439 protein-coding genes, 6 tRNA genes, 3 pseudogenes and 1 riboswitch (2 of these 449 running past the window's edge) are annotated in these 461,373 nt (G+C 45.0%); of the genes and pseudogenes, 151 read left to right on the top strand and 297 right to left on the bottom strand.

From position 1 onward, the window contains the following. Together C8D85_RS11560 and C8D85_RS11555 are read left to right on the top strand one after the other, a co-directional pair. Nucleotides 1-758 carry the 3' portion of a molybdopterin molybdotransferase MoeA gene (locus C8D85_RS11560; RefSeq protein ID WP_133562797.1) on the top strand. 433 nt of this gene lie to the left of the window's left edge, so 758 of the gene's 1,191 nt are visible here — the last part of the coding sequence; its start codon lies off the left edge, out of view; the stop codon is at nucleotides 756-758. 43 nt (nucleotides 759-801) lie between these two features. After that, on the top strand, nucleotides 802-1,227 hold the full coding sequence (locus C8D85_RS11555) for a hypothetical protein (protein WP_133562795.1): 426 nt from the start codon (nucleotides 802-804) through the stop codon (nucleotides 1,225-1,227). Nucleotides 1,228-1,281: 54 nt separating this feature from the next. On the opposite strand, the gene serB is transcribed toward C8D85_RS11555, so the two are convergent. Then, entirely contained in the window at nucleotides 1,282-2,199 is a 918-nt protein-coding gene (serB, locus tag C8D85_RS11550; protein ID WP_133562792.1) for a phosphoserine phosphatase SerB, read from the bottom strand. Nucleotides 2,200-2,477: 278 nt separating this feature from the next. Between serB and C8D85_RS11545 the strand changes: the two genes are divergently transcribed. Further along, entirely contained in the window at nucleotides 2,478-3,800 is a 1,323-nt protein-coding gene (locus tag C8D85_RS11545) for an AhpA/YtjB family protein (protein ID WP_162847574.1), read from the top strand. Between the two features lie 54 nt (nucleotides 3,801-3,854). Here the strand turns inward: C8D85_RS11545 and rpoS are convergent, their stop codons facing one another. From rpoS to C8D85_RS11480, 13 genes are all read right to left on the bottom strand, one after another. Next, nucleotides 3,855-4,847: an RNA polymerase sigma factor RpoS gene (rpoS, locus tag C8D85_RS11540; protein WP_133562788.1), complete on the bottom strand. Its 993-nt coding sequence runs from the start codon at nucleotides 4,845-4,847 to the stop codon at nucleotides 3,855-3,857. A gap of 31 nt (nucleotides 4,848-4,878) precedes the next feature. Beyond that, a complete protein-coding gene (locus C8D85_RS11535; RefSeq protein ID WP_244937004.1) occupies nucleotides 4,879-5,721 on the bottom strand; it encodes a peptidoglycan DD-metalloendopeptidase family protein in 843 nt (280 codons plus the stop codon). A gap of 23 nt (nucleotides 5,722-5,744) precedes the next feature. Further along, nucleotides 5,745-6,680, bottom strand: coding sequence for a DUF368 domain-containing protein (locus C8D85_RS11530; RefSeq protein WP_133562786.1), 936 nt, complete (start codon nucleotides 6,678-6,680; stop codon nucleotides 5,745-5,747). Then, nucleotides 6,673-7,335 (bottom strand): protein-L-isoaspartate(D-aspartate) O-methyltransferase, encoded by a 663-nt coding sequence (locus C8D85_RS11525; protein ID WP_133562784.1) that lies wholly within the window; start codon nucleotides 7,333-7,335, stop codon nucleotides 6,673-6,675. The genes C8D85_RS11530 and C8D85_RS11525 overlap by 8 nt, the downstream gene beginning before the upstream one ends. Then, nucleotides 7,332-8,078 carry a 5'/3'-nucleotidase SurE gene (gene surE, locus C8D85_RS11520; RefSeq protein ID WP_133562782.1) on the bottom strand — a complete coding sequence of 249 codons (747 nt, stop codon included), beginning with the start codon at nucleotides 8,076-8,078 and terminating at the stop codon, nucleotides 7,332-7,334. Before surE ends, C8D85_RS11525 begins: the two co-directional genes overlap by 4 nt. Next, a complete protein-coding gene (truD, locus tag C8D85_RS11515) occupies nucleotides 8,056-9,150 on the bottom strand; it encodes a tRNA pseudouridine(13) synthase TruD (protein WP_133562780.1) in 1,095 nt (364 codons plus the stop codon). Before truD ends, surE begins: the two co-directional genes overlap by 23 nt. Beyond that, entirely contained in the window at nucleotides 9,147-9,635 is a 489-nt protein-coding gene (gene ispF / locus C8D85_RS11510) for a 2-C-methyl-D-erythritol 2,4-cyclodiphosphate synthase (RefSeq protein ID WP_133562778.1), read from the bottom strand. The genes truD and ispF overlap by 4 nt, the downstream gene beginning before the upstream one ends. 12 nt (nucleotides 9,636-9,647) lie before the next feature. Next, the gene (gene ispD, locus C8D85_RS11505) at nucleotides 9,648-10,343 is read right to left on the bottom strand and encodes a 2-C-methyl-D-erythritol 4-phosphate cytidylyltransferase (RefSeq protein WP_133562776.1); all 696 of its coding nucleotides are present in this window, start codon (nucleotides 10,341-10,343) and stop codon (nucleotides 9,648-9,650) included. After that, a complete protein-coding gene (locus C8D85_RS11500) occupies nucleotides 10,343-10,621 on the bottom strand; it encodes a septum formation initiator family protein (protein ID WP_244937003.1) in 279 nt (92 codons plus the stop codon). The genes ispD and C8D85_RS11500 overlap by 1 nt, the downstream gene beginning before the upstream one ends. 111 nt (nucleotides 10,622-10,732) lie before the next feature. Continuing rightward, nucleotides 10,733-12,028, bottom strand: coding sequence for a phosphopyruvate hydratase (gene eno, locus C8D85_RS11495; protein WP_133562773.1), 1,296 nt, complete (start codon nucleotides 12,026-12,028; stop codon nucleotides 10,733-10,735). Between the two features lie 51 nt (nucleotides 12,029-12,079). Next, on the bottom strand, nucleotides 12,080-13,714 hold the full coding sequence (locus C8D85_RS11490; protein WP_133562771.1) for a CTP synthase: 1,635 nt from the start codon (nucleotides 13,712-13,714) through the stop codon (nucleotides 12,080-12,082). A gap of 178 nt (nucleotides 13,715-13,892) precedes the next feature. Beyond that, nucleotides 13,893-14,855, bottom strand: a complete 963-nt coding sequence (locus tag C8D85_RS11485) for a PDR/VanB family oxidoreductase (protein ID WP_244937002.1) — start codon at nucleotides 14,853-14,855, stop codon at nucleotides 13,893-13,895. Nucleotides 14,856-14,932: 77 nt separating this feature from the next. After that, entirely contained in the window at nucleotides 14,933-15,226 is a 294-nt protein-coding gene (locus C8D85_RS11480; protein ID WP_133562769.1) for a DUF6482 family protein, read from the bottom strand. A 65-nt stretch (nucleotides 15,227-15,291) separates the two neighbouring features. Between C8D85_RS11480 and C8D85_RS11475 the strand changes: the two genes are divergently transcribed. Together C8D85_RS11475 and C8D85_RS11470 are read left to right on the top strand one after the other, a co-directional pair. Further along, nucleotides 15,292-15,972 carry a nucleoside/nucleotide kinase family protein gene (locus C8D85_RS11475; RefSeq protein ID WP_162847573.1) on the top strand — a complete coding sequence of 227 codons (681 nt, stop codon included), beginning with the start codon at nucleotides 15,292-15,294 and terminating at the stop codon, nucleotides 15,970-15,972. Between the two features lie 141 nt (nucleotides 15,973-16,113). Continuing rightward, nucleotides 16,114-17,352 carry an outer membrane protein transport protein gene (locus tag C8D85_RS11470; RefSeq protein WP_133562765.1) on the top strand — a complete coding sequence of 413 codons (1,239 nt, stop codon included), beginning with the start codon at nucleotides 16,114-16,116 and terminating at the stop codon, nucleotides 17,350-17,352. Between the two features lie 54 nt (nucleotides 17,353-17,406). On the opposite strand, the gene tilS is transcribed toward C8D85_RS11470, so the two are convergent. Beyond that, nucleotides 17,407-18,654: a tRNA lysidine(34) synthetase TilS gene (tilS, locus tag C8D85_RS11465; RefSeq protein WP_133562763.1), complete on the bottom strand. Its 1,248-nt coding sequence runs from the start codon at nucleotides 18,652-18,654 to the stop codon at nucleotides 17,407-17,409. A 78-nt stretch (nucleotides 18,655-18,732) separates the two neighbouring features. Beyond that, the gene (gene tyrS, locus C8D85_RS11460; protein WP_133562761.1) at nucleotides 18,733-20,037 is read right to left on the bottom strand and encodes a tyrosine--tRNA ligase; all 1,305 of its coding nucleotides are present in this window, start codon (nucleotides 20,035-20,037) and stop codon (nucleotides 18,733-18,735) included. A gap of 103 nt (nucleotides 20,038-20,140) precedes the next feature. Here tyrS and C8D85_RS11455 point away from each other — a divergent pair, with 103 nt between their 5' ends. Next, the gene (locus C8D85_RS11455) at nucleotides 20,141-21,469 is read left to right on the top strand and encodes a peptidoglycan DD-metalloendopeptidase family protein (RefSeq protein WP_211342181.1); all 1,329 of its coding nucleotides are present in this window, start codon (nucleotides 20,141-20,143) and stop codon (nucleotides 21,467-21,469) included. A gap of 51 nt (nucleotides 21,470-21,520) precedes the next feature. Here C8D85_RS11455 and trxA read toward each other — a convergent pair whose 3' ends face one another. The 6 genes from trxA to lptM all read right to left on the bottom strand — a co-directional run bounded on the left by trxA (nucleotide 21,521) and on the right by lptM (nucleotide 25,567). Then, entirely contained in the window at nucleotides 21,521-21,847 is a 327-nt protein-coding gene (trxA, locus tag C8D85_RS11450) for a thioredoxin TrxA (RefSeq protein ID WP_133562756.1), read from the bottom strand. A 98-nt stretch (nucleotides 21,848-21,945) separates the two neighbouring features. After that, nucleotides 21,946-22,659: an HAD family hydrolase gene (locus tag C8D85_RS11445; RefSeq protein ID WP_133562754.1), complete on the bottom strand. Its 714-nt coding sequence runs from the start codon at nucleotides 22,657-22,659 to the stop codon at nucleotides 21,946-21,948. Next, the gene (locus C8D85_RS11440) at nucleotides 22,656-23,324 is read right to left on the bottom strand and encodes a DUF484 family protein (protein WP_133562752.1); all 669 of its coding nucleotides are present in this window, start codon (nucleotides 23,322-23,324) and stop codon (nucleotides 22,656-22,658) included. The genes C8D85_RS11445 and C8D85_RS11440 overlap by 4 nt, the downstream gene beginning before the upstream one ends. Nucleotides 23,325-23,335: 11 nt before the next feature. Beyond that, nucleotides 23,336-24,166, bottom strand: a complete 831-nt coding sequence (dapF, locus tag C8D85_RS11435) for a diaminopimelate epimerase (RefSeq protein ID WP_133562750.1) — start codon at nucleotides 24,164-24,166, stop codon at nucleotides 23,336-23,338. A gap of 10 nt (nucleotides 24,167-24,176) precedes the next feature. After that, nucleotides 24,177-25,430, bottom strand: coding sequence for a diaminopimelate decarboxylase (gene lysA, locus C8D85_RS11430; protein WP_133562747.1), 1,254 nt, complete (start codon nucleotides 25,428-25,430; stop codon nucleotides 24,177-24,179). An 11-nt stretch (nucleotides 25,431-25,441) separates the two neighbouring features. Then, on the bottom strand, nucleotides 25,442-25,567 hold the full coding sequence (lptM, locus tag C8D85_RS11425; RefSeq protein ID WP_211342180.1) for an LPS translocon maturation chaperone LptM: 126 nt from the start codon (nucleotides 25,565-25,567) through the stop codon (nucleotides 25,442-25,444). 193 nt (nucleotides 25,568-25,760) lie between these two features. Between lptM and C8D85_RS11420 the strand changes: the two genes are divergently transcribed. Further along, a complete protein-coding gene (locus tag C8D85_RS11420; protein ID WP_133562742.1) occupies nucleotides 25,761-26,573 on the top strand; it encodes a hypothetical protein in 813 nt (270 codons plus the stop codon). An 80-nt stretch (nucleotides 26,574-26,653) separates the two neighbouring features. Here the strand turns inward: C8D85_RS11420 and argH are convergent, their stop codons facing one another. Next, nucleotides 26,654-28,060 carry an argininosuccinate lyase gene (gene argH / locus C8D85_RS11415; RefSeq protein WP_133562740.1) on the bottom strand — a complete coding sequence of 469 codons (1,407 nt, stop codon included), beginning with the start codon at nucleotides 28,058-28,060 and terminating at the stop codon, nucleotides 26,654-26,656. Nucleotides 28,061-28,216: 156 nt separating this feature from the next. On the opposite strand from argH, the gene hemC reads away from it, so the two are divergent. The 4 genes from hemC to C8D85_RS11395 are packed head-to-tail and all read left to right on the top strand — an operon-like array spanning nucleotide 28,217 to nucleotide 32,397. After that, the gene (hemC, locus tag C8D85_RS11410) at nucleotides 28,217-29,149 is read left to right on the top strand and encodes a hydroxymethylbilane synthase (RefSeq protein ID WP_133562738.1); all 933 of its coding nucleotides are present in this window, start codon (nucleotides 28,217-28,219) and stop codon (nucleotides 29,147-29,149) included. A gap of 20 nt (nucleotides 29,150-29,169) precedes the next feature. Then, nucleotides 29,170-29,922 (top strand): uroporphyrinogen-III synthase, encoded by a 753-nt coding sequence (locus C8D85_RS11405; protein WP_133562736.1) that lies wholly within the window; start codon nucleotides 29,170-29,172, stop codon nucleotides 29,920-29,922. A 1-nt stretch (nucleotide 29,923) separates the two neighbouring features. Further along, entirely contained in the window at nucleotides 29,924-31,168 is a 1,245-nt protein-coding gene (locus tag C8D85_RS11400) for a uroporphyrinogen-III C-methyltransferase (RefSeq protein ID WP_133562733.1), read from the top strand. Next, nucleotides 31,165-32,397: a heme biosynthesis HemY N-terminal domain-containing protein gene (locus C8D85_RS11395; RefSeq protein ID WP_133562731.1), complete on the top strand. Its 1,233-nt coding sequence runs from the start codon at nucleotides 31,165-31,167 to the stop codon at nucleotides 32,395-32,397. Before C8D85_RS11400 ends, C8D85_RS11395 begins: the two co-directional genes overlap by 4 nt. Nucleotides 32,398-32,459: 62 nt before the next feature. Here the strand turns inward: C8D85_RS11395 and C8D85_RS11390 are convergent, their stop codons facing one another. The 3 genes from C8D85_RS11390 to C8D85_RS11380 form a co-directional block, all read right to left on the bottom strand. Beyond that, nucleotides 32,460-34,007 carry a methyl-accepting chemotaxis protein gene (locus tag C8D85_RS11390; RefSeq protein ID WP_133562729.1) on the bottom strand — a complete coding sequence of 516 codons (1,548 nt, stop codon included), beginning with the start codon at nucleotides 34,005-34,007 and terminating at the stop codon, nucleotides 32,460-32,462. 130 nt (nucleotides 34,008-34,137) lie between these two features. After that, nucleotides 34,138-35,052: a hypothetical protein gene (locus tag C8D85_RS11385; RefSeq protein ID WP_133562727.1), complete on the bottom strand. Its 915-nt coding sequence runs from the start codon at nucleotides 35,050-35,052 to the stop codon at nucleotides 34,138-34,140. 27 nt (nucleotides 35,053-35,079) lie between these two features. Next, entirely contained in the window at nucleotides 35,080-35,274 is a 195-nt protein-coding gene (locus tag C8D85_RS11380; protein WP_133562725.1) for a hypothetical protein, read from the bottom strand. Between the two features lie 89 nt (nucleotides 35,275-35,363). Between C8D85_RS11380 and yaaA the strand changes: the two genes are divergently transcribed. Then, nucleotides 35,364-36,137, top strand: a complete 774-nt coding sequence (yaaA, locus tag C8D85_RS11375; protein WP_133562723.1) for a peroxide stress protein YaaA — start codon at nucleotides 35,364-35,366, stop codon at nucleotides 36,135-36,137. Here the strand turns inward: yaaA and prmC are convergent. The 3 genes from prmC to hemA are packed head-to-tail and all read right to left on the bottom strand — an operon-like array spanning nucleotide 36,112 to nucleotide 39,374. Next, nucleotides 36,112-36,981: a peptide chain release factor N(5)-glutamine methyltransferase gene (gene prmC, locus C8D85_RS11370; protein WP_133562721.1), complete on the bottom strand. Its 870-nt coding sequence runs from the start codon at nucleotides 36,979-36,981 to the stop codon at nucleotides 36,112-36,114. The two genes, yaaA and prmC, sit on opposite strands and share 26 nt — an antisense overlap. Nucleotides 36,982-37,015: 34 nt before the next feature. Continuing rightward, entirely contained in the window at nucleotides 37,016-38,104 is a 1,089-nt protein-coding gene (gene prfA / locus C8D85_RS11365) for a peptide chain release factor 1 (RefSeq protein WP_133562719.1), read from the bottom strand. Nucleotide 38,105: 1 nt separating this feature from the next. Then, complete coding sequence (gene hemA, locus C8D85_RS11360) at nucleotides 38,106-39,374, bottom strand: glutamyl-tRNA reductase (protein ID WP_133562718.1); 1,269 nt, start codon at nucleotides 39,372-39,374, stop codon at nucleotides 38,106-38,108. A gap of 238 nt (nucleotides 39,375-39,612) precedes the next feature. Here hemA and C8D85_RS11355 point away from each other — a divergent pair, with 238 nt between their 5' ends. From C8D85_RS11355 to C8D85_RS11295, 13 genes are all read left to right on the top strand, one after another. Beyond that, nucleotides 39,613-41,355 carry a tetratricopeptide repeat protein gene (locus tag C8D85_RS11355; RefSeq protein ID WP_133562716.1) on the top strand — a complete coding sequence of 581 codons (1,743 nt, stop codon included), beginning with the start codon at nucleotides 39,613-39,615 and terminating at the stop codon, nucleotides 41,353-41,355. Further along, a complete protein-coding gene (gene lolB / locus C8D85_RS11350; protein ID WP_133562714.1) occupies nucleotides 41,352-41,930 on the top strand; it encodes a lipoprotein insertase outer membrane protein LolB in 579 nt (192 codons plus the stop codon). Before C8D85_RS11355 ends, lolB begins: the two co-directional genes overlap by 4 nt. Further along, nucleotides 41,927-42,796: a 4-(cytidine 5'-diphospho)-2-C-methyl-D-erythritol kinase gene (gene ispE, locus C8D85_RS11345; protein WP_162847571.1), complete on the top strand. Its 870-nt coding sequence runs from the start codon at nucleotides 41,927-41,929 to the stop codon at nucleotides 42,794-42,796. Before lolB ends, ispE begins: the two co-directional genes overlap by 4 nt. Before the next feature lie 49 nt (nucleotides 42,797-42,845). Next, nucleotides 42,846-43,793, top strand: coding sequence for a ribose-phosphate diphosphokinase (locus C8D85_RS11340; RefSeq protein WP_133562710.1), 948 nt, complete (start codon nucleotides 42,846-42,848; stop codon nucleotides 43,791-43,793). Nucleotides 43,794-43,861: 68 nt separating this feature from the next. Beyond that, nucleotides 43,862-44,440: a 50S ribosomal protein L25/general stress protein Ctc gene (locus tag C8D85_RS11335; RefSeq protein WP_133562708.1), complete on the top strand. Its 579-nt coding sequence runs from the start codon at nucleotides 43,862-43,864 to the stop codon at nucleotides 44,438-44,440. A 16-nt stretch (nucleotides 44,441-44,456) separates the two neighbouring features. Next, on the top strand, nucleotides 44,457-45,041 hold the full coding sequence (gene pth / locus C8D85_RS11330) for an aminoacyl-tRNA hydrolase (protein ID WP_133562706.1): 585 nt from the start codon (nucleotides 44,457-44,459) through the stop codon (nucleotides 45,039-45,041). 24 nt (nucleotides 45,042-45,065) lie between these two features. After that, nucleotides 45,066-46,157 carry a redox-regulated ATPase YchF gene (ychF, locus tag C8D85_RS11325; protein ID WP_133562704.1) on the top strand — a complete coding sequence of 364 codons (1,092 nt, stop codon included), beginning with the start codon at nucleotides 45,066-45,068 and terminating at the stop codon, nucleotides 46,155-46,157. A 104-nt stretch (nucleotides 46,158-46,261) separates the two neighbouring features. Beyond that, nucleotides 46,262-46,336 (top strand) — tRNA-Gln (locus C8D85_RS11320). Nucleotides 46,337-46,348: 12 nt separating this feature from the next. Then, nucleotides 46,349-46,425 (top strand) — tRNA-Met (locus C8D85_RS11315). A gap of 12 nt (nucleotides 46,426-46,437) precedes the next feature. After that, a tRNA-Gln gene (locus tag C8D85_RS11310) sits at nucleotides 46,438-46,512 on the top strand. Nucleotides 46,513-46,533: 21 nt separating this feature from the next. Next, nucleotides 46,534-46,610 (top strand) — tRNA-Met (locus C8D85_RS11305). A 14-nt stretch (nucleotides 46,611-46,624) separates the two neighbouring features. After that, nucleotides 46,625-46,699, top strand: a tRNA-Gln gene (locus C8D85_RS11300). A 96-nt stretch (nucleotides 46,700-46,795) separates the two neighbouring features. Beyond that, a complete protein-coding gene (locus C8D85_RS11295) occupies nucleotides 46,796-47,449 on the top strand; it encodes a TIGR04219 family outer membrane beta-barrel protein (RefSeq protein ID WP_133562702.1) in 654 nt (217 codons plus the stop codon). A gap of 84 nt (nucleotides 47,450-47,533) precedes the next feature. Here C8D85_RS11295 and clpB read toward each other — a convergent pair whose 3' ends face one another. The 3 genes from clpB to rluD form a co-directional block, all read right to left on the bottom strand. Continuing rightward, nucleotides 47,534-50,137, bottom strand: coding sequence for an ATP-dependent chaperone ClpB (clpB, locus tag C8D85_RS11290; protein WP_133562700.1), 2,604 nt, complete (start codon nucleotides 50,135-50,137; stop codon nucleotides 47,534-47,536). Between the two features lie 97 nt (nucleotides 50,138-50,234). Further along, complete coding sequence (gene pgeF, locus C8D85_RS11285; RefSeq protein ID WP_211342179.1) at nucleotides 50,235-50,978, bottom strand: peptidoglycan editing factor PgeF; 744 nt, start codon at nucleotides 50,976-50,978, stop codon at nucleotides 50,235-50,237. A 68-nt stretch (nucleotides 50,979-51,046) separates the two neighbouring features. Then, the gene (rluD, locus tag C8D85_RS11280; RefSeq protein WP_133562698.1) at nucleotides 51,047-52,024 is read right to left on the bottom strand and encodes a 23S rRNA pseudouridine(1911/1915/1917) synthase RluD; all 978 of its coding nucleotides are present in this window, start codon (nucleotides 52,022-52,024) and stop codon (nucleotides 51,047-51,049) included. A gap of 105 nt (nucleotides 52,025-52,129) precedes the next feature. On the opposite strand from rluD, the gene C8D85_RS11275 reads away from it, so the two are divergent. After that, nucleotides 52,130-52,975: an outer membrane protein assembly factor BamD gene (locus C8D85_RS11275; protein WP_133562696.1), complete on the top strand. Its 846-nt coding sequence runs from the start codon at nucleotides 52,130-52,132 to the stop codon at nucleotides 52,973-52,975. A gap of 61 nt (nucleotides 52,976-53,036) precedes the next feature. Here C8D85_RS11275 and C8D85_RS11270 read toward each other — a convergent pair whose 3' ends face one another. Beyond that, nucleotides 53,037-53,249 (bottom strand): cold-shock protein, encoded by a 213-nt coding sequence (locus tag C8D85_RS11270; protein ID WP_133562694.1) that lies wholly within the window; start codon nucleotides 53,247-53,249, stop codon nucleotides 53,037-53,039. Nucleotides 53,250-53,719: 470 nt separating this feature from the next. Here C8D85_RS11270 and C8D85_RS11265 point away from each other — a divergent pair, with 470 nt between their 5' ends. Beyond that, the gene (locus tag C8D85_RS11265) at nucleotides 53,720-54,931 is read left to right on the top strand and encodes an ammonium transporter (protein WP_133562692.1); all 1,212 of its coding nucleotides are present in this window, start codon (nucleotides 53,720-53,722) and stop codon (nucleotides 54,929-54,931) included. A gap of 93 nt (nucleotides 54,932-55,024) precedes the next feature. Next, a pseudogene (locus C8D85_RS11260) lies at nucleotides 55,025-55,507 on the top strand (tRNA-uridine aminocarboxypropyltransferase); the annotation flags it as partial. A gap of 2 nt (nucleotides 55,508-55,509) precedes the next feature. Here C8D85_RS11260 and C8D85_RS11255 read toward each other — a convergent pair. The 3 genes from C8D85_RS11255 to C8D85_RS11245 all read right to left on the bottom strand — a co-directional run bounded on the left by C8D85_RS11255 (nucleotide 55,510) and on the right by C8D85_RS11245 (nucleotide 58,047). Beyond that, a complete protein-coding gene (locus C8D85_RS11255) occupies nucleotides 55,510-56,211 on the bottom strand; it encodes a fumarylacetoacetate hydrolase family protein (RefSeq protein ID WP_133562688.1) in 702 nt (233 codons plus the stop codon). Nucleotides 56,212-56,223: 12 nt separating this feature from the next. Then, the gene (locus C8D85_RS11250; protein WP_133562686.1) at nucleotides 56,224-56,871 is read right to left on the bottom strand and encodes a cupin domain-containing protein; all 648 of its coding nucleotides are present in this window, start codon (nucleotides 56,869-56,871) and stop codon (nucleotides 56,224-56,226) included. 228 nt (nucleotides 56,872-57,099) lie between these two features. Then, on the bottom strand, nucleotides 57,100-58,047 hold the full coding sequence (locus C8D85_RS11245; RefSeq protein WP_133562684.1) for a porin: 948 nt from the start codon (nucleotides 58,045-58,047) through the stop codon (nucleotides 57,100-57,102). A 471-nt stretch (nucleotides 58,048-58,518) separates the two neighbouring features. Here C8D85_RS11245 and C8D85_RS11240 point away from each other — a divergent pair, with 471 nt between their 5' ends. After that, the gene (locus C8D85_RS11240) at nucleotides 58,519-59,277 is read left to right on the top strand and encodes a sulfite exporter TauE/SafE family protein (RefSeq protein WP_133562682.1); all 759 of its coding nucleotides are present in this window, start codon (nucleotides 58,519-58,521) and stop codon (nucleotides 59,275-59,277) included. Between the two features lie 107 nt (nucleotides 59,278-59,384). Here C8D85_RS11240 and C8D85_RS11235 read toward each other — a convergent pair whose 3' ends face one another. Further along, nucleotides 59,385-59,594 (bottom strand): cold-shock protein, encoded by a 210-nt coding sequence (locus C8D85_RS11235; protein WP_115468518.1) that lies wholly within the window; start codon nucleotides 59,592-59,594, stop codon nucleotides 59,385-59,387. Nucleotides 59,595-59,934: 340 nt separating this feature from the next. On the opposite strand from C8D85_RS11235, the gene C8D85_RS11230 reads away from it, so the two are divergent. The 3 genes from C8D85_RS11230 to gloA2 all read left to right on the top strand — a co-directional run bounded on the left by C8D85_RS11230 (nucleotide 59,935) and on the right by gloA2 (nucleotide 62,440). Beyond that, nucleotides 59,935-60,939, top strand: a complete 1,005-nt coding sequence (locus C8D85_RS11230) for a 2-hydroxyacid dehydrogenase (RefSeq protein WP_133562680.1) — start codon at nucleotides 59,935-59,937, stop codon at nucleotides 60,937-60,939. A gap of 146 nt (nucleotides 60,940-61,085) precedes the next feature. Beyond that, complete coding sequence (locus tag C8D85_RS11225; RefSeq protein WP_133562679.1) at nucleotides 61,086-62,042, top strand: LysR family transcriptional regulator; 957 nt, start codon at nucleotides 61,086-61,088, stop codon at nucleotides 62,040-62,042. A gap of 5 nt (nucleotides 62,043-62,047) precedes the next feature. Then, nucleotides 62,048-62,440 carry an SMU1112c/YaeR family gloxylase I-like metalloprotein gene (gene gloA2 / locus C8D85_RS11220; RefSeq protein WP_133562678.1) on the top strand — a complete coding sequence of 131 codons (393 nt, stop codon included), beginning with the start codon at nucleotides 62,048-62,050 and terminating at the stop codon, nucleotides 62,438-62,440. Between the two features lie 83 nt (nucleotides 62,441-62,523). On the opposite strand, the gene grxD is transcribed toward gloA2, so the two are convergent. Next, nucleotides 62,524-62,856: a Grx4 family monothiol glutaredoxin gene (gene grxD / locus C8D85_RS11215; protein ID WP_133562677.1), complete on the bottom strand. Its 333-nt coding sequence runs from the start codon at nucleotides 62,854-62,856 to the stop codon at nucleotides 62,524-62,526. Between the two features lie 240 nt (nucleotides 62,857-63,096). On the opposite strand from grxD, the gene argF reads away from it, so the two are divergent. After that, complete coding sequence (argF, locus tag C8D85_RS11210) at nucleotides 63,097-64,002, top strand: ornithine carbamoyltransferase (RefSeq protein ID WP_133562676.1); 906 nt, start codon at nucleotides 63,097-63,099, stop codon at nucleotides 64,000-64,002. 92 nt (nucleotides 64,003-64,094) lie between these two features. Continuing rightward, the gene (locus tag C8D85_RS11205; protein WP_266099527.1) at nucleotides 64,095-65,021 is read left to right on the top strand and encodes a LysR family transcriptional regulator; all 927 of its coding nucleotides are present in this window, start codon (nucleotides 64,095-64,097) and stop codon (nucleotides 65,019-65,021) included. A 26-nt stretch (nucleotides 65,022-65,047) separates the two neighbouring features. On the opposite strand, the gene C8D85_RS11200 is transcribed toward C8D85_RS11205, so the two are convergent. The 6 genes from C8D85_RS11200 to C8D85_RS11175 form a co-directional block, all read right to left on the bottom strand. Further along, nucleotides 65,048-66,541, bottom strand: coding sequence for an ATP-binding protein (locus tag C8D85_RS11200; protein ID WP_133562675.1), 1,494 nt, complete (start codon nucleotides 66,539-66,541; stop codon nucleotides 65,048-65,050). A gap of 5 nt (nucleotides 66,542-66,546) precedes the next feature. After that, nucleotides 66,547-67,266, bottom strand: a complete 720-nt coding sequence (locus C8D85_RS11195; protein ID WP_133562674.1) for a response regulator — start codon at nucleotides 67,264-67,266, stop codon at nucleotides 66,547-66,549. Between the two features lie 42 nt (nucleotides 67,267-67,308). Continuing rightward, the gene (locus C8D85_RS11190) at nucleotides 67,309-67,770 is read right to left on the bottom strand and encodes a DUF1499 domain-containing protein (protein ID WP_133562673.1); all 462 of its coding nucleotides are present in this window, start codon (nucleotides 67,768-67,770) and stop codon (nucleotides 67,309-67,311) included. A gap of 16 nt (nucleotides 67,771-67,786) precedes the next feature. Beyond that, entirely contained in the window at nucleotides 67,787-68,701 is a 915-nt protein-coding gene (gene rluB, locus C8D85_RS11185; protein ID WP_133562672.1) for a 23S rRNA pseudouridine(2605) synthase RluB, read from the bottom strand. Between the two features lie 138 nt (nucleotides 68,702-68,839). Then, the gene (locus C8D85_RS11180) at nucleotides 68,840-69,460 is read right to left on the bottom strand and encodes an L-threonylcarbamoyladenylate synthase (RefSeq protein WP_133562670.1); all 621 of its coding nucleotides are present in this window, start codon (nucleotides 69,458-69,460) and stop codon (nucleotides 68,840-68,842) included. A gap of 60 nt (nucleotides 69,461-69,520) precedes the next feature. Then, nucleotides 69,521-70,420: a PHP domain-containing protein gene (locus C8D85_RS11175; RefSeq protein WP_244937001.1), complete on the bottom strand. Its 900-nt coding sequence runs from the start codon at nucleotides 70,418-70,420 to the stop codon at nucleotides 69,521-69,523. 18 nt (nucleotides 70,421-70,438) lie between these two features. Here C8D85_RS11175 and C8D85_RS11170 point away from each other — a divergent pair, with 18 nt between their 5' ends. Both C8D85_RS11170 and C8D85_RS11165 read left to right on the top strand, forming a co-directional pair. Continuing rightward, nucleotides 70,439-70,975, top strand: a complete 537-nt coding sequence (locus tag C8D85_RS11170) for a septation protein A (RefSeq protein WP_133562666.1) — start codon at nucleotides 70,439-70,441, stop codon at nucleotides 70,973-70,975. A gap of 4 nt (nucleotides 70,976-70,979) precedes the next feature. Then, nucleotides 70,980-71,276: a YciI family protein gene (locus C8D85_RS11165; protein ID WP_133562664.1), complete on the top strand. Its 297-nt coding sequence runs from the start codon at nucleotides 70,980-70,982 to the stop codon at nucleotides 71,274-71,276. A gap of 83 nt (nucleotides 71,277-71,359) precedes the next feature. Here C8D85_RS11165 and C8D85_RS11160 read toward each other — a convergent pair whose 3' ends face one another. Then, nucleotides 71,360-71,647: an Rdx family protein gene (locus C8D85_RS11160; RefSeq protein WP_133562661.1), complete on the bottom strand. Its 288-nt coding sequence runs from the start codon at nucleotides 71,645-71,647 to the stop codon at nucleotides 71,360-71,362. 87 nt (nucleotides 71,648-71,734) lie between these two features. Between C8D85_RS11160 and C8D85_RS11155 the strand changes: the two genes are divergently transcribed. Together C8D85_RS11155 and mnmC are read left to right on the top strand one after the other, a co-directional pair. After that, nucleotides 71,735-72,286, top strand: a complete 552-nt coding sequence (locus C8D85_RS11155) for a peptidylprolyl isomerase (protein ID WP_133562659.1) — start codon at nucleotides 71,735-71,737, stop codon at nucleotides 72,284-72,286. Then, entirely contained in the window at nucleotides 72,276-74,243 is a 1,968-nt protein-coding gene (mnmC, locus tag C8D85_RS11150) for a bifunctional tRNA (5-methylaminomethyl-2-thiouridine)(34)-methyltransferase MnmC2/FAD-dependent 5-carboxymethylaminomethyl-2-thiouridine(34) oxidoreductase MnmC1 (RefSeq protein WP_133562658.1), read from the top strand. Before C8D85_RS11155 ends, mnmC begins: the two co-directional genes overlap by 11 nt. A 22-nt stretch (nucleotides 74,244-74,265) precedes the next feature. Here mnmC and C8D85_RS11145 read toward each other — a convergent pair whose 3' ends face one another. After that, nucleotides 74,266-74,595 carry a hypothetical protein gene (locus C8D85_RS11145; RefSeq protein ID WP_133562657.1) on the bottom strand — a complete coding sequence of 110 codons (330 nt, stop codon included), beginning with the start codon at nucleotides 74,593-74,595 and terminating at the stop codon, nucleotides 74,266-74,268. 104 nt (nucleotides 74,596-74,699) lie between these two features. Between C8D85_RS11145 and cysE the strand changes: the two genes are divergently transcribed. After that, the gene (cysE, locus tag C8D85_RS11140; protein ID WP_410174236.1) at nucleotides 74,700-75,518 is read left to right on the top strand and encodes a serine O-acetyltransferase; all 819 of its coding nucleotides are present in this window, start codon (nucleotides 74,700-74,702) and stop codon (nucleotides 75,516-75,518) included. Between the two features lie 74 nt (nucleotides 75,519-75,592). Here cysE and C8D85_RS11135 read toward each other — a convergent pair whose 3' ends face one another. The 12 genes from C8D85_RS11135 to ccmA all read right to left on the bottom strand — a co-directional run bounded on the left by C8D85_RS11135 (nucleotide 75,593) and on the right by ccmA (nucleotide 85,688). Next, nucleotides 75,593-75,826 (bottom strand): YheU family protein, encoded by a 234-nt coding sequence (locus C8D85_RS11135; RefSeq protein ID WP_133562656.1) that lies wholly within the window; start codon nucleotides 75,824-75,826, stop codon nucleotides 75,593-75,595. 1 nt (nucleotide 75,827) lies between these two features. Next, on the bottom strand, nucleotides 75,828-77,864 hold the full coding sequence (gene ligA, locus C8D85_RS11130) for an NAD-dependent DNA ligase LigA (RefSeq protein WP_133562654.1): 2,037 nt from the start codon (nucleotides 77,862-77,864) through the stop codon (nucleotides 75,828-75,830). A 66-nt stretch (nucleotides 77,865-77,930) separates the two neighbouring features. Beyond that, nucleotides 77,931-78,974, bottom strand: a complete 1,044-nt coding sequence (gene zipA / locus C8D85_RS11125; protein ID WP_133562652.1) for a cell division protein ZipA — start codon at nucleotides 78,972-78,974, stop codon at nucleotides 77,931-77,933. A gap of 65 nt (nucleotides 78,975-79,039) precedes the next feature. Beyond that, nucleotides 79,040-80,218: a c-type cytochrome biogenesis protein CcmI gene (gene ccmI, locus C8D85_RS11120; RefSeq protein WP_133562650.1), complete on the bottom strand. Its 1,179-nt coding sequence runs from the start codon at nucleotides 80,216-80,218 to the stop codon at nucleotides 79,040-79,042. Nucleotides 80,219-80,220: 2 nt separating this feature from the next. Next, nucleotides 80,221-80,634 carry a cytochrome c-type biogenesis protein gene (locus C8D85_RS11115; protein ID WP_133562648.1) on the bottom strand — a complete coding sequence of 138 codons (414 nt, stop codon included), beginning with the start codon at nucleotides 80,632-80,634 and terminating at the stop codon, nucleotides 80,221-80,223. Further along, on the bottom strand, nucleotides 80,631-81,140 hold the full coding sequence (locus tag C8D85_RS11110; protein ID WP_133562646.1) for a DsbE family thiol:disulfide interchange protein: 510 nt from the start codon (nucleotides 81,138-81,140) through the stop codon (nucleotides 80,631-80,633). Before C8D85_RS11110 ends, C8D85_RS11115 begins: the two co-directional genes overlap by 4 nt. Nucleotide 81,141: 1 nt before the next feature. After that, on the bottom strand, nucleotides 81,142-83,079 hold the full coding sequence (locus C8D85_RS11105) for a heme lyase CcmF/NrfE family subunit (protein ID WP_133562889.1): 1,938 nt from the start codon (nucleotides 83,077-83,079) through the stop codon (nucleotides 81,142-81,144). Between the two features lie 15 nt (nucleotides 83,080-83,094). Continuing rightward, nucleotides 83,095-83,526, bottom strand: a complete 432-nt coding sequence (gene ccmE / locus C8D85_RS11100; protein WP_133562644.1) for a cytochrome c maturation protein CcmE — start codon at nucleotides 83,524-83,526, stop codon at nucleotides 83,095-83,097. Next, on the bottom strand, nucleotides 83,527-83,703 hold the full coding sequence (gene ccmD, locus C8D85_RS11095; RefSeq protein WP_133562642.1) for a heme exporter protein CcmD: 177 nt from the start codon (nucleotides 83,701-83,703) through the stop codon (nucleotides 83,527-83,529). Beyond that, nucleotides 83,693-84,439, bottom strand: coding sequence for a heme ABC transporter permease (locus C8D85_RS11090; RefSeq protein WP_133562640.1), 747 nt, complete (start codon nucleotides 84,437-84,439; stop codon nucleotides 83,693-83,695). Before C8D85_RS11090 ends, ccmD begins: the two co-directional genes overlap by 11 nt. After that, nucleotides 84,439-85,101: a heme exporter protein CcmB gene (gene ccmB, locus C8D85_RS11085; RefSeq protein WP_133562638.1), complete on the bottom strand. Its 663-nt coding sequence runs from the start codon at nucleotides 85,099-85,101 to the stop codon at nucleotides 84,439-84,441. The genes C8D85_RS11090 and ccmB overlap by 1 nt, the downstream gene beginning before the upstream one ends. Next, nucleotides 85,098-85,688, bottom strand: a complete 591-nt coding sequence (ccmA, locus tag C8D85_RS11080) for a cytochrome c biogenesis heme-transporting ATPase CcmA (RefSeq protein ID WP_244937000.1) — start codon at nucleotides 85,686-85,688, stop codon at nucleotides 85,098-85,100. Before ccmA ends, ccmB begins: the two co-directional genes overlap by 4 nt. A gap of 129 nt (nucleotides 85,689-85,817) precedes the next feature. Here ccmA and C8D85_RS11075 point away from each other — a divergent pair, with 129 nt between their 5' ends. Both C8D85_RS11075 and C8D85_RS11070 read left to right on the top strand, forming a co-directional pair. Beyond that, nucleotides 85,818-87,863: a flagellar hook-length control protein FliK gene (locus tag C8D85_RS11075; protein ID WP_133562634.1), complete on the top strand. Its 2,046-nt coding sequence runs from the start codon at nucleotides 85,818-85,820 to the stop codon at nucleotides 87,861-87,863. Next, complete coding sequence (locus tag C8D85_RS11070; RefSeq protein WP_133562632.1) at nucleotides 87,864-88,139, top strand: EscU/YscU/HrcU family type III secretion system export apparatus switch protein; 276 nt, start codon at nucleotides 87,864-87,866, stop codon at nucleotides 88,137-88,139. It abuts the gene before it with no gap. Here the strand turns inward: C8D85_RS11070 and C8D85_RS11065 are convergent. The 40 genes from C8D85_RS11065 to bioB form a co-directional block, all read right to left on the bottom strand. Further along, entirely contained in the window at nucleotides 88,136-88,552 is a 417-nt protein-coding gene (locus tag C8D85_RS11065; RefSeq protein ID WP_133562630.1) for a DUF2802 domain-containing protein, read from the bottom strand. The genes C8D85_RS11070 and C8D85_RS11065 overlap by 4 nt on opposite strands. Nucleotides 88,553-88,580: 28 nt before the next feature. Next, nucleotides 88,581-89,075 (bottom strand): chemotaxis protein CheW, encoded by a 495-nt coding sequence (locus tag C8D85_RS11060; RefSeq protein ID WP_133562628.1) that lies wholly within the window; start codon nucleotides 89,073-89,075, stop codon nucleotides 88,581-88,583. 16 nt (nucleotides 89,076-89,091) lie between these two features. Continuing rightward, a complete protein-coding gene (locus tag C8D85_RS11055; RefSeq protein ID WP_244936999.1) occupies nucleotides 89,092-90,369 on the bottom strand; it encodes a chemotaxis protein CheW in 1,278 nt (425 codons plus the stop codon). Between the two features lie 2 nt (nucleotides 90,370-90,371). Then, entirely contained in the window at nucleotides 90,372-91,145 is a 774-nt protein-coding gene (locus C8D85_RS11050) for a ParA family protein (RefSeq protein ID WP_133562626.1), read from the bottom strand. A gap of 69 nt (nucleotides 91,146-91,214) precedes the next feature. Next, entirely contained in the window at nucleotides 91,215-92,027 is an 813-nt protein-coding gene (locus C8D85_RS11045; protein WP_133562624.1) for a flagellar motor protein MotB, read from the bottom strand. Continuing rightward, nucleotides 92,020-92,757: a flagellar motor protein gene (locus tag C8D85_RS11040; RefSeq protein WP_133562622.1), complete on the bottom strand. Its 738-nt coding sequence runs from the start codon at nucleotides 92,755-92,757 to the stop codon at nucleotides 92,020-92,022. The genes C8D85_RS11045 and C8D85_RS11040 overlap by 8 nt, the downstream gene beginning before the upstream one ends. Continuing rightward, entirely contained in the window at nucleotides 92,757-93,827 is a 1,071-nt protein-coding gene (locus C8D85_RS11035) for a protein-glutamate methylesterase/protein-glutamine glutaminase (RefSeq protein WP_133562620.1), read from the bottom strand. Before C8D85_RS11035 ends, C8D85_RS11040 begins: the two co-directional genes overlap by 1 nt. Before the next feature lie 21 nt (nucleotides 93,828-93,848). Next, nucleotides 93,849-96,194 (bottom strand): chemotaxis protein CheA, encoded by a 2,346-nt coding sequence (locus C8D85_RS11030; protein WP_133562618.1) that lies wholly within the window; start codon nucleotides 96,192-96,194, stop codon nucleotides 93,849-93,851. A 15-nt stretch (nucleotides 96,195-96,209) separates the two neighbouring features. After that, the gene (locus tag C8D85_RS11025) at nucleotides 96,210-97,004 is read right to left on the bottom strand and encodes a protein phosphatase CheZ (RefSeq protein WP_133562616.1); all 795 of its coding nucleotides are present in this window, start codon (nucleotides 97,002-97,004) and stop codon (nucleotides 96,210-96,212) included. Nucleotides 97,005-97,013: 9 nt separating this feature from the next. Continuing rightward, nucleotides 97,014-97,394 carry a chemotaxis response regulator CheY gene (locus C8D85_RS11020; RefSeq protein ID WP_425324508.1) on the bottom strand — a complete coding sequence of 127 codons (381 nt, stop codon included), beginning with the start codon at nucleotides 97,392-97,394 and terminating at the stop codon, nucleotides 97,014-97,016. A 58-nt stretch (nucleotides 97,395-97,452) separates the two neighbouring features. Continuing rightward, nucleotides 97,453-98,172 (bottom strand): RNA polymerase sigma factor FliA, encoded by a 720-nt coding sequence (locus C8D85_RS11015; RefSeq protein ID WP_211342178.1) that lies wholly within the window; start codon nucleotides 98,170-98,172, stop codon nucleotides 97,453-97,455. A 116-nt stretch (nucleotides 98,173-98,288) separates the two neighbouring features. Further along, nucleotides 98,289-99,596, bottom strand: a complete 1,308-nt coding sequence (flhF, locus tag C8D85_RS11010) for a flagellar biosynthesis GTPase FlhF (RefSeq protein ID WP_244936998.1) — start codon at nucleotides 99,594-99,596, stop codon at nucleotides 98,289-98,291. Between the two features lie 127 nt (nucleotides 99,597-99,723). Further along, on the bottom strand, nucleotides 99,724-101,850 hold the full coding sequence (flhA, locus tag C8D85_RS11005; protein WP_133562610.1) for a flagellar biosynthesis protein FlhA: 2,127 nt from the start codon (nucleotides 101,848-101,850) through the stop codon (nucleotides 99,724-99,726). 23 nt (nucleotides 101,851-101,873) lie between these two features. Next, a complete protein-coding gene (gene flhB / locus C8D85_RS11000; protein ID WP_133562608.1) occupies nucleotides 101,874-103,010 on the bottom strand; it encodes a flagellar biosynthesis protein FlhB in 1,137 nt (378 codons plus the stop codon). After that, nucleotides 103,003-103,758: a flagellar biosynthetic protein FliR gene (gene fliR / locus C8D85_RS10995; protein ID WP_244936997.1), complete on the bottom strand. Its 756-nt coding sequence runs from the start codon at nucleotides 103,756-103,758 to the stop codon at nucleotides 103,003-103,005. Before fliR ends, flhB begins: the two co-directional genes overlap by 8 nt. 26 nt (nucleotides 103,759-103,784) lie before the next feature. Further along, nucleotides 103,785-104,054: a flagellar biosynthesis protein FliQ gene (fliQ, locus tag C8D85_RS10990; protein ID WP_133562604.1), complete on the bottom strand. Its 270-nt coding sequence runs from the start codon at nucleotides 104,052-104,054 to the stop codon at nucleotides 103,785-103,787. A gap of 2 nt (nucleotides 104,055-104,056) precedes the next feature. After that, nucleotides 104,057-104,812: a flagellar type III secretion system pore protein FliP gene (gene fliP / locus C8D85_RS10985; RefSeq protein WP_133562885.1), complete on the bottom strand. Its 756-nt coding sequence runs from the start codon at nucleotides 104,810-104,812 to the stop codon at nucleotides 104,057-104,059. Beyond that, on the bottom strand, nucleotides 104,802-105,188 hold the full coding sequence (gene fliO, locus C8D85_RS10980) for a flagellar biosynthetic protein FliO (RefSeq protein WP_133562602.1): 387 nt from the start codon (nucleotides 105,186-105,188) through the stop codon (nucleotides 104,802-104,804). The genes fliP and fliO overlap by 11 nt, the downstream gene beginning before the upstream one ends. Nucleotides 105,189-105,196: 8 nt before the next feature. Then, entirely contained in the window at nucleotides 105,197-105,661 is a 465-nt protein-coding gene (fliN, locus tag C8D85_RS10975; protein ID WP_133562600.1) for a flagellar motor switch protein FliN, read from the bottom strand. Between the two features lie 9 nt (nucleotides 105,662-105,670). Continuing rightward, on the bottom strand, nucleotides 105,671-106,642 hold the full coding sequence (fliM, locus tag C8D85_RS10970) for a flagellar motor switch protein FliM (RefSeq protein WP_133562598.1): 972 nt from the start codon (nucleotides 106,640-106,642) through the stop codon (nucleotides 105,671-105,673). 12 nt (nucleotides 106,643-106,654) lie between these two features. Next, the gene (locus C8D85_RS10965; protein ID WP_133562596.1) at nucleotides 106,655-107,173 is read right to left on the bottom strand and encodes a flagellar basal body-associated FliL family protein; all 519 of its coding nucleotides are present in this window, start codon (nucleotides 107,171-107,173) and stop codon (nucleotides 106,655-106,657) included. A gap of 95 nt (nucleotides 107,174-107,268) precedes the next feature. Continuing rightward, complete coding sequence (locus tag C8D85_RS10960; protein ID WP_133562595.1) at nucleotides 107,269-109,197, bottom strand: flagellar hook-length control protein FliK; 1,929 nt, start codon at nucleotides 109,195-109,197, stop codon at nucleotides 107,269-107,271. Nucleotides 109,198-109,246: 49 nt separating this feature from the next. Beyond that, the gene (locus C8D85_RS10955) at nucleotides 109,247-110,941 is read right to left on the bottom strand and encodes a SpoIIE family protein phosphatase (RefSeq protein WP_133562593.1); all 1,695 of its coding nucleotides are present in this window, start codon (nucleotides 110,939-110,941) and stop codon (nucleotides 109,247-109,249) included. A gap of 18 nt (nucleotides 110,942-110,959) precedes the next feature. Continuing rightward, nucleotides 110,960-111,259 (bottom strand): STAS domain-containing protein, encoded by a 300-nt coding sequence (locus C8D85_RS10950; RefSeq protein ID WP_133562591.1) that lies wholly within the window; start codon nucleotides 111,257-111,259, stop codon nucleotides 110,960-110,962. Between the two features lie 38 nt (nucleotides 111,260-111,297). Then, a complete protein-coding gene (locus C8D85_RS10945) occupies nucleotides 111,298-113,052 on the bottom strand; it encodes a hypothetical protein (protein WP_133562589.1) in 1,755 nt (584 codons plus the stop codon). A gap of 1 nt (nucleotide 113,053) precedes the next feature. After that, nucleotides 113,054-114,763 carry a hypothetical protein gene (locus C8D85_RS10940; protein ID WP_133562587.1) on the bottom strand — a complete coding sequence of 570 codons (1,710 nt, stop codon included), beginning with the start codon at nucleotides 114,761-114,763 and terminating at the stop codon, nucleotides 113,054-113,056. Further along, complete coding sequence (gene fliJ / locus C8D85_RS10935) at nucleotides 114,763-115,200, bottom strand: flagellar export protein FliJ (RefSeq protein WP_133562585.1); 438 nt, start codon at nucleotides 115,198-115,200, stop codon at nucleotides 114,763-114,765. The genes C8D85_RS10940 and fliJ overlap by 1 nt, the downstream gene beginning before the upstream one ends. A gap of 49 nt (nucleotides 115,201-115,249) precedes the next feature. After that, complete coding sequence (fliI, locus tag C8D85_RS10930) at nucleotides 115,250-116,587, bottom strand: flagellar protein export ATPase FliI (protein ID WP_133562583.1); 1,338 nt, start codon at nucleotides 116,585-116,587, stop codon at nucleotides 115,250-115,252. 12 nt (nucleotides 116,588-116,599) lie between these two features. Then, nucleotides 116,600-117,376, bottom strand: a complete 777-nt coding sequence (locus C8D85_RS10925) for a FliH/SctL family protein (protein WP_133562581.1) — start codon at nucleotides 117,374-117,376, stop codon at nucleotides 116,600-116,602. Nucleotides 117,377-117,379: 3 nt separating this feature from the next. Next, a complete protein-coding gene (fliG, locus tag C8D85_RS10920) occupies nucleotides 117,380-118,390 on the bottom strand; it encodes a flagellar motor switch protein FliG (RefSeq protein WP_133562579.1) in 1,011 nt (336 codons plus the stop codon). Nucleotide 118,391: 1 nt separating this feature from the next. Then, nucleotides 118,392-120,068, bottom strand: coding sequence for a flagellar basal-body MS-ring/collar protein FliF (gene fliF / locus C8D85_RS10915; RefSeq protein ID WP_133562577.1), 1,677 nt, complete (start codon nucleotides 120,066-120,068; stop codon nucleotides 118,392-118,394). Nucleotides 120,069-120,093: 25 nt separating this feature from the next. Next, on the bottom strand, nucleotides 120,094-120,453 hold the full coding sequence (gene fliE, locus C8D85_RS10910; RefSeq protein ID WP_133562575.1) for a flagellar hook-basal body complex protein FliE: 360 nt from the start codon (nucleotides 120,451-120,453) through the stop codon (nucleotides 120,094-120,096). A 71-nt stretch (nucleotides 120,454-120,524) separates the two neighbouring features. Next, a complete protein-coding gene (locus tag C8D85_RS10905) occupies nucleotides 120,525-121,871 on the bottom strand; it encodes a sigma-54-dependent transcriptional regulator (RefSeq protein ID WP_133562573.1) in 1,347 nt (448 codons plus the stop codon). 1 nt (nucleotide 121,872) lies between these two features. Continuing rightward, on the bottom strand, nucleotides 121,873-123,024 hold the full coding sequence (locus C8D85_RS10900; RefSeq protein ID WP_133562571.1) for a sensor histidine kinase: 1,152 nt from the start codon (nucleotides 123,022-123,024) through the stop codon (nucleotides 121,873-121,875). Continuing rightward, nucleotides 123,025-123,495 carry a helix-turn-helix domain-containing protein gene (locus tag C8D85_RS10895; RefSeq protein WP_133562569.1) on the bottom strand — a complete coding sequence of 157 codons (471 nt, stop codon included), beginning with the start codon at nucleotides 123,493-123,495 and terminating at the stop codon, nucleotides 123,025-123,027. A 104-nt stretch (nucleotides 123,496-123,599) separates the two neighbouring features. Beyond that, nucleotides 123,600-124,286, bottom strand: a complete 687-nt coding sequence (gene bioD / locus C8D85_RS10890; RefSeq protein ID WP_133562568.1) for a dethiobiotin synthase — start codon at nucleotides 124,284-124,286, stop codon at nucleotides 123,600-123,602. Beyond that, the gene (gene bioC, locus C8D85_RS10885; protein WP_133562566.1) at nucleotides 124,279-125,079 is read right to left on the bottom strand and encodes a malonyl-ACP O-methyltransferase BioC; all 801 of its coding nucleotides are present in this window, start codon (nucleotides 125,077-125,079) and stop codon (nucleotides 124,279-124,281) included. The genes bioD and bioC overlap by 8 nt, the downstream gene beginning before the upstream one ends. Next, nucleotides 125,060-125,866, bottom strand: a complete 807-nt coding sequence (locus C8D85_RS10880; RefSeq protein WP_133562564.1) for an alpha/beta fold hydrolase — start codon at nucleotides 125,864-125,866, stop codon at nucleotides 125,060-125,062. Before C8D85_RS10880 ends, bioC begins: the two co-directional genes overlap by 20 nt. Nucleotides 125,867-125,872: 6 nt before the next feature. After that, nucleotides 125,873-127,057, bottom strand: a complete 1,185-nt coding sequence (bioF, locus tag C8D85_RS10875) for an 8-amino-7-oxononanoate synthase (RefSeq protein WP_133562562.1) — start codon at nucleotides 127,055-127,057, stop codon at nucleotides 125,873-125,875. Then, nucleotides 127,044-128,030, bottom strand: a complete 987-nt coding sequence (gene bioB, locus C8D85_RS10870; RefSeq protein ID WP_133562883.1) for a biotin synthase BioB — start codon at nucleotides 128,028-128,030, stop codon at nucleotides 127,044-127,046. Before bioB ends, bioF begins: the two co-directional genes overlap by 14 nt. A 106-nt stretch (nucleotides 128,031-128,136) precedes the next feature. Here bioB and C8D85_RS10865 point away from each other — a divergent pair, with 106 nt between their 5' ends. Together C8D85_RS10865 and bioA are read left to right on the top strand one after the other, a co-directional pair. Next, nucleotides 128,137-128,859, top strand: a complete 723-nt coding sequence (locus tag C8D85_RS10865; protein WP_133562560.1) for a ComF family protein — start codon at nucleotides 128,137-128,139, stop codon at nucleotides 128,857-128,859. A gap of 89 nt (nucleotides 128,860-128,948) precedes the next feature. Next, nucleotides 128,949-130,241, top strand: coding sequence for an adenosylmethionine--8-amino-7-oxononanoate transaminase (gene bioA, locus C8D85_RS10860; RefSeq protein WP_133562558.1), 1,293 nt, complete (start codon nucleotides 128,949-128,951; stop codon nucleotides 130,239-130,241). A 68-nt stretch (nucleotides 130,242-130,309) separates the two neighbouring features. On the opposite strand, the gene C8D85_RS10855 is transcribed toward bioA, so the two are convergent. The 6 genes from C8D85_RS10855 to rpsF form a co-directional block, all read right to left on the bottom strand. Beyond that, a complete protein-coding gene (locus C8D85_RS10855) occupies nucleotides 130,310-131,872 on the bottom strand; it encodes a methyl-accepting chemotaxis protein (protein ID WP_133562556.1) in 1,563 nt (520 codons plus the stop codon). 85 nt (nucleotides 131,873-131,957) lie between these two features. Beyond that, nucleotides 131,958-133,334, bottom strand: a complete 1,377-nt coding sequence (dnaB, locus tag C8D85_RS10850) for a replicative DNA helicase (RefSeq protein WP_133562554.1) — start codon at nucleotides 133,332-133,334, stop codon at nucleotides 131,958-131,960. Between the two features lie 154 nt (nucleotides 133,335-133,488). Then, nucleotides 133,489-133,935 (bottom strand): 50S ribosomal protein L9, encoded by a 447-nt coding sequence (gene rplI / locus C8D85_RS10845; RefSeq protein WP_133562552.1) that lies wholly within the window; start codon nucleotides 133,933-133,935, stop codon nucleotides 133,489-133,491. 32 nt (nucleotides 133,936-133,967) lie between these two features. After that, entirely contained in the window at nucleotides 133,968-134,825 is an 858-nt protein-coding gene (locus C8D85_RS10840; RefSeq protein WP_133562550.1) for a hypothetical protein, read from the bottom strand. 23 nt (nucleotides 134,826-134,848) lie between these two features. Further along, on the bottom strand, nucleotides 134,849-135,079 hold the full coding sequence (rpsR, locus tag C8D85_RS10835) for a 30S ribosomal protein S18 (protein ID WP_055461955.1): 231 nt from the start codon (nucleotides 135,077-135,079) through the stop codon (nucleotides 134,849-134,851). Between the two features lie 22 nt (nucleotides 135,080-135,101). Then, nucleotides 135,102-135,512 carry a 30S ribosomal protein S6 gene (rpsF, locus tag C8D85_RS10830; protein WP_133562548.1) on the bottom strand — a complete coding sequence of 137 codons (411 nt, stop codon included), beginning with the start codon at nucleotides 135,510-135,512 and terminating at the stop codon, nucleotides 135,102-135,104. Between the two features lie 281 nt (nucleotides 135,513-135,793). Between rpsF and C8D85_RS10825 the strand changes: the two genes are divergently transcribed. Beyond that, nucleotides 135,794-136,696 carry a DMT family transporter gene (locus C8D85_RS10825; protein ID WP_244936996.1) on the top strand — a complete coding sequence of 301 codons (903 nt, stop codon included), beginning with the start codon at nucleotides 135,794-135,796 and terminating at the stop codon, nucleotides 136,694-136,696. Here the strand turns inward: C8D85_RS10825 and C8D85_RS10820 are convergent. The 7 genes from C8D85_RS10820 to hldE all read right to left on the bottom strand — a co-directional run bounded on the left by C8D85_RS10820 (nucleotide 136,693) and on the right by hldE (nucleotide 145,552). Further along, nucleotides 136,693-137,556 (bottom strand): DMT family transporter, encoded by an 864-nt coding sequence (locus C8D85_RS10820; RefSeq protein WP_133562546.1) that lies wholly within the window; start codon nucleotides 137,554-137,556, stop codon nucleotides 136,693-136,695. The genes C8D85_RS10825 and C8D85_RS10820 overlap by 4 nt on opposite strands. A 58-nt stretch (nucleotides 137,557-137,614) precedes the next feature. Then, nucleotides 137,615-138,316 carry a thiamine ABC transporter ATP-binding protein gene (locus C8D85_RS10815; protein ID WP_133562544.1) on the bottom strand — a complete coding sequence of 234 codons (702 nt, stop codon included), beginning with the start codon at nucleotides 138,314-138,316 and terminating at the stop codon, nucleotides 137,615-137,617. Continuing rightward, on the bottom strand, nucleotides 138,303-139,871 hold the full coding sequence (gene thiP, locus C8D85_RS10810; RefSeq protein WP_244936995.1) for a thiamine/thiamine pyrophosphate ABC transporter permease: 1,569 nt from the start codon (nucleotides 139,869-139,871) through the stop codon (nucleotides 138,303-138,305). Before thiP ends, C8D85_RS10815 begins: the two co-directional genes overlap by 14 nt. A gap of 15 nt (nucleotides 139,872-139,886) precedes the next feature. Beyond that, on the bottom strand, nucleotides 139,887-140,879 hold the full coding sequence (gene thiB, locus C8D85_RS10805; protein ID WP_133562543.1) for a thiamine ABC transporter substrate binding subunit: 993 nt from the start codon (nucleotides 140,877-140,879) through the stop codon (nucleotides 139,887-139,889). Between the two features lie 46 nt (nucleotides 140,880-140,925). Then, nucleotides 140,926-141,031, bottom strand: a riboswitch (TPP riboswitch). 85 nt (nucleotides 141,032-141,116) lie between these two features. Continuing rightward, nucleotides 141,117-142,349, bottom strand: coding sequence for a 3-deoxy-D-manno-octulosonic acid transferase (locus C8D85_RS10800; RefSeq protein WP_133562541.1), 1,233 nt, complete (start codon nucleotides 142,347-142,349; stop codon nucleotides 141,117-141,119). 9 nt (nucleotides 142,350-142,358) lie between these two features. Then, entirely contained in the window at nucleotides 142,359-144,125 is a 1,767-nt protein-coding gene (gene msbA / locus C8D85_RS10795; RefSeq protein ID WP_133562539.1) for a lipid A export permease/ATP-binding protein MsbA, read from the bottom strand. After that, nucleotides 144,125-145,552, bottom strand: coding sequence for a bifunctional D-glycero-beta-D-manno-heptose-7-phosphate kinase/D-glycero-beta-D-manno-heptose 1-phosphate adenylyltransferase HldE (gene hldE, locus C8D85_RS10790; RefSeq protein ID WP_133562537.1), 1,428 nt, complete (start codon nucleotides 145,550-145,552; stop codon nucleotides 144,125-144,127). Before hldE ends, msbA begins: the two co-directional genes overlap by 1 nt. A 64-nt stretch (nucleotides 145,553-145,616) precedes the next feature. On the opposite strand from hldE, the gene C8D85_RS10785 reads away from it, so the two are divergent. From C8D85_RS10785 to C8D85_RS10765, 5 genes are read left to right on the top strand one after another with little or no spacing between them, the layout of a single operon-like run. Continuing rightward, nucleotides 145,617-146,768 (top strand): AGE family epimerase/isomerase, encoded by a 1,152-nt coding sequence (locus C8D85_RS10785; RefSeq protein ID WP_244936994.1) that lies wholly within the window; start codon nucleotides 145,617-145,619, stop codon nucleotides 146,766-146,768. A gap of 19 nt (nucleotides 146,769-146,787) precedes the next feature. Beyond that, nucleotides 146,788-147,735 carry an ADP-glyceromanno-heptose 6-epimerase gene (gene rfaD / locus C8D85_RS10780; protein WP_133562535.1) on the top strand — a complete coding sequence of 316 codons (948 nt, stop codon included), beginning with the start codon at nucleotides 146,788-146,790 and terminating at the stop codon, nucleotides 147,733-147,735. Beyond that, nucleotides 147,728-148,738, top strand: a complete 1,011-nt coding sequence (waaF, locus tag C8D85_RS10775) for a lipopolysaccharide heptosyltransferase II (RefSeq protein ID WP_133562533.1) — start codon at nucleotides 147,728-147,730, stop codon at nucleotides 148,736-148,738. Before rfaD ends, waaF begins: the two co-directional genes overlap by 8 nt. 8 nt (nucleotides 148,739-148,746) lie before the next feature. Beyond that, nucleotides 148,747-149,541 (top strand): glycosyltransferase family 2 protein, encoded by a 795-nt coding sequence (locus tag C8D85_RS10770; protein ID WP_133562531.1) that lies wholly within the window; start codon nucleotides 148,747-148,749, stop codon nucleotides 149,539-149,541. Nucleotides 149,542-149,562: 21 nt separating this feature from the next. Next, the gene (locus tag C8D85_RS10765) at nucleotides 149,563-150,126 is read left to right on the top strand and encodes an acyltransferase (RefSeq protein ID WP_133562529.1); all 564 of its coding nucleotides are present in this window, start codon (nucleotides 149,563-149,565) and stop codon (nucleotides 150,124-150,126) included. A 45-nt stretch (nucleotides 150,127-150,171) separates the two neighbouring features. Here the strand turns inward: C8D85_RS10765 and C8D85_RS10760 are convergent, their stop codons facing one another. From C8D85_RS10760 to C8D85_RS10745, 4 genes are all read right to left on the bottom strand, one after another. Then, entirely contained in the window at nucleotides 150,172-151,284 is a 1,113-nt protein-coding gene (locus tag C8D85_RS10760) for a glycosyltransferase family 4 protein (RefSeq protein WP_244937008.1), read from the bottom strand. Further along, complete coding sequence (locus tag C8D85_RS10755; protein ID WP_133562525.1) at nucleotides 151,263-152,279, bottom strand: glycosyltransferase family 9 protein; 1,017 nt, start codon at nucleotides 152,277-152,279, stop codon at nucleotides 151,263-151,265. Before C8D85_RS10755 ends, C8D85_RS10760 begins: the two co-directional genes overlap by 22 nt. A gap of 116 nt (nucleotides 152,280-152,395) precedes the next feature. Then, a complete protein-coding gene (locus tag C8D85_RS10750; protein WP_133562523.1) occupies nucleotides 152,396-153,565 on the bottom strand; it encodes a nucleotide sugar dehydrogenase in 1,170 nt (389 codons plus the stop codon). A gap of 70 nt (nucleotides 153,566-153,635) precedes the next feature. Continuing rightward, nucleotides 153,636-154,481: a sulfurtransferase gene (locus C8D85_RS10745; RefSeq protein WP_133562521.1), complete on the bottom strand. Its 846-nt coding sequence runs from the start codon at nucleotides 154,479-154,481 to the stop codon at nucleotides 153,636-153,638. Between the two features lie 106 nt (nucleotides 154,482-154,587). Here C8D85_RS10745 and C8D85_RS10740 point away from each other — a divergent pair, with 106 nt between their 5' ends. Next, a complete protein-coding gene (locus C8D85_RS10740) occupies nucleotides 154,588-155,346 on the top strand; it encodes a TlyA family RNA methyltransferase (protein ID WP_133562519.1) in 759 nt (252 codons plus the stop codon). Here C8D85_RS10740 and C8D85_RS10735 read toward each other — a convergent pair whose 3' ends face one another. The 5 genes from C8D85_RS10735 to C8D85_RS10715 all read right to left on the bottom strand — a co-directional run bounded on the left by C8D85_RS10735 (nucleotide 155,347) and on the right by C8D85_RS10715 (nucleotide 162,121). Beyond that, nucleotides 155,347-156,732 (bottom strand): MATE family efflux transporter, encoded by a 1,386-nt coding sequence (locus C8D85_RS10735; protein ID WP_133562517.1) that lies wholly within the window; start codon nucleotides 156,730-156,732, stop codon nucleotides 155,347-155,349. 122 nt (nucleotides 156,733-156,854) lie between these two features. Then, a complete protein-coding gene (lon, locus tag C8D85_RS10730) occupies nucleotides 156,855-159,287 on the bottom strand; it encodes an endopeptidase La (RefSeq protein WP_133562515.1) in 2,433 nt (810 codons plus the stop codon). A gap of 135 nt (nucleotides 159,288-159,422) precedes the next feature. Next, nucleotides 159,423-160,043, bottom strand: coding sequence for a LysE family translocator (locus tag C8D85_RS10725; protein ID WP_133562513.1), 621 nt, complete (start codon nucleotides 160,041-160,043; stop codon nucleotides 159,423-159,425). Between the two features lies 1 nt (nucleotide 160,044). Then, nucleotides 160,045-160,692, bottom strand: a complete 648-nt coding sequence (locus tag C8D85_RS10720) for a TetR/AcrR family transcriptional regulator (protein ID WP_244936993.1) — start codon at nucleotides 160,690-160,692, stop codon at nucleotides 160,045-160,047. A gap of 292 nt (nucleotides 160,693-160,984) precedes the next feature. Then, complete coding sequence (locus C8D85_RS10715) at nucleotides 160,985-162,121, bottom strand: GGDEF domain-containing protein (RefSeq protein WP_133562509.1); 1,137 nt, start codon at nucleotides 162,119-162,121, stop codon at nucleotides 160,985-160,987. Between the two features lie 103 nt (nucleotides 162,122-162,224). Here C8D85_RS10715 and C8D85_RS10710 point away from each other — a divergent pair, with 103 nt between their 5' ends. The 3 genes from C8D85_RS10710 to C8D85_RS10700 all read left to right on the top strand — a co-directional run bounded on the left by C8D85_RS10710 (nucleotide 162,225) and on the right by C8D85_RS10700 (nucleotide 166,344). Further along, nucleotides 162,225-163,205, top strand: a complete 981-nt coding sequence (locus C8D85_RS10710) for a glutathione S-transferase family protein (protein WP_133562507.1) — start codon at nucleotides 162,225-162,227, stop codon at nucleotides 163,203-163,205. A 172-nt stretch (nucleotides 163,206-163,377) separates the two neighbouring features. After that, a complete protein-coding gene (locus C8D85_RS10705) occupies nucleotides 163,378-164,280 on the top strand; it encodes a glucosaminidase domain-containing protein (protein ID WP_133562505.1) in 903 nt (300 codons plus the stop codon). A 147-nt stretch (nucleotides 164,281-164,427) separates the two neighbouring features. Then, nucleotides 164,428-166,344 (top strand): beta-ketoacyl synthase, encoded by a 1,917-nt coding sequence (locus tag C8D85_RS10700; RefSeq protein WP_133562503.1) that lies wholly within the window; start codon nucleotides 164,428-164,430, stop codon nucleotides 166,342-166,344. A gap of 56 nt (nucleotides 166,345-166,400) precedes the next feature. Here C8D85_RS10700 and C8D85_RS10695 read toward each other — a convergent pair whose 3' ends face one another. Then, complete coding sequence (locus C8D85_RS10695) at nucleotides 166,401-167,285, bottom strand: LysR family transcriptional regulator (protein WP_133562501.1); 885 nt, start codon at nucleotides 167,283-167,285, stop codon at nucleotides 166,401-166,403. 139 nt (nucleotides 167,286-167,424) lie between these two features. Between C8D85_RS10695 and C8D85_RS10690 the strand changes: the two genes are divergently transcribed. Continuing rightward, entirely contained in the window at nucleotides 167,425-167,964 is a 540-nt protein-coding gene (locus C8D85_RS10690) for a YceI family protein (protein ID WP_133562499.1), read from the top strand. 12 nt (nucleotides 167,965-167,976) lie between these two features. Then, nucleotides 167,977-168,825 carry a hypothetical protein gene (locus tag C8D85_RS10685; protein ID WP_133562497.1) on the top strand — a complete coding sequence of 283 codons (849 nt, stop codon included), beginning with the start codon at nucleotides 167,977-167,979 and terminating at the stop codon, nucleotides 168,823-168,825. Between the two features lie 33 nt (nucleotides 168,826-168,858). On the opposite strand, the gene C8D85_RS10680 is transcribed toward C8D85_RS10685, so the two are convergent. The 4 genes from C8D85_RS10680 to C8D85_RS10665 all read right to left on the bottom strand — a co-directional run bounded on the left by C8D85_RS10680 (nucleotide 168,859) and on the right by C8D85_RS10665 (nucleotide 172,627). Further along, the gene (locus tag C8D85_RS10680) at nucleotides 168,859-169,263 is read right to left on the bottom strand and encodes a hypothetical protein (protein ID WP_133562495.1); all 405 of its coding nucleotides are present in this window, start codon (nucleotides 169,261-169,263) and stop codon (nucleotides 168,859-168,861) included. A gap of 31 nt (nucleotides 169,264-169,294) precedes the next feature. Further along, nucleotides 169,295-170,170, bottom strand: coding sequence for a sugar nucleotide-binding protein (locus C8D85_RS10675; protein WP_133562493.1), 876 nt, complete (start codon nucleotides 170,168-170,170; stop codon nucleotides 169,295-169,297). Nucleotides 170,171-170,186: 16 nt separating this feature from the next. Continuing rightward, entirely contained in the window at nucleotides 170,187-170,963 is a 777-nt protein-coding gene (locus C8D85_RS10670; protein WP_133562491.1) for a TatD family hydrolase, read from the bottom strand. 110 nt (nucleotides 170,964-171,073) lie between these two features. Beyond that, entirely contained in the window at nucleotides 171,074-172,627 is a 1,554-nt protein-coding gene (locus C8D85_RS10665; protein WP_133562489.1) for a phosphoenolpyruvate carboxykinase, read from the bottom strand. Between the two features lie 499 nt (nucleotides 172,628-173,126). Between C8D85_RS10665 and gndA the strand changes: the two genes are divergently transcribed. Beyond that, nucleotides 173,127-174,653, top strand: a complete 1,527-nt coding sequence (gene gndA / locus C8D85_RS10660; protein WP_133562487.1) for an NADP-dependent phosphogluconate dehydrogenase — start codon at nucleotides 173,127-173,129, stop codon at nucleotides 174,651-174,653. An 88-nt stretch (nucleotides 174,654-174,741) separates the two neighbouring features. Here the strand turns inward: gndA and C8D85_RS10655 are convergent, their stop codons facing one another. After that, on the bottom strand, nucleotides 174,742-175,467 hold the full coding sequence (locus C8D85_RS10655) for an RNA methyltransferase (RefSeq protein ID WP_133562485.1): 726 nt from the start codon (nucleotides 175,465-175,467) through the stop codon (nucleotides 174,742-174,744). 266 nt (nucleotides 175,468-175,733) lie between these two features. Between C8D85_RS10655 and C8D85_RS10650 the strand changes: the two genes are divergently transcribed. Beyond that, a complete protein-coding gene (locus C8D85_RS10650; RefSeq protein WP_133562483.1) occupies nucleotides 175,734-176,525 on the top strand; it encodes an inositol monophosphatase family protein in 792 nt (263 codons plus the stop codon). Between the two features lie 93 nt (nucleotides 176,526-176,618). On the opposite strand, the gene galU is transcribed toward C8D85_RS10650, so the two are convergent. From galU to C8D85_RS10635, 3 genes are all read right to left on the bottom strand, one after another. Further along, nucleotides 176,619-177,446, bottom strand: coding sequence for a UTP--glucose-1-phosphate uridylyltransferase GalU (gene galU / locus C8D85_RS10645; protein WP_133562481.1), 828 nt, complete (start codon nucleotides 177,444-177,446; stop codon nucleotides 176,619-176,621). Nucleotides 177,447-177,827: 381 nt separating this feature from the next. Beyond that, nucleotides 177,828-179,111, bottom strand: a complete 1,284-nt coding sequence (locus C8D85_RS10640; protein ID WP_133562479.1) for an MFS transporter — start codon at nucleotides 179,109-179,111, stop codon at nucleotides 177,828-177,830. Between the two features lie 276 nt (nucleotides 179,112-179,387). Further along, nucleotides 179,388-179,933, bottom strand: a complete 546-nt coding sequence (locus C8D85_RS10635) for a Spy/CpxP family protein refolding chaperone (RefSeq protein WP_133562477.1) — start codon at nucleotides 179,931-179,933, stop codon at nucleotides 179,388-179,390. A gap of 190 nt (nucleotides 179,934-180,123) precedes the next feature. Between C8D85_RS10635 and C8D85_RS10630 the strand changes: the two genes are divergently transcribed. Both C8D85_RS10630 and cpxA read left to right on the top strand, forming a co-directional pair. Then, nucleotides 180,124-180,813, top strand: coding sequence for a response regulator (locus C8D85_RS10630; protein WP_133562475.1), 690 nt, complete (start codon nucleotides 180,124-180,126; stop codon nucleotides 180,811-180,813). Nucleotides 180,814-180,815: 2 nt separating this feature from the next. Further along, complete coding sequence (cpxA, locus tag C8D85_RS10625; protein WP_133562473.1) at nucleotides 180,816-182,225, top strand: envelope stress sensor histidine kinase CpxA; 1,410 nt, start codon at nucleotides 180,816-180,818, stop codon at nucleotides 182,223-182,225. A 39-nt stretch (nucleotides 182,226-182,264) separates the two neighbouring features. On the opposite strand, the gene C8D85_RS10620 is transcribed toward cpxA, so the two are convergent. From C8D85_RS10620 to ligA (C8D85_RS10585), 8 genes are all read right to left on the bottom strand, one after another. Beyond that, nucleotides 182,265-182,858 carry a HutD/Ves family protein gene (locus C8D85_RS10620; RefSeq protein WP_133562471.1) on the bottom strand — a complete coding sequence of 198 codons (594 nt, stop codon included), beginning with the start codon at nucleotides 182,856-182,858 and terminating at the stop codon, nucleotides 182,265-182,267. A gap of 115 nt (nucleotides 182,859-182,973) precedes the next feature. Further along, nucleotides 182,974-184,278, bottom strand: a complete 1,305-nt coding sequence (locus C8D85_RS10615; protein WP_133562470.1) for a TRAP transporter large permease — start codon at nucleotides 184,276-184,278, stop codon at nucleotides 182,974-182,976. Continuing rightward, entirely contained in the window at nucleotides 184,275-184,784 is a 510-nt protein-coding gene (locus C8D85_RS10610) for a TRAP transporter small permease (RefSeq protein WP_133562468.1), read from the bottom strand. Before C8D85_RS10610 ends, C8D85_RS10615 begins: the two co-directional genes overlap by 4 nt. A 3-nt stretch (nucleotides 184,785-184,787) precedes the next feature. Continuing rightward, nucleotides 184,788-185,768 (bottom strand): TRAP transporter substrate-binding protein, encoded by a 981-nt coding sequence (locus C8D85_RS10605; protein WP_133562465.1) that lies wholly within the window; start codon nucleotides 185,766-185,768, stop codon nucleotides 184,788-184,790. 127 nt (nucleotides 185,769-185,895) lie between these two features. Further along, on the bottom strand, nucleotides 185,896-186,345 hold the full coding sequence (locus C8D85_RS10600) for a nuclear transport factor 2 family protein (RefSeq protein ID WP_133562463.1): 450 nt from the start codon (nucleotides 186,343-186,345) through the stop codon (nucleotides 185,896-185,898). After that, nucleotides 186,345-187,052: an alpha/beta fold hydrolase gene (locus tag C8D85_RS10595; RefSeq protein WP_133562462.1), complete on the bottom strand. Its 708-nt coding sequence runs from the start codon at nucleotides 187,050-187,052 to the stop codon at nucleotides 186,345-186,347. Before C8D85_RS10595 ends, C8D85_RS10600 begins: the two co-directional genes overlap by 1 nt. Continuing rightward, nucleotides 187,049-187,894 (bottom strand): class III extradiol dioxygenase subunit beta, encoded by an 846-nt coding sequence (locus C8D85_RS10590; protein WP_133562460.1) that lies wholly within the window; start codon nucleotides 187,892-187,894, stop codon nucleotides 187,049-187,051. Before C8D85_RS10590 ends, C8D85_RS10595 begins: the two co-directional genes overlap by 4 nt. Continuing rightward, nucleotides 187,894-188,286, bottom strand: a complete 393-nt coding sequence (gene ligA, locus C8D85_RS10585) for a protocatechuate 4,5-dioxygenase subunit alpha (protein WP_133562458.1) — start codon at nucleotides 188,284-188,286, stop codon at nucleotides 187,894-187,896. The genes C8D85_RS10590 and ligA (C8D85_RS10585) overlap by 1 nt, the downstream gene beginning before the upstream one ends. A gap of 139 nt (nucleotides 188,287-188,425) precedes the next feature. Between ligA (C8D85_RS10585) and C8D85_RS18285 the strand changes: the two are divergent. Next, a pseudogene (locus C8D85_RS18285) lies at nucleotides 188,426-188,827 on the top strand (LysR family transcriptional regulator); the annotation flags it as partial. Between the two features lie 37 nt (nucleotides 188,828-188,864). Then, nucleotides 188,865-189,656, top strand: a complete 792-nt coding sequence (locus C8D85_RS10575) for a LysR substrate-binding domain-containing protein (RefSeq protein WP_133562455.1) — start codon at nucleotides 188,865-188,867, stop codon at nucleotides 189,654-189,656. Between the two features lie 87 nt (nucleotides 189,657-189,743). On the opposite strand, the gene choV is transcribed toward C8D85_RS10575, so the two are convergent. The 4 genes from choV to betI form a co-directional block, all read right to left on the bottom strand. After that, the gene (gene choV, locus C8D85_RS10570) at nucleotides 189,744-190,925 is read right to left on the bottom strand and encodes a choline ABC transporter ATP-binding protein (protein WP_133562453.1); all 1,182 of its coding nucleotides are present in this window, start codon (nucleotides 190,923-190,925) and stop codon (nucleotides 189,744-189,746) included. Nucleotides 190,926-190,928: 3 nt separating this feature from the next. Next, on the bottom strand, nucleotides 190,929-191,774 hold the full coding sequence (gene choW, locus C8D85_RS10565; RefSeq protein WP_133562451.1) for a choline ABC transporter permease subunit: 846 nt from the start codon (nucleotides 191,772-191,774) through the stop codon (nucleotides 190,929-190,931). An 83-nt stretch (nucleotides 191,775-191,857) separates the two neighbouring features. Further along, on the bottom strand, nucleotides 191,858-192,787 hold the full coding sequence (locus C8D85_RS10560) for a choline ABC transporter substrate-binding protein (protein WP_133562449.1): 930 nt from the start codon (nucleotides 192,785-192,787) through the stop codon (nucleotides 191,858-191,860). Nucleotides 192,788-192,892: 105 nt separating this feature from the next. Further along, the gene (gene betI, locus C8D85_RS10555) at nucleotides 192,893-193,477 is read right to left on the bottom strand and encodes a transcriptional regulator BetI (RefSeq protein WP_133562447.1); all 585 of its coding nucleotides are present in this window, start codon (nucleotides 193,475-193,477) and stop codon (nucleotides 192,893-192,895) included. 329 nt (nucleotides 193,478-193,806) lie between these two features. On the opposite strand from betI, the gene C8D85_RS10550 reads away from it, so the two are divergent. From C8D85_RS10550 to C8D85_RS10530, 5 genes are read left to right on the top strand one after another with little or no spacing between them, the layout of a single operon-like run. Then, nucleotides 193,807-194,952 carry a MalY/PatB family protein gene (locus C8D85_RS10550; protein ID WP_133562445.1) on the top strand — a complete coding sequence of 382 codons (1,146 nt, stop codon included), beginning with the start codon at nucleotides 193,807-193,809 and terminating at the stop codon, nucleotides 194,950-194,952. A 51-nt stretch (nucleotides 194,953-195,003) separates the two neighbouring features. Beyond that, a complete protein-coding gene (locus C8D85_RS10545; protein ID WP_133562443.1) occupies nucleotides 195,004-195,393 on the top strand; it encodes a hypothetical protein in 390 nt (129 codons plus the stop codon). A gap of 46 nt (nucleotides 195,394-195,439) precedes the next feature. Further along, nucleotides 195,440-196,237 carry a sterol desaturase family protein gene (locus C8D85_RS10540; protein ID WP_133562441.1) on the top strand — a complete coding sequence of 266 codons (798 nt, stop codon included), beginning with the start codon at nucleotides 195,440-195,442 and terminating at the stop codon, nucleotides 196,235-196,237. A 9-nt stretch (nucleotides 196,238-196,246) separates the two neighbouring features. After that, entirely contained in the window at nucleotides 196,247-196,909 is a 663-nt protein-coding gene (locus tag C8D85_RS10535; protein ID WP_133562439.1) for a YceH family protein, read from the top strand. A gap of 41 nt (nucleotides 196,910-196,950) precedes the next feature. Further along, nucleotides 196,951-197,997 (top strand): Gfo/Idh/MocA family protein, encoded by a 1,047-nt coding sequence (locus C8D85_RS10530; protein WP_133562437.1) that lies wholly within the window; start codon nucleotides 196,951-196,953, stop codon nucleotides 197,995-197,997. A gap of 91 nt (nucleotides 197,998-198,088) precedes the next feature. On the opposite strand, the gene C8D85_RS10525 is transcribed toward C8D85_RS10530, so the two are convergent. Next, nucleotides 198,089-199,015: an AEC family transporter gene (locus C8D85_RS10525; protein WP_133562434.1), complete on the bottom strand. Its 927-nt coding sequence runs from the start codon at nucleotides 199,013-199,015 to the stop codon at nucleotides 198,089-198,091. Nucleotides 199,016-199,141: 126 nt separating this feature from the next. Between C8D85_RS10525 and C8D85_RS10520 the strand changes: the two genes are divergently transcribed. Continuing rightward, nucleotides 199,142-199,837, top strand: a complete 696-nt coding sequence (locus C8D85_RS10520) for a pirin family protein (RefSeq protein ID WP_133562432.1) — start codon at nucleotides 199,142-199,144, stop codon at nucleotides 199,835-199,837. A 17-nt stretch (nucleotides 199,838-199,854) separates the two neighbouring features. Here the strand turns inward: C8D85_RS10520 and C8D85_RS10515 are convergent, their stop codons facing one another. The 3 genes from C8D85_RS10515 to C8D85_RS10505 form a co-directional block, all read right to left on the bottom strand. Beyond that, a complete protein-coding gene (locus C8D85_RS10515) occupies nucleotides 199,855-202,233 on the bottom strand; it encodes an EAL domain-containing protein (RefSeq protein ID WP_133562430.1) in 2,379 nt (792 codons plus the stop codon). Between the two features lie 133 nt (nucleotides 202,234-202,366). Continuing rightward, nucleotides 202,367-202,561: a hypothetical protein gene (locus C8D85_RS10510; RefSeq protein WP_133562429.1), complete on the bottom strand. Its 195-nt coding sequence runs from the start codon at nucleotides 202,559-202,561 to the stop codon at nucleotides 202,367-202,369. Between the two features lie 193 nt (nucleotides 202,562-202,754). Continuing rightward, nucleotides 202,755-203,957: a methyltransferase gene (locus C8D85_RS10505; protein ID WP_244936992.1), complete on the bottom strand. Its 1,203-nt coding sequence runs from the start codon at nucleotides 203,955-203,957 to the stop codon at nucleotides 202,755-202,757. Between the two features lie 140 nt (nucleotides 203,958-204,097). Here C8D85_RS10505 and C8D85_RS10500 point away from each other — a divergent pair, with 140 nt between their 5' ends. Continuing rightward, nucleotides 204,098-205,294, top strand: coding sequence for an amino acid aminotransferase (locus C8D85_RS10500; protein WP_133562427.1), 1,197 nt, complete (start codon nucleotides 204,098-204,100; stop codon nucleotides 205,292-205,294). Between the two features lie 53 nt (nucleotides 205,295-205,347). Here C8D85_RS10500 and C8D85_RS10495 read toward each other — a convergent pair whose 3' ends face one another. The 8 genes from C8D85_RS10495 to C8D85_RS10460 all read right to left on the bottom strand — a co-directional run bounded on the left by C8D85_RS10495 (nucleotide 205,348) and on the right by C8D85_RS10460 (nucleotide 212,439). Beyond that, nucleotides 205,348-205,956: a UPF0149 family protein gene (locus tag C8D85_RS10495; protein ID WP_133562425.1), complete on the bottom strand. Its 609-nt coding sequence runs from the start codon at nucleotides 205,954-205,956 to the stop codon at nucleotides 205,348-205,350. A 118-nt stretch (nucleotides 205,957-206,074) separates the two neighbouring features. Next, complete coding sequence (locus C8D85_RS10490) at nucleotides 206,075-206,755, bottom strand: YiaD family glycine zipper/OmpA-like lipoprotein (protein ID WP_133562424.1); 681 nt, start codon at nucleotides 206,753-206,755, stop codon at nucleotides 206,075-206,077. Nucleotides 206,756-206,911: 156 nt separating this feature from the next. Then, entirely contained in the window at nucleotides 206,912-208,810 is a 1,899-nt protein-coding gene (gene parE / locus C8D85_RS10485) for a DNA topoisomerase IV subunit B (protein ID WP_133562422.1), read from the bottom strand. A gap of 101 nt (nucleotides 208,811-208,911) precedes the next feature. After that, nucleotides 208,912-209,508 carry a YqiA/YcfP family alpha/beta fold hydrolase gene (locus C8D85_RS10480; protein ID WP_244936991.1) on the bottom strand — a complete coding sequence of 199 codons (597 nt, stop codon included), beginning with the start codon at nucleotides 209,506-209,508 and terminating at the stop codon, nucleotides 208,912-208,914. A gap of 36 nt (nucleotides 209,509-209,544) precedes the next feature. Beyond that, on the bottom strand, nucleotides 209,545-209,997 hold the full coding sequence (locus tag C8D85_RS10475) for a DUF1249 domain-containing protein (protein ID WP_133562420.1): 453 nt from the start codon (nucleotides 209,995-209,997) through the stop codon (nucleotides 209,545-209,547). A 25-nt stretch (nucleotides 209,998-210,022) separates the two neighbouring features. Next, complete coding sequence (locus C8D85_RS10470; protein ID WP_133562418.1) at nucleotides 210,023-210,976, bottom strand: acetyltransferase; 954 nt, start codon at nucleotides 210,974-210,976, stop codon at nucleotides 210,023-210,025. A 39-nt stretch (nucleotides 210,977-211,015) separates the two neighbouring features. Continuing rightward, a complete protein-coding gene (locus C8D85_RS10465; protein WP_133562416.1) occupies nucleotides 211,016-211,645 on the bottom strand; it encodes an NUDIX domain-containing protein in 630 nt (209 codons plus the stop codon). Further along, nucleotides 211,642-212,439, bottom strand: a complete 798-nt coding sequence (locus tag C8D85_RS10460) for an energy-coupling factor ABC transporter permease (protein WP_133562414.1) — start codon at nucleotides 212,437-212,439, stop codon at nucleotides 211,642-211,644. Before C8D85_RS10460 ends, C8D85_RS10465 begins: the two co-directional genes overlap by 4 nt. Nucleotides 212,440-212,498: 59 nt before the next feature. Between C8D85_RS10460 and C8D85_RS10455 the strand changes: the two genes are divergently transcribed. From C8D85_RS10455 to C8D85_RS10410, 10 genes are all read left to right on the top strand, one after another. Continuing rightward, on the top strand, nucleotides 212,499-213,059 hold the full coding sequence (locus C8D85_RS10455; protein ID WP_133562412.1) for a DNA-3-methyladenine glycosylase I: 561 nt from the start codon (nucleotides 212,499-212,501) through the stop codon (nucleotides 213,057-213,059). An 85-nt stretch (nucleotides 213,060-213,144) separates the two neighbouring features. Continuing rightward, complete coding sequence (locus C8D85_RS10450; RefSeq protein ID WP_133562410.1) at nucleotides 213,145-214,332, top strand: UDP-N-acetylglucosamine 4,6-dehydratase; 1,188 nt, start codon at nucleotides 213,145-213,147, stop codon at nucleotides 214,330-214,332. 11 nt (nucleotides 214,333-214,343) lie between these two features. Then, nucleotides 214,344-215,486, top strand: a complete 1,143-nt coding sequence (locus C8D85_RS10445; protein WP_133562408.1) for a LegC family aminotransferase — start codon at nucleotides 214,344-214,346, stop codon at nucleotides 215,484-215,486. A gap of 12 nt (nucleotides 215,487-215,498) precedes the next feature. Next, entirely contained in the window at nucleotides 215,499-216,668 is a 1,170-nt protein-coding gene (gene neuC, locus C8D85_RS10440; RefSeq protein WP_133562405.1) for a UDP-N-acetylglucosamine 2-epimerase, read from the top strand. A gap of 13 nt (nucleotides 216,669-216,681) precedes the next feature. Then, complete coding sequence (gene neuB, locus C8D85_RS10435; protein WP_162847570.1) at nucleotides 216,682-217,755, top strand: N-acetylneuraminate synthase; 1,074 nt, start codon at nucleotides 216,682-216,684, stop codon at nucleotides 217,753-217,755. Next, on the top strand, nucleotides 217,748-218,407 hold the full coding sequence (locus tag C8D85_RS10430; RefSeq protein ID WP_211342177.1) for an acetyltransferase: 660 nt from the start codon (nucleotides 217,748-217,750) through the stop codon (nucleotides 218,405-218,407). Before neuB ends, C8D85_RS10430 begins: the two co-directional genes overlap by 8 nt. A 15-nt stretch (nucleotides 218,408-218,422) precedes the next feature. Further along, the gene (locus C8D85_RS10425; protein ID WP_133562400.1) at nucleotides 218,423-219,487 is read left to right on the top strand and encodes a nucleotidyltransferase family protein; all 1,065 of its coding nucleotides are present in this window, start codon (nucleotides 218,423-218,425) and stop codon (nucleotides 219,485-219,487) included. Next, on the top strand, nucleotides 219,487-220,476 hold the full coding sequence (locus C8D85_RS10420) for a Gfo/Idh/MocA family protein (RefSeq protein WP_133562398.1): 990 nt from the start codon (nucleotides 219,487-219,489) through the stop codon (nucleotides 220,474-220,476). Before C8D85_RS10425 ends, C8D85_RS10420 begins: the two co-directional genes overlap by 1 nt. 6 nt (nucleotides 220,477-220,482) lie before the next feature. After that, complete coding sequence (locus tag C8D85_RS10415; protein WP_133562396.1) at nucleotides 220,483-221,181, top strand: acylneuraminate cytidylyltransferase family protein; 699 nt, start codon at nucleotides 220,483-220,485, stop codon at nucleotides 221,179-221,181. Further along, nucleotides 221,174-221,947 (top strand): oxidoreductase, encoded by a 774-nt coding sequence (locus tag C8D85_RS10410; protein WP_133562394.1) that lies wholly within the window; start codon nucleotides 221,174-221,176, stop codon nucleotides 221,945-221,947. Before C8D85_RS10415 ends, C8D85_RS10410 begins: the two co-directional genes overlap by 8 nt. A 10-nt stretch (nucleotides 221,948-221,957) precedes the next feature. Here the strand turns inward: C8D85_RS10410 and C8D85_RS10405 are convergent, their stop codons facing one another. The 22 genes and pseudogenes from C8D85_RS10405 to C8D85_RS10300 form a co-directional block, all read right to left on the bottom strand. Continuing rightward, nucleotides 221,958-224,048, bottom strand: a complete 2,091-nt coding sequence (locus tag C8D85_RS10405; RefSeq protein WP_133562392.1) for a motility associated factor glycosyltransferase family protein — start codon at nucleotides 224,046-224,048, stop codon at nucleotides 221,958-221,960. Further along, nucleotides 224,048-224,353 (bottom strand): hypothetical protein, encoded by a 306-nt coding sequence (locus C8D85_RS10400; protein WP_133562390.1) that lies wholly within the window; start codon nucleotides 224,351-224,353, stop codon nucleotides 224,048-224,050. The genes C8D85_RS10405 and C8D85_RS10400 overlap by 1 nt, the downstream gene beginning before the upstream one ends. Nucleotides 224,354-224,376: 23 nt before the next feature. After that, nucleotides 224,377-224,790, bottom strand: coding sequence for a flagellar export chaperone FliS (fliS, locus tag C8D85_RS10395; protein ID WP_133562388.1), 414 nt, complete (start codon nucleotides 224,788-224,790; stop codon nucleotides 224,377-224,379). Nucleotides 224,791-224,820: 30 nt separating this feature from the next. After that, nucleotides 224,821-226,215: a flagellar filament capping protein FliD gene (gene fliD, locus C8D85_RS10390; protein WP_133562386.1), complete on the bottom strand. Its 1,395-nt coding sequence runs from the start codon at nucleotides 226,213-226,215 to the stop codon at nucleotides 224,821-224,823. Between the two features lie 35 nt (nucleotides 226,216-226,250). Next, nucleotides 226,251-226,679 carry a flagellar protein FlaG gene (locus tag C8D85_RS10385; RefSeq protein ID WP_133562384.1) on the bottom strand — a complete coding sequence of 143 codons (429 nt, stop codon included), beginning with the start codon at nucleotides 226,677-226,679 and terminating at the stop codon, nucleotides 226,251-226,253. 61 nt (nucleotides 226,680-226,740) lie between these two features. Then, entirely contained in the window at nucleotides 226,741-227,598 is an 858-nt protein-coding gene (locus tag C8D85_RS10380; RefSeq protein ID WP_133562383.1) for a flagellin domain-containing protein, read from the bottom strand. An 80-nt stretch (nucleotides 227,599-227,678) separates the two neighbouring features. Continuing rightward, nucleotides 227,679-227,957 carry a hypothetical protein gene (locus C8D85_RS10375; protein WP_133562381.1) on the bottom strand — a complete coding sequence of 93 codons (279 nt, stop codon included), beginning with the start codon at nucleotides 227,955-227,957 and terminating at the stop codon, nucleotides 227,679-227,681. 118 nt (nucleotides 227,958-228,075) lie between these two features. Further along, nucleotides 228,076-228,933: a flagellin N-terminal helical domain-containing protein gene (locus tag C8D85_RS10370; protein WP_133562379.1), complete on the bottom strand. Its 858-nt coding sequence runs from the start codon at nucleotides 228,931-228,933 to the stop codon at nucleotides 228,076-228,078. Between the two features lie 207 nt (nucleotides 228,934-229,140). Beyond that, nucleotides 229,141-230,682, bottom strand: a complete 1,542-nt coding sequence (locus C8D85_RS10365; protein WP_133562377.1) for an HD-GYP domain-containing protein — start codon at nucleotides 230,680-230,682, stop codon at nucleotides 229,141-229,143. Nucleotides 230,683-230,697: 15 nt separating this feature from the next. After that, on the bottom strand, nucleotides 230,698-231,915 hold the full coding sequence (gene flgL, locus C8D85_RS10360) for a flagellar hook-associated protein FlgL (protein WP_133562376.1): 1,218 nt from the start codon (nucleotides 231,913-231,915) through the stop codon (nucleotides 230,698-230,700). A 7-nt stretch (nucleotides 231,916-231,922) separates the two neighbouring features. Then, nucleotides 231,923-233,899 carry a flagellar hook-associated protein FlgK gene (gene flgK, locus C8D85_RS10355; RefSeq protein WP_133562374.1) on the bottom strand — a complete coding sequence of 659 codons (1,977 nt, stop codon included), beginning with the start codon at nucleotides 233,897-233,899 and terminating at the stop codon, nucleotides 231,923-231,925. A 112-nt stretch (nucleotides 233,900-234,011) separates the two neighbouring features. After that, entirely contained in the window at nucleotides 234,012-234,965 is a 954-nt protein-coding gene (gene flgJ / locus C8D85_RS10350; RefSeq protein WP_133562372.1) for a flagellar assembly peptidoglycan hydrolase FlgJ, read from the bottom strand. Nucleotides 234,966-234,986: 21 nt separating this feature from the next. Next, a complete protein-coding gene (locus C8D85_RS10345; protein WP_133562370.1) occupies nucleotides 234,987-236,063 on the bottom strand; it encodes a flagellar basal body P-ring protein FlgI in 1,077 nt (358 codons plus the stop codon). Between the two features lie 21 nt (nucleotides 236,064-236,084). After that, nucleotides 236,085-236,744 carry a flagellar basal body L-ring protein FlgH gene (gene flgH / locus C8D85_RS10340; protein ID WP_133562368.1) on the bottom strand — a complete coding sequence of 220 codons (660 nt, stop codon included), beginning with the start codon at nucleotides 236,742-236,744 and terminating at the stop codon, nucleotides 236,085-236,087. 12 nt (nucleotides 236,745-236,756) lie between these two features. Continuing rightward, nucleotides 236,757-237,542, bottom strand: coding sequence for a flagellar basal-body rod protein FlgG (gene flgG / locus C8D85_RS10335; RefSeq protein ID WP_133562366.1), 786 nt, complete (start codon nucleotides 237,540-237,542; stop codon nucleotides 236,757-236,759). 34 nt (nucleotides 237,543-237,576) lie between these two features. After that, nucleotides 237,577-238,317 carry a flagellar basal-body rod protein FlgF gene (gene flgF, locus C8D85_RS10330; protein WP_133562364.1) on the bottom strand — a complete coding sequence of 247 codons (741 nt, stop codon included), beginning with the start codon at nucleotides 238,315-238,317 and terminating at the stop codon, nucleotides 237,577-237,579. Nucleotides 238,318-238,457: 140 nt separating this feature from the next. Next, complete coding sequence (gene flgF, locus C8D85_RS10325; RefSeq protein WP_133562362.1) at nucleotides 238,458-240,140, bottom strand: flagellar basal-body rod protein FlgF; 1,683 nt, start codon at nucleotides 240,138-240,140, stop codon at nucleotides 238,458-238,460. Nucleotides 240,141-240,154: 14 nt separating this feature from the next. After that, nucleotides 240,155-240,856: a flagellar hook assembly protein FlgD gene (locus C8D85_RS10320; protein WP_133562360.1), complete on the bottom strand. Its 702-nt coding sequence runs from the start codon at nucleotides 240,854-240,856 to the stop codon at nucleotides 240,155-240,157. Nucleotides 240,857-240,867: 11 nt separating this feature from the next. Beyond that, nucleotides 240,868-241,320 carry a flagellar basal body rod protein FlgC gene (flgC, locus tag C8D85_RS10315; protein WP_133562358.1) on the bottom strand — a complete coding sequence of 151 codons (453 nt, stop codon included), beginning with the start codon at nucleotides 241,318-241,320 and terminating at the stop codon, nucleotides 240,868-240,870. Between the two features lie 2 nt (nucleotides 241,321-241,322). Continuing rightward, complete coding sequence (gene flgB, locus C8D85_RS10310; protein WP_133562356.1) at nucleotides 241,323-241,718, bottom strand: flagellar basal body rod protein FlgB; 396 nt, start codon at nucleotides 241,716-241,718, stop codon at nucleotides 241,323-241,325. A 188-nt stretch (nucleotides 241,719-241,906) separates the two neighbouring features. After that, nucleotides 241,907-242,740, bottom strand: coding sequence for a CheR family methyltransferase (locus C8D85_RS10305; protein WP_133562354.1), 834 nt, complete (start codon nucleotides 242,738-242,740; stop codon nucleotides 241,907-241,909). A 37-nt stretch (nucleotides 242,741-242,777) separates the two neighbouring features. Beyond that, nucleotides 242,778-243,710, bottom strand: a pseudogene (locus tag C8D85_RS10300) (chemotaxis protein CheV). Between the two features lie 127 nt (nucleotides 243,711-243,837). Here C8D85_RS10300 and flgA point away from each other — a divergent pair. The 4 genes from flgA (at nucleotide 243,838) to C8D85_RS10280 (ending at nucleotide 245,611) form a co-directional block, all read left to right on the top strand. Then, the gene (gene flgA / locus C8D85_RS10295; RefSeq protein ID WP_133562352.1) at nucleotides 243,838-244,527 is read left to right on the top strand and encodes a flagellar basal body P-ring formation chaperone FlgA; all 690 of its coding nucleotides are present in this window, start codon (nucleotides 243,838-243,840) and stop codon (nucleotides 244,525-244,527) included. A gap of 109 nt (nucleotides 244,528-244,636) precedes the next feature. Beyond that, nucleotides 244,637-244,948: a flagellar biosynthesis anti-sigma factor FlgM gene (flgM, locus tag C8D85_RS10290; RefSeq protein ID WP_133562350.1), complete on the top strand. Its 312-nt coding sequence runs from the start codon at nucleotides 244,637-244,639 to the stop codon at nucleotides 244,946-244,948. Nucleotides 244,949-244,966: 18 nt separating this feature from the next. Then, entirely contained in the window at nucleotides 244,967-245,443 is a 477-nt protein-coding gene (locus C8D85_RS10285; protein ID WP_133562348.1) for a flagella synthesis protein FlgN, read from the top strand. A 92-nt stretch (nucleotides 245,444-245,535) separates the two neighbouring features. Continuing rightward, a tRNA-Arg gene (locus tag C8D85_RS10280) sits at nucleotides 245,536-245,611 on the top strand. 18 nt (nucleotides 245,612-245,629) lie between these two features. Here C8D85_RS10280 and C8D85_RS18200 read toward each other — a convergent pair. After that, nucleotides 245,630-246,931, bottom strand: coding sequence for a methyl-accepting chemotaxis protein (locus C8D85_RS18200; RefSeq protein ID WP_133562346.1), 1,302 nt, complete (start codon nucleotides 246,929-246,931; stop codon nucleotides 245,630-245,632). A 226-nt stretch (nucleotides 246,932-247,157) separates the two neighbouring features. Between C8D85_RS18200 and C8D85_RS10270 the strand changes: the two genes are divergently transcribed. Continuing rightward, the gene (locus C8D85_RS10270) at nucleotides 247,158-248,384 is read left to right on the top strand and encodes a TIGR03862 family flavoprotein (protein WP_244936990.1); all 1,227 of its coding nucleotides are present in this window, start codon (nucleotides 247,158-247,160) and stop codon (nucleotides 248,382-248,384) included. Here the strand turns inward: C8D85_RS10270 and C8D85_RS10265 are convergent. From C8D85_RS10265 to C8D85_RS10190, 16 genes are all read right to left on the bottom strand, one after another. After that, the gene (locus C8D85_RS10265) at nucleotides 248,365-249,285 is read right to left on the bottom strand and encodes a LysR family transcriptional regulator (protein ID WP_133562344.1); all 921 of its coding nucleotides are present in this window, start codon (nucleotides 249,283-249,285) and stop codon (nucleotides 248,365-248,367) included. The two genes, C8D85_RS10270 and C8D85_RS10265, sit on opposite strands and share 20 nt — an antisense overlap. Then, nucleotides 249,276-250,286: an ABC transporter ATP-binding protein gene (locus C8D85_RS10260; protein WP_133562342.1), complete on the bottom strand. Its 1,011-nt coding sequence runs from the start codon at nucleotides 250,284-250,286 to the stop codon at nucleotides 249,276-249,278. Before C8D85_RS10260 ends, C8D85_RS10265 begins: the two co-directional genes overlap by 10 nt. Further along, on the bottom strand, nucleotides 250,279-251,319 hold the full coding sequence (locus C8D85_RS10255; RefSeq protein ID WP_133562340.1) for an ABC transporter ATP-binding protein: 1,041 nt from the start codon (nucleotides 251,317-251,319) through the stop codon (nucleotides 250,279-250,281). The genes C8D85_RS10260 and C8D85_RS10255 overlap by 8 nt, the downstream gene beginning before the upstream one ends. Before the next feature lie 2 nt (nucleotides 251,320-251,321). Beyond that, nucleotides 251,322-252,260, bottom strand: a complete 939-nt coding sequence (locus C8D85_RS10250) for an ABC transporter permease (RefSeq protein ID WP_133562338.1) — start codon at nucleotides 252,258-252,260, stop codon at nucleotides 251,322-251,324. Then, entirely contained in the window at nucleotides 252,257-253,237 is a 981-nt protein-coding gene (locus C8D85_RS10245) for an ABC transporter permease (protein WP_133562337.1), read from the bottom strand. Before C8D85_RS10245 ends, C8D85_RS10250 begins: the two co-directional genes overlap by 4 nt. Continuing rightward, nucleotides 253,230-254,768: an ABC transporter substrate-binding protein gene (locus C8D85_RS10240; RefSeq protein WP_133562336.1), complete on the bottom strand. Its 1,539-nt coding sequence runs from the start codon at nucleotides 254,766-254,768 to the stop codon at nucleotides 253,230-253,232. The genes C8D85_RS10245 and C8D85_RS10240 overlap by 8 nt, the downstream gene beginning before the upstream one ends. Nucleotides 254,769-254,942: 174 nt before the next feature. Continuing rightward, the gene (locus C8D85_RS10235; protein ID WP_133562334.1) at nucleotides 254,943-255,944 is read right to left on the bottom strand and encodes a peptide ABC transporter ATP-binding protein; all 1,002 of its coding nucleotides are present in this window, start codon (nucleotides 255,942-255,944) and stop codon (nucleotides 254,943-254,945) included. Continuing rightward, on the bottom strand, nucleotides 255,941-256,909 hold the full coding sequence (gene dppD, locus C8D85_RS10230; protein WP_133562332.1) for a dipeptide ABC transporter ATP-binding protein: 969 nt from the start codon (nucleotides 256,907-256,909) through the stop codon (nucleotides 255,941-255,943). The genes C8D85_RS10235 and dppD overlap by 4 nt, the downstream gene beginning before the upstream one ends. A 9-nt stretch (nucleotides 256,910-256,918) precedes the next feature. Then, entirely contained in the window at nucleotides 256,919-257,809 is an 891-nt protein-coding gene (gene dppC, locus C8D85_RS10225; RefSeq protein ID WP_133562330.1) for a dipeptide ABC transporter permease DppC, read from the bottom strand. A gap of 9 nt (nucleotides 257,810-257,818) precedes the next feature. Further along, nucleotides 257,819-258,829 (bottom strand): ABC transporter permease subunit, encoded by a 1,011-nt coding sequence (locus C8D85_RS10220; RefSeq protein ID WP_133562328.1) that lies wholly within the window; start codon nucleotides 258,827-258,829, stop codon nucleotides 257,819-257,821. A gap of 138 nt (nucleotides 258,830-258,967) precedes the next feature. Beyond that, nucleotides 258,968-260,566 (bottom strand): ABC transporter substrate-binding protein, encoded by a 1,599-nt coding sequence (locus tag C8D85_RS10215; protein ID WP_133562326.1) that lies wholly within the window; start codon nucleotides 260,564-260,566, stop codon nucleotides 258,968-258,970. A 400-nt stretch (nucleotides 260,567-260,966) separates the two neighbouring features. Continuing rightward, a complete protein-coding gene (locus C8D85_RS10210) occupies nucleotides 260,967-261,614 on the bottom strand; it encodes a response regulator transcription factor (protein WP_133562324.1) in 648 nt (215 codons plus the stop codon). Continuing rightward, nucleotides 261,601-262,980, bottom strand: coding sequence for a cache domain-containing protein (locus C8D85_RS10205; protein ID WP_133562322.1), 1,380 nt, complete (start codon nucleotides 262,978-262,980; stop codon nucleotides 261,601-261,603). The genes C8D85_RS10210 and C8D85_RS10205 overlap by 14 nt, the downstream gene beginning before the upstream one ends. A 144-nt stretch (nucleotides 262,981-263,124) precedes the next feature. After that, nucleotides 263,125-264,414 (bottom strand): TRAP transporter large permease, encoded by a 1,290-nt coding sequence (locus tag C8D85_RS10200; protein ID WP_133562320.1) that lies wholly within the window; start codon nucleotides 264,412-264,414, stop codon nucleotides 263,125-263,127. Nucleotides 264,415-264,433: 19 nt separating this feature from the next. Beyond that, the gene (locus C8D85_RS10195; protein WP_133562318.1) at nucleotides 264,434-264,973 is read right to left on the bottom strand and encodes a TRAP transporter small permease subunit; all 540 of its coding nucleotides are present in this window, start codon (nucleotides 264,971-264,973) and stop codon (nucleotides 264,434-264,436) included. A gap of 70 nt (nucleotides 264,974-265,043) precedes the next feature. After that, nucleotides 265,044-266,135: a TRAP transporter substrate-binding protein gene (locus tag C8D85_RS10190; protein ID WP_133562316.1), complete on the bottom strand. Its 1,092-nt coding sequence runs from the start codon at nucleotides 266,133-266,135 to the stop codon at nucleotides 265,044-265,046. A 305-nt stretch (nucleotides 266,136-266,440) separates the two neighbouring features. Here C8D85_RS10190 and C8D85_RS10185 point away from each other — a divergent pair, with 305 nt between their 5' ends. Continuing rightward, a complete protein-coding gene (locus tag C8D85_RS10185) occupies nucleotides 266,441-266,890 on the top strand; it encodes a c-type cytochrome (protein WP_244936989.1) in 450 nt (149 codons plus the stop codon). A gap of 102 nt (nucleotides 266,891-266,992) precedes the next feature. On the opposite strand, the gene rep is transcribed toward C8D85_RS10185, so the two are convergent. The 3 genes from rep to C8D85_RS10170 all read right to left on the bottom strand — a co-directional run bounded on the left by rep (nucleotide 266,993) and on the right by C8D85_RS10170 (nucleotide 271,604). Then, the gene (rep, locus tag C8D85_RS10180; protein ID WP_133562314.1) at nucleotides 266,993-269,041 is read right to left on the bottom strand and encodes a DNA helicase Rep; all 2,049 of its coding nucleotides are present in this window, start codon (nucleotides 269,039-269,041) and stop codon (nucleotides 266,993-266,995) included. Between the two features lie 68 nt (nucleotides 269,042-269,109). Next, nucleotides 269,110-270,558 carry an ArnT family glycosyltransferase gene (locus tag C8D85_RS10175; protein ID WP_244936988.1) on the bottom strand — a complete coding sequence of 483 codons (1,449 nt, stop codon included), beginning with the start codon at nucleotides 270,556-270,558 and terminating at the stop codon, nucleotides 269,110-269,112. Then, nucleotides 270,555-271,604, bottom strand: coding sequence for a glycosyltransferase family 2 protein (locus C8D85_RS10170; protein ID WP_133562312.1), 1,050 nt, complete (start codon nucleotides 271,602-271,604; stop codon nucleotides 270,555-270,557). The genes C8D85_RS10175 and C8D85_RS10170 overlap by 4 nt, the downstream gene beginning before the upstream one ends. A gap of 134 nt (nucleotides 271,605-271,738) precedes the next feature. Between C8D85_RS10170 and C8D85_RS10165 the strand changes: the two genes are divergently transcribed. Together C8D85_RS10165 and C8D85_RS10160 are read left to right on the top strand one after the other, a co-directional pair. After that, a complete protein-coding gene (locus tag C8D85_RS10165; protein WP_133562310.1) occupies nucleotides 271,739-272,416 on the top strand; it encodes a response regulator transcription factor in 678 nt (225 codons plus the stop codon). After that, complete coding sequence (locus C8D85_RS10160; RefSeq protein ID WP_211342174.1) at nucleotides 272,416-273,690, top strand: sensor histidine kinase; 1,275 nt, start codon at nucleotides 272,416-272,418, stop codon at nucleotides 273,688-273,690. Before C8D85_RS10165 ends, C8D85_RS10160 begins: the two co-directional genes overlap by 1 nt. 21 nt (nucleotides 273,691-273,711) lie before the next feature. Here the strand turns inward: C8D85_RS10160 and C8D85_RS10155 are convergent, their stop codons facing one another. Further along, the gene (locus C8D85_RS10155) at nucleotides 273,712-274,653 is read right to left on the bottom strand and encodes a bile acid:sodium symporter family protein (protein WP_133562308.1); all 942 of its coding nucleotides are present in this window, start codon (nucleotides 274,651-274,653) and stop codon (nucleotides 273,712-273,714) included. A 300-nt stretch (nucleotides 274,654-274,953) separates the two neighbouring features. Here C8D85_RS10155 and C8D85_RS10150 point away from each other — a divergent pair, with 300 nt between their 5' ends. From C8D85_RS10150 to C8D85_RS10130, 5 genes are read left to right on the top strand one after another with little or no spacing between them, the layout of a single operon-like run. Continuing rightward, complete coding sequence (locus C8D85_RS10150; protein WP_133562306.1) at nucleotides 274,954-275,850, top strand: Fe(3+) dicitrate ABC transporter substrate-binding protein; 897 nt, start codon at nucleotides 274,954-274,956, stop codon at nucleotides 275,848-275,850. A gap of 9 nt (nucleotides 275,851-275,859) precedes the next feature. Next, nucleotides 275,860-276,858 (top strand): iron chelate uptake ABC transporter family permease subunit, encoded by a 999-nt coding sequence (locus C8D85_RS10145; protein ID WP_133562304.1) that lies wholly within the window; start codon nucleotides 275,860-275,862, stop codon nucleotides 276,856-276,858. Next, nucleotides 276,855-277,814, top strand: coding sequence for a Fe(3+) dicitrate ABC transporter permease subunit FecD (gene fecD, locus C8D85_RS10140; RefSeq protein ID WP_133562302.1), 960 nt, complete (start codon nucleotides 276,855-276,857; stop codon nucleotides 277,812-277,814). Before C8D85_RS10145 ends, fecD begins: the two co-directional genes overlap by 4 nt. Nucleotides 277,815-277,816: 2 nt before the next feature. Then, complete coding sequence (gene fecE / locus C8D85_RS10135) at nucleotides 277,817-278,587, top strand: Fe(3+) dicitrate ABC transporter ATP-binding protein FecE (protein ID WP_133562300.1); 771 nt, start codon at nucleotides 277,817-277,819, stop codon at nucleotides 278,585-278,587. Nucleotides 278,588-278,625: 38 nt separating this feature from the next. After that, complete coding sequence (locus tag C8D85_RS10130) at nucleotides 278,626-280,728, top strand: TonB-dependent siderophore receptor (protein ID WP_133562298.1); 2,103 nt, start codon at nucleotides 278,626-278,628, stop codon at nucleotides 280,726-280,728. A 65-nt stretch (nucleotides 280,729-280,793) separates the two neighbouring features. Here the strand turns inward: C8D85_RS10130 and C8D85_RS10125 are convergent, their stop codons facing one another. Beyond that, a complete protein-coding gene (locus C8D85_RS10125; protein ID WP_133562296.1) occupies nucleotides 280,794-282,311 on the bottom strand; it encodes a YifB family Mg chelatase-like AAA ATPase in 1,518 nt (505 codons plus the stop codon). Nucleotides 282,312-282,412: 101 nt separating this feature from the next. Here C8D85_RS10125 and C8D85_RS10120 point away from each other — a divergent pair, with 101 nt between their 5' ends. After that, nucleotides 282,413-282,628 (top strand): TIGR02450 family Trp-rich protein, encoded by a 216-nt coding sequence (locus tag C8D85_RS10120; protein WP_133562294.1) that lies wholly within the window; start codon nucleotides 282,413-282,415, stop codon nucleotides 282,626-282,628. Nucleotides 282,629-282,647: 19 nt separating this feature from the next. On the opposite strand, the gene C8D85_RS10115 is transcribed toward C8D85_RS10120, so the two are convergent. After that, nucleotides 282,648-282,893, bottom strand: a complete 246-nt coding sequence (locus C8D85_RS10115; protein ID WP_133562292.1) for an accessory factor UbiK family protein — start codon at nucleotides 282,891-282,893, stop codon at nucleotides 282,648-282,650. Between the two features lie 463 nt (nucleotides 282,894-283,356). Here C8D85_RS10115 and glnK point away from each other — a divergent pair, with 463 nt between their 5' ends. The 4 genes from glnK (at nucleotide 283,357) to radA (ending at nucleotide 288,143) form a co-directional block, all read left to right on the top strand. Further along, complete coding sequence (glnK, locus tag C8D85_RS10110) at nucleotides 283,357-283,695, top strand: P-II family nitrogen regulator (RefSeq protein ID WP_133562290.1); 339 nt, start codon at nucleotides 283,357-283,359, stop codon at nucleotides 283,693-283,695. Nucleotides 283,696-283,733: 38 nt separating this feature from the next. Then, entirely contained in the window at nucleotides 283,734-284,996 is a 1,263-nt protein-coding gene (locus C8D85_RS10105) for an ammonium transporter (RefSeq protein ID WP_133562288.1), read from the top strand. 140 nt (nucleotides 284,997-285,136) lie between these two features. Beyond that, nucleotides 285,137-286,672, top strand: coding sequence for a bifunctional GNAT family N-acetyltransferase/carbon-nitrogen hydrolase family protein (locus tag C8D85_RS10100; RefSeq protein ID WP_133562286.1), 1,536 nt, complete (start codon nucleotides 285,137-285,139; stop codon nucleotides 286,670-286,672). Between the two features lie 85 nt (nucleotides 286,673-286,757). Next, nucleotides 286,758-288,143 (top strand): DNA repair protein RadA, encoded by a 1,386-nt coding sequence (gene radA, locus C8D85_RS10095; protein WP_133562284.1) that lies wholly within the window; start codon nucleotides 286,758-286,760, stop codon nucleotides 288,141-288,143. Here the strand turns inward: radA and C8D85_RS10090 are convergent. Both C8D85_RS10090 and C8D85_RS10085 read right to left on the bottom strand, forming a co-directional pair. After that, complete coding sequence (locus C8D85_RS10090) at nucleotides 288,140-288,436, bottom strand: DUF1289 domain-containing protein (RefSeq protein WP_133562282.1); 297 nt, start codon at nucleotides 288,434-288,436, stop codon at nucleotides 288,140-288,142. The two genes, radA and C8D85_RS10090, sit on opposite strands and share 4 nt — an antisense overlap. Before the next feature lie 18 nt (nucleotides 288,437-288,454). After that, a complete protein-coding gene (locus C8D85_RS10085) occupies nucleotides 288,455-289,066 on the bottom strand; it encodes a COG3904 family protein (RefSeq protein ID WP_228190793.1) in 612 nt (203 codons plus the stop codon). Nucleotides 289,067-289,327: 261 nt separating this feature from the next. On the opposite strand from C8D85_RS10085, the gene C8D85_RS10080 reads away from it, so the two are divergent. The 5 genes from C8D85_RS10080 (at nucleotide 289,328) to C8D85_RS10060 (ending at nucleotide 297,373) form a co-directional block, all read left to right on the top strand. Next, nucleotides 289,328-290,389, top strand: coding sequence for a GGDEF domain-containing protein (locus tag C8D85_RS10080; RefSeq protein ID WP_133562280.1), 1,062 nt, complete (start codon nucleotides 289,328-289,330; stop codon nucleotides 290,387-290,389). A gap of 150 nt (nucleotides 290,390-290,539) precedes the next feature. Continuing rightward, entirely contained in the window at nucleotides 290,540-291,646 is a 1,107-nt protein-coding gene (locus tag C8D85_RS10075; protein ID WP_133562278.1) for an efflux RND transporter periplasmic adaptor subunit, read from the top strand. A 1-nt stretch (nucleotide 291,647) separates the two neighbouring features. Further along, complete coding sequence (locus C8D85_RS10070; RefSeq protein ID WP_133562276.1) at nucleotides 291,648-294,725, top strand: efflux RND transporter permease subunit; 3,078 nt, start codon at nucleotides 291,648-291,650, stop codon at nucleotides 294,723-294,725. 48 nt (nucleotides 294,726-294,773) lie between these two features. After that, nucleotides 294,774-295,751 carry a LysR family transcriptional regulator gene (locus C8D85_RS10065; protein WP_133562274.1) on the top strand — a complete coding sequence of 326 codons (978 nt, stop codon included), beginning with the start codon at nucleotides 294,774-294,776 and terminating at the stop codon, nucleotides 295,749-295,751. 251 nt (nucleotides 295,752-296,002) lie between these two features. Continuing rightward, nucleotides 296,003-297,373 (top strand): YjiH family protein, encoded by a 1,371-nt coding sequence (locus C8D85_RS10060; protein WP_162847569.1) that lies wholly within the window; start codon nucleotides 296,003-296,005, stop codon nucleotides 297,371-297,373. Between the two features lie 52 nt (nucleotides 297,374-297,425). On the opposite strand, the gene C8D85_RS10055 is transcribed toward C8D85_RS10060, so the two are convergent. Continuing rightward, nucleotides 297,426-297,668 (bottom strand): DUF1653 domain-containing protein, encoded by a 243-nt coding sequence (locus tag C8D85_RS10055; RefSeq protein WP_133562272.1) that lies wholly within the window; start codon nucleotides 297,666-297,668, stop codon nucleotides 297,426-297,428. 135 nt (nucleotides 297,669-297,803) lie between these two features. On the opposite strand from C8D85_RS10055, the gene C8D85_RS10050 reads away from it, so the two are divergent. From C8D85_RS10050 to astB, 4 genes are read left to right on the top strand one after another with little or no spacing between them, the layout of a single operon-like run. Then, nucleotides 297,804-298,817, top strand: a complete 1,014-nt coding sequence (locus C8D85_RS10050) for an arginine N-succinyltransferase (RefSeq protein ID WP_133562270.1) — start codon at nucleotides 297,804-297,806, stop codon at nucleotides 298,815-298,817. 51 nt (nucleotides 298,818-298,868) lie between these two features. Beyond that, entirely contained in the window at nucleotides 298,869-299,912 is a 1,044-nt protein-coding gene (gene astA / locus C8D85_RS10045; protein ID WP_133562268.1) for an arginine N-succinyltransferase, read from the top strand. Between the two features lie 25 nt (nucleotides 299,913-299,937). Then, nucleotides 299,938-301,410 (top strand): succinylglutamate-semialdehyde dehydrogenase, encoded by a 1,473-nt coding sequence (gene astD / locus C8D85_RS10040; RefSeq protein WP_133562266.1) that lies wholly within the window; start codon nucleotides 299,938-299,940, stop codon nucleotides 301,408-301,410. A 26-nt stretch (nucleotides 301,411-301,436) separates the two neighbouring features. Continuing rightward, nucleotides 301,437-302,786 carry an N-succinylarginine dihydrolase gene (gene astB / locus C8D85_RS10035; protein ID WP_133562264.1) on the top strand — a complete coding sequence of 450 codons (1,350 nt, stop codon included), beginning with the start codon at nucleotides 301,437-301,439 and terminating at the stop codon, nucleotides 302,784-302,786. A 192-nt stretch (nucleotides 302,787-302,978) separates the two neighbouring features. Here the strand turns inward: astB and C8D85_RS10030 are convergent, their stop codons facing one another. From C8D85_RS10030 to cbiB, 6 genes are all read right to left on the bottom strand, one after another. Beyond that, nucleotides 302,979-303,311 (bottom strand): DUF1904 family protein, encoded by a 333-nt coding sequence (locus C8D85_RS10030; RefSeq protein WP_133562263.1) that lies wholly within the window; start codon nucleotides 303,309-303,311, stop codon nucleotides 302,979-302,981. A gap of 36 nt (nucleotides 303,312-303,347) precedes the next feature. After that, on the bottom strand, nucleotides 303,348-303,752 hold the full coding sequence (locus C8D85_RS10025) for a DUF2914 domain-containing protein (protein WP_133562261.1): 405 nt from the start codon (nucleotides 303,750-303,752) through the stop codon (nucleotides 303,348-303,350). A gap of 183 nt (nucleotides 303,753-303,935) precedes the next feature. After that, the gene (gpt, locus tag C8D85_RS10020) at nucleotides 303,936-304,433 is read right to left on the bottom strand and encodes a xanthine phosphoribosyltransferase (RefSeq protein ID WP_133562259.1); all 498 of its coding nucleotides are present in this window, start codon (nucleotides 304,431-304,433) and stop codon (nucleotides 303,936-303,938) included. A 158-nt stretch (nucleotides 304,434-304,591) separates the two neighbouring features. Further along, on the bottom strand, nucleotides 304,592-305,110 hold the full coding sequence (gene cobU, locus C8D85_RS10015; RefSeq protein ID WP_133562257.1) for a bifunctional adenosylcobinamide kinase/adenosylcobinamide-phosphate guanylyltransferase: 519 nt from the start codon (nucleotides 305,108-305,110) through the stop codon (nucleotides 304,592-304,594). Next, nucleotides 305,107-306,171, bottom strand: coding sequence for an aminotransferase class I/II-fold pyridoxal phosphate-dependent enzyme (locus tag C8D85_RS10010; RefSeq protein WP_133562255.1), 1,065 nt, complete (start codon nucleotides 306,169-306,171; stop codon nucleotides 305,107-305,109). The genes cobU and C8D85_RS10010 overlap by 4 nt, the downstream gene beginning before the upstream one ends. Before the next feature lie 3 nt (nucleotides 306,172-306,174). After that, entirely contained in the window at nucleotides 306,175-307,113 is a 939-nt protein-coding gene (gene cbiB / locus C8D85_RS10005) for an adenosylcobinamide-phosphate synthase CbiB (RefSeq protein WP_133562252.1), read from the bottom strand. Between the two features lie 103 nt (nucleotides 307,114-307,216). Between cbiB and C8D85_RS10000 the strand changes: the two genes are divergently transcribed. Next, the gene (locus C8D85_RS10000; RefSeq protein ID WP_133562250.1) at nucleotides 307,217-308,701 is read left to right on the top strand and encodes a cobyric acid synthase; all 1,485 of its coding nucleotides are present in this window, start codon (nucleotides 307,217-307,219) and stop codon (nucleotides 308,699-308,701) included. 250 nt (nucleotides 308,702-308,951) lie between these two features. Here the strand turns inward: C8D85_RS10000 and C8D85_RS09995 are convergent, their stop codons facing one another. Beyond that, the gene (locus C8D85_RS09995; RefSeq protein ID WP_244936987.1) at nucleotides 308,952-310,334 is read right to left on the bottom strand and encodes an MATE family efflux transporter; all 1,383 of its coding nucleotides are present in this window, start codon (nucleotides 310,332-310,334) and stop codon (nucleotides 308,952-308,954) included. A gap of 195 nt (nucleotides 310,335-310,529) precedes the next feature. Here C8D85_RS09995 and C8D85_RS09990 point away from each other — a divergent pair, with 195 nt between their 5' ends. Further along, nucleotides 310,530-311,441 carry a LysO family transporter gene (locus tag C8D85_RS09990; RefSeq protein WP_133562248.1) on the top strand — a complete coding sequence of 304 codons (912 nt, stop codon included), beginning with the start codon at nucleotides 310,530-310,532 and terminating at the stop codon, nucleotides 311,439-311,441. Between the two features lie 256 nt (nucleotides 311,442-311,697). On the opposite strand, the gene C8D85_RS09985 is transcribed toward C8D85_RS09990, so the two are convergent. The 3 genes from C8D85_RS09985 to C8D85_RS09975 form a co-directional block, all read right to left on the bottom strand. Then, complete coding sequence (locus C8D85_RS09985) at nucleotides 311,698-311,958, bottom strand: hypothetical protein (protein ID WP_244936986.1); 261 nt, start codon at nucleotides 311,956-311,958, stop codon at nucleotides 311,698-311,700. Nucleotides 311,959-312,035: 77 nt separating this feature from the next. Continuing rightward, nucleotides 312,036-313,556 carry a malate dehydrogenase (quinone) gene (gene mqo, locus C8D85_RS09980; protein ID WP_280524923.1) on the bottom strand — a complete coding sequence of 507 codons (1,521 nt, stop codon included), beginning with the start codon at nucleotides 313,554-313,556 and terminating at the stop codon, nucleotides 312,036-312,038. A 443-nt stretch (nucleotides 313,557-313,999) separates the two neighbouring features. Beyond that, on the bottom strand, nucleotides 314,000-315,520 hold the full coding sequence (locus C8D85_RS09975; RefSeq protein WP_133562242.1) for a Ppx/GppA phosphatase family protein: 1,521 nt from the start codon (nucleotides 315,518-315,520) through the stop codon (nucleotides 314,000-314,002). A 452-nt stretch (nucleotides 315,521-315,972) separates the two neighbouring features. Between C8D85_RS09975 and rho the strand changes: the two genes are divergently transcribed. From rho to C8D85_RS09945, 6 genes are all read left to right on the top strand, one after another. Next, nucleotides 315,973-317,238 (top strand): transcription termination factor Rho, encoded by a 1,266-nt coding sequence (gene rho / locus C8D85_RS09970; protein WP_133562240.1) that lies wholly within the window; start codon nucleotides 315,973-315,975, stop codon nucleotides 317,236-317,238. 165 nt (nucleotides 317,239-317,403) lie between these two features. Then, nucleotides 317,404-318,120 carry an NAD(P)H-flavin reductase gene (locus tag C8D85_RS09965; protein ID WP_133562238.1) on the top strand — a complete coding sequence of 239 codons (717 nt, stop codon included), beginning with the start codon at nucleotides 317,404-317,406 and terminating at the stop codon, nucleotides 318,118-318,120. Between the two features lie 61 nt (nucleotides 318,121-318,181). After that, nucleotides 318,182-318,676, top strand: coding sequence for a sigma-70 family RNA polymerase sigma factor (locus C8D85_RS09960; protein WP_133562236.1), 495 nt, complete (start codon nucleotides 318,182-318,184; stop codon nucleotides 318,674-318,676). 4 nt (nucleotides 318,677-318,680) lie between these two features. Continuing rightward, nucleotides 318,681-319,649 carry a FecR family protein gene (locus tag C8D85_RS09955; RefSeq protein ID WP_133562234.1) on the top strand — a complete coding sequence of 323 codons (969 nt, stop codon included), beginning with the start codon at nucleotides 318,681-318,683 and terminating at the stop codon, nucleotides 319,647-319,649. An 88-nt stretch (nucleotides 319,650-319,737) separates the two neighbouring features. Then, nucleotides 319,738-322,461 (top strand): TonB-dependent receptor plug domain-containing protein, encoded by a 2,724-nt coding sequence (locus C8D85_RS09950; protein WP_133562232.1) that lies wholly within the window; start codon nucleotides 319,738-319,740, stop codon nucleotides 322,459-322,461. A gap of 54 nt (nucleotides 322,462-322,515) precedes the next feature. Next, complete coding sequence (locus C8D85_RS09945; protein ID WP_133562230.1) at nucleotides 322,516-325,380, top strand: M16 family metallopeptidase; 2,865 nt, start codon at nucleotides 322,516-322,518, stop codon at nucleotides 325,378-325,380. Nucleotides 325,381-325,442: 62 nt separating this feature from the next. Here the strand turns inward: C8D85_RS09945 and ppk1 are convergent, their stop codons facing one another. The 3 genes from ppk1 to C8D85_RS09930 form a co-directional block, all read right to left on the bottom strand. Then, nucleotides 325,443-327,698 (bottom strand): polyphosphate kinase 1, encoded by a 2,256-nt coding sequence (gene ppk1 / locus C8D85_RS09940; protein ID WP_133562228.1) that lies wholly within the window; start codon nucleotides 327,696-327,698, stop codon nucleotides 325,443-325,445. A gap of 139 nt (nucleotides 327,699-327,837) precedes the next feature. Next, entirely contained in the window at nucleotides 327,838-328,842 is a 1,005-nt protein-coding gene (gene hemB, locus C8D85_RS09935; protein WP_133562226.1) for a porphobilinogen synthase, read from the bottom strand. A gap of 191 nt (nucleotides 328,843-329,033) precedes the next feature. Further along, the gene (locus C8D85_RS09930; protein WP_133562224.1) at nucleotides 329,034-330,956 is read right to left on the bottom strand and encodes an ABC-F family ATP-binding cassette domain-containing protein; all 1,923 of its coding nucleotides are present in this window, start codon (nucleotides 330,954-330,956) and stop codon (nucleotides 329,034-329,036) included. A gap of 593 nt (nucleotides 330,957-331,549) precedes the next feature. Here C8D85_RS09930 and hslO point away from each other — a divergent pair. The 4 genes from hslO (at nucleotide 331,550) to C8D85_RS09910 (ending at nucleotide 335,926) form a co-directional block, all read left to right on the top strand. Next, entirely contained in the window at nucleotides 331,550-332,419 is an 870-nt protein-coding gene (hslO, locus tag C8D85_RS09925; protein ID WP_133562222.1) for an Hsp33 family molecular chaperone HslO, read from the top strand. 362 nt (nucleotides 332,420-332,781) lie between these two features. Next, nucleotides 332,782-333,471, top strand: coding sequence for a BamJ family beta-barrel-assembly machinery protein (gene bamJ, locus C8D85_RS09920; protein WP_133562220.1), 690 nt, complete (start codon nucleotides 332,782-332,784; stop codon nucleotides 333,469-333,471). 90 nt (nucleotides 333,472-333,561) lie between these two features. Continuing rightward, on the top strand, nucleotides 333,562-334,506 hold the full coding sequence (locus C8D85_RS09915; protein ID WP_133562218.1) for a mannose-1-phosphate guanylyltransferase: 945 nt from the start codon (nucleotides 333,562-333,564) through the stop codon (nucleotides 334,504-334,506). Continuing rightward, entirely contained in the window at nucleotides 334,493-335,926 is a 1,434-nt protein-coding gene (locus tag C8D85_RS09910; protein ID WP_133562216.1) for a phosphohexomutase domain-containing protein, read from the top strand. Before C8D85_RS09915 ends, C8D85_RS09910 begins: the two co-directional genes overlap by 14 nt. 338 nt (nucleotides 335,927-336,264) lie before the next feature. Here C8D85_RS09910 and C8D85_RS09905 read toward each other — a convergent pair whose 3' ends face one another. The 17 genes from C8D85_RS09905 to C8D85_RS09825 form a co-directional block, all read right to left on the bottom strand. Continuing rightward, the gene (locus C8D85_RS09905; RefSeq protein ID WP_133562214.1) at nucleotides 336,265-336,894 is read right to left on the bottom strand and encodes an OmpA family protein; all 630 of its coding nucleotides are present in this window, start codon (nucleotides 336,892-336,894) and stop codon (nucleotides 336,265-336,267) included. Between the two features lie 47 nt (nucleotides 336,895-336,941). Beyond that, nucleotides 336,942-338,324 (bottom strand): TadE/TadG family type IV pilus assembly protein, encoded by a 1,383-nt coding sequence (locus C8D85_RS09900; RefSeq protein WP_162847568.1) that lies wholly within the window; start codon nucleotides 338,322-338,324, stop codon nucleotides 336,942-336,944. A gap of 2 nt (nucleotides 338,325-338,326) precedes the next feature. Beyond that, nucleotides 338,327-338,908: a tight adherence pilus pseudopilin TadF gene (gene tadF, locus C8D85_RS09895; protein WP_133562210.1), complete on the bottom strand. Its 582-nt coding sequence runs from the start codon at nucleotides 338,906-338,908 to the stop codon at nucleotides 338,327-338,329. Beyond that, the gene (locus C8D85_RS09890; protein WP_133562208.1) at nucleotides 338,905-339,402 is read right to left on the bottom strand and encodes a pilus assembly protein; all 498 of its coding nucleotides are present in this window, start codon (nucleotides 339,400-339,402) and stop codon (nucleotides 338,905-338,907) included. The genes tadF and C8D85_RS09890 overlap by 4 nt, the downstream gene beginning before the upstream one ends. Before the next feature lie 32 nt (nucleotides 339,403-339,434). Next, on the bottom strand, nucleotides 339,435-340,553 hold the full coding sequence (locus C8D85_RS09885) for a tetratricopeptide repeat protein (RefSeq protein WP_133562206.1): 1,119 nt from the start codon (nucleotides 340,551-340,553) through the stop codon (nucleotides 339,435-339,437). Further along, nucleotides 340,554-341,441 carry a type II secretion system F family protein gene (locus tag C8D85_RS09880; RefSeq protein WP_211342173.1) on the bottom strand — a complete coding sequence of 296 codons (888 nt, stop codon included), beginning with the start codon at nucleotides 341,439-341,441 and terminating at the stop codon, nucleotides 340,554-340,556. Beyond that, nucleotides 341,431-342,360 carry a type II secretion system F family protein gene (locus C8D85_RS09875; protein WP_133562204.1) on the bottom strand — a complete coding sequence of 310 codons (930 nt, stop codon included), beginning with the start codon at nucleotides 342,358-342,360 and terminating at the stop codon, nucleotides 341,431-341,433. The genes C8D85_RS09880 and C8D85_RS09875 overlap by 11 nt, the downstream gene beginning before the upstream one ends. Further along, entirely contained in the window at nucleotides 342,357-343,652 is a 1,296-nt protein-coding gene (locus tag C8D85_RS09870) for a TadA family conjugal transfer-associated ATPase (protein ID WP_133562202.1), read from the bottom strand. The genes C8D85_RS09875 and C8D85_RS09870 overlap by 4 nt, the downstream gene beginning before the upstream one ends. An 11-nt stretch (nucleotides 343,653-343,663) precedes the next feature. Beyond that, nucleotides 343,664-344,905, bottom strand: coding sequence for a CpaE/TadZ family protein (locus C8D85_RS09865; RefSeq protein ID WP_133562200.1), 1,242 nt, complete (start codon nucleotides 344,903-344,905; stop codon nucleotides 343,664-343,666). Between the two features lie 15 nt (nucleotides 344,906-344,920). Continuing rightward, the gene (locus C8D85_RS09860) at nucleotides 344,921-345,448 is read right to left on the bottom strand and encodes a hypothetical protein (protein WP_133562198.1); all 528 of its coding nucleotides are present in this window, start codon (nucleotides 345,446-345,448) and stop codon (nucleotides 344,921-344,923) included. Continuing rightward, complete coding sequence (locus C8D85_RS09855; protein ID WP_133562196.1) at nucleotides 345,445-346,776, bottom strand: type II and III secretion system protein family protein; 1,332 nt, start codon at nucleotides 346,774-346,776, stop codon at nucleotides 345,445-345,447. The genes C8D85_RS09860 and C8D85_RS09855 overlap by 4 nt, the downstream gene beginning before the upstream one ends. A 14-nt stretch (nucleotides 346,777-346,790) precedes the next feature. Next, complete coding sequence (gene cpaB / locus C8D85_RS09850) at nucleotides 346,791-347,663, bottom strand: Flp pilus assembly protein CpaB (protein WP_133562194.1); 873 nt, start codon at nucleotides 347,661-347,663, stop codon at nucleotides 346,791-346,793. A 20-nt stretch (nucleotides 347,664-347,683) separates the two neighbouring features. Next, nucleotides 347,684-348,136, bottom strand: a complete 453-nt coding sequence (locus tag C8D85_RS09845) for a prepilin peptidase (protein WP_133562192.1) — start codon at nucleotides 348,134-348,136, stop codon at nucleotides 347,684-347,686. 12 nt (nucleotides 348,137-348,148) lie between these two features. Beyond that, the gene (locus tag C8D85_RS09840) at nucleotides 348,149-348,370 is read right to left on the bottom strand and encodes a Flp family type IVb pilin (protein ID WP_133562190.1); all 222 of its coding nucleotides are present in this window, start codon (nucleotides 348,368-348,370) and stop codon (nucleotides 348,149-348,151) included. A 317-nt stretch (nucleotides 348,371-348,687) separates the two neighbouring features. Then, on the bottom strand, nucleotides 348,688-349,698 hold the full coding sequence (locus C8D85_RS09835; protein ID WP_133562188.1) for a peptidoglycan-binding domain-containing protein: 1,011 nt from the start codon (nucleotides 349,696-349,698) through the stop codon (nucleotides 348,688-348,690). Nucleotides 349,699-349,915: 217 nt separating this feature from the next. Then, nucleotides 349,916-350,731, bottom strand: a complete 816-nt coding sequence (locus tag C8D85_RS09830) for an OmpA family protein (protein ID WP_162847567.1) — start codon at nucleotides 350,729-350,731, stop codon at nucleotides 349,916-349,918. A 120-nt stretch (nucleotides 350,732-350,851) separates the two neighbouring features. After that, nucleotides 350,852-352,135 (bottom strand): O-antigen ligase family protein, encoded by a 1,284-nt coding sequence (locus C8D85_RS09825; protein WP_133562184.1) that lies wholly within the window; start codon nucleotides 352,133-352,135, stop codon nucleotides 350,852-350,854. A gap of 144 nt (nucleotides 352,136-352,279) precedes the next feature. Here C8D85_RS09825 and C8D85_RS09820 point away from each other — a divergent pair, with 144 nt between their 5' ends. Next, the gene (locus C8D85_RS09820) at nucleotides 352,280-353,683 is read left to right on the top strand and encodes an undecaprenyl-phosphate glucose phosphotransferase (RefSeq protein ID WP_133562182.1); all 1,404 of its coding nucleotides are present in this window, start codon (nucleotides 352,280-352,282) and stop codon (nucleotides 353,681-353,683) included. Between the two features lie 61 nt (nucleotides 353,684-353,744). On the opposite strand, the gene C8D85_RS09815 is transcribed toward C8D85_RS09820, so the two are convergent. Beyond that, on the bottom strand, nucleotides 353,745-354,665 hold the full coding sequence (locus tag C8D85_RS09815) for a glycosyltransferase family 2 protein (protein ID WP_133562180.1): 921 nt from the start codon (nucleotides 354,663-354,665) through the stop codon (nucleotides 353,745-353,747). Between the two features lie 157 nt (nucleotides 354,666-354,822). Between C8D85_RS09815 and C8D85_RS09810 the strand changes: the two genes are divergently transcribed. Next, complete coding sequence (locus C8D85_RS09810) at nucleotides 354,823-355,674, top strand: glycosyltransferase family 2 protein (protein WP_133562178.1); 852 nt, start codon at nucleotides 354,823-354,825, stop codon at nucleotides 355,672-355,674. Here the strand turns inward: C8D85_RS09810 and C8D85_RS09805 are convergent. The 12 genes from C8D85_RS09805 to C8D85_RS09750 all read right to left on the bottom strand — a co-directional run bounded on the left by C8D85_RS09805 (nucleotide 355,671) and on the right by C8D85_RS09750 (nucleotide 369,230). Next, nucleotides 355,671-356,558, bottom strand: a complete 888-nt coding sequence (locus tag C8D85_RS09805; protein WP_133562176.1) for a glycosyltransferase family 2 protein — start codon at nucleotides 356,556-356,558, stop codon at nucleotides 355,671-355,673. The genes C8D85_RS09810 and C8D85_RS09805 overlap by 4 nt on opposite strands. 10 nt (nucleotides 356,559-356,568) lie before the next feature. Further along, nucleotides 356,569-359,478 carry a glycosyltransferase gene (locus C8D85_RS09800; protein WP_133562174.1) on the bottom strand — a complete coding sequence of 970 codons (2,910 nt, stop codon included), beginning with the start codon at nucleotides 359,476-359,478 and terminating at the stop codon, nucleotides 356,569-356,571. Then, a complete protein-coding gene (locus tag C8D85_RS09795) occupies nucleotides 359,460-360,632 on the bottom strand; it encodes an ABC transporter ATP-binding protein (protein ID WP_211342172.1) in 1,173 nt (390 codons plus the stop codon). The genes C8D85_RS09800 and C8D85_RS09795 overlap by 19 nt, the downstream gene beginning before the upstream one ends. 31 nt (nucleotides 360,633-360,663) lie before the next feature. Then, entirely contained in the window at nucleotides 360,664-361,464 is an 801-nt protein-coding gene (locus C8D85_RS09790) for an ABC transporter permease (RefSeq protein WP_133562170.1), read from the bottom strand. Between the two features lie 20 nt (nucleotides 361,465-361,484). Further along, nucleotides 361,485-362,039, bottom strand: coding sequence for a dTDP-4-dehydrorhamnose 3,5-epimerase (gene rfbC / locus C8D85_RS09785; RefSeq protein WP_133562168.1), 555 nt, complete (start codon nucleotides 362,037-362,039; stop codon nucleotides 361,485-361,487). 5 nt (nucleotides 362,040-362,044) lie between these two features. Next, a complete protein-coding gene (rfbD, locus tag C8D85_RS09780) occupies nucleotides 362,045-362,920 on the bottom strand; it encodes a dTDP-4-dehydrorhamnose reductase (protein WP_133562166.1) in 876 nt (291 codons plus the stop codon). After that, nucleotides 362,917-363,795, bottom strand: coding sequence for a glucose-1-phosphate thymidylyltransferase RfbA (rfbA, locus tag C8D85_RS09775; protein ID WP_133562164.1), 879 nt, complete (start codon nucleotides 363,793-363,795; stop codon nucleotides 362,917-362,919). The genes rfbD and rfbA overlap by 4 nt, the downstream gene beginning before the upstream one ends. A 2-nt stretch (nucleotides 363,796-363,797) precedes the next feature. Next, the gene (gene rfbB / locus C8D85_RS09770) at nucleotides 363,798-364,862 is read right to left on the bottom strand and encodes a dTDP-glucose 4,6-dehydratase (RefSeq protein ID WP_133562162.1); all 1,065 of its coding nucleotides are present in this window, start codon (nucleotides 364,860-364,862) and stop codon (nucleotides 363,798-363,800) included. A 198-nt stretch (nucleotides 364,863-365,060) separates the two neighbouring features. Next, nucleotides 365,061-367,271, bottom strand: a complete 2,211-nt coding sequence (locus C8D85_RS09765; RefSeq protein WP_133562160.1) for a YjbH domain-containing protein — start codon at nucleotides 367,269-367,271, stop codon at nucleotides 365,061-365,063. Further along, on the bottom strand, nucleotides 367,271-368,038 hold the full coding sequence (locus C8D85_RS09760) for a capsule biosynthesis GfcC D2 domain-containing protein (RefSeq protein WP_133562158.1): 768 nt from the start codon (nucleotides 368,036-368,038) through the stop codon (nucleotides 367,271-367,273). Before C8D85_RS09760 ends, C8D85_RS09765 begins: the two co-directional genes overlap by 1 nt. Continuing rightward, entirely contained in the window at nucleotides 368,038-368,748 is a 711-nt protein-coding gene (locus tag C8D85_RS09755; protein WP_133562156.1) for a YjbF family lipoprotein, read from the bottom strand. The genes C8D85_RS09760 and C8D85_RS09755 overlap by 1 nt, the downstream gene beginning before the upstream one ends. Nucleotides 368,749-368,816: 68 nt before the next feature. Beyond that, a complete protein-coding gene (locus C8D85_RS09750) occupies nucleotides 368,817-369,230 on the bottom strand; it encodes a hypothetical protein (protein ID WP_133562155.1) in 414 nt (137 codons plus the stop codon). A gap of 329 nt (nucleotides 369,231-369,559) precedes the next feature. On the opposite strand from C8D85_RS09750, the gene C8D85_RS09745 reads away from it, so the two are divergent. From C8D85_RS09745 to galE, 5 genes are all read left to right on the top strand, one after another. Beyond that, the gene (locus tag C8D85_RS09745) at nucleotides 369,560-370,855 is read left to right on the top strand and encodes a capsule assembly Wzi family protein (RefSeq protein ID WP_133562153.1); all 1,296 of its coding nucleotides are present in this window, start codon (nucleotides 369,560-369,562) and stop codon (nucleotides 370,853-370,855) included. A 68-nt stretch (nucleotides 370,856-370,923) separates the two neighbouring features. Next, nucleotides 370,924-373,614 carry an SLBB domain-containing protein gene (locus C8D85_RS09740; RefSeq protein WP_133562151.1) on the top strand — a complete coding sequence of 897 codons (2,691 nt, stop codon included), beginning with the start codon at nucleotides 370,924-370,926 and terminating at the stop codon, nucleotides 373,612-373,614. Nucleotides 373,615-373,680: 66 nt separating this feature from the next. Next, on the top strand, nucleotides 373,681-374,640 hold the full coding sequence (locus C8D85_RS09735) for a Wzz/FepE/Etk N-terminal domain-containing protein (protein WP_244936984.1): 960 nt from the start codon (nucleotides 373,681-373,683) through the stop codon (nucleotides 374,638-374,640). 250 nt (nucleotides 374,641-374,890) lie between these two features. Further along, nucleotides 374,891-375,895, top strand: coding sequence for a phospholipase effector Tle1 domain-containing protein (locus C8D85_RS09730; protein WP_133562149.1), 1,005 nt, complete (start codon nucleotides 374,891-374,893; stop codon nucleotides 375,893-375,895). Between the two features lie 276 nt (nucleotides 375,896-376,171). Then, nucleotides 376,172-377,188 (top strand): UDP-glucose 4-epimerase GalE, encoded by a 1,017-nt coding sequence (galE, locus tag C8D85_RS09725; protein WP_133562147.1) that lies wholly within the window; start codon nucleotides 376,172-376,174, stop codon nucleotides 377,186-377,188. 15 nt (nucleotides 377,189-377,203) lie between these two features. On the opposite strand, the gene C8D85_RS09720 is transcribed toward galE, so the two are convergent. From C8D85_RS09720 to C8D85_RS09625, 19 genes are all read right to left on the bottom strand, one after another. Next, nucleotides 377,204-379,159, bottom strand: a complete 1,956-nt coding sequence (locus C8D85_RS09720) for a nucleoside-diphosphate sugar epimerase/dehydratase (RefSeq protein ID WP_133562145.1) — start codon at nucleotides 379,157-379,159, stop codon at nucleotides 377,204-377,206. A 284-nt stretch (nucleotides 379,160-379,443) separates the two neighbouring features. Beyond that, nucleotides 379,444-380,037, bottom strand: a complete 594-nt coding sequence (locus C8D85_RS09710; RefSeq protein ID WP_133562143.1) for a sugar transferase — start codon at nucleotides 380,035-380,037, stop codon at nucleotides 379,444-379,446. Beyond that, entirely contained in the window at nucleotides 380,030-381,196 is a 1,167-nt protein-coding gene (locus C8D85_RS09705; protein WP_133562140.1) for a DegT/DnrJ/EryC1/StrS family aminotransferase, read from the bottom strand. The genes C8D85_RS09710 and C8D85_RS09705 overlap by 8 nt, the downstream gene beginning before the upstream one ends. A gap of 13 nt (nucleotides 381,197-381,209) precedes the next feature. Further along, entirely contained in the window at nucleotides 381,210-381,812 is a 603-nt protein-coding gene (locus tag C8D85_RS09700; protein ID WP_133562138.1) for a GNAT family N-acetyltransferase, read from the bottom strand. Between the two features lies 1 nt (nucleotide 381,813). Next, nucleotides 381,814-383,019, bottom strand: a complete 1,206-nt coding sequence (locus tag C8D85_RS09695; RefSeq protein WP_133562136.1) for a glycosyltransferase family 4 protein — start codon at nucleotides 383,017-383,019, stop codon at nucleotides 381,814-381,816. Further along, the gene (gene wecB, locus C8D85_RS09690) at nucleotides 383,019-384,149 is read right to left on the bottom strand and encodes a non-hydrolyzing UDP-N-acetylglucosamine 2-epimerase (RefSeq protein WP_133562133.1); all 1,131 of its coding nucleotides are present in this window, start codon (nucleotides 384,147-384,149) and stop codon (nucleotides 383,019-383,021) included. The genes C8D85_RS09695 and wecB (C8D85_RS09690) overlap by 1 nt, the downstream gene beginning before the upstream one ends. A gap of 16 nt (nucleotides 384,150-384,165) precedes the next feature. After that, nucleotides 384,166-385,272, bottom strand: a complete 1,107-nt coding sequence (wbjC, locus tag C8D85_RS09685; RefSeq protein WP_133562131.1) for a UDP-2-acetamido-2,6-beta-L-arabino-hexul-4-ose reductase — start codon at nucleotides 385,270-385,272, stop codon at nucleotides 384,166-384,168. After that, the gene (locus C8D85_RS09680) at nucleotides 385,273-386,310 is read right to left on the bottom strand and encodes a polysaccharide biosynthesis protein (protein ID WP_133562129.1); all 1,038 of its coding nucleotides are present in this window, start codon (nucleotides 386,308-386,310) and stop codon (nucleotides 385,273-385,275) included. Nucleotides 386,311-386,321: 11 nt separating this feature from the next. Further along, on the bottom strand, nucleotides 386,322-387,422 hold the full coding sequence (locus tag C8D85_RS09675) for a glycosyltransferase (protein ID WP_133562127.1): 1,101 nt from the start codon (nucleotides 387,420-387,422) through the stop codon (nucleotides 386,322-386,324). After that, nucleotides 387,419-388,549 (bottom strand): glycosyltransferase family 4 protein, encoded by a 1,131-nt coding sequence (locus tag C8D85_RS09670; RefSeq protein ID WP_133562124.1) that lies wholly within the window; start codon nucleotides 388,547-388,549, stop codon nucleotides 387,419-387,421. Before C8D85_RS09670 ends, C8D85_RS09675 begins: the two co-directional genes overlap by 4 nt. Then, complete coding sequence (locus C8D85_RS09665; protein WP_133562123.1) at nucleotides 388,542-389,687, bottom strand: O-antigen ligase family protein; 1,146 nt, start codon at nucleotides 389,685-389,687, stop codon at nucleotides 388,542-388,544. Before C8D85_RS09665 ends, C8D85_RS09670 begins: the two co-directional genes overlap by 8 nt. Next, nucleotides 389,671-390,750 carry a glycosyltransferase family 4 protein gene (locus C8D85_RS09660; protein WP_133562121.1) on the bottom strand — a complete coding sequence of 360 codons (1,080 nt, stop codon included), beginning with the start codon at nucleotides 390,748-390,750 and terminating at the stop codon, nucleotides 389,671-389,673. Before C8D85_RS09660 ends, C8D85_RS09665 begins: the two co-directional genes overlap by 17 nt. Continuing rightward, nucleotides 390,743-391,726 (bottom strand): nitroreductase family protein, encoded by a 984-nt coding sequence (locus C8D85_RS09655; RefSeq protein WP_133562119.1) that lies wholly within the window; start codon nucleotides 391,724-391,726, stop codon nucleotides 390,743-390,745. Before C8D85_RS09655 ends, C8D85_RS09660 begins: the two co-directional genes overlap by 8 nt. Then, nucleotides 391,698-392,765, bottom strand: coding sequence for a polysaccharide pyruvyl transferase family protein (locus C8D85_RS09650; protein WP_133562117.1), 1,068 nt, complete (start codon nucleotides 392,763-392,765; stop codon nucleotides 391,698-391,700). The genes C8D85_RS09655 and C8D85_RS09650 overlap by 29 nt, the downstream gene beginning before the upstream one ends. Further along, entirely contained in the window at nucleotides 392,762-394,045 is a 1,284-nt protein-coding gene (locus C8D85_RS09645) for a flippase (RefSeq protein ID WP_133562114.1), read from the bottom strand. The genes C8D85_RS09650 and C8D85_RS09645 overlap by 4 nt, the downstream gene beginning before the upstream one ends. Beyond that, nucleotides 394,042-395,121, bottom strand: coding sequence for a glycosyltransferase (locus tag C8D85_RS09640; protein WP_133562112.1), 1,080 nt, complete (start codon nucleotides 395,119-395,121; stop codon nucleotides 394,042-394,044). The genes C8D85_RS09645 and C8D85_RS09640 overlap by 4 nt, the downstream gene beginning before the upstream one ends. Further along, nucleotides 395,118-396,392, bottom strand: coding sequence for a UDP-N-acetyl-D-mannosamine dehydrogenase (wecC, locus tag C8D85_RS09635; RefSeq protein ID WP_133562110.1), 1,275 nt, complete (start codon nucleotides 396,390-396,392; stop codon nucleotides 395,118-395,120). The genes C8D85_RS09640 and wecC overlap by 4 nt, the downstream gene beginning before the upstream one ends. Before the next feature lie 32 nt (nucleotides 396,393-396,424). Beyond that, the gene (gene wecB / locus C8D85_RS09630; RefSeq protein WP_133562107.1) at nucleotides 396,425-397,543 is read right to left on the bottom strand and encodes a non-hydrolyzing UDP-N-acetylglucosamine 2-epimerase; all 1,119 of its coding nucleotides are present in this window, start codon (nucleotides 397,541-397,543) and stop codon (nucleotides 396,425-396,427) included. After that, nucleotides 397,540-397,905 (bottom strand): MarR family EPS-associated transcriptional regulator, encoded by a 366-nt coding sequence (locus C8D85_RS09625; RefSeq protein WP_133562105.1) that lies wholly within the window; start codon nucleotides 397,903-397,905, stop codon nucleotides 397,540-397,542. Before C8D85_RS09625 ends, wecB (C8D85_RS09630) begins: the two co-directional genes overlap by 4 nt. 315 nt (nucleotides 397,906-398,220) lie before the next feature. Here C8D85_RS09625 and C8D85_RS09620 point away from each other — a divergent pair, with 315 nt between their 5' ends. Beyond that, nucleotides 398,221-398,811, top strand: coding sequence for a DUF192 domain-containing protein (locus C8D85_RS09620; protein WP_133562102.1), 591 nt, complete (start codon nucleotides 398,221-398,223; stop codon nucleotides 398,809-398,811). On the opposite strand, the gene glmS is transcribed toward C8D85_RS09620, so the two are convergent. Then, entirely contained in the window at nucleotides 398,798-400,627 is a 1,830-nt protein-coding gene (gene glmS / locus C8D85_RS09615; RefSeq protein ID WP_133562100.1) for a glutamine--fructose-6-phosphate transaminase (isomerizing), read from the bottom strand. The genes C8D85_RS09620 and glmS overlap by 14 nt on opposite strands. 1 nt (nucleotide 400,628) lies before the next feature. Then, nucleotides 400,629-401,996: a bifunctional UDP-N-acetylglucosamine diphosphorylase/glucosamine-1-phosphate N-acetyltransferase GlmU gene (glmU, locus tag C8D85_RS09610; RefSeq protein ID WP_133562098.1), complete on the bottom strand. Its 1,368-nt coding sequence runs from the start codon at nucleotides 401,994-401,996 to the stop codon at nucleotides 400,629-400,631. A gap of 219 nt (nucleotides 401,997-402,215) precedes the next feature. Between glmU and C8D85_RS09605 the strand changes: the two genes are divergently transcribed. Continuing rightward, a complete protein-coding gene (locus C8D85_RS09605; protein ID WP_133562096.1) occupies nucleotides 402,216-403,640 on the top strand; it encodes an MBL fold metallo-hydrolase RNA specificity domain-containing protein in 1,425 nt (474 codons plus the stop codon). A gap of 102 nt (nucleotides 403,641-403,742) precedes the next feature. Here C8D85_RS09605 and C8D85_RS09600 read toward each other — a convergent pair whose 3' ends face one another. After that, a complete protein-coding gene (locus C8D85_RS09600; RefSeq protein WP_133562094.1) occupies nucleotides 403,743-404,336 on the bottom strand; it encodes an FMN-dependent NADH-azoreductase in 594 nt (197 codons plus the stop codon). A gap of 163 nt (nucleotides 404,337-404,499) precedes the next feature. Between C8D85_RS09600 and C8D85_RS09595 the strand changes: the two genes are divergently transcribed. Then, entirely contained in the window at nucleotides 404,500-405,399 is a 900-nt protein-coding gene (locus C8D85_RS09595) for a LysR family transcriptional regulator (RefSeq protein WP_133562092.1), read from the top strand. 168 nt (nucleotides 405,400-405,567) lie between these two features. Here the strand turns inward: C8D85_RS09595 and C8D85_RS09590 are convergent, their stop codons facing one another. Both C8D85_RS09590 and C8D85_RS09585 read right to left on the bottom strand, forming a co-directional pair. Further along, the gene (locus C8D85_RS09590; protein WP_162847565.1) at nucleotides 405,568-405,996 is read right to left on the bottom strand and encodes an REP-associated tyrosine transposase; all 429 of its coding nucleotides are present in this window, start codon (nucleotides 405,994-405,996) and stop codon (nucleotides 405,568-405,570) included. 534 nt (nucleotides 405,997-406,530) lie between these two features. Further along, nucleotides 406,531-408,693, bottom strand: coding sequence for a Tex family protein (locus C8D85_RS09585; protein ID WP_133562088.1), 2,163 nt, complete (start codon nucleotides 408,691-408,693; stop codon nucleotides 406,531-406,533). 222 nt (nucleotides 408,694-408,915) lie between these two features. Here C8D85_RS09585 and C8D85_RS09580 point away from each other — a divergent pair, with 222 nt between their 5' ends. Next, nucleotides 408,916-409,314, top strand: coding sequence for an H-NS histone family protein (locus C8D85_RS09580; RefSeq protein WP_133562086.1), 399 nt, complete (start codon nucleotides 408,916-408,918; stop codon nucleotides 409,312-409,314). A 127-nt stretch (nucleotides 409,315-409,441) separates the two neighbouring features. On the opposite strand, the gene trmB is transcribed toward C8D85_RS09580, so the two are convergent. The 5 genes from trmB to C8D85_RS09555 form a co-directional block, all read right to left on the bottom strand. Beyond that, nucleotides 409,442-410,152, bottom strand: coding sequence for a tRNA (guanosine(46)-N7)-methyltransferase TrmB (gene trmB / locus C8D85_RS09575; protein ID WP_133562084.1), 711 nt, complete (start codon nucleotides 410,150-410,152; stop codon nucleotides 409,442-409,444). 65 nt (nucleotides 410,153-410,217) lie between these two features. Continuing rightward, a complete protein-coding gene (locus C8D85_RS09570; RefSeq protein ID WP_228191371.1) occupies nucleotides 410,218-410,616 on the bottom strand; it encodes a DUF423 domain-containing protein in 399 nt (132 codons plus the stop codon). Nucleotides 410,617-410,640: 24 nt separating this feature from the next. Further along, nucleotides 410,641-411,618, bottom strand: coding sequence for a WD40 repeat domain-containing protein (locus tag C8D85_RS09565; RefSeq protein ID WP_244936983.1), 978 nt, complete (start codon nucleotides 411,616-411,618; stop codon nucleotides 410,641-410,643). Beyond that, the gene (rsd, locus tag C8D85_RS09560; RefSeq protein ID WP_133562081.1) at nucleotides 411,602-412,072 is read right to left on the bottom strand and encodes a sigma D regulator; all 471 of its coding nucleotides are present in this window, start codon (nucleotides 412,070-412,072) and stop codon (nucleotides 411,602-411,604) included. Before rsd ends, C8D85_RS09565 begins: the two co-directional genes overlap by 17 nt. Before the next feature lie 203 nt (nucleotides 412,073-412,275). Beyond that, nucleotides 412,276-412,767, bottom strand: coding sequence for a disulfide bond formation protein B (locus tag C8D85_RS09555; RefSeq protein WP_133562079.1), 492 nt, complete (start codon nucleotides 412,765-412,767; stop codon nucleotides 412,276-412,278). A gap of 145 nt (nucleotides 412,768-412,912) precedes the next feature. Between C8D85_RS09555 and C8D85_RS09550 the strand changes: the two genes are divergently transcribed. Next, nucleotides 412,913-413,338 (top strand): flagellar basal body-associated FliL family protein, encoded by a 426-nt coding sequence (locus C8D85_RS09550; RefSeq protein WP_133562077.1) that lies wholly within the window; start codon nucleotides 412,913-412,915, stop codon nucleotides 413,336-413,338. A 98-nt stretch (nucleotides 413,339-413,436) separates the two neighbouring features. On the opposite strand, the gene C8D85_RS09545 is transcribed toward C8D85_RS09550, so the two are convergent. The 4 genes from C8D85_RS09545 to C8D85_RS09530 all read right to left on the bottom strand — a co-directional run bounded on the left by C8D85_RS09545 (nucleotide 413,437) and on the right by C8D85_RS09530 (nucleotide 418,276). After that, nucleotides 413,437-413,721, bottom strand: a complete 285-nt coding sequence (locus C8D85_RS09545) for an oxidative damage protection protein (RefSeq protein WP_133562075.1) — start codon at nucleotides 413,719-413,721, stop codon at nucleotides 413,437-413,439. A gap of 73 nt (nucleotides 413,722-413,794) precedes the next feature. Then, the gene (gene chrA, locus C8D85_RS09540; RefSeq protein ID WP_133562073.1) at nucleotides 413,795-414,949 is read right to left on the bottom strand and encodes a chromate efflux transporter; all 1,155 of its coding nucleotides are present in this window, start codon (nucleotides 414,947-414,949) and stop codon (nucleotides 413,795-413,797) included. Nucleotides 414,950-414,994: 45 nt separating this feature from the next. After that, nucleotides 414,995-416,059 carry an A/G-specific adenine glycosylase gene (gene mutY, locus C8D85_RS09535; protein ID WP_133562071.1) on the bottom strand — a complete coding sequence of 355 codons (1,065 nt, stop codon included), beginning with the start codon at nucleotides 416,057-416,059 and terminating at the stop codon, nucleotides 414,995-414,997. Nucleotides 416,060-416,068: 9 nt separating this feature from the next. Beyond that, nucleotides 416,069-418,276: an AsmA family protein gene (locus C8D85_RS09530; protein ID WP_133562069.1), complete on the bottom strand. Its 2,208-nt coding sequence runs from the start codon at nucleotides 418,274-418,276 to the stop codon at nucleotides 416,069-416,071. A 185-nt stretch (nucleotides 418,277-418,461) separates the two neighbouring features. Between C8D85_RS09530 and hisB the strand changes: the two genes are divergently transcribed. Genes hisB through hisF form a run of 3 tightly spaced genes read left to right on the top strand, consistent with a single transcriptional unit; the run spans nucleotide 418,462 to nucleotide 420,529 of the window. Then, complete coding sequence (gene hisB / locus C8D85_RS09525) at nucleotides 418,462-419,055, top strand: imidazoleglycerol-phosphate dehydratase HisB (RefSeq protein WP_133562067.1); 594 nt, start codon at nucleotides 418,462-418,464, stop codon at nucleotides 419,053-419,055. A gap of 16 nt (nucleotides 419,056-419,071) precedes the next feature. Then, entirely contained in the window at nucleotides 419,072-419,734 is a 663-nt protein-coding gene (gene hisH, locus C8D85_RS09520; RefSeq protein WP_133562065.1) for an imidazole glycerol phosphate synthase subunit HisH, read from the top strand. A 21-nt stretch (nucleotides 419,735-419,755) separates the two neighbouring features. After that, nucleotides 419,756-420,529: an imidazole glycerol phosphate synthase subunit HisF gene (gene hisF / locus C8D85_RS09515; RefSeq protein ID WP_067212746.1), complete on the top strand. Its 774-nt coding sequence runs from the start codon at nucleotides 419,756-419,758 to the stop codon at nucleotides 420,527-420,529. Nucleotides 420,530-420,811: 282 nt separating this feature from the next. On the opposite strand, the gene C8D85_RS09510 is transcribed toward hisF, so the two are convergent. Together C8D85_RS09510 and C8D85_RS09505 are read right to left on the bottom strand one after the other, a co-directional pair. Beyond that, on the bottom strand, nucleotides 420,812-421,393 hold the full coding sequence (locus C8D85_RS09510; RefSeq protein ID WP_133562063.1) for an SCO family protein: 582 nt from the start codon (nucleotides 421,391-421,393) through the stop codon (nucleotides 420,812-420,814). 9 nt (nucleotides 421,394-421,402) lie between these two features. Then, nucleotides 421,403-421,846, bottom strand: a complete 444-nt coding sequence (locus C8D85_RS09505) for a hypothetical protein (RefSeq protein ID WP_133562061.1) — start codon at nucleotides 421,844-421,846, stop codon at nucleotides 421,403-421,405. 153 nt (nucleotides 421,847-421,999) lie between these two features. Between C8D85_RS09505 and gshA the strand changes: the two genes are divergently transcribed. After that, nucleotides 422,000-423,595 (top strand): glutamate--cysteine ligase, encoded by a 1,596-nt coding sequence (gene gshA, locus C8D85_RS09500; RefSeq protein WP_244936982.1) that lies wholly within the window; start codon nucleotides 422,000-422,002, stop codon nucleotides 423,593-423,595. A 130-nt stretch (nucleotides 423,596-423,725) separates the two neighbouring features. On the opposite strand, the gene yihA is transcribed toward gshA, so the two are convergent. Further along, a complete protein-coding gene (gene yihA / locus C8D85_RS09495; RefSeq protein ID WP_133562059.1) occupies nucleotides 423,726-424,364 on the bottom strand; it encodes a ribosome biogenesis GTP-binding protein YihA/YsxC in 639 nt (212 codons plus the stop codon). A gap of 197 nt (nucleotides 424,365-424,561) precedes the next feature. Here yihA and C8D85_RS09490 point away from each other — a divergent pair, with 197 nt between their 5' ends. The 9 genes from C8D85_RS09490 to tatC all read left to right on the top strand — a co-directional run bounded on the left by C8D85_RS09490 (nucleotide 424,562) and on the right by tatC (nucleotide 431,754). Beyond that, complete coding sequence (locus C8D85_RS09490) at nucleotides 424,562-425,164, top strand: c-type cytochrome (RefSeq protein ID WP_133562057.1); 603 nt, start codon at nucleotides 424,562-424,564, stop codon at nucleotides 425,162-425,164. Nucleotides 425,165-425,354: 190 nt separating this feature from the next. After that, entirely contained in the window at nucleotides 425,355-425,984 is a 630-nt protein-coding gene (locus C8D85_RS09485) for a thiol:disulfide interchange protein DsbA/DsbL (RefSeq protein WP_133562055.1), read from the top strand. 20 nt (nucleotides 425,985-426,004) lie between these two features. Further along, entirely contained in the window at nucleotides 426,005-427,531 is a 1,527-nt protein-coding gene (locus C8D85_RS09480; protein WP_133562053.1) for a GGDEF domain-containing protein, read from the top strand. Between the two features lie 98 nt (nucleotides 427,532-427,629). After that, entirely contained in the window at nucleotides 427,630-428,382 is a 753-nt protein-coding gene (gene ubiE, locus C8D85_RS09475) for a bifunctional demethylmenaquinone methyltransferase/2-methoxy-6-polyprenyl-1,4-benzoquinol methylase UbiE (protein ID WP_133562051.1), read from the top strand. Nucleotides 428,383-428,384: 2 nt separating this feature from the next. Then, nucleotides 428,385-430,028: a ubiquinone biosynthesis regulatory protein kinase UbiB gene (gene ubiB, locus C8D85_RS09470; RefSeq protein ID WP_133562049.1), complete on the top strand. Its 1,644-nt coding sequence runs from the start codon at nucleotides 428,385-428,387 to the stop codon at nucleotides 430,026-430,028. 16 nt (nucleotides 430,029-430,044) lie between these two features. Then, the gene (locus C8D85_RS09465) at nucleotides 430,045-430,377 is read left to right on the top strand and encodes a phosphoribosyl-ATP diphosphatase (RefSeq protein ID WP_133562047.1); all 333 of its coding nucleotides are present in this window, start codon (nucleotides 430,045-430,047) and stop codon (nucleotides 430,375-430,377) included. A 10-nt stretch (nucleotides 430,378-430,387) separates the two neighbouring features. Beyond that, nucleotides 430,388-430,600 (top strand): Sec-independent protein translocase subunit TatA, encoded by a 213-nt coding sequence (tatA, locus tag C8D85_RS09460; protein ID WP_133562045.1) that lies wholly within the window; start codon nucleotides 430,388-430,390, stop codon nucleotides 430,598-430,600. Nucleotides 430,601-430,603: 3 nt separating this feature from the next. Then, entirely contained in the window at nucleotides 430,604-430,975 is a 372-nt protein-coding gene (gene tatB / locus C8D85_RS09455) for a Sec-independent protein translocase protein TatB (RefSeq protein ID WP_133562044.1), read from the top strand. Nucleotides 430,976-430,995: 20 nt separating this feature from the next. Further along, a complete protein-coding gene (tatC, locus tag C8D85_RS09450) occupies nucleotides 430,996-431,754 on the top strand; it encodes a twin-arginine translocase subunit TatC (RefSeq protein ID WP_133562042.1) in 759 nt (252 codons plus the stop codon). A 203-nt stretch (nucleotides 431,755-431,957) separates the two neighbouring features. On the opposite strand, the gene dtd is transcribed toward tatC, so the two are convergent. The 4 genes from dtd to thiI form a co-directional block, all read right to left on the bottom strand. Beyond that, nucleotides 431,958-432,392, bottom strand: a complete 435-nt coding sequence (dtd, locus tag C8D85_RS09445; protein ID WP_133562040.1) for a D-aminoacyl-tRNA deacylase — start codon at nucleotides 432,390-432,392, stop codon at nucleotides 431,958-431,960. Nucleotides 432,393-432,518: 126 nt separating this feature from the next. After that, nucleotides 432,519-434,336 (bottom strand): translational GTPase TypA, encoded by a 1,818-nt coding sequence (typA, locus tag C8D85_RS09440; RefSeq protein ID WP_133562038.1) that lies wholly within the window; start codon nucleotides 434,334-434,336, stop codon nucleotides 432,519-432,521. Nucleotides 434,337-434,532: 196 nt separating this feature from the next. Next, complete coding sequence (locus C8D85_RS09435) at nucleotides 434,533-436,119, bottom strand: methyl-accepting chemotaxis protein (RefSeq protein WP_133562036.1); 1,587 nt, start codon at nucleotides 436,117-436,119, stop codon at nucleotides 434,533-434,535. Between the two features lie 229 nt (nucleotides 436,120-436,348). Beyond that, nucleotides 436,349-437,800: a tRNA uracil 4-sulfurtransferase ThiI gene (gene thiI / locus C8D85_RS09430; RefSeq protein WP_133562034.1), complete on the bottom strand. Its 1,452-nt coding sequence runs from the start codon at nucleotides 437,798-437,800 to the stop codon at nucleotides 436,349-436,351. Between the two features lie 332 nt (nucleotides 437,801-438,132). Here thiI and glnA point away from each other — a divergent pair, with 332 nt between their 5' ends. From glnA to tsaC, 5 genes are all read left to right on the top strand, one after another. After that, nucleotides 438,133-439,539 carry a glutamate--ammonia ligase gene (glnA, locus tag C8D85_RS09425; RefSeq protein WP_133562032.1) on the top strand — a complete coding sequence of 469 codons (1,407 nt, stop codon included), beginning with the start codon at nucleotides 438,133-438,135 and terminating at the stop codon, nucleotides 439,537-439,539. A gap of 269 nt (nucleotides 439,540-439,808) precedes the next feature. Beyond that, nucleotides 439,809-440,879, top strand: coding sequence for a nitrogen regulation protein NR(II) (gene glnL / locus C8D85_RS09420; protein WP_133562030.1), 1,071 nt, complete (start codon nucleotides 439,809-439,811; stop codon nucleotides 440,877-440,879). A 9-nt stretch (nucleotides 440,880-440,888) separates the two neighbouring features. After that, nucleotides 440,889-442,319 carry a nitrogen regulation protein NR(I) gene (ntrC, locus tag C8D85_RS09415; RefSeq protein ID WP_133562028.1) on the top strand — a complete coding sequence of 477 codons (1,431 nt, stop codon included), beginning with the start codon at nucleotides 440,889-440,891 and terminating at the stop codon, nucleotides 442,317-442,319. Between the two features lie 174 nt (nucleotides 442,320-442,493). Further along, a complete protein-coding gene (locus C8D85_RS09410; protein WP_133562026.1) occupies nucleotides 442,494-442,874 on the top strand; it encodes a DUF3461 family protein in 381 nt (126 codons plus the stop codon). A gap of 82 nt (nucleotides 442,875-442,956) precedes the next feature. Beyond that, nucleotides 442,957-443,514, top strand: a complete 558-nt coding sequence (tsaC, locus tag C8D85_RS09405; protein WP_133562024.1) for an L-threonylcarbamoyladenylate synthase type 1 TsaC — start codon at nucleotides 442,957-442,959, stop codon at nucleotides 443,512-443,514. Between the two features lie 99 nt (nucleotides 443,515-443,613). Here the strand turns inward: tsaC and C8D85_RS09400 are convergent, their stop codons facing one another. The 12 genes from C8D85_RS09400 to amaB form a co-directional block, all read right to left on the bottom strand. Then, nucleotides 443,614-444,327 (bottom strand): ABC transporter ATP-binding protein, encoded by a 714-nt coding sequence (locus tag C8D85_RS09400; RefSeq protein ID WP_133562022.1) that lies wholly within the window; start codon nucleotides 444,325-444,327, stop codon nucleotides 443,614-443,616. Further along, nucleotides 444,324-445,205 carry an ABC transporter ATP-binding protein gene (locus tag C8D85_RS09395; protein ID WP_133562020.1) on the bottom strand — a complete coding sequence of 294 codons (882 nt, stop codon included), beginning with the start codon at nucleotides 445,203-445,205 and terminating at the stop codon, nucleotides 444,324-444,326. The genes C8D85_RS09400 and C8D85_RS09395 overlap by 4 nt, the downstream gene beginning before the upstream one ends. Further along, complete coding sequence (gene livM / locus C8D85_RS09390; protein ID WP_133562018.1) at nucleotides 445,202-446,479, bottom strand: high-affinity branched-chain amino acid ABC transporter permease LivM; 1,278 nt, start codon at nucleotides 446,477-446,479, stop codon at nucleotides 445,202-445,204. Before livM ends, C8D85_RS09395 begins: the two co-directional genes overlap by 4 nt. Next, entirely contained in the window at nucleotides 446,479-447,390 is a 912-nt protein-coding gene (locus C8D85_RS09385) for an ABC transporter permease subunit (protein WP_133562016.1), read from the bottom strand. The genes livM and C8D85_RS09385 overlap by 1 nt, the downstream gene beginning before the upstream one ends. 81 nt (nucleotides 447,391-447,471) lie before the next feature. Continuing rightward, on the bottom strand, nucleotides 447,472-448,587 hold the full coding sequence (locus tag C8D85_RS09380; protein WP_133562014.1) for a branched-chain amino acid ABC transporter substrate-binding protein: 1,116 nt from the start codon (nucleotides 448,585-448,587) through the stop codon (nucleotides 447,472-447,474). 342 nt (nucleotides 448,588-448,929) lie between these two features. Further along, the gene (locus tag C8D85_RS09375) at nucleotides 448,930-449,877 is read right to left on the bottom strand and encodes a divergent polysaccharide deacetylase family protein (RefSeq protein ID WP_133562012.1); all 948 of its coding nucleotides are present in this window, start codon (nucleotides 449,875-449,877) and stop codon (nucleotides 448,930-448,932) included. Further along, a complete protein-coding gene (locus C8D85_RS09370) occupies nucleotides 449,877-451,157 on the bottom strand; it encodes a S41 family peptidase (RefSeq protein WP_228191475.1) in 1,281 nt (426 codons plus the stop codon). The genes C8D85_RS09375 and C8D85_RS09370 overlap by 1 nt, the downstream gene beginning before the upstream one ends. 26 nt (nucleotides 451,158-451,183) lie before the next feature. Then, a complete protein-coding gene (locus C8D85_RS09365) occupies nucleotides 451,184-452,317 on the bottom strand; it encodes a murein hydrolase activator EnvC family protein (RefSeq protein WP_133562010.1) in 1,134 nt (377 codons plus the stop codon). A gap of 21 nt (nucleotides 452,318-452,338) precedes the next feature. Beyond that, entirely contained in the window at nucleotides 452,339-453,868 is a 1,530-nt protein-coding gene (gene gpmI, locus C8D85_RS09360; protein WP_133562007.1) for a 2,3-bisphosphoglycerate-independent phosphoglycerate mutase, read from the bottom strand. 92 nt (nucleotides 453,869-453,960) lie between these two features. Continuing rightward, nucleotides 453,961-454,863, bottom strand: coding sequence for a LysR substrate-binding domain-containing protein (locus C8D85_RS09355; RefSeq protein ID WP_133562005.1), 903 nt, complete (start codon nucleotides 454,861-454,863; stop codon nucleotides 453,961-453,963). Between the two features lie 141 nt (nucleotides 454,864-455,004). After that, nucleotides 455,005-456,276 carry an NAD(P)/FAD-dependent oxidoreductase gene (locus C8D85_RS09350; RefSeq protein WP_133562003.1) on the bottom strand — a complete coding sequence of 424 codons (1,272 nt, stop codon included), beginning with the start codon at nucleotides 456,274-456,276 and terminating at the stop codon, nucleotides 455,005-455,007. A gap of 97 nt (nucleotides 456,277-456,373) precedes the next feature. Continuing rightward, nucleotides 456,374-457,918: an L-piperidine-6-carboxylate dehydrogenase gene (amaB, locus tag C8D85_RS09345; RefSeq protein ID WP_133562001.1), complete on the bottom strand. Its 1,545-nt coding sequence runs from the start codon at nucleotides 457,916-457,918 to the stop codon at nucleotides 456,374-456,376. Between the two features lie 154 nt (nucleotides 457,919-458,072). Here amaB and C8D85_RS09340 point away from each other — a divergent pair, with 154 nt between their 5' ends. Both C8D85_RS09340 and C8D85_RS09335 read left to right on the top strand, forming a co-directional pair. Next, nucleotides 458,073-458,921: a LysR family transcriptional regulator gene (locus C8D85_RS09340; RefSeq protein ID WP_133561999.1), complete on the top strand. Its 849-nt coding sequence runs from the start codon at nucleotides 458,073-458,075 to the stop codon at nucleotides 458,919-458,921. Between the two features lie 151 nt (nucleotides 458,922-459,072). Then, nucleotides 459,073-459,876: a DUF1338 domain-containing protein gene (locus C8D85_RS09335; protein WP_133561997.1), complete on the top strand. Its 804-nt coding sequence runs from the start codon at nucleotides 459,073-459,075 to the stop codon at nucleotides 459,874-459,876. A 55-nt stretch (nucleotides 459,877-459,931) separates the two neighbouring features. On the opposite strand, the gene C8D85_RS09330 is transcribed toward C8D85_RS09335, so the two are convergent. Beyond that, nucleotides 459,932-460,612 carry a hypothetical protein gene (locus C8D85_RS09330; protein ID WP_133561995.1) on the bottom strand — a complete coding sequence of 227 codons (681 nt, stop codon included), beginning with the start codon at nucleotides 460,610-460,612 and terminating at the stop codon, nucleotides 459,932-459,934. A gap of 98 nt (nucleotides 460,613-460,710) precedes the next feature. Here C8D85_RS09330 and C8D85_RS09325 point away from each other — a divergent pair, with 98 nt between their 5' ends. Continuing rightward, nucleotides 460,711-461,127, top strand: a complete 417-nt coding sequence (locus C8D85_RS09325) for a rhodanese-like domain-containing protein (RefSeq protein ID WP_133561993.1) — start codon at nucleotides 460,711-460,713, stop codon at nucleotides 461,125-461,127. 14 nt (nucleotides 461,128-461,141) lie between these two features. Beyond that, nucleotides 461,142-461,373, top strand: partial view of a glutaredoxin 3 gene (gene grxC, locus C8D85_RS09320; RefSeq protein ID WP_133561991.1) — the 5' portion only. Its footprint extends 26 nt past the window's final position; only the first 232 of its 258 coding nucleotides appear in the window; it begins with the start codon at nucleotides 461,142-461,144; its stop codon lies off the right edge, out of view.

The following is a 461,373-nucleotide window of genomic DNA, read 5'->3' as shown; positions in this document are numbered from 1 at the left end:
TTCTGAGCCAAGGCAAACGTCTCAATGCCATTGATATTGGTGTATTAGCTAGTATTGGTGTAGCTGATGTTAGGGTTTATTGTCCCTTGAAGGTAGGTATTTTAACCACCGGCGATGAGCTTCAATCGCCTGGTGCCGCACTGCAACCGGGGCAGATTTATAACTCCAATGGCCCGCTCATGACATCTCTTGTGCAAAGCGCTGGCCACCAAGCTGTCAAAGTTATGCACGCCAATGATTCAGTAGCCGATACAGAACAAGCATTGCAAATGCTAAGCGAACAATGTGACATTATTTTATCCTCTGGTGGTGTGTCGGTTGGTGAAGAAGATCACGTCAAACATACCATTGAGCGCAATGGCACCCTGCACCTTTGGAAAATCGCCATCAAACCCGGTAAACCATTAGTGTTTGCGAACGTGTTTAATACACCGTTTATTGGCCTTCCTGGCAATCCAAGCTCTACTCTTGTCACGTTTCATCTATTCGCTCGTCTAGCGCTTGCAAAAGCGGCAGGAGAGCAGTTGGCTCTTCCTACCCCCTATCCAGTGAAGTGTCACTTTTCTCGCAAAGGTAATCAGTCACGAGATGAGTTTTTAAGAGTGCACGTACAAAATGGTATTGCCACTCCTCATGTACAACAAAGCTCGGGAGCCTTGTTGGCAGCCAGCCAAACGGATGGCTATCTGCACGTGCCAGCAAAACATGACGTAACACCGGATAGTGAGTTCAACTTTTACCCATTTGCCTGCTTCTAAACTACACTAAAGAAAAATTCTTGTTGTAACTAGGAGTTAGGCAGTGAGAGATAAAGCTTGGGAACAATCGTTGTACGAACATCAGCATGCCATGATCAAACGCTTAGATGTTCACCGAAAAAAAGAGCGCAGTACGCCATTAACCACTGACGAAGTAATGGCTGTCGAGCATACCTTCCAATTGCTGGTTGCTTCAATGCTCGACTTAGCTATCTATCTTTTACGCCATCACTATGAAGTGGACGTCGAGAGCCGTGATCAAGTATTGGAAGCCCTTCTAGAACACAAGGACGTTACTTACGAACAGGGGGAGCAGATACGAGTATTGATTGAGCTAAGGCAAAAGATTTTATTTGATTATCTAGATGAAAACTTTGAAGAGCTGTCATCCGCTCTATCACTAAGACGATATGGGCTCGTGGAAATTCTTACCAAAGAATGGACCGCTCGACTGGACAGCACTATGTAAAATTCATAAAAACTATGGCATCGGAGTTCGCCAGCCTCGATGCCATATATTTCATTAACCTACAATCGTGGTTATTTCATCCGAGCTTAGGCCAAGCAAATACAGAATACCGTTTAGCCCAGTATGACTCAGCGGACAGGGTGCTTGTTGACGAACAATCGGTTTAGCGTGCAGTGCTACACCTAGTGCCGCATCATTCAACATAAGAAGATCGTTCGCGCCATCACCACAAGCAATGGTTTGCGCAAAAGGAACCTCGTACTTCTCACTCAACTCTTTCAGCAAGAGCTGCTTACGTTTAGCGTCAACAATAGGACCAAGATGCTTGCCTGTTAAGGTGCCACTTTCGATTTCTAGGGCATTCGCATGGACTTCAGTGAAGTCATAATCCTGCTGCACACGTTCCGCAAAATATGTAAAACCACCAGACAAAATGGCTGTTTTCCAACCAAAATGATTCAATACCTTCATGAGTACTGCGATACCATCCATCGGCTGAATTCGCTGATATACGGAATCCATCACATCACTACTCAGGCCATTAAGCAAAGATAATCGCTGAACAAAACTCTGTGTAAAATCAATTTCGCCACGCATGGCGCTGGCTGTCACGGCAGATATTTGTTCGCCTATCCCCATTTCAACAGCCAACTCATCCATTACTTCAGCCTTGATAAGAGTCGAATCCATATCAAATACAGCCAAACCAGGCTGAGACAAAAGCGGTTGAGAGGTTTGCAGAATATGATCAATCTTAGTGTCATCAGCCAATGCCAAAAGCGCCAAACGCAAGCTGTCATATTTACCATCTTCTATGGGAGTGCTAAGGTCATAGCGCCACACATCGAAGGTATCTTGCTGGTTTGAAAGAACAGTATGTGTAGCATCCAATGCTTGTGTTGTTAGCCAAGCTTGGAAATTCGGTTGATATTGAGCAAGATTGTCGCCAATAAGTGTGATCGAAGCAGTCATGTTAACTCCTGATTATGGGGACGCTAACTATATCAAATCCCTGACCTGACGCTAACTGTCAAGCAGAACTAAAGAATACGTTATTTGAACCGAAAACACTGGTAGGCCATATCGAATTTTCGGTTAAATCAATAAGATACCCGTTTCTCAAATATACTAGGACGTCGATGGACATCGTGAAAAAACTCTCATCTGGGTACCATAGTTTATTAAAAAAGTGTTCTTCCGCGAGCCTTTTACTCACAACATACCTAGGGCTTATCCTAGTAACACTCTTTGTGATTTGGTTTTCAGTAACCTCTGCCGTCGATAGACACCTTAATCAACAGACGGATGTTTTAGGCAGTAGTCTAGCAACACAAGCGGCTTTTAATGCCACACAATCCATTTTGACCAATGACTTACTAAGCTTAAACGTACTCCTCAATCGTCTCGTCGCAAGCGATAGCATTTTAAGTGCCAGAGTCTACAACAAAAAGGACGAGCTACTTGCAGAAGCCAGTCGTAATGGCAGCCAAGGTAATAATGAGCGAGAAATACGCCCAACGGATACACACCTAGTGTTTAGTTCACCTATTCGTTTTCGTGATGACGTTGTTGGCCATGTGATGATTACTTTAGATAAAAGCTCAGCACAAAGCACTCTTACTCATATCAGCAACTTAATGATTGGCTTAGGAATTTTTCTTGCGGCGATCACCAGTGTGTTTTTGCTCCTAATCGTTAGACGAATGTTTATGCCCATCGCAAGAGTAACAGATGCCATTGAAGCGTTTACTAATGGAACCAATAACGCCCCCATGCCTGAGCACTCTTACAAAGAAGCCCATGAACTGATGAGCCACGTTCGCCAGTTGCAACAGCTTGAATTAGTTGAGCCTGTTAAACCCGAAATTGAAATGCGAGACAGTGAAGCAGAACCTATCGATGAGGAAGGGCAGTTCGAAATCAACTTCGAGCAAATCATCAAAGAAAGCGAGCGCGAAACCTGTGCATTAGTCATTCAGTTTAAGCATATCTCTGAATGGCGGGATGAACTTCCTCCCTTACAAGTGGCTAACTTACTAACACCACTTTATCGCACCATCTTTCTGGCCAGCGAGTACTATAACGGGCAAGTTCATCAGTATGATAAAGACAGTGTTCTGATGCTTTTTCAGGCAAAAAACTGCGATGAAAACCTGTACATGAACGCAGCCTGCTGCGCACAATTGATCCAGCAGCTACTTGAGCAACTGATGGCCACAGACTTGTATGCAGATGTGCCGAATGTGAGTTACCACATGGGGCTACACAAAGGCTTCGACGCACTATCAAAGATGTATGAAGCCAATAAAATTGACTCAAATGAGCTTGCTGAGCTTATTAATGCCGCTGACGCTTTATCGCTATCCGAGGCAAGCAACACACTAGTACTGAGTGAAGATGTTATTACCGTCCCCGGTATACAGAATAGAATAATTTTAAGTCTTCCTGAAATCATTGAACGAGACGATGATGAAGAAGTGCTTGCATACACCGTGAAAGGCCTATCGGATAAATACCGAGCAAAAATCCAAGAGCAACTTGAATCATTAGATTTCTCCTCAGCAGAGCCTTAATAAAAAAAGCTCTAGCAACCACTAGAGCTTTTTCTTTAATTTACTGCTAGATAATTAGTGATCCATATCGATTACATCGGCCAATGACAATCCTCGGCTTTGCAACATAACTCTAAGCTTACGCAATGCCTCAACTTGAATCTGACGCACTCGCTCTCGAGTCAAGCCGATTTCAGCACCGACATCTTCAAGAGTACTAGGCTCATAGCCTCGAAGGCCAAAGCGGCGAGCGATCACTTCCCGTTGCTTATCATTTAGTTCATCTAATAGCTGCTCGATATTCTGGTGCACATCGCCAACTTGACGGTCATCCTCTGGACCAGTGTGCTGCGTATCTGCCAGCACTTCTACTAGACTTTTATCGTTGTCCATACCACCGACAGGTGAGTCAATTGAACTGACACGCTCGTTGAGACTCAACATCTTCTGCACATCTTCAACTGGACGATCGAGCATTTTAGCAATTTCTTCCGGCGTTGGCTCATGATCCAATTTCTGTGTTAATTCACGTGCCGCACGGAGATAAACGTTCAACTCCTTAACCACGTGAATCGGCAGACGAATTGTACGAGTTTGATTCATGATCGCTCTTTCGATGGTTTGTCGTATCCACCAAGTCGCGTAGGTTGAAAAACGGAAGCCACGCTCTGGGTCAAACTTTTCAACCGCTCGAATCAAACCAAGATTGCCTTCTTCGATAAGATCCAACAACGTCAAACCTCTGTTTAGGTAACGTCGTGAAATTTTAACGACTAATCGAAGGTTACTCTCGATCATTCGTTTGCGGGCAGCTTCATCCCCTTTCAGGGAAAGTCGAGCAAAGTAAACTTCTTCTTCAGCACTTAATAATGGCGAATATCCTATCTCGCTTAAATAAAGCTGTGTTACGTCTAGAGATTTGGTATCACTGTCAGCGTAGCGTGCATTGACAGCGGACTCAAACTCTTCGTCCGTGTCATCAACCTCCTCATCTATATTTTCGAAATCAAAATCATCAGTGTTGCGAATTAATTCTTCGCCTGACTTGTCCATCTCTACCGATTTCATATAGCCCTCCTCAATTCCCAAATTATGATTATTATTGTTTGGGTAAAACTTTTAGTGGATCAATTGGCTGGCCATCCCGCCTTACTTCAAAATGTAGTAAAGGCCTTTCAGAACCTTTACCACCAATGATGGCAAGGGAATCACCTGCTCGAACACTTTGTTTTTCCTTGACTAGGATACGATCATTGTATGCATAAGCACTTAAATAAACATCGTTGTGTTTCACAATAACCAAATTGCCATATCCAATTAAGCCATTGCCTGCATACACTACAACACCATCTGCCGCTGCTTTAACATGTTCAGAATCCTTCCCTCTTATGTCTATACCTTTACTACTTACGCCTGCATTTGAAAAGCTTTTTGTGACAGATCCAGCAATTGGCCAGCGCCAAACAGACACTTTTTGATCGGGTATATTTACAGTCGACACGGATCTTGAAGAAGAGTTCACTTTTTCTGTGGAGTTTTTTGTTACTGACTCATCGGGTGTCGATACAGTCTTAGTTCCCCTCGTAGTGGTAACCTTTCTCACACTCTTAGGGCCCCCTCTTAGACGTATTTTCTGATTTGGGTAAATGACGTATGGTGAATCAATACCATTAATATTTGCCACATTTCGATAGTCCAAGCCATAAGAAAACGCTATAGAAAACAACGTATCTCCAGATTGCACCCGATGAATTCCTGAGCTTGGAATGGATTTCGTTTTAGGGGAGGATGATGTACTTCGAGTATTTCCTATGCTGCCATAATGAAAACTGTCAGACGCACAACCAGTGACAAGCAGGCAAACCGAAATGACGACAATGAATCGCTGTGTCATCGTAAAAAACTTGTTGATAAAAGTTCTCAGCACTTTGGCTTCCTGCATGAAACACATCACTTTTTACACATCTACGACGGTTTTGTGTAAGTGTTAGTTTTTTGTAAGGAGATGTAATGCACTCCATAAACCAACACTGCCCCCAAAACCATCAAAGCGATTGGGATAAGCATTGTATCCACGAAATTGAATGACGGCATGTGCCAGGGCAATAGTAATTGCTCTTCACTTGGTACACGCTTACTGCCTACCTCAATGAAGGCTGTCACTTGCTTCCACGGCCAAACCTTCACCAAGGCCCCTAACATGATGCCAGTCAGTAACGCTAGGGTCATAGATTTTGCATTTTCTAACAACCAATTAAGAACCTTTGAAAAACTCAGCAGCCCTAATAAAGCACCGAGCGCAAAAATACTAATCACCATTAGATCCAATTGCTTAATGGCGGTCATCACAAACCCATACATACCTAGCATTAATAGAATAAAACTACCTGAAATGCCTGGAAGAATCATCGCACATATTGCAATCATGCCAGACAAGAAAATCATTAGAGGGTTAATATCTATTTGAGTTGGAACCAACAATGAAAGAGAAGCTCCCACAACAATACCAATCACCATGACCAAAAAATGTCGTCTTGAAAAGCTAGGCATCTCATGTAGTAGCACATACGCTGAGGCAATAATCAAACCAAAGAAGAAGCTCCACAGCCACACTGGATAAGAGGCTAACAACGAAGTAATCACACTGGCAATGCCAAAAATACTGGTTGCAACTCCGAGCAAAAGTACCAATAAAAAACCACCATCAAAATGACGCCATATCCCTTTAAAGTCGCCTTTAAATAACAGCGCAATACTAGCCTTATTTACGCCACTTAAGGCATGTATTAAGCGATCATAAATCCCTACAATAAAAGCTATGGTGCCACCCGACACACCAGGGACCACATCAGCGGCCCCCATTAATACACCACTTAAATACGTTTTAAGCCATTTAGGCATCCACTTTCCCTTCTAGTAATGGAACAAATTGTGCTGGGGTTGATTCTAAACGTTTCCACTTATACCCAACACGCTGCCAGCAACCAATGCTGGGGACTTCGTCTGCGATGGGCATGATTAAAATACCATCTTCTTTTAACATATCCGTTAAGGCTACCGGTACCTTGCTGGCCATTGCCGTAACAATGATGGCATCCATTTGAACTTTCTGAGGCCATCCTAAATGACCATCCCCATGTAAAAATTCAACGTTATTAAAACCCATGCTTCGAATACGAGTTTGGGCTTGGAGATAAAGACTTTTTTGTCTTTCAATGGTGTGCACTTTGTTGAAAAAGTGCGCTAATAAACATGTTTGATAGCCTGAGCCAGTTCCCACTTCTAAAACACGACCTAAACGTGCATAGGTCAACAGCCACAACGTCATTTTAGCAACGGTCAATGGCTGGCTAATCGTCTGACTACGACCAATCGGAAGCGGTGTTGGACTGTATGCTAAATGAGAAAAAGCAGGTTCAACAAACTCATGGCGAGGTAAACGCCCCATAAGCTCTAGCAATTCAGCGTGTTCTACCCCTTCACCCATTAAGTGCTCTAGCATTTGACTAGATCGAGGTTGAGACCTTTTTAACAACTCATCCAATGCTGTGCTCATGGTGCTAAATCATTCACCCATTTACGCAATTGATTGATTGAAGAGTGGCAAGTCATGTCTGTATGAATAGGTGTTATAGAGACATAGCCATTCGAAACAGCATAGAAATCCGTGTCATCCGCGGCATCATTGGGTTCTGCCAACATACCAATCCAATAGCACTCGATGCCCTTAGGGTGATTCGCTGGGATGGCTGGATGTGCTTGATGACGATAACCTAAGCGCGTCACTCTGATCCCTTTCAACTCCTCATAAGGAACATCTGGCACGTTTATATTGAGCAGTACTTTTGGAGGTAATGCCAGTGCGTGTGTGTCCTGCAAAAGCGTATCAATGACTTTAGCTGCGGTATCAAAATGATGTTTCCCAACCAACGAAACGGCAATTGCTGGCCGCCCGAGGTGACGGGCTTCCATCGCAGCGGCGACAGTTCCCGAATAAAGCACATCATCTCCTAGGTTTGGTCCGTGGTTAATGCCTGAAATCACGGCATCAAAACGTCCATCAATCACTTCAGAGATCGCCAAATTAACACAATCCGTCGGCGTACCATCCACTTTATATTGGTTTGCACGAACACAGGTTGGTCGTAATGGACGAGTCAGTGTCAATGAATTGCTAGCGCCACTCCGGTCTCGATCAGGCGCTACTAGAGTGACGTCATAACGATTTTGAAGCTGTTTTGCTAAGGTTTGAATACCCAGAGCATCCAACCCATCATCATTCGAAAGAAGTAGTCTCATTATGTTTTTCTTGAGATCGATCGTTAATAGTAAAAAGTTCTCTTAGAACACTCGTTGCAAAAGCGCCTTTTGGAAGCTCAAATTGCAACACCAGTTGATCTGGTTCCTTTCCGTTAGATAGCAATTCCCAGGCCATATTGGTTGGGACAATTCGTGTCGCACGGCTATCTCTAGAAAAATCGAAGCTGATCAATCCCTCTAATAACTCACTCTGTTCAGCATATAGTTCAGTCATTGCCTTAGCTCGCTCTAGGTTGGTTCCCATTGGCCAACCATCACTGATCAAAGGTAGGACCGGCGAGATTTCACCATTACGATGACGCAACAAATTATCTAAAGAGTGCTCTTTGATACGAAATGACTGCGCACCATCACGTGGTTGAGCAATATCACCTACACTCAGCGTATCCCAACTACCCCGCTCAACAAATTGCGATAACGCTTCATTGAAAAACCATGAGCGTATAGCGGATAGCCAAAATGACTGAGTTTTGTTCAGTTTATGAGTCCCTTTTCGTCCTGGCATAACGAGCTTGTAACCATTGACTAGGTTATTACCTTGAATACCAAAACGCTGTTCACCGTAGTAGTTCGGGACACCAAAGCGTTCAATTAGACTTAAACGCTGTTCAATCTCTGAACGCTCTCCCTGTATATTGCGTAAGCGTAATACAAAGCGATTCCCTTGAAGGCCACCTGTTTTTAGCTTCTTCGAGTGACGTGTTTGCGATAGCACACGAACCATTTCGGGCTCACGAAACACTTGCTCGATTTCGCTAAGATCCGGCGCGTGCCCAGTCATGTGCAAACAAAACCACTGACGCGTACAAGCGTGTCGATCTTTAACCCCCGCATACGTCACTCTATTAGGAGAAATATCGGCAGCTTGTGCTAAGCGTTTGGCTAAGTAATCAGTGTTAACACCCTGCTTCTCAACCCATAAATAAACGAACTCGCCTTTGCCTTCTGGTTCAAACCCTAGGATTTCTTCAACAAGGAAGTCGCTGGCAAAGGTTTTTAAATCTGCGCGCGCATGGGGTGCTGTCCACGCGTAATGCCAATCTGTGTTCATGAATTCTCTCGGTACAATAAAGCCACGGCTTCGACAGCAATACCTTCTTTACGCCCAGTGAATCCCAACTTCTCCGTTGTCGTTGCTTTGACATTCGTGGCCGACATGTCGATTTGAAGGTCCGCGGCTATGTTGGCACGCATGTCATCAATATGTGGTCGCATTTTAGGTGCTTGTGCAATGATGGTTACATCAACGTTAGCAACAGACCAGCCGAGCTTTTGAATCTCTGAATAAGCCTGACGCAATAACACTCTGCTATCAGCACCTTCAAATTCAGCGTCCGTATCAGGAAAGTGTTTACCAATGTCCCCTAATGCTGCCGCGCCAAGCAAAGCGTCCGTCAAAGCATGCAGTGCAACATCACCGTCAGAGTGCGCTATCAGTCCCTGATCATAAGGAATGGAGACACCACCGATAATAATATGGTCACCTTCTCCAAATTTATGGACATCAAAGCCGTGACCAATACGAAATGGAAACATGTTGTTCTCCTATTATTTAGCGGTTTGCTGGATGCTAAGCAAAGCTTGGGCAATCACAAGATCTTCCGGCACAGTAATTTTAAGATTACTAGATTCACCTTCTACCAAATCAGGCTGCCAGCCAATCAACTCCATTGCCGAGCTTTCGTCTGTAATCGCAACCCCCTCTTCCAGCGCAGATGCAAGGCCCTGATACAAAGCCATTAGCGGGAATTTTTGTGGGGTTTGTGCTTGCCAGATCACACTACGGTCTACCGTCGCAGTAGAACGCTGCTCTTCGGCTAATTTCAACGTGTCTTTGCACGGTATCGCTAACAACGCACCTTGATCACCTGTATGTGCCATGATGCGAGTTAAGGCCGCTTCGGTTACTAACGGGCGCGCAGCATCATGCACTAAGACAGATTCGTCATCCGACACACCGATTGCCATTAATACTTGTAAACCATTCAGTACGGTTTCAGACCGTTCTTGACCACCATCGAAGCGAACCACTTGCGGATTACCGGCCCATTCCGATTGTTGCCAATATTCGTCATCTGGACTGACACCGACAGCAATACCTGTAATCTGCGGATGCTCTAAAAACTTTTCTATTGTGGTATCCAGAATGGTTTTGCCATTCAGCATTAAATATTGCTTAGGCTGTGTACTAGCCATACGTTTGCCAACGCCAGCCGCTGGAATAATCACCCAAAACTGTGTCATTACTTTTCTACTATTCGATAAAAGACTTCACCGTCTTTAATATATTGAAGTTCGGTACGAACATGCTCTTCGATCGCATCTTCTCCGCGTTTGAGGTCACCAATCTGAGCCCGCAGAGCATCGTTCCTGACTTTTAAGCGTTTATTGATCTGTTCTTGGTATTCGATCTGTTTAGCAAGTTCTTCATCGCGTTTAACTCCTTGCTCTCCCCAATAAATTTGAAAAGCAAAGTATGAAGAAGCTGATAGAAAGATGACTAAAAAAATGCGCAACATCATGTTGAATGATTCAGGCTCTGGACAAATGAATGCCCATTATTTCGCGAATTGAGTGAAAAAAAAATAAAAAAGGGAGAACGAATGTTCTCCCTTTGATAAAAAGACCGTAAATTATGCTTGGCCTTTGATCTCAGAGCGACCTTTGTAAGGTGCTTTACCGCCCAATTGCTCTTCAATACGTAGCAATTGGTTGTACTTAGACACACGGTCAGAACGACATAGAGAGCCTGTTTTGATCTGGCCAGCGGCTGTACCCACTGCTAGGTCAGCGATAGTCGCATCTTCTGTTTCACCTGAACGGTGAGAGATCACGGCAGTGTAGCCAGCGTCTTTCGCCATCTTGATTGCTTCAAGTGTTTCAGTTAGAGAACCGATTTGGTTGAACTTGATCAAGATAGAGTTAGCGATACCTTCATCGATACCACGCTTCAGGATCTTAGTATTGGTTACGAACAAGTCATCACCAACAAGCTGGATCTTGTCACCAAGGATCTTAGTTTGGTAAGCGAAACCTTCCCAGTCAGATTCGTCTTGACCATCTTCGATCGAAACGATTGGGTACTCTTCACATAGCTCAGCTAGGTAATCAGAGAACTCTTCTGACGTGAAGACTTTACCTTCACCTTTCATGTTGTACTTGCCATCTTCGTAGAATTCTGAAGAAGCACAGTCCATCGCTAGTGTGATGTCTTTGCCTAGCTCGTAACCAGCCGCTGCAACCGCTTCTTTGATTACCGCAAGTGCTTCAGCATTGGAAGCAAGGTCAGGTGCGAAACCACCTTCATCACCTACAGCAGTATTCAAACCACGTGCACTAAGAACTTTCTTCAATGCGTGGAAAATTTCGGCACCGTAACGTAGCGCTTCACGGAAGTTAGGCGCGCCAACTGGCTGAATCATGAACTCTTGGATATCAACGTTGTTATCCGCGTGCTCACCACCGTTGATGATGTTCATCATCGGAACTGGCATTGAGTAAACGCCTGGAGTACCGTTGATGTCAGCAATGTGTGCGTACAGAGGCACCTTCTTAGAAACAGCCGCTGCTTTCGCTGCAGCCAAAGAAACCGCTAGGATAGCGTTCGCACCAAATTGAGATTTGTTCTCTGTACCATCAAGATCGATCATGATCTTATCTAGCTCAGCTTGCGCTGTTGCGTCTTTACCTAGTAGCGCTTCACGGATTGGACCGTTTACCGCTGCGACAGCCTTCAATACACCTTTACCTAGGTAACGGCTCTTGTCACCATCACGTAGTTCCAAAGCTTCACGAGAACCGGTAGAGGCACCAGAAGGTGCACACGCTGTACCAAACGAGCCATCCGCTAGGATTACGTCAGCTTCCACAGTTGGGTTACCACGTGAATCCAGAACTTCTCTGGCTTTGATATCAACGATTTGACTCATAACAAACCCCTTTTAGTAGATGAAAAATTCACAAACATCTGTCTGCTAAAATTATTTTTCTTTTCCTGCATTTTTCAGTGCCGCGTGAACGAATGCACTGAACAGGCCGTGACCATATCGAGGCGTTGAAGTAAATTCAGGGTGGAATTGACACGCAACAAACCAAGGATGGTCAGCGATTTCCACCATTTCTACTAAAGAGTTATCAGCTGACAAGCCAGAGATAGTTAGGCCTGCTTCTTTAAGCGCTGGAACATAGTAGTTGTTTACTTCATAACGGTGACGATGACGTTCACTGATCACATTTTGACCGTACGCAGCATGGGCTTTCGTACCTTCAATCAGGTTACAGTTCTGAGCGCCAAGGCGCATCGTTCCACCAAGATCGGATTCCTCTGACCGGATTTCTTTGGAACCTTCAGAGTTGACCCATTCAGTGATGAGGCCAACCACAGGATTCTCTGTTTTTAAGTTAAACTCAGTGCTGTGCGCACCGGTTAGATTTGCTACGTTACGAGCAAATTCGATGACCGCTACTTGCATACCTAGACAGATACCCAAGTAAGGGATTTTGTTTTCACGAGCGTATTGCGCTGTACGAATTTTACCTTCTACACCACGCTCACCGAAGCCGCCAGGTACTAGGATTGCATCCATACCCTCCAGCACTGATGTGCCTTCTTCTTCGATTTTCTCAGAGTCAATGTAATGCAGTTTTACTTTGGTACGTGCGTGGATACCAGCGTGATCCATCGCTTCGATCAAAGACTTGTAGGCATCCAACAACTCCATGTACTTACCAACCATGGCGATGTTCACTTGTTTCTCTGGGTTTAGTTTCGCTTGCGCTACTTTGTTCCAGATTTCCAAGTCCGCAATGTTGCAGTCTAAGTTAAAGCGTTGAACGATCAAGCTATCAAGACCTTGATCTGCTAGCATCTGTGGAATTTTGTAGATAGTGTCTGCGTCTGGTAGAGAAATAACCGCGCGCTCATCAACGTTTGTGAACAAAGCAATTTTCTTACGCTCAGGCGCTTCAATCGACACTTCAGAACGACATACAAGGATATCTGGTTGAATACCGATAGAACGAAGCTCTTTCACAGAGTGTTGTGTCGGTTTTGTTTTCGTTTCACCTGCTGTACGGATGTAAGGAACCAGTGTCAGGTGCATGAACAATGCACGGTGTGAGCCAAGCTCAACTTTCAACTGACGTACCGCTTCTAGGAATGGTTGTGATTCGATATCACCAACCGTGCCACCGATCTCAACTAGAGCAACATCAGCGCCTTCAGCACCTTTAAGTACACGGCGTTTGATTTCATCGGTGATATGCGGGATTACCTGAACTGTGCCACCTAGGTAGTCACCACGACGCTCTTTTTGTAGAACGTGCTGGTATACGCGGCCAGAAGTGAAGTTGTTAAGCTTAGTCATCTTAGTATCGATGAAACGCTCGTAGTGACCTAGATCTAGGTCAGTCTCAGCACCGTCTTCAGTGACATAAACTTCACCGTGCTGAAATGGGCTCATTGTGCCTGGATCAACGTTAATGTATGGATCCAGTTTAAGCATGGTGACTTTTAGACCACGGGATTCTAGGATCGCCGCAAGAGATGCTGAAGCCAATCCTTTACCAAGTGATGAAACCACGCCGCCTGTGACGAAAATATATCGTGTCGCCATGAGTGTTAAGCCCGCCTTAAATTTGTATGATCGAAATGAGAAAAGGCACTTAAAAAAGCACCTTTAGGACGGGAGCAAATAATAGCATCAGAGCGGGATTCACTCAACGTAAAAGCTTAGAAGTTTTGCGTCTTTTATGAACAAACAGCACTAGGTAGTACCTAGATCGAAACATTTCCTAGATATCGAGAACGAGGACATCACTGCGAGAACGAGAACAACACGGCATTATCAAGCTATTTTGAGTGTGCTCCTGCGGGGATAAAAACGTATCTCTGTGGTCAGGTACCCCATCAATCACTCGAGTCATACATGTGCCGCACCAGCCTTCTTCACAGGAGATTGGAATATCAATACCATTCATCTCTAGTGCTTCCGTAATACTCACACCTGGAGGCACATCAATCATTTGCCCAGAGCTGGCAAGTTTGACCTGAAACATCTCGCGCGGAGTCTGATCTATCAAAGGGGATTTTGCCCCTGTAAAGAACTCTTTATGTAGCCTCTCTTCTGGCCAGCCAAACACTTTCGCGCAGTTCATTATTTCTTCTATGTACTGCCTAGGCCCACATACATACAAATCCGGATGGCTAACCAAGCTTTTCAAAAGCGATTCTATGTTTAACCGTGAATTTGCATCACTAAAATGCCAATGCACTTTATCAGCAAACTCAGACTTATTAAGCTGATCATAAAATGCTGCAGATGCTGGCGACTTTGCTGAGTAATGCAAAGCAAAATCAACACCTGTCTTGGCAAGCATTTGTGCCATAGGTATCAGTGGTGTAATGCCAATCCCTGCACCCAGTAAAATAGCTGTTTTACGTGGATTTTTTAGCAAAAAGTGATTTTGAGGGTAGCTGGCCTGGAGACGGTCTCCAACCTTCATTTGATGCAATAACATGGACCCGCCTCGGGAATTAGGGTCTTTTAACACCGCTATTTCATAAGACATTCCCGTCGTAGGCAAGCGGCACAACGAATATTGCCGCATTAACCCATTAGGCAGTTTCAACTCAACATGAGCACCAGCTTGATAAAGCGGCAAGGTGCTACCATTTTGTGAAACCAACTCAATTCGAATAACACGACTGGTCTCTTTTACAATACGACTAATTTTTAAATCCAGTACTGCTTTCACAACCTAACCCTACTGCTTGTTCATCATTACTGAATATAGACAACCGCTCGCATATATGTAGTCAAATGAAGATGTATTTATTTAAATGGGTCGCCAATTGGTACTTCTAAAATATTCCCTTGACCTATAGGCTGGCCGACCATCTCATCGTAAGCGCTTTGATGGCACAGTACCATGGTTCCTACATTCTTATCGCTGAATAAAGATTGCAAATCCAGCTTGTTATGGCTCGTTAAAAAGCCCCCTTTTGAATCTTGTATGTAATGTTCCTCACCTGAAACAACCACCGAAAGTTGATACAGATTAGACTCTAAGGAATGGATACACACTTTATCGATCATAGAAATTTTAGCTAGCTCAGTAACGGTCATTTCGATACCCTCTTTTTATTGCTCACCCCATACATACGACGTAATGATTAACTTGGATGAACCCAATGAATTCCGACCTGTACCGTAAACTTGACCAATTACAGACTTATCAAGATGCCTTATTGAGAGTGCAACATCGACTAGACACAGGTCATTCTCGTTACATTATCGGCATTGCTGGCCTCCCTGGTTCTGGCAAATCAACCCTCGGGGACTACATCGCATTGAGACTAAACCAAACTCATCCAAATCAAGTGATCAGCGTGAGTATGGACGGCTTTCATCTGAGCAAAGCGCAACTTGGCACCTTCCCCGATGTTGAGGCAGCCTTTGCCCGACGAGGAGCGCCTTGGACATTTGATAGTCAGCGTTTTTATCAACATCTAGTCGATTTTAAACAGCCAGATCAAAAGCCCTTAACATGGCCGAGCTTTGATCACACACAAGGGGACCCTGTCGAGGGCAGCATCAACATACCTAGTGAAGCTCAAATTCTGATTGTCGAAGGTCTATACGTACTTCATAACCAACATGGGTTTGAGCATGTTCAGAAGCTTCTCGATGAGAAATGGTTTATCGACCTACCTATCGAAGCCGCTATGAAGCAACTTACCATGAGGCACCAACAGGCTTGGGGCATTAGCTTAGATGAAGCACAACAAAGAATTGCATCAAACGATGCCTTAAATGCACAGATAGTAGAACAAACAAAAAACCGTGCAGACTATTTTTTGTCTGTAAAATGAACGAAAATGACACCAATTACGCAACAAAATTACATGGAAACTATCAATAGATGGGACTATGTTCTATTTAGCAATATAAACTGTGGCGTGGGGCGCCAAAGTTCATAGTCTGTCCAATAATAAAAAAAGGAAACCTAATTTATGAACGTGTCTTTCCCGTACAAACGAACGCTGATCGCATCAGCCCTTGCTCTTTCTGCTGTGCACATCCACGCTGCAGGATTTCAGTTAAATGCTCAGTCTGCAACAGGCCTTGGTCGAGCTTTCGCCGGTGACGCAGTCATTGGCGATAACGCATCTGTCATCGCCCGTAACCCAGCGGCAATGTCTCTGTTTGACCGTCCAGCTCTTTCTGTTGGTTTCGAAACCATTACAACTGATATCGAAGTCAAAAATGGATCCTACACCAATAACTTAACCTCGAGCAGTTCTGATGCCAACTCTGACAGTATAGGAAGTACATCTATTGCTCCTAACTTTTATTACATACGTCCGGTTAATGATAAATTTGCTTGGGGTGTCAACGCTTACTCTAATTTCGGTACTAAAACTGAATTCGAAGATGACTACGCAGGTTACGAATATGGTGGAAAGACTGATGTGGTAAGCGCTAATTTTGGTCTTGTTGGATCCTACAAGGCAACCGATCAATTGACTTTGGGGGCGGGCATCGATGCCGTTTACGGTAAAGGAACATTCACGCGTCCAGCCAACCCAACCGCTTCTGCTCTGCTTAGTATTGATAATTTGCTAGAGGTTGAAGCTGATGGTTGGGGATTTGGTTATAATCTAGGGTTAATGTTTGAACTTGATCAGAATAATCGTTTTGGGTTTGACTACCACTTTAGTCCAGATATCGAAGCTGATGGTGAAGTTTATCGTTATGGCTCTACAACTGCTAAACAATCGGATACAGTTATCATGCCACTGCCTGATATTGCAGAATTTTCAGGCTACCATCGTATTGCTCCAGAATACGCAGTTCATTACAGCATTCAATTTATCCGCTGGTCTGAATTTAAAACATTAGAAGCTAAAAATGCTGGAACAATTAATACCTACAACTGGCAAGACGCTATGCATTACTCAATTGGTGGCACCTACTACATGAATGATGCTTGGGAGTTAAGAGCAGGCTACATGTATGATACCAGCGCTCAGGACCAAAAGCGTTCTATATCTGTGCCTGATTCAGATCGCCAATGGTTTTCAGCAGGTGTTACCTACAAACCTGATGACGTGAGCAGCATTGATTTTGGAGCCACTTATCTTCTTGGAGAGGATGTTGATGTTGCAGAAAATAATGCTCTTTCAAGCATCACAGGCACAACCCATGCTAATGCTATCTTGCTAGGTTTGCAGTACAGTCGCTCGTTCTAATATCACTTTAAGAACGTTAGATAACCAAATGCCCAGCAAATTGCTGGGCATTTTTTATGATTGGCTAGGCCACAACAACTTCCCATTAGGCTCCCATTTCACATTCCCTTGCCAGTAAGGCGCTTGCCATAAGTCTGCGATCGCGACGAGTTCATCATCAACATAAATATAGGGGATCTGCTCGCGCCACCAATTTGGTATATTTTTATCTTGTAACCATTTCTTTAGCGGTCGTGTCTTACCATTTTTTAAATGCAGCAACACATTATCAGGACGAGGCTTGATCACAACTTCTTGATCGCAGTAGACTTGATCAAATGCTCGAATTAGCCGCTGCCCTGCCGCTATATTTTGCTCAACAACAGGCAAAGCTTTTGGCAGCACATGCAGTACATTTTTATAACGGACAATACGATGCCTACGGTGCAGAAATTCAGGCTGGTTCTGATGATGACTATAAAACATTTCCACCAGAGCCATTTGTTGTTGCTGAGTAATCGAAATACCTCGATCACTCAAATACGATGACAACCAAAAGCCTCTTTCCTGCTCAGGTAGCATGTTTAATTGCAAACCATCATTTTGATCAATAAAACGCTCTAGCGCTTCCCCTAAAAGCCGCTTAATCACACGCCCTTCCGCTTGAATTCGATCCACACTTTGGGCGATATGTTTGGCGATATTTGGTTGCCCCTCTTGCCAAGGTGTTAGCACTTTGTGACGTAAAAAGTTGCGGCGATAACGCGTATCATCATTAGACTCATCTTCCACCCAAGAAAGCTGTTGTCGAGCAGCATATTCTTCTATGTCAACACGAGGCGTTTTTAGCAATGGTCGGTAAATATTAGCCACTCCAAGGGAGCGCTCCTCGGGAATACCTTGTATACCACGCCAACCACAACCACGTTCTAGACGAAACAAAATGGTCTCAGCCTGGTCGTTTGCATGATGGGCCTGAAGCAAGACATCACCGTCCCGCAAAACCTTGTCAAACGCACGATAACGCTCTTTGCGCGCTTGCTCTTCAATAGACCCCTTACCCTCTACAGTGACTCTTTCAAAACAAAAATCCACTTCGAGGTTAGAACATAGCGTCTTGCAAAACTCTAGCCAAGTGTCAGCGTTTTCGCTCAAACCATGATGGACATGAATCGCCGCCACACGGTCACGAAGCTCTGATGGAGCATCCCTAACTAAGAGGTGCAACAAAACAACAGAGTCCACACCGCCACTCAGAGCAAGCCAAATCCTGCCTTGCTCACCAAGCAATGTTTGGAGTCTCAGCCAGTCAATAGTGATCATTCTCTCCGTCTCTTAAATCATGCTATGACACAAACAGAAAAGGCGCCGAAGCGCCTTTAGAAGAATAAACCGAATGCTTTACAGAGCAAACAAGTGGTGTTTTTTCTTACCTAGCTTCACTAGGAAATACTTACCGTAGTAACCATTCTCTGCTTTAAAGATATCTGCTGCCGCCATGTTATCTTCCATGCCTTTTGCAACACCGTTCACAAAGACAGAGTTACGCTGAAGTGCATCTTTTACTTGCTTACCACTTGCAGCAAGACCCGCGTCTGCTAACAGTGAAGTCAGTGGTGTTTCAGCAAGGTTGATACCTTCTAGAGAGCTGCTTGGTAATCCATCTAATTGAATTTGCTCAAGGTCTTGCTCACTTAGTTTGTCTGTTTCACCGCTGAACAACGCTTGCGTGATACGTTCTGCAGCCGCTAGACCTTCTTCACCGTGCACTAAGCGCGTTGCTTCACGAGCAAGAATGGCTTGCGCTTGTGGCTTGCCACCGTTTTCTTGGTCCGCTTTTTCAATCGCTTCAATTTCTTCGATAGACAGGAACGTGAAGTACTTAAGGAACTTGTACACATCCGCGTCTGCAGTACCCAACCAGAATTGGTAGAAAGAGTACTGACTGGTTTTCTTAGGATCCAACCATACCGCACCGGATTCTGTTTTACCGAATTTAGTACCGTCAGATTTCGTGACTAGAGGAACGGTTAGACCAAATACTTGCGCTTGGTTCTGGCGACGAGAAAGGTCAATACCACCAACAATGTTACCCCATTGATCACTACCACCTACTTGAAGCGTACAATCGTACAGGCGGTTAAGTTCCGCGAAGTCCATACCTTGCAGTAAAGCGTATGAGAACTCAGTGAATGAGATACCAGAGCCTTCACGGTTTAGACGCTGCTGCACAGATTCTTTATTGATCATGGCATTAACAGAGAAGTGCTTACCGATTTCACGCAAGAAATCGATCACATTCATGTTGCCTGTCCAATCTAAGTTGTTTACCACGCGCGCAGGGTTATCAACACCTTCGAAAGAAATAAATTGGCTCACTTGGCCTTTGATCTTGTCTGCCCAGCTTGCTACCACATCAGATGTGTTCAACGAGCGTTCTGCTGCTTTGAAGCTTGGATCGCCGATCATACCTGTAGCACCACCCACTAAGGCAATTGGATTGTGGCCGGCGTCTTGGCAACGCTTAAGCACTAGCAGAGGCACAAGGTGACCTAGGTGAAGGCTGTCCGCGGTTGGATCGAAGCCACAATACAAAGTACGACGACCAGATGACAAGTGAGCACGAAGCTCCTCTTCTGCTGTCATTTGAGCGATAAGCCCACGAGCTTGTAAGTCCGCTAATAGGTCGGTGTTTTGCTGTGTCATTTTACGATCCAAATCCTAATTGAGTGATATTTAATTGGCGTTCAATTATAGCCACTTAGTTGGTAGGATGACATGGCTTTCTATGGAAAAATGGAACACAAACTTGGACAAATCATTGCTTACCAAAAGTCTTATCGGCGTTTCTTCAATTCTTTTAATTGCGGGCGCAGCGACGCTTTATTGGGCTTTTAACAGCTCCCCCCACCAAGCGACACAAAGTAATGAGTCGCGACCACGACATTCAGCAGGCCCAGTGCCTGAAAAAGCAATGATTGCCTCCCCTCTCGATCAGGTGAAAGCAGAGAAAACCCTTGAGACAACAAAGGTGATTTTAAAAGCAGGCGACTCCCTTTCTCGTACACTCAATCGACTTGGTATTACAGATAGGCAAATCGCACAGCTACTTCAAGCCGATTCATCAAAGGTACTCACTTCCCTACAGCCTGGGCAAAAGTTAACAATCCAACGATGGCTTCCCAAACAACAGTTAGAAAGCTTAACGCTTTCCTCCACCCCAGAAAAAGCCTATGTGTTCCAGCATAACCCAGAGCAAAACCTTTTTTCGTTTACGGAACAAGTAGCACCTATAGAAACGCGCTTGCGCTACCAAGAGGTCATGATTGATAACTCTCTTTTTCTAGATGGATCCCGTGCTGGGTTGAATGACAAACTACTGTTGGCGCTAACAGACATCTTTCGTTGGGATATAGATTTTGCTTTGGACATCCGTCCAGGTGATCGCTTTGCAGTATTATTTGAGGAGCGCTTCATCAATGGAGACCGACTCGACTCAGGCAATATCATTGCCGCGCAGTTTATTAACAATGGGCGAATTTATGAGGCAATTCGCTATCAAATAAACAATGGCGCGAACTACTTTACTCGCGACGGCTTATCACTAAGAAAAGCCTTCATCCGATCTCCGGTGGACTTTACTCATGTCTCATCACAATTTAACCCCAATCGTTTACACCCAATTTTTAAAACGACGCGACCTCATCAAGGGGTTGATTATGCGGCACCGGAAGGCACCCCAGTCTATAGCTCAGGGCATGGCACGATTTCATTTGTAGGAGAAATGAAAGGGTATGGCAACACTGTTATTATTGACCACGGCAAGGGCTACAGCACGCTTTATGCGCACTTAAGCGAGTTTCAAGAGGGCCTTTATATAGGGCAAGAGATACAGCAAGGTAATGAAATTGCCAAGGTTGGTCAGACAGGATGGGCAACAGGACCACACCTTCATTACGAATTTCGCATTCAAGGGCAGCATAAAAACCCTGAAACCGTCGACATTCCTTATGACAGTCCAATGAGTAAAGATGAATTAGTGAATTTCTTACCTTACGCTCAGCAGGTCATTACGCGCTTACAACAATCACAGTCCAGTGATTATTCACAATATCTCAGCCAACTCTCTAGAAGATAAAACGAAAAAAGGCTGCACAAGCAGCCTTTTAGAAAACGTGTTAGCAGGCGATTATAGCGCGCCTTCAACGAACTCAATTAGTTGAGATTTTGAAACAGCGCCCACTTTCGTTGCCGCCACTTCACCGCCTTTGATAACTAGCAGTGTTGGGATACCACGAACGTTGTACTTAGGTGCAGTTTCTGTGTTGTCATCAACGTTGATTTTGACAACTTTAACGCGACCTGCGTATTCGTTAGCAACATCTTCTAAAACTGGCGCAATCATTTTACAAGGACCACACCATGGCGCCCAGAAGTCAACAATAACAGGAAGATCCGCTTTTAAAACTTCTTCTTCGAATTGAGCATCCGTTACGTTAAAAATATTTTCGCTCATTACAAATTCCTTAAATCGGTTAGTGATTAATGAGGCTAGTGTACCACTATTAAAGCTCAGGCAAAATCAGATTACTTAACTGAGATGATAGCAAATCGCTATAAGTTCATATTCTCAATTAAGGTCACCAGTTCAGACAATGAGTGAACCTCAAACTCAGGCGTTACAAGCCACTCATCTCGCCAACGCCTTGCTCCGTGACGATTAAACCAGACCGCTCGAGCGCCAGCATTAATGGCGCCTTGCACATCGTCAATCGGGTGATCACCAACATGGATAATTCGTTCCATAGGTGTGTTTGAGCGTTCCGCCAATCGCTCAAAAATCTCAACATCAGGCTTTGCGATCCCCTCTTTGTCCGCGCGGATCACAGTGCCAAAGTACTGAGCTAAATCGATGTGTGGGTGAAAGACATCAGCATTTCCATTGGTCAGAGCAGCTAATGAAAACCGATTGGATAAGGACGTTAAAGCATTTAACGCATCCGGGTATAAATCCACCCGCTGACGCCAGTCATAAAAGACATTAAATGCCTGGGTTGCTCGCTGTTCGGCTTCTTCTCGAGGTAATCCATAACGCTGTAAAGCAGTGCGATACTGGGCTAAACGAACCTTGGTAACATCGTGCTTAATTTCTGGATACAGCTCATAGATTTCATGCTTAAGCGGGTCCATATTCGGCACAAAAAACTGATCTGCAAAGCCAGGAAAGTTGTCTTCAAACCATTTTTCCATGGCGTGTTCCGCCCGCACCAAAGTCGGATCCACATCCCATAAGGTGTTATCTAGATCGAAAGAAACGAGAATACTCATGGCAACAGCCTTAATAGCAGTGCACTCAACAAGTCAGAAAGGTAATCTAAAAACAAAGCCCCTTTCTCTTTGTCAAAATGATTTAGCCTGCTTGACCCAAGAGCGAGCACACCGTGGTACACCACCTTCCCGCCCTCTAAGGACACCAGCGGCAAAATCGCAGACGACATCACAGCGTCACTTTGGCCTTCAAATAGAAACTCAGACTCTGCGACCGACAACACACCGCAATAGCAGCCAGATTGAACCAGCATTTCTTTTAAGATCGGTTCAGCAGCTTCCCAAGAAGCAGTACGTATCGAGGTATCGAGTGCTTGATCAGCAAACAACACCATCGATTGATACTGAATGGAAAAGTCTTCACGCATGACCTCTTCTACAATGCCTGCAAAGTCATCGAGGGATTCACAGCTTAGACATTTCAATATCAAACGTCGGCTCTTTTTCATGATAGCTTCGTTTTCACGAGCGATTGCAACCAAACGCTCAAACTCGCCACGATAATCCGACGTCGATTTACGTAACAAAGCGACTTGTCGCTCTAATAGAGAAATTGCCCCTCCATGAACCGGATGAGGGATTGTTAATGTTTCTAATAACGCTGGGTGGCGTTCAAAAAATCCCGGCGTCTCTTGCAGATACTGAACAACGTCCTCTTCCGTCATGGATACTTCACCTATAGATAAATTTGACCTTCAAAGACCTTTTCCGCAGGGCCAGTCATTTGAATAGAATGCCCTGGACCTTGCCAAGCAATACGTAAATCACCACCAGGCAAGTGCACTAATACTTCTGGCGCTAACCAGCCTTGCTTGATACCAGCTACCACCGCCGCGCAAGCTCCCGTACCGCAAGCTTGTGTTTCGCCCACACCACGTTCATACACTCGCAAATTCACTTCATCTGATGACAGCACTTGCATAAAGCCGACATTGACGTTGTTGGGGAAACGTTCGTGATCCTCAACCAATGGTCCAACATGCTCAACCATGGCATCGCTTAATTCTTCTACACGAATCACAGCATGAGGGTTACCAACTGATACTGGGGTCAACTCAAAAATGTCGCCCGCAACGTCAATGGGGTAAAGGTCCGCAAGTCCGTCCGCGACAAACGGCAAATCCGCTGGCACAAAACTTGGCTCACCCATATCCACACACACTTGACCATCGTCCTGCACTCTTAGCTGGATTTGGCCACGCTTGGTTTCTACGTCAATCACACGTTTATGGGTCAACTCACGGTCGAGCACAAACTTCGCAAAACAGCGCGCACCATTACCACAATGCTCCACTTCTGAACCATCACAGTTATAGATGCGGTAGCGAAAATCCATATCAGGGTTGGATGGCGGTTCAACCACTAATAACTGGTCGAAGCCAATACCACGGTTACGATCACCAAGGCGCTCAATCTGAGCCTTGTTAAAGTACACTTTACGTGACACCGCATCGACAACGACAAAGTCGTTGCCAAGGCCATGCATCTTAGTAAATTTTAACAGCATGACATTCTCCTTAAGCGGGTAGTAATTGCTCACCAGCTAGCTGATGATCAATGTCTTCACGCTCACGGATCAAATAGGCTTTATCGCCATCCACCATCACTTCTGCGGCACGACCACGGCTGTTGTAGTTCGACGCCATAGTAAAGCCATAAGCACCAGCTGAACGAAGTGCCAACAAATCGCCTGGCTGAATATCTAGCTCACGCTCTTTACCTAGGAAATCACCTGTTTCGCAGATCGGTCCAACTAGGTCATATACACGCTTACCTTCTGGCGTCGGCTCTAAATTAACAGGCACGATATCCATCCAAGCACCGTATAGAGATGGACGAATCATATCGTTCATGGCACCGTCAATGATGGCAAAGTTCTTATGCGCAGTGCATTTTAGGAACTCAACTTTGGTCATTAATACACCGGCGTTAGCGGCAATTGAACGACCTGGCTCAAATGCTAAAGACAAGTTACGGCCTTTGACTTTTTCTAAAACAAGTGCAGCGTAATCTTTCGGCTCAGGCGGCACTTCATCACGGTAACGAACCCCTAGACCACCACCTAAATCAAGGTGTTTAATCTCAATGCCTTGTTCAGCAAGCTTATCAATGAGGTCTGTTAGGCGGTCAAATGTGTCCAAGAAAGGTTGCAGCTCGGTTAATTGCGAACCGATATGGCAATCAACTCCCATGACATTCAGATTCTCAAGAGAGTGCGCAACACCATAGATACGTACCGCATCCTTGATATCAATACCGAACTTGTTGTCTTTTAACCCCGTGGAAATGTATGGGTGTGTTTTAGCATCCACGTCTGGGTTAACGCGTAGAGAAACAGGTGCAACTTTGCCCATCTCGCCAGCTACTTTGTTTAAGCGGTGAAGTTCCGACTCTGATTCCACGTTGAAGCAATGAATACCAACTTCAAGTGCACGGCGCATCTCATGCTCTTGTTTCGCCACACCAGAGAACATGACTTTACTTGGATCGCCACCTGCGCGAAGAACACGCTCTAGTTCACCAATCGAAACGATGTCAAAACCAGAGCCAAGACGTGCAAGCACGTTCAGAATAGCAATGTTTGAACACGCCTTAACGGCATAACAAATCAAGGTAGGGTGAGAAGCAAACGCATCTGCATACGCTTTGTAATGACGCTCAAATGTCGCACGCGAGTAGACATACGTTGGCGTGCCATGTTGTGCAGCAATATCTGCTAGCGCCACATTTTCAGCGTGCAGCTGATGATTTGAGTAATTAAAAAAGTCCAAGGGGGTATTCCTCAATCTTTGACAGTTGTGGTGACCATATCGTTAGGCAAAGCTTGTTGAGGCAAGTACAAGGCACCTTTGTTGCCACACCCAGTTAAAATCAGTGTGGTAATCAACAACAAAATAGGCTTAGACACAGTTACAACCATCCATTAATACAATTTGTTGACAGTATACTGATCCCCTATTTTATTCACACCCCCACTGACTATTTTGCTGGAAAATCTTTACTTTTCAGATGTGTTCAAAACCAAGCGATTTGCTATAGTTACGCCTTGGAAAACACATTGTTTTCAAAGGTTAATGTCGACCAAAGCTTTGGACCAAATAATGAAACGCCTGCTCAAACCATGGGTATTTGCATTGCTTGCAGCATTAAGTTTGCATGCGATTGTGTTTGTTTGGTTAGAAGATGAACCTTGGCATCAAGCTCTGCCGAAGTTAACACCAGCTCATTACCTAGAAGTTTCTTTGTTGCCATCGGATAAATCCGCCCCTCCTCCTTTTGAGACAGACTCAGACGAGCAAGTGGCTGCGCCTCAAGAAGCCACACAAATCCAAACTAACGCTCCCATTAAGCCCGCAGAAGAGATACAAGCTGCAACCGATAAGATCGAGCAACCAAGCACGGCAGTATCACCTACTGAGGTGGGTATTGATAACACTCAGGATATCTCTAGTGCAGAGCAAGAACGCCCTATCGCAGCACAGCCGATTACGCTTAAAGATATCTATGACGTCACTGAATCGGAGCGTTACTCTGAACAAAACTGGAAAAACAAAAGTCTTCTCGATATCGGCCCTTTAGAGGCCAGTCGCCCTAAAGTCGACCCTAGCAAAGACGCTTTCTCGCCAAAGTTTCGACAAGCCGTTCGCCAAGCTAAACGCGTACAAGAGGAATACTCAAAAGGTATCGTCGAAGAAACAGAGTATCCGATCACAGAAGATGCAGACGGTACTAAATACGTCAATATAAAGGGGCTATGCTGGAAAATGCCTGAACCTGGTAGCATGGACGCATGGCAGATTGTGCTATCGGGGTGTTCGGGACAGAAAGAGGTCTTTCGATTTGAGCTCAACATCACGACAGACATTCTGCGCAGTGATGTGTTTCAAGGCCTACCCTTTGGCCCTGCTGAGTAACCTCCCACTTATATTAAGAGCTAATAAAAAAGCCCCTGAGCATTGCTAGGGGCTTTCGAAGCATTACAAACGGCTGATTATTATTTCAATCTCTCAGCCAGTTCTGCTTTGGCACGTTCAATCGCTGCTTTTACTTGTGCTGGCGCTGTACCGCCAATGTGATCACGGGCTGCTACCGAACCTTCCAGTGTTAGCACTTCAAACACATCTTGTTCGATCATATCACCGAAGCCCTGTAACTCTTCTAAAGTCATTTCAGACAAATCACGGCCTTCCTTCACACCAAAACCAACGGCTTTACCCACAATTTCATGAGCATCACGGAAGGCAACACCTTTACGCACAAGGTAGTCCGCCAAGTCAGTTGCAGTACTAAAACCACGACGCGCCGCTTCGTACATGTATTCGCCTCGAGCTTCAATCGCAGGAATCATGTCTGCAAAAGAGCGCAGAGAACCACGCAGCGTGTCCACCGTATCAAACAGCGGCTCTTTGTCTTCTTGGTTGTCTTTGTTGTAAGCCAAACATTGAGACTTCATCAGGGTCAGAAGGCCCATTAGGTGACCGTATACACGACCTGTTTTACCACGCACTAGTTCTGGTACGTCTGGGTTTTTCTTCTGCGGCATAATCGAAGAGCCAGTACAGAAGCGATCAGGTAGGAAAATGAAGTTAAATTGCGCCGAAGCCCACATGACTAGTTCTTCTGCCCAACGAGACAAGTGCATCATGGTGATCGATGCCGCTGATGTGAATTCAATCGCGAAGTCACGGTCACTTACAGAGTCTAAAGAGTTGTAAGTTGGACGCTCAAAACCTAGTAGGTCCGCGGTCATGTTACGGTCAATCGGGTAAGTCGTACCGGCTAACGCCGCAGCACCTAGTGGTAGGATGTTCACACGTTTACGGCAGTCAGCAAGACGCTCGTAGTCACGTTGCGCCATTTCGTACCACGCCATTAAGTGATGACCGAACGTCACTGGCTGAGCCGTTTGCAGGTGAGTAAAGCCCGGCATAATGGTGTCTGTGTTGCGTTCAGCAAGAGACAAGATACCTTGTTGTAGGCGTGTCACTTCTTCTAACAAGAAGTCGATTTCGTCACGCATGTACAGACGAATGTCTGTTGCCACTTGGTCATTACGAGAACGACCTGTGTGCAGTTTCTTACCTGTGATACCAATCTTTTGCGTTAGACGTGCTTCGATGTTCATGTGCACATCTTCTAGCTCAACTGACCATTCAAACTCACCACGAGCGATCTCTTGCTCGATTTCCGTTAAGCCTTGGATGATCTGGTCGCGTTCTTCGTCTGTCAATACGCCCACTTTCGCAAGCATCGTTGCGTGTGCGATCGAACCTTGAATATCCTGTTTCGCCATACGCTGGTCAAATTCAACCGATGCGGTAAAACGTGCGACAAACGCATCAACAGGCTCAGAAAAACGGCCACCCCATTGCTGGTTAGTGGTTTTGTTGGTATCAGTCATTTCTTCATTTCCCAGTGTGAGATCAATGTTGCGGCAAGATTACCTGATGACGCGCCCTTTATAAAGGGCTCTGGGATGACGCTTAACAGGCAAGGGAGTATGATATAGCGAAATTTTATCGTTATTTTTGTGTTTGATGTCACTCTAGGAGAGAATGTGAGAAACAAAATCGTCATTGCAACCCGTGAAAGCCAACTGGCCCTTTGGCAAGCCAACAATGTAAAAGCCTCACTGGAAGCGCTCTACCCTGAGATCAACGTTGAGCTATTGGGCATGACCACAAAAGGCGATCAAATTCTCGACTCCCCCCTTTCTAAAATTGGCGGCAAAGGCCTGTTCGTTAAAGAGCTTGAAAAAGCACTGCTAGACGGTGAAGCAGACATTGCAGTTCACTCAATGAAAGACGTGCCAATGGAGTTTCCTGAAGGTCTAGGATTGAGCGTTATCTGTAAACGTGAAGACCCAACCGATGCTTTTGTTTCCAATACCTACAACAGTATCGAAGAACTGCCACAAGGTGCGGTAGTCGGCACATCCAGCCTACGTCGCTCTTGCCAGCTGCAAATGCACCGCCCAGACCTAGTGATTAAAAACCTGCGCGGCAACGTGAATACACGTTTACGTAAACTGGACGAGGGTGAATACGACGCCATTATCCTTGCGACCGCAGGCCTTGTTCGTCTTGAGATGGCCGATCGTATTAAAACTCGTATCAGTGATACCTTCTCACTTCCAGCCGGCGGCCAAGGCGCTATGGGCATCGAGTGCCGAAGCGATGATGCAGAGTTAATCAAACTACTTGCGCCATTACAGCACCAAGAAACGGCTTACCGTGTGATCGCGGAGCGAGCGGTAAACAAGCGCCTTAACGGCGGTTGCCAAGCACCGATCGCTTGTTTCGCCCTACTGGAAGGCGATGAGCTCTTTATTCGAGGCTTAGTTGGTAGCACCGATGGTAAACGTATGGTACGTGGTGAGATTCGTGGTGATAAAGCCAACGCGGAAGCATTAGGCATTCAATTAGCTGAACAGCTACTTGCTGATGGTGCGCAGGCGTTGCTAGACGAAGTATACCAACCTAACGTTTAAGCTAATTGGGTGACTCCATTATGCAAGGTATTAAAGTCTTGGTCACTCGACCAGAACCAGAAAACACTCAAACCTGCCAAGCGCTTTCCGCGCTTGGTGCCACGCCAATCTCTTTGCCAATGCTAGAGATTCGACCTCTTTCTAGCGATGCAGAACTGTCCGCATTGCGCTCGCAGCTTTATAACCTCGACCTATATCAGTTCGTGATATTCGTTAGCAAAAATGCAGCAAGATTGGCAGCAGAGTTGATTGATGAATGCTGGCCTATGTTACCTGTCGGCATGCATTGGCTGGGTATTGGGCAAGGCACCACACAGACACTCAAAGATCTGAACATTCCAGCCTTGAGTAACCCAGGCAACAATACCGAAGCTATGCTCGAATGGTTAAAGCCTGCGAAAATGCGTGATCAACGGGTTTTAATAGTAAGAGGCACCGGCGGTAGGCCGGACTTGGCCAAAGGGCTAGAGGAGCGTGGCGCCATAGTCGACCACCTAGAACTCTATAAGCGACATACGCCAGAATATACCGCACAAACTTTTTTATTCTTAGATCATCCTGACGTAATATGGGCAACAAGCGGTGAAGGTTTGGCAAACCTAAATAACCATGTAGAAAGGTTTGCACCAGAATTAAAAGAGATAGCGTTATTTGTGCCAAGTAAACGTGTTTTAGAACAAGCAAGAGCGCTAGGTTGGCAACAAGCGATTTATGCAACAGGTGCGGACGACCAAAGTTTAATGGCCGCCACGATACAGCATTTAGGACGATAATATGACTGATAAAAACGAGAAGGCGTTAACGGAGAACACGGATAACAGTGCAGATGAATCCTCTTTGAATTCACCCAAAGAGGACACTTCAAACGCTACCCAACCCGCTCCTCAAAATGAGAGCAAAGCCTCTAACACCTTGCCGGCCGCTGCGTTATTCGTCGGTGTCATCGCGATTGGTCTAAGTGGTTGGCAGTATTATCAAAGTCACATTGTAAATAACCACCAAAGCACCATCACTGCAACGGAAAACAAAGTTGTTGCCCTAGAGCAGCAACTTAGCCGCATTGACCGCAATGTGGAAAACACCACTCAACTTACCCGTCGCATTTCAGACATTAACGATACCGTCACAGCGACTCAAGCAGAAGCCAAAGCACTTCAATCTCATACAGAACAAGCTTTGATTGACATCTCTAGCAAGATCAACAAACTTAGCAATGCCGATAAAAATGACTGGTTACTCGCAGAAGCTGAATATTTAATTCGTCTAGCCAATCAGCGTCTTTTGCTTGATAAAGACACCCGCAGCGCAATTTCTTTGCTCAGTAACGCAGACACGATTTTAGCGAGCCTTGAAGACCCTCTTATGTTCGCTACTCGTAAAGCGGTTGCACAAGATATTCAAGCCTTAAAATCAGTGACTTCATTTGATATAGAAGGCCGCTACCTGCAACTGTCTGCTTTATACGATCAAGTCGCTACATTACCTCAGCGTGAACCATCAAAAGCTTGGTTAGCTCAGCAAGCTAGTGCTGAAGCTGCTCCAGACCAAACAAGCAGCTCAGCAATAAAACAGCTACTTCAAGAAGCATGGCAGGGCATCAAATCCCTTGTGGTCATCAACTACGATCAAAAGCCAATTAAGCCACTACTTCCACCAGCAGAGTATCAAGAACTAGTGACAGGCATTCAGTTGCAACTAGACGTTGCTCAAGTTGCGCTATTAAAAGGTGAACCGGTGATCTATGAAAAGTCTTTGGAGCGCATCGCTAAAGCAGTAAACCAACACTTTGACACCTCGGCTCAATCTACCATTGCTTTCATGACCACATTAACGTCGCTGCAACAGGTGAACCCTAATCCAGATGTGCCTATGCCACGCGCGTCGCTACAGGCCATGAAATCCTTAATGCAAAACTGGCAGCGTTCAGATAATGAGCCCACCACTCCCGCTACTCAAGATCAAGAAGATAAAACCTCAGATGCGGTAGCAACTAGTGCAACAGAGGATGCTTCATTATGAGAAAAGCACTGATTTCAATCATCATTGTTCTACTCATTGGTGGCACGCTAGGGTTGATCATGAAACAAGACCCCGGCTACGTCATGATTTCCTTTAAAAGTGTCACCATTGAAATGAGCCTATGGATTATGCTCCTGTTGATCATTCTCGGTTACTTTGCCCTTATGATGACAGCAAAATTCATATGGATATTACTTCACCCGAACTCATCTATTTCAAAGCTCACCGGGTCCTTGTCTCATAAGCGGGCTCTAAAATCCACGATCAAGGGAATGCTAGAGCTTGCCGGTGGTAACTGGGGAAAAGCCGAAAAACTGCTAACGACTTCTGCCAACAAAGTGTCATATCCACTTTTAAACTACATTGGTGCGGCCTATGCGGCCAGTGAGCAAGAGGAACACGAACGCTCGAAAGAGCTTCTACGTAAAGCACATCTAACGTCACCTGATGCAGAATTCGCTATTAGTTTTGTACAGAGCCAATTACTGCTAAAACAAGGACACTATGAGGGCGCACTGGCTTCCCTTAAGCGTCTACACAACATGAAACCAAAACATCGTCAAACTCTTAAGATGTTGGTATCTGTGTACACTAAACTTAAGGATTGGGAAGCCCTGCAGGAGCTAACGCCTATCCTGAAGAAGCAAGGCATCTTTGACGAATCCAATTTAAGAGAGCTTGAGGTGAACGCCTTTTTAGCACAACTTGAAAAACTGCGCTTTCGCCAAAAAATGGGGCAAGATCCTCATGCTCTGCTGGATGAATTACAAAGCATCTGGAAAAAACTTGATAGTGTTGCCAAAGATGAGCCTATGCAAGTTCTATACGCCACAACCTTAATTGAGTTTGGCGATGAAACGAAAGCTGAGAGCTTTATCAGAACTTCCCTAAACAATCACTGGTCTGATGCATTAGCTGCCGTTTATGGCCAACTCACTAATGTATCGATGCAAAAGTCTCTCGCTAATGCTGAAACCTGGATACGACGTCACCCAGAAAGCGCGCCGCTCTACCTGGCTACTGGTCGTATTTGTCAGCGCCTGCAACTATGGGGGAAAGCCCGTGATTACTACGAAAAGGCCTTACAGTATGATGCTTCCTCAGAAGCTCTTATCGAGCTAAGCGCTCTGCTAGAAGCTATGGGAGACGTGGACATCGCCCAGTCACTGATTATAAAACGCATCCAAAATGATAGTTTATCGGTGAAAGCTTTGCCTTTACCCAAGTAAGAAGCGATCGCTTTAAACGAAAAGAGGGCATATCCATGCCCTCTTTTCGTTTGTATCAATTCTTACTTAAACCGCACAACCAGCTCGTGCATGTCCGAAGCGACGCCACGTAGTGTTACCATACTTTGCATTGCTTCTTCAGCCTCATCTTTACTCGCCGCAGCTAAATTAGAAATTCGGACAAGCTGTTGATTTATATCTTCGGAGACATGAGCCTGCTCTTCTACCGCTGCCGCCATTTGCGTGGCCATATCCGATATATTGGCGACCGATGACACAATCGTTGTTAACGATTGCTGCGCCTCAGACATTTTCAGAAGCCCTTGGTTAGCACTTTCACGGCCATCACTTGCTACACTCACAGCATCTTGAGCCCCGCTTCGTAAGCGCTCAATGATGACATGTATTTCTTTTGTAGAACCCTGCGTCCGCTGCGCCAATTGACGAACCTCATCAGCCACAACTGCAAAGCCTCGACCATGTTCACCAGCTCGGGCCGCCTCAATTGCAGCATTGAGAGCCAATAAGTTCGTTTGCTCAGCAATCTGATCAATCATTACCGCGACATCTGCAATGCTTTCAGATTGCTTAGATAAATGGCTCACTGACGAACTAATTTGCTCAACCAAATCTGCCAACGATTGAATGGCTTGCGTTGTTTCTCCAATGGTTTGATTTCCTTGCATTGCCAATTTTTTCGTCGACTCAGCACTGTCAGCGGTTTCTTGTACATGCTGTGAAACATCAGACACCGTGGTCGTCATTTCTTGCATGGCCGCAGCAACCTCTTGGGTTTCATGCTGTTGCCGTTCTATCTTCTCGGTCGCACTTTGCGTTTGCTTTAAACCATGTTCTGACTTATTAAATACAGACTCAGACTCTGTTTCGATACGCGTTAAAACAGTATCCAAGTGCATCATCTGGCTCTTCACCGCGACCTCTAACTTAGCAAGGTCAGCATTGTGATCAGAGTATGTTTGCGCCGCAAGTGGATGAGAAAATGCATTACTGAGAGATTTTTCAAGACTTTTACGCATATGGCGCTGCTGACCGCTACAGTAGATCACCATAACGATTGATGACAACAAAGCCGGAAATTCTGCGTAAGGATTACTCATAAAAAACATAACAATGGAGACTATCCACGCCATGATAACCGTAGCTGTGACAATCCCCCCCGTTGGTACCGACATTGTTTTACGCCCAGCACGTATGTTCGCATAAAGCTTTTCAGCTCTGGCTACCGCTTTCCTATCCGGCGTAGAACGAACAGATTCATACCCGATGACCTGACCATTTTCAGTAATCGGCGTCACATAAGCATCCACCCAATAGTAGTCACCATTCTTGCTTCGGTTTTTAACCAACCCCATCCATGGTTTACCAGCTTTCAAATGTGACCACATCACCTCAAAGGCTTGCGGGGGCATATCAGGATGACGTACTAGGTTATGTGGAGAACCAAGTAATTCTGAATATTCAAAACCACTAATTTCCACAAAAGCATCGTTACAGTAGGTAATCTTTCCCTTTAAATCTGTTGTCGAAATTAGGCGAACACCTTCAGGAACAAGCCTTTCAACATCGGTAACAGGTAGATTCTTTCTCATAATTCCCTCATGCACATCCAAAGCTTTAATTACCTTAATGCTTGAAACTCACTTCAAAATTCTATTTTGTACACTTTCCAATAAAAGCGTAGCCAAAGGTTAGATGTTTTGCATGTAAGCACTTAAATTATTAACGGGAATTTAGATATTTTGCCAGGCGCCTAGTGATAACAGGCAAAAGATAAGTTGGTACCTGCATCGCCCCTGCTAAAGGCAGAAAAGCGGGCCCCAACAACATCCCAGCAATGGAGTAGGTTAGCAATACATTTCGATTGCCCGATGTAATTGCCGCGGTTAGAGATATATCGACCCCTAGGTGTCGGTAGCAGAAAAAAGTAACAACAAAGAAGAAGGAGACAAGCCCTACTGCTATCCCCAAAAACATCAATGCTTCACTAATGTTTTGATCCCAAAGCAGGCGATAACTTCCAACCAGTCCAAATGGAAAGGCAAAGACCAATAGAATGGTGTATGGCGATATTTTAAGTAGCAGACGCTGCAGCTTCTCTTGCGGCAAACAACGATGTAATAGATAAGAAATCAGGATCGGCCCTGCGATAAATACCAACAACCTAATTCCGTAGGTCACAAAGTCCAAACTTCCTGAAGCGTACGGAAAGAAATGTATCGGAATAAACAGAGCCAGTGGCAGCAGCAATGTTGTAGCAATTGTCATTGCCATGGCTTCAAGGGCATCAAAGCCCAACGCGCGGACAATAGCTGGGGTGGCAAACAAAGAGCCCGTCGCCCCCACACCAAGCACTGCCAGCGTCAGCTCCTTTGAAGCACCAAGCAACCAACATAGAGCAAAAAATACCGCCATATAAAAAGCACTGTGGAGCAGCGCATACAGCCATATCCCTGTTTGGCATAAACGTTGAATCAGTCGAGACATTGGCATACCCGCCAGCGTCAACAACATCAAAGTGAACAATACATAGGGAAGGAATGGAAACAAGCCATTAGATAAATCGGGAAGAAGAAAACCCAACAGTGCGCAGGCAAACATGCCCACTAAAGAATGCCTTACCAGAAAAGCCAACACAGCTTCGTCCTTGATCTATTATTATTTTTACTTACGAGCGAGCGCGCACTTACGATTTTGTTCAGGTAACTCGGAAAGCTCAAGAGGCCACTGTTTCCTTGCTTCATCAAATGCATTCCGCAGAGCATCTAATTGCTGTTCTGACGTGTTTCGAACATCTGTCTCCTTAGTGCATTCTTCAGAATTCACTAACTTAGGAAACGGAATAATATTGTTCTTCATACACTGTCTCTATCAAGTCGATTAGTGGATATGTCCCTACACTCTATGGATAATCTCATGAAAACGCAATGACATGCCAAGGTAAGATTATGAAATATTTAATATCACCAGCCAAAACACTGGACTTAGATAGCGCTCTACCTACGACTAATAAAACAGAGCCAACATTTTTAGATCAAGCACAAACGCTTATTGAAACCATTCGCCCTTATTCACCAGCGGACATTGCTTCTTTGATGAAACTTAGCGACAAGCTTGCCACACTCAACGTTGAACGCTACCAAGCTTGGCAGAAGAGCCATAATGCAGAAAATAGCAGACCGGCCATGTTTACCTTTATGGGAGATGTTTATACGGGGCTAGACGCATACTCTTTGAGCTCTGAGCAAATTGACTATGCACAATCTCACTTGCGCATTCTGAGTGGGCTGTATGGACTACTTAAACCACTCGACTTAATGCAACCTTATCGTTTAGAAATGGGCACCAAATTATCAAACCCTGAAGGCGATAATTTGTACCACTTTTGGAAAGACACGATCGCACCAGCCCTCAATGCAGAACTTGAAGAAGGTGAGTTACTGGTGAACTTAGCTTCCACAGAATATTTCAAAGCGGTGGATAAAAAAGCGATCAAGAATACGATTGTCACTCCGAACTTCTTAGATGAGAAAAACGGTCAGTATAAAGTGATCAGTTTCTACGCGAAGAAAGCGCGTGGCTTGATGGTACGCTACTTAATTGAAAGCGGTGCTGAATCCATTGATGACATCAAAGGATTTAACTTGGCTGGCTACCGCTACGACGCGGATCGCTCTAAGCCTCTAGAGCCTGTTTTCATCCGCCCCGAGAGTGCTCAGTAACGCCCTGCTCAGCCAAGCGACCTATTGTCACGCGATCGTTGCCACCCAAGTCTTGATGGGTGGCAACCTCCACGAAACCATGCTCATTAAACAACTTTCTGACCGACTCACCTTGGTCGTAGCCATGCTCAAACATCAGCCAACCTAAAGGGGAAAGATAGAAAACAGCCTGCTTAATGATATGTCGGATATCTGCTAAGCCATGATCCTCTGCAATCAAAGCGGTTAATGGCTCAAAACGCACATCCCCTTGGGAAAGATGCTCATCCTCAGGATCGATGTATGGAGGGTTTGAAACAATCAGATCAAATGGCGCTTCATCAATTAATGCAGAGAACCAATCACTTTGTCGAAACTCCGCATTGCTAATCGAATTTCGCTGAGCATTGCGTTCAGCCAATTGTACGGCTTCCACTTGATAATCCACACCAATGACTTGAGACGCTGGCCACTCTTTCGCAAGCGCTAAAGCAATCGCACCGGTCCCAGTGCCTAAGTCGACGATTCTACTTGCGCCAGAGGGCAACTGCTCCAGTGCCACTTCAACCAAGCGCTCTGTATCAGCACGCGGAATCAAAGTACTCGGCGAGGTTTCAAGTGACAAACTCCAGAAATCTTGCTCACCCAAAATGTAGGCAATTGGCTCCCCCTTTTCACGACGCTTTAATAGGTCTTCAAACGCCTGACGAGACGCTTCACAGACCTCTTTTTCAGGCCAAGTAAAAAAGTAAGTGGTGGATACACCCAATGTATGCGCCAACAGCAGCTGGGCATCCAGCTGTGCGGTTTCAGATAGGCCAGACAACCGTCCATAAGCCTGTTTTAATAGCGTTTCGATGGTCATGAACGATGTCTATTATGCAGAAAACAAGAAAAGCTTAGTTATCGCCACTTAGTGCTGCAAGCTGCTCAGCTTGGTACTCGTTAACAAGTGGGTTGATCAATACATCAAGATCGCCCTGTACAATCTCATCTAGCTTGTACAAAGTTAGGTTGATGCGGTGATCTGTCACACGCCCTTGTGGGTAGTTATAAGTACGAATACGCTCAGAGCGGTCACCACTACCCACCAAAGAGCGGCGTGCTTCAGATTGCTCAGAAGCTGCTTTTTCTTCTTCTGCTGCTTGCAGTCGAGACGCCAATAGTGCCATTGCTTTAGCACGGTTCTTATGCTGCGAACGCTCGTCCTGACACTCAACGACTACACCTGTTGGAATATGTAAGATACGGATTGCTGAGTCGGTTTTGTTGACGTGCTGACCACCTGCACCCGATGCACGGAACGTATCGATACGAAGATCCGCTTTATTGATATTCACCGCTTCAACTTCGTCCATTTCTGGAAGAATTGCTACGGTACAAGCAGACGTGTGGATACGGCCTTGAGATTCTGTCGCTGGCACACGCTGAACACGGTGCGCACCAGATTCGAATTTCAATTTAGAGTAAGCGCCATCGCCAACGATACGAGCGATAACCTCTTTGTAGCCCCCATGTTCACCTTCACTGGCGCTGACGATTTCAACTTTCCAACGCTGGGTTTCAGCGTAACGAGAGTACATACGGAATAAATCACCAGAGAAAATAGAGGCTTCATCGCCACCAGTACCGGCACGCACTTCTAAGAATACATTCTTAGAGTCATTTGGGTCTTTTGGTAGCAATAGCTTTTGCAGATCAAGCAACAGCTCTTCTTTCTGTTCATTGCCGGCTTTCAGCTCTTCTTGACCCATTTCTTTAATATCTGGATCAGAGTCACTGAGCATCAATTCTGCTTCTTCAATGTTCTCAAGTACTTGCTGGTACTCTTCGAAACATTTCACAACGGGTTCAAGCTCAGCGTATTCTTTACTGTAATTACGGAACAAATCTTGATCCATAATGACATCCGCATCACTTAATAGTGCCGCAAGCTCTTCATAGCGCTCAGCTAAGCTTTCTAACTTAAATTTAATCGATTCTTTCATTCTACTGTTCTTTCGTATCGGTTATGCCCAACACTTCAGCCGCCTGCTGTAGCGCTGCTTGGTCTGCTTCTGAACCCGCTTGGCGCAAATACTGTGTTGGGGAATGGATTAACTTATTCATTAACCCATGTGCTAATTTTGCCACCACCTGCTCGGGCGATTGACCGGATTCGAGACTTTTGAGCGCTCGCTCTAGCTCGGACTGCTTAACTTCTTCAGCTTGGGCGCGGTAGCTTACAATTAGATCAGCAACTTTGCGAGACTCTTGTTTACGTTTGAACTCTTCAATGCCCAGTTCGATGATCTTTTCAGCCGCTTCAGCCGCTTCTTGGCGAGCGCGCACATTCTCCTCAATAACAGAGTGAAGATCATCCACTGTGTAGAGGTAGGCATCCTCCACTTCTTGCACTTCTGGCTCAATATCCCGTGGAACAGCAATGTCTACCAATAGCATTGGCTTGTGACGTCTTTTGTTCGTGGCACGCTCAACCATTCCTTTACCGATAATCGGTAATTGACTGGCGGTAGATGAAATAACGATATCCGCCTCATGCAAATAATCCGTAATATCACCCAATAAAATTGCCTCTGCGCCCAGCTCATTTGCCAGTATCTGGGCACGCTCTAACGTTCGGTTCGCGACAATAATGCGCTTAATGCCTGCTTCTTTTAAATGTCTTGCCACCAGTTCAATAGTTTGGCCGGCACCGATCAACAATGCCGTACTACGCTTGACGTCGGCAAAGATTCGCTGCGCCAAGCTAACGGCTGCAAAAGCAATCGAAACAGGGTTCTCACCAATAGCAGTATCTGTACGAACCTTTTTGGCAACCGAGAAAGTCTGTTGGAACAAGCTTTGTAGCTCAGAACCAATACACTTTCCTTCTTGAGACACAGCATAAGCCGACTTAACTTGTCCCAAAATCTGTGGTTCACCAAGGATGAGAGAGTCTAACCCTGCCGCAACACGCATCACATGTCGTACACTGTCGTCGCCTTTATGGGCATAGCAAAAGCGCTCAAGCTCTTCTGCTGATACCTGATGGTATTCACCAAGCCATTGAATAATATGCTTTTCGCCAACTTCCTCAGCGACAGCACAGTACAACTCGGTGCGGTTACAAGTCGAGACGATAACGGCTTCTGACGCCTGAGCGCCAGACACAAGGGAATTAAGCGCCTCAACCATTTTCTCAGGAGCGAACGAAATTTTTTCTCGAATAGATACTGGTGCAGTTTTGTGGTTTACGCCCACAGCAATTAGCGGCATTCAGGAACTCTTCTCACGACTTGAGATCGAACAGTTGGTTTTAGAAACACATCTGCTTGGCAGATACAGCATTAAATACCCCTATTATAAGTGGAATTTTTAGCTCTTCGCACCCCACTAAATCAATAAATGTACTGTTTCCTTACAGTCACCCACGGTTTATAAGGCTGACAAGACAGTAAACTCAAGGCTAACATAATAGGTGGGACATACATTTGGTCACCCTAGGCAGGTCTTTATGCAATCTATGCACTACCGAGTTTCGCTAAAAAATACATTAATCATTTTGGCTCTTGCATCCATTACCAGTGCTTGTTCGACCCGACAAACTTCTAAGCCGTTGAGTATTGATCCAACATGGGCTCCCATTGCGAACTCTTCCCACAGTGCCCAACTCACTCAACTGTTAACAGCAGAGTTCACTTTGCAACGTCAGGGCAGCGAGTTTGCCAGCCCCTTGTATCTAGAGGCTGCACAACAAAGTGACCAAGCCGCTGTTGCAAAGCGTGCCACGTCCTCAGCCATTATGAGTGATGACAACGATGCAGTACTCAAAGCGAGTGCTCGATGGCTAGAGCTTGATCCTAATGACGCCAATATTTACCCAATACGATTGCAAGCACTTTTAGTTGAGGGAGATACCAATAGTGCCGCAGAGCTACTTCAGCAAGCACTCGACAGCCAAGTATCACTCGCTTTTCTACCCAACTTCGTAGATCAAAATATTAGGCAGACTGACATTACCGAACAGCTTGAAGCTGTCCTTAGTCAAGAAGCATTGCGCCAGAGCATCTATGTTGAAATCGCTCAATACCATTTGCTGTTTATCAAAGGCGGCTATCCATTCATTGTCGAAAACATTAATGGCCTAATGTCTCGATCCCCAATGACAGAACTAGAAGGCTTAATCATCATCAAAGCCTTTAGTGAGGAGCAGCTAGGCTTTTCGAAAAAAGCTCTGCGCACCCTAGAAAAAGGGTTAGCACAATTCCCAGAGAGTCAACGCATCACAGCAAACCTGTTGGAAACACTGATAAAGACCGACCAATACAAACGCGCTTTAGAAGCCTTCTACACAGCCGATTTTTCTCCCTTTACGGCTCAACAAGTGGGCCTTGCCATGGGGCAACTGCTGCTGCAAAAAGGGCAGACACTTTCAGCCATCGAACTATTAAGCTCACTACCTAAGCAAGGGGCATTGAAAGACCAGCTACTGTTCATCTTGGCCAATGCACAATATCAAGCAGGCCAAACAGACAGTGCCATCAGCAACCTTTTACATGTTTATGGACAACTTAGCTGGAATGCATCGGAACTGTTAGTCACTTGGCTATACGATAAAAAGCAAGAGAAGCTAATCAACCCACTGATTTTACAACGCGCACAGCAAGATCAAGAAGCCGGACATGTATCAGGCGTGGCGGACCTCCACCTTGAGCGCAACCAACCAGAGCTTGCCATAGATTTACTTTCTCGCTCCATAAAAGTGTTTCCCGAGATTGATGGTTTACGCTACAAACGTGCCATCACTTATGACACTCTCGAACAGTGGCCTCAAGCCTTAGCGGACTTAAAATGGTTGCTGAATAAACACCCAGACGACTCTGCTTACATGAACGCCTTGGGTTATACTATGTTGGTTCGATCACCAAAAGATTTTAATCAAGCCTTCACATTAATTAAGCAAGCTTACCAGTTAGACAGCGATGACCCCGCTATCCTTGACAGTATGGGGTGGGCCTATTTTAAAAAAGGGAATCTAGATGAAGCTGTCGATTTTTTACAGCAAGCGTGGACACAAATGCAGGACGCCGAAATTGGTGCTCATTATGGTGAAGTACTTTGGCAATTAGCCAACTCAGACAAAGCAATAGAAATCTGGCAAGAAGCCCTGCAAGACAATCCCAATTTGCCCATATTACGCAAGACTATTAAGCAATATGCTCCAGAACTACTGGCTGAGCATAAGGAAAATACATGAACATTAAACACATCATTGCCGGTGTCGTCACATCAGCGATCTTGGCTGGTTGTAGCATGACCCCCAAAATGCCTACAGCCCCAACTCCAGACTCCGTTGAAGACATTCAAGCATGGCAAACCGAAGGTCGTGTTGGCATTCGCACAGACTCAGATGCAATCTCAGGCAATTTTAATTGGTCGCATACTAAAGAATTTTATGAGCTCAATATTTATGGCCCTTTTGGACAAGGTGCCACACGCTTGGAGGGTACACCTGGCAGCGAGGCAACACTTAGCTACGAGGATAAAGTTCAAGTTGGCCCCAGTGCCGAAGCACTTCTTTACCATGAGCTTGGTTGGCATTTTCCAGTCACTAACGTTCAGTATTGGATACGTGGTCTAGCTGCCCCAAACACTGCAGCTGAAATCGAATATCGAGAGGACGGTACGCCAGAGCAAATCATTCAAGATGGTTGGACGATCAGCTATAAAGAGTTCACCAATGTGGATACGTTAAAACTGCCACAACGGATGCAAGTCACGCATACGCCATACCGTGTTAACCTAATTATCACAGATTGGGCGGTACAATGACGTCGCTAGCCTTACCCTCCCCAGCAAAACTGAACTTATTTTTGCACATCACAGGGCAAAGAGAGGATGGTTATCACGAATTGCAGACGGTGTTTCAGTTCATTGATGTGGCTGATCACATGCACTTTTCTGTGACAGACAGCGATAGCTTAATCAGTTTATCCCCTGAAATTCCTGGCGTACCTTTTGAACACAATCTAATTGTTAAGGCAGCTCGTCTACTCGAACCTTATCGCTCAAATAACACCGGCATTCACATCGAAATCGACAAATGCCTTCCTATGGGAGGTGGTATTGGCGGTGGTAGTAGCAACGCTGCCACAACACTACTTGCCTTGAACCAGCTGTGGCAATGCCACTTACCTTTAGAGACACTCGCCGCATTGGGTAAGCAACTTGGCGCGGACGTTCCTATCTTTGTTTTTGGGCATTCAGCATTCGCAGAAGGGATCGGTGAGAAGCTCTCTAAAGTTGAGCCTGAGACCCCGTTTTACCTGCTGTTAAAGCCAAATTGCGAAGTACCAACTGGTCAAATTTTTACCGATAAATATTTGACAAGAGACACCCCTGCCATCAGAATATCGCACGCCTTGAAACTGGAGGGGCATAACGATTGCCTCGAAGTCGTTAGAAGACTTTATTCTGAAGTGGATGAAGCGTTTCTTTGGCTACAACAATTTGGCGACGCAAAGCTAACTGGCACAGGTGCTTGTTTGTTTTTAGCGTTCGACTCAATTGATGAAGCGAACCGAGTGAAAGCCGCTGTACCAGATAAATGGCAGGCTTGGGTTTGTCGAGGTTGTAACACCTCGCCCACTCACAACGCACTGAACCAGTGGATTGCATCTCAGCATACTGAGTGCTGAATAAACGCCAGTCTCTTTTTCATCGCTATAAATACAAAGGGTATACACAGTGTCCAAGTTGATGGTTTTTACCGGTAATGCCAACCCGGAACTTGCTCGTCGAGTTGTTCGCCGTCTAGGTCTTCCTATCGGCAACGCAACGGTTGGGAAATTCAGTGACGGTGAGATCACAGTTGAAATCAACGAAAACGTTCGTGGTAAAGACGTTTTCATCATCCAATCAACCTGTGCTCCAAGCAACGACAACCTAATGGAACTGATTGTAATGGCTGATGCGCTGCGTCGTGCGTCGGCTACCCGAGTTACAGCGGTGATTCCGTACTTTGGTTATGCACGCCAAGACCGTCGTGTACGTTCGGCTCGTGTACCGATTACTGCAAAAGTAGTGGCGGATATGATTTCTGCTGTAGGCATCAACCGTGTGCTCACCGTTGACCTGCATGCTGACCAGATCCAAGGTTTTTTTGATATTCCAGTAGACAACGTTTACGCGACACCATTGTTGCTAGACGATCTACAACGCCAAGGCCATGAGAACATTACCGTTGTATCACCTGATGTAGGTGGTGTGGTTCGTGCTCGCGCCTTTGCAAAGTTATTAGATGATGCTGACCTAGCGATCATCGATAAGCGTCGTCCACGCGCTAACGAAGCACAAATCATGCACCTAATCGGTGATGTTGAAGGTAAAACTTGTGTGCTGGTAGATGATATGTGTGACACAGGCGGTACCTTATGTGCTGCCGCGAAAGCACTAAAAGAACACGGTGCATCGAAAGTTTTGGCTTACTGTACTCACCCAGTACTGTCTGGCAAAGCGATTGAGAATATTAGCAATTCTGTACTGGATGAATTGGTAGTGACGGATACGATTCCGTTATCACAAGCCGCACAGAATTGCCCACAAATCCGCCAACTGTCAATGTCTGACATTATGGCTGAGGCTGTTCGTCGCGTATGCAACGAAGAGTCAATTAGTGCCATGTTTGGGGCCTAAGCCAAACATTAACGCTCGGAACGGGTCGCAGTTCTGGGCAAAACTTAATTTATTTTAGGATATTCAAAATGTCTCTAGTACTAAACGCTTCTGTACGTAACGAAGAAGGTAAAGGTGCGAGCCGCCGCCTTCGTCACGCGGGTCTTGTTCCAGCTGTAGTATACGGTGGCAACACTGACGCGGTTTCTGTAACGTTCAAAAGCAACGAAGTTGCGAAAGCAGTTGAAAGCACAGCTTTTCTAACTAGCGTAGTTAAAGTTTCTATCGATGGCGCAGAGCAAGAAGTAATCGTTAAGTCTCTACAACGTCACCCAGCGTCTGGCGATGTAATGCACATCGATTTCCAACGCGTTGATTCTGCTGCGAAACTAGTAACTCGCGTTCCTCTAAACTTCGTAAACGCTGCGAAGTCTGAAGGTGTTAAATCTCAAGGTGGTCGTCTACAAGTTGAAGCGAAACTTGCTGAAGTTCGTTGTCTTCCAAAAGACCTACCAGCTGCACTAGAAGTTGACGTTATCAAAGGTCAACTAGGTGACATCTTCCACCTTTCTGACGCTCAACTACCAGAAGGCGTTGAATTGGTTGCTCTTCTTAAAGGCGAAGACCACAACCAACCTATCGCTCGTATCGGTAAAGCTAAGCGTTAATCATTGAGGCAAGTCTGTGGCAGGTTTTAGATTACTCGTTGGCCTGGGTAACCCAGGTTCTGAATATGAAAACACCCGCCACAATGCTGGCGCACAATGGATAGAAGCACTGGCTCGTATGAGCCAGTGTTCTCTTCGAACTGAAAAGAAATTTTTCGGTCAATTCGGAAAAGTTTTTATAGGTGGGCAGGAATGTTATCTGCTGATTCCTACGACCTATATGAATTTAAGTGGCAAAGCCGTTCAGGCCGTTTGCCAATTCTATAAGATCTCTCCCCAAGAAGTTCTAGTCGTCCACGATGAGCTGGATATCGCACCAGGCACAGTAAAGCTTAAGAAAAGCGGTGGCCACGGCGGCCATAATGGTCTAAAAGATATCATCAGCAAACTCGGTAATAACCGAGACTTCGGTCGTGTACGCATTGGTATTGGTCATCCAGGGCATGCGAGCCAAGTGGCAAGCTACGTACTAAAAAAAGCCCCAAGCGATGAATACCAAAAAATCGAACAAACCATTGATGAGTCATTGCGCTATCACGAAGACATTGTCGCGGACAATTGGAATAGTGTCATGAACCATCTTCATAGTTTCAAAGCATAAAACTACCAGCTTTAGGAAATCTTTATGGGCTTTAATTGCGGTATCGTCGGCTTACCAAACGTCGGCAAATCAACTCTGTTCAATGCGCTAACCAAAGCCGGTATCGGCGCTGAAAACTTCCCTTTCTGTACTATTGAGCCAAACGCTGGTGTAGTGGCTATGCCTGACCCTCGTCTAGACGCTCTAGCAGAAATCGTAAAACCAGAACGCGTATTAGCAACGACGATGGAATTCGTTGATATCGCAGGTCTTGTTGAAGGCGCATCGAAAGGTGAAGGCCTAGGAAACAAATTCCTAGCTAATATCCGTGAAACAGATGCGATTGCACACGTTGTACGTTGTTTCGAAGATGACAATGTTATCCACGTTGCCAACCAAGTAAACCCAAAAGCAGACATCGAGGTCATCAACCTTGAGCTGATCTTTGCAGACATCGAATCCATTGATAAGCAGATTCTGCGTACTGCCAAGAACGCTAAGAGCGGCAATAAAGAAGCCATTGCACATAAAGAGTTTCTAGAAAGCATCAAAGCACATCTAGAAGATGGCCTTCCAGTTCGCTCAATGGACCTAACAGACGATCAGAAGAAAGCGGTTAAGCAGCTTCACTTGTTAACCACTAAGCCAACCATGTACATCGCAAACGTTTCAGAAGACGGTTTCGAGAACAATCCTCACCTGGACGTTGTACGTGAGATCGCTGAAGCCGAAGGCGCTATGGTGGTACCGATCTGTAACCAGCTAGAAGCTGAAATTTCCGAGCTTGATGCCGAAGAAATGAAAGAATTCCTAGACGAGATGGGCATGGAAGAGCCAGGCCTTGATCGCGTGATTCGCGCAGGCTACGAGCTACTAGGTCTTCAGACTTACTTCACCGCAGGCGTTAAAGAAGTCCGTGCATGGACAGTTAAACAAGGCGCTACAGGCCCTCAAGCCGCTGGCGTGATCCATACAGACTTTGAAAAAGGTTTTATCCGTGCCGAAGTCGTTGCCTACAACGATTTTATTCAATACAAAGGAGAGAACGGTGCAAAAGAAGCGGGCAAATGGCGCCTAGAAGGTAAGGACTACATCGTGAAAGATGGCGATGTTATGCACTTCCGTTTTAATGTTTAACTTTTTTCAAAAAAAACCTTGACCCATGAATGGGTTATATGAATAATATCGCGCCACAGACACAGCGAAGCATTGTTTCAAAACTGTCTGTGTTGCGAGATTGTTGGGGTATAGCCAAGCGGTAAGGCAACGGGTTTTGATCCCGTCATGCGTTGGTTCGAATCCAGCTACCCCAGCCACTCTCTTGCAAAGGCTATGTAGCTCAGTTGGTTAGAGCACATCACTCATAATGATGGGGTCACTAGTTCGAATCTAGTCATAGCCACCAATTTTGATGAATTGGGGTATAGCCAAGCGGTAAGGCAACGGGTTTTGATCCCGTCATGCGTTGGTTCGAATCCAGCTACCCCAGCCATCAAAATACACTTCAGCACAAGGCTATGTAGCTCAGTTGGTTAGAGCACATCACTCATAATGATGGGGTCACTAGTTCGAATCTAGTCATAGCCACCAGCTTTTTGATAAGTTGGGGTATAGCCAAGCGGTAAGGCAACGGGTTTTGATCCCGTCATGCGTTGGTTCGAATCCAGCTACCCCAGCCATCAAAAATATTATAACTTTCTTTCCTCTTCCCTTAGTTTTTAATTCACACTTAGTTATAATCCGTGAAAATCAAACTCACTATAGGGACTACTTTCATGAAGAAAGCTTTGATTGCCTCTACTCTACTTCTTGCAGGCGCTGCACAAGCAGATGTTCTTGGTCTTACTGCTGAGGTAGGACAATTCTCTCCTGACGCCTCGTTTGATGGCCGTATCGACAACACCACGCGTAACGTTGATTTCGATGGCGAAGACAACACTTACTACGGTATCGCTTTCGAACATCCAGTACCATTAATCCCTAATGTACGTCTACAAGGCTCGACACTGGAAGGTTATAGCGCTGATGCTGATATCAAAATCGACAGCACTGACTACACCCTTTATTACGAGATCCTTGATGGCCTTGCATGGCTTGATCTTGATGTAGGTATCTCTCTACGTGATCTAGACATCGATGCTCGCGTAGGCTCTTCTAGAGCATCTGAAAGTGCTGTAATACCAACTGGTTACCTATCAGCCTACTTTACGATTCCCACCCTACCACTACAGGTTGGCGGTGAGATCAAAACTCTAGATGTGGGCGACTCCAGCATCAACGACACAACCTTTAAAATTAAATACCAATCTCCGTTTGTTGTTGGCGTAGAAGGCGGTTACCGCACAGCTAACTTCGACATCGATGAAGGCAGCATTGACTCCGAGATCGAGTTTGATGGCTTTTTCATCGGTGTTTTTGCTGACTTCTAAATAAGACAGCCAAGCAGACACAAAAAAGCCTGCTTAATAAGCAGGCTTTTTTACTTCTAGCAGTTGGACTTTCAAATCAATTACTTACGATGCTTGCAAAGTTTCCTGCAACGCTTCAAAGGTCATCCCTTCTTCGTTGACGTCCACTTTGATCAAGTCCCCTGCAACAAACTTACCGCCTAGCAGCTCGTTCGCTAATGGGTTTTCAATCCATTGCTGAATCGCACGCTTTAATGGACGCGCACCATAAATTGGGTCATAACCCACTTCAGCTAAGCGCTCCATGGCCGCATCACTCAAACTCATCGACATCCCCATTTCAGCCAAACGATCATTAAGATGCGCCAACTGAATCTTAGCAATGCCTTTAATCTGCGATTGCATCAATGGGTGGAACACCACCGTTTCGTCGATACGGTTAATAAACTCTGGACGGAAATGCGTCCCTACCACTTCCATCACCTTGTTCTTAATGGCTTCGTATTCGTCGTTGCTACGATATTCTTGAATCATGTCAGAACCTAGGTTAGAGGTCATCACCACAACCGTGTTGCGGAAGTCGACCGTACGCCCCTGACCATCCGTTAAACGACCATCATCCAACACCTGTAATAAGATATTGAAGACATCTGGATGCGCTTTCTCCACTTCATCCAGTAGCAACACTGAATATGGACGACGACGCACCGCCTCTGTTAAGTAACCACCTTCTTCGTAACCAACATAACCTGGAGGCGCACCAATCAAACGTGCAACAGAGTGCTTCTCCATAAACTCAGACATATCGACACGCACCATTGCCTGCTCGGTATCAAACAAGAACTTCGCCAACGATTTACACAACTCAGTCTTACCTACACCGGTCGGACCTAAGAATAAGAAAGAACCATTGGGGCGATTTGGATCTGCCAAACCTGAGCGCGAGCGACGCACCGCATTGGAAACCGCGTTCACCGCTTCATCTTGTCCAATCACCGATTCATGCAAGGCATCTTCCATACGCAGCAGTTTATCGCGCTCACCTTCGAGCATTTTATCGACTGGAATACCGGTCCAGCGAGACACAACAGTGGCAATCTCTTCTTCTGTCACGCGGTTTTTCAGCAGCTGAGTTTCCGCCTCGTGTTCTTCTGCCTGAGCCGCTTTTTCGATTTCTGCCTCTAACATTGGAATGACACCGTATTGCAACTCAGACATTTTTGCCAAGTTACCTTGTCGACGCGCCTCCTCCATTTCTTGGCGCACACCTTCCAACTCTTCTTTAAGTTTTTGTGCACCTTGAACGGCTGCCTTCTCAGCATTCCAAATTTCTTCCAGATCTGAGAATTGCTTTTCCAAACCATCAATATCATCTTCAAGCTCAGCTAAACGCTGTTTTGAGGCTTTATCTTTTTCTTTCTTAAGGGCTTCTTGTTCAATCTTAAGCTGAATCAAACGACGCTCTAGACGATCCATCTCCTCTGGTTTAGAGTCCATTTCCATGCGAATGCGACTGGCCGCTTCATCAATCAGGTCAATTGCCTTATCTGGCAGTTGGCGATCCGTGATATAACGCTGAGACAGCTTTGCAGCAGCAATGATTGCCGAGTCAGTAATATCAACACCGTGGTGTACTTCGTAGCGTTCTTTTAAGCCACGCAAAATAGCGATGGAGTCCAGCACATTTGGCTCTTCTACCAACACCTTCTGGAAACGACGCTCAAGCGCTGCATCTTTCTCAATAAACTGGCGATACTCATCCAATGTGGTTGCCCCCACACAATGAAGCTCACCACGAGCTAGAGCAGGCTTTAACATGTTGCCTGCATCCATAGAGCCTTCTGATTTACCAGCTCCTACCATGGTATGGATTTCATCAATAAACAGAATGATCTGGCCCTCTTGCTTCGCCAATTCATTCAAAACGCCTTTCAAACGCTCTTCAAATTCACCACGGTATTTTGCACCCGCGATCAAGGCCCCCATGTCTAGGGACAAGACACGCTTATTCTTGAGACCTTCGGGCACCTCTCCATTAATGATGCGCTGCGCCAAACCCTCAACAATGGCAGTTTTACCCACCCCGGGCTCACCAATCAGTACAGGGTTGTTTTTGCGACGACGCTGCAATACTTGGATCGTACGACGGATCTCATCGTCACGACCAATCACAGGATCTAAACGACCTTCTGAAGCGCGAGCAGTTAAGTCCACAGTAAACTTGTCTAACGACTGACGGTTCTCTTCAGCATTAGGGTCGTTGACTGCATCACCACCACGAATGGAATCGATGACCGAAGCGATATCGGCTTTGGTAACGCCCGTTGCTTTGAGCGCCTTAGCCACATCATCTTTACCATCAAACATTGCCAGTAGGATCAGTTCTGATGAAATGTATTGATCCTTACGCTTTTGCGCTTCTTTATCGGCTAAGTTAAGCAATCTCCCCAATTCTGGTGACATTTGTACGTTGCCATCATGATTAGAGACTTTCGGCATACGCTCTAGAATCTTATTTAACTCTTCACGAAACTTCGTTATCTGCACGCCAGACTGCTGCAGAATAGGTCGTACGCCACCGCCCTGCTGATCAAGCAACGCTATCAACAAATGCACGGCTTCAATGTAATTGTGATCCTGCCCTAGCGCCACAGACTGAGCATCTGATAGAGCAATTTGCAACTTACTGGTTAATCGATCAATTCGCATAATGACCTCCGAAATCGATAACAAAACTGTCTTCTACTAGCTTTATAAGATCACTATTTTGCTTTTCAATGGATGAGTGTCATTTTTTTGACAGTCATCATTTTTCTATCCAAATAAGTGTCGCCATTCGACCGGTTACTCCATCACGACGGTAGGAGTAAAAGCGTTCTTTGTCCGTCACAGTACACAAGTCACCACCAAACACTTGCTGACAACCTAATTTGGCCAAGCGCTGCTTAGCGATTAGATACAAATCACCAAGCCACTTACCTTGATTGGACGAAGGCTTAAAAGCGCTTTCAGCCTCAGGATCCACATCCATAAATGCTTGACGCACCTCTGCTCCTACCTCAAAGCAATCTGGACCGATAGCTGGCCCGAGCCAAACCAACACGTCACTAGGCTCATTAAATTGCTTAAGAGTCGATTCCAACACACCATCACACAACCCACGCCACCCAGCGTGCGCTGCTGCCACTTGCGTACCTTCTTTATTGGTGAAGATTGCCGGCAAACAATCTGCCGTTAAGACCGCACAGACTGTATTATCCTGCTTAGTAAAAGACGCATCGGCCGTTCGCTCATCAGCCTCCGTTGGCAACTCGATGGCGATATCTGAGTGCACTTGGTTAAGCCATTGAATCGTATTAGGGTAATTCGTAAGGCGCTTCAATTCAGCTCGGTTTGCTTCAACTAGGTCTGGAGCATCGCCAACATGAGCCCCTAAGTTCATCCCCTGATAGACCCCCTTACTCATTCCTCCCAATCGTGTTGAAACACAGGCCTTTACCATACGAGGAGCAGGCCACTCAGGCACAACTAGCTCTTTCATTTTATCCATTTCAATCACCATCAAATTCACAGGCAAATAAAAAGGCAGCCTCAGCTGCCTTTTTGAAACATATCACATTATATATATTGGTTTTGTCCGCCGTTATCCAAATCCGTCTCAAGAATTTGAATCAACTCCAACATATCTTCTGGTAAATCCACTTCCCACTCCATCCACTCACCTGTAGCAGGGTGAGAAAGCTCTAACTTCTTCGCATGCAACGCTTGGCGACGGAAGCCACGCAAACCCTCTTGAAGCTCTGGAGAGCATCCCTTCGGCATTTTTAAACGACCTGCGTATTGCGGATCACCAACCAGTGGATACTGAATATGTGCCATGTGCACACGAATCTGGTGCGTACGCCCCGTTTCCAACTTTAGGCGAATGTGGGTGTGGTTATTGTAACGCTTAATCAATCGATAATGAGTAATCGCTTCTTTTCCGTGTATAGGCTCAACAGCCATTTTCTGACGGTTGTGTGGGTGACGACCAATTGGCTCATCCACTACGCCGCCACCGGTCATTGCACCGATGGCAATAGCCTCATATTCACGCCCCATACTGCGATCTTGAAGTTGAGCAACCAGATCCGTCTGCGCTTGCAGCGTCTTAGCCACCACCATTAGACCAGTCGTTTCTTTATCCAAACGATGCACAATGCCAGCTCGCGGCACCATGGCTGTTTCAGGAGCATGATGCAAAATAGCATTAAGCAAAGTCCCATCACTGTGTCCAGCCGCTGGATGAACGACTAAGCCTGCAGGCTTGTTGATAACTAAAATGTCTTCATCTTCGTAGACAATCTCAAGCGGTATCTCTTGAGCATCATGGACGGCCTGCTCTTCTAACTCAACATCTAAGGTAATCGTCTCACCACCAAACAACTTTTCTTTTGGTTTTGTTTGCTTACCATCAACAAGCAAGACACCTTCTTTGATCCAGCTTTGGATTCTTGAACGTGAATAATCTGAAAATAATTCGGTAGCAATTTGATCAAATCGCTGACCAGAGAAATCCAACGTAACTTGGGCTTCTTTTACTATGCGCTCTGCCATACAATAAACTTTCTATGCTCGATGCTGCGTCCTCTCGACGCGAAATATGCTAACCGCATAGCCATGATTGTAGGCTATGCCTCGTTTACTAGGGTTGTATTATACATGGGATTTAATAAGACATTGTCACGATTTCTGACAATTGCGAGCTTTTACGCTGTTTTGACGGCCTGCTCTAGCAATCAACCAACTGTTGAACCAGATCTTCCAGAGAAAGAATATTTCCGTCTTGCTCAAGAAGCACTAGACAACAATCTTCCTACGACCGCGGCAGAGCAACTGAAGCAACTTGAAACTCGCTACCCATTTGGCGAATATTCCATTCCAGCTCGCTTAGACCTAATCTACGCTCAATTTGAGGCCGGCAACTATGCCGCCGCGCATGCAACAGCAGAACGCTTCATTAAAAACTACCCAGATAATAACGCACTGGATTACGCATACTATATGCGTGGCCTTTCTACTTACAAAGGCGCAGAAACCTTCTTAGGACGTTATTTAGATCTTAATCCAGCAGAAAGAGATACCAGCGAATTTGATAAGGCATTCAGTGAATTTGCAGACTTCCTACGCCGCTTCCCTAGCAGCGAATATGCACCTGATGCAAAATCGAGAATGGTATACTTGCGCAACTTGATTGCAGAACAAGAGCTGGCCATTGCACATTATTACTTCAAGCGTAAAGCACCACTGTCGGCTCTGCGTAGAGGTCAAGAAGTCATCCAGCACTACCCTTCAACCCCTTCTGTTGAAGAAGCGCTAGCTGTCACAATTCAAGCATATATGGACTTAGGGTTATACGAAGAAGCGAAACAGAACTTGAGCATCTTAGTAGACAGCTTCCCGAAAAGCCGATACTTAAATGAAGACCAGAAGTTCATTCCATTCGAATTACCACGTGAAGCGGATCCAGATCTGCTTTACTGGGTAAGCCTAGGAATGATCGAGTAATGAGATAAACAGACACAAAAAAGCCAAGCAAATTGCTTGGCTTTTTACTTTCTATGCCAGATCAAACAATCGTGACATTCTCAGCTTGAGGACCTTTTTGACCTTGAGTTACCTCAAACGTCACTTTTTGACCTTCTTGCAAAGTACGGCGACCAGTACCGTTGATTGCGCGGTAATGAACAAACACGTCTGAACCACCATCACGCTCAATAAAACCAAATCCTTTCTCGTCGTTAAACCATTTAACGATACCGGATACCAATTGATCTGACATAACAACCTCTTTTACGCTTACTACCCTCATCGGTAGCTTGTTAAACTGTTCATCCCGCCAATCCAGCGAGATAGTGTTCCTTTGTGCTGCCTAAATCCCTTTTACATTTGAGTTATTTTTAAACAGCTACCAATCGATAATATGTCGACTAAAAAAAAATAGAAACCCCAAAATTACACAAAGGGTGCACAGTACATTCTATTTATTGTCAGACAGCATATCCTCTTCAAGTATAAGCCTCCAAAGTGACACTTTATTGACAACCTAAGCCAAAAGCACCAAGACAAATCACTCAATAGCACTAAAAACAAACACAGGCACCAAAAAAGAACAAAAAAGGCACATTTATTGCTTATTCAGACTCACGCCGAGGAATGGACACCTCACTCACACGCTTTATGAATCAAAAAAAAGCATAAAGACAATAACAATCACCAAAACGGTGCAAAAACACCTTAATAGGAGAAGATGTGGATCACATTAATAGTGCAGTTGAGACATTAGTCTCAAGCTCAAATACCTTATTTATTCTACTCGGCGCGATAATGGTCTTCGCTATGCATGCAGGGTTTGCATTCTTGGAAGTCGGCACCGTTCGACACAAGAACCAAGTCAACGCCCTGGTAAAAATCATGACAGACTTCGCAGTCTCGGCGCTCGTATATTTTTTCGTCGGTTATCAAATCGCCTACGGCGTTACTTTCTTTGATAGTGCTGAGGTGCTATCTGCGAATAACGGCTATGAGCTGGTGAAGTTTTTCTTCCTGATGACTTTTGCCGCGGCGATCCCTGCCATTATTTCTGGTGGTGTTGCAGAACGTGCGAAATTTTATCCTATGCTCATCTCAGCAGCTGTTATCGTTGGTTTAGTTTACCCATTTTTTGAAGGTATTATTTGGAATGGTAATTATGGCTTCCAAAACTGGCTAGAGGCGAACTACGGCGCAAGCTTCCACGACTTTGCTGGATCAGTTGTCGTGCATGGTGTTGGCGGCTGGGTTGCCTTGGCAGCCATTCTTTTACTTGGCACTCGTAACGGCCGCTTTCGTCAAGGCAAACTGGTTGCTTTTGCTCCCTCTAACATTCCATTCCTAGCGCTGGGTGCGTGGATCCTTTGTATTGGCTGGTTTGGCTTTAACGTTATGTCAGCGCAAACACTTGATGGTGTCAGCGGCCTTGTTGCTGTCAACTCTTTGATGGCCATGGTGGGCGGCGTATTGACCGCCATGCTGATTGGTAAAAACGACCCAGGCTTTATTCATAATGGCCCCTTAGCAGGTTTAGTCGCGGTCTGTGCAGGATCTGATGTCATGCATCCAATCGGCGCATTAATCACTGGTGGGATTGCAGGCATATTATTCACCGTACTATTCACATGGATCCAACAAAAATTGCACTCTGTTGATGATGTGCTAGGCGTTTGGCCACTTCACGGCATTTGTGGTGCTTGGGGTGGTATTGCTGCAGGCATTTTCGGCAGCTCATCTCTAGGTGGACTTGGCGGCGTAAGCTTTACTGCCCAACTAATTGGCACACTTGCAGGGGTTGGCGTTGCATTATTAGGTGGCTTTATCGTTTATGGCGCTGTCAAAGCCATTTCTGGACTACGCCTAACGGAAGAAGAAGAGTTTAACGGTGCAGATTTAAGCATCCACAAAATCGGTTCTATCGGTAAAGAGTAGCCTTTTAGAAAAGTGGAGAGGACACTAAACCATCCCCTCCACTTTTTGCTATGATGAACTTATACTCATCACCAAACTGCGTTACAGAACTTCCTCATGCATATCTGGCTACTGACTCACTCCGAAGAGCTAAAAAAACCTAACGGCACAGGCCAAATCGTTAAAGCTCAACTCCCTCAAGCATGCACTGTCGTTGTATGGAAAAGAACAGAGCCCGACAAGCAACTCGCAAGCTTGCCGTTAGACAAAACATTGCTCATTTACCCAACAGCAGAGCCTGAGCATTTTGATGCACTCTCAGAACCTTTAACGGTTAGCCAAGCCGAGCATGTCATCCTTCTAGATAGTACTTGGCAACAAGCACGCAAAATATATAACAGGACAGAGTATTTAAAGAGGTTCCAGCACTACTCAATCCCTAACCAACAATCGAGCTTTCAAAGACGTCGCAACCAACTCGATGGTGGTTTGTGTACTGCTGAAACTGCGGCCTATCTGCTCCATGAAAAAGGACTCACTAAACAGGCAGAATCACTTAATACTGCATTTCTAGCCTTCAACAACCTACAAAGCTGATTTTAGCGTACTTGGACCACAATCTTGCCAACACCTTCCACGGAGGCTTCCATTATATCCCCCGCTTGAACTGCTCCTACGTTCTCAGGGGTACCTGTCATAATAAGATCTCCCGGGCGTAATTCAAATTGCTCAGATAGCTTCACAACCACCTCAGCCAAATCCCAGGTTAAATGAGTGAGATTGCTGTGCTGCATAAGCTTTCCGTTCACACTTAGCGCAATATCACCTTGATTAAGTATTGCTTCGCCATTTCTAGGAACAATCGATGACATAGGAGCACTGTGATCGAAAGCTTTTCCAGACTCCCAAGGTCGCCCTTTCTGCTTAGCTTGAGACTGTAAATCTCGACGAGTCATATCAAGACCAACACTGTAGCCCCAAATCGCCTCATCAGCCTCAGCTAACTTTAGATTCTTCCCCCCTTTTGTTAACGCAACAACTAGTTCAACTTCATATTCAAGCTGCTTTGTTGCCTGTGGATAGGGTATAAAATTATCCTCACCAGGAGCTACCCACTGTACACAGGTCTTGTCTTTACAAAAGAAAAATGGCAAATCTCTGGAAGGGTCATCGCCCATCTCACGAGCATGAGCAGCGTAGTTTCGCCCCACACAATAAACGCGACGCACAGGGAATCTTTCTGTCATCCCTTCGATAGGTAAAGAGACTTCTGCTTCAGGGGAGATAATATACTGGCTCATAATGTTCCTTGCTTAAAAATGACCTTGCTTTACCCACAAGATGCTTTGTTCTGAGATAGAGAATGTATGCCAGTCTAGCACGGGTAAACGCAACCAACTTAGCGACGGATATGAATGTTCGCCATAACGGACAGAGCCACTTACCACCAGCAATTCAACAGCACCATCATCAATCGGCAGCGAGGATTTAAATGCTCGCTCATCCCCTACATCCAGCCGAATAAAACCGACCCTTTCCGTTTCATATTCGTGTAGAGCAACATAGTGACGGAGCGGCAGTTCATGAAACGCCTGAGCCTTAGAAACCACTTGCTGAGTATCTAAAGGCTGAAATTGATGTAGTTTGACAAATAATATACACCCCTTTGGACTGAAAGGAGCATGGCTTGACCCTGGAGGGTTTCGAAAATAGGTTCCCTGCGGAAAGCAGCCCGCCTCATCACAAAATTCTCCCGACAGCACCAAAATCTCTTCTCCAAGAGGATGAGGGTGAGGACGAAAGATAGAGCCAGGGGCGTAGCGAACAATACTGGTTGCATGACCACGCTCCATGTCTTCTCTAGCTAGAGGTTTTCTGTCCACTCCAGGCATCGGGCTAGGCACCCAATCCAACTGCCCTGCATTCAAGAGTACAGGTACTGAGAAATTCATATTTAACATGAACGGCAACCTGATCAAATAATAGACGACTAAGTCTATTAATATTTGAAAGTAATAGGCAACAATTCATATAAAAAAAGGCACTAGGTCAACGACCTAATGCCTAAATGTTCCAGTCAGTCTATCTCCGAACGAAAAAGGACGTATGGAACCTTGAATGATCACATTTAACATAAGGCTCCCAATTGGGAGCCTTAGAGTAAACATAATCCACTTAAAGGTAAGGGATTAGAATAGGTATGTAGCACCTGCTGCAGTAACTTTATCTTCAGTAGAACCAGTTTGACCGTATTCAGCATATACATACATGTTAGATGCTAGGTTGTAAGTAGCACCGATGCCGTACATATCGTAGTCAGTTGCAGAGCCTTCTTGATCAACGGTTTGAATTGTACCGTATAGATCACCTGAACCGTAGTTGAAGCGAGCGCCTAGACCAAATGTTTCAGCTACATCAGTTTCGTCTTCATACTGGAAAGAAACAGAAAGTGCTGGGTTTACTTGGAAACCAACATTTAGACCGTAAGTGCTTGTATCTTCTTTGCCGATAACGTTTGCAAGGTTGTCATAACCAAGAGCAACTGTTAGCGCGTCAACAGAGTACTTAAGAACCATTTGGCTAGCCGTACCGTCATCAGATTGGTTTACAGCACCAGCATCAGTAGAAGAATCGTTAGAGCCTTTTACTTGAATCGCTGTTTGGAATTCAAAACCGTAGATGTTTGGTGAGTAGAACGCGATAGTATCACCTTCACTAGTAAGAGACGCTGTGTGAGCACCAAGGTACTCAAACTGATCTAAAGAGTCTTGGATCGCGTTGTTGTAAGGCGTATCGAAAGAACCTACTTGTACTTTACCAAATGAACCTTGAAGACCTACGTAAGCCTGATCAAGATCTACACCGAATGAGTCATCTCCGTTACGAGTTTTGTCGTCCGCATCTAGTTCAAGTTCGTACTTGAAGAAGCCTGTTAGGTCATCACTAATGGCTGTGCTACCTTGGAAGCCAAAAGTAGAGCCGTTGTCAGCAATTTCAGAGTCGTCGTCTTTAGAATCAGCGTATACAAGCTGAATGTTACCGTAAACGTCGAAATTAACTGTGTCGTCTGCTGCAAACGCAGATACTGAAGTTAATGCGGCACTTGAAACTGCGATAGCAACAAGAGTCTTTTTCATAAATCGGTTTCCTTTCTGTTGATTCACTTATTATGTACAGCGCTCGAACTGTGCAAGCCACTTACTGACACTGTAATATTCGTCCACATTTAATCAATACTGCGCAACTTATTTGCACCCTCAATTCACTCTAGATACATTATTCGTACTTAATTTAAATATGGTAATATCATAAAATCTAACGAATTATTATTTTTATATAAAATTCATAGACTTAAGAAAATAATTTTCCTTAACTCACCTTCAGAAAGATATAAATCACATGTTTCATTGGGGACAACAAGGAAAATTAAGCACAGATATTTCATATTTTCCAATTTAGTGAACATCGTGTGCACATGATTACTTTTTTTTTGCAATTTTAACCGTCGATCCACCTGGCTATCCTCTTTTGTTTTTGCATGCTTATTAAGCTGCATGCGATACTCCGCCCGATTTGAAAAACAAATATAAAAATATGAGGGAAGCATTTTGGAATTAACTGCAACGTATATTGCACTTTTAATCGGCACAGGTTTTTTGGCTGGTATTATTAATACCCTAGCTGGAGGCGGTTCAAACTTAACGCTTCCAGCTTTAATGGTCATGGGTATGCCTGCTGACATTGCTAATGCCACAAACCGAGTAGCTGTATTCATGCAAGGCGTGGTCGGCGTAAAAGGCTTTCATAAAGCAGGAAAAGTAAAACGCTCAGATATTATTCCCGTACTTGCCCCTACTCTTCTTGGAGGGCTTATCGGTGGCATTATGGCCTCTTATTCCCCCGAAGCTTATCTTAAGCCCCTGCTGTTAATTGCCATGATCAGTATGACCCTCATTATGCTAATTAAGCCAAGTGTGGTAATTGTTCCAGAAGGCACTCAACCTTATAGCGTCTCAGAGAAACCAAGCGCATGGTATGCGTTATTTCTCGCTGGGGTTTATGGTGGCTTCGTACAAGCTGGTGTCGGCTTCGTGCTGATTGCAGCGCTTGCCGGAACGTTGCGTTATGACCTTGTCACAACGAATGCTTTAAAAATGGTATGCACCCTATCCTTCACGCTCTTAGCACTGATTGTATTTATCTGGAACGACCAAGTGTGGTGGCAGCAGGGGCTTATTCTTGCGATAGGCACGATGATAGGTTCAATGGTTGCAGTTCGCTTTGCCATTAATGCCAATCCAGCCCACTTAAAATGGTTTTTATTCGTTATGACGCTAGCAGGCAGTGCTGCTGCAATATTTTCGTAGACCTAAGCGAGACTCAAAAACACGAAAGAGGGAAATAAAAGAGAACGAGGAAACAACAAAAAAGGCAGCTGAATCAGCTGCCTTTCGAGAAACGATACCGTCTAAAATTATAGAGGTTTAACGTTTTGAGCTTCTGGGCCTTTTTTACCTTGAGCTACTTGGAACTCAACTTTTTGACCTTCTGCAAGAGTTTTGAAGCCAGCAACGTCGATCGCAGAGAAGTGAACGAATACGTCTGGACCAGACTCTTGAGTGATGAAACCAAAACCTTTAGTTTCGTTGAAAAATTTAACTGTACCAGTAACTACGTCTGACATAATGATATTCCTGTTTGAAATAAGTTTTATTAATGCTGCATTGCTACAGCGGGCATTGCTTAAAGAACTCGGTATTACTTATGACAAAACAGGACAATCCGTATTTGGCCGCAAGGGACACTGTACATAAATAGCGCCAATTATTTAAACATCTCGATTGTAAGATTGTTTTACCGACCAGGTCAACGACTTCACAGCTTTTTTTGTAACTTTATAAAATTAGAACTTATGGAGACATAAGTGCACTGTTTGAGGTAAGTCAACAAGCAGATCATTACAACTCACCATGTGTGATTTTGCACTCTATATTACAAACAACACATGCTCCTAGGAGGGCCTTATGAAAGTTGCTGTTTTCTCCTGTAAACCTTACGACAAACGCACCCTAGAGGCCGCAACGAAAGATGCGACAGATCTAGAGCTTGTGTTTTTTGAAAGCCGCCTAAGTACCGAAACAGTGTCCCTCGTACAGGGATACGATGCGGTATCCTGCTTTGTGAATGATGATTTAAGTCGAGAAGTGCTAGAACAGTTATCGGCTAAAGGTATCAAGGCCATCGCGTTACGCTGCGCAGGCTACAATAACGTTGATTTGTACTGCGCCAAGGCGTTATCCATGCCCGTATTCCATGTCCCAGACTACAGCCCTACCTCTGTTGCGGAACATGCCGTCGCGCTTATTTTGACGCTAAACCGTAAAATTCATCGCGCTTACCATAGAGTAAAAGAAGGCAATTTTGCTCTTGAGGGATTAATGGGCTTCAACCTAGAAGGAAAAACCGTCGGTTGCATAGGAACTGGACGCATTGGTGAGGCGTTCTGCCGAATTATGATGGGGTTTGGCTGTCGCGTCATTTGCTACGATTTAACACAAAACCAACGGCTCCTAGAGCTTGGCGCAGAATACTTAGACCTAGAATCACTCTATGCACAAAGCGATATCATCAGCCTTCATTGCCCTTTAAATGCGTCAACACACCATTTAATCAACAAAAGCAGCCTTGAGAAAATGAAAGATGGCGTGATGATCATTAATACCAGTCGGGGCGCTTTAGTGAATGCACAAGAAGCCATTGATGGGCTCTACAGTGGAAAAATAGGATTTCTAGGGCTTGATGTTTATGAGCAAGAAGGCAAGTTCTTCTTCGAAGACATGTCCGACCACATTATTTATGACAGCGTATTCCAGCTCCTTCTTACTTTCCCAAATGTCGTTGTTACTGGTCATCAAGGCTATTTCACTGACATTGCACTTCGACACATCGCAGACACCACACTGGAAAACTTGAGGCAATTACAGTCCCCAGTCGGTACATTCCAACGAGAACTCACAATAAAACAGTAATTCACAAGCCTCGCTCTCTTTCATCATCTATTGAGCGAGGCGCATTTTGCATTCTTACTTTCAACAAGCAAAAAGCTTGTACTTTCCTTTCGGAGCAATACAATTATTCTCATCTAGTTATTACGCTTATAGCGCACATAAGAAGCATGAATATAAATAAGATCGACCTCAATTTGCTCATTTACTTGGATGTATTACTTCGAGAGTGCAACGTAACTCGTTCTGCAAACAAGTTAAATATTACTCAACCCGCCATGAGTAATGGCTTAAAAAGACTAAGAGACCTTCTGAACGATCCATTGCTAGTGCGTACAAGCGAAGGTATGAAGCCAACAGAAAAGGCCATACGCTTACAACCGATTGTCAGAAAGGTACTACTAGAGCTCGAAGAAGCTCTCCAGCCTGAAGCTGACTTTAATGAGAAAACATCTACCAGAGTTTTTCGAATCATGGCGAGTGACTATGCCGCATCCACGGTCATACCAAGGCTACTTAACCGATTACGAGAAAACGCTCCAGGCATTACCATCGATATCATGACGCCAAGCGATGTCACCTTCCATGACGTGGAAGCAGGCAAGATTGATATGGCGATTAACCGCTTCGAAGAGTTACCACAATCCTTTCATGAAAAAAGCGTTTGGCTAGATACATTTGTCTGCATGATGGCGGCCGATAATCCCATTGCTCAAAACTTTACTTTAGAAACGTACCTTGAAGCGCAACATATTTGGGTAAGTAAAACAGGTTTTGGGGTAGGGGTTGGCATGGATCCAACGGATGTTCAGAAACTAGGATGGGTTGACGAGGCTCTGCAAAGACAGGGACGCAAGCGCAGCATTCGTGTGTTTACCCGTAGCTACCATACGGCCATGCACTTAGCTCTTGAACAAGATCTGATTGCGACGCTGCCGAGAAAAGTTGCCTTGATCAACCGTAACAACCCAGATTTCGTTATCTTAGATCCACCATTTGCTATTCCACCTATTGAGCTAAAAATGATCTGGAGCCCTTTGTTGCATCATGATGCCAGCCACATCTGGTTCAGAAAGCAAGTCATCGAACTTGCCAATGAACTAAAAACCCAAAGCTATGGACAATAGAAACGATGAGTTTTTCGGTTAGTGGTGTGCACCATATTGCAATCATTTGCTCTGATTATCAGCGTTCGAAAACCTTCTACCATCAGCTGCTGGGTTTTAAGGTGCTTCACGAAACTTATCGAAAGGAGCGTGATTCGTACAAATTAGACTTGGCCGTTGATGACCACACACAAATTGAACTGTTTTCGTTTCCAGGCGCTCCTGAAAGACCTTCTTTCCCTGAAGCCCAAGGACTTAGGCACCTTGCTTTTAAAACATCAAAGTTGGATGAAACTGTTGATTATTTAAAGAAACAGAGCATCCCTGTTGAAGCTATTCGCCTAGATGAAATAACGGGCAAGCGCTTCACATTTTTCCAAGACCCCGACGGCCTACCCTTAGAACTTTACGAAGAATGAAAATAAAAATACCTCATGAAGAAGACTTCATGAGGTATTTTATTAAACCCGAAGCGTGCTCAGTATAAACCAAGCAAGAATGCTTACTCGCCTTCTTGCTCTCCAGCAGCTTCAGTAATCAATGTTTGTAGCTCGCCATTTTGAGCCATCTCAACGACAATATCACATCCGCCAATCAACTCGCCTTTCACCCAAAGTTGTGGAAAGGTTGGCCAGTTAGCGTATTTAGGTAACTCAGCACGGATATCTGGGTTTTCTAAAATGTTTACGAAAGCAAAACGTTCGCCACAAGCCATCAGCGCTTGAACAGTTTGCGCAGAAAAGCCACACTGAGGCATACGTGGTGTGCCTTTCATGTAAAGCAAAATAGGGTTGTTATTAATCTGTTCTTTGATTGTATCAATAGTGTTGCTCACGATCGGTAAACCTCATAATTCGGTCGCTCGTCAAAGAACGACGTGAAGGGTGTATTTTTAGAGAAGTATGGGGATGTTAATTTTTTTTACAACCCTCCCCTTATCAAAACACATGATGAATGCCTGTGTTTCACCCAAAGCTTCTTTAATACAGGCGACCTCCTCTTTACTACAGGCGACCTGTGTATTAAATTGGCTGATTCTTTATATTATTGGTTGAATTTTGACAGGAGCAATATCGTGTCGCCGAGACATTTTTTGACTCTGAAAGACCTATCGTCTGACGAGCTAAAGCAACTACTTTCACGTGCCACTGAACTTAAAAAAATGCACCGTGAAGGCACGCTATACGAACCAATGAAGAACAAAGTTCTTGCGATGATTTTCGAGAAGTCATCCACACGAACCCGAGTATCTTTTGAAGCAGGTATGGCGCAATTTGGTGGACACGCTCTATTCCTATCACCTCGTGACACACAACTAGGTCGTGGTGAACCTGTTGAAGACAGCGCTCGCGTCATTTCAAGCATGGTGGATGCCGTCATGATACGTACCTTTGATCATGCCATGGTAGAAACGTTTGCGGCCAACTCCAGTGTTCCGGTCATTAACGCATTAACGGATGATTATCATCCATGCCAATTGCTTGCAGACATGCAAACTTACCTAGAGCACCGCGGATCGATTGAAGGCAAAAAAGTCGTTTGGGTTGGTGATGGCAACAACATGTGCCACTCATACATGAATGCAGCAGACATGCTTGGCTTCAACCTTGTGGTTGCTTGCCCGAAAGGCTATGAGCCAAATGAGCAGATCCTTTCAGAGAACCAGCACTGCGTGACAGTAACGCACAACGTCCAAGAAGCCGTCACAGGGGCAAATCTTGTGGTAACGGATGTGTTCGCTTCTATGGGGCAAGAAGACGAGCAAGAGCAGCGTCTACGTGACTTCGACGGTTTCCAAGTAAACCAAAAGTTGATGGCGCTTGCGGCAGCTGACGCTTTATTTATGCACTGCTTACCAGCACACCGCGGCGAAGAAGTGACCAGTGAAGTCATCGACCATCCTGACTCTGTTGTCTGGGACGAAGCGGAAAACCGTTTGCACGCTCAAAAAGCTTTACTTGAATTTTTGATCTGTAACTAAGACAATCTCGTAAGGCTCGTAGTTAGAGGTATCTGGCACGAGCCTTTTTTATACGTTATGAGCTGAATAAAACTCAAAAACTCGAGATTATTATGAGCATTATTGAAGTTAGGCATCTTAAGACCCTTACCGCACTGAGAGACACAGGAAGCCTAGTTGAGGCGGCTGAGCGAGTACATCTAACCCAGTCTGCACTGTCACACCAACTTAAAGACCTAGAAGAAAAGCTAGGTTGCCCTCTTTTCATTCGAAAAACGAAACCCGTTCGCTTCACCAGCGCAGGTCTGCGCTTACTGCAACTTGCTGATGATGTTTTAATGGCGTTTCGTTCAGCACAGCGAGATATTCAGCGCTATGCAGAAGGTGAAAGTGGCCGCCTACACATTGCGATAGAGTGCCACAGTTGCTTTGAGTGGCTCATGCCAACTATTGATCATTTCCGAGAGCATTGGCCTGATGTCGAACTCGACCTATCCACCGCATTTAGCTTTATGCCATTACCCGCATTGGCGCGCGGCGATTTGGATCTAGTGGTCACCTCTGACCCTCAAGATTTACCAAATATCGAGTACATACCGCTATTTCAATACGAGTCGCAGGTGGCCTTATCGCGACACCATCCGCTCGCTAAAAAGGACTATCTCGTTCCTGAAGACTTCAAGAATGAGACCCTCATCACCTATCCAGTTGAATCAGAGCGCTTGGACATTTTCAAACACTTCTTAAGTCCTGCTGGTATCGCCCCTGCAAAAATACGCCACAGCGAGCTGACGCTAATGATGATGCAACTAGTTGCCAGTGGTCGAGGAATTTGTTGTCTGCCGAATTGGGCTTTAACAGAGTACACCAATCGCCAATACGCGATCACAAAATCACTGGGCGAAGAAGGTGTATGGTGTAAATTGTATTTGGCAATTCGCAAGGATCAGCGTGAAAACGCCTACATGGATGATCTGATCAGCACCGCCTCCAAAACATGCTTTAAGAACCTGCGTGGCATACTGTCTCCAGATCTCTAGCACCGTTTTATGCCAGCACCACACACCTAACCTAGGCTGTTTTGGTGCTGGCTTCGAGACCAAATAAAGCTAAACTTAGCTCCACCAAGCTCACTCCCCTCGATCAACACCGCACCACCATGCCAAAAAGCGATACGTTGAACAATGGCCAAGCCTAAGCCGTAACCACCTGACGCTCGAGTGCGGGAATTATCCAATCTCTGAAACGGTATAAACACCTTATCTCGATCTTCTTCAGGGATACCACGACCATCGTCTTCTATGTCAACCTGCCAACGCTCTTCGTCTTCGGTGAAGGTAATCGCTATGGTTGAATTTGCATACTTCGAAGCATTCAAAATAAGATTCTGCAGCGCTCTATGCAGGTGATGAGCATCAGCGTTCACCCACTCATCGCCATTTACGGTGACTTGCACATCGTATTTTTGAAGTAAGGCGTGATTGTGCTCAACAATCCCTTCTAAAATTTGTCGAATACTCGCTCGCTCGAAATTTAACGCTAGGGTGCCTTCTTCTAACTTGCCATAAGTGAGAACTTCGTCGACCAGTGTATTCAGCTCTTCCACATCGTATTCAAGTGCTGAAATAGAATGCTCAAGCTCTTCTGTGACATCATCCTTTAATACTTCAAGTCCAAACCGTAAGCGCGCAATAGGAGTTCTAAGTTCGTGAGAGATGGCGTTAATCATTTCACGCTGCACTTTGAGCAAACGCTGGATATGAGTTGACATAGAATCAAATGAATAGGCCAGCTCTTTCAATGTGCCAGAGCTGTCTACCACACCTTGCGGCAAAGTCCCTCTACCACGAGCAATTTGACGTGTGACTGTTTCAAAATGAAGGCGTTTGCGATCAAGCCCTAAGAATTCAATCCAGACTAAGACTAGCAATGCTGAAATCGATAGTACAATGAACAGTAAGACCGTCACACCAATAGAGAGGGATGATTTTTGTAGCACTTCTACTCGCCAAGCCTTGTCCGAAGCATCAGGCTGCCAGATAAACGCAGCATCTTGATCAGGTGCTTGAGAATAGCTAACTTCCCCTGCCCGCCATACAGGCGCTTGAATTTGCGTAACAACGATATTTGAAAGCCCATTCAATAACTGTAACTTTTCAGCAAGCGCTAAGTCAGATAACAAAAACCGCTGTAGTAACGGCTGAACACTTTGCAACCTCTGCCATTGAAGCTCACCAGCTAAAATTAAAGAGTCACCATCATAAACCGAAGCATAACCAGCCCCCTCCTCTAATGTTTGCTCAAATCTAAGATCAGGGCTATCGGAGACAGAACCAAGTGGCTTCCAAGTGTAAAATGATGCAGTGCTTAGGGTAGGTAAAACCGAGTTGTTCATCCGATACAACTGGGCCGTAAGTTCGACATCAGCAAGTAGTTGCTGAGAAAGATGACGTTGATGGTAGTTTTTCTGCAGCCATTCTATGACGGCAAAGCACACAAGCGATATGAGCACGCCCCCAATCAAAACATGCCGATAGAGGCGCCACATATCACTTCGCATGGAGACTATACCTCTTTTACAAACAGGTAGCCTTTACTACGAATCGTCTTGATTCGGCGAGGATGGATCGGATCATCGCCAATTTTTGAACGAATTCTAGAAATACGTACGTCAACCGAGCGGTCTTGACCATCGTATTCAATACCACGCAGTTCACTAAAAATCTCTTCACGGCTAAGGATTCGGCCAGAGTTGCTAGCGAGTAACCACAGTAGATCAAACTCTGCACTGGTTAGCTCGATCTCTTCTCCCTCACGCCATGCTTCACGGCGAGAGTTATCGATCACTAAGCTACCAAATTCAAGGTTTTGCTCTGCTTCTGCTGGAGCAGCCGCCAGATCAATATCTTGCGTACTGCGGCGCAATAGCGATTGGACTCTCGCTAGTAAAACGCGTGGTTTAGCGGGTTTGGACACATAATCGTCAGCACCAATTTCTAAACCAAGAATCTGATCGACATCGTCGCTGCGTGCAGTAAGCATTAGAATCGGTCCATGGTAGTCATTACGTACACTACGACATACCGTAAAACCATCCGCACCTGGCAGCATCAAATCAAGAATAACCAATGACGGCTGCTCTTCAACAATACGAGAAATCGCATTACGACCGTCCGGTTCAATATCAACATTGAAGCCATTTTTTTGTAAGTATTCTTGGGTCAACGTGGCGAGGCGCTCATCGTCTTCAACAATCAAAATTGATTGGGGTTCATTCGCGCTCATATTCTATCCTCGTCCATTTGATAATTAAGAAAGCCTTCAGGATCAATCTACTAGAAGATCTCGAATTTGTCTAACACGTTCTCGGTTGACATCAAGATCATCATAACCAACCCTAGAAGCAGATCGCACGTGCATCACACTGTCCGCTTCAGGGAAGTAAATTTCTAAGTCGTCTTTAAAACCGAAGAAGTCACTAGAAATCTCGAAGTGCGTATATCCTAAGCGACTACTGATAATCCGAGCATTACCAGCGTTTAGCAATGCCTGTTCAACATTTAACTGCGCCTGTTTGACACTGGTTCGGTAAATGATCGGTTCTACGAAATGCTGTTCATCTTCGGGTAAAGCTTGAGAAGATACACAATTAGGCATATCAGGGCACGGTGCCAACAGTCCGTCATTCACACCTAGGTGATCTGGCACCCCATTATTCATGTCTACATAGACAAAAAATCCAATTAGCATTGCAATGACAACTACTAATATCCATCGCACCATGCTCATAGCCTAAAATCCTCTTCTATCTAAATGAACGACGTCCTGGACGGCGTGGTTTGAATTCTTGCTGTTTTTCAGAAGCCTGCCAATCAAACCCTTTGTCGCGTCGTTTTGTTTTTGCCACACTGCCAGATACTCGGGCACCACTTTGGCGACGTCGATCGTGTTTCTCTTGCTGACTCTTTGGACCCGATACTTTATGTTCCAATCCGACAACTTCACACAAGGACTGCACATCCGTATCGTCCATTTCTACCCAGCGACCAACCTTAGCTTTCGAAGGTAAGAACACTGGACCAAAACGAACACGTTTCAAGCGGTTTACTTTAACCCCTTGGGATTCCCACAGTCGACGCACCTCACGGTTACGGCCTTCCATCAGACACACGTAGAACCAATGGTTGATACCTTCACCACCACCATCAACAATGTCTGTGAACTGAGCCATGCCATCTTCTAACAGCACGCCTTTCTTTAAGTTCTCAACATGCTCTTCCGTTACATTACCCATGACACGAACCAGATACTCTCGATCTATCTCTGTAGATGGGTGCATTAAACGGTTTGCTAGCTCACCATCAGTGGTGAACAACAACAGACCGGAAGTATTAATATCCAAACGGCCAACGGCAATCCAACGGCTGCCTCTAAGTTTTGGTAAACGATCAAAAACGGTTGGTCGACCCTCTGGGTCTTTACGAGTACAGACTTCACCTTCAGGCTTGTTGTAAATAATCACTCGACGCTCAACTTCACTAGAAGCTGTGGTTTTTACTTCAATACCATCAAGTTCGATCAGATCATCCGGGCGCACTCGATCGCCAAGCGTAGCAACGTTACCATTAACTACTACACGACCTTCACGAATACGGTTTTCCATCTCACGACGAGATCCCACACCTGCTCTCGCCAACACTTTCTGTAATTTTTCGTCCATTACGACCTCTTTCGGGAATGCTTCGCAGCAACCCAGTTATGTTAAATATCTAAATTAAACCCAGATACGCTAACCTGGTTAACTGTGCCGCATTATAGTCGGATCATAAACCAGTTGATAGCATACCTTACGCAGTTTTTACTCGAAGGGACTTGGGTCACCCGCGCCAACACGAAGTACTTCAATGGACTCTGAATCCATCGCAATAACGGTCGTTGGCTGCATACCACAAAAACCACCATCAATAACTAAATCCAATTGATGCTGCAACGTATCACGAATATCGTAAGGGTCCATCATAGGGTCCGTTTCACCCGGCAAAATCAATGAAGAACTCATGATTGGTTCACCCAATTCTTCGAGCAAGGCCTGCACGATTTTATTATCTGGAATGCGAATTCCAATGGTTTTACGCTTAGGGTGCATCAATCGACGCGGTACCTCTGATGTACCATTAAAAATGAAGGTATAAGGCCCAGGTGTATGATGTTTCAGCAAGCGATAAATCGCATTATCATAACGCGCGTAGGTTGAAATCTCAGACAGATCTCGACACACCAACGTAAAGTTATGCTTATCGTCTAAACGACGAATAGTACGTATTTTTTCCAATGCCGCTTTATCACCAATGTGACACCCTAGCGAATAACCACAATCCGTAGGGTAAGCAATCACAGCACCTTCACGAATCATTTGTGCTGCCTGCTTAATTAAGCGTGCTTGGGGGTTTTCCGGATGTATCTGAAAAAACTGGCTCAAACTTTTCTCTCCATAGCACCTCCAAAGGAGGTGAATTCATCAAACTCACGGCGGCTCTGGCTAAACCTGCCATTGATACCAAATGGGGGAAATCTCTTGTTCATGTACTTGAGTAAAGCGCCCAACTTGCGTCCACGGTCCAAAGGGCCCATGAAAGTCACTGCCTGCAGAGGCTTTGAATTCGAAGTCCCGAGATAATCGCTCTAAAAAGCGAACATAATCCGGCCTTTCGTTCCCTGAAGCCACTTCGATAGCATCGCCGCCTAGCGCTTTGAAATCTTGCATGATCGCTTTAAGTTTAGTCACTGTCAGCGGATATCGCTTGGGATGCGCTAAAACAAGCTCACAATTCGTGGCCGCAAGCTCTGGCATAATCTCTTCTAATTGAGGCCAAACATCACGAATTTGTCCCAATTTTTTATTGCCAAGGTAATGATCGAAAGCCTTGTTCATATCTTTTACGATCCCTTCAAGTATCATTACTTTTGCAAAATGAGGGCGACCTAGCTGACTTTCACCAGCTTCTTCCACAGCTTTATCAAACAAATCGGGTAGCCCTTTCTTCTTTAGCAAGTCTGCTATCTGACGGCCTCTTTCAAGCCTAACGGTTTGATTATGCTGGGTCCATTTCGCCATAATCGAGCAGTCGTCATCAAAACCTAACGCTACCATGTGTAAGGGAATTTTCTTCCATGCGACCGATAACTCACATCCATTCACAAGAGTCATGCCTAAAGACGTAGCCACACCTTTAGCCTCACTTAGACCTGCTGTCGTGTCATGATCAGTCAGAGCAAGCATTTGTACTTCTTGTTGATGTGCCAACTGGACAAGTTCAGTGGGAGATAACTTACCATCAGAGGCCGTTGAGTGGGTGTGTAAATCGATTCGCTGGTATCGGGTATCAGACATCAAAGGGGTATTTTTTCCGGCTATTGCTAGGTATGATCTTTCGAGCATACATAAACTGGCTTAACTATGAAATTACTATTCGACTTTTTACCCATTCTTGTATTTTTCTTGGTCTACAAAACAACTGGCGACATCATTATCGCAACGGCAGTTCTGATACCTGCCACCCTTCTACAAGTAGGCTACACATGGCTTAAATTCCGAGCTATTGAAAAGATGCATATTGTATCGCTCGCACTGGTTGTATTACTGGGTGGCGCCACGGTTCTGATGGGCGACGGCGACTTTATCAAATGGAAGCCAACCATTGTTAACTGGCTATTTGCCGTTGCATTCTTTGGCAGTCAGTTCATTGGCCATAAAAACATCATCGAACGCATGATGGGAGATAAAATTGAGTTGCCCCATAACACATGGCGAACCCTCAACCTTGCCTGGGTTGGCTTTTTTATTTTATCAGGGGCGGTCAACTTATACGTAGCGTTTAACTTCAGCGAAGACGTATGGGTAGACTTCAAACTGTTTGGTCTATTGGGCATGACCATTGTATTTATTATCCTGCAAGGCATTTACTTGTCTTCGCAAATGCAAAACAAGGACTAAAACAATGCTTTATTCAATTGTTGGACAAGACGTAGAAAATAGCTTGGCAGATCGATTAGCTGCGCGACCAGCTCATCTTGAGCGTCTGCAAGCCTTACGTGATCAGGGACGCCTTGTCTTAGCCGGCCCTAACCCAGCTATCGACTCCAATGATCCTGGCGAAGCTGGATTTACTGGCAGCGTAGTCATTGCAGAGTTCAACTCCCTTGAAGATGCTAAAGCTTGGGCAGAGGCCGACCCGTATGTGGCAGCGGGTGTCTATGCCAAAGTTGACGTCAAACCATTCAAACAAGTCTTTTAAATCGTCCTACTGAGCACGAAGCATTAGACACATACAAATAAGCGGCTACCTTAAGCCGCTTATTTGTTTAGCAGAAGCAAATACTATTCAGAAGTCTTAACATCTGAGTGGCCTAAATCTCGTTCAGGATCGATGACATCACGCATGCGTTGTTTTAGAACTTTCGCTTCAGGAAAGCCTCCTTCCGACTTACGGCACCAAATCTCTTCGCCATTAACTCGAACTTTAAAAATCCCACCTTGGGTTGGGATCAAGGTGACACTTTTAATATCGTCATCAAATGTCATCAGCAGTTCTTGAGATAACCAAGCCGCTCGCAGCATCCAACGACATAATGTGCAATATTCAATTTCAACCACTGCGGTTCTCATGTTTAGACCTCTTAAATCAATTTCATCTTGGCGTTCTTTAATGAACCTCCTAATATTATGGGCGCATTGCCAATAAGGAAAACTCTAATGAAAAAAAGTTTACTCACTTGTCTAGTGCTGTCAGCACTGAGCCTGCCAAGCTTCGCGACAGAGGTCGATATTCAAACAAGTTTAGGTAACATTCGTGTCGACCTAAATGAGCAAGCAGCTCCAAACACAGTTAAGAATTTCCTCCAATATGTTGATGAGGGCTTCTATGAAGGGGTTATTTTCCATCGCGTCATTCGTGGTTTCATGGTTCAAGGCGGTGGTTTTACAAAAGATCTAGGTCGCAAACAGACCCACAAAGCGATTGCGTACGAAGGCAACAATGGCCTCTACAATCTACGCGGCACTCTAGCTATGGCTCGTACCAGTGATCCTAACAGTGCCACCTCGCAGTTCTTTATCAACCAAGTGGATAACGGATTTTTGAACCATGGTGCTCGTGGTGGTGCGGGGTACACCGTTTTCGGACGTGTTGTATCAGGCATGAATGTAGTCGACCAAATTGCTAATGTCCCAACACGCACAATGGGCCCTTATCAAAATGTTCCAAGCACACCGATTACCATCGAGAAAATCACCCGTGTTAACTAGTTATCAACTTGAGTTGCCCGCTCTGGATTTTGGTGACGATGGTGTGCCAAGATCCAGTGCATTCGATGATGTCTATTTTGATAAAGACGCTGGCTTAGATGAAACACGCTATGTGTTTTTAGAACATAACCAGCTCGCTGATCGCTTTTCAAGTCTACGCCCGAATGAGCGCTTCACCATTGCCGAAACAGGCTTCGGTACAGGATTGAATTTCTTGTGTGCTTGGCAACTGTTCTTAGACAAGGCCCCATCTGACAGTTGGCTACATTTTGTCTCAGTGGAAAAATTTCCCCTTAATAAGGAAAAGCTGACCCAGTCACTCGCGATGTGGCCATCTCTTGCGGAGCTCGCTAAGCCTCTTATTGAGAGCTACCCTACTTTATGTCATGGCCTGCACACGCTTTTCTTACCTCAGCATAGAACCACACTAACTCTGTGGTTTGGCGAAGCCAGCGACGGCTTTAAGGCACTAGATGGAAGCGTAGACGCTTGGTTTTTAGATGGCTTTGCCCCAAGTAAAAACCCTGAAATGTGGAGTGAAGAACTGTTTCAGAACATTCAACGCTTGAGCGATCACACCACGACCTTTGCAACATTCACTGCAGCAGGCATCGTTCGTAGAGGCTTACAGGCCCACGGTTTTGATGTGCAGAAGGTCAAAGGGTTTGGCCATAAACGTGAAATGATGGTTGGTACGTTCACAAGTCACCAAGAAAGCGACCAGCACCCTACCCCAATCCAAACATCTAGGCTGCCATGGTTCCGAGCGAAACAGCCCAAAGCAGTCACCAAAGTACTGGTTGTTGGCAGTGGCATTGCCGGCGCAACCACTGCCCAAGCGCTGGCTAATAAAGGTGTTGAGGTAGAAGTATGGGAACAAGGAAACCAAATTGCAGGCGGCGCCTCAGGTAACGCGCAAGGTATGCTCTATCCCAAACTCGGCGCATCAGATACGCCGATAAACCGCTTCTATTTGAGTACTTATCTATTCGCAAATCGCTTTTATCAGTCCCTGCCTTTAGATCAAAAGCTGTGGCAACAATGTGGTTTGTTGCAATTTCCAAAAGATGATAATGAGCAAGCAAAGTTTGCGAAAACTCTCGCCAGCCAGCTCTATCCAGATAGCATTGTTAAAGCCCACCCCAAAGGGCTGGAATTGCCACTCTCTGGTTGGATCAAACCGCAAGCGGTATGTGAGCACTTACTTAGACACGAAAACATACAGGTTTCACTGAACACGTCGCTGACTCGCCTAGAACAACAAGGCGACAATTGGTTGGCGTTCAATCAGAACGAAAGCCTCTCGTACTCACATATTGTACTTTGTACCGCTAATGAACAATCAGCTCTTAAAGAGTGGCAAGATTGGCCAACCAAGCCCATACGAGGCCAGGTGACGCAGATCGCTACTAGACACCTAACGGCGGCTGACCAGCAACAAATTAGCGAGGTGAAAAGTGTATTGTGTGCTGAAGGCTATCTCTCCCCTGAACTAGAGGGGCATATTAACTTCGGCGCCACTTACGACTTAGGCAATCATAGCCTAGCCGTTTCAGAGCAAAGTCATATCGATAACTTAGAAAAGCTACAAGGCTTGTTAACAATTGATAAAGAGGCCATTTCTTTAGCTGACTGCAAGGGGCGAGTCGCTCTGCGCTGCACCGTTGCAGATTACGCTCCCATTGTCGGTCCTCTAAGTAATAAGGACACGCTCATTGATCGATACGCGCCGCTTAGACAAAATGCCAAATGGCAAACTTTGGATGACTGTGAGCTGCTCCCTGGACTGTACGTCAATCTAGGTCATGGTTCTCGCGGCCTAGTTAGCGCCCCGTTAAGTGGGTTCTATTTGAGCAGCTTGATTCTAGATGAGCTAGCACCATTTGAACAAAGCGTTATCGAGGCTTTACACCCTAACCGCTTTACTATTCGACAACTAAAGAGAGGGGAGGTTTAACCTCTCCTCTCTAGCCTGTGACTTAGATTTCAAATAAGTCGCAAGCACTCGGAATCAAATCGTCGAGTCGTCTAAATGTTTTAGGACGATACACAATGCTGGCCATTTGTGGATGCATCGCTCGAAGCTTATCACTTAATTGAGCCACTCCTGGGTTAATTGGCTCATAAGGATAAATATGGTCTTGCATGCTAAGTTTATGCAATTCATCTAATTCATCCTGTAACATCGACTTCATTGAGAAAAATAAATCTTTGTTGTTAATGTCATTTGTTTCCCAATATGCATCAGACAAAGCGCTATTAAGCTCGTAAAATATATGTAACGCATCAGATACGGTTTTTTGACTCATAGTGTCTCCATAAAGCGAGCATTCTGTTTACATTCAACCTTGTATTGATAGATGCTACCCCCATAACCACACTCTAGCCACGAAAACATGTAGGTAAATTGATTTTGAGTAACACAATCCAATCTGACGTGACCTTTGACAACTTGTGGCCATCGTTACAAGCTGAAGCTGAAAAACTAGCACAAGATGAACCCATTTTGGCAAGTTATTTCAATACAACCATTCTTCGACATGACTCACTAAGCTCAGCCCTGAGCTTCTTATTAGCCAGTAAACTGGACAGCATTTCCATTCCAGCCATGGTGCTAAGAGAAGTGTTTCAAGAAGCTATGGCGGACCCTAAATCGAAGATTGTCGAATGTATGGCACAGGATATTTTATCCATCAAAGAGCGTGACGCGGCCTGCGATTGCCTGACAACACCATTACTATTCTTCAAAGGCTTCCACGCCTTACAAACCTACCGTGTGGCGAACTGGCTGTGGAAAGAGGGACGTGAAAGCTTAGCCCTTTATTTGCAGGGCCAAATGTCAATGACCTTTGGTGTCGACATCCACCCAGCAGCAAAAATTGGCTGCGGTGTGATGCTGGACCATGCATCAGGACTCGTTGTCGGTGAGACCTGTGTGATTGAAGACAATGTTTCTATCCTTCAATCCGTGACCTTAGGGGGTACAGGTAAAGAAACCGGTGATCGCCACCCTAAAATTCGCTCAGGTGTACTAATCGGTGCCGGGGCCAAAATTCTTGGCAATATTGAAGTTGGCGAAGGCGCTAAAGTCGGCGCAAACAGTGTTGTACTAGAGCCTGTCGCGCCGCATACTACTGTCGCTGGTGTACCAGCCAAAGTGGTTGGTCGCAACAAAGAAATGGAGCCATCACGAGAGATGGATCACACCATCCGAAGCTGCATCCGAGAGTGATTACTTACTACGCTGGTTATTAAAACAAAAATGGGCTCCCTAGAAGCCCATTTTTATTAGCGGTCTAACATGTCTTAATCGTAACGTTGCTGCAGCGCACTTTTAGACACCAACTGTATAGTTTCACTTTCCGTATCAAACAGTAGCACCGCATCGCCAGACTTTAAGGCTCGTAGTGCCTGTTCTCGTTTCTGATCAAGGGACAGATCGTAATCGCCATAATCAGTACCATCCCGCGAAACAATGTCACTTAACACATTGTCTAGGGTTTCTGGTGCTAACGACTCAAAAGGAATAAGAGTGTCCAAATTATACTGCCCCCAAATCTAGCAACATTTGATGCAGCGCTTCTTCATCCATAACAGGCACATTAAGAGACTGTGCTTTTGCCAGCTTAGATCCCGCTTTTTCACCGGCGACAAGGCAATCCGTTTTCCCTGAAACCGAGCCACTCACTTTAGCACCAAGTTTGATCAGTGTATCTTTCACCTCATCCCGTGAATATCGGCTGAGAGTGCCGGTTACAACATAGGTTTTTCCTGCAAGCGGTTGCTCATCTGCATCGGCTTTTTGCGCCACTTGCCAAGTGATACCTTGCGCAAGTAAACCTTCGACGGTGGCAACGTTATCTTCTTGATCGAAGAACATACGAATATGCTGGGCTACAATCGGCCCCACATCTTCTACTTCAATCAAATCCGCTTCCGTCGCGGCCATCAACTTGTCCAATTCACCGAAGTATTGCGTCAAAGTACGTGCCGTCGCTTCCCCGACTTCACGAATACCCAACGCGTATACGAAACGGTTAAACAAGGTTTGCTTAGACTGCTCAATGGCATTCAGCAATTTCTCAACAGACTTGTCGCCCATTCGCTCCATCGCAAGCAAACGCGCTGGTTTGTCTTTCAATAGGTAGATATCGACTGGCGTCGTGACCAGCTTGGCATCCACCAGTTGTTCAATCAACTTATCCCCAAGACCATCAATATCCATCGCTTTACGCGACACGAAGTGCTTCAGACGTTCTTTTAATTGAGCACCACATACTAGGCCCCCCGTACAACGCTGCACAGCTTCTCCCTCTACACGCTCAACATCAGAGTCACAAACAGGACATTGGGTTGGGAAGGATACTTCTTGAGCATCGTCTGGACGGCGCTCTTCGAGGACTTGTACTACCTGTGGGATAACATCTCCGGCACGACGAATCACGACCCAGTCATTAATCTTGACTCCTAAACGCTCGATTTCATCCTGATTATGGAGCGTTGCATTAGAGACGGTAACACCACCTACGAAGGTAGGCTGCAAACGTGCGACCGGTGTTATAGCCCCCGTTCGACCAACTTGAAAGTCTACTCCCAAGATTTGCGTCACTTCTTCTTGTGCTGGAAATTTACGAGCAATGGCCCAGCGAGGCGCTCGCGCCACGAATCCAAGCTGTTTCTGCTGTGCAATACTGTCGACTTTATACACAATACCATCAATATCGTAACTTAGCTCATCTCTCTGCGAGGCCAACTTAGTGTAGTAATCAAGGCAACCTTGCACGCCCTCCACTCGAGCCATAAGACTGTTAGTCTTAAAGCCCCATTCGGCCAGTTGCAACAAACCGTCATAATGGCTTTCAGGTTGCTGCCAACCTTCCGCATAACCAATACTGTAGGCACATAACACCAATGGTCGAGAAGCGGTAACTTTAGGGTCTAGCTGACGCAAGCTGCCTGCAGCCGCATTACGTGGGTTTACAAAGGTCTTCTCGCCTTTTTCCGCGGCATTCTGGTTGAGCTTTTCAAAACCTGCTTTGGGCATGTAGATTTCGCCACGCACTTCAAGTACTGGCGGAGGATTATCGGTTCGCAGCTTAAGCGGCACAGAGTAAATGGTTTTTATGTTCGAAGTAATGTCTTCTCCGGTCAAACCATCGCCTCGCGTCACACCTCTGACCAGTTGACCATCTTCGTATCGAATACTAATCGCTAGACCGTCCAATTTTGGTTCGCAACAGTAAGTGATCTGAGCAGCGTTAGCCAACTTACGCACTCGTTCATCGAAGTCCACCATACTGTCGTCATCAAAGGCATTATCAAGTGACAACATTGGTACAGTGTGCTCCACGGAAGCAAAGCCATTGTCAGGCTTTTCACCGACACGTTGTGTTGGCGAATCCTGTTGCACCCATTCAGGATGAAGCGCTTCCATTTTTTGCAATTCTCGATAACAACGATCGTACTCAGCATCAGGCACCATAGGTGCATCTTGAACATGGTAGGCGTAACTGTAATCGTTTAGTGTTTTGGTTAACGCTTGAATGTCTTCCAAGGTGAAGGCTTGCTTGTCGCTCATAGTGCTCTCGAACAAATACAGATAAAAGAATCAAGGCTCCCAAAGGAGCCTTGTCTAGAAGATAGGTTAGGATTGACGTGCTTTTTTAGTGAGCTGTCTACGCTCGAAATCTTTGATACGCTGACGACAATGTGCAATGGTTTGCTCAGTCATCGGAGCTCGGCGTTCATCACGGAGCTCGCCACCTAAGTTACGAACCAACGCTTGGGCTGTTTCCAGCATGAAATCAAACGCCTTCATGCTGTTCTTAGGTCCCGGTAACCCCATGAAGAAGCTGACTCCAGGACAATCTGTTTCACCCATAGTATCCAGATCAAAAGTGCCTGGTTCGATAGCGTTCGCCATGGAGAATTGAATTTTGCCCTTATCAAAACCTTCCTCATGACGATGAAAAATATCCATCTCGCCATAGCGCATACCGCAATTTAGCACTAACTGCAGCAACTCCATGCCCGCAAAGGAATGATCTTGAGGCGCAAAAACGTTAATCACAATCACCTCTTCAATTTCCGCTTCCTCATCCTCAGTGACAGTTTCCTCTGAGATCGGGTTTAATTGAGAGGCTTGATCTAAATCGACACTTGAATAACTACGTTCTAAATCGATTTCATCCAATTCTTGTGCGGCGCTAGAAGAACTGTGGCTTTCATGGCCGACATCTAAGTCGTCATAGCCACTGTAAAGCACATCACCGTAGTCTTTATCCATTTGCGTAGAAGTAGCCTCTTCTCGGCTATCAAAACGCTCTGGAACAAGGGACTCTAACTCATCGAGTTCGAACTGATCATTGCGATCCAATTCAGGTCCGGCATCCACTTTATGAGGTAAATCCGTTAATGGGCCTCGCGCTGTTTTTCGAGCATTTTCAAAGGCATTCATGACCGGATCAGCAGGCTCAGCGGAGCGACTTACCGGACGAGCACCACCATTAGGCAGTTCACGTCTCAACATCGCTTCACGCTGACGCTCTTCAGGGTCATCGTATTCTTCATCATCACTTACCATCGCCACAGCCTGGGTTTTACGGTAACGACGATACCCATCCACTAAAATGCCAATGATAATGATGACGCCAATTAAAATTAGCCACTCACGCAAGCTAAAATCCATTATTAAAAGTCCGCTTTAGATCAATACATTACCCGTATTATCAGCCGAAGCGAGACTGGTTTCAATTATAAGGACACTTTGACCTTAAAAATCTTATCACTACGGCTAGGAACGGACAGCAATTGACCAACTATTTCACCTTGGCTTAAGTCTTGAGCCGACTTAGAAGCACGCTTAACGACGATATCCACACTGGGAACATCAGCAAGCGTCTTACCTGGCATTAAATTATCAATATTGGTTAACACTAACGGTGCATCAAATTCTTGAGCCGAGATGCGTTGAATAGCAACAGGCATCGCTTGGCCTTGAGTTCTAGCGTAAACCAGATAGACATCTTCAGGGCTTACTGCACCTTGAACAACGTCTAATTTCAACTGTAACCGATGAGAGATTAGAGCTGGAACCTGCTCCTCAGTAATTCCACCTTGTTTACGGGCTGCCGCTATTCCTGACAATAAATCGAAACGTTCCTGTCGATCCGTGCCAAGCTGTATCGCTTTTTGCCAAGTCAGGATAGCATCACGGTAATGCCCTCCATCGAAATCAATAATGCCCTGTAAGCCCAAGGCTTTCACATTATTAGGAGCGCTGACTAACACCTCTGCCACCACTTCTCGCATCGGTTGAGAGACCGTATTATGATTGGCATAGAACATAGCCTGAGCCAGTTCCACCTGGACATTAATACGATCGGCTGAGGCCTCATCTAACTTTTGCAGAACCATTCTGTAAGAAGCTATCGCGGCGGGATAATCTTGAGCCAACACTTGCTCACTGGCTAAATAATACCAATCCTCAGCTCGGTCATAACGCTCTACTCGATAGTTTAGAAATGTAGAGATATCCTCATCGTTAGCACTTTGATCCAGCATTTTTTGAGTAAAGCGTACATCAGGAGCAAATCCCAAACGCTCGTACAGGGTAAAAGCGCCCACGACAATAATCGCAACCATGGCAGCCAGCAGTACACGCGCCCAATGCACTTTTCTATTCAAAGCTAGCGCGCCATGTTCTTGGATGTATTCCGCTTCACTTATTACATCTTGCTGAAGCTGAGCTGCTTCATGGGCGGTCAAGCGTCCAGAAGCTAGCTCTTCGTCGACCTCTTGTTGACGAATTTTTAAGAAACTCTGCCCTGCATCGTCTTTCGGATCATCTTGACGCTGACGCAAAATTGTACGAAAAACATAGAGTAAGCACAGTACAGTGACTGCGATCATTATGATCCAAGCAGGCGTCATAATTAAGAATCCTTATTAATTCGACGTTGGTTTTTCACCATCACTAACACAAAAATAACAGCTCCAATCAACAGCAACGCAAATGGGCCATACCATAAAATCGCAGTACTTTGATCATGTACTGGGCGATAGAGAACAAATTCACCGTACCGAGCCACCATGTAGTCAACGATCTCTTCGCTGGTTTGACCCTCATTGATCATGGTGTAAATCTGATTTCTCAGGTCAATAGCAATACCAGCATTGGAATCTTCCAAGTTTTGATTTTGACACTTAGGACAACGTAGCTCTTCGGTTAACAGACGAAACCGCTGCTGATCTTCTGTGGATTTAAATTCCAATACTTCCATCGCGTAGGATGTGCTGACACACAGTCCTATCAAGGTTATGAGTCCCAGCCAAAAACATCGTGTCATTGCATGTACTCTTTTAAGGTCTGCCAAACTTCAGGATCAACAACACCTTGGTGTCGATATAAAACAGTGCCTTCTGCACTGACGACAAATGTTTCAGGAGCACCAGTGATCCCCATATCCACACCAAAATGCCCCATTTCATCCAGCAATACTAAGGAGTATGGGTTTCCTTTTTCAGCCAACCATTTCTTAGCCGCAGGAGTCTCGTCTTTGTAATCTACTCCAACAATATTGACACCTTGCTGGGCAAGTTCCCCTAGATAAGCGTGCTCAGCACTGCATGAAGGACACCATGTTGCCCAGAAATTCAATAAATAAGATTCATTTGGCATTGCTGTATTATCCACAACAGCGTCCGTGTCCATATTGATCAGCTTAAATTCCGGCATTGGCTTACCAATCAAAGCTGAGGGCATGTACTGCGTGTCTTTTCCCAACTGTTGGTAAAACACGACACCTAAGGCGACAAAGGCAATAAATGGAATAAAAAAAAGTAGTTTCTTCACGTTAATCTCCTGTCTTGCGGCGGTAACGTTTGTCCCAAGCGGCTAACAAGCCACCGGCCATCATCAGTAGACCACCTAGCCAAATCCAGCGAACAAAGGATTTGACGTAAATTCGAACTCCCCAAGCACCGTCTTCTAATCGCTCACCGAGAGAAATATAGAGATCACGAGTAAAGCCTGGGTTCAGTGCTGCTTCTGTCATCATCTGCTGACGAGCTTGGTATAAGCGTTTCTGGGGCAGCATTTGTGCTATGTTTTTTCCATCCTTAAAGACGTTGATCACTCCCGTATCAGCCGTATAGTTGGGACCTTCGACATGGCGCGTCCCTAAAAATTCAAAATCGTAGTCAGCGACTGTCACCCGATCACCTGGCGCCATACGGACAATCGTTTCAGTACTATTCATGCTGACAAAGATGACTCCAATAAGACTGACAGCAACACCAATGTGGGCAAGCTGCATACCGTAATAGTGTCGCGGCAGTTTACATGCCCGTTGCCATAATGATTGGCGATCAGTGATCACTTTGTCTAACCAATCTCTTACACACATCAATACTAGCCATAATGCAATGGCAAAGCTGAGCCACAAAAAGGCATCAAACTCATGGAACGTAAACACCAAAGCGGATAAAGCAATCGCTAATAATGCAGGCAGCCAAGCCATACGCCATAACAAAGCCCCCTTTGTGTTATGCCATTTCGATAGTGGTGCAATCCCCATAAATACAATCAACAACAATGCAATCGGACTAAACACGGCATTGAAATATGGTGCGCCGACAGAAATTCTCCCAAGATTAAAAGCATCGAAGATAAGTGGGTATAGCGTTCCTAATAGAACCGTTAGCGTTAAAATAGTGAGCAATATGTTATTGATCAAAAGCCATGATTCACGACCAGTCACGCCAAAGCTCACTTTTGACTTCACTTGAGAGGCTCTTAAGGCGTACAGGAATAAACTACTCCCGATAATGACCACCAACAGAGCAAGGATAAAAACACCGCGAGTTGGGTCTGAGGCAAACGCATGCACCGATGTTAGAACACCAGAACGAACAAGGAATGTGCCCAGCAACGATAAACTAAAAGTGAAAATAGCCAAAAGCACGGTCCAGCTCTTGAACACACCGCGCTTTTCAGTCACCGCTAAAGAGTGGATCAATGCGGTGCCAGCTAGCCATGGCATCAAAGATGCGTTTTCTACTGGGTCCCAAAACCACCAACCGCCCCAACCAAGCTCGTAATATGCCCACCAACTGCCCAGAGCAATACCGAGGGTTAAGAAAGCCCATGATACATTCGTCCAAGGACGTGCCCAGCGAGCCCAAGAAGCATTCAAATTACCCGTAATCAACGCGGCAATTGCAAATGCAAACGCAACCGAAAAACCAACGTAGCCCATATAAAGCATCGGCGGATGGATAATCAGACCGATATCTTGCAGTAAGGGATTTAGATCGACACCATCCATTGGCTGATCAGGCAGTAATCGAATAAAAGGTGAGGAAGTAAACAAAATAAAGGCCAAGAACCCCGTTGCCACAATCCCCAGTACGCTCAGCACCACAGGTCCTGTGCTATTAGGCAGAGAGTCACTTTTTACGGCCAGCCAAGAGGCCCACAAAGTCAAAATGGTTATCCAAAGTAATAGAGAGCCTTCGTGGCCGCCCCATACTGCGCTAATTTTATACCAAACTGGCAATAGACTGTTCGAGTGCTGACTGACGTATAAAACCGAAAAATCATCTTGAGCAAAGGCGATCGCCAAGATCACAAAACTGGCACAGGTCAGAGCGGTCATCACATACGTCAGAGGCTTGGCGCTCGCAAGTAAAATCGCATTGCGCAGAGCGTAGCCCGACATCGGCAAAACAGCTAAGCCTAACGCAAACATCATGGCAAGAATCAAAAAGTAATGCCCAATTTCAGGAAGCATGATCATAGTGAATCCTTACTCTGCTTTGGCTTTTTCTAGGGCATCGGTCACTTCGGGAGGCATGTATTCCTCGTCGTGTTTTGCCAAGACTTCACTCGCAATTAAAACGCCACGCTCATCTAATTTACCTTGCGCAACGATTCCCTGCCCCTCACGGAATAAGTCAGGCAGAATGCCCGTGTATTCAATCAGCACACTGTGCTTGTAATCCGTCACCATAAAGGCAACGTCCAAGCTTGCGCTATCGCGCTTAACACTGCCGTCGACCACCATACCGCCAGCACGGATCGTGACATTGAGAGGTGCTTCTCCTGCTGCAATCTGCGAAGGTGAATAAAATAAATTGATATTCTGAGACAAAGCGTACATGACTAAGCCAATCGCAGCAGACAATACCACTAAGATGACAGATATAGTAATCACGCGCTTTTTTCGAACTGGATGCATTTAACGGCTCTGCTCCCTTTGAATTCTTTTCTTTAATTGCTTACGTAGCTGCTTCCTATGGAGGCGAGTTGTCACCAGCAACCCGACTAACAAAAGCATACTGATGCCGTACGTAGACCAGACATAAAGTCCATGTTTGCCCATTTCCCAAAAGTCAGACCAAGACTCAAACGCCATGATTCAACACCTCTTTCTTCACCCAGTTCGCTTTTCGCTCTCGAAGCAACACTTCATTTTGCATGCGCCACATAGCCACGCCCGCAGCAAAAAGATAGAGGCCTAATGCCGAGAACAAGAGTGGTAGCCACATTTCCATTGGCATAGAAGGTTTTTCCGTCAACTTAAAGGTGGCTGGCTGATGCAATGTATTCCACCACTCTACTGAATACTTGATGATCGGGAGGTTGATGACCCCCACCAAGCTCACTACAGCAACCGCTTTATCTGCAAAAATAGGATCATCTAATGCGTTCTGAATGGCGATGACTCCCATATACAACAAAAACAAAACCAGAACAGAGGTCAAGCGCGCGTCCCACACCCACCAAGTCCCCCACGTAGGTTTGCCCCAAATAGCACCAGATAATAAAGCGATAAACGCCATCACCGCCCCAACGGGTGCGACAGCCTTAATGAACACTGGAGCCAGCTTCATTTGCCACACCAATGCCACAAATCCCGCTATGCCCATTCCCAGGTAGCAACTTTGCGCCAAAACTGCGACTGGGACATGAATGTAAATAATTCTAAAACTGTTGCCTTGCTGGTAATCAGCCGGAGCAAACATTAGCCCCCAAATGATACCTATGGCCATAAGGGCAAGCCCAAGGTATACGCAGCGCCCTCCCCAATTTGATGCCCATTGGTAAAACCATTTAGGTGAGCCAAGCTTATGAAACCATGTCCAATTCATTAATTAACACTCGCTCTAATTGAAATCGCTGCCATGATGGGTGACAGTGCCAACGCAACCAGTGATATGGCCGCAAGAATGGCTAATTGACCGCTGTAATTCATATCTAACTGAGCAGCACGAACCGCTCCTGTTGCAAAAATAATGACCGGAATATAAAGCGGCAATATCAGCAACAACATCAAAACAGCACCACGGCGTAAAGAAACGGTTAAGGCTGCGCCAATAGAACCAATAAAAAATAACGCTGGCGTACCTAATAGTATTGACGTCATCACCACCCACAACGCGCTGAAAGGCAAGAACAGCATTTGCGCCAGCAAGGGTAAAACAATCAATAAAGGCACAATGACCATTAACCATTGCACTAACACTTTTAAGAACACTAAATAGGTAATAGAAAGACCACTGGTTAACCATTGCTCTAACGAGCCATCGTTAAAGTCCTCTTTGTACATGCCTTCTACTGCCATCAATACAGATAATGCCGTTGCGCACCAAATAATGCCGCCAGCGGCTGGCGCTAAAAACTCGGAACTTGGATCGACGCCCAAAGGAAACAAAATAATCACCATGACAAAAAACAGTAAGGCATTGAGCGTATCCTGCTTCCGTCGTAATAATGACAGCCACTCGGCTTTAAAAAACGATCGGTAATTCATAGTGTTAACTCAACCGTCTTCGGTGATAGATGCAGCAATGGCTGATGAGTGGTGATGACAATTGCACCACCATTTTTTAAATGTGCTCCCATACACAGCTCTAATGCTTCCACCCCTTTCACATCTAAGGCGGTAAAAGGTTCATCGAGAAACCACAACGCTTTATCGGTTAGCCAAAGTCTGGCTAAGGCAATCCGTCGTTTCTGCCCAGCAGAGAGCTGCGCGGCGGGCGTATCTGCAAACGCCTGCAACTGAACATGAGCAAGTGCTTGCTCTAATGCCACCTCACTCGCCTCTGGGCAGTACAGCTTTAAATTCTCTAATGCTGTAAACACTGACTTAATGCCCGGAGTATGACCTAGGTAAAGCTGGTTCTGTAACAATACATCTCTATGCAAAGTTACATCTTCACCATTAAACTCTAACTCCCCCTCTTCGAGCCTAACCCAACCAAGAATCGCTTTAATCAAAGAACTTTTGCCAGTGCCATTCTCTCCAGCAATACGCACTAACTCGCCGCTTCGGACTGAAAAAGACAAATCACGACATAGGTCTCGCTCACCACGCTCGATCCAGAGATTAGTCACTTGCAAATTCACTGATTTCTGCAAAAGAAATACTCGCATTGGCCGTTAAAAGAGTTAGAGCAAGGCTCTAAATTGGCGCCTATTATAAAATATATTTCTAGCTTTTCAGAAAGAAAGGGTGGTGAAAGCATGATCACGGACATAAATTCGCTTGTTTCTGGTCAAGGAAAAGCCTCATCGGCACAATCTTCCTCGACGGCAAGCCTTGGCAACTTGGCAAAACTGAGTAGCGAATTAAAGTTGATTAATGGCTTAAACTCGATTCAAATCACGTCCGTACGTAATGCACAAACGCCAAATGGCACACAGCAACTTATTGGGGTTTCTAGTCCAAACAACCAACAACAGTTCACCCTTGTTAACAACCAACCAAGCCCTGCGTTTCAAGCGGGTGACAAAGGCACATTGTCGGTATCGGCCAACCAAGCCACTCTCACCGTAACAACACCGCAATCATCTACTTCAACGTCAGCACAAACAGTTAGCAATAATCGTGTTGGCTATAACACTGGTCAACAAACGACTCCGAGCTTAAATCAAAGCTCAACCCAAACAGCACAGACTTCCTCTGCTAACGTTCATTCGAGTAACACAACACTGATAAGTTCCAGTAGCACTCAAGCAACAACCAACAACGCTTCTTCAGCCAGCCAAGGAGCTGTGAGTCAAAATACATCAGTACAGCAAGCTCAAACCATTGCACAAGTGGCTATAGCAAGTCGTCCGATTACACTAACGGTGATTAGTAGTGACGCCATCACTCTGTCACAACAGGGCACTTCCAATAACAATACGGCTTCGGCTTCGGCTTCGGCTTCGGCTTCGGCTTCGGCTTCGGCTTCGGCTTCGGCTTCGGCTTCGGCTTCGGCTTCGGCTTCGGCTTCGGCTTCGGCTTCGGCTTCGGCTTCGGCTTCGGCTTCGGCTTCGGCTTCGGCTTCGGCTTCGGCTAAAACGATTAATGTTCCATCTTCAATTAGTCAACCAGTCGCTACCGCAAACACTACTGTGGCACCATCTCGACAAGATGGGGCTAGTAACACTCAACAAAGCAATGTACAGCCAACGCCTTCCGTCGCCGCTACAAAACCAAATACACTAAACAATTTACCCAACGCATCAGTCATACCAGCCACTCCGTCAAATACGACTAATAACGCTATCACGGCGCCAACGGCACAACCCGCAGCGGCAAACTTTAGTGCCATTGTTTCTGATGGAAATGAACAATTTAAGTTAACAACTCAACACCCCTTAACACCGGGGGAAAAGCTGACAGTTGTGGTTGATAAGCAAGGGCAAATGCAATTTCTTCCTCCTGAGAAAACAAACGCTCCCCCTGTTACGCTTAGCGATGGTTTGAGGCAAAGCATGCCGAAACAAATTACGGCACAGGAGTTGGTTTCGATGGTGCGACAACTGCACACACTTTCCCAGAGCGGTGCCGCGCTACCTGAGAAAGTGGCGACAGCCCTTGATCAACTCGTAAAGCAGCTGCCGAATTTACAAACACTGACTCAGACAAGTGAAGGCGTTAAGCAAGCTATTCTAAGCTCTGGTCTATTTAGTGAGAGCAACCTAGCGAAAAGCACGAATCTCACAACGGACTTCAAGTTAAATTTATCTCGCTTAGAAGGTGCGTCGGTAGAGGCCTCCAAGCAAGCTGCTCCCTCAGTCGGGACAACAACCAGTTCACAACAAGCCATGCAACTGGTAACAGGAGCTATTGAGAGAATCACGACAAGTCAGGTCCGCCATCTAATTGAGAACGCCCAACAAGATGGCTCAGTACTTCCATTAAGTGTTGAAATACCAATTAAAGACGGGCGCACTACCTCTATTGTGAATTTAAAAATCGATCAAGATAAATCAGATAAAGACAACAATATTGAGCCACACAAAAGACGCTGGCTTGTGCAATTAAAGTTTGATTTTGAAGAAACAGGGCGCTTCGAGGCAAGAGCCAGTGTACAAGATAAAAAAGTAGGTGTTATTTTCGCAGTAGAAGACCCAAGTACTGAAAAAATCATTCGTGAGCGGCTTGACGAATTGCGCACTAACCTTAGAAATAAACATGTCGAAATCGAAACCCTCGACTGCTTCCGCGCAACATTACAGGATAAACCAAACCAGTATAAAGAAGACAAGCCTCAGCGCTTAATTGATGTGAGAACTTAAATGACCAAACCTTCAACACAAAAGGCTGTTGCCTTGAAATACGACTTTCAGAGCGCGCCAAAAGTAACGGCCAAAGGTACTGGGTATTTGGCCGAACAAATCATGCGTGTTGCCGAAGAAAACGATGTTTTATTACACAAGAGTCCAGAATTGGTTGAAGTACTCTCTACCTTGGAACTCGGAGATGAAATTCCAGAAACCTTGTATTTGGCAGTTGCCGAAATTATTGCCTTTTCACATTCGCTAAAAGGCAATAATGACCTGACACCACCTTAATAAGGCTGACTGGAATTAGGGTTTCGACGGGACTCTTTTTTCAGCAAGCTGATTAATTCAGCCTCAGCACGGATCAGACCACACTTTGACACCAAGTCATCGACGGTCGCTCCCATCTCAAGCAACTCCATTGCTCGATTGTAGGAAACACTGCTTCCTTCTTTAGAAATCAACTCAGACTGGCGCTCAACGGCGATATTCAATCGCTTCTCAATCGCTACCAAGCGACGCCCCATGCCAATGGAGCCTGAGGCCAATACCTGAACTTGCTTCTTCTGAGCTTGTTCAGCTTCATGAGCAGCGCGTTCAAAATTTTTCAACTTCCTCGAAAGACGAAATGCCCAAAACGCTAGTGCTAACAGTAATACAAACTGCAGCACTAACAACAAATTAAATACCCACTGAGATTCCATCAATCGCCTTTTGAAATGTTATCGAGTTCTATAGAGAAGCGATCTCGCTCCACTCATCTTCAGACAACATTTTATCTAAATCCACTAGAATCAACAAAGTATCATTCTTATGGCAAACACCTTGAATAAACTTAGAGGACTCATCATTCCCAACACTTGGCGATACTTCAATTTCAGACTGTCTTAAGTACACGACTTCTGATACGGCATCCACCAAAATACCAATGACATGTCCTTCTACTTCAACGATCATAATACGTGTCGCATCAGTAATTTCACCAGACATCAGACCAAAGCGCTGGCATGTATCAATTACGGTTACAACAGTTCCACGAAGATGAATAATGCCCAATACAAACGTTGGCGCACCAGGTACTGGCGCAATTTCAGAATAACGTAACACTTCTTTTACTTGCATAACGTTGATGCCGTAGATTTCATTCTCTAGGCGGAACGTTACCCACTGTAGCATTGGATCATCGTTTTCTTTTACTTCTTTCTTCAAAGCAACACTTGTCGACATCACAACCTCCGCAAGCTCAATCTTTTAAATGTTTACGAAAACCATTTTCAGGATCTTCGAGTAATTCAATAAATCCCTGTACATCTAATATAGCGCACATATGATCAATTACCGTACCCGCAAGCCATGGTCGTCGACTGCGGTCAGAGCGCCATTTAACTTGAGAAGGCTCTAGAGTAATCGCTTCCGCCACTTTTTCACAGGCAAGGCCCCAGTCAGAGCGATCTAACTGGATAACAAATTTGAAATGGTCTTTAAGTTCACCTTCATAGTGGTCTGGCATAACCCATCTAGCTGTATCTACAGTACGAAGATTCCCCTCTCCGACGTTAGCCATCCCCATAAACCACTTTGGTTGGCCAAAAATTTCAGTCAACTTATCTTCATGTGATTGATAGATCCCACCTAACTCAACTAACGGAACCGCCATTTTTAAGCCCCCCACGTAGAAAAGAAGACATTCAAAACGGCTTTTAGCCCATGGCAATGGCTCTGTCTTAGGAACATATTTCGAGGGCTGAGGCTCCTCTGCAGCTGTCACAAGAGCACTACCTGTTAGTTCTGACTCTGGTTCTGGTTCTGGTTCTGGTTCTGGTTCTGGTTCTGGTTCTGGTTCTGGTTCTGGTTCTGGTTCTGGTTCTGGTTCTGGTTCTGGTTCTGGTTCAGCTAAGGCTATCTCCTCTGAATCAATTAGAGAAGCCTCACTCACCTTACTATCCTGTTCTGCCTGAGCTTCATGCTCTGCTACTTCGGCAAAGGCCTTTTCAAGGTCAAATTCTTCCTCAGTCTCAGTCTCAGTCTCAGTCTCAGTGGATTCTGGCTGTTCTTCTATCGACGCAAGATTTGCTTCAATGTCCCAGGTATTTAAAGTCGGTGAAGACGCTACAGTTGGTTCATACTCAGCCTGAAGTGTTTGAATGGCTGTTTCAAAATCAGCGAAGGAAGCATCCAACGCAGAATAGTCCAACTCATCATTAGTCGTTGCCTCGATGTTGTAGGACGTCTCATCAAAAGCCTCACTAGAAGTTAATGGTTGTTCTACTAACTCTTCTTGGTTGCCTTCATCAACAGCATCAATATTGAGAGTTTCAGCCTCAATTCCTAGCTCAGCATCTGCTACTTCAGTCTTTTCTATACTTGCAGCTTCAAGCTCAGCACTCTCCTGTTCAGCATCTACAGCCGAGGAAGACTCTGTGGGAAATGTAGTCTCCTGAAGGAGCTCATTCAGATAACTTTGAAGAGCCTGCTGAGGTCCATTCAATGTCTGGTCTTTGGTTTTCGTATCTTTCATCATGATTAACCGGATGGATTTAGCAATGTATCCATCAAACTGGAGTACGCCTTAACACCACGTGCATTAGAATCGAGAGCAGAAGGAGCCACTCCGGCTGTACTTGCATCGCGAAGTTTGGTGTCCACAGGAATCACTGAATGCCACACAGCCTCTTCATACAGTTCCTTCAAACTCCGTAAACTCTTATTCGATGCTTGAGTTCGACGATCATATAACGTCGGTACAATCGTATAAGGAACAGGTCGCTTACGAGCTCTGTTAATCATAGTCAGAGTTCTAATCATTCGCTCCAAACCTTTGATAGCAAGAAACTCCGTTTGCACGGGTATCACAAGCTGCTGACAAGCCGCCAGAGCATTAATCATTAACACACCTAGTACTGGCGGGCTATCGATCAAAACATAATCGTAGTCGTCCCAAAGAATAGCCAAGGTTTTTGAGATAACTAACCCCATACCACCTTGGGCCTGCGCGTGTCTCTCAAGCGTAGCGAGTGCTGTTGAAGCAGGCATAAGTGAAAGGTTTGGATGGCCGGTCTCTAGGATTAAAGAGCGCGGCAACTCTTCAGGGATTTTCCCCGTGACTTGGAATAGATCGTAAGCACTGTGTTCAATGGAGTCAGGATCAAAACGAAAATAACTCGTCAAAGACCCATGCGGGTCCAAGTCGATCATCAATACACGATGGCCGGCATCTGCTAGCAGTCCAGATAAACTCACCACGGTTGTGGTTTTACCCACCCCACCTTTTTGATTTGCGACCGCCCAAATATGCACACCGACCCCTTAGTTGCCATGCAAGAAATTTACTTATTTATCTAAGCTTTAATCATATACATTTACAGACTAGTTAAACAAGTAATCGTACAGGTTATCATCTCTGCGTTTACTGATTTTTAACGTTACGCGACGATTTTGTGCTCTTGCAAATTCGTTAGTGTTTCTAACCTGAGGGTTTTCACTAGAAAATCCTATTGGCGCCAACAACTTAGGATTAATACCACGGTAAACCAATTCATCCACTACAGAGGAAGCTCGTAGGCTAGATAAGTGCCAGTTTGATGGAATCCGAGTCGAGTTGGTTGGTAAATCATCGGTATTGCCAAGCACCATTATTGGGGCTGGGTAAGACTGTAAAATATTGGATATCACTATCATTAAAGCAACGGCTTCATTGGTCAACTCATAGTCGCCTTGATCAAACACCAAAGCAGCTTTCATATCGAGCGTAATCCAATTGGCATCCTCTGTTATGGATACCTGTCCATCAGACTGCAACGTTGGGAATTGAGAATTTATTGATTCGCTTAGCGCATCATATAAGGGACTTCTGCCCTCTATTTCACCTGGTGGGTTATCCGCCTCGACTTCGTCTTTTGGCACCACTTCCAAAAGTCGCTCACTCTCAGGTTGCCCTGATACAGGCTCCCCAACATTAATGGGCTTAATAGACTTTTGAACGGCATCAAACACACCGCTCAATGTATTACTCAATTCTTTTTCATCTCCCGCCTGCTTCAACGTAATGGAGTACAACGCCACGAAAAAAGCAAACAGAAGGGTAATGAAGTCCGCGTAAGACAGTATCCAGCGATCATGATGAGGTGCTTCTTGGTCCTTGTTTCGCTTGGACCGACGTCTGCGCGCCCCATCACTCATAACCGCTTAGCTCCAAATCTAAACGCTGAGGGTGCTTGCCAGTAGCAATACCGTAGATACCATCAATGAACATCTGGTTATTCAGCAATTCTTGGTCAGCATAACGATATAGTTTTCGACATATTGGAAAGACCACTAAATTAGCAAAGCCTTGACCATAAAGAGTAGACACAAACGCCACTGCAATGCCATGTCCAAGGGCTTCAGGGCTATCTAGATTCGCCATTGCTTGTATCAAACCAAGCACGGACCCCATGATCCCCAAAGTCGGTGCATAGCCTCCAATCGATTCTAAGAAGCCAATGCAGTGACCACGTTTTTCACGAATACGTTCCGCTTCGTCATGAAGTCGCTCAGAGAGAAGCTCAGGATCGGCACCATCTACCGCCATTTGCATTGCTCGAATGGCAAAGTCATTGTTCAACGCTTTAATGTCATTCTCTAATGCAATGATCGAAAAGCGTCTTGCTTTGTGAGCAAGCAGATTAATAGTTCTGCGGTTACCAGAAAGATCAAACGCGGGAGGGAATAAAGACCAGCTCAGCATTCTCAACGCTGCAACAGACTCGCTCAAAGTACTTTGAGCGAGTGCAGCACCGAGACTACCAACAATAACAATAATCGCTGAAGGTAGATTAAGTAGTAGTACAACTTCACCACCGCCGAGCCAATTGGCAAGAAATACTGAGGCAAAGGCAATAATCAAGCCCGCCAGTGTCAGCAAATCCACTAGCCAACCTCTTTTACGATACGCTCACCGATGTGATCTAAATGAATCACATCATCAGCCAAATCCGCTTTTTCTACCGCTTGTGGCATACCGTAAATAACACAAGAGTCTTCGCTTTGAATCCAAACTCGTGAACCAGAGTTTTTCAGCATTCGGGCACCTTCACGGCCATCGGCCCCCATACCCGTCATGACTATTGATAAAACTTTACCTGGGTAACATTTCGATGCAGAACCAAACGTTACATCCACCGACGGCTTATAATTTAAGCGTTCGTCACCCTGTAAAATACGAACACAACCGCCATTACGGGGGTCAACCATCATTTGTTTTCCACCTGGAGCCAGTAAAGCAACACCAGGGGTAAGCTTATCGCCATCCTCGGCCTCTTTGACCTTAATCTGACAAATGTTATTTAGTCGATCCGCAAAAGCGTGCGTAAAAGCTGCCGGCATATGTTGCACCAGCACTAATGGTACAGGGAAATCTTTAGGTAGCTTTGTTAAGACTGCTTGCAAGGCCATTGGCCCCCCAGTTGAGGTACCAATAGCAACAAGACTCACTTTTTTACGAGCCCTAGGAATAATGACACCACGATCATTGTCCACTACGATAGGTCTCGGAGCGACCTTTGTTGCTGCACGGGCGACTGGTTTAGCACTGCCTCCTAATCGAGTACGTGCAACCGTAAGTACTCTATCGACCAATGCATGCTTTACCACCGCAGAATCACGAGAGATGTCCTCAAAATTCTTCGGCATAAAGTCAACAGCACCTGCTTCTAGAGCATCTAACGTAACTCTGGCACCTTCATGCGTTAAGGAAGAGAACATCAAAACAGGCGTAGGCTTACGCTTCATGATTTCTGATACAGCTGAAATACCATCAAGCACTGGCATTTCATAATCCATAGTCACAACATCAGGTGACAACGCAGCGACCTTATCGACCGCTTCTTTGCCATTGTTCGCAGTACCAACTACTTGTAAGCGCGGATCAGCACTAAAGATTTCTACCAAGCGTCGACGAAAGAAACCTGAATCGTCAACAACCAGCACCTTCACTGGCATAATACAGCTCCTGTAACCATTCTAGCGCGATGCATAAGACTTAAGCATACTCGGCACATCAAGAATAATCGCAATGCGTCCGTCACCGGTAATCGTCGCCCCAGCCATACCCGGAGTACCTTGCAGCATCCGACCCAGCGGCTTGATTACCACCTCTTCTTGACCCACAAGCTGATCAACGACAAAACCGACTTCATTCATGCCAACCTGGACCACGACAACATGGGCTTCAGTAGGCTTCTCATCAAATGCTGCCCCTTTGATCAACCAGTTCTTAAGATGGAATATCGGTAAAGTCTTACCACGTATCACTACCACTTGCTGCCCATCGACCACATTTGTTTTCTTCAGATTTAAGTGGAAGATTTCGTTCACGCTGACTAATGGGAAAGCAAATGCTTGATCATTCAACATAACCATCAGTGTAGGCATAATGGCAAGCGTTAGCGGTACTTTGATACTAAAACGCGAGCCTTGCCCTAATACTGATTTGATATCAAGGGTCCCGTTGAGTTGTGAAATTTTAGTTTTCACAACGTCCATACCTACACCACGACCTGAAACATCGGTAATTTCTACTTTAGTAGAGAAGCCTGGTGCAAATATGAGATTAAACGCTTCGTCATCCGATAAGCGCTCAGCGGTATCCGTATCCATGAGGCCTTTCTCAACGGCCTTACGACGCAAGACATCAGCGTCCATACCAGCGCCATCGTCATCAATAGACAATAGGATATGGTCGCCTTCTTGCTCAGCAGATAGTATGACGTGCCCCATACGCGGTTTGCCTTTGGCCTCACGCACGTCTGGTGCTTCAATACCATGATCAACAGAATTTCGCACCAAGTGGACTAATGGGTCCGCAAGTGCTTCAACCAAGTTCTTGTCTAAGTCGGTATCTTCACCACGAAGTTCGAGGTTCACTTCTTTCTTCAGGTTACGAGCAAGATCTCGTACAACGCGAGGGAAACGACCAAATACCTTTTTGATTGGCTGCATACGCGTCTTCATAACGGCGTTCTGCAAATCCCCCGTCACAACATCCAAGTTTGCGACAGCTTTACTCATTGACTCGTCGTCGCTTTGCAAGCCAAGGCGAACCAATCTATTTCTAACCAGTACCAGTTCACCCACCATATTCATGATGTCATCGAGTCGTTTCGTGTCAACACGAACAGTGGCTTCTTGTACTACAGGTGCATTCTGAGACTTTTCTTTGCCTTCCGATTCTGAATCAGATTTAGGCTTCGGTGCTGGCGCAGCTGGCTTTTTAGGTGCTGGCTTTGATTTCGGCTTAGCAGCTTTTTTCTCCGGCTGCTCAGCTTTCGCAGCAGGTTCTGGCTTAGCTTGCTCTTTTGCAGGCTCTTGCTCCTCATTTGCGTTGTTAGGCCCTTGGCCTTTACCGTGCAAACTATCAAGCAGTTGCTCAAACTCATCTTCTGTAATTAAGTCAGACTCTGATGAGTTTGAATCTTGAGGTGTCTCAACTTTGTCATCAGATTTTATGGATTCATCTTGAGCTATCTTCTCACCATCAACACCAGGCGCACTGCCACCATGAAGCTGATCAAGCAAAGCTTCAAACTCGTCTTCAGTAATTTCATCTGACTCACCCTCGGCCGAAGGCGCGTCAGTAGATTGGTCATTATTCGATGAATTTGCTTCCATACCTGGGGCACTACTGCCGTGAAGCTGGTCTAACAAAGCGTCGAACTCATCCTCAGTAATGTCATCCGAATCAGGTTCAGAACTATTAGCTTCAGCCTCTTTGTCTGCGCCATCAGAGGAACCTAATGCACTTAGGAGCGATTCAAACTCATCATCTGAAATGTCGTCATGTGATTCTGAAGCATTTTCTGGAGATGTCTGAGTTTCTATCTCAGGCTCGTCTGATACAACAGTTTCATCTTCAATAGACTCTTGCTCAGTCTCATCTTCTTCATCATACTCTTCGTCACCCTCTTCCTCATCATCGGAAGGTGGCTTAGCGTAATAACTAAGAGATTCAATAATTTGCGGATCAGCTGGCTCGGGTTCACCACCAGCACGAACAGTTTCGAACATCTCGTTCACAGCATCTAGTGCTTGTAGCACGACATCCATTAACTCAGAGTCAACTTTACGCTGGTGGTTACGCAAAACATCAAAAACGTTTTCCGCGTAGTGACAGCAATTAACTAAGGCCGTCAATTGAAGAAAACCAGCTCCACCTTTAACAGTGTGGAAGCCACGGAAGATAGCATTAAGCAATGCTGTATCTTCAGGGTTTTGCTCCAAATCTACCAATTGCTCTGAGAGCTGTTCCAGGATTTCCCCAGCTTCTACTAAAAAATCCTGTAGAATTTCTTCATCGACTTCGAAACTCATCCGCCGCAGCTCCTCTTAAAAACCAAGACTCGATAGAAGGTCATCAACCTCGTCTTGGTTATTCAGTACTTCAGGGTTGTCATTTTTATTGATTGCCGGCCCGTGACCACGGTCATCATCACGCTCTTTAGTTTCTGATTCGTGTTCCATACCAGAAATACTGTCTACGCGACCTGCTACTGATACAAGATGAACCAAACGTTCTTCTACGTCACGTATCAGTTCGTTAACTCGTGTAATGACTTGTCCAGTTAGGTCTTGATAACCCTGTTCAAGTAAAATTGTGTTGAGATTAGTATGTAATGTTGTTGCACTTTCATCTGTGTATTTCAAAAACGCATCGATGCGCTTGTACAAATCACGAAACTCTTGAGGCGTCAGATCACGTTGTATTAGGCGATTCCAATCTTTATGTAGCTCTTTTGCTTGCATCTGCAGTTCACTGGCGACAGGAACACTGCTATCAACCATATCCATGGTCTTATTAGCCGCTGAACTAGTCATTTCAATAACATAGTTCAATCGATCAGAAGCGTCGGTAATTCTTGAACCAGCATCGACTTCTGAAGCACCACCCTGGATCATCATATCCATGGAGTCGATCTGAAAGTCTCTAATCGCATCATGTAAACTGCGTGTCAAATTACCTACTTCGTTGTAAAAGCTTTTATGGCGAGCCTCACTTAATTCTTGGATGATTTTTATTGCACCACTAAAATCCCCAACTTCGAGCTTGTTTAGTAGATCAACAGCACCGTCTTTGACAACTGTTTCGAACTCACCCATTTTTGACTCGTTTTCAATAGACATTTACAACCTCTACTTCGCGGAATCAATTCGTTCGAAGATCTTCTCGATTTTTTCCTTTAGTGCAACAGCAGTGAATGGTTTTACTACGTAACCATTCACACCTGCTTGCGCTGCGGCGATAATCTGATCACGCTTCGCCTCAGCTGTCACCATCAATACAGGAATCGTTTTTAGCTTCTCATCTGCTCGAACAGCACGAAGCAACTCAATTCCGGTCATCCCAGGCATATTCCAATCCGTCACCAAGAAGTCGATCGTGCCAGTTTGTAATATAGGCAGGGCAGTTGTTCCGTCATCTGCTTCGACTGTATTGGTAAACCCTAAATCCCTAAGCAGATTTTTGATGATTCGTCTCATTGTCGAGAAATCATCAACAATCAGGATTTTCATATTTTTATCCAATGCAACCTCCACAACCCTTAGGTAAAATCATTTTTATCATACTAAATTAACTCTGCCAGTCATTTAAACGAGACCTTAATCGCATCGCCGCTTGACTGTGTATTTGACTGACTCGAGATTCACTAACACCTAATACGGCACCAATTTCTTTTAAGTTTAGTTCGTCATTGTAATAGAGGGAAAGCACAAGTTTTTCGCGTTCAGGCAGTGTTTCAATCTCTTTCGCTAACTGCACCTGAAAACCAGCCTCTTCAACCATAAGATCAGGCTGACCACTCTCGCCTTCTACTTTAATATCTAGTTCGTGGCTACCATGCTCACTTTCTAACATTTCTTCATAGCTAAACAACTGGGTAGACATCGATGAATGAAGGATCTCATGATATTCGTCAATACTTATACCCATATGAGCAGCCACTTCTATATCTGTTGCTTCACGGCCACTTTCTGCTTCCACTTCTCTAATAGCAGAGGTCACAGCTCTACTGTTTCTTCTTACTGAGCGAGGTGCCCAATCGCTTTTGCGCACCTCATCCATCATAGCGCCTCGAATTCTAATCCCAGCATACGTTTCAAAAGAAGCGCCTTTGGTTGATTCAAAACGTTTATAAGCTTCGATTAACCCCATCATCCCAGCTTGAATCAAATCATCGACATCAACACTACTAGGTAATCGAGCTAATAAATGATAAGCGATTTTTTTGACTAAAAAGTCATATTTTAAAACAATCGCATCTATCGATAACGTCGCCTTTTTTGTGTACATGCTACATCCATCTATGCGTTGCAATACGCTAAATCAATAACCTGTTACCAGTAAGAGCTTAAATATAAATGTACTATATAGTTTCGCTAAGTGCTCTGCCAAATAACATAATTTTACTAACTCCCGTACTTTAGCGCTCCATAAAGCTGACCATACTGCTCAGCTGTGTAAACAGCCCTACTAATAAGGTTATGCGCCCGGGCAGGTTCGATATCATCTGGAATACGTTGTCCATCCGCTACATACATAACAGGAAGACCCTCTTCTATGACAACGCTGATTGCCTCACCTAAGGAAGCTGACTCATCCAGTTTACTCAAAACACAACCATCTAACTGAACTTGGGAGTAAACATCGACCACTGTTTTCAGTACTTGTCTTTGGCTTGTGCAAGGAAGCACTAGTAGCTTTTTAAGGTAGCCACGAGCTCGCTTCATCATAGCTAACTGCCGCTCTAGATTTCGGTCTCGCGGATTCATGCCTGCTGTATCCACTAACACAAGTGAAAAGTCAGCATATTTATCTAGCACTTCGTTTAGATCAGTAAACTCATTTACTACTTCAACTGGAACATTCAAAATACGTCCAAATGTTCTAAGCTGTTCGTGCGCTGCAATTCGATAGGTATCGGTGGTCACTAGCACTACACTGTTCGCACCATATTTAAGAACATATTGCGCAGCGATCTTACCTATCGTAGTTGTTTTGCCAACACCTGTTGGCCCCATAAATGCGATACACCCTCTAAAAGCTTCAGAGGAGGCTCGTATTGGTATACTGTCAGCTAGGTGAGAAAGTGCTTTTTTCCAATCATCTTCTCTACCAGTTAAAGACAAATCCGCGATAATTTTATCAATAACTTTTTCAGACAACCCTAAAGTTGAAAGCTGCTCTTGTAAACGTTGATTATAAGACGTTTTTTTTGCACTTGCTGAATTAGATACCTGCTCGCCTTGAGACTGTTCAAGTAGCCTACGCATCTGCTCTAATTCTTTCTCCATTGCCCGGAGCTTTTCTTCATCTGGTGAAGGGCGTGACTCCACATGCGGACGAATCGACAAATGCTCATCAATAGCAGATTCCGTGAGCTCTGACGGCTTATCCCCCATTTCCATGTAAGGATTACGCGGAGCAGGCTTAGGCTCTTCAAAAACTTCGTAAGCCTCACCCTTTTTAGGCTGCGAACCTGCACTTAAATTGCGAGCTAAATCAAGTCGCTCTTGATAGGAATCACTGGGCTTTGAGGACTCTTGACGGGATGAAAAAGAGGTCTCTTTAGGTTTGGCCGGCTGGCCCAAGGGAGTAGTTCCATCATAATCAATGGCAATAACAATCTCAACTTCCCCACTAGGAAGTCGTTTATTAGACATAATGACAGCATCAGGCCCAACGGCGTCACGTATCTTACGTATCGCTTTTTGCATGTCAGGAGCTCGAAACCGCCTATACTGCATTGAATACCAGTCCTTTAAGTCTATTTATGCATACAAATCCATAGCTTACCCGAAAGGTTTTGATAAATATAGCGCGAAAATCAAGAGCTTTCCTTTTTTACTGACCAATTACGGCCACGACCGTCACTCGCTTATTATCCGGCACTTCCTGATAGGAGAGCACTGACATCCCTACCCCACCATAACGCATAAATCGAGCTAACATTGGACGAATGGGCGCTGAAACAATAAGGATCGGCGCATTCCCCATAGCTTCCTGTTGTTCCGCATGTTCACGAAACGATTTTTGCAACTGTTCAGCCATTTGCGGCTCTAGGATTAAAGCTTCTTCGTTCTTGATGCCTGACTGCTGACTTTGCTGAACGGTCTGCATCAGCATCTTTTCTAACTGAGGGTCCAAGGTCATCACTGGCACTTCGTCCACCCCTTCCGCTAGAGACTGCATAATCATCCTAGATAATGAGCTACGCACAGCCGTTGTTAGGATCATTGGGTCTTGGGACTTTGGCTGCACCCCCATGATCGCCTCGGCGATGGTTCTCATATCTCGCAAAGGAACATTTTCTTGCAAAAGGTTCTGTAGCACTTTTAGCAGCACACTAAGTGGAACCGTGTTAGGGACCAACTCCTCTGCAAGCTTTGGATTATGCTGTTTCAACAAGCCAAGCAGCTGTTGCACCTCATCATGCCCAATCAACTCATAAGCATGCTTTTGCATCACTTGGTTAATATGCGTGGCAACGACCGTACTCACATCAACCACGGTATAGCCGTAGGTCTGCGCCTGATCTCGTTTCTTAACATCAATCCAAATGGCGTCTAGTCCAAATGAAGGGTCTTTACCTGGAATGCCATCAATTTTGCCAAACACTTGACCGGGATCGATGGCCAACTCCTTATCAGGATGCACCTCAGCCTCTGCTAAGCTCACCCCCATCAACGTAATCCGATACGCATTAGGCATGAGATCCAAGTTATCTCTTATGTGCACACTTGGCACGAGAAAACCCAATTCCTGGGAAAGCTTACGCCGCACCCCTTTAATACGCGCCAACAACTCCCCACCTTGGCTTTTATCCACCAGTGGAATTAAGCGGTAACCAACCTCTAACCCCAACATATCAACTGGAGCCACATCATCCCAACTGAGATCCTTGCTTTCCGCTGGAGGCTGAGCCGCGCTCTGATCACCCTTTTTAGCCCCTTTTGCGGCAGTTTTAGCTTTAGCCTGATTCTTCTTACGATATTCAAGGAAATATGCCAAACCAGCAATCGCTGCTGCTAAAGAAAGGAACGAGAAGTGCGGCATACCAGGAACAATACCCATAACCGTAAGAATGGCTGCAGCAATATATAAAGCTTTACTGGAGCCAAACATTTGACCGTAAATCTGCTGCCCCATATCACCTGACTCATTTACTCGAGTCACCATGATGGCAGCGGCGGTCGACAACATAAGTGATGGGATTTGAGCAACCAAGCCATCACCAATGGTTAACAATGAGTAAACTTGTACAGCCTCAACAAATGACAAACCATGTTGAGCCATACCAATGGCAAGACCACCAATGATGTTAATGCCAAGAATCATAAGCCCGGCAATGGCATCACCTTTCACAAATTTGGATGCACCATCCATAGAGCCATAGAACTCAGCCTCTGCAGCAATCTCTTCACGTCGCTGCTTAGCTTGGTCCGCATCAATCATCCCTGCATTCAAGTCTGCGTCGATGGCCATTTGTTTACCTGGCATTGCATCCAAAGTAAATCGAGCACTCACTTCAGAGATACGACCCGCACCTTTCGTTACAACAGCGAAGTTGATGATCATTAAGATGGCAAAGACAACAAAACCTACAACATAATCGCCACCAATCACCACTTCACCGAAGGCTTGAATCACCTTACCGGCGGCGTCACCACCTTCATGGCCATTGAGCAATACAACACGGGTTGAAGCAACGTTCAGCGCCAAACGCATTAAGGTTGAGATCAATAGAATGGTTGGAAATACGGCAAAATCCAACGGACGCATGGAGTAAACAGCCACCAAAAGAACCACGATGGCCAAGGCAATGTTGAACGTAAACAGGACATCCAACAAAAAAGCAGGGAGCGGCAACACCATCATGGCTAATAGAGCCAATAGGATAAATGGCACACCTAGATTGCCACTTAGTATTCCTCTGGTTTGACCAAGTATTCTCTGACGATCAAATTCCACTTATACCTCGACACATTCGAGAATCATTCTCCGTTCCATTGAAACTCTTCAGGCACATCAAAAACAGGCATTTGCTCTGGCGGTTTCTGCCCTGTTCGAGCTAAGCGCAACTGATACACATAAGCGAGCAATTGCGCAATTACTTTAAACAAACCTTCGGGGACTTCTTCGCCAATCTCCGTATGCTTATAAACCGCCCTTGTTAGTGACGGGGATTGTATCACAGGGATATCATAGTAATTGCCAATCTCTCGTATCTTTAGAGCAATGAAGTCACTGCCTTTCGCTACCATAATTGGCGCTTTACCTTTTTCTTGATCGTATTTTAAGGCTACAGAGAAGTGAGTCGGGTTAGTGATAATAACGTCCGCTTGTGGTACATCTGACATCATTCGCCGCATGGCCGCCTGACGTTGTAACTGACGAATACGGCCTTTCACCTGAGGATCACCTTCAGATTGTTTGAATTCATCTTTTACTTCTTGCTTAGTCATCTTTAATTTATCTTTGTGCTGCCAGGCCTGAAAAGGCACATCAATCGCAGCAATAATAATCAAAGACGAGGACACCAATATAAATGCCCATATCAGGATTTCTAACGTGTGCTTAAGGGCTGTGCCAGTAGTCTCAAACGTTAATCCAGTTAAACTCGGCAAGTAATTCATCAATACAGCAGTGGCAGCAGCTCCGACCAACGCCACCTTCAGAATAGACTTCAACAACTCCACCAAAGACTGCATTGAAAACATTCTCTTCAATCCAGCAATGGGGTTCATTTTTGAAAGTTTGGGAGCAACCGCCTGCCAAGAGAAGTTAAAACCACCTAAGGCAACACTTCCGACAATGCCTGCGATCGAGACAATCGTCATAAATACTGTCAACGAGTCAACCATTGCCATCACCGAAACATATAAATGGTGAATCATTAGGGCAATATCAAAAAGATCTTCACGTGCGATGGCAAAGTTAAACGCATACAAACGCATCAAATCTTCGACGATAAGCATGCCGACCATATACATCGCAACGGCTGCAACCACAAGTAAAACTGCGCTACTCAAGTCACGAGATCTGGGAACATTACCTTTCTCACGCGCCTCTTGTAGCTTTTTGGTACTGGCGTCTTCGGTTTTTTCTGTACCGTCTTCGTTCTCAGCCATCCGCCCGAATCCCCCACGTGTCCTGAAGCCAAGTGGTCATTTCTTGGAAAAATAAGCGATAAATATCCAGAAAGTCTTGCAGCATAATCCAGATAAAAAGGAGCGAGAAAAGCATTATGATCGGGAAACCTAGAGCAAAAACGTTTAACTGAGCGGAAGCCTTTGCTACCACGCCAAACGATAGGTTCATAATCAAAGTCGCAACCGCCAGCGGTAACACCACCAGCAATGCCTTCTCAAATAGCCAACCACCTAACTGCAATATATCCCAATAGCGCTGACTATCAAACCCACTTCCTATTGGCCAATATTCAAAGCTTTCCGCAAGATATTCAATCATGACCAAATGCCCATTCGTACCGAGAAAGGCAATCCCAGCCATGGTCATATAGTATTGACCGATTGTTGCCACTGAAACACCATTAGCTGGGTCATTCGACATCGCAAAACCAAGACCCGCCTTCATTGCCGCAAGCTGACCAGCCAGAGAAAAGATTTGAAACAGCACTGTCACCACAAACCCTAGCACAATACCGATAATCAACTGCTCTGCGATCAGGAGCACAAAAGCCGGCGAAAACGGATCATACTGTGGCATAGGCACTAAGGGAGTGATGATAATGGCAAGCACAAATGCAAACAGCAGCCGCACTCTTGTACTGACCAACTGACTTCCAAAAAGCGGTAGAGCCATCAGAAAGGCACCAATTCTAAAGAAAGGAAGCAGGAAGCTTATCGTCAGAGCCATCAGCTCGTCCGTATTAAAAGCTAACATTAGCCAATCAACATCGGGATATCGACGAACAGTTGATTAAAGAAGTCCGTCAGAGTTGTAAGAAGCCAAGGGCCTAAGTGCATTATGGCAAAGATAGTAACGATTAAACGCGGCAAAAAAGACAGCGTCTGCTCGTTAATTTGCGTGGCAGCTTGAAAGATACTGACAATCAAACCAACCACAAGACTTGGGACCATCACGGCGGACACCATCACAACGATCAAGTAAAAGCCTTGCCCATATAAACCAAGAACTACTTGAGGGTCCATTATTAAATCCCGAAACTAGCAGCTAATGTCCCCATGATCATAGACCAACCGTCCACCATCACAAACAACATTATTTTGAAAGGTAATGAAATGATAATAGGAGAAAGCATCATCATACCCATTGCCATTAAGACACTGGCCACCACCATATCCACAATTAGGAAGGGTATAAACAGCATAAAACCGATTTGAAATGCGGTTTTCAATTCACTGGTAACAAATGCAGGCATTAAAATTGTGAATGGCAACGTTTCCAGTGAATCGATTTGACCTTCTTTTCCAGCCAGCTTTACATATAAAGCCACATCGTCTTCACGAGTCTGAGCCAACATAAACTCTCTAACCGGTTGTGCCGCTGCTTCAACAGCCTGCAGAGAGGTCATTTCATTATTAAGATAAGGTTGTAACGCCAGTTCATTTACCTTATCAAGAGTTGGCGTCATGATAAAAAGTGTTAGAAACAAAGCCATACCAAGCAGAATCTGATTGGAAGGGGATTGCTGCAAACCAATTGCTTGGCGCAGTATCGACAACACGATAATAATACGTGTGAACGATGTCATCATGATGAGTGCCGCTGGGAGCAGCGTCAACGCCGTCATCATGAAGAGAATCTGTAACGTCACCGTGTATTCCTGACTGCCATCAGGATTTGTTGTCACAGTCACTGCAGGCAAACCAGGCTCAGCATTTACAATGGCTGGCAAGCAACTAAATATCAGAAAAAAGAAAGAAAAAATTAGACGCTTATTTATCATCGGATAACTGTTCACTCATCAATTCCGCGAATTGATCGCCTCGATTATCAAACTCTCTTAAACAAGTAATCGAGTTCGATGTTGCGCCTATCAATAAACGCTTTCCTTGCACTTCAATTAACAACAATCGTTCTTTAGTTCCGATGGATTGAGAAGCAATAACTTGAATTTCGGACTTAGAAAATTTGTGCTGTAGCCCTTGCAGTCTTTTAAGACCAAATATAACCAAGGGAATCAGCACAATCAGAAATGCCAAAGCAAAGAACAAACGCCAGATTGATGAAGCATCTGCCATTTGCAAGCCGCCCTCATAGGGAGATGCGGCACTGTGCAATGAAATAATACTGCCGCTGATCAGGAGAAATAATTGAAGCATCGCTCTCTCTATTTCAAGCGCTTTATACGTTCACTAGGGCTAACCACATCGGTTAAACGAATACCGTATTTATCGTTTACGACAACCACCTCACCATGAGCGATCAAGGTGCCATTTACAAGCACATCAAGTGGCTCACCAGCAAAACGGTCCAGCTCAACTACAGACCCTTGTGTCAGCTGCAAAAGGTTACGAATAGCGATTTCTGTATTACCAAGCTCCATGGATAAAGTCACTGGTATATCCATGATCAAGTCCATATCTGAACTCAAAACACCACCTGTAGAGGAGCCCAACTGGTCTAATTCAACAGGCTTAACGTCCTGCTCAGACATAGCAGCCGCCCACTCGTCATCTAATCCTTCACCAGACTCTCCAGACTCGCTTTCCCCCGCTTCGGACATGGCTGCAGCCCACTCGTCCGCTAAATCTTCATCCATGCCTTCTGCATCTGGATTTGTTTCTTCTGCCATACTTCTGACCTAACTCTTCGTAGTTTTACAACTTTCTATCATTTCAACCGCATACCGGCCATTGCTGACCCCCAACTTGCCCTTAAATGTTGGCACATTGTTAGCCCTTACTGTCACCAGTTCAGGCATTTCAATAGGTAAAATATCACCAGCCTTGAACTTCATAACATCACCAAGGCGCACTTTCTTATTCAGTACATTGACTTGCAGCTTTACGTCTAATTCACGGACATCCTGCTCTAGAGATTTGCCCCAACGCTCATCCTTCTCGTCCACATCACTTTGCACACCCGCATCGAGCAACTCTCGCACAGGCTCGATCATAGAATATGGCAAGGTAATATGAAGCTCTCCACCGCCACCATCTAGTTCAATGTGGAATGTCGACACCACTACAACTTCGCTAGGGCTTACGATGTTAGCCATCGCAGGGTTTACTTCAGAGCTGATGTACTCCAAATCGACTTTAAGCACAGGTGCCCAAGCTTCTGTTAAGTCGACGAAGACTTGCTCAAGCATCAACTGAACTATACGAATTTCTGTAGGTGTAAATTCACGCCCCTCAATCTTGGCGTGACGACCGTCACCACCAAAGAAGTTATCCACCAACTTAAATACTAATTTCGCATCCAGAATAAACAAAGCAGTGCTTCGCAAAGGACGAAATTTGACTAAGTTAAGGCTGGTTGGAACATATAAGGTATGAACGTACTCCCCGAATTTCATTATCTGAAGTCCGCCGGAGGAAACATCTGCGGTACGTCGCAGCAAATTAAAGAGACTAATACGTGTATAACGAGCAAAACGCTCATTAATCATTTCCAACGTGGGCATTCGCCCACGCACAATCCTTTCTTGGCTGGTAATATCATACGAGGAAATGCCGCCTGCGTCGGCATTATCGTCCGCATCAGGCTTATCATCGGCACCATGCAAGAGTGCATCAATTTCGTCCTGAGATAAGAGATCTTGTGCAGCCATATGAACAACCTTTTACTGCATCACAAAGTTAGTAAACAACACATCTTCAATGCCACCTAACCCTGTTTCTTGAGTTAATATATTGTTCACCGTCTCAACTGCTGCAAGCTTCAGAGCCTGTTTACCTTCAATCGTCTGCAATTCATCAAAAGATTGGCTTGAGAACAAAAGAACTAGGCTATTACGAATCAAAGGCATATGAATTTTCACTGCGTCAATTTGCCCTTGATCACGAGACTTCAGTGTCATATTTAATTGCAAATAGCGCTGCTTACCAGACACCATAAAATCTACGACAAATGCTTGGTCTAAATCTAGGTAAATAGCAGGACCTTCCGTTTGCACCATTTCTTCAACAGCAACCTCTTCACCCTCTGCAGCTTCAGAGTCATCACCGCCCATTAAAAAGAAGAAAGCCGCTGCACCACCACCGCCCAGTACTAACAATGCAACCACAATGATGATGATAAGTTTTTTCTTGCCGCCTTTTTTCCCTTCTTCAGCGCCAACATCTAATTCATCGTCTGCCATATACAACCCTTGTTCATGCAAATTAAACCAATCACATTCATAAAATGTGTGAATCACACTATTCTACAAAGATTATAGTGAATCACCATGGTTTTCTATGCGTAATAATCAATACCTTGCTCAGCAGGCGCAACATACGTCACATTATCAAGATCCTCATCGAGGCCATCCGAATCGGAAACAAGGCCCGAATCGGATTGGGTTCCACCTGATTCATGATCGGAATTGTTAGAACCAAATGCTTGCCCATTACCTTGCGATACCTCAACATCAACTGAGTCCAGTTCCAGACCTTGCTGCTGTAACATATCCCTCAGCCTCTGCATTTGACCTTCGAGAGCATCTTTCGCTTGCGCTGAGCTAGCAACGAAGCTTACGTGAGTATTAGAATCCTGATCTACAGACACCTTGACAGCTAAACTCCCCAGTTCAGGCGGGTCCAATTGTATATGAGCCACTTTAAACCCTTCTTTTGCCACCCAAGCAACCTTTGTTGCCATCTCATTTGGAAAAGCTTGCGCATCTGGCATCGACTGCATTGTTAATTGAGCCGCTAGCGAATCATTTCTTGCTGCTGTAGTACTAGCTACCGTAGAGAAAAGGCTGGAATTTAGTTGCCCTTGCTGAGACACGCTACCAAGGCTGGACAAGATCTGTTCGAAGCTTTTTTTATCTCCCAGCAAATTATCTATATTTTTGCTAATCAAGCCATCCTCTGTATCGACTTGAATAAGCTCACCCTCAACCTGAACAAGAGCTCCGCTTTCAAGCTTAGCATCCGATGATAATGACTGAGAAAGGGGTGCATTGGTATTCGTGCTTGCAGCAGCCCCTTGTTTAGACATTTGCTCCATCATCAGACGTAGATTTTCGGTTGCTCGCTCAAGGCCTGAGGCACTTGCGTCACGGGCAGTGGTATTTGAGCTGGGCACACTAGGGGCAGCGCTCAAATCACTTTCTTTAGTCACATTGGTGACGGTACTCCCAGCAACCACATTCGCAATTGATGTATCCTTTTGCCCGGCCGTAATGGCGGAATCAATATCATCCTTTACAACAACCGAATGATCATGTTGACCCGCTATAACTTGAGCCTGACCCTCTTCCCCTTTTTGAATGCTAACGCTCTCTCCGCCCGTTACAGCACTAGCTTCTGCTGAAGCGTCACCTTTTTGTTGAGTATTCAAGGAAGTAGACTCTACTTCAGATAGCGGCTTGCCACTTTCTTTTAGTTGCCCTTGTTCTGTGAATTCAGATAAGGTATCTACTTTCTCAACCTTATCGGCATCCATATTTTCGGAGTCACCAGCAGCGATTTGCTCATCGCTGTCATCAGAGAATGGTAGGCTTTGCTTATCGGGTTCCTCAGCAGATTCTAGTGAAGAAGTTTCCTCCACTTTTTCCACATCCAATTCATTCTCAACGGGTCTAGATTGCCCTGAATCACTTTGAGTTTTTACACCAGCTTGACTCGCCAATTCGGACTGCTCAACACGATCATCATCAACAGTCATCTGATCTAGACTGTTCAGCACTTTTTCATTTTCTGCTTGATTTAAGTTAGCGGCGGGTTCGACATCCTCTAAACTCTGTTCTTTCGAAAGGTTCTCCCCTGCAAGGTCTTGCCTATCCAACTGCTCAACATTGCCGCCAGACACCTCTTCATCGTCAGTGACTACATCTTTTTCAGATTCCCCCTTAATATACTCAGAAGCTGTTTGAGGTGATGTCGGAGCACTTTCACTCGCTTCACTATCTGCTACAGCATCAACAGCAGCAACAGCTTCCACCAGCTCATCTCCTTCAGCTGGCAATGACTCAGATTGATTAGATGATTGATTGGATTGAGTTTTCTCAGATGGTGCGGAGGCTGCAGTCGACTTGGCTTCTTGCTGGTCTTCGTAAACAGTTTTTTGAAATGTAGAAGCAAAGCTACCTTCGCTCTCATTAGAAGAACCAGCCAAAGGTTTGGATTGTTTCACAGATGCCGTGACCGGCGACATTAAGTGTGAGCTAGTAATCATAGGCAATCTCCAATCGTGCTAATTAGAATTAGCAAATTAGAGGCCAAGTCTACCAACAATACTGTACGGAAATTTTTGAACCATTTTCAGACAGTTCAACGCTCTTGCACATCTGATGGATCAAACTCAGACCTCTATTGAAGGGACGCTCATGATCAAAATCATCAAAGTCAATTACAGAGATATCATAGCCATCACCACTGTCTGACATGGTAAGACATAAACAACCTCCTTGATTCATCGCACTAACTTTGACGTCGATTTTTAACCACCCTTCTGTTAACTGCTGCAGTTTGGATTCTCTAGACGAGTAATACTCAGCAAAACCTTCAACGGTCGTTTTAAGTTTCGAGTCTAGCTTTAAGATTCCGTGCTCTAAGGCATTAGAATACATTTCAGAGAGAATCATAAAAACTTCACTTGAGCGCTTACTCAACTCAGGCACGGTCGTTAAGATCTGTAATAGGTAAGGCAAAGGATCCGTATTCTTTAACGACTCAGCATTTAACTCATAACTAAAAGCAAAATCTGCGGGGGCATCAAGCCTCTTTTCCAAATTCGCTGATTTGGACTGCAGACTACCATCTTGCGCGAGTGATAAATTGATCCCTAAAACCGAAATATCATCATGAGGGTTCTTGAGTATTCCCTCATCATGCAGCATTTTCTCCAACCACTCGAACTGCTGCGTTGACACCTCACCCGCATACAAAGGATCTAAAGCACTGTTGTATTGAATTTTGTTTTCTTTGGTACGAGCCTCATAGACACCATCCGTGAATGCCACAAGATAATCCCCACTTTCATAGGTCAATAACTCAATATTCGCTTCAAACTCATGTTCATTCAAAATCCCTAACGGCAGTGAGTCAGAGCGGATCATTCGTGGAAGTTTCTCATCAGCAGAAAAATAGAGTAAGTCAGGTAATCCTGCATTCCATACAGCGATGGTTCTGTTGTGGGCATTTATGTCTATAAAAGCCGCGGCACAAAACATATTTGGGGGCAAAATGTTGTGAAGGCGCTTATTAATTTCAGGAAGGATCTGTCGCATAACAAACCCTTTTTCGGTCCATTCGAAGAAAATATCTGCCAGTGGTAACGCTCCAATCGCGGCTGACAAACCATGTCCAGTAAAGTCCCCCAATAATACGTGCATACCGCCATTTGGCTTGTAGGCAGCCAAAATCACATCGCCATTAAAAATATGGCTACCATGGTGTAATGTTCTCAGGGCGGGATCAGACAAACAGTTTGAATGGGTAATTCTCTCATAAACCAATTTAGCTACTTCTTGGTCATGCACCATTTGCTGATTAAGCAGAGACAGTTCATCACGCTGCTCTGACAGCATATTCTGCATCACTAATAAACGCGCGATGGCATTCAGCTTTGCTGATACGAGAGTGGGGTTGTAGGGTTTTGAGATAAAGTCGGTTGCTCCGACTTCGAGACATTTTTGCAGAACTTCAGGATCAGAAACTCCAGACAAAAAGACAATGGGAATCATCTTTTCTTGGGCAATGTTTTGAATCTCTAAGGCTGCTTCCCAACCATCCTTACGTGGCATCTTGATATCAAGACAAACGAGCTGAATGGTGTTGGGATCGAACTTGTCTACAGCATCCTGACCATCCACTGCTGTCGCCACTAGATGACCTAACTGACCCAGCATCGTTTCAAGCAACATTCTGTCAGAAGGATTATCGTCCGCCACTAAGATTTTGAGTTTTTGATCCTTCATTGCCGAGTCCTAATATATTTAGTGGAAAGTAAACAAGCGCTCGAATCGTGCCATTTTCAGCGCACTACTAACAAAGTCTGAGGCTCCTTGTATAGTTACCTTACCGCCATCACCACCTGCATGATCCCTGAGCAAGAGCAACATACCTAGCGCAGAGCTATCAATATAGCTGACTTCTGTGAGATCTATTACAAACTCGGTTCCTTTGGAGTATTGTCCGAAACATTCACGAAACTCCTGCTGACAGGAGTAATCAAAACGACCTTTAATGGTTAACATTGCAATCGATTTGGCGTCGTCAAACTGGTTGATGATCATAACGCTAGCCTCACTACCCTAGTGGTTCTCAATTAAAGCTATAACGACTTATGAGTTAGAGGAAGGCCCTCGTTAATCGTAGAAGACAAAAGATCAAGCTTAGTCTGAACATGGTTTAAGTGACGCATTAAGTCCGACTCGCTGCTTTTGATATGCTCTAACCTCAGTTCTTTCGGCAGAGGTTTGGACTCAACAATCGAAACAAGAACCGTATCAATATCATGCGCCAGATCTATCACACTATGTTCAACCACACTGACATCTGTTGATTCTGTATGGACAATACTTAGCAAATTGAGCACTGCTTCTTTGGTGTCTTGTAAGCCACCATTTACCGTCGCAACCCAAGTACCCTGTGCCGCCTGCCATTCAAGCAGCTGCTGTAAATAAGCCTCATACAGCTCAAAGCGGTATTCAATTTGCTCTCTAACTTTTAGGAAGTCGTTCTTACTATTCTCTACATCAGATCGAAGTTTCTGCTGATAAATCTCAACAGTGTCAGATTCGATCGAGGTAGATTTTAGGTTAGCATTCAACCACTCTAACAACTGTTGCAGTTTAGTAACCTTGAGATATTGTTTGTCATCGTCTTGCACTAATTGGCTTGCAGCGTCCAAAAATGCCGCTACATCTTGACGAATTTTCTCCAATTTACCTGAGAAACTATAGTAAGGAGAGGCGTCATCAAGGATGCGTATGGGGGCGTCCCAGACATCCTGAGCCATCAGACTCAAAGAAGCTTCTAGAATTTTCAGCTCTGTTCGAGGCACAACTTTTGTCAGCTCTAATAAAAAGCCAACCACCTCACCGTCTAGTGTTATTTCAGAACCGCGGACTTCATAAGCATCTTTACCCAGTAATATTGGCGAACTTTCTTGACTACCAATGAAGGCATCAGAAATCACTTCTCCATCCAAAGAGGACAAATACTCATCAACACCTAAGATTTCAGAGAGAGTAGCAGGTTCTAGAACCCATAATTCAGAAAAGCCCGCACTCGTTGCAATCACTTCATTTGACGAGTTCAGCACCAGCTTGTGCGATAGAGATTCACTGAGTGCAAGCTTATAAATCTGGCCAAGACGATCCCCCTCACGCCTTTCGGTTTGTGATAAATGAATATACGCATTCAAATATCGAGCAAATTCTCCAAATTCATCATTGCGCACAACGGGGACAGGGATTTTGTTACCAACTTGAGCTTTATCTATTTGAGCATGAAAAAACTGGATAGCCTCTCTGCGGTCAGAAAGCACCCTTCTCCATCCCCAAATCAAGTACCCCATCAGTAACAGAAAAGCAGCACTAAAAGCAGTCAACATAGGAGTAGAGATCATCATCCCCGCATCTAAATGAGAACTTCGCTCACGCGCTACAGCCCTAACTTGAGAGAGTCGACTGCTGGCTAACTGGGCTTGCTCCTCTAAGCTATAACGTGAAATCGTCACCGGAGCATAAGGCAGATTATCTAATGTTGGGAGCAGATCTTTTAGCCGCTGGGCTAACTCTGCTTCCCGCAGTATGAGATTGGAAATTTCATCTCGACTACTCTGTTTCCTGTCCACCACTAGCGACTGCCAGCCCAACTCAATTTCATAACTAGAAAGCGCCACATCATTGAGCTGATGCACCAGCTTAACATTCATTGCTTGTTGTTGATTTAAGAAGTAGTAACTACCAAACAGTAAACCAGCGAACAATAGGACAAAGACAATGGCATACTGCATTACCCAATCAGAAAATCGAATCCGTCGTTTATCAAAAGCAGTATGAACTGAATGAGAAGTCTGCATGCTACGTTAATATCTCTAATAGCTGAGTTTGAAGTATATAAGTATGCCTTTGATCAAGCAAAAACCACCCCTGCTTAATGAAGTCTATCGTAATACTTTGCGTTCCTTCGACACTAGACAAGGTAAATTGATCTCCTTCAACTAGAGTATGAAGCTCATTTTGATTCAAACTATAACGCCCACGAAAAGCAAAAAACACGCCCTTAGAAGACACAATAATCACCATATCATCAGCTCTGCGAGCACTTTCAGGGGGTTCAATAAGAGGCACTGTATGACCACTGTGATAGATAAAGCAATCCATCAATCTTGTTAATGACTGAACAGGTACAAGCCCAACCACCATGTCCGAATACAGTTCCACACCACAAGAAGGCATTAACTCGAAATACACTGGCTTGCGGCTTTTCGTTTGATGAAATAACGAAGAATAAGTATGACGCTGAACACCACTTACATGAACGTTTGAGGATGGCCTTGCTGGCTCAACTAGGAACTCACCACGAATATTCCATACGTTCTGTATTCCCGATGGTAAACAGCTTGAGCGCAATACCACCGCATACTCTCTCACCATTTCATCATACAGTATCGGGGTCAACTCTTGGCTATTTGCCCCTCGTAACAACACATAACTGACGGTCTCCTGATCTAGTGGCTGGCTATTCCACCCACCCTGCTCATACCACCAACCAAGAGCTGAACCCGGGGCTAATTGTCCATCGGTTTCCACTTTGAAGATCGGCACCACATATTGCTGGTCTCTGTATGACAAGCGATACACAGGAATAACCGACTCAGATAACAACAGCACTTTTTGTACTGCCCCAACTTGATCGTGTAGGAAGACACGCCCACCATACAAGTCAAAACCAACCACAGAGGAAGGCGGCTCGGAATTCAGTAAGACATTTAAATGTGTTGCACTGGCAGGCTCACACAAGTTATCCAAAGATTGAGAGAACTGACTCCGCACCTGCTCTTGTAAAGACTTATAAAACCGCAAAAAAGAAGTGCTTTTGCGCCATACCTCTCTTTCTGACGCCAACAAGTGTAACCAATCAATCCAATAGTTTTCGCTGTTTGCAGGCAGAGACAAAGAGCCTTGCTCGTTCTCTTGGGCACTTTCCCAACCAAAGCTTGGTAAACGCGCCTGCAAATCACTAAGTGATAAACCTGTTTCCAGACTCACTCGCAGGTGCAAGGTATCTTGGTGAGCACGGGAGTCAACATGATTGTCAGCACGATCAATGACCCAATAGCCAAGGTCTGATAACTGGGTCAAATACTGAAACCCATCGGAGATTGCTCCCTGGTAAAAACCGTAGAACGATTGAACCGTTTGCTCTTGGCTCTTTTCTTGGCGAATTAACTCCGCATGAATTCTTTGTAATAACCCTAAATCTTCACTTTCCTGGAAGCCTTGGATTCGTATCCACTGGGAGCGCAGTTCCGTTGTCCAAGCCAGTAATAGACTGCGTTGAGTAGGCTCTAAAAAACGCCCTTGCTCAAGCAACCGATCCATTAAGTGACAGACTTCTTCAATATAACGAGACATGTCCCTGTCTGATACTTGACCAAGCAAAGCTTTAAGCAAAGTTTCCAGCGTTCTGTGCGCTTTAAGAGGGTAACTTTGTAACGCCAATATCGCGCCTTCAATCTCAAAAAGCGTTCCGTTAGCAGTACTTGAAGGCAACATTGAGCTCTGCATTACGAACGCATCCTCTCAAAAAAAGCTCTATTAGCAAACTCATCAATTTGCTTCTGCTCTTGTTTGCTTTCGATATTAAGCTCTTCACGAACACTTTTGTCTTTAAGCCAATCCATTCCTTTGGTTTTAGCTCGAGCGTTCTGCCAACGTTTCATTGACATCGTAACTTGCTGCTGGGAACGCTTAACTTGCTGATCTTGCTGCTGAATAGCCTGCTGAAGACGGTTAACGAAATGCTGATAGTTAGTCGTTAGGTAAGGGGAGAGACCGAGCAAATTGCGTTCTTGATCATATTGGGCCGCATAATCCTTAAGCTCCTGAAGCTTTTGCTGGTCATGCTGTAAACGAGCTTGATCCTTCGCCAATGCCTTGGCAACTTCATCTTCTTTGCGTTGGGAAAGATTAACCAATACTTGCATGCGCTCAGATTTTTTCATGCGAATCCCTCAGAGTTCACTTGATATTAGCGGCTTAACAATAGACCGTCTACTTTGCCGGCACTGAAGTCATTGCCTTTACTAGCGCTTCAAGACTTTGATCAAGGGTAAAACTTTCTGTTAAAGACTGGCGCAAGAAATCATTGATTGCAGGAATCAGCGTAATGGCTTGATCCAACTCAGGGTCAGTACCTTTGGTGTAGGCACCCACAGCAATCAGGTCTCTATTTTGCTGGTAGCGAGAATAAAGCTGCTTAACGCGCATCGCACCCTGTAAATGCGGCTCCGTTACTATGTGTGGCATAGCCCTAGAAATAGAGGCTTCGACATCAATCGCAGGATAATGCCCCTCTTCGGCTAATCGCCTCGAGAGAACAATATGACCATCGAGGATGGCACGAGAAGCGTCTGCAATGGGATCTTGCTGGTCATCCCCCTCTGTTAACACCGTATAAAACGCTGTCACAGAGCCCCCTCCTTCCTTACCATTACCAGCGCGTTCCACGAGCCAAGGTAACTTAGAGAATACTGAAGGCGGATAACCTTTCGTAGCTGGTGGCTCACCAACCGACAGGGCTATCTCACGTTGGGCTTGAGCATATCGCGTTAAAGAATCCATTAGCAGCAACACGTTCTTACCTTGGTCACGATAGTATTCCGCAATTCGCGACGTTAATACCGCGGCACGCAGACGCATTAAAGCTGAGTCATCAGCCGGTGACGCAACAACTACCGAGCGAGCTAGACCTTCCTCGCCTAAAATTTGCTCAATAAACTCTTTTACCTCTCGTCCCCGCTCACCAATCAGGCCGACAATAGTAATGTCTGCTTCAGTAAAGCGAGTCATCATCCCCAGCAGCATACTCTTGCCGACACCACTACCAGCAAACAAGCCTAGTCGCTGTCCTTTACCGACGGTTAATAAAGCATTAATAGCCTTAATACCAACATCCAATGTTTCACTGATTGGTTTGCGCTGCAGAGGGTTAATAATATCCCCCTGAAGGCTGACGGATTCCTCTGCTTTAATTGGCCCTTTACCATCAAGCGGTCTGCCTAAGCCATTTACAACACGACCTAGTAAGCCTGGACCAACTGGCATTTGACTGTCTTCTTTGAGTGGGCGGACTCGTGCGCCAGGTGAAATACCATCAATGGCTTCGGTTGGCATTAGATAAGTCAAATCGCCTGTAAAACCAACTACTTCGGATTCTACCCAACGGTTTTTGCCCACCTGCACCGCACAACGGTCTCCTAGCGCTGCCACACAACCTACAGCCTCCATCGTTAGACCCACCATACGCGTCACCTTACCCTCAATATTTATAGAGTATTGTGGCAAAGGCTGACTTTGAAGGCGGCTCAGACGATCTAAAAGAGTTGGCATAACAGCACTTTATTAGGAAGGATCTAGTGATTTAAGCACATCAGTCAAGCGTGACTCAATGGTGCCATCAACGTAAAATGCGTGGGAATCTAAGATAAAGCCACCCTCTATAAGAGAAGAGTCGGGCTTTATTTTTAAGGTTAATCTCTGATCTAGCGCAAGCGCTTGTGCTGCTTCAACGCTGTCAGGATGCACTTTCAATACTGCTCTACCCTCTTGTTCACCAAGGGTATTTAATACTTTCTCAAGCTCACTTGTCAGCAAGGCATCACTGGATTCGCTAAGCTCTCGCTTAATAACATGTTCAACAATGCGTTTCGTAGCGGACTGCAGCAAATACTCAAGCTGATCTCTTGAACTTTCTAGGGGCCGTTCAAATTCATTTAGAGCACTGGTAAGGAGTTGCTCTATATCACCCAATCGAGACTCAGCTAACGCGATGCCTTCTTGTAAGGCTTTCTCGGTTCCTTCCGCTACTCCCTGATCTAACCCTTGCTGAAAACCCTCCTCATACCCTTTAAGCGAGCCCTCTTCATGACCAGCCTTTAGACCCTCTTCATGTCCTTGGGCATAACCTTCTTCGTAAGCAGCCGAGCGTATCTCTTCTAGCTGCTGCGCAGTTAGAGGCTCGTAGACTAGAGAGTCTTCATCAATTTCTTCACTGACTTCAACAGCATCATCAGTTTTAACCGCAAGCGCTTGAGAGCTTTGCTTCGCATTTGCAGCAGCTTCTAGCTGAGGCAGCTCCCAGCGCTCATAGGCAGTAAGCTTTTTTTCATTATCAGACATTTACTAAACCATTGCCTCACCGCCACCACCGAGAACAATTTCACCGTTATCAGCCAAGCGACGAGCAATAGCCAAGATTTCTTTCTGAGCAACTTCCACTTCACTGACCCTAACAGGCCCTTTTGCCTCAAGGTCATCTTTCAACATATCAGCCGCACGTGAAGACATATTCTTGTAGACCTTCTCCTGCATGTCTGGATCCGCCCCTTTGAGAGCAAGAATAAGCGTCTCAGACTCCACCTCTCGAAGAATCGCCTGAATGCCACGGTCATCCACTTCTAACAAGTTATCGAAGACGAACATCAAGTCTTGAATACTGCTAGCTAGATCTTCGTCCACATCACGAATAGATTCCATCAACTCCGCTTCCACTGAACTATCAATAAAGTTCATGATATTCGCAGCTGTACGAACACCACCAATAGAAGTAGATTTCGTTGAGTTATTTCCAGAGAATTGACGCTCAAGGATGTTATTCAATTCTTGCAAAGCGGCTGGCTGAACCGTTTCAAGTGATGCCACACGCAATACGATATCTAAGCGTACACGCTCATCAAAGTTAGCCAAGATATCAGCAGCCTGATCGGGGTCAAGATAAGAAATAACGATTGCTTGTATCTGCGGGTGCTCATAGCGGATAACATCCGCCACAGCACGTGGTTCCATCCATTTCAGTGTGTCCAAGCCTGTGGTATTACCACCTAGTAGAATTCGATCAATTAGGCTACCAGCTTTCTCTTCACCTAGCGCCTCTTTAAGCATATTACGGATATAACCGTCAGCACCTAAACCAAGTCCAGTTTGATCGCCTACTAAAATCAGGAACTCATCCAAGACCTTTTCAACTTGATGACGCTGAACGTTGGCCAATTGCGCCATCGCTTGACCAATGCGCTGAACTTCTTTCGGTCCCATGTGCTTTAGAATTTGAGCGGCATCGGACTCGCCTAAAGACATAAGCAAAACCGCTGCTTTTTGTATGGAGCTCATGTCCCCAGCTGCTGCTTCACTCATCTTAACCTTCCATTACCCATTGTTTAACAACTTGAGCCACACGTTCTGGCTCTTCTGCAATCAGGCCTCTAATAGCATTAAGCTGGCGCTCAATTTTTTCAGGTGAGCCAGGTACCATAACATCCTCAGCACTCACCAAAGAAACTTGGTCATCTGAAATCTCATCCGTTTCATCGGCAAAAATAGCAGCTTCGGTGTCCTCTGCCACAGCAATTTTGTTCTGCTCACCCAACGTTTTAAGAATTGGCCTAACAACCATTAATAGCAGCAGTAGAATAAACATACCAACTAACACTGGCTGCAAAAGATCTAAGAACCAACTTTGTTGGTAGAACGGTACAGGTTCTATTTCTTCCGGTGGTTCGGGTACTGCAAACGGTGAGTTAATAACACTCACGCTATCGCCTCGCGATGGGTCGTAGCCTACCGCATCACGAACCAGCAGCGTTAAACGGCTGAGTTCTTCATCACTCCAAGGGGTTCTTACTATGGCAGCAGACTCAGGATCAATAGAAGCGATATCATCCACCACAACCGCTACCGATAAGCGTCTAACCGTTCCTTGCTGACGTTTGGTATAACTAATACTTCTATCTAATTCAAAATTTCGAGTGGTCTCTTCTCTTGATTGGCCATTATTTCCATTGGCATTGTTGCTGCCAATGGGTGCACCATTCTCATCGACCGCTTCGGGAATTGTCACCGCACCAGGAGGTTGATTGGTCAAAGAACCAGGAACGCCACTATTGGCTGCGTTCGCTGAACGGCGCTCACGAAGAGTTTGCTCACTTCTTAGGGCAAGTAAATCTGGATTATATTGCTCATCGGTTTGTTCAACCGCGGTGAAATCAATATCCGCAGAGACCTCTGCTTTAAATCGCCCACCACCAACAACAGGAGACAATATATTGTTAACGCGACTTAGCAGAACATCTTCAACACGTCTTGTGTACTCAAACTGCTTACCGGCAATCGATAGTTCAGAGTTCGTGTCTTTTTCGGTTAACAAAGTGCCACGCTGATCAACAACGGTTACATCTTTATCACTTAGCTGAGAAATACTGGATGCCACAAGGTTCACGATGGCATCAACTTGGCTTCGATCCAGCCTACGACCAGGGTACAACTCCAAAAACACCGACGCACTCGGCTTTCGAGTATCCCTGACAAATACAGATTCTTTAGGAATAGCTAAATGAACTCGAGCAGACTTCACACTCTGTAAACTGGTGATGGTGCGGCTTAGCTCACCTTCTAAACCGCGACGGTATCGGGTCGTTTCGACAAATTGAGAAGTACCAAGAGACTGATCCTGATCCATGATCTCAAGCCCAACAATATTATCAGAAACGATACCGGAGCCAGCAAGCTTAAGACGGGCTTGATGATAAAACTCCCCCTCAACCAATAGAGCGCCAGTATTTTCATCCAATTTAAATGGAATATTGTTTACACTTAGAATTTCAACAATCTGATCTGCGTTGTAGTCCGTGATACTACTCAATACAGGCTTGTACTCAGGACCCGATGTCCATAGAACTGCTGCAAGAGCAATTGCTATAGACGCAGCAAGACCGACCATCAACGCAAGCTGACGAATCACCGTCAACTTATTGAAGCCAGTCAATAACTCCATATAAAGCTTTTGCTCTGATCTTTCTGCTGGGACATTATCCATTCAGTACTGCCGTGTCTAACCTATCTTAGATAGGCATATTCATAATTTTCTCGTAAGCGTCCACCAGCTTGTTACGCACTTGGGTCATCGCTTCAAAAGACACACTGGACTTTTGTAATCCAATCATCACTTGTGGCAAATCTACACCTTCTTCGCCACGCTCATAGGCTTGAGCAAGAGAAGTGGCTTCTTTTTGCACGGAATTGACGTTATCGACAGCAGTTTTCAGCATATCGGCGAAATCAGGGCGCTCTGCTTCTTGAGTGGCTTGCATGCCATTCTGAGCCAAACCTGATGAGGCATTGGCACTGGGCGTTTGAATCTGACTCCGCAAGTCACGCATTTGAGAAAGCACCTGATTGATATCAGGTCTATCAGTTACCATTTTACTCGCACCCAAAAAAACATTAGTTCATAGTAGCTTAGCACACTGCTATTAAAAACTAGACTTAATAATCAATCAACTTCTATGCCACATTCTCGCATTTTTGCGATCTTATAGCGTAATGTTCGTGGACTGATACCTAGTTTTTCTGCTACTTCTTTACGTTTGCCTTTGGCGTCGATAAGTGCTTGAGCAATAATTCTAAACTCATGTTGCTGTACACCTCGCCCCAGAATGGAAGCCGCTTCCATTGCATCTTCTTCCTGCGACTCGTCCACTTTAGGGGCTGAGACCATATCAAAAACGATGTGATCCTCAACAATCCTTCCCTGTCCGCACAATATTAAAGCGCGCTGTATGACGTTTTCTAGCTCACGTACGTTTCCAGGCCAACCATGGGCTTCCAATTTACTAAGGGCCGATGGTGATAACTGTGCCGAGTCGATACGCATTTTCTGAGCATGCTTTAACAATAATGCTTCCGCCAAAGGTTGTATATCGCCTTTACGCTCACGGATCGGCGTCCAACGTAGAGGAAAAACATTTAAGCGATAGTACAAATCTTCTCGGAAACCACCTTCTCGCACATATTCAGACAAGTCTCGGTTCGTGGTTGCAATGATCCTAACATCTAGCTTGATGGCCTTCTTACCACCTAAGCGCTCCACTTCTTGCTCTTGCAGAACACGCAGCAACTTAGCCTGCAAGCCCACATCCATCTCGGTGACTTCATCTAACAACAGAGTGCCACCGTTCGCCTGCTCAAACTTACCTGCCTGCGATGCCACAGCGCCAGTGTAGGCCCCTTTCTCATAACCAAACAACATGGCTTCCAGCATGTTTTCAGGAATCGCAGCGCAGTTAATCGCCACAAACGGCTGACTAGACCGGTTCGATACTGAGTGAATGTATTGTGCCAATACTTCCTTACCAGTACCGCTCTCACCACAAATTAAAACAGTTGAATCCGTGACAGCCACCCGTTTTGCCAATTCAAGCAAAGCAACACTTGAAGGGTCCTTGGCGATCGGTGCATTACTCTTTACTTTTGCCACTCGTGAGGTGTGTTTTGCAATGACATCTAATAGTTCATCTTCTTTAAATGGCTTCAGTAAATAATCCACCGCACCATTACGCATCGCTTCAACAGCATGACTGATATCACCATAGGCAGTCATCAACATGATGGGCAGCTCAGGAAACTGCTCAACAACATGCTGCAGTAAACCATAGCCGTCCATGCCTGGCAGGTTTACATCTGAGACGACCATATCAAAGTTCTGACGCTTTAACGCTAAAATTGCCTCCTCAGAACTCTCAACCATGGCGCACTGGTAACCAGCCAACAGTAAAGTATCTTCCAGCGCCTCCGCCAGCCCTCGATCGTCTTCAACGACTAACAAACTCACATCAGACATGTTAACTCCCTAAAATTGGCAATTTGATCGTCGCCTTTGTACCAACACCAGGCTGGCTTTCAATATTAAACGTTCCATGGTGGGCTCTCATAATGGCTTTCACCACCATCAATCCGAGACCTGTGCCATGTTGCTTAGTGGTCACAAAGCCTTCTTGTACTTTGCGTAGCTGTTCTTCATCCATCCCTCGACCACTGTCTTTGATTGCAATACTCAAAAGAGCATCTTGAGACAACGCGACAATTTCTACTGAAGCACCTCGTTCAGACGCCTCGATGGCATTATTGATTAAATTTAACACAGCACCAATGAGCACTTCTTGATGACACTGAATTAACCCGCTATCGGTGACAAATAAGTCTTGCTTCAAAGTCGCATGGTGTTGATCTGCTTGTTCTTGCGCTCGCTCTGCTATTTTATTGAGCAACTCGCTCACTGACACTTTTTCATCCAATTTAATATCAGACTTTGAAAAAATCAGCATGTCACGAATCTGCCGTTCAATATTATTTAATCGATCCGATAATTTACCCGAAAATCGCTGCCTCATATCCTCAGACAACGATTCTTTCTGCAAGTGTCCAGCATATAACATCGCAGATGATAGTGGGGTTCGTATCTGATGGGCTAACGCTGCCACCATTTTTCCCATGGTAGACAACCGCTCATGGTGCGCCAATTGCCGCTGCAGGGAGTGCGTTTCAGTCAAATCTACCAAAATGATAAGTTGCCCCGGAACATCCCCCAGAGATGAGGTTTCGACCCGAACCCGCCTTCCCGTTACCATGGTAATTTCATGGCCATCATCTTTTTGTGGTCGAAAGCTCTTAGGAACAATATCGGCCCATTGACCACCTAAAATGGATTCACCAAACAAGCGATCGACGATCGGGTTTGTCATCACAACTCGGCCTTCTGGATTCAGTAACATCACGCCAACTGGCATAGACTGAAACAACTGCTGAAACTGTTTCAGAAGTACTTTATTCTTTGATTCTTCTTCCCGCTTCGCCTGTTCAGCCCGCTCGAGCTTGGCAGTTAGCTGTCGAACCTGCATTTGCAAATCGTCATAAGAAGCTTGTAATGAACGGGAAGTTTCTTCAAAAAGCACGAACGCTTCTTTTAAGCGGGCGATTTCCTGATCTTTATCCACTTAAAACTCCGACTTATCAATGCGATAACGGCGCATTTTTTCAATCAATGTTGTACGTTGAATCTGCAATAAGCTCGCAGCCTTTGATACCACGCCATTTGTAGACGTTAATGCATGACGTATTAGCAGAGATTCTAAGTGCCTTACGTAAACATTTAAATTGACAGCCTGGGTACGTGGCATATTTGCTGAGTCAGCAAGGCGACTGAGAAACGGCGTTATGTGCTCTTGGCGCCATGGCACTGGACTACTGATAACGCCCTGATCAAGGACTTCCTCAGAGCGTCGCAACCAAATAGCAGGTAGGGGAAGAGAGAGCTTAGTAATTTCGAGCAGACTGCCCACCACAAAAAAGTCCACCAACTCTCCCTGCTCTAGATCCTGTACGATATCGATATCTAGGAAGTGCAAAACAGGAGCAACTGCTTGCAACTCTTCTTGGCTAACACCAATTAAACAGGCTTTCATCATCTTCAATCACCAACCTAATTGATTCTAAACTTTAGCACAGAGTCAACCAAGACACAGGCTACCAGAGCAAGAAAATGAGAATAATTTCTTTATAGGGCAATAAGTTAACTATTTAGATTAGAAAATAGTTGATCAAATTCCTGTTCCGCAGTGAGATCATCCTGATGCCAAGACAAACTACCTAACAGCGGTGCAGAAATCATATTGTTTAGTGTGGCTAAATTTTCCTCATAAAACGGCATGTCGTGCTGCCCACCATTTGCGATCCATCCCGCAATCGGTAAGCCATCACGTCGAATCGCTTCCATCGTTAAAAACGCATGATTCAGACACCCTAAGCGCATATTCACCACAACGATAACCGGTAATTCTAGACGCTTCGCCAAATCTGATAGCAACTCTCGATCATTCAAAGGAACACGCCAGCCACCCGCTCCCTCTACGATAGAAAAATCATGGGGAGTAAGTAAAGTACCGCGCACAAATCCCTCTAATCGAGAAACAGTCACCAGTTTGTTTTCTTTCGCTGCTGCAATATGAGGTGCGATCGCCGGCTCAAACACAATGGGATTCACCTGCTCATATCGAAGCGCCACCGAGCCTGCCGCTTGAATTTGCAGAGCATCATCGTTACAGAGTTTGCCATCTACCATCTCAGCACCTGCTGAAATCGGCTTAACCCCCATTGTGCGCAACCCTTGTCGCGCCGCTGCCTTAAGCATTCCTACACTGACGTAGGTTTTACCTGCATCGGTATCCGTTCCAGTAATAAAAAACCGCTGTTTAGCCATGATCAACCTTTGTTAATTGAATAAATGCCACTTCATAGGAAAGGGGAATACCACGATCGGTTGCCTGCTGCTGGTAAGCAGACTCAAACGCTTTCCATCTTGAGGGAGACACCACATCTGTGCTTTCTGTTACTAAGGAGGCACCCACTTTTTTCAAGGAGTACACCGCCTCCTTTACACTATCAAAATACGCAGTGAGCGTTTTTTGCTCCGCACCAGCCACTTTAAAGCCAGCATCACTACAATGATTAAGAAGGGTTTCTAACTCAGGATATTGGTTGTGGTGTAAGCGACCATCGACCAACTGCCATGCTTTACCGAGCTCAGGCATTGAGCCTGAGACCAAGGTGGACACCAACACTTGGCCATGATCATTCAGTACTCTGAACCACTCTTTGAATAAGTGATCGGGATGTAGACACCATTGAATCGCTAGGCTAGATAAAATGCCATCAAATGCGGCGCTTTTAAAAGGCAGTGATTCTGCATCTGCACACACCAAACTTACGCCGACCGCACGTTGCTGTGCTTGACACAACATCTCAAAAGACAGATCCAGAGCAACACAGGAAAGTTGCGGCTGCACAGACTGCATCGCCTCTAAAGCTCGCCCCGTCCCTGTGCCAATATCCACCCAAGAATCATTAGGGTTAGGCGCAAACCGAGTCATTAGCTCAGATAGTACCAATTCTTGAAACACAGCATATTGATCGTAGCTTTCAGCGGCACGGGAGAAGCGCATAGCGACTTTCTGTTTGTAACTGGTAATCGCTTCAGTGGAACGTATTGTCATGAATGTATTGGGTAATTAACGCCACAAATTGGGACGGGTCTTCTAGAAATGGCTGATGAGCTAGCTCCGGCAGAGTCAGCACGGTTTGCAAAGGGTTACTCGGAAATGCTTGTACAACATTTGGCGTTTCGACAAGCGCATCTTGAGCACCAAACACATGCAAGTTTGGTCGGTCTAGTAAGGCAATCTCACGGCGCACATCCAAGGTTTCTAGTAATGCCAAACCTCGCACTAATGCCTCAGGGTCAATCAGCTCTTTAGGCTGCAATTCAAGCAAATGCTTCGCTAAACCTTTGGGGTCTTTGGCACCTTGAGCTTGCAACGATAGAAAACGACGAAAACCTTTCTCTGGAAATGCCTTCACTAAGCCAAAAAACTGACTATACGCGTCTTCGGACATTCCCATTGGCCAATCCTCTGAAGCAACAAACTTTGGCGCACTCGCCACACTAATCACACCATTAGCGCAACTTGAGCGGCGGGCTGCGATGTAATTTGCCACCATTCCACCAAGTGACCAGCCAAGCCACCAACAAGGTTTAGGCGCCGCTCTAATCAACTGTTCTGCCAACGCATCAATATCGTAATTAGGCCCAAAACGGTTGCGTTTATGCCAATTCGGATCAACCGAGACACCCGGCAAATTCGCCAGTACAACGTAAAAGTTTTCACTAAGTAAACGCGCCACGCCATGAAAGACTTCTTTCGGCATGGCCCAACCAGGGACCATAAAAATCGCAGGAGATGTTGGATCACCGAAGGCTTCTGTTTCAATAGGAGTACGCATAATTCATCACTTAGAGTCATCGTTAAAGATGCTATCTAGAGTATCACACAAATACTCAACATCCTTATGACTATGGTCGGCACTCAAGGTCAATCGCAAGCGAGCCGTATTAGGAGGAACGGTTGGCGGTCGAATCGCCTTACAAAGAATGCCCCGCCGCATCAACTCATCACTGATGGCTAGGGCTGTTTCACTTGAGCCAATCAACAAAGGCTGAATAGCACTGTCAGAGTCCATTATTTCATAAGGCCAAGACTCAGCTCGCTGACGCAAGTACTGCACATGACTGAATAGCGTTTGACGCCTTTGCTGACCTTCCTCTGAGCGAATCAAACCAAGGCTTGCCAACACGGTTGCTGCAACCGCTGGCGGCATCGCAGTGGTATAAATATAAGGGCGAGCAAACTGAGTTAAGTAGTCGGCCATATCATTGGAGCAAGCAACAAAGGCTCCTGCCACACCAAATGCCTTACCAAAGGTCCCCATTAGAAAAGGCACCTGCTCTGCAGTTAAGCCATCTAACTCTAGACAACCTTTACCATGCTGACCTAAGCAACCTAGCCCATGGGCATCGTCCACCACCAGCAACCAATCTTGCTGCTGAGCCAAACCTACCAGTTCTACAAGAGGGGCCTTATCGCCATCCATGCTAAAGATGCCATCGGTGGCTAACACACCCGGCATCTCAAGACGTTGCATATGCTTTTTCGCACTATCAGTGTCGTTATGCAGATAGCGCTTAAAAACAGCCTCACTAAGGCGTGCACCATCAATCAGGGAGGCATGATTGAGCTTATCCATCAGGACCGGCCGCTGTTTACTGGCCAACGCTGAGATCACAGCTAAGTTGGCCATGTAACCGGTGCTAAATAGCAATACACGCTCATAGCCTAGCCACTCACACAGCTCATGCTCTAGGGCATCGTGAATATCTAAATGACCACAAACCAAATGCGAAGCACCACTGCCGACGCCATATTCTAGCGCCGCATCAGACATGGTTTGCTTAAGCACAGGGTGATTCGCTAGCCCTAAATAATCATTGGAGCAAAATGCCAAATATTCTTGACCATTTTGCTTTAGACGGGTTGTTTGCGGGCTGGCAACCACATGTGTTGAGCGAAACAAATGCTGCTCACGGCGCTCAGCTAGCGCAGCGAGCATCCACTCAGGTGCTTTAAACCGTGGCATCGTAGAAGAACTTAGCTTCTTCTTGGGCCTGCGCTTGCGCGGCAATCGCTTCCTCGACCGCCTCATCTGACACATCGTGACGCTGCTCAGGCATGATGCCCAACTTATTAAATAGCATGCGGTCTTTATCGGCCTCTGGGTTACCTGTTGTCAGAAGCTTCTCTCCATAGAAAATGGAATTAGCACCCGCCATAAAGCACAATGCTTGCGTTTGCTCACTCATACCTTGACGACCAGCAGACAAACGTACATGGGAGGTTGGCATGAGGATACGCGCTACTGCAATGGTGCGGATAAATTCGAATTCGTCTAAATCGTCGACATTCTCAAGAGGTGTACCTTCTACTTTCACTAGCATATTAATTGGCACACTTTCTGGATGTGGCGTCATTTGAGACAGCTGACGCAATAAACCAACGCGATCTTTCTGCTCTTCGCCCAAGCCCATAATGCCGCCACAGCAAAGTTTCACACCGTTATCACGCACACGTGACAGTGTGTCCAAGCGCTCTTGGTAGGAGCGGGTTGTAATGATGCTGTCGTAGAATTCAGGAGACGTATCTAGGTTGTGGTTGTAGTAATCCAAACCTACCTCAGCAAGCTGCTTCGCTTGATCGTCGTTCAACGTCCCGAGCGTTACACAGGATTCAAGGCCAAGTTGCTTAACGCCTTTAATCATTTCCAACACATAGGGGAAATCTTTTTGCGAAGGATGTTTCCAGGCCGCGCCCATGCAAAAGCGAGTGGCACCTTTTTCCTTCGCCAGTTGCGCTTCTTGCAACACTTTTTGGACTTCCATCAGCTTTTCTTTTTCCAGCTCTGTATTGTAGTGCCCACTTTGCGGACAATACTTACAGTCTTCTGGACAGGCACCTGTTTTGATCGACAGCAGTGTACTGACTTGAACTTGATTTGGTGCGAAATTAGCACGGTGAATGGTTTGCGCATGGAAGAGCAAATCCATAAAAGGCATATCGAACAGTGCTTGGACTTCCTGGCTAGTCCAATCGTATCGAGGTTGAGTCGCAATATTCACCGTAAGGCTCCATTATTTTATTGTTGCAAGGAACGCAATACTAATGACACTCAAAAATCTGTCAACTAGATTAACCACACTGGTTTACAAGCGAATACTAAAGAACCAATGCTGTGTTTGTGAAATCACTGACGAAGGCTCTCTGTGTAAGACTTGCCGCCAACTATTAGCCAACAATCAATACCACTGCCAGCGCTGCGCACGACCAGCGCAAACAATGCTAACCCTCTGTGGCGAATGTCAAACGTCTACGATACACCTAGATCGTATAATCGCCCCACTAAGATATGAAGGCTTATGCCGTGGCCTTATTCGAAAAGCTAAATTTGAGCAGCAGCCTCACCTTCTCTATCCATTGATTGAATTGCTTGCCGAACACATCTTACAACAAGATATTGAGCTACCCACAGATTGGTGTCTCATTCCCACCAGTGATGAATCCTTGAAAACACGAGGATTTTGTCAAACCACTCTGATTTATCGACAGTTGAAACGACAACTCGCCGAACACATGACCTCACCGATTAAACTATTCCCACTGGTTCGAACCAGCTCAATCTCAGCACAACATACGCGTTCAAAACAGGAGCGTCACAAGTTATCACATCGCCATTTCAGTACAAATAACACTGCTATGCCAAAACACATCGTGTTAATCGACGACATCGTAACCACAGGCAGCACCCTTAATGCCTGCGCTGAAACGCTACTGCGCTCAGGCGCAGAACGAGTGACGGCACTCACTTTGGCTCGAACACCAGAATAATCATCGGTCAATTTGGACACGTGACATCCTACTTGTTTATTCGTTAGTATCTCGGCTCTTTAGCCAATTGACCGTCAGGGCATAGCGATATGAACCAAGAAGAACGCGACGTTCTCACCGAACTCGATAAACAACTTTTATGGCATCCATACACGTCCATGAGCCATCCAACACCTCACTTTTTGGTGGAGAAAGCATCAGGCTGTCAAATACAGCTCGCTGATGGACGCAGCCTTATTGATGGCATGTCCTCTTGGTGGAGTGTGATCCATGGCTATAATCACCCAGCCATCAATCAAGCCCTACACACCCAGATCGATCAATTTTCTCATGTGATGTTTGGCGGCTTAACTCACCAGCCCGCGATCAGCTTGGGGCAGAAACTGGTCGAGATGAGCCCACCAACACTGACTAGAGTTTTCTTTTCTGACTCGGGCTCGGTTTCTGTTGAAGTTGCACTTAAGATGGCGATCCAATATTGGAACACTCAAGGGCACCCCGAAAAGCAGCACTTTATTACCCCGCGTTCTGGCTATCATGGCGACACTTTCGCAGCCATGTCAGTATGTGATCCGGTTAATGGAATGCACGGTTTATTTCAGAAAGCACTGACGCCACAGTTCTTTGTACCGCCGCCTCCAATAGGGCTTACTCAACCCATTGACGCTGACTACTTAGCGGATGTTCGCGCTACCTTTGAGCAATACCATGAACAACTCGCAGGCTTTATCATTGAGCCAGTTGTACAGAATGCTGGTGGCATGCGCTTTTACAATCCCGCCTACCTTGATGCTTTCAAAGCTCTTTGTGATGAATTTAAGGTACTGTTGATTTTTGATGAGATTGCTACAGGGTTTGGCCGGACAGGTAAGCTGTTTGCCGCAGAGCATTGTGCAATCGAACCTGACATTATGTGTGTCGGCAAGGCTCTCACAGGCGGCTACATAACACTTGCCGCCACACTTACCAGCGACAAGGTTGCACTGGGTATTAGCCAAGAAGGTGGCGTCTTTATGCATGGCCCAACATTTATGGGCAACGCGCTGGCGTGTAGTGCAGCCAATGCCAGTTTAGAACTCATTCAACAGAGTAATATAGAAGAAACAGTAACCAATATAGAGCAATGGCTTACAGCTGCCCTTGCCCCATGTGAATCTCTTGATATGGTTCAAAATGTTCGCTGCTTAGGCGCTATTGGCGTAGTCGAGCTTAAGCAAGCGGTAGACCTTCATCAGATTCAACCACTGTTTGTTGAGCAAGGGGTTTGGATTCGCCCATTTGGCAAATTAATTTACCTCATGCCACCGTACATCATCCAAGAGGATGAAGTTAAAAAACTTGGACACGCGATCTATACCGTTATCAATCAGCATTTCCAGTAAACCTGCCGGTCGACAGCACAATAAAAAAGACCGAGCTAAGCTCGGTCTTTTTTAACTCAGTTCCAATCCTACTGTTTCATCCGCTCAGCAAGGTTGCCTTGTTCGTAAGCTTCTTCTTCGATGTGAGCAATGTTCGTCACAATATGCTCAGCCCTCTCGATACTCTCAATACTCAACTGATCTACATCCATCATTTGCTGATTCAACGAGTTCGCAACGTCAGCCTGCTCCGCCGTCGCAAGGTTGATTTGCGCGGTCATATCAACAATGTGTCGAATCGCTTCTTCAATCGCATTCATACTATCGGCAACTTCCGTTACCCCCTGAACGCCTTCATTTGCAACCGAAGCCCCTTTATCAATGGCTTCTAACACCGCTTGAGTATTTCGCTTCAACTCTTCAGTTGTTTCATGGATGCTTTGCGTTGCATCTTGGGTCCTGATGGCTAGGGCACGCACCTCATCTGCTACAACCGCAAAACCACGTCCCGCTTCACCTGCTCGGGCTGACTCAATGGCAGCATTCAAGGCAAGCAAGTTCGTCTGCTCGGCGATATCACTGATGGAGTTAACGAGATGGTTAATTTGATCGCTTTGTTTCGCCAGATCAACCACCACATCTTTCGCAGCATTCACTTCCGCGTACACTCTCTGCATAGTGTCCCCAGTGTGCTTAGCCATGTCACGGCTTGCTTTAGCCTTCTCTTCAACCGATGCCGTATCTTCTGCAGCAACACGCACATTGTCCGCTATTTGGTTAACACTGGCCTGAAGTTGGGTGCTGGCTGACACAACTGTTCTGAAACTATCTCGCTGTTTATTGAAATTCGCCAAGTTCGAAGTGACGCTTTCTTTAGCTAGCTCTGCTCGCTGCTGCAGTTGTTTTGAGCCCACCATCAAACGATATCTAAACGTAAATGCCGCCGCAGTTTTATGCAGTTGAGAAAAACTCAAAGCAACATTAGGACCGACCGCCTTAAAGTACAAATACTGACCTATTGTGTTGTGTGCTTCTTGAGGAAGCTTGGCAATGGTTGAACGTAGAGCATGACGCTGCGTGAGGTTAAACGTCGCCCCAAGAACCGCTAAAATGGGGGATAGAATCTGCCACCATAACCAAGGGGAAAATAACCCCATGATTCCAAACACAACAAAAAAGATGGCATTTAGCCATGTCTGTCGCCACATCCAGCCTTTTAAGCGCGGCATATTTGGCACGGGATGCTTGCCACTGTTAACGCGTTCATACACCATTTGTGCATGAGCTTTTTGCTCATTAGTCACCTTTTGGCGCACCGACTCGTAACCAATGACTTTACCATTATCAATCAATGGGCTTACATGAGCGCTAACCCAGTAATGATCGCCGCTTTTACATCGGTTTTTTACAATCCCCATCCAGCTACGACCAGCTTTTAAGTTTTCCCACATATCGGCAAACACAGCTGATGGCACATCAGGATGGCGAATTAGATTGTGAGGTTGGCCTATTAGCTCTTCACGCTCATAGCCTGCCACTTTGCAAAAATCATCGTTTACAAAAGTTATACGCCCCTTAACGTCAGTACTGGAAACAAGGGTATAGTGCGCAGGAAAATCATTTTCCCTGTTTGTGACAGACATTTTACGCATAGTTTCTCTCGATAAATCTAATTAATTGTTTATTCTAACCTTAAGATTTACGTACACTTTTCGCAACCAAAAGGCTGAAAAAATATTACTCGTCGTCAAAGTCACGGTAGGCATCAGGCGCTAAATCTTCAAAACGAGTGAACTTACCAATAAAGGCTAAACGACAGGTACCAATGGGGCCATTACGTTGCTTACCTATGATAATTTCGGCAATACCTTTATGTGGGGTATCCTCATGGTATACCTCGTCACGGTATACAAAAGAAATAACGTCAGCATCCTGCTCAATCGCCCCTGACTCACGCAAATCCGAGTTTACCGGACGCTTATTAGGGCGCTGCTCCAAGCTTCGGTTAAGCTGGGAAAGTGCAATCACAGGACAATTCATCTCTTTCGCAATGGCTTTCAAGGATCGAGAAATTTCCGAGATTTCGTTAGTACGCCCCTCGCTGTATCCCGGGATTTGCATTAACTGCAAATAGTCGACCATGATAAGGGCGACACCACCGTGCTCTCGAGCAATTTTACGGGTACGAGAGCGCATTTCTGTTGGGCTAATGCCCGCCGTATCATCGATAAATAGCTTACGGTCTTTCAGCATTTTGACCGCAGACATCAGTTTATCCCAATCTTCCTGAATAAGCTGTCCTGAACGCATGCGTGTCTGGTCAATTCGACCCAAAGACGACAACATACGCATCATTAGCTGCTCGGCAGGCATCTCCAAACTGAAAACAATCACGGGCAATTCACTGATCATGGTGGCATTCTCCACCAAGTTCATTGCAAACGTCGTTTTACCCATGGATGGACGACCAGCCACAATGATTAAATCTGACGGCTGAAGACCTGATGTCATACCGTCTAGATCGGTAAAACCGGTACTCAAACCAGTGATGGATCCTTCCTGATGATATAACTCATCAATTTTATCCACAGTCTTACTCAGAATGTCTGCAACCGCTCGTGGGCCACCTTTCTTTTCACCATCGCCGTTTAACTGAAAGATACGACGCTCAGCCTCTTCTAAAATATCTGAGGCAGACATCCCTTCTGGGTGGTAAGCACGATGATTAATATCATTGGCTGTACTAATCAGGCGGCGCAATATGGCACGCTCACGCACAATCTCAGCGTACGAAGCAATGTTTGAGGCACTCGGCGTGGCTTCCACCACCTCAATAAGATAAGCAATACCACCAATTTCTTCTAACTCACCACGCTTATCTAAACGCTCACTGATGGTAACAACATCTGCCGGCTCCGTGTCGTCAGCCAGCCGAGCGATTACAGCAAAGATTGCTCTGTGTTCAGGGCGATAAAAATCATCAGCGACCACCAACTCAGAAATCTTTTCCCAAGCCTCAGGATCTAGCATCAAACCACCGATTACAGAACGCTCTGCTTCGATGGAATATGGGGGCAATTTAATGGAGGATACTTCTGAATCTTCTACTTGCACGTAACACTCTCACGTAGACGGGGATTGAAAAAGGCTTTAAAGCTTATCACTCTGCTTTAAAAACACCAGACTGATTCACTAAAAATCTAGACACAAAAAAAGGCACTCCGCCAAAGCGGAATGCCTCTCTTTGAAGCAATAATTTCGTTAGAAATTACTGAGCTACAACGTCTAGAGTAACTGCAACAGTTACTTCAGAGTGTAGTTGAACGTCAACTTCGTAAGTACCTACGTTACGTAGAGCACCTTCTGGAAGACGTACTTCAGATTTAGCAACTTCAACGCCACCTGCAACGATCGCATCAGCGATGTCACGAGTACCGATAGAGCCGAATAGCTTACCTTCATCACCAGCGTTAGCTGTGATAGTGAACGTTTTGCCTTCTAGGGTTGCTGCACGAGCTTGTGCTGCTGCAACGCGCTCAGCTGCTTGAGCTTCTAGCTCAGCACGACGCTCTTCGAAAGAAGCCAAGTTCGCTTTGTTAGCCATTACAGCTTTTTTGTTTGGAATCAAAAAGTTACGCGCAAAACCTGGTTTAACAGTAACTACGTCACCGATACCGCCTAGTTTGCCTACTTTGTCGAGTAGAATCACATTCATCTCGATCACCTCTAAAATAAATTAACTAGCTTTTAATTGATGTCGGAAGGGGTTGATTGCAAGCGCCCTCGAATGTCTACAAAGCTATCGACCACCGCAAGGAAGATCAGAATATTCGCAAAATACACACTCAGAACTAACAAACCAATCAGATAAAAAAGTACCAATCCGACCATCCCAATTTTTTTCAATGCCAGAATACCATGCACCAAGGCCAAACCAGGGATCACAAGGGCAGGGATAGCAGCTCGAGACAACACCTCAAAACCACCACCTAGGCTTTCACCAATCAGCACCATTGCGCCGAGAATCAATGCCACGACAAGCGGCAATCTAAATTGGTGAAATTCTTTCTTCAAACCGCCAGGGTTGTATAACTTCGCTTGCCAACGACGCGCTAAAAATAGCACCGCCACAGCAATGTAAGCTTGTACAACTGACATAGCGATCACCGCTTGCTGAATGATGACTTCCTTGGAAGGAAGATCGCCATCCACCTCACTGCTTAATATGTGCTGGATCAGTTCTGCAACCATATCCAACAAACTTGCCATGAGTAGCGGCTGAATCAGGGATGATAGAACAGCCAGTATACTGGCTCCTAACATCACCCAAGCCCACGACACTTTCTCTCTTAGCACATAGGCTAAAATGAATGTGTCAATCAGCACCATCAGTGCTGTTGCATCTCCTTGAATCGCCCACAGCACAATGGCTGGTAGTCCGCCCCAAGCGATGACAGGTATTCCGTCTTTTACACCTTTTCGAAGTACCACCAGTCCGAGGACTGCTGCGCCCAGCCAGAACATCATTGGTATGATGCTAGACAATGCAACCACGAGGATGGCATTGCTGCGTTTAATCATTACCCAGTTAGCTAAACCGCCCATTGCAATACTTCTTCTGTCACCTATTAGTTAAAGTGACCGTCAGTGTAAGGAAGCAAAGCAATGTAGCGAGCGCGTTTGATAGCAGTCGCTAGCTGACGCTGGTAACGTGCACGTGTGCCAGTGATACGGCTTGGTACAATTTTACCAGTTTCAGTGATGTAACCTTTTAGAGTGTCTAGATCTTTGTAATCGATCTCTTTAACGCCTTCTGCGCTGAAACGACAGAATTTACGACGACGGAAAAAACGAGCCATAGTGTATCTCCTAATTAATCAATTATTCAGCAGAGTCGTCTGCAGCTTTGTCAGCAGCAGCTTCTGTTGGTTTTTGCTCTTCACGCTGTGGAGCAGAACGACGCTCTTCACGGCTTTCAGCAGCTTTGATTGGAGACACTTCAGTTACCGCTTCTTTACGACGGATAACTAGGTTACGGATGATCGCATCGTTGTAACGGAAAGTGTCATTTAGCTCAGCCATCACACCTTCAGACGCTTCAATGTTCATAAGAACGTAGTGCGCTTTGTGGATTTTGTTGATTGGGTAAGCTAGTTGACGACGGCCCCAGTCTTCAAGACGGTGTACTTGACCGCCATCTTCAGTGATCAAGTTAGTGTAACGCTCGACCATTGCTGGAACTTGTTCGCTTTGATCTGGGTGTACCAGAAACACGATTTCATAATGACGCATGATTGCTCCTTATGGGTTCTTAGTCTCCACGCTTCCCCCGTTAAAAAGCTGTGAGACAAGGAGTAGTGATTTACGGGGACGCGAATTATATACCGACCAAGCAAATTTAAAAAGACTTTATGAGCATAATTTAACCGCCACGACACATGCTGTCTGCACAGACAATCTAAGTGACTTAATCATTGAAATCTCGACATCGAAACGTTAACTCGTTATGTTGAGCATCGGCTGTCTTTCGTAACACAGACACGCCCCTTTAAAATTGATGTTTGAAAGGATTCATGATGCCTGCTTTTGTCTATTTATTACTGCCAATCCTATTTTGGTCTGGAAATTATGTTCTAGGGCGACTAACCGTATCTGGCGGCATTGATCCTTACACCATTTCGTTCTTTCGCTGGAGCTTTGCTTGTTTACTCATTCTGCCGATCGCTTACGGAAGAATCCGCCAAGATTGGCCCCTTGTAAAACAGCATTGGGCAATGCTGGTTTTCTTTGCATGGCTGGGTATCTGTAACTACAACCTATTTCTCTATATAGGCTTAACATCGACCACCGTCACCAACGCCGTACTGCTTAATTCCATCATGCCAGTCATGATCTTAATTACCGCAAGAATATTGCTCGGCAATAAAACCAACTTCTTACAAAATGCGGGGATTTTAATATCCACTCTGGGAGCAATTGTCATCGTCAGTCGCGGTAGCCTCGATACATTTCTCCATCTGACCGTGTCAAAAGGTGACCTGTGGATAGTGACTGCGGCGGTGAGCTGGGCCATTTACTCGGTATTGCTCATTAAACGCCCTCCGATGCATTTACTGAGCTTTTTTGCGGTGACGGCCATCATTGGGACCGCCATACAGTTCCCCATTTATTTATTCTTCTCAAGCACCAACATTGCTACGCTCACAACAGCCCATTGGGGGGCCATTGTTTACATGGCAATTTTTGCCTCCATTGGTGCATTTATTTGCTGGAATACCGGCATCCAAAGACTCGGAGCCGCGACTGCAGGTCACTTCATCCACCTACTACCAGTGTTTAGCATTTTCTTATCCGTATTGTTTTTGAATGAGGCCATTCAAGGCTTTCACGGCATCGGCATCTGTTTGATCTTTTCAGGCATAGCCATCGCTACCATTGTTAATCAACGCCTTCAACGCAAGGCTGTTAACGCTTAAGCTTTCTTTTTACTTAAGCGAGCACTGAGCAAAATACTCACGAAGATCAACATTGTCCCGGAAATGGCCAGCCAATCTGGGACATGCCCCCAGATGGCCCATCCCCAAAACCCGGCAAAGACAATACCAATATAACTCACTGGAGAAACCACACTGGCAGGGGCGTAAGTATAAGCTTTCGTATAAAGGAACATTCCCACATACAAAGTGACCGACACCAACAACACCCACAGCCAGGTATCAGCAGGCAGCGCCAGACTCTCCCCTTGAACCAAGGCTAGTGGCAATGACAAGAGCGCCGAAAAACCAAAGTAGACAATCATGTTTTCCTGACCAGAAACATGACTACTGAGCAACCGCGTGGTCACCATCGAGAACGCCAAACCAACGGCGGATAAAAAGCCAATAATATGCCATGGATTGAAATGATCAGGTGTGGGGTTAATAACCAAGGCCACACCGATAAAACCAATAAACAAAGGCAACCATCGCGCTTTAGGAATCATAACTCGATGCATTGCCAACACCACAAATGGCACACATAAAGGAGCACAAGAACGTAACAAAGACGCTTCCACCAGTGGGATATGATTTAGCGCCCAATAATAGAAAAGGAAACCAGAGAAGCCACCAAGGCTGCGTAAGAAATGCGCTTTCACCACATGCAGCGGACGGCGCTCCCACTTCCCCCACATCTGTGGCAAGAGCACCAGCACACAAAACAAGCTCTGCCAAAACACCAACACCGGAACCGCGATCTGTGTTTGCACTTGCTTCGCGGCCACAGCAGTGATGGACATAATAAATGCATAAGCAACCGTTGCATAAATGCCTTTCTTAACTAAGTAGACATCACTCAATTTAGCGTCCTTAACTGGATTTAAGCTGGATGAAGGGAGAGCATCTATGATGAACGGATTAAGGCGCTGATGAAATACTTAAATAGTCGCAAAATGGTGATTCTGGAGCAGAGTCGTACAATTTTTTCGCATCAGCTTGTGCAACAATTTGACCATTCTCGATGAGCAATATTTGCCCACCTAACAACACAGCATCCGCAGGGCTGTGTGTCACCATCACAGTGGTCCACTGATACGTTTGCGTTAATCGACCAATTAACGCCAACATATCCGAGCGCAACTTGGGATCCAGCGCACTAAAGGGCTCATCCAGCAGCAAAATAGGCTTATCTCTCACCAACACACGAGCAATGGCCACTCGCTGCGCCTGCCCCCCTGACAACTGATCTGGGTATTTGGCATGACAGTCAGAGAGCTGGACTTGCTCTAGAGCCCAGGTGACTTTCTCTTTCTGCGCGCTGGATAGTGAGCGAGAAGCACACATACCAATCGCGACATTATCCCAGACAGAAAGTTGCGGAAATAAGTTATCACTCTGAAAAAGAGTGGTAATAGGACGCTCAAACGGGGGTTCCAGTGACAGATCTTGACCAGCAAAGTCAATACTTCCTTGTCCCACAACGTAACCACCTAAAAGAGACAACAGAGTGCTTTTTCCACAACCACTCGCCCCCAAAATAGAGGTCACACCAACGGCCAGCTGCCCCTGATAATGCGCCTCAAAGCTTTGCCACTGATATTGCACATCAAACGACAGCACGACGACCTCCTAGCAGACGTGTAATTCCATAAAAAAGCACCAAACACAAACCGATCAACACGACCGCCACACACGCCCCTTGCTCAACTCGATATGAACCGATCAGTTGATAAAGATACATAGGCAGGGTTTCCAACCCTTTCGAGCCAAACAACGCAACTACGCCCAGATCACCTAAGCTCAGTAACACCGCATAAGCCAAGCCTTGAGCCAAAGCTGAACGAATCGCCTGCCATTCAAGACGCAATCGAGACCAGCCAACGATATTCATTTGCCAGTACAACTGACGAAAGCGCTTCTCTTGCTGGTACATCACCGGCATGATCGACCTCAACACAAAAGGGAGAGCCATCACCGCATTGACCCAGACAACAATCCAATAAGCATGTTTAATACTCACCCCTAAATGGCGAAACAGCAAAAACAACCCCGTTGCTAACACAAGGCTTGGCACCATCAAAACAAGATTACCTGACTGCTCCAGTCGAACAGCCCAACGATTTCGACGTGGGTGCCAGCGCCACGCTCGTGCAATGGCCGCAATACTCAAGCCCATTAACAGCGCCAGCACGCCAGAAGGTAAAGCAATGCGTACTGAGTGCCAAAGCCCCCACCATAACTGAGAGTCCAATAAACTCAGCCAAAATAACTCACTAAAAATGGGTGACAGAATAGCAACAAACGGCGGCAGCACCCAAAGCAACACCAGCGTGAGGACACCATAATCTAGGCAACTTGCCCATTTACTGGAACGCAAAGGCAAACGTACCCCTTGGTACAAACTCACATCTTGACGAACTGGCGGTGCGAATCGGTACACCGCCACAGCCACCACAGAACAAATCACCACCTGAAGCAAAGACAGATAGCTGGCTTTGTTCAAATCAAACTCAAAACGCAGCGCCTGATAAATGGCCACCTCTAAGGTGCTTGAGCGAGGCCCTCCGCCAAGACTCAACACTACAGCAAAGCCTGAAAAGCACAGCATAAAAATTAGCAAAAACAACCCAGGAAGGTTTTTCTTCAGGTAATGCCATTCCACTAACTGAAACACTCGCCAGCGCGAAAACCCCAACTGACTGGCGAGACGCCATTGAGCATCAGGAATCAGGTCATAAGCCTGTAAAATAACTCGAACCGCCAACGGCATATTAAAGAAAACATGCGCGATTAAAATGCCACCCAATCCATACAAAGGAAAAGGCTGACCAAACAAAGCGGTAAACCAGCCATTACGGCCATAAACAACCACAATACCGAGAATGGCCACAATCGTCGGCACAACCATGGAGATCGCAAACAGAGAAAGCAGAGTTTGTCGCCCCCAAAAGCGTCGATGAAATAAGCAAGACGCCATCGGGATGGCCAACAATATGCTCAGTAAGGCACTGAGACTGGCCTGCATAAACGAAAAGCGCACCACACGCCATGTATAAGGGTCAGAAAAGAAACCTCCCCAAGAACTTGGCGAAGCGTAACTGAGCAGCGCCATCAGCGCTGCCAGAGCAATCACAGAATATAATGAAACGCCCAGCCAGGCTGGGCGTAAATGCACATTAGAAAACAATGTTTAACGAGTCGTCGCTTCCAACCACTCAATCACCCAAGCCTGACGATTTTGCGCCACTTGCTCAGCGTCTAACGTTAGAACTTTGGTTGGCTGCGGTTGTGATGTAAACGCTTCTGGCAGAGGGTCAACATTCTCCATCACTGGATACATCCAGTTACCAGTCGCCACCACATTTTGGAAGCCTGGCTCAAGGATAAACTGCATAAACTGCTCAGCTAGCTCCTTGTTTGGAGCGCTTTCTAACATCGCCGCCACTTCGATCTGAGGATAAAAGCCTTCGCTTGCTTCGGCCGCTTTGTACTTATGCTCCCCTTCAGCAACAATGTGGTAAGCAGGAGAAGTGGTATAACTTAGCACCACATCTGCTTCACCTTTTAAGAATAAGCTATAACCGTCGTACCAGCCCTTAGTAACCGTCACGGTGTGATCTGCAAGTTTCGCCCAAGCATCCGCCGCTTGATCACCGTAGACCGACTTCATCCAAAGCAGCAAACCTAATCCCGGTGTTGACGTACGTGGGTCTTGGTAAATCACTGTTAGGTCTTGGTTTTCAACCACGTCTTTAAGGGACGCTGGTGGGGTTACCAGTTTTTCACTGTCATAAATAAAAGCAAAATAGCCTTGATCGAATGGCACAAAGTACGAATCATCCCAGCCGCCAGGCGTGGTCACTGCCGAAGTGTCAACGCTGTGCTTAGCCAATAAACCTGACTTTTTCGCCGCCTCCATAACATTGAGATCAAGCCCTAGTAAAACATCGGCTTCAGACGCGCCACCTTCAAGCTGCACACGGGACAAAATACCGACCGATGAGTCCAACGTGACAAAGTTCAGCTCACAGCCACACTCTGCTTCAAAGTTGGCTTTGATCTTCGGGCCTGGCCCCCACTCAGAGGCAAAAGAATCGTAGGTGTAAACATTCAACGTTTGTGCTGATATCAAGCTACAAGACAACAAAGCTGTCGCAGAAAGCGCAAAAGATTTAAAAGACATAGTCGCTCCATAAATGAGCGGCGTATAACTGGATTGGCAAGATGTGAAGGGCTTGCTATCTCAATTCCTACGCCAGCATGATCTGGTTCAGGTTCAATGGGTTAGCCATCAATGGCTTCTCAGCGGCAAACGCCACACCCCATGAGATACAGGTGTTTTAAAACGGGTCTATTCTAGCAGACCCATAAAAGAAATCTAAAGACTGACATTCATAATTGGCTACATTCACTAGCACTCTTAAACGGAGCTCAAGCTCAACAACACTCGCTCTAGAGCCCCTTGATTGGCTTCTGCGTTCGCCAAAGCATTAGCGCCCATTGTTTTTCGGTCAGCCTTATTTTGCAGTCGAAGCAGTTCAGTCACGAGTTCAGAAACACTGTGAACGCGAGTTGCACCTTGATCATGAATCAAAGACTCAGTGATATCAGCAAAATTAAACGTATGTGCACCGACAATCACAGGTTTGGATAAGATCGCGGGTTCAATGGGGTTGTGCCCTCCGCGCTCGATCATACTGCCGGCAACAAAGGCAACATCAGACACGGCAAAGTAACGCATCATTTCACCCATGCTATCACCGAGCAACACCTCAGCCTGCGACCAAGTATCTAGTACATCTTCTGAGCGTCGAACGGTGTGAAAACCTTGCTGTTGGCAGAGTTCATAGACAGCATCAAAGCGCTCAGGATGGCGAGGAACAAGGATCAATTTTGCTTGCGGAACTTGTTTTCTAAGAGCTTGGTGCGCCTCCAAGAGTTGCGCATCTTCTCCTTCATGAGTACTGGCGGCAATCCAAACAAATTCATCATTGGGTGCGAACGCTTCACGCCAAATAGGCGCTTCAGTGTCATCTGGTGCAGTAATATCAAATTTAATATTACCCACAACTGAAACGTCTTTTGCGCCCAAAGATTGAAAGCGTTTTGCATCGGCTTCAGCATGAGCCAAGAAACGATCCGGCAGAGCCATCAGAGGTTTTGAAAAACAGCCAAACTTTTCGTATCGCTTGGCTGAGCGCTCACTCAAACGGGCATTAATAATCTGTATGATCATGCCCTTTGCTTTCGCCGTTTGAAGCAAATTGGGCCAAAGCTCGGTTTCAATAATAGCGAGTTTAGGGCAGTGGAGGTCAGCTAAAGCACGCTGCACACAAACCTTATGATCTAAAGGCAAATAACGGTGCTGAACACGGCCTGCGAACCACTTTTGCACTTGTTCTTCACCAGTTGGGGTCACTGTGGTGATCAGCAGTTGCTTGCCAGGGTTCACTTCAAGCCATCGAGCAATCAATGGTTTGGCGGCTAACACCTCGCCAACGGACGCGCAGTGTAACCAAAGATCGGCTTGCACAGTCCCCCAATGACCGAGCGTTTCTTGCACTCGATAATTAGCGTAGCGTTTATGAAAGCGCCAAATACGTCGCGCAATAAATGGCGACGCTAAGGCCAGCAGCACACGATAGAGCCACATAAATCTGAGTTACTCTTCGTTAAATTGTTTTTGGTGAAGTTGAGCGTAGGCGCCATTTTGCGCCAATAACTCATGATGGGAACCGACTTCAATGATTGAACCATGATCCACCACCGCAATGATGTCTGCATTTTCAATGGTCGAAAGTCGGTGGGCAATGGCAATGGTAGTGCGGTTTTTCATCAGACTATCTAGTGCCTGTTGAATTGCCCGTTCCGACTCAGTATCCAAGGCAGATGTCGCTTCATCCAAAATCAAAATAGGCGCGTTTTTCAAAATTGCACGAGCGATGGCAATACGTTGACGTTGGCCACCAGAGAGCAACACACCATTCTCACCGACCATGGTATCTAGGCCTTGGTCTAAGCCTTGAATAAACTCCCAAGCATTCGCTGCTTTCGCCGCTGCAATGACTTCTTCTTCGGAGGCACCACGCAAATAACCATAGGCAATGTTCTCGCGAATAGAGCCATTGAACAGCACCACATTCTGATTCACCAACGCGATCTGACTACGCAAGCTCTTTAGGCTGTACTCACGACTGTCTAAGCCATCAATATACAACCCTCCATCAGCAACGTCGTATAGACGTGGCACGAGATTTGCCAAAGTAGATTTACCACCACCAGAGCGACCAACCAGCGCCAAGGTTTTACCTGCTGGCAAAGTCAAATTGATATTGTCTAATGTCAGACGGTCACTACTCGGGTATTGAAAGCTTAAGTTACGCCACTCAATATCACCTTTGGCTTTCCCTAATTGCTTAGCGCCCTTGTCCTCTTCTTCTTCCATATCAATGAAGTCAAAGATGCTCTGTGCTGCGGCAATCCCCTTTTGCAGAGTACTGTTCACATCTGTCAGTTGGCGAGCAGGCTTACTTAGCATGCCCGCCGCAGTGATAAAGGAAACAAAATCACCCGCTGACATGTGCTGACTAAGATTTGGATCTAAGGCTAACCAGATAAGAATTGCCAAAGAAATCGCTACTAAAAACTGTACAACAGGGATATTCAGCGCTTTGGTTAATTCCATCTTTAACTGGGAGCGTTTGTTATCCCCCGCAGCTTGGCGAAAGCGATCTCGCTCGTATTCGAAGCCACCAAAAATCTTAACGACTTCATGGCCTTTGATCGATTCAGAGGCGACATCGGACACCCCACCCATCGCGTTTTGAATACGCTTACTTAGTTTTCGAAAACGCTTGGAGGCATAAGACACCACATAACCGATGATAGGAATAATCAACAAGAAAAGAATCGACAGTTTCCAGTTTACATACAGCATGTAACCCAGTAGGCCCACAACCGTTAAACCTTCACGCAGCAAAGTTTTCACAGCAGAAGTTACCGCACCAATCACCTGTTCGGTGTCATAGGTCAATTTAGACAACAAACGACCTGATGGCATTTCACTGTAATAACTAGTCGGCAATAAACCTAATTTATCGAACATAGTGGTGCGCAGGTCATAAACTACTTTGTTGGCGATTATCGCCATAAAGTAGCTACCAAAAAACGTACCGATACCACGCAAGAAAATAATCGCCAAAATGGTGGCAGGAATCAGTAAACGGTTCTCTTCAATGGAACCACTTGAGACCACATCAACAATGTATTTTAGCTGCGCCGCTAGTGCGGGCTCCATTGCACCATAGAGCATGTACCCCATGACACTGACTAAAAACACTAACCACTGAGACCTAATGTAGCCCAGTAGGCGCAAGTAGATCTTAACCCCTGACTTTTTTGCCGGAGCTTGTTGATCTGAAGCCGTCATTAGCTATTCGCCTTTTCAATAATTTTGGTCGTAGAGTATCCGTCTACAAATGTCAGCACTTTTACTTCACCGCCATTATCCAGGACATGATCCGCACCAACGATTGACTCTATGGTGTAGTCACCACCTTTAACTAAGACGTCTGGGGTCAACTGCTGAATAACCTCTAATGGTGTGTCTTCATCGAACCAAGTCACCCAATCAATCGCACCAATGCCTTCTAATACCGCCATGCGATGAGTTAGATCGTTAATAGGACGCGATTCACCTTTTAAACGCTTAACCGAAGCGTCGGTATTCACTGCCACCACTAAACGGTCGCCCAGTGCTTTAGCTTGTTTAATGTAAGTCACATGGCCTGGGTGAAGGATGTCAAAGCAGCCGTTGGTGAAGACAATCTTTTCGCCGTTCAGTTGCGCCAGTTTAATTTGCTCTTTCAGCTCTTCAGGAGACAACACACCGAAATTAGTCGAGTGCGAACGAGCAAACATAATGGCTTCTAGCGTTTCAGCGGCAATTGACGCCGTACCTAGTTTGCCTACCACATAACCAGCCGCTTGGTTGGCGTAATCCACCGCGTCTGCAAAACGCTTGCTCGTTGTAAAGACCGCCGTCAAAACAGCTACTACAGTGTCGCCAGCGCCCGTCACATCAAACACTTCTTTGGCAGCTGTTGCGAGAGAGAAAGAAGGTTTGCCATCTTCTAATAGCACCAATCCATCTTCGCCACGTGTCACCAACAACGCTTTCCAGCCAAAGCGCTGACGTAACTCTAAGCCCTTTTTCTCGATCTCCTTCAGGTCCGCACATTTACCAACAATGGCTTCAAATTCGACCAAGTTAGGTTTAACTAAAGTTGCGCCTTGATAAATGGAGAAATCGTCTCCTTTCGGATCAATAAAACTTGGCACGTTGGCAGCATTCGATAACTGGATCAGTGTTTGCACGTCCGCCAAACACCCTTTGGCATAGTCTGAGAAAATGACTGCGCTAGAATCAGGTAACAGACTTGCCACTTTATCAGCAACAGCTTGGTTCTGACTAAGTGAGTCTTCACGCTCTTCAAAATCAAGACGAATAAGCTGCTGATGACGACTAATCACACGCAATTTGGTAATAGTAGGAAGGTTATCAGCCGTTACAAAATGACACTCTACGCCTTGCTCAGTTAGAGTGTTTTCCAATGCCGTTGCGTTCTCATCATTCCCTACGACACCCACTAAGGATACTCGTACGCCAAGCTTCGCAAGCCCCAATGCTACGTTCGCAGCGCCACCTGGGCGATCTTCAACATTGGAGACTTTGACAACCTGAACCGGAGCTTCTGGCGAAATTCGGGAAGTGCCGCCATGCCAGTAGCGATCTAGCATTACGTCACCAACAACAAGGATATGTTTGTTCTTAAAGTTTAAATGTGAGGATATCATGGCGCTTTTCATCGATTTTTGAAGTCGAACATTTTATCATAAGCAACTTTCAATTTGGACTCATGTGAAATTGATCAACATGGAAATACCTCAAACCTTGCACAAACGCATAGAGAGTTGTGCAGATCATGTTTTCCAAGGACTGATCCCAAACTGGGTCAACCACGGTTTTACAGAAACTGGTTATAGCCTTGAAAGCCTAACTCTCGACTGGCAACCCAACCCTGTGGGACGCGTGCGTCTACTGACTCAATGTCGCCAACTATATTCTCTAAGCCATGCAACAAAGCTTGGGGTGATATCCGGTTATGACGCACAAATTTCAAAATTATTTAATGCCATTATCGAGCTGTATTTTGTCGATGATCGTTGGATTTTCTCACGCAACGACGACATGAACATTCTTGATACGCAAAGTGATGCCTACGCACTTGCTTTCGTGATGCTGTCGTTCAGTCATTACTTTATGTTAACCCAAGATGAACGAGCATTAACCTTTATTGAGCGAACCGATCAGTTTTTAGATCAAAAGATGCGCCACCCAAATGGCGGCTTTTATGAGGCTTTTCCGTTAAATGAGCAAACAGTGCGTCGTCAAAACCCGCATATGCACTTATTAGAAGGATTTGTTGCGGCGTTTGAAGCAACCCAAGCGGAAAAGTATGCGGCACGAATTATTGAAATCTGTTCGCTAGCAGAAAAATATTTTGTTGACCCGAAAACTTATACATTACGGGAGTTCTTTAATGCAGACTTATCCCTTGATGCAAAAACAGGTCATCTCGTAGAACCTGGCCATCATTTTGAGTGGGTGTGGTTATTACATCAGACTTATCGCATCACTGGCCGTAAACAGGATCTAGAGCTTGCCAAGCAGCTATGGCAAGTCGCTACAAAATACGGTATGAGCGCGAACGGCGGCATTGCCAACAGCATCGATGGTAACACTTTTCAAGTCGTTGATGCTGATAAGCGTATTTGGCCAATCACCGAATATTTAAAAGCTTGCTGTGTTGTAAAACTGGATGAGCAGGAGCGATGCGACCGTTTAGAAGACGCATTAGAATTTTTACTAACTTATTACTTTATTGACCGTGGCCGCTGGATTGAATACCTAGACGCAAACAATCAAAGTAAAGGTTTCCCCTTACCAGGCACCACGGGATATCACATCTTCCTAGGTTTAGCAGAAGTGCTAAAATGGCGAGATTCTTAAAGATTACAGGACTTAGACTATGTACATTGTAACTGGCGGCGCCGGCTTTATCGGCAGCAACATCATCAAGGCACTGAACGATCGCGGCATCCGTGACATTCTCCTAGTCGACGACCTAACAGATGGCAAGAAATGTCTAAACCTATCTGACCTAGACATTGCCGACTACATGGATATGTACGACTTCCTTGAGGCGATTAAAACCGACTCACTGAACATTCAAGCTAAAGCAGTGTTCCATGAAGGGGCATGCTCTGCGACTACTGAGTGGAACGGTAAATACGTCATGGACGTTAACTACCAGTACTCAAAAGCGGTATTGAAATGGTGTCTCGACCATAAAGTGGCTTTCTCATACGCATCTTCAGCTTCAGTTTATGGTCCTGGCCCCGTTTTCCAAGAGTCTCGTGAAAACGAAAACCCGCTAAATATGTATGCGTTTTCGAAGTTCCAATTCGATCAATATGTGCGTGAGATTTTACCAACCGCATCTTCTCAGATCGTTGGCTTTCGCTACTTTAACGTATACGGCCCACGCGAAAATCACAAAGGCAGTATGGCCAGTGTGGCATTCCACCTACGCAATCAAGTATTAGCCGGTGAAAACCCGAAATTGTTCGGTGCTTATGACGGCTATGAAGCAGGTGGACAGAGCCGTGATTTCATTTATGTGGAAGACCTAGTAAACACCAAACTTTGGTTCTTAGATAACCCTGAAAAAGCAGGTATCTTCAACTTGGGTACAGGCAATGCTGAGCCGTTCAAGACTATCGCTGAAACGGTTATCGAGCATTACGGTAAAGGGGAAATTGAGTTCATTCCATTCCCAGAACATCTGAAAGGTGCTTACCAGAGCTTTACTCAGGCAGACATCACTAAACTCCGTGAAGCTGGCTACGAAGGTTCTTTCCGTGGCCTTGCTCAAGGCGTGAAAGATTATATGGTGTGGCTAGATAACCGTGGCTAAATATTTGATTGTTGGGCCTTCTTGGGTCGGCGATATGGTGATGGCACAAGGACTGTTTACATCCATTAAACAGCAAGACCCTGATGCCATTATTGATGTCATTGGCCCAGCTTGGTCTAGCCCGATTCTAGAAAGAATGTCCGAAGTTCGTCATGCTATCACTCTCAAAACAGGGCATGGCGAATGGGGAATCAGTACCCGTAGAAAGCTAGGCATTGCATTGCGCGAAGAAAAATATGACGAAGCAATCGTGCTGCCACGATCCTGGAAATCAGCGCTTGTGCCTTTCTTTGCGAAGATACCTAAGCGGGTCGGCTTTCACGGTGAACAGCGCTATATCCTACTTACCGAACGCCGAAAGCTTGATAAGAAAGTTCTAAATCAAACCGTTAAGCGCTTTGTATCATTGGGACTCGCGGCACAAGAAGCCTACCCACCAAAAGTGCTCCCCCAACCTAAGTTGAGCACAGATATTGGTAATCAAAAAAGCTTATATCAACAGCACAACTTAGATGCTGAGCGCCCAGCTGTGGCCATGATGGCGGGGGCAGAATATGGCCCCGCCAAACAATGGCCCCTCAAACACTTTAGAACCTTGGCAGAAGAGCTAATACAAAAAGGTTACCAAGTTTGGATCCTTGGTGGACCAAAAGATATCGAGGACGGAGATGTGATCACTCAAGATCTTGGCCCTCACGCGCATAACCTTTGTGGAAAAACACAGCTGGTGGATGCAATTGATCTATTAGCGGCCGCAGAAGTTGCCATCAGCAATGACTCGGGATTAATGCATGTGGCCGCAGCCGTTGGCACTAAAGTACATGGTATCTATGGCTCGACCAGTGAAGCGTTTACACCACCACTGACCGACAATAAAGTGATCCATAATTTACATCTCGATTGCTCCCCTTGCTTTAAACGCCAATGCCCACTTGGGCATACTGATTGTTTAAATAACCTGGAACCGAGCCAGATCATCCAGACCATTTCGCCTTCACACTAGGATTTTTCATGTCACAAGCAAGCCAACGAGCGACCGTTACCGCCGCTTTGATTGTTAAAAATGAGGAAAAGAACCTTAAAGCCTGTTTGGAGAGCCTAGCAAGTTGGGCTGACGAAATTGTTTTGCTGGACTCTGGCAGTAGTGATGCGACAGAAGAGATCGCACGCCAATATACATCCCATTTTTATACTAAAGACAATTGGGAAGGATTTGGTTTACAGCGACAAGCGGCTCAAGCATATGTTAATACTGACTATGTATTCTGGATTGATGCTGATGAAGTGGTCACTCCCGAACTCAAAAGCAGCATTATAGAAGCCTTAACGACACAAGCTCCGAAGACAGCATACAGTGTTAACCGAAAAAGCTGGGTATTTGGCCGCTTTATTACCCATTCAGGCTGGTACCCAGACAGAGTAACTCGCTTATATCGTGTTGATGAAGGCGGCTATTCGGATGACCTTGTCCATGAAAAAGTGATATTAAAAGAAGATGTAGCCACTTTGCCACTATCTGGTGACATGACGCATTACACCTATGATAATTTGCATCACTACCTAGTTAAATCAGCATCCTATGCAAAGCTGTCAGCGGACCAAAAGCAAAAGCGAGGAAAAACCACCTCCCTTAGCTCTGCAAGCCTGCATGCCTTTGCTTGTTTTGTGAAAATGTACCTTGTAAAACGTGGCTTCCTAGATGGTAAACAAGGCTTTTTGTTAGCAGTTTTGTCTGCTCATTCAACATTTGTTAAATACGCTGATTTATGGGTACGCCAGCAAGCTGATCGCCCGGATTCGAATTAACTTTTAAGTAAAGGATGCCCTATGACATTGTTACAGCAATTGAAGCTTAAACTCTTTAATACTTTAAGAGTACGCAACAACAATAGCTTGGATATTCACCCTCATAGCAAGGTTAAAAGCTGCCGTATTAGCATCAAAGGCAATAACAATCGATTAGAGATTGCTCAAGGTTGTAATTTGCGAGGCGTTCATATTGAAATAAATGGTGAGGACTGCCTGATCAAAATCGAACGAGATACCATCATTGGTGAGGACAGCTACCTCTCCTCCCGGGAGAGAGGCACACAACTTATCATCGGAGCCGATTGCATGTTTTCCCGAAACGTAAAAATCATGACCAGTGATGGCCATGACATTTTACGCGAAAAACAACGCATCAATCCCGCTCAGTCTATTCAGATCGGCAATCACGTTTGGTTGGCAGATAACGTAACCATTCTAAAAGGCGTAAACATCGGAGATGGCTCAGTGGTTGGCATCAACTCAACTCTGACCAAAAGCATCGAAGAACAACAAATTGCTGTTGGATCGCCAGCCAAAGTCGTCGCCAGTGATATTTCTTGGCGAGACGAGCTAACTTTTTAACAGCTAACCTCGTCTCACCTCTCCCCGTCATCGTGCTTATATGAACTAGAGCATTTGATAAATACTCAACAGTTTCCGCACATGCACTTTCTGGTCAAATTGTTGCTCGGCTCGTTCACGAGCCGCTTTAGCTAATGCCTCTCGCCTTGCTTGATCCAAACTTAAATCGCTCATCGCAGCGGCTAGCGCCTCGACATTCAGCGGATCAACAAGTACACCAGTATTATCAATAATCTCTGGGATAGCACCTGTATTTGCCCCAATGATCGCCTTACCTTGCGCCATCGCTTCTATCACGGTCAAACCAAAGGCTTCAAGATGTGAGGGAATTGCCACCACATCCATTCCAGACAACTGCTTTTCCGGTGTCGATGAGAAACCATAGAAGGTCACTTTTGAAGCTATCTCATGGTCAGCAACATAGGTCTTCAGTTTTGCGATATAGGGGTCATCCCCGCCCTGCTTTGCATTCAATCCACCAACCACGACCAAATGAAAGCGCTCATCTAAATGCGTCATTGCTTGAAGCAACTCAAAGTGCCCTTTACCCGGCGATAAACGCCCGACAATGCCAATCATGAAGGTTTCTGGCGCCAGCTTTAACTCAGCCTTAAGATCAGCCTTTTCTGTCGGCAGCTCCGAAATATCCGTGCCAAGCCATAATGCCTGAATACACTCATCTTTCACTGGGAGAGCTTTTTTATTATGCGCTAAGGTAAATTGGCTGATAGAAAGCAGCTGATCCACGTTACGGTAAATAAAACGGTGAAAAATATCTTTTTTCGGTTTCTTCACCCCCATGTGGTCCGTGTAAATTAATTTAAAACCACACAGTTTTTTTAGTAATACAGCGAGCAACAAATCTGAGGACTTGTGACAATGAACATACTGAATTTGATGTTGCTTAATCCAATCTGCTAGCTTGAATAGCTGCTTATAGCCATTACCACGTGTTTCCAATTCCCAGCTGGCGTCAAATTCCCTTTGCATCACTTCAGCAATTTCAGAACCCTGAAAAGTTAGACCGAAGACTTGATGCCCTAACGCCTTCATTTCCTTCCCCACTCGCAGGGGGTACATTTCTAATCCACCAAATCCATGAGAAAGGCATATATGTAATATATTCATCGGTAAAACTACTTCTCTAGTGATAAACACCAATTCTTAATCTCTGGCAAATGCGGCTCAACCTCAAACTGAGTGAGATCTTCTTGCTGTTCATTCGGGTGAAAAGGCAACCATTTACCTGGGCTATTCAGCGTTTGCCAACGTAACGGAGTAGAAGATCGTTTTTTAGGATAAAACCCGATAGTAGGCACATCCAGCGCACCAGCAATGTGTAGCGGCCCCGTCGAACCAGCTATGAACACGTCAGCCACAGCAATTGAGCGCATGAAATCTTCTAAACCATCATTCTTATCATACAGTACGACCGAGTCTATTTGACCTGCTAAGGCATCAACAAGCGCTCCAGATACCTCGCTCTCACCAGGACCTGCTGTGATGACAAATTGAGTGGGGGTAAGTTGATCTAAGAATGTGATCAACTTGCACCATTGAGATTGCGTAAGCGTATTCGAAGATCCCCCTGTGACGGGATGTACAAAACACACTCTTCGGTCAAAAGATATGTTCAGCTGATGGGCCAATTTTGCTCTTTGCATTTGCTTAAGTTCATCAGAGTAATGCAATACCTGGTGCGGTGACACAGGCTCAACAGCCCCCTTAAGCACCGTTATAAAATAATTAGCCAACTCTAAGTTATATTGAAATTCAGGTTTTTCAGATCTAGAGCGTTTTTGCTTTAAAGTATGCGTATATAAAAATTGCACCCACTTTGTCGCAGGGGCAATCCGGATCGGTATTCGGGCTTTACGTACAAGCTTGGCGTTGTACGTGTTGGAAAACAAACAGATTGACGCATCAAACTTTTCTGCTTCAAGTGCTTGAGCAAACTCTTTCAGTGAATCGGGCTTGCCAGGATCTATAATGACGTCATCAATCCACTCACAAGCCCTAGCGATATCTACGGTATAAGCTGGCACTAATGCAACGACGTTAGCGCTAGGAAACGCCTGTTTGATGGCTTTGAAAGCTGGTAACGCTAAAACAAAGTCACCAATTTTGTCATTACGTACGACTAATATTTTCATGCACAAACCATATCACGATCAGAATAAATACAAGCCGTGTAGTTTAAAGCTTATTAGGGCTTAAGTAGATAGCAGCCCCACATAAATCCATTAGATAGATCAAAGAGTTCTGAAAGCTAAGCATCCCCGCCAAATAAATCACGGGTATACACTTTGCTTTGTACATCTGTTAGCTCTTCATGAAGGCGATTAGCAATTATGACGTCGGCCTTATGTTTAAATAAGGCCAAATCAGTCTCTACCACAGAATTAAAAAAGTGAGCTTGCTCTAAAACTGGCTCGTAAACAATTACCTCAATACCTTTCGCCTTAATTCGTTTCATCACTCCCTGTATGGCTGACGCTCGAAAGTTATCAGATCCAGCTTTCATAACAAGACGGTATATTCCTACGACTTTAGGCCTCTGCTTTAAGACCTCTTCAGCGATGAAGTCCTTACGAGTGGCATTTGCATCCACAATCGCACGAATCAAATTGTTTGGTACTTGATCGTAGTTTGCCAGCAATTGCTTAGTATCTTTTGGCAAGCAGTAACCACCATAACCAAACGAAGGGTTATTATAGTGCTTGCCTATTCGAGGGTCAGAGCAGACACCTTCAATGATATTTTTTGTATTCAAGCCATGAATCGAAGCATAAGAATCAAGCTCATTAAAATACGCGACCCGCATAGCTAAATAAGTGTTCGCAAAGAGCTTAATAGCTTCAGCCTCAGTTGATCCCGTCAATAAGATATCGACTTCTTCTTTCTCTGCCCCCTCGGCTAGCAACTCGGCAAAAGCTTGAGCTCGTTCTGACTTTTCTCCGACAATGATTCGAGATGGGTATAGGTTGTCATAAAGCGCTTTCCCCTCACGTAAAAATTCAGGGGAGAAGATAAGATTAGTGGTACCAAATTTAGCTCTTGCTTCACGGGTAAACCCTACTGGCACAGTCGATTTTACCACCATGATGGCATGAGGATTAATCGCCATAACACCCTGGATAACGGACTCTACATGAGCTGTATTAAAGTAGTTGGTCTCAGGGTCGTAGTCAGTCGGTGTTGCAATGATGACATAACGGGCGCCGTCATACGCTTCAGCAGGCTCTAATGTTGCCCGTAAATCTAGGGAAGTATTCGCTAAGCAATATTCAGCTTCACTGTCCTGGATAGGGCATTGCCTTTGATTTAATAAAGCTACTTTTTCGGGATCAATATCCAACGCTATCACTTGGTTATTCTTGGCAAGCAATAGCGCGTTTGATATGCCAACATACCCCGTACCCACCACAGCAATTTTCATATGCAAGTCCTCTAAGCAATGTGTTCATTGCTATCATCTTGCATCTAGAAAGTAACAACTCTGTGACAGCTTAGATGGAGTGCTCTTGCATCATTCTCTGCATACGCTTTGCCCATTGACTCCAGGAGCCAACGTAGACGTGCTTAGCTTCTAATCCAGCATAGTTCATCGCTAGAACATTGTGACATGCCGTCACACCGGAGCCGCAATAGTAAACAATTGGTTTTTCAATGTGCTGCAACAGCGCCCCCCACTCTGTCTGCAACCGCTCTGGCGATTTCATCAATCCTTCAGCATTAAGGTTGTTCATAAACGGGCGGTTAATCGCACCAGGTATATGGCCTGCGACTGGATCCATGGTTTCATTCATACCATTAAAACGATCTTCAGCCCGAGCATCTAGCAATTGAAAACGATCAGCTTCAAAGTTAGCTACTACATCCTCTTCAGTGACTAACCATGGATAGCTTACCTTGATACGAAACTCAGTAGGCGCAGGCTGGTTAACCCCCATTTCAATAGGCAACCCTTGCTTTTGCCAAGCACCAAAACCACCATTTAAGACATACACTTCAATGCCTTGCTGAACTAACATCCACCAGGCCCTTGCGGCCATCGCGCCCCCCATATCATCGTATACCACGACCTGAGAATTATTATTGATGCCTAAGCTTGCTAACGTCTGCGCTAACGCATCTGGCTCTGGTAATGGATGACGCCCAGTAAATGCCGTTTCCGTTCCCGCCAATTGATGGTGAAGATCGACAAAAAGCGCTCCAGGAATATGTCCTTGCTGATAGACTTTGCGACCTTTCTCCAAGTCGTTCAGATAAAAGCGACTATCAAGCAACACTAGATCATCTTGTTCTAATAAAGTATGCAATTGTGCGGTAGAAACCATCGTTGGCAAAGCCATTGAAGCGCCTCCTAAATCGGCAAAATGACGAATAATGGACAATAGCCTACTGCGATTCATTTGCTTTTGCTATGATGCGCCCGCACTGAATTAAGAAATCAAGATCATGAAACGTATCGACCAATTACTCACCGAAAAGCAACTTTGTAAATCTCGCTCTCAAGCGCAAACCTTTATTAGCCAAGGCAAAGTATTTATCTTTGATAAAGGTTTGTGGGTAGCGGTTGCAAAGCCAAGCCTTAAAGTTAGTGAAGACATTGAGATCAAGCTGGAGTTGGATGAAGACGATCGCTACGTTTCACGTGGTGCTTTGAAGTTAGCTGGAGCCTTGTCAGCCTCTAACCTAAATATTCAAGGTTACACAGTACTTGATGTAGGGCAGTCTACAGGTGGCTTCACCGACTGTGCTCTACAACATGGCGCTGCCAAAGTAGTGGGAGTTGAAGTTGGGCATGATCAACTCGACCGCCGTTTGCGTGAACGAGACGACGTAGTGTGTTTAGAGGGGCTAAATGCTCGTCACCTAAGTAAACAGGATCTAGGTGAGCACTACCCAGAAAAGGGGTTTGATGCGGCCGTAATGGACGTTTCCTTTATTTCTCAAACTAAAATACTGCCACAGCTGCCTAGCTTAATTTGTTCAGGCGGCTATTTAATCACTCTCGTCAAACCACAATTTGAGTTAGGTAAAGAAGCCATTGGCAAGGGTGGCATTGTCAAAGACCAGCATAAAGTCCAGCAGCTTGAAGCGGACATGAAGCAGTTAATTCAACAGCTAGGCTTTAGCGTCATCAGCTATGAAAAAAGTGTGATCAAAGGCGGGGATGGCAACCAAGAGTTCGTCTTGTTTGCCCAGCGAACATAACTAGCTATTAGGGCAGATATCCTGCTGTATCGACGCATCAGATTGAAAAGTCATCACTTCTCGTCGTTCTAACTCATGCAAGTAACGGCGAGCCATCACAAAACCGATACAGCCAAAGATGACCGACCCAATTGCTTGCCCAAAGATAATACCCTCAGCCCCCATCAGCCAGCCAAAGAAAGCGATCAGCGGCAAAGTACCTAACGTCGCTCGTCCAAAGTTTAACAAAGTGCTGTTTAGTGGTTTTCCTAAATTGTTAAACACTGCTATAGCAATGAACAATAAACTCTGAAAAAAGAAACTAAAGGAACCGTATGTAGCAAAGAAATGAATCAAACGAGCCGTATCGTCGGACGCATTGAAAATAGACACTAAAAAGTCTTGGGCAAGATACAAGGCTGAACATAGCACTAGGCAGTACCCTAACGCATATACCACGGCGCTGGTGATTGCGTTATGCATTCTATGGAAATGCCGAGCACCATAATTCTGAGCCAGAATCGGCCCAACAGCCCCCGATAAAGCAAACAGCCCACCGAATACAACCGGTATGACTCGCCCAACAATGGCAATCCCCGCAACAGCATGATCCCCAAACCCAGCCGCGAACTCCATGACAATGGCATTCGCAAGCGGTGATGACATATTCGTTAGCATGGCAGGTATGGCAATGACAGCGATGGGCTTCAAGTCTTTAAAACTTTCAACCAAATCAAATTCTCCGAGCATTCGGTGAATCGACACCACGCCATAATAACTTACGGCCACCATGGATAGCCGTGCCAACAATGAAGCAATCGCAGCTCCTTCAATCCCTAGACCAAATAGGAAAATAAGAATCGGGTCGAGTACAGCATTGACGATACTACAGGCTAACGTCGCATACATTGCTCGTCGAGCATCCCCCAACGCACGCATAATACCTGATGCAATCATCCCAATCATGACCGCAGGCATACCCAGCATAAGAATCTGCAGGTAACTGGTCGCCATGTCTAAGGTTTTGAAATTAGCACCCAAAAACACCAACATATCGGGAATACGTGGCCATAAGAACCAGACCACCATACTCGAAAAAATAACCCCCATGCCTAATACATTGGTAGCACGGCGCTTAGCTAGCTCAAAGTTGCCTTCACCGATCGCCCTAGCGACAAGGGCTGTCGCAGAAATAGAGACCGCAATACTAATCGATACGGTAAAGAACATGATGGTGCTGGCGAATCCTACCGCCGCGACGGCTTCTCGTTCATCAAGCATCGATAGGAAAAGCATATCGACCAAGTCCACCAAAAACATTGCCATCAAACCTAATGCACCGGTAAATGACATAATGGAGACGTGTTTAAAGGTTGAACCTTTTGTCAATGTTGCCTGTTTCGGCATGCCTACCCTCGAAAAAGTACATCGCGCTCTGCGCAGATAAGAAAAAGCCGAACCCAAATAGGATTCGGCAAAATCATTATCTCACCTTTTAATAGGCGATAGAACGAAGGAATGTGGAGTTTTTAGTGAATACCGCGGTCCGATTTCGCAAAAACGACCTTTTCCACATCAGCAAAGCGCTCAGCAAAATGTACGGTCATGTCCGCTTTAACCGACTCAGGTAGCTCCTCAAAGTCACGTCGGTTGGCTTCTGGCAAAATCACTTCATTTACTTTACTACGCTTCGCAGCAATGATCTTTTCACGAATTCCTCCCACAGGAAGCACCTGTCCTGTCAGAGTTAACTCACCAGTCATGGCCAGTGGCCGTTGTACAGGTTCGCCTTTGGCCAACGACATCAATGCTGTCGCCATGGTAATGCCTGCACTAGGTCCATCTTTTGGTGTAGCACCTTCTGGCACATGTAAATGAATCATGCACTTATCGAAGAATTCCGCATTCTTCTGATAACTCTTGGTATGAGACAAGACGTATGAATAAGCGATCTCAGCCGACTCTTTCATGACTTCGCCCAGCTTACCTGTCAGCTTCAAACCACGGCTAAGCTCATGAACCTTATTCGCTTCCACAGGAAGTGTCGCTCCCCCCATTGAAGTCCAAGCAAGCCCCGTCACAACGCCGACACCACGTAAGGTTTTCTCATTGCGGAAATATGGCATACCAAGGAAGGTTTCCACGTCCTTAACACCGACATTGATACTGTCTTTCTCTCCGGTCATCAGCTGCACAACACATTTACGTAAAATCTTCTGCAGCAGTTTATCCAGTCCACGAACACCAGCTTCACGAGCATAGGATTCGATAATGTACTTCAACGCTGCATCAGTAATGTTTAACTGCTTTTTCAAAAGCTTGTTTTTCTTCAGCAACTTAGGCCATAGGTGCTGTTTTGCAATGGCCAATTTTTCTTCCGCGATATAGCCTGATAATCGAATCACATCCATACGGTCCAGCAATGGCGCTGGAATGGTATCCAACTGATTGGCAGTACAAACAAATAAGGCTTTTGAAAGATCCACTCGCATGTCTAAGTAGTGGTCTAGAAATTCTACATTTTGCTCAGGGTCCAACGCTTCAAGCAACGCTGAGGCTGGATCCCCTTGGAAAGAAGAGCCAATCTTGTCGATTTCATCCAGCATAATGACAGGGTTTTCAACTTCTACATCTTTTAAAGCTTGAACAAATTTACCCGGCAAGGCGCCAATGTAAGTACGACGGTGGCCTTTAATCTCAGACTCGTCGCGCATCCCGCCCAAACTAAAACGGTAAAATTGACGATCCAACGCTTCGGCAATAGATTTACCAATAGATGTTTTACCCACTCCAGGAGGGCCAACCAATAGCATAATGGAACCGCCCATTTCTTGGCGGTGAGCACCTAAGGCCAAAAACTCAACAATGCGGTCTTTAACATCCCCAAGGCCCGCGTGATGCTGCTCTAACACCTCGCGAGCTTTGTTAATATCAAGGTTATCTTTTGAATGAACACCCCATGGAATAGACGTCGCCCAATCAAGGTAATTACGCGTCACCCCGTATTCAGGTGAGCCCGATTCAAGAATGCTTAATTTATGCAGCTCTTCTTCAATCTTTTTCATGGCCGCTTCGGGCACCGTTTTATTTAATAGGCGCTCTTCAAACATCTCTACATCAGATGTTCGATCATCTTTAGAGATACCCAGCTCTTTTTGAATGACTTTTAGCTGCTCTTTTAAGAAGAACTCGCGCTGATGTTTGCTTATCTTTTGATTTACTTCTTCGCTGATTTCATTTTGTAATCGCGCAATCTCTAGCTCTTTACGAAGTAAAGTCAGAGACGCATGCAAACGCGGAGTAATCGGCAGTGTAGCAAGAATTTCGTATAACTCTTGAGGCTCTGCAGAAGTAATGGAAGCCGCAAAATCTGCCAGCAAACCAGGTTCATTAAATGAAAAACGCCCCAAGTACTGACGTAGATCTTCACTGAAAAGCGGGTTTAATCGAATCAGCTCTTTGATCGCATCAAGAATCGCAATGGAGTACGCTTTTGACTCATCATCACGTATTTTAGAGTCGCTGATATAGCGTACTCGCGCTAAATATGGCGCTTCGGTATTGAGCCACTCAACCACTTCTATACGCTTAATGCCTTGCGCTAGGAAGGTAATTTTGTCATCTGTTTTTTCTGCTCTGTGCGTTCGCGCTACACAGCCGATCTCAGAAAAAGTTTCTACTTTGGGGGCACCTGCACCAGTTCTTTCAGCATAAACAAGCCCAACCACCGATTGCGGCTGCTCAGCAATGTGCTCAAGAGTGTCTTCCCAAGGTTCAGCATCCACCATAACAGGCTGCACTTGAGCTGGGAAAAAAGGTCTGCTGGAGACAGGCAGGATGTACAGCGTGTCAGGTAACACATCATCCGGTAAAGCGAGTGAGCGTGGGTCACTTATGGACACCTCATCCGTTTCAACAACATCGCCTTCAGATGGATCTAAATACTTTTCGTCGTCACTCATAAGTCTCTTTCTCTATAAACGCTGATTCTAAAAATCAGTTTAGGAACAATAAAACTTATGTAGTGACGTTTGTGAAAAATACAATCCGATATAAGTTTCTGCGCAATTCATCCATAAATATTGCAGTCTTAAGGTTTAGCCTCGTAACGCTAAAAACGCACCAGCTCCCGCCATAATGCCACCCGCACCTTGATTCACACGCTTCATCGCTCGTTCGGATTTCATTAGTCGGCGTGCTTGGGAAGCTGAGTACGAGATAAGAGTGAGGCCTAACATGAGTGCGGAAAATGCTAAGACAGAGGCTAGGACGATATCTCCACCATCAAGCACCGTCACATCCATAAACGTTGGTAAAAATGCGATATAAAACAACACCACTTTAGGGTTTGAAGAGGAAATAAGAAAACCTTGCAGTGCCGCAGACCAGCCATTTTTTCTAGCGCTAATACTTGAATTATCAACATCTAAATCAATCGGCGACGTCCACATTTTCCAACCTAAGTAGAGAAGGTATGCCGCCCCCACGTAACGGATCACTAGAAATAGCACTTCCCATTGCTGAGCAATGGCCGCTAAACCAAAACATGCCATAACAAGATAAAGAATATCACCGCACACCATCCCAGCAGATAGAGGCAATGTCTTGATGACACCTTGCGTTAGGCTTTTTGCTAAAATCGCAAAGACACCAGGCCCGGGAGTGATACTAAAAATAAAAATGGCGACAAAAAACGTCATTGCACTTTCTAAACTCATTTTAAACTTCCTCTATGCCACAACTGAGTAATATCATTCGCGTAATAAACTGTTTAGCGTCATCAAAATCCGACTCTTCAAGCTGCTCTTTTTGCAACAAAACCTTTACCTGCCCATCAAAATCCGCATACGTCTGGGTCATTGCCCAAATAGTGATGAACAAATGCTCAACTGGAACCGGCTTCATTAACCCTTGTTCCACCCAACGATCCAATGTTTGCTTCTCTTTTTGCAGTTCGTCCACAAAGAATCGGCGTAAGAACTCCAACACAAAGGGCTCTTCGCCAATGAGCGCCATAGCGAATACTTTAGAGGCACTTGGATTAAGGCGTGATTGGTCGAGCTTCTCACTAATATAACGCGTCAAGTTATGACGAGGCCCAAGCTCCTCTGAAAACTGACTCACAGAGTCTAGCCATAACTGCAGAATACGCTCAAGCACGGCTTCTAACAGATCTTTTTTAGAGCGATAGTAATAATGAATATTAGCCTTGGGTAAGCCAGCTTCGTCTGCAATCATCTGTGTCGTGGTTTTGGCTAACCCTTGACGCGCAAAAATGCGCTCAGCCGTTTCGAGAATGAGTGCTTGATTCTGAGCACGGATATGAGTTTTCAGCTGGTTTTTCGAACGTTTGGGAGATTCAGACACAGTTGCCTCAGTCATTTGGCTAATTACAGACAGGTGTGTGAATTATAAAGGGAATCAGGCGAGATAACATTAAAAATGGGGAGCAAAGCTCCCCGTTCCCCTCACAACAGTTCGGTGTTAGGCGTACACCTTTAGTGCTGTTGTACCACGTTGGCTCAGTTTACAACTTACCAATATTGGCTTGTTAGTAATCTGGACTTGCTACACGAGATGCAGCAAAACTTGAACATCCGGTCAGAATACAGACACAAAAAAAGAAGTGCAAGAAAAATCTGACCATTTGTTTAAGTTTTTAATCCGCGGCAACCATCAAGCGGTTTCTCCCTTTACGCTTAGCTTGATAAAGCGCCTGATCCGCACGCTTAATCACATCGCCAGGCGCCTCTCCAGTAGTCGAATAGGCCAATCCTAAGCTAGCAGTCACAGATATTTCTTTTGTTTTAGCATCCGTCGAGACATCCAACCGTTGGGCTTGGATCTCTTCCCTGACCTGTTCGAGTGTTTCTTCTGCTTGCTCAACATTTCGCCCCTTAAACAGAAGCGTGAACTCTTCACCACCGTAGCGAAAAACGGATGCAGATCCGCCATAACGCAGCATGACCCGCCCTACTATGCGCAACACATCATCTCCTTTGTCGTGGCCATAGGAGTCGTTAAACTTTTTAAAATGATCAACATCTAACATGGCGATTGCATAATGTCTCGGTAACGCCAGCATCGCCTCATTCAAGGCCCTACGACTTGGTAATTGAGTTAATTCATCTCGGTACGCCATACGATGACTTTCCGCAATAACAAACCAAACCCAAACCAGAATTTGCGCACTGCGAATTGCCGCATCTTGATTGACAGAAAAATTCTGACATTCGATCAACAATAAAGTTGCTAGGCTTACCAGCACGGCGGTAGAGAAACCATCAGCTTTTCGCCACCAGTACGACAAACTTAATAAACTGGTGATCGCAATCGCAGCCCAACACAACAAGCTCGACAGCGTCACATCTAATAGCGGAACATTAATTGCCAGAAAGTCGAAATTAATCGTGCCTTTTTCATAAGCCACACTCCATGCCAGCAACATAGCAAGAAATAAAATACGATTAAAAACAAAACGATTGAAGAAGCCTCGCTCTCGCAATACAAGCAACAAGCCTAGCCCTATCGCCGCTACAGTAGTTGAACTACTTGGAAAACTTTCAGTAGCTATGTAGGGGTAAAAAGCAGGCAAAAGAATCAGCCCGCCCGCCAGCAACACCTTGCCTCGATTAAAGTGCCAAGCTAAAAAGACCATCACACTCGCCAGCACATAGGGCAACCAAGGTAACAACTCAAGCGCCAACTCGGGCAAAATTTGAATATAAGCACTGGCAAATAAACCAGCTAATAGAATAAAAAGAGGCACTAACAGAGAGCCAGTTCTTTGCGGCATGAAGCAACCTATCGAACCAATCGATCAAAACAAATCAATATCTTGCCCCGAAAACGTAACGATTTCATTAATAATTAGATAAAACAACGAGCAAGAGAATGTTATGGGATTACTAATAGACGGCAAATGGCACGATCAGTGGTATGACACAAAAGCGACTCAGGGCAAGTTTGTACGCTCTCAGTCACAATTTCGAAACTGGCTGGTGTCGCCAGATGACTTCGATGCTAACGATGCGACACACTTTTTAGCCGAGTCAGGGCGTTATCATCTATATGTTTCCTTGGCCTGCCCATGGGCTCATCGCACACTAATCTTTCGACATCTAAAGCAATTGGAGGATCACATTAGTGTTAGCTGTGTGCACCCTCATATGCTTGAGCATGGTTGGACTTTTGCCGAAGACACAAACTTTAACGATCACCATGTTCCTTTAGGGGATCCTCTCCATGAGTTTCAATTTGCCCATCAGCTGTACACTCATGCTCAACCTGAGTACTCGGGACGAGTCACTGTTCCCATTCTTTGGGACAAACATACGCACACCATTGTCTCGAATGAATCTGCTGACATCATTAGAATGTTTAACGCCGCATTCAATCATCTTACCAATAATCATGACGACTATTACCCTGATGAGCTTCAGCACAACATCGACCAGATCAACTCGACAGTCTATGACACGGTCAACAATGGGGTTTACAAGACAGGGTTCGCAACCACTCAAGCAGCCTATGAAGACGCGTTATTTCCGTTGTTTGATACCTTGCGACACCTAGAAGAAACGTTAGGCCAGCAGCCTTATTTATGTGGCACTCAAGTCACTGAAGCGGATTGGCGCTTATTTACGACATTAATTCGTTTCGACGCGGTTTACTATGGCCACTTCAAGTGCAACCTCCAACGCATTATCGATTTACCGAATTTAAACCGATATTTAGAAGGCTTGTATCGCACTCAAAACGTCGCTGATACCGTGAATTTTGACCACATCAAACAACATTATTACTACAGCCACGACACTATCAATCCAACCCGAGTCGTCCCGAAAGGCCCTGAAAAAATTTTTCGTTCCGAATTTTAAGGACAAATTTAGAGAAAGTTGCGCACTTTTTGACAATATTCAAACTATCAGCTATCAAATTATTGGTTTTTTTCGGATAATGTGCTGCTCATATATTGAACTTTCAAAACGAGCAACAGGCTAACCTGCTGCTCGTTTTGTATATTAACGCTCTAATTAATGATGGTTGGATATGGAACGTAAGTTACTTTGGGTAATCTCGAGTATCGTTATTTTGATTTTGTGGTTAAAAATAGAGCCACAAGGTACTCAGCAAACTGGATCAAAAACGGTCACAACAGAACAACCCGCGCCTAAAAGCGTCCCGGAGCAACCGAAACGTGAGAACTCACGGGAAGCCTCAGTCACGGAAGAAGAGCAAGAATATTTCAAAAGCCACCCTATTGAAGACAACAAACCTAACTTTGCCGACATTCAAGATGTGCAAAAGCGTAAAGAGGCGTTCTTCGATTTCTTATTACCGTTCGTACAAGAAAAAAATGCTTTATTGCTAGAAGATAGAGCTCGCATTGAAGCTATCCTAAACAATTCCGAGCCTCCATCACGCGAAGATAAGACATGGATTGCAGCGCTACGTAAGATCCACAAACTTCGTAAACTAGGGGTCTACACACATGAAGATATCGCAGCACTATTGAAGTACGTTGATATCATTCCAGCATCACTGGTGTTAGCACAGGCGGCAAATGAATCAGCTTGGGGAACATCTCGCTTTGCGGTCGAAGGTAATAACTACTTCGGTCAGTGGTGTTTCTCACGGGGCTGCGGTTTAGTCCCCAATGCACGTGGAGAAGACCAAGATCACGAAGTTAGGAAATTTACTGACGCCCGTGAATCTGTATTCGCCTACATTGATAACTTGAACAGCAATTCTGCTTACAAAGAGCTACGCAGTATTCGTGCTGAGCTTCGCAAGAATAAAGAAACCATTACTGGCCTTGCCTTGGTTCATGGGCTAGAAAAATACTCTCAACGCGGACAAGACTATATTGACGAGATAGAGAGCCTGATCGATTACAATGAACTTTGGCGCTTCAATGTTCATACCGATGAAGCTCTTTATAATAACGAGTAACCATTTAATGAGAGGAATTTGCTTAATTCCCAGTGTATTCCTCTCTTTTTACAATAAAATTCGCTGCATCTAGGGTGGCGGCGAATCGCCCCCATCCTTTACAATACCGCTAGTTAATACCGAAAATTATAAATCGAGGACATTCCTTTGGCCCGTTTACCTGTTATTGTTGGCTTTGGCGGAATCAATTCGGCTGGACGCACATCCTTCCATCAAGCGTATCGTCGAATCATTCTTGACTTACTTCCCCAAGCCATTCAGCAGGAAGTCCTGCTCGATCTTGCGACAATCACGAATATTGCAGAATACCAAAATGGCGCTTGGCTCACTCATGATGGTGAAGCCCTTGACTCAGAAACGCTCATCGATACATTTGGTGAAGAGATTCTAGCGCGCACCTTGATTCGTCGCATTCATCCAAGTCTCTTTGACGTTGATAACGTTGTTATTCACAAAAGCTCGGCTCTAGCACCTGTTGCAGAAGGTGAGAAGCTTAGTTTTAGCGTTAAAACACGCTCTCTTCCGGATAACATCCCGGCCAATTGGCAAGTAAAAGAGCTGTCCAAAACCCATAGCGAAATCACTGTAGACGGCACATTAGAAACCTTTATTAAAGACTCTAAGTCTCTCAGTGTAAAAGCGGCTGGTCAGCTTCCTACAGGGTTCGACCCTTCAAAACTGTATCAGAGCCGCAACCATCCCCGTGGTCTTCAGATGACCGTTTATGGAGCTTCTGATGCAATCCTTAGTAGTGGCTTAGATTGGGATAAAGTTCGAAATGTTGTCGCGCCAGATCAAGTGGCGGTTTATGCAGCTAACTCGATCGGTCAAATGGATGATCTTGGCTTTGGCGGCATGCTGAAATCAGCCTTAATGGGCAAGCGCACAACATCTAAGCACTTACCTCTTGGCTACGCGCAAATGCCAGCGGATTTCGTTAACGCCTATATTTTAGGGTCTGTTGGTAACGTTGGTACTTCAATCGGCGCCTGTGCTACCTACTTCTTTAATCTAGAGCGTGCTGTTGAGCAAATCAAAGCCGGTAAAGTTCGTGTCGCAATGGTTGGTGGCAGCGATGCCCCAATTACCCCTGAGATCATCGAAGGTTTCAGAACCATGGGCGCATTGGCAGAAGACACCGCACTACTTGCCTTAGACCAACTGGAAAACCAGAAAGAGCCAGATCACACTCGCAGCTGCCGCCCATTCGCTCAGAACTGTGGCTTTACCATTGGTGAGTCAAGCCAGTGGACTCTGTTGATGGATGATGAGTTAGCCATTGAATTGGGCGCAACCATTCATGGTGCAATTCCTGCGGTGTACGCTTATGCCGATGGTTACAAGAAGTCGATTTCCGCACCAGGCGTTGGTAACTATTTAACCCTTAGTAAAGCCATGGCTTACTTGAAGAATATCATTGGTGTCGACGGTCTAACGGATCGAACATTTATCCAAGCCCATGGCACTAGCACTCCGCAAAACCGTGTTACTGAGTCCCATGTACTTAGCCAAGCAGCGACCAGCTTCGGCGCAACAAGCATGCCCGTGACAGCCATGAAAGCCTACCTTGGTCACTCTCAAGGTACTGCAGGCGGTGACCAACTACACCTATCATTAGGCGTTTGGGAGCATGGTATTCTTCCAGGTATTATCACATCAAATGCAGTCGCTGATGATGTTTATACCGACGGCCTTAAATTCCAATTGAAGCACGAAGAATACGGCAAAGATCATTTTGAGGCGGCTTTGCTTAACTCCAAAGGTTTCGGTGGCAATAATGCTACGGCAGTACTTTTATCACCAAATAGAGCTATGTCGATGCTTCGCAAGCGCTACAGTGATGAGCAGTTGGCTACTTACCAAGATAAGAACAAAGCCGTACAAGAAGCTGCCCAAGCGTACAACCAAGCCATGATTCGAGGCGAAATTGAACCTATCTACCGCTTTGGCTTTAATGTGCTCGGTGGTGAAGAATTAGACATAACAGATAAGAAAATCCAATTACCTGGCTACCAAATGCCAGTCGATCTAAACGTAGAGAATGAGTTCGACGATCTCGTTTAATAGGATCATACTGTGCAGGTACTAAAGTGCCTGCACAGTATCCAGCCAACACTTTGTTACTGCAGCTTTTCCATTAAGAAATCTATCAAAAGCCGAACCTTTTTAGGTTGCAGCTTTCTCTCTGCATACACAGCGTAAAACTGCCCTGTAAATGTCTCATATTCATCAAATAGTGAAACCAGCTTGCCATTTGCAATGTAATCGTCGACCAGGAAGTCGGGCTGCATGATGACACCAGCTCCAGCAACCGCTAAACGAGTCAATGCACCGCCATTATTGCCCATTAAATTGCCATTAACCTGCACATAAAAAGTGTCCTTTGACTCTTTCTTGAAGGACCAGCGTCCAGCATACGGCGCATTAGTATAAACCAAGCAATTATGATTCATTAATTCATTCGGATGACTTGGCTTACCAAACTTCTCTAAATAGTCAGGCGACGCGCACACATACCCTCTCATAGAGCACAAAGGCCTTGCGATGAATTGATCGCCGCCTAGATCACCACCACGAACAGCCAGATCAACACCCGATTCTGTTAAATCGACACGCTTATCACTGAAGTCTATTTCAAGGGTGATATCTGGATACAGAGCCGAAAACTCACTCAAGATAGGCACCATATGTGATAAACCAAAATCCATTGGAACGCTGACACGGATACGGCCTTTAGGCTGGTGTGTTAAGTCCGTAAGCTCTCCTTCCGCTTCATCAATAGCCTCCAGAATCGTCACACAATGTTGATAGTATTGATGTCCTGCATGGGTCACACTAATATTACGTGTATTACGGTGCAGCAGCTTGGCCCCTAGGGACTCTTCAAGAGCATTAATATAGCGTGTCACCATCGGTCGTGAGATATCCAATGACTCACTCGCCACTTTGAAGCTCTCTGCTTCATAGACGCGACAGAACACTTTCATGGCCTGTAATTTATCCATCTGGATTCTCCCTTAGAGAAAAAGTTCCATCAAAATTATTTCATTTAAAGAAACAGTGAATTGTATTGTCGTGTAATTATGTATTCTTAGAACATGATTATACTAGCACTATATTCAATAAACACTCTTGGAGAGAGCCATGAAAACCCTATTAGCAGCAACCGCAGCACTACTAACCACATCAGCTTTTGCAGCAGACTACCAAGTCGATGCTGCACACTCGTTCGTGACATTTGAAGTAGGTCATTTAGGTGTAAGTACAACGGTTGGTCGATTCAACGAACTTGAAGGTTCTTTCACTCTTGATGACAGTGGTAAATCAGGTAGTGCCGAGCTGACTATTCAATCTGCAAGTGTCGATACCAACCACGAAGCACGTGACAAGCACTTACGCAGCCCTGATTTCTTAGACGTTAAACAATTCCCAACCATCATATTTAAGAGCACCTCTTTCGATGGTGAAACACTGACTGGTGATCTAACCATCCATGGTGTTACTAAAGCAGTCAGCTTCGACGTTGAAAAAGTAGGTGAAGGCAAAGATCCATGGGGCGGTTACCGTGCAGGCTTTGAAGCAAGCACAACCATTCAGCGTAGTGACTTCGGTGTCTCTTACTTCATCCCTGGCGTGACCGATGAAACGGAACTTGAAGTATTCATCGAAGGCATTCGCCAGTAATTAGGAGCCATCATGTACGAGGAAGCAGGTAACTCAAACCTTCTTATGTTACTCAATACTGCTGTCTACCCTTTTCTAGCGGCCGCTATTATTACTCTTTTAGGAAAAGTTAAGCCAAACCTAAGCCTATTTGGTTTAGGTGCGGGCTTCCTCGTTGCTTTAAGCCTGATCCACTCGGGCTTAAATTTCCCTCCGAGCAAAGCCCTAGATTTCTTAGTAACAGCGGTAATTTTTGGATGGCTGGCGACTTTAATCAGTCAGTTGAAAATCAGCAAAAATGCTCAACTAGCGGTTCAATTAGCCCTATTTGGACTTGGCTTTTACTGGTTACTCAATCCTGTATTGCAGCATCAATCCCAAGCTACCAGTCTAATCTGGGCAATCGTGAGCGCTGCCGCAGTGGTATTGAGCACTCAGCTACAATTGCTTACGTCTTCAAAGGAACACTCTCATGCCCCCATGGCCTCACTGGCTATTGCGGCAGGCGCCACAGCTCCAGTTGTCGCTATCGGCGGCAGTCTTTTGATTGGACAATTGTTAGGTGGGTTTGCAGCCAGCGTCGTTGGTTTCATACTGGTTCAGCGCTTTGTCATCAAATCCAGTAGCATTAATGGGTTACTACTCGGCAACATGATATTGGCAGGCTTGCTTGCACAAGCTCACGTATTAGCAGATTTGCCTATATGGACAATGCTTATTGCCTTCCTAGCCGTTCAAGCGACCAGCTTTAGTCAAAAAGCTTTCATCGAAGATGGTACAGTCATACGCACTGTTATTGCTCTAATCCCTCAAGTGATGATCAGTGCTTTAATTGCAGGCCTATCTTTATGGAGCGTATGGCCAGAAAGCAGCCTATACTAACCCCACCAAACCACAGATATTCAAAGGCTGAATTCAGCCTTTGAATATTGATCTGCTCGCTCTCCAAAACGGTAATATTAACGCCGAAATCAAACAGCTTATAAAGCCAAATGACAGCAAGTACCCAACGCTCATATGGCTGAAATCAACAAACAAACCCATAAAGAAAATATTTGGTAATACTGTGAATAACCAAATACTGAGGGTCAGCAACAAACGCTCAAAGCTTGAACGCAAATTGGTTTTCGCCAACAACCAACTAGTAAAATAAGTGTACAAAAATAAAGCGATACAGAATCCAAAAAGGCTCGCAGTTGTCATACCATCCAGGGCATTACCTTCTACTTGTTGCGTTACATTTGCTGGCGCTGCGGAATACCAAATCACCCCAGCAAGCAACTGTAAAACATACACTATAACTATTGCTTTATAATTCACCTTTTAACCGCCTTACTTATTTACTCCCACGTTAAGTGGCTGGAATTTGATAAATATCTTTGATGAGTGTTCTCAATACAGGTCGCCATGAGCGTTGCTTAATTCCGTAATGACCAAATATCTTACGGCAGGATAATGATTGACGCTTAATATCCGTCGCCATTTCAAGAGCATTTGCCGTATCACCCATATTCTCCAAAACCGACTGGGCTTTTTGATCAAACTGACTTGCCGTCGTTAACACCGCCTCCACCAGCCCCATCCAACTGATTTCTTCTGAGCAACAGTAATGATAAACACCTGTGTTTGTCGCACCATAATGTCTCTGCTTCACTACGGAAAGCAAGACTCGCGCCACGTCAGAAACAGGAGTTGGGCAACCTATCGCTGTGTCATGAAACTCAAGTGATGCACCAGCTTTGACAAGGTTAATCGTATTGGCAATAAAATCATCTTGAGCACCACTAAACAACCAACCCGTTCTCAGCACAATGTGACGTTCACAGGTCAATACTTTGGACTCAGCCATCATTAACCGTTTGGCGAAACGGCTACGCGCATCAGGCTCATCGGTTTCTAAGTAGGAAGCTTCCTTCTCCCCAAGGAATACCTGAACACCGCTTAGCATATAAAACAGTGGACAAGTTGGCTTACTCAATAGCTGATCCAGCGCTTCTAGATAGTACTCATAATCATTTTGTAGCGCACTTCGTAAAGAAAAAGCATCGATAACCGCGTCGCAATACTTCTGATCTAGTACAGATGACGAGACTTTATCTAATACATTCTGACAAGGGACTTCCAACCAGTCAAAGTCGAAATCGTTATCATAATATTGTCGAATGGCACGCCCCAGTTCCGTGTCACTGCCAAGTAAAACAACACGCATGGGAGCGTTTATATTCATTTGAACTGTCAATTCTTTATACCCTATGCCAATTTGGTAACACTCTTTTTAAGTTCGCACTTGTATACTGCGCTACAAGGCCAACAGGCTGCTCTCTTAATATTGAAACCTGTTGAGCAACATCTCGCACTCGTAAAGGCGAGTTTGGCTGCCCTTGATGGCCGCATAAAGGCATATCCGGTGCATCCGTCTCCAAAACAAAATCCTGGTCCGTTAATGACTTAAGCACACGCCTAGCCTTCTGTGCTCTGGGATAAGTGATCGTACCCCCAATCCCCAAAACAAAACCTTGATCTATAAAACGCTTTGCCTGTTCATAGCTGCCATTAAACGCATGAACCACACCGCCATACTCAAAGTTCACTATTCGAAGTGCTTTAAGCAAATCATCCTCACTCTTTCGAGAATGAAAAATAACAGGAAGCTTCCATTTTTTAGCCAACTTTAGCTGCTCAATTAATACTTCATACTGTAGTGAGTAGTTGGGCATGCCAGACCACTTATCCAACCCAATCTCACCCACAGCAACAGTGGGAACCTCCATCAGATGACATTCAAGTTGCTCAAGACATGAATCGAGCGATAATTTGTCATCTAAAAAATACGGATGTAAGCCTAACGCAATCCGAATCTGCGGATGCAGCTTCGCCATCTGAATAATTCGATGCCAGCTTTCTTCCGTAGTGCCAGGCACCAGAAAGTCTGTTACACCAACTCCTAGACAAGAGTCTATCAAGCGAGGCAAATTCTCAAACTGTGGAAAATCAAGGTGGCAATGGCTATCGATAAACATGTGTCAAGATTACATGAAGCGGCCATAAGTCTCTAGCGGACAACAAGGTAGGAACGTAAAAAAGCCGCACATATAGCGCGGCCTTTTTGTAAAGCTTGTTCGAAGCGATATTACAGCTTCGGACCCGCCTTAATAATGTCTTCTGATACGGTTTCGAACTTCTTAAAGTTTTCAACAAACTGAGCGATCAGGCCTTTCGCTTGCTCATCGTAAGCAGCCTTATCCTCCCAAGTATCACGAGGGTTCAGCAATACTGAATCAACGCCTTCTACTTGGGTAGGAACATCAACGTTCAGTTGATCAAGATGAACCGTTTCAGCATCAACCAATGCACCAGATTGAATCGCTGCAATCACAGCACGAGTTGTTGGGATGCTGAAGCGCTTACCGCCTTTACCGTGTGCACCACCAGTCCAGCCAGTGTTAACAAGGTAAACTTTGCTACCAAACTCTTCAATACGCTTCATAAGCAGGTCAGCGTAAACGTCCGCAGAACGAGGGAAGAACGGAGCACCGAAACAAGTAGAGAAAGTAGACTTGATACCGCTGCCTGCACCCATTTCAGTAGAGCCTACCAGTGCAGTGTAACCACTTAGGAAGTGGTAAGCCGCAGCTTCTTTGCTAAGGATAGATACTGGAGGTAATACACCCGTCAAATCACAAGTCAAAAAGATAACTGCTTTTGGTTCACCTGCACGGTTTTCTTCAGCGCGCTTGTCGATATGAAGACGAGGGTAACCAGCACGACCATTCTGAGTAAGAGACGTGTCTGTGTAGTCTGCTGTACGAGCATCATCTAGTACAACGTTCTCAAGAATGGTTCCGAATTTGATCGCTTTCCAAATAACTGGCTCATTTTTCTCAGAAAGATCGATTGTTTTCGCATAACAACCACCTTCGATATTGAATACAGTGCCTTTACCCCAACCGTGCTCATCATCACCGATTAGGAAACGAGACTCGTCCGCAGACAATGTCGTTTTACCTGTGCCAGATAGACCGAAGAACAAGGTGACATCACCCTCAGAGCCTACGTTAGCTGCACAGTGCATTGGCAACACGTCATATGCAGGCAATAGGTAGTTCTGTACAGAGAACATAGCTTTCTTCATTTCGCCTGCGTAACGCATACCAGCAATCAGTACTTTACGCTCTTTGAAGTTAAGAATGACGCAACCGTCAGAGTTGGTGCCATCACGCTCAGGCTGACACTCGAACGTTGGCACATTCAGGATCTTCCACTCATCTTTTGCAGATGGGTTGTACTGCTCAGGGTTAATAAACAGGTTGCGGCCAAACAAGTGCTGCCAAGCTGTTTCCGTACGCATCTGAACAGGGATGTAATAATCGTCGCCAGCACCAACATGAACATCTGATAGATACGATTTCTTTGCATCCAAGTAGGCTTCTACACGATCCCACAATGGCGCAAATTTTTCCTCAGGGAAAGGACGGTTAACCGGTCCCCAGTGGATTGTGTCTTTTGTTGTATCTTCTTCAACGATGAAACGATCCATCGGAGAACGACCTGTACGGGCACCAGTCTCTACGACTAGAGCGCCGGTATCTGCCAGAACACCCTCACCATCAACCAGCGCATTTTCAACTAACTGGGCGGTATTCAAGTTTCGCAGAATGATTTGGTCATCAGTTCTGTTGCTCATGTTGCTTTAGTCCTCTGAACAAAACGGTTACAAAAATGTTTTGATGTTTTTATTTGGGGGAAACCTATAGTAACAAATCAATCTAAAAAAAAATATTGATATAACAAAGTGTTATTTTATTTCATAAAAACAATGCACCGCAAAAACGTAAGCATTTGACTTAGTTAACTTTTTTAAAAATAAACCATTGATACTTCACTCTTGGTGATTCGTAGTAAACCTGCATTACTGAAATAAAACTACAAAACAGTACTAATATTACAATTCCATATACAAAACCGTTATATAAATAAGCAATTAACTATTTTTTAGAACTATTCACTATTTCATGAATATTGCTCGAAATTGGTCTTATTCTCGACTAAAATCCCACCTGAATTTATGAACTTCCACAATAATTCAACTTTTAACCTGCCCTTAAGCCAGGCTTGAAAGCCCAAGTTCATGGTAGGATTCTTTCTAACCTTCCCCCGTTCGAAACAAAGGTAGACCTAACGCTATGCAAAATCTGAATCAGAGCTGCAACATTGGATTTGTAGGACTAGGAGTCATGGGTAAAAACCTGGCCCTTAACCTGGCCGATCACGGTTATCGTGTTGCAGGTTTTGATCTCGACAAAGAAAAAGTACAGGACGTTTTAGATACAGAAGCAAAAGAGCGCCCTGATACAGTTGATCAAGCGAGAATCATTGGTTGCGATGACATGAAGCAAATGCTGGATATGTTGGTAAGTCCACGCGTCATCGTCGTGTTGGTACCAGCAGGTAACCCAGTAGATGCCGTTTGCCAAAGCTTAATTGAAGCAGGGTTGGACTCCCAAGACATCGTTGTTGATTGCGGCAACAGCCAATGGACGGACACTATTCGCCGAGAAAGCGAGTACAAAGAGAAGTTTAAATTCTTTGGTACAGCCGTATCGGGTGGGGAAGTAGGTGCTCGCTTTGGTCCATCCTTGATGCCAGGCGGCGACGCAGATTCTTGGAAATACTTACAACCAATGTGGGAAGCCGTTGCAGCGAAAGTAGATGCGGACGGAAAACCAATCGAAACACGTACACCTGGTCAACCAGTTAAAGAAGGTGAACCTTGTACCGCTTATCTTGGCCCTAACGGTGCTGGCCACTACGTTAAGATGGTACATAATGGTATCGAATACGCTGACATGCAGCTTATTTGTGAAGCTTACCACCTACTACGCTCACTACTTGGCTACGAGCCTGCTGAAATTGGTAAACTGTTTGAAAAATGGAACCAAGGCGTTCTGAACAGCTACCTAGTAGAAATCTCTGCTGACATTCTCCAGCAGTACGATGAAAAAACTGGTGCACCATTAGTGGATATGATCCTAGACAGTGCTGGTCAAAAAGGCACTGGTCGCTGGACATCTATCAGCGCAACGCAAATGGGCGTTCCTGCAGGTATTATCAGTGAATCCGTGTACGCTCGTGCTTTGTCGACCTTGACGGCTGAGCGTGAAAAAGCATCGGCCTTCCTAGTAGGAGATGTTGAAGTTTCTGAGATCGACGCCGAAGCCGTTGAACAAGCCATCGAGAATGCACTTTACTGTGCGAAAATCTGTGCTTACGCTCAGGGCTTCCAAATCATGCGCGCTGCACAAAAAGAGTACGACTGGGAATTGAATTTCATCGGTATCGCTAAGATCTGGCGTGGCGGATGTATCATTCGAGCATCCTTCCTACAGAAAATTGCTGACGCGTTTGAAAACAATCACGATCTAGAGAACCTACTGCTAGATGAGTACTTCGCGAACGCAATGGCAGAAAAACAGAAAGGTCTTCGTGATGCCGTGGTACTGGCTGCCCAATCTGGTATCCCAACACCGTCTTTCTACTCTGCTCTTGCGTACTTCGACGGCTACCGTTCAGAAGTTCTGCCAGCAAACCTGCTGCAAGCGCAACGTGATTACTTCGGTGCACACACTTACGAGCGTGTTGATGCAGAACCTGGTGAGAAATTCCACACGCATTGGCAAGAAGCTGGTCGTCCAGAAACAAAAGTAAAATAAACTTTTGTACCGTGATGCTTTTACTAAAAAGCCCGTTTAGAGCGATCTAAACGGGCTTTTTGTTAGCACAAAAATAATCGTTAGATCATTAGTCTTTCGGTTGTTGCTTTTCAATAGCTGTTAACATACCACGCAGCATTCCGACTTCTTGCTGATCCAATTGCGAGCGCTGGAACAATCGACGGAAGCGGGTCATAACTTGGCGCGGTGCTTTCGGGTCCAGGAACTCGATATCACCCAACACTTTCTCTAAGTGACCTAGCATGTAATCTAGTTGCTCAGATGTCGCGGCAGGCACGTCCCACTTACTTTTCACAATCGGGCCGTCTTGCAAGCTTAGCTCTTGCATGCGCAGCTCGTAAGCAATCACCTGAACAGCCGCGGCAAGGTTCAAAGAACTAAAGCCTTCCACTGATGGGATATGAACATGGTAATGACAACGCTGCAGTTCTTCATTAGTCAAACCACGGTCTTCGCGACCAAATACAAACGCTGTTTTTAACTGCTCTTTGAAAACCAAATCCGCCGCTTGGCGAGGGTCAACCAATGGCCATGGAATATGGCGCTCACGAGCACTGGTGCCGATCGTCAATTGGCAGTCAGCTATCGCCTCTTCGAGGGTCGCGACAATTTTGGCATTGTCCAGAATATCCGTCGCTCCAGACGCTCGGCTAACAGCTTCATCATGGGGAAAGAGCTTTGGATCAACCAATACTAATTCACTTAATCCCATGTTTTTCATCGCGCGTGCTGCGCCACCAATATTGCCGGGATGAGAGGTATTCACCAGCACGATTTTAATGTTTTGTTGCATATAGAAACTCATACCAAATGTCTGTGAAGCATTACAAGAACCATGGTATCAGAGAATTGAGAATAACCTAGCTTTTGAACAGAATTTAACCAATTTTAAGCTAGATTAGTTTAGGCTTTTGGGCTAGAATTCGCGCCCACTATATTGATACATAGAAGGTCGATGCCTTTACTGCTTTATCGCGTCGACAACGCTCTTTAACACTTTAACCGCAACGTACTGTCCAAAAGACAGTAGCTGCCCTATTGATTCAAAAATGGTATCCCATGCAACCACGAATTAATGTCGCTATGAAAGCGGCTCGCGCTGCCGCAGACTTCATCATCCACGCGCAAGAAAAAATGCTGTTTGATAAAGAAGCAGGTCAAAATGCCGCTGAAGTTTATCAAAACGTATGCACTGGCGCTGAACGCAGTATCGTTTACAGCCTAGAAAAAGCTTACCCTGCAGATAAAATCACAACACGCCTACAAGGTACTGTTCAAGAAGGTTCTGAAGGCGAATGGATCATCGATGCCATCCAAGGTCAGCATTTGTTTACACGTGGTCTATCTGGTTTCGCGATCACAATTAGCTACCTCGTTGCGGGTAAAGTAGAACACGCCCTATTGGTAAACCCATCTACTCGTGATGAGTTTTACGCAAGCAAAGGTCGTGGCGCATACCTAAACAACTCTCGCATCCGCACTGGCGGCGCTCGTTCTCTAGAGAACACAACCCTTGCTACACAATTTCCTGGTACAGAAGACACCATCGCTTACGCATCTGGCCAATTCAAAGTACTAGAAGAAGTTGCTAACAAAGGCGCACGCGTTGTCATGCAAGATGCACCAGCTGTAATGCTTGCAAACGTTGCTGCGGGCCGTCTAGACGCTGCATGGGGTCTAGAGCTTCGTGAATGGGAAGTGCAAGCTCCTCTATTTATCGCAAAAGAAGCAGGCTGCCTATTTGCTGGTTTTGACGGTGCACCGAACTATCAAACAGGTAACGTTCTATGTGCTAACCCTCGCCTATTCAAATACCTACTGCCAACATTAAACAAGCAGCTTGGTGCATAAGCGAGTCTTAAAAAGCTTGTCATAAAAAATCCCAGCACAGGTAACTGAGCTGGGATTTTTTTCTATACCTTGAAAGCAAAACCTAAAAAGCAATTAGCTTTTGTAGATGTTCTCGTAGCAGTAATTGGTTGCTTCGACGAAGCCATCCACACTACCACAGTCAAAGCGACGGCCTTTAAATTTGTATGCAATAACGCAACCTTCTTGGGCTTGACGTAAGATAGCATCGGTAATCTGAACTTCACCGTTTGCCCCTGGCGGCGTCTCACGAATCTTTTCAAAAATATCCGGCGTCAAAATGTAACGACCGATGATAGCCAAGTTTGATGGTGCATCTTCTTTCTTAGGCTTCTCAACCATGTTCGTGACACGGAAGATGTCATCACTGATCGACTCTCCTGCAATCACACCATATTTATGTACTTCGTCTTCAGGAACTTCTTGAATGGCAACAATAGTACAGCGGAATTGCTTAAACAGCTTAACCATCTGCGCCATAACACCATCGTATTCACCACCGATACAAAGGTCGTCGGCCAATACCACGCCGAACGCTTCATCACCGATCAAGGGCTCGCCCGTCAAAATCGCATGACCAAGACCCTTCATCTCATGTTGACGCGTAAACGAAAAGTTCACTTTATCGATAATACTACGAATACCTGTGAGATATTCCTCTTTCGCTGTGCCAGCAATCTGGTGTTCCAGCTCATAGCTAATATCAAAATGATCGGCAATCGCACGCTTACCACGTCCTGTTACGAAGGTAATGTTATTAAGGCCCGCTTCTACTGCCTCTTCTACGCCGTATTGAACGAGCGGCTTATTCACAACTGGCAACATCTCTTTTGGCATCGACTTAGTCGCAGGCAAGAAACGTGTACCATAGCCGGCAACGGGAAATAAACATTTACGTATCATAATCATTCCTTATTAAAAACGAAGGCAGCCAACATATCTCCGGCATCCCTTATCAACACACCTAATTTGAAAAACAGTCGCACAAATCCTAACTCTTCGAAACCTTATCGTTCCTCGTATTCATCTTCATGGATTCTATGCACCTCAAATTAAGGCGAACTAAACATCTCTTTTTAAAATATTTGTACACTAAGTATCAAGCATAGAGTATGCCAATTAAAACACTGTTAACTCTATCGGCAACCATTCTAGCAAACATTCGTGACAACTATTTTCTATTTCGACATTAATCATCTTATACAAATCATCACTCAGTAACAGCGCTCTCTAACAAGCTTCCTTGAGTTTTACAACAGATTGACTTAAGTGACCAATAGAGCCTTATAGCTTGATTTCCACTTCATGGTTATCACTGGCACTCGGTGTATTAGGGTCCGCTTCTGCTAACATCTCAGCAGCAACAACTGGGGTGACCGTCAAACCAACGTGTACGTGATCCCCTTGCTCTTCCACCACCATTGGCGCTTTCACACGCATACGATGAATAGCGAACACCGCAACAGATAGGTTCATTAGAGCAATAAAGATAAACAGAGCATTGATATGCACTAAGTCCATAACCACCGATGCTACAAGCGGTCCAATGACACCACCTGCACCATTTAAAAGGATCAACCCACTACTGGCAGACAAAACTTGCTCAGGTCGTAACTGATCATTCATATGTGAAGAAGACAAAGCGTACATCGGGAAGGTAAATGCCCCGAGCAGGAACATTCCAAACATCATGATAGAGATATTCGAAACGCTATGACCAAATGGCACCACCAATGCCGTCACGGCCCCCACTAACCCAACTAATAAAATGGTTAAACGTCGATCCTGACGATCTGATAATTTGCCAATAGGCCACTGCAACACCATGCCACCTAAGTAGCTGGCACCAATAAACACTGAGATCTCAACAACGTCTAAACCGATGGTTTTAGCGTACAGAGCACCAAGACCCAAGATCGCACCAGATGTAATACCCGCGACAAACGCACCGGTAGCGCCAAGCGGGGCTGTCTTAATAAGCCCCATAATATTAAGCTTTTCAGGAACCTCAATGGTCGGTGAGGGCGTTCTAACCAGCAGTAAAGGCACCACTGCCATCGAAATCAACACGGACGTTAAAATGAACAAGTCGTAACCACTTGGAGACGCTGCGTTCAACAAGAACTGCCCTAACGTTTGGCTTGCCCAAATCTCGATTATATAAATGGAAAACAATCGACCTCGAGTATTATTGGTGGCGATAGCGTTTAGCCAACTTTCCGTGACAATAAACAAGCCCGCGTAACACAACCCTGTGCCCATACGCATCAGCATCCAGAACCACGGATCTACGATCACCGACTGCATCAAAATGGTAACTGATGCCAATGATGCGACGGCAGCAAACACTCGAATATGGCCAACATTCTTAACCCATACTGGCACTAAAAGTGAGCCTAGGATGAAGCCAATGTAGTAGGACGACATGATTAAACCGGTTGCGGTCGTATTGAACGACTCAATCGATGCACGAATACCGATCAAAGAGCTCTGCAAGGCGCTGGCCATCGTAATAATTGCCACGCCAAATAAAAGACTCCAAATTGGTAATAAGGTCTGCTTAAACATGAATCACCACTCCAAGGATTCAAGAAAGTTTCTAACGACTCGTCTCTCTAAGGTTGAACTGGCAACCAGTATAGGGCAAAGCAAAGCCACGCTTAAATAGATGAGCGATATTAAAAGTAGTATGGGAGCGTGTAATCTTGATTACACAATGAACAAAACAGGATGTTTTTCAGGGCGCCATGATGGCGTAAAAGACAGGGAAATGCATCAAAAAAATGGCTTCAACGAAGCCATTTTTTGTGGAAATAATGATCAAGCTTAAATGGTCAAACAGAATTACTTTTGCTCTGCTTTTTCGTGATGACGACGCTTACCATCTTTGCCTTTCTTTTTCGCTTTGCAGTCATCACCTGCAGTTTTCTGAAGCTCTAAAAACTGCTCTTTTTGAGCGGCAGTCAATACACTGAACATTTCATGTTCCGCTTCCATTTTCATAACATTTCGCTCAGCACGTTTACTTGCCATGCCCCCTGCAAACTGTTTTGCTGCAGCAGTATCAAACTTATCCGCCATTACAATTTTCTGCATAGTCGCGTGAGCTTGTGCACGGTCTGCTCGTTTTTGTTCAATATCTTTTTCAGCATTAGCCTTGGCTTGTGCATGGCGTACAGAGCGCAACTCTTTTAACTGTTCTTTTTGCGCGTCACTTAAGTCAAGTTTGTAAATCAGCCCTGCAGTGCCTGAGCACACTTGATGTTCACCGTGTCCACGACCGCCTTTTCCGCCACGCTCATGCTGATCCCCTGCTGCAAATGACGATGCTGTGCCAAATGCTAGTGGAAGAGCCAACGTTACCATCATTAGTTTTTTGCTTAGATTCATAATCTCAACCTCATTGTTGATAGAAAAACATGTTCGAAAGCTGTGTCACAGCGCTTGGAGATAGAATAAAAGCTGCAAGGTAAAGTGGCGTTTGGGGTGAGTAAAGTATCGTAAAGACATGACGATGACGTTCATTTGTCAGTAAACTACCCACATATAAAGCAACACAACTTAATGAAAGAGTCTGTCCATGGCCCACATTCTTCTTATTGATGACGATACTGAATTAACTGAATTACTGTGCGAACTACTGAAGTTTGAGAACTTTACTGTATCAGTGGCTCATGATGGAGAGGCTGGACTCAATATGATGAGCCCTGATGTAGACATGATCCTACTCGATGTCATGATGCCCAAGCTCAATGGCATCGAAACGCTAAGACGTTTACGCGAGAATTCAGATACCCCTGTCCTGATGCTCACCGCCAAAGGGGAAGAAATTGACAGAGTGGTTGGCCTAGAACTGGGAGCTGATGACTACTTAGCGAAACCATTTAGCGAGCGCGAATTGCTGGCCCGCATTCGAGCAATCCTACGACGCGCTCAAACCCGCCAACAAGAGCCTCAAAGCGACTGTCTTGAGTACTTTGATATCAAACTCTATCCTGGCAAATTAGAAGCCTACTGCAGTAGTGCGTTACTGGAGCTGACCAGCACCGAGTTTGCTCTGTTACAACATTTCCTATCTCACCCAGGGCACGTCGTCACAAAAGAGACGCTAAGCTTAGATGTACTGGGTAAACGCTTAGCACCTTTTGACCGAGCCATAGACATGCATGTTTCTAACTTGCGTAAGAAACTGCCTGATTGGGAGAACGGCAAACCACGAATTAAAACCCTTCGTGGCCGTGGATACTTACTCACTCAAGGGGATGAGTAAGCATGCGTTTTCCCAAAATTACCAGTCTCTATGGTCGTATTTTTGCGATCTTCTGGTTCACCATGTTTTTGGTATTGATGGCCGTTCTGTCATTGCAATACTTTGATCCGCGCAAAGTGAGCGATGTCCCTGAACCTCATTATGATCGTTTACTATCAGCGCGAGATAAGATTCAAAGCCACTTTGCAGGACATACGGACATTCAATCTATCATTGCCGATTTATATCGTAGCGCCAGCTTTCAAGAGCGAAGGGGCGATCATCGAGGTGGAGATAATGATTTTGAAATCTTTATCACAGACCAAGATGGCAACCTGATTACGGCACACGACAAGCGCTATTCAAACGTCAGGGCTTTAAGGAATTTCGTTACTAATATCGACAACACCGACACCCCGAAACAGCGGCTATACGGCAAGTTCATGTTTGCTGGGCCTGTGCCTATTCGCCTTGCTGGCAATGACTATCTATTTTACTTGAGTGTTAAATGGAACCGGCCTCCCAGCTTTTTGATACAACTATTCGATCACCCTTTTCAGCTACTGCTTGCCACTATGTTGATCAGTACACCATTACTGTTATGGCTAGCCTGGGCCCTCAGCCAACCCGCTCGACGTCTTGAAAAAGCAGCACAACGGGTAGCTCGTGGTGAGTTCTCAATTGATCCGGAACTGGAAAAAGGAACCAGTGAATTTAGCCAAGCCGGTGCGAGCTTTAACCAGATGGTAGAGGCTGTAAACCAAATGATTCTGCGTCAGCAGCGCTTACTGTCCGATATCTCTCACGAACTGCGCTCACCATTGACACGTTTAGGTATGGCAAACTCCCTAGCGCAACGTAAACAAGGCAAAAGTCCGGAGCTTACTCGTATAGAAACCGAAACTCAGCGCCTAGAAGCCATGATTAGCAACTTGTTAGATTTGTCTCGCATGCAGGTAGACAGCCACAACAAACGTGAAATACAGCCTTTGCAAAGCCTCTGGGAAACCTTATTACAGGACACACAATACGAAGCTGAACAAGTAGGCAAACAACTGTCTTTTTCGGATATTCCTAATCGTTCGCTGTCTTGCTACCCGCCACTACTAATGAGTGCATTGGAAAACATTGTTCGCAATGCCATCTATTACGGTCATTCACGCATCGAAGTTTCTATGAAAGAGATAGCAGACCAAATCAGTATTCGAGTAGAAGATGATGGTGAAGGAGTACCGGAAGACGAACTGGAAGCCATCTTCCGCCCGTTTTATCGTGTCTCAACAGCACGAGATTCTCACAGCGGCGGCACTGGACTAGGATTATCCATCACCGAAAGCGCAATTCGCCAACACAGCGGCACTATCCGCGCTGGCAAAAGCTCTCTTGGAGGACTGCTGCTTGAAATTCACCTTCCACTTCAAGCAAAGAGCTAAAAGTGGGCAAGCCTAGGTTAAATATGATGCGTCAACGCTCTATGATGGGGCGTTGGCGAGGACTTTAATCAAAACAGCCTGTCCTGTCAGCCAGCTAAGATCGAAGTTCTCAGAGCTATCCAACTTAAGCATGACGCCCGCCTCAAGAGTTTGTTCGGCATTGGTCATCAAGCAGCGGAACGTGCATTGACTCACCGTATAAATACCAACATAGGTAGTGTTCTCTGAAGCCTGCCAGTGATGTTCGCTTAAAGGCAACAGTGCACTGACTTCCGCAAGAAAATCATCTTCACGAACCATGATATTTAAGTCTTCAATGGCACCGTGATGAAGCTTGGCTTGAGTCACCTCACCACCGGAAAACTTGGCCATATCTAATAGGCGAACAAGTTCATGTTGCTCGCTATCAGAGTGCGTCAATGTCATCCCCGCACCCGATATCAATATCAGAGTTCGATGTAAACCAGAGAAGTCCGAGAACTCGCCGTCCTCAACAACGGCCGCTTGGCTGATGCGAAAGGCCAAGCCTTTTGCATCATCAAAACGCTCAATCTCTAATGTCTCCCCTAAGCCATTTTTCCATGGCATGCGCTTGAACGTATCGGAGGACTTCATCTGTGTAAATCGATTCATCTTAACCCTATTTTACTTGGTCATATACAATTTCATAATACATCATGAAATTGTATATACAACCAAACAAACTGGTTTCAAACGAACTCATAACTTTAAAATAATTTCACCTGAATTAACCAAACATTGTATTTGGTAAAATTAAGACAATTTGGGGAAAAGCTAACAATAAAGCCACCGCAAGAACCATCATTAACCAAAACGGTAATACTCCACGGAAAATGTCGCCTAATTCAACCTTAGGGGCAACCGACTTAACAATAAATACGTTTATTCCCACTGGAGGAGAAATCAGCCCCATTTCAAGAGTCAAAACAGTCAGAACACCAAACCATATCGGGTCGATACCTAGCTGCATAATGATCGGAAAGAAGATAGGCAAAGTCAGCACTAACATTGCAAAACCTTCCAAGAAACAACCAAGCACTAGATAAATCATTAGGATTAAGATTAGCGTTCCTATCACACCAAGATCCAGCATGGATAGGAACTCGCCCACAGCGGTAGGAATGTGACTAAGAGCCATAAACGGATTTATCATATGAGCAGCTATTAGAATTAGCATCACTGTTGCCGTTGTTACCACAGCTTCACGCGCAGCTTGCCATAGCATTCTGAGTGACAGCGTTCGCCCCGCGAAACCGACTAGTATGACAAAGCCTGCGCCTACTGCCGCTGCTTCAACAGGTGAGAATAATCCTCCATAAATCCCACCAATTGTTAACAGGATAACCATTACAATAGGTCCCGCACCCAGTATTGCTTTGCTCTTCTCTCGTAGATTCGTTTTTGGCCCTGCTGGGCCAAAATCAGGCTTGAAGTAGCAAATCACCATAATCATCACAATAAACAAAAGCAGCAGCATGATACCTGGTAAAACACCTGCTAAAAATAAACGCCCTATGCTTTGCTCAGTCAAAATGGCATAAATAACAAAGCCTGTCGAAGGTGGAATCAAGATCCCTAAAGTTCCTCCTGCAGCAACCACACCAGTAGATAGTCGTTTACTGTAATTAAACCGATCCATCTGTCCGAGCGCTACTTTCCCCATAGTCAACGCTGATGCAACAGAAGAACCAGACAAGGCAGCAAAACCGCCACAACCAATGACTGTTGCAGAGGCTAACCCTCCTCGAAATTGCCCAATGATTGCATAAGCAGCATCGTAAAGTCGTTGGCTCATACCTGTCGCCGATGCGACATTCCCCATCAATATAAACAACGGAATGACCACTAGCTCTGGTGAAGACGCCAAGGTAAAACTTTCTGATGCAAGTAAACTAAACGCTGAACGGCTACTGTCTAAAATGGTAATTCCAGCAAAGCCTACCGCAAACATAGCAAACGCGACTGGTACCCGAAGTACCAGTAATATAAACATGATCAAAATACCGAGCATGCCAATCATTGAAGCACTCATGCTACATCTCCTTTTTTACGTACATCTCGTCCCGAAAAAATCAGTTCTAATGCTCGTAGCAGCATGCCAATAGCAGTTAATAGTGCAAACAATGACAAACCATTTTGAAACCAAACTTTAGGTAAACGCAGTAGGTTGGTCGATAGGTTTAACATAGCTGAAAGCTTGGCGCTCTCGTTTACCGCATAGGCAATAGCGACAAAAATCACAGCTCCAAGTATTGCAGAAACAATGTCAATCAGACGATTAAGAAGGCTAGGATAAACTCGCTCAAATAGATCTACAGCAATATGCCCACCAGAGCGATCACAAATAGCCATTGCTCCAAATACCACAATGGTCATAGACATAGTAATGATGTCTTGAGAGCCGTACATGGGCGAGCCGAAAGCTCGCCCAATCACGTCTGCTAGAAGCACCAGCATAATAAAAATCAAACCGAGAGCGCCAACTGCAGCGGACAAAGAAATCACTCTATCCGCCAGTTTTCTAATAGTGGTTAACATAGCCTATTTGCCTTGCATCGCAGCTAAAGCATCTTCACCATCGACACTTTTCACATAGCTTTTCACGACACCAGAAACAGCTTTGATAAAGGCATCTTTCTCATCATCACTAAGCTCTACAATGGTATTAGCGGAGTCCGCTTTGGCTTCTGCCATAGCTTTATTAGCGGTTTCGAGCCAAGCATCTTCAGCACTTTGAGAAAGCCCTTCACCACTTACATTGTCTAAGGCGGTACGCTGTTCAACACTTAAATTATTATATACTTGAGCATTCAATACAGTAAAAAATGCCAACCGTCCCAATGGCGCGCCGAGCGTTAGAGCGTCTGCTACTTCATCCAGTTTAAAGTCTTTTAGTGTAGAAGCTCCGGTGATTACGCCATCAATCAAACCTGTTTGCATCCCGTTGTAAACTTGGCTAATTGGCATTTGAACAGGCGTCGCCCCCAAAGCTTTAGCCACTTCAGCAGCGGTGGCACCAGCTACACGAACTTTGAGCCCTTTTAAATCTTGTGGCGAACGAATGATCTTATTTCGCATGATGAAAATATTTGGCTCAGAGGTCCAAAGAGCCAATGGCTTAGTGCCAGGAAATTCTTGGCTAAGATTATCAGCATAAGCACGCCAAAGAGCTTGGTAACCAGGCATATCTTCTGGTATGGCCCCAGGCAATTCAGCAATCATCGTTTTACCAAATTGAGAGGAAGTATAACCTGGCAATCCCCACGCCATATCTGCTGCTCCCTGTAGAACACGAATATATTGTTCCGCAGGACCTGAGCCTAACTCGCCTCCATGATAGCCACGAACGGTCAGTGAGCCATTAGTCGCAGCAGATAGATCAGTGTTGAGTTTTTCAATCACTGAGGCATTTATGGTATGGAAAGGTGGAGTGAAGTTGGCAAACTTCAATTCCTCAGCAGTTACTTGGCTAGATAGTGCAACCACTGCCGTACTGGCAGCAAGCAGTTTACTGATGTTCATATGTATACTCCCATATTGATCTTAGTGCCCATTAAGGACGTTTTTTATTTTTGACCTGGGACGAGCCGAACCTACGGTACGCCCTATTTTTAATTCATATACAACAAGCTTTTTAGACTATTCCGGATCAGCTCCCTTTGTAATTTAGCTCAATTGATCCTTGTCTCTTTGCTATTCTCCATTCGCCATCAACATACTTTAAATCATCAATAAAGCGCCCAATAAAAACACTCTCTTTTGCTGTTACAGCAGTTTCTAGATCGGATGCTTTTTGATCACCAGAGAAAAGCACTACACGAGATACCACTCTAGCAGCAAATAGGCTTTGTAATTGCACCTCCATGTTACTTAGGATATGGCAGGTTTCTTTTGATGGGCGTTCAGTAAAGGATTCTAAAATTGCTTTACGGCCAACAATCTTCACCTTTGGTGCGCTAGGCCGATATAAAACCGCATCTTCGGTATAACAATTGGCAAGTTCTTCCCAACGCCTCTCATCTAACAAATTTACAGTGCGCTTTACCAGCTTCAAACATTGCCACTCAATAAGCATGCTTTCTAAATTTTCTGAATTCACTATGCTCGGCTCCTTTCACTCAACCAATGCCGCATTGCAGCGGCAACCTCTACCGGGGCTTCAACAGGTGCCATGTGGCCTACATCGTTAATCACCACTAATTCGCTTCTTTCTACTTTTTTCTGCATAGCTTCATGCTGTGATACTGGGCTCCAACTATCCTCTGTACCTGATAATAATAGAGTCGGCACCGTTACCGATGACAAAACAGCTTCGGCGTTAGGTCTATTCAGTAATGCGTTGATTTGCTTTGAGAAGTCATCAAACGAGTAGGCACTGACCATCCTCTCAAGCTTTTCTATTAGTACATTATTTTTCAGGCTTTGGTGCGACATCATTGGGTGTAGCCAATCTTTTGCAAGCGCCTTAGTTCCGTGCTCTTGTGCAAGTTCTAGTAAGCGCATTCGCCCAGGCACCTCCTTGTCCGATCTAGGGTGGACTCCAGTATTGAGTAGCGCTAAATGCGTTATCCGATTTGGTTCTAGATGGTAAACCTCCAGCGCAACACGCGCTCCCATCGAATGTCCAGCTAATGCAAACTCACCTTCTACCTGTTTAAGAACATGTTGTGCCATGACCGTTAGGTCATCAAACCCAGCAAAACTAATAACTTCAACATCCGCTATTGATTGAAGCTGCTCAGCGACTTCCTGCCAAACAAAACGATCACACAGCAGGCCAGTCAAGCAGACTAATTTCGGCTTCATGGCAACTCCTCTTCTTCAAAAATAATGTGACCAAGTGCTGTGTTCGATACTGGAACGTGATAGTGGCGATGAACTTCTTTAACTCGATTCAAGGCCCCCCGCATAATCAGCCACATTACCATTTCACTGCCTTCTGTTCCTGACTCGCGAATGTATTGCTCCTGAGAAATCTTTGCCAATTCAGTAGCGTTATCTTTGAGACGATCCATAAATGAAATATCCCACGGCTGATTAATTAACCCTGCACGCTCACCTAATAGCTGGTGACTCATTCCACCCGTTCCCCAAACTTGAACATTTAATTCTGCTGGAAATTGCTCAATTGCTTTACGCAATGCTTTTCCCAAAGCCAAACAGCGCTCGCCTGTTGGCGCGGGATAAACCACCGTATTTACAGCAAGAGGAATCACTCGGCATGGCCACTTCTCAACTTGACCAAATACCATGGACAAAGGCACCGTAAGACCATGATCCACATCCATCTCGTTTACTACTGTCATGTCAAAGCCATTTAGAATCAACTGCTCAGTAAGATGCCAAGCTAACTCTGGTGCACCTTTTACGATCGGTACAGGTCGCGCACCATAACCCTCATCTGCTGGTTTAAATTCCTCGGCACAGCCAATAGCAAAGGTTGGAATAAACTTCATATCAAAAGTAGTTGCATGGTCGTTGTAAACCAAAATAATCACATCTGGGGCTTGCTTCTGGATCCACTGCTTTGTGAATTCAAAACCTGAAAAAACTGGTGTCCAGTCAGGCTTTGCACTATCACCAATATCAATGATGCGACCTAACAGTGGAATATGTGAAGTGCCAAGACCCGCATGGATGTTAGCCATTACTGTTGCTCCTTAGGATAACGATTACCTTCAGGAGGACGTCCTCCTTGGCGCATCATATCGAGGTATTCTTCGGTTGAGAGGTTCGTCATAGTCGAGACAGCTGCCGCGACACTTAAACCATCGGCTGAGCTGATTTTGACGAGATAATAGATATTGCCACCCAGAGCAATTAACTGAGTAAAGTTCCGGTCTAGTACCGCTTGCTTTTGCTCTTCGCTCATCGGGTATTGGTCAAGATAAGCACGCTCATTTTGTTTGAACGCTTCACGATTAACCGCTTTCATCAAGGACATGCAAAATTGATTAAGATGAAAGCCTTTGCGGGCCATTTCACCATCAAATACGGTTGTCCCAGGAATGTCATGATAGCTTTTATTATTAGAGTTCATAATCTTCCAACGCATTAAAAGGTGGATTATTAGTTTTGATTAAAGCTACATAGCAAAATCGAATTTGTCCTATGCACTATTAACAACATCATCTAAAATTTGGTTATATCTTAAATTCAATATAGCTCTCTGGATCAAAATGACCTTTTGTAATCACGATTTTCTAAGTTTGAAACAATGTCGAGTGATCAATGAGATTATGAGAAAAGGCTCAGAGAAAAGCGCTAGTGATTCATTGAATTTAAGCCAACCTAGTGTGTCACGATCACTTACTCAAGCGGAACAAACGCTGCAGGTAAAAATTTTTACGCGAGGTTGGAGCGGAGCGGAGCTGACGACTGATGGTGAAATTATTATTTCCATCTGCCATCGGATTTTAAATGCAATTAGCGAAGCTAATGATCGTCTTCAAGTGGGGGCAAATAAGGCCTTAACCCTCACAAGCTATCTGGAATGGCGTCATCTGATAATTGTCGAAGCCGTAAATCGATTAGGCAGCGCTTCAGGTGCCGCAAAAATACTAGGTATCACGCAGCCAGCAGTCAGCAGTCAGCAAGACCTTAAAAGAGTTGGAAAATATGATCAGGCAACCACTATTTCACCGTGCACGCCATGGCTTGATTCCAAAGAGTGTTGCAAAGGTATTGGCCTCTCTGTATCTACGTATCCTGCCAATTGCTCAATCATTAAAACCAGCGTTGGAATCACGTTCACATGAGTTAAATGGCCGCCTTTCCGTCGGAATGCTGTCCTTTTCTTGCCAGGATATTGTACCTATTGCTTTCGCCTCAATTTTTAAACAACATCCACGTGTTCGTCTCCAAGCTATGCAAGGCCCTTACCATATGCTGGCAAACGCATTAGTACAAGGAGAGATCGACTGTTTTTTGGGGCTATTAAGAAGTGGACCAATTCATCCGGATCTGATTGAAATTCCATTATTAAAGGCGAGTTATGCCTTGATTGCTCGAGTAGATCATCCGATACATGAGAAAGTTAAAAGCCTTAAAGATCTAACGGATGAGCGCTGGATCGTAGCAAGACACGGGACACCTATTAGAGAATACTTTGAAAAGCTGTTCCATAGTATTGATGACAAACCGCCCATTCAAGCACTAGAAATGCTGACATTTGCTTCTTCGGAAGAACTGGTCATTCATAGTGATGCTATAGCCCTACTGTTTTATGATGAATGGAACATTCAAACGTTAAACCCAAACCTTAAGAAGCTTGCAATCAACTTGCCTGAGGATGGCTGCATAATAGGCATCACATTACACCGAGAGCATCAATCAATGATCACGGATTGTTTTATTCGTGAGCTAAAATTGACCATTGAAAATAAAATGATGTCGACAAGCAAACCGTAATTTAGAAAGATATATAAAGCATAGTGACATAAAAAAGCCCCTAACAAATCCATGCTAGAGGCTTTTATAGCAGAAATGCTATTTTGCTTAGGAAGCGCGACTGAAGTGCTTACCAAGCAAGGCATGATAAAAATCGTGGTCCGATAACACGCCAACACACTTGCCGTTTTCTTCTAACAGAATCGACAACTTCGTCTGATAGCGAATTTCCACTGCATCACGCATGGAAATGTCCACTGGAGCCACAACGACAGAGTCTTCCGGTAAATCAGCGATGTCCATGCCGTGTTCCCAACGAGCAATCGCTACAGGCTCGCCATATAGCTTGGCACTTTCTAATTTACCATCTTGTAGGTCCGCCCAAAGATGATCTGTCAGCTTGTACAGGTTATCCATTTTGCCCAATTGAGCCACAGGGGTCATCAAAGCATTACCACGTAATACGTTAAGCGGATTCGTATGTGCAACAAACTTTTCCACGTATTCTGTGGCTGGGTTCAAAACGATCTGCTCTGGCACGTCCTCTTGGATAATGCGTGCAGACTCCATGATGGCAATTTTAGAGCCGATCTTGAGTGCTTCATCCAAGTCATGACTTACGAACACAATTGTTTTCTTCAAAGACTTTTGCAGTTCAATCAGTTCATCCTGTAACTGAGAACGAATCAAAGGGTCCAACGCAGAGAAAGGCTCATCCATTAGCAGAATATCTGAGTCCATCACGAACGCACGAGCAAGACCCACACGTTGACGCATACCACCAGACAGCTCGTCTGGTTTTTTGTCACGCCAATCGTACAGACCAACCATCTTAAGTTGTTTCAGTGCACGCTCTTCACGCTCTTTCTTACCTACACCCTGCATCTCAAGACCAAAGGCAACGTTCTCAAGCACCGTCATCCATGGCATTAGAGCAAAGCTTTGAAATACCATTGAAACTCGGTTGGTTCTCATATGGCGTAGCGTATCTTCGTCACACTTCGCCATGTCTACCATGCGGTCGCCATCTTTGACTAGACAGCGTCCTCGGGCAACTTTGTTGAGTCCATTGATAGCACGAAGCAGTGTCGACTTACCTGAGCCTGACAACCCCATCAGGACACAGATTTCGCCTTCTTCAATAGAGATGGTGGCATCTTGGACACCCACAACATCACCTGTGCGTGCCAGAATCTCTGGACGGCTCATGCCTTTATCCAATAAACGCAATGACTCCAGCTTTTGGTTACCAAAGACAATGTCTAGATTTTCAATTTGAACCATTGGCATGGATTAACCCTCCGCTTTTGAGTTTGGCGTTTTACAGATACGATCTAGCATGATTGCTACTAAGACAATGGCAACACCCGCTTCGAAGCCTTGGGAAATGTTTACCGTATTCAGCGCACGTACGACTGGTTTACCAAGACCGTCCGCACCTACCAGTGCGGCGATTACCACCATAGACAAAGACAGCATGATACATTGCGTCACGCCCGCCATGATGCTTGGCATGGCGGCAGGTAGCTCAACCTTGTAAAGCAGTTTCGATTTCGTACAACCAAAGGCCAGACCCGCTTCACGAAGCTCATTCGGAACTTTACTGATACCGAGGTAAGTAAGACGAATCGGTGCAGCAATGGCAAAGATGATGGTCGAGATCAATCCAGGTACATAACCTAGACCAAATAGAATCAATGTTGGGATAAGGTACACAAACGTAGGGATCGTTTGCATTAAGTCTAAAATCGGGCGCAATACGGTGTACAACCATGGACGATGGGCTGCAGCAATACCGATTGGCACACCGATCAAGACACTGATCATGGTCGCCGTCACAACCAAAACTAACGTTTGGATCGTTTCTTGCCAGTAGCCTAGGTTCATGATCAGTAAAAATGCTGCTGCGACGAACAGCATCATACCGACACTTCGATGCAACCACCAAACAAAGGCTAACACCAGTGCCACGACCGCGAATGGGTTCATCCATTCTAGGCCATCCACCATGGCAAAAATTAGGGTTTCAAGAGTGATAGAAATAAAATCAAAGAAAAAAGCTGCGACGTCAATTAACCAATTGACAAAGGTTTCCATGGTGTCGCCAAGTGGAATTTTGTGCTCTGTTAGCCAGTTCATATAAGGGTCTCCAAATAACTCATATCGTCATAAACACGCTGCTTAGTAGCAGCGTGTTTTTGTTTCATCATCATGACAATTGATTACAGACCCAAAGAGCCTTTTACTGCGCTCAAGCCTTCTGCTCCAGAAGTACTTTTCACGCCGTCAAGCCATTTTGTTAGCACGGCTGGGTTGGCTTTCAGCCATTTTTGAGCCGCGACTTCTGGCTTCTCACCATCATCTAGAATTGCGCCCATTACTTCGTTCTCCATCTCTAGAGAGAACGTTAGGTTAGTCAGCAGTTTGCCTACGTTTGGACACTCTTGGATGTAGCCTTTACGAACGTTAGTGTGAACGTTAGCCCCACCGTAATTTGGACCAAAGAAGTCATCGCCGCCTTCTAGGTAGGCCATATCAAAGTTCGCGTTCATTGGGTGTGGTTCCCAACCCAAGAAAACAATCCACTTATCACGACGAGCATTACGGCTCACTTGTGACAACATACCCGCTTCACTTGACTCAACTAACTGGAAATCACCTAGGCCAAAAGCGTTTTGGTCAATCATGTCTTGAATAAGACGGTTGCCGTCGTTGCCAGGCTCGATACCGTAAATACGGCCATTGAATTCACGTGAATATTTGGCAATGTCAGCAAAGCTCTTCACACCACCATCAAAAGCAGCTTGGCTGACTGCTAACGTGTACTTAGCTCCAGTCAGGTTTGGACCTAGATCTTCCACCGTACCTGCTTGAAGATAAGGTGCGATATCCGCTTCCATAGTTGGCATCCAGTTGCCTAAAAACACATCGATATCGTTGTTCGCTAGGGAAGTGTACGTAACAGGTACAGAAAGCAGCTGAGTTTTCGTGCTGTAGCCTAGACCTTCTAATACAGTTGAGGTAATAGCAGTTGTTGCGGTGATATCCGTCCAACCTACATCTGAAAAGCGAACCGTCGAACAGTCAGCAGCCGCCATCGAAGAGGCGCCTGCAATGCACATAGCAAGTGTAGCGTGTTTCAATTTCAACATGATCTATTTCTCCTGTGGATATTATGGTCAGAGTTAGCGATAACTCATCTCAAAAATTAATCATTTACCACACCGAATTTGAGAGCCTTTACAAGGCTCCCTCAGCTAACGCTGCGCTAACACCAACGAAATGTATTCGTTGATACGATCAGCAGCATGATGGTTATCGATCCCCCCTGCTAGGGAGCCTCTAAGCCACATACCGTCAATCATTGCGGCGACTGTATAGGCAATCTCTCGTGCACGCTCTTTTGCAAAGCGCTCACGAAACACTACTACCAGACAGCTTTGTAATCGGCGTGAGTAAACGTTCTGTAATCTAAATAGCGCTGGCTTGTGCATGGCCGAAGCCCAAAACCCCATCCACGCCTTAACCACTTGGGGACGTGTTTGAGATTGGCTAATACTGGCCTTTACTATCGCCATTGCTCTTTCGAAAGTATCACCGGAACGTGCAGACTGCAGCTCTACGTGTAACACTTCAAAAAATTCTTTTATCAGGCTACGCATCGTTTCTTCGAGTAACCCATCTTTGCCACCGAAATAGTGGTTAATGATGGCGGGTGAGACACCTGCTCGCTTGCTGATAACGCTGACCGTTGCCCCCGGAAAACCGAGTTCATCTATTGCTGAAATGGTTGCATCAATAAGTTGAGGCTTTCTAATTTCCGGCATTCCAACTTTTGGCATTTGGATTCCTTTTTAATTAAACAACCATTTAATAAAAACTATAGTAGACAGAATGTCAGGGAGTGGTCAACCCTTAATAGCTCTAAATAGTTGTCGTCTAACGGTTAGATTACGGTGAAGGCTTGATGACTAAAGCGTTACAGTGAAAAAATTAATTTTGAAATTTTTCCTTGATCCCAATCAGGGGTAACATCAAATTTGCACATAAAACACACAATTTATCCAAAAGCGTCATATTGAATATTTTTTGTGTCATCAATTTCACAATGTATGGCAGTATCAATATTGATCTGTTTTTAGCGTATTGATCTGCCTCTTTAGGAGTGTATATGAGTCAGGCATGGGATTTCGATAAAATCATCGATAGAAGTCAGCAAAACAGTGATAAGTGGGGAAAATACCCTAGCGATGTCATCCCTATGTGGGTGGCGGATATGGATTTCGACTCTCCACAATGCATTAAAGACGCTTTAATCCAACGTATTGACGAAGGCGTGTTTGGTTACACCTACGCATCGAAGTCACTAGTAAGCTCTATTCAAGGCCATTGCCAGACTCGTTATGATTGGGTGCCATCTGCTGCACATTTTGTCCATTTGCCAGGTTTAGTATGTGCCCTGCATTTGGCTGTCAGGGCCCTTACTGAAGCACAAGATCGAATCATTGTACCCAGTCCTGTGTATTACCATCTAACAAAAGCACCAGAGATGTCTGATCGAAAGTTGGACAGAATTCCTTTTGTACTCAAAGGAAATAGATGGTCTGTAGATCTCAAAACATTTGAAGAGTCATGTAATAAAGCGGATGCAAAGATGATTCTGCTTTGTAATCCACATAACCCTGGCGCCACGGTTTATACCCAACAAGAACTGTCAGCCATTCATGCCATTGCAAAACGTCATGATCTTTTAGTGGTGTCAGATGAGATCCACTGCGACTTAATTCTTAACGACGCTCGGCACATTCCATTTGCTAGCCTGAATGAAGACGCTGCCCAGCGCACCATCACCTTGATGGCCCCCTCTAAAACCTTCAATATCGCTGGCTTAGGTTATGCATTCGCCATTATTGCTAATAGCAAGTTGCGACAGCGCTTTAATCAAGCAAGGGAAGCCCTTATTCCTGCCCCCAACTTATTGGCGCTAGTGGCTGCAGAAGCCGCCTATCGAGATGGCCAAAGCTGGCACGAGTCATTGTTAGAGTATTTACGAGGCAACCTCCACTACATCCAAGAACGTATTGCAGGCACATCTATACAGATGGCGGAGCATGAAGCAACGTATCTCGCGTGGCTCGACGTTCGAGCGTATCAGCTTGAAAATCCCCACGACTTTTTTGTCAAAGCGGGTGTCGGTATTTCTGATGGCGCAGGATTTGGCGCACCTGGATTTATTCGCCTAAACTTTGGTTGTTCACGTTCGCAGTTAGAACAAGCCATGAATCGTATATTGATTGCTTTGGAATCCAAGTCTTAGCCCCTGCAAAAAGTCGTCAACATACGCCATGTAACATTTTCAGAGGTGTTTATGTTGACGACCTTAAAAGAAGTGGCCTTACAAGGACTAAGCCCAAGTCCTGAGCAAGATGTCACAACCGATATTGCTACCTTAAAAGAACTTATCTTTGCCATCGCCCCCACTGCTCAAATCATTCCCGAAAAAGGAGTGAACGTATTTTACCTCTTAGAAGATTGGGCATTTGCATTGGTACCTCACAAACAAAATTTGAGTCTATATCATGCAAGCGATTTAGATATTTCAAGCTTCTGTGATCGCCTAAAGAATGTCCACTTGGGGGATCATTGCATACTGATCGACAGCCTTGATCGCGTAAACTTAAATGTTCTGGTGGAACTTTTAGCCTTACTAAAAGTCGATATGGTAAGAAAACATCAGCTAGATCAAGCACTCCACTGATAAAAGTAGTGTAGACTAGCGTCATCCTTCGCAAAAATGGATCGGCATGATCGACTACCAACTGCGTCTACTATTGTTCTTATTATTTGTTGTCGTGTTACTCAGTTGGCAGCACCTGTCACCACGACAACCACTCCACTCGTGGCGACTTAGATGGCGCCATAATATCGGCTTACTCTTAATTGATGCCTTAGTCGTTCGCATCGCGCAACCACTTATATTGGTCTGCGTCGCCTTACTACCCGCCGCCCCCTTTGCACCGCTTGCCGTGTTGCCACCCATATTGGCTTTGGTCATATCGTTAATTTTATTAGACCTGCTTATTTACTGGCAGCATCGATTATTTCACACCATCACATGGTTCTGGAGGCTGCATCGTGTTCATCACAGTGATCCGGAATTAGACACCACCTCCGCAGTACGCTTTCATCCGCTCGAAATACTGCTTTCACTGCTGATCAAAGCACTGGCGGTTTGGTTATTTGGGATCTCTGCGGCGGCTATTTTAGTCTTTGATATTTTGCTAAATGGCATGGCCATGTTTAATCACACTAATGTTCGTCTACCTTCTCGAATCGACGCCGCACTGCGCTACATAATCGTTACGCCAGCAATGCACCGCATTCATCACTCGCGTTTCAATCACGAGGCCAATAGTAACTTTGGCTTTTGCTTAAGCGTGTGGGACCGTCTTTTCAAAAGCTATCGGAAACAGGCGCAATTAGGGGATGACCAGATCAACATTGGCATGCCGCAAACACAGCACTATGCCCCTGAACGCTTTCAAGAACTGCTCAACATGCCTTTTAGATTCCCCCTCAAACGTAAAAGGCACTCGAAATAGGAGAAATAAATGTCGTATTACACATTAACAGCCATGGAAGCACGAGTAATAGGCTGCCTGATTGAAAAATCTATCGTGACACCGGATCACTATCCATTAAGCGTCAACGCACTGACCAATGCTTGCAATCAAAAATCGAGTCGCGATCCCGTGGTGAATTACAGCGAAATCGATGTACAGGACACATTGGATCAACTGGTTGCTCGCAGTCTCGTAACAGAAGAATTTTACTCTGGAAGTCGCGTACCAAAATACCAACACCGTTTCTGTAACACGGAGTTTTCTGATTTGCAGTTTAACTCTGGCGAAACCGCCATCGTTTGTATGCTGCTACTAAGGGGACCACAAACCCCCGGTGAACTAAGATCTCGGAGTGGTCGCTTACACGCTTTTGCAAGCATCGGTGAAGTAGAACAAGATCTAGAGTCCCTGAAGCAAAAAACAGGCGGGCCGTTCGTAGAACAATTGCCAAGAGAACCAGGTAAACGCGAGGCACGTTATCAAGAGCTGTTTTGTACAGAGAGCAACCTAGACAGCGAAGAAACCTCTAATAATACCCAAGTAAACCATGGCAGTGCCGTCTCCCTCGAGTCAAGAATTGCCGATTTAGAGCAAACCGTTGCAGACTTAACACAGCGACTAGCTGCCCTAGAAGGCCAGGCTGAACTATAATAGCGACATAACACTCACCTTCTTCCACTTAGGAGACTCCCATGAATGAAGTACGCTGGGGAATCATTGGTACAGGTACCATCGCTCAAGCCTTTGCCGCAGATTTTGCGCACGCTAAAACAGGCACTTTACGAGCCGTGGCTTCACGCAGAAAAGAAGCAGCAGATGCCTTTGCAGAGCGCTACGACATTGAGCTGTCGATGGTTGACTATTACTCATTGATTAACAGTCATGAAGTGGATGTTATTTACGTTGCTGTCCCCCATAGTCTGCACTTTGAACTAACCAAAGCCTGCATTAAAGCTGGTAAGCACGTGCTATGTGAAAAACCGTTTACACTTAACGAAACACAAGCTCAGGAGCTCTTCGAGCTTGCTGCACAGCATGAAGTTTTCGTTATGGAGGCCATGTGGACACGCTTTAATCCCGCATTGGAGCAAGCGATCGAATGGGTCGAAGAAGGTGAGATTGGTCTACTGCAAAGCGTTCAAGCAAGTTTCTGCTTTAATGCGACAAGCCAATCAGAAGGCCGTTTGTTTAATAAAGATCTCGGCGGTGGTGCATTACTCGATGTGGGGATCTACCCGATCTTTTTAGCACAACTGTTCTTCGGCAAACCGGATTTCATTCAGAATCAGGCCGTAGTTGGAGATACTGATGTGGATGTATTCGAGCAATTACTGTTAGGTTGGGAGAGTGGTCAGCTAGCCAGCCTAGAATCCTCCATTATTTCACAACAACCTAATAGAGCGGTTCTGTCTGGCAGTGACGGTTATATTGAATTTGGACAAGAATGGTATCAAACCAAAACCTTAACCTTGGTTAAAAATGGCGGTGCCGAGCATGCCATTGAATTCGACTTTCCAGGACTTGGCTATCAATTCGAAGTGGAAGAAGTGAATCGCTGTTTGCAAGAAGGTCTACTGCAAAGCCCAAATCACAGTTGGGAAGACACGCTTAACTTGTTAGCAACGATGGATGAAGTTCGCCAAGATATCGGTGTCTACTACCCAGGAGAACCTGAGCCCTGCGGACACGACTGTGATATCGAACACCACCATCATGAGCATGGCCATCACAAGCACTAGCTTTTTCAGCCAACCGAACTGAACACACTAAATTAGCCAATGAATCTCAAAAACGAATCATTGGCTAATTTAACACCTACTCTAAATACCCCTATCCTAACCAGGACTGTGCTAATGCAATACTAAATGGCACGGTCACGAGTGACATTGCCGTTTGTAAAGTGATGAATGCTGCCATATTGTCCGCATCGCCTCCCAATTGCTTTGCTAACGCATAAGCAGACGTTGCTGTGGGTACTACACCAAACAACAACGCGACGTATACGGCTAAGCCTTGGATTTCCAGCAGCCAGCAAACCAACAATACCGAACATGGGAACACAGCAAACCGCCCCATTGCAGACCACCAAAACGAAGCGCCGACAGAGCGAATAGCGGTGAGCTTTACTCCCGCGCCAACCGCTAACAGCACCAACGGCAGTGTTGCCTGAGCAAGCATTTGTGTCATATCAGAAACAATTGGTATAGGCGTCAAATTGACTGCGTTTAAACCCAACCCTAAAGCAATCGCTAAAATTAAAGGGTTTCTTAATAACTCTTTAACAATCAGACGCCCCAAGGATTGTTGTTTTTTCCCATGCATCGTAACCATGGTCACCACCAGAAAGATATTCACTGATGGTATCAACACGGCTGCACCCAACGCGGCAAATATCAGCCCTTCGGTACCATACAAACGATCCGCCAAGGCCAGCGTGATAAAGGTATTAAAACGCACTGCACCTTGTAGCATCGATGTAGTGGTCGGGGCAGGTACATGGATTAATCGCGCAGCAATGTAGGTAAAAATAGCCGTGATCAACAATGCACTGATTAATACTATGCCATAGCGCCCTAACATAGGATTGGTGAAATCAATGACACTGGTTTTGGAGAACAGTAGCGCCGGAAACAGACACCAATACACCAGTTTATCTACGCCCTGCCAAAAGCCTTCAAAAGGGAAACGCCAACGTTGTAACAAAGCTCCCATAATCAACAGTAGAAATACTGGAAGAATGGCAATGAACAATGACATGGTAATTCCCTTTATAAAGATCAGATAAACTGATTAAAAACTGCTAAATATTGCGTTTTTAATTTACTTTTTCGATATATAAACTCATCTCATACACTCGATACGAGTCTCAATTAGGAGTTTATGATGATTACTATACGACCTGCAGAAGAACGAGGCCATGCAAATTTTGGTTGGTTAGACAGCCACCACACTTTTTCATTTGGTCATTATTTTGATCCCAAACATATGGGATTTTCTTCGTTACGCGTCATTAACGATGATACGGTATCTCCAAGCATGGGCTTTGAAACCCATGGACATAAAGACATGGAGATCATCAGCTTGGTAACACAAGGCACGATTGCTCACAAAGACAGTGCTGGTAATGTGCGCGAACTGCCTGCTGGAGAATATCAGCTAATGTCAGCTGGTAAAGGAATATTTCACAGCGAGTTCAATGCATCGAGAACTGATACATTGAAGTTTCTACAAATTTGGATTCAACCAAACAGCGTTGGTGGTTCGCCTGGTTATCAGCAGAAAAGCTTTGGTGAATCAGAAGGCTTCACTACCATCATTACACCAGATGGTCGCGATGGTACCTTGCAAATAAAGCAGGACATGTCCCTGACACAGCTAATACTAAAGCAACAAGATGATGCTCAATGGCCTATTCAAAAGGACCGTCGCTATTATGTTCACATTGTCGAGGGTCAATTAACACTGAACGATGATATCGAGCTTGGGCAAGGTGACGGAGCCAAAATCGAACAATTGGAATTACTGAAATTTGCCAAGCAATCTGAGCAAGTCAAAGTACTTCTTTTCGACTTGATTTAGACGCTAAAACACTGCATTTATTTTTCCATCATTTGTGACGCCAGTAATGCTTCAGCGTCTTCAACGGGCAAGGGCTTAGCAAACAAGTAACCTTGCCCTAAATCACAGCCAAACTGCTGTAAAATCGCAGCTTGTTGCTCAGTTTCAATCCCCTCGGCAATGACTTTTAGACTTAATTTATGGGCCATGGAGATAATGGCCTCACACAAGTCTTTTTCCATATGACCTTCAAGCAAGTCTTTGACAAAAGATCGATCAATTTTAATGTAATCAATATCGAGTCGGTTAAGGTATGCAAGTGCCGAATAGCCCGTGCCAAAATCATCCAGCGCAACGTTAATACCTTGATCTCGAAACGCCAACAGTTGCGCCGATACCACATCAGTATGGTGCATTAGCATATTTTCAGTGATCTCCAGACTCACACTTTCCCCTGGCAACCCCAGCTTATGCAAGAAATCAAACCAGCCCACCATATGTAAATCTGGTGCCGCCAATTGATATGGAGAAATGTTAATACTCATCATTAGGTCATGAGCGTAATGGGAGCGCCACTGAGCTAACTGTCGAAGCGACTGCTTAAACACAAAATCACCAATCTCTGAAATCAGCCCAGACTCTTCTGCCACTGGAATAAACGTATCAGGAGGGACAATACCTCGTACAGGGTGCTGCCAACGAATGAGCGCCTCGAATTTCACTAGCCTATTGGTTTTAAGATCTACAATTGGCTGATAGAGCAAAAACAGTTCATCATTAGCCAAAGCTTGGCGTAAGTCATTGGTTAAGCTTTGGCGCTCTACCGATTTTTGGTGTAAATCAAAACTGAAAAAGCACCATCGATTACGCCCTTTAGATTTCGCTTCATACATTGCTTCATCGGCATACTGCAAAAGTGCAGAAGGCTCCGTACTGTCTAACGGAGCTAATGTGATGCCGATACTCACAGAGATAAACACTTCATTATGGTTGAGTAAATAAGGCTTCTCGACCACATTTAGGATGTCCAAAGCCAAAGTTTGTAAGTGAGAGCGACTATGCCCGCCTGATACCAGTACAGTGAATTCATCACCACCAATACGAGCCAGCTCAGCATCACTTGGCAAACAGCTTAACAAGCGCTTGGAAACCTCCTTAATGAGATAATCCCCCCAATGATGACCAAAGAGGTCATTCACATGTTTAAAACGATCTAGGTCTAAGTAGAACAAGGCAAACGGCTGCATTTCAGTTTCTGCAGCTTGCGCCAGTGATTGCAGACGCTTTTGAAAAAAACGCCTGTTATTAAGCTCAGTCAAAGGGTCTTGGTTAGCTTGAAGCACAACTTGCTTTCGGACTTGCTGGCTCTCTTTCAAAGCTTGATCTAAACGCTTATTTGTACGTAGCACGTACCAAACGACAGCACTCAGCACTAACACAGCGCAAAAGGCAATCCCGCTTACCAAAAGTATATCGCGCCAATTTCGCTGCTGCTCGAGTTGGTAAAGGGCCGGTCGAAGATCAAAAGAGCGGTCTAACTTTCCCATTCGTTGGTAAATTCGCTTCATTTGCTGCCAGCGGGATTCATTAAGGTATCCGATCTCAATTAAGGTCGGCTGTATCAGGCCAAACATTTCTTGTGCCTGATAAGCCAAATAGTCTCGTTCGTGATTGCTATCATAGTTAGACATCAACCACTGTATGACCACCTCGGGATGTTTCATAGCGTAGTCCCAGCCTTTAAGGCTGGCAGCCTTAAAGGCATCAACCCGCTTAGGGTGTCGAGTGATTTCTGCTTCTGTCGTGAATAAGTTATCACCGGAGAAATCAATCCCAACCGTTCGAGGCATGTACACTCGATATGGATAGTTTCGTTTCGATAAGACGTATGGTTCGATCAGGCTGTTAGCACTCATGATATCCACTTGATCATTGACTAGATCTAATGGGTCATAGGAGTGGCGAAGAAAAGAAAGATCAAGCAGATCCACATCTTCTTGCTGTAGGTACAATAGCAGCTCATCAGAGGAGCCATCTAACATGGCTCGCTTACCCAGCCAGTCATCCAAGGACAAGATATGGTTTTGCGTAATAAAAATGACCGGTGAATGCTGGAAAATCACCGCGATGATGGAAAACGGTCGCCCCCGACTACGCTCTATTAAAACAGAGCTATCTCCCACGCCATACTCAGCCTTCCCTGTCGCAACAGAACTGTAGACATTGGTATGCTGATCGCCAGGCAACAACTCCACCTGCAAGCCAACCTCTTCATAATAGCCCAACTGCTGCGCGGCATAATAACCAGCAAACTCAAAACTATGCTGTCGCGTTAGCTGCAAACGCACTGTGTCTGTGGCGGCTTGAGTCATCAACGAGGTCAACAACAAGCCCAACCAAAGCCCTATTTTAAACACTCATACACCCCAGAATACGGTAAAGGTCGTTCCTTTGCCCACTGAAAGTGCATCCGCTGCTAATTTATTATGTGTATAAGATTAGAGAGATTCTTCGAGAACCTCTACTAAGGAATGTAAAAAATAGTTGTTACTAACTATTTAATTCGTACATGCCTTCCTTTTGGCATTCACCAGACAATTGCCACATCATGCGTTCATCGGTGATTTGTCGAAGATTATCGGAGTTGCAGTTTTCAAGGTTTGCCTCAAAGGCATTATCGGCATCTGGAGTGATAATAACGAAAAGAGCGACAGCTAAAACGCCAGCCATGTATAGGTATTTCATGATGATAGGTTCCTTCGCATACAGCTATTTTGATAAGCAGTTTGGGCGGCGATGACATTGCCTCAAACTCATGCTGTTTATAACAACATCATGCGCCCGTTTTGTTGCGAAAGCAATGGATGATAATCACTTTTATTTGAGCTGACTCAAAATTTACTTATCAGCGCCAAAACACTTACTCAACATCGATGTTTTAGGCTCTAAGATTAGCGGTGATCAGTATATTTCTGGGAGTGATCGCTTTATCACAAAACGTAGTTATCAAGGTTTGATAACCCGTCTCTTCTAATCTTAATGCTCGGTCTAATACCAACCAAAGCTCAAGTGAACGGCGAAAATACTGCATGACACTTTCTACTTTCTGTACCTGCATCACTCGTTGATACCCTATACTTTCAAATTCTTGCAAAGCTTCAGAGGACAACTTAAAAGAAAGATTCTTTTGTTGAGAGGCCCAATCGACAAATGCAGCAAAACCATCGTTTAACAAAGCTTTGCCACAAGATGGCACCGTTAAATATGAATCCTGCTGTAAAACATGCCGCTGCAAAGCATCAAACCCTAAACGGTACGCTAGCTCTACATCTTTTAAACGCTGTTCACGCGCCCCCGCCGTCACGACCTCTTTAACAGCCAGCTTTAAGTTGTCCTGAGAAAGATGTGTACAGGCAGCCAGAGCAGCCTGTGAAAGAGGTCGATAGTTTGAAGAGTTAGTTAAGTGGTAACAGCATGGAGAAATAGCCAAATACTGAATGTGTGCTTCAATGGCTTGTTCAATCAAGGTGCTATGTAAATCGCCACAGGCATGTAATGCTACTGCACTGCTTGCATCACACAGCGCTGATTTGCCCTCACCTTTTAAAACATCGGTATGACTAAAACGCTGTGAAATTTGTCGCTTGCTTGCTTCTGCTTGCCCCGCTTCACATAAGCTGGCTTGCCACTCTAAACTATGCACAGCACACTGATGCTGAAACGCAATAAGCTTACCTAGGTGTCCTTTCCCTGCGCACCACTCAACGACTTCGGATGTTGGTTGAATCGATCGGCTAAATGCTTCGATTTGCGACCATTTGCGCCCTTTTATACCGGCTTTGAAATGGCTAGAAGGTTCGACAAGGGCATCTGGCTGTGTCAAATCCCCCCAATTCCATTGCATAGGTGCAAAAGAGGGTAGAAACCGCAACAAGGCAGCTTCTACTTGATCAGAACTAGGAATACCCTCATGACAAGACAACCACTGACACATCTCGGGATCTGTCTCCAACCAAGGCAGCTCTAATGAGTGAAATGCCTGTACATCCCACAAGCGCTTATGCTCAAACAGCCATGCATCTAATTGCTTAAATAGGTTTTGATAACCCTCTTCTGAGAGCAAGTATTTTGTAGTGTTCAATTTTTTGTACAGTTTATTAAAAGTTCGTAATTATTCACGTTTGATTGAATTGTATTTTAGCGTCAAACGGGCAGAATAAGAGAACCTTTTGGTCACTTAATACGTGAACTGAACCCAAACCCGTAAGGAAAACTCCCACTATGTTTAAACACTTGAAAGCCGTTCCTGGCGATCCTTTGTTAGCCCTAATCGTTGCCCACCAACAAGATCCGAATCCAAAGAAAATTGATTTAGGTGTGGGTGTTTATAAAGATGATTTAGGTCGCACACCAATTCTAGAGTCCGTTAAAAAAGCGGAAGCTATAATGGTTGAAAACGAAGCAACCAAGGCGTATTTGGGAGTATACGGCGCAGCAGAATTTGCACCACTGATTCAGAACCTATTGCTTGGTTCCAACAGCGATGTCATCCAACAAGGCCGTATTCAATCAACGCAAACACCGGGTGGCACAGGCGCTCTTAAGGTAGCTGCGGACTTTATCAGTGCTAACCTAAAAGGCGCACGTTTGTTTGTAAGCGATCCGACCTGGGGTAACCACACTTCTATCTTCAACTCTGCAGGCGTTGAAGTGATTGAATACCCTTACTATGATCCAGCAACTAACGATGTTCGCTTTGACGACATGATGAGTTTCCTGCAAGCAGAACTTAAAGAAGGCGACGTTTTACTTCTACACGCTTGCTGCCATAACCCAACTGGCGTCGATCTAAAAATCGAACATTGGCATGCACTGACAGATTTGGTTAACGAGCGTAACGTACTGCCTCTAGTGGATGCTGCTTACCAAGGTTTTGGTGACGGTCTTGAAGAAGATATGGCAGGTCTACGTTACATGGCTGAACGCGTATCAAGCATGTTGATCGCTAATTCCTTCTCGAAAAACTTCGGTATCTACCGTGACCGTTGTGGTGGTTTAAGTGTCATTGCTGAAACGGCAGAAGAAGCGAAAAGTGCTTTCTCGATCATCGGTCAAGCTATTCGAGCGAACTACTCTATGCCACCAGCACACGGTGCAACCGTGGTCTACACGATTATGAACAATCCTGAGTTGTACGCTATGTGGGAACAAGAAGTGACGCAAATGCGTGATCGCATCAATGGCCTGCGTAGCAAGTTAGTGGAAAAACTAGCGGCTTCCGGTGTGAGCAAAGATTTCAGCTTTATCGAGAAACAGCGCGGTATGTTCTCTTACTCTGGCCTAACACTAGAGCAAGTTCGCACATTGCGTTCTGATTATTCCATCTACATTGCAGACACCGGTCGCATGAGTGTAGCAGGTGTCAGCGATAGCAACATTGATTACCTATGCGAGTCCATTGCAAAGGTGGTTGGCTAATAAAGCGCACAACATATAGACAAAGGGGCTCACTTGAAGCCCCTTTTTTTTAACTAATGTAAGGTCGGTGACGAGCCCTCTGTACCAGAATCTATCTGAATTTCTGGGTGATTAAACTGAGCCAAACGCACGACTGAAGACTCTAAGCTTTCTTGCCAGAACGTTAATTCCGCATCGCTCATTGCTTCCAGTTTCTTCCATCCGGCAGGCGTGCCAAAGAGTCGAACACTGGCGAGCACATCATCACGAAACTCTCGATCGCCAGCTTGATTTAGACCAGTCAGCCTCGCTCCACGCATAAACCCAACACACCAATCCTCAACAATGACCGTCACATGACCTGCTTGATCATCATGTTCAAGGTAAATAGGGTTAAGGTTACCGTTGATTAATCCATCAACCGCTTCTAAATGAAGTAACATCACCAAACCGTAAAATTCGTCTTCTTCCTCTTTATCTCCCCATGCAGGCTGATCCTCGCTGGTTCCCCAAATTGCTGGAAACCAGTCATTTGGCGCAAGCAGATCTTTACTGCAACCGATAGCCGTCACAAAACCATCAAGCTCGGAAACACTCATTATAGAGCGCTCACTGCCATAGTTATGTAGGTAGTAATCGAGGCGTTCGTACATAGCCTCAATCGGCAAAGCATCGTCTTGCATGGTACATCTCTATTATTTGTTGGAAGTAGACACTAAGTGTAAACGGTTTTGTGGGATTTCGCAGGGGGGATTGTTCCGCGCTTACTCACTGAATGAGTCAACGCGGAACAAATAGAGACTAATTAGCTTTTGGATAAATGCTGATTTCTACACGACGATTACATTTACGGCCTTGGCTGGTTGAGTTATCACAGATAGGTGATGTTTCTCCCATCCCCATGGTCGATAACCGATTTGTAGCCACTCGCTGTCCAGCTAAATAACTACTAACAGACTCTGCACGCTTTAACGACAGCGTCTGATTGTAAGACTCACTTCCTGTACTGTCAGTGTGGCCAGTGATCATCAACACGGTATCAGGGTATTCGACAAGTACTCGCGCCACACCATTTAATGTGCTGTAAATAGAGGAATCCAACATGTATGAATCAGACTCAAAGCCAATGCCGTTTTCCATCACTAACACAAGTTGATCCTGTCCTACACGACGAACTTGGACACCTGAGTTTTGCAATTCCTCACGCAACTCAGCTTCTTGCCTGTCGAAGTAGTTACCAACACCGGCACCCACTGCACCGCCAGCAATGGCACCAGCAAGCGCACGATTGCGTCTCTCTTTGGCGTTGTCACCAGTTCCTAAACCTATGAGAATCCCGGAAACTGCACCAACTATCGCCCCTTTGGAAGTTGAATTCGTTTCAGTTTCTCCAGTCGTTGCGTTTTGACGTTGCATTGACTGACAACCACTTAGTAATACGGCCAAGGCTGCGACTGCAGCAACACTTTTGAGTCTAAACATCCTTCAATTCACCTTATTATCAATTTCAGTCGCTTTAGATTGTCACAGTATAGGTTTAAAACAAAATCACCACACTGTCAGTGAAGCACTCTTTACCTATTCTTATTAAAACTTCGTAAAACCTTTACGAATAGGCATAAAAATCCCTCACAAGGATCAATCAACCACGGCAAGGTTTCCATAGGTTTCTAGCCATGTTTTACGGTCATTAGCACGCTTTTTAGACAGCAATTTGTCTAATACTTCACCTGTCGATAATGGATCTTCCATTGTCAATTGAATGAGACGACGAGTGTCAGGTGCCATGGTGGTTTCACGCAGTTGAGCAGGGTTCATTTCACCCAAGCCCTTAAAGCGTTGCACGTTTGGCGTACCTCGTTTGTTCTCCGCCTCAAGCTTATGCAGGATAATGTCTTTTTCTTCATCGTCTAAGGCGTAATGAACTTCTTTACCCATATCAATACGGTAAAGTGGTGGCATGGCCACAAATACGTGACCTTCTCTCACTAACGCCGGGAAATGACGTACAAATAAAGCGCACAATAACGTCGCGATGTGCAGACCATCAGAGTCTGCGTCGGCCAAGATACACACTTTGCCATAGCGCAAACCAGATAAGTCATCGTCAGCAGGATCAACGCCTAATGCGACAGAGATATCATGAATTTCTTGGGAACCAAGCACTTGAGTCGAATCCACTTCCCAAGAGTTTAGGATCTTACCGCGAAGAGGCATGATGGCTTGGAAATCCTTGTCCCGAGCTTGTTTGGCAGAGCCTCCAGCCGAGTCCCCTTCCACCAAGAAAAGCTCACTGGTACGACCATCTTGTCCCGCACAATCCGCCAACTTACCAGGCAGTGCTGGACCTTGGGTGACTTTTTTACGCACCACTTTTTTACTCGCGCGCAAGCGTTTTTGGGCGCTGCTAATAATCAGTTCGGCAATTTTCTTACCGTCTTCAACGTGCTTGTTAAGCCATAGACTAAAGGCGTCTTTAACCGTCGCAGAGATAAACGCAACGATTTGGCGAGACGATAAACGCTCTTTGGTTTGTCCAGAAAACTGTGGCTCTTGAAGCTTCGCCGATAGCACGTAGCTACAACGGTCCCAAACGTCTTCAGCGGTCAGCTTTACACCGCGCGGCAACAAGCTATGGAAGTCACAGAACTCTCGAATCCCCTCTAACAAGCCTGTACGAAGGCCATTAACGTGGGTACCACCTTGCGCGGTTGGGATGAGATTGACGTAGCTTTCAGTGATTAACTCGCCCCCCTCTGGTAGCCACTGTACCGCCCAATCAACCCCTTGGGTAATTTCTGTAACACCACCAATAAACGGCTCATCAGGCAACAGGTCGAAGCCTTCGTTAGCTTTAAGTAGATAGTCTTTAAGGCCGTCTTCATAGAACCATTCTTCGCGCTCTTCAGCTGGCCCACTTTGGTCAACAAACACCACATGTAGGCCTGAGCACAATACCGCTTTGGCTTTCAATAAGTGCTTTAAGCGCGTAAGCGAGAATTTACCACTGTCGAAGTATTTAGGGTCGGCTTTGAATTTAACCGTCGTACCAGTGTTTTTCTTACCAACCGTTCCGACTTCAGCAAGCTCAGAGACTTTATGACCGTCTGCAAAGCCAATGTGATACTGTACTCCACCACGTTTCACCCACACTTCTAAAGAGGTGGACAGTGCATTGACGACGCTGACGCCAACCCCGTGCAAACCGCCTGAGAACTGATAGTTATCACCAGAAAATTTACCGCCCGCATGCAGCTTGGTCAGGATTAACTCAACACCTGACACTCCTTCTTCTGGGTGGATATCAACGGGCATGCCGCGACCGTTATCTTCCACACTTAGGGAATTGTCTTTGTGTAATGTGACAATGATGCGGTCAGCATGACCGGCTAAGGCCTCATCAACTGAGTTATCGATCACTTCTTGGGCAAGGTGATTAGGACGTGTCGTTTCCGTATACATCCCTGGGCGTTTCTGTACAGGCTCTAGCCCGCTGAGAACTTCAATGGATCCAGCATTATATTCTTTTGCAGACATGGTATTTCCAAGGTTCGGGGCGAAGGTTCGCCAAATAAAGCAATATTGAGGAGAGTCTATAACGGGCTATTGGTAGAGGCAAATGCCATCAAAACAATAGGTTAATTATTCAACGAAAATCCTGCGAAGCTAAGCAATTCATCAAGATAGCGCTCGAAGCCGACAAAACTGTGGTCGCCATTTGGTTCGCAAATCAATCGTGCCACAGTGGGATAGCATTGCAATGCTGCACGGTAATCAAGAACTTCATCTCCTTCTTGCAGCATTAACCATAGATTGTTGGGCTGACATTTTGGATTAGCTAACGCTTCTAACTCGTTAATGTGCTCTGTCGTCAGTACATATTCTTCTTGTGTATAAGGATTTACTTGCTTGCCAAGATAGTCTTGAAGCAACGTAGGGGCTTGCACCGCGGGATTAACGAGTACCGCTTTCAAATCGTACTTTGCACTTAAATAAGCCGCGTAGAAACCACCTAGAGAACTGCCTACAAGCACGACGTCTTGGCCGCTGGATCGATAGGTTTCAATCATCGATTCTAAACACTGAATGGCCTTGGATGGCTGCCATGGAAGCCTAGGGCAAGCAAACTGTTCAGCAAAGCCAAGGGAGCGTAAACGCTCTAATACTTGCTGAGATTTGTACGACAGTTCGGAGCTATTAAAACCGTGAACATAAATAAGCTGTAGCATCGTCATAGTTATTTAAATCAATCTTTAGTGCGGGTGAATAGGTTACGCGAATTGAAAATCCGGGAGGTCGTACAGACGGTGGCCATGCTTTAAACACAGTTCAAGCAGATCGGATAACTGTTGATTGAGGCGAAACTTTTCATCTCGATGATGCATATCATCGTTTGGATAAGGATAAGCGCCTTGGTAATGGCGGTGTCCATCTGTGATCTCAGCAATCCCCACGTCATGATACAGACGCACGGTCATGGTCAACTCACTGCTGAAAGGCAATTTAATACTGATTTCAGGGGCAAAGGTTAACTTTACCTGGGCGGTAAAGCGGCTCGCCTCCATCAACTCCAGAGATAAGCGACTTTGTTGCCCCATGGTATGAATCGTAAAGTGCCAAGAGTCGTCTTCTTCATAGCCACGCACAAGCTTCCCAAGTCGGCGATAGTTCAACTCACCGAGCATTTGTAACTCTACTAGATTGGGAATGTATGGATGGGCCATGATATTTCTCTCATTTTACGGTTCTCTAATTTTGTAGACTATTTCCCTTCTTAATTGGTCCATTTTGCTGAAATTCAAGCTTAGAACACTGCTGTTGATCCGTCACTATATTGCTGTCTTTGTCTTGCCAATAACCATTGAGCCAGTCGTAGAACGCTGCTTTATCAGTTTTAGAATCGATACACTGGTAGGCCTTCGGCAACGCTATATGGCGTACTTTGACATAAGCCCCACTTACTCTCCCACAAAGCAAATCCCAAAATGTGGGGACTTCGCCTGAGTAAATAATATTTAAATCAGTGATTCGATCAAAACGCTTAGGCATTGCTTGCAGCACCATCCACAACCCACCGGCTTTGGGTTTAAGCAAGTATTGATACGGTGAGCCTTGCTGTGCATGCTTGATTGAACTAAAACGAGTGCCTTCCGCAAACGTCATCACACTGCTTGGTGTTTGCATCAGGTCTGCACAAGCTTTTCGGGTAATCATTCGATCCCGCTCAGCCAGTGTCGGATTGGCGGCTAATTTCGCTTTGCTATAACGCTTTACTTGTGGAAACCCCATCAGCTTGGTTGCTGTGCCCACTAATGGAAGCCAAACGAGCGTATCTTTCATAAAGATCCTTGGCATGGGGATGCGCCCCTGTACTTGCAATAACACAATAAACGCATCGACCCAGGATTGATGATTGGCCACGACTAGATGGCTCTTATCAAGCTGAACCTTCATACCCTCATCAAAGCGCCAATGAATGCCTAATACGTATTGAAACCAGTAACCGCAGCCTTGGCACCAGGCTTGATAGCAACGATCCATGTGTGCTCGACGCCACTGATCCGAGCATTTACAGACCAGCGCTATAAAAGCGATACCATGTATCGCTACGCCGCAAACAAGTATGTTCACACTGATAAAAATAAAAGACATTATGCCGATCAACGGCCGCATAAATGCCCAAGGTAATAGCTTCGTTAACACGTATCTGGTTTCCGTTCTCTGACTATTCAGCCAACAACATTAGTCGTCACTGTTTAACCATTTCTGTTTCAGTTTGTATGCATTCAGTGCGAACCATTGCAACGCCATAATGGCACTGGCATTGACGATTTCTTGCTCGAGCAATGGCATCACATCTTCGACGTCAAACAAATGCAGCTTGATGTCTTCATTTTCTTCGTCCAATCCTTGTGTTGCACTCAAGTCGACTGTCGACGCATCAATTTCGCCGGCATACATACGCAAATGCTCCACCAATCCGCCAGGAGATGGCACAAAGCGGAACATATACTCTAAGCGCTTGATCTCAACACCCGCCTCTTCTAAAGCTTCACGGCGGGCCACTTCCTCATCTGATTCGCCCTCTTCGACCATGCCTGCGACAACTTCAAGCAACCATGGGGACTCGTGTTCGGGCAAGCAGGGACGAAACTGCTCGATGAGTAATAGTTTATCAAGATTAGGGTCAAACAGCAGAACACAAATGGCATCCGAACGGACCATCATTTCACGCGTCATATACTCAGACCACTCACCATTAAACTTACGATGGCGAAGCTCACGTTTATGCATTTTGAAGAAGCCGTCATAGACCACTTCGTCTTTTTTTACTTCTACATCGGATTGTTGATAAGTCGGCTTAAATTTCACGAGTCTTTATCCTTGTCATACCACTCTTTCGGTGGGCGATAACGGCTGTCATCGTCTTCCACTGGTGCTTCTGTTTGATCTAAATCGAGGGAAGGTTCGATGTGTTCGTCGAGAATCATTTCGCGATCTACACGCTTGAAATAACGCTCTTCGTTAAAGGCCACCACCACTTGAGGGTGTAAAATTGTCGTTGCGGAGATAAACATACCATTCACAACAGCCTCTGGAAAAACAAATATGGGTAGATAGCCCAAGTATTCATCAATATTTAGTTTCAGTTCCATTTCACTGAAGAAAGAAAGACTCAGCACTGCCAACACAAGAGTAACGGTGGTGCTTAACACGCAACCAAAGAACCCTGTTCCCAAGATGAATACAAATGGGTTACTGGGCTTTAATTGCTCTATTCTGACGTGTAGCCACCATGACACCATAACGGGGACTAACACATTGTAGAGATAGTTGAGGCCAAAAGACGGCCATTGCTGCCAATGCAAAAAGAGATCGACTAGCTGTGCGATAAAACCTGCTAGCAACGCTAAAGGCCAACCAAAAAACAGCGTTAGCGTCGTCATACCCATAAAATGAATCACGACACCAATGTTTAAGTTCACGCTCATCTGCCATAGGAAGGCCAACACTACCGCACAACCTAAAAAGCGATTTTGTAGAGGTGAATCCCCCAATATGCTACGCCAAGGAACCGCCAGCATCCCTATCACAAGACTTAGTACAGTAATTATCCAGCCAAACCACTCAAACCCTGAGTAAAAAAGCCCTTGGGCGAAGTTCATTTGCACTCCCTCTCATTTGGTAATAGAGTCTCATCTAACGAAAAAAGGTGAATAAAATCATGGCAGAACTGCGTTGCGACTGGTGTCTGAGCTCCCCAGAATACATCGCTTACCACGACAATGAGTGGGGCAAACCGGTCACCGATGACCAGACCTTATTTGAGTTCATTGTACTGGAAAGCGCACAGGCGGGATTAAGCTGGATCACGATATTGCGAAAACGTGAAGGTTATCGCAATGCTTTCCATCAATTCGCCCCAACTAAAGTTGCGAGCATGACGGCCGATGACATAGATAGACTGTCACAAGACCCCAGCATCGTGCGCCACCGCGGAAAAATCGCCGCAACGATTAGCAATGCACAATGTTTTTTACGGATCGCAGAAGAGTTTGGTTCGTTTGCGAACTACTACTGGGCATTCAGTGACAACAAAGTGATAACGAACCAACCAAAAACCTTAGCCGACGTTCCTGCTGTCACACCACTAGCAGAGACGATTTCAAAGGATATGAAAAAACGCGGCTTTAAGTTTTTTGGTCCCACTATTTGCTATGCATTTATGCAAGCAACGGGCATGGTAGATGACCATCTGGTTGGATGTGTGGCAAAAGAAACTTGATCACTTGTGATTTGCAATACCAATCAGCACCGTCCCACCCTCTTACCTCGTCCCATTCAATACATGTAACGGAAGAACACACGAAATGAACATGCTTAAACTTATTGGCCGTAATAGAGCATTGCTTGAAAGTGATATTCAATACAACGAAGACAAGTTAAGCGCAGAAGTAGGTGCCTCACGCTTCTTAGTGCTAGGTGGTGCTGGGACAATAGGGCAGGCTGTAACAAAAGAGATTTTCAAGCGTTCGCCATCAAAACTACATGTGGTGGATATCAGCGAAAACAACCTAGTTGAGTTGGTTCGAGACATTCGAAGTTCATACGGTTACATAGAAGGAGACTTTCAAACCTTTGCGCTCGATATCGGATCATTAGAATATGATGCCTTCATCCAAGCTGACGGCAAATATGATTACATTTTGAATCTATCTGCCTTGAAGCATGTTCGTAGTGAAAAAGATCCCTTTACACTCATGCGGATGATAGATGTAAACATCTTTAATACTAATAAAACGCTTCATCAAGCTAGAGCTGCAGGCGTCAAAAAATATTTTTGTGTGTCAACTGACAAAGCAGCAAACCCAGTCAACATGATGGGCGCTTCAAAACGTATTATGGAGATGTTCTTGATGCAACACAGTGAACATACCAACATTTCAACCGCACGGTTTGCAAACGTTGCGTTCTCAGATGGTTCACTATTACACGGGTTCAGGCAACGTATCGACAAGAGACAGCCTATCGTTGCACCCTATGACATCAAACGCTACTTTGTTACACCTCAAGAATCAGGTGAGCTATGTCTAATGTCTTGCATTTTCGGCGATAATCGAGACATTTTCTTCCCAAAACTCAGCGAAGCTCTTCATCTTGTCAGTTTTGCAGACATAGCCAAACTTTACTTAGAACAGCTAGGCTACGAAGCTTACGAATGCGGAACAGAAGACGAAGCTAGAGCACTGACAGCCACACTACCACAGAAAGGAATGTGGCCTTGCTTATTCACCCAAAGCGACACCACAGGCGAAAAAGATTATGAAGAGTTTTTTACTCAAGATGAATGCCTAGATATGGAGCGTTTCAGAAGCCTTGGCGTAATCAAGAACAACGCTGTCTATGATGAAACTTTGCTCCGGCTTTTTGAAGAGCGTATTGCTACTATGAAACAATTAAAGCAATGGAGTAAAACTGACATTGTCAATTTGTTCTACGAGATGATTCCGACTTTTGGACATAAAGAGACTGGAAAATATCTAGATAGCAAAATGTAAGGGCACTATTCATGACGCCAAAATTATTGATTGAGTTTGTTCAAGATGTCTACCAAACCAAAGACTTTATCCCCTTACATGCACCGAGCTTTACCAGTAAAGAAGAAGACTATGTTCTCGAAACCATTCGTAGCAGCTTTGTTTCAAGTGTCGGACAATTTGTAAATCAGTTCGAACAACGTATAGAACAATACACCAGCAGCCCTCGCGCTATTGCAACGGTGAATGGAACAGCCGCTCTACATACGGCACTCTACATGAGTGGCATCCGCCAAGGAGACCTTGTTTTAACGCAAGCTCTAACCTTTGTTGCCACCTGCAACGCCATCCATCAATTAGGTGCTGCGCCTATTTTCATTGATGTATCTCCCATCAGCTTAGGTATCTGCCCCAATGCAACACGACGCTTTTTAGAAGAACACGCAGAAATTTGCCATCAAGGTTGTCGTTTAAAGTCTACAGGACAAATGATCAAAGCCCTGCTTCCAATGCATACTTTTGGTCACCCATGCCAAATAGACGAACTACTCCTTGTCTGTCAAGAATGGCAGCTGACTTTGATAGAAGACGCTGCTGAGAGCCTAGGTTCGCTTTATAAAGGCAAACATACTGGAACCTTTGGGCGCTTTGGCGCTTTAAGCTTTAACGGCAATAAAATCATTACAACAGGCGGAGGTGGCATGGTGTTATGTGCTGACACACAAGATGGCGAGCACACTAAACATGTTACAACCACGGCGAAGGTTCCTCATCCATTTGAGTTTTACCACGATGAACTAGGTTTTAATTACCGTCTCCCAAATATCAACGCAGCTCTGGGATGCGCACAGATAGAGAGACTAGACCAGCTTATAGAAGCAAAGCGCAAGCTAGCTAAGCAATATGCTCAACTGTTCAGTAGATCTCCTTACCAGTTTATCGTTGAGCCTGATTATGCACACTCCAATTATTGGCTTAACGCTATTCTTTGCCCTGATGTGTCAGCACGCAATACTCTGCTTGAAGAGACCAATTCACAAGGTGTAATGACTAGACCAATATGGCAGTTAATGCACACATTACCAATGTATAGCGATGCGCTACGAGGGGACCTGTCCTACTCTGAACATATAGAAGCACATTTGGTGAATATCCCAAGCAGCCCTATCCTTTAAAAAGGAATAACCATGATCAAAATTACAGTTTTTACAGGTACTAGGGCAGAGTATGGCTTGCTGTACTGGCTATTGAAAGACATCCAAGCGCAACCGGATATGACTCTACAATTATTAGTAGCAGGGTCGCACTTATCTCCTGAGTTTGGTGAAACATATCAACAAATTGAGCATGATGGCTTTGTCATTGATGAAAAAGTGGAAATGCTTCTCTCTTCCAACACCGCAACGGGAACAGCTAAAAGTTTAGGGCTTGGCATTCTAGGCTTTACGGATGCATTAACTCGCCTAAAGCCAGACGCCATAGTTATTCTTGGAGACCGATTTGAAGCCTTGGCTGCAGCACAGAGCGCAGCTATTTTACGTATCCCCGTCATCCACCTCCATGGAGGTGAAATTACAGAGGGGGCTTATGATGACGCCTTTCGGCACGCTATTACTAAGTTTAGCTATTTTCATGGTACAGCCACAGAACCCTACCGTCGGCGAGTGATTCAACTGGGAGAAAGTCCTGAACGAGTTTTTAATATAGGAGCCGTTGGCCTTGATCATATCAAGCGATCAAATTTTATGTCGCTTGACGAGCTCAGCAAGTCTCTGGACTTCGAGCTTAATGACCCTTACTTTCTTGTCACCTATCATCCTGTGACAGCAGGAGAAGAAGACCCTATAACCAGCTTTCAGGCACTGCTTAAAGCACTTGATTATGTATTGGACAGCCATAAAGTCATACTTACCTACCCTAATGCCGATGATGGCGGAAGGCTAATCATCCCAATACTAGAGGCATATGCTAGAGCCCACTCCAATCGCGTATTGAGCATTAAATCCTTAGGCCAGATACGTTACTTAAGTGCGGTAAAACATGCAACGGCCGTTATAGGTAACTCCTCAAGTGGCATTATTGAAGTTCCTAGCTTTAACGTTCCCACGGTAAATATCGGCATCCGCCAAAAGGGACGCTTAGCTGCAAGCAGCGTATTAAACACAGCTGCTAATGAGACGGATATTGTGAAAACAATTCTTGCTGCGATCCAGTGGCATGATACAGCTAAAGGCAAGCAAGTTGATAACCCCTATGGTCAAGGCAACGCTAGTGAAGCCGTTATTCAAATGATCAGACAACTACCGCGTAAGCCCGTAAAGACTTTCTACGACCTCGATTATCAACTTGCGAAGTAAAGGAAATATGACTATGACACTTATTATTGCTGAAGCAGGCGTCAATCATAATGGAGATGAAAGTTTAGCTTTTGAGCTTGTCAAAGCGGCCTATGAAGCAGGAGCTGACATCGTCAAATTCCAAACTTTCAAGGCGAAGAACCTTGTTACAGAACATGCACAACAAGCGGAGTACCAAGCCAAAAACAGTCAACGGAAAGAGACCCAGCTAGCAATGCTCAGCCGACTTGAACTTCCCTATGAAGCTCATCATCGGTTACTTAGCTACTGTCAATCATTAGGAATTGAGTTTTTGTCCACCGCATTCGACGAAGAAAGCCTCACTTTTTTAGTCAAGGACATCGGGTTAAAGCGTCTTAAAATACCATCAGGAGAGCTGACCAATGCACCATTAGTTCTTGCCCACGCCCGTAGTGGCTGTGAGCTAATTGTCTCTACAGGTATGGCCACTCTAGCAGAGGTTGAAATGGCTCTTCAGGTCATAGCATTTGGTCTGACATGTGGGCCTCAAGTGCCTCCCTCACAAGCTGCATTTATGTCGGCTTATCTATCTAGCGAAGGTCAGCAAGCATTAAGAAATAAAGTCATATTGTTGCACTGCACAACAGAATATCCAGCCGCCATTGAAGATGTGAATCTTCGGGCAATGGACACATTGCATAATGCATTCGGTTTACCTATTGGGTATTCGGATCATACTAGTGGCATTACCGTACCTGTGGCTGCCGTTGCACGAGGAGCAGGGGTTATAGAAAAACATTTTACTATAAGTCAAAACTTACCTGGTCCGGATCATAAAGCCTCTCTAGAACCCCAAGAACTCAAAGCGATGGTAGAAGGCATTCGACTCGTAGAGAGCGCCTTGGGTAGCCCACTAAAAGCACCTTCTCCAGCTGAATTAAAAAATAAGGTGATTGCTCGAAAAAGCTTAGTTGCGATTCAACCTATTAAAGTCGGGGAATCTTTTACCGAAAACAATATAGGAACTAAACGTCCAGGAAATGGTAAGTCCCCTTATCTATATTGGGATACCATTGGCCGACAAGCACAAAGAGAATATAAACTTGGAGATATCATCCTTGACTAATCAACATCCTCTCAAGCCTATCATCATGATAGGTGCTGGTGGACATGCCTCAGTACTGGCAGATATTTTGCTGTCCCAAGGGTACTCGATTAAGGCTTTCATTAGTCCTGATGAAATTAACCAACGCAATATATTTAAAGGGATACAGCAGCTTAGAAATGATTCTGACATCGAACAATTTCAGGCTTCCGATGTTTTTCTTGTAAATGGAATAGGCATAGTACCTAGGTCAAATCGTCGACAAAAGATTCAAAGCTACTACTTAGACAAGGGTTATCAGTTCATAAGCGTGGTATCAGACAAGGCCATTGTTTCAAAATTTTCAGACGTTGGTGAGGCCTGCCAAATATTTCCTGGAGCAGTTATTCAGGCAGGGGTATCAATTGGTGCATACAGTATCATTAATACTGGCGCTCTAGTAGAGCATGACTGCCAACTAGGAAGCTTCAATCATATCGCACCCAATGCAGTACTATGCGGAGGTGTCATTACTGCAACAGATGTTTTCGTGGGTGCTAACGCAACTGTCTTACCTAACCTACACCTTGATAAAGGGGTTATTGTGGGCGCGGGAGCAGTTGTAAAGGATCACCTGCAAAGCAACCAAACAGCACATTCTGCCAATGCGTTTATCGCACCCTCTGAGCTTTAGGTAAATAGGTGACTTATGAAAAAAAATTGGCGCAACGTACTATTAAAATCTCATAATTCTATCCGCGAAGCATTAGAAATCATTAACAACGAAGCATTGCGTTTTGCCATGGTCATTGATGACCAAGAGCGCTTGATAGGTGTAATCACTGATGGCGATATTCGCAGAGGTTTGCTTAATAACTTATCCTTGACGGATGAAGTTCATTACATAATGAGTCGCACCCCAATTACTGCCACACAAGCAACATCAAGACAGAAGCTTGTCGAAATTATGACAAGGCATGGCATCCTATCACTACCTATTGTTGACGCAGACAATACATTGGTAGGGGTAGAATTTCTCAACCAACACTCCCAAAAAACACATTACAAAAACCCTGTATTTATTATGGCTGGCGGTTTTGGCACTCGACTTCAACCTCTGACCGACCATTGTCCCAAGCCCATGCTTAAGATAGGTAAGAAGCCTATACTAGAAACGCAAATACTGAGTTTTATTAAAGCCGGCTTCGAAAACTTTTATATTTCGACTCATTACATGCCGGAAAAAATCAAAGAGTATTTTGGTGATGGTTCAAAACTCGGTGTGTCAATTACCTATGTCCATGAACAAGAGCCTCTTGGCACAGGCGGCGCACTAGGATTATTACCAAAGGACCTTCCTAAAGACTTACCGATTATAATGATAAACGGCGATATTCTGACGAATGTCGACTTTACCCGCCTACTCAATTTTCATGTAGAGAATGACGGGGATGCTACGATGTGTGTCACTGAGTACGATTATCAAATCCCATATGGCGTCATCAATGGGCAAAATGGCAAGATTAAAAGCATGGTAGAAAAGCCCATTCAACGTTTTTTTATCAATGCCGGTATTTATGTTGTCTCTCATCGAGTTATCCAATCTGTTCCAGAGAATCATCGCATCGATATGCCTAAATTGCTGGAGCAGCATATGAGCGAACGAGATCAAATTCTCATGTTCCCAATCCATGAATACTGGTTGGACATTGGTAGATTAGATGACTTCAATCGCGCTCAATCTGACATTCATTCATTGGAGTTCGAACATTAATGGAACGTATTGGAGTCATCGGCCTTGGCAGTATAGCTACACGGCATCGGCGAAATATCCGCCAGCATTTCCCTAGCGCGTGCATTATTAGCATGCCTGCACGAGGTCTTCTGCCTACCAATCAAAAACGGGTTGAAAACGCAGACCAACTGGTCGAATCAGTAACTGAGCTTATGCGGTGTAATATCCAGTGCGCCATCGTCGCTTCACCTGCTTCTCTGCATCTACAACACGCCCAAGGTTTTATTAAAGCAGGTATTCCGGTCTTGATTGAAAAGCCACTGTCTGCCTCAATAGAGGATGCTTATGAGCTGGCTAAACTTGTACATGAGAATCACACTAGAGTAGCCATTGGGTACTGCTTACGCTTCCTACCCTCTTCCGCTGTAGTCAAACAAGTAATCAATGAACAGCGACTAGGGCAGCTTTATAATGTGTCTATTGAAGTAGGGCAATATTTACCAAGTTGGCGTCCTGATATCGATTATAGGCAGTCCGTTTCGGCTCAAAGAAAATGTGGAGGAGGAGCTTTACTTGAGCTAAGTCACGAGCTTGATTTGGCGCAGTGGCTACTAGGTAACTTGACTTTGGAACACGCTATTTTACGTTCCATGCCTGAACTCGATACAGATGTAGAAGATTGCGTCGACCTCCTATTGAGCAATTCGTCTAAAGTCATCGCACACGTTCACCTAGACTTCCTACAACGCACGCCCTATCGCCGATGGCGTATAGTCGGCAGCGGGGGTTCCTTAGAATGGGACCTAATACTCAATACTGTAACCACAATCTCCTTATCAGGTAAAAAAGAGATTCTTTACAGTGCTCCAGAATGGGATAAGAACCAAATGTATACTCAACAGTTTGAGGCGTTTATTTGCTCTTCATATAATAAAGAAAAACCCTTAGCCACTGTTGATGAAGCACTTTCGATCATAGAGTTAATAGAAGCAATAAAGCGCTACCCACTGATACAAACCACTAATTGAGGCACTATGACTTGCTTTGCATTTGTTTTTGCTAGAGGTGGCTCAAAAGGCTTACCAGGAAAAAATATCAAACCGCTGCTTGGTAAACCTCTTATACATTACGCTATCGAAACAGCAATAGCGTGCCCTTCTATTAGTCATGTATTTGTTTCTACCGATGACAAAGAGATAGCTAAATGTGCAACCATAGCTGGTGCGACAATTATTCCACGTCCAAAAAATCTTGCCACAGATACCAGTCCCGAGTGGCTTAGCTGGCGACATGCAATTGAATGGGCACAGAAGCATTATGGCTCGTTTGACCACTTCGTTAGCTTACCGGCCACATGCCCATTAAGAGCAGTAGAAGATGTTGAATCTGCGATCTCAAAACATCAGGCAGAGGCGGCAGATATATGCATATCAGTTACACCCGCTAGCCGAAGCCCTTATTTCAATATGGTAAAGCGATTTTCGCACTCAGAAGAAGTCGAGTTGGTTATTCCCCAAAGTACCGGTATAACAAGAAGGCAGGATACTCCTGAAGTATATGACATCACCACAGGAGTGTATGTTTCAACACCAGATTTTATTCTGAAAAACAACGCACTATTTGATGGAAAAGTCGTCGCTATTGTTATGCCAAAGCAACGCGCGGTCGATATTGACGATTTTTATGATTTCAAGTTGGCAGAAAGTATTTTAAAGGATATCCAAAATGACTGACTTACTCCAAGGTAAAACTATCCTCATTGCAGGTGCAGCAGGACTACTTGGATCACAATTAGTAAAAGATTGCCTATGGCAAGGCGCTTCAGTTATTGCTGCTGACCTCGATATTGAACGTATCCAGCAAAGGCTCGTATCTTTAGGTATCAATGCAAACGAATATCCGTCTTTAGAGCTAACAACTCTAGACATCACAAATGAGAGTGATGTGAAAAAGTTCTTTGCCAATATTAAAGCGCTGGATGGTGCGGCCAACACGACATACCCTCGAAATCGGACCTATGGCGCGCACTTTTTTGAAGTGTCACAAGCAAGTTTCAACGAAAATTTGTCACTCCATCTTGGCAGTAGCTTCTTATTCATGCAGCAATGCGCCGCTTACTTCAAAGAACGCCAATCACCATTTTCACTCGTCAATATTTCCTCTATATATGGTGTGATTGCTCCAAAATTTGATGTATACAACGATACTTCAATGAGTATGCCTGTTGAATATGCCGCGATAAAGTCAGCTCTTATACATCTAACTAAGTATTCAGTGGCCTATGTGAAAAATAGTAAGTTTAGAGTGAACTGCGTTAGCCCGGGGGGGATTTTTGACCACCAACCAGAAGCATTTTTAGCCTCTTATAAAGATAACACTCATGGTGAGGGCATGTTATCTGTAGACAAGGTTACTGGATCTATTATTTTTTTACTTTCTGACCAATCACAACATGTAACTGGCCAGAATATTGTTGTAGATGACGGATTCTCAGTCTAAAAAGGCCATATCAAGCGTGATATTTACCTTTTAAAACATCTTCACGCTTATCAACCGATTGCCTTGGGTCCTCTAACATGGATGGCATTTCTTGAACAAAATCTTTAAAAATATTCAGCATAGATCTAACTTCTTTCATGTCAAATACTTCTACTGACAACACATAATCAAGAAGCTCATTAGCAAAGTAAACAAAGGATCCAAACATGAGCTCAATATTATATGACTTTCCTAAGTTGTATTGAAGCATAACTAAATTATTCAGTGTAGAAACATTCTTTAAAATATCTTCCTTAGTCTGAAAATCATTATCTAAAATATTCGTAACTTCATCACAAAATAACTCAAACTCATCTTTAACATCGAGACTACTCCAATCACTAAAATCAGAGTTCTCTTCTACTACAAAGTTATCCCAAACATAACTCTTTACTTTATTTTTCCTACCTTCGGCCTGGGCAGCTATTAATGCATCCTCTGCACGTAAAGGTTCTGTTCCTTTTATCTTAATACCATCTGATAAATTGTAGCATTTAAACATTCGGTTTTTTGGTCGAAAGAAGCTGATAAGAAGCTCAAGCTGAATACGCGACATATCCATAATAGAAGTAGTTAAAGCAATACCACCAAAGTTGGCTTCACGTCTAATATGATCCGAAGCTAAAGGCATAAGACCAGAGTTTTCACCGTCTTTCGTATAATAACCGCTTACTTTAGAATGATGTAGTTCAGGAGACCTAAAACCGCAATCCACCCCAATCATATATACATCACAGAATCCCATTTGCAAAACATACGACAAAGCCAAATTGGCAACGATAGGTGATGAGAAATGCATATCCATAAGACGAGATCTATTTTCCTCTGAAACCAGTCTATTTCTCATCAAAGATGAAATAGGCTCACCCGGCTTTAAACCAATAATACTTTTCTCAAAGTACTGGTAGAACTCTGGATGCATCACATTAACCGTTAAAGCGGTAATCCCTTTTAAAAACTCCTTATCAACAAAAGATATTTTTTCTGCTGTATGACGCATGCGCTCTACATCAACATGATAATCAGGTTTAATACCATACTTAGAAAGTGTATTAAGTGTCGTTCCACATGACACTAGAATAACGTCATTTCGATGGGCTTTCACAAACTCTATATTATCATCTAGAGATGGACCATTACCTAGGATAAAGACAGGGATATCAAGATTCTTATTAAAACCAAACCTTAGATCTTGCTCAGGCTTTACAGCTAAATAAGTTTTATTCTGTCTTGCTAAATATTGACCTATGCCTATCACACCATCATCAAAGAAGCCCCACCCCATAACTTGCTTAGCAAATTGATTCCTAAATTCGGTCAATACAGGCTGAATATGCTGCGCACTGTAGCTAGAGTACAGATAAGTATGTGCAGCCATATACATGCCATTAAGCCGCAAAACCCTAAGGTATTGGTTGATAAACTCACTCTCATCAATACCTAGAAAAAAGTGTAATGAACAATCCCGTTCAACCATTTCATTCACAACCCATTCCCAGTCTATCGCAAAGAGAGAGTAGTAGAATAGGTCAAGATTCTCCTCGTAAATATAGATGTGCTTTGCGAAATGCTCATCTAATATACGAATTAATTGGTAGCCCAAGTCAAAACCAAATAAAACAATTCCGCCTACCACACGGGGCATTATTGTTAATTTTTCTGCACTACTTTTAGCTTTTTCTTTATCAACATGAATTTTACTTAAATAAAACTCATGCCTAGATCGATCTGTTAATTCAACTGACAAGTTCACATAAGTTCTGTCAGGATTACTGATAAACCTTTTGTATTTTTCTTCTATTTGCTGAAAAGGAGTTTCTGAAAATAACGTATAACCACTATCAGGAAATAATAAATTTAGAGAACCGTCTTCCTCTACGAAAATATTATTGTTAGAGGGTTTATAGTCTTTGATGATGGTATAAATCTGAGGGAAATTCTCTTCAATAACTTTTATATTACTCAAATAACGCTCAGTCAAAATGTCATCATTTGCTTTAAGAACCTTTAATCCTCGCTCCATTCGGCGTATGATAGCATCTATTTCTGACACCTCAGACATTACAGCCTCTCTATATCCAAATAACGTTTAGAAATCTTTACTTTTTTCTTCAGGTCTGACTGTTCAGTTTTAATTTCACTTTTAAGAACCTCGATACAAGCCTCAGACTCTCTCATCAAAGCATATAACTGAGTCATTTCTTCCTTGTGTATAGCTATGAATTCTTGTGTTAATAACTCTCTCTTAATTAACTCAGAAATATAGCTATCTATAGCTAGAAGGGCGTCAATATCTTTATCCGTAATTGCTTTAGAAAAGGAAGAGAGCAATTTCAATAAATTTTCAGGAGTATATTCAATAGACATTTGAGACCCATGACATAGAAATATTACGCATTTGCTTGCGCCGCGGCTTGCTTATCTATTTCACTGATTTGATCCCAAGCTCCTTTAATCTGAAGCAGTAAACCCATGACCAAATCTATTTTTTGAACATCCATCGTAACACTAGCTTCTTGAACCTGGTCAATCATATATGCATACAGATCATTAAGATTATCGACCAATTCAGGGTTAGCATCTCTATCTAGCGCATCTCGCAAAGCGTTAATAATCTCAACCACGCGGGTAAGCGTCTGTGATTTTGACTCTAAGTCTTTTCGCTCAATAAACCCTTTACTAAGGGCTAAGCGCTCCAACGCACCTTGCATCAATAACTGGATAACGCGATGTGGATCAGCAGATGCCAGATCTGACTTTAATGAATCTTTTTTATATGCTTGAATGCCTTTATTCGTGTACATATCAACCTCTTATGTTACAACGATTCTATATTAGCTACTGCTGCTTAAACTACTTAATTGTGTTAACAAATAAGTACCATTGGAGTTCATGCTCGCTAAAAGTGTATCCAGTGTGGTGAATCGCGCACGCAACTGCTCTTCGTAGAGATCCATGCGATATTCAAAGTTTTCCAATGACTCTTCTGTTTTATCTGCAGAAGCTTGAGAAGTGTCAACCATATCTTTCAAAAGGCCACTTGAGCCCGTATAGTTACCTAACATCTCTTCGAGAATACTAGCCAGCCCATTTTCACCAGAAAAAAGCGTCACAACGTCATCATAGCTTTCTTCCATCGCTTCGCTAAAAGCCGTTGTATCGAGGGATAGCGTACCATCATCATCCATCTCAATACCGATATCGAAAATATTGGTTAAGGCCCCAGCATCATCAAAAATACTCATTAGATCAGAATTTAATGAGCCTTCTAAGCCTCGTACTAAGCTACTACCATTTAATATCGCATCAGTGTCGGTGTACTTATCAAATACTGACAAAAGAGTGTTATATGCTGTCACAAACTCTTCAAGAGTTTCTTGAACAGTTTCTGTATCAAAATCTACTTCCGCTTTAGCTGTTTCAGGGTCACCATTTGCATCCGTTTCAGATACAGCCAAGGTTTTAATGGTCAATCCTGACACTGCATTTTCAAAGGTATTTGAGTCACTACGGATATCAATTCCATCTACATTGATCACAGCATCTTGCGCTGCATCTTCAGCAGCAATGCTCAGCCCTGGTGTTCCAGCACCGGTAGCCACAGAAGACACGTTATCCAATGACTCATCCGTATTAGTGACCACTAAATCATTGCCATCGCCAGTAACATCTGAATTTAGGGTCAAATAAACATTCCCAGATCCATCATCCACCAAGTTCGCAGAAACACCAAAATTACTACTATCATCATTAATTTGCTCTCTTAACTCAGATAGAGTTGTCCCTGCGGCAACGGTAATAGTAAAGGTCTCGGTTCCAGCGGTAAATGTAAGGTCGCCTCCAACAGCAGTCACTTCATCATCAGAGCTACTGAATAAGCCCGCAGAGGAAACACTTCGACTACCCTGTGCGAGCTGCGAGACAGAAATGTTGTAGGAACCATTAGAAGCGTCACTGTCAGCTTCAACAGAAATAATATCGCCGCTACTAGGTTGAGTAAGAGTGGCCGTTCGGCCAGTGAAAAGATCACTATCAGCAAGAGTTTCGACGGAGGTCTCAAATTTCTCCAACGCAGACTTAATCGCGCCATAAGCAGAAACTTCTGATTCGTAATCGCTAATTTTATCTTCGTATGCGCTAACCTTGGAGTCTCGCTGTACAGAGATCATATTCTCAACAAGAGATTCTAGATCTAAGCCAGAACCTACACCAAGAGATGTAACAGACATACTTTCCTCCCTTAGCTCATTACTTTTGAGCTAACTTAAACTTCACTATTGATCAGGTTTCCTTTCAGGCTATTTAGCTCACCAAAAATCTCGTCGAGCCGATCCGACATTTTTAAAAATTCCTCTGATGGAATCTGTCGTACCAAGTCACCTGTCTCCTGATCAATGACTTTTACAATGTTTTCAGACTCTTCCGTTAGCTCAAACGACACGCCTAAACTCAGCTGTCGCATTTTCACATTCACTTCCTCAACCTTAGGCTCATCCACAAACTTTGCTGAATCATCTGCAAAATTACTGCCATTCTCAGACTCTGTACCTGTTGAATTTGTATCGGCAGTTTGCTGCACAACTTGAGTTTGCAATTGCTTATCTTTAACAAACTCTTGCTCAGTTAGTTGATTACCCTGACCTGTTTGCAGTGGTGTCGTAGATAGTTTTGAAAAATCAGAATTAATTGACATGGGCACTCTCCCAAAACAAAAAAGCTGGAGTAATACTCCAGCTTTCTAGCATTACTCTACATTAACCTAATAAGGATAGCGCAGTTTGAGGACGCTGGTTAGCCTGGGCTAGAATAGAAGAGCTTGCTTGTTGCAAGATCTGAGCACTAGTCAAAGCAGCTGTCTCTTCCGCAAAGTCTGCATCACGGATACGTGAGCGGGCAGCCGATACGTTTTCAGAAATATTGCTCAAGTTGCTAATAGTAGATGTAAAACGGTTTTGTACCGCACCCAATTCAGCACGTCGAGAGTCTACCGCGGCAATCATATTGTCAATTTGGTCAATTGCCGATTGCGCCAAAGAAGCTGCACTAATAGTGATTGTAGACGATGTGTACACACTACTCATACCTGAAATCGTAAAACCAGCACCAGCCGTAGCTGCAGTGTTAGCTGTACTCAAAGAGAACGAGATAGTTTGGTTTGCGTCCGCACCTACTTGGAAAACACCAGAATAAGTACCATCTAAAAGGTTCTGACCACCAAAAGTAGTTGTTTCAGCAACACGGTTAATTTCAGTGGCAAGCTGCGAAATCTCTTGCTGTAGTGCAACACGATCTTCATCTGAGTTGGAGCCGTTAGCAGACTGCACTGCAAGTGTACGCATACGCTGAAGCATACTAGTAGTTTCGTCTAGCGCACCTTCAGCCGTTTGAGCCAAAGAAATACCGTCATTCGCATTACGAACAGCCTGGTTCAAACCATTGATCTGAGAAGTCAAACGGTTTGAAATTTGAAGACCTGCAGCATCATCTGCTGCACTGTTGATACGCATGCCTGAAGACAAACGCTGGTAAGCAGTGTCAAGCGTGTTACCAGATTTCATCAAGTTGTTCTGAGCGTTCAACGATGATGTATTAGTATTTACATATAAAGCCATAATAGCCTCCTAGTTTCGCCATGTGGCTTGCTGCCAAGCAAACCTTTAATTGGTGAAAAGATCGCCAAATCTAAATTCACCTAAAACCTCTTGTTTACGTTAACGGCGAAGCCAAAAGGAACTTTAACGTTTTTTTGATATTTTTTTCCGCTTATGGCAAAAAAGCACCGCCAAAGTCGGCAATACTTTGTTTTTAAAACGCTTTTTTCTTGAAAAATTTTCCTGCACACCCAAAAAAAATATTTAAAAACAGGCTTATGAATATTTTCCCCACATTGGCATGCTGCTTGCTGAAAAACAATATGGAAGCTCGCCAAAGCTTCCATAAAAAAAGCCAAGTGCGCTAACACTTGGCTCAAAAATCACTTCTAGGAGTAAGAAGCGAGAAAGGTTTCGAATGCCTTCGCCAAACCTCTTGCCTCCGGCATTCGAAATATGCTTCAAAGTATGAGCGGCCTGATCAGCCGCTCTTTTTTATTAGCCCCCTAGTAGAGATAGGGCTGTTTGTGGTCTTTGGTTAGCCTGCGCAAGAATTGTTGAACTTGCTTGCTGTAGAATTTGAGCACTAGTTAAAGTCGCAGTTTCTTCAGCGAAGTCTGCATCACGAATACGTGATCGTGCGGCTGATACGTTTTCAGAAATATTACTTAAGTTACTGATAGTAGATGTAAATCGGTTTTGCACCGCACCCAACTCTGCACGCTTAGCATCAACTGCCGCAATCATATTGCCAATTTGGTCAATGGCAGACTGCGCCAAAGAAGCAGCACTAATCGTAATAGTAGTAGAAGTGTAAACACTACTCATACCTGAAATACTAAAGCCTTGAGCTGCAGCTAAACTATTCACAGTACTCAATGAGAAAGAAATCGTCTGATTAGCATCTGCACCTACCTGAAAAATACCTTCGTAAGTTCCGTCAAGTAAGTTCTGACCACCAAATGTAGTTGTTTCGGCCACTCGGTTAATTTCAGTAGCAAGTTGAGAAATCTCTTGCTGTAGAGCGACGCGGTCTTCATCAGAGTTCGAGCCGTTAGCTGATTGAATCGCTAGAGTTCGCATTCGTTGCAACATGCTTGTTGTTTCATCCAACGCCCCCTCTGCGGTTTGCGCTAGAGAGATACCATCATTAGCGTTACGTACTGCCTGGTTCAAACCGTTGATTTGAGACGTTAAACGGTTTGAGATTTGAAGACCAGCTGCATCGTCTGCAGCACTGTTAATACGTAGACCAGAAGATAGACGCTGATAAGCTGTATCAAGCGTATTTCCTGACTTCATTAACTGGTTTTGAGCATTTATGGATGAGACATTAGTATTTACGTACAAAGCCATGATTAAGTTCTCCTAGAAATGTAAAACATTTATCGCAACCATTTGATTTAATTAGTTATTTGGTTGCATCTTGCATATTTAAGTTATCGTCACATTCAGAAAAAGCTTTAATATTTTTTTAAATTTTTTTCTTTTGCTTCGCAAACAACAATTATGCTTCGCTGTACTTACATTTACGGTCAGAAGCCGGAGATCTTTAATACTTTTTTAGGAGATATGATCAATAAAACGAAGATCAAAGTCACCAGGTAAGACAACCTTAGACACCTTCACATCGTCATTTTTATCTAGAGCGATATCTGATGGAGAAATGAACGCTTTGGTAGTGATGCTATAAACCTGTCTTACCAAAGAAGGGGCGTGTTTATTACTCAGTGTCAAAACAAAACCGAGCCTACCATTAGACAAGGCAACACAAGATCCTACGGGGATTGGACCTAAGCTCTTTATAAACACTGTTAAGATATTCTTATCAAATGCTACACCAGCCTCTTTCTGCATCTTTCTAAGCGCCTCAGTTGGCGTTAAAGCTGCACGATGTACTTGCTCTGATGTGAGGGAATCATAAGCATCAACAATAGAGCCTATTTTCCCATAAGCGCTGATTTCATCATCAAACTTTCCTTGAGGATAACCAGAACCATCAAGCCGTTCATGATGCTCCCAAAGCATTTGGTAAACCACTTTGGGTATATCCGATGAACCAGATAAGAGCACTTCACCGAAGCTAAGATGCTTACGAGTAAGCTGAAATTCTGCTTCTGTTAGCTTGCCTGTTTTTTTAGCAATAGCCTCAGGCAACTTAAACCGCCCGATATCAAATAACAGCGCACCAAGCACAATGACCTCTACATAGCGAGAAGTAAGCTGTAGAGATTTGGATAGGTGACAAGCCAAAATTGCACACGCAATCGAATGCTGTGCAATATAATCTTCAGAGTTTTGTATGTGTCGTGCGGCAAGAAGTGAATGTGGATTACGATCATAAGACTCGATCAGCTTTTTACAAAAACTAGAAAGCCTCAAAACATTTAAAGGCACACCAGCAAGAGACTGCTTTACCTCCTCATGTAGCAACTGAACACCGTTAATCATTAATGATGTCGCACGCTCAACCTCCTTATGAAATGGCACAGTTGCAGCATGATCCTTGCGAGAAATGGCGCGCTGTTGATCTGTTTCAGCATGAAGCGGCTCACTATTTACCTCCACTTCACCTTTTTCAGATTCGCTCGCGCTCGTCAGCAGGCCATTGGGGTCCACTCTTCCTTCTTTATAAGCCAATACATATTCACGAGTGTTGTCATTTAACAGTGAGCGGAAATAGTCATACAAACTTTTCCCTTTGGAATGGAACTCCCTAGGATTTTTTGAAAACTCTTCCCCCTTCAAACGTCTGATACTCGTTACAGACTTACTTAGAGAAATGGAATAACACAACAGTATAAGTTTCTCTTCCGCTTCATAACGCCGCTCATAGTCTGTACTGGTGATATGAACGTCTTGAAAGGGGGAATGAAAAGGTAACAGTTCTTTATTGAGAGTAGCCTTTAACTCAGACAAGAGCACTTGTCGAATGGCAACACTAACAATATGATGCTTTTCGCCATGTTTTTTTATTAGGTTGGCTACACGCTCTGTTTTAAGGATGCGCCGGCTGACTCCCAACAATTCGAGCAACTCAAAGACATCGAAATAGGCAAAGTCGATATTTACGCCAAATAAGCTTGTTACATCAAACTTTGCCATCTAGTACCTTTACAACTAAATCGAGTTGAACAAAGAAAGGGAACTAATTCGCTGAAACAGTAGCTGAGTAGCAGATAAAGCCGACTCACTTAATTCAAGCTCAGTTGTTGCTTTATAAATGTCTAACCCACCGATATTCTCCTGAGCTTGCTGATTAAAAATCTGCTTAGCTGCGCCATAATCGGTTCGATTATCAATGGTGTTGAGACGAGCCCCAACAGATGAAGAAGCCTTTGCAATATTTGTCTGGGTATTCACAATACTAGCAGTAGCATTTAAGCGAAAATACTCTCTCTCTTCAGATGTCAAAGAGGGATCACGCAAAGCATTAATTGCGTCCATCACTTGATTCAAAACATTATCTCGCGTTGGCTGATCTAACGTAATATTCACGGTACTCCCTGCTGCCCCATCCAAAGTAAACTCCATTCCATTGAAAGTAATCGCCTCACCAGACACATAATCACCAGAAGCCAACACAGCACCAGAACTGTCGGTGATAGCAAACTGGTCAGGAGCTCCCGCTGTGGTTGTCAATGTAAAGTCATTCAATACTGAATTCACTGCACTGTAGTTGTTTTCAACAAAAGTGTCATAGGCGTCTTGGTCTGATATTGAGTAGGATAAAGTAGCAGTTCCCGCTGAGGATGTAGCCGTTACCGTATTACGGGTCCACGCATCCTGAAAAACAGCCTTCCCAGAGTCATTTGTAGCAATTGAAACTGTATCTCCTATTTGCGACATCTGCTGAGCCTCGTTTCCAGCGTACACATACTTTCCTGTTGCATCCTTGATAAACGCAGGAGAGTCCGTGCTAGTGCCTGAGAAAATATACTGTCCATTTGAATTTTTAGAGTTCATTAAATCGGCAACTGAAGCCAACAAAGATTCCATTTCTCCAGCCAATGTATCTAGGTCATCTTGAGAATTTGCCCCATTGACCGTTTGAATCAGGCGAACATTGATATCATCTAAGGTACTATTCAAACTTTCTAAGGTAACTGACTCATACTCTAAAGAGTTCGTGGCAAGCGTCATGTTCTGATCATACTGATCAAGTAACTTAGCATCGGCACCATAGCGCAGCAACTGACCAGCGCCATTAGGATCGTCGCTTGGTCTGACAATATCAGACTGCTCAGAGATTTTTTCCTGAACTTTTAAATAGCGCTCATTGGCTTTTTGCATTGAAAGTGACGACTGGTTAAAAATCAAGTTCGTTGTGACACGCATAAATCACCTACCCTAACGCACTAATCAGCGTTGCAAATGTACTCTGAGCAGCAGACAAAACCTGAGCTGACGCTGTATACGACTGCTGGTATCGCAATAAATTAACCGCCTCTTCATCTAAACTGACAGCAGAAACCTGATCGCGGGCAGCAATCGACTTATTCATAATGGTTTCGCTCGCATCCATATTCGTGGATAACGTTGCAGTTAAACTACCTACTTCTGTTACCAAAGAAGAAAATGCCGAAGTGAAAGACTTACTCCCTTCCACTGTATTTTCAGTCTGCAAGTTTGCTAATTTCAAACCATTGTAATTATCAGACTCACCATCCGAATTAAAAGTGATTGAAAACGAATCACCTGCAACTGGAGTGCCATCTAAGCTAATGTCATATCCTGCATCTTCGGCAAGACCTGCCTGTTCCAATAAGTTTGAATAATCAGTTATACCTGTCAAGGTTGCCAATACAGTGCCGCTACCATCTCTTATCTCAACAGCATCACTCGCAGTGAAATACAATGACTGGGGCGCTGCACTATAAAGCCCCCCTGAAGTGGTGAATGCGGAAGTTGAAGAGTCAGTATTGGTAATTGATGAAATTGAAATAGCCACATCAGATAGGTTGGTACTAGCACTTGATACGGCAATTGGCGCCGAAAGGGCTAAGTAATCTCCAGAACGGGCCGTCATTTTAATTGATTCCGCCGCATTTTTAGTCGGGGCAAACTGATAACGATCACCCAATGCATAACTAGGTAATGAGTCAAATGATATTTCTACACCAAAACCATCCACTTCATAATAGCCATCTGATGTCGGAGTTGCTGTAGCCGTATCAATAGTTTCAGACTCACTGGTCACATTACCATCCAAGTCGTAAGTGACTAACTTGAACGTTGTAGATGACATCATCTCAATTTCGTATGTATCCGTAGTGATTTCACTTGAAGCGCCTGCAGTGACACGAACCTCAACTCCAGAATCCTCATTGCTATTTTTAGCATTTGCACTAACTTCTATTTCAGCGGTAGAAAACAGGTTAATGCCATAATCACCATTTGCATCCAAACCAAGTTGGTTTTGCTGATTCATTACATCTGCAAACACCAACGCTTGTTGCCCCAGCATACGCTCCGCGGTTGTAATGAATTCATTTCGAAATTCCACCAAACCACCAATAGAACCGCCTAACTCATCAGTCGGTATATTCAGCTCATATTTACCAAAGTCGAGCTCAATCCCCAGTTCACCATCAGGATTATTGGTATTGGACGTTAGACGAAGTTCGTTATTGGTACTTTGTAATACCAAAGGCTGCCCAGATGCTAGGTTGACAGTCATCAATTCGCTGTCATCGTAATTTACTTTTATGTCTAAATACTCTGATAGCTCTTTAACCAGCTGCTCTTGTTGATCTCGTAGCTCGTTCGCGGAGCTCGAAGTCGTCGTTTCTAGTTTATAAATTTGTTTATTTAGGTTAGCAATCTGACTGGTCAGGTTATTTATAGCGTCAACACTACTTTCTAACTCTTCATTAGCAAGTGTTCTTTGGTCTGAAATATAGTTTGCTAAATCGTTGTACTGAGATGCCAACTGCTTAAAATTCGAGTAGGCGTTTGAACGAGCAGCAGTATCTGTTGGATCAGCATTCGCTGTTTGCAAGGCACTAAACGCATTGTCTAAATAGGTGCTAATGGACACACTGTCCTCACCTATGACCGCGTCAAATGATGTCATCATGGAGTGATAGCTTTCATAAAAGCTGTAGCTAGAGGTATCGCTCCATACTTGCTGGTTGATGTATTGGTTAACTATGCGGTCTGTGTTTTGGATTAAAACGCCACCACCAGATTGGCTCACTGTTGAAGTAGTTTGGCGGCTGTAGCCTTCTGTATCTACGTTTGCTGTATTTTGACCAGTCGTGGTGATACGAGCCGTGCTCGACTGCAACCCAGATAAACCTATGGAATAAAGACTCGCCATGTTATTAACCTCTCAGACACGAAACGCTAGCGCGCATATTTCTATATCGACTTGAGATGCAATAACTTTACCAAAAGTACAAGAGCGAACTAAAAACTCGCTCAAGGCATTGTTATAGAAGGGTTTTGAACCACTTACTAGATAGAATATTAGTAATCTTATCTGCGTAGTTGGGGTCTGTGGCATAGCCACCTTTTTGCAGGTAGGCGGCAAACATTGCCGCATTATCACCAGCCTCTAGTGCTTCTTGATAACGTTCACTATTTTTCAAGAAATCTGCGTAGTCTTCAAAGCTTTGCGAAAAAGAGTCATACGCTCGAAATGCCGCTTTCTCCCTTTGAGCCACCCCCTCCTTGAATTCTAAGGTGCTTACCAAAGCCTTATCCCCAGACCAGCGATGGTCAGCCTTAATACCAAACAAGTTGTAACTGGGACTACCATCCGTTTTTGCCATGGGATATTTCCCCCAACCAGTTTCTAGCGCGGCTTGGGCCAAAATAGCTTTGGGATCAACCCCTAGCTGTTCTCCTGCTTTTTGTGCATGCGGCCATAGTGTTTGCACAAAGCTATCTGGGGAATCAAACGCAACATCCGTTGCTTTTACCTTAGCCGCATCCACTACTTGTTGTGCAGACTCTGTATAGTCTTGAGCTGCCCGCTTCGCTACCGCACGGACTCTCTCTGCATCAAGAGTCGACAGATTGCGCAGAAAACTTGCCTCTGAATCCAAAGCACCGTATTCGGCCGAGGATACATCTTTCCCCTTACCCTGAAGCTGTCGCACCAATGATTCGGCCAAGCCAATACCACCAGCATTAGCCAATGATTGAGCCAGTTGCGAATCCATCATTTCGGTATATTGTTTTGTTTGGGCGCTATCAAACAACCCTCCACCAATATTTTCATTGGCAGATCGCATATTCTTAAACATCATATTGATGAAGATTGCCTCAAACTCTTGAGCCACTTTCTTCAAGGCCGCATCGGGGTCTTGCTGAGCTTGAGCTTTCAGGCTTACTAAAGAGTTAAAGTCTGCGAAAAAAGCATTATTATCGATTCGACTCATATATCCCCCCTAATGAATCGCTTAAATGACCACTAAATCGGCATTTAACGCACCAGCTTGCTTCAGCCCTTCAAGAATAGCCATCACATCACCAGGCGCTGCTCCTACTTGATTAACAGCACGAACGATGTCATTCAAAGATGCACCTTGATTAAAAACAAACATATGGCCACTTTCTTCATCTGTTTCAATCTCCTGTCGTGGGGCAAGCTCTTGCCCAGCCCCCGGGAACGCACCTTCAGGGTTAGCATTAATCGTCACGGTCAGACTGCCGTGAGTCACTGCAGCAGGTGATACGGTCACATCTTGACCAATAATGATGGTGCCTGTGCGTGAATTCACAACAATCTTCGCCCTTTCACGACCTAATTCAACATCTAAGTTTTCAAGAATCGACAGAAAAGTCACTCGTTGCGAAGGATCACGAGGCGCCGTTACACGAATTGATGTGGCATCAAGAGACTGGGCGACACCGGGACCTAACAGACTATTAATCTTATCTGCAACCTGCTTCGCAGTAGTAAAGTCTGGTCTATTAAGGTTGAAGGTAAGGGTATCCCCACGGTTGAAGCTGTTCGCCACCGCTTTCTCAACACTCGCACCATTAGGAATCCTTGCTACAGTTGGCGTAGTAATTGATTGACGAGAACCGTCTGTACCACCAGTTCCCAATCCTCCGACCACTAAATTACCCTGTGCAATAGCATAGACTTGACCATCGGCACCTTTTAAAGCTGAAAGCAGTAATGTGCCACCCTGAAGACTACTCGCGTTTCCCAAAGAAGAAACGGTTACATCAATAGTCTGACCTGGCTTTGAAAATGGTGGCAACGTTGCCGTTAGCGAAACCGCGGCCACATTATCTGAGTCTGTATCCGCCCCATCCGGCAAATTAATGCCGAATTGGTTCAGCATGCTAATGAAACTTTGATTAGTGAAATCCGTATCATCCCCTGTGCCATTCAAACCTATGACTAGACCGTAGCCAAAAAGTTGGTTATCACGCACACCTTCTACGCTTGCAATATCTTTAAGGCGCTCCGCCGAAGCAAGCCCTCCCCATAAAAGCAAAGAGAGTGTTAAGAACAGGGTTTTCATACACTAGAATCCACGTAGTAATTAAAATGGCCACCAACTCGTATTCAGCGCTCGGGTTAGCCAACCTTGCTCGCTACCAGCAGCCAGCTCACCAGTACCTGAATAAGCAATTCTCGCATCCGCTAACCTAGTCGACTCAACGGTATTGTCTGAGCTTATATCCGCTTCGCGAACTAGGCCAGATAAACGAATATACTCTTGCCCGCGGTTCAATGTAATCCACTTTTCCCCTCGTACAGCAAGCAGCCCATTAGGATACACCTCATAGACCGTTACGGTAATACTTCCACTTAAACTGTTACTTTGGTTCGCGTCTGCGCTACCAGAGAAGTCGCTATTCATTCCCGGCAAGCTAGTATCTAATCCAACTGGAATCCCTAAAATAGTTGGATTTTGAATCGTTGCCGAAGAAGACTTAGATACAGAAGCGCCGTTAGATTTAGTAGAGCTGGTACTTTCAGATAAAGTAACCGTTAAAATATCACCTACTTGACGTGCTTTCTTGTCACCAAAAAACACATCCCCCATTCCAACCTGATAAATGCCGCCATCACTGTTCTGCGTGTACTGTACAGAGGGCTGAATCACCGGAGCATAATATGGATCATCCGATACAGGAGCGGGTTCGACAGCTGCGCAGCCGACCAAAAACAAAGGAAATAATGCAAGCAAGTAACGCATAAGAAAGACTCTTTATAACTGTTGGTTAACGAAGCTCAACATACCATCAGCAGCTGCAATGACCTTTGAGTTCATTTCATAAGCTCGCTGCGTGGTAATCATATTCACCAGCTCTTCGATAGAGTTCACATTAGAAGACTCAAGCATACCTTGGCTCAAATAGCCTCGACCATCAATTCCTGGCACACCTACCACAGGCGCACCGCTCGCAGTTGTCTCTTGGTAAAGGTTGCTACCTAAGTAATTTAGGCCGGAGGCATTAATAAAAGTAGCTATGTTTATAGCCCCAACCTCTTCTGTTTCTGTCTCGCCAGCTCTTAACACTGATACAACACCATCCTCACCAATGGTGATTTCTACGACATCTTGGTCTACCGTAATGCCTGGCTCCAATACCAAGCCAGTTGAATCCACTATCGTACCTTCACTATTGAGCTGGAATTGACCATCTCGCGTGTAAGCAATAGTCCCGTCAGGTTGCTGTACTTGGAAAAAACCACCACCTTGAATGGCCACATCCAATTGGCGATCCGTAATATTGTAATCGCCTTCTTCAAAATTCTTTTGTGTGCCTGTTACACGTACACCAGCCCCTAACTGCAACCCGGAAGGCAACTCGGTATTCTGCGAAGACAAACCACCTGGCGCACGCAGTGTTTTGTATAGCAAGTTTTCAAAGACTGCTCGGTCTTTTTTAAATGCCGTGGTCGATACGTTAGCCAAGTTATTCGAAATAACAGCCAATTGTTTGTCCATCGCAGACAAACCTGTTTTAGCAACCCATAGAGCTGAATGCATATCGTACTCCTTATCTCTGAATCACGCGGTTGTGTTAACTACGCTCAAGAATTCGTGCCGATGCGTTTTCATTTTCACGCACGGTGTTCATAACTTTAATGTTCATTTCAAATCGACGAGACAGCTCCATAATGCTGGTCATTTCTTCTACCGCATTAACATTACTGCCTTCTAGGTACCCTGAAATCACTTGCACTGCATTATCCTGCTGTAACTGCTCGCCACTTTTTGTTCGAATCAAGCCATCATCACCTTTCACTAAAGCTTCAGGCTCAGCGGACACAAGTTTAATTCTGTTCAAAGCGGTTATTTGAGTACCATCACCACCTTGGGGAATAATGGAAATGGTCCCATCTTCACTGATATCAAGATCATCTAAGGGTGGGAGAAATATTGGCCCTGCAGCGCCCATCACCGGCAATCCAGTGCCTGTCACCAACTGACCTGAAAGCGTCAGCTGAAGATCACCAGCACGGGTATAGGTTTCTTGCCCACTACCATCCAACACAGCAATAAAACCATTATTTTGGATAGCAACATCCATCGAGCGTCCAGTATTTTGCAAAGGCCCCATGTCAAAGTTAGTGCCAGGGTTCTCTGTCATGGCATAGACACGTGAGGGGTAAAAGTCACCATTTACCTGCATAGACCGAGCCTGTTCAAAGTCCGACCTAAAGCCTGTAGTCGAGACATTGGCAAGGTTATTTGCATGAATAGTTTGGGCATTCATGACTTGCGTACCACCACTCATTGCTAAATACAGCGCTCTATCCATAGTTCATACCCACGATTAAAAACGGATTTAAAACAAATAATAAATAGTGTGTAACAAATAGTGTGCCAAGTCTGAAAATTGCGTTTTTCAGACATAAAAAAGCCCAGCATATGCTGGGCTTTTTTTAACACTAGTAATGATTAACGTAGGTTGATAATCGTCTGAGTGACAGTGTTTTCAGTCTCTAAGGTCTTAGAGTTAGCCTGATAGTTACGTTGGGCTTCGATGAGTGCTACCAACTCTTCTGTAAGGTCAACGTTGGACTCTTCTAGCGCACCACCTTGAATGCTACCGAACGTGCCGGTATTAGGCTTGCCGACATTTGCCGCTCCAGACTCAGAGCTTGCCACCCAAGCTGTATCACCTGCAGGCGTCAAACCATCTACGTTATCAAAGTTAGCCAAAGCTATCTGCCCAAGCACAGCCGTTTGCTGATTGGTATAACTCGCTGTCAAGAAACCATCTTCATCAAAGCTAACCCCTTGAAGCTCACCTGCTGCATAGCCGTCTTGACTGAACGTATCTGAGCTAGATAACGCATATTGAGTCGACTCACCCAGATCAATGTCCAATGTGGCAGCCACATTAGTTGGATCCCAGCCAACAATACTTAGCTGTGTAGGACTTGCTACAGCATAAGGCGAGTAGCCGACATAAGCACCTGTAATATTACCTTGGGAATCGAATTGTACGACCGTATCTTCCGTCAAGAAGGGAACTTCGTTACCTGTAGCAGGGTCAGTGTAAGTCGATTCACCATCCACGGTGATCTTCATTTCCCAAGTATTATCCTCACCTTGCTTAATGAAGTAGTAACCTATGGTGTGAGTTTCACCAAGAGCGTCGTACACAGTATTTGTATTACCGTATGTGTACGTCTCAGGATCCGTTGGATCAAAAGACTGTCGCGCAAAATTATCAGGTGTCGAAAAGTTCGCTGTGGTTAATGTGTTATTAACCGTTGCACCACTTGCTAATGTGCCAGTAATAGTAAAGTCGTTCGGCGCACCTGGAGCAACAATATCACCACTCGTTGGCTCTGTAGAGTCTGAGTATATTGGCGCAAACGCAGTACCTGAAGTAGTACCATCCGCATCATCAAAAGTCACATATGTTTCTGGCAGCCAATTTGCACCAGTATTATCAGTCAACTCACCGTCAACCGTAGCATAAACCTGATAAGTATTAGGTGTTTCAGCCTTTGCATAGTAGTAGGTTACCGCATGCTGTATACCTGCACTGTCCGTAACATTCTGAGTTTGTGTGTAGGTATACGTATCAGGATCACTTGTATCAAATGTTGAAGCAATATAGGGCGGCACATCCTCTAAACGGGAATCCAAGTTTGACTCTATAGTCACCTCTGTACTCGCTTCTGGAGCGATACGCTCTGTTGGAACAACCAAGTCCTCTAAACTACCACCGATAACGCCATTTACAGCATTGTAGCCCTGTACATAAGCACCATCATTAGTAACTAAGTAACCCTCTTCATCAAGCTTAAAATCACCCGCTCGTGTATAGGCTTGAGTACCACCCACATCAATAACGAAAAAGCCAGTACCGTCAATAGCTAGATCCAGGTTATTATCTGTGTAAGAGATATTACCCGCTGAGAACTCTTGCGCGATATTGTTTACACTAACACCACTACCAATAGTGTTACTGCTCCCCGCACCGATGACACTAGTGCTGTACAGATCACCAAATTCAACCCGAGACTTCTTAAAGCCTGTTGTATCTGAGTTGGCAATATTATTACCAGTTGTGCTGAGATAGTCAGCGGATGCTTTGATACCTGAAAGTGCTGTATTAAAACCCATTGTATTTTCCTCCGCTAACTGACGATTTCAATCTCGTCACTAAGTGCTAAACTGCCATAACCTTGAACATTAAGTGTTGTACCATCTGCCCCATTAATAGTGACGCTATTAATTCTCGCAGGCAGCTGGGTGCTTAATGCTGTCACCTCGCCATCCGCATTACGCGACGTCACACTAAATGAATATTCACCATCCTCAACCACATTTCCATCGCTATCAGTACCATCCCAATTGTAGGTTTCATCCGTCAAGGTCACCGTTCTGACAACTTCATTGTCTGAGTTGAGTATCTTTAAAGTATTGGTTTGAGCATCATCTGGAAACTCAGTTTTCACTGATACCGAGCTACCATCTGTAACAGTCGCCGTGTCGCTATCAACATATACTGATTTGCCCACCAATGTTGAAGCAGTTAACGCTTGGCTAGACATCAGAGAGTCAGACATTGCAGACATTTGTGTCGCCATTTCAGTCAGGCGTTCTAGGGAACTAAACTCTGCCATCTGCGACACCATGTCCCCTGTATCTTGAGGCTCAGTAGGATCTTGATTTTTGAGCTGCTCAATATAAAGCTGAAGAAACACATCCTGATTACCAATACCATCAGAACTCTCTGTACTAGTAGTGGTTGATATTCCTGATTTCGCTTTCGCCTCATCCGTCCCATATTGGGATATCAAACTTGAAAGCGCTGAACTTGTACTTATATCAGACATCGTCTACCCCCTTAGGATTGACCTAAGGTCAACATTCTCTGCATCATGCTTTTCGCAGAATTCATAATTTCAACATTGGTCTGAAATGAACGTGATGCAGACATCATATCGGCCATTTCCTCAACAGGATTTACATTTGGATAGAACACATAGCCTTCTTCATTAGCCATAGGACTATTTGGCTCGTAACGAGGCTCAAGCGGTGCATCAGATTCAACAATACCTGCCACACGCACCCCCATACCAGACGCGCCTGATGTCATATCCTCAGAGGCATTCCAACCACTTTCACGAAGCGCATCGGTCATCATTTGCTCAAAAACAGGCTTACGAGCACGGTAAGTTTGATCTGCAGAACTTGCTACACTGTCAGCATTGGCAATGTTGCTAGCAACGGTATTCAAGCGCACTGTCTGTGCACTCATTGCTGAACCGGAAATAGCAAAAATGTTATTCAATGACATTGTTATTGTCCCCCAGTCAGCGCTTTCTTCATGCCGCTGATTTTTCTATCCAAAAACATAAAGCTAGTGTCGAATTGCAGCGAGTTTTGCGCAAATTCCGCTTGTTCACGCTGCATGTCTACAGTATTGCCATCTAATGAAGGCTGACTGCCATTTCGGTAAAGTAAGTCATCATCCTGAGCAAAAGAGCTTTCTGCAGCAATATGCTGATCATCATCTCCTGCTAGTTGCATACGATCTCGTTCCGCTGACAGCATTGACTCAAACGAGATATCACGCGCTTTGTAGTTCGGTGTATCTGCGTTGGCAATGTTGTTTGCTAACACAGAGGCGCGTGCAGTACGAAACAGCAACATCTGATCGTGTCCCGCAAACGCATCTTGAAAAGAAATCGACATAAATACCTCATTTCGACAGCAACAACTTATTTGATCTAAATAAAGCAAAATAAATGCCAGAAATTAAAACCATTAAATATCAATAACTTATTAAAAATAAATACAAACCTGGCAATAGGCGGCAAACAAAAAACGGCAACTTATTACTAAGTTGCCGTTTTTAAAGATAGCAAAGTATAGCGTGTTAGCTATTTCGCTTTATAAACAATACCTGGGTGGCATTGAACGATATCAAACATAGAAGACAAACCGCTTAGCGCCTCAGATCCACCTAAGAATAAGTAGCCGCCAGGATTTAAAGATGCATGCATTCGCTTAAGAATGTCTAGCTTGGTTTCTGCAGTGAAGTAAATAAGTACGTTACGGCAGAAAATGACATCGAATTTTCCAAGCGTTGTAAATGAGTCAATCAAGTTAAGATGTTTAAACTCTACCCTTGAAGAGATATGAGGCTTCACTTTCCAAACAGAATCGCTCAATTTCTCGAAGTAGCGATTTTGATTATCAGGACTCAAACCTCGAGCAATAGCCAAACTGTCGTATTCCGCTTGCTTTGCATGCTGAAGAATATTTGTACAAATATCTGTGGCAATAATTTTCTCGCCCGGCTTAAGAGCACCAGGCTTGAGCTGTTTGTACTCTTCAAGAATCATACTAATAGAGTAAGGTTCTTGGCCAGTTGAAGACGCCGCCGACCAAATACGAACGGGACGTTTATCCATCTGGGGGAGAATCAGCTCTTTTAAAATTTTAAAAGGGTGACTATCTCTGAACCACAACGTCTCATTCGTCGTCATGGCGTTGATCACTTCTTCACGAAGCTTGGAGACTCGTCCGCTTCGTTCGAGTGCGGCAACCAACTCTTCAATTTTCGTGAACTTCTCTCGCTCTAGCAGTTTGCCTAAGCGACTTGCCACAAGGTATTGTTTATTATCACTTAAAGAAATACCGCTTTCTTTCTCAAGATACTTTCGAAAGCGGTCATAACCTTGAGGAGAGATAGAACCAGAACTACTTAGCATGCACACTCCTTACTGCGGATCAATGACACCAAAGCCATTACGCTTCTTCGGTTGCCGCAACCGTCTCAATAGCGATCCTAGCAAGTTCGTCAGGTTGGAATTTAGCTAAGAAGCCGTCCGCTCCCACTTTTTTCACCATCGCTTCGTTAAATACACCACTCAAAGAAGTATGTAACAATATAAACAGATCTTGTAAGCGGCTATCATTTCGGATCGCTGTGGTGAGTGTGTAACCATCCATCTCAGGCATTTCAATATCTGAAATAATCATTGAGAAGTGATCCGTTACATCAACACCATCAGCCACTAAATTCTGAAGATAAGTAAGGGCTTCTTTACCATCACACAATACAGTCGTAGCAAAACCAACATCTTCCATACAGCGCTTAATCTGCTTACGCGCTACGGATGAGTCATCCACAATTAAGATATGATGTTGCTTCGCATTTTCTTGAATATCTTCTGTAACAATACCAGAGGAAATATTCTGACGAGTAGGAGCAACTTCTGACAGGATTTGCTCAACATCGATGATTTACACCATTTCTTTATCAACCTGACAAACTGCTGTGAGGTAGTTGTCGTTTGATAAACCTTTTGGAGGTGGCTGAATATCACTCCAGTTCATATTGACAATTCGCTCTACACCACGCACCAAGAAACCTTGAATACGACGGTTGTATTCGGTAATGATCACAAAGCAATGCTCAATATTTTCGATTGGACTTGCACCAGTTGCTAACCCAAGATCCAAAATTGGAATCGTGCCGCCACGAATGTGCGCAACCCCTCGTACAACAGGACTACTGTGAGGCATGTTAGTCAATTTGGGGCACTGCAACACTTCTTTTACTTTAAAAACGTTGATGCCATAAATCTGCTTTCCGTTTAATCGAAAAAGCAATAATTCAAGACGGTTTTCTCCGACGAGTTGGGTTCGCTGGTTTACGCTCTCGAGAACTCCGGCCATAAAAGCCTCCTAAAATATGCGCTCTGTTATACAGGGAGAAACCCTATTGTTATGAAAATCTCTCATCAAATGATAGAGTCATTTTGTTATTTTTTCTAACCCTAGTCGATATCCATGGAGATTAGCGATGGGCCACATCAAGCTTATATCCATATTACTTCTTTTTCTCCCCTGTTGGAGTAGCGCGTCACAAATAGAAACTCAAATAGAACAATTCATCAAACAGGTTGAGTACAAAAGATTACAAAGTATCTATCCAAATGCCCGAATTGAAATAGGCATCCAGAATAAAGCAGCACTGAGTTACCTGCCAGAATGTGATCATGATGTCATTATAGACAATCAGCGCCCAGAAGCCGTCAGCAGGACCACTTATTCTCTCGAATGCCGTAACCCGAATTGGAAGTCTTATGTCCCTGTGACACAGGAAATATTCATCGAGGGCATTAAAGCTATCGCCCCCATTCAGCGCGGCGGTGCCATTACACCGCAAAATACAGGCATAGGTGAAGTCAATCTAAATACTATTAGAGGACATCTTTACACCAGCTCAAACCCTCCTTACGGTCTCATGGCATCAAGAAATATTCGTATCAATACATTTTTAACAGACCAATTAACAGAGCTCCCCGATCTTGTGAAAAAGGGCAGCAACGTACTCATTACCGCTCAGAGCGGCGCAATCTCAGTTAAAATGAACGGCACAGCCCTAGAAGATGGGGTAATGGGACAACAAATACGCGTTCAAAACGTAAGTTCTGGTCGAATAGTGTACGGAAAAGTTGTCAGTGACTCAGAGGTTTTAGTAAACTATTAGTATCGAACGCTTGCTATCTTCAGTTAAAAAATAGTTCGAACTTTTTCCTAAAGTTCGAACGAGTATGACCGATAACTGAACTAGCGGACTAATTCTGGAGGCAAGTAACATGGCAATTAATATTTCTGGAGTAGGTACTCAGCCTACCCTATCAACAAATAAAAACGATAGAGTTCAAAAAGATGAAGCAAATAACGCTTCACAGTCGAGCTCAGTAAACAGCAAAGAATCCTTGGCAGAAGATACTGTTCAGTTGAGCAGTGTTGCGCAATCGCTGCAAGCAAAAGGTTCAGATAATGAATCTGAGGTAGACATGGATAAGGTTGAACAAATCAAGCAAGCTATTGCTGCAGGTGAATACAAGATTGACACCGAAAAGTTAGCAAGCAGCATGCTTTCGATCGACGAGTTGTTTGCCTAACTCAACTAGGATCTTCTCATGATTCCGCTTGCCCCGCTGTTTATTCAAATTAAAGAGAACCTCGAACGTTTGTCCGAGGTTCTTTTGCGTGAGCGCAGTGCTCTAGCCACTGCTACGCCAGACGATATACTCCAGTTAGCTTCAGAAAAGAAATCATTGCTAGATGCAATCGATAGCGCTAACGCTAAACGTCAAAGCATGCTAATAAAGTTCGGGGTTTTGCACCCTAAGCAACCTGATGATAAACAATTCTTTGATTGGCTTGATCAGCAAGACAATATGGAAGATGTTAAATTACTGATTGCTGAATGTGACGAATTGCTGAATGAATGCAAACAAGCCAACCAAACCAATGCACGGGTATTGTCTACTTTACAAAGGCGCAATAAAGCTCTGTTTGAAATGCTCCAAGGACATAACCGTAAAAACAAAGTGTATACCTCTAACGGTAACACCAAGCCCGTGAGTAGTAAACACACCATTGGTCGTGCCTAGGCCTCTCTCTTCCATAAATTCCTTTATAGAACAGCTAGCTATAGAACTTTGGCTTGCCTGATAACGTATCGCTGATATAATCCTCGTGGCGTGTCTCCATAGGTAAACGGGATATACCTGCCGCCTCCTAAGCGGCTATTCCAGGTTCGAGTCCTGGTGGAGACGCCACTCTTTCAATTTATACAGCTATGGGCGCATCGCTTCCACCATTTGCACAAATTGCTCAACCCCTTGGCTGACTTCTTCCAAGCCTTTGGAAACATTGCTAATACTTTCTTCTCCATGCATGGCAATACCTGATACTGCAGTTAATGCCGTATCAATCTGCTTAATCAGCTCATGGTTAAAGTCCACAACTTTTGTAATTTCTGCGGTCGCGTCGGACGTATTACTCGCAAGCTGTCGTACCTCATCAGCCACCACAGAAAAGCCCCGTCCAGCGTCCCCAGCCCTAGCCGCTTCGATGGCTGCGTTTAGCGCTAACAAATTGGTTTGATCCGCAATTGAGCGAATAGTCACAACAATGTCGGCGATACTTTTAAACTGCTCCATAAGCTGCTCACCAACACGTGTCGCCTCCGAAACCTGCTCTGCAATATTATGTGACGTATCAACTGCTTCACTGAGTACTTGCACAGCATTTGATGTGATCTGACTCGTTTGCTCCGATGTTGCAGCGGCCATTTCTACTGCGCTCATTGCTAGACTCACTCGCTCGGTGATATCCGATGCAAATTTAATCACCTTATGAACTCGACCTTTGTCATCATAGATAGGGTTATAAGTTGCTTGGAGCCACAGCACGTTGCCACTTTTATCGATACGTTTGAAACGCCCATGAGATAGCTCGCCATTAGCTAGCTTTGACCAAAAGTCAGGGTTCTGACGATAAAACTCATCATCACAAAACATTCTATGGTGCTGACCAACCACTTCCTCATGACTGTATCCAACCACATTAAGGAAGTTCTGATTAGCGTCTAGAATGGTTCCATCAGGCTCGAAGCTGATGACAGCTTGAGACCGGTCTAGAGCTTCAAGTATGGCATTTTTATTACTCAAATCCTGCTTGGTTTTAGTGACGTCGTTACAAATCTTAATAACTTCTGTCACCGTTCCTTGTTCATTTTTGACAGGGAAATAATTCGCTTCAAGGAATAAGGTATCGCCGTTTTTGTTGAGTCTCTCATAGGTCCCGCCAAAGGCATGGCCACTAGCAAGGTCGGACCAGAAGCTTCGATACTCATTTGACTCAACATATTCCGGTTTACAAAACATTCGATGATGCTTACCAACGATTTCTTCTAAGGTATAACCTACTGCGGCTAAGAAAATTCCGTTCGCATTGAGTATGTTTCCATTAGGATCAAATCGTATGAAAGCAGTGTGAGATCGTATCGCATTAAGCTCACGTTTAAGTCTTGTTAATTCCTCTTGATCTGCCGTCTTAGATACCTGCTGGTTCTTTTTATTTCCAATCGAAAACATAACTTCCCCCGCTCAAATGAGTCCCTTTTGTCATCAGTAAAGTTGGTTGTATTAGTAATGAATAATATGAATTAGAAGCCGCCCAGAAATTGTTATTTTTAGTACAAAATTGGTAATTTTAAAGTAGCTGTTCTTTAAGTTTTGACAAGTCGAGCTTCATTTTAAGACTAGCAGTTTAAGCTCAATTCGCTATCATTCCGCCTAATTAAAAAGTGAAGGTGAGCAAGTGAAGAAAGTAATGGTGATAGGTGCTGGCCCAGCAGGTTTGATGGCGGCTGAAGTCATTCAATCAGCAGGCCTCTCGGTTGAAGTGTTTGATGCCAAGCCAAGTGCGTGCCGCAAGTTTTTGTTAGCGGGCGTTGGAGGCATGAACATCACCCATGCTGAGCCTTATGATGACTTTCTCACACGCTATTACGACAAATCCGCTTGGCTTGAGCCTTCGATAAAAGCATTCACACCGACCGACCTTCGTCAGTGGATTCACGAGCTTGGTATTGAAACCTTCGTCGGAACTTCTGGACGAGTCTTTCCCGAACAGATGAAAGCCGCTCCGTTGCTACGCAATTGGTTAAAACGCCTCAAAGAATCTGGAGTGACTTTTCATATGCGTCACCGGCTAGTGGGGTTAGAGGAACGGGCGGCAACTTTTGAGCACCTTGGTGAAACCACTGTGCTCCAAGCGGACGCAATCGTGCTCGCACTTGGCGGAGCAAGCTGGCCTAAGTTAGGCTCTGATGGAAAGTGGGTTCCACTACTGGAGCAAAATAAAGTAGACGTCGCCCCCCTCGAAAGCACTAATTGTGGCTTCTACAGTAATTGGAGTGACTACCTTAAACAGCAATGCGCTGGAGCTCCGTTAAAAGGCGTTGAGTTTAGCTTTACTCTTCCTGATGGAGAAACCGTCTCTCGAAAAGGCGAATGCATTGTCACGGCAGATGGCATGGAAGGCAGTTTGATTTATGCCTACTCGAAATATCTAAGGGATGCGATTAATAGTAGCGACAAAGCAACATTACAAATCAACTTAATCCCTGATCTAAGCCGTGATCAGCTGATTCAAAAACTCGCCAAAACCAAGGCGAAAGAGTCTTTTTCCAAATATCTCAAGCGCACACTAAAGCTTGATGCGGCCAAGATCGCATTACTTTATGAACACTACTCAAAGCATGAGTTTGACACGCCTGAGAAGCTAGCTCAGTGTTTACAAAATATCCCTGCGTGTTTCTATAAAGTGAAGCCCATTGAAGAGGTCATTTCTAGCGCTGGCGGCGTGTTAGAAAACAGTGTTGATGACTTCTTTATGTTGAACCGCCTTCCAGGGGTGTTCTGTGCGGGTGAAATGTTAGATTGGGAAGCGCCAACAGGTGGCTACTTGCTCACGGCCTGTTTTGCCACAGGCCATCGTGTAGGGCACGGAGTTGTTAATTGGCTTAAAAAGCAGAGTCTTTAAGCGCTTGCCAAACATCGTTTAACTTAGGGTTAGCATTGGTTCGTGCTCGATAAACACGGATTTCCAACGGCACGTTCCAATTCACAGCCCCAGCCAAAGCTAGCGACCCGTAGCTTAACGAATCCTGCACTAAACGCTTTGGCAACCAACCCACACCGAAGCCTTCTTTAACCATAGCTTTAATACTTGCCGCATGAATGTTGCTGGCTAAGATTTGCAACTGCGGCACCTCATGCTGACGTTGTAGATGATGTTGCACTGCTGGCGCTAAAAAGGTCACGTCATCGTAAGCAATGTAAGGAATCGGCTGCTTCCGACTTCCCGGCAATTCGTAGATAGGCTTTTGTTGTTCATCCACCGCCACACAGGGAACGAGTATTTCACGGCCTATGGTGATGCTCTCAAAATGCTCTTCATCCAACTCTTTCAAGAAGCCAATAGCTGGATGCCAGAAGCACAACATCAAGTCCGCCTCATTAGCCGTCATAGCATTAATAAAGTCAGCACCGGCCCACGAGCTCGACTTCATATTCACATCGATCTTGATATCCAATTGATCACAAAGCGGTGCCACTAATTCTCGGTAATAGCCCAAAAATAACGACTGCGTCGTAACGAAGCGAATCTGCGATTGCTCCTGCTCTTTGATCTCAAGGCACCGGGCTTTTGTATCGCGCAGCTGTCGTGTAATCAGCTCAGCACTTTGCAAAAAGATCTCGCCCGCTGGCGTTAATGACAGAGGCAACGTATTACGGTCGATCAACGTGACCTTCATTTCTTCTTCCAGTAATTTGATACGACGACTGAAAGTCGGCTGCGTCACATTCTGCTCATCCGCAGCACGGGAAAAGTGTCGCGTCTTCGCCAAAGCAATAAAGTCTTCTAACCACCTTATTTCCATGTGCGCCCCTCCTCCACTGCATGGCATGCCACTTGGCTACCATCGGATTGAGTGACCAGCATTGGAATCTGTTCATAACAACGCTGATTAGCGAGAGGACAACGGTTACAAAAGCTGCACCCCATCGGCTTTTCTAAAGGCGTCGGTACTTCACCGGTAAGATGAATCGGTTCCAGATCTAAGTTATCCAAACGCGGGATAGATGACAGTAATGCTTGGGTATAAGGATGCTTTGGCGCATCAAACAATGTCGCACGATCAGCCACTTCACACACACGCCCCAAATACATCACAGCCACACGCGTTGCAAAATGCTCCACCACAGCTAAATCATGGGTAATAAACAAATAGGTTAAGCCAAGCTCCTTTTGCTTATCCATCATCAAGTTCAGTACTTGTGCCTGCACGGAGACATCAAGCGCCGCCAATGGCTCATCCGCGATAATTAACTTGGGTTCTACTGACAATGCACGGGCTAGAGAGATTCGCTGACGCTGACCTCCAGAAAACTCATGCGGATAACGGTCCTCTGCGTCTTTGGTTAACCCCACAGACTGCAACAACTCTTCAATAAACTGATCCACTTGCGTACGCGACCAGCCTGCATGATGCAGTCGAATGGCTTCGCGCAAGATTTGATACACCGTCATTCTAGGGTTGAGCGAGGCATAGGGGTTTTGAAACACCATCTGTATTTTCTTACGAAATGGCATTCTTTGGCTATCGCTTAACTGATCAATGCGTTGATCATCAAAGTACACCGCGCCCTCATCAGGACGCTCAAGTCCAACTAGCAACCTTGCTAAAGTAGACTTACCACAACCCGTTTCACCTACCACACATAAGGTTTCACCACGGTGAATACTGAGATCAATACCATTTAAAGCATACACCTTCGGGTGACGGCTTTGCTTACGCGGCCAACGCAATGGCCAACGCCATTCAGAGCGAGCACGGAACACTTTTTCCAAACGATGGAACGTCACCAACGGCTTACTCATAAGAGTCGCCTCCATCGTATTGGGAAAATTCGGACAACATATCTTCCACCACGTAACACGCTACGGTAGACACACCACTGAACACAAAGCCCGGTGGACTCTGTCGACAACGCTCTTCCGCATAGGGGCAACGTGGATGGAAGGCGCAACCACTTGGTTGATCATTCAAAGGCGGCATATTGCCTTTAATTTGGTTGAGGCGTTGACCTGGTAACGCCATTTGCGGCAAAGCATTTAACAAACCTTGGGTGTAAGGATGCTGTGGATCATTGATAATCTCCAACGTCGGCCCCTGCTCCACAATACGCCCCGCATACATCACAAAGGTTCGTTCAGCGATCCGTGAGACCACTCCAAAATCATGAGTAATCAAAATCAGCGCCACACCATTGTCAGCACAGATTTGTTTTAGCAACTGTAATATCTCTGCTTGGATGGTCACATCCAGTGCCGTAGTGGGCTCATCGGCAATGATGATTTCAGGGTTTAACAACAAAGCAATGGCAATGATGATTTCAGGGTTTAACAACAAAGCAATGGCAATGATTACCCGCTGTCGCATGCCGCCCGACAGCTCATGAGGGAACTGATCGAAACGCTGACTAGGCGCTGAGATACGCACGTGTGCAAGCTTTTCAATCGCAAGCTTTCGGGCGTCTTTATAAGCAATACGAGTATGGCTACGGATGGCTTCAATCATCTGCGCGCCAATGGTCAACACCGGGTTAAGCGTCACCATAGGGTCTTGGAAGATCATCGCGATTTTCTTGCCCCGAATCCCTTGCCATTGCTTAGGGCTTAGCTTGGTTAACTCGCGACCATCAAACTGCACGGACCCAGCATCAATGTAACCAGGCTTCATCAATAGATTGACCAAGGCATAGCCCAAAACAGACTTACCCGCTCCCGACTCCCCGACAATGGCAATTCTCTCACCGCGATCCAAACTAAAACTGACATCGTGCAAAGCCACCAAATCCTGATGGCGCTGACGGAACTTTACGCTCAAACCATTGACCGATAACAAGCTCATAGTCAGCCCCTGATCTCTTTCGGATTTAAGTGATCACGTAGCCAATCGCCTAATAAATTCATCACAAAGATCAACAAAATCAAGGTGACACTTGGGAACACACTGATCCACCAAGCACCAGAAAAAAGGTAGTTAAAGCCCGATGAAATCAAAGCCCCAAGCGATGGCTGTGACGGCGGCATCCCTAGCCCAAGGAATGACAATGCCGCTTCAGCAACAATGGCATTAGCAATTTGAATGGTTAGGATGACCAAAATGGGCGACACAGTATTAGGTAAAATATGGCGCAGCATAATGTGGAGCTTACTTACCCCCAAAATGCGCGCCGCATCAACGTATTCTTTCTCTTTCTCGGCAAATACACAGGCTCGTACCGTCCGAGCAAAAATAGGCCACTCTGCTATGCCTAACACTAAAATCAGCATTAACATCGCCAACTGCTGATACGCCGCATTACCAAACATCGTTTGAAAAATCGCTAATACAACAATGGCAACCATCATGGTCGAAAAGGACAGTTGTATATCAGCAACACGCATCAAGAACGCATCCAAACGTCCGCCAATATAGCCAGATAAAAGGCCTATACTGACCCCAAGCAGCACTTGAATCAGAACCGCACACACGCCAATCGTCAGAGACAAACGCGTGCCATACAGAATCACCGATAATAGATCACGCCCTTGAGTATCAGTCCCTAGCAAAAAGCGACTGTCCCCGGTCTGCCAATAAGGCGCTAGCTCAGCATTTTCGAGATCCATAAAATCGGTGCTGTTCACGTCATAAGGTGACAACAAAGGCGCCAGCAAAGCGACCAAGCAGTAAAAGACAAAGATAAGCAGAGCAAACAGCGCTAGTTTATCGCCACGGATGGCCATCAACAGGTGACGAACGCGGGTGACGTGCTCTGGGGAAACGTGAGGACGGTGCAACAAACTCATGCGCTGTATCCCGGAATTCGAACTCTAGGGTTGACCATACTGTACACCACATCCACTAAGGTATTGGTCACCACAAAAATTACCCCAACCACCATTAAATAAGCGGATATTAATGGCACATCTACTCGTGTTACGGCTTCCATGAACAATAGGCCCATGCCCGGCCACTGGAAAATACTCTCGGTTAGTATGGTATAAGCGACGAGTGTTCCCGCCTGAATCCCACCTACCGTAATGACAGGTAGCATGGTGTTTTTCAACGCGTGTAGAAAATAAATACGCGGTGCTGAAATGCCTTTTGACCATGCGTAACGGATGAAATCACTTTGCAGCACATCTTGCATTTCCGCTCGGATTAAGCGAATAAAAATAGGGGTTAAAACAAATGCTAAAGAAAAACTTGGCAGTAAAAGGTGTCGCAGTCCATCTTTATTAAACAACCCTGTTTGCCAAAGACCTAGAAAAGAAGTGGTTTCCCCGCGACCAAAGCTTGGTAACACGCGCCACTCAATGGCGAAGAAGTACATCAGGAAAACAGCGACAATGAAGATCGGGATCGATAGCCCCAATGTACTAATAAATAGAACCGCTCTGGATAATAAGCTTTTGGGGTGAATGGCGGCAATGACACCAAGTGGCGTTGCTAAAATGATCACCAACAGCAAGGCGCAAAACGATAGCTCCAGTGTTGCAGGCAAGCGACTTACAATCACATCCAAGGTAGGCTGCTTATAGTAATACGACATGCCTAAGTCACCTTGCAGCGCTCCCATTAAAAAACGACCGTATTGCTGTAATAAAGGGTCATTTAAGCCCAGCTCTTGTTGTAAGGCCGCCCGCTCCTGCAAGGACACAGATTGGCCGACCATCTGCCGAACTGGGTCACCCAGGTTATCTTGAATAACAAAGCTGACCACACTGATAATCAGCAGCACAAACAGCGCCTGACAAAGCCTGCGCCCAATAAAGCTAACCATGGATTCCTTCGCTTACTTCTAAATCGCCCCAGTATGGGAAATTCAAAAAGTTTAACACGCCTTCTAATTGAACCGAGCGCTTCGTCGCCCAAATAATCGGTTGCCAGTACAACGGAATCACCAGTGCTTCCTGTGCGGTGTGATGTTCAATACCCTGCAAGATACGTTCGCGCTGTTTAGGTTGCATTTCACGGTTAGCCAGGCGAACGCCTTGCTCAATCAAAGGATCACAAAACTCCCCGGCGTTATAAGTACCCAACCCCGTTTTTAGGTCACGACACGCCAATGTGAATTCAAAAATATTATTGGAATCAAAAGTGTCCGACTGCCATCCCAGCATCATGACATCCGCCGCCCGTTGATCAAACAACTGGAAGTATTGGGCTTTAGGAAAGGTTTTAAGGTCCACTTTAATATTGATTTTTTCTAACATCGCCGCAGCGGCCTGAGCCACTTTTTCATCGCTCATGTAGCGGTTATTTGGCGCCATCATGGTGATACGAAAGCCCTCTTGGTAGCCTGCTTCAGCCATCAATTGTTTGGCTTTTTCAATATCGTATTGGGGCATCAAATCACTGATATGACCGGCAAACGCGGTTGCACTGAGTTGCCCAGCGGCTTCACCATAGCCTCTGAGGATTTTCTCTACGATTAGGCTTTGATTGATGGCAAGACTCATCGCTTGACGAACTTTAGGGTGTTGCAATTCTTTTCTGCGAGATTGGTTGAGCTGTAACATCACGATGCGCGTTCCTGTCATCGACAGCAGCTGAATATCAGGGGTGCGTTGCACACGGGCAATGTCGATTGGCGCAACCGGTGAGATGGCGTCAACGCCGCCTGTTAATAGCGCCGCTAAACGAGTCGAATCGGAGCGAATCGGCAACCATTCCATACGCTGTACATTCCCGGAGGAAGTTTGATCCCAGTAGTTTGGATTACGCTCAAGTACTAAACGCTGCCCAGCAATACGCTCTTTGACTTGAAACGGCCCTGAACCTGACACGTTGCTCGAAGCAAACGTCTGCCCAAACTTTACGATCTCAGCCTTACCTTCATAGAAACCTTTGTCCATCACAAACACATACGCCAGTATGTTTAACAGCAAGGGATAAGCATGGGTGGTGTGGATATCAACGGTATAATCGTCAACTTTGTCCACATTTTGCACAACATTAAACAATGCTTTGAAATCCACAGAGCCTTTCAATCGCGCCACTGTGAATAAAACATCGTCTGCGGTCATCCGGTTGCCTGAATGGAATTGCACGTCATTGCGTAACTGAACACGCATAGTGTTGGCGTCGAGCATTTGCCAAGATTGGGCTAAACGCGGTTCAAGCGTACCGTTTTGGCGCCATCGAACTAAAGGGTCAAAGACCGTGTGAGAATATTGAATGCCTGCTTCGGACAGCTGTTCATGAGGATCAAGAGAAATTGGATCAGCATCAACCGCTACACGGATATCCGCCGCCAAGCACGAGAACGCACTAAAACCCATTCCAAGTAGAATGAGAAGACATCTTAACATTTGGGTTCCTTATACGGGCTGATTCTGCTTTATGACTGGGGGTTGCAGATCTAGCCTCTTGTTGTACTGGCCAATAGCTTGACCATTTGGTTATACCCTACAGTATAGAAAATCAACAGTTGTTCGCCTAGTAAAGAATGAAGCGAAGCACTGACTTCGCTTCATTCTTTTTCACTATGCCGCGCCAGAAACCTCCGTTAAGCGGTTTTCTTCAACGGCATGACAGGCAATCAAGTGAGCCTCATCGGTAGTACGAAGTACAGGCCCTTCAGTACGACAACGATCGTTCGCATACTGACAACGTCCATGGAAAGCACAACCACTTGGTGGATTCAGTGGTGATGGCAGCTCCCCTTTTAGCTTAATGCGCTGACGACGCTTCTCACTAGAAAGTTGCGGTGTACTGGACAGGAGTGCCTGAGTATAAGGGTGTTTTGGGTTAGTAAAGACTTCCTCACAAGTACCGTGCTCGACCACTTTACCGAGGTACATCACCATCACTTCATCGGCGATGTGCTCTACCACAGATAAATCATGAGAGATAAACACATAGCTCAAGCCAAACTCTTGTTGCAGATCCATCATCAGGTTAAGAACCTGCGCTTGCACTGACACATCCAGAGCTGACACCGGCTCATCAGCCACGATCACTTCAGGATCTAACATCAAACCACGGGCAATGGCGATACGCTGACGCTGACCACCTGAGAACATATGCGGATAACGATCATAGTGCTCTGGCTTCAAGCCTACCTTGGACATCATTTCCATGGCTTTGGCCTTGCGCTCCGCTTTGCTCAGATTGGTATTAATCACCAACGGCTCTTCTAAGATCGAGCCGATTTTCTTACGTGGGTTTAAAGAGCCATAAGGGTTTTGGAAAATGATTTGGATTTTCTGGCGCAACTCTTTTTGCTGCTCTTTCGATAAAGCCAGTAAATCCTCACCAAGGAAATTCAACTGACCATCGGTCGGTGTTTCGATCATGGTCAGCATTCGACCTAGCGTCGATTTACCACAACCTGATTCCCCCACCACCGCTAAGGTTTTGCCTTTCTCAAGGGTAAAGCTTACTCCGTCCACCGCTTTCACTGTCGCATCAGGCTTTAAAAAGCCTTGTTTCACTTCATAGTGCTGCTTCAGGTTATGGGCGTTTAAAACAAGTTCTTGGCTCATGCGGCTGGCCTCCCCTGTGCGTTCAGTGGTGTATGACATTTCACTTGGCGTTCTAAAGGCCCTTGGCTAGCAGGCTCCACATTACGACAATGATCCGTTGCATAAGGACAACGGGGACTTAGCAAACATCCCTTTGGTCGATCGTATTGACCAGGCACCACACCAGGAAGCGCTTCTAAACGTGCTTTACCGGCCGCGGATTCAGGCAATGACGCCAGCAAAGCCTGTGTGTAAGGGTGTTGCGGTGCGCTAAACACTTCACTCGCAGGGCCACTTTCAACGATTTGACCGGCGTACATCACGATCACCCGATGGGCCACTTCAGCCACCAGCGCTAAATCGTGGGTAATCAATACCAAGCCCATTTGCTTTTGTTCTTGTAGGTCAATCAGCAGATCAATAATCTGAGCTTGAATGGTCACATCCAAAGCCGTTGTCGGCTCATCGGCAATCAAGAGCTTAGGATTACAAGCGATCGCGATCGCGATCATCACCCGCTGACTCATACCACCTGATAATTGATGCGGATAAGCACTTAAACGCGTTTCAGGAGCAGGAATACCAACCAGAGTTAACAACTCAATGGCGCGTTTTTTCAGCTCTTTTTTAGTACCACCTTGGTGGGTTTTAAGTGCTTCAATGATCTGATAACCCACAGTAAAACACGGATTTAGACTGGTCATTGGATCTTGGAAGATCATCGCAATATCAGAACCTGTGATTTTGCGACGTTGCGCTTCGGGCATGGACAATAGATCCTGATCCATAAAGGTCAGCTCATCGGCACTGACTTTCCCAGGGTAATCAATCAGGCCCATTAACGACAATGAACTGACACTTTTACCTGAGCCTGACTCGCCCACGATGCCTAACACTTCCCCTTCGTTGACGCTGTAGCTAATTTGATCCACAGCGCGGAAATTACCAAAGGTAACGGATAGATTTTCTAGCTTAAGTAATGACATATTGCGCTCCTACTGCTTCAACTTCGGATCCAGTGCATCACGTAAGCCGTCACCCATTAGGTTAAACGCCAATACGGTCAACAAGATCATCAGACCTGGGAAGGTCACCACCCACCACGCGCGCTGAACGAACTGCAATGCGTCCGCCAACATGCTGCCCCATTCAGGGGTTGGAGGTTGTGCACCTAAGCCAAGGAAGCCCAGCGCGGCCATGTCTAAGATGGCAGTTGAAAAGCCTAAGGTCGCTTGCACGATCAGTGGTGCGACACAGTTAGGCAGAATACAAATAAACATCAAACGTAACGGACTTGCGCCAATCACTCGGGAAGAGGTGACGTAATCTCGAGACATTTCCGCCATAGTCGCCGCACGGGTCAAACGCACATAGTGCGGCAGTGAAACAATCGAGATCGCTAACGCGGCGTTAACGATACTGGGGCCCAAGATCGCAACAATCGCAATCGCTAACAACAAACTTGGCATCGCTAGCATAATGTCCACCACACGCATGATGATGGTATCCACCACACCTTTGCAGTAGCCCGCCACAAGGCCAAGCAAAATGCCCATTAATAAAGAAGCGGTTACCGCGACCAAACCAACGGACAGTGACAATCGAGCGCCGTGGATAATACGCGACAGAATGTCTCGACCCACATCGTCAGTACCTAAGACATAGGCCCAGTTGCCGCCTTCCATCCATGCAGGAGGAAGTAGTAATGCATCACGAGCCTGATCAGATGGCGAATGAGGAGCAACCACATCCGCAAACAAAGCCATCAAACAAATGATAATGATGAACACCAAACCGCTGACCGCGCCTTTGTTGCCCTTAAAGTAATGCCAGAATTCTTGTAACGGTGTACGTGGTGCTGGCGCTTGTAATGTTTCAGTCGTCATAGCGCCTCCTTAACGGCTGTGTCGAATACGTGGGTTAACAATGCCGTAGGCAATGTCCACCAATAGGTTGACCACAATGATGATCGTGGCCACGATCAAGATACCGCCTTGCACCACTGGGTAATCACGACGGCCGATGGATTCAATCAACCATTTACCAATCCCCGGCCAAGCAAATACGGTTTCCGTTAGGATCGCACCAGAGAGCAAAATACCCACCTGCAGACCAATGACTGTGATCACAGGAATCAACGCGTTGCGTAACGCATGGATAATGATCACTCGCCATGGGGCAATGCCTTTAGCACGAGCGGTACGAATGTAATCCTCGCTTAGCACTTCCAACATTGACGAGCGTGTCATACGAGCAATCACCGCCATAGGAATGGTACCGAGAACAATACTTGGCAAGATAAGGTGTGCTATCGCGGAAGAAAGTGCCCCTTCTTCACCGGATAAAATCGAATCAATCAACATAAAGCCCGTGACATCATCGATCCAATACACTACATCGATGCGTCCCGAAACTGGCGTCCAACCGAGATTCACAGAGAAGATCAACATGAGCAATAACGCCCACCAGAAGATCGGCATGGAATAGCCCGTCAAAGAAAAGGTCATCACCGAGTGATCAAACAAGGTGCCGCGTTTCACCGCGGCAATCATACCTGCCGGCAAGCCAATCAGAATGGCAAAAATCGCCGCACAAAATGCCAACTCGATTGTGGCTGGAAACAAGGTTAAGAACTCGCTTAATACAGGCTCTTTCGTTACTAATGAATTACCAAGGTCACCCTGTAATACACCGGTGACGTAGTGAAAATATTGCACATATAAGGGCTGATCAAAGCCAAGTTGCGCGCTGAGTTCGGCGTGACGCTCTGCACTGACACCGCGTTCACCAGCCATTACCTCAATCGGGTCACCTGGGATCAAACGGATAAGCGTGAACGTCAGCAAGGTGATTCCGATAAACGTCGGAATGACTAAACTTAATCGACGAAAAATAAATTGGAACATAGATGACTAGCTCTCTTAATGGGGAGAACCAAGCAGGCGGTTAGCCCACTTGATTTAGCAGAGATAGGCGGCTTCCACGACCGCCTAACTCTGTAGTGCTCGCGGCGCCAATGGTGTTCATCGACGCCGCGCTTTTGATTACTTCTCTAGACTTACGTTGTAGAAGTAGTGACCACCTAGTGGGTCAATTTTGTAGCCTTTCACTTCCTTACGGATTGGCTCGTATACCACTGAGTGGGCAACGGTAATCCAAGGCGCTTCACGCTTGAAGACTTGCTGAGCTTCTTCGTAGAACTTAGTACGTTCCGCTTTTACAGATGTTTTCTTCGCATCCAGCAGCAAGTTGTTGAACTCTTCGTTACACCATTGCGCACGGTTAGAGCCACCTACGCCATCACAGCCAAGAAGAACATACATGAAGTTATCTGGGTCACCGTTATCACCTGTCCAACCTAGCAATACAGTATCGTGTTCACCTTTCTTAGAACGGTTTAGGTATTCACCCCATTCGTAAGAAACGATCTCAGCATCCACACCCACTTTCTTCCAATCTTCTTGGATGATCTCAGCCATACGGCGAGCATTCGGGTTGTAAGGGCGCTGAACTGGCATCGCCCAGATGTTGGTTTTGAAACCGTTCTCGTAGCCAGCTTCTTTTAGTAGCTCTTTCGCTTTCACAGGATCGTACGAGTAGTCTTTCACATCATTGTTGTAAGACCACATAGTCGGTGGAATTGGGTTTTTCGCCACTTTACCCGCACCTTGGAACACCGCGTCAATGATGGCGTTTTTGTTGGTCGCGTAGTTTAGTGCTTGACGAACTTTGGTATCAGTAAACGGAGCTTTTTCAGTATTAAACGCCAAGTAACCAACGTTTAGACCTTCTTGGCTCATCAAGTTGATATCGCTATCTGCTTGCATTTGCTCAAGGTCAGCAGGGTTTGGATAAGGCATCACATGACACTCGCCTGCTTTTAACTTAGCGTAACGAACCGAAGCATCTGGTGTGATAGAGAAGACTAGGCGATCGATGTCTGCTTTACCTTTCCAGTATTCTTTAAACGCTGTGTAGCGGATCAAAGAGTCTTTTTGGTACTGAACCTTTTGGAATGGGCCTGTGCCAACTGGGTTGATGTCCAACTGCTCTGGCGTGCCTTTCTTCATTAGGTAATCCGCTTGTTCTGCGGAAAAAATCGATGCGAAGTCCATGGCTAAGTTTGCCACGAACGGTGCTTCAGGCTGATTCAAAACAAACTTAACCGTGTAATCATCTACTTTAACGATGTCTTTGATTAAGTCTTGCATGCCCATACCGTTGAAGTATTCGTATGAGCCACCTGAAACGGTGTGGTAAGGGTGATTTTTATCCCACTGACGAGCAAAGGTAAAAATGACATCGTCTGCGTTGAAATCACGGCTTGGTTTAAAGTCCTTGGTGCTATGGAACTTGACGCCTTTGCGTAAATGGAAAGTGTATTCAAGACCGTCAGCCGAGACATCGTAGCTTTCTGCTAGACCAGCTTCTGTTTCGGTTGTTCCTAGTTTGAACTCAACTAAGCGGTTGAACATGTTTTTTGAGCTGGCATCGAATGTTGTACCCGATGTGTAGAACGCTGGGTTAAAGCCTTCTGGGCTACCTTCTGAACAGTAGACCAACGTTGAAGCAGCCTGAGCAGACATTGACATGGCACCTGCAGCCATCAACGCAAGTGGTAAAGCGGCTAACCGTTTTTTCATCTTAACTCTCCATTTCGCATAATTATTTTCAAGTTCTGTTAAAACTCGCGACATCGGCTCAGGCATTTAGCCAAGCCAATGAAAGTGTTCTTTTGTGATGTCGTTGAATTCGGAGAACGAACTGAGATGTGTTAAAAGCGGCCTCACTCTAACGAGTCGTTGAGTGAGGCGGCTATTCCTCTTCCTTGAGGCCCCCTACACGTTTTCGCGAATCCTGTAAAAAGTTCGCAAAAACAGCGTATTTGAAGAGTACTGAAGCGATTTAGAATAACCAATCGAAATAACGATATGCTCTATACGCAATGCGTATAGAGATCTTGAATAGAAAAAATTTTATTTAAAAATCAGCAAGTTATTTTTTATAAAGGCGTGTTATTTTTTAATCAGCTAGCTTTCATAACTAAATCAAACCCTGTTCAATCGCATACTTTGTAAGGCCTGCAAGCGTATGGATATCCAACTTATTCTTTAGGTTTTGACGGTGAGTTTCCACTGTTCGCACACTGATATTCAAACGTCTCGCCACCTCTTTATTTGCATGGCCAGAAGTTAGCGCAATCAATACATCGAGCTCTCGACGGGTGAGAGATTCATTCGCAGAAGGAAGCGCATCTGGAGACTTATCCGGCATAGTAAAAAGTGACTGAGAAGCGCCTGCACTGAAATACGTACCTCCCTGAAACACGGTTTCTATGGCCATGATGAGTTCATTCACTGACACATCTTTGAGCACGTAACCACTTGCTCCCGATTGCACGAGAGGTAAGATGTATTCTCGATCATGGTGCATACTCAGCATCAGCACTTTTATTTGTGGTAGTTCCTCGCGAAAGCGTTTAGCGGCCTCAATCCCCCCGAGAACCGGCATTGAGACATCCATGAGCACCACATCTGGAGCCAATTGCTGCGCTTTTTGTAATGCTTCTTCACCATTCTTAGCAGTGCCCATAATTTCAATATGAGACTCCAGCTGTAAACGTGCGACCAAACCATCGAGCACTAACACATGGTCATCCACTAATAAAACTTTGATATTAGGTCGGCTCATTTTGTCCTCCAGACATGGCGATTTCACTGGGCACAAGAGCCCTAACGGTAGTGCCTAATTCCGCTTCGCTATGGATAGAAAATTCCCCTTCAATTAACGCCAAACGTTCGCGCATGTTGAATACTCCTATGCCACTGGCATGATCACGAGGGTTAAAGCCGCAGCCATCGTCTCTACATTCAAAGTGTAACGCATCTTTTTGCAACCAAATTTTTAACGAAACGTTCTCTGCATTAGCGTGCTTTTCAATGTTGGTTAAGCACTCTTGTGATAAGCGATATAAGGTAATTTCTACCTCCTCAGCTAACTCATCGAGATTTGGCATGAGCTGATATTGAACACGTATCTGTGTTCGCTCGGAGAACTGTTCCAATAGACCGATCAAGGCCGCTTCTAGGCCTAAATCATCCAATAAAGTCGGTCGCAAGTTATGGGAGATTTGCCGTACTTCTTGAATCGTTTGCTCAATCACATGCTCAGCCTGCTGTAAATCCGCTTCAATCGTGTCATGTTGCACGCCTTTACGAAGTTTATTTGCCACCAGTTCAATGCGAAACTTACTGGAGACCAGCAATTGATTGATGCCATCGTGAAGCTCACGGGAGAACTTTCGACGCTCACTGATCTGTAATTTAATAAACCTTTTAATCAGGTTTTTCAGGCGCGCATCGGCTAAACGATGTTCTCTCAAATTAATAAACAGCCCTAGCAATAACACCATCGTCACTGTTAAACCAAGGACAAACAGCACGGTAAACAAGCTGTTTGATATGTTTTTATTCATGGTGTTTTGCGCAATTTCCAAATCTCGATAAATATCATCAAGGTATAGCCCTGTGCCCATCATCCAGCCCCATTGCTCAATCAGTACCACATAACCGAGCTTATCCTCTTGGATCAATTGCGGCGGCTTTTCCCAAATGTAACGATGGAAACCACCGCCAGACTTGGCCGCATCAATTAGGTTCTTAATTAAGAAGTCCCCTTCACGATCCTGAAACTCTAGTAAATTCTGACCTACAAAATCAGGCTGCGTGGGGTGTACCAAATTCACACCATCTAAGGTGTACGCAAAGAAATAGCCATCTTCGTTGTAAGTTAATCCGGTGAGTAAGCGACGCACTTTCAGCTTCGCCTGTTCAGTGGTCAGAGTAGGATCATTTAGGATAGGACGAATGGCAGACATGGCAATGGCCACATTGTCTTTTAGAGCTTGCTTGCGGGTTTCGATCATACGCTGCTCATAGAGCGCCAGCTCTTGCTGCGTCAATGACTTAGCATGAGTCACCCCAAGATATGTAATGATTGCCGTTGCCAAAAGCAAAGGGATCACTGTCAGCAAAATGATTTTGCTTTTAAGTGTCATAGCAGGACCTAGTTATTGTTGTTTCCTGATCGTTATATGTCTTTCAGGCACACTAACATGCGCCTTGGCTAGAAAGATTGAAGGGAGGCCAAGCCTCCCTTTTTTGTAAATGTATCGCCTTCTTTGATAGAAAGCTATTAGCCATTAGTCCATGCCATATAAGCCTGGCAATACTAATATACTCACTAACACGGCTATCTGAATTAAGATGAACGGTATCACACCACGATAGATATCGAACGTTTTCACCGACCTAGGTGCGACCCCTTTTAAATAGAAGAGACTGAACCCAAATGGCGGTGTTAAGAATGACGTCTGTAAGTTCATCGCGATCAAAATAGCAAACCACACCATGTTGATCCCTAATGCTTCTGCAACAGGCGCTAAGATCGGTACGATAATGAAAGCAATCTCAACGAAATCGATAAAGAAGCCCAAGATCAAAATAGCGACCATTGCCAAGATAATGAAGCCCCATTTTTCACCTGGTAGGTTCAACAACACTTCTTCAACAATGTAATCACCACCGGTGTAGCTGAACGCCATAGAGAATGCCGTCGCCCCCATCAGGATAGCAAACACCATGGCCGTGACTTTAACGGTCTCTAATGCGCTATCAAACAGCATTTTCCAACTAAACTGTCGGTAAATCAGAGACAGAATCACAGCTCCTACACCGCCTAATGCTGACGACTCTGTTGGGGTAGCAATGCCGGAAAATATCGAACCCAATACAATCAAGACAAGCGCCAAAGGAGGAATGATTGCTTTTAGCGCATCACGAATCTGCTCCGAGCGTGTACCAAGAGACTCATCGTATGGGATCGCAGGCGCCAATTCAGGTTTAAGCCATGTAATCACCACAATGTATAAAATGTAACACCCGATTAATACAACCCCCGGACCAAGCGCCGCTTGGAACAAGTCACCAACTGGAATCCCTAGTACATCACCCAAGATGATCAAGATAATGGATGGCGGAATGATTTGCCCCAACGTACCTGACGCACAAATAGTGCCGCAGGCCAAAGACTTACTGTAATGATATTTCATCATAACCGGCAAAGAGATCAATCCCATTGCCACCACACTTGCACCAACGACACCAGTAGAAGCCGCAAGCAATGAGCCGACCAAAATGGTGGAGATAGCCAGACCACCACGGACACTGCCAAATAGCTTACCCATGGCCTCAAGTAGCTGTTCTGCCAATCGAGTTTTCTGTAACACAATGCCCATGAAGATAAACAAAGGCACAGCCATCATCACCGTATTTTCCATATAGCTTTGGATACGGAACGGCATGAAAGCAAACATATCCCAACCTTCAGCAAACACACCGAAAATCAGCGCCACCCCGCCAAAGGTAAATGCCACTGGGAAGCCAAATAACAGCATCACCAGCGCCACGAAAAACATAATAATACCAATCATATAAACACCTGTTGAGCGGCTAGTGTTGAATAGGTTCGTGATCGAACCCCTCGTTAGAAACGCCTCGGATGGCATTGATCGAGCGTAGGATCATGCCTAAACCACCAATCGCCATAGAGAAGAACGCGACCGGAATCGCCGACTTAATGATCCAACGAGCTGGTAAACCGCCTGGGTCACCACTGGTTTCACCTAACGCATACGCTTCCTTTGCGAAGTCCACGCCGAACCAGCCCACAAGTAACGTGAAAGGAATCAGAAAAAGAATACAACCGACCAAATCAATCCATGCTTTACCGCGCACGCTCAAGCGCTCATAGATCAAATCCACACGAACATGACCACCGGTTTGTAGACCGAACGGAATGCCCAGTAGGAAAATGGCCGAATACAAGTGCCACTCAAGCTCTTGCATACCAATTGAGACAGTATTAAAGGCGTAACGCATCAAGACGTTATAGAACACGTTGCAGAGCAACAAAATCAGCAGCAAGGCAGACAATTTACCCAGCCAAAGGGAGTAACGTCCAAGCGCCTTTTCAAGAGAAACCAGAAACATAAGGAGAGCCCCAGGGAAAACAAATTCATCAAAAAAGGCAGGACATGAAGTCGTCCTGCCTTTTAAGGGGTTAGTCAGCTAAATTATCTAAGCTGTCTAGGTAAGCACGATCCGAGATATTGGTCCAAACACGTGCTTTGGCCATGTACTCAGCTTGAGAATCCAAAATCTCTTTCGCCAATGGATCAGCCGCTGCTTTTTCCGCTAGCAATTCTTCGTTGGCTTTGTACATTGCTTTCATCACGTCTTCAGGGAACGTTTTAACTTCGATATTTGGGAACTCTTTCTTCATCGTTGCCCAGTTTTCAGCACTTTCGTGGTAAGACTGAATGTACATATCGTAAGCCGATAGTTTCATAGCACTCTTCAAGATCGTTTGTAGATCAGCTGGTAAACGCTTGAAAGAACGCTCATTAACAAGGAATTGTAACTCTGTTGCAGGCTCATGCCAGCCTGTGTAGTAGTAAGGTGCAATTTTGTGGAAGCCCATACGTAGGTCTAGTGATGGTCCCACCCACTCCAATGCATCAATCGTGCGACGCTCAAGAGCCGTGAATAATTCACCAGAAGGAATATTGGTTGGGCTAGCACCCAGTTTTGCCATGACCTCACCGGCAAAGCCAGGGATACGCATCTTCAGACCTTGTAGGTCCTCTACTGAGTTGATTTCTTTCTGGAACCAACCGCCCATTTGGTTACCCGTGTTACCACCAGGGAAAGAACGTAGACCAAATTGGCTGTACACTTTGTCTGATAGTGCTTGACCACCGCCGTAGTAGAACCAACCGTATTGCTCCGGTGTTGTCATACCAAATGGCATCGTTGTGAAGTACAACGTATTCGGCACTTTGCCTTTCCAGTAGTAAGACGCAGAGTGTCCTAGGTCGTATTGACCTGAGCGCACCATATCAAATACACCGAAAGGCGCTTTGTGCTTGTTTGCAGAGTCGATGGTGATTTTTAGGCGACCGTCTGACATTTCTTCTGCCAGTCTTGCCATTTCACGTGGCGCATCGCCAAAGATAGGGAAGTTCGCGTTCCAAGTCTCCGCCATTTTAAGACGGTACACTTTGCCATCTGCGGCTACAGAATAAGAAGCAGCGAATGTAGAAACAGTTAACGTTGCAACAGCAACGAGCTTAGATAGTTTTTGCAATGTCATTATTTTTATCCTGCCTATGGTTATTTTTATGGCACATGCCGAAGCACTGCCCTCATAATGGCGGAAAAACAGTCAATGACTCTATTCGTAAGATTACCGAAAACACCCCGTAGTTTTACCCACATAGAACTACGTATAAATACGTAGTTCTGGGGTCGTTTAGCCAAAAGCAATGTCGTGTTTCTTTGACCTAGAGCGGTGTTTGTCCAAATTTCGTGCAAAGTTGGTTTCGACCCTATAAGCGTCTCGTTATACTCCGACCACTTAATTGTTAAACAGCCTAATTTGGATCGAGGAAAAACATAGTGAGTTCGCTGATCAACCTTTTCCGTCGCAAGCTTATTACTCTTATTGGAGTGGTTGGCTTTACAGCCATGATGAGTTCAACCGTCAGCGCTATTGGCCAAAGCCCTGAAGAAATCACTGCACGCATTGCCCCTGTAGGCAAGGTTTGTATCGTAGGTGAAGAATGTGAAGTCGCGTCTGCTGCAGCCGTTGCTTCCAGTGATGGCCCTCGATCAGGCGAAGCGATTTACAAGCAATTCTGTACTGCTTGTCACTCTATCGGCGTGGCCGGTGCTCCGAAGCTTGGCGACGCGGGTGCATGGGCACCACGTGTAGCAAAAGGCTTCGACTCATTGATGAGCAATGCCATCAACGGTCTCAATGCGATGCCTCCGCGCGGTACATGTACAACATGTAGCGACGAAGAGATCCAAGGTGCGATTGAATACATGACAGAAAACAGTCAGTAATCCCCACCTACTCTAGCGTCTAACGCAGATCAAAACCAAAGAAGGAGGCACTTGCCTCCTTCTTTGGTTTAAGCGAATGTTATTCACAGCGCCTTCAAGTCATTAGGAATTCAGCATGGCTTTAAGGGCGGACAAAGAGGCTTTACCTTGCTCTTTCTTTTGCGCTTCACTTTCATCGCCACGCCCTTCCCAAACCAAGTCTTCCTCTGGTAACTCATCTAAAAAGCGACTCGGCAAGCAATCAATTTCTTCACCAAACTGGCGTCTTTTCGCCGCCATCGTGATGCAAAGTGTGCGTTTCGCACGGGTAATGCCCACATAGGCGAGTCGTCGCTCTTCTTCAATGTCATCGTTTTCAATGCTGTTTCGGTGCGGCAGCAACTCTTCTTCACAGCCAATCAGAAAGACATGGGGATACTCCAGACCTTTGGAGGCATGCAGTGTCAGTAACTGGACCTTATCCTCGTCCTCTTCTTCCTCTTGCCGTTCTAACATGTCGATCAATAATAGCTTAGAAATCGCATGGTCGAGGCCCGCATCAGCGTCGTCTTCCCAAGCACTTTCCATCATGCGTTGAATCGACTCAATCAAGAAGCGAACGTTTTCTATGCGGCGTTCCGCCGCTTTTGGCGAGCTAGCCTGCTCTTGAAGCCAACCAAAGTAATCCATGTCATGAATCATTTGCTCAATAACAGGAATTGGCGAGCCTTTTTGCAAGCGCTGACGTAAGTTTTGAATCCATGACTCGAACTCACGCAGGCGCACTAATGGCTTACCTGTGACCGTTTCATCTAGCGCTTTATCACCAGCAGCGGCGAATAAGCTCACATGCAAATGGTTAGCAAGATTACCGACTTTTTCGAGGGTTGCAGGACCAATTTCACGGCGCGGCAAGTTAATCACTCGTAGGAACGCATTGTCGTCATCAGGGTTCACCAACAGTCGTAGATACCCCATCAGATCTTTGATTTCAGCGCGCGAGAAGAACGACGAGCCACCGTTCATTTTATAAGGGATACGGTAAGCCTGTAGCTTAATTTCCAACAATCGCGCCTGATGATTACCGCGATACAAGATGGCAAAGTCTTGATATGGAATGTTGTGGCGCAAATGACGACTTTGAATCTCCGCCGCAACCCGTTCTGCTTCGGCATCCTCATTACGGGTAACCATGACACGAATGGGGTCACCAATACCAAGGTCTGACCACAAAGATTTATCATAAACGTGGGGGTTGTTAGCAATCAAAGTGTTCGCGGCTTTAAGAATCGTGCGTGTTGAACGGTAATTCTGCTCAAGCTTTACCAACTTAAGATTAGGGTAATCAACCGACAAGCGTTCGAGGTTTTCAGGGCGTGCACCACGCCAAGCATAGATCGATTGGTCATCGTCCCCTACTAAGGTAAAGCAGCGACGATCCCCCGCTAAAATACGGATCAGTTCATACTGACTGGCATTGGTATCCTGACACTCGTCCACCAACAAATAACGCACTTTGCGCTGCCACTTTTCTCGCAACAGTTGATCTGAGATCAGTAAGCTCACCGGCAATAGAATCAGATCGTCAAAATCCACTGCATTGTACGCACGAATGTAACGTTGATACTGCCCGTAAACCTGTGCCGCTAGCTGCAGCTCTTCGGTATCCGCTTGCGTGATGGCTTCCTGCGGTGGAATCAGGTCATTTTTCCAGTTAGAAATAGTGTGCTGACAAAAACCCGCAGCGTCCATTTGCCCATTGAACTCTTTGTCTAAGATCTCTTTTACCAGTGCTAATCCATCTTGCGAATCGAATAACGTGAAGCCTTCCTTCAGCCCTGCTTTGCGGTATTCCTTGCGAAGAATATTCAGCCCCAAAGTATGGAAAGTTGAGATGCTAAGACCGCGACTTTCTTCCTTCGTTAACATCCCCACCACACGCTCTTTCATTTCACGTGCCGCTTTATTGGTAAAGGTTACCGCAACAATGTTGTTGGCCTTAAAGCCACAGGTCTGGATCAAGTAAGCGATCTTGGTCGTGATTACACTGGTTTTGCCGGATCCAGCACCTGCTAATACAAGTAATGGCCCATCGATTTGCTTCACCGCTTCGAGCTGTCGCTCATTTAGGCTACGCATACGTTGGGCAATGGAGGGGACTGACTGGCTCATAGACACGACACCGAAATTTCTAAATGGTGGACTCATTCTACACCAGTCAGTGCGATTGGTTTATGCCTTTAGGGAAATATCAAAGCAAGATTCGGCGTCTTTTCTTGATTGCTTTCTTGGCAATCAAAAAGCTGCCTACCTGATGGCGCTTTAAAGTCTGCACTACAATTAAGCTTCTGCTGCTGAATAAATGTTTTTACTTCACTGGTTTGACCGATCAAATGAAAGTGCGGCAAATCGTTGATCGTATCAGGGCTTTCTATCACCTTAGCTTGGCCGTGGCTGTAAAACTGACCAGAGAAAGGACGACTATTAATGTAAAAAGCAGGCGCATCGTCTTTTATTTTCGAAAAGATCACTCGATCACTGCGGCTGTCCGCTTTGCCCATATTCAACACCAGCATCATAATCATCAGCAGTAGTGGCAACACCATTGATACGCCAGACAACCAATTGATATCACGCTTCTCAAATAGCATAGCAATCAGCACCCCTAGCGCAGGAATACCAGGCAAAACATAGGCAGGTAATATGTTGCCTGCCATGGTGAACAACAACATAGGCGAGACCAGCCACAAGAGTAAAAAGCTAAATAGACCATTCTCATGCTTGATCCATTGAGCCAGCTTTAAGCGGCGCAATAACACTAAGATGGGCAAAACAAACGACCATGGAAATGCCGCTTGTAACCAAAACCACCAGATCATACCGCGAGGCTCATCGTGTGCTGAGCCGTACAAGTCACCTTGCCAACCACTCACAACAAAGCGCTTAAAATGCTCACCAACGAGGAAATAGTCTAAAAAGCCTGGTGTTGCTTGCTCTGCCAGTAAGTACCATGGCAACGCAACGGCCAGCATTAATCCCATACCACTGATCAAAGGAAAGCGCTGCCACAACACTTTGAATGCACCAATAAAGCCATGCTGTAACCATAGCCATGGCCCTACCGCGAGCCCCATTAGCACTAACACTAATGGCCCCTTAGCCAGTAAACCGCAAGCCAAACCAAAGAAGCCTAGATACCCCCATAAACGCTGTTTTTCACCTCCCAACCAGGCGAAATAAAAGCCCATCATGGCCATTGTCAAAGATAATGTCAGAGCCATGTCGGTCATCACTGCACCGGCTGAAATCGAGAAAATACCGCACGTCGCCAACACAACCGCGGTAATCAGAGGATTAAACCCTACACGCTTCGTCATCCATGCCATCAGCAAAATGGTTAAGACGCCCGCCAGCCAGTGGGGAGCACGCACTGCAAATTCACTTAAACCAAACGTTTCTATGCCTAAGGCACTCATCCAAGTAAACAGCGGCGGTTTACCCCAAAAAGGTATGCCGTAATCAAACTGTGGCGTTAGCCAGTTACCTGTCTCGACCATAAGACGAGCCATTTCACCATAGCGAGCTTCGGTGGTGTCCATCAGTGGGTAGGTCGTCAACGACACTAAGCGCAGTAGCAAGGCAAACACCAAAATCATCCAAAGATGGCTTTCACGGAAAGTCATTTTCATGATGCACTCTCCACTGCCCAAGATGCGCTTCCTTTTGTTTGCTTAAGTGATGGTGCTTGCTCCGTCATAGACTCTACTAAATACACGGGGCGCTGCTTCACTTCTATAAAGATACGACCGATGTACTCGCCTAGCAGCCCGACAGCCAACAACTGAACACCTGCCAACGCCAACATTGCCACCATCATTGATGGATACCCTGAAACGGGATCGCCATAAGCCAGTGTCTTAAACACAATCCAAGCGCCATAAATAAATGCCATGGTTGCCGTGAGTGCACCAGCACAGGTAGCCAAGCGAAGTGGACGAATGGAGAAGGAGGTTAAGCCATCCATTGCTAGGCCTAACAGTTTGAAGAAATTCCACTTTGTTTCACCGCAAAAGCGTGCATCTCTTTCAAATGTTAGCGTCACTTGGTGATAACCAGGCCAACTAAAGAGCCCTTTCATATAGCGGTTTCGTTCTGGCAACTGATTAAGCTTTTCCACCACTCGGGCGCTTAGCAACCTGAAGTCACCAACGTTCTCTGGAATATCCAATGCCGCCAACCGGTTTAACAATTTATAAAACAGAGCGGCGGAAGTGCGCTTAAACCAGCTTTCCCCTAGACGTGAAGAGCGTTTCATATTGACCACATCCGCTCCCGCACGCCATGCAGCAACCATCTCAGGGATACATTCTGGAGGATCTTGTAGGTCGGCATCGATCAAGATCACCGCTGCGCCCCTTGCATGCTCAAGGCCAGCACTCATCGCACACTCTTTGCCAAAATTTCGGCTCAATGCGATACAACGCACATGACTATTCGGTGAACTAAACTGTTTCACTAAACTGAGGGATTGATCCGAACTTCCATCATCCACATAAATGATCTCGCTGCTGTCAGGCATTGTTTTCAGCACCGCTGTTAATCGACGATGAAATTCTGGCAACACCTCTTGTTCATTAAAAAACGGTACAATCACTGATAAGGTAATGGCTAACGGACGGCTGGACACAGGGGCTATTTTGCCCCTCTTAATTTGTGCACTGTAATGGGATGACATGGCTGAGTCGGCTCCTGATGGAATCAAAGTTCACTCAGTCTAAAAAAGGTGCTGTGAATAACTTGTTATTGACGTTTTTTTCACGCTTTTCTGGCCATAATTAACTCAGCCACGCCAGTATTTGGAGAATGATTGTGCCGCGGGTTTTACTCATCGAAGACAACCGAGAAATAGCCGGTATGCTATTTGATTTTTTTGAATACAATGGCTTGGAGCTGGATTACGCAGACAATGGTGAACTAGGCCTAAAGCTAGCATTAGAGAACACATTTGATCTTATCTTGCTGGATTTGATGCTGCCCCGTATCGACGGTATTACCCTATGCCAGCGCTTACGTGAAACAGGAGATAGCACCCCGATATTGATGTTGACCGCCATGGACAGTCAAAAGGACGAAATCCAAGGATTGAACGTCGGTGCAGACGATTATCTGACTAAGCCTTTCGACCTAGAAATTTTACAAGCTCGCATGCAAGCTTTGATGCGCCGCCATTCAGGTGCTGTGGCGGCCAACGAATTACACTATCAAGATATCACCTTGCACCTCAAAACAGGTAAGGCCTACCGTCAAGGAAAGCTGCTCGTTTTAACGCCAACTACTTTTACCCTGCTAAAAATGCTGGTATCAGCCGCACCAAATTTAGTCACTAAGGAAGAAATGGCTTATCAGCTTTGGGGAGAAGACAAGCCCAGCCAAGACGTTTTACGCAGCCATATTTATCAGCTACGTAGTCAATTGGACAAACCCTTTGAGAGTCAAATCTTAAAAACTCGACCTAAAATTGGTTTTTACCTAGAGGGCGACCAGTAATGCCATCCTTCTTTCAAAACACCAAAAGTATGACGGGTAGGCTGGCGGTGTTTTTTACCCTAGTCGCCATTGTAGTGGGTATTTTTTGTGTCGCACTGATCAGCTTAGTTCTGACCTGGTCAGAAGATCGCGTCGGTGAACGACGTATTATGATTGATAAACAGCAGGCCATTCAGTACTTCTTGGCCCACCCAAAGGAAACCTCCGTCCAACTCGACACCCTGACCTCCGCTTTTCATGGTTGGCAGGATGTACCCGCAGCATTGCAAACTGAGTTAAAGGATCAAGGCGATTTTTTAGGAGAAACAGGGGAAGGTGAAGATTCTAGGATGATTCTAAGTACCACATTCACTTTACGTGGTGCTGAACAGCAACTGATCTTAGTATCTCGCATTGAAGAAATAGAAATCACACAACAAGAATTCATTAATGTTATCGCCATTGTCCTTGGCTTAGTCGTACTTTTGATTGGCGCGTTTACCGCTATTTTAACGCGCATTTCTAAAAGCTTGATCCGTCCCGTAAACGATTTGTGTGAACAGCTTGAACAACACCAAGGTAATATTCACCATGCCTTCCAAGTTCCAAGTGGCGCTGCCCAAGAGTTCCAAACGCTGACTCAAACGCTAAACCAATACCGCACAGAGATGGATCAACTTATTAAACGGGAACAAGCCTTCGCCCGTTACGCCAGCCATGAGTTAAGGACCCCTCTTACGGTCATGAAAGGCTCTAGTAGTTTGTTGGCAAAAGAAACCAGCACCCCATTCGCCAAGCGCCAACTAGGTAGGATCCAACATGCCACCGAGCAAATGCTGACCATGGTGGATGCCTTACTTGGCTTGGTACGCTATGAGAAAAGTCAAACAAATGCCCCTCTGCGCACGATCGAGGCAAACGAAATACTCAACATAGTGCAAAAGAATCAAGCCCAAGCAGACGCTAAAAAATTGCAGCTAAGATCCGACATTCATGGCTCACCTATGACGCAAGCGACACCAGCGATCTTGGAAATGGTACTCGGTAACTTATTACGCAATAGCATCGCCGCTTCAAGCTCAGGCGACATCACCGTCAGCATGACGGATACCAGTATCACTGTAACGGATGAAGGTGAAGGATATGCCCCGTCCGAAAACAGTACAGGCCATGGCTTAGGTCTACTGATTGTTCAGGACTTATGTCAACGATACGGCTGGGGATTTTCTATTAGAAACCGCATGGAGGGTGGCTGTGAAGCCACCCTCCGCTTACCGGTCATAACACTTGAATAAGCGTTAATTGAAAACTAAGTATTACAGGCTTTCGGCAGCGGTTTGTGATTGCTCCGGTTGCACATGAGTTGGCTTTTTACTCCAGTAACTTGCAATCAGAGAGCCTGAAATATTGTGCCAAACACTGAAAATTGATCCAGGTAGCGCCGCAGCCGGTGTAAAGAATTTAACCGCCAACGCGGAAGCCAAGCCAGAGTTCTGTAGGCCAACTTCAAACGCAATGGTGCGACACACTTTCTTATCAAAACCAAGTGCATAAGTTACCCAGTAACCTAATGTCAGGCCGATACCGTTATGCAAGATCACTGCTACAGCCACCAAAGCGCCCACAGCGGCAATTTTCTCCGAACTTAGCGCAACCACAATAGCGATAATAAACACAATCGCAAACATGGACACGTAGGGTAAAACAAACTCAGCTTTGCGCACTAATTGGTGAGCGAAGGTATTAATCAACACCCCTAACGCCACTGGGATCAATACAATTTTCACCAAGCTGATCAACATAGATTGAACGGGGACGTCGACACTCGTACCAATCATCAGTGAAACCAATAAAGGTGTTAGCACTACTCCTAGCAAGGTCGAGATAGCCGTCATAGAGATAGACAAAGCGGTGTCCCCCTTTGCGAGGTAGCACATCACGTTTGAAGATGTGCCGCCGGCCACACTGCCGACCAACAACATCCCTACGGTCAATTCACTATCAAAACCAAACATGGTGGCAATCAACAATGCGGTAATTGGCATGACTAAAAACTGCAGTAGAACACCGACGGCAACGGCTTTGCCATTTTTACCGACACGCTTAAAGTCACTGGCACTTAGGGTCAAGCCCATCGCCAGCATAATGATCATCAGTAAAGGTAAAATATACCCTTTAAAATCAATAAAAAAACTTGGTTGAATCATAGCTAAAGCGGACAACAAAACCGCCCAAACTGGAAACAGTTGGATAATCATGAAGGGGTCTCCCAATCGTTATTATTAGAATCCAAGCAGCACCTTGGCAAAACGCCCCACAGCAGTGCTACTAAGGCCCGCTAGTTTACATATTGTTACATTGCATCAACATTCTTCGGGCTATGTCTTCCCTGTTTTATCCTTAGTTCACCCAGCTAATCGCCCGTGGTATGGCGGGTTCTGACCACAAAAAACGTTGAATCACTATATTGTAACTAATGTAATAATGATTTTTGCTTTTAAGCGCATATGAGAAACATTATCATACATTGAATTTATTATGCTAAGAGCCGTTTGATTATGCTGATTTCCACGTTTAAACAACTAGGATTGCTTCTTTGTAGTGTTTTACTTGCTACAAACGTTCACGCTGTCACAGTCGAAGACAGTAAAGGCAGTTTCTCATTAGACTATGCGCCACAACGAATCGTGGTATTGGAATTCTCATTTGCAGACGCGTTGGCTGCGGTAGGCGTTGCCCCTGTTGGTATCGCTGATGACAAAGACAAAAACCGCGTTTTACCAGAAGTTCGTGACATCATCGGCGATTGGCAGTCAGTCGGTACACGTTCACAACCTAGCTTAGAAGTGATCGCTTCGTTAAAGCCTGATCTTATTATTGCCGATATTTCTAGACATGAAGCGGTCTACGATGACTTAAAGAAAATCGCGCCAACGCTGATTTTGCCATCGCGCCGTGAGACTTATTCAGACAATCTAAAAGCGGCCGCCATCATTGGTAAAATCGTTGGCAAAGAACAGGCGATGCAAGAGCGACTCGCGCTTCACCGCGACAAGATGGCTAATATGGCTAAGCAACTTCCCAGCCAAGCCACCGTCCAATTTGGCGTAGCACGAGCAGATGCCCTGTTTCTTCATACCGCAGATTCTTATGCTGGTGGTGTTATCCAAGCTCTAGGCATGCAAACACCGCAATCGGATCGTGATGATTCAGCCTATCGTCAAACGAGCTTAGAGCAGCTACTGGCGATTAACCCAAATTACTTCATTGTCGGTCATTACACACAGCCAAGCATTGTCGACAAATGGCAAAGCGAGCCGCTGTGGCAAGTGTTGCAAGCCGTTCAAAACAAGCATATTTACTCCGTCAATCCAAACGTTTGGTCACGCTGTCGCGGCATCATGGCTGCAGAGCACATGGCAAAGGATCTGCTCACTATATTTAACAAGCCTTAAGCCATTCTTATGACCCGACCATTTTATGGGTTGACCATTGTCTTAGCCGCCATCCTTTTATTGCTATTAGGATGGTGGAATTTGTTTGCATGGTCCGTTATTCCCATTCAAGCACAAGATGTTTGGCTCAGTCTGACGCATTTTGACAGCCAGTCCATTAGTCATCGAATTGTGCAAGATCTTCGTCTGCCACGCTTGCTCACCGCTATGTTTGTCGGAGCTTGTCTAGCGACGGCTGGTACGATTATGCAAGGCCTCACTCGTAATCCTCTGGCTGCGCCATCAGTACTTGGTATCAATGCTGGTGCGGCGTTAGGCATGGCGCTGGTTTCGACTTTACCTATCCTCTATGGCGCATTGAGTACATCTCTCGCCGCCATGATAGGTGGCGGTGTTGCTTGGTTGTTGGTCATGTTACTCGGTAACAGTTGGCGCATCGGTGGCAACGAACATGGACGCTTGGTATTAGCCGGTGTGGCCATTTCCGCTCTGTGTGCCGCATTGACCAAAGCGGTTGTCATTATGGAGGAAGATCAAGCCGCAGGGGTGCTAACTTGGTTAACGGGAAGCCTTGCCGATGCACGTTGGCAAACTTGGCAGCATTATTGGCCTTTTGCACTGGCAGGGTTATTCGGGGCGCTCTTGTTGACCCCTTCTCTGAACCTTCTGCAATTGGGCGAAGAGCATGCCCGCAACCTAGGCGCCAATCTTTTGCGCAGTAAACTATTTGGCAGTTTTCTAGTATTGCTGCTGGTAGGCACCACCATTAGTGCTGTCGGTAGCATTGGCTTTATTGGCTTAATCGTTCCACATATGGCGCGCTTATTAGTAGGGCAAGACTTTCGTATTTTCTTGCCAGTCGCCATGTTACTCGGAGCGACGCTGGTGACACTAGCCGATACCTTGAGCCGAGCCATCAGCTACCCAATGGAAACCCCAGCGGGAGCCATCTTGGCATTGATCGGTGCGCCCTTCTTTATCTATTTAGTGCGAAAGCGAACCCTATGACCGCACAACGTTTCTTTCCAATTGCTGTAATCACTCTGCTGCTCCTTGCCCTAGCTAATCTCATGTTTGGGGCCGTTTCGCTATCTGTAGAGGAGGTGTGGAAAGGGCTATACGCCAGTTCAGAGAATCACTTCACCATTTACGAATACCGTCTGCCGCGTATTTTTCTAGCCATATTAGTCGGAGCGGGACTTGCGCTCTCTGGCGCATTAGTTCAAGGGGTCATCCGTAACCCCCTCGCTTCACCAGACGTTTTAGGGGTCGGTCATGGGGCTGGTCTAGCAGCGGTTTGCTATATGACTTTCTTTAGTGAGGCATCAACGAGATGGCTGCCTGAAGTGGCTTTGGCAGGGGGGATTTTGGCAGCGCTGGTACTTTGGTATCTCTGTGGTGCCCGCAGCAGTGCCATTAAGCTGGCTATCACTGGGGTGGCGCTGGCCGCACTTTGGGCCAGCTGTATTGATTTTCTAATGTTGACTAAACCACTAGAAATCAACAACGCCTTGTTGTGGTTAACCGGTAGTTTATGGGGCCGTGGCTGGGCACAACTGCAAGCCTTACTGCCATGGTTTGTGCTTATCCCTCTGGCGTTAGGGCTGAGCAAATACTTGAACTTGCTCGATCTTGGTGATGACAGCGCCATCAGCTTAGGTGCCAGACCACAGCACTTGCGACTTCTTGCGCTTGCGATTGCCGTGGCATTAACCGCTGCTTGTGTGTCAATTTGTGGCCCGATTGGTTTTCTTGGTTTAGTCGCGCCTCATCTAACGCGCAAATTAGTGGGCGGTCGCCATCAACCACTACTGCCCGCCACCATGTTAACCGGAGCTTGTTTATTACTCGCTGCGGATTTAGCGGCACGAACTCTAGATCCGCCGATTGAACTGCCTGCGGGTATTCTAACCGCCATTATTGGTGCGCCCTATTTCCTTTGGCTCCTGTTGAGGATGAAGTAATTATGTCTCTAAGCGCTCATAAACTCAGTGTTGGCTACCATGGTCAAACGATCGTTAAAGAGATGGATTTAACACTGCCCGATGGAAAGTTCATCGCTCTGTTAGGACCCAATGGTTGTGGTAAATCGACCTTATTAAAATGCTTTGCGCGCATCTTACCGGCGATGTCTGGTGAAGCTCACTGGCAAGGCAAAAACTTACATCATTACCCTTCGAAACAATTATCGAAAGAACTGGCACTGCTGCCGCAAACACAACCCATCCCAGAGGGCATTAAGGTCAAAGACTTGGTCGCCTATGGTCGCAGCCCTTATACCGGTTTTTGGGGAAAACTTAGCCAGCAAGATCATCAGATCGTTGAGCAGATGATGCAGCAGACAGGCACTTTCGAACTTAAAGAAAAACTGGTCAGCGAATTGTCCGGCGGGCAGCGTCAGCGCGTTTGGCTGGCCATGGTCTTAGCGCAAGACACGCCTTACCTGTTACTCGATGAGCCTACCACTTACATGGATATCAACCACCAAGTGGAATTGATGCATCAACTGCAGATGCTTAATCAACAGGGCAAAACCATCATTACCGTGCTGCACGATATCAACCAAGCTGCACGCTATTGCGATCATCTGGTGGTAATGAAATCCGGTGAGCTGAAATATCAAGGCTCTCCTGAAGAGGTACTGACCTCAGCCATGCTCCAAGACGTATTTTCTTTGCAAGCACAAATTCACCGAGATCCTGTCTCCAACACGCCAATGTGTGTGGTGGAAGACTGATCTCCCCCTTCATATTAATCCATAAAGACTAAGGCATTATGAAATATCCGATCCTTTCTTCCAGTCTATTGCTTCTGTCAGTTCCTCTGATGGCGGCGAGTAATGACAACGACAACCTTTCAGATGAGCAGCTCGATACTCTAATTGTCACAGGACGTGCCCTATCACATTACAAGGAAGAAACCGCGACGATTGGCTCGCGAACGGATACGCAAATCGACAAAACACCACAGTCGGTACAAGTGCTGACAGAAACATTGATTGAAGATCAAGCCGCTCATCAAGTAACCGATTTATATCGCTCTATTTCAGGTGTATCACAAGATAATGTTTCTACCGTGACGTTCCGTGGCTTTCACCAAGATGAGCAACTCTACGATGGTATGCGCGGCAACCCTTACAAAGAGTTTTTCACGGTTCCTCAGCTAGTCAACGTTGAAGAAGTGCAGGCTATCAAAGGCCCTGCTGGTGCTTTATATGGTGCTGGTGAGCCTGGCGGCGTTATTAATTACGTTTCCAAAAAACCGACTTATGAGCCTGAAACCTTTATCAAACTTGGCGCGGGTAATAAGGATTACCACTCAGCTCAGTTCTCAAGCTCTGGTCCTGTGAACGAAGATGCGAGCCAACGTTACCGTATCTCTCTATATCAGGATGAAAGCGGCTCTTATCGCAACAACGTCGACCAAGACAATCAAAACATTGATCTTGGCTACGCTTGGGACATTTCCGACGACTCTACGCTCACCGTGCAATACACTAATATTGATCAAACACTTCATGGTGCTCGTCTTCGTGGTATCCCAACAGACGATGATGGCAACTTCTTAGCAGACGATTCATGGAACGCGAATGAGCCGGGCGACTACCAAGCATTAGACGCCGAGACATTCCAAGCTAAGCTAGAGCAATACTTAACTCAGGACGTCTCTTGGGACTTGGGGCTGCGCTATTTTAAAGGTGAAGAGGCTCAGAAATACCATGAATCACGCGGTTTAACCGATACAGATAACGACGGTGTCGACGATGCTATCCGTCGCCAATACCGTGATCAGTTACGTACCAATGAAGGCGTCACGTTATCGAGTAATCTAGTGTTTGATTTGGACGATCATACGATCTTAGTCGGAACCGATTACACCCGTAATACTTATGATTACTTATATTACCGCTCCAACAATCCAGACACGTTAAGTTTAGCGAACCCAGTGTATGATGCGGATACCAGTGCCTATAGTATGTCGCTAGTCCAAAATAACAGTACGGTTTCGCAACAAATCGGGTTACTACTACAAGACCAGTGGGCTGTAACAGAGAAGTTAGACCTAGTTGCTGGCGTACGTCTTAATTACTTTGATCAAGACTTCGTTGATAACACCAATAGTTCAAACAATGCCGATTACTCAGATCAAGGTGTCGACACACGTGTAGGTGCCACTTACCAGCTGAATCAGCACATTAAGCCTTACACTTCTTTCTCAACTGGTTACCAGCCACAAAGTGCGAGCGATCAGCAAGCCTCTTCTGGCGGGCCATTTGACGCAGAAGAAAGCCAACAGATGGAAGCTGGGGTTCGTACATATTGGTTAGATAATCGCTTGAATGTAAACTTTGCGGTGTACCACATTATTCGTGAGAACATCTTGCAAGAAGATCCTAATGACAGCGATCTATTGATCGCTTTAGGTAAAGTGCGCAGTCAAGGAGCGGAAATTGATGTGTTGGCAGATATTACCAATCGTTGGGTAGCAAACTTAAGCTATGCCTACAACGACACAGTTATCAAAGACGCCAATGCAGACGACGGCATTCAATTTGCTGCGGGCGATTCACGTCGCTTCTCGAACTCACCGTTGCATCAATTAGGTCTTTGGACACGTTACGACCTGCCGAGCTTATCTTCGTCTGTGTCCGTAGGCGCTGAGTACGTTAGTCAGCAGTACAATCGCGATCACCAAAAGGTCAAACCTTACACGGTTTATGATGCGACATGGCAAACACAGATCGATGCTTGGACCTTACAAGCCACGATCAAGAACCTAACAGATGAGGTGTACGCTACCTCTGGCTTTAACCGCAACATCGGTTCGAACCTAGGCGAGCGCCGCCGCATTTACCTAAGCGCACAATACGACTTCTAAAGAGTCTTACAAGAGTGTGTGGCCTGCGCCACACACTCTTAGCACCTTCACTTGCTTGAGAAACATTAAGCGCCGCCTACCACCGCGGCGAGGGTTTTCTCCATTTTGCGGTAGCTTAGTGACTCCATTAAGTGCTTACGCTCAACGGTTTTACCTTCTAAATCGGCTAACGTTAATGCCACCCGCAGTACTCGATGATAGGCCCTTGCTGAGAGTTTTAAGCGCTCTAATGCTTGCTGCATAAATTTCTTATCGTCATCACTCAAAGCACAAATTCGCTCTAAATCACGACCATTTAAATGGGCATTTTGCACGCCCTGTCGCGTGCGCTGACGGGTCACTGCCGCCTCGACTCGCTCTCGCACGGCAGCACTGGGTTCACCCACTTCAGTTTGATTCACCAATACATCCGTAGGCAAAGGCGGCACCTCTACATGCAGGTCGATACGATCTAAAAACGGTGCGGATAGTTTGCGTAGGTATTTTTGGCTAGCGCTGGACTGATAGTAATCCGCACCACCACTGTATGCTTCATTGCTTGCATTCATGGCAGCGACAAGCTGAAACCTCGCGGGATAAGACATCTGACCTCTGGCTCTAGAAAGGTGCACCTCGCCATTTTCAAGGGGCTCTCTCAATACTTCTAAGACCTTACGGTCGAATTCTGGTAACTCATCTAAAAAAAGTACGCCACAATGACTAAGGGAGGCTTCCCCTGGTTTGGGCATAGAGCCGCCCCCCACTAAAGCTGCTGCGGAGCTAGAATGGTGCGGGCTACGAAAGGGGCGTTCAGACCAATGCCAGTCCACTCCCATTTTACGACCCGATACAGATTGAACCGCAGCGACTTCAAGGGCTTCTGACTCGGTCATCCTTGGCATAATGCCTGGTAATCGAGAAGCCAACATGGTTTTCCCAGTGCCTGGCGGGCCGATAAAAAGTAAATTATGTGACCCGGCCGCGGCTACTTCTAATGCCCGTCTTGCTTGATATTGTCCCTTAACATCTGCCATGTCTTTTAAGGTATTGACCGTTCTAGTTTGTGAGACATCAACGGAGCAGCGCTGTAGCGTAGCACTTTTGATCAATGCAGCCGTCACCTGGGTTAGGTGATTCGCAAAATAGACTTCGTGATCCACAAGTCCCGCTTCGTTACAGTTATCAGCTGGCACAATGGCTTTTCTTTGTGCTTCTTTTGCTGCCATCACAGATGGCAATACCCCTGTTACGCCCCTTAGATCACCAGACAAAGCAAGCTCGCCAATGAATTCCGTGTCGCGCAGTTGGATCTCCCCTAACTGACCCGAGGCCAATAAAATACTGATCGCAATGGCCAAATCATAGCGTCCCCCTTCTTTGGGTAAATCCGCCGGAGCAAGGTTGATCGTTATGCGTCGTAAAGGGAATTCGAAATGACTATTGATGATGGCACTGCGAACGCGATCCTTTGATTCTCGAACCGCTGCTTCAGGTAAACCGACGATATTTAAAGAAGGTAAACCATTAGAAATATGTGTTTCCACCGTGACCAACGGGGCGGACACCCCGACTCGGGCACGACTGTAGATCGTTGCTAGGCTCATAATCTCTCCTTGATGATTCGCCAACGCATCCAACTTTTAATCCTGCACGTATCCTTACGCGAGTTCACTCTTACAAAACTAACTATCTAACAGAAGTAGTCATGACCAAAAAGTTGAATCCAAATAAATTATTGCTCTCTAAGTGGACAGCGACTCGCCCGAAGAACAAAGAGAAGCATTTTATCGTCACCGAATTGATTCGTAACGAAGATGAGCAAGTTACCGATATTATTCTTGAAGCAGTTTACACGAAGAATGCTTATCAACTATCGTGGCAGACACTGCTTGATGATCTCTGGCAACAAGGCTGGAAGTAGCCCATCGAATCTGAATCAGTTACTTCGACTCAGTGTCTTCAAGTTCAGCCAGTCTCGCCTCAAGTTGTGCCAGTTTTTCACGGTACTTTTGCAACATAGCGGCTTGTACTTCGAACTCTTCTCGCGTGACCAGATCCATCTTAGTAAGCGTGTCTTTCGCAACTTGCTGAAGCTGAGTTTGAATCTCTTCAGCAGGCAGTTTACCTAATGTATTGGCAGCCTGCTCTAGGCCAGTCCCTAATTGCTTAATGAATTGATCGATCATAGTTTCCTCATCGTTCATGTTGGTATAGCGCTAAGTATAATGGCTCTACAGCCCCGCGTCTTTACACATTTCTAGATTAAACATCGACTGGTCAATGCGTCGTTTTTGTGCACTAGCGCAATACCCTGAACTTAAAAAGCTCGTCCAATCTATAAAATCGCACACCATTAGGGCAGTTAATTATCCTGTAAAACCAACTAAAACAACTAAATAGTTTCGCACGCTCTTCAATATTCAACACATGACACTAAATCGCACCATTTTAAAGCGAGCGCACCAGCATAATGTGTGCACCACTTCGTGAAGCAAATGCGCAAAAAATGTCACACATTCTTTACAACCCTTACCAGACAAGGGCTAGACAGTTTTTCAGGCATCTCAATCAGAAGCTGGCACACATATTGAATATAGCTTGTTACCTGCGATACGACATAAGACAGACTTAATTGAGGAGACTGTGGGTATGAAGCTTATCACTGCCATCATCAAGCCATTCAAACTGGATGATGTTCGCGAAGCACTTTCTGAAATCGGTGTACAAGGTATTACCGTAACAGAAGTTAAAGGTTTCGGACGTCAAAAAGGACACACTGAACTGTACCGCGGTGCAGAGTACGTTGTGGACTTCCTGCCAAAAGTAAAAATTGAGCTAGCTATTTCTGACGACATGGCTGACCAAGTAGTAGAGGCCATCTCGAACGCTGCCAACACAGGCAAAATCGGTGACGGTAAAATCTTCATTGTTAATCTTGAGCAAGCGGTTCGTATTCGTACCGGCGAGACTGGCGAAGACGCAGTTTAATTGTTGCTCGTATTAATTAGCCTTTAGGGGGGCGAAACATGCAAGATCAAATTTTTCACCTACAGTATGCAATGGACACCTTCTACTTCTTGGTGTGCGGTGCATTAGTAATGTGGATGGCGGCGGGCTTTGCAATGCTAGAAGCAGGCCTTGTACGCGCTAAGAACACAACTGAAATTCTAACTAAGAACGTCGCGCTATTCGCGATCTCTTGTATCATGTACTTGGTTTGTGGTTACGCAATCATGTACGGCGGCACTTGGTTCCTATCTGGTATCCAAGACGTAGACGTTGCTTCAACTCTTACTGACTTCGCTGGCCGTGAAGGTGGCTTCGAAGGCGGTTCTATCTACTCTGGCGCTTCTGACTTCTTCTTCCAAGTGGTATTCGTTGCAACAGCAATGTCTATCGTATCGGGTGCAGTCGCTGAGCGTATGAAACTATGGGCTTTCCTAACATTCGCAGTGGTAATGACAGGTGTTATCTACCCACTTGAAGGTTCTTGGACTTGGGGCGGTGCAGACGTATTTGGTATGTACAACCTAGGCGACATGGGCTTCTCTGATTTCGCGGGTTCAGGCATCGTACACATGGCTGGTGCTGCAGCTGCACTTGCAGGTGTTCTAGTACTTGGCGCTCGTAAAGGCAAATACGGTCCTAACGGTGAAGTACGCGCGATCCCTGGTGCTAACCTTCCTCTAGCAACGCTAGGTACATTCATCCTATGGATGGGTTGGTTCGGCTTCAACGGTGGTTCTGTTCTTAAACTAGGTGATATCGCAAACGCTAACTCTGTTGCTATGGTGTTCCTAAACACTAACGCTGCAGCAGCGGGTGGTGCGGTAGGTGCACTAGTACTTGCTCGTATCCTATTCGGTAAAGCTGACCTCACAATGCTTCTAAACGGTGCGCTAGCAGGTCTTGTTGCCATCACTGCTGAGCCTTCTACGCCTTCTGCCCTTGGCGCTACGCTAATCGGTGTTGTAGGTGGTCTGATCGTTGTTGTGTCTATCCTTACTCTAGACAAGCTAAAAATCGACGATCCAGTAGGTGCCATCTCTGTACACGGTGTTGTAGGTCTTTGGGGTCTTCTAGCAGTACCTCTAACTAACGACGGTGCATCATTCGGCGGTCAAATCGCTGGTGCTCTAACAATCTTCGTATGGGTATTCGCAGCAAGCCTTGTTGTTTGGTTAGCAATCAAAGCAATCATGGGTGTGCGTGTCTCTGAAGAAGAAGAATACGAAGGTGTTGATATCTCTGAATGTGGTATGGAAGCATACCCAGAATTCAAAAAATAATCTTAACCTGATTATTTAACCTTTCTGAAGAACCCTCGCCATGGCGAGGGTTTTTTCATATTTGCGCCACAACAATTGTGCAAAACCAGCCCGTAAATACGCTATAGTGGCACTAACTTTTTCACCTTTATGGAGACGGTATGTTGGAAGATCTACATTTAAAGATCCGCAACCTTACACTGGATGACTACCCACAAGTAAAAGCCTTGATGGATCGTGTTTATCACGACATTGGCGGCTCTTGGCCGAAACACACCATCCGCAAGCTGATCAAAGACCTTCCTGATGGGCAAATTTGTTTGGTTGACCACGACCAAATCGTTGGTATCGCCTTGTCTGTTAAAGTGAACTACCAGCGTTTCAGTAACCCTCATACATACGATGATCTTGTTGATCAGCGTGAGCGTATTTTCCACGATGAAAATGGGGATGCTTTATACGGTCTGGATGTACTGATCGATCCCGATTATCGTGGTTACCGCCTAGGCCGTCGCCTTTACGAAGCCCGTAAAGAGCTTTGTCGCCAAGAGAACTTAATTGCAATTCTAGCGGGTGGGCGCATTCCAAATTATTACCAGCATGCGGACAGCATGAGCCCAGCAGAATACTTGGAAGCAGTCGATAAACGCAAAATTTACGATCCTATTTTGACGTTCCAGCTGTCTAACGACTTCCAGGTAACTCGACTGCTGTCTAAGTACCTTCCTGAAGATGAAAAGTCTCGCGGCTACGCAACATTGCTTGAGTGGAAAAACATCTTCTACGAGCCTGAAACGACTGTTTTAGAGTATCGTAAAACACAAGTTCGAATCGGTGCCGTGCAATGGCAGATGCGTGAAGTTGACAGCGTTGAAGAGCTACTAAAGCAAGTTGAGTACTTTATCGATGCACTCTCAAGTTATAAGAGTGACTTTGCACTTTTCCCTGAGTTCTTTAATGCACCATTGATGGGGCTTGCACCGGATCAAACCAACCAAACAGAAGCCATTCGCTTCTTAGCTTCGTTCACCGAACGCTTTGTCAGCGAGATGTCGCAGCTTGCCGTTAGTTACAACATCAATGTCATTACTGGCTCAATGCCAGTGGTTGAAGATGACATCATGTACAACGTCAGCTACTTATGTCGCCGTGATGGCACCATCGAGGAGCAACGTAAGATTCACATCACACCGCATGAACGCCGTGACTGGGTCATTGAAGGTGGTAGTGAAGTGCGAGTGTGGGACACTGACGCGGGACGCATTGGTATTTTGATCTGTTACGATGTGGAGTTCCCTGAATTGGCGCGCCACCTTGCATCGCAAGATATGGACATTCTATTTGTTCCGTTCTGGACAGACACCAAAAATGGCTACCTACGTGTGCGCAGTTGTGCCCAAGCTCGTGCCATTGAAAACGAATGTTACGTGGTGATTTGTGGTAGTTGTGGCAACTTACCTCAGGTGGAAAACTTGGATGTTCAGTACTCTCAAGGGGCGGTATTCTCTCCTTCTGACTTCTCATTCCCACACGATGCGGTGATGGCAGAAACGACACCGAATACCGAAATGCTGATGTTCTCAGACCTTGATTTGGACAAGCTTAAATTTGTTCGTAGCGAAGGTTCGGTGAACAACTTGAAAGACCGTCGTTTGGATCTTTACAGCATCGATTGGAAAACCACGCCTTCCGTTTAGTGTGTTACTATCTTGTCATAAGATCGTTCACTTCAACGGCCGAGATATTCATCTCGGCCGTTTTGTCTGAATAGGATAACAACTCATGGCTAAAGCAAAATCCGCTTTTGTTTGTAACGAGTGTGGTGCCGACTACGCAAAATGGCAGGGGCAATGCCAAGCTTGTGGCGCTTGGAACAGCCTACAAGAATTCAAAGTCAGCTCATCTAAAACCTCTGCTCGAGTCGCCGCGACCAGCGATACCCGTCGCCAAGGCTATGCTGGTGCGACGACTGGCATCCAAGATTTATCGGAAGTCGATTTGGGAGATGTGCCGCGCTTTAGTTCAGGGGCCAGCGAGTTTGACCGCGTATTAGGCGGTGGTCTTGTACCGGGTGGTGTGGTGTTGATCGGTGGCCACCCTGGTGCCGGGAAAAGTACCCTGCTTCTACAAACTATGTGTTGGCTAGCACAGCAACAAAGCGCCATGTATGTCACTGGCGAAGAATCCTTGCAGCAAGTGGCGATGCGGGCGCAACGTTTAGGCTTACCCACAAAAAACCTAAAAATGCTTTCTGAAACCAATGTAGAAAGCATCATGGCGGTGGCGGATCAGGTTAAACCGAAAGTCATGGTCATCGACTCGATCCAAGTCATGCATTTGGATGGCATCGAATCCGCACCAGGCAGCGTATCTCAGGTGCGTGAAAGTGCAGCGGTACTGACACGTTTTGCCAAGCAAACTCAAACCACTGTACTGCTTGTTGGTCACGTTACCAAAGATGGCACCTTAGCTGGACCAAAAGTACTAGAACATATGGTCGACTGTTCTGTGCTACTAGAAGGCTCAGAAGATTCACGTTTTCGTACTCTTCGCGGTATGAAAAACCGCTTCGGTGCAATCAATGAACTGGGCGTCTTTGCCATGTTGGAAAATGGTTTAAGAGAAGTCAAAAACCCAAGCTCGATCTTCTTGAATCGTTCAAAACATCCTGCCGCTGGCAGCCTTGTCATGGTGGTCTGGGAAGGTACTCGCCCGCTATTGGTCGAGCTGCAAGCTCTGGTGGATGACTCAGCTTTTGGTAACCCACGCCGCGTCACCGTCGGCTTTGACCATAACCGCTTAGCGATGCTGTTAGCAGTACTTCACAAGCATGGAGGCTTGCTCACCTCTGATCAAGACGTTTATCTGAACGTCGTCGGTGGCGTCAAAGTCTTAGAAACATCAGCCGATCTTGCTGCCATTGCTGCGGTTGTTTCAAGCTTTAGGGATCAAGTTTTACCCCACGATTTAGTGGTCTTAGGAGAAGTGGGTTTATCTGGAGAAATTCGCCCAGTCCCTTCTGGCCAAGAGCGTATCAGTGAAGCGGCTAAACATGGTTTCAAACGAGCCGTGGTACCCAAATCAAACTGCCCTAAAAAGCCAATTGAAGGCATGGAAGTGGTAGGGGTCGAACGCTTATCGGAGGCTTTAGAGGCGATCTTTGGCTAGTTAGTAACAGGAGTACTGAACAAGTCAGGCAAATCCTCCTTTTGCATGCCATAAGGGAGCTCTTTGTCTACGACGTGTTCTTGCTCGGACAAGCGATCTTGCCGAGCTTTCAGAATACGCTGCCAGCGACTTCGGCAAAGTTGAATGACGTGGCGTTTTTGAACCTCGCTCATCTCATGCCAATGAAATCGCTCTTCTCGACTTCGCAAGCAGCCTTTGCAATAGCCTTTATGGCTGTTTTCACACACACCGCGACATGGACTTTCGATGCTAAATAGTTCGATTTGCTCCATGTCTGCCCTCCACTTAGTTTAATCGGTAACCAGTTGATAATCGTATATTTCTTCGGGAGATAAAAAGTATACTCGCTCCGCTGGCGCCGCATCTAATGTGAACCAATAGAAGCGTTCAGGTACGCCCATTTCAAGATAGAAATTTAGATAACTGGCATGAACTGGGTCATTTAGATTGACTTCATCTCCCCAGTCTTGGGTATCACGCCAAGAGTGAACCCCTACTCCAGCTCCTGCACCAATCGTACGTTCCACCCCTCCGAGAAATAAATCTACCCCGCCTGATAGCACATAACCCGTTTGCGCGATATGAGTCTTCATCTCTAAATAGCGTAGCATACGTGCTGCTTCCATAACGGCTAATTGATCTGTTGAACCAGGTACATCCACTAGAACAACATCCGTCACATTAGGATGTTCAGTCAAAACAGATTTAAGCTGTGAGGGGAGTTGGGAGGTCAGCACACCCGAGAGGTACAAGGTATTGTCCTCCACAAACAGAGACAATGTATCTTTATCCATATTTGCTGGCGGAATCTTACCTTGGGAAGGATTTGCACTGCATCCCACCAATATCGCCATGCATACTCCCAATCCAAGAATACAACGCATAGGGTTTGCTGATTTCACTGACTTAACTCCTTTAATCCAGAAGTGATAAGTGTCTCGCAGTCTACTCACCACAGCTATTTGAATACGACGTTCTAAGGAAGAGAACAACAAACGCTATTTTATTCGCTTTTCAACTTAGCACTGTCAACAGTGTGCCAAGTTTGAATATATATGTGTAAAAGTTAATACAGTTCTACGACAATCTACTTAGCTTGCCAAAAACGACTACACTTATCTGACCAGAGCAGTACTCATAGTGATAACAAAAGAGGTGTAGGTATGGCAGGTACCAACATCATAAGTACAGCATTTAACAACTTAAGAAAGCGCAGTCATCACATTATCGATGATGAAGCCACCACATTACAGCTTATCAATATCAACGGGCTGATCGCACATGTTTGCTTTATTTTCTTATTTTTAGTCGTAGACTTGCCCTGGCTTGCTCTTGTCAACGTTATTAGCGTTGTCGCGTGGGCGATATCCATCATTTTGACCATACTACATCGATATCGAGAAAGCATTCTTCTGATTGCATTAGAAATATCTTCTCACGCCGCCATCGCGACCATTGAGCTTGGTATTGCCGCAGGGTTTCATCTGTACCTATGGCCTGCGGTATTACTGATGTGTGTTATTCCAGCACGTAATAACGTTGCCAGCTACGTGTGTCTCGGGATGATATTGTTTCCTCTTTTGTTATTAAACCTCTTCGCCCCTTTTGAGAAGAGCGAGTATCTCAGTTTATATACCCCGCTATTTGTCTTTAATCTCATTTTAGCAAGCATCCCTTTTATCATTATTGCTGCCATAGTCCGGCTGATCTATCTGCACAACGTAGCGAACATGAAACAACAAGCGGAAACAGATGAGCTAACAGGCCTGATGAATAGGCGTCGAGGCATGGAATACTTAAAAAGCTGTGCTGCAGACTCTCAACCAGTTTGTATCGCTTTAGCTGACATCGACCATTTCAAGCAAATCAATGACAGATTTGGCCACCAGATTGGCGATAATGTATTGATTTCATTGAGTAAAATACTGAAACAGCGCATTAAATCACCTGCAGCAAGTTGTCGTTGGGGAGGCGAGGAGTTTCTATTTATCTTCCCTACAACAGAACTAGAACAGGCTGCGAAGCTACTTCATGAGCTATGTCTAGAGATCCCCGAAATGGTGAAAGTTCAGGGGGTAGATCGCTCTATTACCTGCAGCTTCGGTCTGATTCAGATCATTGAAAATGAACCTATTCATCATGCAATAGCAAGAGTGGACACCTTTTTGTATCAAGCCAAAGACAGCGGCCGCTTCCAGGTTAAAAGCCAGGAGATCCATGTTTAAACGGGCTTATAACTAAAAATAGAGGTATTTTCGTTCAAGAAATAACCCAGGAGAATATCTTGCATAGCGATTCGCAAATTCATAACGCTCAAGAATAGATATAAAATCGAGTTATTCTTGTTCAATTATTCCACTTCTCATGGAGGATTCATGGTTCGCCCATTCCTAGGCTTTAAGCCAATCGTGCTTGCTTTAACAAGCGCATTACTACTGACTGCTTGCGGCTCAGAAGACACACCGCAACAGACAGAAGCGGTCATTCGCCCTGTCAAACTGTTTACAGTAGATGCGACGGACTTAGTCAGCATTCGACACTTCCCTGCTGAACTAAAAGCCAGTGATGAAGCGGACCTAGCCTTCCGTGTTGGCGGGCAAGTCACCAAGCTAGATGTAAAAGAAGGTCAGCGCGTCAAACGCGGGCAAGTACTCGCTTCGCTGGATCCGACCGATTACCAGTTGCAAGTGGAGCTCTCCGAAGCCAACTACAAACTGGCCAAAGCGCAGTTCGATCGCATCAAGACAATGCTCTCTCGCAAAGCGACCACCCAAGCACAATTTGATGAAGCGAAAGCCACTTTAGACCAAACGGCAAACGCTCTTGAAAGCGCGAAAAACCAGTTAAATTACAGTGTATTACGTGCTCCGTATGATGGTGTCATTGCATCGTTAAGCATTGAAAACTATGAGTACGTTGGCGCGACACAAACTATTTTGCACATTCAAAACATTGAACAAATGGATGTTGAATTCCAAATTCCTGAGCGCTTAGTGGCGAATATTCAAAAGGTTGCTTTGCAATACCACCCAACGGTTTCTATCGATGCTGTTCCATCTCAAACTTTTGAAGGCGTCTACAAAGAGCATCGCACCACGCCAGACAGTACAACGAAATCTTACGACGCGACGATCTCACTACTAAATACCGATAAGGCCGACATCAACCTGTTACCAGGCATGACCGCTACTGTCGATTTGGACATCAGCAAGATCAGTGGTCAGCCAACTCATATAACGGTTCCTATTGAAGCCGTCATGCGTCACCAAGGTACGGAAGGAAGCAGCCAGAGTATTGTTTGGGTTTACAACGAACAGCAAGGCACCGTTACCCCACGTCCAGTGACGCTTGGCGACATGACCCAAGACAGTATTGAAATCCTTTCTGGTATTAATCCAGGTGAGCAAGTCGTTGCGGCTGGAGTGCATGGTTTGACCGCGAATCAGAAAGTACGTCCATGGAAGCGTGAGCGAGGAATCTAAGTTGAACATTGCCGGCTATTTTATTGAACGTAAAGTTTCTAGTTGGCTCGTTACACTGATTTTACTGATCGGTGGAGCTCTAGCCTTTACCAAATTGGGTCAACTAGAAGACCCTGAATTCACCATTAAAGACGCACTGGTGATTACGCAATACCCAGGCGCTAGCCCAGAACAAGTGGAAGAGGAAGTTACCTATCCAATTGAGCTGGAATTACAAAACCTGCCTTACGTTGATGAAATAAAATCAACCTCTAAAGGTGGCTACTCAAAAGTACAAATCACCATTAAAGACACCTACCGTGCCGAACAGCTCAAGCAAATTTGGGACGAGGTGCGCAAAAAGATCCGCGATATGCAAGGGAGCTTCCCAAGCGGCGTATCGACGCCCGTCGTAGTCGATGACTTTGGTGATGTATATGGCATTATGCTGGCCGTTCACGGTGAAGGCTACCCGTATAAAGACCTGGAAAACTACGTTGATTACGTAAAACGTGAGTTAGTGCTGGTCGACGGTGTCGCCAAAGTCGAGGTGGCAGCGGAACAAGCCGAGCAAGTGACCATCGAGATTTCGCGCTCCAAACTAGCGACCATGGGCGTTTCGCCAAGCCAGTTGCAATCACTACTAGCAAACCAGAACGTGGTATCTAATGCCGGTAAAGTACAGGTAGGTACGGACTACATCCGCATCAGCCCGACCGGTGAATTCAACGATATTTCAGAGCTGGAAAACCTGATTGTTGGCTCACCTGGACAGGGTAACCTGATACGCTTAAGTGACGTTGCCACGGTCAAACGTGAATACAAAGACCCACAAACGCACATGGTCAACTTCAATGGTGCCAGTTCGTTACTGCTCGGGATTTCATTTAGTAACAACGTCAACGTAGTAGATGTCGGCAAGCATATTGAAGCACGCCTTCACGAATTAGAATACCAACAACCAGTCGGCATCAGCATGGACACGGTGTACTTCCAATCTAAGGAAGTTGAAAAATCCGTAACCAACTTTTTGTCGAACCTTGCTGCAGCCGTTGGCATTGTTATCTTGGTCTTGCTGGTATTTATGGGCGTCCGCTCAGGCATCTTGATTGGTTTAATCCTGCTGCTCACCATCCTTGGCACCTTTATTGTCATGGAATACTTCAGCATTAACCTACAACGTATCTCCTTAGGGGGGCTTATCATTGCCTTGGGGATGTTGGTGGATAACGCCATTGTCGTCACGGAAGGTATTTTGATCGGGCTGCATCGCGGTCAATCAAAATTTGAAGCCGCCTCAAGTGTGGTCAAGCAGACTAAATGGCCCCTACTCGGTGCCACCGTCATTGCTGTGACGGCATTCGCACCTATTGGTCTATCGCCTGACTCTGTCGGTGAGTTTGTTGGCTCATTATTCTATGTGTTGCTGATCTCCCTAATGCTAAGTTGGGTGACAGCTATTACCTTGACGCCTTTCTTTTGTGACCTGTTTTTCAAAGAGAACAAAGAAGCCATGGCGGCAGAGGAAGAGCAAGACCCTTACAAAGGCTTTTTATTCGTCGGCTACAAATGGCTACTCGACAAAGCCATGCATTTCCGCTGGTTAACCGTGATTAGCTTAGTCGGTGCGCTATTGGTTTCAGGCTGGGCATTCCAATTTGTTAAGCAAGCTTTCTTCCCGCCATCCACTACGCCGATGTTCTACCTTGATATCAATATGCCTGAAGGGACGCACATCAATGCGACCTACGATAAGGTTAATGAGATTGAGGCGGATTTACTTGGGGATGAGCGCATCGAGTTCATTACCAGCACGACGGGGCAAGGCGCTCTGCGTTTCATGCTGACCTATGAAGCGGAACAAACGGACACCAGTTATGCCCAATTTATTGTCCGAGCTAAAACCGGTGATGATATTCCACCATTGATGGAAGACATTTACCAACGCATGTCGACTAAGTATCCAGACATTGAATTTAAGTTACAGCGTTTGCAATTAGGCCCCTCAACAGGTGCCAAGATTGAAGCTCGATTCAGTGGCCCTGATCCAGATGTGTTGCGTCAGCTAAGTGCTCAAGTGCAGGATATTTACCGTGCTGATGGTGGCCTTGAGAACATCAAAGACGATTGGCGCCAGCCTGTGAAAGTACTTCGTCCTATCTTTAATGATGCACAAGCGCGACGTTTGGGAATTAATAAGAGCGATCTTGATGAAGTTCTGCTGACCAACTTTACTGGCTCGCAAATCGGCACCTACCGTGATGGCACAGATTTATTGCCAATCATTCAAACCGTGCCTGAAAACGAGCGTGTGTCGATTGATCTTGTTCGAGACTTGCAAATCTATAGCCCAACTACAGGTGCTTATGTATCGGTCTCTAACCTAGTCGACGGTTTTGAAACCGTTTGGGAAGATCCAATTATCGAGCGTCGTGACCGTAAACGTACCATTACCGTCAAAGCTGACCCGCTTATTTTAGGGGATGAAACAGCGATGGCCGTGTTTGGTCGTATTCGTGCAGAAGTCGAAAATATTCCTTTATCTCCAGGATATAGCATGGAATGGGGGGGAGAATATGAAAGTAGTACGGATGCGCAAGCAAACATCTTTACGTCGCTTCCCATGGGCTACTTGTTCATGTTTATCATAACGATATTGTTGTTTAACTCTGTGCGCGTTCCACTCGTCATTTGGTTCTGTGTTCCGCTAGCCTTAATCGGTGTGTCGTCCGGATTACTTATTATGAATGCTGCGTTTAGCTTTATGGCGCTGCTTGGCTTCTTAAGTTTGTCTGGGATGATTGTGAAAAACGGCATCGTTTTGGCAGATCAAATTAACTATGAGCTCGCACAAGGAACGGAAACCTACGAAGCGATCTTCAAATCCGCAGTCAGTCGTGTACGACCTGTCTGCATGGCAGCGATTACCACCATTCTTGGCATGGTACCGTTGTTATACGATGCATTTTTCGAAGGCATGGCCGTGGTCATTGCGTTTGGTTTGGGCTTTGCGACCATCCTAACGCTGATTGCAGTACCAGTTTTCTACGTAATCTTGCATCGAGTGAAGTATCGAAAAATGAGCGATTTTAACGGTTAATCGCCCGTCTACCTCGGCCTAATAGGCCGAGGTAATTTGGATAGAACGATGCAAATAGATGATTTACTAAAACTCGACATCAAACTCTTGGTGTCATTCGAAGTGATATTGGAAGAATGCAGTGTGTCACGTGCTGCAGAACGATTAGGGGTGACTCAACCCGCTCTCAGTAAGTCTTTACAACGACTACGAGAATTGTTCAAAGACCCACTCTTTACTCGACAAGCCTACGGTTTAAGCCCGACGTCTCGAGCTTATGAACTGCATGAGCAAATCACCCCCATTTTAGGCTCCATGTCTAGCCTGTTACAGCCGGCTCATTTTGATCAGGCGACTTTAAAACGCCGCTTTAGTATCAAAGCGGATGAGGAGCTGCTGCTGACGTTTATTGAACCACTGTTGGCGATGCTTCACTATCAAGCGCCTAATATTCGCCTGATGACCAGTAACTGGAGCGATGATGGCTTTGATGATCTGCTCAACGGAGCCGATGTCGGCATCATTAATGCCGAATCCACGCCGAACAATATTCGCAGCAAGCTAATCGGCACGATGGATGCCTGCGTTATCTTAAGTGAAGCCCACCCTCTTTATTACAAAGATGAAGTGATGCTCAAAGATCTGCTGGACCACAAGACCGTTGTGTTCAACATCCGTAACTTCCACAGCGCTACCACCAGTGTCACCATTGAGAAGCTAGAGAAGATTGGCTACGTCATTGAGCCAAAGATCGAGACCGACAGTATTGCTGTGGCCATTGAAGCGGTCAAACGCGGCATGGCATTAATTGGCTCTGCGCAGCTGGGCACGATGTTCTCCAACATCTCCGCCTGCAAAGAAGGCTTCTCCAATGTCAAAGTTCTACCATTACCTGCGGATGCGGTTGAAGCTGACCCTTACAATGGTCGTCATCCGATTCAGTTGTGCTGGCATGAACGCTTTGACAAAGATCCAGCCCACCGTTGGTTCAGGGAACAGATTGTGTCTTTTATGCATTCTTCGCCATGGATTTTTAACGACGAGTAACCTCGGATTAAGGTGCTTCATTCTGCAAAAGAGCTTCCTAGGAAGCTCTTTTTTTATGGTTCCGCCTAGTATTTAACCAAAAAGTCAGTTTTTTATAACTTTTCTCGACTTCTCTGAAAAACCTTTGATAATGCGACCAAAGATAACGTTTTCTGTCCGCATTACTTGAAATAAATTGCCATCACAGCTTCGAAAGTTAGTATTGCCCCACCAAAAATTATTAAAAGAATCATTAGGAAAAGGACCACAAGATGTCGAATAAAGTCAGCGCCTCTTACGAGGACGCCAGCCCAAATCGCGCTAGCATTTGGATGTTTATCATCCCGTCTCTACTAGGCCTACTCTTGTTTATGACACCCATAGCCTATGAAGACGGTGTCACCATCCCCATCGCTATCCTCGCAAGTGAATTTAAAGCCTTATTAGGCGCGTCGGCACCCACTGTGGTAACAGGGCTTATCTGTATCGCCGCAGCACTGTCTGTCATCACCACTGTTTTTAAGCCATTGCACGATAAAGCATTATTGAGCACCTTATTCCTCACCAGTTACCCATGGCTGATCTTAAGAGTACTAGGAGCTGTTTTTGCTGTGATGACCGTGAATGGCGTCGGTCCAGAATTGATTTGGCACGAATACACCGGCGGGCTGGTATTAAAAGAGCTCATGCCAACGCTGTTATCCGTATTCTTATTTGCTGGCTTACTACTGCCATTACTACTCGACTTCGGGCTATTAGAACTAACTGGCAGTCTCATGAGTAAAGTTATGCGCCCACTGTTTAACTTGCCTGGTCGCTCATCCATTGACTGTATTACCTCATGGCTTGGCGATGGTACGGTCGGCATCATGCTCACCAACCAGCAATACGAACAAAACATGTATACCAAGCGAGAAGCCGCGGTGATCGCCACCACCTTTTCAGCCGTATCCATCAGCTTTGCCCTAGTTGTCGTGTCGCAAGTTGAGCTAGAGCATTTATTTCTGCCCTTCTACTTTGCCGTTTCATTAGCAGGGTTTATCGCTGCCTTGATCATTCCAAGACTTCCTCCTTTGCGCTGGAAAGCCAATGCCTACCTAAATGGCGAGCAAGCTGAAACCTGTGAATTAGCAAGCAAGTCCATGAAAGAGTTGTGGAGCTTAGGTATTCAAGGAGCCATTGCACGGGCAGAACAAAGTCGTGGTGCCAAAGCGGTGTTAGTCGATGGTGCTAAGAACGCAGCAGAAATGGTCTTTTGTGTACTGCCTGTGGTCATGGCCATTGGCACACTGGCGTTAATCGTTGCTGAAAACACGAGCGTATTCAGCATTCTAGGGCAACCATTTGTGCCACTACTGGAACTGCTATCGATCCCTGAAGCTGTCAAAGCCTCTGAGACGCTAGTGGTTGGTTTTGCCGACATGTTCATTCCTTCGATTATGGCAGCCTCTATCGAAAGCGAAATGACACGCTTTGTCATCGCGGCGGTGTCCATCACCCAGTTGATTTATCTGTCTGAAGTCGGCGCTTTGATTCTAGGCAGCCGAATCCCAATCAACTTACTGGAAATGTTTATCATCTTTATCTTACGCACCTTGATCACACTGCCTGTGATCGCCGGTGTCGCACATCTGGTGTTCTAAACCACTAAAATAAGCAAGGGCTCCCTATGGAGCCCTTGCTTGTCTAAACTGTTTATTTGGATGACGTGTCAAGCTCGGCTCGAATCCAGTCAAATCGAGGGATTGTTTCCCCCTCAATCTCTACACTTTCCAAAAACATGCTCTTAGGTCGTACCCACCAGCTGTAATCCCCGTACAGTGCTTGGTATACCACCAGCTCTTCTTCTGTTTCACTGTGTTTTGCCACACGTTCGACCCAATATTCCGCCCCTTTGTAATGACGGTACACACCTGGCTTTAACGTTGTTTTTTTCATGATTTACCTAAATTCGACGTGAAATGTCTCGGTTTTTGAACGCTAGGTCGCAATTACGAAACTTCATACCTATCCCAATCACAGACCATTAACGATAATAGATCTATTGTCCGCTTATACAAAAGGAGCGTCTAGGTGTATTTAGTTCGACCCGCTGATTTCCCTGATTTACCCGCATTAGAGCGCTTAGCTCGTCATGCAGGGATCGGTATTACTAACTTCCCTGCGAACCGTGAGCGTTTAAATGACAAGATCGCTACCTCGCGCCAATCGCTCTTGAGCGATGTGGTTCAGCCTGGTCAAGAGTCCTACTTGTTTGTCATGGTGGAACAGAAAACCCAAGAGATCGTTGGCACCTGTTCCATCGATGCCATGGTGGGAATCGATACGCCGTTCTACAGTTATCGTATTGATGATGTGGTACACGCTTCCCCTCAGCTACAGATTCATAACCGCATTCCAGCGCTGTTTCTATGCCAAGATTACAGTGGTACCAGCCGTTTAAATGCTATGGTCTTGGATAAGGCACACCAAACACACGAAGCCTTATCTCTGCTGTCCCGCGCACGCTTACTGTTTATTGCACGCCACCCAGATCGTTTCACTCCTAAAATCTTTGCTGAGATCCGTGGTGAAAGCGATCACAAGGGGTATTCAGCGTTCTGGGAAGCCTTAGGCCGACACTTCTTTAGCATGGATTTCAAGAAAGCCGATTACCTGTCTGGTATTAGTAATAAGCATTTTATTGCTGAACTCATGCCACGCTACCCGATTTATGTGCCAACGCTGCCTGAAGACGCCCAAGAATGCATCGGTGTGATTCACCAAGATTCAGAGCAAGTGGCAAATATTCTGCTCGAAGAAGGCTTTGTGTTCCGAGACTACATCGACCCATTCGATGCAGGTCCTACCATTGAAGCCAAAATTGATGACTTAAAAACAGTCTCAGAGCAACGCCAAGGTAAGGCCTTTGTTGATCCGAACTTTAGCAGCGAAGAGTCGTACCTGGTTGCGGCGGGACATTTATCCGATTTTCGCGTTACTTGCGCCCAAGCCGAACCTCAAGTGGCAGGTTTGGTAATGAATGAAGACATACAAGAGCGTTTGAGTATCCACTCAGGCAGCCTTATCCAATGGTCTAAACTTTAATGTTAGAAGGCGCTGTAGCGCCCTTTAAGTTGTATCAAGAGGAACACCACTATGATGGTCATACGTTCAATCCGTGAAGACGATTTAGACGAACTTTATCGTTTGGCCGCACTCACAGGCGTCGGCTTTACATCACTGGTCGCCGATGAAGAGATTCTAAAACGTAAAATTGCGTTGTCACAAAACTCATTCAGCAAAGAAACCATTGCCGAACCCACTGATGAGTCGTACCTATTCGTGTTAGAAGACACGGAAACAGGCACCATTGTTGGTACATCTGGCTTGCTCGCAACGGTTGGTCTAGATGAGCCGTTTTACAGCTACCACCTGGGTACTATCACTCACTCTTCTCGTGAGCTGGGCATTCATAACATTCACCCAACATTGATTCTGAACAATGACTTTACTGGCGTCAGCGAAGTCTGCACTCTGTTTTTACAAGAGGACTACCGTCATTCTCGTAATGGACAATTGCTATCGAAATGCCGCTTTATGTTCCTTGCTCAGTTCCCCGAGCGATTCACGGAAAAAATCTTCGCAGAAATGCGTGGCGTATGCGACGAGCAAGGTGTATCCCCGCTGTGGGAAAGCCTAGGTCGCCAGTTCTTTTCCATCGACTTTGAAAGAGCGGATGAACTGACGGCACAAGGCAACAAGCAATTCATCGCCGAGCTGATGCCAAACAACCCAGTTTACGTGAACTTGCTACCTCAAGAAGCGCGCGATGTACTTGGTAAAGTCCATAAAAACACTGAACCTGCTCGTCGTTTGTTGGAACAAGAAGGCTTCCGTTTTGAAAACTACGTCGACATTTTCGATGGCGGCCCAACCCTAGAAGCACGTATCGAAGATATTCGTGCCGTACGCGATAGCCGTCTGGTCTTAGCAACGATTGGCCAACCGAAAAACACAGGTGAAGGCCAGCATTACCTAGTGTCCAACGCGAAACTGAATGACTTCCGTTGTATTTTGATCCAGCGAGCAACACCACCTGGCAGCGGACTCGTGCTGACGCAAGAGGAAGCCGATGCCCTCATGGTTCAGCACAAAGAGCCAATCCGAATCGTTGAACTACTGTCGCACACTCGCCATTAAACGAGCGCCAAGTTAAGGAGTTAGCATGAAACAGCAACACTACATCAATCAACAATGGGTCCAAGGTAACGGCCCAGCGTTTATCTCTACTGATCCAGCGGATGGCAGCCAAGTATGGCAAGGCAATGGCGCATCGGCAGAACAAGTCGACCAAGCCATCGCAAGCGCTCGCCAAGCTTTCCCAGCGTGGGCCAACCGCCCAATGGAAGAGCGTCTTAATATTATTGATCGCTTTGCTGAATTGGTGAAAGAAAACACTGAAGCCATCGCGTCACTGATCAGTCGTGAAACCGGTAAACCTATCTGGGAAACCCGTACCGAAGTGGCAGCCATGATTGGCAAAGTTGGGATTTCAAAGCAGGCATACAACGAACGTACTGGAACAAAATCCACTGACATGCCGGGAGCCACTGCAGTATTACGTCACCGCCCACATGGTGTTGTCGCTGTTTTTGGCCCTTATAACTTCCCTGCGCACTTACCCAATGGACACATTGTGCCAGCGTTAATCGCTGGTAATACCATTGTTTTTAAACCAAGTGAGTTAACGCCAGCCGTATCAGACCTAGTCTTACAGTTGTGGCACCAAGCAGGGATTCCTGCGGGCGTTTTGAACATGGTTCAAGGGGAACGTGAGACAGGGATTGCGCTAGCTAATCATGATGACATTGACGGCCTTTTCTTCACAGGTAGCCCTGAAGTTGGTCATGTGTTGCATAAACAGTTCTCAGGTCATCCGGGCAAAATCCTAGCCCTTGAAATGGGCGGCAACAACCCTCTGCTTGTTTCTGAAAAGACACAAGATATCCGTGCTGTGGTCTATGAAATCATTCAGTCAGCCTTTTTATCTGCTGGTCAACGCTGCACCTGCGCCCGTCGTCTGTTGCTACCAAAGGGGGCTCATGGTGATGCGATTCTTGCTCAATTAGCCACTGCCACTAAAGCTCTGAACGTTGACAGATTCGACGCTGAACCACAGCCATTTATGGGGCCAGTAGTCTCTGCTAAAGCTGCCGACGCTTTGCTACAAAACTACCTCAAACTTGTGACGCTAGGCGCCGAACCAGTCGTGCCTATGAACCGTGGTGATGCGAATACTGGCTTTGTCACACCAGGCATTGTTGATGCCACCAGCATTCTGTCCGAACTGCCAGATTTAGAATACTTTGGCCCACTGCTTACTGTGATTCGCTATGACTCCATGGAACAGGCAATGGACATTGCGAACCGTACTCGCTTTGGTTTATCGGCGGGCATTTTGTCCGATGAACGCAGTGAATACGAGTGGTTCTTGCAACATTCACGTGCAGGCATCATCAACTGGAACCGTCAGACGACAGGTGCGTCGAGCGCTGCCCCATTTGGTGGTACCGGTGCCAGCGGTAACCATAGAGCAAGTGCTTACTACGCGGCTGACTACTGTGCATACCCAGTAGCAAGCATCGAAGTAGAGGCATTGAACGTTCCTGATACTTTACCCAATGGCTTAACTCTGTAGTCGTATCATCAATCTTAGAGGTAATTATGAAACCAGCAATCGAAGCCAACTTTGATGGTTTAGTGGGACCAACCCACAACTACAGCGGCTTATCCTACGGTAACGTGGCATCATCCCTGAACTCTGCCAAACCATCCAACCCTAAAGCCGCTGCGCTGCAAGGGTTAACCAAAATGAAAGCTCTGGCAGACATGGGATTTGTACAAGGGGTCTTGGCTCCTCATGAGCGCCCACACATTCCAACGTTACGAGCATTAGGCTTTACTGGGACAGATCAGCAAATCCTCGCTGAAGCGGTTAGCAAAGCGCCAAAGCTTTTGGCGGCGGTAAGCTCGGCTTCCTGTATGTGGACGGCCAATGCGGCCACTGTATCACCAAGTGCCGACACCAAGGATAGCCGTGTGCACTTTACGCCGGCCAACCTTGTGAACAAATTTCACCGTTCTATTGAGCACACTGTGACAGGGCGTATCTTACAAGCCACCTTCCCTGATCGAGCGCATTTTGCGCACCACCCAGCTCTGCCAAGCGTCGATCACTTTGGTGATGAAGGGGCGGCTAACCATACTCGTTTCTGTTCAGACTATGGCAAACCAGGTGTCGAGTTATTTGTCTATGGCATGTCTGCTTTTAATACTGCAATGGCACGCCCACAACGTTTCCCTGCGCGCCACACCTTAGAAGCTTCTCAGGCGGTCGCAAGGAATCATGGCCTATCAGATCATGGAGCTGTATTCGTTCAGCAGCATCCAGATGTGATTGATGCAGGTGTCTTCCACAACGATGTCATTGCTGTTGGTAATGGCAACGTGCACTTTTATCATGAGAAAGCCTTCCTCGATACGGCGCAAATGCAATCCGACTTACGTCAAGCTTGGGGCGATCAAGAGAAGACGCTTTACTTTGTAGAAGTACCTAATGACGAAGTTTCGGTAGAAGACTGTGTGCAATCTTACCTTTTCAATAGCCAGCTATTGAGCAAAGCAGATGGCACCATGACACTGATCGTACCAGGTGAAGTGCAGCAAAATGAGCGCGTGTGGAGCTACTTACAGAAGCTTATCCAGCAAGATACGCCAATCAAAGAAGTCCAAGTGTTCGACTTGAAACAGAGTATGAGCAATGGTGGTGGACCCGCATGTTTGCGTCTTCGAGTGGCCATGACAGCGGAAGAAGTTGCGGCCGTAAACTCAGCGACCTTGATGAATGATGCTCTATACAACACGCTAACGTCTTGGGTAGAGAAACATTACCGAGATCGTTTGGTGGAAGCAGACTTGGCAGATCCAAGCCTACTAATGGAATCACGCCAAGCACTGGATGAACTCACGCAAATCCTACAGTTAGGCAGCGTTTACGAGTTCCAACAAGCGTAATGTTGTAACCGCAGGAGCAGCGTTTTTGATGGCGATGCTGCTCCTGCTTTTGTACGACCGCGGTCTCCGCGGGAATTGATTTGAGATTACGATGATGTTTCAGCAATTGTAGGACCGCGGTTTCCGCGGGAACATCATATGGGATTATAAGATCGTTCCCTCGCACAGCGAGGTCCTACAAAAGCATATCACTTAAAAGTGTTCGCCATTCTCGTAATAATCACGCCCTTGGATATCATGAAACAAGGTGGTGATATCTTGCCCAGCTTCAATCATAGGACGCAGCAGATCATCAATGGCTTGTGCCACTTTAGTTTTCACTTCAGCACCACGATCAAACCATAAAATTTCGATAAACGGGTAAGCGGGAGAAGCACCGCCCACCGCGAGGAATATAGAAGACTGATACTCTAGGGTGAAGTGCGAGTTAGGGGTATCGGTAAGTTCTGCTAACGTTTCAACTAACGTATCAGACACGGATTCTAAATCTTCAAATGGCAAACCACGTACGCGAATATGAGGCATCAGAGTAGACCTTTTATTAGTAAACGTTGCAGCAGTTTACCATTCATCGACATAGTCAAACGAGCGACTTTCTAGTACTTCGCCATCTTTAACAATATCGACTGACCATTTGCCATCAAAGCCTGGCATTAGGCGTTTACTCGACCAAACACGCCACCGATCACCGCCAATATCAAAGGGAATTTCAGCTTCGATGACACCGTCTAACTTCCAGACGTGTGTCACTTGGCCACCTTCCATATCACGCAGATCGGTAAAAAAGTAAACCCGTTGGATTTCACCGTATTCCACTTTGATCACATCCCCCAGCTCATCGATGGGTTCACGGTCTAAAACTTCCGAGGCAAATAGAGCACGCGCAACCGTTCCTTCCGCCATAGCAAATGGCACAGATAAGGTTGCAATACACAGCAGAATGGAGCGGATAAACGTGTGGTACATAGGAATCCCTACTCAGTCTATTAGATAAAATACCCTAACCCTATGAGAGTATCGCTTCAAGCTCTATTAAGTTAGCCTAAATTCCGCAGGACCACGCGTTTTTTATGTAGCAATATGCAATGTCCGAGCGAGGGCGCAAGTTTATCGAAGTGCGCCCCTATAACTCAAAGACTTTTACACATCTTAGCCTTTCTGACGATCAGCAAGAGGAGTTGAGAAAGTGTACTCCATATCCCATGGGAAACGGATCCAAGTATCTTGGCTCACTTCAGTAATAAAGGTGTCTACCAATGGCTTACCTGCAGGTTTCGCGTAAATCGTTGCGAAATGCGCTTTTGGCAGCATCTTACGGATTTCACGAGCCGTTTTACCCGTATCCACTAGGTCATCGATCAGGATATAACCTTCGCCGTCTCCTTCCACACCTTTAAGGATGCGTAGGTCGCCCTGTACATTAGCGGCACCGCCCTCTTCTGAAGAGTCATAGCTCACCACACAGATCGTATCGATCAAGCGAATATCCATCTCACGACATAAAATAGCAGCAGGAACAAGACCGCCTCGAGTGATCGCAATAATGCCTTTCCAAGGCCCTTGCTCAAGTAAGCGCCAAGACAAAGCGCGAGCGTCGCGATGTAATTCATGCCACGAGACAGGGAAATCTTTTGAGTAGGGGGTCATGGTGTGCTCCTCAGCTATCTAGTCAGCTCACTTTATGAGCAAAAATAATGCCCAAAAAGCAGTCAAGATCGGTTAAGCGGCGTATTTTAGACCAATCGGTTAAAGTTTTTCCATATAAAAACTACTGAAATCTGTGTAAATGATAGAAATCTTGATATTTACGACTTCAGCGCCATCGGTAACCCGGCTGTCACCAAGGTGACTTGGTCACAACAAGCCGCTAATCGTTGATTGAGCCCCCCTATTTCATCACCAAACCGCCGTGCTAGAGCATTCATCGGCATGATGCCTAATCCGACTTCTGCACTGACCAACACGATAGGCGATTCTACCGACTGAAGCGTTTCAAATAATGCTTCGCACTCCGCCTTAAATTGCGCTTCGTTTTCAGCACACAACAAATTCGTCATCCAAAGGGAGCAGCACTCAACAATAATACCGGCCTCAGGATGCTCATTAACGGCCGAGTTAATCGTCTGCGCTAACTGAATTGGCTCCTCAATGGTACACCAATGAGTAGGTCGATAAGACTGGTGCTTTGCCACTCGCTCAGCCATGCCTTCGTCCCAGACCTGTGAGGTTGCAATGTAAACCACCTGATCACGTTGTGCCGCGATCCAACGTTCAGCAAACTGACTTTTGCCGCTTCGAACACCGCCCAATACTAAATGCTTCATCCCAACTCCTTGAGTTGATGACCTTGTAATAGTCTTACTAAACCATGATTTAAGCGTTGCATCTCATGGCCTGCGGGTAATGATAGCCTCACCCAACCTTGCCCAAGGCGGATATGAATACCCACACTATGTAGCGCATGAACGGCCTTTAACGCCTGACCCTGTTCTAGTTGCCAAGTGTAAAATAAAGGCGTGTGCATCATGTCCTGAGAGTCAAATAAGGTGTTCAACTTAGGAACCATATTTGCCTCAAAATAGGCATGACGCTCAGTTAGCGATGCAAGCGATTCTGCTTGCCAATCTCTATCTTTGAGCGCTTGGGTGACTAAGTGCAGCGCGGGCGTCGCTACTGGCCAAGGGCCAACTAAAGACTTTGTTGACGCTGCAAACGCTTGATCGCCAAACATAAAACCAACACGAGCACCGGCCAATCCGAAAAACTTACCCACTGAGCGCAGCACAAAGCAACTTCGCGGCAGAGGCCCATTCAGCCAGCTCGCCTCGGGTGTCGCATCCAAAAAGGCTTCATCCAACACTAAGTAACGCTCAGAGGTTTCTAGTAGCACTTTTAACTGCTCAGATTGTGCTGATGTTAAGTATTGCCCCGAGGGGTTATTCGGTGAAATCACCACCGCAATATCCCACTCGTTAATCAAAAGCTCACTAACATCTTGGTATTCACGAACGTCATAACCCCATTTGCGCCAGCTAAAGCCATGCTCTTGATAGCCAACGGCTGGCACCCACACCTTTTTGCTTTTGGCGTGTTCAATCAACAGCGCGGGCAATATTTCAATAAACTGCTGCGTGCCCGCGCCAATGGCAAGTGGGGCTAAGCCGAAGTATTCGTTCGCCGCCTGTTGCAAAGCAAATGCATCCGGTAACTCATACCAAAGCTTGGCACTGTTTTCTAAGAAAGACTCAGGAATCGGCCAAGGTTCACGATTACAGGCCGAAGACAAATCTAACCAACGATCAGCACTATTCGGATCAAGGTTTTCACTGCGTAGAAAGGCTTCTAAATCACCACCATGCTTCGGTGGCTCTAATTCAAAATTCATAAATTATATTAATACCAAAATTAACAACGCCCATAGGTAGACACCTTTATCCACCAGCTCTACCGCCCGATCCAAGTCCCCTGCTTTAGGGTCTGGCCCTTCCCCTAAGGTAGGGCGCTGCTGGGCTTCACCAAAATAGATCGCTGTGCCGCCAAGAGAGACTTGCAAGGCACCAGCGCCCGCGGCCATCACAGGCCCAGCATTGGGACTTTTCCAACCACGGCCTTGATACCAAGCACAATGCAAAGCACGTTTGCCGCGCCCAAACAAAGCATAGGTCAGCACCACCAAACGAGCGGGGATAAAATTCAACACATCGTCTATGCGCGCCGCACACCAACCAAAGTGCAACAGATCAGGCTTTTTATAACCCCACATTGCATCCAGCGTATTCGACAAACGATATAAAATGGCACCAAAAGGCCCCAATACTAAGAACCAAAAAATCGGAGCAAATACCGCATCACTGCCATTTTCCAGCACGGATTCCATGCTCGCCTTAGCAATCTGAGTTTCATCGAGCTGTGAAGTATCACGACTAACAATGCGCCCTACGGCTTCACGTGCAGTTGTTAAATCTTGATCATGTAGAGGCTTCGCAATGGCAATGGCGTGCTCGCGCAAGCTTTGCCAACCGATGGTGAAATACAACACCACTGCGCCGAGCAACCATTCGAGCCAACTCGGTAGCATCCACAAAATCAGAGTCAGCACCATGGCACAAGGTAATACCGCCAAACTCCATGCCATGACGCCATTCAAGCGTTGTAACACTGGACTGGCCGATAGGGACACTTGCCAAGTTCGACGACAATAATTCGCCCAATTGCCAAACCAAATCAAAGGGTGCCATGACTGCGGTTCCCCAAGCCAGCGATCTAAAATCAACGCCCCAAGCAAGGCCAACGCAGTGCTTGAGCTAAACTCAAAAAGAAAATCCATCAGCTTGTCCGCAGTATCATTCAATTAACATTCGTTTTATTAATCCGTACGCTAATGCGCTAGAATTTCGCCTTATTGTAAACAATCGAACGGACAAACCCACATGCGTTTTTTTAATCTTATGGTGCAAGGTACTACTTCAGATGCGGGAAAGAGCACCTTGGTAACGGCTTTATGTCGCTTGATAAAAGAACGCGGACTGAATGTGGCACCGTTTAAACCGCAAAACATGGCGTTAAACAGCGCTGTCACCGCCGACGGCAAAGAAATCGGCCGAGCTCAAGCGGTGCAAGCCTATGCCGCAGGCCTTGAGCCCGATGTGCACATGAACCCTATTTTGCTTAAGCCTAATACAGACATCGGCGCTCAAGTGATTATTCAAGGCCACTCAGTGGGCAATATGAATGCGGTGGGTTATCACGAATACAAAACCATTGCGAAAAACGCTGCGCTGGACTCCTATCAGCGCCTTGCCGACCAATATGATTGTGTACTGATTGAAGGCGCAGGCAGTCCCGCCGAAATTAATCTTCGTGCTCGTGATATCGCCAACATGGGCTTTGCTGAAAGCATCGATTGTCCGGTGATTATCATCGCCGATATCGACAAAGGCGGCGTATTTGCTCATCTGGTGGGCACACTCGAGCTCCTTTCGCCAAGCGAGCAAGATCGTGTCATTGGCTTTGTGATTAACCGTTTCCGCGGTGATATTGCTTTGTTGCAATCAGGCCTTGATTGGCTTGAGGAACGAACCGGTAAACCGGTTCTTGGGGTGTTACCTTACTTAATGGGCTTCCATTTGGAATCCGAAGATGCTGTCGCTGCCAGCCCAACCAAACAAGGCTCAGAGACTAAATTGCACGTAGTGATTCCGGTGTTGCCACGCACCAGCAACCATACAGATTGGGACGCTTTACGCTTACACCCTAACGTACAAGTTACCTTGGTTCGTAAAAATGAGGTCATTCCTCCTGCCGATTTAGTGATTCTACCTGGTAGCAAAAGCGTGCAAAGCGATTTGGCCTTCCTACGTGAATTGGGTTGGGAAGACTACATTGCCCGCCACCTTCGTTACGGAGGCAAAGTACTGGGGATCTGTGGCGGCTTCCAAATGCTCGGCGAATACCTAGACGACCCACTAGGCATGGAAAACGCCGAGCCCTCCAGCGCCAAAGGCCTTGGTTATATTCCAATGCGCACAGAGCTAAAAGACGGCAAGCAACTGAAACAACGCACTGGCGTCATTTCATCTCTTGGAGATGCTTATATCAAAGGCTATGAAATCCACAGCGGTGTATCAGAGTTTCAGCAAAGTGTGCAACACTTTGCCACCCTTGAAAACGGCGAGTTAGAAGGCTACCTATCCAAAGATAAACAAATCATAGGTACCTACCTGCATGGTTTATTCGATGATAAACACGCTTTAAAAGCCCTGCTTGACTGGGCCGGAGCTGTCGACAGTAAGGACTTCGACTACGAAGCCTACCGCGAACAAGAAGTCGCCCGCCTTGCACAAAGCTGTGATGAGCATATGGATATCGATGGACTGATAGAACAATGTCGAGCCTTTCAGGAAAAGCGTTCGTAGAACCGTTTTTCTAGGACCTCGCTTTACGAGGGAACAACCTTGCATTCCCATATTCCGTTCCCGCGGGAACCGCGGTCCTACAATTACCGAAACCTCATCGCATGCCCGTATGTCGTTTCGCGATACCAAGCTTTGTAGGACCTCGCTTCGCGAGGGAACAACATCGTATTCCCGTATGCAGTTCCCGCGGGGACCGCGGTCCTACAATTACCAAAACAGCATCGCCTTCTCATATGCTGTCTCCGCGATCCTACGCAACTTCCTCTGGATGAGGCAGTTTCTTATTGCGGAATTTTTTTAGTGTCATTCGATAACGTGCTAACAAGATCATTGCCAAAATGGTTAAGCCAACCCCTAAACCAACGTATAAACCGCGCACATTTAACGTATCAGCCCATGGGCTTAGGTGAGCCAACCAATAGCCTAAAGGAATGCTTAGGCCAAATAACGAGACTGCCATGGCAATCATGCTGGAGCGGGTATCTCTAAAGCCGCGCAAAGCCCCAGTAAAGACGGTTTGTACCATGTCGGGGAATTGGTAGGTTGAGGAGATAAGTAGTATTCCCGCAGCCATGGCCGCGACCACTTCGTTAGAGCTGAATAAGAATGGAATGCGGTCATGAAAGCCTTGTGTGACGATAAAGCAGATCGACACGTAGCCAAGCCCTAGCGCAAGGATAATGCGTACCTTTTGTTGCACCGCTTCGATGCCATCAGTCGCCATGGCTTTTGCCACCACAATCGCGGTCACTGCACTCATGGCCATTAATGGAGTGAACAAGATCGTTGAGTAGGACATGACAATTTGCCCTGCGCCTAATGCAAGATCGCCAAACGCAGAGATCAACCACGTTAACGATGAGAACAAACCTATTTCAAAGGAGAATGCAAAACCTGCTGGCAAGCCAACACCAAAAAGGATGCCAGGGTTGCGCACATAGTACCAGTCAATACGGCTGAACAAAGTATCCCCGTTGACTCGCAGGTCGTAAAATACAAACACCAATAACGATAACCATACGGATGCCGCTGAGGCAATCGCCGCACCACTTGCTCCCATTTCAGGAAAGCCAAAGTTTCCGTAAATCAGTAGATAGTTAAAAATGATATTGAGGATCAAACTTAACGTGGCCACCAGCAATGGAACACGTGGCTTGCCCGCTGCCTCAAACAAGTTTTTATAGGATGTCATTAGGGCCAACGCCATAAACGTTGGCGAAAAGAGGTATAAATACTGTGCTGTCACGCGCTGCGTTTCCGCTTCGCTAGCCATCATCTGAGCCGCCATGGGGAGCAACGTGACGCTTAAAATAGCGCCAATTGCGCCCAATATAAGTGACAAACCAAATGCTTGGGACATGTATAGATTCACAAGCTTACGTTGACGCCCATGAAGATGACGAGTGATTAAAGGCGTGAGCCCAAAGGTTACACCGATCATAAAACAGGCAACGGGACTCCATAGGCTTGAAGCCAAGCCAACTGCCGCCAGATGCAACGAATCGTAATGTCCAAGCATCATTGTATCCACAATGCTAATGGACAACTCAAGCGTCATCGTAAGAATCATCGGAAAGAGCAAATGCAGGATTTCACTCAAGGAAGGGTAACGTTTTGCAAACTGTGAAAACATGGTAGCGAGCAGACTTATTTAGGGATAACGTTCAGATGCGGCGAATTTATCACCAACCGGTCAACTTTGCACGGCTCCCCAGTGAACTTGCACCAATTGTGTGCTTTTCAAGGTCAAAATAAGTGATATTATCTTGCCCGAGCACATCGTAACGCCTCACTTAAAAGCCGAAAAACAAAACAGGATCAATGGATTATGACCATTTTATCGACATTAGGCCCTCTCCTTGCTGCACTGCTTGTCGGTTATTGGGTTCCCGTTAAAACGTTGACACCAGAGCGCGTTGCTCGCGGCTTGAGTCAGCTCACTTATGTCATATTAGGGTTGATTGGTTACAGTATTGGCGCATTGGATAATTTGGCTTCAAAGATCGTCATTGCAGGCTATCAAGCCGTCGTTTTATTTATCGCTATCACGATAATTCCGCTATGTGCTTTGTGGATAAGCGGCAAAGTTTTCCACGCTGGGGCGAGCAAAGTGCAGCATGTGGATAACCAACAATCCACTCGCCATGCTTTAATCGACGCAGCCAAAACGCTAGGGGGGGTTTTAGCTGGCGTAGCATTGGGCTGGCTCTTAAAAAGCTGGATTCCGAGCGTTGATGAACTCGTTACATGGTTACTTTACTTACTGCTGTTCTTAGTGGGCTGCCAACTTCGCCAAGGTAACTTCCGCTTGCGTAAGCTGTTCCTAAACACACAAGGTATGGCAATCGCCATCACCACAGTTTTAGCTACCTTACTCGCTGGCCTGATTGCAGGAGCTTTTTTGGGGCTGGAATGGAACAAAAGTCTGGCCGTGGTCTCAGGCTTTGGTTGGTACAGCTTATCAGGCATCCTTATCACAGGGCTGGGCGACCCAGTGCTCGGCACCACTGCCTTTCTACTGGATCTAGGGCGCGAGATCATCGCTTTAATGTTAATACCCGCATTCGCCAGAATTAACAGTCACCTATCCGTTGGCTACTCCGGAGCCACCGCCATGGACTTCACGTTACCCTTGCTGGGTAAAGTCCATGGCGCTGAAATCGTCCCAGTTTGTATCGCCAGCGGCTTTATAATGAGCTTCCTAGTACCCGTATTAATTCCGCTGTTTATGGGGATGTAAGCGCTTTTGTAGGATCTCGCTTCGTGAGGGAACAAACTCGCATACCCGCATGTCTTTCCCGCGGGAACCGCGGTCCTACAACTGCCGAAACATCATTGGATGCCCGCATGCCGTTCCAGCGGTAACAAAGTCTTGTAGGACCTCGCTTTGCGAGGGAACAACCTTGCATACCCGTATGCCTTTCCCGCGGGGACCGCGGTCCTACAACCCCATATGCCATTTTCGCGGGAACCGAGTTGCACCCCGCGATTCAAAGCTATTGTGTCACTTGTTTCCAAAGCCCTAAGATCGCGTCTTGGTCTTTGTCAGTCACACCTTCCGCTGCCAATGTCGCTTTAAGCTCTGTTTCAAAGTAGGCATCAAATTCTTCGGCACCTTCGCCTTCGATGGCACTGTGCAAGCCAAGTAGCCCTAGTAAGTAAGCACAGTAAAACAGTTGGTCGCCATCATCGGCTTGGTGTTCTAGTTCTCTTAGTTGTTCTGACAAGGCATCGGAACGTTCTGCGAATGTGATCATAATTTCCTCTCTGGCAATAGAAGAAAAGCCGAGTTCACGTCAGTGAACTCGGCTTTAGTAAAGTAATGCGCGTAAGCTTAAGGCTTAAGTTTCAATGTCTCAAGTGTACGCGAGCGAATCTCAAGTAATAGATCCGTGTTTTCTACGAGAGATTGACCGTAGGAAGGCACCATTTCTTTCATCTTCGCTTGCCACTCGTCTGACTTCATGCGGTCAGCAAAGCTGCGCTCGAGGATGTTGATCATGGTATTCACTGTTGTTGATGCACCTGGCGATGCCCCCAGTAAAGCAGCAATAGTGCCGTCTTCGGACACGATCGCTTCTGTACCAAACTCAAGTTTACCAGCACCATCTGGGCCTTTTTTAATGATCTGCACACGCTGCCCCGCGTACGCCAACGACCAATCTTTATCTTGAGCATCTGGGAAGAAGTTACGCAATGAATCACAACGATCTTTGTGAGACTGGCGCACTTCACTGATCAAATACTTAGTGAGATCCATGTTGTTTTTACCAACACTTAGCATGTTACCAAGGTTGTCAGAACGAACACTTTTCACTAGGTCAAACACCGAGCCTTGTTTCAAAAACTTGGTTGTGAAGCCTGCAAATGGACCAAACAGAATGGCTTTTTTACCATCGATGATACGTGTGTCCAAATGCGGTACAGACATCGGTGGTGCACCAATGGGTGCGGCACCATAAACTTTAGCGTGATGCTGCTCAACCAACTCTGGCTTTTCACACACCAACCACTGGCCACTCACAGGGAAGCCGCCGTAGCCTTTGCCTTCTTTGATTCCGGATTTCTGTAGCAATGGTAAAGCACCGCCACCAGCACCAAGGAAAACAAACTTCGCTTGGAACTCTCGACGCTGACCTTTTTGGTCAACAACCACTTTCCAAGAGCCATCTGCTTGCTGCTTTAGCTCTTCAACCTCGGCACTTAGCTCGATGTTCACAGCCTCTTGTGATTCAAGGAATGACGCCATATTACGTGCAATCGCACCAAAGTTAACATCTGAACCGTGCTCAATGCGTGTCGCCGCCAACGGCTCATCGCCAGTGCGGTTTTGCATAATCAATGGCATCCACTCCGCCATCGTTGCTTTGTCTTCGGTGTACTGCATCTCGCGAAACGCAGGGTGTGCGCTCATTGCTTCAAAACGAGACTTCAGTTTTTTCACGTTATCCTCACCCCAAACAAAGCTTTGGTGTGGTACGCGATTAATGAATTCTTCTGGGGCTGGTAAAAGACCTTTTTCGACTAGGTAAGACCAGAATTGTAAGCTAACTTCAAACGCGGCATTGATGTTAACGGCCTTATCGATGTTGGTCGAACCGTCTGCGTTAGGGGAAGTGTAATTCAGTTCACAGTAGGCTGCATGTCCAGTACCAGCATTATTCCAACCGTCCGTACTTTCTTGTGCAACTTTGTCCAGACGCTCAACCATGGTAATGGATAGTGAAGGGTCAAGCTGTTTCAGTAACATGCCAAGGGTGGTGCTCATGGCACCGCCGCCAACGAGTAGTACATCTACAATATTTGAGGTCATATGAGTTCGCCGTGTCATAGCCAGTTGTAGTTTGAGAGTAATCAGGAAAAGGGCTGTTAACCATCTATAAGGGAAGGTGCGAATACGAACCAATACAGACGCATTCGGACTGTCCCTCTGCAATCTGGGTAAAGATCATTGCATTTCCTCATTACTCCCCTAACGAACGCGGTTCAAAACAGAAATACGCCGCTTTGAACGAAAGCGATCAACCTTGCAAGGGTTTTGAGCAGGTGTGTCGCAGATTATACGGATTTTGACGCTAATGTCTTGATACCTTGGTATTAGATTAGCAATCTTTGACAGCATAAGGAGGATTTTCTAAGAAATTCCTCTCTAACCATAAATCATTGTTTAAAAAGTACTTTTTATAATCCAGACAAAGAAAAGGGGCAAAAACACAGTTTTTGCCCCTTGGCTTTATAAACTTACGAAATACCCGCTATTAATAACCTGATCACGTCATTCAGATTTGAGTATGCGATTTAACTGAAGGTGAAGGTATATCCAGCTGCACTTAAGTAATCTGCTTCACTTTGCAAGTTAGCCGTGGTTAACGGCCTCGCGTCTAGCCAGCCTGGCAAAAACTCTGCATGCAAGGACTTGTCACTGGCTTTCAACGTAAAGATTGGCATATCGCCCTCTTTACGATCAATGTGCAATAGGATTGCCAAACGCAATAGAATCGCTAAGCGATCTAGGTCTTGTTGGTCACTTTTAGTAAAGCGATATTCTAGCGACTGGGTAAATTTACGACGGTGGCGCAATACCAAGTTCGCCAGAGCTTGCTGCTCTTGTTGGGAGAAGCCAGGCATATCCGATTCACTGATAATGTAGGCACCATGCTTATGATAACGGCTATGGGAAATCCCCAAACCACACTCATGTAGCAAACTTGCCCAACGCAAAATATCTTCGCTGGAGAGTGATGCCACCCCCCAATCCGATCGCACCTGCTCAAGCATAGACAAGGAAGTATGGGTTACTAACTTAGCTTGCTCGGTATCAATATGATATTGATTCAGCATGTAATTGACGGTGCGCTCACGAATGTCACTGTCAGCGTAACGCCCCATGATGTCGTACAACACACCTTCACGTAGTGCGCCGTTAGAGAAATCCATTTGCTTAATGCCAAAACACTCAAACACAGCGGTTAAAATGGCAATACCTGCTGCGATGGTGGTTTTTCGCTCAGGCTTCAAGCCCAGTAGATTGATATTGTCCGCATGGCCCGCATCAAATAACGCTTTTTGGATCTGCTTGAGGACTTTAGGTGTGATGCCCTTTTTGCTCCAGCCCATCTCTAGGGCTATGTTATAAGCCGCCTTAATGGTTCCTGATGAGCCAATGGCCACATCCCAGCCCTCATCTAAGTAATCGTCTTGAATACTCAAAAGTTCTAGACGGGCTGCAGTCACTGCTTTTTGAAAATTAGATTTAGTGATGGTGCCATCTGCAAAAAAGCGTTGGCGGTAGCTGACACAGCCCATATGCAGGCTTTCCGTTAAAATCGGTTCAAGCTGTTGACCAATGATAAATTCCGTTGATCCACCACCGATGTCGACCACCACACGTTTTTGCTCACCATGGTCCATGGTTCGCGCCACACCAACATAAATTAAGCGGGCTTCTTCTCGACCAGCAATGATCTCAACCGGGTGACTGATGACATCCATGGCTTTGGAAATAAAGTCATATCGGTTTTTAGCAGCACGCAATGCATTAGTACCGACAATCCGCACAGAACCTAAAGGTAGATCATCAATCACTTGCGCGAACTGAGCGATACAATCAATACCACGCTGTTGCGAGGCTTCGTCTAAGGTATCGTCTTCTTGTAGGCCTGCCGCCAGTTGAACCTTATCGCCGTACTGCCCTGTAATACGCAATTGTCCATGAGTCACTTGCGCGACCACCATATGAAAACTGTTCGAACCTAGGTCGATTGCAGCAATTTTTTCAAATGGAAAGTCATGGGATTGTTGCACTAACAGTGATTGCATCCATTATCGCCTTTTTGAGATTTCTGTTAATGAGCGGAAGATTAACTGGTTTAACCGCATCTGTCATGAGTAAATTCTGGGACCTTTTTTGACTTTTTACCCCATCTGAAGCAAAACTTTTACGGAAAACGATCAAAAAATTAACAAAAAAGGCGTTTTTAGGCCTTTTAGGCTATAGACCTATGGAAATTGTCGCACTATAGTTAACCAGTCTTATGGATGTCAGAGACATTAGGTCTTTGTATCAATGACTCCAATCAGGTAATACACGCTGTTCGACTTCGCCCATCGCGAACAATCAGAACTCCAGCCATGGTTATACCCGTAGCCGGTCTTCGGTGTCGAAAAGCATTTACATTTAATACTTCCGACACTGATCATTAACGCTGTGTTATTACACTACGATGGTCCCGTCTTTTTTCTCAATATGAGCTAACTACAAACATTCGTTTATGAACCTTACCGAACTAAAAAAGAAATCAGTCCCTGAACTATTAGATATCGCAGCGGAAATGGGGTTAGACAACCTTGCCCGCTCCCGAAAACAAGATGTTATCTTCGCGATCCTAAAGCGCCATGCGAAAAGCGGTGAAGATATCTACGGCGATGGCATCCTTGAGATTCTACAAGACGGCTTTGGCTTCTTACGCTCTCCTGATAGCTCATACCTAGCTGGTCCTGACGACATTTATGTCTCACCTAGCCAAATTCGCCGTTTTAACTTGCGTACAGGCGATACGATTGCCGGCAAGATCCGTCCACCGAAAGATGGCGAACGTTACTTCGCACTATTAAAAGTCAACGAAATCAACTTCGATAAACCTGACAGCGTTCGTAACAAAATACTATTTGAAAACCTTACACCTCTATTTGCCGATGAGCGTCTAGTGATGGAAGCAGGTAACGGTTCAACAGAAGACGTTACATCGCGCATCATCGACCTTGTTGCACCGATGGGTAAAGGTCAGCGTGCTCTTGTGGTATCGCCACCAAAAGCCGGTAAAACATTTATGTTGCAGAACATCGCTAACGCGATCACTCGCAACAACCCAGAATGTCACATGATCGTACTTCTGATCGACGAACGTCCTGAGGAAGTAACAGAGATGTCACGTACTGTTCGCGGTGAAGTGGTAGCGTCTACCTTCGATGAGCCGCCAGCACGTCACGTACAAGTAGCAGAAATGGTGATCGAAAAAGCAAAACGTCTTGTTGAACACAAAAAAGACGTGGTCATCCTTCTTGACTCGATCACACGTCTAGCTCGTGCTTACAACACCGTTATCCCATCCTCTGGTAAAGTTCTTACCGGTGGTGTGGATGCGAACGCACTTGAGCGTCCTAAGCGTTTCTTCGGTGCGGCACGTAACGTTGAAGAAGGCGGTAGCTTAACCATCATCGCTACAGCGCTTGTAGACACAGGCTCTAAGATGGACGAAGTTATTTTCGAGGAATTTAAAGGTACAGGTAACTCTGAGTTACACCTTGACCGTAAGATTGCTGAAAAACGCACATTCCCTGCGATCAACATTCGTCGTTCTGGTACTCGTCGTGAAGACCTTCTTACAACAGAAGACGAACTACAGCGTATGTGGATCCTGCGTAAGCTTCTGAACCCAATGGAAGACATCGCTGCGACTGAGTTCTTAATTGACCGTCTAAAAGTGACGAAGACTAACGATGACTTCTTCGAATCTATGAAGGGCAAAAATAAGTAATCGTTTCGCGTCCAAGTGATACAGAAGCCACTTCCACACTTCATTGGTGAAAGTGGCTTTTTTTTGCAAGTCACAACGATATAATATCGCAAATAGAAATCATTCTTATAAAAATCATTGAGAGCTGCCCAAGCAGTTTCCAGAGAACACAACGGAGTTATCTAGGTGAAAGACGTTAACGCTAAGGTCATTCGAGTCGAATCACTCAATGAGACAGTGTACAAAGTAGATTTAGAAATCAAAGACAGCCCGTTTATCGCTGGGCAATACTTGATGATTGCTTTGCCGACTGGCGAGAAAGTCCCTTATTCCATTGGCAGCGCGCCACATGAACTGCCTAACTTGAGTCTGTACATCTTAGTATCTGATCAAGAATCCCTAGCTTTTAAAGTGGTTGAACACTTGAAGCACAGCCCAAGCGTAGATCTAGTACTACCAGGTGGAGATGCACACATTGAAAAAGCGCCAGCTGAGTTAAGCGCTCCACTGCTTCTCATTGCTGGCGGCACAGGCTTCGCACAAATGAAAAGCATCTTTGATGACCTTGTGCACAAAGGGTACCAAGGTCCAGTTCACTTTTACTGGGGGCTGCGCACCGCTGCAGATACCTTTGTGATGGACTGGATTAAAGATCATCAGTCACCAGAAAACTTCCATATCCACGTGGTTGTTAATGAAAAGAGTGATGATTGGGATGGTCGCACTGGCTGGCTTTACGAAGCCATTCTAGAAGATCACCTTGAGCTCACTGACAGCCATGCTTTCATCAGTGGTTCAGTCGGTATGGTTTATGGCACGCTTGATCAACTAGAAGCCAGAGGCATTCAGGAAGCAAACTGCCACTCAGATGTGTTTGCCTACGCGCCACGCCCAAGCAAATAATCTCATTTGAAAACAATTCTCATTACTGGTAAATTATATCCCTATCAGTAATGAGGTTGTTATGTCACGTCCAATTACGCTAGAAACCGTATACAAAGCACATCACCCTTGGCTTTCCAGTTGGCTGCAAAAACGTCTGGGGTGCCATGCTCAAGCGGCAGACATTGCGCAAGACGCTTTTATTAAACTTTTAGTTAAACCGCAGCATTTCTCTCAATTGGATGATGCCAAAGCCTTCATTACTACTATTGCGAAAGGCCTATGTATCGATCATTGGCGACGTAAGAAGATCGAACAAGCTTGGCTAGAAAGCATGCAACAAGCAGCGGACACTGTCACACTTGATGAAGCTGAACAGCGTGTCATCATTGACACATTGATTGTGTTAGATGAGTGGTTAGCCAAACTCCCGCAAGAGGTGTCACATGCGTTTATTGCCTCTCAGGTACAAGGTTTTACCTACGCAGAAATAGCGCAACAACTTAACCTCTCAGAACGCACCATTAAACGTTATATCGCTCAAGCACTCGTACACTGTGCCAAATTAGCCATCTAAACACATGTCTCAAATGTCCGACCATCCATCCTATGATCAAGCCCTAGAACAAGCGGCAGAATGGGCGATTGAGCTGGGGGAAAACCCTAGTCAAAGCCACCTCAGTCAATGGCAGACTTGGCTCAATCATAGCCAAATAAACCAACAGGCATGGCTGAAAATTCAACAGGTGCAAACTCGCTTTCAAAGCGTGCAAACGTCTAACGCCGCAAAGGAAGTTCTCACTGGAACGCCTCAACGGCAGATTCAAAGAAGAGAGTTTCTACAGCGTTTTGCGGCTTTTGGTGGCATTACTCTGGGTGCTAGCTGGCTCACAAGCCAGACGAAGGTAGGTAGCTGGGTAGGCAACTTATTCGCAGATGCCCACACAAATATTGGTCAACGCCAAAAATTAACCACTTTTGCAGGAGCATTGTGGCTTAACACTACCAGTGCACTGAACCTCAGCGACACAGAGCAACACCTACAGTACGAACTTTTAAGTGGTGAGATTGCGCTCAACTCAATGAACAATCAAAGAACATCTCAATATTTATCCATTGATGGTGTTCAAATCATATCTCAGCAAGCTCACTACGCGGCGAGGCGATTTGCTAATGGACATTTCCAACTGTCCTTAATCGAGGGAGAAGCTCGTATTACTGCAGGCCAGCAATCCATCACTTTGCAGCCAAGGCAAGCCGTGACCATCAAAGATTTCAAAGTAGATCACATGGCAACTGTTTCGCCACATGCCTTTAGCTGGACACAAGGCCGCTTAGAAGTCATTGATATGACTTTATCAACGTTAGCAGCCGAACTAAACCGCTACACGTTAGGCCATATTCATGTGGACAAGGCTGTTCAGCCTATCTCAATCGTGGGAGCTTTTCCAATCGACGATATTAACAGTGCCACACAACTTTTATCTGAAGTGGCTCCGATCAAAGTATCCCACCCCTTGCCCTATCTAACACTGATTCAAGCGGTATAAATTTTTTTTAAAATTTTTAAATAAGCTTGTCCCTTTTTAGCTCGCTCATTCGGTAACAGTAATAAGAACTATTATTACTGGAGATATTATGAATTTCGCATTTCACTCTATTGCGAAAGGACTCAAGCTTCATCGCCAATGGATTGTGGCCTGTACATTCTCAATCACCGGGTCGATGCTGCACGCTTCGCATTTGACCGATTACCATCAATACGATATCGCAGAAGGCCCTCTTGCTGCTGCATTAACGCAGTTTGCCAATCAAACGGGGATTTATCTTAGCAGTACAAGCGATCTCTTGATTGGCAAAAGTACGCAAGGCTATCAAGGAGCAGTCAACGGTATAGAAGCCCTCAATGCACTACTCGAAGGCACAGGGCTAACATTTAAGGAAACCGATTCCGGCAACATCATCATTCAAGACAGCCTATCTGAAGACTCTCTTACCTTCTCACCATTATTGGTAGAAGCGAATCGCTCACCCCAAGTGACTCATTCAACGATTGATCAAGATGATATTGACACCATGGCTGGCACCACGGGGTCTATGACTTCGTTATTACAAAACAACAGTAGTGTGCAATACAGCCGCAGCAGCGATCTTTCAGCTAACGCCGCTAGCCTTAGACCCGAAGAAATCTCTATTCATGGCCAAGCTTCCTACCAGAATGCTTATCTTATTGATGGTGTCGGAACAAACAACGACTTAAACCCTGGTGATAACGAAGATACTTTCTCTAACCCGATCACTCCTACTAATCTTTCTATGCTGGGCGGTAGTTCATCACAAAGCTACTACATTGATCCAGATGCCATAAGCAAAATCACGGTTTACGATGTTAACGTGCCCGCTGAATACGGTGGTTTCACTGGCGGTGTAGTGGATGCAGAATTGCTTCGTTATCAAGGAGAAGACTATACAGCCATTAAGTATGCTATTTCCGGCAGTGGCTTAAATAGCATGCACGTAGATGAAGAGGCTAAATCTGACTATGAAGACGGTAATAGCTATGACGGTAGCTATACCCCAGATTACACAAAACAGCGAGTATCCTTGACCAGCGTCCAGGAGATTAGTGAAAAACTAACCGGCGGTATCATGGTCTCCCGCTCACAGTCAGATTTCGAACAGGTTTATAAAGATAACGCCGGACGCGGAACTAAAACGCCAGTTGATTATCAAGACCAAATCAACAACGTTATGGGCAGGCTAGATTACTCTGCTTCTGATCGTCTGGATTTAAGCTTGTCAGCACGTTATTCAGATAGAAACCACAATGGGATTACATCCACTTCTTACGATTCGCCTTTCACTAAGACTCATCAAGCTTATGGCTTAACCGGCGAAAGTATTTACTACGGTTCAGCAGGAAACCTCACCACAAAGCTAAGCTTCGATCGTGCTTTTGATGAACTGGATTCTGAATCGGCAATCTATGCATACCATCCCTCAGAAAACTACACTGGAGACAGTCAGTATTCGGGGGGCTACGGTGATGTGCGCCAGCAACAGGACACCACATCTTTCTCCACTCAATGGCAGCAAAACCCAATTTCATGGGGGGACACTTTCCATTCATTATCAACAGGTCTACAAGTTTCACAGATCGATGCATTTTATGAAGTAGAAGGCGATATCATTGGAGAAACCTATCGTTGCCTAAGTGGCTCAGCTTCTGCTGGGTGTAACGACAGCAATGGTGATGGCGTACATGATGAAAATGATGAATACCTGCGTACCCGTTCAGTATTGTCGGCAAATAAGTTTAATAAGACTTATCAAACCTACGGTGCGTTTGTAGAAGACAGTATCAGCGCTGGTAACTGGACTTTTAATCTGGGGTTGCGTGCTGACTACGAATCCCTGTTAGAAAACGTCAATATCGCCCCACGCACCAGTATGATCTGGGATACCTTTGGTGATGAGAGCACAGTATTCACCGCTGGGGCGAACCGCTATTACGGACGTAGCTTCTTGCGCTATACCATCAACGACACTTTGCGTAGCTGGCGTACCGCCTACACCTACAATAGCTCTGGCGACATCACTCGTACAACAACTTACGAGGACCGTTCTGTTGCGGACTATGACCTTAAAACCCCATATTCTGACGAACTAAGCCTTGCCGTGGCGCAAAAAATTGGTCCTATGAAAGCGACATTAAAAGGTGTGGCAAGAGATTCGAAAGACGGTGTGCAGCGAACCCGAGATGATGATAACCAGTACTACTACACGAATACTGGCGTCAGCCAATATCAAAGCGTCTCATTAGCGCTGGAGACAATAAAGGGGTTTCAAATCGGCAGCACTCTGACACACTTGGAAGCCTCTATCTCCATACAAGACTCGAAGTCGAACTCTCAGTCTGATAATGCCTATGATGAAACCTTCAACGAAGATTCTATCTACTACAAAGGCGAGGTGATCTATACGGACGACCTACCTTCTTGGGATTACAGCATTCCATTCAATTTCCGTTTCAGCACCACAACCGAGATCCCTTCTTGGAGTTTAGTTTGGGGCAACAGCATTAACCTACATGCTGGTGGAAAAGTTGCCACAGACAGCGGGGAAAACATTGATATTGGTGGCGCTAGCTTCGATGTCTATGAAGACGTTGAGTTTGACCGATACGCCACCCTTAATTCCAACATAACTTGGACTCCCAAGATTCTAAACGACTTAGATGGCTACCTAAATGTAGGGATTAACAACGTCTTCGATAAAGTGGTTAATGTGTCTGTTAGCAACAGTGAGAAAACTTATACCGCCGGCCGCACCATCTCCTTGGAGTTAGGTATGCGTTTTTAACGCATACCTAACTTTGCTCTCGCACCAACTACCTTTACTTAAATTGAGAACAGAATGGACCAATTTTTATCACCAAGCCCCCTTATCAGGGGGTTGCTCACCCTGCTCCTTGCCGTGGGCGGGTCACAAACCATAGCCACCACCCAGCCAGCGGATGATTCAGAAGCTTGGCAAAAGGCACAACAACTCGTCAAACAGGGGGCTTTTGAATGGGATCAGCGCGTTCTACATGGCACTCTCTCAAATGGCATGAACTACGCCTTCTTTGATGCCCGCCAAGACAGCGAAACCGCAGCAGCAACAACCTTGCAGATTCAGCTAATTGTCCATGCTGGCGCCACGGATGAGGACAAGGATCAACTGGGCGTTGCACATATGGTCGAGCATATGTCATTTCGTGGAACGGAGCATTACCCTGATGGTGTGCGCTCTGCACTGCAAGATATAGGCTTAATACAAGGTCGAAATTTTAATGCCATGACCAATGCCGATGTGACTCGGTACATGCTGACATTGCCCAGCAGCGAGCTTGCAACAACAAAACAAGCTTTATTCATACTCAAGGAGATGATGTTTGAGTCACACCTCAGTGCGGTAGATTGGCACACAGAACAACCTATCATCTTAGAAGAATGGCGCGGCGGGCTGAGCGCCAGCAAAAACATCAACGAGCAGAAGAAAGCCGTTATCAGAGTCGGCTCACCCTACCCCGAGCGTCCAGTGATCGGGACTCAAGAGAGCATTCTTACAACCCCTATTGAGCGCATAAAAGACTTTCATAATAGCTGGTACGCTCCTAATAACATGTCACTGGTGATGGTAGGCGCTATGGATCCAACTATGGCTAAGCAGCTTATCGAAGACACCTTTGCCACGGTGCCTCAGCAAACGCTTCCTAGTCGAAAATCAAAAGACCCAGAGCTAGATAATACACTTCATATTGATACCTTGAGCGACCCTGAAAGTCGCCTGAATCGCATTGCCTATCTGTTTCGCTTTGCCAAGATAGAAGAACAAAACCTTGAGTCACGTCGTGAGCAGTTGATTTCGTATCTCGCTAAGAAACTCCTTAGCCAACAGATTCGCCGCCAGTCTGATGCTATGCCGAATATGAGTTTCAATGCAGTAAAAGGCGAAGCCTCTCCTAATGTTGATATCATTGCATTTGGCACTCTTTACACCCCAGGTGAAATGGCTTCACACCTGAAAACATTACTGACTGAAATTGAGCGCATTCGTTACCATGGCTTCCATCAGTCAGACTTCGACGAGATGCTTGCTCAGGCGAAAAAGACCGCTAAACAGAATATCCAAGCTGCTGATTCTCGTGGTGTTTTCTGGCTCGCAAAAATTAACAATGCCGTCACTAACCGCAAGCCTTTGCCAGACCCTAGACTACACAATGAGCTGGCCATCGCGTTACTCGAAACGATTGAGCTTGATGATGTAAACCAGATGGTGAAGCAATGGCTTGCAGCGAAAGACCGTGTTGCCTATTTACAAAAAGCAGGAGATAACCACTATCCCGAAGCCCTCACAGCCACCTTGCTTGAATACACGGTAAACACAATCTCAGCAGAAAAGCTGGCGCCACCGCTAACACTTCAACCCATTGCTGAAAAGTCGTTAACGGTAAAGACAAACCGCCTACCTGCAAAACTATTGAAACATAGCCCTGATACAGGTGTTAGCGCGTGGCAACTGGCCAACGGAGAGCGTATGTGGCTGGTTGAAAGCCCTAATGCTGGGGATCAAATTCGTTTTGAGGCGATCCAGGACTTTGGTTATCTCAACACGTTATTTGATAGCACGCACTCACAAATCTTAGCGCAGATGATGGCAAACCAAGCACCTCTAGGATGGTCAAAAGCAGAAGAAGAGCAATGGAAAAAACGTTTTCATGTGGCAGGTAGCTGGGATCAAAGCGAGCATCATCGAACCTTTGAAGTGACGACTAATACCGCTCATTTGGCTGCCCAGTTGGGTTACTTTCAGCAGCAGGCACTGCCGCATGAACTCTCCAAGGAAGTCTATGATGAGTTTATGAGAACATTACAGCGCCGCTCAAACAGCGATGTGACAAGGGTTTCAGAACAATTCAGCCTACAGTTTTCTTTGCATCAATATGGCAAACAAGCTGATACAGCAACAGGGATCAAAGCAGATCTCGAAGCCTTTTTAGCAAATGATCGAGCAACCCTTTCGGAACAAGCGGCACAACTTAACCAACGTCCAGCCACATACTTTATTACTGCGAAAAATGTAGAGCGTTTACGCCCGATTTTAAGTCAGTATCTCGGCGCAATTCCTCACGTATTGGCACCAGAAAGTATTGCTGCCCCCATTCCCACACCTTTGCTTAAACAAAGTGAGTTCGTCACAGCCATGGCGCGTGAACCACGCGCCACCTATAAGCTCGAAGGCTTTACTCCACTAGCATGGAATCCAAACTACACCATTATGATTCCGCATCTAGCGGATGAAATGAACGCACAGTTTAAGCAGGTGTTACGTGGTGAAAAGCAAGGTATCTACAGCTTGCGCTCAGACATTCGTTATGACATGGCGAAACAGGGTGTACTCGTTTCCGTTCGTTTCACTGCGGCACCGGAGCGTATTGAAGAGCTGAATCAAACCACCCGCACGTTACTGTCAACATGGCTTAAAACACTAGGGGAAGATTGGGTGGCAGAGCAAAAACCGTATTTTGAGAAAGCCCAAGCCAAACGCGACACGCTGTTTAATACTCAGCTCAACCGACTCAAGCTAAGCCTCGAACAGTTTGGAGACGATCGCTATTTGAAACAATCAAAAACGCTGGCGGAAGGATTTAATTCAGAAAACTTAGCATGTTTGCGAGATCAGCTAACTTGGCCTAGTTTGATCGTCGGCATATTATTACCGACTGATCAGAAATAACACAGCCCGGTAATGGGAAAAGTGAGCGCCTTTCGCTGAAGCGTTAGGCGCTCACTCGAGCATTATCTAGCATTATCCGCCAAGTCATTGAGTAAAGCGCGTTGCGCACTGCGGTACTCCCCTTTACGAGGCTTCGACAACTGGTACGAGCCGTCACTCTGCAACAACCAGCTCTGAGTATTGTCTTTTAGATAATACTCCAGCTCTTTCTTCACTCGACGAGCCAGTTTGTAATCTTGGATCGGGAACGCCACTTCAATACGGTTATTCAAGTTACGATCCATACCGTCAGCACTGGATAAATACACCAGAGGCGTGCGGTTGTTGTAGAAGTAGTAAACACGCGTATGCTCTAAAAAACGACCAATGATACTGCGCACTCGGATGTTCGACGACACCCCTTTGATTCCTGGGCGTAACGTACAAATACCACGCACGATCAGATCAATCTTCACACCCGCTTGAGAAGCTTTGTATAGAGCCTGCACTAGGCGCTGCTCAGTTAACGAGTTCACTTTAATAATGATACGCGCAGGCTCACCGTTTTTAGCATTCTCAGCTTCTTTAGCGATCATTTCTAATAAACGATCACGTAGCGTAAAGGGCGCATGAAGTAACTTCTTCACTTTCAGCTCTTTACTCATGCCGGTCAGCTGCTGGAACACGCGGTGAACATCATCACCGATTTCTTTATCACAGGTTAGGAAGCTGTAGTCGGTGTATAAACGTGCGTTACCAGCATGATAGTTACCCGTGCCAAGGTGAACGTAACGGGTTAATTCCGCCCCTTCACGACGAACGATTAGGATCATTTTCGCGTGCGTCTTATGACGTACCACGCCGTATACCACAATCGCCCCAGCATCTTGTAAACGGCTTGCCAAGGCCAAGTTTTCCGCTTCATCAAAACGTGCACGTAGCTCGATAACAACGGTGACTTCTTTACCATTTCGTGCAGCTTCTACCAAAGCATTGGCAATCGGCGAACGCGCTCCAGTACGATACAGGGTCTGACGAATCGCAATCACGTTAGGGTCTTTTGCGGCTTCGCTTAACATATCAATGACCGGAGAAAAGGTCTCAAAGGGGTGCATCAGCAGGTAATCACGCTGACGAATTGCCTCGAAGATATTGCTCGATTTCGCTAGCTTATTCGGTAAGCCCGGTGAAAACGGCGCATACATCAAGTCTGGGCGGTTAACCAACTCCAACACCGCCAATAAACGGCTTAAGTTCACAGGGCCATCAATGCGGTATAAATCTTTATCGCTCAACTCAAACTGCGCCAACAGCGAATCGACGATATGCGGTGGGCAATTATCGGCAATCTCCAGACGTACAGAACTACCGTAATGACGGCTCTGTAGCTCAGTTCGAAGCGCCCCAGCCAAGTCCAAGCCGATATCATCAGAGTCGACTTCTAAGTCTGCGTTACGGGTTAAGCGGAACTGGAAACAACCTTTCACGGTCATGCCTGGGAACAGCTGATCAGCGTGGGCGTGAATAATAGAAGACAAGAACACCATGTTATCCCCACCTTCACACACATCATCAGGCAACTTAACCAAACGCGGTAATGAGCTCGGAGCAGGCACGATGGCAAGGCCATTTTCACGACCAAAGGCATCACGGCCTTCAAGTTCCACGACAAAGTTAAACGTCTTGTTTGCCAAACGAGGGAAAGGGTGCGCAGGGTCTAGACCCACAGGACTAATGATCGGCAACACGTTGTCGCGGAAATATCGTTTAACCCAGGCTGCTTGTTTTTCAGTCCATAGCGTTCGGCGAATAAAGTGAATATTCTCTTCCGCTAATTTTGGGAAAATAATGTCATTTAAAATGCGGTACTGACGACGTACCAACTGATGGGCATGTTCACTGATTAAATCCAGCACCTTCGCAGGGTGCATGCCATCTGGGCCGTTTTTCTCACGACTGTATTCGATTTGGCTCTTAAGGCCCGCCACACGAATTTCGAAAAACTCATCCATGTTGGAGCTAAAAATACACAAGAACATCAATCGGTTTAACACCGGATGATTCTCATCCATGGCTTGTTCAAGCACACGAGCATTGAACTGAAGGTGACTGAGTTCACGGTTAAAATAGAGCTCAGGGTCTGACAAATCAATGTCTTCTGGTAAACGCTCCTCAATCGCCAAACGAGTCGGTTCAATTGGCTGTTCAGGAATGGGCTCCAAGATAAGCTCTTCTGTCGCCTCTGCAATTTGCTTTTGCAGATCTTGAGACGATTTTGCTTCACCAGCAGAAGCGGTATTTTGAGACCCTTTTTTTTCGTTTACAGGCTGTTCAGACATTTCGAGTCAGCTCCAATAGCGTGCCATCATGAGTTCCATGTTGCTTCTTACCAGCAGTAAGAAGCAACTTTAAAATTTATACCAACGTTACCGCTGGGTCACGACTTCTGAGCTGAATTTTCGTTATCTGAACATAAAATTAGACAGATCGTGATGTATTTTGCAAAAGTAAGGCCGCATCTTTAGCGAAGTAGGTCAAAATGCCGTCAGCACCCGCTCGCTTGAACGCCAGCAAAGACTCCATCATCACCTGATCCTTGTCTAACCAGCCATTTTCAAACGCAGCCATTTGCATCGCGTATTCACCACTGACTTGGTAGGCATAAGTTGGCACACCCAGTTCAGACTTCACACGACGTACCACATCCAAATACGGCATGCCCGGTTTCACCATCACCATATCCGCACCTTCTTCAATATCGAGCAAGACTTCGCGGATCGCTTCATCGGTATTCGCAGGGTCCATTTGGTAAGTAAACTTATTGCCTTTACCCAAATTACCAGAAGAGCCCACGGCATCACGGAATGGACCGTAATAAGCTGAAGCATACTTGGCAGAGTAGGCCATGATGCGAGTGTTAATAAAACCTTCTAGTTCCAAGGCTTCGCGGATCGCACCAATACGTCCGTCCATCATATCCGATGGCGCAACGACCTGTGCACCAGCTGCTGCATGAGACAAAGCTTGCTTAACCAACACCTCAGTGGTGATGTCGTTTAGCACATAACCGTCATCGTCGATAATGCCGTCTTGACCGTGTGTCGTGAATGGGTCCAATGCCACATCCGTCATCACACCCAATTCAGGGAAATGCTGGCGTAGTGCGCGAATAGCACGTTGTGCTAAACCATCAGGATTGTAAGCCTCTTCGGCCTGCAGTGACTTTTTACCTTCCCCAACAACAGGGAAAAGCGCCACCATAGGAATACCCAATGCCACCAGTTCTTCTGCTTCTTTTAACAGCACATCAATCGTGACACGCTCAACCCCAGGCATTGATGGCACCGCTTCGCGGGTATTTTGCCCTTCAATGACAAACATTGGGTAGATCAGATCGTCTGCACTCAAGCGATGCTCACGCATTAAACGGCGAGAGAAATCATCTTTACGCATACGGCGCATACGAACAAATGGAAAGGTCATGACCAGCTCCTTACATTACGGGTCGTAAACTATAAACAAATTATGACAATTAGATTACAGCCAGAGAAATTATCCAATAAAACAAGGGAAAGCACGTTAGTAACGGCTTTCCTCAACTGTTGATCGAATCATTCTAGAGCAAAAGAAAGAAGAATATCTTGATGTTATTCAGGAAATTTATAGAAAGTGATTTAAATCGCTGCTTCGGCCTGCTCTAGTTCATCTTGCGCTTCAAACCAAGCTTCTTCCGCTTCTTCGAGGGACTTTTTCCATTTGGCTTCGTCTGTCAGCAGAGCTTGAAGTTTGTCTTTATTCGCCGCTTCGTAAAGGCTGTTATCAGACATCGCCTCACTGATGGTGTCTAAATGGGATTGTGCGGTTTGCATGGTTTTCTCGTGTTTCTCGATGGCTTTACGCAGTGGACGCAGCTTTTCGCGAAGCTCCGCGGCTTTACGGCGCTCTTCTTTACGATCCACTTTATCGGCTTTTGCTTCATTCGCTACCGCACGTTCTGCTTGATTCGCTTGTTGCTGACGAGCTTGGAGCCATTGGTGGTAAGAATGCAAATCCCCATCAAAAGCTTCGATTTTATGATCCGCCACTAAGAAGAACTCATCCACAGTACTGTTTAATAAGTGACGATCGTGGGATACCACCAAGATCGCGCCATTAAATTCTTGTAGCGCTTCCGTCAGAGCTTGACGCATTTCGATGTCCAAGTGGTTAGTTGGCTCATCGAGCACCAATAGATTCGGTTTGCGCCACGCAATCAAAGACAACGCTAGGCGAGCCTTTTCGCCACCGGAAAAGCCTTTTACCGCACGAAGTGCGTCGTCACCGATAAAACCAAAGCCACCCAAGTATTTACGCACATCCGCTTCTAATGCGGTTGGTGTAATACGTTGAATATGCAATACCGGCGAGGCTTCTAAATCCAACGCACTCAACTGATGCTGAGAGAAGTAACCGAATTTCGTGTTTTCACCATAAACACGCTCGCCACTAAGTAAGTCTAACTCTTGCACCAAGGACTTAATCAACGTTGATTTACCCGCACCATTTGGTCCAAGTAAGCCAATACGTTGGCCGTCACGGATCGAAAAATTAGATTGCGGCAACTGCACCTTGTGCGAGCCATCTTCCAGCACATAACCTAGATCCGCTTGAATCAGGCTAACCAACTGTGCAGATGTTTTCTCAGCCATTGGGATTGAGAATTCAAACTGAGAATCGATGTGTGCAGGACCAATCTGCTCCATTTTTTCCAGCATTTTCAAACGGCTTTGCGCTTGCTTGGCTTTAGTCGCTTTGTAACGGAAACGATCTACGTATTCTTGTAAATGGGCGCGCTTGCGTTGCTGTTGCTCAAACATCGATTGCTGTTGTGCTAAATGCTCAGCACGCTGGCGTTCGTAATCGCTGTAGTTACCTTTGTAGAGGTTCAGTTTCTTCTGATACAAATGAACAATGTGGCTACAAATCCCATCAAGGAAATCACGGTCGTGGGAAATCAGCAGCAATGTGCCTGGGTAATTACGCAGCCAGTTCTCAAGCCACATCACCGCATCCAAGTCCAAGTGGTTGGTCGGCTCGTCCAATAGCAGAATATCGGATGGGCACATCAGCGCTCGGGCAAGGTTCAAACGAATGCGCCAACCACCAGAGAAGTCGGCTACCTTTTTCTGCATATCGGCCATTTTAAAACCTAAGCCTTGTAGCAAGGTTTCACCACGGGCCTGTGCCGTGTAACCGTGAGCATTTTCGTATTCGCTTAACCAATGAGCATGACCGTGATCATCGCCTTTGGCTTGAGACTCTTCGATCTTTGCTTCGATCATGCGCAAGCGATCATCGCCGTCTAGACAGTATTCCAACGCTGTTCGATCAACGTCCTCTACCTCCTGCGCCATAAACGAAATACGGCGTTGCCCCGGTAGAATCACTTCACCTGTGTCGGCGTGCAATTGACCGCGTACCAAGGCAAACAGAGACGACTTACCCGCGCCGTTCGCACCGATCAAACCCACCTTTTGACCTTCGAAAATGGTCATATCGGCCTGTTCAAGCAAAAACTGCGTGCCACGTTGCAAACTGACTTCGGAAAACTGGATCATGAAAACGTCTCTGATTGTGTAGATAAATAAAGCGAAAGGCGCATTTTAGAGGATATTGCACACAGCTAACAGAGGGGAATTTCCCACAATTGTAGGACCACGGTCCCCGCGGGAACATCGTTTTGGAATTCAAGTTTATTACCGGCAATTGTAGGACCGCGGTCCCCGCGGGAACAGCATGTGGGATGCCAAAGCTTTTCCCTCGCGCAGCGAGGTCCTACAGAGCATTGTTCCCGAAAATTGTAGAACCGCGGTCTCCGCGGGAACAGCACTTGGGATGCCAAAGCTTTTCCCTCGCACAGCGAGGTCCTACAGAGCTTTGTTTCCGGCAATTGTAGGACCGAGGTCCCCGAGGGAACGACATATGGGCATGCGAGGTTGTTTCTGACAATTGTAGGACCGCGGTCCCCGCGGGAACAGCATTTGGGATGACAAAGCTTTTCCCTCGCGCAGCGAGGTCCTACAGAAGCTTTTTCGGTTCGGGGAAAGAAAGGTCAAATAAGGCGTAGAATCGATCTAGTGAATAAAACCTAGATGCAAAACAAGCGCTCAAGTTTTAAAATAAGCACATATTTAATTTAACGGTGATTCTTGTGAACAACATCAATGAAATCCAGCGTTTCTCCTTCGACAACACCAATGTCCGAGGTGAACGCGTCTTACTTAGTGACGCTTACCAAAACATCATTTCACGTAAAAACTACCCTGAGTCTCTAGAGAAGTTACTTGGCGAATTCGTAGCCGCTATTGCTTTATTGCGTGACATCGTTAAGGTCGATGGCGTGCTATCCCTTCAGTGTAAAGGTGAAGGTCCACTTAAAACTCTGATGGCAGAGTGTGACGAGCGCCAAAACTTGCGCGCCATTGCTCAATGGGACGAAGATCAAGCATTCCCAGAAGAAGTATCGCTAAAAGAATTGCTTGCTGGCGGCTACCTAGTCATCACTATTTCGCCACGCCAAGGTAATCGTTACCAAGGTATCGTCGAAATCGCAGGTGATACGCTAGCCGCTTGTTTGGAACAGTACTTCTTACAGTCTGAGCAGCTACCAAGCCGAGTGTGGCTGGCCGCTGACGGCTCCCAAGCAGCAGGCCTATTCCTACAGCGCCTACCTGCAGAACAAGCGAAAGAAGGTGATGAAGACGCTTGGGAACGTTTTGTACACCTAGCCGCAACGGTAAAAGACGAAGAGCTACTTGGCCTTGAAACAGAAGTGCTGTTGCACCGTCTATACCATGAAGAAGAGCTACGCTTATACGATGTGAAAGGCATGCAGTTCGGCTGTTCTTGTAATCGCCAGCGCTTCTACGATGCCATTGTATCAATGGGCGCAGAAGAAATTCGTGAAATCATCAGCGAACAAGGCAGCATCAAAGCAGAATGCCAGTTCTGTGCCGAGCAATATGAGTTCTTTAAAGAGGACCTAGACAGCGACTTAGGCGATCAAGCCCAAACGCACTAATTCTCTAGACTAACCTCCCACAAAAGCCCGTCATGGGCTTTTGTTTTGTCCATACTTCACAAAAACCGTCAGGCAATCGTAAAGCCACTTGTCCCATGTAACAGGCAGGCATACATTCTTGACTCGCCTTGTGCTTGGCATATCACTCCAAGACTTAACAAGGTGTGCAGGTGAAGGGGTCACTTTGGTAAAGTGTCAAACATGGGATTAGCACTGGATAGCTATCTTATGGTAGAACGATACCTTGGATCGATTTGCGAGGCACAAGGCGTATCTCATCTCTTTTAAGTCATAAGCTTGAATTTTGCCAATCGCCCCCCAGTTCATATAAAGAACCACAACTAATAACGGAACATGTTCACATGAAAAAAACATTAGTCGCAGCACTGGTTATGTCTTCAATTTCTATGGCGCAGGCTGCAGAAGTAGAGCTTGATAGTAAAGAGCAAAAGCTTGGCTACTCTATCGGTACTATGTTCGGTAGCCGTATGGCCAATGACTTTGAAGGCATGGACCTAGAAGCATTCAAAGCAGGCTTTGAAGATGCCTTTACTGGCGAAGAGCCACAAATGTCTATGGAAGACGTTCAAGCGACCGTACAAGCTTTCCAGCAAGAGCAAATGGAAAAAGCACAACGTGAACAAGCTAAGCTAGCAGAAGAAGCACAAGCAAAATCACAAGCTTGGTTAGATGAAAAAGCGAAAGAAGACGGTGTAATCACGACTGACTCAGGTCTAATGTACAAAGTCATCACTAAAGGTGATGGCAAGATGCCAGCTGAAACCGACACAGTAAAAGTGAACTACGAAGGTAAACTGGTTGACGGTACCGTATTCGACAGCTCATACGAGCGTGGCGAGCCAATCTCTTTCCCACTTAACCAAGTAATTCCTGGTTGGACGGAAGGCGTACAACTCATGCCAGTTGGCTCTACTTACGAATTCTACATTCCTTCTGACCTTGCTTACGGCCCAGGCGGAACAGGTCCTATCCCACCTCATGCAGCACTACAATTCAAAGTTGAATTGTTGGAGATCGAAGCCGCAGAGTAATGACCTAGTAGCATTTCATTACTTAAAACGCCCTCTCAATGAGGGCGTTTTTGTTTATGCTATACTCGACGTTTTCCAAGAAATACCCTTATGATCGTTCCCCTTATTCTAGCTGGTGGAATAGGTTCACGCCTAAAGCCTATTTCAACATCTGAACGGCCCAAACCATTTCACGACTTTATCGGCGATGGCAAGACACTCTTTGAAGCAACCGTGATTCGTGCGCAACAGGTATCACCGGTCACGCCAACTGTGGTGGTATCCAAACACCATTTAAACTGGGTGAGAGCCTCCCTTGAGAAACTGTCTATTACAGCTCATATTTTGCTCGAGCCCTGTGGACGTAATACCGCACCAGCTATTACCTGCGCAGCTTTGATGGCACGAGAGCTTTATGGTGAAGCCCCTGCATTGTTGACGTTAGCGGCGGATCATCATATAGGTGAGATTGATTACTTTGCCCGTAAAATCTGTGAAGCTCATACACAAGAGCAAAACAAAAAGCTGACTCTCTTTGGCGTTCAGCCAACATACCCTGAAACAGGATATGGTTACATTCAAACAGATGAAAGTAATCATGTTGTTGCCTTTCATGAAAAGCCAGACCCTAGCACAGCACAGTGCTATCTGGATTCAGGTGATTATCTATGGAACAGCGGCTTCTTTTTGTTTCCCATTTCGACGTTACTGCATGAATTACAACACCACGCACCAGAACTGATGAAAGTTTGCATAGCCTCGTACACTGCTCGCCAGTCAATTTCTATGCACATTCAAATGCTTGCAAACTCATTTCAAGACGCGGCTAACATTTCGATTGATCATGCACTACTGGAACGCAGTAAAAATCTAACTATTTGTCGCTATCAAGGCATCTGGAGCGATCTTGGTACATGGAAAAGTCTTTATCATTTATGGCCGAAAAAAAGTAATGGCAACGCGATAAATAACGCTCTCAACCTAGAAATCATCCCATGCGACAAAAGTTTTAAACTACTGAAGAATGGGAGCTTTATCGCTGATGTACAAGGATAAAACACCGTTATCTCTATGCCAAAACAGTCAAGTAAAGTTCGGCACCAGTGGGGTTCGAGGCCCCGTTAGCGAACTCACTCAAGAACGCTGCTGTGCTTTTGTCGAAGCCTTTTTAAGAAAGCTTTGCCAAGCGTCAAACATAGTGTGTATTGGTCAGGACCTACGTCCGAGCAGCCCGATGATCACACTGTGGATTAGCGAATGCGCCCGACAACTTGGCTATACCGTGTGGGATTGTGGATCACTGGCCACCCCTAGCCTCGCCCACTATTCAATGGCACATCAAGTACCAGCCATTATGGTTACTGGCAGCCATATTCCATATGACAGAAATGGGATCAAATTTTATTTATCTAGCGGAGAAATCAGTAAAGAGGATGAACTTAGTATTCTAAACACCCAATTAAACACGTTCTCTAAAGTTAGTTCTGATAAAACCATTGAGGATCATCATGATCTTGCACTGGCCTTTTACAGACAGCGCTATCAAAATGCTTTTACAGCACTTGATCTATCAGGAAAACGGGTTGGTGTGTACCAGCACAGTGGCGTTATTCGAGATCAGTTAACCAAGATCCTCAATGCTTTCGGAGCCGAGACCATTCCCCTAGGGAGAACCGATGCATTTGTCGCCTTAGATACCGAAGCAGTTTCAAAAGAGGATCAAATACAAGCAAATCAATGGTCTAGAGAATACAACTTAGATGCCATCGTCAGCACGGATGGTGATGGAGACCGTCCTCTGATTGCCGATGAAAAAGGACAATGGTTACGCGGTGACCAAGTAGGAATGATTTGCTGTCAATACTTAAAGGCAACTCGCATCGTCACCCCGATTAATAGTAATACGGGGCTGGAAGCATTGGTACCAAAGGCAACTGTCATACGTACGAAGATTGGCTCACCTTATGTACTGGCAGCAATGAAGACGGTGAAACCTTCGGAAATCAGTGTCGGGTATGAAGCAAACGGAGGTGTGTTACTTGGTAGCCATGCTGAGGAGTTAACAGCCTTACCGACTCGCGATGCCGTGTTACCTATACTCATACTCCTCACACACCTCTCACACAAGCCACTCAGTTCGGTCATTCGCGCTCTCCCAAAACGATACACCAGTAGCGAGCGACTGCAGGATATAACCGTATCAGAAAGCCAATCTACCATTAGCTATTTGTCCGATGACCAACACTGGCCCCTACTTTTAACAAAGATATACACTGACCAAACGGTTTCTATTTCAACACTAGATACACAAGATGGGGCAAGGGTACGATTGTCAAATAATGACATTATACATATAAGAGCATCCGGTAATGCTAACGAGCTTCGTATTTATGTCGAATCAAACAACCAGACATATTCTGAAATTCTATGCACTCATACTAAAAAAGCCATTTCATCCTTATTTTTTGACATATGACAGTAAAGTGACACAACGTCGGTGCATTGTAAGCCATCTCTCGATATAGTGGCTTCAAGACAAGGGGCAAGGATAGCTCATCTTCTAGGACGGAAGACTTGTCTTTAAATCGCGCACCACGGACGGTGCTTGTTTCATGGAGAAACGCGGTTTAGAGTGAAACAGAAAACTAGGATGGTTTTCAGGCTCATGAAGAGCCTCTGTTTCAGTCAAACAAGATAGGAAGCCAGTGACGGCTTTTGCTCCCAAGGATGGGAGCCCTATCTTACTTCAGGATGAAAAAAGAGCTGCAAGGATGCAGCGAGAACAATACAAATTAACGCTATTTGTATTAAAAACTAATAGCGTAATTCCACTCTTCGATTGATTTCACGCCCAAGCAGGTCATTACTATCCGCTTTTGGCGCACTCGCTCCCTTTGACATCAGCACAAGATCATAAGGCGCTGCATCACGTTCTTTAAGGTAATCTGCAACCGCTTTCGCTCGCTCAGCAGCCAACTCAAAAGACTCTTTTCGACCTACCTCTAAAAAGTCTGCATGACCTTCAATAATTAGGTGTGTCGAACGCTTCAAGCGGGGTAATAGTTTATAGAGCGTGTAACGAGCTTGTTCGGTTAACTCCGCGCTGCCCGCCTCGAAATTCAGTTGCCCTAACACACCATCTATAGACTTACTGTCCGAGCCTAAAGACATCATATAACCAGCACAGTATTTACCAGCCTTAGGTTGCTGCACAATTTGCTTATTGATCAAATCAAGACTTGGTGGCTCGCTGGAGCGTTCTGTCTGGACGGAGTGATCATCACGGTTTAGGTACAAGTTTACACCATGACCAACGGTAACAGTCCGTTCAAACTCTACACCCTGGCTGTTATAGCAGTAATAATCCATAACATTACTGTTCGTTTCAGCGATGGCCGTGCCAGCATGAAATATTGCAAAACAAGCGAGAAAAGCTAATCTCATGATTAAGTAACCCTTTAATCTATTTTCTTAGGTGTTCGAACTAGTAGTTACAGAACCAGTCGACCAATGTTTTGTGAACGAATATCAAGCACTTGATCTAACATAGTTTGATCAGATTCCTCATTACCTGAGTATTGGTAAGTCCTTCCAGCTCCAATGCAGTTTTTTATAGCCTCTCCTTCACTAGGAGAATCATCAAAGTCAAAACCAATCATGGCTAACTCAACCTTTGGAGTATTTTGATAATTGCTGGTATTCGTAATTTCTCGACACAAGCCTGCATTCGTTAGTTTGCGAACAATATCTGGCGATTCTTCTTTACCATCGGTCAGCAATATTATGAGTCGCCTAGAATTTGAACCATCTGCAGCAAGCCTAGCACCTTCTATCAGACCTGTATAACTGGCACTTTCATAAGTAGCTTTATTCCCTTTAGCCACTTTAAACCTGTTATTTTCATTGATTGCAGAAGCAATGCTTGAAATATTACTTGTCAAAGGCAAGGTTTCATATTGTGATACTTTATCACTACCAATCTTATTGATTTTGAAGTTGCCAATTTGGTAAGAAGTCCAACTATTGGAACTGTTACTTGAAAAGATTGAATCTATTGTTTTCTCAGCATCGATATAGTTGGCATCAAACAAATAGTCTTCATCGAAAGACGCAAGGTATTTTAAAACATCCACCTTCTTCAAAAAGTCTAGAAGAGAACCATCCCCCCAACCAGAGAGATACGATATATCTTGGCAATAGCTGGTCAACTTATAAGGAATAGGAACGCAACTAACGTTATGACTCAGAGTAAAACGAGTATATTCAAAAAATATAAACCAGTTTACCTCTTTAGAAATTACATAATGATCAAAACCAACTAATCCAAGAGTGTTAGGTAAGTTTGTTTGGTTTAATGTATCAGCAATCTGAGAAACAAGCTCTTCCATATCCTTTTCATGCTTAGACATGGTTGACGCATAATTAGCCACAATCACTACATCAATAGGTCCTGAATCTTTTATAAATTGAATACTATCGGTAGCGCTAAAACTTGCCCCATAGCTAGCGAAATTTGAATTCGGAAACCAAGTATTTTCAGTCACAGACGCAGTAATTGTATAAGTATCTAAGCCGTCCACTACACAGGGGGTTGTCACTCCCTCAACGTTCTCAGCCACAGCTACAGTCGACTCAGTTGAAAAATAGGCTTCTATCATGCTCTGTGAAATATGATTGCAAGTACTGTTTGTTAGGACTTGATTCGCAGCTACCGCCAACGCCGCAGACTCGGTAGCGTCTTTTAAACGAGCGCTGGTTTGCAGCATACGCGCACCTTCCAAGCCCCAGACAAAAACCGCGAACAGAGCAGGAAAAATAAGAAGAAATAACAGAGCTGCACTGCCCTTTTGACGCTGATAGGAGAGCTTACTCATTTTCATCTCCCCACCGACATCGCATTACTGCTGACTATGCCATAATCCTTACCAAGCAATTCGCCAAACCAGTTTTCAGTTTGGTAACACAACGTTACTCGATACAAACTAGGAGTACTATCGAGTTGTAAACTGGATAGTAAAGTATTCATTGCTACAGCTGGTTCACAGCTGATGCCCTCATCTTCATTAAGGGTAAAACTGACAGCATCCATTAACTGACCATCTAAGCTGTAGCCAATCACATCAAGCGTCATACCAAAGTTTTCAGCAGAGAAACTTGTACCAAGTATCCTGACCAAGGACCCTTTTACAATGTCCTTTAAATCACTGAACTGCTGAGATTGGTCATCGCTCTCTAGCAGGTGTAGGTCCACTTGATCAAATAATGCCGTACGCTCTTTTATCACAGTGACGGCAGAATAAGCCGCTCGGTCCAGCTTTCCTTTGGTCGACAGCCTCACCACTAAGTCACCACAAAAGGCTATTAGTAGCGCCAAAATAAAACTAATCACCGCAAACTCAACCACAAAGGTGCCTGATTGCGACTTAATTTTTGAGCGGTACCCTAGTCTATATCTCATATTCTTGACTCTTGGATAACGATCATCTCACGAGAAAAGACATTCTTTGAGCTGCTAAACAACGTCGAGAAAATAGGCGTGTAACCGTAACTTACACGATAGATAGCAATCGGCGAGCTTGGAACACCCAATACACCTTCATCACTGTCTCCACACAATGAAGTAGTGTCAGATAAATCGGTTAATGCAGAGAAGTCAGAAACATAGTAAACGCAGGTTTTAAAGTCTTCACTGTCAACCAAATGCTCCCACAAACTGTCACTCTGTTCCAAAGCACTGTCAAAAGCTTGGTCAAAGTTTGCTTCCCCACGCTTCGCCTGACTACTCGCTTGGCTAATCATCAAGTCCCCTAAAGCTGACGTATAGGAAACAAAACTCATTTCAATCCAGACTAAACAAATCAACCAAAAGCCAAAGAACCCTAATGCTAGTTCAATAGCAACGAGTCCACGCTTATGTTGAGGCTTTCCTGTTTTCAAACCGAATCGTTTCATACCGTCTTCTACCGCCTGTTTAGCTAGAGCGATTAACCCTCTCTCTTAGAAAGCGTAGTCGTATTACGTTCTGTTATAGTTCGCAATGGCGCTATAGGAATGCTAAAACCGTCCTCGGCCGCCAACGAGTATGGGCTGAGTTTCACAAAGTTATGTACAGTCTTTTCTTTACTGCTAGAAAAAATACGAGCGAAAAAGTTTGGCTTTTCCTGCGCGGTTTGTTTCACCGGCTGTTTGGTTACCTTCTGGACTTGCTCAGAAGAACTAGCAGCAACCACATCAGGCTTAATAGTCGTTTCTTTGAGCGTTTCCAGTGTCTTCGTTGCAAGAGGCTCAGAGGTTACTTTACTCGGCTCACTGGTTACCGAGCTTTTAGAGACATTCACAGGCTCTTGCAACACAGGATTTATCGCCTGCGGCCCATATACTCGACTCACTGGCATACTGGCTTTTAAATCGTTAAAAATATCGAATAACTGTGCGTCACTGTATTGATCGCCATACACTCGACGTAAGGTTTCAAAACTCCCCATTTTTGAAAGAATAATCGCCAAATTAGCTTTCAGTTTAGCGTCCGCTTTATCAGGGTTTTTGAGGTAAATAGGCATCAGGCGCACAGCAGCATCTTGGTATTTGCCTTCTAACATATCTAATAACGCTAGGTTATTTTTGATTACCAAGTCGTCATACATCATTTCACGTGCTTGATTAAATTGAGCACGTGCACCACTCAAATTTCCTAGTTCAGCATAGACCACGCCTAGCATATTGACGGCTTTAGCACTGTCAGCTTCTTTATTCATCGCAATTTTTAAAGAGTTCTCAGCTTGACGCAACAACCCCGTGTTATATTGTGCAACACCCTGTAAATAAAATGCTTCACTCCCCCCAGAATCACTTGTGATCAAGGGTGACAAGGTAAATAAGGTTGACTCATTGTCACCGCTGTCTAAATATGCCTTAGCGAGCTTTAAACGCGTACTGACACTTTCTTGCTCACGTAGTCGATCCTTATACAGCTCAATCAGTCGTGCATTATTAGCAGAAAGTTCTAGAAACTGCTCTTCTGATAGCGCAGTCTTATTCCCTCCTCCAGAGGCACAACCAGCCAGTACAGTGACCGCAAACAGTAATACGAGTAAACGAGCCATTTAATTCATCATCCTCATGACGCCTGGTGCGGCAATTAAAATTACGATTGGAAACATAATAAATAAAATCAAAGGCACAGACATCTTAGCGGCTAACTTGCCGATCTTCTCTTCAATCGTCAGCATTTGTACAGCCCGAATCTCTGATGATAAGGTGGTTAATACTTCATAAATAGAAGAACCGTATTGAAGACTTTGCTTCAAGGTCATCACAAAGCTCCGCATTTCATTGCTAGGAACCCGCTCAAACATCTCGTCCAATGCTTGCTCAAGGCCCACTACCTGCATTCTTTCCCTAGTACGGTTTAGCAAAAAGCCCAAATCAGGATCAAAATCCTTCATTTCGTTACTTAGGTAGTTCATCGATGATTCAATCGTCATACCGGTTTGAACGCAAACAGCCAGTAAATCAATCATATAAGGCAATTTGTTAGACACTGTTTTCTGCAACTGACGTGTTTTTAAATTCAAATACACGTCCGGTAAGATTAACGACGCTACTACCCATAAAGCACAAATCAGCACCGTATTCGTCAGTTGCCAAGACTCAAGATGCCCTAACCATATTGCCAATGCTACGCCCAGTAGCAAAACAAAGTACTTAGCCGGCATGTAGTAAATGGCGTAGCGAGAATCATAATACCCGGAAGCAACGAACTTGCGTTTCATTTCAGCTTCTGTGGCCGAGAAAGCGACCCGAACAGTATGCTTTATCGGTTGAATCCAACTGTACTTTTTCAAATGACGTACGGTTTTATCTTCCGCATATAGCCATTCAAGACCACGGGTATACTCTTTTTTGTAGCTGAGCATAAGGATCAAGACTTGCAGCACAAAGCAAATCACCAGCAGTAAAAAAATTGGGTCCGTAACAAGGTTAGCGAGCACTTCTCATTAACCCCCAAATAATTAAGATACCAATGAACTCACTGGCAAACATGTAGTACAGCAACATACGGCCACGAGAATCGGACATAATAAAGTCGTAATTCTCGGGACTAAAAAAACGCATGACAATGATGAATATAAACGGAATGGCTGCGACGATCTTGGCAGAAGTACGGGCTTCCGCTGTCAATGCACTCTTCTTCTTTTCAATGGCACGGATATTAAACATCAACTTATTTAAGCGCTGGATAATATCTTTAAGCTGGCCACCGCGCTCCATATTGGCTCGAAGGGTCATCACGAAGAAGAAAAACATCGGATATGGTAGTCGAGCGCAAGCTTTACGAAAAACATCCTCTGGCGCTTCTCCCAACTGTAAACGCTTACCCATATTGGAAAATTCTCGTGCGACACGCCCCTCCAAAGTTGCCCCGACATAACTGATTGCATGGGTCAAACTCTCCCCCGATGACACCGCACTGGTCATCATGTTGAGCGCCACAGGAAAGGACTCTTCAAATTCTTTCTCACGTCGATTGCGCAAGAACTGGCTACCTAAGAACGTACACACCAACAAAAATATTAGAGTAACGATCCAGATATTGCCCTGAAAAAAACTATCATTGAAAAAGCGTGCCAGCATGCACACTAATACCAAAAACAAAATCAGTTTAACCAGTGCAAAAGCACCTAATTGATCAAGCAAATTCAGCCAAAAGTAATAAATCCGACTAGTGAAGCTTTGACCAATGAGCGACCGTACATCAATCGCCTGTTGAATAGAGTGTGTTGCTTTGGGTCGATGGACACGAGTGTATTCTTGTAGGTAGTCATTTAGATCAAGGCGTCTACGCTGGCGCAAGACATAGATCAGTAGCGCCATCCCAAACACAACTTGAAAACCAAAAAACCACATCATGAGCGGTAGCCACCAGATTCTATGCTTTTAAATGCTTCACTTAAGCGAGCTTCTAAACCAAAGAAACGCGCCTTTTCGAATAAGATAGAACGTTTCATTAAGCCAGTGGTAACAAAGTCACCTTCTAGCACCCCCTCTTCGCTTTGTTGATAAGATGGCTGAAAGCGGAAAATTTCCTCTAACACCACATTATCCCCTTCAAGTCCCATCACCTCGGAAATATTCATGACTTTACGCGAGCCATCGTGCAGACGATTCACCTGAATGATGAGATCCACAGCACTGACAATACTGCGACGAATCGCCTCAAGAGGTAGATTATTAGTAGCCATCATGACCATAGACTCTACCCGAGACAATGCATCACGGGGCGTATTCGCGTGCAGTGTCGACATAGAGCCATCGTGACCAGTGTTCATAGCTTGCAGCATTTCGAACGCCTCTGAACCTCGACACTCACCGACAATGATACGGTCCGGACGCATACGCAAAGAGTTAATCACCAAATCTCGCTGGGAAATCGCACCCGTATTCTCAATACCTGCGGTACGAGTTTCCAAACGCACAACATGAGGCTGTAATAAACGTAACTCAGCAGCATCTTCAATGGTGACAATACGCTCTTTCTCACTGATGTACTGTGACAGGGCATTGAGCATCGTAGTTTTACCGGAGCCTGTACCGCCTGAGATCAGGATATTCAAACGACAGCGGGCTGCGACCATTAACACCTGTGCCATTTCAACGCTCATCGCGCCAAACTCACACAGCTTTTGGAAATCAATACTTTGCTTTTTGAATTTACGAATCGAAATTGCCGTGCCATCAATCGCAATCGGAGGGATCACAATGTTCACCCGACTACCGTCCTCTAAACGGGCATCACAGGTCGGATTAGACTCATCCACACGACGCCCAACTCGGGTAGCAATGCGTTTTGCGATTTCAAGTAACTGACGCTCATCAATAAAATCAATATGCGCTCGTTCCACCAAGCCATTACGCTCGATGAAAACATTATCTGCACCATTGATCATAATATCGGTAATGGTGTCGTCTTCCATCAAATCCTGCAGTGGACCTAAACCTACCAACTCGTTGACGAGGCTGTTTACAAAATCATCTCGAGTGGTTCGCGGCACTCTTAGGTTTTCACGCTGAATAAGCAAGTCCACCGCATTAGCCAACTGACGTCGCAGCTGCTCTTTATCTATATTGGCAATGGCATTGGGATCTAAGGCATCAAATATTTGCTTTCGTATCCCAACGTAAATGGCTTTCGTCCCAATCATCAGCCTTTACCTCACGATCCAAATGAAAACAATGAGCGCTTTTTCTTAGTACTTCCCACTTTCTCACCCAAAATGGTAGATGTCAGTTGGCGTAACGGCTCAGCCGCCTTCAACGAGCTTTTGGCGATGCGCTTATTATCCAAAATTAGCGCCGGTAACTGTTCGCAATAAGGAATTTCAATATCAATCGGCTGCTTCAAAAAAGCCTCTGCATCCTCTTTAGACAACGTTTCGGCTTTCTTAGGATGAGTATGATTCATCACTAAAATAATACGTAGTGAATCATCGCTGTTTAGGCGTTTAATTTTGTCGCGCATACGCGCAGCATCTCGGACGGAAGCGACGGTAGCAGACATCACCAACACAATGGCATCACATTGACCAATAAAGCGATCTGAATCCAAGCCAAACGCCACTGAGGCGGAACGGTCCTCAATCACAAAGTTGACGTCTTGAGATAAGAAATCCACCACTGAGTTGGTATATTCCAACAGCGTTAGGTTATCCACCACATCAGAATTTAGGGATAACACAGACAACAAACTGTTTTGTCGAAATACCAAAGACTGAGCCAAGCTTTCATCCACTTTAGCAACATCAATTTTTTGTACTTTACGACGCTCATAGTCGCGTATGCCCATCATGATGTCTAAGTCGCCGGTATAGTGATTTTGATCCACCACCAAAACAGATGTCTTTTTGTGAGCGCTCAATTGGTAAGCCACTTCCGCACTCAATAAGGTCGCTCCTACGCCACCTTTAGAACCAACAATACTGATGTATTTCGCACGGCGGTTTTGCCCTGGACCACGGCTACTGTGTCGTTTACGGTTGTCACTAACGCTCCGAACGAAATCAATTAACTCTTGCTTGGTAATAGGCCAAAAAAGATAGTAGAAACCAATAGCTTTCAGGTTACGAATAGTTGAAATCGCATCTTCACTGCCGACCACGATCACCGAGGCGTGGTTTGGTAATAGGTGACGGATGCGCTCGGCATCAGCACTGACATTTGAGCTGTTATTCAACTCAATGATCACCACCTCAATTTCGGCGTGACGAACATGATCTGCTATTTCTGCATCATCGTTTTTTACCACTGCTGGTGGTGCAATGCCTTCAAAGCGATACGCTTCAAGCACCAACTCTTCACACTCGTGAGTCTGAGCAAACAAAACCGACGTAATTTTCTCAGGCTCTACAATGGGCCCACTGCTGCGTGTTTTACGTAGGGAATCTACTAAATCAAACATAGCCACTACCTGTTACTAATATGTTGGAATCATATGCTTACCCAGCATCGTTTCGGGTGATACTAGACTTCGCAATCGAGAGCTTTCTGCAGCGCAGCCGTTACCAGATTCGAAGTATTGTCCAACTTGACTGGGTTTACAGTCCGCCGTATGAACAATGTATTCTGTTAAGGCAATTTTAAAATCAAAGCGTTGTAATGGATTGTATTGGCGTGATAGATCTTCCTGCTGGATCTGTTGCTCAGGCACGCCTAAGCGTGCAAGGTAATCGTTAGCGTAGCGCTGTAAAAACATTCCATCTGTTGAAAAAACAGTGATGGTCATATTATGCGATGACAAGTTCCCTTTGAACTCATCAAGATACTTTGTCAGCACTGACTTAGATTGAGCTAAATGCTGAGCATCCGCATTCAAAGATATTGTTTGTGTAACGGGTATCAGCTCAATGCTCACAGAGGAGGTTTCAACTACAGTATTACGACTTGAACACCCAATCAGAGCAATCAGAGTGAAGCAAGCAATGATCCATTTAGCATTTCTCATTTTTTAAAGCCTCCCGCGGACAAGATCTCTTCGCTTAACGCCCGATTCGGAGTTCGTTCTTCCTGCTGTCGTTTGGGTAAAACAAAGAAGCGTTGCGCATTGGTCGTACGCTGAAAGGTAGGTAACGCGACGTCATTACCTTCTATTGGTTTCACTAAGTTCACTGTGGCTACAATAATCAGCTCTGTTTTATTGCGTTCGGTTTCTGTATAGCGAAAGAGTGAACCAATAATCGGCACATCACCAATAAATGGTACTTTGCGCAATAATTCTCTTTCTTCGCTATTAAGCAACCCTCCTAAAACAAAGCTCTGACCATCAGCTAGCTCAACGGTCGTGCGTGCGCGACGTGTTTTAAATGCTGGAATATTATAAGTGCTATTACCGTATTGGGTATCAACCGAACTGACTTCAGGCATCAGTGATAAACGAATATTGTCGTCTGTCAGCACCTTGGCAAGCATTTCAAGGCGAACACCAAACTCTTTGTAAGTCACATTCACCTGATCATCCACCACCGTGGTAATCGGCATTTCCCCGCCCACTAAGAAGCTGGCACTCTCACCAGAGATGACGGATAGATTTGGCTCAGCAAGAATTTGGCCAACCTCATCATCATTGATGGCGGTAATAGCAGAAATAATATTTTCAGTTGTGATAGAACGCAGAGGATTAACAAATACCCCGGAAGACTGCCCTTCAGAATATAAATTAACGCCAAAGTTTTGCATTAATGAATGAGACACTTCCGCCACGGTGATTTTGACATTAACCTGCTTGGTCGTGGCCACTTCGATGTTATTGACAATCCCCTCATAGCTACGACGTCTCATAAAGTCCATCGTTAAGGTTTGTCCATCATCTAAATTCCATTGAATATCGTGATTCTCAACGGACTTCCCCAGTAGCTCCCCAACCATTAGATGAATACCATCTTTTTCCTTTTCTGTTGCCACCGTTCCCGTCAAAACAACCTTATCGCCTAAGTTATAGACCTTAACGCCTGCATTAGGGTAAAGCGTTTCAATATGACGCTGTATGTCGACCATGCTTTTGCTAACGATGATTTGACGTGTTTGTAAGGTCGCGCCATCCTCCGAAAACAGCATAACCGTTGCTTTACCTGTTTGGCGTCCAAAGACGATCACTTTATTTTTGTCGACCACTTGGTAATCAGCCACATTAGGAGCCGAAATAAAAACAGAACCGATCTTTTGTTGAGAGGACAACGCTTGGGCCTCACCCACCCCGATGTTCATAACATCCTGCGCCCACAACATAGGCGATAGCACTATGAGCAACGCTGCGATAAACCATTGCTTAATCATTGTTACCGTTATCCTTATTGAAGAAAGCTCATATTTTGATTTTGAGATGTATTACTTCCAGGTCTAAGTTCACGTACTGGCTTTGCTTCTGGCAGTAAGTCGCCTGAATCAATATTGATATAAGAGCGGCGCGTTTTCTCAGAGGATAACAATATCTCTAATTGCGATATATTTCGCGCCATAGCAACTTTGGCTGCTTGCTGTTTGGTCAACTGCATAATGACTGTTACCATATTGATATCTTGCCCTGCGGGTAAAATCGCAGACACCATTGAACCGTTATTTTTGGGCTTATCGACTTCTTTTTTATATACCTGTAGTACCTTTACCCCATTTACAACGCTGGTCAAAGAAACGTTGCTGAGGTCGCGCACCACTGAACTGTTATTTAAGTTCTCTGTCGGTGAGGCAAGTGCCAAAATATCAACAATAGACCCCGCTTGAATGACATCACCCAACACAGCGCTGGCACGAACGGCAACTGGAACAGGCATAAAGCCTTCTTCTAAGGCAAATCGGAAATACCCTTCTTGATTAGGAAAGGCTAGCAATTCAGGAAAGATAGGTTGATCGGCAGAGGTGTTTTTCTTAATGACCATACCATCCATAAAATCTAACTGAATATCCTTATCAACACCCAATAGGAGAGCTTGAGACTTAGGCACTTCTTCAATGTAGAAGTTATCACGGGACACAAACTGACCTTTGCTAAGATCAGCTTTCGATTTCCAAACCTGTACGGTTTCTTCTGGAGGTGGGGTAACTTCGGCCACTGGCAAAGGAACGTCATTTTTCGGAGCAGGCTCTGCCGTCTTGAGCAAATATATGCCGATCAAGCCGACGCCTAATATGATCAACGACAAGTACATCAAAAGTCTGGACTTCATTCCTATGCCTTCGAATTAAATTAACTAATATAAGTAAGCAAAATTAATGGCCCGCCAACCATGGCAATGGGCACCGCATATGGGACACCGCGAGCTCTTATTTTTTGGATATCAGTAGTGTAGCCGTAAAGCAAATAAGCCACCGCAAACGCACCACCAATAAAGACTGTGCCATATAAGAGCAATGAAAGATACTGGGGGCTAACCCCTAAACTTATCACACACAGCAGCTTGGTATCACCCGCTCCTAAGACTCTCAATATATGGAGCAAAAAACCAACACCAAGAATCATAAGGGTATATGGCAAAACCGAAATATTTGGGCTTTTTAGCCAAAGACATATTAAAAGAAAAGTAAGACACAAAAGATCTCTGTGTCTTACTTGCCTGGTCTTGATATCTGAAAAAGCCATCTTGGCAAGGAGAATCAGCGCCAATATCACTATAAAGAAATAGATATCAAGGTTGTGCATTAGGAGCTGTTATTATGGCTCTTGTGTTTCAGTTGCCGTCGAAGTTGCACTACCAATTGCATTCGATACATTCGTCATTGCAGTATCTAACGCACTTTTCAATGTACCATCAGATGCAAATACAGCTGCTACGATACCAGCAATCGCCACTGCAACAACCGCATACTCAATGGCAGTTACCGCGTCACGGCTACGGATGAAAGAACTAGCTTTACAGTAAAGATTTAAAAACATGTGAGATCTCCAAGAGAAGTTAATAATCGCCAAAATCCATCTTTTAGCGAGCCATCATTAGAACAGTATTACTTATTCAAAAACAGTGCCAAATCAGAAACCATGAGACATAGTAGCTAATAGAGCATTGATCGCGTTATTTCGAGGGAAAATCATAACAATTCAATACGCTGGGTCAATCACAGTTTTACAGCAGAGACACGCGCAACACTTACAAAAAGATACATATAACACTAAAATGTAATGTTTTGTGGCGAAAACTATATATGAAAAAAGCCAGCAGTTTGCTGGCTTTAATAACATACTTTTTAAAACAATTAGTTACGATGAATTCCCAAAGTATCTAATGTTTCAAAGGTAATCGAGCCAACCGCAAGACCACTGTCGGTTTGGAACTCCGCCATCGCGTCTAATGTTTTCTGCCCCAACTTGCCATCCACAGGGCCAGGCTCATAACCACTGTCATACAGGCGCTGCTGTAAGCTTGCGATAAGAGTGTCATTGATATCACCGTTACACACCGCCTGGCGCATCACCATACGCGGCTTACCGTCGTATGATTTCAGTTGAATCTCACGCATTTGCGCAGGCACTTCCTGCGGACTGGCGCTGGCAGGACGAACAACCTCCTCAACCGCGACATCTTCCATACGAGGCGCTAACGAAACTTCCACTACACGAGCAGGCTCATCGATCACCCACTTAGTAACGTTTTCATATTTCGCTGGGATCACTTCAACTTTGCTTTGCTCAGGCTGAACTAATACCTGAACTTTAACGATTTGCTCTTTCGCTGGAATTTCTTTGGCACAAAAGGCAACACCGCCGCCAGCCGATTGACATTGCTCAAGCACCGTACGAGCTTCTTCGACCACAACACGCTTATCACGCTGCTCGTATACCGCCGGCACTTTAACAAATCGCGTCGTTTCTTCGCGCACCAATACTTTTTCAGTAACGCGCTTATAGGTAGCTGGCTGTAATCGATACGTCACCGTGCCTTCACGAGTCACTACTTTTTTATAACCACGCTTGATTTCAGCAGGGGTAACATTGATGGTGGTGTGAGAGTCTTTAACCGTTACAGACACAGTTTTTTCACGCTTACGCGGTTGAATCTGACCATAGACCCAACACTCACCAGGGTTAATTTCCATGCCATTTGGCACAGACATCTGAGGTGCAGAGCTCATCGTAGCGGATGGCATACCGGGCACACTACTCATTGGCTCTTCTGTTTGTATCGTTTCCGCCATCGTATATGGCAAATGTAGCGCGAGCGCCGTTAGCACGGAGCCTAGTAACAATCGGTTTTTATTCGTACTCACAGGCGTGTTTCCTACTATTATTGAGTCTCCACGACAAACACATACTATGAATGTCGAAGCATTTATTGTTTATTTCGTCTATTTTTTGCCTTGTTTGCTTGCTCGAATGGCAACAACCATTAATGCAAATATTGTGTCAAGACACCGAAAAATGGCGATATTATCGCCAGCCCCAGCCAATAACTCAAGATTCAATTTGCTTTTGATTGCCTATAAATCAAAGTGCTTCGTAGATCTCTATCTCTACTCGTCGATTCGGAGCTAAACAGCTAATCAGCGCCGTGTCTCTCTGCTCATCAGCACATACAACGATCGGACTGCTATCCCCCACACCTTTAATCAACAGGTTTTGCTTTGTTAACCCCTTTGCCAGAAAGCGGCTGCCAACTTCACGAGCTCGAAGCTTAGAGATATTCAAATTGGCTTCTCTCGAGCCGATCCGATCGGTATGTCCGGTAATTGTCACAACAGGGTTATCATAACGCTCTAGCAACTGATCAATAAAAGCATCCAAAGATTTTTGACCGCTGGCACTCAACTGGTAACGATTAAAGCTAAATAGCACATCACTCATTAAAGAAAAGACTTCCAAGCGCTGCTCATTATCACTTGCCGCACCACCAATGTATTGTCTATACATCAGATCACAGACACTCTTACGCCAATCAGCCGACTTAAGTAGCCCGTCGGCGCCAAACTCTAAACGATACTGACACCCCATGAAGCTTTCAGCAGAAGTGGGGATACTGACGTTATAATCCCAGAAGCTACTTCCCAACTCCATATGCTCTACACTGTAAGGACTACCAAGTAATGCGTTGATGTCTTTCTCAGAGTCACCAAGGTTTACATTAGGAATAAACATCGCAATATCTTGTGCCGCCTCTTGAGCCAGTAACTCCTGATCGAATTGACTCGCCGAAATCACCGCGTCATCGTAAGCAACTTTATTACCAGCACTCATGGCATGGTTAGAAACAAGCGACAGCCCCATCCAAAGGGCACAAGATAACGCACTAAACTTGTTTAACATTGCCTTCCTCATACATAACAGCCCAAACAACCAAGCCACATTGCGACGTGTTTAAAGTAGCAAATAAGATTACTAAACCTTCGCGGGGAATTCACCTACTACGGGAGCAAAACGCGACCTTTAATCAGACTTATTAGCTTTAAGGGTCTCGGGTGCGAGACCTTCGGCATACTCCTTTTCCGCCCAGCGCACAGCAGCCCAGAAAAACACTATCGGGAAAACGTACATCATGACACCAATATTATGACTAAACATGGACTGACTCAGAGCAAAATCCATGTAACTCATAGGCACAAGTGCTCCCGCCATAGCATAAGCTTTCACATTCCAATTATTTTTGTACTCACGCATTTTTCGAAGAAACAAACGTAATGGCACCAAATACACAGCCATCAATGCTAGAAAACCGATAATTCCGGTCAGACTTAGAGCATTTAAATACTCATTGTGGGCATGATAATGTGTGGCAGATTGAGGGTTGATCAAGCCTTGCTCAGCCATCTCTTTCTTCATAACCATACCACCATACTCCCCTACACCTAGCAAAGGCGCATCTTGAAACAGGTAAAACGCACCTTTCCACATATCAAAGCGCAAACCTAACGAGGACTCCTTCAAGTCACCTTGGGTATAACGCACAACATCATCTACCGCCTGCATAACACGTCCTTGGATACCAGTCTGCGGAATAGCCACAGCACTAGAAACAATAACGAACGCAGCGAGAGCAACCACAACCACATTTTTCTTTCCAAGCAAGTCTCGACTTTGCCAAAGTAAAAACAAGCCAATTAACGGCAAAGCCACCCAACCACCACGAGAGGCAGATAAAACAGACCCACCAACACCGCACAAAACACCAACAATACTTACTGCCAGCCAGATATAGGATTTTCTTGAGTAAAAATAGAAAGCCGCTGCACAACTCATCAGCCCTAGCATCATGCTGGTATCACCAAACATAATCGGGTGCTCTGCACCATGTGCTCGTCCATACCCCAAAATTAATCTTTCATAAAGCCCTAGACAAAACGCACCAATCGCTCCAGAAACAACACCATAAAACAGCCAACTAAGGTTATTGGGGCGACAGCGCATCAATAGCGCCAGAACAGGTAAAGCAAATATAAACCGAGAAGGACGATCAAGTTCACGCGTATGCCAACCATCTAAATAGACAAAAAACATCATCGCCAAACCATATACCAGCAACACAGCAAACAACATGGTATCTAATTTGATAAATTCAAAAGGGGGATTAAGTCTCTTCAGGGGAAAATAAAAAACTAGGGACAGCAAAAACAGCACAAAAATGCCAAGAGAATAGCCATTATGCAGCACTAAGGAAAACGCCAAGGTAATTGAGCTAAAGAACCAAACAACAGGAAATAACAAACGATCCAAAGTGTATCCTTACTAACTTAACATCAAACATATTGGGCCACGTAGTGTACCCTAGCACCTTGAAAAATCACATAACAACTATAAGCCCTTGCAAGACTCTATGCTACAATCCTGCACAGTTGAACTTAATTTGGAAAATTGGTCGTGCCATCAAAATCAACACTTAAAGAATACGGAAGCTCTGTCGGATTTACCTTAAAGTTATTAGATGCAAGCGCTATCACATTAGCAGGTCTAAGTAGTTATTTATGGCGCTTTGATGGCCGCTATACTGAGACTCTCTTCCCTGTAGAAAGCACCTACCTTGTCAGTTTTGTATTGTCAATTTTGACTTTAGAAATTGTTTTTACGATGCTGGGCGCATACCAAAACTGGAAAAACTCTTCTATAACAGTAGAGCTCAAACATACTTTATTTGGCATATCCATCACCTTTGCCACATTGCTTGTTATTGCTTTCTTTACCCATACCTACACGCTCCTACCTAGAACATGGATTGCCTCGTGGTTTATCTTGTCCTTTTTCTTTATTACATGCTTCAGACTTCTATTACGCTGTTACTATAAGGTAAGCATCAAACGAGGAGCACATGTAGAGCGTATTTTAATAGTGGGCAATGGGCGACTGGGCAAACAAGTTGCCGAGCGCTTAATGAATATGCCAACCAGTGGTTTATTACCCGTTGGTTTCTTAAGTAACCAAAAGAGTGACCACGGGGCAATCAAAACTCTTGGCAACATTACCCAGCTTAAGTCAATTATTGAGCAACACTCTATCAATCAAGTCTGGATCGCACTACCAATGAGTGAAGCAGAGACTATGGCAAAGGTACAAAACGAGCTAAGCACTTCATTGGTAACCATTCGTATGGTGCCAGATATCTATGGCTTCCACCTAATAAACCACTCAGTTTCAGATATTGCCGGGATGCCTGTCATTAGCCTTTCATCCTCACCGATGCTAGATCGAAAAAACCGAATAGCCAAACGCCTTGAAGACATCATCTTGTCCAGTGTTATTTTAACGCTTATCAGCCCGATCATGATCACCATAGCATTGGCTGTTAAACTCACCTCACCAGGCCCGATTTTTTATCGTCAAGAACGCGTAAGCTGGAATGGTAAATCCTTCAAAATGCTCAAATTTCGTTCTATGGCAACTGACAGTGAAAAAGATGGCATCCAATGGGGAGGCGCTGCCGCAATGAGTGTTACGCCTATCGGAAGGCTTATTCGAAAAACCAGCCTGGATGAGCTCCCTCAGTTCATCAACGTACTCAAAGGAGATATGTCTATCATTGGTCCAAGGCCTGAAAGAACAGTATTTGTTGAGCAGTTTAAACATGAGATACCAGGCTATATGCAAAAGCACATGGTCAAAGCCGGCATCAGTGGCTGGGCACAAATTAACGGCTGGCGCGGCGATACAGATTTAAAAAAGCGTATCGAATGTGATTTATACTATATCGAAAATTGGTCAGTCTGGTTTGACCTGAAAATCATAGCACTAACTATGTTTAAAGGGTTTATTCACAAAAATGCTAAGTAGATCATAAGCGGCCGTAGCGAGCCGTCTGAATTTTTAGCTAATATCAATTGGCACTAAGCGATCAAACTCGGTTCCAGTAGCTTTTATACATAGATAAACGACGCGACCACTTTAGACCAATTTTCTTATGACGTTTACCGAGTTTATAACCTAAATACTTTGCAGCGGACGCAACAACAGACCTTGGTAGCCAAGTAATCTTACCTTGTTTCAGTATGAACTTAAGCTGATCTAAGGCGAACTTAACCCCTTCACCCTCAACCCTACCTAGTTGTTCGATCATCCATGGCTGGCTTGAATGAAACACCCCTATATCAAAGTAGCGCTTAAACTCTTCTGACGCTGAATAGTTATGCGAATGATAAACCTGAGCATCAGCAACATAAGCCACTTGTTTACCACTCAATAATGCTTTCGCCGCAACATACGAGTCCTCCCCCAAAATCAGATGTTTAGGAAAAGCACCTATGGATTTTAGAAAGTCGACTCGATATGCAGCGAAAGAATTAGACAAGAAAGCCTTTCTAAAGCCTGCGGGAAATTCATCGGTTAGACTTGTGACATAGCTCTTATCCTTGTAGCTATTAAAGCGTGCATGCTGTGCTAAAGGATTAGCATCAGCATGTGGCAACTGTCTCCCATAAGCACACACCACATCCGGATACGCTTGAAACACATTCACTAGTTTTGATATAGAGTCATTAGAGCACAACAAAGCATCTTGAGTAAGAAAAACGACCACATCACTGCGTACACTATCTAGAGCCTTTGATCTTGTACCGCCATGATCAAATTCTTTTTGATCGATAACGGTAATATCAAAGCCAAAGGATTCTGCAACTTCTCTAGTGTTATCTTTAGATGATGAATCAACAATCTTTACTGAGGTAATCGGAGGCTTTTGAAAAGCTAGCCTCTTGGCAGATTTCTGCCAGATTTCACCACCATTATGAGTCGGAAGAATCACTGTAATTGACATCATAAAAGCCCCTATAAGAAAATGCTATTAATACTATATTTCAAATAGAAAACTATTCAAAAAATAGGCTCAATATAATTTTTAATGATATAGAAAATAAGGCACACTAAGAAGAGGATACAAACGATATATGATGCACCTGTAGCATCAAGGGACTGTTTTGAACAAAATTGATATCTTAATCGCCACACACAATGGGGAAAAGTATCTTGCAGAGCAGCTTAACTCTCTGCTTGAGCAAACTTACCAAAACTGGCAAGCAATCATTCACGACGATAATTCAACGGACAACACAAGTCATATACTTCGAGACTATGCATCTAGATATCCCGAAAAATTTTATTTGATAGATGATAACACTTCTTTCAGATGTCCAAAAGAGAATTTTTCTCATTTGATGCATTTTTCTAAATCAGACTACCTAATGTTCTGTGATCAAGATGATGTTTGGCTACCTAACAAAGTTGAATTAACACTACTTAAAATGCTAGAAGTAGAGAAAAAACAGAAGAGTAGGCCGATAATAGTACATTCAGACCTAAAAATAGTAGATCACAATCTGAAAGTAATCGCTGAATCTATGAGTGAGTTTCAGAAGATACCTACCAATCTCAATACTTTAGAGCAAATCTTAGCCAAAAGCTCAGTTACAGGCTGTACCATGATGCTAAATAAAAAGGCTAAAGAAGTATCTATGCCGATCCATAAACTCTCAATAATGCATGACTGGTGGGTTGCAGCAAAAGTACTTCAAAATAAAGGCGAAATAGCTTACATAAACATACCTTTAGTACTATATAGACAGCACCACAGCAACTCAGTAGGTGCAAAAAAAATCAACATACTTACATGTCTTACAAGAATTCTACGACTCCGGCAATCATTGAAATCTTTTTACTATGGATGGAAGCAAGCTAGCGCTATAGATCCAAATATAAATATTTACAGTTTTTCAAAACTAAAATGTCTACTATATATACAATGCACATTAAATAAAAAGCGGCTAGATTAATTTCGCCGCTTCTTCATTGCATCTTTGACTGACTGAAAATACGTCTTGAGGTACTCAATATCTCTTAGCTTTATGAAAAATAAGAACTGATGAATTGACGAAACAAAAAATTCTCTGACACAAAATAGCTTTGGAACGTATGGATATTTTAAGATTAGTAGTGAGTTTCTTATACGGTAATACCTTCTTGAAGGGGGGTGAACAGGGATATTGAAGCCTTTTAACTTCAAATGACCACTACCGATCTCATGAGACATCATCAGATTAGGGGTAACAAAAATTTTTATCCCTTTGCTAATTGCTCGCAGACACCACTCCGTATCAACGTAATCTATAAATAGCAGCTCATCCATTAAACCAGCTAGCTCTAGAACTCGCTTTCTTAAGGACATTCCTGATGAAATAAGGCAATCAACCTCCACTGCACACTCCCCCCTCCCCGAATATATTTTCTTTCTAAATCCAAACCTAGTGAACTTGATCGAAGGATACTCAAAGTGATCGTATCTGTGAAAGAAAGTAGGCCCTAACACAATAGGCCCTGAATAATCACCTTCTAAAAGGGAATACTCTGCTTCCAACCTATCTAAATACCCAAAATCTATAGAGGAGTCTTGGTCAAAGAAAACGATAATCTCGTCATCAGGTAGATTAACTAGAGACTTTATGCCTATATTCTGAGCGGCAGCGATACCTACATTCTCATCGAGAGAGATTATATCAATATTATTGAAGCCACTAAATATTGATTTGATCAACTCAATATTTCTACTTGAATTATCAACAACAACAACTTTATTAAATTGGCTGATATTATCAATAATAAGCGATGAGAGAATTTTCAAATCGGGATTGTAAGTAACCACTACCACTGAAACAGGCATAAAAAACAACCTAAATTAAAGAGAAGTTTTCATGAACCTTTGAAAGATTCTCATTATAAAACTTATCTTTTTTTAAGACTTCTCCCCAAGTATCTTTCATATACTTCACTTCTTTATTAAACCTTTTAACCTTTTCAGGGTTATCTTCTGTACCACGAGATATTGATTCATGATGATAAAGCTCAGCGTATGGAGTCCAAAGATTTCTATAACCGGCCTCACCAACCTTCAGGCAAAAATCAACATCATTAAATGCTACCGTAAGATCTTTTTCGTTAAGACCAGCAACCTCTGAGTAAATCTCTTTTCGCACGACAAGACAAGCAGCAGTAACAGCTGAAAGGTTTTGAACTAGCTTTAAGCGACTAAAATAACCATTACTCCCCTTTGGAAAGTATTTATGAGAGTGGCCGGCTACGCCACCAATTCCTAAAATAACACCAGCATGCTGGATTGTATCGTTTGCATAGTAGAGCATAGCACCGACACAACCAATCTCTTTGCGTATAGCATGTGACACCATTTCACCTAACCAACCAGAGTTAATAACTTCTATATCATTATTAATTAAGCCAATAATTTCACCTTTAGCATATTTTACAGCAAAATTATTAATTGCGGAGTAGTTAAAAGGGTGAGGATATCTTAGAACCGTAATCTTCTCATGCTTCTCAAGAGACGAGAAGTATTCTAATGATTGGGGATCATCAGAATTATTATCTACTAAAATAATTTCATAATTCTCATAATCCGTTAATTCTAAAATAGATTCTATTGCTTGCTTAGTTATATCTTTACCGTTATAAGTAGGAATAATTAGAGAAACCAGAGGTTTTTTCCCAGTTTCATCTATCAAAGGATAGATAACACGATACGTATTGTCGAGTTTACCTTTTTCAACAACAACATCCATATCTAGGTTATCAAAATGATCTTTTAGAGACTTTATACCAGATTGCGTCGTGTATGACTTCTCACCAGAGGATAATGCTGTTGAACCATCAATAGCTCTCCAGTGATATAAGACTTTCGGAATATGAACAACATTCTTATCGTCAATCTCTCTTGAGTATCTTAAAAGCAAATCATAGTCTTGACTGCCTTCATAGCCTTCTCTAAAACCACCAATTTTCTTAACAAGATCAGTTTTATATACACCAAGATGTGAAACGTAATTTTGGCTATATAGTAAATCTAAGTTCCAATCCGATTTGAAATGCGGGTCTAATCGCAATCCATTTACATCGATTTTATCTTCATCTGTGTAGATAAACTGAACAGAAGGGTTGTGAATAATTTCTTTAACAACATATGAAAGAGCATGAGGATGTAACAAATCATCATGGTCCAGTAGCGCTACCCATTCACCAGACGCTAATTTAATCGCACTATTTGAAGAATTAGAAATATGCCCATTTTCTTCTCTAAAGACATACTTGATTCTATTATCTTTCTCAGCATAACTAGAAATAACATCTCTTACACCAGCATTAGTTGAAGCATCATCAGCTATACATAACTCCCAATTCTCATAAGACTGATTAATAACAGAGTCAATACATTGTCTTAAGAACTTGATATCGGAGTTGTATGTAGGCAATAATATCGAAATCAGCGGTGCTGGACGTCCTGAGATGGACGAAACAACCATCTCTTCATCTTTAAGTTCAACTTCATTCCTAGAAATCAGCCAGTTCTGGTAACACCCTGCCTCAATATTTTGTTCTTGTCGTTCATTTTTATTCAAAATAAAGTGATAAATTTTTTTAATGAGACCTTTTACACCACGATCCTTGTAAACGCCGTACGATTTACAACACAAATCCAGTATACGGGCTTTCTTATTGAATGCATTTTTTAAACGACGAAGTGAACATTTTAAAAAGCTATTAAATAATCTAATTGGAGCCATTACAAGCCATGAATTAGAGTTCAATATATCATCATACTTTCTTTTAGTTTCTTCCAGTTGAGCTTCTAATGAGTTAATCTTTTCTAAAAGAGCATCATTATGCCTTCTAAAGAACTGATTACTTTCAACCAACTCTTTCATATTAAAATCTTTCTCATTACTCACCGCACCTAGATGCCTATTTTCTTCTGTGAGAGAAATAAGCTGGTGAGTAAGTTCATTTAAAAGCAACATACATGATTTATCATTTTGACTTGGCTTAGGGTGCTCAAGCTTTAAGTTCTTAATACTTTCTCCAACCACCCAAAACCCTCTATAACAAGCCTCACTGAAGTCAACATTGTTAAGGTATCTATTGTAATGATTGTAAACTGATTCACACACGGACCTAAATCTTTCATCAGCGGTCTCTAGCATATGAATATTCATCATACACTCCCACCAATCTAGCTGCCCCGCCTTAAAATGCTGATACGGTTTAGAAAGAGAGCGCAAAGTATCATTAATAGACTCTACTGAAGGGATCCCCTCTTCAAAATGCTCTCTTAACCAAGGATGTTCAACTCCATGAAACTTTTTAAAGATCTGACTTACTCGCCTCTCAGCCTTGTTAGTAAATCCATCATTATCTATTGGGCAACACATTATAAAAGCTTTTTGAGCGACCCTTGTACATTCTGAAATGACTTCGGCTCGAAGATGCTCTGGAATATGCTCTAAAACATCTAAACAGATGACGAAGTCAAACTCATCATCGTCAAAAGGTAAGTTTGAAGCATCCGCTTGGACGAAACTATAATGTCCTTTTTCAACAGGCTCATTAATATCAGAAAAGGTTATATTAGCATTCGGAAGATATTCAGCTAAATTAAAATGTGCATTTGCACCAACCTCTAAAACCGTTAAACTCTCATTACCCGATAAGCCGTCAATGACGCTTTTAACTGTACTGTATCTTTGAAACTGGTCAAAAATCTGGTTGTATATATTCAAGACTTTACTTCCCATTCATGCTCAATATAGAACACACCTTCACTTTTATATTCAGACTCAACTTTAAAGCCTTGAACTCTTGGAAGGTAATCTATCGTTACTAGTCCCTTATCAGAAAAAACACCAACGTCAAACCAGAATTCCCCAGGCAACAAAGTCAACTTTGGAAGTTTATATAAAACCTTGTGAATTCCTCTTGTAGTTGGAATTTCAATATGTTCTAGATAAGTGTTTGGTCCAAATAGGAACTCACCACTTGAAGAGATAATAGCAGCACCTACAAGAAGAGAGGGCACAGAGATATCAAATACCTCATATTCAATCTCTAAAATTAAGCTATCAAGTGGTGAAAATTTATTTTCATTTAATGAGGTGGACAGAATCCTAGCAGGTTTTGCTGGAGTTACATTAGAAACATTACTTTCTTGCACCATTTCAGATACTACTTCTGGGGTTGGAGTAGTACTTCTAGACATAAAGTCCCTATAACTATCACAAACAGAAGAAGCGCGATCAAAGGATTTTAGATGCCCTTTATCTAGCCAGAGCGCCTTATTACAAAAGCGCTGAACTTGCTCCGGGGCATGTGTAACGAACAGTATCGTAACTCCTTTGCTTTTTAGAGACTCCATATACTTGATACATTTAATCTGAAAACGAATATCTCCGACCGCAAGTGCCTCATCAATGATCAGTATTTCGGGATCAGTATGGATCGCCACAGAAAATGCTAATCGCACATACATACCAGATGAATAAGACTTAACAGGCCTATCAATAAAGTCGCCTATTTCTGCAAACTCAATAATTCGATCGTACTTGCTGTCTATCTCCTCTGTACTAAGGCCAAGAATAGCAGCATTCATATAAACATTTTCTTTGCCTGTAAACTCAGGGTTAAAACCAGCTCCAAGCTCTAATAATGCAGCTACCCTACCTCTTACCTTGACCACTCCAGAACTAGGTGTAAGTGTCCCGGTAATAATCTGCAATAAAGTCGATTTGCCTGCACCATTGTGCCCTAAAACCCCAACACAATCCCCTTTAGAGAGTTGAAACGAAATATTATCTAAAGCTGAAAACTCCTCATAACGCTTCTTCTTTTTTGAGCCCAGCATTTGATATAGCCGATCAACAGGTCTTGAGTAGAGCTGATAGGTTTTACTCAAGTTTGAGACCTCTATTGCAAAGTCATTACTATCACAGGACATCAGCAAACCCTTTTTTTGTTACCCCAAAGAAAACCAGCCCCAAAGAAAAAATAAAAAAGCTCAGACCACAAACGATCACATAAGAAACTAAGTCAGGAACATTGCCAAATATAACAACATCCCTTACTCCTGTAATGAAATATGCTAATGGGTTAAGAGCTAAATATGGCTGAAGAAACTCTGGCAGAGCCTCTAATGGAAAAAACAAAGGAGATGTAAACATTAAAACCGTGATAGCAACCCCCACAAACTGGCTTAAATCTCTTACATAGACCCCGATTGCCGAGAGAAACCAGATTCCACCTACAATAAAAAGCACGAATGGCAACATAATGAAAGGTAAAAGCAGAATACTTAATGGAATGCTATTAAAGACAACTAATTGTGCTAATAGCAAAATAAAAAAGCTTATTAATGCATGAAACAATGCATTGCCTAATACAACCCAAGGAAGCACTTCCAATGGAAAGACAACCTTTTTGACATAGTTAGAATTCTCAACCATTAACATAGGTGCTCTACTAATACATTCAGCAAAAATATTAAATATAATCATTCCTGCGAAAAGGATAACAGCGAATTCACCTTGACTAGAGCTCTCCCCTCCCCATTTAGCTTTAAACACCATGGAGAATACAAATGTGTAGACAGCCAGCATCAACACAGGGTTAAAAAAAGACCAAGCAACGCCAGCCATTGACCCCCGATATCGAGCTGCAATTTCACGGTAAGTCAGCTTAAAAATTAGCCCCTTGTGCCGCCAAGCACTCATCATCAATGAGCGGTACATAACTAAATTCCTTAAAGTATTTAGTTGAATTTAGGAGCGTCACAGAAGCGCAGCCCACTTTCATCTTTTGCTGAAAGCTCAGGCAGCATCCCATTAACTAAAGGCCACTCAATATCAAGATCAGAATCATTCCAAAGAATTGAAACCTCGGAATTAGGGTCATAATAGTTCGTGCACTTATATACAAACTCAGCGACTTCACTTATAACGTAAAAGCCATGAGCAAATCCTTCAGGAACCCATAACTGCCTTCTGTTCGACTCCGAAAGATAAACTCCAACCCAATTCCCAAAGGTAGGTGAACTTTCACGCAAGTCGACGGCGACATCAAACACCTCTCCAGATACGACACGCACAAGTTTACCTTGGGTATGCTCTGTCTGATAATGCAACCCTCTTAAAATCCCTTTTTTTGACTTTGAGTGATTATCCTGCACAAAATCTACGGTAGTATTAGACACCAGCTGGTTAAATACTTTTTGATTCCATGTTTCCATAAAAAAGCCACGTTCATCACCAAATACATCAGGCTCAATTATTTTCACACTTTCAATATCTGTGCTGATTACTTTCATATCTTTCACCAATAACTTTTAATATTTTTTATCTCTAGAAGCCAATCACTTGGGGGGACATTAAACTGTTTATGAATCTTCTGGCAGTTCAACCTCGAATTACTTGGACGATCAGCTTTTGTGAGAAATTCTGCACTTGATATAGGCTTTAATACAGGCATTTTATCAAGAAGCTTGGCATCAACTGCGCTCTTAAAGATTGAGTTGGCAAACTCAAACCAGCTTACATAGGGCTCTCCAGAGAAATGATATACCCCCCACTCAGGTGTATTACCTGCATCAATATATTCAATCATTGATATTAGGGCTTGAGCAATATCACCTGCATAAGTAGGCCCACCAAACTGATCGCTGACTATGCTGATTTCATTTCTATCACGGGATAACCTAAGCATCGTTTTAACAAAGTTATTCCCATGCCCACCAAAAACCCACGCTGTTCGCAAAATTAAATGCTTTTCGCAATACTCAGCAACCGCTTTTTCACCCTCAAGCTTACTTTTTCCGTATACTCCTTTTGGTTCTACCTTATCCTTTTCAGAATATGGCTCAAGAGCATCGCCTTTAAATACATAATCAGTAGAAATATGCAGCATGGTCGCACCAACACTCTCTGAGGCCTCAGCTAAATTCATAGGGCCTTTATGGTTGATAGAGAACGCTAGATCAACATCAATTTCGGCCTGATCAACAGCAGTATAAGCTGCAGCATTTAAAAGATAATCAGGCTTAAATTCCGTAACTATTTCAAATACATCTTTCTTATTTGTGATATCCAATGCATGACGATCTAAAGCTAACAGCTCCACTTTACCTGCTAGCATCTCAGTCAAACAAAATCCTACTTGTCCATTACACCCTGTAATTAAAACTCTTTTCACGAATCACCTGTTTTGCTAATTAAAGACTTAAGGTAACGACCGTATTCATTTTTCAGCATCGGCTTAGCGAGCTCACAAAGTTCCTCACTAGATAACCACCCCTGCCTCCAAGCTATTTCCTCTAGACAAGCTACCTTCAAACCTTGTACATGCTCTATTGTTTGAACAAATGAAGAGGCTTCATGTAGGCTTTCATGAGTCCCTGTATCAAGCCAAGCAAAACCGCGCCCAAGGACTTCTACATTTAAGGAATGATCCTTCAAATACATATCATTAATAGCGGTAATCTCAAGCTCACCTCGTTCTGAAGGTTTTACTTCTTTGGCAAAGTCAATCACTCGATTATCGTAGAAATACAACCCTGTTACAGCATAGTTCGATTTTGGCTTAATCGGCTTCTCTTCAATCGAAATTGCTTTCATTGACTCATCAAATTCCACCACCCCAAAGCGCTCTGGGTCTTTAACTTGATATCCAAAAACAGTAGCGCCTGAGTCCCTTGAAGCTGCATTTTTTAATGTTTTACTAAATGACTGTCCGTAAAAAATGTTATCCCCCAACACCAAACAGACACTCTCATCACCAATAAAATCCTCACCAATTATGAAAGCCTGAGCTAGCCCATCTGGGCTTGGCTGAACGGCATATTCCAGATTCACACCAAAGTCACAACCGTCACCCAAGAGCCGTTTAAAACTATCATTATCTTCTGGAGTTGTGATAATTAAAATGTCTCTAATGCCGGCAAGCATAAGTGTTGAAATCGGATAGTAGATCATCGGCTTATCATAAACAGGCAAAAGCTGCTTTGACACACCTCGAGTAAGTGGATATAAACGTGTACCCGATCCCCCAGCAAGAATAATACCTTTCATAGTTATTCTCCCGCTCCAAGTCTCTCTAAACTATATGAACCATCTAATACACGTTGCCACCATTTAGAATTACCTAGGTACCACTCAACAGTTTTTCGAATACCAGACTCAAATGTTTCCTCAGGCTTCCATCCCAGCTCGCGCTCAATTTTGCTAGCATCGATGGCATAACGAACATCGTGTCCAGGTCGGTCTTTTACGTATGTAATAAGTTCTTCATAACGACCAATACCCTCAGGCTTATTTGGCACCAACTCTTCAAGTAAAGAGCAAATCGTTTTCACAACTTCAATATTGGCTTTTTCATTATGCCCACCAATATTGTAGGTTTCTCCTACTTTCCCCTCAGTGACAACTTTATATAATGCTCTTGCATGATCTTCGACGAATAACCAATCTCGAATTTGCATACCATCACCGTAAATAGGTAGCGGTTTGCCATCTACAGCATTCAAGATCATTAAAGGAATAAGTTTTTCGGGAAAATGATAGGGACCATAGTTGTTAGAACAGTTGGTAACAATTGTTGGCAACCCATAAGTACGAAGCCATGCCCTTACCAAATGGTCACTTGATGCTTTTGAAGCAGAGTATGGGCTGGACGGTTCGTAAGATGTATCTTCAGTAAATAAATCATCTGTACCTTCCAAGTCGCCATACACTTCGTCAGTCGAAATATGGTGAAAACGAAATTTACTTTTCCCAACTTCATCCAGCTGCCCCCAATACGAGCGTGCAGCTTCCAAAAGATTGTAGGTCCCAATAATGTTCGTTTCCATAAAGGCTGAAGGCCCATCGATAGAGCGATCAACATGAGATTCTGCAGCCAAATGCATTACTGCATCAGGTTTATGTTCAGAGAATACTCGATCCAATTCAGCACGATCACAAATATCCACCTGTTCAAATACATACCTTTCACTACTGGATACATCTAGAAGAGACTCCAAATTGCCAGCATAAGTCAATTTATCAACATTAATCACTTCATCATCAGTAGAAGAAATAATATGCCTAACAACCGCTGAGCCAATAAAGCCAGCACCTCCTGTAACTAATAACTTCATAAGAGCCTCTAAGCTTGATCACTAAAACCACAATCCTGATATATTTAGTGGTTTATAAATTAACAAATCGGGTATTCTAAGTGAGCTGTATGCACAAAGCTAGGCCGCTCGATGGAATAGGGGAGCTGTTTTAACAAAGTCCTCCTCAACTTAATCATATAATTCATAAGCTTCCATTGGCTCACCAATAATGAGCAACTAATTCTGATTCGGCCTTTGATACCAAGGAGACACCATATCCGTAATACCGTACAAACTGTTTCGCTTACCTAGCATCTGTCCGCCATCACGAGTAATTGGCTGCCAAGCAAAACTGCGACGACTGTTGGTCGGTTTAAACGATAACGTGTCGAATGGAATAGAAATATAAAATCCTTTGGTAAAGCTCCCTTCTCCAAACTCTTCGGCAGACATATCCGTAATGCTTGCGTAAGCACCAACGATCATGCCGCTATCAAATTGCTTTGAAAAATCGAATCGTGTACCCACATCCTGCGCTAAGAACTTACCAGTATCTAAGCGCAGCAAAGTACCATCAAGGAATGACCACTCAGGCTGATAGTAAAGCGACACATGCCCTGTAAGACCACGCGCTAATACCTTAGTACCACTTCCATAGTCATTTTCATCAGTAAAAATACCAAAGGTAGAGCTTGGGTCACGCTGCGCCACCGCATTGATATCAGCGCCAATTGCCCAGTTAGAACTTGGCTGGCGATACAGTACTTCCGTACCCACACCTGCAAACATGCTTTCTAGATAACCGCCATAAACCTGCTGGTACCAGTTCTGCCCATAACGATCAAACCAAGTTAATTGTAAGTTATTCAGATAAGCATCATTTTCACTAACATACGCGCGCACCAACGTTCGCACGCGATAATTATTAGTACCATCTGACGGTACACTAAAGTTTAATTTATCGTAGTTATCCAACAAGTTAATCGCTATCGAGCTGGATAATTCTAGGTTACGCGTCAGCCAATAAGAGCCGCCACCAATAGCACTCAAACTGTATAAGTAAAATCCTTCAGGGCCACCGAAAGACTGATCCAAATGTGGCTCAAAGCCATAATTGAAACGATCGAAGTCCTCGTAAACCGGCTCAACATCCGCAACAACCGGCGAAACATCTTGCGCTGCGTCCCAAATAGAGGGATCAAAATACGTCACATTGGCGACATCACGGTAGTCTTGTGCTGAAATTTCAGTGGCTTTTACCGGAATGCCTTTTGACTCTTCAACGATTGTATAAGTACGGACATCACTAGGTACATGATTAGCAATAACAGCCGCCGCCCTTTCTAACGCCACATCACGGTCACGATATTTATTCTGCTTTGTCACAAAAGTAACGCTGTCATTTTGCTGATAAGCGCTAGAAGTCTTATAGCCAGCAATATCATTTAGTTCATTATCCAAAGCCTGCCAGTCTACATCAGCCATCACTGCAGGTTGGTTGTCAGATAACACAGGCGCTTTGTTATCCAACATAGGCCCTTTCATAGTGTTAAAGTTTGTCGAGAAATTCACACCCAAAGCAACCGTATTACCGCGTTCATAGCTCAGGCGTAAATCAAAGCCATCGGAAACCTCATAAAGAGCACCAAAGTTCCATGGCATATCGGGTGTCATATCAACCTTACCACTGGTCACAGGGCGATCTTGACTGTAATTATTGCCATCGTATTCCAGTTTCAAACGTAACGGCTTATAAGGTGTTTGGTACTCTACGCCGCCATATAGCGAAGCAGGTCCGGTAAACCAACGATCATAATCAATAGATCCACCATTATCAGCATAGCCAGACACACGGTCACAAAAGCGATCCGCTGCACTACAAAGCGGGTTACTGATATTGCCACGAGTTCCCAGATACCCCCAGCCTACCCCAAGGGTCACATCAAATTGACCATAGTTATCCGTTGAAAAACGCTTAGTCGCAGCTAAATATTCCCCATCAAATAAACCAGTACCACCTAGATCACGAAGACCAACGGATACCTCTGGAAGCCATTGAGCCTCTTCTAATAGACGCAACTTCGCATCAATACCTTTATCGGCTAACTCCGTATCACCACTAAAGGCTTGACTATTACTGTATAAAAGGTCATTCACTTCAGTGTAGCGAAAGGTAGTCTCTAACCACGGCATTAACTGTAAAGACACCGTGTAAAAGCTATATTCACTGTTATCACTATAGCCAATACTAAAAGCCCCCTCATCCGCCATACGCCCCGTTGGCATCTGTATCAAACCCACCCCACCCAAATCTGTTTGTGAGGGTTTCAGCTGCACGCCTTGAAAAGGTGGAGAAAAGTAACCACTTTCTTGAGCCTGTAACGCACCGCTTAGTAGAACGCCACAACCAAAAACAACCGGCGTTACAGAAAAATATTTAAATGACATTACAGCTCCAAACGATGACTAAGTAACTGAGCAATATCGCCATTTAAATCGCGAAACTCATAGGGTAAATCTTGCAATCCAGTAAACAGCATTGCTCCTGGGCTTAAAAAATAAAGCTTGTCACTCCAAGTAAGATCACTCACTGAGTAAATCTTACGGTCTGCCTGAATAATCCATAGCGAATCATAAGGCTGACCCTCTTTCTCAGCATCAGCGAAGGTTGCTAGGTAGTAACGTAACTCAGCATTGTTTTGAATATCTACAACCGTTGTCGTCGAGTGCTGAGGGCTGACAACTTTTACATAATCAGGCCGTTCAGGCAGATAAAGCCAAAACTCCTGATTTAAGAGAGGATTACGCTTAGCAAATGCTTGGACTTTATTAGGATCTGATTCGATCTCTTGATAATAAACAAAACGCATACTGTTTATTTGTTTAGCAAGATTGAGCGTTTCAGGCGTATTAAGCAACATCAGTTGACGCAGCACTTTTTGCTTTTGAACTTCCACCATAGGTTGCTTGTGAGGATCTACCAATGTCGTGCCAAGAGAATAAACAGGATAATCGGCTTGAGCGTATGCGTCACTCAGTACCTGAGATAAGCGAACACCTTGAGGATACGTTAATAACGTTTGATTCGGCAGTACAGTGATATAAGTAGGGAAAGAGGTCGTTTCAGCAACACCGAAACTTGAAACCAACATCGTCAACAAAAGACATACCGAGCGACATTTCATCCGGCTAAAGCACGTTTTAGTAAAGGACATTAAGGTTGCCCTCCTTGCGACGCCTTATCAGCAGAGCGATAAGGAACAAATGGCCTAACCATCAGCATTTCCACCTTATCCATATTTGGGCCCAAGTACTGAACACTCTTTACTACAAATGCATCATACTCATCCGTCGAAGGTGCACGCCAATAGGTATTAACAAAACCAGCGTCTAAAGTATCGAACACCACAGTTTCGGTAAATTTATCAGTTTCCTGAGACCAAAGATCTGTTGATATCACTTCAGAGCCTAAATTCTTTGTATTCACATTGGCAGTAAAGCCATATCGATAGCCTGGCGACCAATCATAACGCGCCTGCCATGTATCCACTTTACCTAAAACATAATTACCAGACACTGAAGCAAGCTCTTCTAGATTATCCTTTGTAAAGCCCACAGTATGTACAATACGCCCCCCCTCAGTAACGATGCTATCACCATCCGCACTCAACCAAGTTAAGCGAAACATTCCGGTAGATTCGTTTTTCGAAGCATCAGACAATATCAATAACAGTGTCTTTGAATTATTCACCGTAACTTGGGCACTCGCGTAGGGCACAGAAGCAATATAATCAGCATCTTTAGCTTTATCGAAATAATCCAAAGCCTTAGTAGAATCAATAATGTTCTTAAAATTAGAAGAACAACCAGACAAGGCAAAAATCAATACAAAGAGAGAGTAGATTGGAAAAGAGGACAGACTCATAGCAAGACCAGCAGCAGTTTAAAGAAAAACCACCTGACATAATAATCAGGTGGTTTGCAAACCATACATTAATTTGTATTAGTCGTAGTACTTACACTTTGAGTCGCAGCATCATCTTTTTTAGTTGCCGCTGCAGTAGCTGCAGCCACACCAGCGACACCGACACCAATTGCACCGGCAGTAATACCGCCAACAGCAGCTGCACCTGCAGCACCTGCTCCTGCAGCTGCACCAGCACCAGCGCCTGCTGCACCAGCACCAGCACCAGCACCAGCACCACCAGCTCCGGCACCACCAGCTCCGGCACCACCAGCTCCGGCACCACCACCAGCTCCGGCACCACCACCAGCTCCGGCACCACCGCCAGAACCTGCAGCGCCAGTGTTTGCAGGGGCTCCGCTACCACTAACACCTGCATCTTGCGCATATACTTGGCCCGATAGGGCCAAGGCTACAACCGTAGCCATAGTTAAGAGTTTCATAATATTTCCTTATCATTAAACATCGATGTTTGAAGAATTCTCTTCGTCATCGATTTTAGAGCATGCTTTGTGACAATGTAAGCACTCCATGCACTATGAAAGCTAATTTTTAACCAATTTGCGCCATTTTTAGCAGCAGCTATGACATATTACTGTCACTCTCAAAAGGCACACTCAACACTCACCCTTTGTGAAAGCATTACGCAAACAGGCTTTATTTTTGCCCTATTTTAAGACATCATGGCATCACCTCAAAAATGTGTGATATCCACCTTGTCAGCTCCGTAGCAAGCACAAGCATTATCAATACAAGGAACTGTGAGTTTTTAATGTCGTTGTTCAAAATACGAAATCGCACTCAGGCAAAAGCACTCTGCACTGTAGCCTCTTTTTGTTTGCCCTCTTTAGCAGTTTCTTCCCCTTGGCTAGAAGCCAACGATCCATTTGTACGCTCCTCGCTAGTGTTACTATCGGATGCGGGACAATTAAGCAGCCCGGTGAATCATTATCCGTTGCGCTGGTCGATGCCGGGGGATGATTTCAGCCATGTACAACAAGAAAGTTCCATCGTACGAGAAGCCAACTTACAGCTGCTTTATCGCTTGAACTCAGCAAAGCTCAACCGGGGTAATCGCTCTTTTAAAGCACTTTATGGCTCAGAAATAAGCAGTGCAGCAGGCTTTGGTCAATTTAATGAAGACAAGCGAGGCCTTTACAGCAGTGTTGAGCAATTAAATAACAGCTTCTCTTATCGTGTCAGCGCCAACTACAGCGAATACCAGAACGACACTTCGTTTAATCTAGACGACAGCTATTTAGCACTTAATTCTGGGTCCTGGTTGTACTCTATCGGCAACATTGATCGTTGGTGGGGGCAAGGCTGGCAGCATAACCTTATCCTTGGCTCTTATGCCAAAGCGGCACCCGATGTCAGCGTTAGTTATATTGGCCATACACCTGGGTTAGGGGTTTGGAGTATTGAAAGCTTAATCGCTACACCAAGCGGCAGTGACTACGACTATCACAGCGCCACTCGCTTTGTTTCAAAGCCCTTGAGCCTATTTGAATACGGCCTAACCTACCAGCGCTGGTTTTCAGGCTTGATTGATGGTAGCAGCAGCGACCAAAGCGACGACCAACTGGCTGTGGATGCGAAATTAACGCTACCCTCTATCGCTAGTTTTTATCACAGTGTGTATATGGAAGCGGCATCTACTGCCACATTATCTGAACTAGGCGCTATGCTGATTGGCTGGACAGGGAGCTTCCCTATCGGACCGCATACCGCTCGTATTGTTCTGGAATCTCAACAAACCACCGACGAACACGATACGACGCCATGGAGTGGCGGAGTCTACCCATCCATGACAGACAATGTCGCAAATACTAGCTATCTGTTAGATGACAGTACTTCTGCGGCCCTGTACTTACAGTTACACAACGATCATCAAATTGGCCTGATCTATCAAAGTGCGACTCAAGACAATAGCGAAACCAAAACACAACGAGTCACTTATCGCTTGCCTGCTCTAGCGGGTATGGTACGTTTTGGAGCAGATATAGAACAACAGAACAACCAAGATAAACAAACAAACCTTTGGGTGGGCTATGAATTTCGCTTCTAACCACGAAAGCAAAAATATCACAGTCCATTTGGCACTTAACTCTGAACTTAACGAAGACAACATTTAACATGCGTTTAAAACATTTATTCCCCACGTTAGTTCTCACACTAGCAGCCACTGTGCAAGCCGTTACGCCAACTGCCGCGCAAATCAATCAGTTTCAGAGCCTACCCAGAGCACAACAAGAAAGCCTGGCCCGTCAATATGGTGTCGATCTAAACGCTATATCCGGCAGCACATCTACAGCAACACCTACAGTAGAAAACCAGGCGCCTGTGCTCGAGCCTGTTAACTCAAGCGATAAGAACGCAGGCTCTAGCAGTAAAGAAAACAAAGACCATAAAGCAGCGACCACCAGTAATGGCTTAGATTTATTTGGTTACAGCTTGTTTAATAACAATAGCCTTGACCTGACCGTTATAGATGACTTGCCTGTACCGCTGGATTACCAAATGGGGCCAGGTGACACGATTAACATCCAGACATTTGGGAAAACCAGCCAAAGTTTAGCGCTGACCATCGACCGTGACGGCACCATTAACCTACCCGACATCGGCCCAATCGCGGTATCAGGACAAACCTTCGCACAGCTGCGCGAACAGCTTAACAACGTTATCAAAGAAAAAACCATCGGTGTTGACGTTGCTGTTTCAATGGGCAGTATGCGCACCATGCAGGTATTTATCGCCGGCGAAGCCAAGCAACCTGGTGCCTACAATGTGAATAGCCTAACCACTATCACACAAGCACTGATTGCCAGCGGTGGCATTAAACAAACGGGGAGCCTGCGCAATATCCAGCTGAAACGTAAAGGCAAAGTGGTTGCAGAGTTTGATGTGTACGACCTACTCATAAATGGCGACACCAGCAAAGATGTACGCTTATCGTCAGGGGACACCTTATTTATCCCAGTACGCAACAACAGCATCACAATCAAAGGCCAAGTCGTCCGCCCTGCTGTATACGAAGCAAAAAATAATCTAACCATCCAGCAACTGTTAAAGCTTGCTGGTGGTGCGAAACCTAATGCCTACTTATCCCAAGTCGTTGTACAACGTATGACGCAAGAAGGGACTCAACAGTTTCTGCTAGACCTAGCAACGAACCAAGATCGCCAATTTACGTTGGCAGATGGTGATCAGGTAACCCTATTGAGCACATTAAATGTGTCGACAGATGACGGCCGTCGCTTTATTCAAAATAACGGTAGCCAGCAACCTCTACCTGTTGCATCAGAAACCTTGATGAATGCCGTGGCACTTCGTGGCGAAGTATTCCAACAAGGTCCATTAACGTTTGTACCAGGCATGCGCATCAGCGACGTGATTAACTCTATTGAAGAAGACTTAACACCCAGCTCAGACCTTAATTATTCGCTACTTGTACGCCAAATTAACCCTAACCAAGATATTGAGGTATACCAGTTCAGTTTGCTAAATGTGTTAAGCAACCCTAATTCTGCTGACAATTTAGCACTGCAAGAGAAAGACCAGATCTTTGTGTTTGACAACGGTTTAGAGCAAAGTTACTGGCTAGACTCTTTCGCTAACAGCAAAGCCAAATCGACCGGCACTGAACGGACGCGAGAAGTACTCGACAGCGAGACAGGGGCCGTGGTGACCAAGGACGAAAATACCGAGCTCAACATTGCTGGCACAGAACAAACCACCAATGCCACAGGCCTGCGTAAAGCGAGCCGCGAAGCATTACTTAAGCCGATCATTGATCGCCTAAAAGAGCAGGCGAATTACGATACACCAGCACAACTGGTGGATATTTCTGGTGCCGTGAAGTTTCCAGGGTTATATCCGTTAGCTAAAAACACCGATGTGAAAGCCTTAATTACCGCAGCGGGTGGTCTAACACAAGACGCTTACCTAGCGTCAGCAGAGCTAACACATCGTATCCAGCAAGGTGATAGCACGCGCTTTGAGCGCCGTAACTTCAGCCTTAGAAACGTATTAGATGGTACATACTCTGCTCCACTGATGGCGCAAGATAATCTAATCATCAAGTCTCAACCAGGCTGGCAAGAAGGCATGGTTATCGAGCTCCAAGGAGAAGTAGTCTTTCCAGGAACTTACACGTTTAAACGTGGTGAAACCCTAAGAGATGTGATCGAACGTGCCGGCGGCTTTACCGAGTTTGCCTACCCTGAAGGCGCCGTCTTTAGCCGCGATCGCTTGAAGCGCCAAGAAGCAGAACGACTAAAATTCTTAAACGCTCAGCTCAAGCAAGAAATCAGCAACCTGGCCCTTCGCCGTCAGAATACTTCTGCAACCGACCCAGCCCAAGCGATAGCCATCGTGGATCAACTGGATAACGCAGAACCAATGGGGCGTTTGGTGATCGACCTTGATAAGGCTTTAGAAGGCGACCGCCAAGCTAACCTGATGTTAGAAAAAGGCGACAAGCTATATGTGCCAGCACTGAACCCAGTAGTCAGCGTGATCGGCGAAGTACAGTTTACGTCTAACCACACCTATGACTCGAACCTAACGGTCGAGGACTACATCAATGCAGCGGGTGGCACCAAGCGTCAAGCCGATACCGATCGTATCTATATTGTTAAAGCAGATGGTTCGGTAGAGCTACCTAACAACTCTTACTGGTTTAGTCGTAATCAAGATCCACTAGAGCCGGGTGATACTATTATCGTACCGATCGACACAGACTACCTAGATGGCTTAAGCACACTGTCTACTGCCACACAGATTCTGTACCAAATCGGTGTTGCTTGGAGCGCTATCAAAGACTGATAGCGCCCTTTAAAAGTATTTAATCACTCACTAGAAAACACTAACGCGAAGCAACCGAAGCGAAACATGAACATGAACGACAACTATCACTTACCGCCTCAAGCCTATGCACAACCAGAGGATGAGATAGATTTAAAAGAGCTGTTTATTGCCCTATGGAAAGGCAAATGGATCATTATCTTAATGACGCTTATTTTTGCAGCAGGCGGTGTTTTCTATGCACTACAGCAACCCAATACCTACAAAGCCGAAGCAGTTTTAGCCTCAGCAAGTGATAGCCAGTCCGGCGGCCTCGCGGCCATGGCCTCGCAATTTGGCGGCCTAGCCTCATTAGCAGGTATCAACTTAGGCGGCGGTAGCACCGACAGTAAAGCTATGGCATTAGCAACCCTGCAATCGCGAAAATTCCTAAATGCTTTTATCAATAAATACGACTTGCTAATACCCCTAATGGCAGGCAAAAACTGGAATGCCGCAAACGACACCCTGCAGCTTGATCCAGAAGTCTACGATGCGCAAAACCAACAATGGATACGTGAAGTGGAGCCTGGCAAATCGCCTATCCCAACAGATTGGGCAGCATATAAACAATTCAAAACACTCTTGGCTGTTTCTGAAAGCAAAGACAACGGCCTAGTCACTGTTTCGATCACACACCTCTCACCAACGGTTGCCAAGCAATGGGTAGACTGGCTGATCAAAGAGCTTAACACCTGGACCAAAAGAGAATCATTAGACGAAACTCGTCGTAATATTCAATACCTAGAAGCACAAATCGAACAAACCAGTATCTCCGATATGCAAGCCGTGTTTTACCAACTGATCGAAGAGCAAACTAAAAACCTAATGCTCGCCCAAGTACAAGAAGAATTTGCCTTCAAAGTCATCGACCCCGCCGTAGTTCCAGAAGAAAAAGCCGGCCCTAAACGCGCCCTCATCTGCGTCATCGCCACCCTCCTCGGCGGCATGCTCGGCATGGGCATCGTACTTATCCGCTTCGCCTTCAGCAGCAAAAAAGAAGACTAACCCTACCCTGTAGGACCGCGGTCCCCGCGGGAAAAACACATCCCCCTGTACGAGGGGGTTGCCCCCCGATTGGCGGCGATAGCCGCCTTAACCCATCCAGCAAGCTCCACTTGTAATCGCGCCTAAAATGCCTCGTACCGACTTTTATCATCGCAACAACCTCATTTGCGCTTGATCAACCTCGCCCCACCCTTGCTTTGTTACGCTATCCCCTCAGCCAGGAAGGCCCCATAACAAACAAGGAACACCCATGACGATGCTATTCTTTCACTTCGACGGCACAAGCAACGGTCCAGACGACCTATTCGCACCACCAAACAGCCTATGCACCATCACCAACGTATTAAAATCTCACCTACTACTCGGTGGACGCATACCAAACTGCAAAATAAAGCTCCCACAACAAGCAAACCTAAAAACCTTCTACTACTCAGGCATTGGCACCTACGGCAGCTGGGCAGAACAAACCTTTAACGCGGCCTTTGCGATCGAAGCAGGCCACATCTCACAAATCCTAAATCAAGCACTCAAAGACTTTCACACGCACTATACCGACCAAATCCAGTACATTGTGTTAATAGGCTTTAGCCGCGGAGCTGCCTTAGCTAGACGTTTCGCCTCATTAATAACCCCACTCTTAAACAAGCCAATTATTATCGAAGCCATTATGGACACCGTTGCATCCATAGGTATCCCAAGCTTAGATATGCAACAACGACCTAACGCTGAAGTCGTCTTTGAGCATGGTCACACATTACCCGAAGCCGTTTACAAAGCTCTACACCTCGTCGCCTTAGATGAACAACGTATCGCCTTTCGGCCAACACTGATCAACCAAGACCCACGAGCATTGGAGCTTTGGCTTCCAGGTGTGCATTCCGATATCGGCGGAGGATATCGCAAAGACGGGCTTGGTGACCTCGCCTTAAATATCCTGACTCAATGGATCCAATCCCATACTCAACAACACTGTTATCAGCGCTCTAAGCTTAATCAAAGCGCTATCGCCCCACACTGGCAACCATTACTCACCTTAGAGCCTAAGCCACTTGGTAATATTCACTACCAAACACGCCACTTTAATCCATGGCGTGAGCTTACCCTCGCACCAAGGCACTGCTGCGTCATAGACCAAGGTCAGCCTAGCAAAATACACCCACCACTCTGGCACCAAAGCGTCAAGCAACGCATTCAAAGCCAACTGAACTACACCCCCATCGCCCACAGCCACCTACCACCCAAAATCCACCCATAGGACTGCGCTCCACGCGGGAACAATTTGTCATTCCCAAATGAGGTTCCCGCGGGAACCGCGGTCCTACAAACCCAAATCTGCGTAAAGGAAGAAACCAGCAACCTCAAAGAAATTTGTAGGACTGCGCTCTGCGCTGGAATTTGTAGGACCTCGCTGTGCGAGGGAAAAAATCAGCAACTTCAAATATCATTCCCGCGGCAGCCACAACCCAACAATCATGGAAACACCTCCACAAAACCATGCTAAAATCCCCCCAACGGACAAGGAGCACAACCCATGCAAACTATTTTAGTAACAGGCGGCGCAGGCTATATCGGAAGCCACACTTGCGTCGAACTATTAGAACGCGATTACCAAGTAATCGTTGTTGATAACCTTTGCAATTCCAACAAAGAGTCCCTTAATCGAGTAGAGCAAATCACTGGCAAAGCGGTCACTTTTTACGAACTTGACCTGCTAGACAAGCCAGCCCTTGATCAAGTGTTTCAAAAACACGCCATTGACGCAGTCATCCACTTCGCAGGCTTAAAAGCCGTCGGTGAGTCCACGCAAATCCCACTGACCTACTACCACAACAACCTCACTGGCACCCTAATGCTGCTAGAAGCTATGCAGCAAGCAGGAGTGTTTAACTTGGTATTTAGCTCATCCGCTACGGTTTATGGCGAAAATAACCCAATCCCATACGTTGAGCATTTCCCTCTGTCTTCCACCAGCCCTTATGGCCGAACTAAGGTAATGATTGAGCAGTTTCTTAAAGATGCTCATCAAGCAGACAATCGTTGGAATATCTCTTTACTGCGCTACTTCAACCCTGTAGGAGCTCACCCAAGCGGCCTAATTGGTGAAGACCCAAATGGCATACCAAACAACTTAATGCCCTTTATCGCACAAGTCGCAGTTGGCAAAAGAGAGAAACTCAATGTTTTCGGTGGCGATTACCCAACACCAGATGGCACGGGCGTGCGTGACTATATTCACGTTGTGGATTTAGCCGAAGGCCATATCAAGGCACTGGAAAATCTGGCTATACAAAACCAGCCCTCCATTGATGCATACAACCTAGGTGCTGGGAAAGGCTACAGCGTGCTAGAGGTCATCAAGGCCTTTGAGACAGCAAGTGGTCAGAATATTGCCTACGATATTGCACCACGCCGTGCTGGAGACATAGCAGAGTTTTACGCGGATGCCAGCAAAGCCAAAGAAAAGCTTAACTGGCAAGTTACACGAGGACTGGATGAGATGTGTCGAGACTCATGGAATTGGCAAAGCAAGAATCCAAATGGCTATTAATAACCACTCAGATTCTTAATGCAAGGAACCTTCTGTAGGTGACACTGGCGACTCTAAATGCTTCTTAGAAACTTTTTCTTCTGTTCCTTGCCAAACCAAATCACACAAAGCACTGCTAGGCTGATAACCTGTTGGAGCGCTTAGCAGAAGCTTCTGAACCGCAGGGATATCAAAGGAATGACAACTCGTATCTAACGCGGCTAGAAGATCTTGAAAATCATCCCATTCTAAAGAAACTTCTTGTGCTGTCATTATACGGGGGTGATAAGTCGCTTCCACATTGTCACCAATAAGCAGCTCTTCATAAAGCTTTTCACCTGGACGTAGGCCAGTAAATTGGACCTCGATATCACCTTCGGGATTATTCAAGTCACGCACTTCTAGCCCCATCAAGTGAATCATCTTACGAGCAAGATCTGAGATCTTAACGGAATCCCCCATGTCTAAAACAAAGACATCTCCACCTTTGCCCATCGCCCCAGCTTGAATCACTAACTGAGATGCCTCAGGGATAGTCATAAAGTAACGAGTGATATCTTTATGGGTGACTGTAACCGGCCCGCCTTTTCGAATTTGCTCTCTAAACAATGGCACGACAGAGCCGGATGACCCAAGTACATTGCCAAAGCGCACCATACAAAAAGTGGTATTTTCATAACGCTTTGCCAACGCCTGCAGAGCCAACTCAGCAACACGCTTAGAAGTCCCCATAATGTTGGTAGGACGTACAGCCTTGTCAGTTGAAACCAACACAAAGCGCTCAACACCTACTTCAGCAGCGGCTTTGGCTGTGTAATAGGTGCCAAAGACATTATTACGAACACCTTCAACAATGTTGTATTCCACAAGAGGCACATGCTTATATGCAGCGGCATGATAAACGGTCTGCACGCCAAAGGTTCGCATAACGGTTTCCACACGATTGGCTTTTTGCACCGTACCGATAATAGGCTTAATAACCACGCCCAGATTGTGTTTCGTAACCAGTTTATTCAGCTCAGAATCAATACTGTATAAAGCAAACTCAGACAACTCAAACAGCACTAGCTCTTTTGGACGCTGTAACACTATTTGTCGACAAAGCTCTGAGCCAATAGAGCCACCAGCCCCCGTGACCATAACCACTTTGTCAGTGATATTCTTGCCCATAAGGTTTACGTCAGGTGCAACAGGTTCGCGCCCTAGCAGATCCTCAATCGCTACTTCTCGTAACTGATCAATGGACGCATCACCTGAAACCAAGTCAGACATAGCCGGTATAGATTTTACTTCCACTTTTAATGGCTCAAGCTTGGCTAAAATCAAACTACGCTGTGAGCGGGGTATATTAGGCATCGCCAATAACACTTGCTTAATACTGGTCTCATTCAGCATATGTTTTAAGTGACCAAAGCTATAAACCGGTCGACCTAATACAGAGGTATTCTGTAGATTTTTATCGTCATCGATAAACGTAAAAGGATCGTATTCGTTACCATGGATTAAGGCATGGGCTAACTGGCGGCCTGCAGAGCCAGCACCGTAAATCACTACTTTTTCGCGGGACTTACGACCCGAAGTCGCAACAAAAGCTCGTACTAAAAAGCGACTACCAGCGATGAATATCAACAACAACATTGCAAACAGTAGCGGCACCGTTCGCGGCAGAGCGTAGCCTGTAAAGAAACCCGCTAACACCAAAGCAAATGTCGCGATACCAATACCGGCTAATATAGAGCCCGCAACTTTTACACCCATATAGCGTAGTACAGCACGATATAGCCCAAACTTAATAAAGGCTAAAATTGTTACGGGTAAAATGATCCCTAGTAGCACCCAGTTACCTTGCTGGAACAGCACTTGATCCGTATCAACACGGATGATCCAGGCCCCCCAATAGGCAACAGTAATGGCCACCACGTCTAATAAAAGTGATATAACTCGCTTCCAGCGGCGGGGTAGCTTAAAAACATAATCAAGTAACTGGTTCATCACTCTATCCTTTGACTCGATCACCCGATCCTTTTCCGGCCACCGTCTGAATAATGTATTTAAAATAATTTGTTATCGATAAGCAAGAAATCATCCTGGCATCCGTCTCCGCTAGTAGCTCTGGCGTTGACATATCAATCTCATTAACCTGAGCTAAACCAGTAATACCTAGAGAAACAGAGTGCATACCTCTTGCTTAACGTGCTTTAGTCAACTTCATTTGATTAAACAATTTAGGACGCAGCACTATAAATATAGATGGCACAACCTACATGATAAACTTATTATCTTTTTATAATTTTATAAATTGTCTTAAAAATTATAAAAACATCTGTAAACAGGCTATTATTATTCACATAGTCAATATAGTACTTTTGCTTAAGTGGCAAAATATGTTCAATATATGCTTTTTCAGCATCTGAATATTTAGACAGAATTTCATTCTCATCCATCATTTCTATTGATGCACGATCTGTAATTCCAGGCCGTACTGATAGTACCTTTGCTTTAATATCGTCGGGATAACAGTCTATAAATTCCTGAACCTCTGGTCGCGGCCCAACTAAGCTCATTTTACCGATCAAGACGTCAATCAGCTGCGGCAACTCGTCAAGCTTGGTTTTACGTAACAAATGACCTGAGCGAGTAATACGGCTATCACGCCCAACCGTTAAACGACCTTCTTGCTCAGCGTTAACGCGCATTGTTCTAAACTTATGAATGCCAAATGGGATACCAAAACGCCCTACTCTCACCTGCCGAAAAAACACCGGACCTGGCGAATCAAGTTTAATCCAAATAGCTATGAGCACCAGCACAGGTAACATAGCTGCCAACCCCAAGGCTGCACATAATATATCAAATAACCGCTTAAGCATTCAGCAGTACCTGTTTTACCGCATTAATAACCCTCAACTGATCATCACCAGTCATCTTGGTATATAAAGGTAAAGATACTTCCTGTTCGAAAATTCGTTGTGCAACAGGAAACATCTCTGGCGTGAGTTCATAGGCATCGCGCCAATATGGGTGTAGATGCAATGGAATAAAATGCACCGAACAACCTATCCCCAACTCTGCCATTTTATCAATAAAGCGTGAGCGCTCAATCCCAGCTTCCAGCTTTATTTTAACCGGAAATAAATGCCAAGCGTGAACATCCGAACCACTCGCCGCTGCAGGCATTTCAATAGGCAAACCTTTAAAGGCATCAAAGTAAACACAAGCCATTTTTTCACGTTTCTCTTGAAATGTAGATAAACGCTTAAGCTGATGAATGCCAATTGCAGCCGCGATATCCGGCATATTGTATTTAAAGCCCGGAGCAACAACTTCATAAAACCAAGCTGGTTTAGTTGACACATAGCGATCAAAAGCATCTCGACTAATACCATGTAAACGCATTACCTTACAGCGTTTCGCCAGTTCTGGATGTCTGGTTACTACCATGCCGCCCTCACCCGTTGTCATGGTTTTATTGGCATAAAAGCTGAAAACCGTTATATCAGTATCTAAAGTACCAATTAGCTTACCTTTGTATTTTGTAGGTAAGGCATGTGCCGCATCTTCAATAACACGAATATTATGTTCTTTGGCTAAAGCAATAATCGGATCCATATCACAGGGCAAACCTGCAAAATGAACAGGAATAACCGCTTTCGTCTTGTTAGTAATAGCAGCTTTAAAGCTGTCAGCGGTCATGTTGAAGGTTTCAGCATCAACATCAACCATAATAGGTGTGGCGCCGAGATAACGAACAATTTCAGCAGTAGCGGTAAAAGTATAAGTAGGAACTATTACCTCATCATCAGGGCCTACGCCCACTGCTTCCAATGCAAGGTGCAAACCTGATGTGGCCGAGTTAACAGCTATCGACTCTAACGAACTATCACCAAGGAAAGCAGTAAAATCTGCTTCAAATTGCTTGGTTTTTGGCCCTGTAGTAACCCATCCAGAACTCAGGGCACTTGCCACTTCATTAATTTCTTCTTCGCCAATCTCTGGCAATGCAAATGGCAAAAAATTATTTGCTGACATATAGCCTCAAAAATTAAAAAGATTTTGTTAAACGTAACATCTGCCTACCATCAGGCTGAGTAAACTCACTCTCGATCTGATAACCGGCCTTAGTATAGAAAGCCACCACTGCAGCATTGCCATGCTTATCGGTTGTTAAGTACAAACAGTTACCCCCGGCCTGCATTACTTGCTGTTCAAAATCAGCCAGTAGTGCCTTACCGACCGACTTACCAGCCATCGCTGGCAGCACAGCAATACTGCTAAGTAAAGCTGTTTGCTGTAAGGTTTCAGGCTTATCTCCTCTATAAAACATGGCATAGTAGAGCTTGCGCAGCACCTTAATAGGATGTTTAATAATCCCAGGTATTGCTGTAATAAGGAATGCAAACCATTTTTTCTTTCGCAAAGCTGGAAAATACAAATCAGGCGCCAGAGTGCCAGCTGCAAAACCAACAACCCTCTGCTCATCATCAATCGCTACTCGAATGACACCGTGTTGCTCCGAAGAAAAAGCCTGATACATTTTTCTTAGAAAAGGCTTACCCAGCATGCTAAGAAAAAAACCTTCAAAAGCAGCAAGATGTACTTCAACAATCTGCTGTAGATCGGCCCTGGTCGCTTTACGAATCATCATACTATTTAGTAGCTCCGGCTAGTACTGTTAGTAATTTGCGGTAATTCACATCCATTGATAACCTCTGCTGATAAAAAATCCGCGCATTATGCCCTAATTCAGGCCAAGTTTGGCGTATTGCTAACAGCCTGACTGCAGCTTGCTGGATCGACTGCTGATCTTCCGGCTCTGCTCCCTCCCCCCCTTTTGCTTTGACCAGCAACTGGTTCGCTTCGCCGCCAACCGCCATCAAAATCGGTTTACCCATTGCCATACTGGATTGTGTTTTCGAAGGGATAGTTATCCTGAATAAGTCATCATCTTTTAGATGGATCACCAAAACATCCGCAGTAGACAGAACATCAAAAATCTGTGTAGCCGGCACATAGTCACTAAAAAAGATGTTGTTGTAGCCTGCTTCAGCAACAAAGCGTTTTAACTGTTCTTTTTCTACACCACCACCAATCAAAGTAAAGGTTAGCTTGTTCTTATCAAAACTACCGAGCGCTTTTATCATAGTGGTTAAGGCCTGAGCCGATCCTAAATTGCCTGCATAGACAAAACTGGCTGCGCCATCTCCCTGGCTGGAATTGGCACTTTGTTCTAAAACAGCAGCAATACGTTGTTCTTCCGGACACCAATTATAGACAAGGTGTATTTTTTGTGCCGGCACACCTCTATTAATAAGTGCCTGCCTAAAACCTTCAGACAGCACAACGATTTGCGATGCATGCTTATAAACCAAAGCACACCAATGACCAATTCCACGTAATAGCATGCTGTCTTTACGCATACCTGTAGCAATTAAAGCATCAGGCCAAAGGTCTTGTACGTCTGTGATAAATGGCACACCTCTGAATAACTTCATCAGCAAGCCTATTAAACCAGTGGTAGATTGTGGATGGTAAGCATATACCACATCAGGTTTTTGGCTAAACAATGATGCAAATAGCGCCATCAGGGTAAAAGATAAGTAAGACCAAGCTCTGGATAGTTTCGATTTAGAATGAGATATATGAGACCAAAGCCTAATAACTCTAACACCGCTACAATCGTCCACTTGCCGAAACTTAACGGAATAGCCGTCAAACACTTTTCCAGTTGGATAGTTTGGGAATGTAGTCAGTACCTCGACCTGATGACCTTCTGCTACCAAGCGCTGCATTAGGGCCAAACCTTTAATCGAATACTCAGGATCAAACAGCTGACTGATAAACAGAATACGCATTAATACTGCTTCCAAACCACCCGCATAACATAATCACGGTAACTGTGTACAATTCTGACGATCTTGTCAGATACATTCGGCATACTGTAATCGTATACTGGTCGTAGTAAACGCTCATTACCGCTCGGTTGGCTTTCCAGTACCTGCAGCGCCTGAAACACCCGCTCCACTTCTAGCCCAACCATCATCACGGATGCCTCTTCAAAAGCCTCTGGTCGCTCATGCGCCTCGCGAATATTAAGCGCCGGGAAGTTCATAATTGACGACTCTTCGCTTATGGTGCCGCTGTCTGATAATACGGCTTTAGCAGACTTTTGCAGCTTGTTGTAGTCGTGAAAACCCAGTGGCTTTAACAACTGCACCAGTGGATGAAAACTTAGACCCTGCTCTTCAATGCGTTTACGGGTTCGAGGATGCGTTGAAACGATAACAGGATAGCCGTACTTTTCTGCTAAACCATTTAATACTAACGCCAATTTGTGCAGGTTTATGGGCGAATCAACATTTTCTTCACGGTGGGCGCTAATGACAAAAAACTCGCGCTCGGTTAGCTCCAACCGGCTTAATACGTTAGAACCATCAACTTGCGGCATATAATGGTTTAATACTTCAAACATAGGGCTACCGGTTTTAATAACTCGATCTGCAGGTATTCCCTCAGCCAACAAATAGTCGCGGGCAATACTGCTATAGGTAAGATTAATATCAGCTGTATGATCAACAATGCGGCGGTTAATTTCTTCTGGCACCCGCATATCAAAGCAACGGTTTCCCGCTTCCATATGAAACGTGGGAATCTTGCGACGCTTAGCAGGAATAACCGCCATACAGCTATTGGTATCGCCAAGTACTAGCATTGCATCAGGATTAACTTCAGCTAGTACTTTATCTACGGTAATAATCACATTACCAATGGTCTCAGCTCCCGTGCTACCCGCGGCATTTAAGAAGTAATCAGGCTTTCGCACACCTAGATCATTAAAAAAAACCTCATTCAATTCAAAATCGTAATTTTGCCCCGTGTGAACCAAAATATGCTCGCAGTGCTCATCAAGTTTTGCTAAAACGCGAGACAAACGGATAATTTCTGGGCGCGTACCCACAACTGACATTACTTTAAGCTTTTTCACTTTAATTTCTCTTGAATCAAGACAATGGACAGGCAAACGTATCAGGCGTTTCACGGTCGAAAATCTCATTCGCCCATAGCATTACGATCATTTCTTCATCACCGATATTAGTGATATCATGAGACCAACCAGGAACTGTTTCAACAATTTTCAGTGAACTACCGTCGGTATAAAATTCATAACGCTCACCAGTTGCGATATGCTCAAATTTAAATAGCGCCTTGCCTTTCAGAACTAAAAATTTTTCATTTTTACTATGGTGATAATGACCGCCACGAGTAATACCGGGATGAGCAGTAAAGAAGGAGAACTGGCCCGCTTGCTTGGTTTTCAACATTTCGCTAAAGACACCACGCTCATCACCATAACTGGTAATGGAATAGCTAAACTGTGCTGGAGTCATGTAGCTAAGGTAAGTCGAATAAAGTGCGCGTGTTAACCCGGCACCGACATTTTCAATGACAAGATTGTCTCTGCTTGCTTTAAAAGCACGCAATAGTTCAGCGACCTGACCAACAGTAGTCGGATACTCTGGCGTTATACGCTTATAGCCGCTCTCTGCACAACTCTCTAGCAATGATATTAAATGAGCACAAACATCATCTATATAAACCAAGGTTACTGGCGCACTAGGATCGTTTATCGTGATTCCAAGATCGTTTAGTGTGTTGTAACAAAAGGTGGCGACAAAGGAGTTGTAGTTAGGTCGACACCATTTACCAAAAACGTTAGGAAAGCGGTAAATGAAGTACGGAGCTTGCGTTTGCAGGCCATACTGCTCAACCGCCTGTTCAGCCAATCGTTTACTTTGTCCGTAGGCATTGTCTCGCTCTGCCTGTGTAGATGAGCTCAGGACTAATGGCACTTTGTTTCTGTTAAGCTTTAGTCTTTCAACAATATAAGTCGTTAAGTCAGCATTGCCTTCTTGAAACTCGCATTCATCTTTTGGGCGATTGATACCTGCCAAATGATAGACAAATTCAGCACTGGAAAGAGCGTCAGATAATTGTTCACGCGATGTTAATCGATCCACTTCGACGACATCTTGATATCCATGCTCACGAAGCATAATACAAAGGTTTTTACCAATAAAGCCTTTGGCACCAGTAACTACAATCTTCATTTAAACACCTTCTGGAACGACAAGACTGCCTGCTTCAATATCAGCGATAAAGCTTAGCTTACGTAATAAGGCCACCATACCGTCAATATCTAGACGAGCAGTATTGTGAGAGTTATAGTCTTCAATCACCGATAGATCTATATCTCCTTCTTCGTTGTACTTTGAGTAGTTCAAATCACGATTATCCGAAGGAATACGATAGTATCCACCTTGATCTTCAGCAACAAACATCTCTTCACGGCTACACAACGCTTCATAAAGTTTTTCACCATGGCGCGTACCAATAATATTTACTGGATGGTTTGGCTTATCCGTAATTTTCAGCAGAGCCCTAACTAGAACTTCAATCGTTGCAGCAGGCGCTTTTTGTACAAAAATGTCACCATTTTTGCCATTTTCAAACGCGTGTAACACGAGATCAACCGCATCATTAAGCGTCATCATAAAGCGTGTCATATTCGGATCAGTTACAGTTAGTGGCTGCTCATTGATAATTTGGCGCAAGAAAAGAGGGATGACCGAACCACGAGAGGCCATGACATTACCATAACGCGTAGCAGAGATTACGGTTTTGTCTGGGTCAACATTTCGGGATTTTGCCACTATGACCTTTTCCATCATCGCTTTTGAAATACCCATTGCATTAATTGGATAAACTGCTTTATCTGTGCTTAAACAAATCACACGCTTGACTTCATTTTGAATCGCCGCTTCAAGTACATTTTCGGTACCCAACACATTGGTTTTTACCGCTTCCATAGGATGGAACTCGCAAGAAGGGACTTGCTTAAGAGCAGCAGCATGATAAATATAATCGACTCCACGAGTTGCATTGAGAATACTCTGGTAATCACGAACATCACCAATATAAAACTTTAGCTTAGAACTGTTACATTTTTTTCTAACATCATCCTGTTTTTTTTCATCACGTGAGAATATGCGGATTTCTTTGACATTAGTTTCCAAAAAACGATCTAGCACAGCATTACCAAATGAACCTGTACCGCCGGTAATAAGCAAAACCCTACCATCAAACATATTAAAGCCCTTTAGTCTTTATTTAAAATTTCGATATAACTATTTGCACGAGAAGCAGCTGAAAATTTTGAAAAAAAACTTTTATCTATATTAAATAAATTATTTCTCACCTTCAAATAATCATGAATTTTTTTAGATATGTCCTCGATAGAGGATGGGTCAAAATAGATTGCATACTCTCCACAAACATCTGACACGAATGGAAGGTCAGAAGCAAAAAGCGGTTTATTTAACCTTAGAGTTTCTAAAGGCATTGCTGAGAAGCATTCTAAGTAACTAGGGAAAATCATAGCATCCATGGATTCAATAAAAACTGGACATTGGCTAACATTTATTTCCCCAACATTATTTAACTCACTTTTAAACTCATTGCTTTTATTCTCCCACTCAAAATCAGATAATGTGACGTAAAAATCAACCTCTACATTATAAAACTCCCTTAAATGCTTACGAACACCAGAAAGAATGTCAATATTTTTGTGCGGGTAATCCCTTGACAAATAACCAATCTTAAAAGCATTCGATGAGTTTGTAGAAAGCGATTTAATATCGCTCCATAGGTTTTTATCATCAAAAACAGAAGAGCAACAATTATATACAACATGAATAACAGGAGGCCTTTTGAAAAAAAACTCCAACCTAGATTTAACATGCTCTAACTCTACTATCAGCTCATCAGACCTTAGAAAAAAAAACCCTTGAAAAGCATATTTAAGCTTTGTTTTTAATTTATCAATAGAAGCCATTCTGTTAAAAACTGGATTATCTGGATATATAATCCATGGTTGGGCAAACCCGACAATATTATATCTAGAATAAAAAAAAGAATAATTAGGGCCAAATATTGTAAAAACCTTAGAATATCCCGTGAAATATTTTTTAAACTTAGGCAGTATTCCCTGTAGACCATAAATATCTAAGACCTCAACACTCAAAAAGGAATCCAAAGGACAATTTATTGAGTCAAGGTTACCCTTAACCTTACTGGACAATAGCAAACTATAATTGTAAGAGGAATCGTTATTGACTAATTCACTTATAAATGAAGTAGCAACTTGAACACCTCCACCTGAATGCAAGTTTGAAGCGTTTATGAGAATTTTTTCATTCATATACCAAGAGACCTGATGAAATTTGATACCTTATTCTCTAAATTATGAACATCTCTTACTGAAACCAAAGCATTTACAGAAAGGAATTCCCTATACTCTAAGTTATTACAAACCCTAGATATTTTATTACAGAAATCAGAAATATCTCCTTCTTCATATACTAATCCATTAAGACCATTTGATATTATATCAAACTCAGAAGCCTGATACGTAATACTGTTATCTGTTATTACCGGTAGAGAATAAGACATTGCATGATGGGCACTTAGACCTATACAAGTTGGTATCACATATACACTAGAAATACTAAACCAACAAGCAAGTTCTTTCTCATCATAAATACTACCTAGTGATATTATTTCTTTTTCTAACTGGTTTCTTTTAATAGACTCTAACAATTTAATTTTCAGTTCACCTTCACCAATCACAACAAATCTATAGTCAGGGTCCTCTTTTAAAAGCTTCTTTGCCACCTCAACTATTAACAAAGGCTTTTTTATTTCACTTAATCGCACAACTTGAATAACAACTTTTTTTCCCGAAAGATCATATTTTTTCAATATCTCATCAATTCGTTCTTTGGAGGCCGCCTTATGCTCAAAAATAGGTTTATCTTGATTAATAGCTGTACCAATAATAGAAATTTTATTACCATCAACACCTAGGGATATTAAATTTCTTGCCCCAACCCTCGAATAGCAAAGAACTTTCTCCGAAAATAAAGAGTAAGCACGATATAAAAAATTAGATATTAAACTTGACTCTCCAATTCTATGAAACATACCCCATGAAAAAACAGAAACACCTTTCAACTTAAAATAAAACATACTAGGAATTGTAAATAATGACCGAGTATTCCCACTAAAAACAATTATATCAGCATCACATTTCCTTAATTTTAAAAAAAAGGAATAATCTAAATCTAATGAGAACAAACCTTTCATTTTATAATTGATTTTTTCAAATAAACACTCTTCAGAAAATTGATTTAATTCATTCTTACTAACGAAGTCAGAGATTACAACAAGCCTCCAATTTGACGGCAGGCTTCTTGAAATCGAGTTAAAAAAATCATAAGAATAACTAGGAACAACCCGCTGAACAATTACAAGTTTTCGTTTAGACATTCTTCCTCTCAATTCTCACTAAAAATAAAATAGACATAAATATCCAAAGCAAGTCATTGGAATAAACTGTACCTGAAAAAAATGATGCTATGAAGTATTGAATAAATAAAAAACCAAACACCATGCCTATATTCTTAAACTTATAAAGCAACACTGTTTTCTTATAAAGAAAAAAAGTCAGATAAATATAATAAGCACCCAGAACAACGCCAGTCGACATCAATATCTCTAAAAACATATTATGTACATACCCATAATATGTCGTAGTATGGCTACCAAATAAAGGGCTATCAATAATTTTTTCCAATGCTAACTTCCACAAAAAAACTCTAGCTTCACCACCATCTTCCTCAACGTCAACAGTAAACCTAAGTAATAATGCATTAGAGAACCTCTCGGAAAATAACAATGAAACAAAAAATAGCGAAAGACAAAAAAGCATCATCAGAAAGGTTTTGAAAAAGCTCCCGGAACTCAAAAAAGAAAAAATTAAAAATATAGCAAAAAATGATAACATTGGACCACGAGAAGCAGTCATAATAAGGCATACCATGCTGATAAGCATTGCAAGCAAACATAGAATTTTATGCATCCCACTGACCTTAAACTCTTTGTAAAACAAAAAGAAAAACAGAGAGATAAAAAAACAACTTACGGCATAATGCCCAAGACTAATTGGATTTAGAATATCATTACCGCTCAACCGATATAAAAAACCATTTTTTAGCCCTAAAAAAACTGCTATAAAGACAGTAGCAGACAATGAAAAATGTGAAAATATGAGAATGACTCTTAAATTAATCACCTTACGATCTATAAATGAAAGACAAAATACAGGAAAAATCACTGAAGACAATGACAATAAAAATATTTCAAATTTATCTCGTCCGAATTTTAAATCTGTAAATATAAAGTCGCAGTATAACTTAAAAAAATAAACCAGCAGAAACAGAAATACAAAAAAAACTGATTTATTAACCTTACCCTTTCTATTAACTAAGTAATAGGTTCCCAAAAAAAAACCCAAAAACAGCATGATCCCGCGAAATAAAACCGAAACTCCCGATATAGGTATAAATGAAAAAATAGGGAAACCCGCCAACAAAAGAAACAAGTAAAGATTAACAATTTTTGACATCAGCAACCTTTATATAAGATTGATTTACATTTTCAATATAGTATCTATTCGAGTACTTAGCTTTGGCCATATCGATAGCATTTTTTGAAATCTCTTTTCTTAGTTCTGGGTCAATTAAAATTTTAAAAACTAGATCATAAAGCTTGTCGGTATCGTTAATGTCGAACAAAAAGCCACTGACACCGTCATCGATAATCTCCTCTGGGCCACCACACTTACTAGCTATAGGAATAGCACCATTAGCCATTGCTTCAATAACAACTCTACCAAAAGCCTCTGGACCGACTGAAGGTATTATGGCAATATCAGCTTCTTTCCAGAACTCATCAACATTATCAATATATCCCAACCAAGTAATTGGTGCGGACGATGGGTCGAAACCTAGATCGTTCTGTTTAGCTGGAACCCCACCACAATGTTTAAATAAAATTTCAGTATCACCTAAACAATCTTGAATTCTAGTTGCAAGATCCACAAAGTTACTAATACCTTTCTGTATAGACAACCTACTAGACATAGCAACTGTTATCTGATTACTATTTTTTTCTAAATTAACTAACTTTGATTCATGGCAGTCATAAACAACATCAGTTTTAGATTTAATTTTAGAATTAAAAGAGTTTTTCACAAAATTTGAAACAGCAAGAAACCTATCAGCATATTTAATAAAATGATAAGTTCTTGGCGGAAAACTTGGATTTCTGATATGTACTAGTATTTTTTTTCCACAAAGTTTAGCAATCGGAACAGAGAGTCTAGCTGCCATAGCATTATTAGCATGAATAACATCAGGACTTATTCTGTATACTAGAAAAGTAGCTCGAATTAAAAAACATAAGTATTGAAGTAAAGACTTTAAAGCATTAGAAGCACAACCATACTCTATAACTCTAACTTCGTATCCTTTGTCATCTAAAATTTTACTTAACTGGCAGTGTCTATTGAATATAAAGCAATATTCATTATCATCGTCATATAAAACTTGATTTAACATCGAGTATCCTGACAATATCTCCCATACAATATTAAAGTCAAAAACGAGTATTTTTTTCTTTTCACGCATCTTTATATATATCCTTTATATCAAGCCGATTTGAGAATGGTACAATTGTCTCTAAATCAATATTACCAACAGCCAAAAAGAATGATATATTTATTGATTCTTTTAATTTTACCACCTTTCTAAGTTCTAAATTTTTCTTGTAAGGCTTGCTCCAATTTAAAATTAAAGTTTGGTAACCAAGGGAGGTAAATGCGTACATTAATGTTGTGCCAAATATACTTGAATCTACGTAACCACTATAGCGATCACCGACTCCCTGATATGATTCAATATCAAAACCAATAATAAATAGGTTATGTATATTTTCGATATAACCATTTGCACCGCCTTGAATTTTTAGTACTTCGGGCACTTTTTCGATAGGCACTCTTATTAATCTATATGATTGTCGATTACATGATGAAGGTGATTTATGAGCAATACTCAACGCTTCTAATACATCATTTTCTGGAACAATTTCATCATTAAAAAATCGAACACTGCTTCTTATATTTACGACTTCTGAAAAAGTCAAATTTTCAGAGCTTTTCCTACTTATCCTTTTTATTTTTTTTGTGCCGCCATTAATACTATCTTCCTTGTCAACCAGGTTATTTTTTTCTAAAAACAATGATAGCTTTTCTATTGTAACACCTTGACTTAAATTAAAATCGTGATACTTTTTTAGTACTATAATGGCTGTTTTATATTGAATTGAAGATGAAATTTCATTATTATCAGAGAAAAGCTCCAAATAATAAATCAAACTATTAATACGGTCTATACCAAAACCTGGCCTAGATTTTTTCATACTAAGGCCTTTTTCAATAACATGGTAAAGAGAAACTATCTTTGATATAGACTGTGTTTTTGTATCTATACTTTTATATTTCTTATTACTATGTTTAACATAGTTAATCAAATCACATATATAATCAGGAAAATATCGTAACAAATAAACAACAAACCTAAGAATATTTTCTATTTTCAATAGCATATTTTAAATACCTCTTTGAGTCTTCTATTAATGAATCCAAAGTATCATTAACCTTTTCATAATTAATTTCGTCGGTTAATATCCCATAAATTTCATCAACAGACTTATCTTCTGCTATCACTCTTTCGTGTAAATCAAGCAATTTAATTATAGTAGAAACTTTATTATGAACAGTTTTATTATCTCTTAACACAAACTGCTTCTCATATTTCAATGAAAATAACAATCCATGAAAGGTACTCGTGAAGACGTACTTAGCCTTACTATAAATAGACAAAAACTCTAGCGGATCAAGAACCATTATGTTCTCATGACACCATGATAACTTTTCATTAAAACATATAGATACTATTCTGAGTCCATTTTCCTCTGCCAATTTCAATATTGCTAATTTGTCTGACTCCGTATATGAGAACGCATAGACTAAAATATATTCAAATGAATAGCGAAATGCATCTATCTCATAACCTTCCCAATTAATAAGCAGCGTCGGATCTAACACTAAAGGGCATGTTTGAAACATCATTTCAGTAATTTTTTTTGTATTCTCATCCCTAGCACTTACATGAGAAAAATTAGTAATATTATTTTTAACATAATCTGGAAGTTCACTAATATCCGAGTCCCCCATACTAGGCGCATAGGATATCACCCTCTTACTATTTAATCCTTGACCAAAGTATATTGGGTCATATCCTAAAAATGGAGTACCATAATTCCAAACAATATCTGCACCAATGCTTACTAAATCTAATTCCTTAGTTTTAAGATCTTCAGAATCAAATGTCATACCAGACATTTCAAATCTTTTCTGAGCTTTTCTAAACTTATAAAACCTTTTGAGATTAATAAATAAGACTGAGAAATTCTTTTTAAAAAACAATGACCTTAATTCATTATAATAATGCCTTTTATTTCTATAATTTAAGACTTTTACTTCTAAACCAAAATCTTCAAGCTGCTTTTTTAAAGCAAAGACCTGCAAGTAAGCCCCGTGATTTATAGCTGTCGGAAAAGAAAGCAACCCTACTTTTTTCATTTCAACCCTTTATATAGATATTGAAAATTCACCATATATTTCAAACATGATATATGCATATAAAATAAAAACCTAGTTTTACTAAAAAAGAATAAACTAAGATAAGATGATATAATTATAGATAGAAGAGTACTAATAGAAGCACCTACACCACCATAATAAGGTAACAATATAAAATTTAAAGCCACATTAAAAAGCAATCCCAACAAATTTCTTTTTAATGTAAGGTAAGTCAATCCTTCACAAACCATCCACTTTCCATTTATATACCCAACTGAGACGAAATAGCCACTCATTGACAAAATTATAACCATTAAGGAAATATCATACTTACCATTAAAAACAAAATCTAAAGCATAATCTGTTAATAACATATACATTGTAATAAAAAAAAGAGACATCAAAGACATCAATGCTAACAGTGATATTATTATATGATTATATTTATCTTTGCAAAGAGCCTTATAACTGATCATTTTTGGATAAAAAACACTTGAAACAACCAAAGGCAGGAAATACCAAATTTGAGATACCTTAACAGCAATGGAGTAACCAGCAAGTTCTTCTAAGCCGATAAAGTATTTCAGCATTACCTGATCTATTTTTGCATATAATACAATCGCACCAGATGATAAAAAAAGTGGGAGCGACTCTTTTAAAGTTGATTTGTAGTATTTTATATCGAAATTATATTCAAAAGAAAACTCACTCTTAACAAGGTAGTATAATAAACCTAGAAATGATGATAGAAAAACAGCAGATACATCTATCAAAAAAATCAAGTACAAATCTGATTCATAGAAATAAATAACTACTAATTTACTAAAAAACAAACTCACTTGTGTAAATATACTCACAATAGACATTGGCTTATTATTAACTAATGCCTGATTCTTCAACCAAAGACTTTGAAACAAGTACTGAAATAATGAGAATGATTGAAGAAAAACATACTCACGAATAATTTCACCCTCAAGAAAGTAAGAGTATATGTTTATAATGGAAAAACAGAATATTAATGCCCCCATCCTCATAATAAAAACGCTTTTAATTATTTCATCTTGCTTATTAACATTTTTCACAATCTGCTTAATTACTACATTATCCACCCCAAGAGTTACTACGAACCCAAAAAGTGCCACAATGGTTTGGACATATGAATATATACCAAAGTCTTGTTGCGTCATGTACTTAGCTAGCAAGAGCGATATAATTACTCCGTTCGCTATCAGCATCAGCTTATCTAAGGAAAGCCAGATAATATTATTTCGACTATTCATTTTAGTTTTTCATAAAGTTCATCATATTTATTAAAGCAAACTTCCATCGTGTAGTTCTTTATAAATTCAGACTTAACTACTTCTTTTTCAACAGGATTACGTATAGCTTCAGCTAACGAGTTTGATAATGATGACACCTTAAAATCTTTTGACAAATATCCAACCCGTTCATTTATGACCATTGATGTCCCTCCTGCTCTAGTACATACACAGGTTAACCCTACAGACATAGCCTCTAATAATGCGATCGGCAGCCCCTCAAACTTAGAGCTTAAACAAAATATATCTGAACAAAACAAAAAATCAGAAACATTATCCACTTCAGAAAGAAAATAAACATTTTCTAAGTCACATTTATCAACAATCTCTTGATAAAATAAATTTTCTTTTTCTACTCCTGAACCTGCCACCAGAAGTATAATATTATAACTACCTTTTAACTCATTAAATGCTTCGATTAGTAGCTTTTGATTTTTTTGTGCATCAATTCTACCTACATTTATTATTACTTTTGTTTCTATATTTCTTTTTATATTTTTGAGATATCTTTCAATTTCATTGAATCTACTAGTTTTTGAAACTTCTATCGAACCATTATTTATTTTAAAGGGTTCTATTCCTTTATAGTATTTTCTAAAGCTTTCGTCCACTTCATTTGATATCGTAACAGGCATCACCCTAAGAAACTTGAAAGAAAACCAATGAATATATCGTCTTAATTTTCCAGCCTCTTTCTCTGCCACATTATGTACTGTGTGAACCCACTTTATCGAGGATTGAAAAAAATTGAAGTGCGAAATAACGCTCAAAAACAATGTCAACCCATGAGTATGAATTACATTTGGGTTATGTTTCTTAATTGCTTTTCTTATTTTAAGCATTTTAGATATATATTTTTTTTCTGACCCAAGAACTACAGTTACCTTATTATCGACTTTATATTTATTTACTTTTTCAGAATTATTTAGAACCAATAAAACAACATCATGTTTAGCTGAAGATTCGCGAGCTAATTCACATACAAATTTTTGCAACCCACCGATCTTTAGATCGTTAATTATATGCATTACTTTCATGTTTTTTTATTCCAAACACCTTTACAGTCAACAATAACCCCCCCTTCAATTTCTTTGTTTTTAAATTCAGAATGATCTACTAACATAAGATGAATATCTGCATTTTCACTCGCATAGTTATGACTGCAAAGGTGAGCATTAAAATACTTTTTATCTTGCTTTATGTTTGGCTCAATTAATAAAACCTCACCTTTATGTATATTAATAATTTTTTCTGCAATCTTCAGAGCAGGACTTTCACGTAAATCATCTATATCAGCTTTAAAAGCCAACCCATAACAAGCAATTGTTACATCTTTAGCTGTTTTTTCAGGGTTTGCTTGTAGAAAGTCGGCAATGGCTATTTTGACTTTGTTAATCACCCAGTCAGGTTTGGCATCATTTACTTTACGTGCTGTGTGAATAAGTTTAGCTTCCTCTGGAGTCTTACTTACGATAAACCATGGGTCGACAGCAATACAGTGCCCGCCCACCCCAGGCCCAGGCTGCAAAATATTAATTCGAGGATGACGATTAGCAAGTGAAATAAGTTCCCAAACATCGATATCTAGTTTGTCACAAATTATAGAAAGCTCATTTGCAAAGGCAATTTGAACATCTCGACATGAGTTTTCCGTTAGCTTGGCCATTTCAGCTGTTCGAGCATTGGTAATAACACACTCGCCTAATACAAATGTTTTATAAAGCTCTACTGCACGACTTGAACATTTAGCCGTCATGCCACCAATCACACGATCATTTTCTACTAACTCTCGTACAACATGCCCAGGTAAGACTCGCTCTGGGCAGTGAGCGATATTAATATCTGCACCCTCTCCTGCCACTTGTGGGAAAGATAAATCAGGCCTCGCAGTAGACAGCCATTCCGCCATTTGCTCGGTAGCGCCAACAGGAGAAGTCGATTCTAAAATGACTAAATCACCTTTCTTAAGTACCGGTGCAATCGCTTCACTTGCTGCCTTTATATAAGAAAGATCAGGCTCTGGAATACCACCTTCTGCATAGGGTAAAAAAGGCGTCGGCACAGCAATTAAGAATGCATCAGCAGACTCAGGTTTAGTCGTTGCTTTTAAATAGCCTTCCGTTACAGCTGCATGAACCATCATATCTAAATCTGGCTCAACAATATGAATTTCACCACGGTTAATCGTATCAACTGCCTTTTGGTTGACATCGACACCAATCACTTTCTTTTTACGTGAAGCAAACATTGCGGCTGTTGGTAAGCCAATGTAACCCAGACCAATAACTGAAATTGTTTCAAATGACATAATATAAATATGACCTTAATTTTTTGAGTATCTTATTTAACTAATGAATTTAAAATACGAGCACAGGCTTCACCATCCCCATAAGGGTTATGTGCGTAGCTCATTGCTTTATAAGCATCTTCATCAGTTAATAAATTATCTAGATTAGTTACTATCGATTGCACATCGGTACCAACTAATTTGACAGTTCCCGCCTCAACAGCCTCTGGACGCTCAGTGGTATCACGCATTACCAATACAGGCTTTCCTAAAGAAGGGGCTTCTTCTTGAATGCCACCTGAGTCCGTTAAAATAATATGAGATCTATCCATTAGGTAAATAAATGGTAGATAGGTCTGTGGCTCTATCAAGATGATGTTCTCAACATTACCTAGAATTCGATTGACAGGCTCACGCACATTTGGGTTAAGGTGCATCGGATACAAGATTTGAACATTTGGATGCTTCTTAGCTGTTTCAGCTAACGCTTCACAAATACGTTCAAAACCACCACCAAAACTTTCTCTACGGTGACCAGTAACAAGCACTAATTTTTTGTTTTTATCCAAGTATGGAAATTGAGCTTCAAGCTCTAACTTTAGTTGGCTGTCCGTCTCTATTTTCGCTTTGACCATCAACAAAGCATCAATAACTGTGTTACCAGTTACATGGATGTTTTCTTCAGTGTAATTTTCTAATAATAGGTTTTGTTTTGACGTTTCCGTTGGTGCAAAGTGGTACTTGGTTAATGCACCTGTTAGTTTGCGATTGGCTTCTTCTGGCCATGGCGAGTAGATATTTCCAGTACGCAAGCCCGCTTCCACATGACCTACGGCAATTTGCTCATAGTATGCGGCCAAACTTGCCGCAAAGGTTGTTGCAGTATCACCATGGACAAGAACAACATCAGGTTTAAACTCTTTTAGTACTGGCGTTAGCTCCAGCAGTATACGACTTGTTACCTCAGGCAATGTTTGACCCGCTTTCATCAGGTTCAAATCGTAGTCAGGAACTATTTCAAATAACTCTAAAACTTGATCTAGCATTTCCCTGTGTTGCGCTGTCACACAAACTTTTGCATCAAAGCGTTCATCTGCCGCCAATGCATGCACAAGTGGAGCCATTTTTATCGCCTCAGGGCGAGTACCGAAAACGGTTAATACTTTTTTCATGATTGCCTTTCGCAACGAGGACTTGCGTTTAAATATTTGGGTTGACTTTGAACCTCCCGCCTTAACATTTCTATTTCAGCGGTGAGTTGTTCGTGTTCTTGTAATTTGCGCACTAAAAATGCTTTCGTTAGCGCTGTTTTTTCTTCGATACCCTGTAGGGTAAGCAGATATAAATAACCACTTTTCTTAGGGTTATTTTTAAAGTTTTCTGCTTTGATTAGGCCTTTCTCAATTAGGGCTTTTAGACAAAAATTGGTCTTGCCCAAGCTCACGCCTAGCTGTTTTGCAAGCGCACGCTGACTGATCTGTGGATCAGCTTCAACAGCTTTGAGAATTTTTAGGCGGTATTCGTCGTTTAACATACGGTGATGATCTCACGTGAAGTTGACGAATTTGAGTCAGTCTTTTTTTGACGAAGGAATGAATAGCGGTTCGTTGAGCGGATACAAAAATATCGCTCAATAGGTGGCAGTAGATAAGCTATTGAAAAGGCCACGTGCTAATTCCTTGCTTAGGGCATATGTTCAAGAGGTGAACAATCATAATGCAGGGCTGTATGGGAGTAAATAAAACAAGGAAGAAAAGTTGATTTCAAGTCGGGGTTGCCGCTAACTTTACACTCTTTTTAATGATCCCCTTGCTTCGTAATAGACCTTTACAGGATATGACCTAAATCTATGAGACTTATTTTTGTTGTCCTTGGATTATCTAGCCTACTGGTAGGGTGCGCTCCCGCTCATCAAGTCGTTGATCAAGAGGGACAGACGAACGCCCCGCTAAGCACTGAATTCAAACAGGAGGGCCAGCTGACGTTGTTTGTCGCAGAGCAAGCCGCTCAAACATTGGCAATAGAGATCGCGGATGACACCCAACAAATCATGCAAGGGCTGATGCATCGAGATAGCTTAGCGGAAGATCGGGGAATGCTGTTTATTTATCCTGACTCTGGGCCAAGACAGTTTTGGATGAAAAACACGCGTATTTCGTTGGATATTCTGTATTTTGATAAGGATAAGCGACTACTGAACATCGCTCAGCGGACAGAGCCCTTCGCATTAACTGGGATTCCCGCTTCAGAGGGGGACGCTATGTACGTTCTAGAAATCAACGCAGGCTTAAGTGAAAAGTGGGGGCTGCTATCTAATACAGATAGCAGCGCTTTCATTAATCAGACAGGTATTAATCAGGCAAGCATCAATCAAACAAGCATTAACAGGACAACCACAATCAGCAGTCATCCTGTACGTTTTGAATTTACTCGACAGTGACCGATTTTGCTAAGTTGCGAGGTTGGTCTACGTCGGTACCTTTTACAACTGCTACGTGGTAAGACAACAGTTGCAACGGAATAGTGTGTACGATCGGCTCTAGGATTTCATCGACCTTTGGTACTTCGGTAAAGATCACACCTTCTTCGTTATGCAGATCTGTGTCACGGTCAGCGAAGACAAATAACTCACCGCCACGAGCTGCCACTTCTTGTAGGTTAGATTTTAATTTATCCAACATATCATTGTGGGGAACCATGGTGATGATTGGCATGTCTTCGTCTACCAACGCTAACGGGCCATGTTTTAACTCCCCTGCTGGGTAGGCTTCAGCGTGAATGTAACTGATTTCTTTTAGCTTAAGCGCGCCTTCTAGGGCAATAGGGAACATTGGACCACGACCTAGGAACAGGGCATTGTGCTTGTTAGCGAACTGCTCTGACACCACCTTGATAGCTTCATCTTGCTTAATCGCTGCATCGACGTAAGCAGGCAGTGAGCGCAATGCTTGCACCAGCTCTACTTGTTTGTCATCACTTAATGCATCCTTTTCAGAAGCAATCGCGATGGAGGTAATCAGTAGCGCGGTTAATTGAGTAGTGAAGGCTTTGGTGGATGCGACACCGATTTCTGCGCCAGCATTGGTCAACAAAGTAAGATCCGACTCACGCACCAATGTAGAAGACGGCACATTACAGATCGCCAGCGTCGTTAGGTAGTCCAGCTCTTTTGCCATGCGAAGTGCCGCTAACGTATCGGCAGTTTCACCCGACTGGGAAAGCGTTAGGAACAGTGTGTTTTTAGGTACGGCTACTTTGCGGTAACGGTACTCACTTGCTACTTCTACAGTACAAGGAATGTTAGCCAGATCTTCGATCCAGTATTTTGCCACCATACCCGCATGGTAACTGGTACCACATGCCACGATATGGATGTTTTCAATATCTTTTAGAAACGCAGAATCCGCACCAAAGCAGCTGGTTAAGACACGCTCTTCGCTGATACGCCCTTCCAGGCAGGCTGCGATGACTTTTGGCTGCTCGTAGATTTCTTTGAGCATGTAGTGACGAAACTCGCCTTTATCGGTCGCGTCGACATTGTGATTAAAGACACTAATTGGGCGCTCTTGCACAGTGTCGTTCGCATCAAAGATCGTTACTGCATCACGAGTCAGCTCAACAACATCCCCTTCTTCTAAGAAGATAAATTGGTCAGTAACGTGCAATAGCGCTAGCTGATCGGACGCAACAAAGTTTTCCTCGATGCCCACACCCACCACTAGAGGGCTACCTTTACGGGCTGCAATTAAGCGCTCATTTTCATCGTTCAGTGTTACAGCGATGGCGAAGGCACCATGTAGACGTTTCAAGGCATTTTTAACGGCTTGAAGGAAATCTGACTCTGTTTTTAATGCGTTATGAATAAGGTGAACGATGACTTCGGTATCTGTCTGAGAGCGAAACTCGTAGCCCAATTCGATCAACTCACGACGCAGCACTTCATGGTTTTCGATGATGCCATTGTGAACCAGCGCTAGATCATCACCTGAGAAATGTGGGTGAGCGTTTACTTCTGTTGGCTTACCGTGGGTCGCCCAGCGAGTGTGGGCAATACCTAGCTTGCCATCAAGCGGCATGGCTTCGAATTTATCTTTTAGGGCTTGAACCTTACCCACGGCACGGTGTGCACGTACGCCTGTTTCGTTATTGATCGCTACGCCCGAGGAGTCATAGCCGCGGTATTCTAGGCGTGATAGACCTTCTAGTAAGATTTTTGCTACATTGCGCTGAGCAATCGCGCCGACGATTCCACACATATTATTTCTCCTTTTTGGTCGGACGCGCCCAACCGTCTTTGTTGATTTGTTTTGCTCGGCCGAAAGCGAGTTGGTTCTCAGCAACGGTTTTGGTAATGGTTGAGCCTGCCGCGATGGTGGCACCCGATTGGATTTCAACTGGGGCTACGAGGGCTGAGTTAGAGCCCACGAAGACGCCATCACCGATAATGGTTTGGAATTTATTCACGCCATCGTAGTTGCAGGTAATGGTACCCGCACCAACGTTGACGCCTGCGCCCATTTGGGTGTCGCCCACATAGCTTAGGTGGTTTACTTTGCTGCCTTCGCCAATCAATGCTTTTTTAGTTTCAACAAAGTTACCGATTTTCGCTTTGTTAGCCAGTACCGTTCCTGGACGTAGACGAGCGAATGGCCCTAGGTCACAGCTTTCACCAACTTGGCTATCTTCAATCATGGTGTTGGCTTTGATAACAGTGTTGTCTGCTACCGAACAGTTTTTCAATACGCAATTTGGGCCAATTTCAACGTTCGCCCCTAAGGTGACTTGACCTTCGAAGACACAGTTCACATCGATGATGCAATCTTGTCCTGTGATCAATTCACCACGAACGTCTATGCGGTTTGGATCCATTAGAGTAGCACCATTGCGCATTAGGGCTTCGGCTTGTTGGTGCTGCCAAACACGTTCCAAAGCGGCCAGCTGTACGCGGTCATTCACGCCCGTCACTTCCCATTCATGATCTGGGTGTACGGTCACGATTTCGACGCCCTGCTCTGCCGCCATGGCAATGATGTCCGTTAGGTAGTATTCCTGTTGCGCATTGTCATTGGTTAACGCATCTAGCCAGCCTTTAAGCTTGGCGTTTGGCGCGAGCAGAATACCTGTGTTGACTTCGTTGATCAGTAGCTGCTCTGGATTCGCATCTTTTTGCTCAACAATGGCTGTTACAGCGCCCTGTTCGTTACGAACGATACGGCCATAGCCTGTTGGGTTATCTAACTTAATCGTTAGTAGCACTAAGGTGTTGTCATTTGACAGAGATAGCATGCGCTCTAGCGTCACGTCTTGGATCAGCGGCACATCACCGTACAGAGTTAAAGTGCTGCCTTGATCGCTTAGGGAAGACGCTGCACGGCGAAGTGCATCCCCTGTACCTTGTGGGTTATTTTGCCAAACAATATTGGCTGAAAAGTCCTGACAAGCTTGTTCAACTTGTTCGCCTTGATGACCGACGACTAGATGCAACTGAGCGTTGCTCAGGCTAGAGGCAGTGGCTAATACACGGCGCACCATCGCCGTACCGCCAATTTTGTGTAAGACCTTGGAAAAGGTCGATTTCATTCGGCTTCCCTTCCCCGCAGCAAGGATCACGATATCCTGTGTCATAGTGCTTTTATCCTAAAAATTAAGTGTCATTCGTATTTAGGGGCTATTAGACCTTTTGTTTCACAGCGTCGCAATTTGTTTTGTCATAAGATTTTTGACAAACGCGAACAGTTTTGGTGTTTTTGCCATACATTGCCTTTCTTGTCTTGTATCAAGAGGGCAATAAAAGAGACTGTGTTAGCCTTCTTTGCTCACGGATTAGACGCATAAGGATGTGATATGTATGAGATAAAACACCATGGTGCAAAGGATGGCGTAACAGGCTCTTGTCATGAGCTAATAATCAACGATGACAACAGCGTGCTAGTGGACTGCGGTTTGTTTCAAGGAGCAGAAGCCTCTGATCGCGGCGCGTCGTCAGCCCAGTTAGAAATTGAGTTTGATATTCGCAACGTTCGAGCGCTGATTGTGACTCATGTTCATATTGATCATGTGGGACGTATTCCTTATTTATTAGCAGCAGGCTTTAATGGGCCGATTGTTTGTTCACGACCCAGCGCCAAGTTACTGCCTCTTGTGATCGAGGATGCATTAAAAGTAGGTGTCACTCGCAATCGACAGATTATCGATGCTTGCCTAGATCGCCTTGCTGCGCAAATTGTGCCTTTGGATTATAAAGCGTGGTTTGAACTGCCGTTTTCAACCCCTTCTCATAGATGCCATGTCAAACTGTCTCCCGCTGGACATATCTTAGGCTCAGCTTACGCGACTTTTCGTTTAGAGCCGGAGCAAGCGGGCAAAAGCTGGGACGTGGTCTTTTCTGGAGATTTAGGCGCTCCGTATGCGCCTCTGCTCGCGGCACCTAAGTCACCTTATAAAGCGGACCAATTAGTACTGGAAAGCACTTATGGAGACAAAGACCACGAGGACCGCCATCATCGTCGCCAACGGCTACAAGATTCTATGGAAAAGGCCCTAGCAGACGGTGGCGTGGTATTGATCCCCGCATTTTCTATCGGGCGAACCCAAGAATTACTCTATGAAATAGAAAGCATTATCCACGATCATGCCGAGCAAACGGTGAGCCATACGGCAACCAAGCAAGCATTATCTTGGCAAGATATCGATATCATCATTGATTCCCCTTTAGCGAGCCAATTCACGGAAGTCTATCGCGATCTGAAGCCTTATTGGGACAAGGAGGCCATTGAACGAGTCAAGAGTGGTCGTCATCCATTAAGCTTTGAGCAACTGACCACCATCGACAGCCATGATTTGCATGAACAAACCGTAGCTTATTTAGCGAAACAGAAACGCCCTGCCGTCGTAATCGCCGCATCTGGTATGTGTGCCGGTGGGCGGATCGTCAATTACTTAAAAGCTTTGTTAGGGTATCAACGCAATGACGTGATTTTCGTTGGCTACCAAGCTCAGGGCACGCCAGGGCGTGAGATATTGACCTATCACGACAAAGACAATGGCTATGTGATATTAGATGGTGAGCGCTATCCGATGCGCGCACAGATTTGGCAGATCGGCGGCTACTCCGCCCATGCAGGTCAAACGGACTTAGTGCATTTCGTGTCACGCATGCGTTACCCGCCAAGTAAAATCCACCTAGTCCATGGGGAGCATGAGGCAAAGCAAGCCTTAGCGCAGGCTCTGCAAACACAGTGTCCAGAGGTTGGTGAGATTGTCAGGTGAGGTAGGACCGCGGTTTCCGCGGGATTTGGTTTGGGGTTGCGATGCAGCTCCCTCGCGCAGCGAGGTCCTACTTAACCACAACCCCAAACATGGGTATTAAACCTATACCGCTGCTGCGATTTTCTCTTTTGCATCGGTGAAGGCTTTTTCGCCGTCAGCACCTAGCGCTTGACCACCTGCTACGAATGCATCTTTCACTGTCAAACCAATGAAGTTCAAGAACGTTTTAACGTATGGAAGTTGGTGGTCGTATGGTGTGTTTTCTAGGAAGCTGCCGCTTGCAGAGAATACATAGGCGTCTTTGTTTAGCAAACCAACTGGGCCAGTTTCTGTGTATTTGAATGTACGACCTGCACGCGCGACGTAGTCAAAGTAAGACTTCAGTGTTGATGGAATGCTGAAGTTGTAGATCGGTGCGCTGATGGCTACCACATCTGCTGCCTCTAGCTCTTCAATCAATTCGTCGCCGATTGCAACGATCGCTTTTTGTTCAGCGCTACGGTCTTCTTCTGGTGTAAACAATGCACCCAATGTTTCGCTTGTGAAGTGTGGTAGTGGGTTAGCGTTCACATCGCGTGTCACTACTGTGCCTTCTGGATTTTTCGCTAGCCACTGCGCAACAAACGCATCCGCAAGTTGACGTGATTTAGACTGTTCACCTGACGCGCTAGAATCGATTCGTAGTAATGTTGCCATGATAATGCTCCTAATATTTGCTTGAAGGGGACTTCAAATTCATTCGATGAAGCTATATTAAAACCAGATTTTTCGATAAAAAAGCGTAACTTTTCGACGATAAATATCGAATTATGTGATCAATCAAGCCATACTTAAGGCAACTTTCTAAGGATCAAGGTTTATGAAAGCTCCAAGAGTGACACTGGAACAATGGCGTGTATTACAGGCTGTGGTAGATAAAGGTGGCTTTGCGCAGGCAGCGGAAGCCCTCCATAAAAGCCAATCATCGATCAGCTACACTGTGGCAAAGCTGCAGGAACAGTTAGGCTACCCGTTGCTTACCATTGATGGGCGTAAAGCTAAGTTAACGGAACGTGGCGAAGTATTACTGAGACGGTCTCGGCATCTACTTCAAGAAGCCATTGATCTTGAGGAGCTAGCGCACACCCTTGGCCAAGGCTGGGAGCCTGAGATTGAGTTGGTAGTAGATGAAGCCTTCCCGACACCAGCACTATTGCGAGCATTGAAAGCTTTTGAGCCACAAAGCCAAGGCACTTTAGTACAACTGCGCGAAGAGGTATTAAGTGGCGCTGTTGAAGTATTGGCTGAAGGCTCGCCTGACCTCGTACTTAGCGGCATCGTGCCAAAGGGCTACTTAGCTGACCCGATAGTGGATGTAGAAATGATTGCGGTAGCCGCGTCAAATCATGTGCTTTGTCGTGAAGATGGACCGATTAGCAACGAACGCCTTAAACAAGAGCTACAAGTAGTCATCCGTGATTCTGGCAGCAACTCACGGGACGAAGGCTGGCTTGGGGCCGATCGTCGTTGGACCGTTTCCAGCGTGCAATCGGCTTTGGAAGTGGTTGCTTCAGGGATAGGCTTCGCTTGGCTGCCGAAAGCCGATCTTATGCAGGATTTAGAAAATGGTCGTCTCAAACGTCTAACATTAGAGTCTGGCGGTGAGCGTAATTTTCATATGTACGCCATTTTCGGTAAAGGCGAACGCACAGGGCCCGCCACACGCTTGTTTGTTGAGCTATTACAACAATCCTGCGCGCAGTGCAGCGCCCATAAATAACCTGTCATTGTAGGACCGCGGTTTCCGCGGGATTTGGTTTGGGAATGCAATGCTGTTCCCTCGCGCAGCGAGGTCCTACAAAGGCAGAATGTAGGACCGCGGTTTCCGCGGGATTTTGTTTGGGGTGCAATGCTCCCTCGCGCAGCGAGGTCCTACAGTGGTTTATTGCTACAAGAATATGCAATCCCAATGGCTATATTGACCAACATGGTGAACGATTTTCGCTCTTTTAGGGTTGGCTATAATGTACCGTGCTGTTTCGACCGTTTCTTCATTAGAGCGCATTCCCCTGTCATAGAAATTACGTTGCCACTTAACTAGGTGATGCTTGCACGTAAACTCTTTTACTACTCTGACAAGCTCAGATATTTCTTTCGAAAATGGCTGCACGAGCCAATGAACATGGTCCGGCATCACAATAAAAGCAACAGTTTTAGACCATTCTTGGTCATCACAATATTTTAACGCCTTTACCATTGCTCTAGCGCGATAAAAGTCTCCAAAATATGGGGTTCGGTTCATAGTAGCGAACGTTAAATGATAAATCGTTGAGGTGTTTGATATACGACCTTTGCGTAGCTGTGAATAACCTTTCATATTACCTCCATGTAATTTGAAGTTAGTTGTAAAGCTTATCATATCGTAGGACCGCGGTTTCCGCAGGATTTGGTTTGGGATTGCAATGCTGCTCCCTCGCGCAGCGAGGTCCTACAGTGGAAAAAAATGTAGGACCGCGGTTTCCGCGGGATTTGGTTTGAGAGCGCAATGCTGCTCCCTCGCGCAGCGAGGTCCTACAGTGGAAAAAATGTAGGACCGCGGTTTCCGCGGGATTTGGTTTGGGATTGCAATGCTGCTCCCTCGCGCAGCGAGGTCCTACAGTGGAAAAAATGTAGGACCGCGGTTTCCGCGGGATTTGGTTTGAGAGTGCAATGCTGTTCCCTCGCGCAGCGAGGTCCTACAAAGGCAGAATGTAGGACCGCGGTTTCCGCGGGATTTGGTTTGGGAGTGCAATGCTGCTCCCTCGCGCAGCGAGGTCCTACAGTGGAAAAAATGTAGGACCGCGGTTTCCGCGGGATTTGGTTTGAGAGTGCAATGCTGTTCCCTCGCGCAGCGAGGTCCTACAGGGCTATTCTACGAAATTCGTTTTAACCCGATGCGTTTGCGTTTGGCGTCGACTTCTAAGACTTTGACTTTGACGACTTCGCCTACGCGTACTTCTTCTCGTGGGTCTTTGACGAAGCGGTCGGCCAGTTGTGAGATGTGTATTAAGCCATCTTGGTGTACGCCAATGTCGACGAATGCGCCGAAGGCGGCAACGTTGGTGACGACGCCTTCAAGGATCATGTCTGGCTGAAGGTCTTCGATCTTTTCAACGGTGTCATCAAACCGGGCATATTTGAACTCTGGTCGAGGATCGCGGCCTGGCTTGGCAAGCTCCTGTAAGATGTCTTTCACTGTAAAAGCATTTTGTTCGGTTGCAACAGACGCTGTGCTGAGTTGACTCAAGGCAGCTGGATTGCCAATTAAAGAGGAGATCTCTTTGTTCACTTTTGCGGCTAGGCTTTTGACTAGGTCATAGGATTCAGGATGGACAGCCGATGCATCTAGTGCTTCGTTGCCGCCACGAATTCGTAAGAAGCCGGCACATTGCTCAAACGCTTTATCGCCGATACCTTTTACTTTCTTCAACTGACTTCGGTTGGTGAAGCCTCCTAATTGCTCACGCAAGGCAATGATGTTTTGCGCTAATCGCTCCGTTAAGCCCGATACATAGGTAAGAAGGGATACTGACGCTAAGTTCACGTCCACGCCCACTGCGTTCACACAGTCTTCAACCACTGCGCCCAGAGCTTCGCTAAGGCGATTGGCTTTAACATCATGCTGATATTGCCCCACCCCAATGGCTTGGGGGTCGATTTTAACCAGCTCCGCAAGAGGGTCTTGAAAACGACGGGCAATGGAGATCGCGCCGCGAATGGTGACATCCAAATTTGGGAATTCTTGAATCGCGACAGACGATGCCGAGTACACAGAAGCGCCGGCCTCAGAAACAATGACCGAGCGACAAGCCAATTGTTGCTCTGAAATCATCTGCTTCGCCAAGGCTTCAGTTTCCCGCGAGGCGGTGCCATTGCCAATTACCAACCATTCGATCCCATGCTTTTGAATTACTTTTGATAATATGGCGATAGCTTCATTACGTTTATTTTGTGGCGCATGTGGATACACAACACCGAACTCTAATAATGCTCCCTGCTCATCAATTGCCGCCCATTTAACCCCATTACGAAAACCTGGATCTAATCCAATAGTACGTTTTGCTCCAGCCGGTGCGGCCATTAGCAGATCTTTTAGATTGGATTGAAAAACATCAATGGCTCCTGCTTCAGCAAACTCTTTCAGTTCGTTTAATAGATCACTTTCTATCTTAGGTAAGATTTTCTCTTGCCAAGCTTTCGCTAACCAGGCTTGCTTTTCTTTGCTGGGTGTTCGTTCTTTTAACTCTGGAAACCCAAAAGGCGTTAGATAAATTGGAGCACTTAATTGATAAGGCATGCCCTCTTCAAGCTCGATAGAAAGTTTTAAAATGCTTTCTTTTTTGCCGCGAAAAAGCGCTAACAAACGATGAGGCGGACATTTTTTAATCGGTTCAGCAAAATCAAAGTAGTCTTGAAACTTTTCTCCCGCTTCTTTTTTCCCTCGCATCACCTTACTTAAAAGCTGCCCGTCTTTTCTGACTAAGGTTTTACCTTGCTGCAAAGTCATGACATTTCGAGCAAGCCGCTCAAGGATAATATCACCAGCCCCCTCTAACGCCTCAGCAAAACTCATCGCTGCTTTAAAGTCTGCCTGAAAGCGCTGAAACCGTTTCTCTGCCTGTGCTTGCCCTTCCTGCCATAGACATACAGCGAATGGAAACAGTCCTTTTTCTTCAGCTATATCTGCTTTGGTTTTACGCGACTTCTTAAAAGGTGCATAGAGATCTTCTAATTCACTTTTTGTGGCCGCATTCTGTAGTGCTCTCAATACCGAAGGCGAAGCGTCTGGGTGACCTTTTAATGAATCGATAATGCTATGACGGCGCTTTTCCAGTTCTTCTAAATAGCGTAAACGATCATAAAAACTGCGTAATGTTTCATCTAGCATTCCACCCGTTACTTCTTTTCGATAACGAGCGACAAATGGCACCGTTGCCCCTTCTTCAAATAAGGCTACAATTTTTTGAGCAGTATTAGATGAGATGGAATACTCTTTAGATAGGGTATTTAAAATAGTATTTTCTGTATTCGTCATATTATTTACTCAAATATTTAAGAGTATTCGCGCATTAAGGATTTTTTAATTAAAATTGTGATACAAGTTGCTATGAATAGCGTATTTAATGCTATTCTTACTTTAATTGGTAAGTAGGAGTTAAAGCTTACCTTTTTATGTTATCAAAGCAAAACACAGTTTTGGATGGACTTCTGTTCTGTGTTCGCGTTTCAAATGCGTTTCAGATTAATAGGGGAAACCATGAGTTTATTAGCAGAGCTAGCTGGAAACAAAGCCAAAGCACGTGCCGCAGCCAAAGAACTTAACATTGCGCAATTAGAAAACCTAATCGAAGGTTTGAACAATGCTTTAGTGAAAATGCAGGAAGACGAGCAAGCACGTCAGGCTGAAATCGAAGAGAAAGCACGCCAAGCGGCTCAAATCGCTAAAATGATCGAAGAAAGTGGTCTTACGATCGACGAGATCGCTTCACTAAGTGGCGCTCGCTCTAATCCAACAAAAGGCAAAACTGTTAAGCCTAAATACCGCATCGAGTGGAATGGCGAAACAATCGAGTGGAGTGGCCGTGGCCGCACACCAAAAGCCTTCCAAGAATACTTTGATGCTGGCAATTCTCGCGAATCTGCTGAAATCAAATAATTTTAGCATTGCTAGAAAGTCATACTTTCTATCGCTAAATAAAGTATGACCAAATAAAAAACCGACGCAGTATTATAACTAGCGTCGGTTTTTTATTATTTGGCTTTTTAGCCTGCCTACTCTGCGCTTAAGCAAGCTTAGAATAAATCAAATCCCACACGCCGTGACCTAAGCGCTCACCACGCTGTTCGAACTTGGTTAATGGACGCCATTCTGGACGAGGATGGTAAGTATTTTTACCCGCAACGTTTTCATACTGAGTCTGAGCTTCCATTACTTCTAGCATGTGCTCCGCATACGGTTCCCAATCCGTTGCCATGTGGAAAACACCACCTACTTTCAACACATTCGCTACTTGCTGTGCAAACAATGGCTGAACAATACGACGTTTGTTGTGCTTCTTCTTGTGCCATGGATCAGGGAAGAATAATTGGAAAGTCGACGCTTGGCCTTGTGGTAAGCAATCCGCCATAACTTCGATGGCATCGTGACAGTAGACACGAATGTTTTGAATTCCCGCTTCCGCTGCTAGCATCATTAATTTCGCAACACCAGGTGGGTGCACTTCGATACCAATGAAGTCTTTCTCTGGAGCGTTCTTCGCCATTTCAACCAGTGATGCGCCCATACCAAAACCAACTTCAATCACGACATCCGACTCGCGACCAAACACTTCTTGGTAATCAATTCGGCCTTGGTCTGCTTCCAAACCATAGGTCTTCCAGTTTGCATCGTATGCGCGTTGCTGACCTTCGGTCATGCGTCCACCACGGACCACAAAGCTTCGAATGGTTCGCTTTTTGATTTCAGGGTTTGTCGGTTGTTGTTCGTCTTGCATGAAATTGCCAATCTCGAGTTCAAATTTAAGGCGCGTATAGTACTAAAATCGAAAAAGAATGTCTGTTAATTCACCACTTTCTTATTCCAGCTAAGAAAGCTTTTTATCAACAAAGCCCAACCTAGCAAATACATCAGGCCACCTATCGGAGTGATAGCCCCTAAAACACGCATATCGGTTAAAGTCATCACCATCAGGGAGCCTGCAAATAAAGCATTACCTAGAGTAAACAAACGCACAGTCCAGAAACAGCGTAGACCAACAACCATTAATACGACTACAAAGAGGCTCGCAAGACTGTGGTACATCAAATACTGACAAGCTGTTTGCCACCACTGTAGTGCTTGCTCTGACACCATGGCTTTAAGTCCGTGGGCACCAAACGCGCCAGCGGCAACGGATAACAAGGCTTGTCCTGCGGCAATAGCGCCCCAGCGTTGCACGCTTATTGGTACGGTATTCACATTCGATCCTTGGGATTGTTGAAATTATTGGAAGACGTTTAAATAGCCATTGCTACCAACGGCGTAGTAGGTGTTGCCGGTACCGAATGCTAACGCCAAGACTGCTGAGCCCGTCGGACGCAAAGCATCTTTTAAATACAGGTCCCAAGAACGTAAGACATCGCCCGTGGCAACATTAACAAGATTCACTCGACGGTTTTGTTGGCCAAGCAGCAGCTGACGGTTGGACGCAGAAAATACCGCCTGACTGATGGTCACATTACGGGACTGCAATGCCCCTGTATTAACGGTACTGACCTCTGCACCGGTCAAGCCAGACCAAACTTTGGCATCACCCAATTGCGCAGCTGCAAAGACATACGCGCCATCATCGGATAATTTCACCGTAGCCACGTTATTGTCTAACTGCCATCGCTGACGGGCTTCGCCAGTCGTTAAGTCCCAAAGAATCACTTGGTAAAGGTCGTCGCCAGTTAAAGCGTACCGACCATCCGGGGTAACATCTACCGAACGAACAATGGCACCTGTGCGAAGTACATGACGCACACCACCGTTTTTGATATCAAAATAGCGAGCGGTTTGATCGTCCATGCCGACCAATGCAAAGTCGCCATTTCGAGTAAGTTTGAGGGATTTGATAGAACCAGGAGTATTCCAAAAACCAACGGATTCACCCGTCACGGTACTCCAAAGTACCATGGTGCGATCACCACCCGTGGCGGCAAAGTCACCGCTTGGGTCGATGTCGACACTGATTAAAGGCGTCGCTTGCCCAGCGATATGGTTCCAGTTGTAAACCCGCTGGGAAGGGGTATTTTTCCAATAACTACCGCCATGCTGGATAGAACCAATCAGTGCGTTTGAGCCGTTATCACTCAGCGCCGCTGAATATAAACCTTGCACCGCCATGGCACTGGTTTTAACAGGGTCATCTGCGGAACATGCCACCAGTAACGAGGCACAAAGTCCCGCCAAAACCCATCGACTAAGCGCTGTGCTCACTGTGCGCTTCGTGCAGTTCCTCAATAAGTTGATTCTCGTAAGCAAACCGTTCATCCATCAAAACACCTAAGGCTTGAAGAGCAAAAGGCAAATCCACTAGCTGTTTGTTGCAATGCTCTTTCGTGTCGTATTTGTCATTGAATTCTAGCACGATACTGGTGTTAGCCGTAATTTCAGGCATCAGCTTGTGCAGACACTGCAACGCAGAATCATCGTGGAACTCTTTCGCTTCAAGTGCTAATTGCTCGTACACCTCAAAATGACCTGTGGAAACATAGTCCACCAGCATTTCGCAAAACACTAACACTTTCGGCGTATCCGTCGGGGTGTACTCGCCAATGTCACGCAGGCTAACAAATGTTTCTACTAGTGCTTTTCTGTGCTGTAGCCAACGGTCGATGATCTCATGGACACCGCCCCATCTTTCTTGCGCAGTTTTGCAACGTTCTAACATGACTTGTCTCCTCACTACGTTCTTATTGTGGTGGTCTACGAGGCGAGATGAGTCGCCTCTTCGCTCCCTGAAACCTAGCTCTCGTCGTTCACTTTAATGAGTTTTTAGCATATTCCGATCTACATGCCCCTGCAAGAGACACTCTGACGTGTTTTGTTAACAACCTCTAGTGTTGTGTAACCGAGATCAGTGAGTCGCTAGAATCATTTTGCTTTGAGGGCAATCCAAAGGTTTACCAACGCCATGCCGACAAAAGCCACTAGCGTCCAACCAGGGATACTCAGACCTAAGAAAGTCCACACCACATCACCACATTCTCCGGTCCCCATAACCATGGCTTCAAGAATCTCTTGCCAAGGGAATACTTCGAACATATAGCTCAAGCCAGGTAGGCAAGCTGGTAGCTCTTCTGCTGGCAGGTTTTGGAGATAAAGATGACGAATCGCTAAGCCCGCCCCTAACAGGGATAACACTACAATCGGCCAAGCCAGCTTCTTATGCCAAGAAATGCTGCCTCGTAACGCAGAAATCAAAGACACAACACCGATCGCAAAAAAAGCAATACGCTGGAACATACAAAGCGGACAAGGCTCTAGGCCCATTTGATATTCCATGTAAAACGCGACGCCTAATAAAGCGAACGCAGCAAATGCAACCAAACCATGAAAACGACGTGCAGATAAGAACGCAACCATAGTGGAAAGATCCTTTTATTAATACTTAACAGTGACCAGTTCAAAGCTAGACAGTAAAATCGTCAGAAAGTGCCTTGTACTACTGCCATATAAACAAGATGAGGGGTAGTATACTCACTAATGCTGTGAATTCGAGAGAGGAACTATGAAGCACATCACGAAATTAGGACTAAGACCGTTGCTTGCCACACTGGCATGTCTGTTGGCTTTCATGACGCAACCTGCGTTAGCTGAAGACGAAGCGGCACCTGTGATGCCAAGCTATATTGAGCTAACACCAGACTTTATTGTCAACTACAACGCTTCAGGATCACGCTTACATTACATCAAGACCAAAATCAGCCTGCGAACTGACAGTGCCCGAGAAGGGGTGATTCTCGCGAACATGCCGCTGGTACGTGATGCTTTAGTTATGTATCTCAGTGCGCGCACCAAAGACCAAGTGACTGGCGCCATTGCCAGAGAAGAAACGCGTGAGCAAGCCAAAGTAGCGATTAATGAAGTGCTTAAAGAAGAAACTGGCGCTGAGCCAGTGATTGACGTGCTGTTTTCGAGCTTTGTAACACAATAAGCTGACTTTCAATTGCTGCTTAATTTCCTTCGCACAGCGAAGTCCTACAAAACCATCCAGCGCTGTAGGACCGAGCTTTGCGCGGGAACGCGGGGTAATTAAAGCTCTTGGATATCGTTAGGGTCTACATAACCCTGTAAACGATCAGTCGGTTCGTTGTTGAAGAACTTATCCATCTGCTCTAGCAAATACTTACGTGTATCCGGTTGCATCAAATTTAAGTGCTTTTCATTGATGATCATGGTTTGCAGAGCTTGCCACTCAAGCCAGGCTTGCTTTGACACTTGCGCTAAGATCTCTTGACCTTTAGCACCTGGAAGCGGCGCACGCTCTAGACCTTCTAATTCTTTCTGATACTTTTTACAAAATACGGTATTCGCCATGCCACTCTCTCATTCGTTTAACAGCTGATTCTATTACTAGGTTAATGGCGCTAACCTTACAGATTTCAAGCGGCTAGAACAATGCGCTAACCATGCCACCTACAACAAAGACAGTAACCACTTGCCAAATAGCGGGTTGTTTTGCTCGGAGCCATGCGAACGCAAGTAGCACGATGATAGCTTGCGAAATCCCAGTCACACTAGCAGGCAAAATTGGGAAAATTAATGTCGCGGCTAATAGTCCCACAACGGCAGCATTGATCGCGTTCACGGCACCTTGCACCCGTGGATAATGCCCTACTCGTTGCCAAAAATGCTGGCCTACTAACATGAGCAATAAGCCCGGTAAGAAAATCGCCAAGGTTGCCAGCAGCCCCCACAGTACCAAGTCACCTTCAGGGGCGAGTATCGCACCGATATAAGTTGCCAAGGTAAACATTGGCCCCGGTACAGCCTGTGCAGCAGAGTAAGCCGTTAACAGATGAGTGGTTGAGACAAAGTTGGCCAGTTGCTCTGACATCAAGGGCAACACCACATGGCCACCACCAAACACAAGACTTCCAGCTTGGAATAGTTGCGCCATAAGCGCTGCACCGCCGTTACCATTTATCAATACTGTCATGACAAACAGAGCAACAAATAGCCCCAAACTCATATAAGCGATATGCCGAGACACTGGCGCAGAGAAGGTTTTAGTCGGCGTATCAGCAAGCCAAAAAGCACCGACAGCTCCCGCTAGTAATACCAGCAGCAAACCACTCAAGCCAAGAGGCCAAAGTAAAACAAACACCATACTGAGCAAAGCGACTAGCCGAGTACGGTAGCTTTGACAAAACGAACGCCCCATGCCCCAGATGGCATCTAAAATCACAACGACTGCCATTAATTTTAATGCGGCCAATACCCCTTGAAACACCATATCATCGGCAAATTGGCTGCCCAGTGCGGCAAATAGGCACATCAAGACAACTGAAGGTAAGGTAAAGCCAACAAATGCCGCCACGGCACCCAAAATACCACCTCGGTGATAACCAATAGCAAAACCGACTTGGCTGGAACCTGGCCCTGGCATAATCTGACTCAGCGCCACCCACTGGGCGTATTCCGTCTCAGTTGCCCAACCTAGGCGCTCGACAAACTCTTTTCGAAAATAACCAATATGCGCTGCTGGCCCACCAAAGCTGGTGCAGCCAAGCAAAAAGAATTTCCAAAATACGCTGAAAAACATGGTCGTTATGATGTCTCTATTTAATTTGAATTGGGTCAAGTTAAGTTAGATTAACTGGCGCATGCTTTGGTGAGTCTCCAGTATCGTCCTAACGGGCGCTGGTAACCCAAGCGCCAAGGCTTGAGCACGGGAGAACCACTGGTACTTGCCTTGCTCCTGAATGGTGGTAGAAGCAGTTACCCAAAGCTCTGATGGCACGATATCTAAGTGATAGTGGCTAAAGGTATGACGGAACGATGACAGACTAATGACATCCTGCACGCTCACCTGCAACCGCTGTTCCGCTGCTTGAATAATGTCTTCGTCCTGAGCGACTTCCGGCAGGCTCCATAAGCCCCCCCAAATACCGGTAGCTGGGCGCTTCTCAAGCAATACTTGATCATCGGCCAATAACACCAGCATCTGGGTCGTTTTTACAGGCTTCGCGGCTTTCTTAGGTTTAGATTTCGGGAAGTCTGTGGGCACGCCAGTTGCCAAGCCAACGCAATCTTCCTGCAAAGGACATTCTCCACAACGGGGTTTCGAGCGGGTACAAAGCGTCGCTCCCAAGTCCATCATCGCTTGAGTATATTCACCACAGCGATCATCGGGCATGTAATGCTCAGCCAGTTCCCACATGGCGGCTTCCGTTTTACGCTCGCCAGGCCAAGTGGGCACCGCATGATAACGCGCCAATACACGCTTTACGTTGCCATCTAAAATCGCCAATGACTCGTTTCGAGAAATCGATAAAATCGCCGCTGCCGTTGAACGCCCGATGCCTGGTAGTTCGCACACACCTTCTTGGGTCATGGGAAACTCACCTTGCCAATCGTCCACTAGCTTTTGCGCCGCTTTGTGCATATTGCGGGCGCGGGCGTAATAGCCAAGCCCACTCCAATGAGACAGCACTTCATCTTGAGGCGCTTTGGCCAACGCGTATACATCTGGGAAGGATTCCATAAAACGCTCGTAATAGGGAATCACTGTAGTGACTTGGGTTTGCTGAAGCATGATTTCAGAAATCCAGACACGGTATGGGGTTTTATTTTGTTGCCAAGGAAGGTGTTTGCGCCCGTGCTGGTCAAACCACCCCAGCACTCTTGGCGCAAAGTTTTGTTTCGGAATCATCGACTACCGTTAATTAAAGAAGTTATTAAGTTTGTTCTTTAGCTTATCCTCAAGCTCTTGTTTCGCTTCCTGCTTTTTCTCATCTAATTTCTCTTGAGCACGCGCTTTTTCTGCGTCCAGTTTTTCTTGGGCGCGAGCTTTTTCTGCTTCAAGCTTAGCCTTCGCTTTGGCAATATCTTCTGCTGCAAACGCTTTAACAAAGCCTTTCACATCAGGTCGACAAAGTCCCGCTGCATCCTCTAAATAGTTGCCCTCACAGACAATCGGGAATTTAACGTTGGCGATGCTTTCACTCACAGCACAGCTTTCATCCAGACCACTGCCAACCAGCGCCACGTACGTTTCGTACTTCAGACTGTTTGTTGGTAGCGAGATAGTACCATCGCCCGTCACTCCTAGAGTCAGCGACTGCATGGTGAGTCCTGGTGTCGACACTTGACCATTGACGATTTTCGCTGGGATACGCATGGTCTCAAAAGGCGTATCATCTTGGAATGAGTCGTCATTCAAAGATTCAGTACGAGCCAACGCAATGCCTTTGCATACCATCTGGGTGTAGTTAGTACCGATCAAAGCACCGTCAGCAATGTTCACTAACAAGTCGCCATTCAAGTTGCTGATAAGGTCATCAATACGATTACCTTTAGTAGTCAGATCACCACTTAGATTGGTCGCACCACGTATTTTCTCAAGCGCCATAAAGTCATTAAGCAACGGCAGAATTTGCACGCTATCAATGCTTGGTGACACGTTAATGCGAGGCGTTTTCCCCGTTACATCTAACAGCGCTTGCACCGTTGCTTGACCATCATAAAGACTCACTTGGGCTGGCGCGACGCGTACTTTACCATTGGCTTGGGTAGAGTCCAGCTCCAGCTTGTCTAGCTGTAGATTCTTTATTTTGATGTTATCAAACGCCACACCGATATGACCGTTTAATGAGCGTACCAATTCCACTGGAATCAGATCTTGCTCAGTGCCAGTCGGCGCATCCGCTGGCGCAGCGGCTTCTTCTGCATTTTGCTCAGCGTCTGTGACTGGCGGTAAATAGCGGTCTACATCTAAGTTTTTACCCGCAATGGCAATGTCCCAATTAAGTGGATCAAGATTCACTAACGCATTGGCTTCTATGGCAGTGTCATCAAACATAATCGAGATTGGCTGCGCCTTGATTCGGTGTGCCGTGCCTTCCGCAACAATATTTAAGCTGGCTTTTTCGAGCACAGAATCGTCCGCCATTTCAGGTAGCGCAATCTTTAACTTCGACAGCACTGCTTTTGGAGAAAACTGCTCCACATCCACCACAGCATTAAACTCTGGGGCGCTAAGCACTTGGTAAGCATTCACTTGCCCTGTGATGTTCATACCCAATGTATTGATTGCCAGCCCTTCAATGGACGCGTTTTCTTGTGGCAAATCAAAATCCAGTTGCGCCACATTTAATTTCATATCCAATGGCGATACGGGCAACGTTGCGCCGCTAACAGAGCCGTTAAGCGCTAGATTGGCCAATGAGACACTTTGGCGCTCTGCAAAAAGAGTGAAGTCCGCACCGAAATCGACTTCCGCCGTCAAAGGATTAGAGCCATCCAAATTAGATTGGGTAATTTTGGCATCCAGCTCCATTGGCCAAGACTCGTCCAAGCGTACATTTTTGAATGTCACATTCGACACCACATCAGAGCGCATGCCGGTACGTTCGTCTTCGTAGATGATGTGTGCATTCACCAAAGCCAGCTCATCCAGAGCAATCTCAGGCATGGTAAAGCTACTATCGCCACTGCTGTCAGTGGTCGTGTCAGTTGAAGCGTCTGCGGTATTGGTTCCAGCAGTTTCCACTTGCCAATTTGGATGGCCGTTTTTGTCAACTTTTAGATTAGCAGTGAGGTTTTCAAGGCGTACCGTATCCACTTCAATTTTCTGTTGAAAGAGAGGCATTAGCTGAACACCAAATTCTGCTTTAGAAAAGCTCATTAATTCAGGGTCATTACCTAGTGCGACACCAAAATTCTCAAGACTCAGACCTACTCGCGGATAGATCGACCAATCAATGTCCCCATCCATCCGTAATGTTACATTGGCTTTATCTTTGGCGATTGTCTTCAGTTCATCTTTGAACTGATTTGGATCGACAAATACCAGTACATAGATAATGGCCGCTACGATCAGTACTACGAGCGCCGCCAGCAACAAACCTAAACGCTTAACCCAAACCATATTGATTCCCACCCTTGGTAATCGAGAATTAGAGGACTTTTCAAATCATAGCATCTTAATTGTCTTTTTCGATCCACCTAATAGGTAGGAAAAGCATAGAAGCAAAGCCGTGCACGTTTTATAATAGCGTTCAAATCACATTCACTGGGTTGAAAACCTGATTTAAAAAGCGGAGAGTTCCTTACATGTCCAACCGGATTGCAACCGTCGAACGCAATACGCTTGAAACGCAAATTAAAGTCACTGTGAACCTTGATGGCACAGGTAAGTTTAACTGCGAAACTGGCGTTCCTTTTCTTGATCACATGTTGGATCAAGTTGCTCGTCATGGCCTTATAGACCTTGATATTCATGCTGTTGGCGACCTACATATCGACGCGCACCATACGGTTGAAGACCTAGGTATCACCCTCGGCCAAGCATTTGATAAAGCTGTGGGCGATAAGAAAGGCATCCGTCGTTACGGCCATGCTTACGTTCCATTAGACGAAGCCCTTTCACGCGTAGTAATCGACTTCTCTGGCCGTCCAGGTCTTGAGATGCACGTACCGTTCACACGTGCCTCTGTTGGCGGTTTCGACGTTGATCTATTTTCAGAGTTTTTCCACGGTTTCATTAACCATGCAAAGGTAACTTTACACTTAGATAACCTGCGCGGGAAAAATACTCACCACCAAGCAGAAACTATCTTCAAAGCGTTCGGTCGTGCTTTGCGCATGGCATTAGAACAAGACGAGCGTATGGCAGGCCAAATGCCATCGACTAAAGGCTGCTTGTAATAGGATCAACCTACTCATGAGTACACAAACAAAGTCTATTGTTGCTGTGATCGATTATGGCATGGGCAACCTTCACTCTGTTGCCAAAGCCCTTGAGCACGTAGCAGATGAAAATACTGAGATCGTTGTCACCAGCGACCCAGCTGTCATTGATGCGGCTGACCGTGTTTTGCTACCTGGCGTTGGCGCGATTCGTGACTGTATCGCTGAAATGAAAGCACAAGGTCTCGTGCCAGCCATTCAAAAAGCCATGGCGGAAAAGCCCTTTATGGCGATCTGTGTTGGCATTCAATCCTTGATGGCACACAGTGAAGAAAACGGCGGCGTGGATTGTTTAAACCATTTTGATGGCAATGCTCTGTTCTTTGGCAATAACCATAAAGATGTGGACGGTACGAAATTAAAAGTACCGCACATGGGTTGGAACCAAGTGACACAAACGATGAACCACCCTCTTTGGGAAGGCATCGAAAGCGGTGCGCGCTTCTACTTTGTACACAGCTACTATGTGGTCGCGGGCAACAAAGACGAAGTAGCAGGCACGTGTAACTACGGCCATGACTTCTGTGTAGCATTGGCGCGCGATAACGTATTTGCCGTGCAATTCCACCCTGAGAAAAGCCATAAAGACGGTTTGCAACTGTACAAAAACTTCATCCACTGGGATGGCAAGCCTTAGTCCACTGAATAGGAAAATAAAATGGGATTAGCTAAACGTATTATTCCGTGCCTAGACGTGGACAATGGCCGCGTTGTAAAAGGCGTTCAATTCGTTGATATCCGTGACGCTGGTGACCCTGTTGAGGTTGCTAAACGCTACAACGAGCAAGGTGCTGACGAGATTACGTTCTTGGACATCACCGCAAGCTCGGATGACCGCGAAACAACTGTTCACATGGTAGAAGCCATCGCCGCTGAGGTATTTATTCCACTAACAGTAGGCGGCGGTATCCGTACCTGTGAAGACATTCGTCGCATGCTAAACGCTGGCGCAGACAAAGTGGGCATCAATACCGCTGCGGTATTTAACCCTGAGTTTGTTCGCGAAGCGGCTGAGCGTTTTGGTTCACAATGTATCGTTGTGGCAATCGACGCTAAGAAAGTCAGCGCAGAAGGCGAACCAGATAAATGGGAAATCTTTACCCACGGTGGCCGTAAGCCAACGGGGTTAGACGCTGTTGAATGGGCGAAGAAAATGGTTGATCTGGGCGCTGGTGAAATCCTACTAACCAGCATGGACCGTGACGGCACTAAAAATGGCTTTGACCTTGGCGTAACTCGTGCTATCAGTGAAGCCGTTCACGTACCTGTGATTGCATCTGGTGGTGTGGGTAATCTGCAGCACTTGGTTGATGGTGTAACTGAAGGTAAAGCGGATGCCGTGCTAGCCGCAAGTATCTTCCACTTTGGTGAATACTCAATCCAAGAAGCGAAAGAAACCATGCAAGCTGCGGGTATTGAAATGCGCCTTTAAGCTTCAGCTTTCTACAAAAATGGCCGCATTATGCGGCCATTTTTATTTCTATTGTAGGACCGCGGTTTCCGCGGGAAATAGACTTTCCGTGCCTGCAAAAACTTGTTCCTGCGCGCAGCGCAGTCCTACAGAGCTCAGTTTTAACAAATCGTAGGACCGCGGTTTCCGCGGGAAATAGGCTTTCCGTGCCAGCAAAAACTTGTTCCTGCGCGCAGCGCAGTCCTACAGAGCTCAGTTTTGACAAATCGTAGGACCGCGGTTTCCGCGGGAAATAGACTTGCCCTATAAAAGCTGCTTTTTAATGGCTTCGGCGATTTCTTCAGATTTTGAGTCGTGGTAAAGGTATTGTTTAATCTCGTTATCCTTGCCAATCACGTAAAGACGCGCACTGTGGCTAACGGTGTAGTTTTTCGCATCACCTTTTTCAATACGGTAAAACGCGCCATACTGACGTACCACTCGGTCAATTTCTTCTTTTGTGCCTGTTAGACCGACAAAGCTTGGATCAAAGAAGTGGACATACTCTTCTAGGTGATCTGGCGTGTCGCGCTCAGGGTCAACACTGACGAATACCACTTGAACCTGTTGTTTCAGTTCTTCAGGTAGTTGCTTTAGACCGACTTTGACGTTGGCCAAGGTAAGTGGGCAAACATCTGGACAGTGTGTGTAGCCAAAAAACAGCAGTTTAAGTTTGCCTTCGTAATCACTTAAGGAAGCTGCTCCCGTTGCCGAAGACAAAGTAAAGTCCCCACCTATTTTCCCTGGTGTTGGGTTGGAGTCATTGCTTTTCTGGAAAGCCAATAAGGTTCCAACAACAGCCAGAATGGCCAACATAGCAAACAGCACTATGGGTTTTAGCTTCATGACGAAATCCTAAGGTTGCATGAGTGTAAATTGATAATGTAGTGGCTCAACGTCTGCATCAGGCACTGAGATCGCTAATTGCCAAGACATCGCTGAGGTAGTGCAAACCGGTATACGCAGCTCACCTTGATAAAGGTTCGTTTGCGCAACTCGTGTTAATTGAGTTTGGGTTATCCCCATATACATTTCTTGTCCGGTCAATGTCGCATTGAAATACGGCACTTGCTGCTGTGCACTTTCAGGTAAACGAAAGCGAACCAGCATAGGCTTATTTGCGACAATCGAAGATTCAAACGTTAGCTTAATGCCAGCGATTTCATCGCACATCCCTGTATTCACATCACAGTGTATGGCATCTGAAGACGCAGCGTTATCGACGGAGTACCAGCTAAAGGCGACCACCCCCGCCAAGATAAAGGCAATGCTAAACAATTTGATTAATGGAGTATGCATACACCAAAAAGTTCCTTTGTATTTGACGAGCTATGATGCCACAGAACGTCAATTCTGTAATCTTTGCGCAACTGCTTCGTGGTTTTCTTGCCGTGTGAAAGAAATGCCTTGTACAATCCGATCATCTTATAATTCGAATTAGGACAATTCCTCTTGTTGCGCAACATACATGACGCTCTGGCAAAACTCGACCAAAGCATGACTCAAAGTGGCGATCTGTCCGCTATCACTTTTCACCGAGGCGTAGAACGTGAAGCACTTCGCGTGTCACGACAAGATGGAAAAATCTCTCAGTTGCCACACCCCGCTGCGTTGGGGTCACCTCTGACACATTCTTCAATCACGACGGATTACTCTGAAGCATTGATGGAGTTTATTACTGGTGTCCATGACTCAGTCGAAGGTGTGATCAGCGAGCTACGAGACATTCATTTAATGACCAACCGCGTACTTGATCAGCAAGACGAATGCCTATGGCCTGGCAGCATGCCTTGTGCATTATCAAGTAACGCTGAAGTGCCGATTGCGTATTACGGTGAGTCGAATTCAGGCAAGCTTAAGCGGGTTTACCGTGAAGGTTTGTCCAACCGCTATGGTCGCATCATGCAGTGCATCGCAGGCATGCACTACAACTTCTCTTTTAGCGATAGTTTTTGGACGTTTTTAGCGGATTATCGCGGTGTCGACATTAGCACAGAGGAAGCCTTAAAAGAGTTTAAGTCGCAGCAGTACTTCGCTTTGATTCGAAACTTCCGCCGCAAGTCTTGGGTGCTATCTTTACTGTTTGGCGCCTCCCCTGCAATTGATTCAAGCTTTCTGCCTAGCAAACCAGACAAGCTCACCACATTAGGTGATCGGACTTGGGCGGGACTTAACGCCACTTCTCTTCGAATGAGTGACATTGGCTATCAGAATAAAGCCCAAGATGGTTTGTTTGTGTGTTACAACGAAGTGGATACCTATATCAATACGATCAAAGGGGCACTAAAAACCCCTTATCCAGCTTATGAAAAGATTGGCGTAAAAGTAGACGGTGACTACAAACAACTAAGCCATAACATTCTGCAGATAGAGAACGAATACTACAGTGACATCCGCCCGAAACGGGTTACGAAATCCGGCGAACATCCTAGTGCGGCATTACAGAAACGTGGAGTTGAATACATCGAAGTCCGAATTATGGACCTTGATCCAACATCGCCGATTGGCATGAAGCCAGAGACACTGTATTTCTTAGATACCTTTTTAATGTGTTGCATGTTGCATGGAGATGACCGTCTTGGACTGGATGAGTGTCAGCAGCTACGTAAGACACAACAAGAAATCGCAACTCATGGTCGTGAGTTGGACACACCGTTTGATTTTGGTTTTGGTCCGATTCCACTGCGCGACAAAGTGTCTGAGCTACTGTCTCACATGCACGAGATCGCCAAGTTCTTAAGTGATCAAACTGGAAACTCAGCTTACTTAGACAGTCTGGCGCATCAACAAAACAAGCTAGCTAATCTGGAGTCCTTGCCAGCAGCACAAGTTTTACAGCAGTGTGAACAATACGGCAGTTATCAAGAAGCCATGCTGTCAATCGGCAAAGCCCAACAGCAAGCGTGGCTAGCACAAGAAGTGTCGCCAGAATTACAGCAGCAGTTTAAAGACTGGGCGGAACAGTCCATCGCGGAACAAGCTAAAATAGAAAGCAGCGATCAAGTGGACTTTGATACATTCCTTAAGCACTACATGCAGCCACAGTAGAAATCGTGGCTGCATGCTATAGCTCATGATTAAGATCGTGTTTGAACGATAGGAACGACATAAAAAATGGCTTCCCTACCTTAAGTACGGAAGCCATTTTCATATCTAGGTAAAGACTAAAATAGTGGCGTTATAGATTTACAGGAATCTCTGTCGGATTCTCAAGGTCCAACCACTCGGCAAGTTTCAATCGCAATTCATCCACACCATCGTTATTAAGGCCTGAGAATGTCTGCGCCGATCCTTCTACACCTCGCTTTTTCATTTCCTGTCTAACTTTCAACATAGTTGATTTTGCTGGTCCACGTTTAAGCTTATCGGATTTGGTTAACAGTGCGTGTACTTTAACGCCATTGGCCGCAGCCCACTCCAGCATCATTTCATCGAACTCTTTAAGTGGATGGCGAATATCCATGACCAACACCACGCCCACTAACGAGCGGCGGTTCATCAGATAGTCCTGCATGTGTGCTTGCCAATTCTCTTTCATGGCAACAGGGACTTTTGCAAAGCCATAACCTGGTAAATCCACCAAGCGACGATCATCGACATTAAGCCCAAAACAGTTGATCAGCTGAGTACGACCAGGAGTTTTTGAAGTACGTGCAAGTTTACGCTGGTTTGCCAGGGTATTAAGCGAGGTAGATTTACCGGCGTTTGAACGGCCAGCAAAAGCCACCTCTAAACCTTGGTCTAAAGGACATTGAGAAAGCTTTTCCGCACTTTTAATAAAGTAAGCGGATTGAAATACGGAGTCGAATGGCGTCATAGATTGATATCAGTCAATGAGAAATTGTATCGCGTTATAAGTTTTTGCACAGTTGTATATAATGCGAGCCATTCTGCTTACTGGCTCAACGAGGCTGTGCCCGGTTCATACTGGTAAGCATAACAGAAATCGAAACATCTTGATGCCAGAAATAAGATGTTCAGCAACGTCGGTTTAAGCACATTCAGAGGCAGCGAATGAAAAAAGTTCTTATCGGTCTGTTAGTAACAGTTGGAGCAACATCCGTTGCGATCGCTGAAGGCAACCCTGAAGCAGGAAAACCACTCACCGCAGTGTGTAGCGCCTGTCATGGAGCAGATGGCAACAGCTTGGCACCTACATGGCCAAAACTAGCTGGTCAAAACGAGTCATACTTATTAAAGCAAATGTCAGACATCAAGTCTGGCGCTCGAAACGTTGCACAGATGACCGGACTATTAAACGGTTTATCTGATCAAGATTTGGCCGACATTGCCGCTTACTTTGCCAGTCAAAATGTTGTCGTTGGCCAAGCAGACGCTGCCTTGGTTGAAGCAGGCAAAAACCTATACCGCGATGGTAACCCAGCAACAGGTGTGCCTGCTTGTATGGCGTGTCACGGACCTGCAGGCAAAGGCCTTAACTCAGCGAGTTTCCCACAATTAAGTGGTCAACATGCAGACTACACAGCAGCACAACTGAAACTGTTCCAGTCTGGTGAGCGCAATAACGATGCGGCGAAAATCATGCAAAACATTGCGTTTAAAATGAATGAGCGTGAGATCAAAGCCGTATCAAGCTACATCCAAGGTTTGTATTAAAAACAAGCTTGTTAGCAGGCGATACCTATATGGTTTGCTTTTTCTTGATACAAAATCCTCCTTTGGGAGGATTTTTGTTATTAAATCCATGTAAACTCATTACGACAAACGAACTTTTTGTACGTTAAAGCATCCTATTACTATCCTCTTTTACGGGTGCAATTGAGCTATCACATTCTAGGAGCATGACATGAAGAAGCTTTTTTCAGCCTTAATGGTTGCCTTACTATTGCCTATCGCAAGCGCTTGGGCGCAGGACTACAGCGATGGCAATGGCTACACTACAATCAAAAACCCAGTTCGTACTGCTAACCCAGACAAAGTCGAAGTAGTTGAAATCTTCTGGTATGGCTGTCCACACTGTTACAGCCTAGACCCAATTACTCAAGCTTGGAAAAAAACCATCGCAGACGACGTTGACTTCAAATACATGCCAGCTGTATTTGGCCGTAACTGGTTAGCGCATGCTAAGGCATTTCATGTTGCTGATATTCTAGGGGTTGAAGAGAAGCTGCATGCAGACCTGTTTAATGCGATTCACCAAGATCACAAACGCATGAACAGTGAAGATGAATTAGCGGAGTTCTTTACAAACTACGGCGTTTCAGAAGATGAGTTTCGAAAACAATACAATTCTTTTGCTGTAAACAGCCGCCTTTCTCAAGCAGATGCTAAAATTAGAGCGTACGGTGCTCGTGGCGTTCCAGGATTGATCGTTAACGGTAAGTACTTAGTCACCGCAGCAACAGCAGGCGGTAATAATAATATCTACTCCGTGGTTGACTACTTGATCGAGCAAGAACGCCAAGCGAGTAAGTAATAATGATTTAGGATGTATTCATGGCTCCAGCTCAGGACATAGTGATTGAAAACTTACTTAAAGCCCTTTCGCGCACCATTATGCTTGCCGAAGGAAATGATTCTGAGCTGGATAAGCAGCTACAAAACATCCGCGCCAATTTAGGTAAATCTCAAGAGCCAGAGGTTCTCCAGCAAACACTGCAAATGCTGGAGCCTATGGTTCTTAAATACGATGAAGATCGTCTTGCTCGGGCCCAAGCCTTCCGAGCACACCTGCTACTGCTAATCGACACCATTGATGCTCTGCCTAATATTCAACTCCCAGCGCCTGAGAAAAAGCAGCTAGAGAGCGATATCAGAAAATCGTGGCAATCCGCTTCTCATTGGCCTGAGTTGTTAGCTCAAGCCATCAAGCTGTCTTCAAATGCATTAAAGAACCCGGTCAGTCAAAGCAAAAGCCACTCATTACTTGGACGTTTTTTCCGCCGCAAAGACACATCTGAGACCAACAACAGCAATCAATCTGACATCATGTCCCATGTCAGCCATACTTTGGCAGCCCTGCTGACAAATATTTCTCTTCCAGAGGTTTACCGAGATCAGTTACTGGACATTCAAAAAGCTCTAACAGGTAATAAAGACCTTAATCACTTACCAGCCTTGCTTGATGAAGTAATCAACCTCATCATGGTGGCAGTTGGTAAAACGCAAGAGGACTTGACGACCTATCTGAGTCAATTGAACCAGCAATTGGCAAGTATTAATGCCTCGATCTTGAGCAATTACAAAGCCCAGAAGAACATGTCTAGTAGTCGAAAAGATTTCAGTGACACCTTTATGCAGCATGTAGATTCCACCCAAACGGACGTTCGTAATGCTACTGACTTGGATGCTTTGAAACATTTAATCGATGAACGTATGCATACCATTACCGAAGCGATGACTTCGTTTCAGGATAAGATGCAAAACCAGGAAAAGCAGGCAGCTCAATCCATTACTCAACTTAAAAATAAAGTAAACCGCATGGAGCAGGACGCTAATCAGTTGCGCTCTAATATGCAGGAGAAGATTGCTCAAGCTTTATCGGATGCGCTAACAGGCCTACCCAATAGAGCGGCTTATCAAGATACCATTTTTCCACTACTCACTGCTGCGGCACAAACTAAACAACCTCTTTGTATTGCCATTTGTGATGTGGACCACTTTAAGCGAATCAATGATACATGGGGACATCTTGCAGGGGATAAGGTACTTCGACTGATGCCAAAGCAAGTTCAAAGCGCCCTAAAAAAAGAACACCTTGTTTACCGCTACGGCGGCGAAGAGTTTATTGTTGTTTTCCCTATGACCACACTGGACGAGGCTTACCAATATTGCGATAAAATTCGTCTGGCGGTTGAGAAAACACCTTTTAATATGAACGGCGATCCTATTTCGGTCACTATTTCCATTGGCGTTAGTTTGTTTAATGGCAAAGAATCACACGATGAGCTGTTCGAGCGCGCGGATAAAAACCTATATCAAGCGAAAGAACAGGGACGCAATGGTGTTATTCGCGATAATTAAGTGGCTTTATCGTGCAACCAATCCAAAGACGCGGTTACAATACGCAAACTAACGATTTTAAATCTGTCCGCCTAAAGATGTATTAGGAACGAACTGTTATGCAAGATAAAGACAACACCACCCATTTTGGCTTCAAAGAAATTCCAACGGATCAAAAAGTGGACGCTGTAGCGCAAGTTTTCCACTCCGTTGCTGCGAAATACGACATTATGAACGATCTAATGTCTGGTGGTATTCATCGCCTATGGAAACGCCACACCATTAGTCAGTCTGGCGTTCGTGCAGGACAAAAAGTATTGGATATCGCGGGTGGTACAGGCGATCTAACCGCTAAATTCTCTCGTCTTGTTGGTCAATCCGGTCAGGTTGTATTAGCTGACATCAACGACTCTATGTTGAAAGTGGGTCGTGATAAGTTAGCAAATCTTGGTGTCGTCGGTAACGTGCAGTATGTTCAAGCCAATGCTGAAGAGCTGCCTTTCCCAGACAATACATTTGACTGCATTACCATTGCTTTTGGCCTTCGCAACGTCACAGACAAGTCAAAAGCGTTAGCATCCATGCAACGTGTATTGAAACCAGGTGGCCGTTTATTGGTACTTGAGTTCTCAAAACCAGAAACGGAATGTCTGAGCACTATTTACGATCAGTACTCTTTCCGCTTGTTACCGTTTATGGGTAAAGTGATTGCCAATGACTCAGAAAGTTACCGCTACTTAGCTGAATCCATCCGCATGCATCCAGACCAAGAAACACTGAAAGGAATGATGGAAGAAGTGGGCTTTGAACGTGTCAGTTACCAAAACATGACTGGCGGAATCGTAGCATTACACAAGGGATTTAAATTTTAATCATGTGGAACAGTGCCACTCGTTTTCTTCGGATCGTTGCCACCGTTATACGCTACCGTCTTGATACCTTCATACCGATTCAGTTATTGCCTTGGTATTTAAAGTATTCGGTCGGCTTAGTTTTAAGCATTGGACGTAAACGTCTAGATAAGAATCGCAGCACACGCTTGCGTTTGGCGCTGGAGTCTCTCGGCCCGATATTTGTTAAATTTGGCCAAATTTTGTCCACCCGTCGCGACCTATTGCCTGATGATATCGCGGACGAACTGGCTAAGTTACAAGACCGTGTGCCACCATTTTCTGGCGAATTGGCCACCTTGATCATCGAGAAAGAGTTGGGCGCAAGCGTTGATGAAATATTCAAAGCCTTCGACCGCAAGCCTTTGGCTTCCGCGTCCATCGCGCAAGTACATACCGCGACATTAAAATCTGGTGAAGAAGTCGTTGTTAAGGTTATCCGACCTAATATCGAAAAGACCATACGACAAGATATTAAGCTGCTGTATACCCTCGCTCATTTTGTTGCTAAAACCAGTTCAGATGGGCGCCGTCTACGCCCTGTAGAAGTTGTACAAGACTACGAATACACCATTCTAGATGAGCTTGACCTTGCCAAAGAAGCCGCTAACACCGGCCTATTACAGCGCAACTTTGAAAACTCAGACTTGCTCTATGTGCCGCAGATCTACTGGGATTACAGCCGTCGCAACGTGATGGTGATGGAGCGCATTTCAGGTATTCCTGTCGCAGACATCCCGGCATTGCGTGACAAAAACGTCAATATGAAAGTGCTGGCAGAGCGTGGAGTTGAGATCTTTTTCACCCAAGTGTTCTCACACAGTTTCTTCCATGCAGACATGCACCCAGGCAATATTTTTGTCGACCCATCGAACCCTGAGAAACCCAAGTACATAGCCATTGACTGTGCCATCATGGGCAGTTTGGACGATGCGGACAAAAACTACTTGGCCCGTAACCTACTCGCATTCTTTAAGCGTGATTACCGTATGGTAGCAGAGCTGCATGTTGAAAGTGGCTGGGTCCCTAAAGGCACGCCTGTGCATGCATTTGAGTCTGCGATTCGCAGTGTTTGTGAGCCCATGTTTGCCAAGCCGCTCAAGGAGATTTCCTTCGGACAGGTACTACTTGGCCTTTTCCAAACAGCGCGACGTTTTAATATGGAAGTTCAGCCACAGCTTGTACTGCTTGAGAAAACGCTGCTTAACATCGAAGGCCTAGGTCGTCAGCTTTATCCTGATCTGGATTTGTGGGTCACTGCAAAGCCGTTCTTAGAACGCTGGATGAGTGAGCAGGTGGGACCACGACGTTTATTGGATGAGGTGAAGAAACAAGCACCTGAGTGGGCTGCCCATCTACCTCAGATACCTAACCTTGTGTTTTCTACAATGACTCACTTGTCGCAACAAGAAATCAGAATCCAAGAACAAACTCAGGCGTTAGAACAAATTCGCAAAGAACTACGCCGTTCGCGACGCAACCAGCCTTTTAAATTATTAGGCTTACTCGCTTTAGGTGCCGCTTGGATTACTACCGATAACATTGCGCTAGAGCATCTAGCACAAGCGGATATTTTAAGTTTGGCCCTGTTTTTAGGCGGCGTATACCTGCTAGTATTAAAACCGTAACATTTGAGAGATTATAATGAAAATTGATGTTTTGGCCGAACTTGCCACTACGTTAGAAGAACGAAAGTCTGCCTCTGCTGACTCGTCTTACGTCGCTAGCCTACATGCAAAAGGACTGAATAAAATCCTTGAGAAAGTGGGCGAAGAAAGTGTCGAAACTATCCTTGCCGCCAAAGATGCGCAGGCAACTGGGGATAAAAAAGACGTTATCTACGAAACCGCAGACCTTTGGTTCCATACACTTGTGATGCTGTCTCATCTGGAACTTGAACCTCAAGATATTTTAGATGAGCTGGCACGCCGTTTTAACTTGTCTGGCTTAGAAGAAAAAGCCAACCGTACGAAGTAGGAGTTCCACTATGGGTGGCATCAGTATTTGGCAATTATTAATCGTCCTAGCAATCCTGATTTTGATCTTTGGTACTAAGAAACTAAAAGGCTTAGGATCTGATCTAGGCGGCGCTGTTAAAGGCTTTAAAGAAGCCGTTAACAACGACGAAGAGCAAAAGGATGGCCAAACCCAAGCAAAGGCTATCCAAGACGACAAGAAACAAGACGATAAGAGCGCTTAATCTGTGTTCGACATCGGCTTTTCAGAATTACTGGTTGTTTTCGTTGTCGGGTTATTGATTCTGGGTCCAGAACGATTACCTGTTGCAGCGAAAACAGCCGGGTTATGGATCCGTAAAATTCGTCGTAGCATCCAATCTGTGCAACGAGAAATCAATGCCCAATTGGATCAAGAAGAGCTGCAGCGCTCTATCAAAGAAACTAACGAACGAATTATGCGTGAAACGGCCAAGTTTGAGCAGGATGTTGAAGCACCCTCACCAGCCAAAGCAACTGCTTCGGCGGTATCTGAAGTTTCTCCTGAGAACGTTCAGACTTCCGAGAAAGAGCCAGCAACGACTGCTAAATCAATGGACGAGACTCAGTCTCGCGCTTAGTTTACATTGGGAACCCCCAAATGAGCCACGAAGAATCCACTCAAGCCCCTTTGGTTACACACCTAGTTGAGCTAAGAAATCGTCTTTTAAAGTCCGTATTGGTTGTTCTGGTTATCTTTGCAGGCCTTTACTCTTTCGCTAATGAACTCTACTTATTTATCTCTGAACCCCTGAGAGCCCTGCTCCCCGAAGGCAGTTCACTGATTGCTACGGAAGTCGCTTCGCCCTTCTTAGCACCACTAAAACTGACCTTCGCTCTCGCTGTGTTAGTTGGCATTCCTTATATTCTGTATCAGGCTTGGTCGTTTATCGCCCCAGCTCTGTACAAAGAAGAAAAGACCGTCGCAATACCTCTGCTGATCTCCAGTGTAATTTTGTTTTACTGCGGTATTGCCTTCGCCTACTTCGTGGTTTTGCCATTGATCTTTGGCTTCTTCACCTCCGTCGGCCCAGGTGAGGTCGCCGTGATGACGGACATTAATAACTACCTAGATTTCGTGCTTAAACTATTCTTTGCTTTTGGTGTGACATTTGAAATCCCAGTCGCGACATACCTGCTAATCAAAGCCGGCGTCACCACCGTAGCGGGATTATCGAAAAAGCGCCCTTACGTGTTTTTGGGATGTTTTGTAGTAGGCATGTTAATCACACCGCCAGATATCTTCTCACAGACCTTATTGGCCATCCCAATGTGGCTGCTATTCGAGTTAGGTCTGCTTGCTGGTCGTAGCGTGCCAGTCGAGAAAGACGAAGAAGAAACAGAGGCAAGCAAGGCTTAAATTTCCCGTAGGGACCGCGGTCCAACAAACATCCCCGCCTTGTAGGACCTCGCTGCGCGAGGGAACAGCACCGCAAACGAAAACCAAATCCCGCGGAGACCGAGGTCCTACAAACATCCCCACCTTGTAGGACCTCGCTGCGCGAGGGAACAGCACCGCAAACGCATACCAAATTCCGCGGGAACCGCGGTCCTACAAAAGCTTTAATCCAACATAAAGGTCACAGGGCCATCGTTGGTGAACTGAACTTTCATATCCGCACCAAAGCGCCCTGTTTCGACTTTGTCATATTGCGCACGCACCTTCGCAACGAAGTCATTAAACAAGCGCTCACCTTCTTCTGGAATAGCAGCCGTAGAGAAGCCAGGACGCAGGCCTTTTTTGGTTTCTGCAGCCAAGGTGAATTGCGAGACCAATAAAACCCCACCACCTACTTGCTGAACATTTAGGTTCATTTTGCCATCATCGTCACTGAACATTCGATACTTTAGAAGCTTGTCCGCTAAGCGCTGGGTATCAACTTCCGTATCCCCTTTCTCGATTCCAACCAACACCATTTGCCCATGATCAATTGCACCAACGATCTCGCCATCTACTTCGACTTTCGCAGCCAAAGAGCGCTGCACTAAGACTTTCATCCATTTGCTCCTATTATGTGTTCAGTGATTTTGTTCTACACAAATCGCAGACAAAATAAAAGCGCCCTAAGGCGCTTTCATTCCGCTCAAGACCTTGCGGTCTATTTGCTGCTGCTCGATAACGTATTAGCGGCTAGCGCGTTTACGCTCGTTTTCAGTCAACAATTTCTTACGTAGACGGATGCTTTCTGGTGTTACTTCCACTAGCTCGTCATCTTCGATGAACTCAAGCGCTTGCTCAAGTGTGTGACGAATTGGTGGAGTAAGCGTCAACGCTTCGTCTGTACCGGAGGCACGAACGTTCGTTAGCTGCTTAGCTTTAGTAGGGTTCACTGTTAGGTCATTTGAACGTGAGTGAATACCGATGATTTGACCTTCGTATACTTCTTCACCGTGACCTTTAAATAGACGACCACGATCTTGAAGGTTGAATAGACCGTAAGACAATGTCTTACCTTTCACCATACTGATCAATACACCGTTCTGACGGCTAGATACTTCGCCATCTTTCACTGGACCGTAGTGATCAAAGACACTTGTCATGATACCAGAACCAGAAGTCAGTGTTAGGAACAGACCACGGAAACCAATCAAACCACGAGAAGGAACGATGAACTCAAGGCGAACACGACCTTTACCATCTGGCTCCATGTTAGTTAGCTCAGCTTTACGCAGACCTAGCTCTTCCATGATTGAACCTTGGTGCTGCTCTTCAACGTCGATAACCACTTGCTCAAATGGTTCTTGAATCACACCGTCGATCTCTTTCTGAACTACTTCAGGACGAGACACACCTAGCTCAAAACCTTCACGACGCATGTTTTCGATCAATACCGACAAGTGAAGCTCACCACGGCCTGATACGATAAATTTATCTGGAGAATCACCTTGTACCACACGTAGCGCTACGTTGTGGATCAGTTCTTGGTCTAGACGGTCTTTGATGTTACGAGACGTTACAAACTTACCTTCTTTACCAGCGAATGGTGAGTCGTTAACCATGAACGTCATGCTTACTGTTGGCTCATCAACCGTTAGTACTGGCAATGCCTCAACGCACTCAGGATCACAAAGCGTGTCAGAAATACTTAGGCCATCGATACCTGTGATACATACGATATCACCTGCCGCAGCTTGATCAGTATCAACACGTTGTAGACCGTGGTAGCCCTTAACGTTAAGCACTTTACCTTTACGCTCTTTACCGTCAGCAGATTTAACGACTACTTGCTGGTTTGGAGACAGTTTACCGCGTGTAATACGACCGATACCGATAACACCTACGTAGCTGTCGTAATCCAATGCAGATACCTGCATTTGGAACGGTGCTTCTGGGTCAACTTCAGGCACAGGAACGTTATCAACGATCATTTGGTAAAGTGGTTCCATGCTGTCTTCTAACGCTTCTGGATCGTTACCAGACAAACCGTTCAATGCTGACGCGTAGATAACAGGGAAATCTAACTGTTCTTCTGTCGCACCAAGAGAGTCAAATAGGTCAAATACTTGATCCATTACCCAATCAGGGCGTGAACCTGGACGGTCAATCTTGTTGATAACAACGATTGGCTTAAGACCACGTTCGAAAGCTTTAGAAGTTACGAAGCGAGTTTGTGGCATAGGGCCATCTACTGCGTCAACCAATAGTAATACAGAGTCAACCATCGACATTACACGCTCTACTTCACCACCGAAGTCGGCGTGTCCAGGTGTGTCCACGATGTTGATGCGGTAATCATTCCATTTAATAGCGGTGTTTTTCGCTAAGATGGTGATACCACGCTCTTTTTCTTGGTCGTTTGAGTCCATGATACGCTCGGAACCCATTTCTTTACGGTCTAGCGTACCGGATTGACTAAGAAGCTGGTCAACCAGCGTTGTTTTACCATGGTCAACGTGCGCGATGATCGCGACGTTACGTAACTTACTGATATCAATAGACATTAAAATTTCTCTGCATTTAGCGACATGGAATGAGGCAACACGGCAAGCGGGACTTCGGTACGCTAACTGCCGCCTAGATTCATCATTCGGGGTAAAATTCGCGCAATTGTACCCTTATCTTTGTGAACTTCCTATGAAGTTCCCGAAAAAATACAAAAAAAGTCCAAATCGTTTCAACTACCGCAATTGCCCATAACTAGTTTTTAGGAACGGTTACCTGACGCCAAAATTGCTGAGCAATACTTTCCATCTTTTCCGACAATTCATACAGCTCATCACAAGCCCCAGAGTTTTCTCGACAGGTCTCAACAATACATGCAGCAACGGTTACGGCATTAGCAATGCGCTGATTAATCTGTACAGCAACCTCGCTTTGCTGATTCATGGCTTCGGCGGTTTGTTGGGCTTGGTTGTGAATCTGCTCTAAACCTTCTTTTACTTCTGTCACTGCCATATCTGCCTTTGTGGACTCACCATAATGGCGCTCAACCGATGCAACAGCAGCATCCATTTTTTCACAGGCGGACGATGACCCGCTTTGGACACGAGCAATGGCTTGAATAATGTCTTCGGTTGATTGATAAGTTCGCGTCGCCAAACTTCTGACCTCGTCTGCGACCACCGCAAAGCCGCGACCTTGCTCGCCCGCTCGTGCTGCCTCGATCGCAGCATTTAGCGCCAATAAGTTGGTTTGTTCCGCCACCTCTTGGATAACCTCGACGACAGAGCTTATGGCTTCGCTGTCATTGCGCAGTTGAGCAAGTTCATGGTTTGCTTGACGAATATGCTCACGAACGGAGTCCATGGCATGACGAGCGGAAGTAATCGCCTGTTGACCATTCGATATGGTTGCAAAGGCTTTCTCTGTAACACGAGCACCGTCTTGAGTTGTCTGCGCGACTTCTTCTACCGCTGCCACCATCTCATCCGTGGCTTGTTCAATTGATCGAAAATCTAAAGACAGCTCGTGCAACGATTGCTCACTGGATTGAACTCGACTAAAAACATGGTTTTGCTTATCACGCAGCAAAATAGAGAAATTACTGATGCGCCCCACTACTGCCGCCGTCTCGCCACGAAGCTTTGCTAAAGCTAAGCGGATAAACCCAGCCTCATCAGTTCGTCCGGTGTAAACATAGGCCGCTAAGTCTGAATCACTTACATCGCGAGCTTTTTGGATCGCTTGGGCTATGGGCTGGTAGTTCCACCATAGTAATCCTAACGCCACTAGGAACAGCATACCGTTAGCGAGCCAATTGAACGGACTGGGGATGTTCGAAGATACTGTACTTGATGCGATAAACAACAACATCAAAATCCCCGTATTGCGCATCATGAAGGAGAGCTTTGGTTTTGTTGGGAGTTTTGATTCGGGATTCGAAGATGCATTCAATTGCTGATAAAGAGCCTCAGCTCGACGCTTTACCTCAGGCTCCGGCGCTCGTCGCACCGATTGATATTCTACCACCTTGCCATCTTTGATCACGGGGCTTGCATAAGCATCAACCCAGTAATAACTGCCATCCTTACAAGAGTTTTTTACCACCCCCATCCAAGAATGCTGCCCTTGTATGTGCTGCCACATATCGGCAAACGCAAGCTTTGGCATATCTTGGTGCCGGATCATGTTATGTGGTTTGCCCAGTAGCTCAGAGGACTCATATCCACTGATCGATTCAAACTCTGCGTTAACGTATATAATCGTACTGTCTAAGGTAGTGAGTGAGAGTATATTAGACGACTTATCTAATATGCGTTCTTCTCCTTGTTGCGTGTAAGTCATATAGTCCCTTCCTTATGTAATAAGGAATCGAGTCTATATTTCTGCGGAGTTTCAATATTGATGCGTGTCACAGTTTTCCGAATCGACACATTACCTTACAAAGCATACGTATATAGATTTGCTGGGCAATGTAAATTTAGCTAGAAAACAACTTAGTCTGTGTGCAGCCGTTACAGTACATTACACAAGGAGAGCCACCTTGCACCAAAATAGCGCAAGGTGATGTGAGTTATGGCAAATACACACCTACGTTTTCATTGCCTTTAGACAGCAGGTGCGATGCGTGAATGCGACTCATCACGCCTTTGCCACAATACAGTAGGTAAGTCGCATCTTGGTCTAGCGTCGACCACTTGGTGCTTAGAGTAAAGAACGGCACATTAAGGACTGGACGCCCTGATACCTTAACTGGGTTGCGCTCAACTTCATCTGGGTGGCGAATATCAATAATGATTTCATCGCCTACCGGCATGCGAACAACGGGTACTTCACCTTGGTACTGCTTGTTCACATCTTCAATAACATCTTGAATCGACATTACTCGAGCATTGTTGACAGCATTGTCCAATACGTCGAAATTGAACTTCGCTTCCTCACGCTCTACTCGGTGCATTTTCGCACGTGTGGTTGGCTTCACAGAGATGACACCACAAAATTCCGGCATACTTGCCGCAAATGGCGCAGTACCGATTTCTTTGGCTTTATCGATGATCTCTTGCTTATTCATGGTTACTAGAGGACGAATCACCAAATCATCCGTTACATTATCGATGACTTTTAAGTTAACCAGTGTCTGGCTGGACACTTGAGCAATGCTTTCACCGGTTACCAGTGCCTTAGCGCTAACCCCTTCCATCACTTTTGATGCTGCACGCAACATCATTCGCTTAAGGATAACACCCATCTCAGAGTTATCTACATTATTTAGGATCTCACCCACCACGTCTTCAAAAGGAATCGTGATGAATTTCACACCTAAATTAGAGCCGTACTTTTCCCATAAGAAGTGAGACACTTGCTTCACGCCAATCTCGTGCGCATCGCCCCCAAGGTTAAAGAAACAAAAGTGAGTTTTAAGTCCGCGACTCATGGTCATAAATGAGCTGACTGTTGAATCATAACCACCAGAAATTAATGACAGCACCGCATCCTGAGAACCTAATGGGTAACCACCGAGACCTTCGATACGCTGCTCGATCATCCACACACGATCATCACGAATATCAATAGGAACCAATACTTCCGGATTCTTTAAGCGTACGGCTAAGGCTCCACTGCGTGCCTTAAGAGCCCCACCAATGTGTCGTTCCGCTTCCACAGAACTAAAGTCATGCTGGCCGACACGTTTCACACGCACCGCAAATACAGAATCTTTCAGCACATCACCGTAAGACACCATAGCCTCATCAACGATGCTATCTAGAGTCGTCAATGGAAACTCACGAACGTATTGAAAATGCGCAATACCTGCGATGTTACGCAGCGATTCAACAAATGCGTCTCGCTGAGATTCGTGATCAGAAAGAACTTCTATATAGTCCCAGTTACCTGCCACCGTCACATTTTCATCATGATCACGTAACACGTGACGAATATTTTGACGAAGTTGCTTGATGAATGCTTTGCGAACAGGGCGGCTCTTTATGGTGATTTCTGGAAAGAATTTAACGATAAATTTCATTGGGTGTATGTTTTTCGTACAGTCAGTCTTGAAGGGCGCACAGTATAAAGCATATCTCAGTGAAACCAACCCCAATCTTTGCACCAAAAAAACACACCAACCCGAACATATGCACTATATTGGTTCATTGGCATTTTTATTTCGGATCAATAAAGTGCAAAGGGATACCCTTAAAATTGCACTTCAAATATAAGCCATTGATATTATTAATATTTAATGTGCGCCCAAAATTCTGGCACAACTTGTGCTTTGTATTTCCGCAACAACGCTTCATTGTGAAGCAGAATTGAATGCCGAAAGAAATTTCGTTTACACAACATTGGAGAACAATTATGTCAAACAAGACTCTTGGTTTGATCGCTGAGCACGACGTAAAGTGGATTGACCTACGTTTCACTGACTTCAAAGGTAAAGAACAACACGTAACTATCCCAGCTGCTGGTGTTGACGAAGAATTCTTCGAAACTGGTCAAATGTTTGACGGTTCTTCTATTGCAGGTTGGAAAGGCATCAACGAATCAGACATGATCATGATGCCACAAGACGACACAGCTCTTCTTGATCCATTCACAGAAGAATCTACTGTTATCGTTCGTTGTAACATCATCGAGCCTGCAACTATGCAAGGTTACGATCGCGACCCACGCTCTGTAGCACTTCGCGCTGAAGAGTTCCTTAAGTCTACTGGTCTTGGTGACACTGCATTCTTCGGTCCAGAGCCAGAATTCTTCATCTTCGACGATGTTAAATGGCACGCAGACATGTCTGGCTGTAGCGTTCAGATCAACTCTGAAGAAGCAGCTTGGTCTACTAACAAATCTTTCGAAGGCGGCAACACTGGCCACCGTCCACGCGTTAAAGGCGGCTACTTCCCAGTACCACCAGTTGATTCTCACCACGAGATCCGTACTGCAATGTGTGCTGCTATCGAAGCAATGGGCCAAGAAGTTGAAGTACACCACCACGAAGTTGCGACCGCTGGTCAGAACGAAATCGGTGTTAAATTCAACACTCTAGTTAAGAAAGCTGACGAAGTTCAGGTAATGAAGTACTGCGTACACAACGTTGCTCACGCATACGGCAAAACTGCTACTTTCATGCCTAAGCCAATCGTTGGTGACAACGGTTCTGGTATGCACGTTCACCAATCTTTCTGGAAAGACGGCGAAAACCAATTCGCAGGCGATCAGTACGCTGGCCTATCTGAAATGGCGTTGTACTACATCGGCGGTATCATCAAGCACGCTAAAGCAATCAACGCTTTCGCAAACGCTTCTACTAACTCTTACAAGCGTCTTGTACCAGGTTTCGAAGCACCAGTTATGCTTGCTTACTCTGCTCGTAACCGTTCTGCTTCTATCCGTATCCCATACGTTGCGTCTCCTAAAGGCAAGCGTATCGAAGCACGTTTCGCGGATCCAACCGCTAACCCATACCTATGTTTCGCAGCAATGTTGATGGCTGGTATCGACGGTATCAAGAACAAGATCCACCCAGGGGATGCAGCTGACAAAGATCTATACGACCTACCAGCTGAGGAAGCATTGGCTATCCCTACAGTTGCAGGTAGCCTTGAAGAAGCTCTTAACTGCCTAAGCGAAGATCGCGCATTCCTAACAGAAGGCGGCGTATTCTCTGATGACATGATCGACGCTTACATCGCACTTAAGTCTCAAGAAGTTGAGCTAGTAAACATGACAACTCACCCAATCGAGTTCGACCTTTACTACAGCGTATAATTTCTCGTAATACTTTATACCGAAAGCCCCGACCTATGTTGGGGCTTTTTTTTGCCTTTTTTTAATGCGCCAGCCATATTGCGCACTATTTTAGTGCGTACGTGAATGCTAAATTACTTATAAAGCTCAGTAAAATAAGGCCTTCACAAATGCCCAATGTTGGTTCGTATTTTGCAATGCTTTCTTTATTCACGTGAATGCTGCCCTAAGTGCTCGCCAAGCAACGCACTCAAATGCATCACTCAAAGCGATTTTAAGAGGCTATATCGGTGTACAGTTTACTGATCGACCATTTATCCACAGCGGTTTTACAGTTAAACAGAGAGCTTTGTATTGAGTATCTCAACCCGTCGGCAGAAATGATGCTGGAAGTCAGTCGACGCCGTATCTACGGCCAAGATTTGGCTTCAGCTTTGAGCGAGGACGAAGCTAGCCGCAGCGCTTTACTAGCTGCAATTGAATCTGGCCACGCCTTCACAAAGCGAGAAGCTGAAATCACGTTAACCACAGGCAAAACCTTACTCTGTGATTACAACGTAACCCCAGTGATGGGTGCTCTCAATATTACCGATAGTTTGTTGATTGAGTTACACCCACGAGACCGCATGAAGCGCATCTCAAAAGAAGATGAGCTGATTGCCAATCACCAGACCAGCAAAGAATTAGTGCGCGGCTTAGCCCACGAAATCAAGAACCCATTAGGTGGTATTCGTGGTGCGGCGCAGTTGATCAGTAAGGTGTTTGATGATGAAGGCCTAAAAGATTACACCCAAGTGATTATCGAAGAGTCCGACCGTTTAAGAGATCTCGTCGATCGCTTACTTGGACCACGTCAATTACCACAATACAAGCCTTTGAATATTCACCGGGTAATTGAACGCGTTAATCAGCTTATTTCCGTTGAATCGGAAGGTCAGATCAAACTCATACGAGATTACGACCCAAGTATCCCAGATATCGTGGGCGATGAAGCCCAGCTTATCCAGTCAGTCCTAAACGTCATGCGCAATGCAATGCAGGCACTGATATCACAACAAGAGAACTTAGAAAAACAAATAACCGTATCCACTCGCACCTTGCGCCAGTTCACCATCGGCGCTAAACGTCACCGCCTAGTGTGCCGTTTAAGCATTGTTGATAACGGTCCCGGAATTCCGGAAAACATAATGAAAACGCTGTTCTATCCAATGGTGAGCGGACGTGCTGATGGCACAGGATTAGGGTTATCCATCGCACAATCTGTCATTCACCAACACAATGGCATCATTGAATGCAACAGCCAACCACAGCACACAGAATTCAACATCCTAATACCGATCGAAAAATCGGTGACGGGCTAGGAGGAGCACATGTCACAACAAGAAACCGTTTGGATCGTCGATGATGATCGTTCAATTCGTTGGGTATTAGAGAAAACCCTTGAACAAGAAGGCATTCAGTGTCGTCTGTTTGAATCCGCAGAAGCCTTAGCCAGTATGATTGGCAAAGAGCAACCCACAGTTATCATCAGCGACATTCGCATGCCAGGCATGGATGGCCTAGCACTATTAAGTCAATTGCAAAAAGATCACCCTTACATTCCGGTGATCATTATGACAGCCCACTCAGATCTTGAGAGTGCGGTAGCTTCTTATCAAGGTGGTGCGTTTGAATACCTACCAAAGCCATTTGATGTAGAAGAAGCCGTCAGCTTAATAAAACGTGCCATTTTGCACCATAACAAATCCAAGCCGGAAATCCTCAACGAGGAAGAAAGCGAGCCACTGGCACAGAAAGAAATCATCGGTGAAGCACCAGCGATGCAGGAAGTCTTTCGCGCTATTGGCCGTCTTGCCAATTCAAACATCACCGTTTTGATCAATGGTGAATCCGGCACCGGTAAAGAATTAGTTGCGCAAGCCCTACACCGTCATAGCCCAAGAGCGGCCAACCCATTTATTGCCCTAAACATGGCAGCCATTCCTCACGACCTCATAGAGTCCGAGTTATTCGGTCACGAAAAAGGTGCTTTTACCGGGGCGAATACCCAGCGCCGTGGACGCTTCGAACAGGCCAATGGTGGCACGCTGTTTCTTGATGAAATCGGTGATATGCCTGCGGAAACGCAAACCCGCCTATTGCGTGTGTTAGCCGATGGCGAATTCTATCGCGTCGGTGGCCATACTCCGGTCAAAGTGGATGTGCGTATCATTGCAGCGACCCACCAAGATCTTGAAGGATTGGTGACAAAAGGCTCATTCCGTGAAGACTTATTCCACCGCTTAAACGTTATCCGTATTCACTTGCCTAAATTGGCTGAACGCCGTGAAGACATTCCTAAGTTAGCTCGCCACTTCTTAAGTCGCGCAGCAGAGGAGCTTCATGTTGAGCCGAAAGTATTGACCAAAGAAACCGAGAACTACATGAGTCGTCTCGACTGGCCTGGCAACGTGCGCCAACTTGAGAACACATGTCGCTGGTTAATCGTCATGGCTTCAGGCCGTGAAGTACTGATTGAAGACTTGCCACCAGAGTTACTCAATGCAACACCATCTGAGCGCCCGTACGGCTCTTGGGAAGACGCATTGAAAAACTGGGTAGACAGTGCATTAGCAAGCGGCCAAAAAGGCATCCTTGAGCAAGCTGTACCAAAGTTCGAGCGTATCATGATCGAAACAGCCTTGACTCATACCGCAGGCCGTCGTCGCGATGCTTCGCTATTACTTGGCTGGGGACGTAATACCCTGACACGTAAAATCAAAGAGCTGGGCATTGATAACTCCGACAGTGACGACGATTGATTTCGCTACTTTTCACCATTAAGCGCTGATTGGCGCTGCCCTCTAAACGACACCCCGCTCTAGCGCATAGAAGGGTGTCGTTTATAGACTTTTCCTATCACTTTTTCTTGCATTTCTGGCAACAATCCCCTTACATAAAGAGTACTGAAACGGCACTAAAATAAGGATTTACTTATGTACCCAACTCTTGAGTCAATGGGCATTAACAGCTTTGAAAACATCGAAAAGTACACGCTTCGCTATGAAGGCGGCTTTGACGTTCTAAAAATTTACTACCGTCGCGAAAAAGGCTCTTTGCTACCAAAAAGCAAGAAGTTCAAATTCGGTCGTGCTACTCGCACAGTATTAGCAGACGGCGGACAACAGCAATACCGTGAGGTTAGTGAGCCTTCACTAGTGGTGTTACGTGCAGTTGACGAGCTTGGCCGTCTATTAGGCCAAGAGTTTGAAGATAAGCTAACCAAAGAAGACCTAGTTAAAGAACTAGATCACCTTGAGCGCGTTATGGCGAGTAAGATCGCTGAAATCAAAGAGAAGATCGAGAAACTTTCGTAAATCTCTCGCAACGGCGGCAAGGGTGCTAGCCGTTGACTCAAGTTATCAGTAAACTCCGTGACACGTTTTTACGGAGTTTACCATGCTGATCTCATCCAACCCTGACCAAATTGCAGACATCCTGCGCCAAGGTGGCGTGGTTGCCTACCCAACTGAAGCCGTATGGGGCTTAGGCTGCGACCCTTTTAATGAACAAGCGGTTCATAAAATTCTTAGCTTAAAATCACGCCCAGTAGAAAAAGGACTGATCCTGATAACAGGCGATGCGCAACAACTGACGCCTTGGCAAGCATGCCTTCCAATCGATGCATACGAACGACTGATTTCCAAAACAGACTCCCCCACCTCTTGGGTGGTGCCAGACACAACCATCACACCCGCCTGGGTTCGCGGTGAGCACCAAAGCGTTGCCATTCGCTTAAGTCAGCATGTTCCTGTAATTGAGCTATGCAATGCCTATGATGGCGCCATCGTTTCCACCTCAGCTAACCCTGCGGGCTTAGAGCCAGCTAAAAGCAAAGAAGAGGTACTGGCGTATTTCCAAGATCGCTGCGACGCCATCTTCGATCAGTCTATAGGCGATGCAGCAAAACCTTCACAAGTGCTGGATATCCTCACGGGGAAGCAGTTTCGCGCATAAAAAAACCGAGCCTTGAACAGACCCGGTTTTTGGTTCCCCTTTATGATATTTTTAGGTGGTTCTTTTCGCTTAGGCTCATCTAACGTGAGCCTTTAATCATCAGTGGCCGCCCAGATACGCCTCACGTACTTCAGGGTTTACCAGCAACTCTTCACCAGTCCCCGTGAGGCGAATCTCACCATTGACCATTACATAGCCACGGTCTGCAAGCTTCAGGGCATGGTTGGCGTTTTGCTCCACAAGGAAGATCGTCATGCCGGTGCTGGCCACATCTTCCAAGATCTTGAAGATCTGCTTAACAATGATCGGCGCCAATCCCAAGCTCGGCTCGTCCAGCAATAACAGCTTTGGACGACTCATCAACGCACGTGCGATAGCAAGCATTTGTTGCTCACCACCAGACATGGTGGATGCTCGTTGATTTCGGCGCTCTTTGAGGCGTGGAAACAGCTCAAACATACGCTGCATGTCTTCGTCACAATGCTCCATACCAATCGGTATCGTTCCCATCAAAAGGTTTTCTTCTACCGACATACCAGGAAATATGCGACGCCCCTCAGGTGATTGCGCTAAGCCATTTGACGCCACGTAATGGGCTGACTTTTGCGAGATGTCTTCGCCACGGTAAATAATCTGACCACTTGAGATTCTTGGCTGACCAAAGATCGACATCAACAAGGTGGATTTACCTGCACCGTTGGAGCCGATCATGGTAGCGATCTCACCTTCTTTGACATCTAGACTGACTTTTTTAAGGGCTTGAATCGGTCCGTAGTGAACATCAACATCTTTAAACTCTAATAGGGTTGTCATAGAGTCACCTCTTCACCTTCTTCAGCACCTAAATAAGCCGCGATGACTTTAGGATTTGATTTAATATCATCTGGACCACCTTTAGCGATCACCTCACCATGGTCCAGTACTACGATGTAATCGGAAATGTTCATAACCATCCCCATATCGTGCTCGATCAACAGCACCGTGGTGTTATGCTCATCCCTTAACACGCGAATCATGGAAGCCAATGCTTCCGTTTCCGATGGGTTAAGACCTGCAGCGGGCTCGTCCAAGCACACAATTTCAGGGTTCGTACACATCGCACGAGCGATTTCCAAACGACGCTGTTGGCCGTAAGAAAGCTCCCCCGCTAGACGGTTAGCAAACTCAGTCAAATGCACCACTTCAAGCCAATAAAAAGCACGTTGTAATGCTTCTTCTTCTGACTTTTGAAATGCTTTGGTATTTAGAATGCCGGACATCATGCCGCGGTTAACTCGCATGTGCTGAGCTACCAGTAGGTTTTCAACCACCGACATTTCTTTAAACAGACGAATGTTTTGGAAAGTACGCGCCAAACCAGCACGGTTGACCAAGTGCGATCCACCAAACATCTTATACTTCACACGCTCAAAGAAAGACGCTGGCGATGTGAAATCGCTGCCTTTAAATTTTTCACCCAGCACTTTTACAACACTGGTTTGCTTGCCGCCAGCATCCAATAAGATGCTACCACCAGTGGCTTTATAAAAGCCCGTTAGACAGTTGAATACTGTGGTTTTACCTGCACCATTTGGGCCGATTAACGCAGACACTGAGCCTCGTTTAATATCAAAGGTCACGTCATTAAGCGCTTTGATACCACCAAAGTGCATCACCAAGTTTTCAACTTTTAGAATGTTATCTTGGCTCATTTAACCGTCCCCTTTCTCGTCGCAAAACCAGTACGTGTGACACGTACCAAACCGCGAGGCTTCCAAATCATCATCACTACCATCAAAATACCGAACATCAAAACTCGGTAATCGGCGAACTCACGCAGCATTTCTGGCAGAACCGTCAAGACAAAGGCCGCGATCACAACCCCCACTGTCGAGCCCATACCGCCTAATACCACGATCGCCAATATCAAAGCAGATTCGAAGAAAGTGAACGATGACGGGTTAACGAAACCTTGATAAGTTGCAAAGAATACACCCGCTAAACCACCTGTTGAGGCACCTAGCATAAACGCTGACAACTTCACCAATACGTGGTTAAGACCAAGTGAACGACATGCGATTTCATCTTCACGTAATGCTTCCCAAGCACGACCAATTGGCATGCGCGTTAGTCGGTGTTTAACGTATAAAACCGCTAACACGACTAGGAACAATATCAAGTAGATAAAGATGTACTTGTAGGCCGAGTCATAAGGCAACCCAAAGAACTCGTGGAACGGCGTCCCTTCTTTCGAACGTCGCTTAAATTCCAAACCAAACAGCGTTGGTAGTGGCGCAGACACACCGTTTGGACCATGAGTGAATTCGGTCCAGTTTGTCAGTACTAGTCGGATAATTTCACCAAAGCCTAAGGTTACGATGGCTAAATAGTCACCGTGCATTCGTAGCACAGGGAAACCGAGTATCGCCCCAGAGATGGCCGCCATAATGGCTGCAAGTGGCAGCATTGACCAAAAGCCAAGTCCAAGGTTTTCATAACCAAGCGCTAAACCGTAAGCACCAATGGCATAAAAGCCTACGAAGCCTAAGTCTAACAAGCCAGCTAAGCCCACCACGATGTTCAAGCCCAAGCCTAAAAGAACGTAGATCAAGCCCAAAATTACGATGGTTAGCACATACTTAGACGCGATAAAAGGTGCGATTAAACCAATGACAATCACCAAAGGAATAATAAAACGCATTTTGCTTTTATAATCTGGTGCCGTAACCACAACCCCATCGTCTTTCGTAGACTGGCGGTATAAAAAGGCTTTACCAAACTCCGTTTGTGAGAACACAGACAAAGCAAAGCGCCCCGCCATGACCACTGCAACAATTGAGGCGACATCACCAGCACGTAAATTGAATTCATAGCCATCCAGTAGTACACCCACCACTGGGCCGAACACAATTAGTGCTAACAAGCCAGCGATGATGGTGTCTTTCACCGCCGCCGCTATGCTGATTCCATTTGTTTGTTGGCTCATTACACTTTCTCCACTTCAGGTTTACCCAGAAGACCACTTGGACGGAAAATCAAAATGATCACCAACAGAGAGAAAGAAAATACGTCTTTGTAGTCTGAAGAAATAAGGCCTGCGAAGAGCGCTTCTGATAGCCCTAGGATTACCCCACCGAGCATGGCACCAGGCAAGGAACCAATCCCACCTAATACCGCAGCGGTAAACGCTTTGATACCAATGATGAAGCCAACGTAGAAGTCGAATGCGCCGTAGTCCAGCGTAATCAGCACCCCAGCCAGCGCCGCCATAGCCGCACCAATAACGAAGACAGACGAGATGATTCGATCTGTATTGATACCTAAAATCGAAGCCATTTTACGGTCCTGCTGTGTCGCACGACACATACGTCCCAGCTTCGTTTTCTGAATAATGTAAGTGAGTACACCCATTCCTAAGAAGGCAGCGAACAGGATAAACAGTTTCATGTAAGTGATTTGCACGAAACCATCGCCCACATCGAAACGAATAGCACCTGTTAATAATGTAGGAACACCTTGCTGGCGAGCACCCTGTGAGATCTGCACATAGTTTTGCAGGATCAACGACATACCGATGGCAGAAATGAGTACCGAAAGTCGGCTAGAGTTACGAAGCGGTCTATAAGCCACTCGTTCTATTACCCATCCATAGGCGCCGGTTACGACGATAGTGAAAATAAGCGTCCCAAAAATAATGATCGGGAACGATTCCATACCAAAAAATGTAAGTAAGGCGATCGCAATAGCGGTGAGATAACTAGAGACCATGTACACATCACCATGGGCAAAGTTGATCATGCCGATGATGCCATAAACCATGGTATATCCAATTGCGATGAGCCCGTAAACAGAACCAAGTGTTAGGCCGTTTACTAACTGCTGAAGAACGATATCCATCGAAGAAAACCTCTAAGGGAATTGGAACAGGGGGAGTAAGAGGCGCTATCTAGCGCCTCTAAAATCAATCGATGGCGATGATTAGTTATCCATCATTGAGTATTTGCCGTTTGCATCCCACTCGTACATTACGTAGTCAGATACCAACAAGTCACCTTTATCGTCGAACTGCTTAGTTCCCATTACAGTGTCAACTTTGTTGCTGTGTAGCCATTCAGATGCAGCAACAGGATCAAGGTCGTTTGCACCTAAAGCAGAAGCCACGACTTGCATCGCAGTGTAAGAGTACATTACGTATCCTTCAGGCTCGATGCCTTCAGAACGGAATTGCTCAACCACTTCTTTACCAGCAGGGTATGAGGTTGGATCCGCACCAAATGTCATCAATACGCCATCTACGTATTCTGGAGAGCCAGCAACTGACACGAACTCATCCGACACGATACCGTCACCAGAGATAAATTTCGCTGTTAGACCTTGCTCACGCATTTGACGTACTAGTGGACCCGCTTCAGAGTGCAGACCACCGAAGTAGACTACGTCTGCGTCAACAGAACGAATTTTAGTCACAAGCGCGTTGAAGTCTTTCTCACCACGAGTCAAACCTTCGTATAGCACTTCTTCTAGGCCGTAGGCGTTCATTGTCGCCTTCATTGCATCCGCTAGACCTTTACCATAAGTGTCTTTGTCGTGAATGATGGCAACTTTCTTCGCACCTAAATCACCCACAATGTAGCTTGCTGCCACGTCACCTTGTTGGTCATCACGACCACAAACACGGAACACATTTGGTAGACCACGATCGGTCAGAGTAGGGTTTGTCGAAGCAGGCGTCACCATCAGTACACCAGCTTCTTCATAGATAGAAGACGCAGGGATAGAAGAAGACGAACAGAAGTGACCCACAACCGCCACGGCTTCATCTGAGTCAACCAGACGGTTAGCAATCGATACCGCCTGTTTTGGTTCACACGCATCGTCGGCTTTCACAAGCTTAATCATTTCGCCATTGATACCACCTTTCGCATTGATATCCATAGCGGCTTTTTCAGCACCACGCCATAGTTGCTCACCAAACGCTGCATAAGCGCCTGTGTGAGGACCCGCAACACCAATTACCACATCCGCTTGTGCAACAGCCGCCGCGCTTGCGACAGCTAATGAAATAAGCGTTTTTCTAACAACTGCTTTAGACATGCTATGAACTCCTACTCATTTTGGTTTTATCGTTATTCTAAAAATAGCAAGAAGCGTTCCAGAAACTCACATCCCTATAAATTGCTATAAAAATGCAAGAATCACGGAAATAGTTTTTAAATTGTGCACTACCAGTGAACACAAACCATACTCTTTGAATAAAAAGCGGTCAATAAGTGGGCAAGAAAATGAGAATATAGATTGAATAAAAAAGTATAAAAAATCAGACAAAAAGCCTGATAACAGGCTTTCGCATGAGATTTTTGACTGATATCAGTACCAAAATGCAGTCAAAAGTAAGAATCCAGCATGATAGTGACGAGGCTGAGCGCACAAATGTCGCTATTTTAGCAGCTGATTTATGGTCACTAATTGTGCAGAAAGCGGAGTATTTAATCGCTTTTGTAAGTAGTCAGTTGTTTCAGGATAAGGGTGCCCTATGGCGATAGCACTGCCATGTTCGTGAGCCTTTTTAAGTAGCTTTTGGAATTGTAAATCAATCGCCTTTTGCGTACGCACATTATCCAAAAATACGTCACGAGTCACTGTCGGCACGCCTCTCTCGGTAGCTACCACATGGGCCACGCTTTTAGCGCTGGTTAAGCTGTCAATAAAGAACAATGAACGCTCTGCCATAACATCCATGACCCACTCCATATGTTGTCTATGTGTGGTGAGCAAGCTACCCATATGATTATTAGCCCCTGTTACATTGGGCACGCTGTCTAAATCCGCACGCAGCGTTGCTTTAAAGGATTGTTCATCCATTTTGACATACAAGCCACCGGGGCCCAGTTTCAACTCGCGCTCATTTTCCATAGGGGCATGTAAAATGATGACGCGCTCCTGTAGCCTCGCTTTCTTTGCGGCTTTCTTAGCGTAGGGCGTTTCCGGTAAGATCGCCAACACGACAGGCAGTGGCAACGCCAATGAGGCATCCATCCCTCTCCGGTTATAACCCACATCATCGATGACCACCGCGATCTTAGGAGGCTTTGGTAAAGCATCCATTTCTGACATCGCGCTAGGTGAAATGACAGGATCTGCTGCTGTTGACTGCACCACCTCTTCTTTGGAAGACTTTTTAAATAAAGGCGGCCAAGGGTGCGACGCTTCTGGAGCAGGTAATACAAAAGGAAACATCCCTTTTGTTTGAGTATTAGATGGCACCTGATCTAACTTAGGAAAAGGCAACAAATCCTTTTGCGTCACATCTATCTCGTCTGCTCCAGCCCATGACCACGACGAAAAGCCTAACAAAACACCTAAAACAATACTGCGTTTAAACATTAATGAACCAAAAACTGCTGCGCACTCTGCAATACGGAAAACGCCTGAAATAATTGAAAATCGTTCGTCGCCAACTCGTTTAACTTATTGTCTACATCTGAGCTGGTGCGCTCTTTACCACCCGTACCGTTGCCAAGATGTCCTTTCAATTCGGCTTCTTTGATGAAAAAGCGCCCTTTTTCAACCTCTACTTTAGCCTGCGGGATAACCATATCAGGCATGATACCTTGCGCCTGAATTGAACGGCCATTAGGCGTGTAATAGAGAGCGGTGGTTAACTTGACTGCTGCACCACTGGTTAAAGGTACAACTGTCTGCACCGAGCCTTTACCGAATGTTTCAGTACCTAAAATCAAGCCACGCTGATGATCTTGAATCGCACCAGCCAACACTTCAGAAGCCGATGCAGAGCCTTCGTTCACCAACACGACTAACGGTGCATTTGGGAGCAAGGTTGTGTCGGCACTGGCTTTAAACTCTGTTTTTGAATACTCGTGTCGCCCATCCGTATAGACAATCATTCCCTCATCAATCAACGCATCGACCATACCAACCGCGCTCTGTAACACCCCGCCTGGGTTATTGCGCAAATCGATGATTAAACCTTTGATTGCATGCTCCGCCTGAAGCGACGTCAGCTCTTTCCTAAAGTCTTTGGCAGAGTTACCTAAAAACTGACTCACGCGAATGTAAGCAATGTCGTTGCCCAGCCATTCACTACTTAAACTGCTGTCTTCAATTTCCGCACGTTTGATTGAGTATTGTTTGATTTCACCATCGCGATCAATATCCAGTAAGACTTCCGTGCCCTGCTTGCCGCGCATCAAAGTCACGACTTCTTGCAAGCTGGTGCCCGATACCAACTGATCGTTAATACGTATAATGACATCCCCCGCTTTGATACCCGCCTTCGCGGCTGGGGAGTTATCAATCGGAGAGACCACGGTTAGTTTGCCTTCGACCATCTCAACTTCAATACCGATACCGGCATAGTTGCCTGAGGTTTGTTCATCAAATGCTTCAACTTCTTCTTTGGTCAGATATTCCGAGTGAGGGTCTAGCGAGGACACCATACCTTTAAGCGCTTTATTGAGGATCGCTTCATCATCCAAGGCTTCGACATAGCCTGCGCTAATGGTTTCGAAGGTTTCAACAAACGTCTGAATCTGCGCCAATGGGATCGGTGCTGGCTCAGCTTCCATTTCAGGTGCGGCCCAAGCAGAGTTCAGTAATAGTGCTCCAGCCACTCCCATGACTAGGTGACGAGTGAAAGCAACCATGTTCAAATCCTTATTCAATATTGATACTAGCCCTTACGAAGCCAAGACAGTGCTGAAACCGGCTCGCCATTATGACGGATGGCAAAAAACAGTCCGGATACATTTCGACCACCAGAACTGCCCGCTGTCGCAATGACATCGTTGGCGTTAACCCACTCTCCAACTTCTTTGAGTAAGCTTTGATTGTAGCCGTATAACGACATGTAGCCGCTGCCGTGATCCAAAATAATCAAGAAACCAAAACCACGCATCCAATCGGAAAACACCACTCGACCATGGTGTACTGCGCGGACATTGTCTCCAGTACTGGCTGCTAATGTGACGCCGCCTAAATTGATCTGTGAATTATCTGGCATACGTTTGATCACGTTAAGAGGCGGAATTAACTTTCCTTTTTGTGAGCCAAATGGGGTTTCTTGGTCAGGAATCTGTATATCTGCCAAGGCTTGCTCTAGTTGTTTTAGCAAGGACTGCATTTGCGCCTGGTCTTGCTGCAAGCGTTTGGCTTTTTGATCCCCAGAATTTAAATCAGTTTCAATTTTCGCCAATATTTTTTCACGTTGGCTTTGTTCTTCGCGTACTCGCGCTTGCTGTTTTTCCAGGTCAGACTGCTCTTGAACCATTTGAGCGCGTTGGCTACGAATGCTTTTCTCGATCAAATTAAGATCATCGACTTCTGAACTAAAGCCGTTGATAAGAGACTGGCGGGCAGTGGAAAAGTAGCGGTTGTAGTGGATTAAGCGCATGGACTCATCGACAGGGAGGTCATCCAGTAGGAAGCGAACGCCTTCGCTGCTACCAGAACGATAAACCGCCCGAAGTTGGGCGGCTATCTGTTGGTATTGCTGTTGAATGCTTTGCTGAAGACTGCGTTGCTGCGTTTGCAAGTTCTGCAGTTGCTGCGCCCCTTTTTCTAAGCTTTTTTGTAACTCCAAAATTCGCTTAGACAAGTCATTAATCGTTTTCTCTTTGCTTTCAAGCTGTTGTTCGACACTCGAACGTTCGCTTTTAAGCTCTTTGAGCCAACCATTTAACTTAGCCAGATCTTGCTGTAACGCTTGGATCTGCTGGCGTGCTTCTTCGGGTGTTTTCGGTTCCGCTGCCCAGCTTGCGCTGGACAACATAACCATGAGCATCAACAAACAGGCTTTAAACCCCATGATGATTCCCTTTGTCATTAATTAAGAGCGTACCAATAGACTGTGGCCCGTCATCTCTGCAGGCACATCCATGCCCATCATCTCTAGCAAGGTCGGTGCGATGTCACATAAAGCGCCTTCCTTGATAGACCAGTTTGACTCTGATGTCACCAACACTAGTGGCACTGGCTCAAGTGTATGAGAAGTCAGCGGCTGCGTGCCATCGTCACTTAACATTTGTTCAACGTTACCGTGGTCGGCCGTAATCAAACATTGGCCACCATTTTTCTCAAGCGCCACAAGAATACGACCCAAACATGCATCCACAGCTTCCACTGCAGCAACAGCCGCTTCGAAGATACCACTGTGGCCAACCATATCGCCGTTCGCAAAGTTGCAGATGATGGTGTCGTATTTGCCCGCTTCGATCACTTCAACCAGCTTGTCAGTGACTTCTGGCGCGCTCATTTCCGGTTTTAGATCGTATGTTGCGACATCAGGAGATGGAATCAATTCACGTTCTTCGCCATCAAACACCGCTTCTTCCCCACCGTTAAAGAAGAAGGTAACGTGAGCGTACTTCTCTGTCTCAGCGATGCGAAGTTGCTTTTTACCTGTTTTCGACAGCACTTCACCGAGTGTGTTACTCAATGCCACAGGCGGGTAAGCAACTGACGCATTGATGTCTGAAGCATATTCGGTAAACGTCACAAAACCTGCAAGCTTTGGTACTGCTTTGCGTTCAAAGCCAGAAAAGTCCGCGTCAGTAAAGGCACGAGTTAATTGACGCGCACGGTCAGGACGGAAGTTAGCAAAAATCACCGCATCGCCATCTTCAATCGCAACCGATTCGCCAATGACAGTCGCTTTTACGAACTCATCGTTTTCATCACGCTCGTACGCCGCATCAATAGCAGCTTTAGCCGACTCAGCTTGGTACTCGGCTTGGCCAAGTACAATAGCGTTGTAAGCTTGCTCAACACGCTCCCAACGATTATCACGGTCCATCGCAAAGTAACGTCCCGTTAGCGAAGCAATACGGCCTACGCCAAGATCTGACAATTTAGCGTCGATCTCTGCAAGCGGGCCTTGAGCGGAACGCGGTGGTGTGTCACGACCGTCGGTAAAGCCATGAATGTAAATGGCTTTCGCCCCTTGGCGCGCAGCCAATTCACTCATTGCCATAATTTGTTCGTGGTGACTGTGTACACCACCAGGAGAAACAAGACCAAGAATATGAACGGCTTTACCCGCCGCCACAGCTTTGTTGACGGCCTCAAGCAGGGCTTCATTTTCAAAGAAGCTACCATCGTCGATGGCTTTGCTGATACGCGTAAAGTTTTGGTAGACCACACGCCCTGCACCTAGGTTCATATGACCTACTTCAGAGTTACCCATTTGACCTTCAGGTAGACCGACCGCCATACCTGATGTCTTGATCAGCGTATGAGGACGCTCGCCCCAAAGCTTATCCCAGTTAGGCGTGTTCGCAGCTGCGATCGCATTCGATGTAGAGGTTTCGCTGTAACCCCATCCGTCTAAAATAAATAATGCCGTGGTTTTCTTGTTCATAATTACGTATCCCGATCTGTAATTTGGCCATTACATCGATACTACCATAGGCGTCCTAGAGCTTTACAGCCAAGGACCGCCTATGGACGTAATTAATTCTTACTAACGCCTGCTACGCTATTCAACAGCCAATCGCGGAAGGTCACGACCTGCTCGAGGTCAGCCTTATCGCCGGGATAAGACAGAAGGTATTCATGAGGTGTATCAATCGGTGCACCAAAAGGTGCGATAAGTGAGCCGTCTAACAGACTTTGCTCGGCAATAATGGTTGGTAAAATCGCCACGCCCATACCATGCTTCGCCGCTTCTAACAGCATATGAAAATGGGCAAAAGCAGGGCCAGCTAGAGAATCACTCTCTAAATCATGGGCCGCTAACCAATCTGGCCAGCCATTGATTCGTGATGAGAGATGCAACAGAGGGTATTCAAGAGCATGCCCAGCGCTAAAGGAGGAACTGTCAGCCCCATCCAATAAACTTGGCGCACAGACTGCGACCACTTGCTCATTCAACAGATGATGACTCACCGCCCGAGGCCAATGATCACCGCCATAATGCAAGATAATATCAATACTTTCAGGGTCGATTTTTGCCGCATCATCGAGGGAGCGAACTTTAATTTGAAACTGTGGGTGCAATTTCTGGAAAGCGACTAATTTAGGCATGAGCCAGTAGGACGCAAAGGTTGGCAATGAGGAGATAGTCAGCGTGGTTTTTTCATCTTCTCGATGCAACATACGCAAACTCGCATTTTCCATGCTGTCCAGTAATGGCACGACTTCTTTGTAATAGGCTGCGCCTGTGCTGGTCAAAACAAGACGTTTATTCAATCGAATAAACAAATCACGGGACAAGAACTCTTCCAAGTTACGTATTTGTCGGCTGACCGCACTCTGCGTTAGGTGAAGCTCCTGCGCTGCACGGGTAAAGCTAAGATGTCTAACAGACGCTTCGAAACATTTTAGCGCTGTGGAAGAGGGGATGTATCTCCGCATTCGTTTGCCATTATTACATTGAAGTTAGGGAAAGGCTGTAACTGTACCGCAAGTCTCAGCATTCGCCTATTATGACCGGAAAGGAATGCGTTGTAATTACGCATTCCTTTGTTTTTATTGCGAAATCATCCGGCCCAAAGATTAGCCAATAACATGCGTACGTTGGCCAACGTGATAGGTGTGAGCGCCCACTTCATAAAACATGCGTTTTACTTCGCGCAAAGGAATATCACGCAATGTTGTCATCGGGGCAGAAAGACTATCACGACGGTCGGTAAACCATTCCGCTAGCTCTTTGCCCATAATGGTACCTGGGCCAATGCCGCGACCACTGTAACCCGCCACACTGAACAAGCCACGCTGCAACTGTTGGCAGTGAGGCAAGTGGTCTTCACTGTAAGCGATCTTACCGGTCCAGCTAAACTCCCACTCTACTTTTTGCAGCACAGGCCATAGCTCTTTAACACGCTGAGACGCCCAGCTTGCATGGTAATGCTTTTCGCCGCCCATACCGCCAAACACAAGACGACCTTGTTGGTCCATACGGAACGAGCTCATCACCGTACAAGTGTCCCAGCAGCCTTCTTTGTTTGGCAAAATCACATCCAACTGCTCTGGTGTTAGAGGCTTCGTCGCAAGCTGACTGTAGAAAATCGGGACAAACTTACGTGCTTGGTCTTTTACGCCGTATTCGCCGTAAGCATTGGTCGCCAAGATAACACGTTGTGCTTTGAGACTTCCGGTCGCGGTTTTCACGATCCAGCCCTCTCCCTCAGGCGTAATGCTTTCGACGGGAGACTGATCAAACAGCTGAGCACCCTCTTTGACTGCCGCATGAGCCAACCCGCGGGCATAACCCAAGGGTTGGATCGTTCCGGCACGAGGATCAAACAGTGCCGAATTGAATTTTTCAGAACCAATACGCGCCTGCGCATCCGCTGTATTTAATAGCTCAACGGGCGCTCCGCGTCGTTGCATCTGCTCACAACGACGTTGTAGCTGCGTCAAACCTGCTTTGCCAACGCCACAGTGCAAGGTACCGTTGCGAGTTGCTTCACACTCAATGCCATATTCTTCGATAAGACCATAGACATAATCTGGTGCCACAGCTAAGGCATCGTATAAGGCTCGCCCTGCTTCTGCACCCAACTGGCGATCTAAGTCATCCGGCTCCAACCAAAGACCCGCATTAGCCAAACCAACATTGCGTCCAGAACCACCAAAACCTACTTCAGCGGCTTCTACCAGTGCCACTGAGACACCAAACTTAGCCAAATGAAGGGCCGCTGACAGACCGGTAAAACCACCGCCAACGATGGCCACATCGACGTCTAGATCCTGATCTAACGCATTAAGAGTGGGAGCAGCCGGCGCACTGGCGCGCCACAGAGAGTCACAAGGTTGCAAAGACATAGAGACGACCTCTTAAACAAAACAGGCAAATAAAAGACTCAAACCAAAATAGGCGAGCAAGCACTCGCCTATTTCACCACTGGAACGCGGGTATCGATTATTCGAACACGATACCTTGTGCCAGAGGCAGATCACCACCGTAGTTGATCGTGTTTGTCGTACGGCGCATGTAGTTACGCCATGCATCAGAACCTGACTCACGACCGCCGCCAGTCTCTTTCTCACCACCGAACGCACCACCGATTTCAGCACCAGAAGTACCGATGTTAACGTTGGCAATACCACAGTCGGAGCCTGCAGGAGACATAAACAATTCTGCTTCACGCATACTTTCTGTGAATACCGCAGAAGACAGGCCTTGTGGCACTTCGTTTTGGATCTCAATTGCTTCTTCGAAGTTGCTGTACGTTAGTACGTACATGATTGGCGCGAAGGTTTCTTCATGAACAATTGGCGCATCGTGAGCAATACGAACAATCGCAGGCTTCACATAGAAACCACCTGCTGGAACACCGTCAGTCACACGGTCACCACCGCAGATGATCTCGCCGCCTTGAGCCTTCGCTGCTTCTAGTGCATTTTGCATGCGCGCAAAGCTGCCTTCATCGATAAGTGGCCCAACTAGGTTGCCTTCTTCTAGTGGGTTACCAATGCGTAATGTGCCGTAAGATTTCGCCACACGCTCAACCAAACCATCCACAATCGATTCGTGGGCAATCAGACGACGCAGTGTTGTACAACGTTGGCCTGCTGTACCCGCTGCTGAGAAGACGATCGCACGCAATGCAAGATCAAGATCCGCCGTTTCAGACACGATCATAGCGTTGTTGCCGCCAAGCTCTAGTAGAGAACGACCTAGACGTGCAGCAACGGTTTGCGCAACCGCTTTACCCATTGCCGTAGAACCTGTCGCAGAAACCAGAGGGAAAACAGGGCTTGAAGAAATCGCTTCGCCTAAATCACGGCCACCGATCATGACACTAACAGACGCTTTTGGGATGTCTGGCATCTCAGCGATAACGTTTTGTGCGATTTGGTACATGGCTAAGGCACAAAGCGGCGCTTTTTCAGAAGGCTTCAATAGGATTGGGTCGCCACAAACTAGACCTAGCATCGCGTTCCATGCCCAAACTGCCATCGGGAAGTTAAACGCAGTGATCACAGCAACCGGACCAAGAGGTTGCCATTGTTCCATCATGCGGTGCCCTGGACGCTCAGAAACGATAGATAGACCGTGTAGCATGCGCGATTGACCGACAGCGAAGTCACACACATCGATCCATTCCTGAACTTCACCTAGTGCTTCAGGCAAAATCTTACCGGCTTCTAGGGAGATCACTTGCGCCAATTCGTTTTTGTATTTGCGCGCTTCTTCACCGATACGGCGAACCAATTCACCACGGCGTGGTGCTGGGATAACACGTAGTGCTTTAAATGCTTCTTGAAGTTCAGCATTCACGGCATCAAGCTGTGCTGGCGTCGCGTTGTTAAATTGCGACAACTTAGCGCCATCGATTGGGCTGTGTGCAGAGAATGCAGCGCCTTGGCCCAACGTTACTTGGTTACCGGTTAGGACACTGTAAAAAGTATCGCCCTGCTTTAGCGTATTAACGCCCAATGTTTCTAAACAAGCTAATGTCATGGTTAAACCTCATTAAGTGTTTTTCATTTCAATGAGATTCACAGTACTCTCATGACCTATCGATGAGAAATATTGATTTTATACCTTAGGTCTAGCTTTTTCCTATAACCAAACCCATACTAACGAAAAACATAGACCTCCAAGGGGATTATTCATGGACATTCGCTCCTTGCGCTACTTCATTGCCGTATTCGAAGAACGCAGTCTAAGCGGCGCGGCAAAGCGTTGTTTCGTTGCACAACCCTCCATTTCTGCCACCCTAGCGCAACTCGAAGACGACCTTGGTACACAGTTATTCGTGCGTCACTCCAAAGGCGTCACCGCCACCGACAGTGGCGCGCAGCTGTATCCTCAGGCGTGTAAAATGGTCAATGATATGAATGCCCTAAGAAGCATGTTCTCCGATTCCAGTGCACCATTGGAGCTGTCCATTTCACTCGCGCCATTCTTATCCGGAGCCCTCGTATCACAAGTATTAAAAACCCTATTGGATGAAATCCCTGGCCTCACATTCAACCTAGTGGACGAATCGGAACAGGCAGACCTACGATTTACTTGTAACAGCTACACCAGCGAAGACGATGTGTTTTATCCCCTTTGGGAAGACAACTATGTCATCGCCATGAACAACGACCACTGGCTAGCAGAGTTTCCTTCTCTTTCGATTAAACAAATCGACAAACTGGCGTTTATTTCTCGTAAGCCCTGCGACATCCAAGAATCTTGGAATTATCTGATGCAAAAGCAAGGGGTCGTCATGGACGTGCGGGCGCAGGTCAAAACAGAGGAATACGCCCTCGACTTAGTGGCAGCAGGATTGGGGATTTCCTTAATTCCAGAACACTCTCTGCGTGAGCGTAAAGACGTGGTCATCCGACCGATTAATGACGTCACGCTAAAACGCGTGGTCGGCATCGCGCACTCTAAGCAAACCAGCTTCCCTGCTCATTTGATCAATACGATCTTAAGTGTGAAGCAACAATTACTGAGCAACCATTTGTAGTGAGCTAAGCTTGAGTAAAAAGCATTCATCAAACTTAATGCATGAATTTTAAGTATGACAAAATGCTTTTTTACCTTTTGCACGGAAGCAAATGGCGGCCTAAAGTGGCGTTATCGGCCAATCGCCAAACTTATAAAAACAGGAGAGCCTCATGCAAGTTAATCAATTTTTCGCATCACTTTGGGACACTTACACCGACATCGCCCCACAAGCTGAACGCATTCAAGCACTATTCAAAAGCCACGGCGAAGAAGTGATCAACGACCACATCGCCTTCCGTACATTTGCCCACTCACCGGTTTCTTTGGAAAAGCTACAACCTATCTTTGAAGAAATGGGTTACGAAGCCTACGGTGCGTTCCGCTTTGAATCCAAGCACCTGAAAGCCCGTTGCTACAAACACACATCCGAAGTGGATGCGCCAAAAATCTTCTTATCCGAGCTACTGACCGAAGAGCTACCACAAGAATGCCAAGACATTATTGCTAAACTGGTTGCGCAAATCCCAGAAGACGCGGCCTCTGATCCGGCTGTATTTTGGAAAAAACGTCTATGGGATGTTCCTTCACTAGAAGATTACCTAACACTTGTGGAACACAGTGAATACGCTGCTTGGTTAAGCACCATGGGGATGCAAGCCAACCACTTCACCGTCAGCATCAACCACCTGAAGAAATTCCCAACCATCGAAGCCGTTAACCAACTGCTGCAAGATGAGGGCTACACATTGAACAGCACTGGCGGCCTAATCAAAGGCTCTCCAGAGCTTTACCTACAGCAGTCTTCCACTATGGCAGATAAAATTGACGTGACCTTTGCTGGTGGTGAAACACGCACGATCCCAAGCTGCTTCTATGAATTCGCCTTACGTCACAAACAAGCTGATGGCACATTGTTTGACAGCTTTATCGAAGGCAACGCAGATAAAATCTTCGACTCAACTAACACTAAATAAGCACTCTCTAGCGTGAGTACAAAGTGTTTTTTACGGCCCTTTAAAGGGCCGTATTTCATTGTAGGCGAGGCACTTCTACTTGCAGCGAGAAGGTAAAGGAAGCTTGTGCCAGCTCCTTGCCCGCATAATAAAACACCTCAACGGTACGGGGGATATCAGACGACGCAGACGACAAGTTCAACACCTCCTGCCCTTCTATATAAAGCGTCCCTAGTTCATTCCACACCACATCCAACAAAACCTTTGTCCCATCTTGAGCAATAAACGCCCATTTGGTTTGTTCCGCTCGATAAAGACTCAAAGGAGATGCCTGAAAACGTCGCTGTTGATGATCACGAATCTCTGAGATGTTTAACAACGCCAAATCACCGGTTTGTGGATGCTGTTTTCGCTCGGACACACGCAGATCCAGTTCAGACAGAGCTGATTTAGCTATCTCAATATTGCGCATATTCTGCTGGTGAATCGCCGCTTGACCCGCTTTAGCACTACTGACCAAGGGTGCCCCTTGCTCAAGGGCGGGAACCACATGCGCCCTCTGCCAAAGACTGTCTAACAACTGCGCTAACTGAACTTGCTGCTGCTCACGGGTTTGCTTAAAACTCTGCTGGGAAGACAAGCTCTGACAGGCCGTCAATGACACCATCAAAAGAATGCAACAAACGCCTTTTATACTCTTTAAAGAAAGGATCGACGTTGAAATAAAGCGCATCCAGCGCCAACAAAAAACAGCCACAGAATTCTTCCTGATCGCAAGTAGACAGGGCTTTAGTATGTACCCTAATCACGCACCGTGTATAATGCTTCGCAGTTTTTTTATAGGCTTAAATACAAATGATGAATCAACTAATTGAATTTTCTATTAACCATTGGGAAATGGTCGCAGTATTTGTTGCCATTGCTGCCACACTGATCTTCGTTGAAACTCGCGGCGGCGCACGTGGCCTGACCAGCGCAGCAGCAACGAACTTGATCAACGACAAAGACGCAGTGGTTGTGGACATTCGCCCAGCGAATGAATTCCGCACTGGTCACCTAACAGGATCTATCAACATCCCTTCTGCGAAGTTAAAAGATTCTGCTAGCACCCTAGAAAAACACAAATCGTCCCCCATTATCTTAGTTTGCAAAACTGGTATGACAGCGGGTTCAAGTGCAAAAGAACTGATCAAATCAGGCTACGATGTGTACAAGCTGCAAGGCGGCATCACAGAATGGCAAAACGCTGGTCTACCACTCGTTAAAAAATAATCATGAGGTCCGCTATGGCGAATATCACAATATATTCAAGTAATTACTGCCCATTTTGCTTTCGCGCAAAGCAGTTATTGCAACACAAACAAGCGGACTTCAATGAGATTTGTGTCGATGGCGATCACGCTGCTCGTCAGGAAATGACAGTAAAAAGTGGCCGCCACACCGTGCCACAAATTTGGATTGGAGAACGTCATGTAGGTGGTTGCGACGACCTATTTGCGCTCGAAAGTGCAGGCGAGC

It is taken from the genome of Marinomonas communis (assembly GCF_004363305.1).
Classification (GTDB): domain Bacteria; phylum Pseudomonadota; class Gammaproteobacteria; order Pseudomonadales; family Marinomonadaceae; genus Marinomonas; species Marinomonas communis.
This window is presented reverse-complemented; position numbering and strand designations above follow the sequence as displayed.

Excerpts from the sequence above, each read along its gene's own strand:
- bioD (WP_133562568.1), bottom strand. The coding sequence starts at position 124,286 with ATGGCTAAACAGCGGTTTTTTATTACTGGAACGGATACCGATGCAGGT.
- C8D85_RS09735 (WP_244936984.1), top strand. The coding sequence starts at position 373,681 with ATGAACATGAACGACAACTATCACTTACCGCCTCAAGCCTATGCACAA.
- C8D85_RS10675 (WP_133562493.1), bottom strand. The coding sequence starts at position 170,170 with ATGAATATAAACGCTCCCATGCGTGTTGTTTTACTTGGCAGTGACACG.
- C8D85_RS10160 (WP_211342174.1), top strand. The coding sequence starts at position 272,416 with ATGCCATCCTTCTTTCAAAACACCAAAAGTATGACGGGTAGGCTGGCG.
- C8D85_RS11165 (WP_133562664.1), top strand. The coding sequence starts at position 70,980 with ATGCTTTATTCAATTGTTGGACAAGACGTAGAAAATAGCTTGGCAGAT.
- C8D85_RS09790 (WP_133562170.1), bottom strand. The coding sequence starts at position 361,464 with ATGTACCGCTCATTGATGATGAGTGCTTGGCGGCACAAGGGGCTAATT.
- C8D85_RS09950 (WP_133562232.1), top strand. The coding sequence starts at position 319,738 with ATGAATTTCGCATTTCACTCTATTGCGAAAGGACTCAAGCTTCATCGC.
- C8D85_RS10075 (WP_133562278.1), top strand. The coding sequence starts at position 290,540 with ATGGTTCGCCCATTCCTAGGCTTTAAGCCAATCGTGCTTGCTTTAACA.
- msbA (WP_133562539.1), bottom strand. The coding sequence starts at position 144,125 with ATGACGGCTTCAGATCAACAAGCTCCGGCAAAAAAGTCAGGGGTTAAG.
- C8D85_RS09510 (WP_133562063.1), bottom strand. The coding sequence starts at position 421,393 with ATGAAGCTAAAACCCATAGTGCTGTTTGCTATGTTGGCCATTCTGGCT.
- C8D85_RS09905 (WP_133562214.1), bottom strand. The coding sequence starts at position 336,894 with ATGAGATTAGCTTTTCTCGCTTGTTTTGCAATATTTCATGCTGGCACG.
- astB (WP_133562264.1), top strand. The coding sequence starts at position 301,437 with ATGAAACCAGCAATCGAAGCCAACTTTGATGGTTTAGTGGGACCAACC.
- C8D85_RS11255 (WP_133562688.1), bottom strand. The coding sequence starts at position 56,211 with ATGAGCCAGTATATTATCTCCCCTGAAGCAGAAGTCTCTTTACCTATC.
- C8D85_RS10090 (WP_133562282.1), bottom strand. The coding sequence starts at position 288,436 with ATGGAGCAAATCGAACTATTTAGCATCGAAAGTCCATGTCGCGGTGTG.
- C8D85_RS11115 (WP_133562648.1), bottom strand. The coding sequence starts at position 80,634 with ATGACACGATGTTTTTGGCTGGGACTCATAACCTTGATAGGACTGTGT.
- C8D85_RS10535 (WP_133562439.1), top strand. The coding sequence starts at position 196,247 with ATGTCGTATTACACATTAACAGCCATGGAAGCACGAGTAATAGGCTGC.
- amaB (WP_133562001.1), bottom strand. The coding sequence starts at position 457,918 with ATGACATTAGCTTGTTTAGAAACATTGGGCGTTAATACGCTAAAGCAG.
- C8D85_RS09945 (WP_133562230.1), top strand. The coding sequence starts at position 322,516 with ATGGACCAATTTTTATCACCAAGCCCCCTTATCAGGGGGTTGCTCACC.
- C8D85_RS09645 (WP_133562114.1), bottom strand. The coding sequence starts at position 394,045 with ATGAATAGTCGAAATAATATTATCTGGCTTTCCTTAGATAAGCTGATG.
- flgL (WP_133562376.1), bottom strand. The coding sequence starts at position 231,915 with ATGCGTGTCACAACGAACTTGATTTTTAACCAGTCGTCACTTTCAATG.
- C8D85_RS10855 (WP_133562556.1), bottom strand. The coding sequence starts at position 131,872 with ATGCGTAAAATGTCTGTCACAAACAGGGAAAATGATTTTCCTGCGCAC.
- C8D85_RS09695 (WP_133562136.1), bottom strand. The coding sequence starts at position 383,019 with ATGCGTATTCTGTTTATCAGTCAGCTGTTTGATCCTGAGTATTCGATT.
- C8D85_RS11470 (WP_133562765.1), top strand. The coding sequence starts at position 16,114 with ATGAACGTGTCTTTCCCGTACAAACGAACGCTGATCGCATCAGCCCTT.
- C8D85_RS09985 (WP_244936986.1), bottom strand. The coding sequence starts at position 311,958 with ATGATCACATTCGCAGAACGTTCCGATGCCTTGTCAGAACAACTAAGA.
- fecD (WP_133562302.1), top strand. The coding sequence starts at position 276,855 with ATGACCGCACAACGTTTCTTTCCAATTGCTGTAATCACTCTGCTGCTC.
- flgM (WP_133562350.1), top strand. The coding sequence starts at position 244,637 with ATGGCAATTAATATTTCTGGAGTAGGTACTCAGCCTACCCTATCAACA.
- rfbA (WP_133562164.1), bottom strand. The coding sequence starts at position 363,795 with ATGAAAGGTATTATTCTTGCTGGGGGATCGGGTACACGTTTATATCCA.
- C8D85_RS09870 (WP_133562202.1), bottom strand. The coding sequence starts at position 343,652 with ATGATTGGGACGAAAGCCATTTACGTTGGGATACGAAAGCAAATATTT.
- C8D85_RS11500 (WP_244937003.1), bottom strand. The coding sequence starts at position 10,621 with ATGATGTTGCGCATTTTTTTAGTCATCTTTCTATCAGCTTCTTCATAC.
- rep (WP_133562314.1), bottom strand. The coding sequence starts at position 269,041 with ATGAGCCAGTCAGTCCCCTCCATTGCCCAACGTATGCGTAGCCTAAAT.
- C8D85_RS09665 (WP_133562123.1), bottom strand. The coding sequence starts at position 389,687 with ATGTCAAAAATTGTTAATCTTTACTTGTTTCTTTTGTTGGCGGGTTTC.
- C8D85_RS10965 (WP_133562596.1), bottom strand. The coding sequence starts at position 107,173 with ATGGCAGACGATGAATTAGATGTTGGCGCTGAAGAAGGGAAAAAAGGC.
- gloA2 (WP_133562678.1), top strand. The coding sequence starts at position 62,048 with ATGAGTTTTTCGGTTAGTGGTGTGCACCATATTGCAATCATTTGCTCT.
- C8D85_RS09700 (WP_133562138.1), bottom strand. The coding sequence starts at position 381,812 with ATGATGATTCGTAAAGCGACCAGGGCCGATCTACAGCAGATTGTTGAA.
- C8D85_RS09435 (WP_133562036.1), bottom strand. The coding sequence starts at position 436,119 with ATGACTTACACGCAACAAGGAGAAGAACGCATATTAGATAAGTCGTCT.
- C8D85_RS10200 (WP_133562320.1), bottom strand. The coding sequence starts at position 264,414 with ATGATTGGTATTATTATGTTTTTCGTGGCGCTGGTGATGCTGTTATTT.
- C8D85_RS10800 (WP_133562541.1), bottom strand. The coding sequence starts at position 142,349 with ATGTGGCTCTATCGTGTGCTGCTGGCCTTAGCGTCGCCATTTATTGCG.
- C8D85_RS10710 (WP_133562507.1), top strand. The coding sequence starts at position 162,225 with ATGGGATTACTAATAGACGGCAAATGGCACGATCAGTGGTATGACACA.
- ccmE (WP_133562644.1), bottom strand. The coding sequence starts at position 83,526 with ATGCATCCAGTTCGAAAAAAGCGCGTGATTACTATATCTGTCATCTTA.
- C8D85_RS09325 (WP_133561993.1), top strand. The coding sequence starts at position 460,711 with ATGATGAATCAACTAATTGAATTTTCTATTAACCATTGGGAAATGGTC.
- C8D85_RS10130 (WP_133562298.1), top strand. The coding sequence starts at position 278,626 with ATGAAATATCCGATCCTTTCTTCCAGTCTATTGCTTCTGTCAGTTCCT.
- C8D85_RS10605 (WP_133562465.1), bottom strand. The coding sequence starts at position 185,768 with ATGAACATCAGTAAACTGCTTGCTGCCAGTACGGCAGTGGTTGCACTA.
- C8D85_RS11070 (WP_133562632.1), top strand. The coding sequence starts at position 87,864 with ATGACCAAACCTTCAACACAAAAGGCTGTTGCCTTGAAATACGACTTT.
- C8D85_RS09340 (WP_133561999.1), top strand. The coding sequence starts at position 458,073 with ATGGACATTCGCTCCTTGCGCTACTTCATTGCCGTATTCGAAGAACGC.
- C8D85_RS11480 (WP_133562769.1), bottom strand. The coding sequence starts at position 15,226 with ATGACCGTTACTGAGCTAGCTAAAATTTCTATGATCGATAAAGTGTGT.
- C8D85_RS09650 (WP_133562117.1), bottom strand. The coding sequence starts at position 392,765 with ATGAAAAAAGTAGGGTTGCTTTCTTTTCCGACAGCTATAAATCACGGG.
- C8D85_RS09745 (WP_133562153.1), top strand. The coding sequence starts at position 369,560 with ATGTCGTTGTTCAAAATACGAAATCGCACTCAGGCAAAAGCACTCTGC.
- C8D85_RS10170 (WP_133562312.1), bottom strand. The coding sequence starts at position 271,604 with ATGTCATCCCATTACAGTGCACAAATTAAGAGGGGCAAAATAGCCCCT.
- C8D85_RS11405 (WP_133562736.1), top strand. The coding sequence starts at position 29,170 with ATGCAAGGTATTAAAGTCTTGGTCACTCGACCAGAACCAGAAAACACT.
- C8D85_RS09755 (WP_133562156.1), bottom strand. The coding sequence starts at position 368,748 with ATGAGTCTGTCCTCTTTTCCAATCTACTCTCTCTTTGTATTGATTTTT.
- cpxA (WP_133562473.1), top strand. The coding sequence starts at position 180,816 with ATGCGTTTTCCCAAAATTACCAGTCTCTATGGTCGTATTTTTGCGATC.
- C8D85_RS09355 (WP_133562005.1), bottom strand. The coding sequence starts at position 454,863 with ATGCGGAGATACATCCCCTCTTCCACAGCGCTAAAATGTTTCGAAGCG.
- glmU (WP_133562098.1), bottom strand. The coding sequence starts at position 401,996 with ATGACACAGGATATCGTGATCCTTGCTGCGGGGAAGGGAAGCCGAATG.
- C8D85_RS09595 (WP_133562092.1), top strand. The coding sequence starts at position 404,500 with ATGAAAGCTCCAAGAGTGACACTGGAACAATGGCGTGTATTACAGGCT.
- dtd (WP_133562040.1), bottom strand. The coding sequence starts at position 432,392 with ATGAAAGTCTTAGTGCAGCGCTCTTTGGCTGCGAAAGTCGAAGTAGAT.
- C8D85_RS11400 (WP_133562733.1), top strand. The coding sequence starts at position 29,924 with ATGACTGATAAAAACGAGAAGGCGTTAACGGAGAACACGGATAACAGT.
- C8D85_RS10610 (WP_133562468.1), bottom strand. The coding sequence starts at position 184,784 with ATGTTAACCACTATTAGAAAACTGGCGGATAGAGTGATTTCTTTGTCC.
- C8D85_RS09675 (WP_133562127.1), bottom strand. The coding sequence starts at position 387,422 with ATGAATGAAAAAATTCTCATAAACGCTTCAAACTTGCATTCAGGTGGA.
- gndA (WP_133562487.1), top strand. The coding sequence starts at position 173,127 with ATGCAAAATCTGAATCAGAGCTGCAACATTGGATTTGTAGGACTAGGA.
- C8D85_RS11075 (WP_133562634.1), top strand. The coding sequence starts at position 85,818 with ATGATCACGGACATAAATTCGCTTGTTTCTGGTCAAGGAAAAGCCTCA.
- choW (WP_133562451.1), bottom strand. The coding sequence starts at position 191,774 with ATGAACTGGCTAACAGAGCACAAAATTCCACTTGGCGACACCATGGAA.
- C8D85_RS09830 (WP_162847567.1), bottom strand. The coding sequence starts at position 350,731 with ATGTTAAACAAGTTTAGTGCGTTATCTTGTGCCCTTTGGATGGGGCTG.
- C8D85_RS09845 (WP_133562192.1), bottom strand. The coding sequence starts at position 348,136 with ATGCACAACCTTGATATCTATTTCTTTATAGTGATATTGGCGCTGATT.
- flhB (WP_133562608.1), bottom strand. The coding sequence starts at position 103,010 with ATGGCTGAGAACGAAGACGGTACAGAAAAAACCGAAGACGCCAGTACC.
- C8D85_RS09765 (WP_133562160.1), bottom strand. The coding sequence starts at position 367,271 with ATGTCATTTAAATATTTTTCTGTAACGCCGGTTGTTTTTGGTTGTGGC.
- C8D85_RS11190 (WP_133562673.1), bottom strand. The coding sequence starts at position 67,770 with ATGAGCATGGTGCGATGGATATTAGTAGTTGTCATTGCAATGCTAATT.
- neuC (WP_133562405.1), top strand. The coding sequence starts at position 215,499 with ATGATCAAAATTACAGTTTTTACAGGTACTAGGGCAGAGTATGGCTTG.
- zipA (WP_133562652.1), bottom strand. The coding sequence starts at position 78,974 with ATGGATTTTAGCTTGCGTGAGTGGCTAATTTTAATTGGCGTCATCATT.
- C8D85_RS11445 (WP_133562754.1), bottom strand. The coding sequence starts at position 22,659 with ATGAGTATTCTCGTTTCTTTCGATCTAGATAACACCTTATGGGATGTG.
- C8D85_RS09885 (WP_133562206.1), bottom strand. The coding sequence starts at position 340,553 with ATGGCTCGTTTACTCGTATTACTGTTTGCGGTCACTGTACTGGCTGGT.
- C8D85_RS09365 (WP_133562010.1), bottom strand. The coding sequence starts at position 452,317 with ATGGGGTTTAAAGCCTGTTTGTTGATGCTCATGGTTATGTTGTCCAGC.
- C8D85_RS11155 (WP_133562659.1), top strand. The coding sequence starts at position 71,735 with ATGAAAAAAAGTTTACTCACTTGTCTAGTGCTGTCAGCACTGAGCCTG.
- C8D85_RS11230 (WP_133562680.1), top strand. The coding sequence starts at position 59,935 with ATGAAAGTTGCTGTTTTCTCCTGTAAACCTTACGACAAACGCACCCTA.
- fecE (WP_133562300.1), top strand. The coding sequence starts at position 277,817 with ATGTCTCTAAGCGCTCATAAACTCAGTGTTGGCTACCATGGTCAAACG.
- pgeF (WP_211342179.1), bottom strand. The coding sequence starts at position 50,978 with ATGGATAAAATGAAAGAGCTAGTTGTGCCTGAGTGGCCTGCTCCTCGT.
- C8D85_RS10755 (WP_133562525.1), bottom strand. The coding sequence starts at position 152,279 with ATGAAAATATTAGTCGTACGTAATGACAAAATTGGTGACTTTGTTTTA.
- rpsF (WP_133562548.1), bottom strand. The coding sequence starts at position 135,512 with ATGCGTCATTATGAAATCGTGTTTCTGGTACACCCAGATCAAAGCGAA.
- C8D85_RS09485 (WP_133562055.1), top strand. The coding sequence starts at position 425,355 with ATGAAGAAGCTTTTTTCAGCCTTAATGGTTGCCTTACTATTGCCTATC.
- surE (WP_133562782.1), bottom strand. The coding sequence starts at position 8,078 with ATGAGACTACTTCTTTCGAATGATGATGGGTTGGATGCTCTGGGTATT.
- C8D85_RS09995 (WP_244936987.1), bottom strand. The coding sequence starts at position 310,334 with ATGTTTTCACAGTTTGCAAAACGTTACCCTTCCTTGAGTGAAATCCTG.
- C8D85_RS10055 (WP_133562272.1), bottom strand. The coding sequence starts at position 297,668 with ATGAAAAAAACAACGTTAAAGCCAGGTGTGTACCGTCATTACAAAGGG.
- C8D85_RS10400 (WP_133562390.1), bottom strand. The coding sequence starts at position 224,353 with ATGTCTATTGAATATACTCCTGAAAATTTATTGAAATTGCTCTCTTCC.
- radA (WP_133562284.1), top strand. The coding sequence starts at position 286,758 with ATGGCTAAAGCAAAATCCGCTTTTGTTTGTAACGAGTGTGGTGCCGAC.
- C8D85_RS10475 (WP_133562420.1), bottom strand. The coding sequence starts at position 209,997 with ATGGCCCATCCATACATTCCCAATCTAGTAGAGTTACAAATGCTCGGT.
- C8D85_RS10250 (WP_133562338.1), bottom strand. The coding sequence starts at position 252,260 with ATGAGTTTGTTGCACCGTCCTCACGTTTCCCCAGAGCACGTCACCCGC.
- C8D85_RS09680 (WP_133562129.1), bottom strand. The coding sequence starts at position 386,310 with ATGTTTGATGGTAGGGTTTTGCTTATTACCGGCGGTACAGGTTCATTT.
- C8D85_RS09585 (WP_133562088.1), bottom strand. The coding sequence starts at position 408,693 with ATGACGAATACAGAAAATACTATTTTAAATACCCTATCTAAAGAGTAT.
- C8D85_RS10420 (WP_133562398.1), top strand. The coding sequence starts at position 219,487 with ATGGAACGTATTGGAGTCATCGGCCTTGGCAGTATAGCTACACGGCAT.
- C8D85_RS10715 (WP_133562509.1), bottom strand. The coding sequence starts at position 162,121 with ATGCCGCAAAGAACTGGCTCTCTGTTAGTGCCTCTTTTTATTCTATTA.
- fliD (WP_133562386.1), bottom strand. The coding sequence starts at position 226,215 with ATGTCTGTTACATCTCTTGGTGTAGGTTCTGGCTTAGATCTAGAATCT.
- C8D85_RS11205 (WP_266099527.1), top strand. The coding sequence starts at position 64,095 with ATGAGCATTATTGAAGTTAGGCATCTTAAGACCCTTACCGCACTGAGA.
- C8D85_RS10510 (WP_133562429.1), bottom strand. The coding sequence starts at position 202,561 with ATGAAATACCTATACATGGCTGGCGTTTTAGCTGTCGCTCTTTTCGTT.
- flgG (WP_133562366.1), bottom strand. The coding sequence starts at position 237,542 with ATGCATTCAGCTCTATGGGTTGCTAAAACAGGTTTGTCTGCGATGGAC.
- C8D85_RS10735 (WP_133562517.1), bottom strand. The coding sequence starts at position 156,732 with ATGCCGAAACAGGCAACATTGACAAAAGGTTCAACCTTTAAACACGTC.
- gpmI (WP_133562007.1), bottom strand. The coding sequence starts at position 453,868 with ATGAACAAGAAAACCACGGCATTATTTATTTTAGACGGATGGGGTTAC.
- rfaD (WP_133562535.1), top strand. The coding sequence starts at position 146,788 with ATGTACATTGTAACTGGCGGCGCCGGCTTTATCGGCAGCAACATCATC.
- C8D85_RS11530 (WP_133562786.1), bottom strand. The coding sequence starts at position 6,680 with ATGCCTAAATGGCTTAAAACGTATTTAAGTGGTGTATTAATGGGGGCC.
- C8D85_RS10265 (WP_133562344.1), bottom strand. The coding sequence starts at position 249,285 with ATGGAAATAAGGTGGTTAGAAGACTTTATTGCTTTGGCGAAGACGCGA.
- flgK (WP_133562374.1), bottom strand. The coding sequence starts at position 233,899 with ATGGCGAGTCTTTATTCCATAGGTTTATCTGGGTTGCAGTCGAGCACG.
- rpoS (WP_133562788.1), bottom strand. The coding sequence starts at position 4,847 with ATGAAATCGGTAGAGATGGACAAGTCAGGCGAAGAATTAATTCGCAAC.
- C8D85_RS10690 (WP_133562499.1), top strand. The coding sequence starts at position 167,425 with ATGAAAACCCTATTAGCAGCAACCGCAGCACTACTAACCACATCAGCT.
- C8D85_RS10065 (WP_133562274.1), top strand. The coding sequence starts at position 294,774 with ATGCAAATAGATGATTTACTAAAACTCGACATCAAACTCTTGGTGTCA.
- C8D85_RS10175 (WP_244936988.1), bottom strand. The coding sequence starts at position 270,558 with ATGAAAATGACTTTCCGTGAAAGCCATCTTTGGATGATTTTGGTGTTT.
- flgC (WP_133562358.1), bottom strand. The coding sequence starts at position 241,320 with ATGTCATTGAATAACATTTTTGCTATTTCCGGTTCAGCAATGAGTGCA.
- hemA (WP_133562718.1), bottom strand. The coding sequence starts at position 39,374 with ATGCCGCTAATTGCTGTGGGCGTAAACCACAAAACTGCACCAGTATCT.
- C8D85_RS10255 (WP_133562340.1), bottom strand. The coding sequence starts at position 251,319 with ATGAGCTTGTTATCGGTCAATGGTTTGAGCGTAAAGTTCCGTCAGCGC.
- choV (WP_133562453.1), bottom strand. The coding sequence starts at position 190,925 with ATGCCAATGGTTCAAATTGAAAATCTAGACATTGTCTTTGGTAACCAA.
- bioB (WP_133562883.1), bottom strand. The coding sequence starts at position 128,030 with ATGCCTTTTATGGATTTGCTCTTCCATGCGCAAACCATTCACCGTGCT.
- C8D85_RS10195 (WP_133562318.1), bottom strand. The coding sequence starts at position 264,973 with ATGTTTCTGGTTTCTCTTGAAAAGGCGCTTGGACGTTACTCCCTTTGG.
- C8D85_RS11295 (WP_133562702.1), top strand. The coding sequence starts at position 46,796 with ATGAAGAAAGCTTTGATTGCCTCTACTCTACTTCTTGCAGGCGCTGCA.
- C8D85_RS09750 (WP_133562155.1), bottom strand. The coding sequence starts at position 369,230 with ATGAAACTCTTAACTATGGCTACGGTTGTAGCCTTGGCCCTATCGGGC.
- C8D85_RS10100 (WP_133562286.1), top strand. The coding sequence starts at position 285,137 with ATGTTGGAAGATCTACATTTAAAGATCCGCAACCTTACACTGGATGAC.
- C8D85_RS11335 (WP_133562708.1), top strand. The coding sequence starts at position 43,862 with ATGTCTCTAGTACTAAACGCTTCTGTACGTAACGAAGAAGGTAAAGGT.
- C8D85_RS11420 (WP_133562742.1), top strand. The coding sequence starts at position 25,761 with ATGAAACGCCTGCTCAAACCATGGGTATTTGCATTGCTTGCAGCATTA.
- C8D85_RS10155 (WP_133562308.1), bottom strand. The coding sequence starts at position 274,653 with ATGATTATCCAACTGTTTCCAGTTTGGGCGGTTTTGTTGTCCGCTTTA.
- C8D85_RS11490 (WP_133562771.1), bottom strand. The coding sequence starts at position 13,714 with ATGGCGACACGATATATTTTCGTCACAGGCGGCGTGGTTTCATCACTT.
- ligA (WP_133562654.1), bottom strand. The coding sequence starts at position 77,864 with ATGAGCGACAAGCAAGCCTTCACCTTGGAAGACATTCAAGCGTTAACC.
- C8D85_RS10385 (WP_133562384.1), bottom strand. The coding sequence starts at position 226,679 with ATGTCAATTAATTCTGATTTTTCAAAACTATCTACGACACCACTGCAA.
- parE (WP_133562422.1), bottom strand. The coding sequence starts at position 208,810 with ATGTCTGCAAAAGAATATAATGCTGGATCCATTGAAGTTCTCAGCGGG.
- C8D85_RS10960 (WP_133562595.1), bottom strand. The coding sequence starts at position 109,197 with ATGATTACTAGCTCACACTTAATGTCGCCGGTCACGGCATCTGTGAAA.
- C8D85_RS10460 (WP_133562414.1), bottom strand. The coding sequence starts at position 212,439 with ATGAACTTCGCCCAAGGGCTTTTTTACTCAGGGTTTGAGTGGTTTGGC.
- flgA (WP_133562352.1), top strand. The coding sequence starts at position 243,838 with ATGGGCCACATCAAGCTTATATCCATATTACTTCTTTTTCTCCCCTGT.
- C8D85_RS10955 (WP_133562593.1), bottom strand. The coding sequence starts at position 110,941 with ATGAAGGATCAAAAACTCAAAATCTTAGTGGCGGACGATAATCCTTCT.
- C8D85_RS10105 (WP_133562288.1), top strand. The coding sequence starts at position 283,734 with ATGCAAGATCAAATTTTTCACCTACAGTATGCAATGGACACCTTCTAC.
- bamJ (WP_133562220.1), top strand. The coding sequence starts at position 332,782 with ATGAAAAAAACATTAGTCGCAGCACTGGTTATGTCTTCAATTTCTATG.
- serB (WP_133562792.1), bottom strand. The coding sequence starts at position 2,199 with ATGACTGCTTCGATCACACTTATTGGCGACAATCTTGCTCAATATCAA.
- C8D85_RS10455 (WP_133562412.1), top strand. The coding sequence starts at position 212,499 with ATGGCAGAACTGCGTTGCGACTGGTGTCTGAGCTCCCCAGAATACATC.
- C8D85_RS09855 (WP_133562196.1), bottom strand. The coding sequence starts at position 346,776 with ATGATTAAGCAATGGTTTATCGCAGCGTTGCTCATAGTGCTATCGCCT.
- C8D85_RS09670 (WP_133562124.1), bottom strand. The coding sequence starts at position 388,549 with ATGTCTAAACGAAAACTTGTAATTGTTCAGCGGGTTGTTCCTAGTTAT.
- C8D85_RS09975 (WP_133562242.1), bottom strand. The coding sequence starts at position 315,520 with ATGCAATCACTGTTAGTGCAACAATCCCATGACTTTCCATTTGAAAAA.
- rluB (WP_133562672.1), bottom strand. The coding sequence starts at position 68,701 with ATGGACGAAAAATTACAGAAAGTGTTGGCGAGAGCAGGTGTGGGATCT.
- C8D85_RS09655 (WP_133562119.1), bottom strand. The coding sequence starts at position 391,726 with ATGCTATTGAAAATAGAAAATATTCTTAGGTTTGTTGTTTATTTGTTA.
- C8D85_RS10425 (WP_133562400.1), top strand. The coding sequence starts at position 218,423 with ATGAAAAAAAATTGGCGCAACGTACTATTAAAATCTCATAATTCTATC.
- C8D85_RS10545 (WP_133562443.1), top strand. The coding sequence starts at position 195,004 with ATGTTGACGACCTTAAAAGAAGTGGCCTTACAAGGACTAAGCCCAAGT.
- ubiE (WP_133562051.1), top strand. The coding sequence starts at position 427,630 with ATGCAAGATAAAGACAACACCACCCATTTTGGCTTCAAAGAAATTCCA.
- C8D85_RS10525 (WP_133562434.1), bottom strand. The coding sequence starts at position 199,015 with ATGTCATTGTTCATTGCCATTCTTCCAGTATTTCTACTGTTGATTATG.
- dapF (WP_133562750.1), bottom strand. The coding sequence starts at position 24,166 with ATGCTGTTAAAATTTACTAAGATGCATGGCCTTGGCAACGACTTTGTC.
- hemB (WP_133562226.1), bottom strand. The coding sequence starts at position 328,842 with ATGACCTTTCCATTTGTTCGTATGCGCCGTATGCGTAAAGATGATTTC.
- gpt (WP_133562259.1), bottom strand. The coding sequence starts at position 304,433 with ATGACCCCCTACTCAAAAGATTTCCCTGTCTCGTGGCATGAATTACAT.
- C8D85_RS10725 (WP_133562513.1), bottom strand. The coding sequence starts at position 160,043 with ATGAGTTTAGAAAGTGCAATGACGTTTTTTGTCGCCATTTTTATTTTT.
- fliI (WP_133562583.1), bottom strand. The coding sequence starts at position 116,587 with ATGCCAACTCTTTTAGATCGTCTGAGCCGCCTTCAAAGTCAGCCTTTG.
- C8D85_RS18200 (WP_133562346.1), bottom strand. The coding sequence starts at position 246,931 with ATGTTTTCGATTGGAAATAAAAAGAACCAGCAGGTATCTAAGACGGCA.
- C8D85_RS10880 (WP_133562564.1), bottom strand. The coding sequence starts at position 125,866 with ATGCGTACTCCTATTGAAACAGAAGCCTTCGGTGATCCAACATCTCCT.
- C8D85_RS10410 (WP_133562394.1), top strand. The coding sequence starts at position 221,174 with ATGACTGACTTACTCCAAGGTAAAACTATCCTCATTGCAGGTGCAGCA.
- C8D85_RS10345 (WP_133562370.1), bottom strand. The coding sequence starts at position 236,063 with ATGAAAACCCTGTTCTTAACACTCTCTTTGCTTTTATGGGGAGGGCTT.
- C8D85_RS10240 (WP_133562336.1), bottom strand. The coding sequence starts at position 254,768 with ATGTTAAGATGTCTTCTCATTCTACTTGGAATGGGTTTTAGTGCGTTC.
- wecB (WP_133562107.1), bottom strand. The coding sequence starts at position 397,543 with ATGAAAAAAGTATTAACCGTTTTCGGTACTCGCCCTGAGGCGATAAAA.
- rfbB (WP_133562162.1), bottom strand. The coding sequence starts at position 364,862 with ATGAAGTTATTAGTTACAGGAGGTGCTGGCTTTATTGGCTCAGCGGTT.
- rsd (WP_133562081.1), bottom strand. The coding sequence starts at position 412,072 with ATGTTAGAACGTTGCAAAACTGCGCAAGAAAGATGGGGCGGTGTCCAT.
- ispF (WP_133562778.1), bottom strand. The coding sequence starts at position 9,635 with ATGTTTCCATTTCGTATTGGTCACGGCTTTGATGTCCATAAATTTGGA.
- fliS (WP_133562388.1), bottom strand. The coding sequence starts at position 224,790 with ATGTACACGAATAAAGGCATTCAAGCATATAAAAAAGATTCATTAAAG.
- C8D85_RS09385 (WP_133562016.1), bottom strand. The coding sequence starts at position 447,390 with ATGGATATCGTTCTTCAGCAGTTAGTAAACGGCCTAACACTTGGTTCT.
- C8D85_RS09380 (WP_133562014.1), bottom strand. The coding sequence starts at position 448,587 with ATGTCTAAAGCAGTTGTTAGAAAAACGCTTATTTCATTAGCTGTCGCA.
- C8D85_RS09400 (WP_133562022.1), bottom strand. The coding sequence starts at position 444,327 with ATGACAACCCTATTAGAGTTTAAAGATGTTGATGTTCACTACGGACCG.
- ccmB (WP_133562638.1), bottom strand. The coding sequence starts at position 85,101 with ATGAATTACCGATCGTTTTTTAAAGCCGAGTGGCTGTCATTATTACGA.
- C8D85_RS09640 (WP_133562112.1), bottom strand. The coding sequence starts at position 395,121 with ATGAAAGTAATGCATATAATTAACGATCTAAAGATCGGTGGGTTGCAA.
- tilS (WP_133562763.1), bottom strand. The coding sequence starts at position 18,654 with ATGATCACTATTGACTGGCTGAGACTCCAAACATTGCTTGGTGAGCAA.
- C8D85_RS11145 (WP_133562657.1), bottom strand. The coding sequence starts at position 74,595 with ATGAGTCAAAAAACCGTATCTGATGCGTTACATATATTTTACGAGCTT.
- C8D85_RS10620 (WP_133562471.1), bottom strand. The coding sequence starts at position 182,858 with ATGAATCGATTTACACAGATGAAGTCCTCCGATACGTTCAAGCGCATG.
- C8D85_RS11535 (WP_244937004.1), bottom strand. The coding sequence starts at position 5,721 with ATGCAGGAAGCCAAAGTGCTGAGAACTTTTATCAACAAGTTTTTTACG.
- C8D85_RS10380 (WP_133562383.1), bottom strand. The coding sequence starts at position 227,598 with ATGGCTTTATATGTAAATACTAATACATCATCGTTGAACGCTCAGAAC.
- ccmI (WP_133562650.1), bottom strand. The coding sequence starts at position 80,218 with ATGACGCCTGCTTGGATCATAATGATCGCAGTCACTGTACTGTGCTTA.
- C8D85_RS11015 (WP_211342178.1), bottom strand. The coding sequence starts at position 98,172 with ATGTACACAAAAAAGGCGACGTTATCGATAGATGCGATTGTTTTAAAA.
- C8D85_RS11045 (WP_133562624.1), bottom strand. The coding sequence starts at position 92,027 with ATGAGTGATGGGGCGCGCAGACGTCGGTCCAAGCGAAACAAGGACCAA.
- C8D85_RS10215 (WP_133562326.1), bottom strand. The coding sequence starts at position 260,566 with ATGAAAAAACGGTTAGCCGCTTTACCACTTGCGTTGATGGCTGCAGGT.
- C8D85_RS10695 (WP_133562501.1), bottom strand. The coding sequence starts at position 167,285 with ATGGATAAATTACAGGCCATGAAAGTGTTCTGTCGCGTCTATGAAGCA.
- thiB (WP_133562543.1), bottom strand. The coding sequence starts at position 140,879 with ATGTCTTTTAAATCTTTTGCGCTTTCTGCGACAGCTTTGTTGTCTTGT.
- flgF (WP_133562364.1), bottom strand. The coding sequence starts at position 238,317 with ATGGATAGAGCGCTGTATTTAGCAATGAGTGGTGGTACGCAAGTCATG.
- C8D85_RS10925 (WP_133562581.1), bottom strand. The coding sequence starts at position 117,376 with ATGTCTGATAATGAAAAAAAGCTTACTGCCTATGAGCGCTGGGAGCTG.
- C8D85_RS09480 (WP_133562053.1), top strand. The coding sequence starts at position 426,005 with ATGGCTCCAGCTCAGGACATAGTGATTGAAAACTTACTTAAAGCCCTT.
- fliG (WP_133562579.1), bottom strand. The coding sequence starts at position 118,390 with ATGAGTGAAGCAGCAGCTGGGGACATGAGCTCCATACAAAAAGCAGCG.
- tadF (WP_133562210.1), bottom strand. The coding sequence starts at position 338,908 with ATGAGATATAGACTAGGGTACCGCTCAAAAATTAAGTCGCAATCAGGC.
- C8D85_RS10370 (WP_133562379.1), bottom strand. The coding sequence starts at position 228,933 with ATGGCTTTGTACGTAAATACTAATGTCTCATCCATAAATGCTCAAAAC.
- yihA (WP_133562059.1), bottom strand. The coding sequence starts at position 424,364 with ATGACGCCATTCGACTCCGTATTTCAATCCGCTTACTTTATTAAAAGT.
- dppC (WP_133562330.1), bottom strand. The coding sequence starts at position 257,809 with ATGACGACTGAAACATTACAAGCGCCAGCACCACGTACACCGTTACAA.
- C8D85_RS10825 (WP_244936996.1), top strand. The coding sequence starts at position 135,794 with ATGATGCCTGCTTTTGTCTATTTATTACTGCCAATCCTATTTTGGTCT.
- C8D85_RS09410 (WP_133562026.1), top strand. The coding sequence starts at position 442,494 with ATGTACCCAACTCTTGAGTCAATGGGCATTAACAGCTTTGAAAACATC.
- C8D85_RS09465 (WP_133562047.1), top strand. The coding sequence starts at position 430,045 with ATGAAAATTGATGTTTTGGCCGAACTTGCCACTACGTTAGAAGAACGA.
- yaaA (WP_133562723.1), top strand. The coding sequence starts at position 35,364 with ATGAAATATTTAATATCACCAGCCAAAACACTGGACTTAGATAGCGCT.
- livM (WP_133562018.1), bottom strand. The coding sequence starts at position 446,479 with ATGAGCCAACAAACAAATGGAATCAGCATAGCGGCGGCGGTGAAAGAC.
- ubiB (WP_133562049.1), top strand. The coding sequence starts at position 428,385 with ATGTGGAACAGTGCCACTCGTTTTCTTCGGATCGTTGCCACCGTTATA.
- C8D85_RS09930 (WP_133562224.1), bottom strand. The coding sequence starts at position 330,956 with ATGATCCAGTTTTCCGAAGTCAGTTTGCAACGTGGCACGCAGTTTTTG.
- C8D85_RS09395 (WP_133562020.1), bottom strand. The coding sequence starts at position 445,205 with ATGAGCCAAGATAACATTCTAAAAGTTGAAAACTTGGTGATGCACTTT.
- ligA (WP_133562458.1), bottom strand. The coding sequence starts at position 188,286 with ATGAACTCTAATAATAAAAGCTATCATGACATTCCTGGGACAACCGTA.
- astD (WP_133562266.1), top strand. The coding sequence starts at position 299,938 with ATGAAACAGCAACACTACATCAATCAACAATGGGTCCAAGGTAACGGC.
- C8D85_RS10285 (WP_133562348.1), top strand. The coding sequence starts at position 244,967 with ATGATTCCGCTTGCCCCGCTGTTTATTCAAATTAAAGAGAACCTCGAA.
- C8D85_RS10220 (WP_133562328.1), bottom strand. The coding sequence starts at position 258,829 with ATGTTCCAATTTATTTTTCGTCGATTAAGTTTAGTCATTCCGACGTTT.
- C8D85_RS10500 (WP_133562427.1), top strand. The coding sequence starts at position 204,098 with ATGTTTAAACACTTGAAAGCCGTTCCTGGCGATCCTTTGTTAGCCCTA.
- tsaC (WP_133562024.1), top strand. The coding sequence starts at position 442,957 with ATGCTGATCTCATCCAACCCTGACCAAATTGCAGACATCCTGCGCCAA.
- C8D85_RS10765 (WP_133562529.1), top strand. The coding sequence starts at position 149,563 with ATGACATTGTTACAGCAATTGAAGCTTAAACTCTTTAATACTTTAAGA.
- C8D85_RS11440 (WP_133562752.1), bottom strand. The coding sequence starts at position 23,324 with ATGACGGAAGAGGACGTTGTTCAGTATCTGCAAGAGACGCCGGGATTT.
- C8D85_RS10260 (WP_133562342.1), bottom strand. The coding sequence starts at position 250,286 with ATGAGTAAGCCGTTGGTGACGTTCCATCGTTTGGAAAAAGTGTTCCGT.
- C8D85_RS10550 (WP_133562445.1), top strand. The coding sequence starts at position 193,807 with ATGAGTCAGGCATGGGATTTCGATAAAATCATCGATAGAAGTCAGCAA.
- C8D85_RS10060 (WP_162847569.1), top strand. The coding sequence starts at position 296,003 with ATGTCGAATAAAGTCAGCGCCTCTTACGAGGACGCCAGCCCAAATCGC.
- fliR (WP_244936997.1), bottom strand. The coding sequence starts at position 103,758 with ATGGCTCTGACGATAAGCTTCCTGCTTCCTTTCTTTAGAATTGGTGCC.
- C8D85_RS10655 (WP_133562485.1), bottom strand. The coding sequence starts at position 175,467 with ATGCAACAAAACATTAAAATCGTGCTGGTGAATACCTCTCATCCCGGC.
- fliE (WP_133562575.1), bottom strand. The coding sequence starts at position 120,453 with ATGGTAACTGATAGACCTGATATCAATCAGGTGCTTTCTCAAATGCGT.
- dppD (WP_133562332.1), bottom strand. The coding sequence starts at position 256,909 with ATGTCATTACTTAAGCTAGAAAATCTATCCGTTACCTTTGGTAATTTC.
- C8D85_RS09600 (WP_133562094.1), bottom strand. The coding sequence starts at position 404,336 with ATGGCAACATTACTACGAATCGATTCTAGCGCGTCAGGTGAACAGTCT.
- C8D85_RS10405 (WP_133562392.1), bottom strand. The coding sequence starts at position 224,048 with ATGTCTGAGGTGTCAGAAATAGATGCTATCATACGCCGAATGGAGCGA.
- C8D85_RS11065 (WP_133562630.1), bottom strand. The coding sequence starts at position 88,552 with ATGGAATCTCAGTGGGTATTTAATTTGTTGTTAGTGCTGCAGTTTGTA.
- C8D85_RS11475 (WP_162847573.1), top strand. The coding sequence starts at position 15,292 with ATGAATTCCGACCTGTACCGTAAACTTGACCAATTACAGACTTATCAA.
- trmB (WP_133562084.1), bottom strand. The coding sequence starts at position 410,152 with ATGCAAGACGAACAACAACCGACAAACCCTGAAATCAAAAAGCGAACC.
- glnA (WP_133562032.1), top strand. The coding sequence starts at position 438,133 with ATGTCAAACAAGACTCTTGGTTTGATCGCTGAGCACGACGTAAAGTGG.
- C8D85_RS10190 (WP_133562316.1), bottom strand. The coding sequence starts at position 266,135 with ATGACATTGCAAAAACTATCTAAGCTCGTTGCTGTTGCAACGTTAACT.
- C8D85_RS10365 (WP_133562377.1), bottom strand. The coding sequence starts at position 230,682 with ATGGCAAAGTTTGATGTAACAAGCTTATTTGGCGTAAATATCGACTTT.
- flhF (WP_244936998.1), bottom strand. The coding sequence starts at position 99,596 with ATGCAAAAAGCGATACGTAAGATACGTGACGCCGTTGGGCCTGATGCT.
- lolB (WP_133562714.1), top strand. The coding sequence starts at position 41,352 with ATGAACATTAAACACATCATTGCCGGTGTCGTCACATCAGCGATCTTG.
- C8D85_RS11090 (WP_133562640.1), bottom strand. The coding sequence starts at position 84,439 with ATGAATTGGACATGGTTTCATAAGCTTGGCTCACCTAAATGGTTTTAC.
- C8D85_RS10445 (WP_133562408.1), top strand. The coding sequence starts at position 214,344 with ATGACGCCAAAATTATTGATTGAGTTTGTTCAAGATGTCTACCAAACC.
- C8D85_RS09805 (WP_133562176.1), bottom strand. The coding sequence starts at position 356,558 with ATGCCTGTTTCAGTGGTAGTGGTTACTTACAATCCCGATTTGAAAATT.
- trxA (WP_133562756.1), bottom strand. The coding sequence starts at position 21,847 with ATGAGCGAAAATATTTTTAACGTAACGGATGCTCAATTCGAAGAAGAA.
- tatC (WP_133562042.1), top strand. The coding sequence starts at position 430,996 with ATGAGCCACGAAGAATCCACTCAAGCCCCTTTGGTTACACACCTAGTT.
- wecC (WP_133562110.1), bottom strand. The coding sequence starts at position 396,392 with ATGTCATTTGAAACAATTTCAGTTATTGGTCTGGGTTACATTGGCTTA.
- C8D85_RS10595 (WP_133562462.1), bottom strand. The coding sequence starts at position 187,052 with ATGAAGCCGAAATTAGTCTGCTTGACTGGCCTGCTGTGTGATCGTTTT.
- C8D85_RS09625 (WP_133562105.1), bottom strand. The coding sequence starts at position 397,905 with ATGTTAAACGACGAATACCGCCTAAAAATTCTCAAAGCTGTTGAAGCT.
- ispE (WP_162847571.1), top strand. The coding sequence starts at position 41,927 with ATGACGTCGCTAGCCTTACCCTCCCCAGCAAAACTGAACTTATTTTTG.
- C8D85_RS09900 (WP_162847568.1), bottom strand. The coding sequence starts at position 338,324 with ATGAGTAAGCTCTCCTATCAGCGTCAAAAGGGCAGTGCAGCTCTGTTA.
- C8D85_RS11200 (WP_133562675.1), bottom strand. The coding sequence starts at position 66,541 with ATGCGAAGTGATATGTGGCGCCTCTATCGGCATGTTTTGATTGGGGGC.
- C8D85_RS09490 (WP_133562057.1), top strand. The coding sequence starts at position 424,562 with ATGAAAAAAGTTCTTATCGGTCTGTTAGTAACAGTTGGAGCAACATCC.
- C8D85_RS10650 (WP_133562483.1), top strand. The coding sequence starts at position 175,734 with ATGCAACCACGAATTAATGTCGCTATGAAAGCGGCTCGCGCTGCCGCA.
- flgB (WP_133562356.1), bottom strand. The coding sequence starts at position 241,718 with ATGTCGATTTCTTTTCAAGATGCGTTTGCGGGACACGATCAGATGTTG.
- C8D85_RS10145 (WP_133562304.1), top strand. The coding sequence starts at position 275,860 with ATGACCCGACCATTTTATGGGTTGACCATTGTCTTAGCCGCCATCCTT.
- C8D85_RS09730 (WP_133562149.1), top strand. The coding sequence starts at position 374,891 with ATGACGATGCTATTCTTTCACTTCGACGGCACAAGCAACGGTCCAGAC.
- C8D85_RS10210 (WP_133562324.1), bottom strand. The coding sequence starts at position 261,614 with ATGAGCCGACCTAATATCAAAGTTTTATTAGTGGATGACCATGTGTTA.
- C8D85_RS10030 (WP_133562263.1), bottom strand. The coding sequence starts at position 303,311 with ATGCCTCATATTCGCGTACGTGGTTTGCCATTTGAAGATTTAGAATCC.
- C8D85_RS10305 (WP_133562354.1), bottom strand. The coding sequence starts at position 242,740 with ATGCTAAGTAGTTCTGGTTCTATCTCTCCTCAAGGTTATGACCGCTTT.
- wbjC (WP_133562131.1), bottom strand. The coding sequence starts at position 385,272 with ATGAAGATTGTAGTTACTGGTGCCAAAGGCTTTATTGGTAAAAACCTT.
- C8D85_RS11195 (WP_133562674.1), bottom strand. The coding sequence starts at position 67,266 with ATGAGCGCGAATGAACCCCAATCAATTTTGATTGTTGAAGACGATGAG.
- C8D85_RS11235 (WP_115468518.1), bottom strand. The coding sequence starts at position 59,594 with ATGTCAGACGTAGTTACTGGTACAGTTAAATTTTTCAACGAAACTAAA.
- tatA (WP_133562045.1), top strand. The coding sequence starts at position 430,388 with ATGGGTGGCATCAGTATTTGGCAATTATTAATCGTCCTAGCAATCCTG.
- C8D85_RS09740 (WP_133562151.1), top strand. The coding sequence starts at position 370,924 with ATGCGTTTAAAACATTTATTCCCCACGTTAGTTCTCACACTAGCAGCC.
- C8D85_RS11160 (WP_133562661.1), bottom strand. The coding sequence starts at position 71,647 with ATGAGAACCGCAGTGGTTGAAATTGAATATTGCACATTATGTCGTTGG.
- C8D85_RS10740 (WP_133562519.1), top strand. The coding sequence starts at position 154,588 with ATGAAACGTATCGACCAATTACTCACCGAAAAGCAACTTTGTAAATCT.
- C8D85_RS11390 (WP_133562729.1), bottom strand. The coding sequence starts at position 34,007 with ATGAGAAAGAATCTACCTGTTACCGATGTTGAAAGGCTTGTTCCTGAA.
- flgH (WP_133562368.1), bottom strand. The coding sequence starts at position 236,744 with ATGCGTTACTTGCTTGCATTATTTCCTTTGTTTTTGGTCGGCTGCGCA.
- C8D85_RS10685 (WP_133562497.1), top strand. The coding sequence starts at position 167,977 with ATGTACGAGGAAGCAGGTAACTCAAACCTTCTTATGTTACTCAATACT.
- C8D85_RS11355 (WP_133562716.1), top strand. The coding sequence starts at position 39,613 with ATGCAATCTATGCACTACCGAGTTTCGCTAAAAAATACATTAATCATT.
- C8D85_RS10480 (WP_244936991.1), bottom strand. The coding sequence starts at position 209,508 with ATGACGATGCTACAGCTTATTTATGTTCACGGTTTTAATAGCTCCGAA.
- C8D85_RS09910 (WP_133562216.1), top strand. The coding sequence starts at position 334,493 with ATGTACAAGGATAAAACACCGTTATCTCTATGCCAAAACAGTCAAGTA.
- C8D85_RS09875 (WP_133562204.1), bottom strand. The coding sequence starts at position 342,360 with ATGATGTGGTTTTTTGGTTTTCAAGTTGTGTTTGGGATGGCGCTACTG.
- tyrS (WP_133562761.1), bottom strand. The coding sequence starts at position 20,037 with ATGACACAGCAAAACACCGACCTATTAGCGGACTTACAAGCTCGTGGG.
- C8D85_RS10745 (WP_133562521.1), bottom strand. The coding sequence starts at position 154,481 with ATGGCTTTGCCAACGATGGTTTCTACCGCACAATTGCATACTTTATTA.
- C8D85_RS11035 (WP_133562620.1), bottom strand. The coding sequence starts at position 93,827 with ATGCCAGTGAAGGTGCTGGTTGTTGACGATTCAGGTTTCTTTCGTCGA.
- rho (WP_133562240.1), top strand. The coding sequence starts at position 315,973 with ATGAACCTTACCGAACTAAAAAAGAAATCAGTCCCTGAACTATTAGAT.
- C8D85_RS09620 (WP_133562102.1), top strand. The coding sequence starts at position 398,221 with ATGAGACTTATTTTTGTTGTCCTTGGATTATCTAGCCTACTGGTAGGG.
- C8D85_RS09955 (WP_133562234.1), top strand. The coding sequence starts at position 318,681 with ATGTCTCAAATGTCCGACCATCCATCCTATGATCAAGCCCTAGAACAA.
- C8D85_RS10705 (WP_133562505.1), top strand. The coding sequence starts at position 163,378 with ATGGAACGTAAGTTACTTTGGGTAATCTCGAGTATCGTTATTTTGATT.
- ispD (WP_133562776.1), bottom strand. The coding sequence starts at position 10,343 with ATGACACAGTTTTGGGTGATTATTCCAGCGGCTGGCGTTGGCAAACGT.
- C8D85_RS11275 (WP_133562696.1), top strand. The coding sequence starts at position 52,130 with ATGGGATTTAATAAGACATTGTCACGATTTCTGACAATTGCGAGCTTT.
- C8D85_RS10235 (WP_133562334.1), bottom strand. The coding sequence starts at position 255,944 with ATGAGCCAAGAACTTGTTTTAAACGCCCATAACCTGAAGCAGCACTAT.
- C8D85_RS09705 (WP_133562140.1), bottom strand. The coding sequence starts at position 381,196 with ATGTCAGCAAATAATTTTTTGCCATTTGCATTGCCAGAGATTGGCGAA.
- argH (WP_133562740.1), bottom strand. The coding sequence starts at position 28,060 with ATGACTGATACCAACAAAACCACTAACCAGCAATGGGGTGGCCGTTTT.
- C8D85_RS10895 (WP_133562569.1), bottom strand. The coding sequence starts at position 123,495 with ATGATGAAAGCCTGTTTAATTGGTGTTAGCCAAGAAGAGTTGCAAGCA.
- C8D85_RS09505 (WP_133562061.1), bottom strand. The coding sequence starts at position 421,846 with ATGCATACTCCATTAATCAAATTGTTTAGCATTGCCTTTATCTTGGCG.
- C8D85_RS11395 (WP_133562731.1), top strand. The coding sequence starts at position 31,165 with ATGAGAAAAGCACTGATTTCAATCATCATTGTTCTACTCATTGGTGGC.
- C8D85_RS10905 (WP_133562573.1), bottom strand. The coding sequence starts at position 121,871 with ATGTCTGATGTGAGTTTGTTAGTCGTTGAAGACGATCGAGGGCTGGCG.
- bioF (WP_133562562.1), bottom strand. The coding sequence starts at position 127,057 with ATGCCACGGTTTAAAGCACCTGAGTGGATGCTCGCTGCGCTAGCTGAG.
- C8D85_RS11380 (WP_133562725.1), bottom strand. The coding sequence starts at position 35,274 with ATGAAGAACAATATTATTCCGTTTCCTAAGTTAGTGAATTCTGAAGAA.
- C8D85_RS11105 (WP_133562889.1), bottom strand. The coding sequence starts at position 83,079 with ATGCTTCCTGAAATTGGGCATTACTTTTTGATTCTTGCCATGATGTTT.
- C8D85_RS11270 (WP_133562694.1), bottom strand. The coding sequence starts at position 53,249 with ATGTCAGATCAATTGGTATCCGGTATCGTTAAATGGTTTAACGACGAG.
- C8D85_RS09590 (WP_162847565.1), bottom strand. The coding sequence starts at position 405,996 with ATGAAAGGTTATTCACAGCTACGCAAAGGTCGTATATCAAACACCTCA.
- C8D85_RS11055 (WP_244936999.1), bottom strand. The coding sequence starts at position 90,369 with ATGATGAAAGATACGAAAACCAAAGACCAGACATTGAATGGACCTCAG.
- eno (WP_133562773.1), bottom strand. The coding sequence starts at position 12,028 with ATGAGTCAAATCGTTGATATCAAAGCCAGAGAAGTTCTGGATTCACGT.
- C8D85_RS09890 (WP_133562208.1), bottom strand. The coding sequence starts at position 339,402 with ATGAAACGATTCGGTTTGAAAACAGGAAAGCCTCAACATAAGCGTGGA.
- fliM (WP_133562598.1), bottom strand. The coding sequence starts at position 106,642 with ATGGCTGCACAAGATCTCTTATCTCAGGACGAAATTGATGCACTCTTG.
- C8D85_RS10575 (WP_133562455.1), top strand. The coding sequence starts at position 188,865 with ATGATCAGGCAACCACTATTTCACCGTGCACGCCATGGCTTGATTCCA.
- C8D85_RS09605 (WP_133562096.1), top strand. The coding sequence starts at position 402,216 with ATGTATGAGATAAAACACCATGGTGCAAAGGATGGCGTAACAGGCTCT.
- glnK (WP_133562290.1), top strand. The coding sequence starts at position 283,357 with ATGAAGCTTATCACTGCCATCATCAAGCCATTCAAACTGGATGATGTT.
- rplI (WP_133562552.1), bottom strand. The coding sequence starts at position 133,935 with ATGAATGTGATTCTACTCGACAAAGTAGGCAAACTAGGCGGTATCGGT.
- C8D85_RS09860 (WP_133562198.1), bottom strand. The coding sequence starts at position 345,448 with ATGAGAAATGCTAAATGGATCATTGCTTGCTTCACTCTGATTGCTCTG.
- C8D85_RS10125 (WP_133562296.1), bottom strand. The coding sequence starts at position 282,311 with ATGAGCCTAGCAACGATCTACAGTCGTGCCCGAGTCGGGGTGTCCGCC.
- C8D85_RS09760 (WP_133562158.1), bottom strand. The coding sequence starts at position 368,038 with ATGTCCTTTACTAAAACGTGCTTTAGCCGGATGAAATGTCGCTCGGTA.
- flgF (WP_133562362.1), bottom strand. The coding sequence starts at position 240,140 with ATGGGTTTTAATACAGCACTTTCAGGTATCAAAGCATCCGCTGACTAT.
- galE (WP_133562147.1), top strand. The coding sequence starts at position 376,172 with ATGCAAACTATTTTAGTAACAGGCGGCGCAGGCTATATCGGAAGCCAC.
- C8D85_RS10590 (WP_133562460.1), bottom strand. The coding sequence starts at position 187,894 with ATGGCTAACATCCATGCGGGTCTTGGCACTTCACATATTCCACTGTTA.
- cbiB (WP_133562252.1), bottom strand. The coding sequence starts at position 307,113 with ATGGATTTTCTTTTTGAGTTTAGCTCAAGCACTGCGTTGGCCTTGCTT.
- C8D85_RS10750 (WP_133562523.1), bottom strand. The coding sequence starts at position 153,565 with ATGAAAATTGCTGTGGTGGGTACGGGGTATGTTGGCATATCAAACGCG.
- C8D85_RS10520 (WP_133562432.1), top strand. The coding sequence starts at position 199,142 with ATGATTACTATACGACCTGCAGAAGAACGAGGCCATGCAAATTTTGGT.
- rpsR (WP_055461955.1), bottom strand. The coding sequence starts at position 135,079 with ATGGCTCGTTTTTTCCGTCGTCGTAAATTCTGTCGTTTCAGCGCAGAA.
- rluD (WP_133562698.1), bottom strand. The coding sequence starts at position 52,024 with ATGGCAGAGCGCATAGTAAAAGAAGCCCAAGTTACGTTGGATTTCTCT.
- C8D85_RS10010 (WP_133562255.1), bottom strand. The coding sequence starts at position 306,171 with ATGAATTTTGAATTAGAGCCACCGAAGCATGGTGGTGATTTAGAAGCC.
- C8D85_RS10945 (WP_133562589.1), bottom strand. The coding sequence starts at position 113,052 with ATGCAGACTTCTCATTCAGTTCATACTGCTTTTGATAAACGACGGATT.
- C8D85_RS10865 (WP_133562560.1), top strand. The coding sequence starts at position 128,137 with ATGACACTCAAAAATCTGTCAACTAGATTAACCACACTGGTTTACAAG.
- C8D85_RS10670 (WP_133562491.1), bottom strand. The coding sequence starts at position 170,963 with ATGTTTATCGATAGCCATTGCCACCTTGATTTTCCACAGTTTGAGAAT.
- C8D85_RS09375 (WP_133562012.1), bottom strand. The coding sequence starts at position 449,877 with ATGTTTAAACGCAGTATTGTTTTAGGTGTTTTGTTAGGCTTTTCGTCG.
- fliN (WP_133562600.1), bottom strand. The coding sequence starts at position 105,661 with ATGGCAGAAGAAACAAATCCAGATGCAGAAGGCATGGATGAAGATTTA.
- C8D85_RS10630 (WP_133562475.1), top strand. The coding sequence starts at position 180,124 with ATGGCCCACATTCTTCTTATTGATGACGATACTGAATTAACTGAATTA.
- clpB (WP_133562700.1), bottom strand. The coding sequence starts at position 50,137 with ATGCGAATTGATCGATTAACCAGTAAGTTGCAAATTGCTCTATCAGAT.
- C8D85_RS10080 (WP_133562280.1), top strand. The coding sequence starts at position 289,328 with ATGGCAGGTACCAACATCATAAGTACAGCATTTAACAACTTAAGAAAG.
- C8D85_RS09990 (WP_133562248.1), top strand. The coding sequence starts at position 310,530 with ATGACCATTTTATCGACATTAGGCCCTCTCCTTGCTGCACTGCTTGTC.
- hldE (WP_133562537.1), bottom strand. The coding sequence starts at position 145,552 with ATGATATCCTCACATTTAAACTTTAAGAACAAACATATCCTTGTTGTT.
- betI (WP_133562447.1), bottom strand. The coding sequence starts at position 193,477 with ATGCCAAAAGTTGGAATGCCGGAAATTAGAAAGCCTCAACTTATTGAT.
- C8D85_RS10490 (WP_133562424.1), bottom strand. The coding sequence starts at position 206,755 with ATGTTTAGACTCAAAAGTGTTGCTGCAGTCGCAGCCTTGGCCGTATTA.
- hisB (WP_133562067.1), top strand. The coding sequence starts at position 418,462 with ATGTCCAACCGGATTGCAACCGTCGAACGCAATACGCTTGAAACGCAA.
- rfbC (WP_133562168.1), bottom strand. The coding sequence starts at position 362,039 with ATGAAAGTAATCAGCACAGATATTGAAAGTGTGAAAATAATTGAGCCT.
- C8D85_RS10450 (WP_133562410.1), top strand. The coding sequence starts at position 213,145 with ATGAACATGCTTAAACTTATTGGCCGTAATAGAGCATTGCTTGAAAGT.
- astA (WP_133562268.1), top strand. The coding sequence starts at position 298,869 with ATGATGGTCATACGTTCAATCCGTGAAGACGATTTAGACGAACTTTAT.
- C8D85_RS10560 (WP_133562449.1), bottom strand. The coding sequence starts at position 192,787 with ATGTTGAAATTGAAACACGCTACACTTGCTATGTGCATTGCAGGCGCC.
- C8D85_RS09550 (WP_133562077.1), top strand. The coding sequence starts at position 412,913 with ATGAAGCACATCACGAAATTAGGACTAAGACCGTTGCTTGCCACACTG.
- C8D85_RS10540 (WP_133562441.1), top strand. The coding sequence starts at position 195,440 with ATGATCGACTACCAACTGCGTCTACTATTGTTCTTATTATTTGTTGTC.
- lon (WP_133562515.1), bottom strand. The coding sequence starts at position 159,287 with ATGAGTGACGACGAAAAGTATTTAGATCCATCTGAAGGCGATGTTGTT.
- C8D85_RS09660 (WP_133562121.1), bottom strand. The coding sequence starts at position 390,750 with ATGCGTGAAAAGAAAAAAATACTCGTTTTTGACTTTAATATTGTATGG.
- cpaB (WP_133562194.1), bottom strand. The coding sequence starts at position 347,663 with ATGAAGTCCAGACTTTTGATGTACTTGTCGTTGATCATATTAGGCGTC.
- typA (WP_133562038.1), bottom strand. The coding sequence starts at position 434,336 with ATGTCTATTGATATCAGTAAGTTACGTAACGTCGCGATCATCGCGCAC.
- chrA (WP_133562073.1), bottom strand. The coding sequence starts at position 414,949 with ATGTTTTTCAGCGTATTTTGGAAATTCTTTTTGCTTGGCTGCACCAGC.
- C8D85_RS10950 (WP_133562591.1), bottom strand. The coding sequence starts at position 111,259 with ATGATCATCAACCAGTTTGACGACGCCAAATCGATTGCAATGTTAACC.
- neuB (WP_162847570.1), top strand. The coding sequence starts at position 216,682 with ATGACACTTATTATTGCTGAAGCAGGCGTCAATCATAATGGAGATGAA.
- mutY (WP_133562071.1), bottom strand. The coding sequence starts at position 416,059 with ATGATTCCGAAACAAAACTTTGCGCCAAGAGTGCTGGGGTGGTTTGAC.
- C8D85_RS09370 (WP_228191475.1), bottom strand. The coding sequence starts at position 451,157 with ATGGTTGCTTTCACTCGTCACCTAGTCATGGGAGTGGCTGGAGCACTA.
- C8D85_RS09580 (WP_133562086.1), top strand. The coding sequence starts at position 408,916 with ATGAGTTTATTAGCAGAGCTAGCTGGAAACAAAGCCAAAGCACGTGCC.
- flgJ (WP_133562372.1), bottom strand. The coding sequence starts at position 234,965 with ATGAGTCGAATCGATAATAATGCTTTTTTCGCAGACTTTAACTCTTTA.
- C8D85_RS09350 (WP_133562003.1), bottom strand. The coding sequence starts at position 456,276 with ATGTCTTTGCAACCTTGTGACTCTCTGTGGCGCGCCAGTGCGCCGGCT.
- C8D85_RS11060 (WP_133562628.1), bottom strand. The coding sequence starts at position 89,075 with ATGTCGACAAGTGTTGCTTTGAAGAAAGAAGTAAAAGAAAACGATGAT.
- C8D85_RS09840 (WP_133562190.1), bottom strand. The coding sequence starts at position 348,370 with ATGTTTTTAAATCTTTACTGTAAAGCTAGTTCTTTCATCCGTAGCCGT.
- C8D85_RS09815 (WP_133562180.1), bottom strand. The coding sequence starts at position 354,665 with ATGATGTCAATTACAGTGATTCTTCCGACTCATAATGGTGGTGAAATC.
- hisH (WP_133562065.1), top strand. The coding sequence starts at position 419,072 with ATGAGTACACAAACAAAGTCTATTGTTGCTGTGATCGATTATGGCATG.
- C8D85_RS09710 (WP_133562143.1), bottom strand. The coding sequence starts at position 380,037 with ATGCTTAAGCGGTTATTTGATATATTATGTGCAGCCTTGGGGTTGGCA.
- C8D85_RS09960 (WP_133562236.1), top strand. The coding sequence starts at position 318,182 with ATGTCACGTCCAATTACGCTAGAAACCGTATACAAAGCACATCACCCT.
- ccmD (WP_133562642.1), bottom strand. The coding sequence starts at position 83,703 with ATGGCGTTTGAGTCTTGGTCTGACTTTTGGGAAATGGGCAAACATGGA.
- C8D85_RS10000 (WP_133562250.1), top strand. The coding sequence starts at position 307,217 with ATGCGTTTTTTTAATCTTATGGTGCAAGGTACTACTTCAGATGCGGGA.
- C8D85_RS09545 (WP_133562075.1), bottom strand. The coding sequence starts at position 413,721 with ATGGCGAATACCGTATTTTGTAAAAAGTATCAGAAAGAATTAGAAGGT.
- truD (WP_133562780.1), bottom strand. The coding sequence starts at position 9,150 with ATGAACACAGATTGGCATTACGCGTGGACAGCACCCCATGCGCGCGCA.
- C8D85_RS11225 (WP_133562679.1), top strand. The coding sequence starts at position 61,086 with ATGAATATAAATAAGATCGACCTCAATTTGCTCATTTACTTGGATGTA.
- C8D85_RS11250 (WP_133562686.1), bottom strand. The coding sequence starts at position 56,871 with ATGTTAAATATGAATTTCTCAGTACCTGTACTCTTGAATGCAGGGCAG.
- C8D85_RS11525 (WP_133562784.1), bottom strand. The coding sequence starts at position 7,335 with ATGAGCACAGCATTGGATGAGTTGTTAAAAAGGTCTCAACCTCGATCT.
- C8D85_RS09335 (WP_133561997.1), top strand. The coding sequence starts at position 459,073 with ATGCAAGTTAATCAATTTTTCGCATCACTTTGGGACACTTACACCGAC.
- C8D85_RS11175 (WP_244937001.1), bottom strand. The coding sequence starts at position 70,420 with ATGCTCGAAAGATCATACCTAGCAATAGCCGGAAAAAATACCCCTTTG.
- C8D85_RS09800 (WP_133562174.1), bottom strand. The coding sequence starts at position 359,478 with ATGGGAAGTAAAGTCTTGAATATATACAACCAGATTTTTGACCAGTTT.
- C8D85_RS10635 (WP_133562477.1), bottom strand. The coding sequence starts at position 179,933 with ATGAATCTAAGCAAAAAACTAATGATGGTAACGTTGGCTCTTCCACTA.
- C8D85_RS11245 (WP_133562684.1), bottom strand. The coding sequence starts at position 58,047 with ATGAAAAAGACTCTTGTTGCTATCGCAGTTTCAAGTGCCGCATTAACT.
- bioA (WP_133562558.1), top strand. The coding sequence starts at position 128,949 with ATGAACCAAGAAGAACGCGACGTTCTCACCGAACTCGATAAACAACTT.
- C8D85_RS09720 (WP_133562145.1), bottom strand. The coding sequence starts at position 379,159 with ATGAACCAGTTACTTGATTATGTTTTTAAGCTACCCCGCCGCTGGAAG.
- fliO (WP_133562602.1), bottom strand. The coding sequence starts at position 105,188 with ATGCTTCAATTATTTCTCCTGATCAGCGGCAGTATTATTTCATTGCAC.
- C8D85_RS10640 (WP_133562479.1), bottom strand. The coding sequence starts at position 179,111 with ATGTTTAAGCAGACCTTATTACCAATTTGGAGTCTTTTATTTGGCGTG.
- hisF (WP_067212746.1), top strand. The coding sequence starts at position 419,756 with ATGGGATTAGCTAAACGTATTATTCCGTGCCTAGACGTGGACAATGGC.
- C8D85_RS09530 (WP_133562069.1), bottom strand. The coding sequence starts at position 418,276 with ATGGTTTGGGTTAAGCGTTTAGGTTTGTTGCTGGCGGCGCTCGTAGTA.
- C8D85_RS10840 (WP_133562550.1), bottom strand. The coding sequence starts at position 134,825 with ATGGGCGGTTTAGCTAACTGGGTAATGATTAAACGCAGCAATGCCATC.
- C8D85_RS10025 (WP_133562261.1), bottom strand. The coding sequence starts at position 303,752 with ATGTACCACACGTTTATCCGCTCCATTCTGCTGTGTATTGCAACCTTA.
- ppk1 (WP_133562228.1), bottom strand. The coding sequence starts at position 327,698 with ATGTCTGAACAGCCTGTAAACGAAAAAAAAGGGTCTCAAAATACCGCT.
- C8D85_RS10245 (WP_133562337.1), bottom strand. The coding sequence starts at position 253,237 with ATGGTTAGCTTTATTGGGCGCAGGCTTTGTCAGGCGCTGTTTGTGCTG.
- galU (WP_133562481.1), bottom strand. The coding sequence starts at position 177,446 with ATGATACGTAAATGTTTATTTCCCGTTGCCGGCTATGGTACACGTTTC.
- thiI (WP_133562034.1), bottom strand. The coding sequence starts at position 437,800 with ATGAAATTTATCGTTAAATTCTTTCCAGAAATCACCATAAAGAGCCGC.
- glmS (WP_133562100.1), bottom strand. The coding sequence starts at position 400,627 with ATGTGTGGAATCGTCGGCGCGATTGCTCAGCGCAATGTAGCAAAAATC.
- C8D85_RS10150 (WP_133562306.1), top strand. The coding sequence starts at position 274,954 with ATGCTGATTTCCACGTTTAAACAACTAGGATTGCTTCTTTGTAGTGTT.
- C8D85_RS10530 (WP_133562437.1), top strand. The coding sequence starts at position 196,951 with ATGAATGAAGTACGCTGGGGAATCATTGGTACAGGTACCATCGCTCAA.
- C8D85_RS10495 (WP_133562425.1), bottom strand. The coding sequence starts at position 205,956 with ATGCAAGACGATGCTTTGCCGATTGAGGCTATGTACGAACGCCTCGAT.
- cobU (WP_133562257.1), bottom strand. The coding sequence starts at position 305,110 with ATGAAGCATTTAGTATTGGGCGGTGTTCGAAGCGGCAAAAGTCAGTTT.
- C8D85_RS10415 (WP_133562396.1), top strand. The coding sequence starts at position 220,483 with ATGACTTGCTTTGCATTTGTTTTTGCTAGAGGTGGCTCAAAAGGCTTA.
- prmC (WP_133562721.1), bottom strand. The coding sequence starts at position 36,981 with ATGACCATCGAAACGCTATTAAAACAGGCTTATGGACGGTTGTCTGGC.
- C8D85_RS10940 (WP_133562587.1), bottom strand. The coding sequence starts at position 114,763 with ATGCAGAGCTCAATGTTGCCTTCAAGTACTGCTAACGGAACGCTTTTT.
- C8D85_RS11025 (WP_133562616.1), bottom strand. The coding sequence starts at position 97,004 with ATGTCTATTGAAAACGAGTCAAAAATGGGTGAGTTCGAAACAGTTGTC.
- C8D85_RS10205 (WP_133562322.1), bottom strand. The coding sequence starts at position 262,980 with ATGACACTTAAAAGCAAAATCATTTTGCTGACAGTGATCCCTTTGCTT.
- ntrC (WP_133562028.1), top strand. The coding sequence starts at position 440,889 with ATGTCACAACAAGAAACCGTTTGGATCGTCGATGATGATCGTTCAATT.
- C8D85_RS10770 (WP_133562531.1), top strand. The coding sequence starts at position 148,747 with ATGTCACAAGCAAGCCAACGAGCGACCGTTACCGCCGCTTTGATTGTT.
- C8D85_RS09865 (WP_133562200.1), bottom strand. The coding sequence starts at position 344,905 with ATGTTTGATTTAGTAGATTCCCTACGTAAAACACGCAGCAGTGGGCCC.
- C8D85_RS10615 (WP_133562470.1), bottom strand. The coding sequence starts at position 184,278 with ATGAGTGCTTCAATGATTGGCATGCTCGGTATTTTGATCATGTTTATA.
- fliJ (WP_133562585.1), bottom strand. The coding sequence starts at position 115,200 with ATGAAAAAATCTGAGCGCATGCAAGTATTGGTTAATCTTTCCCAACGC.
- C8D85_RS11170 (WP_133562666.1), top strand. The coding sequence starts at position 70,439 with ATGAAATTACTATTCGACTTTTTACCCATTCTTGTATTTTTCTTGGTC.
- C8D85_RS10120 (WP_133562294.1), top strand. The coding sequence starts at position 282,413 with ATGACCAAAAAGTTGAATCCAAATAAATTATTGCTCTCTAAGTGGACA.
- ychF (WP_133562704.1), top strand. The coding sequence starts at position 45,066 with ATGGGCTTTAATTGCGGTATCGTCGGCTTACCAAACGTCGGCAAATCA.
- C8D85_RS09555 (WP_133562079.1), bottom strand. The coding sequence starts at position 412,767 with ATGGTTGCGTTCTTATCTGCACGTCGTTTTCATGGTTTGGTTGCATTT.
- C8D85_RS11020 (WP_425324508.1), bottom strand. The coding sequence starts at position 97,394 with ATGAAAATCCTGATTGTTGATGATTTCTCGACAATGAGACGAATCATC.
- fliF (WP_133562577.1), bottom strand. The coding sequence starts at position 120,068 with ATGGATAATGTCCCAGCAGAAAGATCAGAGCAAAAGCTTTATATGGAG.
- C8D85_RS10115 (WP_133562292.1), bottom strand. The coding sequence starts at position 282,893 with ATGATCGATCAATTCATTAAGCAATTAGGGACTGGCCTAGAGCAGGCT.
- C8D85_RS10320 (WP_133562360.1), bottom strand. The coding sequence starts at position 240,856 with ATGTCTGATATAAGTACAAGTTCAGCGCTTTCAAGTTTGATATCCCAA.
- bioC (WP_133562566.1), bottom strand. The coding sequence starts at position 125,079 with ATGACAATACGTTCCACTGAAGCGATTACCAGTTACAAACAGAAAGTC.
- fliQ (WP_133562604.1), bottom strand. The coding sequence starts at position 104,054 with ATGGACCCTCAAGTAGTTCTTGGTTTATATGGGCAAGGCTTTTACTTG.
- C8D85_RS09915 (WP_133562218.1), top strand. The coding sequence starts at position 333,562 with ATGATCGTTCCCCTTATTCTAGCTGGTGGAATAGGTTCACGCCTAAAG.
- fliP (WP_133562885.1), bottom strand. The coding sequence starts at position 104,812 with ATGATAAATAAGCGTCTAATTTTTTCTTTCTTTTTTCTGATATTTAGT.
- C8D85_RS11030 (WP_133562618.1), bottom strand. The coding sequence starts at position 96,194 with ATGAGTTTCGAAGTCGATGAAGAAATTCTACAGGATTTTTTAGTAGAA.
- prfA (WP_133562719.1), bottom strand. The coding sequence starts at position 38,104 with ATGAAAGAATCGATTAAATTTAAGTTAGAAAGCTTAGCTGAGCGCTAT.
- C8D85_RS10665 (WP_133562489.1), bottom strand. The coding sequence starts at position 172,627 with ATGAGCAACAGAACTGATGACCAAATCATTCTGCGAAACTTGAATACC.